Raw genomic sequence first — 449,105 nt, 5'->3', positions numbered from 1 at the left:
CATGACCCTCGACACCCTGCTCATCTACGTCGTCGCTTCGCTCGCGCTGGCCGTGATCCCCGGGCCGACGATGCTGCTGGCGCTCTCCAACGGCATCGACGGCGGCATGCGCCGCGCGAGCTGGGGCATTGCGGGCGCGTCGCTCGGCAGCGTCACGCTGATCGCGGTCGTCGCGCTCGGGCTGGGCTCGCTGCTCGCGGCGTCGGAAATGCTCTTCAACGCGATCCGCGTGGCCGGCGTCGTCTACCTCGTCTGGCTGGGCATCAAGCTCTGGCGCAGCGAGGCGACCGACCTCGGCGCCGCGCTGGCCAAGTCCAGCATCGAGATTCGCCCGCACGGCCGCGTCGCGCTCATGCGCAGCCTGATGGTGGCCCTGTCGAACCCGAAGACAGTGCTGTTCTTCGCGGCCTTCCTGCCTCAGTTCATCGACATCGCGAAGCCGCAAGGCCCGCAGTACCTGCTGCTCGGCGCGATCTTCGTGGTGCTCGACACCTGCGTGATGCTGGCCTACGCAGCCGCCGGAACGCAGGCCGTGCGCTGGCTCTCGCGCCGGGGTCTCAAGGCGCTGAACCGCGGCTGCGCCGTCGGCATGTGGCTGCTGGCGGCCACGCTGGCGTTCTGGCGCCGGCCGGGCACCTGAACCTGAACGCCGCGAGTGTTCAGGCGCCGCTCTTCTTCGTTCGCTTGAAGAGCAGCAACAGCACCCCCGCCAGCACGACGCCCACCGCGTACCACTCGAAGCGCGAGACCGCCTCGTGGGCGATCCACACGCCCAGCAGCATCGCGATCACCGGATTGACGAAGGTATAGCTCGCCGCCAGTGCCGCCGGCGCCTGCGCGAGCAGCACCATGTACGCGTTGAACGCAATCAGCGAGCCGAACACCACGAGGTAGATCCACGCCGCCACCGCCACGGGCTGCGGCGGCCAGGCCATCGTTTCGCCCGACACCGCGGCCAGCACCATCAGCACCACGCCGCCGCACAACATCTCGCTCGCGAAGCCCATGGCGCCGGGCGCCAACGGCAGGCTGCGCTGGCTCAGCACGCTGCCGAGCGACCAGCAGACGCATGCCACGCAGATCGCCATCAACCCTTCGGGCGACGACTTGAAGCCGCTGCCCTGCGTCAGCATCAGCACGCCGACCAGCCCCAACGCAATGCCGGCCGCCTCGAGCCGCGTCGGCCTGATGCCCCAGATCAGGTTCAGCAGCGCGATCAGCAACGGAATGACGGCGATGAAAGCCACCACCAGCCCCGAGCCGATCGACACCTCGGCGTGGGCCGTGCCGCCCATGCCGCCGCCGAGCATCAGCGCCCCGACGATCAGGGCATTGCGCCACTGCAGGCGCGTCGGCCACGGCGCGCCCCGCCAGCGCATCCACGCCGCAAGCAGCACGCCCGCCACGAGAAAGCGCGACCCCATCTGCAGGAACGGCGGAAAACTGATCAGCGCGTACTTGATCGCGAGATAGGTCGAGCCCCAGACCACCCAGGTGGCCGCCAGGCAAAGCCACAGCAGAGGCGGCAAACCGCCGCGCGCGGACGCGGGCCCGGCATGGGCAGGGGTAGCGAGTGTCGACATGTCGGGAGTGTTTTTGTCTTGTGTGGAATGCCGCTCATGGTATGAAAGCGACCTTTCGGCGGCCATGCAGATTTCATGGTTCTGCCTGCACCAAACCGTCGATTTAAAGGAGTTTCATGGACTTCGCCTTGAACCCCACGCTGGATGCCCACGACACCCGCATCCTGGCCGAACTGCAGAACGACGCGCGCCTGACGATGGCCGAACTCGGTCGCCGCGTGCACCTGAGCCAGCCGGCCGTGACCGAGCGCGTGAAGAAGCTCGAAGCCGCGGGTGTGATCAGCGGCTACCGCGCCACGGTCAACCTCACGCGGCTGGGCTACGGCATCCGCGCGATCATCCGCGTGGGCCGCGCCGACTACGACCGCGTGGTTGCGCTGGTGCAGGAAACGCCCGAGTGCATCAATGCCTACAACGTCACCGGCGAAGACAGCTGGATCCTCGAGATCGCGGTGATCGACGTGAGCCACCTCGATGCGGTGGTCACCAAGTTCTGCATCCTCACGGAGACGGCGACCTCGATCATCCTGAACCCGGCGCGCGAGCACCTGCCGATGCTGCCGCCTCAGCGCGCCGACGTGAAACCGCCCATCAAGAAGGTGCTCAACGCGTAGCAGCGAGCGCGTTGAAAGCCGTCACTACTTCGGGCGGCGCCTGCACCATCTCGATCAGCACGCCCTCGCCCGCGATCGGAAACTCGTCGTTCGCCTTCGGATGCAGAAAGCAGATGTCGAAGCCGGCCGCGCCCTTGCGGATGCCACCGGGCGCAAAGCGCACGCCCTGTGCGGTGAGCCATTCGACAGCCTTGGGCAGGTCGTCGATCCACAGGCCCACGTGGTTGAGCGGCGTGGTGTGCACGGCAGGCTTCTTCTCCGGGTCCAGCGGCTGCATCAGGTCGACCTCGACCTTGAACGGCCCGCTGCCCATCGCGCAGATGTCTTCGTCGACGTTCTCGCGCTCGCTCCTGAAGGTGCCCGTGACCTCGAGCCCCAGCATGTCGACCCACAGCTTCTGCAGCCGCAGCTTGTCGGGGCCGCCGATGGCGATCTGCTGGATGCCCAGCACCTTGAACGGACGGGCGGGAGCTGCGGCCGTCATGCGCAGACCTCCACTGTTTCAGTCGTTGTGGTGCGGCGCGACTGCAGGCCCAGCTTGCGCAGCAACTGCACGTCGGCTTCCACATCGGGGTTGCCGGTGACCAACAGCTTGTCGCCGTAGAAGATCGAATTCGCGCCCGCCATGAAGCACAGCGCCTGCACCGCATCGCCCATCTGCTGGCGGCCCGCCGACAGCCGCACGCGCGCCGTCGGCATCGTGATGCGCGCGACCGCGATCATGCGCACGAAGTCGAACGGGTCGACCGGTTCCGAGTCGGCCAGCGGCGTGCCGGGCACGCGCACCAGGCTGTTGATCGGCACCGACTCCGGATACGGGTTCAGGTTGGCCAGCTGCGCGATCAGCCCCGCGCGGTGCACGGGCGCCTCGCCCATGCCGACGATGCCGCCGCAGCACACGCTGATGCCCGCGCTGCGCACGTGGGCCAGCGTGTCGAGCCGGTCCTGGTAGGTGCGCGTGTCGACCACGTCGGTGTAGTACTCGGGCGCGGTGTCGAGGTTGTGGTTGTAGTAGTCCAGGCCCGCGGCCTTGAGCTGCTGCGCGTGGTGCGGCTCCAGCATGCCGAGCGTGGCGCAGGTCTGCATGCCGAGGCCCTTCACCGCCTCGACCAGCACGGCCACCTTCTCGACGTCGCGGTCCTTCGGCGCACGCCATGCGGCGCCCATGCAGAAGCGCGTGGCGCCGGCGTCCTTGGCGGCCTGCGCAGCGCGCACCACCTCATCGACCTCCATCAGCTTCTGCGCCTTCACGCCGGTGTCGAACTCGGCCGACTGCGGGCAGTAGCCGCAGTTCTCGGGACAGCCGCCGGTCTTGACCGAGAGCAGCGTGGCCAGCTCGATGTCGCCTTCGGGAAAGTGCTGGCGGTGCACCGTCTGCGCTTCGAACAGCAGGTCCATCAGCGGCTTGTCGAGCAGCGCCTGGATCGCCTCGATCGTCCACGGGCCTTGCGGCGTTGCGGCGGCTTTTGCGGGCCGGTGCAGCGTGATCGTCTGTTGCAGGTCGTTGGCACCCATCAGTTGAACTCCAGAATGATTTGATCGACCGCGAGAGACTCGCCCTTCGCGGCAGAAATCTTGCCGACCACGCCGTCTTGCGTGGCGAACAGCACGTTCTCCATCTTCATCGCCTCGATGACCGCCAGCTTCTCGCCGGCCTGCACATGCTGCCCCGGCTGCACCGACACCTCGACCAGCAGGCCCGGCATCGGCGACATCAGGAACTTGCTCAGGTCCGGCGGCGCCTTGTAGGGCATCAGCTCCAGCAGGCGCGCACCCAGCGGCGACAGCACCATCGTCTCGATCTGCGTGCCATCGTGCGACACGCGCAGCGCCAGCGGGTTCTTGCCCGCGCCGCGCTCGACCTGCGCGGTGAAGGGCTTGTCGTTGACGATGCCCTGCACGCGAATCGCGCCCAGCGCAAAGCTGCTGTCGATCTTGTAGTTCTTGTCGCCCACGGCCACCGCGCTCGCGCCGGTCTTACCCTGGAAATCGGACACCGACACCGGGTGGTGCACGTGCTTGCCTTCCGGCCCCATCTCCACCACCACGAACTGCTCGCCCACCTTCACGCCGTGGCCTTCGAGCTGCCCGCTGATGCCCGAGGCACGCGCGCGATAACGACGGTGCACATACGCGGCGAGTGCGATGAGGAACGATGGGTTTGAGTGCGGCACGTCTTCCGCATGGAAGCCCTTGCCGTAATGCTCGGCGATGAAGCCGGTGTTGAAGTCGCCCGACACGAACTTCGTATGCGCCAGCAGCGCCTCCTGGAACGGAATGTTGCTGCTGATGCCGCGAATCACGAAGCCGTTGAGCGCCTCGCGCATGCGGGCAATCGCATGCTGGCGGTCTTTGCCGTGCACGATGAGCTTGGCGATCATCGAGTCGTAGTACATCGGGATCTCGCCACCGTCGTACACGCCGGTGTCCACGCGCACGCCTTGCAGATGCTCGGTATCGCTCGCGAACATCGTCTCTGCCGGCGGCTGGAACTTCACCAGACGGCCGGTCGAGGGCAGGAAGTTGCGGAACGGGTCTTCGGCGTTGATGCGGCACTCGATGGCCCAGCCGTCGCGCTCCACTTCGGCTTGCGTCAGCGGCAGCTTTTCGCCGGCGGCCACGCGGATCATCAACTCGACCAGGTCAAGCCCGGTGATGCACTCGGTCACCGGATGCTCTACCTGCAGACGCGTGTTCATTTCCAGGAAGTAGAAGCTCTGGTCCTTGCCGACCACGAACTCCACCGTGCCCGCGCTCTGGTACTTCACGGCCTTGGCCAGCTGCACCGCCTGCTCGCCCATCGCCTTGCGCGTGGCGTCGCTGATGAAGGGCGACGGCGCCTCTTCGATCACCTTCTGGTGGCGCCGCTGGATCGAGCATTCGCGCTCGTTCAGGTAGATGACGTTGCCGTGCGAATCGCCCAGCACCTGGATCTCGATGTGGCGCGGCTCCTCGACGAACTTCTCGATGAACACGCGGTCGTCGCCGAAGCTGTTGCGCGCCTCGTTGCGGCACGAGGTGAAGCCTTCGAAGGCTTCCTTGTCGTTGAAGGCCACGCGCAGGCCCTTGCCGCCGCCACCCGCCGAGGCCTTGATCATCACGGGGTAGCCGATGTCCTTGGCGATCTCGACGGCGCGCTCGGCCGTCTCGATGGCGTCGTTCCAGCCCGGAATGGTGTTGACCTTGGCTTCGTTCGCGAGCTTCTTCGAGGCGATCTTGTCGCCCATCGCCGCGATCGAATAGTGCTTCGGGCCGATGAAGGCAATGCCCTCTTCCTCGACCTTGCGCGCGAAGGCTTCGTTCTCCGACAGGAAGCCGTAGCCCGGATGCACCGCCTCGGCGCCCGTCTGCTTGCAGGCCGCGATGATGCGGTCGGCCTGCAGATAGCTCTCGCGGCTGGGGGCTGCGCCGATGTGCACGGCCTCGTCGGCCAGCTCGACGTGGCGGGCTTCCTTGTCGGCGTCGGAGTAGACGGCGACGGTGAGGATGCCCATCTTCTTCGCCGTCTGGATGACGCGGCAGGCGATTTCGCCGCGGTTGGCGATCAGGATCTTCTTGAACATGTTCTTCTTCTCCGTACCGCTCACAGTGGGATGTTGCCGTGCTTGCGCCACGGGTTCTCGAGCTTCTTCTCACGCAGCATCACCAGCGAACGGCAGATGCGCTTGCGCGTCTCGTGCGGCAGGATCACGTCGTCGATATAGCCGCGTGCGCTGGCCACGTACGGGTTGGCAAAGCGCGCCTTGTACTCGGCCTCGCGGGCTGCCAGCTTCTCGGGGTCGTTCTTGTCTTCGCGGAAGATGATTTCCACCGCGCCCTTCGCGCCCATCACCGCGATCTCGGCGCGCGGCCATGCGAGGTTGACGTCACCGCGCAGGTGCTTGGACGCCATCACGTCGTACGCACCGCCGTAGGCCTTGCGTGTGATAACGGTGATCTTCGGCACCGTGCACTCCGCGTACGCATACAGCAGCTTGGCACCGTGCTTGATGATGCCGCCGTACTCCTGCCCCGTGCCGGGCATGAAGCCGGGCACGTCGACAAAGGTGATGACCGGGATGTTGAACGCATCGCAAAAGCGCACGAAGCGCGCCGCCTTGATGCTGCTCTTGATGTCCAGGCAGCCCGCCAGCACCAGCGGTTGGTTGGCCACGATGCCGACCGTCTGGCCTTCCATGCGCGCGAAGCCGATCACGATGTTCTTCGCGTAGTCGGGCTGCAGCTCGAAGAAGTCGCCGTCGTCCACCACCTTGAGGATCAGTTCCTTGATGTCGTAGGGCTTGTTCGGGTTGTCCGGCACCAGCGTGTCGAGCGAGTAGTCGGGCCGGTCGGCCGGGTCGCCCTGGCCGTTGTTGCCCAGTCGCACCGGCGGCTTTTCGCGGTTGTTGAGCGGCAGGTAGTTGTACAGGCGGCGCAGCATCATCAGCGCCTCGACGTCGTTCTCGAACGCCATGTCGGCCACGCCGCTGCGCGTGGTGTGGGTGATGGCGCCGCCCAGTTCTTCGGCCGTCACGCTTTCGTGCGTCACGGTCTTCACCACGTCGGGGCCGGTGACGAACATGTAGCTGGAGTCCTTCACCATGAAGATGAAGTCGGTCATGGCCGGCGAATACACCGCACCGCCCGCGCACGGGCCCATGACCATGCTGATCTGCGGCACCACGCCCGAGGCCATCACGTTGCGCTGGAACACGTCGGCATAGCCACCGAGCGACGCCACGCCTTCCTGGATGCGCGCGCCGCCCGAGTCGTTCAGGCCGATGACCGGTGCACCGACCTTCATGGCCTGGTCCATCACCTTGCAGATTTTTTCGGCATGCGCTTCGCTGAGCGCGCCGCCGAAGACGGTGAAGTCCTGGCTGAACACGAACACCAGGCGGCCGTTGATCATTCCGTAGCCGGTGACCACGCCATCGCCGGGAATCTTCTGCTCGGCCATGCCGAAGTCGACCGAGCGGTGCTCGACGAACATGTCCCACTCTTCGAAGGTGTTGTCGTCGAGCAGCAGTTCGATGCGCTCGCGCGCCGTGAGCTTGCCTTTGGCGTGCTGCGCGTCGATGCGCTTTTGCCCGCCGCCCAGGCGCGCCTGGGCGCGACGCTTTTCGAGTTGTTCAATCAGTTCTTGCATGGTGTGGTTCCGAAGCTGTGTTCCTGAATTGCGATGCTTGGTCTTGTGTTTCTTGTGGCCTCACGGCCTGGCGGTGATGGCCGCCGCGGCGAGCAGGCTGCGCGCCGCCGTAGAGGCCGGCAGCGTTCCTTGCGCCACTTGTTGCGTGAGCTGGGGCAGCAGCTCGCGCACCTGCGCGTGCTGCCTGAACGCCTGCTTGAGCCCTGCGTCGATGCGCTCCCACATCCACGCGGTCGCCTGCTTCTCGCGGCGCTGCGCGAGCTTGCCGTTGGCCGTCTGCAGTTGCCTGAACTGCAGCACGGCCTCCCAGAATGCGTCGACGCCGGTACCCGCCAGTGCGCTGAGCTGCAGCACCTTGGGCAGCCAGAAGCGCACCTCGACGCCGCTGTGCGCGTCGTGCACGGCATGCGCGTGGTCGGGGTTGCCCTGGTGGCCGAAAAGCCGCAGCGCCGAGGTGATCTGCGCCTGTGCGCGCGTGGCGGCGTCCTTGTCGATGTCGGCCTTGTTGATGACCACGAGGTCGGCCAGTTCCATCACGCCCTTCTTGATCGCCTGCAGGTCGTCGCCGGCGTTGGGCAGCTGCATCAGCACGAACATGTCGGTCATGCCGGCCACGGCGGTCTCGCTCTGGCCCACGCCGACCGTCTCGACGATCACGATGTCGTAGCCGGCGGCCTCGCACACCAGCATGGCTTCGCGCGTCTTCTCGGCCACGCCGCCGAGCGTGCCGCTCGACGGGCTGGGGCGGATGTAGGCGCGCTCGTGCACCGAGAGCCGCTCCATGCGCGTCTTGTCGCCCAGGATGGAGCCGCCCGAGACGGTGGACGACGGGTCGATGGTGAGCACCGCCACGCGATGCCCCTTGTCGATCAGCAGCAGGCCCAGCGTTTCGATGAAGGTCGACTTGCCGACGCCCGGCACGCCCGAGATGCCGAGCCGAAACGACTGGCCGGTGCGCGGCAGCAGCGCCGTCAGCAGTTCGTCGGCCTGTGCACGGTGGTCGGCGCGGGTCGATTCGAGCAGCGTGATCGCCTTGGCGATGGCGCGGCGCTGTGCCATGCCGGGCGCATCGGCGACCGCGCGTTCGAGCGCGTCGACGCTGTTCAGCACGCGGCCTCCGACGCCACGCGCCAGCGGTAGTGCAGGTCCACGCCCTCTTCGCCTTCGAGCACGAAGCCGTGGCGCAGATAGAAGCGGTTGGCGTCGCTGCGCACGAGCGCGGTGAGCTTGATGTCGAGCTGTTTCTCGCGCGCCTGCGCCTTGGCCCAGCGCATTGCCCATTCGCCGATGCCGCGCCCCTGGAAGCCGGTGCGCAGGTACAGATGGTCGAGGCGCAGCGCATCCGCGTCCTCGGGCTTGAGCGTGATGAAGCCGACGCGCTGCTCGTCGTCGAGCACGATGTGGTGCATGTACGGCACCACGAAACCAGCCGACAGGCGTTCACGCGAGCGCGTGAGGTCGAAGCGGCCGACGCGCTCCAGGCTCGGGCGCATCGCATCGATGCGCACGGCCAGCATGTCCTCGAAATCGCCGGAATCCACCGGCTGCAGCGACAGCCGCGACAAGAGATCGCTCACGTCGGTGCTTTTCTTCAGGCCGCGACCGCCGCGCGGATCTGCTCCAGCACGTCCTTGGCGCTGGCCGGAATGGGCGTGCCCGGCCCGTAGATGCCTTTGACGCCGGCCTCGTAGAGAAAGTCGTAGTCCTGCCGCGGAATTACGCCGCCGACGAACACGATGATGTCGTCCGCGCCCTGCTTCTTGAGCTCGTTGATGATCGCCGGCACCAGCGTCTTGTGGCCGGCTGCGAGGGTGCTCACGCCAACGGCGTGCACGTCGTTTTCAATCGCCTGCCGCGCGCATTCTTCGGGCGTCTGGAACAGCGGGCCCATGTCCACGTCGAAGCCCAGGTCGGCGAAGGCGGTGGCGACGACTTTCGCACCGCGGTCGTGCCCGTCTTGCCCCAGCTTGGAAATCATCACGCGCGGACGACGGCCCTGCTCTTCGGCGAAGGCGTTGATCTCGGTCTTGAGTGCTTCCCAGCCTTCGGCCGAGTCGTAGGCGGCAGCGTACACACCAGTCACCTTCTGCGTGTCGGCGCGATGGCGGCCGAACGATTTTTCAAGCGCGTCGGAAATCTCGCCGACCGTGGCGCGCAGGCGCACGGCGTCGATGCTCAATGCCAGCAGGTTGCCGGTGTTGTTCTCGGCGGCTTCGGTGAGCGCGTCGAGCGCGGCCTGCACCTTGGCGGTGTCGCGCGAGGCGCGGATCTTCTGCAGCCGCGCCACCTGCTGGTCGCGCACCATCACGTTGTCGATGGACAGGCTGTCGATCGCGTCTTCGTTCTTGAGCTTGTACTTGTTGACGCCGACGATCACGTCCTTGCCCGAATCGATGCGCGCCTGCTTCTCGGCGGCGGCCGCCTCGATCTTGAGCTTGGCCCAGCCGCTGTCGACGGCCTTGGTCATGCCGCCCATGGCCTCGACCTCTTCGATGATGGCCCAGGCCGCATCGGCCATGTCCTGCGTGAGCTTCTCCATCATGTAGCTGCCGGCCCAGGGGTCGACGACGTTGGTGATGTGCGTCTCTTCCTGGATGATGAGCTGCGTGTTGCGCGCAATGCGCGAGCTGAACTCGGTGGGCAGCGCAATGGCTTCGTCGAGCGCGTTGGTGTGCAGCGATTGCGTGCCGCCGAACACCGCGGCCATGGCCTCGATGGTGGTGCGCACGATGTTGTTGTACGGGTCCTGCTCGGTGAGGCTCCAGCCCGAGGTCTGGCAGTGCGTGCGCAGCATCAGGCTCTTGGGGTTCTTGGGGTTGAACTCCTTCATGATGCGGCACCACAGGAGGCGCGCCGCGCGCATCTTGGCCACTTCGAGATAGAAGTTCATGCCGATGGCCCAGAAGAAGCTCAGGCGCCCGGCAAAGCCGTCGACGTCGAGGCCCTTGGCCAGCGCGGTCTTCACGTATTCCTTGCCGTCGGCCAGCGTGAACGCGAGTTCGAGCGCCTGGTTGGCGCCGGCTTCCTGCATGTGATAGCCGCTGATCGAAATCGAGTTGAACTTGGGCATGTGCTGCGCCGTGTACTCGATGATGTCGCCGATGATCCGCATGCTCGGCGCGGGCGGAAAGATGTACGTGTTGCGGACCATGAACTCCTTGAGGATGTCGTTCTGGATGGTTCCGCTCAACTGGTCCTGCGCCACGCCCTGCTCTTCGGCCGCGACCACGTAGCCCGCAAGCACCGGCAGCACGGCGCCGTTCATCGTCATCGACACAGAGACCTTGTCGAGTGGGATCTGGTCGAACAGGATCTTCATGTCCTCGACCGAATCGATCGCCACGCCGGCCTTGCCGACGTCGCCGGTCACGCGCGGATGGTCGCTGTCGTAGCCGCGGTGGGTGGCCAGGTCGAAGGCCACGCTCACGCCCTGCCCGCCGGCGGCCAGCGCCTTGCGATAGAAGGCGTTCGACTCTTCGGCGGTCGAGAAGCCCGCGTACTGGCGGATGGTCCAGGGGCGCACCGCGTACATGGTGGCCTGCGGGCCGCGCAGGTAGGGCTCGAAGCCGGGCAGCGTGTCGGTGTACTTCAGGCCCTGCAGGTCGGCCGCGGTGTAGAGCGGCTTGACGCTGATGCCGTCGGGCGTGATCCAGTTCAGCGCGCTCACGTCGCCGCCGGGGGCGGACTTGGCAGCGGACTTGGCCCACGCATCGAGGTCGGCTGGCTTGAAGGTGGGTTCGGGTGTGCTGCTCATGAGGGGCCGCTTTGCAGTGTCTCTGGTGTTCGCCAATTCGCTTGCACGGATTTGCAAGCCGGCCGCGAGTCTAACCGATCCATAATTATTAATTCAAACGCCTTTTTTGAAGTACAGTCCGGCCCATGTCCGCAGTCACCCTCACCCCCCGCGCCCTCTATGAAGAGGTGGCCGAGCTGCTGCGCCAGCGGATCTTCCGCCGCGAGCTGGAGCCCGGCAGCTGGATCGACGAACTCAAGCTCGCCGAGGAATACGGCATCAGCCGAACCCCCCTGCGCGAAGCGCTGAAGGTGCTGGCGGCCGAAGGCCTGGTGACGATGAAGGTGCGCCGCGGCGCCTATGTGACCGAGGTGTCCGAGCAGGATCTGGCCGACGTCTACCACCTGCTCTCGCTGCTGGAGAGCGACGCGGCCGGCGTGGTGGCCGAGCGTGCCACCGAGGCCCAGCGCGCGGAACTGAAGGCGCTGCATGCCGAGCTCGAAGCGGCCGCAGCCCCCGGCAAGGAAGACCGCGAGCATTTCTTTGCGCTCAACGAGCGTTTTCACATGCGGCTGCTGGCCATCGCCGACAACAAGTGGCGCGACCAGATGGTGGCCGACCTGCGCAAGGTGATGAAGCTCAATCGCCACAACTCGCTGCTCAAGGCCGGCCGCATCGCCGAATCGCTGGCGGAACACCGTTCCGTGATGGCCGCCATCGAGACACGCGACGCCGCCACGGCCATGGCGCGCATGCGCGAGCACTTCAGGAACGGCCTGGAAGCCGCCACCTGAGCGCACTCACCCAGCCGCTCAGCCTGTACGGGCCGTCCCCGTCTCGGCCGCGATGCGTTGCGCCGTGACCAGCAGGCGGGGCGCCACGCGCGTCAGCATCATCTCCCGCGGCAGCAGGTAGGCCGGGCCGGCGCAGCTCACCGCATAGCGTTCGCCGCGCGGTCCCTCCAGGGCAAAGCCCAGGGCGTGGATGTGCGGGTGCCATTCGCCGAACGAGCTGCAGTAGCCCTCGCGGGCGTACTCCTCGAGCCCGGCCATCAGCCGTGGCTGCATCACCGGCCAGTTCTCGCCGCTTTCGAGGCGGATGTCTTCCAGCAGCGCCGCCTGCTCGGCGGCAGGCAATGCCGCGAGGTAGGCGCGGCCACCGGCCGAGGTGGCGATGGCCAGCCGCGTGCCGACCTCGATGCGCGAACTGATGACGGCCAGGCGCGGCCGCAGCGAATCGATCACGAGCACGTCCAGCTCGTCGCGCACGCCGATGTGCACGCTGGCCCCCGCGAATTCGGCCAGTTCCACCAGATACGGACGGGCCACCGTCCGCAAGTCGAAATGCCGCAGGTACCGGCTGCTCATGTCGAGCAATGCCGGCCCCAGGCTGAAACGCTCGCTGTCTTGCGACTGGCGCAGGTAGCCCGCGCCGACCAGTGTCGCCGTGAGGCGCGACACGGTGGCCTTGGGAATGCCCGTCGTGTCGGCCAGTTCCCGATTGCCCATGGAGGCCCCGGCCATGCCGATCACCTTGAGTAGTGCCAAGCCGCGTGCCAGCGCGCTCACTTCCTCTTTGCTGCCAACAGCTTCGCTCATATGCAGAACCTTTTTTTATGTTTCCCTGACGCTCTTTATTCTTCAGCAAAAAGTGGCCCAACAGTCACACTTGTTGTTGCAATGTTTCAAAACATCGTTCTATTAAAAGAGCGCGAGATACCCGCCGAAGAGGCTGCTGAAGCCCTTCGCGAAGGGTGCAAACGAGCGGGACACGCAGGCCTGCGTGCCCTTTGGACATATGACAAAAGAAGGAACCACCCGCGCGTGCGGGTACGCGCTCAGGCAGCCTGTGCGAACGGCTCGTGCGCGAGCGCCATCACCTCGTGCGGTGGGCGCGTCTTCAGGCGATGGTCGCTCCAGACCTGGCGCCAGCGGCGTGCGCCCGGGAGGCCATTGCGCAGGCCCAGCATGTGGCGCGCGATCGACCACCAGTTGGTGCCGTACTCGGCGGCATCGCGCACCATGTAGTCGCACATCAGCGACTCGACCTCTTCGCGCGTGAGCGACTGCGGCGCGGCGCCGAAGAACTCGGCGTCCCACTCCGCCAGCCACCAGGGGTTGTGATACGCCTCGCGCCCGACCATCACGCCATCGAGCAGCCGCAGGTGCTCGTGCACCTGTTCGTTGACGGTGATGCCGCCATTGATCGAAAACTTCAGCGCCGGAAAGTCGTGCTTCAGCCGATGAACCAGCGCATAGCGCAGCGGCGGAATCTCGCGGTTCTGCTTAGGGCTCAGGCCCTGCAGCCACGCATTGCGCGCGTGGACGATGAAGGTGTTGCAACCCGCCTCGCTGACCGTGCCGACGAAGTCGCGCACGAACTCGTAGCTTTCGATCTTGTCGATGCCGATGCGGTGCTTGACCGTGATGGGCACGTCCGTCACGTCGACCATGGCCTTCACGCAATCGGCCACGAGCTGCGGCTCGTTCATCAGGCAGGCGCCGAAGGCACCGCGCTGCACGCGCTCGCTGGGGCAGCCGCAGTTGAGGTTGATCTCGTCGTAGCCCCACTCCGCCCCGAGCTTGGCGCAATGTGCCAGGTCGGCCGGCTCGCTGCCGCCGAGCTGCAACGCCACGGGGTGCTCTTCGGCATGAAAGCGAAGATGGCGCGGCACGTCGCCATGGATCAGCGCACCGGTCGTCACCATCTCGGTATAGAGCAGCGCGTGCCGAGACAGCAGGCGATGCAGAAACCGGCAATGACGGTCGGTCCAATCCATCATGGGGGCAACGGAGATGACCTTCTCTTCCAAAACGCGTGATCCTGTCGTGGGCTTCGGCCCGGACATCGGGCGCGCAAGGCCCGGATTTTCTCACGCAGCCCTTGTCACCCGCTGCCGGTCGGCCATGTAGTTGCCCGGCGTCACGCCGAAGCAGCGGCGAAACCACCGCGAGAAATGCGCCTGGTCGCTGAAGCCGCACTGCGCCGCCACGTCGGCCTGCGCACAGCCATCGCGCAGCAATACCTTGGCCCGGCCGATGCGCGCGAGCCGCGCATAGTGGGCCGGCGTCATGCCGACCGCCACGCGAAACAAGCGATGAAAGTGCTCGCGCGACACGCCCAGCCGCTGCGCCAGCGCGCCGGGGTCGATGCGACAGGCGTCTTCCAGCTCGAGCGCGTTGCAGATCGCCTCGAAACGGGCATCGCCCACCTGCCGCTCGATGGCCGTCAGTTCGCTGCCGGTGCAGGCGCGAAGGATGTGCTCCAGCAGGCGGCCAACCTGCTCGCCGTCGTGCGACAGCGCCGCATCGCCCAGCGCATCGGCCGCGGCCTTGTCCTGCCAGACTCCGCGATGCACGACACCGCGCTGCCCCGATGGCCAGCCAAGGCGCGCGCCGACCCAGGCATGCGGCACATACAGCATCACCATGCGAAAGCCTTGCGGGCTGACGCCAGCCGTGTGCAACGCGAAGGGCGCCATCACGACCAGATCGCCCGCGTGCGCCACCAGCCGCTCGCCGCCGCAGGTGAACTCGCAGTGGCCTTCAAGGATGGCGCCCACGCTCCACTCCGCATGCCAGTGCAGCTCGAAGCGCGCCTTGGGGTCGGCCGAGAACATCGCCTCGATCTGCGCGCCGCCTTCCATCGGCAGGCCGATGACGTGCGAGGAAGCGATGGCGGATGGATTCATCCCGCCGAGCGTAGCGGCATCGGCATCGGCATCGGCGGTATCAAGCGGCAAGCGCGCCGCGAACGGTCAGGCCCATCCAGCCCGCGCTGGCCTGCGTGGCCTGCACTTCGCCAAGCAAGGCCAGTTCCTCGACGGGGTGATCGTGAAACTGCAGCGTCGCGCTACCGCCCGTCCAGCCCGACTCGACACGGTCCACGATGTCGGCGCGCAGATAGCGCGGCGCTGCCGGAACATGAGGCTGCGTCAGGTCGGGCCAGCCGATGGCGCCGATGGTCGGTGCGGCCAGGAAGCCCAGGCGCTCGGCCTTCTCGCCCGACAGCACGACCGTCGCATCGACCAGCCGCCGCTCCTTCACGCTGAGGCTCGCGCCGAGCCGGCTCCCCGCTGCCGCAGGCGCTGCCGCGGGATGCGCGAGCGGCAGGCTGCGCGTCACCCAGGTCTGGCCGATCTTCTTGGGCCAGCCCTGCAGCCAGCCGCGCAGCAGCGAGATGTCTTGATCGACGTAGATCAGCGGGCAGAAGAAGCGCGTGCCCGCGCCCTGCTCCGCCTCGACTTCGAGCACCACGATGGTCTCGCGGTACTGCGCGTAGACCGGGTCGAGCAGTTCGCGTCCGTCGTTGCCGCAGGACTGCCAGTCCGCGAAGTGAATACAGCCACGTCCGGTCGGCCGGCCCGCCTCTGCGGGAACCAGCAAACTGCCGCGCGCAGCATCGAATGCGAAGGCGACGTTGACGAGCCAGCCGGCGTAGTGCCAGGGCGGCGCCTGCACGAGTGCGCTGCGGCCGGACGAAGTGAAAGGCGGCGTGAAAGAAGAAGAGGAAGAAGAGAAGGACGGCATGGGGTGCTCGCAAGTACAAGACCGCCGCACGATAGGCCCGCCGTCCGGGCCCGTCTTGTACGCCAGTGATCCCGCTATGCCTGCGGCGCCATCGCGTGGTCGAGCACATCCATCAACTGATCGACCGTGTAGGGCTTGCGCAGCCATGTCGTTCCGCGCATCGCGGTGCCGGGCTTCGGCTGCCCTGTCACGAAGATCACCGGCACGTTGTGCTCGCTCAGCAGCTTCTCCGCGAAGTCGTGGCCCGACAGCGCGGGCAGGCCGATGTCGACCATCACCACATCGAACGCACCGTCGAAAAAGCGCGAGATCGCGGCCTCGGCGCTCGCTACGCCGGTGGCCCAATGGCCCAGGGCCTCGAGCAGTTTCAGCGTCGTGGCGAGCGTGTCGGCATCGTCCTCCACGAGCAGGACCCGGAGCTTTTGCGATTGCCGTTCTGGCGATGGAGGCGGTTCGGTTGTCATTGAAATGCATTTTTCCAGACAAAGCGCCGGCGTGCCGGGGCAAGGCGGAACGCCTCTGCCCGATCGCCGATCGGTGGGTCGATTGGCGAGTTCATCGCGGCACAATCGTCCGCGTGTCGCTCTTCAAACACAGCCTCCCGGCGATCCTTGCCCTGGCATTCGCCCTCGCCGCGCCCGTCGCACACGCGGCCGATCCGATCCTTCTTGTCACCTCGCCCGTTGCCTTGCAGGCGGCCGAAAAATCTGGTGCCGATTTCGCCCACTGGGTCGGTGGCGCCACTGCCTCCAAGGATGGCATCGCGACCAACCAGGCACTGATGGGTTCGCCGTCGTGGTCGTCCATCGTCGATCCGTTGCGCGAGAGCATTGCCGGCATCCAGCGGCGCGACAAGCAGGCGGGCGTCGGCGTCTCGCGCTATCCGCACCGGCTGTTCGACGCACGCTGGCTGACGAGCCCCGATGTTTTTTTCGAACTGGTCGGCGTGGCCAACCGCATGGACCGGCGGCCCTTTCAAAGCGGCGCATGCGGCGAGACGCGGCTGGTGTACCGACTGGCCTACCGCACGGCTGCCATGCAGTCGCGCCTGCCGATGACAGTCAACGTCGAGCTGCGTGGTGACGCGCCCGATGCCGACGGCAGTTGCGCCAGCAGCGCGCGACGCTGGCAACCGCCGCAGGCTATGGCTGCGAACGACGATGAAGCACTCGGCCGCTGGCTGGTGTCCGCCGACGGCCCGCTCGCGCCGCAGCGCCTGGCACACGCCCGCATCGCACAGATCACCACCAACCTGCAAAGCGTCCGTTGGCCTTCCGCCGTGCGGCCCGATCTCGGCGGCCATGCCGAATACATGCTGCGCGCCTTCCGCTGGAACGCGGGTACACGGCGCTTCGATGTAGGTCCGCTGGAGAACACGCCCGACGTTGCGCGCCTGAAGGCCAATGCCCCTTTGCGCAAGGAATTGCAGCAATGGTTGCAGCAGCCCGCCAACCTGCGCGCTCTGGACGAAGCCACGCTGCAGATCCCCGAGAAATTTCTCGCGACCGAAGCCGTGTCGGTGGCACCGCGCGGACAGGAGCGGCTGGCGAACCGGCCCTTTGCACAGCTCTTCGCGGCCAGCGAATGGCAGGCCATGCCCGACAGTCGCACATTGCAATCACCGCAGGCCGTGCTGCGCCGCCTCGACGACCTGAGCTGCGCAGGCTGCCACCAGAGCCGCGCGGTCGCGGGCTTTCATTTGCTGGGTGTGGACCGGCGCGGCGCCTCGCGCACTTTCACGGTGGGCAATGCGCTCGCCTTGCCGCATTCGCCGCACATGCAGGACGAACTGGCACGGCGCGCCACCTACGTGCGCGCCGCGCTGACGACGCCACGGCCCGATCCGTTTCGCCCGCTGGCCGAGCCGGATGACGTGACCGCCATGACGAGCAGTGCAACAGCCACGGTCGGTGCAAGCTGCGAGCCCAGCCGCATCACGCGCTCCGCCAACCCGTGGCTGGACCGTGCCGAGAAGCTGCCACGCATCGCCTGCGAAGGCACCGCCTCGGTGTGCGAAACCACCTCTGTCGGCTTTCCCGGTGGCATGTGCTCGGGCCCTTGCAATCCGCTCGACAAGAACGGCACCTGCGGCGGCATCGCGATCCTCAGCGATTTCAACCAGTGCCTGGCCGCGAACAAGCCTTTCGGTGAATGCCTCGCCAGACACACGCGCCCCGGCAACCTGCGCAGTTGCTCGGCACAGCAGCCCTGCCGCGACGACTACATCTGCGCGCAGGCCGAAGGCCAACCCGAAGGGCGTGGCGCCTGCATTCCGCCCTACTTCCTTTTCCAGATGCGGGTGGACGGCCACTCCTGACCATCGCTCACCCGTCCGCTCAAGAGATCAAGTGGCCGGATCGAGCACCAGTTGCGTCTGCGTGACGACGGCGCAGAGCTTGCCCTGCTCATTCGTGATCGAGGTCTGCCAGACCATCGTGGTGCGCCCTCGATGCAGCGCCACGCAGGTGCCCGTCACCGTGCTGCCCAACCGTGCGCCGGCAATGAACTTGGTGCTCGAATCGGTGGTCGTCGTGCGCTTGCCGCCCGACAGATTGACGACAGTGCCGACTGCGCCCAGCGTGTCCGCAAACGCCATCGAGGCGCCACCATGCAGGATGCCGCCGGCGGTGCAGAGGTCTTTGCGCACCTCCATCTGCGCCACCACGCGGTCGGGCTCCAGCACCGTGAAGCGGATGCCCATCAGGTCAGGAAAGAGTCCGGCAAACAGCTTCTGGATGTCTGCAATATCGGTCATCGATGTCTCCTTGGATCTCCTGGAAGTTCGACAGACTAGCGGAAAGGCCACAAGAACACCTGCATCACCTGCACCGCGCGCCACACGGCCTGATCGACCCTCGGCGATCGACCGGGCCTCTCTTAGTATTCCGTACACAACACGAAAAACTGAGAGGCCCCGGTGGAGATCTTCGAAAACATCCTTCTCATGCTGGCCGCGGCGTGCCTGCTGCTCCAGCTCTCGCGCCGCCTCGCATTGCCCTACCCGTCGCTGCTGGCGCTGGCGGGCGTCGGGCTCGGCGCGATGCCGTGGGTGCCGCACATCCATTTCGACCCGCAGCTGGCGCTCGCGCTCTTCATTGCACCCGCCCTTCTCGATTCGGCCTTCGACACCTCGCCTCGCGAGCTGCGCCACAACTGGATGCCGCTGATCTCGCTGGTGCTGGTGGCCGTGCTGCTGACCACCGCCGTGGTGGCATGGGCCGGCTGGGCCTTCGCGGGGCTGCCGATTGCCGCGGCCATCACGCTCGGCGCCATCGTTGCGCCGCCCGATGCGGTGGCCGCGGCGGCGGTGATGCAGCAGTTCCGCATTCCGCGGCGCACGCTGTCGCTCATCAACGGCGAGAGCCTGCTCAATGACGCCGTGGCGCTGCTGGTGTTCGGCGTGGCGGTGTCGGCGGCGGGCGCCGCGCACCAGCCCATTGCGAGCTCGCTGCCGATGCTGCTCGTGGCGGTGCCGGGCGGCGCGGTGGTCGGCGTGCTGCTCGGCAAGGTCTCGCTGCACTTCGTGAGCCCGCTCTTCAGGGGCACGCGCTCGGCCATCATCCTGCAGTTCGTGATGACCTTTGCCGCGTGGATCGTGGCTGAGCGGCTGCACCTGTCGCCGATCATCTCGGTGGTCGCCTTCGGCATGACGCTGGGCCGGTACGCACCGAGCCGCAACGCGCCGCGAGACCGCGTGCAGTCGTATGCGGTGTGGGGCGCGGTGGTGTTCACGCTCAACGTGCTGGCGTTCTTTCTGATGGGGCTGCAGGCGCGCGGCATTCTCGACCGGCTCTCCGGCCCCGCGCTCATGCACGCGCTGCAGTTCGCGGGCCTCGTGCTCGCACTGGTCATCGGCGTGCGGGTGGTGTGGGTGCTGTTCTACGGGGCGGTGATGCGCGCGGTGAAGCACCGGCTGGGCCTCAAGCCCAAGGGCGTGTCGATTCCGTCCAGGCGCATCGGCTTCCTTGTCGGCTGGTCGGGCATGCGCGGGCTGGTCACCATGGCCACGGCCTTTGCGCTGCCGGCGGATTTTCCGGGGCGCGACCTCATCGTGCTGAGCGCGTTCGCTGTCGTGCTCGGCACGCTGGTGATCCAGGGCTTCACCATCGGACCGCTCATCAAGGCGCTGAAGATCGATCCCGACGAATCGCAGGACAAGGAGGTCTCGCTCGCGCGCACCGCGATGATGGATGCGGCACTTCTTGCGTTGGAGACCGAGCGCGGCGCCGAAGCCGATGCGGTGCGCGACGAATACCGAGCCGCGCGGACCATCGCCGCCGACGAAAGCCAGCCGCAGGCCACAACCGCGCACGACCGCCTGCGCGCCACGGCGATCCGTGCGCAGCGACGGGCGCTCGATGCGCTGCGCGAGAGCGGGCAGATCGAGGACGACACCTACCACCGGCTCGAGGAGGAGATGGATTGGGCGGAGCTCAATGCCATTCCTGCCAACGATGTGCGGCTGCAGAGCGTGTAGCGTTTGCGCCTTCTCTTGCTCCTTCCCCTTCCGGGGGAAGGTTGGGATGGGGGCACGACGGCGTTCAATTCATCGCAACACCTGATCGAACGCCGCTTGCCCCCACCCCTGCCCTCCCCCGGGAGGGGGGGGAGAAAAACCGGCATCGCGCCTCGTCCTCATACCACCGGTCCTTCACCACCGGCTCGAGGAGGAAATGGACGGGGCGGAGCTCAATGCCATCGATGTTGTCAGGTCCCCTGCCAGGAACGCGGGACCGGTTCGCGTCTTCCGTTCCTATCGTCAGGATCGTGACGACCGAAGTCCAGCTGGCGGACCAGGGAGCCATTGCTGGACCCAGATGAGATGGCCGACCGCGAGAAATACCCAATTCAGGGGATACCTCAAGACACCTCAGTTAACAATAATTGACATTTGGAAGCCTCCTGCACGCCCGTCGGCAGGGGGCTTCTTTTTGTCGAGTCATACAACCATAAAGAGGAGTCAAGATGCTTTTCAGTCAAGCAAGTTCGGTCGCGCGAATCGGCGCTGTGGCCGGTGCGGTCGTGTTGGTGGCATCGTGTGGCGGGGGTGGAGGTGGGGGTTTTCTGCCGGTGGTCGCACCGAACCCTCCGGTGACGGTGCCGCCCGTCGTGAACCATTCCATTGGCGGCACGGTCACCGGCCTTGCCGGCCACCTGGTGCTGCAAAACAATGCCGGCGACGACCTCAAGCTGTCGGCCGATGGCAAGTTCACTTTTGCAACGACCCTGGTCGAGGGCTCGGACTACAAGGTCAGCATCCGCAAGCAACCCCTGTGGCAGTTCTGCACCGTCACCAAGGACACCGGCAAGGCCTCGGCCGACGTGAGCGACGTGACGGTGGCCTGCTCGGCCGCGGCGGCCAAGGTCGAGACGCTCGCCGGCACCGGCACCTCGGGCACCGCCGACGGCAAAGGTACGGCCGCATCGTTCGATCTCCCTTACGGCATCGCCCTCACCAAGAACGGTGGTCTGCTCATCGGCGACTGGTCAAACAACCTCTTGCGCAAGATTTCGCCCGAGGCCGACGTCACCACGTTTGCCGGCAACGGAGTCTTGGCGTCGGTGGACGGCAACGGCCTCAACGCTTCGTTCAAGGACCTCGCCAGCTTCACCGTGGATGCGACCGACACCGCCTTCGTCGCGGACGCCCAAGGCCATCGAATCCGCAAGGTCACATCGACGGCCGATGTGACCACGGTGGCGGGCAATGGCACGAAGACCACGACCGATGGCAACGGAACCGCCGCCACCTTCAACACGCCCATCTCGGTGGCCGTCGATGCTGCCGGCAATCTGTACGTTCTGGAGTATGGCGGCGGCGTCGTTCGCAAGATCGACCCGGCCCTCAATGTCACCACACTGGCCGGCAGCAGCCCGCCGGGCTTTGCCGACGGCACGGGAAGCGCCGCGAAATTCGGGCGTGGCTACAACATTGCCATCGATGGGTCAGGCAACCTCTACGTCGCCGACAGCAGCAACCATCGAATTCGCAAGATCACCCCCACCGGAGTGGTCACGACCCTTGCAGGGACGGGGACGCCCGGTGCCACCGATGGACCCGGCAACTCCGCGACTTTCTCCGATCCCCGCGGCGTCGCTGTCGATGCGGACGGCAATGTCTACGTGGCCGATTTCGGGAGCAGCCTGTTGCGCAGGATCACACCGGCAGGAGTGGTCTCCACGCTCGCCGGCCAAAAGGGCGTTACGGGTGGGCAAGACGGCATCGGCGCGGCTGCCACGTTCAATCAGCCTCAGGGGCTCACGATCAACGCGGCGGGGACGCTGTATGTCGCCGACACCTACGGCCAGTTGATCCGCAAGGTCACGCCGGTTCAGGCGCCCTGAGGCGCCCTGAGGCGCGCTGCGGCGACGTGCGCCGAGCGCGTCGCCGCGTGCAAGGCCAGCCACCGCCTGCGGCGGTGAGCGGCGATGGAGGCCGCGCGACGTTGTCAGGCCCCTGCCCTCACTCCCCCCTCGTACCACCGGTCCTTCGCCAGCATCACGCGGTGATGCCCATGCCCCGACGGCATCATCGGAAAGCAGTTCTCCTGCGCCGCGACCTGTACATCGAGGAAGAACGGGCCTTCGCTCTCCAGGCATTCGGCCAATGCAGCTTCCAGCTCGGCCGGGTCCGACACGCGCCGCGCACCCCAGCCGAAGGCCTTCGCCAGCGCGACGAAATCAGGCAGTGCCTCGTTCCAGCTGTGGCTCAGGCGGTTGCCGTGGTTCAGCTCCTGCCACTGGCGGACCATGCCCATGTAGCCGTTGTTGCACAGCACCAGCTTCACCGGCACGCGATGCTGCACGGCGGTCGACAGCTCCTGGATATTCATGAGCACCGACGCATCGCCGCTCACGCACACGCACAAGGCATCGGGATGCCCGATCTGCGCGCCGATGGCCGCTGGCAACCCATAGCCCATGGTGCCGGCACCGCCCGAGGTGAGCCAGTGGCGCGGGCTGTCGAAGCGCAGGTACTGCGCGGCCCACATCTGGTGCTGGCCCACGTCGGTCGACACGATCGCGTCGCGCCCGCCGATGGCCCGTTGCAGCGACGACATCAGTTGCTGCGGCAAGATCGAATCAGCGCGCGGGGCAAAGGCCAGGCAGTCTTCACTGCGCCAGCGCTCGATGCGCGCCCACCACGGCGCAAGCCGCTCGGGCGCGAAGCCCTCGGCCGGCAGCATGGCCAGCAAGGCGTCGACGATGGCGCCGCAATCGCCCACCATCGGCACATCGACGTGCACCACCTTGTTGATGCTGCCCGGGTCGATGTCGATGTGGATCTTGCGTGCATGCGGGCAGAACTCGTCGAGCTTGCCGGTCACGCGGTCGTCGAAGCGCGCGCCGACGCACACGACCAGGTCGGCCTCGTGCATGGCGAGGTTGGCCTCGAGCATGCCGTGCATGCCCAGCATGCCGATGAACTTCGGGTCGGACGCGGGGAAGGCGCCCAGCCCCATCAGCGTGAGCGTGCACGGCGCATGCAGGCGATGCACCAGCTGCGCGAAGGCCTCGCAGGCCGCGGGGCCCGAGTTGATCAAACCGCCACCGCCATAGAGCACCGGCCGGCGCGCCGTCGACAGCAGATCGGCCGCGCGCTGCAGCATCGCCTTCGGCGGCAGCGGCGCCCTGCCCGCGCGCAAGGGACGCAGCGGCGCGGGTTCGGCACCGTGGCCGAGGCGTAGCAACTGGATGTCCTTCGGCACGTCGAGCAGCACCGGCCCCGGACGGCCCGAGCTGGCGATTTCGAGTGCGCGGCGCACCAGCGCCGGCACGTCGTCGGCGGAGCGCACCTGCCGGTTCCACTTGGTCACCGAGCGCGACATGCCGAGCGCATCGCTCTCCTGAAAGGCCTGCGTGCCGATCACCGCCGTCGCCACCTGCCCGCTGATGCACAGCACCGGCACCGAATCGCTCATGGCATCGAGCAGCCCCGTGATGGTGTTGCCCACGCCCGGCCCTGAAGTGACCAGCACCACGCCCACGCGCCCGGTGCTGCGCGCATAACCTTCGGCCGCATGCACGGCCGCCTGCTCGTGGCGCACCAGCACATGGCGCAGCCGGGGTTCGCCGTGCAGCGCGTCGTACAGCGGCAGCGCGGCGCCGCCGGGGTAGCCGAAGATGGTGTCGACGCCGCATTCAACCAGCGTGTCGAGCAGGGCCTCGGCACCGTTGCGCACGCGGGGCGTGGCCTCGGGGTGGAGGGACAGGGAAGGCGTGAGGGGAAGGTCGAGCAGTCTCATGCCGTCAATTCTTCCGGTTTGAGCGCAAAATATGCTTCTTTCTTTTGGCTCTTTGGACCTGATTCATGAAGATCAATCGGCAAATCCCGGGTGACAACGAAGGATCTTTCGACAAGATCGATCTAGCCATCCTGCGGGTGCTGCTGCTCGACTCCCGCAAGACCCTGCAGGAGATCGGCAACGAGGTCGGCCTGTCGCCCACCAGTTGCTGGACGCGCATCAAGAAGCTCGAAGCCTCGGGCGTGATCAAGCGCTACACCATCGACGTCGATCCGGCCAAGCTCGGCTACCACGACTCGGTGATCGTGCAGGTCACGCTCGAAAGCCACACCGACGAAACCCTCTACGACTTCGGCCGCGTGCTCGCGACGATCCCCGAGATCCAGGAGGCCTACCTCGTCTCGGGCGACTACGACTACTACATCCGCATCGCCGTGCGCGACACGCGCGACTACGAGCGGCTGCTGCGCGAAAAACTCTACAAGATCCCCGGCATCCGCCACAGCAAGTCGCACTTCGTGCTGCGGGTGCTGAAGGAAACCAGCGTGCCCCTTATCTGAAAGGGGCGAACATCGCCATCGACTGAACTCCCGCAAAGGATTTTCGGATGTTCGACTTCTTCAAGAAAAAATCGCCGGCTCCGGCTCCAGCTCCGGCCACCGAGGCAGCGCCCGCCGTTCCCCTGCCCCTCGATGGGCGCGAAGGGCACGTCGGCGCCATCGAGTCGCTGACGCTCGACGGCACGATGTACTTCTTCGGCTTCGACTTCGGCAGCGACCTCGTGCTGTCGCCGCTGATCGCCGACATCGACCTCGCGGCGCGCTTCGCGAGCCGGCACATGGCGCAGCGCGACGGCTTGCACGACGAGGCCTACTGGCGCGAGCTCGCGGGCTACGCCGTCGAAGGCTCGGAGCTCTGCACGGAAGCCGCGAGCCGCACCTTCACCACCGCATCGCTGGCCCAGGCCGTTGCAAGCCTCGCCCGCGTGCACCGCGAAGGCTCGGTCGAGCCCGGCTTCGCCGTCGGATACCACCTGCGCTATCTGCTCGGCGCGGCGGGCGGATGGCAAGCGCTGGAAGAAACCGACGCCGACGATGTCGACGAATGGATCAACGTCATCGGCGGCAACGAGCCGCTGGCCGAAGGTGCAACGCTGCAAGAGATCGCCAGCCGCCTGCAGGCCCACCTGAACGCGCTGGTCGATGCCGCGCCCGCCAACTGGTCCACGAAGTTCGCGGCGTTGAAGGGCTGAGGCAGCGCGGCCTCAGAGCCGCACCAGCTCGACCCGCCGGTTCTTCGCGCGCCCTGCCTCGCTGTCGTTCGGCGCCACCGGCTCGGCCGCACCCGCGCCACGCGTGGTGAAGCGGCGCGGGTCCACGCCCGCCTTCACCAGCACGCCGATCACCGCGACCGCGCGGCGCCTGGAAAGGTCGTCGTTGTGCTTCGCATCGCCCTGCGCATCGGTGTGCCCCACCACCGAGAGCTTCAGTGGCGGGTTGTTGCGCATGAGCTTGGTCATCTCGTCGAGCGTGGGTTGCGACTCGGGGCGAATCACGTCCTTGTCCAGGTCGAACAAGATGCCGTAGAGGTTGATGCGCCCCGTCTCGGCCAGGCTCTTCTGCATGGCCGAGGCATCGACGAACACGATCTTGTCGCCCTCCATCGCCTTGGCTTCCACCACGCGCACGAAGGCGTGGTTGCCGACATCGGCGTTGTGCTCGGCCAGCGCGATGCTGGCGTAGACCGTGCCGGTGGGGCCGGCTTTCCTGGCGAGCAGATAACGCCCGCCGACTGAAAAGTAGTTGCGCACGTAGTCGCCGCTCTTGCCCAGCCGTGGCCACTCGGGGTCGTCGAGCGCCAATGCAAAGTCGTAGGGCGTGGTCGTGTCCACGCTGTTGGGGCGCTTCTGGTAGCAGGAAGCATCGGCGGTGCCGCAGGCAAAGAGCACATCGAAGCCCTTGGCCTTCAGGCTCGCCTCGTAGTTGCGCAGCACTTCGAGCAGCGAGCGGCCGGCGGGCAGCTTGTAGTGATAAAGCGAGACCTTGCCCTCGAGCTTCAACAGATCGGGTTTGCCGCCACCCCAGTTCTGGAACGGCTCCTTGATGAGGCCGACCTCGTCGTAGGCCGTCACCTTGGTGCCGTCGAGCACCGCACCTTCATAGCGGCCGACGAGCGGGTGGTCTTTCTCGGGCGGCGCAGCGGCGAAAGCGGCCGTAGGCGCCGAGATGGCCAGCGAGAGCCATGCCATGACAGCGAAGGAGGCAAGCGGCTTCATCTGGATATCGAAGGGAACGGCGACACCTTGAATGCTAGAGAGTGCACACGCTGCTGTGCATTCGACGGACGGCCTATGCCGCCCGATGGCTTTGCGCTGCATTCGCGGGCGGTCCACAATCCGCCCCCTCCAGCGACAGGCAACCCAACAGTCCACTCACCCATCCATCAGGGGAAGCGCACGCATGCACCAAGGCACCACGACGGTTCACGGATTCGCACACGACCGGTTCGCAGCCGCGAGAGAGGCCTTCGAAGCCAACTTCGCCAACGGCGAAGAACTCGGCGCCTCGTTCTGCGCCACGGTGAATGGCGAAACGGTGGTCGACCTCTGGGGCGGCTTCGCCGACGAAGCGAAGACCCGGCCCTGGGAGTGCGACACCCTCGTCAACGTCTACTCCGTCACCAAGACCATGACCGCGCTCACGGCGCTGCTGCTGGCCGACCGGGGCGAACTCGACTTCTCAGCGCCCGTCGCAAAGTACTGGCCCGAGTTCGCGGCCAACGGCAAGGCGCGGATCACCGTTGCGCAGTTGATGAGCCACACCTCGGGCCTCTCCGGCTGGCGCCCCGCGTGCAGCGGCGAAGACTTCTACGACTGGCACAAGGTGACGTCGATGCTCGCCGCGCAAGCCCCGCTGTGGGAGCCCGGCACTGCCTCCGGCTATCACGTCTACACCTTCGGGTTCCTGATCGGCGAGGTGGTGCGCCGCATCACCGGCCGGAGCCTCGGCACCGTGTTCCGAGAAGAAATCGCAGAGCCTCTGGATGCGGATTTCTGGATCGGCCTGCCGGCTTCGGAAGACCATCGCGTGGCCGACCTCGTGGGCTTCGAAGTGCCGCGCAACACCGCCGACCTGCAACTGAGCGACATCCAGAAGGTCACCTTCATCGACACCCAGACCGATGTGCCCTCGACATGCACCCGCGCCTGGCGCGGTGCAGAGATTCCATCGGTCAACGGGCACGGCAATGCGCGCGCCATCGCGCAGATCCACGCCCTGCTCGCCAATGGCGGCGTCGCCAAGGGCAAGCGGATCATGTCGGAGGCCGGATGCCGCAAGGCGTTGGCGCAGCAGATCGATGGGCCCGACCTTGCGATGCGGGGCATGCACGTGCGATTCGGCCTGGGCTTCGGCTTGCCGAGCCCGATCCTGTCGCTTCCCCTTCCCAATCCAGACTCGCTTTTCTGGTCTGGCGGCGGCGGATCGTTCGCGCTCATCGACATGGATGCGCGCACGAGCTTCGCCTATGCGATGAACAGGATGCAGCGCGGAATGGTGGGCGACGAGCGTTCGTTTCGCATCATTCGCGCGATGTGGCGAGCGCTGGGAATCGGGGCGAGGGCATCGCGCTGAACTCGCTTGCGATGTGCTCGCGCCGCCGTTGATGCGTGGGATTGCGCCATCTCGCTGTCAGGCCGCTTGCAATGGCGAGGCGGGAGCCTTCGATGGAGGAGCCGCGTCCACCAATGCCATCCGCATTCGATGGAGACGGAAGGCAGAATGCGGCCTTGACCAGCCCTTCATCACCGGCGGGCAATTCAAGGGATGTGCATGGACGTTCGACAAATCGCCCCTTCGGAACTCAAGAGCCTGCTGGCCCTGTACCAGCATCTTCACGACACTGATGATCCATTGCCCGACACCGCCACTGTCGAGTCTGTATGGCAGGAGCTGATGGGCAACCCGCGCTACAGGTACTTCGGGGCTTACGCGGCTGAACAACTCGTCTCGAGCTGCACCGTCACCGTCATTCCGAATCTCACGCGTGGCTGCAAGCCATATGCCGTGGTCGAGAACGTCGTGACCCACGCCGACCATCGCAAGCGGGGATACGGCAAGGCCGTGCTTGCCGAAGCTCTGTCTTTCGCTTGGTCGCAGGGCTGCTACAAGGTCATGCTGATGACCGGCAGGAAGGATGAGGCGACCTTCCAGTTCTATGAGTCGGTCGGTTTCAACCGGAGCGACAAGCAGGCCTTTGCGATGAAGGCGCCCGCCAACAAGTCCGGAGATAGATAGGACCGGACCCGGCCAGCATCCGTCCCTCCGAACAAGCACGCAGCTCATGACGCCCGAAGACATATTCCACGCAGTAGCGCAATGGAGCGGGTGCACCATCGCACCTCCCTTGCGCGCAATGTTGTCCAGAACGGATGGCGCCTTCATTGGCGACCTCGTGCGGTTCTACGCGCCTGACGAACTTCTTGAACGCAACGAGACCTACGAAACCAGAGCGTACTGTCCGGGCTGGCTGACGATTGGCGATGACAGCGGCGGCAGCGCTGTCGTCGTGGCTCCAGACAAGTGGCCGACGCCCGTGTACCTGGTGGGCCACGGCAGCATGTCCCGCGCCGACTTTGTCGAAGTGGCCGAGGACCTTGATGAATGGGTGCGTTCGGGTTGCAAGCTGTAGGCCGACAGCCATTCCGAATATCTGATCCCCGAGCTCCAGAGGACCGCTTCAGGTTCCGCGCCACAGACCAACCCCAGGCCTCTGCGGAGCGGACAGCTCGCCCCTATCTTGCGGCTGCCTTGGGCCAACCGATATGCGCGGCGCGACGAAGACTGGCCGTCACAACCAGGCGATGAAAAGGCGCGATGACCGACAGATAGGTGCGGCCCAGCAGGTTGTGGCAGTGGACAACGGTCGAAACAGTCAGCTGGCCGCCGCGCGCTGAAGACGAGTCGGGTGTGTGAAGTACCGACAGCCTGAAATCGAGGTGCTTGTCGTCCTCGCCCAAGACGATCTCGTTCTCGCTCTTGCCGTAGACCTTGAAGATGCCGATGCGGTCGACGCTGGCCTCGCTGGAGAGGGTCGCAAGGTGCTTAGCGGTCTTCAGGCCAAAGCCCGCAACGACCGCATCCCGGATGTTGGTGAGCCATCCGATCCAGGATGGCTGCTGCGCAATGAGGAATCGCCACAGAACATCCGGATCGCTCGAGGTGCCAGGGGGCAGCTGAACCGCAAACGCGTCTGCGAGATTCACCGATTTATAAATGGCGACGACGGCAGACTGCGTGGGAAGAGCAACCGGCGTTACTGACATGAGTTCGCTTGGCATGAATGGCACTCCGAGTGCTTGACGGATGACATGAGGGGTGGGCGAAGCCAGATGCTGCACCTTCCCCTCGCTGGAAGAAACAGAGGCATCAGCGCGCAGGCTCCGATGGCCCATCGAAGACCTTGGCCACTTCATACATCCCGGGCTCGAACCTGGCGATGGCCAGCACCTCTGCCACATAGGGCGATGTGGCTGGGTCTGCACGCATCGATTGGTAGCGCTGGTAGTGTTCCACGCTCTTCCACTGCCCGTACATCGTGACCTTGGTTCCGTCGACGCTTCGATGAAGCGACGCCGAGATGAACCCCGGCATGTCTCGAACGGATGCGTCGGTGGCGCGGGCGAGTATGTCGAGCAATGCCTGTTGATTCGATGGCTCAACCGTGAATACGTTGATGAGCGTGACGAACCCTGTGTTCTCGGCAATCGTGGTCATTGGAAGCCTCCAGCGCCTCAGAGAGAAATCGCAACCGACCGTCGCATTTTATGCGTGGCACTGGGGATCGGGCCGGACGCCGCATCGCGCGGAACCGGCTGCGCGGTGTGGTCTGCTCGCGCCGCCTTTGTTGATGCGCGGGATTGCGCCGTCTGCCAAGCCGCTTGCACTGGCGAAGTGGAAACCCGCGCGATCCGAGACTTACTAGCGCATTCAGTTTCCCCGCCCGCGCCGCCCTTCTCTAAAGTAAATGCCCCTGTCGCTCGACGACCCACTGTAGTAGGCAAGGAAGGCAATACACACAACACGCTTTGACGGATGAACCGCTTCGCCCCGCGGCGGCTATCGGTGCCATGTGCATTCGATGGAAAACGCGGGGCACAAAAGGCGACGGCCGGGATGTGTCAGCACCCCAGCCGTCTAACCACATGACGTGCATAACTTTGAAAGCGAGCACAACAAATGGCTAAACGAATTATGGCTGGGCGTCGCACGCCGGCATCCCGCGGCAACTCGACCGACAACACGGACGGGCCCAGCGCGGCAGACCTTCTTGAGAACAAGCTGGCGCAGTTGAAGTCGCTGACGTGGTGCTGCTATGGCGGCGGCATCGATTGGCAACACGGCGCGGGGCCGACGCATCTGGATAACGTGTTCTGGCTCGTGGCGGATCTGGTGGATGAGGCGGGGGAGTTGTTCCAGCAGTGCGAAATCGAGCGAGGCGTACAGGCTTGATCCGCGCACGCTCATACTGTTGAGCATCAGCGCAGGCGCCAAGGCGTGCACGACAACCCGTCATCACGCCGAGTGCCCTAGCCGCTGTAGCAGCGATGCGACTGGAGCGTACTTTGCGGCTACTAGCTCGAGAAGAGCCCGCGGATGCGAACTCATCAAAAGCACAAAAGTAGCTTGCGTCGCCCCTCGGGCTCTATCGAGAAGGTTAGCTTTGCGGCGATGGCGATCATTGCCCCGCTGTCCCCGACTCAGTCCGCCCAACCCGCGCGCGCAAAGCACCGATAGCCATCAACGTGGACCAAAAAATTTTGTTCCCATCTTGGTATCAACCATAGAAACCCGTGCTAAAGTGTTCCCAGAAATGGAACAGCAATGAGACTAATCGGACGCGACAAGCTGAAACACCCCTCGCCCGAGGCGTTGGCTTGGCTGACGAAGTGGACCGCAGAGGTTCTGGTTGCTCAATGGAAGGGGCCTGATGACGTTTTTCTTCAGTTCCCCAAGGCCAAAGTTTCGCAAACTGGAAACTTTTTATTTATGGTTGAAGATCAGCAGTTGGAATTGAGCTTAATAGTTGCATTTCCACAAGGAATTGTGCTCGTAAATGACCTAAGAGAGATTCTTAAAAATGGAAGCTAGGGTTATTCGCACAGAAGAGCAATACCATCGATACATGGATGAGGTACATGTATTAATGGCTTTAGCTCCAGCTCTTGGCACCCCTGAAAGTGACCGGCTTGAATTGCTTAGCGTTTTAATTGAATCCTACGAGAGAAATAAATACCCGATTGAACTGCCAGATGCCATCGATGCGATTTTGTTTCGCATGAAAGAAAAAGGACTCAGGCAGACAGATTTGATTCCATATTTAGGCACAAGAAGTCGAGTTTCAGAAATCTTAGGGCGAAAAAGAGCCTTAACAGTCCAAATGATTCGAGAATTATCGCTTGGACTTGGAATTTCCACAGAAACCTTAGTTGGCGTCCACTCCCAGGGAATTGAGAAATCAGAGAGTGAAATTCAATGGGACAAATTTCCGATAAAAGAAATTACGCAAAGAGGATGGGTTAGTGGCGTACTAAATAAAGGCGCAGAAAATATCGAGAAGGCAGTCAAGGATTTCATCGAAGAAGCAGGATTAAATTTTGGGGTTGCTTCATTCAGGCGCCGTGTTTCAGGAGATGCGACAACTCCTACAACGAAGTACGCACTTTATGCGTGGCTTGCACGGGCAGTTTTACTCGCCAGAAGGAAAAAATCGTCACTCGGACTTTTCAACAAAGAAGCATTGTCTTCTAGTTTTTTAAAAGAAGTTGCGCAATTAAGCTGGTTTGACCAAGGTCCAATGCTAGCTGTCGAATATTTGGAAAAATGCGGCATTGCCGTTGTTTTGGAAGAGCACTTAAAGGGAACACACCTTGATGGCGCTGCCCTAATGGACGTCGATGGAACCCCAATTATTGCATTAACTCTTCGGTACGATCGAATAGATAACTTTTGGTTCACCTTGCTGCATGAATTAGCGCATATCTGGAAACATGTGGGCAAGGATGAAGCTTTTATGGATGATTTGGACTCCAATTCGGAGGACAAGCGAGAGGCGGAGGCCAATAGGTTGGCGCGAGAGGCATTCATTCCTCGAACATTGTGGCGACGAAGCAATGCATTCATTTCCCCGAACCGCCAAAACATAAATGAGCTTGCTCGAGAGTTGAAAATTCACCCAGCCATCATTGCCGGAAGAATTCGACGAGAGTCAGGAAATTACGCCGCCTTTTCCGATCTACTCGGCCAAGACGAAGTAAAGATTATTTTGAAAAACGCTAACCATTGCGAGGCTTGAAATGGAACTCCAGTACATCCCTTTTCTTAAAGCTCTTGATGCAGAAAAAGAGGCGCTTGAAAATTTAAAACCGGAAGCCTGGAGCAAAATCATTCCGCTCTTTGATATTCCGCGCATGCCCGGCGAGTCATTTTGGCCGAAGTACCTTTCCACCTCACTTACGCCCAAAAAAACGATGATCGACATGGCGCTGAAACGCATCGCAAGCGTGTGTGCAGGTCGAATGGCAATGGTTGACTCTTATCATTGGAGAGGCGATTCATCTGTAGAAACCGGCGAGCACATTTATTCTTACTTGATCAACCAATTGAACGGCCGAGGGGTAATCCCTGTTCCAGTGATTGGGTACGACAGATGGAGCGAAGAGGGATATAAGGCAGCAGTGGGAGTCATTGACTATTCACGCCTCCCTCTTACCTGCCTTCGGCTCGACTATTCGGCAATTGAAGACTCCTTAGAGCCCGACTTGCTACGAGAAAATGTCAATGACATTTTGGATCACATTGGACTGGAACCTTCTTCATGCGCCGTATTAATAGATTACGGTGATGTTTATTCGAAGGGAGTTCCAGAAATCACAGAATCGATTGCCGCTGTGGTTGCGGCGCTGGAAGATTTTGGCTTCAAGTTTTTTTGCAGCAGTGCCTCAAGCTTGCCGCCGACAGTAGATAAGGCTATCCGCCAGCAGAATAGCCAAGGTCAATTTCGGCGAAAGGAAATGGCCGCATGGAAAATGTTATCCACTTCCACCCTTGGAAGAAGGAACACCATTATTTACGGCGACTACGCAATTCGAGGCCCTCACAGCAACGAGGGGATTCCGAACAAGAATTCGAATGGCAAGATTCGATATACCATTTCGGAGCATTTTTTCATCGCTCGCGGCCATTCGGTGTCCGAGGGAGACAAGTTTTCTCAGTTTTATGGGCTTGCCCAACATATTGTCGACTCCAATTACTACTTAGAGCCCAGTTACAGCTGGGGGGATGCTCAAATTGAAAAAGCCACGCAAGGCTTGACGCCTAAGCAACACGCTTTTTGGATTGCCGTCGACACTAATCACCACATGACTTTTGTACCTCAGGAAATTTCTGAGTTTGCAATGATTAATGCTCTCCGAGGATATAGAACTGCAATCTAATTATTGATTTTTTACGACAACAGGAACAATACTTTTACAGCGCTCCTGTCTGCACAGATTGCGACATTTCTTGTGTTGCGCTTCGTGCACCGACTCTTTACGTCAACGGTGCCCCCAAGGACGGTTTTAGCATCGGTCTTAGTCGGAAACTAGGCCGCCATCGGCTTTGCCCTTGGACTTCCGAAATAAGATCACAAGCCCCGAAATTAAAAAATACACCGCCCCCACCGCCGCATACCCAGCAAACGTCTGCACCACAGGCGCCGCACTCCCCTGCTGGGCCACAAAGAATCCCCCGGCCAGCGCTGACTGCGCCCCGCTCAGCATCATCACCCACTGCCCTTTGTCGCTCTTGCGCCGACGAATGGCAGTCGCCAGTTGAAGCAGCCCCGCAACGATCGCCCACAGCCCGAAGATCACCAGAATGATCTGCAGCTTGAGCCCCAGCGAAACGGCCACGGCAACGGTGACCAGCGCGCTCATCCAGACGTTCAGCACCTGCGTTGGGTTGGCCTTTGCGCCCCCCGTCATCCGGGCGTCCACCCAGTTGGCCAGCGCATCCCACGCGGGATAGACGATCAGCAGCGCGCTCGCGACCACGGGCGACCCCTTGGCGACGGCGAAGGCGAGCGCGACCCATGCGAAGGAAAAGGCGGCGCGAGTGAAGTAGAGCTTGCGCAGCCACGCGGCCCGCTGAAGAAGAAGTAGCAGTTGGGGCTGGTTGGTGTCTGGCATGGCAATGGCGGCGAAGGCCGCGAGATGGGAAAAGGGCAGAAGGAAGAAAAGTAGTCGCCCCTCAAGCGGGGCGCATGCAAACAATTCTGTTTCTGCAGCACCAGGCGCGGTATCGGTCGAATGACCGACAGAGGCCCCAAAAAGCGACTGTGCGATGCTGTGCCTTTGCCTCTTCGCCCTCTCATGTCCAACGACACAACCATCGCCGTTTTCGACGCCGTCCGTGCGCTCGCTTTCATCGGCGACCTGAGCATGGGCCAGCCGACCGACCATTCGCTGCGCACCGCGTGGCTCGCCGAAATGATCGCGACGCAAGCGCGCTGCGCGCCCTCGCAGGTCGAGGCGGCCCGGCATGTCGCGCTGCTGCGCTGGTCGGGTTGCACGGCCAATGCCCAGGAGTTCGCGGATTTTCTGGATGACGACGTACAGGGCCGGCAGGCCCTTCTTGCTTCGCAGAAGCCGCGAGCAAAGCAGCAGCAACAACAGCAGCCTCGCAGCGCACCCATCCCCAACGCGATGCTCGCCATGGCCAGCATCCATTGCGAAATCGCCGGCGACATCGCGAACACGCTGGGCTTGAGCCCCGACACCGAAGCAGCGCTGCGCGCGATCTTCGAGACCTACGACGGCGGTGGCGTGCCCGGCCTTCTGCAGGGCAACGACGTACCGCTCGCCACCTACGTCGTGGCGCTGGCGAGCGACCTCGAAATCTTCAGCCGCCTGTACGGACTCGACGAGGCGCTCACGCTGGCGCGCGGACGCGCCAACAGCGTGTACCCCGGCGCTCTTGTCGATGCCAGCGCACCGTGGGTGTCGACGTGGATGAAAGCGCTGGATTCCGCCACCCCACCGTGGACCGACGTGACCGACCAGCCCGCCTCGATGCTTCAGCGCGTCGGGCTGGAGCTGGTGGGCGACGTGATCGACCTCAAGCTGCCCTGGATGACGGGCTACTCGCGGCGCGTGGCCCAACTGGCGCGCGATTGCAGCGCGCACGCCGGCCTGGACGAGGCCGCGTGCCACCGCACGTACAAGGCCGGGTTGATCCACGGCATCGGGCGGGCGTCGGTGCCCAACGCGATCTGGAACGCGCCCGAGCCGCTGCCGGCCTCGTCGCTCGAACGCCTGCGGCTGGTGCCGTACTGGACCTCCCGCGCCGCCGGGCAAATCGACGGACTCGCGGCCGAAGCAGAAATCGCATCGTTCGCCTTCGAGCGGCGCGATGGCTCCGGTTATTTCCGCGGTCGGTCTGGCACGGCGATGCCGCTGGAGGGGCAGTTCGTCGCAGCGGCCGAACGATGGGTTTCTCTTCGCACCCGCCGTCCGTGGCGCGCGGAGTTCACCGAGGCAGAGGCGCTCGACGGCATAAAGGAAGACGCCGAGGCGGGCCGCTTCGACCAGAGCGTTATCGATGCGTTGCTCGCCAGCGCGATGTCGCATGCGCCCTTGAAGCTTGTGGCGCCGAAGGCGGGCGAGCAGGCCTTGTCAGAGCGCGAGTTGGAAGTTCTGCGCTGCATCAGCAAGGGCGAGAACACCAAGGAAGTGGCTCGTGCACTGGGCATCAGTCCGCGCACGGTGCGAACGCATGTCGAGCGCGTGTTCCTCAAGCTCGAGTGCTCGACCCGTGCGGCCGCAACGTTGAAGGCGGCGACCCGGGGGCTCATCTGACAAGGCGGTTCCGATCGCCGCGTCGATCATGCGGCGAACAGTCAGCTCTGCCACTGGCATCGCAGCAATTGCCGGCGTAAGCTCATTGCCCGGTCGGCCAGCCAAGGTGAGCCCGCTCCCAAGCGGCAACCGCTGCGCCGAATTGTGCGAAAGGACCTCCCATGCTGTTGTCCGACTCGTCTGTAACGACCATGCTTCCCGTCAGAGACATGGACCGTGCCCGTGCTTTCTACGAGGGCTGCCTGGGCTTGAAACCCGGTGGCTTGCGGCCTGACGGAAAGTTCGTCTACGTCGTGGGCGGCAGCACCTTGTCGCTGTTCCCCAAGCCCGAAGGAACCAAGGCCGACCACACGGCGATCAGCTTCCAGGTCGAGGACATTGCCGCCAGCGTCAAGATGCTCAAGCAGGCCGGCGTGGTGTTCGAGGACTACGACTTCCCCGAGCTCAAGACCGTCGACCACGTTTGCGTGCTCGGTTCGGAAAAGGCGGCCTGGTTCAAGGACACCGAAGGCAACTACCTCTGCATCCACGAAGACATTGCTTGAGGAAAGCGCTGGCGCCAGTGCCGGCTCAGCGCGATGCAAGGCTTTCGATGTAAGCGCAAAGCATGTCGGCCAGCGAATCCGCCCAGGCCTCGATCTCGGCGGCGGTTCGCGGGCTCTCCGAAAAGTCTTTGCCCACTGTGCTGAGCGTTCTCACGATCAGCTCGCCCGCCATTTCACGCGTGGCATCGGAAGCCGTTGGCAGGGCTTGCGTCATGAACACGCGCACAGATTCGTCACCGGCGGCGCGCACTTCCTGTGCCTCGGGTGCGTCGCGGTAGAACGGCGCGGCGTCCCCGAGCGCGGTTCGCACTTCGGCCTCCTCGCACTCGGAGCGGATGAAGGCGTGCGTGAGCATGCGCAGGCGCTCGAGTGCGGGCCGCTGCGCGTCCCCGAGGATGCCGCGCATCAGCTCCGTGGTCTGCCGCCATTCGTCGCTCTGCAGGCGAAACAGGATCGCCGCCTTGTTCGGAAAGTATTGATAGACCGACCCCACGCTCACGCCGGCTCTTTCGGCCACGCGCGTGGTCGTGAAGCGGTGCGCGCCTTCCTTCGCCAAAACCTGAATAGCGGCCTGAAGAATGGCCTGAAGAAGGTCGGCCGAACGCGCCTGCTTGGGCTTTCTGCGAGAGGAGATGGAGGCATTGGGGCGGTCGGGCATGGGAGAGTTCCGCAACGCGAATAGCAAACATGAAGGGTTCTTCATATTATTTTGCATCCGCTTTTCAAACGAAAGAACCCTGTGACGACGACCTTGACCACTGCCCCCTTGGCCCCCTTGCTGGACCGACTGTTCCTGCAGGCTGCCGCTGTAACCAGCCCCGCCCTGGCCAGCATCAGCCGCGAGGAACGCGAGCGGCTGATGCACAGCAAGACCGAATACCTCGACCTCTACAGCCGCATGAAAGACCTGTGGCTGCCGGTGTCGCGCGAGACCGGCGTGCTGCTGTACCAACTGGCGCGCAGCACCAACGCGCGCAACATCATCGAGTTCGGCACCTCCTTCGGCCTGTCGACCCTGTACATGGCCGCGGCGCTGCGCGACAACGGCGGCGGCCGCCTGATCGGCAGCGAGTTCGAGCCATCAAAAATCGCCAAGGCTCGCGAGCATCTGGCCGAAGGCGGCGTGAGTGACCTGGTCGAAATCCGCGAAGGCGACGCACTGAAGACGCTGGCAAGCGGCCTGCCAGAGTCCATCGACCTGCTGCTGCTCGACGGCGCGAAGGCGCTCTACCCCGACGTACTGGCACTGGTCGAGAGCCTCCTGCGGCCGGGCGCGTTGATCGTGGCGGACAACGCTGACCACAGCCCCGAGTACCTGGCGCGCGTGCGTGCGGTCGACAGCGGATACCTGTCGGTGCCGTTCGCTGCCGACGTCGAACTGTCGATGCGGTTGGGCTGAAGAAAGCGCTACGCCATGCATGTCTTTGCCACTGGCGCCACCGGCTGAGTCGGCGCCGTCGTGGCTCGGGCATTGATCTGGATCAGGTCGGGCACTGCGCCTGGCCACGATTTCATCGAATGACAGTCCTCCCGGAGCATCTACAAACTCCCCGCAATCCATTCCCTCAACCACCGATGCCCCGCATCCCGATGCCGCCGCTCGTGCCACAGCATCGCCATCTCATACCCCGGCACCTCCAGCGGTGCCTCCACCACGCGCAGCCCCGGCGCGCCGCGCGCAAGCCGCTCGGGCAGCATCGCGACCATGTCGGTCTCGGCCAGCACCGACATCATGAAAAGAAAGTGCGGCACCGACAGGGCCACACGCCGCGCGAGGCCCTTCTGCGCCAGCGCCTCGTCGGTGGGTCCGACGAAGCCACCGCCGCCCAGCGACACCACCACGTGCTCCAGTGCGCAGAACTGCGCGAGCGTGGGTCGGCGCTTCAACCGCGGATGCCCCGCCCGCCCGGCCAGCACGTAGCGCTCGTTGAACAGCACGCGCCGGTGTAACCCGGACGGCGCGCCCACGCTGGTGTGAAAGAACAGGTCGATCTCTCCCTGCTCCAGCTGCCGCGCCATGCGCGACGGCACGGCATCGACCACGGCCAGCCGGGTGTTCGGCGCGGCCGCACGCAGCCCCGCGAGCCCGGGCAGCAGGATGGCCGACTCGGCATAGTCGGCCGCGGCCACGCGCCAAGTGGTGGACGCCTCCGCGGGGTCGAAAGGCTTGGTGGGCGCCACTGCGCGGCCCAATGATTCGAGCGCTTCGCGCAGCGGCTCGCGCAGTTCGTCGGCGCGCGCGGTGGGCCGCATGCCGCGTTGCGCGGGCACCAGCAGCGGGTCGTTGAACATCTCGCGCAGCTTGGCGAGCTGCACGCTCACCGAAGGCTGCGACAGGTTCAGGCGCTCGGCTGCGCGCGTCACGTTGCGCTCGGCCAGCAGCACGTCGAGCGTGATGAGCAGGTTGAGGTCGATGCGGCTGAAATTGTTCATGGCAATGGCTGGAATTCAAACTATTCATTTCCAATATATCGCCATCTTTTCTAACCTGCGTGCATGTTCTTCATTCCACAGGTTCAGCCGTCATGAAAGTCCTCATCGTTTACGCCCACCCCGAAGCCCGATCGCTCAATGGATCGCTGAAAGACTTCATGGTGGAACGCCTCTCGCAATCCGGGCACGAGGTGCGCGTGTCCGACCTCTACGCCATGCAGTGGAAGGCACCACTGGCCGCCGACGACTTTGCGCACATCGAGCCCGGATCGCATTTCGATCCGGTCATCGATTCACAGCGCGCCTTCGAGGCGGGCACCCAGCCCGACGACATCGCCGCCGAGCAGGCCAAGCTGTTGTGGGCCGATGCCGTGCTCTTCCAGTTTCCGCTCTGGTGGTTCTCGATGCCCGCCATCCTCAAGGGCTGGGTCGAGCGCGTCTACGCGCACGGGTTCGCCTATGGCGTTGGTGAACACTCCGACACGCGCTGGGGCAAGCGCTACGGCGAAGGCGTGATGGCCGGAAAGCGCGCGATGCTGGTCGTGACCACCGGCGGCTGGGCTTCGCACTACGCGCCGCGCGGCATCAATGGGCCGATGGATGACCTTCTCTTTCCGATCCACCACGGCATCCTTCACTACCCGGGCTTCGACGTACTGCCGCCCTTCGTGGTGCACCGCACGGGCAAGGTCGACGCAGCCGCCTATGCGCGGATCACCGCCGACCTCGGCCAGCGGCTCGACGCGCTGTGGACGATTGCGCCGATTCCGTTCCGCCAACAGAACGCCGGCGACTACGAGATCCCCGCGCTCACGCTGCGGCCCGACATTGCGCCGGAGCGCACGGGGTTCGCGGCGCACGTTGCCGGTTAAGGCAACACCGGGTTGGAGATCGCATTTGCAATCGCCGCATCGGCATCCACGCGCAGCATGAAGCGCCGGGCCACGAGGTCGTTCGCCGCAGCCGTCACAGCGGCCACGTAGCCGGCCTGGTCCGTGTAGCGCTCCTGCAGCGACGGACGCGGATCGGTCGTGCCGGCGCGTTGCGCGGCTGTCTTCACGAACGGAAAGCTCGAACCGAACAGGCCTGCCTGATCGATCGTGCCCGGCTTGCTGGTGGTGTTCCAGCCGGTGTTGGTGCCGGTGGGCACGGCCACGTCGAGGCTGCGGATGCCGGCGATGTCGTTGCCATCCGCATCGACCTGCGGCACGAGGATGGCGTAGTCGCGGCCCAGCTTTGCCGGCGGCACCTGCGTGGCGATGCCGCTTTCATCCTGCGGGCGGTAGTCCGGGCCCCAGTCGAGCAGCGAATAGGTGTTGACCAGGCCGGTGTAGTTCACGCCCGGAATGGCCGGAAACTTCACCTGCGCTGGCCGCACCAGCGTGGCGTCGGCGAGCTTCGGCACCTGGTTATCGGGCGGCGTGGTGCCCTGGACAACCCAGTCCTCGAGGTTCTGGTACAGCGCGCGCACGACCGGAATCACGCTAGTGTTCGCGTTGGTCGTGTACAGCGCGCCTGCGTTGGTGCCCGGCATCGACGGCAGGCCCAGCAGGTGGTGCGTGCTCGCGTAGTAATAGATGCGTGCATTGCCGGGCTGCACCAGGTCGGCGGTGCCCCAGGCGTCGGTCAACAGGGGCGAGCCCTGCAAAGTCCAGAACTCGGTGCCGCTGAAGCCGATGAAGAGCTTGGGGCAGGTGCCGCTGGCCTCGCAGCGCGACAGGATGCCGCCACGGCGTTGCGCGACGTCGTCCACGTAGTCTTTCGACAGCCCGCGCGTGCCGGCCTGCCCGAAGGCCGTGTGGTCGGTGCGCACGCCACCACCGCCGCCGGGAATCGAAAAGCGCATGTTGATGTTGGTCTGGCGCGCCGCGATCTGCGCGAACACGCCGTCGAACACCTTGCCACCTGCACCGTCGTCGTTGAAGCCCAGATGCACGAAGGTCTTCATGAAGTTGCCGCACTGCGACACGCCCGATGCGATGGTGCTGCTAATGGCGGCGGCCACCGGGTTGGCGGTGCCCGATGCGTCGCTTGCTCCGCGATGAAAGAAGCCGACCATGTCGCGCAGCGCCGCCAACCCCAGGCCCATGACCTTCGGGTCTTTCGCGACATAGACCAGCTCGTACATGTACGCCGGGTCCCATGCGTTCTTCAGGCACACATTGGTTTCGTCCGGCGTGCCGGGGAACGGCGTGGCCGCACTGCACTTGGCGAACTTCCATTCGCTCGCGGGAATGAGCTGGCGCGCATCGCCCTCGTTGATGCGCCGCGTGAGCACATAGCCCGGCTGAGTGTTGTCGAGGCTCGCGGTCGCATAGGCCTGCATGGCGGCGTTGAAGGGGCCGCCGGGCAATGGCAGCGAATCGTTCGTGGCCACGGTGGGCAGCAGTTCGGCACGGTAGGTGCCGGTGATGGTGCTGCCGTCGGCGTTCTTCGCCACCGGCACCTTGAGCGTGAGCTTGCCCGGCCCGGCCGGCACATCGCCCTGCCACGCGGCCGTGAGAAACACGTAGCCACGCGAGGCGAAGTACGGATCGAGGTTGACGATGTTGCCGCGGTTCGGCGCGTCGTAGCGCAGCACGCCGCTGGCCTTGCGCATGTCCTTGGGCTTGAAGAGCACGAAGTCGGAGGTGTACTCGACCTTGCCATTGGCGTTGAGCGGCGCGAGCGACAGGTCCTGGATGATGGCGTTGCGCGGGTCTTTCGGATCGACCTCGCCGGTGAAGGTGCCGGTGATCTTCTCGTAGGCACCGGCGTTGCCGAAGGTGCCGGGCACGTCTTCGGTGGCGGCGATCGCGAGCTTGAATTTCGGCGCGGCGGCTGCCGCGGGCGGCGCGGATGGCGTGGTCACCGGTGGGGTGGTGGCCGTGGGCGGTGGCAGCAGCAAGCCGCCGCCTCCCCCGCCACTGCCTCCGCAGGCACTCAGAAAAAGGGCGGCCGAAGCCACCGTGGCAGCCGCAAGGCTCCAGCGTTTCATGGTTTGTCTCCTTCGTTATGGTGTTCTTGCGCGGCGCCGATCTCCGCTGCGGCGACAGCGCTATTCGGCTTCGATGCCGGCCGCTTTCACGATGCGGCCCCACTTCTGCGACTCGGCCGCCTGGAACTTCGCGAGTTCTTCGGGCGAGGTGGTGAACACCTCGGTGCCGGTCGGCTCGTAGAAAGCGGTCTTGGCGGCTTCGCTCTTCGCGGCCTTCACCAGCAGCTCGTTGAGCCGCTTGACCACGGCGGGCGGCGTCTTCGCGGGTGCGTAGGCCGCGAACCAGTAGCCCATCTCGTAGCCCTTCACGCCGGCTTCGGAGATGGTGGGCAGGTCGGGCGCCAGCGGCGAGCGCGCCGCGCTTGAAATGCCCAGCGCGCGCAGCTTGCCCGCCTTGACTTGCGGCAGGCCCGTGGCCGTGTCGGTGATCATCATGTTGATCTGGTTGCCCAGCAGGTCGGTCACCGCGAGCGTGTTGCTCTTGTAGGGCACGTGCAGCAGCTTGATGTCGGCCATCTGCTGCAGCAGCTCGCCGGCCATGCGGCTCGAACTGCTGCCGCTGCCGAAGCTGTACTTGCCCGGGTCCTTCTTCGCGAGCGCGATGAACTCGGCCACGCTCTTCGCGGGGAACGACGGGTTCACCACCATGATCTGCCCGCCCTTGCCCAGGGCCGCGACGGGTGCGTAGTCTTTCACCGGGTCGTAGGGCAGCTTCTTGAACAGGTGCTCATTGGCCGCGTGCGTGGTGTTGGTGGTGATCAGCACCGTGTAGCCATCGGCGGGCGCCTTCGCCACGCTTTGCGAGGCGATGAAGCCGCTGGCACCGGCCTTGTTGTCGATGATGACGGCCTGCTTGGTCTCGGTCGCGATCTGGTTGCCGAGCGCGCGTGCGATCTGGTCGGTGGCGGTGCCGGCCGCGAAGGGCACGACGAAGGTGATGGCCTTCTCGGGGAAGGCCTGCGCATGGCCCAGCAGCGGTGCCAGGGCCAGTGCGGCGGTCAGCGCTGCAAGGGGAAATCGTTTCATTGTTTTGTCTCCGGATGATTGTTGAGTAAGAGAAAGAAGAGGAAATCCGTGGCGTGGCTACGGCCCTGCCAGCAAAGGCACCAGCGCACGCGGCACGCGAATCGGCATGTCGAGCAGCAGGAACGACAACGCCTTGCCATGTGCATCGAGGTTCAGCGCATCGTTGACGCCGCCATCGAGCACCGCGTCGAGCACGAAGTTCATCGCATGCAGCTTCGGCAGCACGAAGCGCTGCACCCGCGACGGCGCGCGATGCCGGAACTCCGCCGCCACGCGCTCGGGCGTGAGCTGTTCGAGCAGCAAAGGAAAGAGATCCGCATGCCAGGCGATGACGCTGATGTTGGAGCGGTCGCCCTTGTCGCCCGTGCGGCCGTGGGCTGCGCGGTACAGCGGCACTTCGACCACGTCGAAAGCGTCGATGCTGCTCGTCATGCCAGCGCCTCCGCGTCGAGCAGCTCGAAGCGCACCGGCACAGCGTCGCGCGGCAGCAGGCAAGAGAGCGTGTTGAGCCGGGGCGTGAGCGCAGTACGCACGCCGCCGCCACCCGCCGGCCCGCAGGTGTAGAGCGCCATGACTTCGCGCGCCAGCCGCTCGGCCTGTGCGCGATCGCCATGCGTGGCGGCGACGCGCAGGCGCACGTCGCGCAGCCCCGCGTCGGGCAGGCTTGCCAGCGCACGGCCGGCGTCGTCGCCGAGGATGCTCAAGGCGCCGATCAGATCGACGCGCAGCGCCAGGCCATCGAGGCGCTTGCGCAGCACATCGGCCGCAAGGCGCGCACGCGATTCGGCGCGAGGGCCAGCATAAGAAATCTCTCCCTCGGCCAGCCAGCCGCCTTCGTGGCAGACATTGACCTTGTAGCGGTCCGGCCGCGCATGGCCGCGCACACCCGACAGCTCGACACGGTCGGCACCTTCGACATCGGGCAACGCGCGCACCTCGGCATCGGCGATGTCCGCGATCACGTCGGGCGTGAGGTAGGCGGCGGGGTCGTGCACTTCGTAGAGCAACTGCTCCTTCACCGTGGCTTCGCTCACGAGCCCGCCGGTCCCCTCGGACTTGCCGATGACGCAGCCGCCATCGGCATCGATCTCGGCGATGGGAAAGCCCACCGCCTCCAGGCCGGACACGTCCTTGTAGCCGGGGTCGGCGAAGTAGCCGCCGCACACCTGCGCGCCGCATTCGAGCAGGTGGCCCGCCATGGTGGCGCGGCCCAGTCGGTCCCAATCGTCGGTGCGCCAGCCGAAGTGCGACATGGCCGGCCCCACGGTCAGCGACGGGTCGGCCACGCGGCCGCACACGACGATCTGCGCGCCGGCATCGAGCGCGGCGGCAATCGGCTCGGCGCCGATGTACGCATTGGCGCTGACCACGCGCAGGCCGTCCATCTGCGCGCCGAGTGCTTCGTGCAGCATCGCGCGGTGTTCGGGGCCGGAAAGGTCATCGCCCTCCACCACGGCGATGCGTGGCGCGTCGCCCCCCAGCTCGCGCGCCATGCGGGCGATGTGCCGGGCCGCGGCGCGCGGGTTGGCGGCGCCGAAATTGCTCACGATGCGGATGCCATGCGCCAGGCAGCGCGCGAGCACGGGGCGCAGCATCGCGTCGAGCAATGGCTCGTAGCCGGCTTCGGGGTTGTCGCGGCGACGCAGTTGTGCCAGCGCCAGCGTGCGCTCGGCCAGCGTCTCGAAAATCAAGAAGGCGCTCTGGCCTTCGGGGCCGCTGCGCAGCCGCGCGATGAGCGTGTCGACCACCGGGCCGGCCGCGTCGGTGCGGTCGCCCGAGAAGCCGGCGGCGCATCCGATCAACAGCCTGGGCGATTCATTGGAATTCATTGCCGTGCACTGTAGGCAGGCACCCGTCATCCGTAAAATTGAAAATCTGGATCGATTGATCTGGTTTTCAAATAACAAAGGCAGCGCGATGCGAAAGACGCCCGACCTCTCTACCCGGCAACTGCGCGCCTTTCTGGCGCTGGCCGAGCACCGCAACTTCACGCGGGCCGCGCAGGCCAGCCATCTGTCGCAGCCCGCCTTCAGCGCGCTGATCCGCACGCTCGAAGACACGGTCGGCACGCGCCTGTTCGACCGCGACACGCGCAGCGTGCAGCTCACGCCCGAAGGCCGCTTGTTCGAAGGCTCGGCGCGCCGCCTGCTCGACGACATGGGCAGCGCGATGGGCGACCTGGCCGACCATGTGGAGCGGCGCAAGGGCCGCGTGCGCGTGGCCGCCCTGCCCTCGCTCGCGGCCGGTTGGCTGCCCGCCGTGTTCGCGGAATTCATGCAGGCGTGGCCGGGCATCCGCGTCGACCTCGACGATGCGTTGTCCGACGCCTGCATTGCGCTGGTGCGCAACGGGCAGGCCGACTTTGCGCTGGCGGCCTCGGGCGCGGGCGCATCGGCCGACAGCGACCTGCGCGCGCGCAAGCTGTGCACCGACCGCTTTCACCTCGTGTGCCGCGCCGACCATCCACTGGCGCACGAGCCACGCCTGACGGTGAAGAAGATCGCGCCCTGGCCCTTCATCCAGATGGCGCGCAACAGCAGCGTGCGGCAGGCGCTCGACGTGGCGCTGCATCCGCAGCGGCTCAACGCGGTGTTCGAGGTGGAGCACCTGGCCACCGTCATGGGGCTGGTCGAGGCGGGGCTGGGCATCAGCGTGGTGCCGGCGCTCACGCTGTTCCACTTTCGCCGCGAAACGCTGGCCACGCGCCCGTTGCCGCTGCCCGCGCTGACGCGCACCGTGTACCTGGTGCAGCGCCGCGAAGGCAGTCTTTCAGTGGCGGCGCAGACGCTGCACGACCTGATCGTCGAACGGCTGGGCACGCTGAAGCTCGACTGAAGCACACGGCTTGTGTAGGGCCCATGCGGGCCCGCCGCAATAATGTCCCGTGCCCCACGATGGCACGCAGGCAACCCACAAGAACGACGGAGACAGTGCATGCAGATTGAAGAACAGATCGCCTTGATCGAGCGCGCGCTCGCGCTCATCGAAGCCGGCGGCAGCGAACGCGGCGCGCCCAGCATCAGCCCGGTGTCGCGCTACCTCGACCCCGAACGCCACGCGCGCGAAGTCGAGCGCATCTTCCGCCGCTACCCGCTGGCGCTGCGCCCTTCGGCATCGCTCGCGAAGCCCGGCGACTCTTTCGCCATCGACGTGGCCGGCCTGCCGCTGGTGCTGGTGCGCGGGCAGGACGGCAAGCTCAACGGCTTCGTCAACGCCTGCCGGCATCGCGGCGCACGGCTGAAGGCGGCCGGCCTCTCCAGCCAGCGCGCCCTGATCTGCCCGTACCACAGCTGGACCTACGGGCTCGACGGCACGCTGCGCGGCCGCCCCTCGGGCGACGACTTTCCGCATGCGCCCACATCAAACTGCAGCCTGGCGCGCGTGCCGGTGGCCGAGGCATTGGGCTTTGCCTGGGCCATTCCGCGCGTGCTGGCCGAAGGCGAAAGCGCCACGCTCGACATCGACACCTGGCTCGGCCGCTTCGGCACCGACCTGCGCGCCTGGGGCTACGACAGCTGGGTGCCGTTTCATGAACACGCCTTCGACAACGCAGCCAACTGGAAGATTCCGTTCGAGGCCAACCTGGAGACTTATCACTTCCAGTACGCGCACCGCAACAGCATCGCGGCGCTGTTCTACGACAACCTGCTGATGGCCGACCACGACCGCCAGCACCAGCGCCTGTTCCTGCCCAAGCGCAGCATCGAAGGGCTGCGCGCGCAGCCACGGCACGAATGGCGCGTGGGGCCGCACTCGAACATCATTTATTACTTCTTCCCGGCCACCTTCATCCTGCACGAAGGCGACCATGCCAATGCCTTCACGGTGCTGCCCGAGTCGCCAGGCCGCTCGCGCGTGATCGCAAGCACGCTGATTCCCGAGTTGCCGAAGACGGAGAAGTCGATCAACTACTGGCGCAAGAACGTCGCGTCGTTCTGGGGTGCGCTCGACGAAGACTTCGCGCTCGGCGTGTCGGCGCAATCGACGCTGGCCAGCGGTACGCAGTCTTCGCTGTATTTCGGGGCCACCGAGTTCTGCTCAGCGAAGTTTCATGCCGATGTGAAGGCGGCGCTCGCGTAGGCCGCGTCCACATCCCGTGCGGGTCAGGCCTTGGCTTTTTCTTCCGCCTCGGCCGCCATTGCGGCGCGTGCGGTCGGGTTCGGCGTGGGCTCGCCGATCTTGCGCAGCGTGTTGCGGTCGGTGTGGCGGAAGGGCTCGGGCTTGCCCAGAACGCTCAGCAGGGTCTCTTGCTCGTACGACCAGCTGCCGTCGTCGTTGATCGTCACGGCGATGTTGTAGCGCAGCGTCTTGAACGCGTGTTCGAGAAAGGGGTTCGACAGGATGCCGTTGGTCTCGGCGCCGCGCACCGCTTCGAGCTTGAACGACTTGGCATCGGCCGTCGTGTGCCCCATGGCCATCGCGGTCTGCCCGCGCGGGATCGACAGCGTCTGGATCACCGTGCCCGTTGCGGCCTCCCACAGCCAGTAGCCGACCTGGTCGTGAAAGCTCTCGACCTCGTCCGGCTTGACGATGCGCACGTGATAGCGCAGCCCGTAGAAGATCTGCGGCCCATTGGTCTGCGCGTCGATGGGCTGGAACTCGGCGTGCTCGATGTACGTCGAGGTTTCGGGGCCCTCGGCCTTGGGCGCGACGTCCTTGCCGGCGGCGCTGGTCCAGATGCCGGCCAGGCCGGTCAGCGGGCCCAGGTTGTTCAGCGTGTACGGGTCGGGCTCGGCTTCGGTGTAGATGTCGGCGGGATATTCACTCATGGGGTCCTCCTGAAAATTCGGGCGCCCGAAGTATCACCGGTCGAGCCGTATGCCGACCTTGGCGATGATCGCGCCCCACTTGCGGCCCTCGCTGTCGATGAAGGTCCGGAACTCTTCCGGCGAACCGCCGCCCGGCACCAGCCCCTGGTTGGCCAGCAGTTCGCGCACGGCGGGCTCCTGCAGCACGGTGTTGACGTCGGCGTTGATGCGCCGCACCACCTCGGGCGGCGTGCCGCTGGCGGTGAAGAAGCCGTTCCACGCCAATGACTCGAAGCCCGGGTAGCCGGACTCGGCCACCGTCGGCAGGTCTTTCATCAGCTCGGAGCGTGTGGCGCTGGTGACCGCGATCAGCTTCACGCGATGGCCCTGGATCAGCGGCAGCAACGCGGGCGCGACGGTGAACAGCGCCTGCGTGTCGCCCGCCGCCACCGACAGCCCCGCGGGCGGCGAGCCCGAATACGGCACATGCACCGCCTCGATGCCCGCCACGTTGCGAAGCAGTTCCATCGTCAGGTGCGACGAACTGCCCGCGCCGACCGATGCATAGCTGAACCGGTTGCCTTCTTTCTTCGCCCAGGCCACGAACTCGGGCAGCGTGTTCGCCGGATTGCCGGCCGGCACCGCCAGCACGTTGGGCTGCGAGGTCGTGAGCACGATGGGCACGAGGTCACGCGCCGGCGCATAGGGCATGTGGGCGTACATGTAGGGGCCGAAGGCAATCGGCCCGTTGAAGCCGATGCCCAGCGTGTAGCCGTCGTGCGGCGCCTTGGCGACCGTGTCCATGCCGATCAGGCCACCGGCGCCGGCCTTTGTCTCGATCACCACCGGCTGCTTCCACATCACGCGCAGCCGGTCGGCCAGCGTGCGGGCGATCAGGTCGAGCGAACTGCCGGCCGGCGCGGGCACGATCACGCGCACGGGCTTCGAGGGCCACGCCTGCGCACCGGCGCCAACGGCGAACAGGCTGGCGAGCAGGAAGGTGGCGAGCTTGTACTTCTTCACTTCGGTCTTTCGATGGGCACGGGTGGGGCGCGCGAAGTTTTATCACCGTTCCCGCTCTGCCCTGCCGCGTGGCCCCGATCGGGCCGGGGTGTGCCTTGGTGCAGCGGCCTTTCGAGAATTTCGACACCTCTTACATACTGAAGCATTACATCGAATGCGGCCACGTGGCCCATCCCGAATTCAGATGCGTCTGCACAGGGAGAAATGAGGCTGAAAGGCTTCCAGAGCCCTTCCGATGAGGTCGGCCCGTTAACCACTTCGCGAGCATGCCGATTCCGGGGGGACTTCAAACCGCCACGACATCGCGGCAAGATGCGCATCCGCCGATTCTTGCGTCACATCGACCTGCTGAAGGAGCTTGCCCATGTTCGCCACGCCCGAACGCACCATCAAGACCCCTGGCCCCGATCACCCGATCACCATCGCGCGCAACCCGCTGCGTGTGGTGGTCTCGGTCGGCGGCCTCGTCATCGCCGACACCCGCGACGCGCTGACGCTGCGCGAAGCGCACTTCGGCACCGTGCACTACATCCCCCGCAAAGACGTGAAGATGTCGTGGCTGGAGCGCACGTCGCATGCAACCTACTGCCCGTACAAGGGCGAATGCAACTACTACAGCATTCCGGCCGGCGGCGAACGCTCGGTGAATGCGGTATGGACCTACGAGTCGCCCTACGACCCGGTCGCGCAGATCAAGGACCACGTGGCGTTCTATCCCGATCGCGTGGGGCCCATTGAGGAGCGGGTGGCCTAGCCGCCTCCCGTCCCCAACTGTTCATCCGGCGCCGAGCCGCAGCGCCGGATTTCACCGCAACTAACTACACCGGCGCCTTCGGCCCCGCGCCCGCCGGCACCGCGATCTCGTTCTTGCGGCACGGCTGCTGCTGCACGATGCCGCAGGTCGGCAGGTTCTTGGCATGCGGGTACGCCACATGCCCCAGCACGATGCTCGATGGCCGCCTGGTGTCGTGCCAGATCCTGTTGGTCGACTTGTCCTGGCGGTTGCCGAAGATCCAGTAGCCAGTCTGCGAAGGCGTGTCGATCGTCACGCGAAGGCTGGAGCCCGCGCGGAACACATGCGCGAACTTCTGCATCTCCACCCGCATCAGCGTCGGTTCGTCCGGCGTGAGCATCTTCACCGTGGCTGCGGTGAAGTCGCCCCAGGGCCGCAGCACGCTTGACTTGGCGTCGTTCAACTGCCGCTTCGAGGCACGCAGCCAGCCGCGCTGCACGAACATCTCCATGCCATCGGGCCGCACCTCCGACAGGCTCACCTGCACGTCGGTGTCGGTCGCCGTCGCGCTCAGCCACAGGTCGACCGAGCCTTCGCCGTAGTAGCTCAGGTCCTGCGGCAGCTTGCCGGTGGTGAAGGTCAGTTGGCCCGTGGCGTCGCTCACCGCCGGCCAGCCGCCCGCGCCCTGGTCGTTCACGGGCGGGCTCGCGACCGGGTAGGCATAGCTGCTCGACGGCACCTTGTCGTCTTGCGGTGCGGTGTCCGACAACACGCCACCGGGCTGAAGCCACAGCCGCATGGGCGTGGCCTTGACGGGCAGGCGGTCGAAGGTGGCGGCGGCGGTGTGCACCAGTGTCTTGCTGCCCCTGGGGCCTTGGGTCTCCTGCATTTCCTGCAGCAGGTGCACGTGCGGCTCGCGCTCGAAGCCGTTGTTCTCGCCCTTGAGGAAGTGGGCGTAGAAGCGCCGCTGCACATCGAGCATGTAGGCGGAAAAGTCGCTCGTGCCGTGCAGCCCGTTGGAGCTGATGAGCCACATCTTCTCGGGCGCGATGGTTTCCTCGTAGTAGCCCATGCGCGGGCCGACCTGCTCGTCTTGCCACGACTGCGTGCCCAGCGTCGGAATGATGATCCTGTCGGTAATGAGGATCGCGCTCTTGCTGGCGTAGCGCGCACCGTAATGCGGGTCGTTGTCGAGCCACGTCACCAGGTCGATGTCGGGGCGCTTGATCTTCTCGATGTTGTCGCGCACGTTCTGCGCGCACTCGGCGTCGCCGTCGATGTGCGCGGCGTCTTGTGCGGAAGATTTCCAGATGTCGGGGAACTGCCCCCACCACCCTGCCGGAAAGCCGACGTTCTGGATGCCGCCCGGGTAGCCGACGTCGCGGTACGGGTCGGTGACGTTTTTGCCCGGTGCGATGGCCACCAGCCCTGCCGGGCGCTGCGCGGCCACCCACAACTGGTTGTAGCCCGGGTACGAATAGCCCACCATGCCGACCTTGCCGGTGGACCACGGCCGCTTCGCGGCCCACTCCACCGCGAACGCACCTGCGGCGCCCACGGTCGCATCGAAGATGTGGTCTTCGCCGCTCGAGCATCCCGTGCCCGGCACATTGAGCCCGACCACCGCATAGCCTTCGGCCACCCAGACAGGCGCCTCATCAGGCACCACGCCCGAGCCGTAGCCGTCGTACTCGATCAGCACCGGAAAGGGCCCCTTGGCGCTGGGCAGCAGCACGGTGTAGCGCATCCGGTTGCCGTCGGGCAGCTTGAGGTAGCCCCATTTGCGGACGGTGCCTTCGTTGATCGGCGGCGCATCTGGCGGCGGCGGTGTCGCGCCGCCACCCACCGCTACCGGCACCGGAACGATCGCCGTGCCCGACGAACCACCACCCCCGCAGGCGCTCAGCCCCACTGCAAGAACGACCGACCATGCCATCGCCGGCCAGAGCCCGCGGCAAGCAGAAATCTTCATGAATTTGTCTCCGTTGGATGTTGTGTGTCGATGCCCCGCAGAGGCATCGGCGCGCAATCTATCGGCATCGAAAACGGCTGTCCAAATTCATGAAGAGTTGATTAAGGCCTCATGAAGCACTTCAGGAAAAGCGGTCGAAAGGCCCGGAACTTGCGACGCTTCAACCCCAGGTCAACGGGTCCAGGCGCAGGGAGAAATGGCGAATGCCGCGCGGTCGCTGCGCTGGTAGACCGTGTCTCCGGATTCGCCCGAGGGGGCCGCAATCCATCGTTGGCCGGGAGGCAGAGAAGGAAGAAGATGTTCAGGGCGCATGCGCCTTCTTTTCGCAGACGAATTCGGATGGAGTTCGCACGGGTTCTGGGTAGAGTGCAGCTCTGCGGAATCTATCCGCCATCGTCCACCGCACTCCTGCATCGAAGGTACTCATCATGAAATTCGGCTACACCATCGTCTACGTCCCCGACGTGGCCCAGTCCCTCCAGTTCTTCGAGCGGGCCTTCGGTTTCCAGACAAAATTTCTCCACGACTCGGGCACCTATGGCGAACTGATCACGGGCGACACCACGCTGTCGTTCGCCGCGCACGAACTGGCCGAGTCGAACTTTCCGCACGGGCACGTGGCCGCATCGGAATCCGCCAAGCCGCTGGGCATGGAGCTTGGCTTCGTGACCGACGACGTCAAGGGTGCGCACGAGCGCGCCGTGGCCGCCGGTGCATCGGAGCTGACGCCGCCGACCACCAAGCCGTGGGGCCAGGTGGTCTCGTACGTGCGTTGCCCCGATGGCACGCTGGTCGAGCTGTGCTCTCCCATCGGGGGTTGAGGCCGCACAAGCACACACGCACACAGGTATCAGCGCGCGCCGCGCTGATCGCTTCTTTCCAGATCTGCAAGGAACAGAGCCATGTCGCATCCCGTCTTCCTGAGCAGCTCGACCCTGCCCCGCATGCCGGAGGGAAGCCGCAACGAGTGGCGCGACTTCTTCGGCCATGGCGGCGAGCTGGAGGCCAATGCCTTCTTTCCGCTGTTCTGGCGCGCGCTCTTCAGCGAGGCCGACATCCGGCACGCGCGCTTCATCGACGAACACGACATCGACGATGAAGCCTCCGAGATTGAACGGGAGGAATGCCTCGAAGACTTCGGCCCCGATGCGACGTACCCGTACCTGGTGGTCGACAAGCCCACGGCCCTCGCGCGGCTGGCAAGCCGTCGGGAAGAGATCGTCGCGGCCGTCGGCGAACGCTACCGGCCGATCTACGAAAGCTTCGAAGCGCTGCTGGCGCAAGGCTTCGCCGGTCACATCCTGCTGCGCACCAGCGGCCTGCCCGATGCGGCCGATGCCGAGCAGTGGCTGCGCACCGACATTGCCGCGCTGGAGAAGCTGGACGAAGCCCGCACGCTTGCCGACCTCGCAACCGACCTCTCACGCCACGGCGCGAACCCGGTCTGGCTGCTGGCGGGGATCGGCGCGTCGGCGGCCGGGCCATGGCCCACGCCGGAATTGAGCACGCTCTTCTCGCTTCCGCAAAGGAAGCCGCCGCGACCCCACGCTGGGCAACAGATCGAGGCGCAAGACCGCGCGCCGACTCCGCAGCCTAAACGCAAGTCGGGCGGCGGCTGGCTGGAATCCGCATTCGAATGGCTGGCCGCCGTGGTGGCGGCGGGCGCTGCGCTGGGCACCTACGTTTTCACCCAATCGGTCTGGCTGGCGGTGCTGGCGTTTCTTTGCGCCGCCGTCGTGTTGGGCTTCGCTCTCGTCAAACTTTACCGACCCAATTCCTGAGGCCGCATCCGCGCGGCGGTGACTGCACGTGCCGCCGCTACAGCACCGACATCAGTCGGCGAGCCCTCGCCGGCCATCGGATTTTTCCGACAAGGGCTACGGGGAATCCTGCTTCTCGCAAACCCGCAGCACAGGGGCGCGACAGGGGCGCGAGGTGGTTGCCGCCCTATCATGGGCCGCCCACCGCTCCCCCGCCTTGTGACCGACCTCGAACGCGAAAGCCTGCCGGACATGCCCTTCCACACCATCGTGGAGCAGATGGTCGCGGGCATCTACGTGATCCAGGACGACTGCTTCGCTTATTGCAACGCCACCTGGGCGGGCATCATCGGCTACACGGTGCAGGAGGCCATCGGCATGTCGCTGGCGCAGGTCGTTCCAGCCGACTTTCTGGAAGTGGTGCGCTCGCGCATCCGCGCGCGCCTGTCGGGAGATCCGCCGAGCATGCACTTCATCACACGCGGGCTGCACCGCAACGGGCACGTGCGCCTGATCGAAGTGCATGGCTCGCGCATCCTCTACCGGGGCCACCCCGCGGTGATGGGCGTGGGCGTCGACGTGACCGAGCGGGTGCACAACGAAGAAGAACTCAAGCGCTCGCGCGAGCAGCTGCAGGCACTGGCGGCCTACACCGCCAACAAGCTCGAAGAGCAGCGCCTCGCGATGGCACGCGACATCCACGATGTGCTCGGCGGCATGCTCACGTCGATCAAGATGGACGCCACGCGCATCCAGCGTCGCGCCGAAAACCCGGAGCTGCAGTCGCTCACGCAAGGCCTGATCGCGCTGACGCAGCAGACCATCGACACGGTCAAGCAGATTTCCGAAGCACTGCGGCCGAGCGCACTCGACCACCTCGACCTGTCGGTCGCGCTGGCCAACGAGCTGCATGCGTTCACGCGCCGCTCGGGCGTGCAGCATGTGCTGGACACCGACGCGAAGACGCTGCGCCTCCTGCCCCGGCACACGACGGCGGTGTACCGCATCTTCCAGGAGGGGCTGACCAATGTTTCGCGCCACTCGAAGGCACGCAACGTCGGCGTGACGCTGCGCGTGGAAGACCTGCAACTGCGGCTGGAGCTGCACGACGACGGCTGCGGCTTCGACCCCGCCGCGCCCGACGGCAGCGCGCTCGGGCTGCTGAGCATGCGCGAGCGGGCACGCGAGATCGGCGGCGAGCTGCAGATCCGCTCGGCACCGGGCCAGGGCACACGCCTGAGCCTGCGCGCGCCGCTGCATTGAGGAGGAACGCCACGGTGATCGACATCCTCATGGTCGACGACCACACGATCTTCCGCTCGGGCCTGCAGCGCCTGCTGCTCGACGAAAGCGACATCCGCACCACCGGCGAGGCCGCCAACGGCCCCGAAGCGCTGGCGCAGGTGCGGCAGCGCCGCTTCGACGTGGTGCTGCTCGACATCAACATGGAAGGCCGCAACGGCCTCGAGGTGCTGGCCTCGATCCGCGCGGCGCAACCCACGCTGCCGGTGCTGATGCTGTCGATGTACGCCGAGGAACAGTACGCGCTGGTCGCCATCCAGGCCGGTGCGCGCGGCTACATCGCCAAGGACGCGGAGCCGGCCGAGCTGGTGCGCGCCATACGCCGCGTGGCGGCCGGCGGCCAGTACCTGAGCGCACGCGCCGCACCACTGGTGAGCGGCCAGCTCGAAGGCCGCGACGAGCGCCCCGCGCACCAGCGGCTGACGGTGCGCGAGCACCAGATCATGCTGATGATGCTCAAGGGCATCTCGCTCACGGTGATCGGCGAAGAGATGCTCATCAGCGTGAAGACCGTGAGCACGCACCGCACCAACATCCTCGAAAAGCTCGGCGTGGCGAGCACGGCCGAGCTGGTGCTCTACGCCGTGCGCCACGGGATCATCCAGTAGCGCAACGGCGCGGCAGCGCTTCAGCCTCAGCGCGGACCGCTGCGCAACGGGTCGACCGAATCCGGCAGGTTGCTGAAGTCGATCTGCTGCTGCAGAAAGTCGCGCTGCTGCGGCGACAGCAAGGTGTAGCGCGGCCAGAAGAACAGGTAGTCGTCGGGCGACATGTACGACTGGTTGTCGAAGATCATCCGCTTGTTGCACAGCAGGCAGATGAAGTTGGTCCAGCCGGTCCACGGTGTCTTGCCGTCGAACAGCCGCGTGGGTGCGCCGTAGCGCGCAAAGCTGGCGGTGTAGTCGATGAACTTGTCCGACAGCGCCTTGCGGCTGCTGGCGTTTTCGGGGCTCCAGGCAAAGTGCATGAAGTTCGGCTGGTCGGTCACGAAGTTGCCGAACAGCGCGGCCACGTCGATCGCGTGGAAGGCGCCGAAGGTGTCCTTCCAGGGCTGGGGTGTGTCGTCCCAGTTGTAGTTGTAGCGGTAGATGTCGCCGTTCTGCAGACGCAGCACGCGGATGACGTTGTCGATCACGTTGTCCAGCGCATAGGTCAGCGCCTCGTGCGTCTGCGTGTAGATCGGGCGGAACTCGGGCTTGATGAGCTGGTTGAAGGTCACGCTGCCGGGCGGCGCGTAGTTGGTCAGGTTCCAGAACTCCTGCTGCGTGGGCTGGCCCATGCCGAACAGGAAGGCGAAGTACGAGCCCTCGTCGTGCGTCGAGCCGATCATGATCGGCATCTTGTTGTAGTCGCCCAGCAGCAAACCCGGCAGGCCGCTGGCGCGGATCACCGTGCCGTCGGTGAAGTGGCCGGGCACCACGGGGCTGGGCGTGAACTTCATGATCTGCGCGGCACTGGCATTGCGCAGCAGCGCGGCGATGTCGGCCTGGCTCATGGTCGCGCGCTGCGCCGTGGCCTGTGCGATGGTCGATGCGCGGCCGGTGTCGACCAGCAGGTTGTCGATCAGCGACTCGGCCGCCAGCGTGCCCACCACCGGCGGGTACGCATTGGGAATGCCCGACATGCACACCGCGCGCTGGAACTTGCCCTCGGCCAATGGCGACTGCAGCAGGCCCCAGGTGTTGATGCAGCCGGCCGACTGGCCCGCCACCGTCACCTGCCCCGGATTGCCGCCGAAGGCACGGGCGTTGGCCTTGACCCAGTCGAGCGCGCGCACGAGGTCGAGCGTGGTGAAGTTGCCCGAGTCGTCGAGCGCGTTGCCGGTCTTCAGCGCGGGGTGGTTGAGCCAGCCCAGCATGCCCATGCGGTACTGCACCGTCACGACCACCATGTTGGCCTTCTGTGCGAGGTAGGCGCCGTCGTAGGTCGGGTCGCGGGCCGTGCCCTTGGTGTTGCTGCCGCCGTGGATCCAGAAGAACACCGGCAGGTTGTCGGCACTGGAATTGGGGCGCCACACGTTCAGGTAAAGGCAGTCTTCGCTGCCCACGGGCTGGCCGAAGGTGGCGGGGTCGGGCTCGCCGAAGGGGTTGCCGACCTGCGCGCACATGCCGGCGAAGGTTGTGGCGGCGCGCGAACCGCTCCATGGCACCGGTGGCTGCGGCGCGCGCCACCGCAGGTTGCCGACCGGTGGCTGCGCGAACGGAATGCCCAGGAAGGCCTGTGTGTTGTTGCTCGCGGCCTTGCCGTAGATCTGGCCCGCGTCGAGCGTGCGCGTAAGGCTCTGGTTGTAGGCAGCCAGCGCGGGAATCGAAAGGACCGCGAGCGCGCCGATGGCCCAACAGGCCACGAGGCGAATGAAGCGGATGAGGCGTAGCAGGTACCGATGGTTCATGTTGTTGTCTCCTCGGGGTGGATGCGGCCGGCTCTGACGGCCAGGGTCATCGCCCGATTCTGCGGAGCGCAAGGCGCCGGTGGTGTCGGTGTCATCGAAGGGGCCCGGGAAGAATTCTCCGATTGACTTCACGGCCACAAAGGAACATGAACTCTTGTGCGCCGCTACAGTCACACGCTGGTCAAGACGCCTCCAAGGAACCCATGCGAACCCTCGCCGCGAGCGCCCTCTTCCTGTTCGCCGCCGGCATGCACGCCGGCCATGCATCTGCCCAGTCGCTGAGCTGCGGCGGCGCGCTCTCCAGCGTTGGTGATTCCAAGTTCTCGGTCGTGCAGCGGTGCGGCGAGCCGCTGTCCAAGGAGTTCGTCTGCGTGCCGCGGCCGCAGGTGATCTGGCTGCCTTCGAACTACCCCGGCGCGCCGGCCCAGCAGGTGGTCACACAGCAATGCGTGCCGATGGAAGACTGGGTCTACCACCGCGGGCAGGGCAACTTCCTGGGCATCGTGCGCTTCTACAACGGAGCGGTCGAATCGGTGCGCGACGGCGAGAGAGTGCGCTAGCAGAAGCCCTTCGCGGCGGCCGAAGCGCTACCATGCCGAACGTCGAAAGGACGTTCCGTGGCCCGACCCGACCCTCGCAACAAATCGCGTTACTGGCACGCGCCCGGCGTGCCGGGCATGGAGATGCTCCACGCCGACTTCACGACGCACAGCTACGCGCCGCATGTGCACGACTCCTTCGTGGTCGCGGCCACCGAAGTCGGCGGTTCGGAGTTCACGAGCCGTGGCCGCACCGACACCGCCCACCGGCAGGCACTGCTGGTCTTCAACCCCGCCGAACCGCACTCGGGCCACATGGGCGGCAGCGAGCGCTGGCGCTATCGCGCCTTCTACCTCGGCGAGACGGGCATGCGCAATGTGCTGGCGTCGCTGGGCATCGACCTGCCCCGGTACTTCAGCACGAACGTCTTTCGCGACCCCGACCTGATCGCGCGCTTCCTGGAACTGCACCACGCCCTCGACGGCGAGCAAGACCCGCTGCTCCATCACGAACTGCTGGTGCGCAGCTTCGGCGACCTGTTCCAGCGGCACGGGCAGGCGGCGCAGCGCGTTCCCCGCGTGCCGTCGGATGCGGCCCTGCTGGCACCCGTGCTCGAACTGATGCGCGACTGCCATGCGGAACGCCTGACGCTGGAGCAGATGGGCGCGGTCGCCAACCTCACGCCCTTCCAGCTGATCGGCGCGTTCAAGCGATCGATCGGCCTGACGCCGCACACCTGCCTGACCCAGCTGCGGCTGCGGGCGGCCTTGCAGCGGCTGCGTGCGGGGCAATCGGTGGTCGATGCGGCGCTCGCATCGGGCTTCTATGACCAGAGCGCGCTCAACAAGCACTTCAAGCGAACCTTCGGCATGACGCCGCTGCAGTACGTGGCCGCGTGCGCCGCCTGAGCCGGGGTTGTTGCCGCCACCAAAGAGAAGCTGCTGCCGCTGCGCGTGGCACGCAGCCCACGCTTGCCAAGCGCGTTTTGCAAAGTAGCGTTATGGTTCGTCGGCGCCCACGATGAACCTCAAAAAAAGGCAGGATCCATGATCGATCTCAACATCAACGGCAAGTCCGTTGCCGTCAACGCGCCAGAGGACATGCCCCTGCTCTGGGCACTGCGCGACATCGTCGGTCTGACCGGCACCAAGTTCGGTTGCGGCATCGCGCAATGCGGCGCCTGCACCGTGCACCTCGACGGCCAGCCCGTGCGCTCGTGCGTGCTGCCGGTCGGCGCCATAGGTAAAAAGGCTGTCACCACCATCGAAGCCATCTCGCAGACGCCCGCAGGCAAGAGCATCCAGAAAGCCTGGCTCGACGTCGACGTGGTGCAGTGCGGCTACTGCCAGTCCGGGCAGATCATGTCCGCCGCCGCGCTGATCCAGCGCACACCCAACCCGAGCGACGCCGACATCGACCTGGCCATGTCGGGCAACGTCTGTCGATGCTGTACCTACTCGCGCATCCGCGCCGCCATCAAGCAGGCGGCAACCGGCAAGGCCGAAGTGCTGCAGTCGGTGGTCGCAATGCCGGCCAGGAGCGCATCGTGAAGCCGGCCGCAGGCATCAGCCGGCGCGCCGCACTGCAGGCCGGAGGCCTGGCACTGGCCTTTACCTGGGTCGGCGCCAGCAAGGCCTTCGCCGCCATCAGCCCCCGGCAGCAGCCGGGCGACGCGGCCGCCGCGCTCGCGGATGGCAACCCCGCCTTTGCACCGAATGCTTTCGTTCGCATCGACGCCGACGGCAGCGTGCGCCTCGTGATGCCGATGGTCGAGATGGGCCAGGCGATCTACACCGGTTCGGCGATGCTGCTGGCCGAGGAACTGGGCGTCGAACTCGACCAGGTGCGGGTGGAACACTCGCCGCCGAACGAAGCGCTCTACGGCATGCCGTTGCTGGGTGGCCAGATCACCGGTGGCTCGACCAGCACGCGCGGCACCTACGGCGTGCTGCGCGAGGCGGGTGCGGTGGCACGCACGCTGTTGGTCAGCGCTGCGGCCGCGCAATGGAAGGTCGAGCCCGAGAGCTGCACAGTGGCGCGCGGCGTGGTGAGCCATGCCGCATCCAACCGGCAGTTGGGCTTCGGCGCGCTCGCCAGCGCGGCAGCCAAGCTGCCGATGCCGGCCAAGGTGGCGTTGAAGGAGCCGAAAGATTTCAAGCTGATCGGCCAGCCGCTGCGGCGCGTCGATTCGGCCGGCAAGGTCGATGGCACCACGCAATTCGGCATCGACGTGCGCCTGCCGGGCATGAGGGTGGCGACGGTCAGGGCCTGCCCCACGCTCGGCGGCGTGCTGGCCTCGGTGGACGACAAGGCGGCACGGGCGATTCCCGGCGTGGTCGACGTGATCCGCATCAAGGACGCGGTCGCGGTGGTGGGCGAGCATTTCTGGGCCGCCAAGCGCGGCCTCGATGCATTGACGATCCAGTGGACGCCGGGGCAGAACGCCACGCTGACCACGCAGCAGTTGCGTTCGGCACTGACCAATGCGCTGGCAAAAGACAAGGCCATCATCGGCAAGGAAACCGGCAAGCGGCCCGAGGGCACGCTGGTGCAGGCCACCTACGACCTGCCGATGCTGGCCCACGCGACGATGGAGCCGCTCAACACCACGGTGCACGTGCGGCCCGACCAGTGCGAGATATGGGTCGGCACGCAGGTACCGGCGCGCTGCGTCGACGTGGCGGCCAAGATCACCGGCCTTGCCGCCGACAAGGTCGTGCTGCACAACCAGTACCTGGGCGGCGGCTTCGGCCGGCGGCTGGAGACCGATTCGGTCGAACAGGCCGTGGCCTTCGCCAAGCAGGTGCCCTACCCGCTCAAGGTGGTGTGGACGCGCGAGGAAGACATCCGCCACGACATCGTGCGCCCCATGTACCACGACGACATCTCGGCCGTGGTCGACGGCGACGGGCAGATCCTCTGGTTCGGCGACCGCATCTCGGGCGGCACCGTGCTGGGCCGCTGGGCCCCTGTCTTCATGGGCAAGGACGGCATGGATGGCGACCTGATCGAATGCGTGGCCGAGCCCTGCTACGACCTGCCGAACCTCAAGGTCGAATGGGTGCGCCACGACATGCCGCCGGGCCTGAACGTCGGCTGGTGGCGCGGCGTGGGTCCGACGCACAACCTGTTTGTCATGGAAAGCTTCATCGACGAACTGGCGCAGCGCGCGAAGAAAGACCCCGTGGACTACCGGCGGGCTCTGCTCAAGAAGAACCCGCGCACGCTGGCCGTGCTCGACCTGGCCGCCGAAAAGATGGGCTGGGGCAAAGGCACATTGCCGGCGCGCGTGGGGCGCGGCGTGGCCGTGGGCGACCCCTTCGGCAGCCGCGTGTGCGCCATGATCGAAGTCGAGGTCTCGCCGCAGGGCGAGGTGCGCATGCGGCGCGCGGTGGTCACGCTCGACTGCGGCATCGCCGTGAACGCAAGCTCCATCGAGGCGCAGCTCCAGGGCGGCCTGCTGTTCGGCCTGAGCGCTGCGCTCTTCAGCGAGATCACCCTGCGTGACGGCGCCATCGAGCAGAGCAACTTTCATGACTACCGGATGCTGCGCATCAACGAGGCGCCATCGGTCGAGGTCCACACCATCAAGAGCGGCGAGGCCCCTGGCGGCCTCGGTGAAGTCGGCACCGCCATCGCCGCGCCGGCGCTCGCGAACGCCATCTTCGCCGCCACCGGCGTGCGGCTGCGCGCCTTGCCGGTGAACCGCGCGCTGCTTGCGCAAGACAAGGAGGCGCTGAAGAAAAAGATCGCCGATGCCGCGCATGCAACGCCCGGCGAAAGGAGCGCAGCATGAAGCGACTCTTCAAGGTGCTGGTGGTGCTGTTCGTCGTGGGTGCGGCGCTGTATTTCTTTCTGAACCGCACCGACAAATCCGAAGGCGAAGCGCCCGCGCTGGCCGGTGCCGCGCCCGATGCGGCGCAGCTCGTGCGCGGCGAATACCTCACCAAGGCCGCCGACTGCATCGCCTGCCACACGGTGCCCGGCGGCAAGGGCCAACCCTTTGCAGGTGGCCTGCCCTTCGTGCTGCCGTTCGGCACGATCTACTCGTCGAACATCACGGCGGACCCCGAGACCGGCATCGGCAAATGGAGCGACGACCAGTTCGTGCGCGCGCTGCACGACGGCGTGCGCGCCGACGGCAAGCGCCTCTACCCGGCGTTTCCGTACACCTCGTACACGGCACTGAGCCGCAACGACGTGCTGGCCATCAAGGCCTACATCTTCAGCCTGCCCAAGGTGAACCAGCCGAACAAGGAGGCCGAGCTGGGCTTTCCGTTCAACCAGCGCTGGGCCATGGGCTTCTGGAACGCGGCCTTCTTCAAGAGCAGCCGCTTCGAGGCCGACCCGTCGAAGCCGCCGGCGTGGAACCAGGGCAAGTACCTCGCCACTGCGCTCGGCCACTGCGCCGAATGCCACACGCCGCGCAACATGGCCTTCGCGATGGAAACCGGCAACAACCTCGCGGGCGAATCGATCCAGGGCTGGCGCGCCTACAACATCACCTCGGATGCAAAGAACGGCATCGGCGCCTGGAGCGATGCCGAAATTGCCGCCTACCTCACGACCGGCCACGCCGATGGCCGCGGCACGGCCTCGGGCCCGATGGGCGAGGCGGTCGAGCACAGCCTGCAGTACCTGAAGCCGGAGGACGCATCAGCACTCGTGAGCTACCTGCGCACGGTGCCGGCGAAGCCCGGAAAGCAACCGATCGAGATCGACGCCAAGGCGCCCTGGGCCGTGGCCGCAAGCGCGGCGGCACCCGCGGTCAACACGGCCGAGGGCCATGAGCAGGGACTGAGGCTCTTTGCCGCGGCGTGCGCGAGCTGCCATCAGTGGAACGGGCAAGGCCAGCAGAGCAACTATGCATCGCTGCTCGGAACGCGCGGCGTGAACGACCCGGACGGCTCCAACGTCACGCAGATGATCCTGCAGGGTGTGCGGATGCGCGTGCACGACAACGAGGTCTACATGCCCGCCTTCGGCAAGGCCTACACAGACACCGAAGTGGCTGCGCTTGCCAACTACGTGATTGCGCAGTTCGGCAACAAGCAAGGGACGGTGACGCCGGAGTTCGTGGCCAAGCAGCGGACGCGGTAGGAGGCTTTGGAACGCGAACTGGCGGTGCGACTCCTGGGGAAACGGACGATCCGCAAATGCTGTGTGAGCGTTTCGGATTTGTTCGCGCGGGGCACTGAGTTCTATCCCAGGAGCAACCAGGATCTTGCGCGGGGTCCTGATCGCTGCGGGCTCAGGCCAATGGGCGTTGCATCTTGAGCAGCTTTCGACACACTGCGAACACTCAACTCAGACCCTCGACAGCTGCCATTTTTTGTCTTACTCGTCTTTGAGCACCCATGACTGTCCTCACCGCCCGCCAAGCCACCATCCTTGACTTGCAAGAGCTTGTGCCGCTCTTCGATGGCTACCGCCAGTTTTATGAGCGACCGAGTGATGTTTCCGGAGCCCACGCCTTCCTGCTCGAACGCTTCAGGCACTCCGAATCCGTCATCTTCCTGGCGCACGCGGGGTCTGAGCCGGTCGGCTTCACTCAGCTGTACCCGAGCTTTTCTTCTGCCTCGATGGCACGCATCTTCATTCTCAACGACCTGTTCGTGCGCGAAGACGCCCGCGGCAAGGGCGTGAGCAAGAAGCTGATAGATGCGGCGACCGAATTCGCCAGGGCAATCGGTGCCGCGCGTCTGACACTATCCACCGCCGTGACGAACAGCCATGCACAGGCTGTGTACGAATCTCTCGGCTGGCGTCGGGACGAGCAGTTCCGCGTTTACAACTTTGCGCTTTAGGGCCCTGACGGGCCGCAGCTGGATACGATCAGGACCAGCCGTTCGCCGCAGCGAAGAAATCCCGCCATCGACGCGACCGCCAGTATGGGTCTGCAGGGCCCTTAACCTTCCAGTCAAAGGCTTCTCTTGATGCAGAAGGCTTGCCGTCCATCACACGCAAGTCGAGAAGTCGAATGGTGGAGAAACTTCATTTGGACAAAAACGTATGAAAGACAAGAACCTCGATGCCGAGTGGCATGCAGAGATTGCAGAGGAAGAGGCCGATCGTCAGCGCAAGGCGGAACCCGCTCCAATCTTGAGCAAGGAGGAGTTCGTCGCATGGCGCTCGCCGCGAACTGTCGAGGGGAATCCAACGCGCGTGACCAATCCCTTGTGGTGCTGGCTTGTCCACACGCGCTGGTCGGCCTATCAAGCCAATGAAATCCTGCGAGGTCCTTCATCGCTCGACGCAGGACCGATGTGGTGCTTCGATCGAATTGGCAAGAGTGAGACGAAGCTGCCTGACGGTCGTGTGATTCACATCGGCGGTGAGCACGAGGACTCCTACGATCCGGACTTCTTCATTTACAACGACGTCACGGTGATCGGTGCCGACGGCGGGGTCGCGATTCACGGCTATTCACCGTCGGTCTTCCCGCCTACGGACTTCCACACGGCCACATTGGTCGGCGACTCGATCATTGTCATAGGCAACCTCGGCTACCCCGAGCATCGTGTTTTCGGTTCGACTCCCGTCTTCCGGCTGAAGATAGACACGCTGAGCATCGATCGCGTCGACACCATCGGCGAAGCTCCCGGGTGGATTCACGAGCACTCGGCCGTTCTGGCGGAGGATGCAAGCGCCATCGTCGTGCGCGGCGGAACGATCTGGCGCGGCGACAAGTTGAGCATGACCGAAAACATCGATTCCTGGTCGCTGGATCTCGGCACAGGCCGGTGGACCCGACTGACGGCCCTGGATTGGCAGCGGTGGACGATGCTGCGTGTCGACCGGCAAGCGAATCGCCTGTGGGACATCCGGCAGGAGCTCTGGCACCGCAACCATGGCTGGCTGGGCCATGAAAGCTACTGGAAATTCGACGACGCTCCCGACTTCGATGCCCTCGCGGCGTTATACCGGCTCGATCAAGACTCGCCCGCCCCGCAAGAAGGCCCTGAGTACAACAACCTGCACACCGTCGTCGACGGCCTGAAGGTTCGATTCACGGAAGATCGTTTCCGAGTTCAAGTCATTGTCGAAGGTCGCCTCTCCGAAGATCGCCTGAAGGCACTTCAGCGTACTCTGCTGACGACGCTCGAGCGTCTGGACGCGAGCCAATGGGAGATCGAGGGGTTGTAGCCGCGGACGATTGTTCTGCGCTTCCTCTTTCAGGCAACTGATGTGATCGCCCGATGTCTGCCGTTGTGAGTTCGTGAGGTCGATTTCAGTGTCTTGCAAGATGGCTTGTTCAAGCCTCCCGCGCAGCAGGCGAACCAGAAGAACCCCACCTCCCCATCAATTCTGACCAATAGCCCCTCGCGTCATCCTGCCAAGCTGCCCCCATCAGCAAGGCACCCCATGACACGACTCTTCTGCCACGACCATCCCGACACCCTGCAGCTCGACGCCACCGTTCTCAAGACACGGCCCGGCGCCGTTCTTCTTTCACAGCACCCGTTCTACCCCGGTGGCGGCGGGCAGCTTCCCGACCGGGGCCTCGTGCGGTGGCAAGGCGGCGAAGCGTCGGTCACCGGGTTCAGCGAGGAAGGCGGGGCCCTCTGGCTCCTGCTGCCCGATGGGGTCGAAGTCGCGGGCGAGGTGCGGGCCGAAGCCGACCCGCTGTTTCGCCAATGCATGCGGGAGCTTCACACCGACCTGCATGTGTTGAACGCCCTGGTCTTCAGGGACTTCGACGGCGCGCTGGTCACCGGCGTGCAGATGAACGCGGACGGCACGGCCCGCATCGACTTCGACCTGCCCGATGCGGACAACGACCGCCTGCGCGCGCTCGAGCCCGAACTGAACGACGTGATCGCGCAAGACCTGCCGGTGCTCACGCACCATGTCCCGCTCACCGCGGCGCATGCCGAAAAGGGCTTGCTTCGCTCGCGCTCCGTGACGCCGCCGCCGTCGCCCGAAGGCCTGGTTCGCGTCATCGAGATCGCGGGCCTCGACCGGCAGGCCTGCGGCGGAACGCACCTGGCCTCGACAGCTGCTTCGCGGCCTTTGAAGATTCTCAAGATCGAGAACAAGGGCCGCTTCAACCGGCGCGTGCGCATCGGGCTGCAAGGCGCATAGGCCGGCCATGCGCAAGCCGCTGCTCCACGCCCTCTGGGCGAACCCTGTCTGGCTGTTGTGGGTGCCGCCCGCGTTCTGGGCCGGCAACCTCGTGTTGGGCCGCGCCCTCGGGCCGGTGTTTCCGCCGGTGTCGCTCGCGGTGGGGCGCTGGGTGGTCGCGCTCGTTGCGCTCGCGCCCTTCGTGTGGCTGCAGGCTTGGCAAGAGCGGGCGTTGATCGCGCGGCACTGGCGGCTGATCGCGGCCTGTGGCGCCTTCGGCATCGCCGGCTACAACGCGCTGGGCTACCTGGCGCTGCAAACGGTCCCGGCCGCGAGCGTGGCGTTTCTCAACTCGACGCTGCCGCTGATGGTGCCGCTGGCCGCACTGGTGCTCGGGGTCGAGCGCATCACCTGGAAGGCGCTGGCCGGCATCGCGATCTCGTTCGCCGGCGTGAGCTGGATCGTGGCGCGCGGCGACCTGGCCAGCCTGCTGGCCCTGCGGCTGGGCGGCGGCGAGCTGCTCGTGCTGCTGGCGGTCTTCAACTACGCGGTGTATTCGGTGCTGCTGCGGCGCAAGCCGGCAGCGATGAGCCCGCTGGTGTTCCTGGCCGCGACCATGGCGGCGGGGTTGTTGGTGCTGATGCCGTTCTGGGTGTTCGAGCTGGCACGCGGCGCGCGCATTCCCACGGACCTGGCCTCGGTCGGGGCCGTGGTCTACATCGGCCTCTTCGCCTCGCTGTTCGCGTTCATCCTCTGGAACCGGTGCGTCGCGGCGCTGGGGGCCACGGTGACAGGGGTGTCGTTCCATCTCGTGGCGCTGTTCACCGCGCTGCTGGCGTTTCTCGTGCTGCATGAGCCGGTGCGGGGCTTTCACGTCGTGGGCATCGCGCTGATCCTGCTCGGCTTCCTGGTCACGACGCTGCGTGTCGGCGAGCGCCCCCTGCCCGCACCCGGGCCGTCTCGCCCCTGATCGCGACGGGCGCCCGGGCATGGACACGGTCGAACTCCTGCGAACGCTGGTCGCCTTCGACACCACCTCGCACCGGTCGAACCTCGACCTGATCCATTGGGTCACCGACTACTTGCAATCGCACGGCATCGCTGCCCGGCTGGTGCACAGCGACGATGGCGGCAAGGCCAACCTTCTCGCCACCATCGGCCCGCCGGTACCGGGCGGCATCGTGCTGTCGGGCCATACCGACGTGGTGCCGGTCGACGGCCAGGACTGGCACACCGATCCCTTCGCGCTGACCGCGCGCGACGGCCGCTTCCATGGCCGCGGAAGCGCCGACATGAAGGGTTTCATCGCCGCCTGCCTTTGCGCGGTGCCCGCCTGGTGCGGGCTGGTGCTGAAACGGCCCATTCACCTCGCGCTGTCTTACGACGAAGAGATCGGGTGCCTCGGCGTTCCGCGCCTCATCGCCGACATGCGCGCGCACATTCCGATGCCCGCGCTGGCCATCATCGGAGAGCCGACGCAGATGCGCATCGGGCTGGCCCATCGCGGCTTCTACGGCCACAGGACCACCTTTCGAGGCCGGCCCGCGCATTCCGGCGATCCGGCGCTGGGCATCAGCGCGATCGAGCCTGCAGCCTTGCTGATTGCACGGCTGGGCGACCTCGGGCGCACGCTCGCGACTCGCGGCCAGCACACCACGTTCAACGTGGGCCGCGTCGACGGGGGGACGGCCATCAACATCGTCCCCGGATGCTGCGAGGTGCTGTGGGAGTTCCGCCCCACCAACGAGGCCGGCACACGGCGCGTCAGGCGCGAGATCGAACGGATGCTGGCGGCGGTGCCGCCCGACGTGACGGTCGAAACAGCCCAGCTCGCCGGCGTGCCGGCACTCGCAGCGAGCGACGATGAGTTGGCCGCGAACATCGCCCGCACGCTGGGCGCGCTCTGGCCGCCGGGCGAGCTTCCGTTCGGCACCGAGGCGGGCTTCTTCCAGCAGGCCGGCATTCCCGCGCTGGTCTGCGGGCCGGGTTCGATTGCACAGGCGCATCAGCCCGACGAGTGGATCGCCGCCAGCGAACTCGACGCTGTAGACCGGTTCCTGCGCGGCGTCGGTACATGGGCGAGCGGGCCGGGCACTTCGGCTGCGGCGTGAGCGCCTCAGGGCGGCAGCACCAGCGGACCGCAGTTCTCGTCGGTCACAAACACCGACACCAGCTTCGCGGGCCGAACCGGGTCGGGATTCTCCGCAAACAGATGCAGCGTGCCCGGTGGCTCGAAAAACGTCTGGCCTGTCTTGTAGTCCCCCACGGGGCCGCCGGCCAGTTGCGAGCGGACCGTGCCTTCGAGCATGAGAACGGTCACCGAGCCCGGATGCCGATGGGCGGGTGAATAGGCCAGTGGCGGAAAGTCGACGATGGCCGTGGTCACCGACTTGCCCGGCACGTGCGGCAGCGATTCGCACGACAGCACCTTGACCGAGGTCGATGGCCGAGCGGCAGCCCCCGAGCCGGCGGGTGCTGGTGCCGACGCGAACATCGGCCGGCTCACCGCGCTGCACACGTCGTCGATCCATTGCGCCGCCGATTGCTTGCCGGCGTGCGGCGCCAGCGCCCAGCCGGCGGCGGCCACGGCCAGTGCAGCGAACACTGCGCCCGCATGGCGACGCGAAAGCGATGGCGCGTTCATTGCACGATTCCTTGCGGCACGCGCCAGGCGGCGTTCCATTCCAGCTCGCGCTTCGCCTTCTCGCTGCTGACCTCGGCGCTGTCTTCCGCGATATTGAAGATACCGGCCGCAGCGTGACGCAATGCCAGCACGGCGGCCCATGCCGCGGCCTCCGCATGCACCGGGCTCGCGCCCCGGGGTTCGGCCGATGACGTGCCCGGCCCGTAGAGCTGCCCATAGCGCAGCACCGCGCCCACCATGTCCCCTGCCCCCAGCACGCTGCGCTCTAGCGAGATCACCGCATCGGCGCTGATGCGGCGAGGGCTTTCCGGGTCCTGGTCGAGCGGCATGTCTTCGGTGAAGGGCTTGGCCCCCGGTGCGTAGACCCACGCGATGCTCTGCGCCACCAGCCGCCGCGCGCCCGCACCCTGCGCGGCAGCCACGAGGTTGCGCGTGCCCTCGACGCGGAGGCGCGCATTGCGCACCACGGCCTCGGCCATCAACTTCGGATCGAGGTTCTGCGGCAGGTCGGTGAGCTGGTGGACCACGCCCCAGGGTGCGATGCGCTTCAGCGCGGCATCGAGCGCGGCCGCGTCGAACACATCGACCACGACCGGGTGCGCGCCCTTCGCTTCCAGCGCGCCGGCGCGGTCGATGCGTCGCGTGCCGCCGTACACGGTGTAGCCCGCCTCGACCAGCAGCGGCACCAGCACGGCGCCGATGGCCCCGGTGGCGCCGGCCACGAATATCTTCTTGTTCATTGCATGTCCTTCTTCCAGGCTGTTCATGGGGGCAAGCGTAGGCCGGCGATGCCCCATCAGAAAGATCCAAGATTGGAGAAAATGACTGGTCCATGATGAGCAAGACGAAATCGACCGACAGCCTTCCGGCACTCGACCGTTCGAAGCGCACGCCGCTGTCGCGGCAGGTCTACGAGCGCTTCAGGGCGGCCATCGAACAAGGCACGCTGCGCCCCGGTGACCGCGTGGCGTCGGCGCGCAGCCTGGCCAGCGAGCTGGGCGTGGCGCGCGGGACCGTCGAGGCGGCCTACGGCCAACTCGCGGGCGAAGGCTATTTCTCGTCGCGTGGACAGGCGGGCACGGTGGTCTCGCCATCGCTGCCGCAGCATCGGCCCACGCGCCGCGAACCACGGCGAGCCGGCACCACAACAGCACCTGCCGGCGCGCTCGCGCCCGCAGCGGCACCGTTGCCCTTGCAGCTCGGCATTCCGGCGCTCGATGCGTTCCCGCGCAAGCTGTGGGCCCGCCTTGCCAACCGCCGCATCCGGGCGACCGGCGCGGCCGACATGTTCTACGGCGACCCCGCCGGCCACCCGCCGCTGCGCGAGGCCATCGCGGCCTACCTGCTGGTGTCGCGCGGCGTGGCCTGCCACCCTTCGCAGGTGTTCGTGACGGGCGGCTATCGCGCGTCGCTGTCGCTCGCGTCACGCACGCTGCTCAAGAAAGGCGACCGGGTCTGGACCGAAGAGCCGGGCTTTCCGCCGACGCAGGACGTGCTGCACGCCGCGGGCCATCGCGCGGTGCGCGTGCCGGTGGACGACGAAGGCATGGTCGTGGCGCGCGGCCAGCGCAAGGCCGCGAAGGCCCGCATGGCGATCGTCACGCCTTCGCACCAGGCGCCGCTGGGCGTGTCGATGACGCTGGCACGCCGGCTGCAACTGCTGGCATGGGCCTCGCAGGCGAATGCGTGGATCGTCGAGGACGACTACGACGGCGAGTACCGCTACGCCGGCCCACCGCTGCCGGCGCTCAAGAGCCTCGACGGACACGACCGCGTGCTCTACGCGGGCAGCTTCTCGAAGGTGCTGCACCCCGGCCTGTCGCTGGGCTACCTGGTGGTGCCGGAGTCGCTGCGCGCGCGCTTCCAGGAGGCCGCGCAGACGTGGTCGAACGGATGCCCGCAGATCACGCAGGCCATCACGGCCGACTTCATGCGCGAAGGCCATTTCTCGCGCCACCTGAAGAAGATGCGGCTGCTCTATGCGCGCCGCAGGGCGATGCTGGTAGCCGCGCTGCAGAAGGCCTTCGGCGACGCGGTGCGCATCGACCTGCAGAGCGGCGGCATGCACCTGATCGCGCGTTTCGACGGGCGCTCCGAGACCGATGTCGAACTGGCCCGCCGCGCGCAGGAAGTGGGGTTGCAATGCCAGCCGCTGTCGGAGCGTGGCGGCGCCGGTGTTCGCAGCCAGGGCCTGCTGATGGGCTTCACCAACGTGGCCTCCGCCGCACAGGCGCAGCAACTGGTGGCGACGCTGCGCGCGGCGCTGGGTTGATGGCTCAGGCCGGGTCGTCGTCCGGCTCGCCTGCCTCCCCAACCATCGCGCTCCGGTCCTTGATGCGCGTGACCTGCGACAGCACCGCATCCGCCAGCGTCATGTCGGGCCGCTGCCCCTTGTAGACCGGCTGCTCGAACTTGCCGCCCGCATAGCGGTAGAGATAGCGCACCTCGACCAGCGTACCCACCGGGGGCAGCGCCTCGTTGGGCGGCACGGTCACGTTGCCCAGGTCGACCATCTCGCCCGCATCGTCGCGCAGCCCGACCGCGACCGAGCGTTGCGCATTGACGCGGATCACTTCGCAGGTCGCACTCTGGTTGAACTTGAACTTCAGGCTGCTGGTGCTGCGCCCCGCGCTGAACGGCGCGTCGAGCGCCTTGAGCACATAGCCTTCGCCATGCGTGGCCTGCAGTTCGGCCGCGCGGCGGCGCTTGCCTTCGGCCGTGAGTTCGAGGTCGAGCACCACCATCCAGGGCACCAGCCCGGCGATCTGCTTCAGCTGGCCGAAGCGCTCGATGAAAGGCGCGGCACGAAGGTCCTGCCCGCCAAGTTCCAGCAGGTCGAAGGCCTTGAAGACATCGCCCACGTGCTCGCCCGGAATCACGGTGCGGCCCGCCGGTACATCGGCACCGCCGACCCAGGCCTGCGGAATGTCGACGAACAACCCGCGCCGGTTGGTACCGCGCACGGTCTCGCCTTCGATCAGCAGGATGCGGTTTTCGCCATCGGCCTTTTCCTGCAGGCCCCAGCCCGCATCATCGAAGTAGCGCGCGGCCTGTTCCTCGGGAATCAGCGTCGGCAGTTGCGGCAGTTCGCCGCTCATGCGGCCGGCCAGGTCGGTCGCGGTGTAGAGCGCGCCCGACTGGTCGGGTGTGTAGCCTTTCGTTGTCTTTTCCTTCACGACCTTCTGATAGATCTTCAGGGCTGCCTCGAAGGCGACCGGGCTGCTGGTCTTGGTGCCCGTGGCGAGCGTGCCGCCGCGCCGGCCGTTGCCGTAGTCGACCACCCAGCCCTCGTCCTTGGGGCGCAGATGGACCTGATAGACCTTGTCCGAGCCCTGGCCCGTGAAGTAGAGAAAGCTCGATTGGGGAAGATGTTCCGTGGTCGCCATGAGGGTGCCTGCCTGTGTGCGGTTTTGCCTGCAGGCCGCGATGCTACACATGCCCGCACGACGCACACGCCCGCTAAGATGCGCGGCAACAAACAGGCACAGGCAAGCATCCAACCGAAGGCAGGGAGGCCTCCGCGTGAAGCGCATTCGCTCCGAGAAATTGATCCGCACGAAGCCCGGCGCGCAGGGCCCGACAGGCTTCGTCACCGTCGAACTGTTCGCCCTGCCCGAAGCGCCGGGCCATGTGGTGCATGTCAGCACCAGCCGCGACGGCCTGCAGTGGAAGGAAACGGTCCACACCCCCTCGCCATTGCCGCTGGAAGCCGCCAACGCCGCATTCGAGCAGGCCGTGGCGGCGCAGATCGCGCAGGGCTACACGCTCGAAGGCGGCGTACCCGCCGCCGCGCCGGTACCGGGTGTTTCGGCAACCGCACATCCGGGCGATGCCGTGCTGCTGGCCAGCCTCCATCCCGACGCATGGCGCCTGTTGCCACCCGTTCGCCAGAGCCGCGTGGTGTGGCGCATCGGCGAAAGGCGGTTGGCGGCGGCCGTGCCCCGCCTTGTGGAGTACCTCGAGACCGGCGAGCCGATGCTCGACTACTGCATCGCCTGGGCCATCGGCCGTTGCGGCGATGGCGGCGCCTTCGAGGCGATGCGCGAACTCTCGCAACGCGCGCGCACGCCGATGGTGGCCCGCGCGGCGCGCTGGGCGGCGCTCAGCCTGTGGCCCGAAGCGCAGCGCGCAACCGAAGCCGACCGCATCGTGGACGACTGGCCAGCCTCGCTGCGCCGCGCCTGGACCAGCCTGCAGGCGGCACCCGACGGGCAGTTGCTGCCTGCCATCCAGCAACTGCTGGCAGACCCTGCGCACTGGAACGGATTGAAGTACGACAGCTGGATCGAGCAGCTCTTCGATCTCTCGCTGCTCGAAGGCCACGCGGCAAACGGCCCGGCATGCACCGCCGTGCTTGAAATCGCCCGCACCCTGCCGCTGGCCGCACGCGGCTTTCGCGCCTGGCGCCGGCTCTACAAGGGCGCGGAGTTCGCCGGCAACTATCCGCTGCTTGGCCTGCTGCACCAGCGCCTTGAAACGCAACGCGCCGCCTTCCGCTCCGGCGGCCGATGGGCGCTGGCCAATGGTCGCTACGTCGAGATCGCGAAGGAGATCGTGCGCCCCGACAGCCGGCTCGCCTACAGCCAGCGCACCCGCGATTACCTGCGTCGCCGCACCTGGCGCAACCTGCGCCGGCTGGCCCTGACCGGCGCGGCCGACGAGCCCAATTGGCTGCAGCTGGCCATGGGCGTGCTGCTCGCCGCCGATGATGCCGACGCCGGCACGGCCGGCGAGCAGTCCCTGTCGCATTGGACCGAGGAACCCGGCAAGTGGCACACCGGCCCCTACAGCCGCTGGCTGGTGCTGATGCAACTGCTGCATCGCCACGACGACGAATGGCAAGTCCAGCGCGATGGCCTGCGCTGGCGCCGCAGCACGCCGTTGCCCGAGCGGCGCACCCGCCGCACCGAAGCCTGGCCCGAGCGCTGGGACCGGCATCCGCAAGCCCTGCTGCAGCTGATGCAGCAGGGCCGTTGCGCCGCGGTGCACGGCTTTGCCGCGCTGGCGCTGCAAGACAACAAGCCCTTCTGCGATGCGCTCGAAGCCCCCGCGGTCTGGCAACTGCTGGCCAGCCCGTGGGCCGACACCGCCCGCTTCGCGCTCGCCATTGCACGCCAGCGCATCGCCGCCGGCGCGCCCGCGCAGCCATGGCTGCCCGCACTGCTGCAGTCGCCCCTGGCGGAAGCGCGCACCTATGCACTCGAGCGCATCGCGCAAGACCCGGGCCTGTACAGCCAGCAGGTCGAACTGCTGATGCTGCTGCTGACCTCCACCGATGCCGAAGTGCGCCGCGCCTCGCGCCTGCTGGTGCAGGCGGCCACGCCGAACCTTGCGACGCTCGATGCGTTGTGCGTCGAACTGCTCGCATGGCTGTCGGCCTGCGATGTCGAACAGCCCGAACTCGACGCCATCTGCGAGAACCTGCAATGGGCGCTGCAAGGTCCGCTGCGCAATGCGGCGGCCAAGGCGCCTCTGCCTGCGTTGCTCGCGCTGTTCGACCACGCGAGTGCCGACGTGGTGGCCACCGCCGCCGAATGGCTGCTGCTGCATCCCGCGTCGGTGCAGGGCTTGCCGGTGGAAGTGCTCACGCGGCTGCTCCAGTCGGACGATGGGCGCCTGCGCGGTGCCGGCGTGCGCCTTTTCACCGCCCTGCCCGATGCCACGCTGGTCAGCCAGCCCGAGCTGTTCGCGGCCTTCTGCAGCAGCCCGATGCCGAACGTGCGCGCGGCCGTGGCACCCAAGCTCGCGCAGCTGCTGCCGCAGCACCCGGCCTTTGGCGCAGCGCTGATGCCGCTGCTGCGCGACGAGCTGTTCCGCGCCGAATCCGCGGAAGGCGTCTTCGACTTTCTCCTGCAATGGCTGTGCGGCCCGCTGGCCGACCACACCCGCGCCGGCGAGCCCGCTGTCACGCTGCGGCTGCTCGAAGCGCGCAGCAAGGGCGCGCAGAGGTTGGGCAGCTGGCTGCTGCCCCTGCAGGCGCCCGACAGCTTCGACGTGCTGCAGACCGCAAGCCTCGGCCTCGTCGACACCGCCGCCGCGCGCCGCTGGGCCATGGACCAGCTGGCGGCCCATCCGCAGCGCACGCTGGCCCGGCTCGACGATGCACTGCGCATCTTCGACAGCCGCTGGGACGATGCGCGCGAATGGGCCCGCGCATGGTTCGGTGCGCAAGGCAGCGCGCCCGAATGGACGCCGCCGCTGCTGGTACGCCTGTGCGACCACAAGGACGCGGGTGCCCAGCGCCTGGGCCGCGAACTGCTCACCACCCATTTCGACGTGACCGACGTCACCACCTACATGCTGCAACTGAGCCAGCACCCCTCGCCCGGCATGCAGCTGTTCGTCACCAACTGGCTGGCCTCGGCCGCGGGCCAGAAGGCCGACGTGCTGGCGCGGCTGGAGCCGTACTTTCTGAGCGTGCTGTCGCAGGCCAACCGGGGCCGGCTGGCGAAGGCGCGGGTCATGCAGTTCCTGGCCGCGCAGGCGGCGCATTCGGAAGACATCGCGCGCATCGTCGCGCGCGTGTTCGCGCGGCAGGCCGTGACCGGCGCCATCACCGAGCGCGCGCAGTACGTGGCGGGCCTGCGCAGCATCCAGGCGCAGTTCCCCGCGCTCGACAACCCCTTGCAGACCGCCTCGGTGCGCAGCGTCGCACCGCGCCGCGCCCCGCCTGCCTTGCCGACGGGAGGGCCCGCCGCATGAGGTTCCAGTACCGCTACTTCGGGCACTCGGGTGTTCAGCACACGGCGAACAGCACGGCGCTGCAGTTCGCACCCGACACGCTGCGCGCGCCGGTGCATTTCGTGGCCGAGGTCAACCGCCACCTGCCGTTTCGCGAAGGCATGTCCGCGCTGCACGACGTGGTGGTGGGCGACCTGCGCTTCCAGCCGCGCGACAAGAGCGCGTACCTCGAATGGCTGGCCGGGCAGGAAGGCGACCTGCTCGCGCAGTACATGGCGCGCAGCGACGAACTGAAGGCGCAGATGGCGCCGATCCGCACCGAGCTGGACGAACTGCGCAAGCGCAAGCAGGAAGTGCTCAAGCCCTTCATGGGCGCGCAGAAGCGCTACTTCGACCACATCTACAAGGTCAACCGCGAAGCCTGGTTCGTGCTCGACCCGGTGATCACGGTGCACCCCGACCGCGTGTTCTTCGAGTGCTTCAGCCAGGATGAGTCGAGCTACGGCATGTTCTCGTGCAGCCACGAAGTCTTCGACCGCGTGAGCGATCACGCCTTCGGCACCACCAACGTCGACTACTCCGAATCGCTCTACGACGAGTTCCAGAAGATCCGCGACTACAAGTCCACGCGCCTGTCCATCGACCCCGGCGGCTTCCAGGTGCAAAGCGGCAACGACCCGGCCTTCCACGAGCCGAAGATCGACGTGCCCGACAGCTGGGTGCGCGGCTTCCTGCAGGTCAGCAGCGCGATGCTGTTGCCGGCGCAGCGGCTGCAGCTGCATCCGATGGACATCCACAACATCTGCCTGGTGCTGCGCCGCCGCAAGGAGCGCGTGGGACCGCGCTCGCTGCGCTTCATCCTGCGGCCGGGGCAGCCGGTGCGCATTCTGTTCGAGCCCTGGGGGCACGAGCTGGTGTGCCCGCGCTCGACGCACAGCGCCACGTCGGACATCGACATCCGTGTCTGGGGCCGGCGCCGCCTGCTGCAACTGGAGCGGCTCGTGCCGGTGGCACAGGGCTTCACGGTGCACCTGCTGGGCACCGGCATGCCGAGCTTCTGGGTCGCGCAACTGCCCGACATGGAGTTCACGCTCGGCCTGTCGGGCTGGACCGCCAACGACTGGGCACGCAACGGCCACTTCGAGCTGCTGCAGCCGCGCCACACGGTCGACCAGGACAGCCTGCTGCGCGTGTTCGCAGCGCTCGGCGAACGCTGGCGCGCCACCACCGCCGAGCTGGCCGCGGCCACCGGCCTGTCGAGCCTGACCGTCGACGCGGCGCTCGGCGGCTACGTGCAGGCCGGCCGCGTGGTGTACGACCTGGCGCACGGCGTCTGGCGCTTGCGCGAGCTGAGCCGCGAGCCGTTGCCCATGGACAAGCTGCGCTATTCGAGCCCGCAGGAAGAAGCCGCCGCCGAACTGGTGAAGGCGGGCCGCGTCAACAACGTGAAGACACAGGCCCGGCCCGATGGCGGCATGACGCTGAGCGGCAAGTGCAAGGGCACCTCGGGCCAGCGCGAATACCTCGTGAGCCTGCAGCTGAACGCCGAGCAGCGCGTCGACAACGGCGACTGCCAGTGCGACCACTTCTTTCGCCATCACATGCGGCAGGGGCCGTGCGAGCACATGCTCGCGCTGCGCCTGACGGCAGCACCGGCCGTTGCCGCGCTGCCATCGAACACGACCACACCAACAACGACCGATCCGGAAAGGACCGCACGCATCGACTGATACACTGCTTTTTGCGAACGGAGCGGGAAGGCTCTTGCAATCCGGGTGGCGCATCGCCACCCTCGCACACAGCACTTCCCAAGCGTCACTGGACGTCTCTTCACTGTGCCGTAGGTGCACGGTGGCGCGATAACGGTGCGGCTTCCTCGAAGCTCATCGGCGCCACCGTGCACCTACGGCGTCGAGTGGAGCCCTCCAGTCCCGAGGCTCTTCGACGAGATTCCCGCTCCGTTCGCAATTTTTCTTTTGCAGCAGTGCATCGGCCGATGGCGTCACGCCAGGACCATGCAGCCTCCCGCTTCTTCATCTTCCATTCCCGATTCGGCGCTCACACGCGAGCAGCTCTACGAGCGCCTGCGCACCAGCTCCAAGCAGGAAGTCATCCTCCAGGAAATGCAGCGCCTGGGCTTCTGGCCGCAAGATGCGGCGCAGCCCACGGTCGAATCGCAACTGATCCGCCGCGAGAGCGAACTGCAGGTGGCGCTGAGCAAGCTCGGCGAAGAGCTGCGCGGCATCTCCGACCGCGACAAGGCCCTGAAGATGATGCGCAAGGAGCGCATGGCCAAGGCCCGCGAGCGTCGCGAAGAAACCCGCCAGCGGCTGGCACAGGGCCGCCATGCCCGCGCCCTCGCCTGGCACGACCGGCGCCAGCGCGAACTGCTCTACGTGGGCGACGGTGTCTCGGGTGGCCTGGGCGAAGCACAGAGCGACAGCCAGGCGCTGGCCCGCAACGCCCTGCCCGCGCTCAACCACGCGGGCGACCTCGCCGGCGCGATGGGCATCGGCCTGGGCGAGCTGCGCTTCCTGGCCTGGCACCGCGAGGTGGCCAACGTGAGCCACTACCAGCGCTTCACCATCGCCAAGAAGAGCGGCGGCGAGCGCCACATCTCGGCGCCCATGCCGCGCCTGAAACGCGCGCAGTACTGGGTGCTCGACAACATCCTCTCGAAGATGCCGGTGCACGAGGCGGTGCACGGCTTTCTGCCGGGCCGCTCGATCCTGACCAATGCCGCGCCGCACGTGGGGCAGGACGTGGTGATCAACCTCGACCTGAAAGACTTCTTTCCATCGATCGGCATGCGCCGCGTGCGCGGCGTGTTCCGCCAGCTCGGCTACTCGTCGCAGGTCGCGAGCCTGCTGGCGCTGGTCTGCACCGAGGCGCCGACCGACGAAGTGCAGCTCGATGGCCAGCGCTACTTCGTCGCACGTGGCGAGCGCGTGCTGCCGCAAGGCGCGCCCACCAGCCCGATGCTGACCAACCTGCTGTGCCGCCGGCTCGATGCGCGACTGGCCGCGAGTGCGGCCAAGCTGGGTTTTCGCTACACGCGCTACGCGGACGACCTGAGCTTTTCGGCCGGCCCCGCGCACAGCCGCGACACCGGCAAGCTGCTGTGGCGCGTGAAGCAGATCGTGGCCAGCGAAGGCCTCACGGTGCACCCCGACAAGCAGCAGGTCATGCGCAAGCACCAGCAGCAGCACGTGACCGGCATCGTCGTCAATGACAAGCTCTCGCTCGACCGCGACACGCTGCGGCGCTTTCGCGCGGTGCTGCACCAGGCCGAACGGCATGGGCCGCAAGGGCTGCAATGGAACGGCAACACCGACGTGATCGGTGCGCTGCGCGGGTACGCCAACTTCATCGCGATGACCGATGCGGCGCGCGGCGAGCCTTATCTGCAGCGTGTTCGCGCGCTGGCCGCCAAGCACAGGGGCAGCGCGGTGACAACGCCTGTGTCGGCTGTGCCAGCCGTGGCGCACGAGGCGAACAGCGCGCCGCAACGGCGCCTGGCACCGGGACAGTTCCGAAAGCAGTCCGCCGCAGGCCAGGCGCCCTGGCCCGCGTGGTGGCAACCGGCACAGGCTTCCGCACCCGTGCTCGAGAAAACAGCCGAGCAACTCGCTGAGGAGAAAAAGGCCAAGCGCGAAGCCGAACGTGCGCAGGCCGCCGCAGCCGCAGCGGCTGCCGCCCCTGTACCGCGTGCGGTTGCGGCGCCCGCCATCGCACCGGCGCAGGCCGAGCCCGAACCCTCGGCACCCGCTCGCGCGCCCGAGTCTCCATTCATCGTCTGGGCCAGCATCGCGCTGCAAGGGCTGTATGTGCTGTCGTCGATCTTCAGCGGCCGCAGCCCCATGGTGTGGCTGGTGGTGGGGGCTGTCGTGATCGGCAACATCATCCAGCGCCGGTCGGGCTGGATGCGCTTCGTCATCGCGCTGATTGCAGCGTCGGCCCTGCTGGGCGTGGTGCGCGGCCTGAGCCGGTAGCCACGCCACCCCGCAAGAATTCGGATGAGCATTCCAACCGAGCCACCCGCGCCGGCGCGGCGTCGCTGGCGCGGGCGGAAGGCGGCGCTCATCGTCGCAACGGCACTCCTGCTGCTGGTCGTCGGTGGCTTCGCGTACACGGCGGCGATCGGCATGAAGAACCCGCTGTTCCTCGTGCGCTTTCTCTTCACGCCAAGATCCGAGGTCGAGGTGCTCTACGACACCCGGACGATCACGGCCTCGCCGCAGCCACGGCCCATTCCCGAACATATCCAGCCCCTCTCGGGAAGCGTGCCGTGGAAAGGCAAGAGCGAGGACATCGTGAGCGTGCTGCACGAGACCCGGACCCATGCGTTCCTGGTCATGTGCAACGGCACGCTGGTGAACGAGTGGTACAGCGAGCCCGGCAAGAAGACGGCGCGCGAGTCCTCGTGGTCCATCGCCAAGTCGGTCGTGGGCCTGCTTGTCGGGCAGCTCATCGACGAGGGCAAGCTGTCGGAGCGCACCCGGCTCGTGGCGGTGCTTCCGGAGTTCGCCATCGGCGGGAAGTTCGACGACATCACCGTCGCGGACCTGCTCGACATGAAGAGCGGCATCGACATGACCGAGGACTACGCCGAATACAAGCCCTTCGCCGGCGTCGCCGGCATGCAGGTGACGGCCGACCTGCCCGGCTACCTGATGAAGCACCGAACGCTCTTCTTCGCGCCCGGAACGCAATCGGCCTACCGGAGCGTCGACGCGCAATATCTGTCGATGATCGTGGCGCGCATCGAAGGAGAGCCGCTGGCCAAGGTGCTCGAACACCGCTTGTGGCACCCACTCGGCGCCGAAGACGTGGCGACGTGGAACCTCGATCATGCGGACGGCATCGAGCGCGGCTTCGGCAACCTGAACGCCACGCCGCGAGACTTCGCCAAGCTCGGCCTGCTGGCGCTCGCGGGCGGCAGGGCCGGCGACCGGACGCTGATCTCTCCGGCATGGATGGCCCGGATCAGCACGCCAGTGGCCGAGGCCGAGCCGGGCTGGATGTACGCCGCGCAATGGTGGCATCCGCCGGGCCACGAGAAGAACGGCGACTACGCCGCGATCGGCGTCTACGGCCAGTTCGTCTACGTCAACCCGAAGCACCACGCCGTCATCACGAAGCTCAGCGACTACGGCGCGCAGCAGGACGAGGCAGAGCTGATCGACGTGTTCCGGTCGGTGGCCGACGGGTGCCATTGACCCAAAACACCACACCGCACTTCACAACGCGCGGCATCCCCGCTACAGTCGGCGCCTCGACAAACAACTCAGACCGGAGGTGCGCGATGGAAGACACTGCAATTCATGCCCCCACTCCCGTACGGTTTGTCGAGCCTCATCGGCACTGACTGCTGACGCACTTCCTGCGTAGCGCGCGCCCCTGACGGGCACGCCCGGTCCGGGCCTCGCGGCCACTTCGCCGCCGAGACAAACCGCCATCGATTCAAACGTTGCCGCCTGCACGACCGACCTCGTGCCGGCCGCGATCCGTTCATTTCCGAATCAAGGCTCACCATGCTTGAACAACGTGCCGCGGCTTCGCGGCATACCGCTACCACTGTCACCGTTTTCGATCCTGCGCGCGCATCCGAAGCGCAATGGAACGACGTCCTTGCCTACTGGCGCCTGCGCAACGAGGAAGACATTCCCGAGGAGCCCCAGCCGAGCGACGTCGAGATCCGGCGCAACGTGCTGCAGGAGCGGGACCGGCCCCTGTACAACATCCAGCGCCTGCTGGCACAGGACGCGCAAGGCCGCCTTCTCGGCAGCCTGAACATGAGCTACCGCCGCGAAGGCACGCCCGACCACGCGACCTTCGCACCCTTCGTCGATGTCTGGGGCGGCGTGCTGCGCGCGCACCGGCGCCAGGGCGTCGCCAGCCGGCTGCTGCACGGCCTGCTGGCCACGATGGAAGCGCAGGGGCACACCATCGCGACCCTCAGGGCGCACCTGCCTGAAGGCCACGCCTTCCTTCAGGCCATCGGCGCGACCGAGAAGCATCGCAGCGTCGAGAACCGCATGGCCTTCGCCGACCTCGACTGGGCCGCGCTCGCACGCTGGCAAGCCGAGGCCTTCAGCCCCGCCCGCGGCCTGCGCGCCGAAATCCACATCGGCCGCGTGCCGCGCGACCGGCTCGCGACGCTGATCGAACCCATGTCGGTGCTGCTCGACGATGCGCCCACCAGCGGGCTCGAACGCGCGCCCTTGCGCTACGAGCTGGACGACTACCTCGCCTGGTACGCAGAGATCGATCGCCGCGGCGGCGAGCACTTCCTCGTGCTCCTGCGCGATGGCGAAGACATCGCGGCGATGTGCGATGCGAGCTGGAACCAGCTCTACCCCGACCGCATGTTCCAGCGGCTCACGGCCGTCGCGCGCAACTGGCGCGGCAAGGGCCTCGCCAAGGGCGTGAAGGCCGCCATGCTGCGGCTCGTGCACGAGCGCCACCCCGAACTCACCATGGCCGTCACCAGCAACGCCGAAATCAACGCACCCATGCTCGCCATCAACCACCAACTCGGCTACGTCCCGTACCGGAACGACGGGGTCTACCAGATCGGCACCGAAAGCCTGAAGGCCTTCCTCGCGACCCGCCCCCTGGCTTCGCAGCAACAGGAGGCACAACGATGAAAGCACCTCAAAGACTCCAGGCACTGGTCGACGAAGGCCTGATCGACAGCGTGGTGCGCCAGCTGATGAGCGGCAAGGAAGCGATGGTCTACGTCGTGCGCTGCGGCGAAGAAACGCGCTGCGCCAAGGTCTACAAGGAAGCCGACAAGCGCAGCTTTCGCCAGGCCGTCGACTACACCGAGAACCGCCGCGTCAAGAACACGCGCGAGGCGCGCGCCATGGCCAAGGGCACGCGCTTCGGCCGCAAGGTGACCGAGGCCATCTGGCAAAGCGCCGAGGTCGATGCGCTCTACCGCCTGGCCGCCGCCGGCGTGCGCGTGCCCACGCCGCACAACTTCCTCGAGGGCGTGCTGCTGATGGACCTGGTGACCGACGCCAACGGCGACGCCGCTCCGCGCCTGAACGACGTGGTCTTCACGCCCGAGGACGCCATGCGGCACCACGCCAGCCTGCTCAGGGAAGTGATGCGCATGCTGTGCGCCGGCATCGTGCACGGCGATCTTTCGGAATTCAACGTGCTGCTGGCCGAAGACGGCCCCGTCATCATCGACCTGCCGCAGGCGGTGGATGCCGCCGGCAACAACCACGCCCAGCGCATGCTGCTGCGCGACGTCGAGAACCTGCGCAACTTCTTCGGCCAGTTCGCACCGGCGCTGCTGCGCACGCACTACGGCGATGAGATCTGGCAGCTCTACGAGCGCGGCCTGCTGCGCCCCGAGACCGAACTGACCGGCACCTATGTGCGCGAGACCGGCCCGGTCGACCTGCGCAACGTGCTGCGCGAAGTGGACGACGCGCGCGCCGAAGAGGCGGCGCGGCTGCTGCGGATGCGGACGCCGCGACAATAGCGGGCCTTTCGAGCCCGCACGATGAACGCCTCTTCCCTGCCGCACCCTGCCCCGCAACCCTCGCACGGGCGCCAGCCACGCGCCACCGCCATCCGCCGGATCGCGAAGGCCGCGGCCTTCGTCGCGCTGGGCATCGGTTCGGCGCATGCGGCGGCGGCCACCATCCGCCTGGAGGACGACCGCGGCACCACGCTCGAGCTGCAGGCGCCGGCGCGGCGCATCGTGTCGCTGATGCCCTCGCTCACCGAGACCGTCTGCGCACTCGACGCCTGCGACCGGCTGGTGGGCATCGACCGCCATGCCAATTGGCCGGCGTCGGTGAAGGGCCTGCCGCAGGTGGGCGGCATCGACGACGCGAACATCGAGCGCATCGTCGCGCTCAAGCCCGACCTGGTGCTGCTGCGTCCGCGCAGCCGCGCCGCCGAGCCGCTGGAGCGCCTGGGCATCAAGGTGCTGGCGCTCGACGCCAAGACCCATGCCGACATGCGCCGCGTGATGGAAACCGTGGCCCGCGCCACCGGCCGCCCCGGCGCCGGCGAAGCCTTCTGGCGCAAGCTCGACGCCGGCCTCGATGCCGCACGCGCCCGCGTGCCCGCCGGCTGGCAGGGGCGGCGCGTGTACTTCGAGGTGCACGGCGGCGTGGCAGCGGCCAGCGAAAGCTCCTTCATCGGCGAGACCCTGGCCCGCCTCGGCCTTGCCAACGCCGTGCCCGGCACGCTCGGCCCCTTTCCGAAGATGAGCCCCGAATTCGTCGTGCGCGCCGACCCGGACGTGCTGATGGTGTCGGCGCTCGGCGAAATATCCGCCATGGCCGCGCGGCCCGGCTGGTCGGCCATGTCCGCCATCCAGCGCGGCCGCGTCTGCAGCTTTGCCTCGGCGCGCTTCGACCTGATGATGCGGCCCGGCCCCCGGCTGGACGAAGCGGCCGATGCCATCGTGAGCTGCCTGAATTCACTCCCTGCACAAAACCCGCGATGAGCAACAACACCGGCACGGCGGCCGTTCTCGCCACGAACTTCACGCGCGACGAACTCACTGCGCTCTGGAACCGCGCCTACGAGGGCTACTTCGTTCCCATTGCCTTCGACCGACCGCGCTTCGACCGGCACCTGCGGCGTGGCGACGTGGACCTGGCCCTGTCGCGCGTCATCGCGGTCGATGGGGTGGCTTGCGGCATCTCGCTTGCCGGCCTGCGGCAAGACCGGGCCTACCTCGCGGGCTTTGGCATCGCGAGCACGCACCGGCGGCAAGGGCTGGCCCGGCAGCTCATCGAAGCACAGACCGCTGCCTTCTCGACGGCGCGAATCGACCGGGCCTTTCTCGAAGTCATCGAACAGAACCCGGCGCGCGTGCTCTACCGGCAGGCCGGCTTCGGGGAGCTCCGCACGCTCGACGTTCTTGAGTGGGCCTTCGAGGCGCGTGCGACAGGCGTCGGCGACACGCTTGCCTCTGAAGAACTCACAGCCGTTCGCACAGCCTGCAGTGCGGTGTCGCGCCCCACGTGGCGACGCGAGCTGTCGACCGTGCGCGACGCCCTCACTCATGAAGGCGCCATCGCACTCGGCGTGCGACGCGGCGCAGCGGTCGTCGGCTATGCCGTCATGGCGCCAGCCGGCGATGCCCAAGGCACCCTGTTCGACGCAGCCGCCATCGACGAAGCGGCCGCCCACGATCTGCTCGACGCCTTGGCCGCCGCGCGCGCAGGCACCCGCTGGCGTCTGGTCGACGAACCCGCGCGCAGCCCCCTGTCCAATGCAGCGACCGCACGCGGCGCAAGCACCGTCATCCGTCAGATAGAAATGGCGTGGCCCTTCCCGTCGGGCAACAACGCCTCGTCCCTCACATGAAGCATCGCAAGCAGACCTCTTCCACCCCCTTCATCCGGGTCGGCCCCAGCGGCGTCCACGGCCTCGGCGCCTTCGCCACGCGCGACCTGCCGGCCGAAGCCTTTCTCGGCCTCTACGAAGGTCGCCGCTACTCGAAGCAGGAAATCGCCACCAAGGTCTGGGACGACCAGCTCACCTACCTGTTCACACTGACGAACCAGGAAACCATCGACGGCGCCAAGGGCGGCAACGCCACGCGCCACCTCAACCACTCGTGCGAGCCGAACTGCGAGGCCGTCGAGGAATACGACGACGCAGGCGAGCTGGTGCTCAAGTTCCAGACGCTGGAGCCGGTGGATGCGGGCGACGAACTGTTCATCGACTATTCGCTGACGGCCGACGACGGCTCGCCGCCCTCGAAGTACCCCTGCCATTGCGGCTCGCCGAACTGCCGCGGAACGATGCTGGCGCCTGCGGACACCACGGTGGAGAAAGACGTCGCATCGCCCGGCGATCCACAGCCCCACGCGGCATCGGGCAACGCCGTTCAGCCGGTGCACATGGGCAAGTAGCCCTCAGGGCGACTCGTTCTTCAGGCTGCGCAACTGCTCTTCGGCACGCTCGAGTTCCGAGCGCAGCGTCTTGATTTCCTGCTCCAGCTTTTCGATGCGAACGGCCTTGCTCGGTGCCGTTGCATTGCAACGCGCCTGCAATGCACTCAGTGCCTCGGCCAGTTGCCGCCGGCGCAGCATCTGGCCCCTGGAGCGGGCAAGGTCCATGTCGCTCTCGAGCGCCGCTTCCTGCGCCTTGCAATCGCCAGCGTCCGAAGGCTCCGCGGATTGCGCGAAGGCAGGCAATGCCAGGGTCAGTGCGAGGGCCAGGAAGCAGGGTTTCAAAAGCATACCGTAAGGTACCTGAAGTCCCCGAGGGAGCGGGCCTTCACCCCTTCAGACTGCAGCCGTTCTGGCAACGCACTTGATCTCCAGCAGCCAGTCGGCACTGCCCAGGCGCGACACCTCGACCAGGGTCTGCGAAATCTGCGGCTCGCCGCCGAACATCTCGGCGCGAAGGGCGAACAGGCCATCGGCATCGGCGAGAAAGCCTTCGATGTCGGTCACGAAAAGCGTTTCGTCCACGATGTCGGCCATCGACGCGCCGAAGGATTCGAGCACCTTGCGGACGTTGCCGTAGGCCTGTCGCAGCTGCGCCGCCGTGTCGCCCGCGCCGATGGTGCGCCCCTCGCCATCCACGCTCACCTGGCCCGACAGGTAGATCGTGTCGCCCACCTGCACGCCGTCGGCAATGATCTTTCTGAACGCGCCTTCGCGCACCACGCGCCTTGTTGCTGCCATGTCGTTTCCTTGGGGGTTGGGTTGAATCGGCGGCAGTATCGAAGGGAAGGCGCGCACCGTTTGGCCCTACGGCAGATGAGCTTTTGGCGCGAAGGCCGATTGCCGCGCCCGAAGACGCGCCATCGACGCTTGTGATTCAAGCCGCCTGATCGGCCGCCAAGTAGCGCGCCTGCCAGCGCTCGGCCAGTTGCCGCGCGCGATGCAGCGGGAGTCGTGCCGCTTCGAAATCGACCACGCAGGCGACATCGGCAGCTTCGGGCCGTGCGGGGCTTTCGCTGGTGCGGCCATCCGTCAGCAACCACAGCCAGCGCTGGCGGGCCTCGCTGCGAACCAGCAGCTGTTCGGCGCGCTCCACGCCCAGCGCGAGCGGCGTGCCACCACCGGCGCCGATGGGGGCGATCCAGTCGTCGTTCCAGGCGCTTGCGCGGCGCGGCGACAGGCGCAGCTCGGCCACGTTGCCGGCAAAGCAAAGCAGCGCGACGTGGTCGCGGCGCTGATACGCCTCCTGCATCAGCGCGAGCAACAGGCCCTTGGCACGCGCGAGGTTGCCGTCGTTGCGCATCGAGGCCGAGCAGTCGAGCAGGAAGCAGTGGAGCGCACCGCTGCGCGCCTGCTGCGGCCGATGCCGCAGGTGCTCCGCACGCAAGTCACTCGCACCACGGGCAATGAGCGTGCGCGGCCAATCGAAGGCCGTGCCCTGCAAGGCGGGGCCATGCCACGCATCCCTTTGCGTGCCCTGCCTCCGGTCACCCTGGCGTGCGCCAGCGGGTGCGGCGTCCCGGAGGCTCAGGCTTTTTTTGGGGCAGCTTGCGAAAGCGTTTGCGAGGGGATCAGCGGACGCAGCGGTTTCACGCGCTCGATGCCGACGGGCTCGGGCGGCATGGCACCCCAGTTCTGTTCGCCTGCGCTCTCGTTGCCTGCGGTCGACTGATTCGATCCGTTGCCGGCGGGTCGCGATGAAGGAGCCGGCGCAGGAGCAGCAGCCGCAGGCGCACTGACCGCTTCCGGCTTGCGACGGTGCAGCAGCACGGCCTCGGCCACGCGTTGCACGTGATCGGTCGAGATGGCTACCGCGCCGTCCCAAGCAGCCAGTGCCCGCGCCGAACGCAGCATCACGAGGTCGGCACGCAATCCATCGACACCCGCTTCGATGCACAGCGCGCCAACTGCTTCATGCACCGCATCGCCATAAGGCAAGGCCGAGGCATTGGCCACAGCGGCTCGCGCACGAACCAGCGCGGCCGCGAGTTCAGCTTCGGCCTGCGCATGCGTCGCACGAAAGCCCTGCGGATCGGCGTCGAACGCGAGCCGCGCCCGCACGATGGCCTGCCGCTCGGCCGCGTCTTCGATGTTGCGCAGATGCACGCACAAGCCAAAGCGGTCGAGCAGTTGCGGCCGCAGCGTGCCCTCTTCCGGGTTCATCGTGCCGACCAGCACGAAGCGCGCGGCATGCCGGTGCGAGATGCCGTCTCGCTCGACCACGTTCACGCCGCTGGCTGCCGCATCGAGCAGCGAGTCGATCAGCGCATCGGGCAGCAGGTTGATTTCGTCCACGTAGAGAACGCCGCCATGCGCGCGCGCCAGCAGGCCGGGTGCGAACTTCAGTTCATGGCCCGCCAGCGCGTGCCCCAGGTCGAGCGTGCCAACAAGGCTTTCGAGGCTCGCGCCCAGCGGCAGCGTGACGAAAGGCGCGCCGGGCAGCAGCTCGGCCAGTGCGCGCGCCGCCGTGGTCTTGGCGGTGCCGCGCGGCCCTTCGATCAGCACACCGCCCAGGCCGGGATCGACCGCCGCGAGCAGCAGCGCCTGGCGCAACTGCGGCTGGCCGGCAATCGCGGCGAAAGGGAAAGGCAGCGGCATGGGCGCGGCGGTGGTCATCGGGTCGATCCTTCCATCTGCTGCTCGTGGTCGAGCAACAGGTTTTCAAGCTGTTCTTTGTACGCGCCGGGCGACTGCCACAGGCCACGCTGCATGGCTTCGAGCAGGCGGCTGAGCATGTCGTGCAGCGCGCGCGGATTGTGCGCGTTCACGAAGTCGCGGGTGCCGGCATCGAGCACGTAGGCATCGGCCACCATCGCGTACTGGTGGTCGCCGACCACGCGGGCGGTGGCGTCGAAGCCGAAGAGGTAGTCGACGGTCGCTGCCATCTCGAAGGCGCCTTTGTAGCCGTGGCGCTTGACGCCGTCGATCCACTTCGGATTGACCACGCGCGAACGGATCACGCGGCTGATTTCTTCCTTCAGCGTGCGCACGCGCGGCGCCTGCGGGTTGCCGTGGTCGCCGTGGTACATCGCGGGCTGCTGGCCGCTCAGGTGGCGCACGGCGGCGGCCATGCCGCCCTGGAACTGGTAGTAGTCGTTGGAGTCGAGCAGGTCGTGCTCGCGGCTGTCCTGGTTCTGCATGACGACGTTCATGCTGCGCAGGCGTCGCACCAGTGCGTCGGCAGCCGGCACGCCGTCGCTGCCCTGCCCGTAGGCATGGGCGCTGCCGCCGACGTAGGCCTTGGAGAGGTCGTCGTCAGTCTGCCAGTCGCCATGGTCGAACAACGGCTGCAGGCCCGAGCCGTAGCTGCCCGGTGCCGAGCCGAACACGCGCCAGCCGGCCTGCAGGCGCGCGGCCTCGGGTGTCTGGCCTTGCGCTTCGAGCGCGGCGGCTTCGCGCAGGATGCGCGCGCGGATCGGGTTGCGCTCGGCGTCTTCGTCTTCCTGCGCCGCAACGGCCTGCACGGCCGCGTCGAACATCTGCACCGCGTTGGGAAAGGCATCGCGAAAGAAGCCCGAGATGCGCAGCGTGACATCGATGCGCGGGCGCCCGAGCCCGACAGTCGGCAGCACCTCGAAATCGACCACGCGCTGGCTGCCCGGTGCCCATTTGGGCCGTACGCCGATCAGCGCGAAGGCCTGCGCCAGATCGTCGCCACCGGTGCGCATGGTGGCCGTACCCCAGACGGACAGGCCCATTGCCACCGGGTAGTCGCCGTGCTCCTGCATGTGGCGTTCGACCAGTTGCGCGGCGGACTTGAGGCCGAGCGTCCAGGCGGTTGGCGTGGGAATGGCACGGGTATCGACCGCGTAGAAATTGCGACCAGTCGGCAGCACGTCGGGGCGGCCGCGCGAGGGCGAGCCGCTCGGGCCAGGTGGTACGAAGCGGCCTTGCAACGCGCGGGAGAGTTGCAGCAGCTCTTGCGCACCGCAGGCATCGAGCGCTGGTGCAAGGGTCTGTTCGATGCGAGCCATGACCGCTGTGGTCTGCGGCATGCCTGCAGGAATTCCTTCTTCGAGCAGGCGTTGCGCAAGCAGCTCCAAGCGCTCGCGCGTGTCGCCCTGATGCCGCCACGGATCGCTGCTGACCGATTGCAGCAGCGCGGGGCGTGCGCCCTGCCAAGGCTTGGCTGCGTCGACGTCGAGCGGGTCGAAGCTGTCACCCGGCAACAAGTCACGCGCCAGCGCGCCCAGCAACCCGGCATTCGCGCCCACGCCATCCGCAGCCGGATAACGCGCGAGCGCCAGCAACGTGTCGCGCCGCAACCGTTCCTGCGGCGAAGCGCCGAACACATGCAGCCCATCGCGAATCTGCGTTTCCTTCAGCTCGCACAGGTAGGCATCGACGCGCGCCAGCACGGCATCGTCTTCGGCACCGGGCATGTCGAGTTCGTCGACCAGATGCTGCGCCCGCACGGCTGCGAGGATCTGCGCGCGCAGCACCTTGGCGCGCCGCGCATCGACCAGCAGCGCGTCGTAGTACTCATCGACCTGGCGTTCCAGGTCCTGCATCGGGCCGTGGTTCTCGGCCCGCGTGAGCGGCGGCATCAGGTGATCGACGATCACCGCCTGCGTGCGGCGCTTGGCCTGCGCGCCCTCGCCCGGGTCGTTGACGATGAAGGGGTAGACGTTCGGCAGCGGCCCGAGGATCGCATCGGGCCAGCAGGTCTGCGAGAGCGCGATGCTCTTGCCCGGCAGCCATTCGAGGTTGCCGTGCTTGCCCACATGCACGACCGCATCGATGGCGAAGGCATCGCGCAGCCAGAAGTAGAAGGCCAGGTAGCTGTGCGGCGGCACCAGCTCGGCGTCGTGGTAGCTCGCATAGTCGGCGGCACCGAGCGTGCCCAGCGCGCGTGCCGGCTGGATGCCGACGAACACGCGGCCCAGCCGCAGCCCGGCGATCATGAAGCGGCCCTGCCTGACCATCGGGTCTTGCTCGGGCGCGCCCCAGCGCGAATCGATGGCAGCCGCCATGCCTTCGGGCAAGGCCGCGAGGCGCGCGCGGTAATCGGCCAGCGCGTAGCTTTGCCACGCGGGCCGCGCGGCCCATTGCGCCGGATCGTTGGCGATGCCCTCCTGAAGCCTCTGCATCAACGTATCGCCATCGTGCGGCAATGCATCGGGCTCGCCGAGCGCATAGCCTTCGGCCTGCATGGCCTGCAGGATCGCGATGACCGAGGCCGGCGTGTCGAGCCCCACGCCGCTGCCGATGCGCCCTTCGCTGCCGGGGTAGTTGGCCAGGATGAGCGCGATGCGCTTGTCGGCCGCGGCAAGGCTGCGAAGGCGACACCAGCGCCGCGCCAGCTCGGCCACGAAGGCGATGCGGTCGGGCTCGGGCTGGTAGTTCACCACTTCGGTCTGCGTGAGTTCGCAGCGATGCGACAGGCCTTTGAAGCTCACGGCACGCGTGACGATGCGGCCGTCCATCTCGGGCAAGGCGATCTGCATGGCGATGTCGCGCGGGCGCAGGCCCTGGCTGTCGGCCAGCCAGTCCTCGCGGTTGCCGCCGCTCACGATCACCTGCAGCACCGGCGCGTCGCCGGCCAGGGCGATGGCCTCGCCTTCGTCGTTCTGCGCGCCCTGCCCCAGTGCGGCGAAGGCGGTGGTGTTGAGCACGAGCTGAACGTCGTGCTCGCTGCACAGGCCGCGGAATGCAGACATGCACAGCGGATCTTTCAGCGAATCGAGCGCAACGGGCAACGGGTTCAGCCCTTCGGCGCTCAGCGCGGCCGCGAGCGCATCGAAGGCCACGGTGTTGCCCGACAGCAGATGCGAGCGATAGAACACCAGCGCCACCACCGGCGCCCCCGCATGCCAGCCGGCGCGCAGGTCGTCGATGCCGGCCACCGAATGGGCCGCATCGATGATGCCGCGTGGCACATGCAGCGCCACTTGCGGCAGGCTGCGCGGCGGCAACGGCGCTTCGCCATGGCCGAGGCCATGGAAGGCCACCGCGCGCAAAAACTGCATCGCATTGCCCGCGCCGCCGCTGCGCATGTACTGCCAGAGCTGGCGGCTCACTTCGCGGGGCGCGGTGCCGCGCGCGAGCAGGTCTTCGTCTTCCTGCAGGTCGCCCGAGAACATCGCAAGCTGCTGGCCCTTGCGCCTGGCCAGCTTCTCCAGCTGCTGCAGGCCATAGGCCCACGCCGATTCGGCACCCAGGTGATCGACGACCACCACGCGCGCATGCTGCAGCACCTCGTCGACATACAGGTCGAGCGAGGCCGGCTGGCGCAGGTGCATGAGGTTGGCCAGCCGCAGCGACGGATAGCCAGGGTCGGCGGACGCCAGCGCGGTGCGCGCGGCCGCGAGCAGCGCGAGCGTGGTGTCGGCCGAGCTGAGCACCACGATGTCGCCCGGTGTCTGGTCGAGCCGGGTGACGACGCTGTCGTCTTCGACGAAGCGTCCGGGCTGGGTGCTCAGCAGGTGCATGCGGTCAGGCCATCAGGCGGGAACGGCGGCCACGCTCTCCAGTGCCTTGCGCAGCGCGCCTTCATCGAGGTCTTCACCGATGAACACCAGGCGCGTGCGCTGCGCTTCGTCATCGCGCCAGCGGCGGTCGAAGTGGTGGTCGAAACGACGGCCCACGCCCTGCACCAGAAGGCGCATCGGCTTGCCGGGAATGGCGACGAAGCCCTTCACGCGGTAGATGGTGTGCTGCTCGACCAGCTTGCCGAGCACGGCCAGAAGGCTGTCGCGGTCCACGGCCGGCAGTTCAATCACGAGCGAGTCGAACTCGTCATGGTCGTGGTCTTCCTCGTGGTCGTGGTGGCTTTCGCGCAGGTGGATGGTGGCTTCGGCCGCGCGGCCCTGGCCCAGCAGCAGCGCCAGCGGCAGCTTGCCTTCGGTGGCGGCGACGATCTTCACTTCGGGCGGCAGCTCTTCGCGCACGAGAGCCTCGACACGGATGCGCGCGGCGTCGTCCATCAGGTCGGTCTTGTTGAGCACCACGAGGTCGGCGGCCGAGAGCTGGTCTTCGAACAGCTCATGCAGCGGCGATTCGTGGTCGAGATTGGGGTCGGCACGGCGGGCTTCATCGACCGCCGCGGGGTTCTCGGCGAACTGGCCCGCATCGGCGGCGGGCCCGTCGACCACGGTGACCACCGAATCGACGGTGAAGATGTTGGCGATGTCCGGCCACTGGAAGGCCTGCACCAGCGGCTTGGGCAGCGCCAGGCCCGAGGTCTCGATGATCACGGCGTCGATGTCGCCGCGCCGCTCGGCCAGTTGCAGCATCACGGGCAAGAATTCTTCCTGCACGGTGCAGCAGACGCAGCCGTTGGCCAGTTCGTACAGCGCGCCTTCGCGCTCGTTGCCTTCCTCGTCGCAGCCGATGCCGCAGCCACGAAGAATCTCGCCGTCGATGCCGAGTTCGCCGAACTCGTTGACGATCACCGCGATGCGGCGGCCCTCGGCGTTGCCGAGGATGTGACGCAGCAGCGTGGTCTTGCCGCTGCCGAGGAAGCCCGTGACGATGGTGACGGGGATCTTGGCGTTGCTTGGGGTCATGAAGTGGATTCTTTCAGGCGCCGATGGCCATGGAATGGGTAACGCGGAGACGGGCGCTCGACGGCGCCCGCGATCCGCACGAGCGGCATCGGCCCGGAGCCGACGAAGCGGAGATGGAGCGCCGGGCCTCCGGCGCCGGCAATGGATGCGGCACGCCCCGGGGTCGCCCCCGGGGAGTGCGTGCCGCTGAATCCGGATCAGATGCTGCTGTACAGGCGGCGCTCGACGAACGCCGTGCCCTGCAGGCGACGCCAGGCCTTGGCCGCAGCCAGCACGCCCAGGTCGACCAGTGGCTCGACCAGCACGACGGTCATGTAGGCAGCGCCGAAGCTGGCGATCTGGCCGATGTTCTCGAGGCCGGTGCCGCGACCGTAGAGCGCCCAGAAGCCGACCCAGACCACGATGCCACCCTGGTAGGCCACCGACAGCTTGAAAGCCTGCTGGTAGCTGAGGTCCACGTAGGCCACGTTCTTCGGAATGATGCGCCGTGCCAGCGCGGCCGTCGCGAACAGGGGCACCAGCAAGGTGGTGACGTTCATGCCGTACTGCGGCAAGTCCTGCGGCTCGAAGAACAGGCCCTGGATGAGCAACCCGCCCGCCAGGCCGATGGCCGCGGGCGCGAGCCCGAACACCAGCAGCAGCGTGGTGCCGAGGATCAGGTGCACCTCGGACACGCCCACGGGGTGATGCGGCAACACCTCGAAGAAGCAGAACACCAGCGCCACGGCAATGGCCGAGCGCAGCACCAGGGCGGCGGGGCCGTCCTTCATGAGCGTGTCGAACGCCACCTTGCCTGTGTAGGCCAGCGCGGCGGCTGCCGTCGCGTAGCTGAGGAAAATCTTGGATCCGTCGACGAGACCTGGTTCGATGTGCATCGAGCACCTCCTGAATTGCACCGAAGTGCGAAAGTTGATTGTTAGTTGATGGGCTTGCTCGCGCAAGCCCCGCCATGAACGCCGGGGCGCGCGCCGCGCTCCCGCAACGAGGGTTTGCGCCGCAACCGGCGCCAGCCGATCACCACGCCGCTGGCCGAAGCCACCGTGCCGATGATCGACAGCAGCCACACCACGATGTCCCAGGCCGGCCGGTACTGGATGAGCCAGGGAAAGTCGAGGCTGTGCGCCGCATTGAAGAGCCAGCGGCGCAGGCGCGCGTTGCGGTCGTTGCTGCCGGCGACCTGCCCGCTGGAAGGGTCGATGTAGATCCAGCTGCGCGCGGCGTCGTCGAATTCGAGCCGCCACACGGGCAGCACGCGCTCGCGGTGGTGTCCGTACCAGTGGAAGTCTTCGCGCATCTGCAGCGTCGCCTGCGTCACGGTGGCGCCGGGGCGCAGGCGGGCGGCGGCACGCACGATGTCGTCGCGGCTGATCGTGGCGGGCGCGCCCGTTGCGGCATCGACCACGCGCACACGCCCCTGCGCATCGCGCAGTTGCAGCAGCGGCCTGCCGTCGAACCACATCGGCAATGCCTCGCGTGGTGCGGCGGCGCCTTCGCCCGCCGGTAACGAAGCCGGCGGCCAGGGGAATGGCGACGACCCTGCGCCGGTGTAGCGCGCCATCGCCGCCACGTCGCCGGGCCCGCGCTGGAACCAGCCGTTGGGGTTCATCGACAGCCAGCCGCTGATGATCCACGTGAGCACGAAGAAACCGCCGATGAGGCCGGCGATGTGGTGCCAGGCCATCCACCCCTTGTACGGCGTGACCGCGCCGTTGCGGAAACGCCGGCGCAGCCGAACCCGCAGGATGCCGATGACGATGCCCGTCACCGCCGAGACGATGCACGCTGCCGACAGCCACACGACCACCTCGTGCCACAGCGGCGGGTCGGCACGCAGCGGGGTGAAGTAGATCCAGTGCGGCACCGAACCCAGCCAGTTCCAGAAGCGCTCCGAACGCGTGGTGTCGCGCACCACCTCGCCGTTGCGCGAGGACACGTACAGCTCGGTGCCGGCCGCGTCGCCGACTTCGATGCGATGCAGCGGGCGCAGCGGATTCAGGCCTTGCGGCACGGTCCACTGGTCGCGCTCCAGCGTCTCGGCCCAGCGCGCGCCGGGCTGGCCTGAAAAGCCGCGCGCAGTGGCCTCCGCCTGCGCCGCATCGACCGGGCCGAGCGCATGGCCGTCGCGTGCCGAGATGGTGTGGCGACCACCGCGTGCGTCGGTGATGCGCCAGACGGGTTCCGGCGCGCTGCCGCCCTGCACTTCGAGCACCATGCGGCGCGGCGGTTGTGCGCGCGCGGCCGGTGGCAGTGCTTCCAGCGCGGCGGATGGCGGCACCACCGCCTGCTCAAAGCGCAACGGCCCGAGGCCGGCCAGCCGCTCTTCGTCGGTGAGCGTGGGATAGCCCACGTACATCATCACCACACCCGAGACGAACCACATGACGAACAGCAGGCAGCCGCCGATGCCCAACCACCGGTGTGTCCAGTAGAGCCAGTGGCGAAGACGGGGCCAGGCGCGGCGCCATGCGGAGGTCATGGTCGTGCTCAGAAGTTGACCAGCGCCGACAGCTCGAACGAGCGCGGCCGGCCCAGCAGCCACTGGTTGCCGCCGTTCGAGAACGACACCGGGTACTTGCGATCGGTCAGGTTGTAGCCGCGCAGCGCCAGCTTTGTCGACGGGTTCACCTGCCAGCTCACGCCGGCATCGGCCACCGTGTAGGCGCCGATCTTGCGCGAATTGGCCGTATCGACCTGCCGCGAACCCACGTAGCGCACGCCGAAATCGGCCTCCCATTGCGGCAGGAAGCGCCAGTTGAGCCAGAGGTTCGCCGTCGCCTCAGGCACGCCGGACGGCGTGTTGCCCGCGCGCGAAACCAGCGACTTGCCGACCACCTCGTTGAAGTCGTCATAACGCGCGCGCAGCCGGGCGACGTTGGCTTCGAGCCGCAGCGTCGAGGTCAGTGCCAGGTCGAGCGTGGCCTCGATGCCTTCGGACGACTGCTTGCCGATCTGCTGGGTCTTGCTCGGGTCGCTGGCGTCGCGCGAGAGCAGCTTGGTCTTCTCGATGCGGTAGGCGGCCACGGTCCAGGCGCCACGGCCATCGGCCAGCTGGCGCTTGTAGCCCACCTCGACCTGCCGGCCGGTGCTCAGGTCGAAGGGCACCTGCGTGGCCGAGGTGCTGATCAGCGAGGTCAGCGGATCGGCCGCGCGCGCCACCTGGGCATAGAACGACTGCGAGGCATCGGGCGCGTACACCACGCCAAGGCGGCCGGTGGCGTACTCGAAGGTCTTGTCCAGCCGGCTCGACAGGTTCTGCTGGTCGACGCGCGAAACCTTGGCGTGGTCCCAGCGCAGGCTGCCGACCACCGACCACTGCTCGTTGAAGGCCAGCTTGTCTTCGGTGAAGAAGGCGTAGGTGTTGGTCTTCGTCTTGTAGCGCGGCAGGTAGGCCACGGGCGAGGCGTAGTAGCCGGGCTGGAACACGAAGGGGTTGACCACCGAGCGGCCACCATAGGGCGAGTCGCTCGAATTCAGGAAGTCGATGTGGTTCATGTCGAAGCCCACCAGCACCTGGTTGGCCATGCCGAACAGCGAATGCCGGAAGGTGGCGTCGGTGCGGTTGCCGATCTGCTCCTGGTCGTGGCCGATTTCCAGGTAGTCGCCACGCAAGACCTGGCGGGTGGTGGCGTTGAAGGTGTAGGTCTCGCTGTTGCGCCAGTGGCGCTTGCTCTCCAGCCGGTAGAGCTGGTTGCGCACGGTGACCGCATCGTTCGGCGTCCACTGGGCGTCGAGCCGGGTCCACTTGTCGCGGTACTTCAGCTCCGAATCATCGAGGTTGTAGTTCTGGCGCAGCGTCCGGTCGTTCAGGCGCCCGTCGATCAGCGGCACGCCGTAGTAGCGCTGCGGCGACTGCCGGCCTTCGTCGTGCGACAGCGTGAACTGCAGCTGCGGCGACACATCCAGCCGCACGGCCGCGCCCACGGCCAGGCTCTCGGCCTCGCCGCGCGCCATGAAGCCGTTGGTCTTGCGGTGGCTGATGTCGAAGCGGTACGACAGCTTGTCGTTGATCGCACCGCCGCTGCCGAAGGCGACCTGGCGCGTGGCGTCGGAGCCGTACGTCACGAGCGCTTCGTTCTGGATCGGGCCGCGCGTGGGCTTCTTGGGCACGACGTTGATCGCGCCGCCGATGGCGCCTTCGCCGAACATCACCGAGGCCGCGCCGCGCAGCACCTCGATGCGGTCGACCGACCAGGTGTCGAACGGAAAGGTGACGGTGCCCGCGCCCGCGTACAGGCGCGTGCCGTCGAACAGCTGCATCACCGAGCCGTGGCCCGAGAAGCCGCGCGCCGCCATCGACGTGCCGCCGTTGCCGGGCGCGGGCGAGCCGGTGATGCCGGTGGCGCGGGTGGCCGCGTCGATCACCGAGACGTCGCCGCGCGCGCGGATGGTGTCGCCGCTCAGCACCTCGATGCTGGCCGGCGTTTCGAGCGGCGTGAGCCCGAGGCGGCTGCCGGTGTGCGCGGGCTCGTCGATGGCCAGCGGCGTGTGCCGGCTGGCCTCAACCTGTACCGGCGCCAGGCTGTTGCTGCCCGTGCCCGTCGTTTCTCCTGCCGTCTCCGCGAAGGCGGCGACGGGCCCGAAAGCCAACCCCAGCCCCAGTGAAAGGCCCGAAAGACCTGAAAGCCCCGAAAGGCGCGCCCATTGCCGTGGCGCGCCCGTGCGATCGCGCGCTGGCGATGCCTGATCCATTTGAATTCCCCTCCTCCGACCTGCGTCCCCGCAGGTTCCTGACCGATCGAGGACGTGGGAAGAGGTGCGAACGGGCGGTGCCGGTGCACGCGAAGGCGGCGCAACGGCAGGCCCGGACACGCACTCCCGCAGCGTCCGAAGGCGGTTGCGAAGGCCGGTATCCGGGCTTGCGGAGCGCCCCGATGCGCAGAATGCGCACCGGAGCCGAAACCCTCGCCTTCCCACGCCGAAGCGCAGTGGCTGCCCATGCCGAAAAAGGCATGGGCCCGAGGGTTTCCAGATCCGCCGACCGTTGCGGGGGCAGCGCAGGAATGACCGCGTCAGCGACGACGTGGCGCACCTGCTTCCCGTTTAACCCCGAGGCCAATGGATGGCATGCGGGGCACCTTCGAACCGTGGTTTCTGGTGTGAGTAATAAAAATTAACACACCAAAACCGCGGGATTATAGGGAGCGGCCTGTTGCCGGCGCTCCCGACGCGCGGCTCAGGCGGGGTTCAGCCCCGGTTCAGCGGGGCCTGCCGTCGGGTCCGAACAGCCGCCGCAACGCCGCAACGCCCGCCACCAGCGCGTTCGAGTAGGTGGCATAGGGCTCGTGGGCGGCTTCCAGCGGCACGTAGACGTGGGTGGTCTCGCCCGGCGTGTCGTCCACCGCTTCCATCAGCACCCAATAGAACTCGCCGGCCTCCAGTTCGTGGACGGTGAGTGCGATGTTTCGGGCGGAAGACATGGGGCAATGCAAGTGGTGTCACCGTTGAATGGACGAAGAACACGCGCGGTTGACAGCTTTCGGGCTTCTCCTACAGCGCATCCGCGCCGCGCGACCTAATGTTGTAGCCAGGGACCCTCATGGACTCCAGGAGGCCGCATGAAGCAATTCATTCTTGAGACCCACATGCGATCGAGCGTCGGTGGCGCCTTCTATCCGACCGGCTATTCGATGGTGATGTTCCCCAGTGCGGAAGACGCGAACCGCATCGGCCACCGCCTGATCGAAAAAGGCATGAGCGGCGACGAGGTCTATCTGTTGCCCGCCGAGACGGTCCTGGCCGAGATCGCGCCGACCGTGAAGACCGTCGAAGACCCCCTGCCGTCCCCCGGCACAGACGCCGCGACGGTACGCGCCTTCGCCCGGCTGGCGCGCAGCGGCCACACGGGCCTGCTGGTCAAAACGCGGGACGGCGCCACGGCCGAGCGGCTGATGGAACTGGTGCGGACCGTGCCCTATTCGATCGCCCAGCGCTACCGCATGCTGGTCATCGAAGACCTCTGAACCCGGGCGCCGGACCGGCCCCGTCAGGCCACCGGCCCCGTCAGGCCACCGACACTGGCATGGCCATCGACACGGCCCGCTGCACCACGTCGCGGGCCATCGCCTGGGCCAGTTCATGCTCGCCGAGGAAGACGGTGACGGAGGTTTCCTGCGTGAGCAGCTGGGCCTCCTGCTCGTTGTGGCTGCGGATGACGGTCTGGATGGTCGGGTTGAGCGTGCGCGCCGTCTCGATCATCTGGCGCACGTTCATGGTGTCGGGCGTGGCGACCACGAGCACGCGGGCCCGCGCGACATGCGCCTGGATCAGCACCGCCGGATCGGCCGCATCGCCCCACACGGCCGGGATGCCGGCCTCGCGCAATTTTTCGACCAGCTCGCGGTTCTGCTCGGCCACCACGTAGGGAATGTCGTGCGCCTCGAGTTCGGCCGCGATGCGGCGCCCCACCCGGCCGTAGCCGACCAGCACCACCTGCCGCGAGAGGTACTTGGCCTCGGTGGTCATGGGCAGTTCGGCGAGCGGGTCGTCGCGCGATTCAAGACCGCGCGCAAACGCCGAATGGGCATGCAGCCATTTCTGCAGCGGCGCGATCAGGCTGAACCACAACGGGTTGGTGGCAATGGAAATCAGCGCCCCGGCCAGCACGAGGCTCTGGCCCTCGACCGGCAGCAGGCCCAGCGACACGCCCAGCCCCGCGAGGATGAAAGAAAACTCGCCGATCTGCGCCAGGCTGGCGCTCACCGTGAGCGCGGTGGCCAGCGGGTAGCGAAACACCAGCACCAGCGCGCAGGCCGCGAGCGACTTGCCCACAACGATCACCAGCACCACCGCCAGCACCTGCAGCGGCCGTTCGATCAGCACCGAGGGGTCGAACAGCATGCCGACCGACACGAAGAACAGCACGGCGAAAGCGTCGCGCAGCGGCAGCGACTCCTGTGCCGCGCGGTGGCTGAACTGCGACTCGCGCATCACCATGCCGGCAAAGAAGGCGCCGAGCGCGAACGACACGCCGAACAGCGCCGCCGAAGCGAAGGCGATGCTCACGGCCGCGGCCACCACGCACAGCGTGAACAGCTCGCGCGAGCCGGTGCGCGTGACCTGCCAAAGAATCCAGGGAAACACCCGCCGCCCCACCACCAGCATCAGCGCGACGAAGCCACCGACCTGCAGCAGCGTGAGCCCGAGCGTCTGCCACAGCGGCGTTGCCACCTCGCCGGGCTGGGCGCCATGGCCGCCCAGTGTGCTGGCCAGCGGCGGCATCAGCACGAGCACCAGCACCATGGCCAGGTCTTCGACTACGAGCCAGCCGATGGCGATGCGCCCGGTGAACGAATCGAGAATGCCCAGGCTTTCGAGCGCGCGCAGCAGCACGACCGTGCTGGCCACCGAGAGCGCCAGCCCGAACACCAGCGCCGCGCCGGGGCTCCAGCCCCACCACATCGCCAGGCCGCCGCCGAGCAAGGTGGCCACGGCAATCTGCGCCAACGCGCCGGGTAGCGCGATCTTGCGTACCGCCAGCAGATCGTCGAGAGAAAAATGAAGGCCGACACCGAACATCAGCAGCATCACGCCGATTTCGGCGAGCTGTGCGGCGATCTCCGCATCGGCCACGAAGCCCGGTGTGAAGGGCCCGATGATCACGCCCGCCAACAAGTAGCCCACCAGCGCCGGCAACCTCAGCTTGGCAGCGAGAAAGCCGAACACCAGCGCCAGCCCGAGGCCGGCGGCAATCGTGTTGATGAGGGAAACGCTGTGGGGCATCGCTCCATTTTGCAGGAACGACGTCTACCCCTTCGTGTCAACCGGCCATCTTGTTGGCGCGCGCGCCCTCGAGCACCTCGGGCTCTTGGGCCTCGACCCAGGTCTCGTTGTTGAGCCCGGCATGCAGCCGCTTCTCGTCCAGCTCGTTGGTCCACTTGGCGACCACGATGGTGGCCACGCCGTTGCCGATCAGGTTGGTCAGCGCACGGGCTTCGGACATGAAGCGGTCGATGCCCAGGATGAGCGCCAGCCCCGCCACCGGCACATGCCCCACCGCCGACAGCGTGGCCGCCAGCACGATGAAGCCACTGCCCGTGACGCCCGCCGCGCCCTTCGAGGTGAGCAGCAGCACAGCCAGCAGCGTGATCTCCTGCACCAGCGTCATGTGGGTGTTGGTCGCCTGCGCGATGAACACCGCCGCCATCGTCAGGTAGATGGACGTGCCGTCGAGGTTGAACGAGTAGCCCGTCGGAATCACCAGGCCCACGCAGGTCTTGTTGGCGCCCAGGTTCTCCATCTTTTCCATCATGCGCGGCAGCACCGACTCGCTCGACGACGTGCCCAGCACGATCAGCAGCTCTTCCTTGATGTACTTGATGAACTTCCAGATGCTGAAGCCGTGAAAGCGCGCGATAAGCCCCAGCACCACGAAGATGAACAGCAGGCAGGTCAGGTAGAAGGTGCCCATCAGCTTGCCGAGCGAGAACAGGCTGCCCAGGCCGTACTTGCCGATGGTGAACGCCATCGCGCCGAAGGCACCGATGGGCGCCAGCTTCATGATGTAGTTGACGATGCCAAAGAGCACGTGCGAGCCCTTCTCGATCACGTCGAACACCAGCGTGCCGCGCCCGCCGAAGCGATGCAGCGCAAAGCCGAACAGCACCGCGATCAGCAGCACCTGCAGGATCTCGCCCTTGGCGAAGGCGTCGACCAGCGTGTTCGGAATGATGTTCAGGAGAAAGTCGACCGTGCCGGTCATCTTGCCCGGGCCGGTGTACGAGGCGATCGACTTGGTGTCCAGCGTGGCCGGATCGACGTTCATGCCCGCGCCGGGCTGCAGCACGTTGACCAGCACCAGCCCGACCACCAGCGCGATGCTGCTGACCACCTCGAAGTACAGCAGCGCAAGACCACCGGTCTTGCCCACCTTCTTCATGTCTTCCATACCGGCGATGCCGACCACCACCGTGCAGAAGATGATCGGCGCAATGATCATCTTGATGAGCTTGATGAAGCCGTCGCCCAAAGGCTTCATGGCTTCCCCGACCGAGGGATAGAAGTGGCCGAGCAGCACGCCGATGATCACCGCGGTGATCACCTGCACGTAGAGCGACCGGTACAGAGGGAGCTTTCTGGCGGATGTACTTGTTGTGTTTTCCATGGTGCCTCCGGAGAGTTGAAACTGTAGGACCCGTGCTGGCGGCTTTCTATCCGTAGAACCCGCATCGATGAAATGAAAAAACCCGCCGAGGCGGGTTTTCTCATCAGGTGCAGGTCAGCATGCTCAGTGCATGTGGAGGCCGCCGTTGACCGAGAAGTCGGCCCCCGTGCTGTAGCCGCCTTCGTCCGTCGCGAGCCACGAGATGATGGAGGCGATCTCGCTCGGCTCGCCCAGGCGCTTGACCGGGATCGTGGCCACGATCTTGTCGAGCACTTCCTGGCGGATGGCCTTGACCATGTCGGTGCCGATGTAGCCCGGGCTCACGGTGTTGACCGTGACGCCCTTGCTGGCCAGCTCCTGCGCCAGCGCCATCGTGAAGCCGTGCATGCCGGCCTTGGCCGCCGAGTAGTTGGTCTGGCCCGCCTGGCCCTTGGCGCCGTTGACCGAGCTGATGTTGATGATGCGGCCCCAGCCCTTTTCAACCATGTCGCCCACCACCTGCTTGGTGACGTTGAACATGCTGTTCAGGTTGGTCTCGATCACCGCGCTCCAGTCTTCGGGCGTCATCTTGAGGAACATGCGGTCGCGCGTGATGCCCGCGTTGTTGACCAGCACGTCGATGGGGCCATGCGCCGCCTTGGCAGCGGAGAAGGCCTCGACGGTGGATTGCCAGTCGCCGACATTGCCGACGGAGGCGTGGAACTCGAAGCCTTCGGCTTTCTGTTCGGCGAGCCACTTGGCGTGGTCGCGCGTAGGACCGCAACCGGCGATCACGGTAAACCCGTCCTTGTGCAGACGTTGGCAGATGGCTGTTCCGATGCCACCCATGCCCCCGGTGACATATGCAACTTTCTTGCTCATGAAATTTCCTTGATGTGTACGTAGCAAAAGCCTGAACGGCCGCCTTCACTCTAGCCATTTTCACGCCATCGAACTCTGAGGAAAACACTGAGCCAAGCTTGCAACCAGCTGTCACCAAATCACGGCGCGGTGCAGGCCTCTATGCTGCGTCTGTACGCTCTTGCACGGCCTCAATCACCAAGGAGTTCGAAAGTATGAATTTCGGGATCATCGTCTTCCCTGATGTCGAGGAGCTCGACTTCGTCGGCCCCTGGGAAATGCTCACCATGTGGAGCAAGCTGGCGGCAGGGCCCGCCAACTGCCTGATCGTCGCCGAGAAGCGCGAGCCGGTGGCTTGCGCCAAGGGCTTGTCCATCAACCCGCACGTGTCTTTTGCCGACTGCCCGCCGCTCGATTGCCTGCTCGTGCCCGGCGGCATGGGCACGCGCCGCGAGGTCGACAACCCCGCGATGGTGCGCTTCCTGGCCGGTCAGGCACCCGGCTGCAAGGCGCTGCTGTCGGTGTGCACCGGCGCCTTCGTGCTGCATGCGGCCGGCCTGCTCTCGGGCAAGACGGCGACCACGCACTGGGGATCGCTCGACCGCCTGCGCGCGCTGGGCGACGTGAAGGTGGTCGAGCAGCGCTTCGCGCAGGATGGCAACGTCTGGACATCGGCCGGCGTATCGGCCGGCACCGACCTGATGCTGGCCTTCATCGCGCACACGGCCGGCGAGGAAGCCGCCGCGAAGGTGCAGCTGCAGGCCGAGTACTACCCGGCGGACACGGTGTACGGCAGCACGGCGAGCCATGAACGGGCACCGGCCTACGTGCAGCGGCCGGTCAGGCGCGCATCGGGAACACCGTGACCATCGCGCCCTCTTCCACGCCGCCCACCGGCGCGCCCGCACTCGAACCGCTGGCCGTGCTCGCAGCCCGCGTCGGCGCCACGCTGCGCGAGCGGCAGCAGACGGTGGCGGTCGCCGAATCGTCGGCCGGCGGACTCGTGTCGGCGGCACTGCTCGCCATTCCGGGCGCGTCGGCGTTCTTCCTGGGTGGCGCGGTCGTCTATTCGCGGCGCGCCGGCAAGGCCCTGCTGGGGCTCACGCGCGAAGACATGGCCGGCATGCGCGGCGAAACCGAGCCCTACGCCCGTTTCATCGCCGCCAGAATGCGCGACAGCCATCGCGCGACTTGGGGCATTTGCGAAAGCGGTGCGGCCGGGCCTTCGGGCAGCCCGTACGGCGACGCGCCGGGGCATGTGTGCGTGGCCGTTGCCGGCGCCAACGAGATCACCGTCAGCCGGACCATCGAGACCGGCAATACCGATCGCCCGGCGAACATGGAAGTGTTCGCGCGGCAGCTGCTCCAGTTGTTCGACGAGACGCTGCGGGCAACCGAGGCCCGCGCGGGCATCAGCCCGCCTTAGCACCATTGGCGCTGTTGGCGCTGCGCCCGGTCTTGCGGGCGCTCTCCGCGCGCGGTGCATTCGCACCCGCGGGTGCACTCGCGCTGCCGGTGTTCACCTGCTCGACCCATAGCAGGGTGTCGACATACGACATGAACCGGTTGAGGTACTCCGGCGACAGGTCGCGCATCAGCATGAGCGACCGGTGCACGAGATGGTGCGAGTTGAGCGGGCCGGCGTTGTCGGGCACCTTCGCCAGCGACTGGGTCAGCCGCCGCTCGGCACTGAGCCTCGACCATGTGCCCCTGAAATACCTGAAGGTCTTCAGCTCGCCGGTCGAAGCGAGGCTGGCCGCCGCCTCGCCCGGCACCGGGGCATCGTCATGGGCCGACACCTGGGCGATGTGTTCGACGAGTTCCGCGAGCGCACCGCTTGGCGATGCGCCCAGCTGTTCAGCACCGGCCGGTGCCGTTGCCGCGCCATCGACGCCCCGAACCCTTTCGACACCTTCGCCATAGGCCGCGAGCAGCACCGTCAGCTTGCCGTCCAGGATGCGCCGCGCATCGCCCTGCAGCGCGGCGGTGCGCCGTGCCAGTGCCTCGATGAAACGGAAGCGCACCGGGTCGATGCGGTGCTCGCCGCGCGCGCGCCACCCAGCGAGCATCGCGGCGGGGTCCACGTTGTCCCCCGGCGCGGATGCCGCATCGGCTGCGCGTGCGTCGCTGTCGTTACTCACGGGGCTTTGGGGTCTGGGCCGCGTTCGATGGCCGCGGCGTCGGCGCCATTTCCACGCGCCGGTTGCGGGAGCGCCCCTCGGCATCGGCATTCGAGGCCACCGCCTGCTCGGCGCCGAAGGCGGCGGCGAATATCGAGGACGACGGCAGGCCTTCCTCGATCAACGCGCGCGTCACCGTCAGCGCGCGCTGGGCCGACAGCTCCCAGTTGTCAGCGAACTGGCGGTTGCCGCCGCGCACCTGCCGGTCGTCGGTGAAGCCACTGACCATCAGGATCTCGTCGCGGGCCTGCAGATACGCCGTCAGCGGCGCGGCCAGGCTCTTGAGCAGTTGCCGCCCTTCGGGCTGCAGCTCGGCCGAGTTCAGGGCAAACAGCACGTTGCCGCTGATGCCGATGCGGCCGTTGTTCAGCGTCACCCGGCCCGCTGCGAGCGGCCCTGCCAGGGCCTGCTCCAATGTCTGCAGCCGTTTCGCCTCGATCTGCCGCTGCTTGACCTCGGCTTCGAGCTTGTTCGCCAGTTCCAGCTGCATGCCGATCACGCACACTAGGATCAGCACGAAAGCGCCCAGCAGCCCCGCCATCAGGTCGCCGAAGACGGCCCAGACGGGGACCGTCGGCTCGGCGCCGGCGTCGATGTCCTCGGTCATCACGCTTCGCTGCCCGCCGCGATCCGCTGGCTGGCCAGCTGCTGCAGGTCTTCCACGATCTGCTTTTGCGACATGATGCTCAGGTCGATCACTTCCCTGGCCTGCGCGACGTAGTAGGCCAGTTGCTCGTCACTGCGCGCGACGGACTTGCCGAGCGCGCCTTCGATGCGCTGCAGCTGCGCGCCCAGCTTGTCGTTCGATTCGGCGAACAGCTGCACGGCAAAGCCGAAGGCCTCGCCCAGGCTCGCCACCTCGACGGCACTGCCGGTGATCTGCGCGGCGACCTCGGCCATCTTTCCGGTTTCCGCATCGACCTTGTCGGTGAAGCGCGTGCCCACGCGGTCCAGCAGGTCCGCCGATGCGGCGACCAGCGCGTCGATGGCCGTGCGCTGCTCGGTGGAGGCATGGTTCACCGCATCGAGCAGGGTCTCGAGCGTGCCCAGGATGCGGCTGCGCTCTTCCAGCATCGCGTTGTCGCGCGCCATGCCGTCGGTCAGCTTCTGGCGCAACTCTCCGATCACTTCGGCCGCAGCGCGTGGCGCTTCCGAAGCGGCCTGCATGAGCTGGCCGATCTCGGCGATGGTGCTCTTGGCTTGCGCCTCGGTCTGCGCGGAAATCTCGCGGGCGGTCTCGGCGAGCGTCCGGCAGATTTCCTGCTGCTGGTTCTCGCCGCGTACGCCGGCCTGCTGCCATTCCTGCTGGAGCGACGTGGCCATGGCTTCGAGCGTCTGGGTCCACGCGGCGAGCCGTTGCTGGTCGCGCGATGCCATCTCGGTCTGCAGGTCGGTGTGGGCCTGGCTCACCGTCTGCAGCAGCGACACCGAGCGCTGCTCGAAGTCGGTTTGCTTGCCGCGCAGCTCGGCGATCATTTCCGCCGCGGCGCGTGGTGCCTCCGACGCGGTCTGCATGAGCTGGCCGATCTCGGCGATGGTGCTTTTCGCGTGCGCGTCTGCCTGGGCCGAGATCTGGCTGGCGGTCTCGGCGAGCGTCCTGCAGATTTCCTGTTGCTGGTTCTCGCCGCGCACGCCGGCCTGCTGCCATTCCTGCTGCAGCGACGTGGCCATGGCTTCGAGTGTTTGGGTCCATGCGGCAAGCCGTTGCTGGTCGCGCGATGCCATCTCGGTCTGCAGGTCGGTGTGGGCCTGCCCCACCGTCTGCAGCAGCGACACCGAGCGCTGCTCGAAGTCGGCCTGCTTGCCGCGCAACTCGGCGATCACTTCGGCTGCCGCGCGCGGCGCTTCCGATGCGGCCTGCACGAGCTGGCCGATCTCGGCGATGGTGTTCTTGGCGTGCGCGTCCGTCTGGGCCGCGATCTGGCCGGCGGTCTCGGCAAGCGTCTTGCAGATTTCCTGCTGCTGGCTCTCGCCGCGTGCGCCCGCCTGCTGCCACTCCTGCTGGAGCGACGCAGCCATGGCTTCGAGCGCCTGGGTCCAGGCGGTCAGCCGCTGCTGGTCGCGCGACGCCATCTCGGTCTGCAGATCGGTGTGGGCCTGGCCGACCGTGCGCAGCAGCGACGCCGAATGCTGCTCGAAGGTGGCAGAAGCAGCTGCCAAGGCGCGTTGCGTGTCGCCCGACAGGGTTTCGCTGGCGCGCTCGTGCTGCGCCAAGGCGTTGCGCCAGTTGTCCGACACATGGCCGACGGTGGTTTCGAGGCGGCCGGAGACGCTGTCCACCAGCGCGGCCGAGCGCTGCTCGAAGGTCTCGGCGAATTGGCCGAGCGCGCCGCGCAGGTCTTTCGACATGTCCTCGCTCGCGCGCTGATGGCCGTCGAGCGCGCTCTTCCAGATGTCGGCCACGGTGGCGGCGCTGGCCTCGAAACGGCTCGACAGGCCGTCCAGTTGCCGCTGCACGCTGTGCCCGACGGTGTCGTGCAGCGCCGCGGTTTCGCGGGCGATGCCGGCCATGGTGGCTTCGACGACCGGCTGGATGGTCGCGCCGGCAATGCGCGCGCCTTCGGTCAGGCTCTGCTTGAGCGAATGGTCGACGGAGGTGGCCAGGCTGGCGTAGGCCGCCTCGGCCTTGCCGTGGAAGCTGTCCTGGCTGGAGATCAGGCGCTCGTTCAGTGCGTGGTTCTGCTGCGCCATCGTTTCCATCATGAGCTGCAGCCGGTCGACCAGCGCCGGCATCGCCTGGCCCTGTGCCTGCAACAGCTTGAACGACTCTTCGCGCTGGTGCGCCAGCGAGAAGACGCGCAAGGTGGTCGCGATCCGCGTGTCGAGCAGTTGCGCGGTCTGCAGGCGGTCGCGCCGGCACAGAGCGGACACGAGGCCCAGCATCGCCGACGCGGCCACGCCCGCCAATGAGGTGCCGAATGCCACGCCCAGGCCCTTGACCGGGGCCGCCAGCGAGGCGCGCATGGCCTGCAGGTCGGTCGCGTGTTCCAGCGCCGAGCCGGTGCCGTTCAGCGTGACGACCATGCCGAGGAAGGTGCCCAGCATGCCCAGCAGCACCAGCAGCCCCGCGAGGTACGGCGTCAGGGCCGGGCCGGGCAGGCCGATGCGCTCGCCCTCGACGCGCAGGCGCACCGCATTGCGCAACGAAGGATGCAGCTGGTCGAGCCACTGGCCCAGGCTCGATGGCGGCTGGGGCATGTCGGTGACGGCATGCGACAGCGTGGCGGTGGCCTGCTGGAAGCGGTGCAGCTCCAGCGCGCCCATCAGGTAGAACGCGCCGATGAGCAGCGTGATCAACAACGCGAGCGGATTCGAGCCGATGTACCCGACGGCGACCCAGCACACGGCGGCCAAGCCTACGAAAAATGCGGCGTAGTGAAGAAATCTTTTCATGGGGGTCTGGTTAACTCGTGCGAAGGGCGTCGAGCAGCCCTTCGACCGGTTGCAATCGAATGTCGAGTTCGGCGAGCAGCACGGCCTGCATGTCTTTGCAGAACACGTTCAGCCACTCGGAGGATGAGGGGGCGTCGCCGGCGGTGGCCGGCGCGACTTGATCGGTCTGGTCGGTCTGGTCGGCTTGGTCAGCCTGCGCGGCTTGGGCGGCCTGAGCCGCCTGGCGCAGGCGCCCGAAATGCTTTTCGAGCAGCACGGGCACGGTCGCCAGCAGGCTGCGCTCCTGCGCGACCAGCACCTGCTCCATGACGACGTCGACGGCGGCCAGCCGGGCCATGGTGGGCGACCTGGCCGCCAGCGTGGCCCGCACACGCGCGCGCAAGGGGCCGATGCGCGTTTCCATGGCCTGTTGACGGGTGAGGCAGCGCCGGCGGAACGGGGCGAAGGCGGCGGCGGCGTCCACCGGGGCATCAGCGGCGGCAGGGGCAGCGGCCGCCGCGGCCGGCGGCCCTCGCCGCTTGGCGGCCGTGGGAACGCAGTCTTCGGCAATGGCCTGTGCCAGCGCGCTGCGCACGCGGGCGCACTCGGCCTCTTCGGCATTGCCGGACGCGCGCGCGCTGGATTGCGCGGCCGCCGGACTGCCATCCAGCGCCGCAGACAATGAAATGGCATCGGTCCAGCCGAACCATTGGCTCAAACGATCCGCAGTGCCTTGTCTGGATTCACGGACGTCGATGTCGGTCAGTCTGGAAAGCAAGCGAACGAGCGTCGAGCCGTGAAAAACTGTGCGCTGTGAAGCTTGCGCCATACCGCCCGAACGAAAAACTCGGCAGTCTACACTGGCAAAACGTGGCCGGGCCTCGGCTCCCCACGGTAGAGGTAACCTTGCGTGACATCCTTCCGCGCCCCGGCGCGCGCCTTGCGGGCGTGGACGCCGGCAAGGCCCTCACGGCGCCCGGCGGCGCCCCCGCGATCCCAGGCGCCGCCTCCTGCTCTCTCTTGCCGGATCAGTCCGCCTGCACCCCCGCCGCGCGGATCACCTTGCCCCATTTGTCGATCTCGGCCGCGAGATGCGTGCGCAGCGCTTCGGGCGTGACCTTGTCCATCGGTGCGGCCTCGGTGCTGAGTTCGGCAAAGCGTTTCTTGACCATGTCGTCCTGCAGCGCGGCGCGCAGGGCCACGTTCAGCTTCTCGATCACGGCCGGCGGCGTGCCCTTGGGCGCGTAGATGCCGTGCCACACCTTCACGTCGAAGCCCTTCAGCCCCTGCTCGTCGAGCGTCGGAATGTTCGGCATGCTCGACAGCCGCTTCGGCGTGGTCACCCCGAACACCTTCACGCGGTTGCCGTCCTTGATGACCGGCGCGGTCTGCGTGGTCTGGTCGCACAGCAGGTCGACCTGCCCGCCCATGAGGTCGTTGAGCGCCGGCCCCGCGCCCTTGTACGGAATGGTCGTGAGCTGCACGCCGATCTGATGCATGAACAGCAGGCCGCACAGCTGCGACACCGCACCCGTGCCGGCGTTAGCCAGCGTGACCTTGTCCTTGTTGGCCTTCACGTAGGCCAGCAGCTCCTGGAAGTTGTTGGCCGGAAAGTCCTTGCGCGAGAGCAGCGTCATCGGCACGTCCATCACCTGGCCGACGTACTCGAAGTCTTTCAGCGGGTCGTAGTTGAGCTTCTTGTAGAGCGCGGGCGCGGTGGCCATGCCCATGTGGTGGATCAGGATGGTGTAGCCATTGGGCGCCGCCCTGGCCACGCGCGTGGGCGCGATGGTGCCGCCCGCGCCGACCGTGTTCTCGACGATCACGGTCTGCCCCAGCGACTTGCCCATGGGAATGGCGAGCATGCGCGCCACCACGTCGGTCGGGCCGCCGGCCGAGTACGGCACGACCATGACGATCGGCTTGTCGGGCCAGGCTGCCTCGGCCATTGCGGGCGATTGGCCAGCCAGCAGGCAGGCGCCCAGCGATGCCGCGAGCAGGCCGCGGACCTTCCAGTTCTTCTTCGTTGCTGTCACTTCGTTGTCTCCTGTGGTTATTGGAAATCTGCGGGGGTCGCGGATCAGGGCGGCGCCTGCGCGTCGAGCGCCAGCAGGCGTTGCGCCAGCCGCACCACGGGCGCGTCGACCATGCGCCCGTCGAGGCTGACCACGCCGCCGCCCGCGGTGCGGATCGCGTCGATCACGCGGCGGGCCCACGCCAGCTCTTCGGCATTGGGGCCGAGCGCGGCATGCGCGGGCGCGACCTGATCGGGGTGAATGCAAAGCTTGGCGCCGAAGCCGCCGCGCCGGGCGCGCGCCGCATCGGCGGCAAGGCGCTGCGCGTTGCGCCAGTCGGGCGTCACGCCATCGATGGGCGCGGGAAGGCCCGCCCGGCGCGAGGCCAGCAGCAGCGCCAGGCGCACGGGCACCAGCTCGGCTTCGTCCGCATCGCAGGCGAGCCCCAGGTCGGCCTGAAAGTCGAGGTTGCCGAAGGCGAGCCGCAGCACTTGCGGCGCGGCGGCCAGTTCGTTGACTGCCTCAAGACCTGCGGCCGATTCGATCAGCGGCACCAGCACACCCCGAGGTCCGACGGCCTGCGCCAGTTGCCGCAGATCGGCAGGCTGCTCGGCCTTCGGCAGCATCACCCCGGCAATGAGCCCCTGCGCCACCATCTCGCCGACAGCCGCTCGGTCGTCGTCATGCCACGGCGTGCCGCCTGCATTGATGCGCACCAGCAGACGCCTGCGGTCCGCCTCGGGCAATGCGGTGAACGAAGCGGCCAGGCCCATGCGGGCCGCCGCTTTGCGCTCGGGCGCCACGGCGTCTTCAAGGTCGACGATGACGCCACCCGCCCCCGTCGCCAGCGCACGAGCATGGCGCTCGGGCCGGTCGGCCGGCACGAAAAGGAAGGTGCGCGCCAGCGCCAGCGGCGTATCGGCAGCCCCGCTCACACCGCCCTCGCCTCGCGCAACGCCGCGATGTCCGCCTCGCTGCGGCCGAGGCCGCGCAGGATCGCCTCGGTGTGCTCGCCGACCGCCGGCACCGGGTCCATGCGGTAGTCGAAGGCGCTCTGCCGCCCCGCCGGCAACAGCGCCGGAATGTCGCCGGCCGGCGAACCCACCTGCCGCCAGCGATCGCGCGCCTGCAGTTGTGGATGCGCCCAGAGGCCGGCCATGTCGTTCATGCGCGCATTGGCGATCTGCGCCGCGTCGAGGCGTTCGAGCACCTGCGCGGTGCTCAGCGCGCCGAAGGTCTCGACGATCACCGCGCGCAAGGCCTCGCGGTTCTCGTTGCGCCGTGCGTTGCTGTCGAAGCGCGCATCGGTCGCCAGCGCGGCCTGCAGCAGCACCTTCTCGCAGAACAGGCGCCACTCGCGTTCGTTCTGCAGGCCCAGCATCACCGTGCCGCCGTCACCCGCCGGGAACGGCCCGTACGGATAGATGGTCGCGTGCGACGCGGCGCTGCGCGGCGGCGGCGGTGCACCGTCGTAGGCGTAGTACATCGGGTAGCCCATCCACTCCGCGAGCGATTCGAGCATCGACACATCGATGTGCGAGCCCTCGCCGGTCTTGCCCCGTTGGAGCAGCGCCGCCAGGATGCCGGTGTACGCGTACATGCCGGCAGCAATGTCGGCGATGGAATTGCCCGACTTGCATGGCTCGTCGGGCGTGCCGGTCACCGACAGAAAGCCTGCCTCGCTCTGGATCAGCAGGTCGTAGGCCTTCTTGTCTCGGTACGGCCCGTCTTCGCCGTAGCCCGAGATGTCGCAGACGATCAGCTTCGGGTGCTTCGCCTGCAGCGCCGCGGCACCGAGCCCCATGCGCGCCGCCGCACCCGGTGCGAGGTTCTGCACCAGCACATCGGCATCAGCCACCAGTTCCTGCAGCACCGCCAGCGCGGCGGGCTGCTTCAGGTCGAGCGTGATGCTTTCCTTGGAGCGGTTCACCCACACGAAGTGCGAGGCCTCGCCGAGCACGCGCCCGTCGTAGGCACGCGCAAAGTCGCCGTCGCCGGGCCGCTCCACCTTGATGACGCGGGCGCCCAGGTCGGCCAGTTGCCGGGTGCAGAACGGTGCCGCGATCGCGTGTTCGAGCGACACGACGGTGATGCCATCCAGAGGTCTTGTCATGTGTCTTTCCTCCTTCTTGTTTTCAGGCCAGCACAGCCGTGGCCTGCATCGTGAGCCAGCCGTCGGCGTCTTCGCCCCAGAGGCTGAAGGTCTTGCCGTCGCTGTTGCCTTCGGCCAGCTTGCCGTGCACGCGGAATGGCGCGATGTCGAAGGTTGGCCGCACGGCACGGAACTCGAAGCGCGCCAGTTGCGCGCCCGGCACGTTGCGGCGCAGCAGGTCGACCAGCAAGGTCGCGATCAGCGGGCCGTGCACGATCAGGCCCGGATAGCCCTCGACCTCGGTCACGTAGCGTCGGTCGTAATGGATGCGGTGGCCGTTGAAGGTCAGCGCCGAATAGCGGAACAGCAGCACGTCGTCGGGGACGATGTCGCGGCTGAAGGCGGCGTCTTTCGGGGCCGGCGTCGGCGGCGGCGCTTTCTCGCCGGGCTCGGCGGCGGCGCGGTACACGATGTCGTGCTCTTCGGTCAGCGCCAGCCCGCGTTCGTTGCGCACTTCATGCCGCACGAGCACGAACACCAGTTCGCCGCTGCGGCCAGCCTTGTGGGTGACCGACACGATGGTCGAGGTGCGCTGCACCGCATCGCCCACCTGCAGCGGATTGCCCGGCTCCCAGTTCAGGCGCCCGCCGGCCCACATGCGGCGCGGCAGCGGCACGGGCGGCAGGAAACCGCCGCGCTTGGCATGGCCGTCTTCGCCGATCTCGGACTGGCGATGGTGCGGCAGGAAGTAGAGCCAATGCCACAGCGCCGGCAGGTGCGTGCCGGCCACGGGTGGCGGGTCGTCGCGGTCGAGCGTGGCCGAGAACGCGCGCACGGGCGTGGCGTTGATGTCGTCGGCCAGCGTTTCGCTGCGGCCCTGCCAGGCCTGCAGCTTTGCCAGTGCTTCGCCGTCGATCCGCGGGGAGGATTTTTCAGGGTGGGTGTTGTTGCTCATGGGTTCTTCAATCGACCGCAGCGCCGGAGGCCTTGACGATGCGTGCCCACTTGGCAAGGTCGTCCTGCAGCAGTTTCGAAAATTGTTCGGGCGAGGTCGGCGGCGCGATCTCGACGCCCTGCTGGTCGAGCTTGTCGCGCAGGTCCTTCGCGGCCAACGCCTTGCGCGTGGCTTCCTGCAGCGTGGCCAGCACATCGGCCGGCACGCCGGCGGGCGCGAACAGGCCGATCCACAGCGTGCCGTTGTAGCCCGGCACTGCTTCGGCGATGGTGGGCACATCGGGCAGCACCGGCGAGCGCCTGTCGCCGCTCACCGCCAGCGCGCGCAGCTTGCCCGCCTTGATGTGCGCGAGCGCCGAAGGCAGGCTCGCGAACACGATCGGCAACTGGCCGCCCAGCACGTCGTTGAGCGCAGGCGCCACGCCCTTGTAGGGCACATGCTGCAGCGAGATGCCGGCCATGCTGTTGAGCATTTCGCCCAGCAGGTGGTTGAGCGTGCCGTTGCCGGCCGAGGCGTACTGGTAGTTGGCGCCCTTCTGCCGAGCGAGCTTCAGGAATTCGTTGAAGTCTTTCGCCGGAAACGAGGGGTTGACCAGCAGCACGTTGGGCACCGCACCGATCAGGCCCACGGGCTTGAAGTCCTTCACCGGGTCGAAGCCCGGGTTTCTGTAGAGCGCCGGGTTGATCGCCTGGCTGCTGCTGATCGTCATGAGCAGCGTGTAGCCGTCCTTCGGCCCCTTGGCGACGAGCTGCGTGCCGATGTTGCCGCCGGCACCGGGCCGGTTGTCGACCACCACGCTCGCGTTGTTCATCACCTCGCCCAGCTTCTGGCCGACGAGGCGTCCGACGATGTCGTTGGTGCCGCCGGCTGCCTGCGGAACGATGAGCGTGACAGGGCGCGAGGGGTATGGCTCGGCGTTCGCCGGGCCTGCGTGAACAAGCGTGGCTGCTACGGCAAAAGCCATCAGTGCGAATGCGCGGAATCGCGTCTTGGGCGCCTTGGTGAAGCAACGGACTCTTAATCCGCTGCTCACCGGTTCGTGTTGTCGTGTCTCCATGGGCCCATGGTCGTGCGCCCTTCCCCTACGCGCAATCTGCGATTTCGGAACCCAGTCTTCTGAAATTCCGAAGGCTTGGCTACCATTGCGCGATGCTTTTCGATCTCACCGACCTGCGGCTCTTCGTGGCCACGGCCGAACTGGGCAACCTGACGCGGGCCGCCGAACGCCAGCATCTGTCGCTGGCAGCGGCCAGCGCGCGCATCAAGGCGCTCGAAACGCAGGCCGGCCTGCAATTGCTGCAGCGCGAGGCACGCGGCGTGCGCCTGCTGCCGCCGGGCGAAGCCTTTCTGCATCACGCGCGGCTGGTGCTGCACCAGACCGAGCAGCTGCGCGCCGACCTGCTCGAATACGGCGGGGGCCTGCGCGGCCACCTGCGCGTGTTCGCCAACACCACGGCCGTGACCGACTTCCTGCCCGAGATCCTGCCGGCTTTTCTGGCGCACAACCCGCGCATCAACGTCGACCTTCAGGAAAAACCGAATGCTCAGATCCCGCGCGGCGTGCTCGACGGCCGCGCCGACATCGGCATCGTGGCCGGCCGCGTCGACACGCTCGGCCTGGAGGCGATCCACTTCAGCACCGACCGGCTGGTGCTGGTGACGTCGCGCAAGCACCGCTTCGCGAAGCGCCGCAGGATTTCATTCGCGGAAACGCTCGACGAAGACGCCATCGGCATGCAGCAAGGCAGCACGTTGCAGGCCTTCCTGGCGCAGATCACCGACAACCTCGGCAAGCGGCAGAAGCTGCGCATCCAGCTCGGCAGCTTCGACGCCATGTGCCGGATGATCGGCAGCGGCGTGGGCATCGGCGTGGTGCCCGAATCGGCCGCGCGGCGCAACCAGGAAAGCATGCAGCTGGCGCTGATCGACCTCAGCGATGCGTGGTGCGTGCGGGAGCGCTACCTGCTGGTGCGGGACCGCGCAGCGCTGCCGATCTATGCGCAGGCGCTGGTCGAAACGCTGTGCCGGCACTACGCCGGGCAGTTGGCCGAGCCCGCCTGAACGCCACGGCGGCTTTGGCGTTTGCGCTGCTGCGCGGACGGAAAAACAGGCACTTGCGGCCGATTGTGAACAAAAATGATCTCGTCCCCATTTTCCGTGGACAACTTTGGGGGTAACTCATGAGGAGCCTTGTAAAAGCAATATAAGTTATTGTTTTATAAGGACTTTCCTTAACTTGCTTAAAATTTGAGCGGTGAACAAGATTGGCAGCCTTTGGGCCGTTGGTTAGCCTGAAATGGCTCCAAAGAAGCTGCTGAGCGCACTTTTTTGAGTACAAAAGTGTGGTTGGACCTCACGTTCTTCAGGCGGAACGCGGCAAAACCAACGTAGTCCCCATTTTCAGTGCACAACTTTGGGGATAACTCATGCGAAGCCTTGTAAAGCCTTCATAAGTTGTTGTTTTACAAAAGGAATAATCAGTTTGCTCAAATTTTGAGCGGTGAACAAGGTGCCTTCCCCGATAACGGCCTACTGCTCCTTCCAGGTCCAGCCATCCGTCGTCCGGTAGGTTCCGCCCACCGCGCAGCAGCCACCCGAGCCGAACGCCCGACGGCCCAGCGTGACGATCACGGCGCTGTCCTTGACCACAAGCGACTGCCGCTCGCAAAAGGCAAAGGGATAGGGATCGGTGCGCAGAACGCGCGTCCACGTCATCTGCCCTTGCGGGTCCCCGGCGATCTGGAAGACCTCGCAGTCGTGAACGAGCAGATGCACAGGCTTGCCTGCCAGCACGCCCTTGAACACCAGTTCGGGCGAGGCGTCGCGCAGCGCAATGGCCTCGGGGCTGAGTTGGGCCTTCGGTGGTTCGGTTGCGGCATCACAGGCCGTCAGGAGGCAAGCGGCAAGCAGCAGGCCCGCCGTGCGGTGCCGAACAGCCCAACTGAGCAAGCCAGCCGGGCGACGACCACCGAGGTCGTTTGATCGATCCCGGTCACCGACCACGACAGTACTTTTCATCCACGTTCAATAAGGCGGCGCCTTGCGCGCCCGCTGCGCCCGCGCAGCCTCGGTCCACCACGCCAGGTCATCCGCAAACCGGCCGAACGACCGGTCGAGCGATTCGCCCGCAGGGCCGGTCGGCTTTCCGCTGGCATCCAGCGTCTGCGAGATCGGCCCGACTGCGAGGGTGCTGGAAACGACGACCATGCCCATCTCCGACAGGATCGAATGCCACACGGTGCCCGAGCGGACGCCGGAAAAGCGCCCCGCCGAATAGCTGGCCACCGCGGCAGGCCGCCAGAACCACTCTTCGAGGAAGTGGTCGGTCAGGTTCTTCAGGCCCGGCTGCGGCCCCCAGTTGTATTCCCCGGTAACGAAGATGAAGGCGTCGGCCGTGCGGATCTTTTCGGCCAGCGCCTCCATGGCCGCGGGCGCGGTGCCCTTGGGGTATTCCTTGTACATGCGGTCGAGCATGGGCAGGTCGACCGCCTTCGCGTCGATCAGCTCTGCGTCGTCGCCACGCGCCCGGATGCCCGAGACGATGTAGTCCGCCAGCCGCACGCCCATGCGGTCGGAGCGGTACGAGCCGTAGAAGACGAGGATCTTGTCGCCCATGGTTGTGCGCCTCGTGTTCAGGTGGGTGTTTCGAGCTTGTCTTGCGTCCGGGTCTCGAAGTCGCCGGCGTCGTGGCGCTCGTGCAGTTGGCTGCTCGGCTGGCCCCAGGCGCGATTGACCATGCGGCCTCGCTGCACCGCCGGGCGCTTGGCGATCTCGTCGGTCCAGCGCAGCACGTTCGTGTATTCGCCCACCTGGAGGAACTCGCCCGCCTCGTACAACTGGCCCTTGGCGAGCGTGCCGTACCAAGGCCAGACGGCCATGTCGGCGATGGTGTAGTCGTCGCCTGCCAGGTAGCGGCTCTCGGCCAGCCGCCGGTCGAGCACGTCGAGCTGGCGCTTGACCTCCATGGCGAAGCGGTCGATCGCGTATTCGATCTTCGTGGGCGCGTAGGCATAGAAGTGCCCGAAGCCGCCACCCAGGTACGGCGCACTGCCCATCTGCCAGAACAGCCACGACAGGCATTCGGCGCGGGCCGCCCGTTCGGTCGGCAAAAAGGCGCCGCCGAACTTTTCGGCCAGGTACTGCAGGATCGCGCCGGACTCGAACACGCGGATGGGCGTGTCGCCGCTGCGGTCCATCAGCGCGGGAATCTTGGAGTTCGGGTTCACCGCCACGAAGCCGCTGCCGAACTGGTCGCCTTCGCTGATGCGGATCAGCCAGGCGTCGTATTCGGCGCCGGCGTGGCCCAGCGCCAGCAACTCTTCGAGCATCACCGTCACTTTCACCCCATTGGGCGTCGCCAGCGAATAAAGTTGCAGCGGATACCGGCCCACCGGCAGGTCTTTCTCGTGCGTGGCGCCGGCGATCGGGCGATTGATGTTCGCGAAGCGGCCGCCGCTTTCCTTGTTCCAGGACCAGACGGTGGGCGGCGTGTAGGCCGTAGTGCCATTCATGCGATGTGTTCCCAAGGAGTTGGACGGACGATGATCATTCTCTACGACTGCGCAACCGCACCCAGCCCGCGGCGCGCGCGCATCCTGCTGGCCGAAAAGGGCATTGCCCACGAAACGGTGCAGATCGACCTGGTGCATGGCGAGCAACTGGGCGCCGCCTACCGCGCGATCAACCCGCAATGCACGGTGCCGGCACTGCGCATCGACGGCAGCGATGGCGAAGAAGACGGATTGCTGCTGACCGACAACGCCGGCATCGCGGCCTGGCTGGAAGCCCACTGCCCGCAGCCGCCTCTGATGGGCAGCACGCCAAGGGAAAAGGCCGAGATCGCCAGCTGGAACTGGCGCATCGAATTCGAAGGCCTGCTGGCCATTGCCGAGACGCTGCGCAACGGCTCGCCCGCCATGGCCGACCGGGCGCTGCCCGGGCCGGTGAACTACGCCCAGATCCCCGAACTGGCGCAACGCGGGTTGGCACGGGTGCACCAGTTCTTCGAGACGCTGAACGAGCGGCTGATCGGCCGCGACTTCATCGCGACCGACCGGTTCAGCATTGCCGACATCACCGCGGTGGTGGCGGTGGACTTTGCCCGCGTGGTGCGGGTCAAGCCCGGGGAACAGCACCCCGAGCTGTTGCGCTGGCGCGCTGCGATGGCGCAGCGGCCGTCGATGTCGCGCTAGGCGGCAACATCAACGGGCGCCAGCGCCCTGCTGCGATCAGCGCTCGATGGTCAGCGCAACGCCCATGCCGCCGCCAATACACAGCGAGGCAATGCCCTTCTTCGCGTCCCGGCGCTGCATTTCGTGCAGCAGCGTCACCAGGATGCGGCAGCCCGACGCGCCGATGGGGTGGCCGATGGCGATGGCGCCGCCGTTCACGTTCACCTTGCTGATGTCCCAGCCCATTTCCTTGTTCACGGCGCAGGCCTGCGCGGCGAAGGCTTCGTTGATTTCGAGCAGGTCGAGATCGGCGGCCTTCCAGCCGGCGCGCTGCAGTGCCTTGGTCGACGCGGGCACCGGGCCCATGCCCATGATGGCGGGGTCGAGGCCGGCGGTGGCGTAGCTGGCGATGCGGCCCAGGGGCTTCAGGCCCAGCGCGGCGGCCTTCTTGGCCGTCATCACCATCACGGCTGCTGCCCCGTCGTTCAGGCCCGAGGCATTGCCCGCGGTCACGCCGCCGGCCTTGTCGAAGGCGGGGCGCAGGCCGGCCAGGCCTTCGGCGCTGGTCTTGCGGTTGATGAACTCGTCGGTGTTGAAGACGATGGGGTCGCCCTTCTTCTGCGGAATGCTCACGCCGACGATTTCGTCCTTGAACTTGCCGGCGTCCTGTGCGGCGGCGGCCTTGGTCTGGCTGGCGAGCGCCAGTTCGTCCTGCGCGGCGCGGTCGATGCCGTACTTCTTGGCCACGTTCTCGGCGGTGATGCCCATGTGGTACTGGTTGTAGACGTCCCACAGGCCGTCCACGATCATGGTGTCGACCAGCTTCCAGTCGCCCATGCGCTGGCCGTTGCGCGAGTTGGGCAGCACGTGCGGTGCGGCGCTCATGTTTTCCTGGCCGCCGGCAATGACGATGTCGCTGTCGCCCGTGGCCACGGCCTGCGCCGCGAGCATCACGGCCTTCAGGCCCGAGCCGCACACGGCATTGATGGTGAGCGCCGGCGTTTCCTTGGTGCCGCCGCCCTTGAGCCATGCCTGGCGCGCGGGGTTCTGGCCGGCACCGGCTGCCAGCACCTGGCCCATGATGGCCTCGCCGACCTGGTCGGCCGTGAGGTTGGCACGTGCAATCACTTCCTTGATGACGATGGCGCCCAGCTCCGTGGCCGCGATGCCGGCGAGCGAGCCGCCGAACTTGCCGACCGCCGTGCGTGCTGCCGAAACGATGACGATGTCTTCCATGAGGTTCTCCGTTGAAGTGATTTGAAATCTGATGAAGGTGAATGCGTGGGGGCGGTCAGGCCTTGGCCTTGACGTAGCGGCCGGGCGCCGGCTCGATGGCCTTGTAGGCCTTGCCGTTGCCGTAGGCCTTGGGGGCCGGAACCTGCTTGCCCGCGTGGCCCTTGAGCCATTGTGCCCAGTCGGTCCACCAGCTGCCGGGGTGCTCCTGCGCGCCCGAGAGCCATTCGGCCTGGGTGCGGGGAAACTTGCCGTCTTCGCGAATCCAGTGGCTGCGCTTTTTCTTCACGGGCGGGTTGATCACGCCGGCGATGTGGCCCGATGCGCCCATGACGAAGCGCTTCTTGCCCGGCAGCAGTTGCGTTGACGCGTAGGCACCGCCGATGGGCACGATGTGGTCTTCGCGCGAGCCGTAGATGTAGGCCGGGATGTCGATGCGGCCCAGGTCGATTTTTTCGCCGCACACCGTGAGCGCGTTCGGCTTGGCCAGCTTGTTCTCGTGGTACGTGTTGCGCAGGTACCAGGCGTAGAACGGGCCCGGCAGGTTGGTGGCGTCGCTGTTCCAGTACAGCAGGTCGAACGGCGGCGGGGTCTCGCCCTTGAGGTAGTTGCCGACCACGTAGTTCCACACGAGATCGTTCGGCCGCAGAAAGCTGAAGGTCGAAGCCAAGTCGCCGCCGGGCAGCAGCCCGCCCTTGCCGAGCTGCATTTCGCGATACGCCACCATGGCCTCGTCCACGAAGATGTCGAGGATGCCGGTGTCGCTGAAGTCGAGGAACGTGGTCAGCAGCGTGACCGACGCGGCCGGCTTCTCGCCGCGCGCCGCGAGCACGGCCAGCGCGGTGCTCAGGATGGTGCCGCCCACGCAAAAGCCCAGCGCGTTGATCTGCTTGCTGCCGCTGATTTCCTGCGCGATGTGGATCGCCTTGATGGCGGCGTTTTCGATGTAGTCGTCCCAGGTGGCCTTGTCGAGCGACTCGTCGGGGTTGCGCCAGCTCACCACGAACACGCGATGGCCCTGCTCGTTCGCATAGCGGATCAGCGAGTTCTCGGGCTGCAGGTCGAGGATGTAGAACTTGTTGATGCACGGCGGCACCAGCAGGAACGGCCGCTCGTACACCTTGGCGGTGAGCGGCTTGTATTCGAGCAGCTGGAACAGCTCGTTCTCGAACACCACGGCGCCTTCGGTGGTGGCCACGTTGCGCCCCACTTCGAAGGCGCTCTCGTCGGTCATGCTGAGGTGGCCCTGCTTGACGTCGTTCAGCAGGTTCTGGATGCCCTTGGCAATGCTCTCGCCCTGCGTCTCGATGGCCTTCTTCTGCGCTTCGGCGTTGAAGGCCAGCGAGTTGCTGGGCGACGCGGCGGCCATCCATTGCTCGACGGCGAAGCGCAGGCGCGCCTTGGTTTTCTCGTCGGCGTCGATCGACTCGGCCATGCTCAGCATGGTGCGGCCATTGAGCAGGTACACGGCGGCCGAGAAGGCTGCCAGGGGGTTGCTGCCCCAGGCTTCGCTGGCAAAGCGCTTGTCGCCCTCGGGCTTGGCATGAAGGCCATTGCGCCAGAGTTCGGTGGCTTCGGCCATGTATTGCTGCTGGATGGATTGCAGCTTCTCGGGGTCGATGGAGAACTTGGGCAGCTCGGGCAGCTTGGCCGGGTGCGGCAGTTGCCATAGCGGACTGCCACCGGCATTGAAGGCCGTGGCCCCCTGCGCGGCGGACTGCTGGAATGATTCCAGCGCCTGGGTCCATCCCTGTGAAAGTGCCTTCTGGAAGGGCGCGAATGCATCCGCCCCCGTCGCTTGTTGCTTCATCATGTCTCCTGGTCCTCGCCTGAATCGAATCCGGATGGGTGCGTGATTTAAGTATCCTGCATTCGCACGGCACCGACAACGCCGCTCTTTCCTCTTACCGACTGAAACTTCTTGTGTTCATCCATCTGATCGTGATCGGCTGGCTCTACGTGGCCGTGATGATGGCCGTGGCCGAAGCCACCGCCACCACGGGCACCGTGCTGGGTGCCATCTTCACATTTCTTTTGTACGGTTTGGCGCCGGTGGCACTGGTGGTTTACCTGATGGGCACGCCGGGCCGGCGCCGCGCGATCAAGCAGCGCGAGGCCGAGGCGCAAGAGGCGGCACGCCGCGCAGCCGCCGCCGAAGCAGCCGCGGCCAAGGCTGCGTCAGACCTTCCAGACCAGGGCGGCGAAGCGTCCGCTGATGCCGTCGCGCCGGTGCGAAAAGAACCGTGATGGCTGGCTGACGGTGCACCAGCCGTCGCTGCCATCATTGCCGTAGACCGCTTCGACACCCACCGCACGCAGCCGCTGGCGCGCCAGCGCGGGCAGGTCGGCCAGCCATTTGCCGGGCGCCTGCGCGGGCTGGAAGCAAGCCGCGGCTTCAGGCGCATGCGCCTCGAAAGCCGCCTTGACCTCGGCACCGACCTCGAAAGCCTTCGGGCCGATGCAGGGCCCGAGCCACGCTATGACTTTGCTAGCGCGGTGCGCAGGCACGGCATTCGATTCAGGCGCGAAGCATCGGGCCGCCTGTTCGAGCACGCCACCGGCCAGGCCGCGCCAGCCGGCGTGGGCGGCAGCCACCCGCTCGCCCGCCTCGTCGGTGAAAAGCACGGGCAGGCAATCGGCGACCATGATCGTGCAGGCCAGGCCGATGGTCGTGGCAGTGCAGGCATCGGCCGCCGTGCCGTCGCGCACGATGTCTTGATCGCCATCGAGCGCCACGACGCCGGTGCCATGCACCTGCTGCAGAAAGACCGGCTGCGCGCCGATGGCCTGCCGCAAGCGATCGCGGTTCGTGGCCACGTCCGCCGCCAGATCGCCCACGTGATCGCCGAGGTTCAGGCTCGCATAGCGCCCCTGCGAAACACCGCCGTCGCGCGTGGTGCATGCGGCCCGCACGTTCGGCGGCGCGGGCCAGTCCGGCACGAGCCAGTGCGCGTCCATGGTGGCGGCGCTCAATCAGGCTTCCGCGTCGGGGGCCTGCGACGGCTGCGCGCGCTGGAAGGCGTCGAGTTCCATGCAGGCCTCGAAGGCGGCCATGGTGCGCGGCAGGCCGCTGAAGTCGCAATCGAAGCGGCGGCCGTTGAAAACCTGCGGCACGAGGCAGCAATCGGCCATGGTGGGCGTGTTGCCATAGCAGTAGGTGCTGCCGGGGTACAGGGCCAGTTGGCGCTCGAAGGCCAGCATGCCGTCGCGCACCCAGTGGCGGTACCACTCGTTCTTGGCTGCGTCGTCGAGCTTGAGTTCCTTCACGAGGTACTTGAGCACGCGCAGGTTGTTGAGCGGATGGATCTCGCAGGCAATCGACTGCGCCAGCGCGCGCACGTGGGCGCGGCCGACCGGGTCGCTGGGCAGCAGCGCCGGCTCGGGGTGCGTGTCTTCCAGGTATTCGATGATCGCCATCGATTGCGAGAAGCGCTCGCCTTCGTCTTCGAGCAGCGGCACCAGCATGTCGGACGAGATGGCGGAGTAAGGGCCGGTGCGGTGGTCGCCGCGCGCGATGTGCACGGGAACGTAGTCGAAATCTAGGCCCTTCAGGTTGAGGGCGATGCGCACGCGGAACGAGGCGGAGGAGCGGAAATAGTTATGAAGCTTCATGGTTTTCCAAGCATAGCGCCCGTCACGAGCGCGCAACAGCCGGCAGCACGCAACGCAGGTCGTGCAAGCCGGCTTTCGGGGTGGTGGTGGCGCGCCATTCTTCGAGGGTGCGCCGGGCCTCGGCCTCCTCGCGGGCGGCAATACCGACGCGCCAGGGGCCTGTGGTGCCGGGGGTCTCGCCGGGCGGGTGGTCGTGTCCCTCGCCGTAGGGACGCCCTTCGGAGCAGGCCTTGCAGAGCACCTGCATGCTGGTGCTCCAGTTTTCGGCGCTGCCGCCCGCGGCCTCGAAGCGCTTGATGAGCGCGTCGATGTCTTCGCTCGTCGCGTCCTCGATCGACACCTCGTAGGTCGCGAAGGCCGAGGGCGCGATCAATTCCAGCGCATCGAACACCGGCACCTCGCGCTCGCCGCGCAGGCGGTAGCCGTTGGCCGCGCCGTCGTGCAGCACGAGGTCGCCGTAGCGGTGTCCGCAGGCGGGCGTCGGCACGTTGCGCAAGATCGCGCGCGCCGGGTCGATGCGGTCCGACCAGACGACCTCGCTGGCTTCGTCGCCGTGCACGCGGATCGGTGTCAGGCCGATGAAGAAGTCGACCGGCCCGTCGCCATCGGGCACGCCGACGCCGTACCGCTGCCACGCGCGCCGCGCCGTGGCCCAGTCGCCCAGCGCCGTGGCGGCAATGCCGAGGTTCCACAGCGCGCCCTCGTTGCCGGGGTCGCGGCGCACCGCCTCGGCGTTGGCGGCCAGCGAGGCCGCCCAGTCGCCGCGGTACTTGTGGATCAGGCCGGCGTTGAACCAGGGTACGGCCCAATACGGATGGGCCTTGCCGGCCTGCAGGTAGGCCTCGAGCGCGCCGTCCTGATCGCCGTCTTCGTCGCGCTGGCGACCGAGTTCGTTGAGGGCCGTGGCTTTGCCGGCTTTGCCGAGTCGAAGGGGCATGGTGAAAAAACCGAAAGGAACGAAGAAACGCGCGGGGCGTCTATTGTGGGCCGCCCGCCAATCCCGGGCGAGCCGCTGCGGCAACGCCGCTTCGCCTCTGGCACACTGCCGGTCTCCCCACAGGTTTCGCTGAAAAAGGACACGTCGCAATGGCTTCCGAGTTTGTTTTCGCCCCGCCCGCCACGGTTTCGATTCCGGTGGTCGGCCAGCCCGCCCGCTTTCCCGTGCACCGCATCTATTGCGTGGGCCGCAACTACGAAGATCACGCCAAGGAAATGGGGTTCACCGGCCGCGAACCGCCCTTCTTCTTCATGAAGCCGGCCGACGCGGTGGTGGTGGTCGATGCGGGCCAGACCGGCACCATGGCCTACCCCACGCTCACCAAGAACCTGCACCACGAGATCGAGCTCGTGGTGGCCATCGGCACTGGCGGTAAAAACATCAAGGCGGCCGATGCGCACAAGCACATCTACGGCTACGCCGTCGGCCTGGACATGACGCGCCGCGACCTGCAGAACGACATGAAGAAGCAGGGCCGCCCCTGGGACATCGGCAAGAGCTTCGAGCAGAGCGCGCCCATCGGCCCGATCGTGCCCGTGGCACAGGCCGGCGATGCCGAAAAGGCCGAGATCTCGGTGCAGGTCAACGGCACCGACCGCCAGCGCAGCAACGTGAGCAAGCTGATCTGGAACGTGGCCGAAACCATCGAGCACCTCTCGGCGGCCTGGGAGCTGCAACCCGGCGACCTGATCTTCACGGGCACGCCTGAGGGCGTGGCGGCCGTGGTGGCCGGCGACACCCTCGTGGGTGAAGTGGCCGGCCTGCCGAAGCTGACCGTCAAGGTCGTCTGAAGACCACCGAAGACACGAAGACGGCCACATGCTCCTGCGCGTACCCATCAAGCATTGCAAGAACTGCGGCACCGCGGTGGTCTACCGCATTCCGGACGACGGCGACACCAAGCCGCGCGCCGTCTGCCCGGCCTGCCACACGATCCACTACGAGAACCCGCTGAACGTAGTCGGCACCATCCCCGTGCTGGGCGACAAGGTGCTGCTGTGCAAGCGCAACATCGAACCGCGCTGGGGCAAGTGGACGCTGCCCGCCGGCTTCATGGAACTCGAGGAAACCACCGCCCAGGGCGCGGCCCGCGAGACCGACGAAGAGGCCGGCGCCAACTTCGAGCTCGAAGGGCTGTTCTCGGTGATCAGCGTGGTGCGCGTGGGCCAGGTGCACCTGTTCTACCGCGCCCGGCTGCTCGACGACAAGTTCGACCCCGGCCACGAGACCATCGAGGCCAGGCTCTTCACCGAGGAAGAGATTCCCTGGGACGAGATCGCCTTTCGCACCGTGCGCGAAACCCTCGAGCACTACTTCGCCGACCGGCGGCGCGGCGCCTTCGACCGCGTGCACGAACTCAGCATCGTTTGACCCCCGCCATGAACAAGACACTCCGCGCCACCCTTCTCTGCGGCGCCAGCCTCGGCTTTGCGCTGGCGGCATCCGCAGCCAGGGCGGACACGGTGGGCGAAGTCGACACCGCCTTCAAGCTCATCGGCCCCGACCACAAGATCGTGATCGAGGCCTACGACGACCCCAAGGTCAGCGGCGTGACCTGCTATGTCTCGCGCGCCAAGACCGGCGGGCTGGCCGGCGCCTTCGGCGTGGCCGAGGACAAGGCCGAGGCCTCCATCGCCTGCCGCCAGGTCGGCCCGGTCAGCATCACGCAGCCGCTGCCCAAGCGCGAAGAGGTCTACAGCGAGCGGCTGTCGGTGCTCTTCAAGCGGCTGCGCGTGGTGCGCATGGTCGATCCCAAGCGCAACACGCTGGTCTACCTGACCTACTCCGACCTGCTGATCGACGGTTCGCCCAAGAACAGCGTGACGGCGGTGCCGATCGACCGCGGCACGCCGATCCCGCTCAAGTAGCGCGGCGGCCACCGGCCCGATGCCAATGGCCCTTCGCTTCGCGCAAGGTTCTTCCCGCAGGTCTGCCGCGCGAGTTTGCTAGCATCGTCCGGCTGGCACGCCCGGCGCGCCAGTCCGAAGGAACCCTCCTCAACGAATCCGTTCCAACACAGCGCCATGCATCTTCAGACTTTTGTTTTCCGCTCCGCTGCCGCAGCGCTGGTGGCCGCAAGCCTCGCGGCCTGCACCACGGTCGACCTCACGCCGCAACGCACCGGCCCCGTCGCCACACCGCCGGTGCAGCGCCAGGCCCTGTTCATCCGGCCCGCCGCCGGCAATGTCATCTCGCGCTTCGACGGCGTGAGCAACAAGGGCATCGACATCGCCGGCCGGCTTGGCGACCCGATCGTCGCCTCGGCCGATGGCCGCGTGGTGTACGTGGGCGGCGAACTGCCTGCCTACGGCAACATGGTGATCGTCAAGCACAACGAGACCTACCTCACCGCCTACGCCCACCTGAGCGCCATCCTCGTGAAAGAAAACGCGGTGGTGCGCCAGGGCGAGAAGATCGCCGAGATGGGCAAGAGCAACACCGACCGCGTCAAGCTGCGCTTCGAGATCCGCAAGAACGGCAACGCCGTCAACCCCGAGCCCTATCTCAACGGGCTGATGCAGCAGTAGTACTTCTCCCAACAAAAAGCCCCCTTCCGGGGGCTTTTTTCAATGCCTCAGTTCTGGGCCCTCACCACGATGTCGCGCCAGTTCGCGTCATAGGTGCTGACGAACATGTTCCGGTAGACGACCGGGCCCGATGTGGCCGGCAGGTTGAAGGTCTTCGACGCAGTGCCCGTGGTCGATGGCGCGAGGTCGGTCCGGTCCAGCGAGCTGTCGGTCGGGCTCGCGAAGAGGTTCAGGAAGAACTCGGCCGCAAAGCCGGGGTTCAGGCCCGTCGCGCTGACCGTGAAATCGCTGCCACCGTTGTAGGAAGACAGGGCCGGCGCGGTCGTGAAGGCCGGGAAGGTGACAGCCGAAGTTTCCGCCAGCGTGAGCGGCCGGCCATGGAAGCGGTACTTGTAGATGATGTCGAAGCCGCCGCGCTGCGCGACCGTCGTGCCGTCGCTCATGTACGCCGTGAAGGTGTACTCGGGGGTTGCCGGAATGGCTGCGATGTCGCTGTCCGACATGGCCACGAAGCCCGGCGGAAGGTTGTTGCTGTTGCAGTTCGACGTCAGGTAGAAGAAGTTGTTGGTGCTGGAGCCCTGCAGCGGCCAGTAACCACCACCCGAAGGCCGCATGTGGCGCAGGCCCGCCGAAGGAAGCCCCGGCCCGGTGACAACTACCGACGCGACGTTGCTGCTGTTGTTGGTGTTCAGGTCTTCGATCAGGAACTGGAGCGCGGAGCTCACGCAGCCCGTCGCGTTGTCCTTGATGACCTGCACATGCGGGTTGAGGTCCAGCACGCGCCCGTCGCCGCGCAGGCGCCAGTTGCCGTCGGTGCCCTTCACGATCTGCATGCCCTGGTTGTTGCTGAAGGCCACGCCGTTCTTGTCCTTGTGTGTGAATTCGACAAACGCACGCGGGCTCTGGTTGTTGGCGTCGATGGTGTAGTTGATCTTCTGGATCACCACGTCCGTGAAGCTGGCGCCGACAAGGTTCACATCGGCCACCGATTCATTGACGAAGTCGGCGGCGCTCATGTCGGAAGAACGGAAGTCGTAGGCGCCGGTGACGGGGTCGCTGCTCGTGAGCAACGGCGTCAGGTCGCCCGGCGACGCCAGGCCGTTCGCGAACTTGCCCGCGAAGTCCGACAGCACCTTGCGGATCTTCGGGATGTCGTCCGCCGTGGTGGCCATGCCGTCGCCGCTCAGGGGCACGGTCGCGCTTTCGGCGGCGGCCTTCACGGCCAGGTCGTCCACCAGCTGCTGTTGCGTCACGATGTTGGTGATGGTCGCCACGTTGGTCGCCGGGTCCACGCTCACGCGCAGCACGTCCAGCGCCTTGTCCAGCGCGCTCGACAGTGGCGTGAAGGCGGTGCGCAGCAGGTCGACGCTGGCGTCCACGCCCATGGCCAGCAGCACCGGCAGCAGCTTGGCCTTCAGGCCCTCGGATTCGGCCTTCAGCGCGTCGGCCGTCAGCGAGCCGAAGTCGCCGCTGTCGAAGTACTTGTCGGCCAGCCGGCCCGCGATGTTGGCCACCACGAGGTCGGTCAGCGGCGTGATGTTGATGGTGCCGTTGGCGTCGGCGGCCGTGGCGGCCGAGTGGATCACCGTGCGCTGGCCGCCCACCGTGCCTTCGGCGCGGAAAACGAAGGGCGCGGTCATGCCGGTCACGTCGACCTTGTAGCTGCCGTCGGTCGACAGCGGCACGGTCTTGGTCGCGCCCTTCGCGTCCTTCACCGTCACGCTGCCCGACAGCGGCAGGCCGGCGGCGGCCGTGCCCGAGAAGGCCTGGGGCACCACGGCCGGCGGCGACGGATCGCTCGCCGGCGGCGGGTTGCCGACACCGCCCGCCACCGGAAAGCCGGCGAACCCGCCGCCGCCTCCCCCGCCTCCGCCGCAGGCGCCGAGCGAGACCAGGAGCGCCACCGCGCACGCGGAACGCGTCATCTTGATGAAGGGATTGAAAGCAGCAGACGGAGTCGCAGGATTTGTTTTCATGGTTGGTTCTGGATGAAGGGAGCAAACAAAAGAATCAACTCGTCACACGAGCGTTGCGATTCTTCGATGCCCCTTTCATCCCCACCATCCTCTGTTTTGAGGATGTCGCCCCGCGGGCCGTTGTGAATGGCCATCGCTCTGCGATTCATCATTCCTTCAGCCTTCGCCGCCTGTCCGGACCTAAGCTCGACCCCGCCGGGGCCGGGCACCTTTTGCAGCCCGCCCCCTTGAAACGGAGAAGAATCTTGCGTCTGCTTGCTTGGGGTGGAGTGTTGGTGGCCTTGTGCCTTGCCGGTTGCGAGACCACCCGCCACAGCCGGGATCGCGACTATGAGTACTACGGTGCCCCACCCGGGCGCCCCTACTACGCACCCGAGTGGGAAGCGCCACCTCAGCGCGAGAAGCCGAGGCTGAGCGACATGCAGCAGCGTGCGTACGACAACTGCATCGTGTTGCCCACGCACCTCGACCGCGCCCGGTGCCGCGCGACGGTCATGTCGACCGTTCGCTAAGGTGAATCTCTAGAGCAGGCTCTCGGGCACCAGCGGTGCCAGCAACTCCAGCTTCCAGCGTGCCCAGAAATGGGTTTCGGGCTCGGTGTGCAGGATGGTGTCGGCCGCATCCCCCGAGGCCGGGCTCACCCACTCGATGGCGCCCGTGGGCCCCAGCTGCAACTGGTAGGCGCCATCCAGCCGGATGAAGCCGATCAGGCTGGTGAGCTGCTGCGCAATCTGCGGGCTGAAGATGAAGATGCCGATCTCGGTGTTGTGCAGCATCGAGCGCGGGTCGAAGTTCATCGAGCCGATGAACACGATCTTGCGGTCGACCACGGCCGACTTGCCATGCAGCCGCCCGCTGGCCGAGCCGTACATGCCGAAGCGCTGGGTCTGCTCCACGCGCTTGGGGCTCAGTTCGTACAGCTCCACGCCCAGCCGCAGCATCTCGGCGCGGTAGCGGCGGTAGCCGATGTGCACCAGCGATTCGTCGGTGGCTGCCAGCGAGTTGGTGACGATGGTGTAGCTCACGCCGTTGCCGCGCACGAGGCGGATCGTCTCCATGCCGCCGCGCCCCGGAATCAGGTAGGGCGTGGTCTGCATGACCTCGTTCTCGGCGCCGCGCACGTAGCGCCGCACGTTGTAGAGCACGCTGTCTTTCGACTCGTCGGCAGGCGGGCCGCGCCCCTCTTCGGTCGGCGCGAGCGCCTTGTCGGGCGGATCGGCGTAGGCCTCGGCACGCGCCCAGGTGAGCTTGAGCACGCCCGCATCCAGGTCCTTGGCCAGCGGGTTGTTGCCCAGCAGGTCGGTGGAGCCGGGCGCCTCGGGGTGCAGTTCGGCCGGCCCGGTGGTCAGCCGGTCGAAGCGCTCGCGCAGTTGCTGCGGCGTGTCGCTGCCCCGCGCCACCAGCGACTCGATCGGGTAGACGTACGGGCTGTTCCAGTACATGTCGAACAGCGACGACAGCTTGGGCACCACGGCCCCGGCCACCAGCGTGTCGATGTCGATGAAGTTCGAGCCGCCGTCGCGCAGGAAATACTCGTTGGCCATGTTGCGCCCGCCCATCACCGCCATCGTGTTGTCCACCACGTACAGCTTGTTGTGCATGCGCCGGTGAATGCGGTCCAGATCGAGAAAGGACGCGGCCAGGCGCGTACCGAAGCGGTCGCGCCCGGCGGGGAACGGGTTGAACAGCCGCACCTCCACGTTCGGATGCGACGCGAAGCTGGTGAAAAGCGGATCGGCGCCAGCGGTGTAGAGGTCGTCCACCAGCAGCCGCACGCGCACGCCCCGGTCGGCCGCATCGCGCAGCGCACGCAGGAGGTAGCGCCCAGTCTCGTCGTTCTGCACGAGGTAGTACTGCACGTCGATGGAGCGCTGCGCGCGGCGCGCCAGCTCGATGCGCGCATGCAGCGAGAACTGCGGCATCGGCAACAGCCGGAAGCCGCTCAGCGGTTCGCCGGGCGGCGCGGCGGCCTGCACGAGCCGGCCGAGTGCGGTGTCGGCCCCATCCGTGATGGCCACGGAAGGCTTGCGCTGCACGTCGGTGGGCAGGCCCGCGCAGCCGGCCAGGAACAAGGCGGCGATGCCGAGCAGCAGCCACGCCAGCCACCGGACATGCGGCTTGTCGGCCCGATCAGGGAGGTTCGGCATGGAGGCGGTGGCGGTGCGGCGCAAGGGATGAAAACGGGGGGTGGCGGTTTCTACCATGCAGCCGCTGAAGTTGCTGCAAGCCGCGCGACGGGTGTTGCGGGCATGTCGAATGGGTCGCGTCGAGCGCGTTGCCGTGCATGGCGCGGGCGCGGTCATCGCGTGATTTCTTCATGTTCTCTTGCGGCCGTCTTGAAGCCGTTGCCGGGTGACGATTGTTCGCATTGCTGGGCACCCGCCTGCGCCAGACTGCCAACCGGCTGGCGCGCACCTGCGTCGCCAACGCGTGTCCCCTTCTTCACTTCACCGTCAACAACCCAGGCGCTCCGGTTCGAGCCAGCAAGCACGCCAGCCCAGGAAAGTACTTGCCGCCACTGAACCCGGTCGCCTCTCCCTTTCCCCTATGAGCTCTCTTCAAATCATCCAGGACCACGACAAATGGCGCAAAGGCCTCGGCGGCGCGCCTGCCGGGCTCGCCGGCGAAAGCGATGGCAACACCTACGCGGGCCTCGACCTCAACCTGATCACCTTCGCGTCCACCTCGTTCAGCGGCAGCAGCTTCTCCGCGACGACCTTCCAGGACGCGGCGTGGACAGCCTGCCGGTTCAGCGCTTGCACCTTCAGCTTGTGCCAGATGCAAAGAATCCGGATCAGCGAATGCACGTTCGTGGGTTGCACCTTCTCGCGCTCGCAGTTCCAGGGCAGCAACTTCAGCGCATGTGTCTTCACCGACTGCACCTGGACCGACCTGAATTTCGACGGCAGCCAATGGCTCGGCGTAAGCCTGCCGGGGTGCAAGGGCCAGCAGATCACGGGGCGCGACCTCGTGGGAGAACGCGTCGACTTCACGGGGAGCCAGTTCGAGGACATGCAGCTGACCAACGCCCGGATCAACTGAAGGACGGGAGAGGCGCGGGACGGCCCGGCGTTGCGTGTCAGTCTTCGATGGCTTCGATGCCCAGGCAGACGCGGACCGCCCTTTTCCCCCTGCCGCAGTTGGAGTCGTAGCCGGGTTCGATCTGGTCGCCGGGCTTCAGGTCGACCTTCGCACCACCCCACCGGAATCCGTAGAAATTTCGGATTCGCACCGATACCCGACCTGCCCGGCCACGCGCTGGAGGAAAATCTTTTGCATACCAAGGCAACACCCGAAGCGCCATGACACTCGAAGAACTCTTTGCCAACGACGAGACACTCCCCACCGTTCCCAAGGTGGTTGCCGACCTGATGGAAATGCTGCGCGACGACGACGTGCCCTTCGCCGCCATCGCGCACCGCATCGAGCTCGACCAGGTGCTCGCGGCGCGGGTGCTGCAGATGGTCAACTCCCCGTTCTTCGGGCTGCGGCGAAAGATCTCCTCGATCCAGGGCGCGATCCTGATGCTCGGCCTTTCCACCATCCGGTCGTTCGTCGTGAGCTCGGGCCTGTCGGGCGCTTTCAAGAAAGTGGAAGGCGTCAACCTGCCGGCCTTCTGGGCCCACAGCCTGCGCGTGGCCTCGGTGTCGAGGTACTTGGCGTCCAAGACCCGGCACGTCGATCCGAACCTGGCTTTTACCGTGGGCAGCATGCATGCCATCGGCCACCTGCTCATGGCACAGGCCATGCCCGATCGCATCGCCGCGCTGAATGCCGCGCATCCCTTCGAGGCACTGGGGCGCGCGCAGCTCGAAGGCGTCGAGTTCGGCTACCACTACGGCGACGTGAGCGCGTCGCTGGCGCAGCGCTGGGGTTTCGCCTCCGATCTGGTCGGCGCGCTTTCGAGCTTCGTGAGCCCGGCCAAGTCGGAGCGCTTCGATGCCCTCGGCGGCATTCTTCATCTGGCCGTGTGGCGCGTGGCACTGGAGCGCCAGGGCGTGGACCTGAGCAGCGTCGGCGGCTTCTGGCCCAGCCAGTCGGCGATGGCGGTCGGCATCACCGAAGACATCGTGCAGGACATGCCGGCGCCGCGCGAGCTGGCTGCGGAACTCGAATCGATGATCGCCTGAGCGCGCGGGCTGCGAAGTCGCAGGGTCGCAAGGCCGCGCACTGCGCGGGCGACGGCACGCGCCCGGTGTAGCCTGTCGCCATGGATTCATTGATCGCCGCCTCCGCGCGCGCGCTCGCCAGCGGCGACGCGCTCGGTGCCCTCAAACGGGTCGCCCTGCGCGACGACCCACCCGCGCTGGCCCTGCGCGGCATTGCCATGGCCCAGCTCGGCGAGCACCCACGCGCCCGCGAACTTCTGCGGCGCGCCGCGCGCGGCTTCGGTGCGCACGAGGCGCTGTCGCGCGCGCGCTGCATCGTTGCCGAAGCCGAAGTGGCGCTGGCCATGCGCGACCTCGGCGGCTCGCCGCGCACGCTGGCGGCCGCCTCGGCCACGCTCGAAGCGCATGCCGATCGCGCCAACGCGCTGCAGGCGCGGCTGATCGCGGCGCGCAGGCTGCTGCTGCTCGGCCGCCTCGACGAAGCCACGGCCGCATTGGCGGCGCTCGATGTGCGCGGCCTTTCCCCAGCACTCGCAGCAACGGCCGAGCTGGCTGCGGCAGAGCTGTCGCTGCGCTCATTGCACGTCGATGCGGCACGGGCAGCGCTGGCCCGCGCACACGAGGCGGCCGGCCATGCCCGCGTGCCGGCGCTGTTGGCCGAAGTGGCCGAGGCCCAGGCCGCGCTCGACCGCCCGGCCGCGCGCCGCCTTCTGGCCGGCGGCGAACAGGCGCTGCGCCTCGATGAAGTCGCGGCGCTGCTGGCCTCGAACGCGTTGGTCGTCGATGCCTGCCGCCGCGGCGTGGGCACCGGCGGCACCTGGCGGCCGCTGGCACGCCGGCCGGTGCTTTTTTCGCTGGCACGCGCACTCGCCGAGGCATGGCCCGGCGACGTCGACCGCGAGACCCTGATCGCCAGCGCCTTCCGCACCCGCCACCCCGACGAGACGCACCGGGCGCGCCTGCGCGTCGAGATCGGCCGGCTGCGCGCGCTCGTCAAGGCACTGGCGCAGATCGAGGCCACCCCGCAAGGCTTCGCGCTCAAGCCGCTCGGCGCGCGCGACGTGGTGGTGCTGGCACCGCCCATCGACGGCGACCAGGGCTCGCTGGTGGCGCTGCTCTCCGACGGCGCGGCCTGGTCGACCTCGGCCCTGGCGTTGGCGCTGGGGGCCAGCCAGCGCACCGTGCAGCGCGCGCTGGCCGAGCTGGAGGCCGCCGGGCGCGTGCGCGCCATCGGGCGGGCACGGGCGCAGCGCTGGCTGGCGCCGCCGCTCGCGGGATTCACGACGATCTTGTTACTCCCCGCCGCGCTGCCGATTGAATAGAGTTGCTCCCAAGGCGCCACCAGTCCGAGGCGCACCACGACAAGGAGCCGACGATGACGAGCAAGACAGCAAGCAGCAGCAGCAAGAACCGCGTGGAAGCCACCGTGCAGATGGCCGAGGTCGTGCGCGAATACGGCCCCTTCGCCGGGTCGAGCAACGTGGGCGGCGTGACGCACGACGGCCAGCGCGTCTGGGCCGCCGTCGGTGCCCACCTGGTCGCCTTCGATCCTGACAGCGGCGAGACCACGCGCACGCTCGACCGCGCCGCCGACGCCGGCACGGCCTTCGACGGCACGCACCTCTATCAGATCGCCGAGCAGCGCATCGACAAGATCGACCCCGTCACCGGCCACGTGCTCGCGTCGATCCCGGCGCCCGGCCACGGCGCCGACTCGGGCCTCACCTGGGCCGAAGGCAGTCTGTGGGTAGGCCAGTACCGCGACCGCAAGATCCACCAGATCGATCCGGCGACGGGCGCGGTCTTGCGCACCATCGAGTCGAACCGCTTCGTGACCGGCGTGACCTGGGTCGACGGCGAGCTGTGGCACGCCACCTGGGAAGGCGACGAGAGCGAGCTGCGCCGCATCGACCCCGACAGCGGCACCGTGCTCGAGCGGCTCGAAATGCCGCGCGGCATCAACGTGAGCGGCCTCGAATCCGACGGGGCCGGCCTCTTCTACTGCGGCGGCGGAGGCAGCGGAAAAGTCCGCGCCGTGCGGCGCCCCAAGACCGGCAGGGCCTGACCCTCGCCGCAGCGCGCAGGCAGGCACGCCTTCGCGCTGACAACCCCCTTTCGGTCTTCCGACCGGAGACGAGCGCGCCAGTCACCCGGCGGGTGGCGCCGCGCATGGACGAAGCGCGAACGGCCCACCGGGCCAAGGAGAAACTCATCATGAACACCGCCATGGCAGAAACAGCCACCCTGAAGAACCACCCCGTCGTGTCGAAAGACCGATGGCTCGCCCAGCGCAAGGCGCTGCTGGCCCGCGAGAAGGAACTGACGCACCTGCGCGACCAGATCGCCCGCGAACGCCGCGCCCTGCCGTGGACGCGCGTCGAGAAGAACTACGTCTTCGACGCCCCCGAGGGCCGGCGCGCGCTCGCCGACCTCTTCGACGGCCGCCGCCAGTTGCTGGTGCAGCACTTCATGCTCGGCCCCGACTGGGAACAGGGCTGCCCCAGCTGCTCGTTCATGGCCGACCATATCGAAGGCATGCGCCTGCACCTGGCGCACCGCGACACCGCGCTGCTGGTGGTCTCGCGCGCGCCGCTGGCCGAGATCGAGCGCTTTCGCCAGCGCATGGGCTGGCAGTTCAAGTGGGTGTCGGCGCACGACAGCGACTTCAACTACGACTATGCCGTCAGCTTCAAGCCGCAGGAGTGGGCCGAGGGCAAGGGCGAGGTCTTCTACAACTACAGCGTGCGGCCCTTCCCTGCGCAGGAGGCGCCCGGCATCAGCGTGTTCTACAAGGACGACGCGGGCGAGGTCTTCCACACCTACTCGACCTACGAGCGCGGCGTGGAAGTGATGATGGGCACCTACAACCTGGTCGACCTCACGCCCAAGGGCCGCGACGAGCACAACCCGCTCTACCCCATGGACTGGGTGCGGCACCACGACCGCTACGAGCCGGAACCCGTGGCGAAGCTTGAGGCTTCGGGCGGCGGGTGCTGCCACGCGCAGGGCTGAGAAGAAGAAGCCCAGAAGCCCGCAAGCACAAGGCACGTCATGACAAGCCTTTGGCCCTGGCTCGCGGTCGCGGGTGTCGGCGCCCTTCATGGGTTGAACCCCACCACCGGCTGGATGTGGGCTGCGGCCTGGGGCGTGCGCTCGCACGACCGGGCGCAGGCACTTCGCGCGCTGTGGCCGATCGCTCTCGGGCATGCCGCATCGGTCGGGCTGGTGGCCGGCGCCGTGGCCTTCGGCCTGTCGATGGACCGCGCAGTGCTGCAGGGCGTGGCGGGCGCGCTGCTGGTGGTTGCGGTGGCCGTGCACCTGTCGGGCCATGCGGCAAGGCGGGCCAGGGTGCCGGCGGGGCATGCCGGGCTGGCGCTGTGGTCTTTCATGATGGCCACCGCGCACGGCGCGGGGCTGATGCTGGTGCCCGCGCTGGTGCCGCTCTGCATGGGCGATGCGTCGGCACGGGAGATCACCGCGTCGGGCTCGCTGATGCTGGCGCTCGCGGCCGTCGGTGTTCATACCGCAGCGATGCTGGTGGTGACCGGGCTGGTCGCCAGCGGGGTCTGCCGGGGCTTCGATGCAGGCGGGCGCTGGCTCAACCGCGCCCGACGGCGGCAACGATCGGTTCCGGAAGAATCGCCGTCAACGCAAAGTCGATCAGATGGAGCCAGGTCGCTTCGAGCTCCATGATGTTGTAGTGGTCCGAGTCGGCGATCGTCTGCACGCTGACGGGCGTCGGCCACGCGGCAATGAGTTTTTCGGAGCGCTCATGCGGCACGACATCGTCTTGCGCGGCCAGCAGCACCTGGGTGATGGCCGCGACTTCCGCGCTGTGCGTGAGCGAGTCGAAGCGGTTGCGCAGCAGCAGCGACAACGGCACCAGCGGAAAGCGCCGCTTCGCCACTTCCAGCAAGGTGTCGTAGGGCGTGACCAGTTGCAAGCTCGCGAAGTTCTGCCGCGCCACCAGTTGAATGGCCACGCCGGTTCCCAGGCTGCGGCCGACGACGTGCAGGCGCGCATGCGGGAAGGCCCGGCGCAGGTGGTTGGCGAACTGCTCCGCGTCTTCGACGGACGCGATCTCCGACGGATGGCCTTGCGAGTCGGCCACGCCGCGGTAGTTGATGGCCGCGAAGCCGAAGCCCTGCGGAAGCCAGTGCAACATCTGCGCGGTGGCGCGCACGTCTTCGCTGCGGCCCGCGAAGTAGATGAACAGGTCTTGCAGCGCGGCTTCGCCTTCGGGGTGATACACGTACCCGCGCACCATGCCGCCGGGCACGATGTGGGAATAGGTCGAGAAGTCGTCGGACAGATGAACAACGGGCAGCTTTCGCGCGTTGAACAAGATATCGCCCTGGCGCGTGGCCAGGAGCGTCCAGTACGCCGCGAGGCTTCCGATGGCAGCCGCGGATGCCGACAGGGCAATGCGGAAGACTTTGTTGGATGACAAGGTGGGCTCCGGGGTCGGGGGAAATTGGGGCCATGGGAATGGCTTCGAACGAATGGCGCGTAGTTTCGCCTCGTTCTTCCCTGCGAATGCCCGCGACGGTGCTTGCGCCTGCAAGACGGCCGCTTTTCCCACACGCGGTGCCGCCCTCTTCCTACCTCGGCTTCAGCAGCGCGACATTTCCGCCCGCGCGCAGATCGGCACGAAGATGCGCGTGCTCCCGCGTTGCACCAGCAAGGCCGCCGAGCCGTCGGCCACGTCCAGTTCCTGCACCAGCGCTTCGGCACTGGCGATGGCCTGGCCGTTGAGCGCAAGGATGAGGTCGCCGGGCTGCACACCCGCGCGCGAGGCCGCGGCGTTGACGCGCTGCACCAGCAGCCCGCCTTCCACGCGCAGGAACTGCCGCTCGGCGGGCGCCAGCGGCCGCACCGCGAAGCCGAGCCGCGACGGTGTCGAAGGCGCATCGGCGGCATCGGCCTGCAGGCGCGGCGTGTCGAAGCCTTCGACCTTCACTTCGAGCACCTGCTCGGCGCGCTCGCGCCACACCATCAGGCGGATGGTCTCGCCTGGCGCCTGGTCGGCGATGAAGCCCAGCGCATCGGCCGCCTGCACCACCTCGCGGCCCTGCACCGACAGGATCACATCGCCCGACTTCAGGCCGCCCCGGTCGGCCGCGCCGCGCGGCTCCACATAGTTGACCAGCGCGCCGGCCGGCCGCGGCAGGCGGAAGGTGTCGGCCAGTGCCTGCCCCACCTCCTGCACCGACACGCCGATGCGCCCGCGCGTGACGGTGCCGCTCGACAGCAGTTGGTCCTTGATGCGCATGGCCGCGTCGATGGGAATGGCGAACGACAGGCCTTGGTAGCCGCCGCTGCGGCTGTAGATGCGCGAGTTGATGCCGATGACCTCGCCGCGCAGGTTGAACAGCGGGCCGCCCGAGTTGCCGGGGTTGATGGGCACGTCGGTCTGCAAAAACTGCATGTACTCGGCGCCCGGCAGCAGCCGCCCCTTGGCGCTGACGATGCCGGCCGTGACCGAGTTGCCGAAACCGTAGGGCGAGCCGATGGCGACCACGCCGTCGCCGGGCTCGACGCTGGCCGGCTCGCCGATGCGCACGGTCGGCAGGCCACTCGCATCGATCTTGAGCAGCGCCACGTCGGCCACCGCATCGAGCCCGATCAGCCGCGCCTTGAACTCGCGCCGGTCGGGCAGCTTGACGTTGATCTGCGTGCCGCGCGCCACCACGTGCGCGTTGGTGAGGATGAGCCCGTCGGCGCTCACGATGAAGCCGGTGCCCAGGCTGCTTTCGTCCATGCCGCCCTGTTGCGGCAGCGTGCCGGGCGCGGGCACCAGCCAGCGGTCGCTGTAGCGGCGCACGGGCACCGAGGGCCGCTCGACGCCGATGTGGACCACGGCCGGGCCGTAGGTCTTGACCAGTTGCGCAAGCCCCGAAGCCGGCCACGGCATCGCGGCCTGCAGCGGCAGGCACGGCATCAGGCAGGCAAAGGCCAACGCCGCCACCACGCCAGTGCGGCGCCAGCCAGCGGCGCGCGACATCCTCATGCGCGGCACCCCTTCAGGTGTTGGTGACGAAGCTCAGTGTGAGCTGCAACACCATCGGCTGGCGCATGTCGCGCGGCGGCGCTTCGGCCAGCGGCTGCGCGGTGAGCAGCGCGCGCAGGTCGGCGTCGGCCTGCGCATTGCCCAGCGAGTCGAAGGCCACGCGCTCGACCTTGCCGTTGGCCGCCACCCACACGCGCACCACCACCGGCGTGGGCGGTGCGGACTGGCCTTCCTTCAGCATGCGCTCCTGCATCCAGGCATGCAGCCGCACCACGGTTTCGTTGGCCGGATCGCTCAGCGACGACTGCAACTGGTTGCCCGCGAGGTTGGCGTAGCTGATCCAGTGCTGCGGCACGGGCTGCTGCGTCTGTGCCTGCGCCGGAGCCATCACCGGCACGGTGGCGCTCGCAAGGCCCAGGCCGAGCCAGCCCAGTGCCAGGCGCAGGCGACCCCAGCGGGGCCGCATTGTGGGAGAAGCGTTCATGGGTCTTTCGGAAAAATGAAATGTGAGGTCAGCCGCAGAGCACGCCGACCGACAGCGTCGATGCCCTGGCGGCCGGCGATTGCATCGGGCTCAACTGGGGACTGTCGCTTTCGGTGAAGGCGATGCCGTGACTGCCCAGGAACTGCCGCACCTGCGACGCGGGCACCGCCCGCACCTGGGTCGCGCCGCCCTTCACACCGGCCGCCGATGCCGCGCGGCTCAGGGTGGTCATGCCCGAGGCATGCGGCGCGGCGGCCACGCGCTCCACCACCACGCCGAGCAGCAGGCCGTCGGCGCCCAGCACCGCGCTGCCGCTGGCGCCGGGCTGCACGCCCGACAGCAGTTGCAGGCCTTCGGCGCCAGGCACCGTCATCGCGTTGCTGAGCAGGCCGGCACGGTCGGGCAAGCGTTGCAGCACGGCATAGGCCTCGGCGAACACGCCGACGCTGCGGCCAGGCGCGGCGTCGGCACGCGAGAGCGTGGCGCTCAGGTAGGGCTTGAGCGTGGTGCGCAGCACCGCGAGGTCCAGCGCGGGGCTGGCCGCGATCACCGTGGCCTGCGACACCTGCGCGCCCTTCACGGCAAAGAGCGTGCGGCAGTCCGACACGGCATGCCGCGCGGTCAACACGTCGCCGGCTTCGTTGAGGAAGACGCCGCTGGCGTTGGTGTCGGGCGGCACGACGGCATCCGCCGCGGCCATCGCCATGACGCATGAAAGGCCCGCCGACACCAGCAGGCGGCGGCGGACGGAAGAACGGGCAGAAGGCATGAGGGCGGTCAGGTGGCGCTGGATTCAAAGCGCTGCATCTAAGACGTAGCGCCGCGCGCAAGACTGCCGTTTGTCATGAAAACTTCATGTAAAGACAGCCCCCGCCCTCCGGCCCTGCGGCCTCGCTTATTGCCCCAGCAGCTGCCGCTCCTGTGCCGTGAGTTTCGCCTTCTGCGCCTCGGCCAGCTGCCCGCGGCCCAGCACCTGCACCGGGCTGTTCGCGTCGTAGCCCACCCTGGCGGCGGCCGCGCCGCGCTGCGCGGGCACCGCCGCGCCCTCGCCCGCAGCCTCGTCGCCGAAGCCGAGCACACGCACGGTGAACACCGAGGGCAGCGCCTGCCGCTGCGCCGCGCGCTCGCGCTGCATCGCGTCCTGCGCCGCCGCCGTGGCCTGCGAGGCGGCGGCGCTGGCGTTGGTCAGCGCGCCGACGTTCACCGATGCCACCACCGGCAGCCCGGCCGATTCGCCCTTCACCTGGATGTTGGCCGCGTTCACCACCTGCAGCGCCGCGAGGTTGACGCTGCCCGACACGCGGATGCCCGCCTCGCCAGCGTCGATGGTGCCGAGCGGCGCGATCAGGTCCATGTCGCCCGCCGGCACTTCCGGGATGGGCGCGAGCGTTGCCAGGCCGGCCCCCGAACTGGGCACCTGCGACGACAGCTTCACGTTGCCCACGTTGTCGTACACGCGCTTGGGCGGCGTGTAGACCAGCGTGGTCTTGGAGCCGCGGCCGGCGTTGATGTCGCCCTTTTCGGACCAGGCCAGCACGTCGCCGCCGAAGGTGGTCATCACCCGCGACAGGCCCAGCAGCAGGCTGCCTTCGCTGAACAGCTGGATGTTGCCCATGCCCTGTGTGATGACGCCCGCGCTGCCCGGCGGCACCGCGCCCTGCACGCCCACCACGATCTGCCCGCCCGGCGCGAGCATCTGGATGTCGCCGCCGAAATCGGTGTGCACGCCCGAGGGGCCGTACATGATGATGTCGCCCTTGCGCACGATCTCCTGGCCGGCGGCATCGAGGTCGGGGAACAGCGTGGCGATCATGCCGCGCCCGCGCAGGTAGCTGCCGTAGCGCGGGCCGTTCACGTCGTTGTATTCGCGGCCACCGGCGCGCAGCTCGGCAAAGTACACGTTGCGCAGGAACACGCGCTGCTGCTCCGGCGCCAGCGTCCTGAAGTACGCCTGCGCACTGCCCGGGTCCTTCGCGTCCTTGCTGGTGGCGACGAAGCCGTAGCGTTCGGCCAGCCACGCGGCCAGCTCGACTTCGTAGGTCTTCACCACGCGGTCCGGCTGGCTGGCCAGCGACTCGCCGGGGCCCGATGCGGCGCGCTTCGCGGGATCGAGGTAACGCTCGGCGATGGCCGAGAAGTCCAGCTCGCCAGCGCCCATGCCGGCCATCATCGAAATGCTGGCACCGGGGCGGGTGTCGCCCTCGGCCAGCGCGCCCTGGCTCACCACGCTGGCGCGGTCGTCCTGCGTGATGTGTCGGCCGGCCGAAATCTCCAGCGCGCCCGGGCCGGCGACCCGCACGTTCGCATAGAGGATGTCGCGTCCGGCCTGGATCAGCGAGACGTCGCGCGGGTCGTTGTTGACGATCAGCGCATCAGTGCCGACGATGTCGCGCCCGGCGCGGATGCGCGCCGGCGCGGCCGAGCGGTTCCAGGCCTCGGCCGCGGGAAGGCCGGTCGCCTGCACCTTGCGCGCCGTGCCGCTGGCCAGGCCCAGGATGTCGCCCTTGACCGCATAGAACAGCGATGGCGGCGCATCGGCCGCGTGCAGCGCACGGCTGCCCAGCGTGTCCGGCCCGAAGGCGAACAGCGGGAAGTTGTCGATCACCCCGTAGTTCGGCACCCCGGGCGACCCGATCATCGAGCCTTCCGAACTGGTGTTGTAGACCACCGGCCGCTGGAACTTGTCGTAGCCGACGAACGCAGGCGCCATCGGCGTCGGCAGCGGCGTGACCGCGCCCGACATGCCGACCGGGTAGCCGCCGCCGAACAGCGAGTTGCCCGCCAGGAACTCGAGCACGCCCGAAGGCGACGGCGCGAGCACCAGCGCGCGGCCGGGTGCCTGCACGGCCGGCGTGGCCGAGAAGCCGAAGTACAGGCTGCCCGAGGCGGCCGTCGCGCGCAGGATCGACGGGTAGACCGTGACGTTGTCGCTCATGTTGATGCTGCCCGCGTACCTGCCGGCCGGCTGCGCGTTGGCAAGGTCGGTGCCGGGCGTGAGGTTGCCGCCCGCACTGAACAGGTTGATCCCGGTGCGGTCGGTCCACAGCGTGAACCAGCTCTGGCCGATGCCGTAGTCCTGGCCGCCGAACCTGAACGCCGAGCTGTTCGGCACCTTGGCGCGGCCCGCGTCGGCCACGCTCGTGAGCACCAGGTCGCCCGGCGTGTCCAGGTACATCGCCGAATCGCCCGGCACGAGCACGATGCCGGCATTGCCGATGCCGATGGTCGAGGTGAAGGGGTCGATGGGGCGCGTGTCCATCACATCGCCCTCCTGGCCCGGAAGCGAGTTGGAGGCCTTGCGGTACCTGCGCTCGATGCCGCCGATGGCAGAGGCGGACACGTTGGCCGCGCCGCGCAGGTTGACCAGTGCGCCATTGAGGTCCTGGTACTGCATGTTGCCGCCAGAGCTTGCGTACTGCGCCGCGGCAAGGTTCGGATTGACGACGCCGCCGATGCGCAACTGCAGATCGCCGCCGCCGGTGAGCGTCATCTGGCCGTTGGCATCGACGCGGCCGGTGCTGCCGACCGCCGCCACGATGGCTTCGCTGCGCTGCCAGTTCTGGCCGTCGCCCAGCCGGGTGGTCAGGCCCGCGTCGCCGCCCGCGCGCAGCGTCAGGTTGCCGCCGCCCAGGGTGCCCATGCCGGTGAAGCCCACCAGGTAGGGCGCCGGGTCGATGTCGACGTCAAAGAACTGCTGGCTGGCCGGCAGCGCGTAGGTGCCGAAGTTGATCCACCACGACGTGGCGATGCGGTCGCTGCCGGCCAGTGCCGTGCCCGAACCCTGGCGCCACAGCCAGCTGCTTGCCGCGGCACTCGGCACCTGTCCGCGCTCGCCCGAGAAGGTGCCCCAGACATTGCCCACGACATTGCCGCCCACCGCGATGTCGAGGTTGCCGCCGTGCTCGGGGTACCAGGCCTGGTAGGCCGCGAGCGCGGCGCTGTAGTCCGCCGCCTGCGGGCCGATCACCGAGCCGTTGATGGTCTTGCCGCGCGGCAGGTTGAAGGGGTCCAGGCCGTTGGCGTCGAGCAGCGGCGCCGAGCGCGTGCCGGCCGTGTAGACGCCGAAGGGCGACGCCATGACGAAGTTGCCCGCCGCCGCCAGGCCCAGGTCGCCGGTGCCGGTGCGCAGCACGCTGAACATCGGCGACAGCGGCGTGTACTTGGTGATGTCCTTGACGGGGTTGATGACCGTCGTGCAGATGCCCGGCCCCCACTCGCAGACGGTGAGGTATTCCGGAGGGACCGGCTTTCCCTCGATGAAGCCCGGGTCCCAGTCGGCGCCGTTGGGCCCCCACAGGAAGGACAGGCGCACCGGGTCCACGGCACACATGTCCGGGCCGCCCCAGTCGCAGTAGCCCGCATCGAAATCGAGTGGGTCGACCGGCTTTCCTTCCTCGAATCCGTAGGTGGCCCCACCCGGCCCCCACACGAAACCGGTGCCGCCCGGCGTGAGCTTGACGTTGTACATCGAGTGGCTGTCGGCCAGGATGATCGCGCCGCGCTTGGCGGGATCGACCGCGCGGCGGTCGGCCGAGTCCAGGTCGGCGCCGGCCGTGAGCTGCATGCTCCAGCTGCTGGCGCCCTGCCCCAGCATCGGCGCCACGGCCCAGTTGCGGCCCTGCACGCCATCGACCACAGGCCGCAGGTTGATGGCCTCGTCGTTCGGCAACTGGACATCGGTCATCGACGGAATCAGCGCGCCGCGCGACAGCGCGATGGTGCCGTCGGCCTTCATCGCGACCGGCATGCGCACGCCCTTGGGCCACACCAGCGCCTGCACGCTGGCGTCGCCGCGCAGGGCCGTGCCGGCGCCCAGCTTCATGCCGCTGTCGAGCGACACGGCGTCGGCCAGCACCGTGCCGGCCTTCAGGCGAACGGTGCCGTCGGCGTTGTAGACATTGGCGCGCAGCACCGTGCCGGCGGGCAGCGTGTAGGCCTCGCCCAGCGTCACGGTCACCGGCAGCACCGTGCCGCCCGGCAGCACCATGGCTTCGGCGGGCACGTCGTAGTTGAGCAGCGCGTTCTTCGGAAACACGGTGCCCTTGTCGAGCACCACGCCGTCGATCGGCACGACGATGTCGCCGCCGTCGGGCGTGAACGGAACGCCGAACTTCGTGCGCTGCTCGGTCAGGTACCAGCCCTTGTCGTCGGGCGTGGCCGGCGGCGGCGCAAAGCCGTCGTTGATGCTGCCGTAGATGTTGAGGTTGCCGCCCGCGCGGACCACCAGCACGCCGGGCTCGCCGAAGCCGCGCCGCGCCGGGTCGTTGCGGTCGGCACCGGGGCCGTAGCGGTAGCCCGAGAGGTCGATGTCGCCGACCACGCTGAGGTCGCCGTCGGCCGTCTTGCTGACGATTTCCACGCCGGGGCGCAGGTGGTAGTTGCCCAGGCCCGCCAGGCGCGCCGACAGCGATGCATTGCCCAGCGCCTTGTTCATGAAGGCGCTGTTGTCCGGGTCGACGACATCGTCGAAGAACTTCTGCGTGATGAGCTGCGGCGTGCGGCCGGTCACGTCGGGCGCGGCGGCGTACGGCAGCTCGCTGTAGGTGCGGAAGGCGTTGACCGCGACGCTCTTCGCGCCCTGGATCGCGGGTGCGCCGTTGACGTTCACCGCCACGTCGTCGTCGCCGCGCCGCGGTGCGTTCAGCGACAGCGTGCCGCGTGCCGCGCCGTCGTTGCCCTGCTGCGCGCTCACGCCGGTGCCCGCGCGCAGGTCGATGTTCGCGCCGCTGCCCAGCGTCAACGTGCCGTGGATGCTGCTGAGGTCGACCATGGCCCGGTTCGGGCTGTCGATGATCTTGCCGTAGCTGTCCACGCGCAGGCCGGTGGCGTGCGCGTCGAGCGAGCCATTCACGGTGAGGTCGTGCATGGCGGCCAGGCGGATCGAGCCGACCTGGAAGCCGCTGGCGTCGATGCGGCCGTTGACGGTGAGGCTGCCGCCGTCCAGCGTCACCTCGACCTGGCGCGCCTTCACTTCGTCGCCGATGGCAAGGTCGCCCTGCTTGATCTGGAAGCGCCGCGCGCCGGTCACGCCGCCTTCGTTCAGGCGCGTGTTGAGGCCCGCGAAGTCGGCCACGTTCTGGGCGCGCACGTTGATCTCGGCCGCGTCGTAGGGCACCACCGTGCCGCCCGCGTCGTAGCTGCCGCTGGCCGTGCCGACGATGCGCCCGCCCAGGTCGACGCGGCCCGCGCCGGCGCCCAGCGCCGTGGCCTGCATCGTGCCGCCGCGGTTGTGCGTGGCCGACAGGTCGATCACCGAGCCTGCCGCCTGCACGATGTTGCCCGCCGTGCTCGACACCTCCAGGTCGCCGCCGCGGCTGTAGCGCGTCTGCTCGAAGAACTTCACCGCCTGCCCCGACAGGTCGATGCGCGAATTGGCGGACAGGGTCACGTCGCCGGTAGCAGCCAGCTGCAGCTTGCCCGAGGGCAGCCCGACCGTACCGTCGATGGTGACGTTGCGGCCCGTGAGCGCCAGTTGCGCGCCCAGCGCCATGTCGCCGGCCGGCTTTGCACCGCCCGCCGGCGCGCTGACGACGATGTCGCCGCCGGCCGTGATGCGATTGTTCGAGCCGGCCTCGCCGGTGAGCAGCGGCGTGCGCAGGTTGAGCTGCCCGCCGCTGTAGTCGTAGCCCTTGTCGCCCGCGTATTCGCCCTGGCGCTGGTACACGCCCAGCGTGCCCTTGGCGTTGGCGGTGATGCGCTCGCTCGCGTTCAGGTTGACGGTGCCGAAACCGACCGCCAGCCGGTCCGCCGAGAAGCCGGCATTGGGCTGCGTGTTGGGCGCGTAGCCCAGCACGATGCGCGCGGCCGACACGTCGAGCGTGCCGTTGCCCAGCAGGCTGCCGATGGCGCCGCCCGGCGCGTTCGGGCCGGGAAAAATATCGCCGCTGCCGGGCGGGCGCGGCGTCAGGCCGGTCCAGATGAATTCGCCGGTGGTGATCTTCGCGGTGTCGCCCGCGCCGCCGTAGCCATAGATGGCCGGCGTGCCCAGCACCAGCCGTTCGATGGACGACACGCCGGTCACGGGGTCGAGCGTGTCCAGCGACACGCCGCCATAGATGTTGACCGACTCGCGCGCGTTCAGCACCAGCGTCTCGACCGCCGGCACGCCCTCGCCCTTGTTGCCGGCCAGCAGGCTCGCCAGGATGCCCTGGTTCATCGACAGGCCCGACGGCAGTTGCTGGTTTGCCGCCGCCTGCTGCAGCGCCGCTTCGCTGCCCAGGTTGACCGAGGACACGGCCAGCACCAGGTTCTTGGCGCCGTAGCGCACGTTGTCGGCCAGCGTGAACGAGCGGTTGGTGGCCACCGCCAGCGTGCCTTCGCCGTACAGCGTGGTGCGGCCGGCGCAGGCGCCGCTCGGGCACTCGCCGATCTGGACCGTGGCGGGCACGCCATCGCTGCCGGGAGGCATCAGGTTGATCCAGCCGTTCGACAGCCCCAGCACCGCAGTGCGGCCTGCCGAGAACACCACGCCATCGGTGGAGTCGTAGGCCGGCGCGCCGGCGCCGAGCGTGTTCAGCGAAGCGCCCTGCTCCACCTGGATGCCATCGCCGTAGCCGCCGGCCACGAGAAAGATTTCGGCGCCGCGCAGCGTCGCTCCGCTGCGCACGACGACTTGGCCGGTGTTCGAATTGAAGGTCGCGAAGTTGTCCGCGTAGCGCAGCTCGACCCTGCCGCCCAGGATCATCCGGGGCGCGCCGAAGGCATTCAGCTGGTCGGCCTGCAGCGACGTGCCTGCGAACCCGGCCGTACGCCCGGCGCCCGGCGCCGTCACCTCGAGGGCCGTGGCGTTCACCAGAAGCGTGCCGCCGAAGCCTGTGCTGCCGGCCGCCGGGTTGAGCAGCGCCTTGCCGTCGAACTGCAGCATCGACACGCCGTCCTTCGGCTTGGAATAGAAGTAGTCGAGCAGCAGGTTGCGCGCGTCGGCCGCGATCTCGCCGCGCACGCCGCCGCGGCGTGCCGCATCGGCCGCCACGAAGGCGTCGTAGCCCATCGGGTTGTAGGTGGCGCTCTGCTTCACGGCCGCTGCCGGCGTGATGACCAGCTGGCTGGCCAGCGAAGACTTCACCGCCGTGTTGGCGATGCCCAGGTGGCCGCTCGCCACATGCGAGCCGTTGCCGACCGGCAGCGGCGTGGTCGGCAGCGCGCTTTCGGCGCCCAGCTCCACGCGGAAGGCACCGGGCAACAGCGCATAGGTGGAAGGCATCAGCGTGTAGGTGCCGGCCTTGAGCCCGGCCACGTCGGCGTCGAGCGTGATCTGCCGGCCGATGGCCGGCTCCGATGCGCCCGCGTCCGGCGACACCGGCGCGTAGCCGCCCGTGTAGCCCGGCACGATGGCGTAGACGCCGTTGCCCGCCTTGCTGAAGGTGTTGGCCGGGTTGGCATTGGCCAGCGGCGTGCGCAGCACGTCGACCGAGCCACCGCGCCCGGTGATGAAGCCGGCGCCCGTGAGTTCGCCACCGCCCGACAGGTCGAGCAGCGCGCCTTCGCGGCCGACACGCTGTCGCCCGTGAGCAGAATGCCGCTGGTGCCGATGGCGCGCTTGTCGATGGGCTTGCCCGCGTAGCTGTAGCCGATGCCGTCGGTCGTGCCACCGTAGGGCATGAGCAGGCCCGCGCCGCTGACCGAGGTGATGCTGCCCGGCAGCAGCTCCAGCAGGCTGGCGCGCGCATCGAAGGTGCTGCGGCCGTCCTGCCCCAGGATCAGGTTGCCCAGCGGGGCGCGCACGATGCCGCCCTGGCGCACCGTGCCGCCGCCGAGCGCCAGGGTGCCGAAGGCCGACTGCGGCATGGCCACGTCGCCTTCGACCTGGCGGCGGATGTCGAGCACGCGGCCCTTGTCGTAGCCCGCGACGATCTGCGCGTTGGCGCCGGTGGCCGGGTAGATCTGCGCGGCGGTGATCGTCAGGTCGCCCATGGTGGTCAGCTCGGTCGTGGTCGCGCCGATAAGGCCGAGCGTCGGCGTGCCGCCCAGCATGCGCACGTCGCCGCGGCTGGTCATGTTCACCTTGTCGAAGCCGCGGCGGTCGACCACCAGCGCGGGCCCGGTCTTCATGGCGATCTCGCCGTGCGCGCCAAAGCCCACGCGGTCGCGAATGTCGATCTGGTCGGCCTCGGCCGTGAACACCGCATCGCTCGTGCGCTTCGATGCGCCCTGGCGCCAGGTCGTGGTGTAGAGCACTTCGCCGTCCTGCTTGGGCGCGTTGGTCGTGCCGGCCAGCCGCAGGTAGGAGGACGCGAGCCGCACTTGCGAATCGGCCGCCGCGCCATCGGCCAGCGCGAAGCTGCCGGCGTAGATGCGCATGCTCTGCGCGGTCGACAGGTCGGTGTTGCCGTCGAAGCTCAGCAGGCCGTTGACCAGCAGCGACAGGTTGCCGAAGCCGCCAGCCTGCACCTGGTCGATGCCCAGCCGGCCCTTGCCATAGGCCAGCGCCGCATCGGCGTAGCCCGGCTTGAGCGTCGCGGGCAGACCGCTGGGCTGCTGCGTCTGCGACAGCACCAGTTCACGCGGCTGCCGGACCTCGTTGTCGACGGTGTAGAACTTCGAGAACACCGGCGTTTCGAGCGCCACCGCCAGCGTGCCGCCTGCGGCGTTGGCGCCGCCCGCGTGGGCGCGCAGCGTGCCGTCGAGGTAGAGGCTGTGCGCCGACTTGAGCACGATGCTGCCGCCGTCGCTGGCGACATCGAGCGCCTGCCAGTGGCCATCGGCGGGCACATCGATCGTCGTGCTGCTGCCCGAGGCATCGAGCACCGCGCCGGGCCGGATCACCAGCGCCAGGTCGGGCGCCTTGGCCGCGCCCTTGGTTTCCCAGTCGAGCGCGCCGCCGATGGAGATGGTGCCGCCCTTGCGCACCGTGCCGTAGCGCCGGCCGCTGGCATCGACGCCGGTCTGCGCGCGCGCCGCCACGTCGAGTACCGCGCCTTCGCCGATCCACACCGAGCGGTTGTGCGCCTGCAGCGACGTGCTGTTCGGCGTCGTGAATTCGGGCGCCTCGATGTCGATGGCGATGCTGCCGCCCCAGGCATTGAGCCGGCCGTCCACCACGAAGCTGCTCTTGCCGCCGCCGAGCAGGCGGATCGAGCGGCCCGGATCGACCGTCACCACCGAGCCCGCACCGATGACGACGTCGCCGCCTTCGATGACGCGGCGCTGCGCGCGCAGCACAAGATCGGCGCCCTGGCGCTGCACGACCTGGCGATTGGGCACGTCCTGCTGCAGCAGCGGCGGCGTCCAGAGTTGCAGGCCGACGCCGCCTTCGTTGCCCGCCGCCGTGTCGGGTTCGATGCGGTAGACCGGCATCGCCACGTCGAGCTGCGCGCCCGGCGCCACCGTCAGCCCCTTGTGGCCATTGAGGTCGTAGCTTGAAAAGCCCGACTGCAGGCGCGATGCGTCGAGCACCAGCATCGAGGCATCGGACATCGCAGGGTCCAGCCCGACCACCAGTGCATTGCCCGTTTCGATCTTCAGCGTGCCGCCGCCGTTCACGCCGTGGCCGCGGATCTCGCCGCCCAGCGACAGCAGGCCCTTGGCGTCGGTTGCGGTGGCGGCCGAGTCCGCCACCAGCGTCACGCTGCCGCCCTTGCCGCCCTTCTGCTTGCCCTTGGCCAGCAGCGCCGCGCCGGAAGACACGTCGATCAGGCTGCCCGTCTCGATCATCACGTCGTGCGCCGATTCGATGCGCACCGTGCCGCCGTCGATGGCCGCGAGCACGGCCGTGTCTTCGGGCGACGTGCCCACGTCGACGCGGCGCCCGCGCAGGTCGAGCGTGGCGCCGTCACGCAGCGTGACCGACGACGCGTTCTTCTTTGCCAGCGCGCGCGGCGGGGCACCGTCCACGGGCGACACGAAGATGTTGCCGGCCTCCAGCTTGCCGCCGCGCGCCGTGATGTTGGCGCCGATGTCGATGAACGCGCCGAGCAGGTTCACCTGGCCGCCGTCGGCGAGCGTCAGGGCCTTCTCGACCTTGAGCGTGCCGAGCGTGCCGATGTCCAGCACCGACAGGTGCTGCGCATTCAGGTGCGCGCTGTCGAGCCACAGCGTGCCGATGCGGTCGGCGGCAAGCGCATCGCCCGCGGCCATCTGCTGCGTGATGCGCGCCACGTCGCCCAGGCGCACGTCGGTGTCGAACAGGTCGACGCGGCCCTGCGCCGCGTAGCGCCCCACCGCCAATGCGCCGCCGCGCGCCACCGCCGTCTGCACCTGGCGGTAGCCGTCGTCGATGGCATCGCGGGCGCGCGTTTGCCGCGCGCCGTTGAACACCTCGGCCACGATGTCGCCTTCGAGCACGGCCGTGGGCGCGCTCACCACCAGCCGGCCTGCGTCGCGACCGACCGTGTAGCCGTTTTCCAGCAGGCGCTGCGGCCCGATCAGCGGGTTGTAGAAATACTCGGTGTTCTTCTTGCCCCAGCGCGCGTGCTCGGCCTCGAAGCCCTTGTAGACGCCATCGAACAGCATGTCCGACGGCGCCTTGCCCAGGCTGTACAGCCGCCCGTCGCTGCCCTTGAGCCAGGTCTGGTTGATGAAGCCCGTCTGCACGTTCAGCGAGCCGCCCGACAGGTTGACGCTGGAGCCCGCCTGCGTGACCACCTCCGCGCCGCCCAGCACCACGGTGCCGCCCTGCGCAGCCCATTCGCCGATGCCGTGGCCCTGGTTGCCCAGGTAGCCGCCAACTTCGAGCAGGCCGCCCGCCGCATACCAGCGCTCGCCTTCGTAGCCGCCCACGCCGGGCGCCACGCGCACGAGGTTGCGCCGGTCGATCCACACGTCGTTGTTGAAGAGCTTGCCGCTCTCGCGGTTCTGCGGCGAATCGCGCAGCTCGTTGCCCTGCACGTTGACCTTGACGTTGTTCGACTCCATCGCCACGTTCACGCCCACCGCACCGGACACGTCGAGCTGCGCCTTGTCGGCCACGAAGCTGCGGCGCGCGGCACTGGCCGCGATCTGCCCGCCGGTGGCGAGCGTGAGCGATTCGCCCTCGAAGTGGATGTCGCCGCCCGAAACGATCTCGATGCGCGACTGGTCGCGGCGGTCCGACAGCTTCGAGAGGTTGTCGAACAAGCCCGGCGGCGCGAGCGCGCGCAGTGCGTCTTGCGCGGCCGAGTCTTTCAAAAGCGCATCGCGCTGGCTGTCGAGTGCGCTGGCCTTGCCGTCGTCCTCGATCAGCACGGCCGTGACCGCGCCCTTGCCCACCGCCACGCTGCCGAGCTTGTCGGCGGCCGAGTTCAACAGGTGCACCGTGCCGCGCGCGCTGACCGTGGTGCTGGCCACAGCCACGCCGTCTTGCCGCACCTCGCGGCCCGCCAGCGTGATGTCGCCCTCGCGCGCCATGACCAGGCCGGTGTTGCTCACCTTGCCCGCCGTGCTGCCGGGCTCGAACTGCGGCGCCACCTCGTTGCCGCGCGTGGTCGAGAAGGTGTTGCTCTCGGTGCCCACGCCCTTGCGGATCACGAAGCTGTCGCCCGCCACCATCTGCGTCTGGCCCTTGCGGGTGGAGATTTCGCCCGCGTTCGACACCTCCTTGCCGAGCAGCAGCACATAGCCGCCGCCCTGCGTGACGGAGCCGGGCTCTTTGGTCGCGATGCGCGCGCCGGCCTGCACCTCGACCTTGCCCAGGTCTTCCTTCAGCGTGGTGAAGCTTGGCGCGACACCGTTGGAATAGATACCGCCGGTGGTGAACTGCGAGTCCTTGATGTTTGCCGCGGCCGCCACCAGGTTGCGCGTGTCGACCTGGCTGCTGCCGCTGAACACCACGCCGTTGCGGTTGGCGATGAGCACCGTGCCGTCGCCCTTGATCTGCCCCTGGATCTGTGATGGGCGCGCGGCCGGATCGTTGACGCGGTTGAGCACCGCCCAGTCGGCCTGCTGCTTGAAATCGACCGTGGTGTTGCGCCCGACGTTGAAGGTCTCCCAGTTCAGGATGGCCTTGTCGCCGGTCTGCTGGACCGTCACCGTGGTGCGGCCCGCGGCCGTGTTGGAAGTCGGTGCGTTCGCGTTGTGCCAGCCGGCCGTAAGGCTGTTCGTGTCGACCTTCAGGCCGCCTTCGGCCAGGCCGTCGGGCACGCCGGTGCCGCCGTTCTGCGCGGCCAGCCGCGCCGCGGCCTGTGCCGCCTGCTGCGCGGCAATCGCCTGCGCCGCAAGGTTCAGGTTGCCGATGGAGCGCTGCAGTTGCTCGTTGGCCTTCTGCTGCTGCGCCAGCGGGTTCGTCAGCACCGACGCCGGCGTGCCGTTCGGCAGGTAGCCCGTGGCCGCAGCCGTGCCCTGCGCCACATTCTTCTGCGCCATCCATGCCGCGCTGAATGCGCGCTGCGCTTGTGCGTTGCCCGCCAGCCCCGCCATGGCCAGTGCGATGGCGGCCGCGTGCGCGACCGGTGCACGGCGGAATGTCTGTTTGCTCATTTCATACCCCAGAGGAAAACCCGTTCGCGTGATTGCGTGGCACGGCGGTGTGGCACCGCGCTCTGGTTAAGAGACCGGGCTCGCCGGATGCGACCGACACGGCGGGGGCAAAAGACAGGAAAAATTTGCGGGGGTCTGCGGGCGGCCGGTTTTTTCACACCGGTGTCATGGTGTGCGGGCAAAGAAGCCGCGCGACTAACCCAGCAGCACGATGCCGGCCGGCAGCGTCGTCACCTTCGCGCCATAGCTGGCGCCGATCAGGCTCTCGATGCGGGCCAGCTGTTCGAGCCGCAGGCGCGCCTGCACCTTGCGCCGCCCCAGCTCGGCATTGGTCACGATCAGCTTGCCGGGCCGGTAGCGGTTGATCTCGTCGACCACGTCCGCGAGCGGCGTGTCGTTGAACACCAGCACGCGCTCGCGCCATGCGTTGACGGTCGACAGGTCGGGTGCACGCGCCACTTCGGCACCGTGCCTGCCGTAGCTGATCTGCTCGGCCTCGCGCGCGACCAGCACGCGCGTGCCGTAGTTCAGCTCGACCGAACCGGCCATGCAGGTCACGCACACCTCGGGGCCGGTGGCGCGCACGTTGAAGCGGCTCGCGGCGGCAGCCACGAGCCGGCCGCCGCCGACCGTCATCGTGAACGGCGCGGCGCGCGACGCATCGAGCAGCACCTGCGCCTCGCCGCTCAACAGGTCGAGCGTGGCCGCGTCCCCGTCGGCGCCGTGCGACAGGTTGAAGCTGGTCTGCGTGTTCATCTCGACGACCACCGCATCGTTCAGCACGACCTGGCGCTGCTCGCCGGTGCCGGTGCTGTAGTCGGCCGTCATGTCGGACAGCGCGGGCCACAACCGGCCCGGCGGACGCACCACGACGAAAGCGGCCGCGCCCGCCGCCAGCGCGGCGCCGAGGATGTAGCGGCGATTCGGATGGCGCGCACGCGCGATGACGCTCGCGCGCGGCGGCTGGGCCACGCGCATGCGCTGCGCCACGGCTTCGGCGGCGGGCCGCGCCACGTCCCACACGCGCGTCATCTCGGCCATCACCTGCGCGTGCAGCGGGCTCTGGGCGCACCAGCGCTTGAAGTCCTGCGCGTCCACGGTCGTGGCCCGGCCCGAGGTGAGGCGCACGAGCCAGTCTTGCGCCTGCGCCTGCAGCGCGGCGCGGTCGTCGTGGGGGGTGTTCACGGCCAGCATCTCTTTTATGACTGTTTTCCGGCCCCGGGACCGAACCGCTGGATCACATCGCGCCCCAATCGCCCGGCGCAATGCACCAGCGCGGCCTTCACTTCGCGCTCGACGATCCGCACCGACACGCCGTGGCGCACTGCGATGTCCTTGTGCGGCGTCTCGTCCACGCGCGAGGCCAGAAAGATCTCGCGGCGGCGGCGCGGCAGCTCTTCGAGCGCGCGTTCCAGGGCCTGCACTTCGCTGCGCGCTTCCGACAGCCGTGCCGGGTCCTGGTTCTCGTCGGCGAAATGCAGCAGCTCTTCGACTTCCACGAAATCGAGCAGTCGCCCATTCGAGATGCGCCGGTCTTCCGCCACGTTCGACGCGATGCGCAGCAGGTAGGCCATCGGGCTCTGCACCGGGCCGGGGTCGCTCATGCGGTTCACGCGCAGCCAGGTCTCGTGCAGCACGTCGTCGGCCACGTCGTCGGAGCCGAAGCGGCGGCGCAGCCTGTTCCTGAAATCGAGGTAGCGGCTCGTGAGCAGGCTGCGCAGAAAGCCGGGGGTGTCCTGTTCCACGGTGGACTCAGGACGCTTCGGCGTTCGCGGGGGCCATGCCCGCGCACACGTCGGTGCTGCTGCCGGTGCGGGGCAGCAGCAGGATCGTCAGGGGTTCGTCCGGCGTGCCGTCTTTCAACGGGCTGAGCACCAGCGTGTTCATCGCCGCCTCAAGGGCCGCATCGCGCTGCGCAACGCCGGTGGAGCCCAGCACCCGCGAGCGCCGCACGTGGCCGGCCGGGCCGACCCACAACTGCACCAGCGCGCGATAGCTGCCGGGCTGCACGCGCGGCCAGCGGCACAGCGTGCGCTCCAGCGCCTGTTGCACGACGCGCGCGTTGCCGTCGTCGCCGGCGGATTCGTCGGACGGCGACGGGGTCGCATGCATCGGCACGGGCGTCTCGGTCTCGACCAGCGTGAAGGTGGTGTCGTCGGCATAGCGCGCGGCCAGCCGCGTGCCGGCCAGCATCTGCTGCAGGGCCTCGCGCGGCGAGAGTTCTCCGCGCACGGGCATCGATTCGATTCCGGCCGCGAGCTGCCCGTCGAAGAACACCGATTGCCCCGTCGCCTGCGCGAACGCCTGCAGCGCCGAAGCCAGCGGCTGCGCGGGAATGTCGAGGCTCACGCGCCTGGCCGGCGCTTGCGGCCGGGCGGGTGAATCGGCAACGGCGGCGGGGGATGCACCCAAGGACAGGATTCCGAAAAACAAGGTCAAGACACTCACCCACCGCCGCGACCGAGCAATGCACCACATGCCTGGTCCTGTCACGAAATGGAATTTGCTGCGGGCCAGCGGGAACCGTGGCCGTACTACTTTTGGTCGAGCGGATGCTAGTGAGGATTTGTGACAAGTTGAATGCAATGCATACGGCCAGGTCCGCGAAATGCGCGTGATCGATCAGGTCGTGAGCACGACCTTGCCGATGTGTCCTGCACGTTCGAGGTACCGGTGGGCGTGCACCACGTCGTCGAGCGCGAAGCTGCGATCGATCTGTACCTGCAGCGTGCCGTCGGCCAGCCCCGCATCGATGAAAGCCAGCGCGCGGGCGAGTGCGTCTTCGTCGCGCGGCAAGCCCATCGATGCGGCCCCGGTGAACTCGAGCACCTTGTAGACATGGAAGTGCCAGCTCTTGCGAAACTGCGCAATCGCGGGGTACGCGAAGTCCGCTCCACCCGAGAGGCCGTACAGCACGTACCAGCCGCGATGGGCGACGACATCGCCCAGGCGCATCACGTCCGCGCCACCCACGCCGTCGTACACCAGCTCGACACCACGGCCACCGGTGAGCGCCAGCACGCGCTCGACCACGTCTTCGTCCTGCGTCACGACCACGTGCGACGCGCCGGCGTCGAGCAGCGCCTGCCGCTTGGCATCGGTGCGGGTGGTGGCGATGGCGACGATGCCCGCCGCACGCGCCATCTGCAGCGCCGCGATGCCGGTGCCCGACGAAGCACCCGTCACGAGCATCGTCTGTCCACGCTGCAGGCCGGCCATTTCGAACATGGGGAAGTAGCCCGTCAGGTAGGCCATGTAGGCGCCGGCGGCCTGCGCGGCCAAAAGCGTTGCGGGGTGGCGCACCACGTGCGTGGCCGGCAGGAGAATGCGGTCGCCGTAGGTCGGGTACTGCCCCTGCCCCGCGCCGGGCAGCACCGCGACGCGGTCGCCCACCGACAGGTGCCCGACACCCGCGCCGACCGCGTCGATGACGCCGGCCGCCTCGTTGCCCAGGCCGGCCGGCAAGGTGGCGTCTTCGATGTACATGTTCTCGCGCCAGAGCGCATCGGCCCGGTTCAGGCCGATCGCCTGCACCGCCACGCGCACTTCGCCCGCGCCGGGCGCGCTCGTCTCGACCTGCTCGACCCTCAGCACATCGGCGCCACCGAATCCGTGAAAGCGAACCATCCTGCTCATTTCGAAATCTCCTTTGAAAGACCGGCGGCGTGCGAGATTGCGTGCCCCAGTGCAGCCAATCTAGAGGCCGCAGCGGCATCAAGGAAATCGATTGATGGGATATTCGGCATGCACGACATCGATACCTTGCAAGAGCCCCGCATGAAACCGATCGAACTCGGCCGCATCGACCTGAACCTGCTCACGGTGCTGGCAGCGCTCATGCGCGAGCGGCACGTCAGCCGCGCCGCGCAGCGGCTGCACCTGGGCCAGCCGGCCGTGAGCCATGCGCTGGCGAGGTTGCGCGAGCTCACGGGCGATCCGCTACTGGTGCGCCAGGGCCGCACGATGGAGCCGACCGAACGCGCGCTGGCGCTGATGCAAGGGCTCGGCCCCGCGCTCGAACAGATCGAAGCCACCTTCCGCGCGCAGGCCGACTTCGAACCGGACCGCGCCGCCCCCGTGTTCCGCATCGGCCTGACCGACGACCTGCAGATCGCGATGCTGCCGAGGCTGCTGCGCGCCCTCAGTGCCGAAGTGCCACGCGCCAGGCTGGTCACGCTGACGGTCTGCTACCGCAATGCGCCGCGCTACCTCGACGAAGGACGCGTCAGCGCTGTCATGGCCTTCCTGAAAGACCTGCCGGCCGGCGCCAAGGTCCGCAAGGCGCGCACCGCGCGTTTCGCGGTGCTCCGCGCCGACACCGCGCCGGGCAAGCTGTCGCTCGACGATTACTGCCGTCGCCGCCACGTGCTCGTGACCTACGCCGGCGACCTGTGCGGCACCGTCGACGAAACGCTGGAGCAATTGGGGCGGCAGCGCGACGTGGCCTTCTCGGTGCCGCAGTTCGGCAGCCTGCCTGCGGTGCTGGCGGGCTCCGAGCTGCTGGCCACGGTGCCCGAGCACGTGGCGCAGGTGCTGTCGGCACAAGACGGCGGGCTTCGCCACGAGGCCTTGCCGTTCGAGAGCCCGAGCTACCAGATCCGGCTGGCCTGGCGCGCCGTGACCGACAAGGACGCGGCCGAGGTCTGGTTGCGCAAGGCAATGCTGCGGGCCTTCGACTGAGACGTGCGGCATTGCCTCGCCCCGACATCCGGTGCTTGACCCGGCCCCTGGGGCAGCCCCTACAAAGCGGGAGATCCATCGAAAGGAACATGCCATGCAGCACTCTCCCACCCGGTATCTGAATCCATCCGAAGCCGCGCGACGGCTCGGCGTGTCGGCCAAGGCCTTGCGCCTCTACGAGCAGCGCGGACTGGTGGAGCCCGACCGCAACGCGGCCGGCTGGCGGGCGTACGGCCCCACAGAAATGGCGCGGGCCGCCGAGATCGTCGCGCTGCGTGCGCTCGGCTTCAGCCTTGCGCAAGTGGAGCGGGTGCTGGGCGGCAACGCGCAAGGGCTCGAACAAGCGCTGGCGGCCCATCAGGCGGCGCTGGAGTCGCAACTGCATCAGCTCGCGCGCACGATCGACAAGGTCCGTGGCCTGCGCGGCGGCGTTGCGCAGGGCCAGGTTCCGACCGTGAGTGAACTGGCCGGCCTGCTCGCGCCCGCCGCGGAGATTCGCGTCGCCTTCGACCTGCCGTGGCCCTGGGGTGGCGAGCGCTTCGAGCTTCGCGACATCCGCCCGCTGAACTACATCATCGGCCCGCTCGGAAGCGGCAAGACGCGGCTGGCGCAGAGCCTTGCCGCCGAATTGCCCAACGCCGTGTTGCTGGGACTGGACAGGCTTGCGGACGACGGCGCGGCGGCAAGGTCGCGGATCGATGATGACCCCGTGCTGAAGTCGCGCGTCGAGCAAAGCATGGCGTGGCTCGTGGAAGACGGCGCGGCGCCGTCGGATGCGCTGCTCACGCTGCTCGCTGGGCTCGAAGCACAGGGGCCGGACGCGCTCGTCGTGGACATGATCGAACAGGGACTCGACCAGCCCACGCAGGAAGCGCTGATCGCGCGGCTGCGGCAGCGCGGTGCCGATGCGCGGCCGATCTTCATGCTCACCCGCTCCAGCGCCATCCTCGACCTGGCAGCGGTCGGCCCGAACGAAGCCATCATCCTCTGCCCCGCCAACCACAGCCCGCCGACGCTCGTTGCCCCGTACCTCGGTGCGCCGGGCTACGAAGCCGTTGCCACCTGCCTGGCATCGCCGGACGTGCGGGCCCGCACGGCAGGGGTCGTGGCGTGGCGGCCAGAACCGGTCGCCGCGCCTTGACGCGATCGATGCGCCCTTCCCGTTAACGGCTCGCCGTTTCATCTCGGCCGCTCCCGCTTCAGAAAATCTGGAAAGCCCTGATGCCCGCCGCAACCGTCGCACCCTAGGATGGGCGCACCTTTTTTCATCGAGACACCGGAACACCGCATGCCAAGCACCGAGACACACTTCGAGTTGACCGCCAACGACGGCCACACGGTGGAAGCCCACCGCTGGCAAGGCCCGACGCAGCGGGCCATCGTGCAGTTGGCGCACGGCATGGGCGAACATTCGCTGCGCTACCGGCCCTTGGCGGACGCGCTGACGCAGGCCGGCTACGTGGTCTATGCGAACGAACATCGCGGCCATGGCAAGGGCGCCGCGGCACGCAACGAGCTGGGCGAGTTCGGCCCGCGCGGATTCGCCGGACTCGTCGACGACATGGCGCTGCTGAGCCGCCACGTTCGCGGCGTGCACCCCGGGCTGCCGCTGATCCTCGTGGGGCACAGCATGGGCTCGTTCGCCACGCAGTACTACCTGGTCAAGCACAGCGCGCTGTTGTCGGGCGCGGTGCTGTCCGGCACCTCGGCGCTCGACCTGCTGGGTGCCGCGTTGCAGAGCGGCTTCCGGCTCGAAGACATGAACGCCGCGCTGCCCGACGTGCGCACGCCCTTCGACTGGCTCAGCCGTGACCCGGCCCAGGTCGATGCCTACGTTGCCGACCCGCTGTGCGGCTTCACCGTCTCGGCCGAAGGGCTCGGCTCGATGTTCGCGAACCTCGCCGACCTCACGCCCGCCGCGATGCAGGCGCACATCCGGCCCGAGCTGCCGCTGTACCTGTTCGTGGGCGACCAAGACCCGGTCAGCAACAAGGCCGAATGGTTCTACCCGCTGGTACAGCGCTACCGCGAGGCAGGGCTGCGCGATGTGTCATGCCACGTCTTCGGCGGCGCGCGCCACGAAACACTGAACGAGACCAACCGCGAGGAAGTCACGGCCGTGCTGCTGGCGTGGATCGCACGGGTGGTGGGCCACAAGGGCTGACCGCTGCGAAGGGGGCTTTCAGGCCTTGGCGTGCAGCAGGCCCCCGATCGATACGCCGTTGGCATTGACGCGAACCCTCTCCGACTTTCCCGCGTCCGAGGGGCTGTCGGCTTCACCAAGCTGGGCCATCGCGCCTTGCTGGGCACCGGACATGCGCAAGGCATTCAGCTGCGCCTGCAGCATCGCGATCTGATTCGCCATGGCTTCCAGCTGCTGCTGGAGCGAGCGGCGCAGCTCGCCCTCGGGCGTCGAGATCAGAAGGCTCTGCTTTTCCCGCATCTGCTCCTGGATGCCCGTGATCTGACGCTGGATCTTCGCGATCTCCGCATTGACATTGCTACCGCTCCCCGCGCCGCTCGCGGCACTGATTCCTGTCAGCATCCTGTGTCCTTTGTCTTGCTGTAAAGAAAGGGTTATCGGCATCGGCGGGAAAAAATGAAGGGGGCGTGCATCGCGCTCTTTCACGCGGGCGGCAAGGCGGCGCTGTCCGCGATACTCGTTCAAACAGTCGACCACCGGTCGACGCGCATCGCCGACACCTTCACTCCCCCAATGAACCGTCTTCTCCTGCTCCCGCTGGCCTCTCTCCTGCCCGGCCTCGCCCTCGCCGCCTCGCTGTCCGGAACGCTCACCGCAGGCGGCGGCATCGATGACCTGAGCGTCACCGTCCGTTCCGCCAGCGGCCAGAAGATCGACGTGTATTGCGACCAGCAATGCGGCGACTGGTTCGACGAAGACAAGGCCTCGGAAGGCTATCGCCTCAAGAAGAAGCTCGTGGGCAAGCAGGTGCTTCTCGACTATCGCAAGGAACCGAACCGCGACAGGATCGCCGGTCCGGGCGCGAATGACCTGCTGAACTTCGTCAAGAAGATCGAGCTGCTGAAGTAAGTCGATGGCGCCCGCGTGCAGCCTTGGCAGACGGCCGAAGGCGCACGGATTCGACAGCTTGCCGCGGCCCTGTCCATGTAGAACATTTGTGCGATACGCGTGCTCGCAACGGCTTCCTAGAATCGCGCCGCCGGCTTCCAGCCCCGGTCAAAAAAGCGTTTCAAATGCCGTCGATTCCACACACTCGCGCCCTCCTTTCTTCCCTTGCCGCGCGAGCCGCGGCCCACCGCGCCGCCACTGGCGCACTGCTCTTCATTCTGGCTTCCTGCGGTGGCGGTGGAGGCTCCGGCGGTGGTGGCTTCTTTCCTCTGGTTCCGCCCGCGCCGGTTGCTCCGGTTGAGCCTGTCGCGCCGCCTCCACCGCCACCGCCGCCCCAGACCATCGGCGGCACGGTCAGCGGCCTGATGGGCACCGGCCTCATGCTGCAGAACAACGCGGGCGATGACCTGGCCATCGCGGCCAACGGCAACTTCAGCTTTGCCACGCAGATCGCCGAAGGCGCGGGCTACACCGTCACGGTCAAGACGCAGCCCAGGCTTGCGACCATCGTGTGCACCGTCACCGGCAACGGCAGCGGCAAGGTGGCCGGAGCGGCCGTGAGCAACGTCGCCGTGCGCTGTGCACCGCCTGCGGCCCGCTTTGCCTACGTGGCGAATTTCGACTCGAAGGACGTGTCGGGCTACACCCTCGATGCCGGCACGGGCGCCCTTCGCCCAATGGCCGTGCCAAGGTTTCCCGTGGGAGTGGAACCTATCAGCATCGCCGTGGACCCCTCGGGCCGCTTTGCCTACGTGGCCAATCCCAACGACAGCTCCGTCTCGGGCTACCTCATCGACGCCGGCACCGGCGCACTCACGCCGATGGCCGTGCCGAAGGTCGTGGCTGTCGCCGGCAGTGCGCCCTACAGCATCGCCGTACACCCCACGGGCCGGTTCGCCTACGTGTCGGACATCAATGCCAAGACGGTGTCGGCCTACACCATCGATGCCAGCACCGGTGCCTTCAGCCCTGCCGGCGTGCCGCTGGCCGCCGCGGGCAACGGCACGCCCTTCGTCACGGTCGATCCCACGGGCCGGTTTGCCTATGCGACGAACATCGGCTCGGACACCGTGTCGGCCTACAACATCAATGCCGACACGGGCGTGCTTACCCGGATGGCCGTGCCCACGATTGCCACGGGGCCCAGCCCCTATGGCATCACCGTGGACCCCACGGGCCGGTTCGCCTACGTGGCGAACGCCGGAGCCGACTACCTGTCGGCCTACGCCATCGACGCCAGCTCCGGCGCCCTGAGCCCGCTGGCCACGCCGACGATCACATCCGGGTTGACGCCCTTCTCCATCGGCATAGACCCCACGGGCCGCTTTGCCTATGCTGCGAACATCGACTCCGACAGTGTGTCGGCCTACAACATCAACCCCAGCACCGGCGTGCTGAGTGCGATGAGCGTGCCGTCGATCACCGTGGTGGGGTCCCAACCGACCTCCGTCAAGGTCGACCCCACGGGCCGCTTTGCGTACGTGGTGAACTCCGCTGCCGGCAACCTGTCGGCTTACAACGTCGATGCCGGCACGGGCGCGTTCAGCCCGATGAGCGTGCCGACAGTCGGCACGGGAACGAACCCGCAGATCATCGTGTTCTCGAGGTAGTCAGAAGGCAGCGCGTTGCACAGGGCGCGCGGCCGCTTACCCCAGAGTCCATCTCATCGGTATGAAGGCGATGCCTCGCGTTTCGACGCGAGGCCCTGTCGCGCGAAAACCGACGTGCTCGTAGAAAGGCAGCGCGAACGGCGTGGAGTTGACCGTCATCGCATCTGAAATCTGCGCCTGTTCGTGCAGCGACTTCGCGTGAAGCCAGAGCGCTCTGGCGAGTCCTCTGCGCTGGAATGGTTCGGCGACGAATAGGTGAAAGAGATGCGTCCTGTCGCGAACGGCCACCACGCCGGCCAGCTGCGCGCCGACCATGCCGACGCAGTACTCCATTTGGTCCGAATCGATGTGACGCTCGATGCCCGAGGGCTGCAGGGAGAGCAGAAACTCTTCAGCACCCGCACCATCCGGCCGCAAGGTGAAATGGTGTGCGAGCGAAAGAATCAGCGCGCTGATGGCGGGTACGTCGTCCTTTGTTGCCTTGCGGATGTGCATCGGCGGCATGTCATGGGGTCGGGCAGTCATCGCATCGACTGTATCCAACCGACGCGACAATGCCCTCATGACGCTCGACCTGTTCGACGACCCGCCCCGTGAAGCGCGCGAACCCCTCGGCCCCGGCGCCTTCGTGCTGCCCGGCTTCGCCCTGCCCTTCGTCAATGACTTGCTCCCCGCCATCGGCGCCTTGCAGGAAAGCGCGCCCTTCCGCCATCTTGTGACGCCCGGCGGCTTCACCATGTCCGTGGCGCTGACCAACTGCGGCGCGCTCGGCTGGACCAGCGACCGGCGCGGCTACCGCTACAGCCCCACGGACCCCGACACGGGCCGGCCCTGGCCATCGATGCCCGATGCGTTCGCGCGACTGGCCCGCGAGGCGGCGGCAGCGGCCGGTTTCGAGGGCTTCGCGCCCGACGCCTGCCTGGTCAACCGCTATGCACCGGGCGCGCGCCTCTCGCTGCACCAGGACAAGGACGAGCGCGATTACGGCGCGCCCATCGTCTCGGTGTCGCTCGGCATGCCAGCGGTCTTTCTTTTCGGCGGCCTTGCGCGCAGCGACAAGGCCGTGCGCGTGCCGCTGCGGCATGGCGACGTCGTGGTGTGGGGTGGCGAAGACCGGCTGCGCTACCACGGCGTGCTGCCGCTGAAAGACGAACCGCATCCGGTGCTGGGGCCCATCCGCATCAATCTCACGTTTCGCAAGGCAGGCTGACGCGCATGCAAGAGCAGCAGAAGAAAAAAGAAGACGACCCGCGCAACGCGATGTTCGAGCTCTATGCCGCGCTGTGGCACTTCGCGGCCGGTGCGCGCGGGCAGTTGCTGGGGGCGACGGCGCTGCTCGCCTCGTCGCAGCTCATTCGCCTGACCTTGCCTTATCTCGCGGGGCAGGCCATCAATGCGCTGCAACGCAGCGAACTGGGCACGGCCGGGCGTTGGATCGGCACGCTGGCCGCGGTGTATGTGGGCGCGTGGGTGCTGCACGGGCCGGGCCGCATCCTCGAGCGCAATGTCGGGATGAAGGTGCGCGAGACATTGGCCGACGAGCTTTATGCGCGCATCGCCGCCGCACCGCTGGCCTGGCACGACAGTCACCATTCGGGCGAGCTGCAACATCGCGTGCACCAGGCCAGCCGCGCGCTCGCGGACTTTGCGCAGAACCAGTTCATCTGGCTCACCAACGCGGTCAATTTCGTCGGGCCGCTGGTGGCGCTGGCGTTGCTGTCGCGCACCAGCGGCGCGACGGCGCTGGCGGGCTATGTGCTGATCGGCCTCGTCATCGTGCGCATCGACCGCGCGCTGATGAAGCTGGCGCGCGCCGAGAACGACGCCGACCGGCGCTATGTGGCCGCGCTGCTCGACTTCCTGGGCAATGCCTCGACGGTGATCGGCCTGCGCCTGCAGGGTGCCTCGCGCCTGCTGCTGCGCCGGCGCATGGCGGCGATTTCTCTGCCGCTCAAGCGCACGGTGGTGCTGAACGAGGGCAAGTGGTTCGCGGTCGACCTGATGGGCCTGGCGCTGACCTGGGGGCTGGTTGTCATCTATGTGTGGCAGGCGCGCACGCCGGGGCAGGCGGTGATGCTGGGTGCCGTCTTCATGATCTACCAGTACGCGCAGCAGGCGGCCGGCGTGGTGACCTCGGTGGCGGCCAACTTCCAGTTCTTCGCGCGCATGCACACCGACTACAGCAGCGCGGCGCCGATCTGGCAGGCACCGTCGGGCGAGGCCATTTCCGCCACGCCCGAGCAGGTGCCGATGCGCGAGCGGATCGATGCCGATGCGGCGTGGACGAGTCTTGGCGTTCAGTCGCTGCAATGGAACTACGCGCCGCGTGGCGCGCAGCCCGATGGCTCGGCCGCGCCCGCGCGCAGCGGCCTGCACGACGTGTCGCTCAGCCTGCGCCGTGGCGAGCGCGTCGCGCTGGTGGGTGCCAGCGGCGGCGGCAAGAGCACGCTGCTGCGCGTGCTGGCCGGCCTCTATGCGCCGCAGGGCGGCACGCTGTCGCTCGATGGTCAGCCGGTCGATTGGCCACAGCTGCGCCGGCTCGCCACGCTGATCCCGCAAGAGACCGAGCTCTTCGAGGCCAGCGTGCGCGAGAACCTCGCCTTCGGCCAGCCCGCCAGCGACGAGGCGCTGCTCACGGCCCTGCACACCAGCACCTTCGACGAAGTGCTGAAGGCCACGCATGGCGATCTCGACACGGCGGTGTCGGAGCGCGGCTTCAACCTGTCGGGCGGGCAGCGCCAGCGCCTGTGCCTCGCGCGCGGCGTGCTGGCCGCGCAAGGCAGCTCGCTGCTGCTGCTCGACGAACCGACCAGCGCGCTCGACGCCGCCACCGAAGCCCGCGTGCTGGCGCGCATCGCCCATGCGTTTCCGGGCGCCTGCGTGATCGCGTCGATCCATCGCCTGAGCCTGCTCGAACGTTTCGACACGGTGATCGTGATGGAGGCCGGCCACGTGCTCGATGCGGGCCCGCGCGATGCGGTGCTGGCGCGCCAGCCACTGCTGCAGCGCATGGTGGCGCCAGCCGCGACAAGCGGAACCTGAGCCGCCACGCCATGCTCCAACGCCGCCTGAACCCGCCGAACCCGGCCTACAGACACGCGGCGCGCCCGCCCTACCATTCCGGACAGCTACACACCGACCCATGACACACAAGGCAACGCGCACAAAGATGGCCACCGTCCGCAAACCGGCAATGCATTGGGCCCTGCTGGGCATTGGCGCAGCGATGGCGCTGGCCGGCTGCACCGCCACCAGCGAGGCCCAACGGCAGGCCACCAATAGCAAGCCACCGCCCACCGATTGCACCGCCTGGGTCGGCACCGACCGCAACGCGATGATGGGCGGCTACCTGCTGCCGCAAGGCCCCAAGGGCAGCGGCGCCAAGGTGTGCGTGCCTGTGATGATGACGGCCAACCCCACGCCCTCGGACTACGCCGGTGGCGACTATCACATCAGCGAGTTCACCGACGACAAGCTCAAGGCCCGCTGGCGCGCCTGCAAGGAAGACCCGGCCTGCTTCAAGCGCATCGACGCGCAGATGCAGCGCTGGCTGCCGCCGAACAAGGAGCGCGCCACGCGCTCGACCGGCGTGGTCGATCCGTCCGGCAAGATCGACCCCGAAGGCCAGGTCGACCTGCGGCAGATCCGGCGCCCGGCGTTCTTCGCGAAGGCGCCCTACCGCGAAAGCATCGCCGAGGCCGATGGCCGGACCTACATCGTCGAGTTCGGCGCGCCGCGCGACGCCTTCGAGCGCATCGACCTGAAGATGACCGACCCGATCAAGCTGCGCGGCTGGTACATCGAAGGCGCGGGCGTGGACGACGGCAAGGGCAAGAAGGTGCGCGCGCTGGCGATCATGGCGCCGGGCGGCGGTGGGCAGCTCACGGCGATCCAGCATCCGGACGAGGCCTCCTACCGCATCGACGAAAAGACGGGCAAGACCATTCCCATCAGCTTTCCCAACGCCACCACCGAGACCATGGGCCAGCGCTGGTGGCGCGAGAACCTGTATGCGCTGAACCAAGCGGGCTACGACGTGCTGGCCTACGACCGGCGCGGCGAGGGCCTGTCGGGCGGCTTCAGCGACACCAACACGCTGGAGCAAGGCGAAGACGTGTTCCGCGCGCTGACGGCGCTGGAAGACGGGCGCGGCCTGCGCATCCTCACGCCCTCGGGCGAACTGCTCGAAGGGGCGGCCACCAAGGGGCGCCTGCTGGCGGGCATGAAGTCGACCGAGATCCCGCTGGTGCTCGGCGGCTACTCGCGCGGCTCGATGTCGACCGCATGGGCCATGACCAGGAACTACGTGGCCGAGTGCAGCTTCGACATGCCCGAGCCCAACTGCACGCCGCCCAAGGGCCTGAAGAACATCCGGGGCGCCATCCTGCTGTCGTCTTTTGCGAGCGGCGCGGGCTACGTGGGCGACTCGCCCGACCTGGCCGACCGCAACCTCTTCCTGGGCGGCATGGCGGCGGACCATCACATCGTCTTCTATCCCAACTCGGCCACGCTCGCGGGCATGGACCGCTGGCCCACCGCCTTCTTCGGCAAGGGCCTGTGGGACCGCGCCGAATCGCTCGAAGGCACGGTGGCGGCCTACAACCGCATCCGCGGCGTGAAAGAGATCGTGCTGGCGCGCGGGCCGCATTCGATCGAGACCTGGCCCGAGTCCGACCGCACCTACCTGCGCGAACGCATGGTGGCGTATGCCAAGGCGGTGATCGTCGGCAAGGGCACGCTGCCGGGCGCGCGGCCGTGGAAAGACTTCAAGTCGCTGGTGGCGACCACGCCCGATTCGTGGGAGCCCTCGTCGCGGCCGAAGGCCGAATCGCCCGGCCGCTGAGGCCGGGCGGCAATCCGGTCAGAATCGCGGAACCGGCCTCCCCTGCGGCCCACCAAGGACACGCCCCATGTTTCCCCACGACATTCTCTTCGCCTACATCGCCGCCTGCCTGGTGGTCGTGATCGCACCCGGCCCCGACAACATCCTGGCGATCAGCCGGGGGCTGAGCCAGGGCAAGGCGGCGGCCACGCTGTCGTCCATCGGCGCGGGGCTGGGGATCATGTGCCACACGGTGGCTGCGGCGCTGGGCCTGTCGCTGGTGATCCAGGCATCGCCCGTGGCGTTCTGGGCCGTCAAGGCGGTGGGTGGGCTCTACTTGCTGTGGCTGGGCTACAAGGCGCTGGCCTCGCGCAACCTGATCTCGTTCGAGCCCAGCGCGCACCAGTCGCTGCGCAAGGTGTTCCTGACGGGATGGCTGTCGAACGTGCTGAACCCGAAGCCGGGCCTGTTCGTGCTGGCGTTCCTGCCCCAGTTCGTCAGCGCGAGCCGCGGTCCGGTGGCGGTGCAGATGCTGGTCTACGGCGCGATCTTCGCCGTGCTCACGGCGCTGATCTTCACGGTGCTCGGAAGCTTCGCCTTCAAGCTGTCGGCATGGATGCGGCGGCATCCGCGCGTGGGCACCGGGCTGAACCTGGGCGCGGGCCTGACCTTCATCGCGGCAGGGCTGTCGGTGCTGGCGCTCAAGCAGCGCACCTGAGTCGCACTGGGTCGCGCGCCGCGCCTGCGGCGGGTTGAAAACACCCGGCGAGCCGCCATTTCAGCAGGAGATCTGGCGACTGAAAGAGGTGCTTCATGGGCGCACGCGACGAATTCCTTCTCGACTCCTACTCGGCCACCGTCACGCAGGTGGCGCACACCGCCAGCGCGGCGGTGGCACACATCAAGGTCCGCAAACAGGCGCAGCGCGGCAACGCGGGCGGCCAGGGCAGCGGCTCGGGCTTTCTCTTCACGCCCGATGGCTTTTCGCTCACCAACGCGCACGTGGTCGAAGGCGCGAGCGAACTGCGCGCCGCGTTTGCCGACGGCACCGAAAGCGCCGCGCGCCTCGTGGGCATGGACGCATCGACCGACATCGCGGTGCTGCGCATCGAGTCGAACCCCGGCGCCTTCCTGCCGCTCGGAAGCTCGGCGGCCCTGCAACCCGGCCAGATCGCGGTGGCGGTCGGCAATCCGCTGGGCTTCGATTTCACCGTGACCGCCGGCATCGTGAGCGCGCTGGGTCGCAGCCTGCCATCGCGCGGCGGCCGGATGATCGAAGACGTGATCCAGACCGACGTGGCGCTGAACCCCGGCAACTCGGGCGGCCCGCTGCTGGACAGCGCGGCGCAGGTCATCGGCGTGAACACGGCCGTGATTCCTTCGGCGCAGGGTTTGAGCTTTGCAGTGGCCATCGACACCGCGCGCTGGGTGGCGGGCGAGCTGATGCGCCATGGCACCGTGCGCCGCGGCAAGCTGGGCGTGCAATGCGCGGCCGTCGCGCTGCCCAGGCGCTGGGTGCGCGAGAACGAGTGGCCCGTGGCGACCGGCCTGCGCGTGGTCGAGGTGGTGGCCGGCTCGGCTGCAGCGCGCGACGGGTTGCGCAGCGGCGACATCCTGATCGGTTGCGATGGCACGCCGCTCGCTCAACTGTCCGACCTGCTCAAGCGGCTGGCGGGCGAAGGCTATGGGCGGCCGCTGCTGCTCAAGCTGCTGCGGCCCGTGGCCGGGACGCTGACGCCCTTCTACCTGACGGTGACACCGGGCGGTTGAGCCTTGACTTAGCCCGGCTTGGGCCACATCGAGGCTGGCCTGGCAGCGCTCAACCGTCGCTGCGCCAACTGCCGGAATCGGGGCACAGCGTGGCCTGCGCACCATCGAGCCGGACTTGCTCTTCATCCAGCTGCGATGACGTCGAAGGATCGACATCGAAGACGACCTGAAGCGCGCGCGCGACGTGGACATCCTCGATAGGCAGCTCCCAGGTCAGAAACAGCAAGCTGCAATCCTCATCGGACGCAAAGTCAGCCGCATCGAAGCCGCTGCTGCCACGTCGGATGACGGCATGCGGCTGGCCGGTATCGAACATCACGGCCGTGCCCCGCGTCAGCGGCATGCGCAGGCCGGCCGACGGGAAATGCAGATCCAGCTCCTTGTCTTCGCTCAGGAAGAGATTGCAGAACGCCGCACCGCCGTACTGCGCGCCATCGTGGTGGTACTTGGCGCCACGGCAGGCCATGAGCGCCACGTCGCAAGAGCCGAGCAGTTCGGGCAACCCTTGCGAACCCATCCAATCCGACATCGCCTGCACACACTGCCTGTAGTCTGGCCAGCGCACGCGTGCTCGGGCCAACGACAGCGCCTCGACATCCCCAGGCGCCAGGGCGAGATGCGTGGCGATCTCTCTTTCGCAATCCGCCACGAGGCGCATGGGGAGCGCCGGCACATCGAGCGTGCCCGACAGCACGACATCGCTCACGCTTCGGCTGCGGATCGACTCGCCGCTCCAGAAGTAGGAGGTCAGGCGGTCTCGCGCACGATGCGATGGCGGGGGGCGGTTCATCCGCCGCAGTGTAGTCAGGCCGTGGCGGGAGCCGCCTGCAGGTAGGGCGTGATGTTGCGCATGGCACGCGCGACGTACTCGTCCTTCTCGCCCACGGGCGCCACGTAGTGCATGGCGCTTCTGGCCTCGTCGACACCCACCAGGCGCGCGATGACCCAGGCCGCCAGGTATTGCGATGCCAGGCAGCCGCCCGCAGTCGCCACGTTGCCCCTGGCCATGAAAGGCTGGTTCAGCACCGCGACGCCGGCGGCTTCGACCCAGGGCTTGGTCGTCAGGTCCGTGCAGGCCGGAACATCGGCGAGCAGCCCCAGCTTGGCCAGGACCAGCGTGCCCGAGCACTGCGCACCCAGCAGTTGCCGCGAAGGGTCGAGCTGCAGTTGCGCCATCAAGGCCGGGTCGGCGACGACCTCGCGCGTCAGCATGCCGCTGCCGACGATCACCGCATCGGCCGCGTTCGCGTCGCGCAGCGATGCCTGTGCTTCGAGCACCACGCCATTCATGGAACGCACGCGCGCCGTCGGGCTCGCGATCGACACCCGCCAGCCCGGCTGCTTGATGCGATTGAGGATGCCGAGCGCGATGAGCGAATCAAGCTCGTTGAAGCCTTCGAAGGTGAGGATGGCGATGTGCATGGTGTCGGTTTCTCCGTGCCGGAGGGAATGAAATGGATCGGCGATGAAATGGGCGATGGGAGATCGTAGACACTGCAATCAATACAATCAAAATATTGTCATGGATACATTGATGGCGCGATGGCCCTAGCCCGATACAAGCAGTTGGTCGATGCACTCGCGGCGCAGATTCGCGATGGCAGGCTGTCACCCGGAACGCGCCTGCCCACGCTGCGCAAGCTCGCCGCCCGCGAGGGCCTGGCCCTCGTCACCGCCAGCCGCGTCTATGCGGAGCTTCAGGCCATGGGCCTCGTCAGCGGCGAGATCGGCCGCGGCACCTTCGTCAGGGAGACCCTTCTTCCCCGTGACCAGGGCATCGACCAGCATGCCGCGGCGGCGGGCGTGGTCGACCTGAACTTCAATTACCCCGCGCTGCCCGGTCAGGCCGAACTGCTGCGCGCGGGCTTGCGCCGGCTTGCCGCCGCTGGCGACCTCGAAGCCCTGCTGCGCTACCAGCCCCACGGAGGACGTCCGCACGAACGGGCCACCATGGCCCGCCACCTCGCGCAGCGGGGAGTTCATGTGGGCGCCGGGCAAGTCATGATCGTGAGCGGTGCCCAACACGGGTTGGCAACGACCGTCATGGCGCTGCTGCAGCCCGGCGACGTGGTCGCGACCGACGTGCTGACCTACCCGGGCTTCAAGGTGCTGGCGCAGGCGCATCGCCTCGAACTGGCACCGATACCCACGGCCGGGCACGGCCCTGACCTCGACGCACTCGAGCGCCTGTGCAAGAGCCGCCGCGTGCGGGCCATCTACGCCATGCCAACGCTGCACAACCCGCTCGGTTGGGTCATGAGCGCCAGCCGGCGACGCCAGCTCGTGGCCATCGCACGACGGCACGGGCTGCTCATCATCGAAGACGCGGCCTACGCTTTTCTTGCGGAAGACCCGCCTGCGCCCTTGGCAGCGCTGGCACCCGAGTCGACGGTCTACGTCTCGGGGCTTTCCAAGAGCATCGCGACCGGCCTGCGCGTCGGCTTTGTCGCCGCCCCGCCCGCATGGGTGCCCCAACTGGAGCGGGCCATACGCGCCACCACCTGGAACACGCCCGGCGTGATGACCGCGCTTGCATGCGGCTGGCTCGACGACGGCACCGTCACGCGCCTCGAATCGGAGAAACGCCAGGATGCAACGGCCCGGCAGGCGATTGCCGCCGAAGTCCTCGCCGGACTGCGGTGTGTTCGCCATCCGGCGTCTTACTTCGTCTGGCTACCCCTGGTGGAAGAAGTTCGCGCCGACCAGGTGGCGGCGGCGCTCATGCGCGACGGCATCTCGGTGTCGACGGCCGAGCCCTTTGCGACGTCTGTGCATGTGCCGCACGCGATTCGCCTGGCGTTGGGATCGGTGCCGCTGGACATGCTTGGGGATGCGTTGGGGAAGGTCAGGCTTACGATTGATGGGTATGCGGGGTGATGCGGCGTTGAGGCCGGTTAGCGTTCTGGCGGTGGAGAGCGCTGTGGCGAGGCTGGCATGCCGATGGAGGGGTTGTGGCATCCTTCGGCGCGGCCGACTCTGGCCAAGGGTGGGCATTGAAACAAGTCGGACATGAGCAATCGTCTACATCGTGCTGCGGATGAACTGAAGGATCTTTCGCCTTCGCCTCAGAAGGACGAGGCGCTTGGTGCACTCAACGACGTCCGCGATTCCAGGGAGCACGTGAACACGCCCGTCGAGCAGTTGAAAACGACATCGGTAGCCCCGTCTCCTTCGCCGCGCAAGCAACGTCGCTTTGGCGTACTTCCCTGGCTCACTGGCTTGCTGGCAGTCGCTGCCCTGGCGACAGGGATCGATGCGATATGGACCTCTGAATATTGCTCACGAGGCCGCAGCTCGGTCAGCTGTACGCATGGACTGAAAGCGCAGCTGGAAGGCTTCGCCACGGTTGCAGTCGGCTTGCTCTTCGCGATGATTCCAGTGCGCCCTTCCATCTGGAAATGGCTCGCGGTTTCTTCTCTTGCTGTTCTTGCCTACGGCCTCTTGATCGCGTCGATTCTCAGCTAGGCGTGTTGTCTGAGGTTTTTTTTGGTTCGAGTGAATGTCGCGGAGAGGCACGAAGTGGAGGTTGTCGCTCGAACAAAGCAGTCCCTCAATGACTGCAATGGACAGGGGCGCTACATCTCACCCCAAAACCCCCGTTTAAAGGGTTCGAAGTTCAAGGCGTCCAGCCGCGATACGTCCAGTTGTTGCATCAGCGCGCAGTACGCATCGATGACTCTCTCCTGCGTGTCCTCCTCCACAGGGCCAAACGGGATGCGGTTCTTTGAGCCCAACCCGTAGACGAAATCGATCTGCCCTCCCCAACAATCGTAGGTCAGGTAGAGCCATGCATCGCTCCTGCTCAGGCCGAGTCCTTTAGCCGTGGCAGACACCTCTTCTGCGCTTGGTGATCTGCCCAGGAATTCAGGTAGACGGACACCCGTTCCCGTGAAGGGCTTTGAAATCTCTCGCCAGGCAGCCCCTTCTGGAAGAGACCCCGGACACTCGATGCGTTGTGCGACAAAGAATCCAGCAAATCGGTAAGTCATAAATTGTTCCCGGCTCCCATCTCGCCGTAATCTAGATGAGGGGGCCCTATCGAGCGGATGTAAGAGCTCGCCTGCGACAGATCTCGATGACGGCGAGTGACGGAATCCACCAGGTCAGTAGATAGCAACCAAGCGCCCAAAGCGTCGACCTGTTCTGCGTGGATGTAAACCACCCAACGGTCATACGCCAGAGTCGCCATCCTGGCCATAGCAGAGCCTCTCCAGCAAAGCCGATACCAGCGGTGACCAGGCCGAAAGCCAAAGCAACAACGGCAATGGCTGCAACAAACGCCAGTGTGAGTGATTTCAGCATTGGGTCAATGTCCGGTTTCTCGATGCCTCGGTGCGTCAGCGACTGCGCGAAGCCATTGCTATGAGCGTGAAGTCCCTAGGAACGTAAGCAGTCGAACAGCGCATGCTCGACGCGCTCGACAACCAATTCGGCCGGCGGCCTAGCCGCGATTGTTTCCAGCCTTGTACGCTGCCTGCTCTGCTTTGTGCTTCTTGTGCATCTCTCGAAAGCCACTGAACTTGATAAAAATCGGCGTGCAAAGCACCATCGCGGCACCAACTATTTCGTTGTAAGAGAAAGCGCACGCAACCCCGCCTATGAACAGCGCATAGGCCACAGCAAGACGGAGCCAATAGCCCATTGGCAGCGGCTTCAATTGTTCAACGTCTTCGGGAAATTTATTCTTCATACGGGACTCCCAGTTTTATTGCTTGACAGCGGTCGATCTCGATACCGGACGAGCGCGAAGCGTGCCAGAAACGGGGAGATCTTGATCTACTTTTCGTTGTACCAGCGGATGTGCGCATCGCTCAATGTCTGGTGTTCGTCGGTTACGGCTCCACCCTTTTGTCCGCTCCGAAATCTTCAATTGATGATCTCGCCCGTGCCAACGCGTACGCGCTCCCTGAGCTGCCGGATGTACTCCGGATCGAAGGGTTCCCAGGTCTCCAACTCGCCAACGATTCGCAGCGGCTGCCGGCTTCGGTACGAGCGCGTGGGGTTGCCCGGGAACTTCTTGTCGGTCACGTTGGGATCGTCCTCGTAGTCGCCCGTCGGTTCGACGATGTAGACGCGGCCACGGCCATCGCCCTTCGCCATTTCGGCAGCCAGCCCGGCGCCCTTGGGCCAGGCGGTGAAGTAGATGTGGTTCATGACGACGCGGTCGTCGTAGTTCGACCGAAAGCCGGCCGTGAGCAGATCGCCCACCTGAAGGTCCGCCCGCGTACCGTGGAAGTAAGGGCCGGTGTCCAAGACAGTCATCGCGGGTCGCTCCTCTGCGGAAAGGAAAGGCCGCGGAGTCTACTCGTGTCGATCCTCACGAAAGCCATCTCGCGTGAGGTCCGATCCTGGCCGAGGTCTGCCGCACCGGCAGGAGACCATTCTTGGCTGAACTCCTTAGCAGCCACCTATGAGCATGCAGATTAATTCTTTCGAGGACTGTACTGGGCACAACGCGCGCCTCCGGAAGAAAGCAAACACTGCATCCTTTCATCCTCGACACCGACCACATCCCCAGATGAACTTGTACCTGTCGCGCCATCGGGGTAGGTCACCAGATAGCGATGGCTGTCCTGGGGAGCTGCGCGAACAGTCATGGCCATATCGTCGAACACCTTCAGCTCAAGGGTCATCGTCCCGGACGCCGAGGGATCAAAACTCGGCGGATAAAACAACGACTTCGCCCGCAGTCGAACTTCATTCTTCGACGGATCTTCCTTTATAGAGATCACAGGGAAATACGCATACATCATCCTCACGTTCGGAGTACGAATGGAGTTTTTCTCGCTCCTGAACTCGAATTTATTTCTATTCGAGATCACTTCCTTGCCCTTGACCAGGGGGTTGCGGCTCTTGTACTTGAACGACGTCTCCAGGGACACCAGCTTCCACTGGCAACTTCCTCCGGCATCGATGGCAAAGCGCGCGGTGTAGGCATCGCCCGCAGGCTCTCTCACAAGATTGACTTTCTCAAAGTTCAAGGCTCGCATCAAGGCAGTGCCGCTCTGCGACTGCCCGCCCACGCCATAGCTTCTTGCCTCTTGGCATTTCTCCGACTCGTACGCCAGCGTGACAGGCAGGGGCTCGACACCAGCTTCTGCATTCACGATCAGCGTCAACCATCTGGCATTCGCAGAAGGGCTCTGCGTGCGATCGGCCTTCTGATCCAGATCCAATGCCGAGGTGCAACTCGCCATTGAAAAGCAAAGCACCAGCAGAGGAATGCTCAATTTCTTCTTCATGTGCAACGGCCGCTTTCAGGCAAGCTTGCTTCGACCCAACCGGTCTGAACCACCGGCTGCGATCTCTTCAAACACGGAATCGAGCGCTTCGAATACGCCCCAGCGATCAATGCCCAGGCGCAGGGCGGCCTGATCGATCACCAGGAGTTCGAGGTCTTCCTCTCGCTTTCCCTTCCAGAGCTTGTCCGCAAGCGCGACGGAGAGTTCTTCGAGAGAAAGGCCCTTCGTTCTCCACGCGGCGTGGGAAACGCAGCACTCCGCAATTTTTTGCTGGACATCGTTCTGCAGCAACAGGGCCTTGCCCGCAGGCTCATGAAGAGATCCTGGCCCCGTGAGCTCCTCGGGGTGCGCGATCTTTCCGGCGTCGTGCACCGCCACGCCCAACTCGATCCATTGCGCGTCGAAATCGAGGCCAAGGTCTGCATAGCCTCGCATCAACAGATCGGCTGCCTCACCAACCAGTTGGACATGAAGCAACAGGCGAGCAGATCCACCGAGCCTTCTCAGCAACTGATAGGCATCTGCGCGGTTATCCAGCATTGAAGATCAAGTGGTTTCAGGAGTGCTTCTGACGATGTCTCGACAAGGCACGCGGACCTGCGCCGCAGCGGCCAATACCGAGATGGAACAGAAGGATTCTGCCTGCTGACCACCAGCCCCCAACCGCTTATCCCCCCCCCCCTCCTCCGGATGCCTCCAAGCAGGCGCATGCGCCCGCCGCGCCGCATTGAGTTCAGCCATCGAGATGTGCAGCTCCGCCATGGTCTGCACCAGCAGTTCGAGCAGTGCGGCGCGTTGCCGCAGCCGCACGGTCTCGGCGCGGCGCGCGCGCTGGGCCTGGCGCGCGACGGCCTGGATAGCCCGGCCGGTCGGCGAATCGTGATGGAGGTCCACCGATGGACTGGATGCGGCGCTGGCTGGCATCGACCGGGTCACGCAGCGGCGGACACACCGGCAACGTTGCCGGCCTCTGCGTTGGCGGCGTCGCCACGGGTCTCCGACGCGGGGCCGTAGTTGCGCAGGTGCAGGAAGAACTCGCCCATCATCTGCATCCACAGGCGCACGGCGAATGCCAGGTAGGCGTGGCTCACGCCGCCGGCGACCACCACGTCCATCTCGAGCACGACGAAGTCACCATGCTGGGCCACGCGCGCAAAGCGCTTGGTTCGGTGCCACGAGGCGAGCACGGCCTCGGGCAGCGTGCCGCCCTGCACGTGCAGCGGGCAGCTCAGGGTGAAGTCGGTGTACTGGGTGGTGGTGACGGGGTTGCCCCACAGCACCTGGAAGCCGATGCCGTGGCTCGCGCTGTGCAGGCGCACCACGCCGTCCTGCTCGATGGTGGTAACGGCGGCGCCGGCGGCCTTGATGGCGTCCGACACCTGCTCGGGCGTGACAGCGTCCAGCAGGTCGAGGGAAGGAGCCGCCGCGATGTCGGTGGCTTCGGTGGTGTTCGTCGTCGTGTTGTTCATGTGTTGTGACCCTGTTGGATGAATCGGCTGATTGGTTGGTTAGTTGGTTTTCTTGATGGCGGCGTCGAGCGCGGCAGCATCGATGCTCAGGTTGGTCGCCGGTGCAACCTGCGCGAGGTAGGCCTGCACGAGCTGTTGCTGGCGCTGCTGGCGCAAGGCGGCCTGCAGTTGCGGCTTCACCTCGTCGAGCGTGGCGGTGCGCGCGGGCTGAACGTCGAGCAGCTTCACGACGTGAAAACCCGCCTCGGCTTGCACCGGCTCGCTGACCTGACCGGGCTTGAGCTTGGCAACGGTGTCGCGCAGTTCGGGCAGCACGCGCGCCAACGGCAGCGTGTCGACCTCGCCGCCGCGCTCGGCGCTGCGCCTGTCTTGCGAACTGGCGCGCGCCACGGCCGCGAAGTCGCCGGCACGGGCCTGGCGTGCGAGCTTGCCTGCCTCTTCGCGCACCTTGGCAACGGCGGCCGCATCGCGGTCGGGCGTGGCCAGGAAGATCTGCGCCACACGGTAGGCGGCCGGGAGGTTGAAGCCGGTCTTGCCCTGCTCGTAGGCGGTCTTGATTTCCGCGTCCGACGGAAAGCCCGCCGGCACCTGGCTCACCGATTCGAGATAGCTCGTGCTCACGATGCGCGCGCTGATCTCGCGCGTGGCGGCGTCGATCTTCGCTTTGACATCGGGTCGATCGGCCCAGCCCTTGGCGCGCGCATCGCGCAGCACGGCTTCGCTCAAGAGGCGCTGGCGCAGCCAGCCGTCGAGCGTGGCGCGGTCGGCCTTGACGGCGGCGCGCTCGGCTTCGGGCAAGGCCTGCAGCAGCTTCTCGACTTCGTCCTGCCCCACGGTGACTTCGCCCAGGCGGGCCACCACGGTGTTGCCGGGCGCGGGTGCCTGCGCGCTGGCCATGCCGACCGACGACACCAGCAGCACGCCGGCGGCAGCGCGCAGCCGTTGTGCCAGCGCGCCAGAAGAAGACCTGATTCTTCGCGTCATTGCTTTTCTCCCGAAGCGGGCGTGGGTGCGGCCGCGGGCGCTGCGGCTGGTGTCGCAGCAGCAGGTGCAGCGGGCGCAGGCGCATTCACCGCACGCACATCGAACTTGCCTTCGTACAGCTTGTCGCCGTACTGCTGCGCGATCTGCTCGAACTTGACGCGGCTCTGCGCGGCGAAGGGCTGGCGCGATGCCAGCACGCTGCCCAGGTCCACTGTCTCGTAAGCGCGCAGGATCTCCTGCCCCACGGCATAGAGCTGCGCGTTCTTGGCTTCGCACTGCGTGATGGCGGTGCGATGCGTCGCGGCCTCGGCGGCCAGCCGCTGCCGCTCGGACTCGGAGGCCCGCGCCATCTTCAGAAGGTCGTCGTACGCGCCGCGGTATTGCGCGATCTGCGCGGTGGCCTTTTCGCTCGTGGCCTGCGCCTGCTGGCGCAGTTGCTGGCTGCCCGCGCTGGCCTGCGAGCGCGCCTGGCGTTCGGCCGCCAGTTGCGCCTGGCTTTGCGCAAGCTCCTTCTTCAGCGCCTCGACATCGGACTTGGCAGGCGCCGCACCCGCAGCACCGGCCGGCGCGCCCGCAGGCTGCCCGGCCTTGAGCGCGGCCAGCTCGTTCTGCACCTGCTGGAGCTGCGTGGTCGTCACGCGCAGTTGCGCGCGAAGCCGCTCCTCCATGCTCTGGCCCTGCGGCTGTTGTTGTGCATGGGTCACGCCGGCCGTGGCGGCAAGCGTTGCCAGCACCAGCGCCGGGAAGATTTTTCTGGACACGGCAAGCTCCTTAGAAACGCGCATTGAATTCGAGCTGCAGGGTGTCGATCGACAGCGGCGCGCCGTAGACGGCCTTGGTCGAGATCCAGCGGCCGGTGAACCACATGTTCTTGTCGATCGCGTACGAGCCGCCCAGGAAGTAGCCGCGCGCATTGGTGCCGCCGCCGTGGAAGGTCGGGTCGTTGTAGCCGTCGGGCATCGCGTCGGGTTCGATGCGCTTGTAGCCCGCGAGCACGTTCCAGTCGCCGCGCGCCGCCGGTGCCGGCTTGCCATAGGTGGCCTGCAGCATGTAGGCGTTGCCGCCGCTCTTGAAGTCGGCCCGCGAGGTGCCGCCGGTCGCGCCGAAGTTGTTGACGATGGCGCCGCGAATGCCCGCGCGGTTCCAGATGTCGTTGGCGTTGTACGCGGTGTTGCGCACGAAGTTGGCGTCCAGGCGCAGGTTGTTGCCGGCAACGGCCGTGTCCCAGCGCAGGTTCAGGTCGATCAGACGGAACTTCGAGGCCAGGCCCACGTATTGCGGCTGCGGCGTGCCGGCCGGGTTGAGCGGGTCGAGCGAGATGTCGCGCAGCAGCATGAGCGTGTTGCCCTTCTGCATGAAGGCCGGGCGCGACCAGTCGGTGCTGCAGCCGTCGGCGCCGGCATACAGCGCGCAGGGCTGCGAGACCTTGCCGCTGATGTTGTTGAAGTTGTAGTACGCGAGCGCGCCGCGCAGGCGGTTGTCCGCGTCGATCTTCCACTCGGCGCCGGCCTGCGCACCGAAGAGCCACTTGTTCTCGCTCTTCATCTTGGTCTGGCTGCGGCTGGGCGAATTGTCCGACGAGTATTCGAGCGGGATCAGGCCGAGCGTGCCGAACAGGGTGAGGTCCTTGTTCGACGCGAGCTTCTTCTCGAACTGCGCGGCAATGCCGTCGAAGTTCAGGTCGTTGGAGTACAGCAGGTCGGTCGACATGAAGGGGTTGCCGAAGCGGCCCGCCGTCACGGTGAGCCAGTCGACCGGCTTGTGCGAGATCCACATCTGGTCGAGCCACACGCTCTTCTTGCTCAGGCCGCCGCCCAGCGTCTGCGTGGTCGAGACGGGGCTTTCGTCGCTGCCCGAGGCCACGCGGATGCCGGCCTTGGTGTTCTCGGTGAGGTCGGCGTACACGCCCAGCCGCGCGCGGGCACGGAACAGGTTCTTGCGGTCTTGCCGCGTGTTGAGGATGGACGGCAGCGCCAGGTTGGTGTTCGGGTTGACGTCGTAGCCGGTGCCCTTGTTCAGCTCCGCCCAGTTGATCTCGATGTTGCTGTTGTTGCCGGCGTAGTTGCGCGACTCGTTGCGCACGCGCACGTCGCCTTCGATGCGGATGCGCTTGCTCCACTCGGGCGTTTCGTTCGGTGCGGCCCAGCCTTCGTCCTTGGCCTGCGCCATGACCTGCGCCTTGACCTCGTCGCGGATCTGGTCGCGCACGGTCTGCGAGATGTAGGGCACGCGCACGTCGCCGGCTTCGAGGCGCACGCCGCCGGCCACGCTGGCCGATGCGGCGGTGGTGGCGGCCGACATGCGTTGCGCCTGCTGCGCGGCCAGAGCTTCGGTCTGGGCCTGGGCCAGCAGGGCTTCGCCCACGTCCTTGGCGAGCGTGCCGCTCTGGATCAGGCCGCGAATCAGCTTGACCATGGTGGATTCGGCGGGTGCCGCAGCGGTCTGCGCGGTAGCGCCGGTGGCCGCGAAGACGAACACGGAGGCCACGGCCGCCGCGAGCGCGCATTTGCGCAGGGTCGGCATGGCGCCCCGGCTCTGGATGTTTTTGAGATGGTTCATCGCTTCGTTCACAGGATTGAATGGGACAGGCGGGGCGCGGCGCACGCCGCGCGGGTGGTGGTTGCCGGAGTCGCTCGAATCACGGCCGGCGCCCCTTCATGGACACGCGCATCGGAAAGCGCAGCGAGGCCGGCGGCTTCTCGTCGATGCGGTCGAGGGCGCGCACCATGGCGAGCACCGCTTCGTCGGATTCCGGCGTGCCGGTGCTGCGCACCAGCTGCGCCCGCGCGGTCTTGCCGTCGGCGCCGAGCCACAGGTCGATCTGGATGTCGTCGAACACCAGCTGGCGGGTGCGCGGATCGCGCGCCAGCGCCTGCTGCAGCATGCTCGACACATAGCGCGCATACGAGCCGCTGCCCAGGCCGCCGCCGGCACCGGTGCCGCTCATGCCGCCGCCGCTGCCGGCCTGGATGCCGAAGGCGTCGTTGCCAGCCTGGCCGGCGCTGTCCATGGTCACGGGGTCGCCCAGGTCCTTCGAGGGGCTGGGCGGTGCGTCGTCCTTGGGCGGCTCCAGCGGCTCGACCGGCTTGGGCTCCTTCTCGACCACTTCGGGCTTGACCTTTTCAGGCTCGGGCTCGGGCAGCTTCTCGGGCTCGGGCGGTGGTGGCGGCGGAGGCGGCAGCATCAGCATCGGCGCGTCGGCCACCACGCGCTTCGTGCTCGCGGTGTCCGACAGCAGATGCCACACCAGGGCCACCAGCGCGGCGACGATCGCCAGGCCGATGACCGCCCCGCCCCATCGGCGCCACAGTCCGTTCGTCCCGCCCTTCCCGTCCGCGCGTCGCGCGGCAGGAAGCGGAGAAATCGGATCGCGAGGTTTCACTCTGCGTTCCTCACTTCTGCTTGCCGGTCACGAGGCCGATCTGGTTCAGCTCGATGCGGCGCAGCAGGTCGAGCACGTCGACCACCTTCGCGTACTGCACGCTGGCATCGCCGCGCACGATCACGGGGAAGTCGGGCGACAGCGCCTTCTCGGTGCGCAGGCGCTCTTCCAGCTCCGGCAGGGTCACCGGGTAGGCGTCGAGGAACACGTTGCCCGCGTTGTCGATCGTGATGGCCTTGGTCTTGGGCTTCTCCAGCGCCACCGAGGCGCTGGCCTTCGGCAGGTCGACCTTGATGCCCGGAATGCTGGCATTGCTGGTCAGGATGAAGATCACCAGCACCACCAGCAGCACGTCCACGAAGGGCGTGATGTTGATGCCGCCCGTTCGCCTGCGGGGCGAAAACTTGGCTGGGGTTGCCATGCTCGTGCGCCCCTCAGGCCCGCGCCCGGGCCTGCGCCAGCGGAACCGCGCGGCCTTCGCCCTGCTCTTCGGCCAGGCGCGTGACGAACTCGTCGACGAACACGGCCATGTCGGCGGTGATGGCGTCCGAGCGCGAGGCGAGCCAGTTGTAGCCGAACAGCGCGGGAATCGCGACGCCAAGGCCAGCGGCGGTACACAGCAGCGCGGCCGCCATGCCCGGTGCCACCGAGTTGATGTCCACCGCGCCGGCCATGGCCGCCACGACGAACACCAGCATGATGCCGATCACGGTACCGAACAGGCCCACGTAGGGCGCGCCTTCGATGGTGGTCGAGAGCCAGTTCATGCGCTTGGACATGCGCTCGATCTCGCGCACCATCACGCCGTCCATCGCGGCGCGGATGGCACCGATGGTGGAGCTGGAGACGGCGCTCAGGTCGTAGCCGCGGTCATGGCGGCGGCGCATCTCGTCGATGGCCACTTCGTACAGGCGCCAGAGCGACGAATCGGCGCGCACGTCCTGCGGCACGGTGTTGTTCACGGCCAGGCGGTCGAGCGGCGCGCCGGCGGCTTCGCGGAAGTGCTCGATGAAGGTGGTGTTGGCGCGCGAGGTGGCGCCATAGTGGCGGCCCTTGGCGATCATGATCGCCCACGAGATCGCCATCATCAGGCCCAGCACGCCGACCACGATCCACGCGTCCAGCGGCATTGCGGCCAGGATGAAGCCGAAGTGGCTCTTGCCGGCCTGCTGCTCGTCGGCACCAAAGGCCGTCAGGCGCGACTCGGCACCTTGCGACACGGCATCGGCCAGCAGCAGCGCATCGGCGCGTGCCACCTTCGACAGGCGCACTTCGTCGATGGCACCGGTGAACGGTGCGAAGGCGGCGGCAGCCTGTGCGCCCTGCGCGGCAGGCAGGCCGCCCGGTGCATCGGCACCGATGGCGGCAGCGGTGTTCAGCGCGGGCAGCTTGGCCGCCAGCGACACGGTGGGACGGCCGGCCACATACAGCGCCACGTTGTCGCCTTCGGCCTTCACGGCGAGGTGCGACCACTGGCCGGCCTGGATCGGCTGGCCGGGCGTGCTGCGCTGGCCGTTGACCTGCACAAAGGGCACGCCCTGGTCGATGCCGATCACGAGTTCGCCGGCGCCGTCGCGGCGGGCATAGATCGCCTGGCGGGCACCGAGCTGGTCGGGCTTGACCCATGCGGAGAACGTCAGCGCGCCGCCGGCCTGCACGGCGAGCGATGGCGTGGCGGGCAGCATCAGTGCACCGGTGCCGAGCTGCGCGCCCTTGCCGATGACGGTGCCTTCGACCGGCACGACCGCGGTCTGGCCGTTGTTGCCGTAGGCCGTGGTGTCGCGCGGCGGCACGGCGCCTTCGGAGAAGTGGTAGACGAGCGTGTAGTCGGGGTCGAAGCTGCGCTGGCCGTTGCCCGAGGCCGGGGCCTTCGGGTTGCCGTAGTACATCCACAGCTTCTGCGGCGTGCCGGCCGAAACGTTGGGCACGTCGACCCAGATCAGCGCAATGCCCAGCAGCGGATCGAACTGTTCGATCTGGTGGTTCAGCACGGTCTTGTCATCGGCCGCGATGAAGCGCAGGTCGGCGCCGGTCTCGCTCACGCCTTCGAACTTGAAGTTGCCCGTGTGCAGGCGCACCAGCACTGGCACGCGGCCGGCATCGCTGCCGATGGCACCCGCCTGCGGGCCGCCGTCGATGGTGATGGGCTTGCGGTAAGACCACTCGGCTTGCCACCAGGCGTGGGCCAGGCCCGGCAAGAGCGTGCTCATCAGCGTGAGCACGATAAAAAGAATTCGTCGCATGACAGGGTTCTCCGGAAAGCTCGTAGAGACAGAAAAAAGATGAAAGAAAAAAGGTGGCGTCCGCGTCGCGTCGGTCAGTAGTTCGCGGTGAAGCTGAAATTCACGCGCGGGTCGTGCTTCTTGGTGCGCGGACCGTCCGTGAGCGGGTAGCCGACATCGACACGGCCCGAGAAGTACTGGCCGATCTTGAAAGTGGTGCCCAGGCCGACCGAGTACAGCGAGAAGCGGTCGGCCTGCTCGGGCAGCGGGCTCTTCAGGCGCAGCCGCGCCGCATCTGCAAAGGCATACACGCGCCAGTTCTCGACCAGCGGGCCGAGCAAGGTCAGCGGCTGGCTGCGCACTTCGAGCGAGCCGACCACGCCGTAGTCGCCGGTGGCTTCGGCCGAGAGATAGCCGCGCACCGAGTTCATGCCGCCGCCGGCGATCTGCTCGCTGGACACCAGCGGCGAGTCGGTCAGCTGGCCGTTGAAGCGGAAGGCCAGCTGCTGCCCGCCGTCGAAGGTGTGCGTGCCGTTCAGGTCGGTCTTCAGCACCATGAAGCTGGGCGAAGACTTGTAGCGCTTGTAGTCGAAGGCAGCCCAGTCGCTGCTGTAGCCGAAGGAGCTGCTGGTGCCCACCACCAGCGAGACACCCACGCCGTACTGGCTCTTGTCGGTCTGGCGGAAGCCCGAGTACGACAGCGTGATCGGCGCGTACTTGAGCGGCACCGTGTCGCCGGTGCCCTTCAGGCGCAGCGCTTCCTGGTTGTTCTTCAGGTCGACGCCCGCGCTGAACGCGTGCCACCAGTTGCCGGTGTTCGGCACGGTGTAGGTGGCCTTCAGGCCGATGGAGTGGCCCTTGCCGAGCACGCTGGTGCCGCCCACGGTGGCCACGTTGCTGTCGGACTTGTACGCATTGGCTTCCAGGCTCCAGTTGGTGCCCGGCAGCGGTGCCGTATAGGAAGCCGAGAACACCTTGGTCTGGCTCAGGTCCTGCGGCGCGCCGAAGAAGCTGATGGAGGCGCTGTGGCCCATCTGCCAGAGGTTGTCGTGGCCGATCGATGCGGTGGCGCGCAGCTTGCGCGTGTCGGCGCTGTAGTCGTTGTTCAGGCCGGCGCTGGCGCGCCACGGGCTGCTGTCGTCGACCTTCAGGTCCACGTCCATCGTGCCGGGCATCGCGCCCTGGCGCACCAGCGGCATCACCTGGCGCTTGGGGCTGCGGTTGAGCGCCGTCAGCTCGGCCTGTGCCTTGTTGAAGTCGGGCACGCTGCCCTCCTTCAGCGCGGGCACCTGGTCGCGCACGTCGACCGGCGAGTTGTACTCGGCGCCCACCACGCGCACGCGGCCCACGCGCGTCTCGTTGACCTGCAGGAACACGACGCCCTGCGTGACCTGCTGCTCGGGCAGGTCGACATACACCGACTGGTAGCCCGCTGCCTGGTAGGCCGCGAGCAACGCATCGCGCGCACCCTCCACATCCTTCAGCGTGCGCTCGGGTCCGAGGAAGGGCGTGACGGCTTTCTCGATGGTGCGCGCATCGAGCACGGTGTTGCCGCGCACGATGTACTCAGCGATGTCGACCTTGCGGGTCGACTCGGGCGTGGCGGCCGGTGCAGCGGCCGGTGGGGTGGCCGTTGCGGCGGCCGGAGTTGCGGGCGGGTTGGTGGGTGCGGACGCCTGGGCGAAGGCTGCCCCCTGGGCACCCATCGCCATCACTGCCAGCCACACCGCTCTCCAGCAATTCGGTGGGGCGTTCTTCTTCATGTCATGCATTTACAGCTCGTTCTCAAAGATGAAGCTCGCTTGGCAACGACTCATGTTGGAGAGCCTTCATGTCGCTGCCGCGTACCGTTATCTAGACGCGCGGCGTGCGCGGCGACTGTCGTTTGTCACGAAAACTTCATCAAGAAATTGGCACTCGGTCTGGCGCGACGGTTTTTTCTGCGCGTAAGAAGAAGGGCCTCGACGTAGGAGGCCCGTCTTTGTGACACCACGATGAATTCGGCAGCTCATTGCGATCGATGTGAACGCATCGCGCGCGCCGCTTTGCGCACGCCGTTTGCCCGGCGTCAGTGGCTGCAACCGTGGGTGTCGTGAAACGCTGCGTGTCGATGCCCCATGGCAGATACAGAGGCATACGCCTTTCGAGGCGACAGGGGCGCAGGCGTCGAAGAATCGGTTCCGTTCACCGGCTCGCCGGTCACTCTTTCACGAAGGAACCCGCATGCGTTTTCACTCGCCCGTCATCTTCATCGCCGTGGCCGTTGCAGCTTCGGCGGCGGCTCTGACCCTCACCTTCGCTGCGCCACCCTTGGGTGGCGACGTTCCCACCGCGCAGGCGCAGCCTGCACCCGAGTTCCGGAACATCGACACATGGCTCAACTCGCAGCCGCTGAAGCTGGCCGATCTGCGCGGCAAGGTGGTGCTGGTCGATTTCTGGACCTACACCTGCATCAACTGCCTGAACCACCTGCCCTACGTGAAGGACTGGAACGACAAATACAAAGACAAGGGCCTCGTCGTCGTGGGCGTGCACACGCCGGAATTCGCGTTCGAGAAATCGACGAAGAACGTGCAAGACGCGATCCAGCGGCTGCAGATCAAGCACGCCGTGGCGCAGGACAACAGCTACGGCACATGGAAGGCGTTCAAGAACCAGTATTGGCCTGCCGTGTACCTGATCGACAAGCAGGGAAAGATCGTCTACTCGCACTTCGGTGAAGGGAGCTATGGAGCGACCGAAAAGAAGATCCAGGCGCTGCTGGCGGAGCCTTCGGCTGCGGGGTCTTGAGCGTGTGTTGTTGTTCGGGGCGCGATCACGCCAAAGGGGTACCTTGCTCCGCGAATGTCCCCCGGGGCTACGCCCCTCCTCCTTTATTTCGCTGCGCAAGGCACCCCATCGACGTGATCGACCAGCGCAGCAGTGAATCGGTCGGCACAACGGCAGCGCCCACTGTGCACAGGGCGTCGGGTGCTCCCCGCAGCGAAATAAAGGAGGAGGCCGCAGGCCGGGGGACATTCGCGGAGGGGAGTACCCGGCGTCCTGAGCACGCGCCCTGAACGGCCCCCCTCAAAGAAACACCAACACCACAAAGAAAGCGCAGAAATGAAAAAACTCTGGCTAGCCCTGCTCTTCCTGTCCGGCGGCATCGCCCACGAAATTCGCAACCCCGTCAGCTGCCAATGCATCTCGACACGGCAAGCCGACACCCTGCGCGGACGCACGCGCAAGCCGTCGTAGCGCAGTCGCGCCTACTTCACCGGATGATCGCGACGAAAGAGTTCCCACTCGTCGATCTGCGTGCCATCCGGAAGATGGCAAATACCGAACTGCCCCCTGTCGTCCGACTTCAGAACGATCTTGCCCCCGAGGCTCTGGCAATAGACCGAGGCCGGGTTCGCCATGCCGACAGCCCGTGGCGGCTCGGGCTGGGTGCAGGCCGTGACGAGGAGAACACCCAATGGGAGCAAGAGAGCTTTGATCATTTCGCGAGTGTAGGTCTGCGACCGCATCGCACCAAGGTCCGATGCGAACCTCAGTCCAGCGCCTCGACCGACGACGCCAGCACATACCCCTCGCTGCGCACCGTCTTGATGTAGCGCGGCTCCCGCGCATCGTCGCGCAGGCGCTGGCGCAGCCGGCTCACCAGCAGGTCGATGGAACGCTCGAACAGCTCGGCCTCGCGGCCCTGCGTGAGGCTCAGCAACTGGTCGCGGCTCAGCACCTTCTGCGGATGGTCGAGAAACACGCGCAGCAGCCGGTACTCGGCGCCGCTCAGCGCCACCATCACGCCGCTGTCGTCGAGCAGATGCCGCGCGGTGGTGTCCACCTGCCACTCGCCGAACGCCAGCTTCGAGGCGGCCTCGGTCGAACGCATGTTCGGCGGCAGCATGCGCGTGCGGCGCAGCACCGCGCGCATGCGTGCCAGCAGTTCACGCGCCGAGAACGGCTTGGCCAGGTAATCGTCGGCGCCCATCTCCAGCCCGAGGATGCGGTCGGCCTCCTCGCTTCGGGCCGTGAGCATCAGGATCGGCGTGGCCTTGAACTTGCCGGTGCGCAGGTCGCGGCACAGCGTGAGCCCGTCTTCGCCCGGCAGCATCAGGTCAAGGATGATCAGGTCGAACGGGCCCGAGGTTTCCAGCGCCGCGCGCATGTGCCGGCCCGTGGGCACCGCCACCACGCGCAGGCCGTTCTTGACCAGGTAGGTGGTGAGCAGCTCGCGGATTTCCCGGTCGTCGTCGACGATGAGGATGTTGTCGGAAGTCTTGGGCGTCATGGCGTTGCAAGGGGGCGCCGGGTGGCGCGGTAGCCGCAATGTATGCCGATTGGCACGCGGGGCCGGCGGGTTTGTATGCCTGTGTATCTGGCGGGCTGGACAGCCACATTACGTTGCGCGGAACCGCCGCACGTTGTGACGGCGGACACCAGACGCAATCGACCGGCCCTTATCAACCCGCGGCGCTTCCCCGCTCGCTGGTGATCTCCGCGCCTTCGCGCATCGTCTTCGTCACCGGCGTATTGGCCACCACCTCGAGCAGGCGCTCCCATTGCGCATCGCTCAACGGCGCATCGGAGTGCAGCACCCGGCGGATGTGCGCCTTGCCTTCCGCGTCTTTCGTGAGCGTCAGCTCCGCACGGAACTCGCCCAGCTCCCAGCCCTTGCGCTTCGCATACATGCGCAGCGTGATCGCGGTGCAGGCCGACAGCGCCGCCAGGTAGTAGTCGTAAGGTGCGGGGCCGGCCCCCTGGCCGCCCAGGGACGCCGGCTCGTCCGCGACGAGTTCGAATTTGCCCACCGCGATGCGGTGGCTGTAGTCGGTTCCGGTGGAAACGATGGTGGCTGTGGTGCCGTGGCTCATGTGTTGACTCCTGAAATGGCTGGGGGTTATTCGGCCGCCTGGATCATCGATCAGGCGGGCCCGTTGTGCTGTCGCGATGCCTGCGCCTTGATCATGTCGTAGAGCGCCTGCGCCGCCGGCGAAAGGTGCGCGGTCTTGCGCGCCATCAGCACCAGCGTGCGCGAGACCACTGGCTCGACCAGTTCCACGATGCGGATGTCGGGATAGGCGCCCGCCTGTACCGCCAACCGGGGCACCACCGCGGCCGCCACCTGCTGCGCGACCAGCCCGACCGCCGTCGAACTGCGCTGGACTTCGTAGAAGGTCCGCAGGCCGAGCGCGCTCTTGTCGAGGGCCACGTCCAGCAGGTCTCGGTTGCCGTTGACCTGGCCCGCGAAGATGAGCGGAAAGTCCTTCAGCTGCCGCCACGCGATCTTGCGGCGCTTCGCCAGCGGATGGCCCTGGTGGCAGATCAGCACGTACTTGTCTTCGAGCAGGGGCACGCTCGACAGCTCCGGTGGATGCGAGCCGGCCATGCCGATGCCGAACTCCACCTCGCGATGCAGCACCGCGTGCGTCACGGCCGACGTCGAGTGATCGAGGATCTTGATGCGGTTCTGCGGATAGCGCGCCGAATATGCCTGCATGATCTTCGGCAGAAACTGCACGCCCACCGTCGGCACGCAGGCAATCGACACGTCGCCGCGCTCGGCCTTGCCGGTTTCGCGGATCTCCAGCAAGGCGTCGGTCAGCTCGATCAACTGGCGGCGCGCCTGCGGCAGGAAGTTCTGGCCGATGGTCGACAGGCCGACGGAACGCGTGGTGCGCTCGACCAGCGCCACGCCCAGGAATTCTTCAAGCTTGCGCAGGCGCTGGGTGATCGCGGTCTGCGTCACGCTGAGGTGATCGGCCGCCGCCTGGAAGCTGCCCTGCTCCGCAATCGCAACGAAGGCCTGAATGCCCAGGATGTCGATTTTCATCAGAGGATTGAATGAATGGCCGAAATAAATTCATTTTACGTAGCGAGCCGCGCTGCGCAAACTCCCAGCATCACTTCAAGAAAAGCCCCCGATGACTGCCTCTCCCCCCGACGCCACCAGCGGCGACTGGTCCGCCAAGCAATACACCGCCTTCGAGAATGAGCGCACCCGGCCGGTCCGCGATCTCGTGGCGGCCATTCCCTCCAAAAATGTCCGGCGGGCCGTCGACCTGGGCTGCGGGCCGGGCAATTCCACCGACGTGCTCGCGCAGCGCTTTCCCGATGCGGCAGTCACCGGCATGGACAGTTCCGAAGACATGGTGATGGCCGCACGAAAGCGCCTGCCCCGCATCGGCTTCGAGGTGTCGGACATCGAAAGCTGGAATCCGCCGCAGACTTTCGACGTGATCCTGGCCAACGCCTCGCTGCAATGGCTGCCGGACCATGCCTCGCTGTACCCGCGCCTGGCGAGCAAGCTCACGGCGGGCGGCAGTCTGGCGATCCAGACGCCCGACAACCTGGAAGAACCCGCGCACAAGTTGGCCCGCGAAGTCGCGGCATCGAGCCGCTGGGCCGCGAAGATCGGCGACGTGAAGCACCCCGCGCGGCACAGCGCGGCGTACTACTACGCGCTGCTGCGGCCGCATGTCGCCCAGGTGGACGTGTGGCGCACCACCTACTTCCACCCGCTCGCCGGTGCGGCGGCGGTGGTGGAGTGGTTCAAGGGCTCGGCGTTGCTGCCCTACCTGGCGCGATTGGATGCGAATGACAAGGCCGCGTTCATCGAGCAATACAAGGGCGAGATCGCCAAGGCCTATCCCGCGCTCGACGACGGCACCGTGCTGCTGCCCTTCCCAAGGCTGTTCATCGTCGCCGTTCGCTGAGGTCAGCCGCGCGCGGCGGCCAGCTTCCAGACCGCATCGGCAAACACCTGCGGCGCTTCCTGCGGCACGTTGTGGCCCGCGTTCACGACCACGTGCGTGCGCGGCCCGGTGAACTTTGCGGCGTAGGCCTTGCCGTCGGTGGCGGGCACCACGCCATCGGAATCGCCGTCCATGGTGAGGGTGGGCACGGCAATCGACGGGAAGGTGGCGAGGCGCTTCTCCAGGCCTTCGTACTGCGGAAAGCCATCCGCAAGCCCCAGGCGCCAGCGGTAGTTGTGGATCACGATGTTCACGTAGTCGGGGTTGTCGAAAGACGCGGCACTGCGCTCGAAGACGGCGTCGCTGTAGTTCCACTTCGGCGAGTTGGTGCTCCACAGGATGCGCGCGATATCGCGCCGGTTCGCCTCCAGCCCCAGCCGGCCGCGCTCGGTCGCAAAGTAGTACTGGTACCACCAGCCCAGCTCGACCTTGGCCGGCAGCGGCAGCTTGTTGCCGGGGCGGTTGGTCATGATGTAGCCGTTGACCGACAGCAACCCGAGGCAGCGTTCCGGCCAGAGCGCCGCAATGATGCAGGCGGTGCGCGCACCCCAGTCGTAGCCGACCATCACCGCGCGGTCGATGCCGAGCGCGTCGAGCAGCGCGATCTGATCCAGCGCCACGGCCGCCTGCTGCGCCGAACGCGGGTTGGCGCTGTCGAGAAAGCGGGTGCTGCCATGGCCGCGCAGGTGCGGCACGATGACGCGGCAACCCCTTGCCGCCAGCAGCGGCGCAACCTCGGCGTAGCTGTGGATGTCGTAGGGATAGCCATGCATCAGCAGCACGGGAATGCCATCGACGGGGCCGGCCTCGTAGTAGCCGACGTCGAGTTCGCCCGCCTTGATCTGGCGGATCGGTTCGAGCTTCGGCGGCACGCCCGATGAGCTGGCGGGCCGGGTTTCCGCAGCCTGGGCTGCGCCCATGAATGCCAGCTCGACGGCCGCAAGGCTCGCGGCGGCGCCTCCCAGCAAGAAGCGGCGTTGGCGGTTGATGGGTTCGGACATGCGCGTTCCTTCTTTCATATGCGTTGAGTGATTCCGTCGCCAACGCACCGCTTGGGGTGCGGCTGGCGATGGCTTCATTGGATTCGCGGCATGTATTCGCGATGTGTCCTGGAAGGGGCCTTCTTGTATGGCCGTGTATGCCCGCGCCGCGAGATACACGGGCATACAACAAGGAGTCGGCAGGGGGACGCAAGGGGCATACGGGTAATGTTCTATGTCGGTATCCGGGGTTCAACACACTGCAATACAAACAAGCGGCGCCGATGGCGGGAGCGGGTCTATAAACCAGCCCATGCCCTTGTCCACCCACACCGCTGCCCTCCCCGCCCGCACAGGTCCGCAGGCGCCCGAGCACAAGAGCTGGCGCCGGCTGGTGCCGCGCTCGCTCTTTGCCCGCGTGACGCTGATCATCGTGATCGGCCTGGCGATCGCGCAGCTCCTGACCTTCGCGGCCATCCGCTACGAGCGCGACATGGCGCTGCGCGAACTGATGATGATCGGCATCGAGCGCGACATCGCCAGCTCGGTCGCCATCCTCGACCGCCTGCCCGCTGCCGAGCGCCCGAGCTGGCTCGACCGGCTGGAGCGGCGCAACTACCGCTTCGTGCTGGGCGGCAGCGCCGAGGGCACGGCGCCGCAATCGCCGCTGCTGCAGCAGTTCGCCACGGCCATCGCCGACGCGATGCGCCCCTTCGAGATCGTGAAGATCGCCCAGGTGGCACAGCCGCCCGAAGGCCTGCAGATTCAGGTGCGGCTCGGCGACGGTTCCTCGGTGGTGGTGCACGCGAAGCGGGTGGGCATGCCGGTGTCGCGCTGGGTGATGTGGGTGCTGGCGATCCAGCTGGTGGTGCTGGCCCTGTGTGCCTGGTTCGCCGTGCGGCTGGTCACGCGGCCTTTGGCCGACCTTGCCGCGGCCGCCGACGAACTGGGCCCCGACCTGCAGGCGCAGAAACTGCAGGAAGACGGCCCGACCGAAGTGGCGCATGCGGCCCGCGCCTTCAACGCGATGCAGCGGCGCATTTCAGGCTACATGGCCGAGCGCGTGGAAATTCTTGCGGCCATCTCGCACGACCTGCAGACGCCGATCACCCGCATGCGCCTGCGCACCGAGCTGATGGACAGCGACCACGACCGCCACAAGTTCCGGCAGGACCTCGACGCGATGCACACGCTGGTTCGCGAAGGCGTGACCTACGCGCGCACGCTCCACGGCGCCACCGAGCCGGCCTGCCGCATCGATGCCGACGCGCTCGTCGAGAGCATGGTGGCCGACTACGAAGACTCGGGGCAGGCGGTGCGGCTCGAAGGCCGCGCCGGCGAGCCCATCGTGACGCGGCCGAACGCGCTGCGCAGGATCCTGTCGAACCTGATCGACAACGCACTGAAGTTCGGCAGCGACGTGCAGCTGCAGGTGCAGCAACAGGCCGACGCCGACCGATTGGTTCTTTCGGTGGTCGACAACGGCCCAGGCATCCCGCCGGACGAACTGGAGAACGTGCTCAAGCCCTTCTATCGCGTGGAAGGCTCGCGCAACCGCGGCACCGGCGGCACGGGCCTGGGCCTGGCCATCGCGCACCAGCTTGCGATGGCGATGGGCGCGGAGCTGAGCTTGCGCAACCGCAGCGAGGGCGGGCTGGAAGCCCGGCTGACCTTGATAAACGCCCGCGCCGCGCCGCCGGGCTGAGTCGCTCCGCACTCACGTCTTTCCTTTCAATGCAAAGCGGCTCGTCCTTCGAGGCCGTGAAGACCTCGCTCGCCCTGCTCTTTTGAACGCCCCACTGCCGAGAACCACACCATGCTGATCCTCATCGTTGCCTACCTGGGTGGCGTACTCACCATCCTGAGCCCGTGCATCCTGCCTGTTCTTCCTTTCGTGTTCGCCCGCGCGGACCGTCCGTTCCGCTCGCACGGCCTGCCCTTGCTGCTGGGCATGGCACTGGCCTTTGCCGCCGTCGCGACGCTGGCGGCCGTGGGTGGTGCCTGGGTGGTGGCGCTGAACCAGTACGGGCGCCATGCGGCCATCGCGCTGCTGGCGGTGTTCGGCGTCACGCTGCTGTTTCCTTCGGTGGCCGAACGGCTGAGCCGGCCGCTGGTCGCGCTGGGCAACCGGTTGTCGCAGCAGCAGCAGGCGGACGGCGCCGTGGCAAGGCCATCCGCCTTCGCGCCGCTGATGCTCGGCGTCGGCACCGGCCTGCTGTGGGCGCCCTGTGCGGGGCCGATCCTCGGGCTGATCCTGACCGGTGCGGCGCTGAATGGCGCGAGCGTCGGCACCTCGTTGTTGCTGCTGGCTTATGCGGCCGGTGCGTGCACGTCGCTGGCAGCCGCATTGCTCGTCGGCGGGCGCGTGTTCTCGATGATGAAGGGCTCGCTGCGCATGGGAGAGTGGGTGCGGCGCGCGGCGGGCGTGGCGGTGCTGGCCGGTGTCGGCGCCATCGCGCTGGGGCTGGACACGGGGCTGCTCAGCCAGCTCTCGGCGGGCACGACGTCTGCACTGGAACAGGCGCTGGTCGAGAAGATCGATGCACCAAAGCGGCCGCTGCCACCGCCTGTCTCTTCAGCGCCGAGCGCTCTGGCTCCCGGCTTGATGCTGGCCTCGGCACAACTGCCACCAAAGGCGCCCGCGCTGTCGCTCGGCGTGGAAGGCTCGTTCCCGTCGCTTGCCGGCGCCACCGAGTGGATCAACTCGGCGCCGCTCACGCCCGAAAGCCTGCGCGGCAAGGTCGTGCTCGTCGATTTCTGGACCTATTCGTGCATCAACTGCCTGCGCACCCTGCCCTACGTTCGCGCGTGGGCCGAGAAGTACAAGGACGCGGGCCTGGTCGTCATCGGCGTGCACACGCCGGAGTTCGCGTTCGAGAAGCTGCCGGCCAACGTGCGCAGGGCCACGAAGGACCTGGGTGTGGGCTTCCCGGTAGCGGTCGACAGCAACTACGCGATCTGGCGCGCGTTCGGCAACCAGTCATGGCCGGCCTTCTATTTCATCGATGCGCAGGGACGCATTCGCCACCAGCAGGTCGGAGAAAACCAGTACGCGAAGTCGGAGCAGGTCATCCAGCAACTGCTGGCCGAGGCGGGGCGAACAGATGTGCCGGCCCGGCTGGTCTCGCCGCAGGGCCAGGGCACGCAGGCCGCAACCGACGCATCGCCTGCGTTCTCCGATGAGACCTACATCGGCTACGAGCGCGCGCACAACTTCGCGTCGCCCGGCGGCATCGCGAGCGACCGCACCCATGTCTATCAAGGCCCGACTTCGCTGCGCACGAACCAGTGGGCGCTTGCCGGCGAGTGGACGGTGGGGAGCGAGCGCGCCGTGCTGGCCCGTGCCGGAGGCCGCATCGCCTATCGCTTTCATGCGCGCGACCTGCATCTGGTGCTGGGTCCGTCGGCCGACGGGAAGCCGGTTCGCTTCAGGGTGTCGGTGGACGGCAAGCCGCCGCTGGCGGACCGCGGGGCCGACACCGACGCGCAGGGCAACGGCGTCATCGATGCGCAGCGGCTCTACCAGCTCGTTCGCCAGACGACGAACGACAAGGACCGGTTGTTCGAGATCGAGTTTCTCGATGCCGGCGCGCAAGCCTATGTGTTTACCTTCGGCTGAGTCCTTTGTCGCCGACCGTCTTGTGGCTGACTTGCGCGCTGCCTAGACTGACGGGTTCGCCGCCATTCCGGCCGGCCAACTGAACGATGGAGTGCGAGGATGCGCGCAGGTTTGTTGCATGGCACCGTGGTGCTGCTGGCCTTCGGCCTTTGCGGTGCGGCGATGGCGCAGGAAGCACAGGCGGTGCCGGCAGCGCCGGCCGCCAAGGTGGAAGACGCCAACGCGAATGCCGACAGCTGCGTGGAAGTGGTGGTCAATGGCGAGCGCACGCCCTCCTACGCCTGCCTCACGCAGAAGCTGCGACCCACCGCACCGCCGCGCACGGCCGACGGGGCACCGCCCGGCCTGGCGTCGGAAGCGATCACCCAGCGGCCGTCCAATCAGCTCGGCCTGTTCAACCGGGCCGCGACCGAACATCGCATGGGCAACACCTTCGGCACCTCGGTGTACCCGCAACGGCCGCCGCCGGTGGCGCCGGCATCGCCGCTCATCCCGCGCCCCTGAATCAATCAGGTTCGGGTGGTTTCCTGCAGGTGTCGCCAACGCAGCGCACCGCCCTCTTGCCTGTCGAGCAGCACGGTGGCCAGCCGGACTTCGACGTCGCCGTTCAGCGTCTGGGTCTCCGCGTAGGTCAGCACGGCGCCGCGTTCGCTTTCGTGTAGCAGCGCAAGGTCTGCCACATCGATCTTCAGTCCCTGCTTGCGGCCCGTCATGGTTGCGAAGAAATGCGCCAACGCCGCGCGGTCGAGCCGTTGCCCCCCGGTCGTCAGCATCGAGAACTCGGGCGCGAAGTGCGCGAGCAGTTCGGCGTGGGTCGCATCGTCTGGCGCGGAGGCATTGAACAGGCGCTCGATCAGCACACAGGTGTCGGCGATTTCCTGAACGTAGGTATGGATGGGTGTCATGGTCATGGTTGCGTCTTCAGGTGAGATTGCATCCGCAGGCGACGCAGGATGTCCGCGTTGCCGATGCGCATGCAAAGGAGGATCGGGAGCACCGCACTGGCGGCGGCGATGGCAAAGCAGAGATGGAACACATGGGTCGTGCGCGCGCTCATGGCCGGATCGCCAGGGTCGGCGATGCCGTTCAGGCCCAGCAGCAGATTGAGCAGCACGCTCAGCAGCGCCACGCCGAAGCAGAAGCTGATCTGGCGCCCGATGTTCCAGAGCGCGCTGGCCTCGCCCAATTGCGCATCGGCGGTCTGCAGGAAAGCCGTGCTTTGCGCGGCACTGCTGGTCAGGCTGCCGCCCAAGCCCATCAGGGTGTAGGCCGCCATCAGCAAGGGCCACTGCAGTGGCTGCGACACGCCGGCCAGCAGCGCGATGCCGGCGCCATGCAGCAGCGCGCCAGACAGGAACAGCGGCCTGGGTCCGACCCGGTTGAAGTTCTTGCCGGTGAGCGAGATGCCGAGAAAGGCGCCCAGCGACCACGGCAGCATCAGCAGGCCGGTGTGCGATGGCGACATGCCCATCACGGTCTGCAGGCAGAACATCGCGATCAGGCTCACGCCCATGAACACACCCGGCACGAGCAGGTAGACCAGCATCGACACGCGCAACAGCGGATCGCGCACCAGCCGCAAGTCGAGAATCGGATGCGCATTGCGCAGCGCGCCACGCACGTGCCATGCGAACACGAGCAGTCCGGCGGCGAGGAGCACCGCGCCCATCGCGTGATGCGCCTGCTCGCCGAGCATGGTCAGGCCGAGCAATGCGAGCGCGATGGCCAAGGCGCCGCTGGCCAGCCCCGCGAGATCGAGCGGCGTGCGAACAGCACTCGCAGGTTCGGGCCTCAGCCAATGCCAGGCCAGCAACAGCGTCAACGCGGCCAGGGGAACGGTCAGGAAGAAGATCCAACGCCACGAGAGCGCATCGACCACGAGGCCGCCCAAGGCGGGCGACAGCGCCGGCGCCAGCAGGCCCACGAGCATGATGAGGCTCGACAGGCCTGCGCGCTCGTCGGGGCGGTACAGGCGATAGGCCATCGTCTGGCCCAACGGAATCAGCAGGCCGCCGCCCAGCCCCTGAACGAAGCGCCATGCGATCAGCGCCGAGATTGTGTCGGCGGTGCCCGCACCGAGCGTGGCGAGCATGAACACCGCGAGCGACAGCATGAAGATGTTCTTGCTGCCGTGGCGCCGCGCCAGCCACCCACTGAGCGGAATCACCAGGGTCAGCCCGAGGATGTAGGCATTGCCGACCCAGGCCAGCGTGGCAATGGACGCATCGAACGCGCGTGCAATGTCGGGGTACGCCACGTTGGCGATGAACATGTTGACGAGGTCGACGAAGAACCCGAGCAGATAAAGGGCTGCCACCTTTTTTCGATACGACACGACGTGCTCCGTCTTCAGAAAGGCGAGAGCTTAAGCAGCTGAAGGCTTTCGATAAACGGGCTAATCGTGACTACACTGTCTTATCAAATTTGACAGTGGATGCGATGAACAACGTCAGCCTGAACCGCCTGAACGCCTTCGTTGCCGTGGTCGAGGCCGGCTCGTTCACGGCTGCGGCCGAGCAGCTGACGCAGAGCAAGGCGGTCGTGAGCTTCAACATCAAGCAGCTCGAAGCCGAGCTGGGCGTGTCATTGCTCACGCGCAGCACGCGCCGCCTGGTGCTGACGGACGTGGGCCAGCGCTTCTATCGCGATTGCCAGAACGTGCTGCGAGAAGCGCAGGAGGCGATCGACACCGCACGCAAGGCGCACGTGGGGTTGGGCGGCACGCTGCGCATCACGACGACCACGGAATACGGCGTGCATGCGGTGGTGCCCGCGCTCGCAGCCTTTGCGCGCGAAAACCCATTGCTGGAGATACGGCACGCGTCGTCTTCGCAGCGGGAAGACCTGATCTCGGAGCGCTTCGACCTGGCGATCCGCCTCGGCCGGCTGGAAGATTCAAGCTACCGGGCCTCGCTGATCGAGACCTTCGACATCGTCGCCGTGGCGGCGCCCGACTATCTCAAGCGTGTACCCGGCAAGAAGATCGCGACGCCGGACGAACTGGGCCGCGCGCAATGGCTCGGGCACAGCCGCTTGCCCGCTCCGCGGCGCTGGCCGCTGCAAACCCCGCAAGGCGGCCGGACCACGCTGGAGATCGACGCCCCCGCCGCGATGATCGTGACCGATTCGGCTTCGACCCTGCGGGCGTTTGCACTGCAGGGCGCAGGCGTTGCACTGCTGCCCGAATGGCTGGTGCGGGATGACATCCGCGCGGGACGCCTGCGCCGGTTGCTGCCCGACCATCGCTTTCCGGTGCAGTCGGTGTATGCGCTCTACCCGGACACCCGGCATGTTCCCGAGAAGGTCCGCGCGTTCATCGATTTCCTTCGCGCCGCCGTGCGCGCGTCGTGACGACGACGACAGTGGGCGCAGCGAAAAGATCGCGCCTCGGCGTCAAAGATGCTGGGCCACGAGCACCACGGCCCCGGCGATCGAGATGGCACCGCCCACGAATTTTCTGAATGTGTTCATGAATGCTCTCCGTCAGTAGGCTTCGATGGTGCCGTGATGACGGGTCGCCGGGGTTTGGCAATCTTCATGCGGGCCATAGCAAAAACCAGCTAGGAAGCCCCAAAATAGATAGACCCAAGCTATCTGATACAATCCCGCCTCGCTCGGACACGCTCCGGGTGTTGCCTGGCCAGGCAAGCCGAATCTCACGCCGGCGCGTCGAAGTCACAGCGACGAAAAAAACAACAAGTGACTTCCGCAATTGAATATTTGCCGTAACCGTGGACCGCGTGAGAGTTCACGACCACATACCAAAGCCCGCCTCGCGCGGGCTTTTTCATTGGTGCGTTCCATCGGCATGCCACGCAAGTAGCCCCTTGGCATTAACATTTGCCGTCGATTGTTCGCAATCTCAGGACGGGCGGCCGGATCGGCTTCCGGCCACAGCGTCGAGTCGATATCCTCCAGCCTTCTCAAGACCAAGACACAGTCGACCGAGATCTTGCCCCGCCCGGGAGGCCGGCACCCGCCTCCTTCGCGACGCACACATCGACCCACCATGGGCTACCTGCCTTACCTCTTCGATCCCCGCTCCACCATCCTGTTGGCAGGTCTCATGGGCATCATGATGTCGCTGGTGCTGTTCTTCATGCGTCGCAGCTACCCGTCCAGCATCCGCGGGCTGAGCGAATGGTCCCGGGCGCCGCTGGTTGCGTTCGTGAGCACCCTGCTGTTCGCCGCGCGCGGCTTCCTGCCCGACTTCGCCACGATCGTCGTGGCCAACATGGTGCTGTTTCAGGCCTGCATCCTCTACTACGCGGGAAGCCAGCAGTTTCTGCGGGGCCGCAGCGACACCCGGGCCTGGACGGCGCTGAACCTGCTGCTGGGTGTGCTCATGTTCTGGTTCAGCAGCGTCCGGCCCGACTTCGAGACGCGCCTGGCCATCGTCACCTTTGCGGTGACGCTGCTGTTCGTCTCCCACGCGATGCTCTACATGCGCCACAAGGTCCCGGTGTACGGCATGCGGCTGATGATCGGCCTGCTGTTGGCCCAGGCGCTGGTGGCCGGCGTGCGCTTCGTGTCGGTGATCCTGGGAATGGCCGGCAGCGGCATCATGGAAGCGACGTGGATCCAGTCGGTCTACCTCACCATGTATTCCTTCAGCGTGCTGTTTCTTTCCATCGCCGTCGTGCTGATGGCCACCGACCGCGTGCACACCGAGTTCGAATACCTCGCCACCCGCGACCCGCTGACCGGCGTGCTGAACCGGCGTGCGCTGCTCGACGCCTGCCTGGCCGAATTCGCCGCGAGCCATGGCGCACCCGGGCGGCCCGCCGCGCTGCTGATGGTCGACCTGGACCACTTCAAGAGCATCAACGACCGCTTCGGCCACCAGATGGGCGACGCGGTGCTGCGCGAGGCGGTCAGCCGCATGCAGCAGGTGATCGGCACGAAGGGACTGCTCGGGCGCTACGGCGGCGAAGAGTTCGTCGTGCTGCTGCCCCACACGGCGATGGCGGACGCCATGTCCATCGCGGCACGGCTGAAGGAAGGCATCGACAAGCCGCTGCCCTCCGATTCGCCGCTGTCCGCGGTCGGCACCTTTGCCGTCAGCATCGGCGTGGCCACCAGCGATGGCGTGAAGAACGTCGACGAAGTGCTCGCGCAGGCCGACGAAGCACTGTACCGCGCCAAGGCGCTCGGACGCGGCCGGGTGATCGCGACCACCGCCGCGGCCTGACGCCGCCGCAAGCAGCAGGATCAGTCGTCGCGGTCTTCGTGGTAGCGGCGATAGTGCTCACGCGCCCACTCGCGGCGGCGCCATTCCTGGCGTTCCGCGCGGCGCTCGTCCCATCGGGATTCGCGCTCGTAGTAACCGGCGGGCGGCGCGTAGTAAGCCGGCGGCTGATAGCGCACCGGCGGTGCCGGCTGGTAGTAGATCGGCGCCGGCCGCGAATACACGGGCGCCGGCTCGTAATACACAGGGGCGGGTTCGCTCACCACGACACCGGGCACGTTCACACCGATGGACCAGCTGGTGCCGGCGCTCGCCGAGGCCGCGGCGCACAGGGCTCCTGCTGCGATCACGCTCGCGGCAGCCAGCTTGAGAAAGGTTCGATGAGCCATCACGTCGTCTCCTGAAAGGCGGGAACAGTCCCGATGCAGAGACAACGGCCGGCCCCTTTCAAGCGCGGACGTCGCGCTTGTGAAGAGCGTGCCCAAATGTCACACCGGGGCCGGTTCGGATACATCTCCCCGATGGCGGGTGACGCTTATCCCAGCCCGGAACGCTTGCAGTCGAACACGGCGCTTTGCTCGACCGCGCGCAACGCGGGCACCTTGCTCACGAAAGTCACGCCGGCACCGATCAGGTGCCACTCGCCTGCCTTGAAGAGCTTGAAGAGATTCATGGCCTCCACGCCCGGTGCGGGAATGGAGTTGAAGACATAGATCGGCTCGCCGGACTGCGTGTCTTCCATGCTCACCAGTTCGGCCCGCATCTTGCCCATGGTCTCGGCGTCCTTCGTCCTGGAGCGCACGACGTCCATGAGCACGGTTCGCGAGTGCTCGTCGATCGATATCCTGCGAACCCAGTTAAAGGAAGAGCCGGCACCGCCGCCCGGCCCCGGAACGCACGTGATGGTTCCTGCAGTGACCGGGCCTGCGGCCGCAAGAAGCAAAAGCAGAAGGCAGGAAAGCTGCCCGGCACGGATGTTCACGTCGCGTCCTCCTCAGGTGTGAGCAGGACGGACTTTAGCGTCAGGCCGCCAGGGCGGCCGTGGCCTTGGCTCAGTGCTTCTTGGCGTGATGGTGGCCGGCCCGGTGCTTGTGCATCTTGGGCGCCGCATGCTCGTGCATGGCCATCGGCTTTTCCGCGGGGCGTGCCTGCAGTTGCTGGGCACGGGCTTCCACCGCGGCGGCGCGGGCCGGATCGGTGCTCACGGTGATTCCGTTGTCGGCTTGCGCGAAGGCGCTCGCGGCACCAAGCAGAACGGCCAGGGTAACAAGAAGCTTTTTCATGTGATTCCATCCAGGGTGAGGGAGACGGCCTCCCTCGCCGTTAACGGATGACATGTGCCGGCTGTTGACGTGGCCATTGCCGTCGTCGGGGCCTACCCGGCGCCGGCCCAACATTCCCGCTGCATGCCGATGGCCCGGCCGCGGAAATGGCTCGCACCCGGAATCAATTCTGGATACCTGGCGAGACCATCAGGCAGCCCCGGCCCGCGCCCATTCCCGCTGCGCCTGCAGCACCTCATCAGCCGTGCGCCCCACAAGCTCCGCATAGACGCCGGGCGCGGTCGCGCCCTCGGTGTTGATCAGCAGCACCTTCGAATCGGCACCGAGCCCCGCCTGCTGCCGCCACGCAGGCGAAAGCGCCAGCAAGTGCAACGCCGCCGCGCCGGCCGCGCCCGACTCGCCGCTGACGATGGGCCGATCAAGGCGGCTGCCCTGCGCGAGCCAGCGCATGGCCTCGACCGCATGGCCGTCCTCGATGGCGGCGAAACAGTCCACCGATGGCTCCAGGAAGCGCCAGGCCAGGGTGGATGTCTCGCCGCACGCAAGGCCCGCCATCACCGAATCGACACTGCCCGTTGCCACGGCCGGCCGGCCTTGCAGCGCGCTTTGCATCAGGCAGTCGGCCTGGCGCGGCTCCACGACGATGAAGGTGGGCCGGTGCACGCCGAACCGTTCCCAGAAGTAGCTCGCGACCCCGGCGGCCAGGCCACCGACGCCGCCCTGAAGAACCACGTGGGTGAAGGGACACGCCTGCGATGCCGGCCCCGCCTGCTGCAGCACTTCGTCGATCATCGTGCCGTACCCCTGCATCACGTCGCGCGGCACTTCCTCGTAGCCCGGATATGCGGTGTCCGAGATGACCTGCCAGCCTTGGCGTTCGGCCAGATGCGCCGCGTGGGCGACCGAAGCGTCGTAGTTCCCCTCGATGCGGACGATCTCGGCGCCGAACGCCGCAATCGCACGCTCGCGCTCGAGGCTGACGTGGCGATGCAGGACGATCACGCAGCGCACGCCCGCACTGCGGGCGGCGGCGGCCAGCGCGCGGCCGTGGTTGCCATCCGTGGCGCTGATGACGACCAGGTCGCCCAGTTCATCGCGATGCACTCCAGCCAGAACATCTTCGGGAACCCACGAAGGATGGCGGCGAACGACCAGCCGCACCAGCGCCGCCGGTGCGCCGAGCGCCTTGAAGCTGCCCAGCGAAGAACGCACGGATTCGTCCTTGACGTGGACCTCGGCAACGTCCAGCCTGCGGGCCAGGTCCGGCAATTGCCACAGCGGCGTCGGCTGCGGCGAGAGCAAGTTCCAGCGCGAAAGCCAGGACCGGGTGTGCCGTGCTTCGGCAATGCACATGATGCTTTTCAGCGCGTCCGGATACGCGTCTCGAAGGGCTCTTGGGTTGGTGACCAGCATGGCGAAATTCCTTGTGTGATGCGCATAATCGTAAGAGTGCACCCCGCGAATTTCTTCGCGTTGGCGCATGCGCATATGCAATCCCTCCTCGCTTTTTCCGCCCGTTTCGACGCATGACCACACGCCTGGATGCCTACGACCTGAAGCTGCTCGAACTGGTCCAGCAGGACGCGCGCATTCCGCAAGGCGAGCTGGGCCAGCAGGTCAATCTTTCGACGGCGGCCGTGAACCGACGGCTGAAGCGGATGGCGGACGAAGGCGTCATCGAGCGCCATGCCGCCATCATCAACCCCGATGCGGTCGGCTGCGAACTGACGGTGATCGTCGAGGTGAATGTCGAGAGCGAGCGCGTCGACTTGCTGGACGCGATGAAGCGCACGTTCCAGGCCTGCCCGCAGATCCAGCAGTGCTACTACGTGGCGGGCGACTGCGACTTCGTGCTGATCTTCGCGGTCCGGAGCATGAGCCAATACACCCGACTGACGCGCGAACTCTTCTTCGAGAACAACAACGTCAAGCGCTTCAACACGCTGGTGGCGATGAGCCGGGTCAAGGTCGGGCTGAACGTGCCCCTGTCTGAAGAGGCCACGCAGGACTGAAGCCCGGGCCTTCAGACCTTCAGGCCTTTTTCAGGCAATCCGCATTGCGCGGATCTTTCAGCGAGCGGCGCGCGTAGTAGCCGAACGCGACCGCGTTGCGGCGCGGCCGCAAGATCCAGTCGTGCGCTTCCCTGGCCAGCTCGGGGTCGATGGGCTGGATCTTGCCCGCGGCCGATGCCAACAGCTGCATGCGCGCGGCGCGCTCGAAGGCGATCGAAAGAACGCAGGCCTCTTCCACGCTGCCACCGGCCACGAGCATCCCGTGGTGCGAGAGCAGCAGCGCCCGCTTGCTGCCAAGCGCGGCCGAGATGAACTCGCCCTCTTCGTTGCCCACCGGAATGCCCGGCCACTTGCCCACGAACGCAACGTCGTCATAGAGCACGCAGTTGTCCATGTGGGAGATGACCAGCGGCTCTTCGAGCATGCCCAGCGCGGAGGCGTGGGCGGCGTGCGTATGGATGATGCAGTTGACGTCGGGGCGCGCGCGGTACACCCACGAGTGAAAGCGATTGGCCGGGTTCGGCATGCCGTCGCCTTCGAGCACGTTCAGGTCTTCGTCGACACGCAGCAGGTTGCCTTCGCTGATCTCGTCGAAGCCCAGCCCGAGCCGCTGCGTCAGGAACTCGCCGGGCGCGCCGGTGCGTGCGGTGATCTGCCCCGCAAGGCCGGAGTCGTGTCCGTTGTCGAACAGGATGCGGCAGGTCAAGGCCAGCTTCTGGCGCAGCGTGTAGCTGCTGTCCGCCAGGTGCGTGTCCATCTGCGCGTACGACTGCTGGATCAGTTCGTCCTTCTTGAGTTCGAAAGTGTCTTGCGATGCCATGGTGTTGTCCTTGTTCATACGGATTCGCTGGTGGAAAAGTTCTTTTCCGGCGCACCGGGAAATAGCGGCTGGTAGCCCGGCAGTTGCTCGATTCTGCCGAGCCACGCCGTGATGGCCGGGTAGGCCGAAAGCGCGATGCCGCCCATCGGCGCCAATCGTGTGTAGGGGTACAGCGCCACGTCGGCAATGCTCGGCGCATCGGCCGTGGCGACCCAGCCCTTCGGGCCCTGGCGCGACAACTGGACGTCCAGGATCTGCAGCGACTGCCTGGCTTCGTGTGCGAAGCGAACGAATTCTTCGCTGGCCGGATCGCGGTCGCGATGCAGCGCAAGGTGCAGGCGAAGTTGGGCCAAGGGCTTCATGTGCCGCTCTTGCTCGAACGACAGCCACGCCAGCACTTGCGCCTGCCGGGCCGCATCGCTCGGCCACCACGGGCTGCCCTGCGCCAGGAAATAGAGGATCGCCATCGACTCGCCCAGGTGCGTGCCGTCGTCCAGCGCGAGCACCGGCACCTGCCCCATCGGCGCGATCGCCAGGAAGCCGGGGCTTCGCAGATCGCCGCGATCGATGGACAGCGTCTCGCGTTCCAGCGGCATGCCGAGCAGGCCGGCCAGCAGCCGCACCTTCCACGCGTTGCCGGAGCGTTGGGTGTCATAGAGCTTCATGTCGAGCGCCCTGTGTCAGTCCAGCTTCGTGCCAGCGGCCTGGACGACCTTGCTCCACTTGGCGGTCTCGCTCTTCACGTGGGCCAGGTAGGCCGGCACGCCGGTGACCATCGGCTCGATGCCCAGCTCGGCCAGGCGGGCAACCACGGCGGGGCGCTTCAGCGCGCGAGCCAACGCCTGGTTGAGAACATCGACCTGCGCCTGCGGCGTTCCCGCCGGGGCGACGATCGCGTTCCACGAGCCGATCTGGAAGTCGGGCAACCCTTGCTCGGCGCTGGTCGGCACATCGGGCACCGCCGCGTTGCGATGGTTCGCGGCGATGGCCAGCATCTTGAGCCGCCCCGTCCTGGCCTGCGGCTGGATGACGGGAATGGCGTCGATGACGATCTGCACCTGGCCGCCCATGGCCGCGTTCACCGCCTCGGCGCCGCTCTTGAAGGGGACGTGCACGATGTCCGTCCGGGTCGCCAGCTTGAACAGCTCGATCGCCAGGTGCGGCGAGCTGCCGTTGCCCGCGGAGCCGAAGTTCAGCTTGCCCGGATGCGCCTTGGCGTAACCGATCAGGCCCTTGAGGTCGCTCACGCCGTCGATGCCGTTGATGGCGAGCACGTAGGGCGAGTTGCTCACCAGCGAGACGGGCGTGAAGGACGCCGGGTCGTAGTTGAGCTTGTTGTAGAGCATCTTGTTGACCACCTGCGTGCCCACCGTGCCCAGCAGCAGCGTGTAGCCGTCCGGCGCGGCCTGGGCGACGGCCTGCGCGGCGATGGCACCGCCCGCCCCTGCCTTGTTGTCGATGATGACCGACTGCTTCAGTTCCTCGCCGAGATGCTGGCCGATGAGCCGCCCGGCCACGTCGGTGATGCCGCCCGCTCCGAACGGAATCACGAGCCGGATGGGCTTGGCCGGATAGGCCTGCTGGGCGTGGGCCGGCGAAGCGGACACCAGCAGCGCCAGCGCGCCGGCGAACGAGATGACAAACAGGGCCCGAAGGCGCGTGCGTACCGTCATACCATACTCCTCAGATAGCGGGCCGACCCCGCGAAGGTTGTTCAAGGCAGGAAACAAAGAAGATTTTAGGACACAAGTGTCTTAAAAGAAAAGCATATGTCCATCAAACTGAAGTTGCTTCGCGTCCAGGCTGGATTGACGCTCGAAGAGCTGGCGCAGGCCGCCGACCTGACCCGCAGCTATGTATCGAAGCTCGAAAGAGGCATCTCGACCCCTTCCGTCGGCGCGGCGCTGAAGCTGGCCAAGGCGCTGCACGTGCAGGTCGAGGAAGTGTTCGCGGAGCCGTCCGACAACGACCCGGTGCTCATCAGCCGTGCGCAGGCCACTGCCTCGTCGGACGCGCGCGCGAAGACGCCGCGCGTGGTGTCAGGCGCCTCGCCCGACCGCCGCATGGTCGCGTTCGTGCTGACGCCCACCGAGGAGCCGGTGCGCAACCATCCGATGAGCCATCACAAGGGCGAAGAGCTGCTGTACGTGCTCAAGGGCCGCGTCAGCCTGCAGCTCGCGGGGCGCGTCGAGCTGCTCAATGCGGGCGACAGCGCGCATTTCAATTCGAGCATTCCCCACAAGATCACGTCGGTGGGCAAGCAGCAGGCGTCCGTGCTGCTTGTGGTGGCGCAAGAGGAATAGACAGAAAAGAGGACGGGCTAGGCGGCAGAACTGTAGAGGTCCGGCACATAACGCTCCATGAGCGTTTGCGGCTTGGCCGGCGATGCAAAGCCGAACTTCTCGTACAGCCCGTGCGCGGTACTCGTGGCCAGCATGAACCGCCGCAACCCCTGGAGCCGCGGGTGCGACATCACCGCGGCCATGAGCGCGGCGCTGTAGCCCTTGCCCCGGTGCTGCGGCAGCACGAAGACGTCGACCAGATAGGCAAAGGTGGCGTAGTCGGAGATCACGCGCGCATAGGCGACCTGGGCCGTGCCGACGAAGCCGCCGAAGTTCAGGGAGTTCTCGACAGACGCGCGCACCGTCTCGAAGGGTATCTGCCGGGCCCAGGCCGTCTCTTGCGACAGGAAGCGGTGAATGAGCGCCACGTCCTGGTCGTGGATGTCGGTGGAAATGCGAAGGGGTTCCATCAGAAGCACACGGTTCGTTGAACGAGCCGACATCGTAGGGCCGCGTCGAAAGTGCCTCGCCACCGCCACAGTCATCACTTAGCATGCGGCCATGAGCTACACCGTGAAACTGATCGACTTTCCCGATGCGCCGCATGACGTCATCGCCACCGCCGAATCGCGCTTCCGGCGTGAACTCGACAAGCTGCTGGGCGACGGCGTCGAACAGGCGCTGAAGGCCTTCGAGAACGCCAGCGAATCGAGCGCCGACGAACTCACCAAGGAAGAAATCGCGCTGGCCGCCAGCTGGGCCAAGGCCTACGAAGCCGCCAAGACGGCGGGTTTCCGCGCGCTCGGTGAGGCCGACGAGGCCTACTTCGAGGTCAGGGCCGACTGACCGACCGATTCCACGACCGCCTCATTCTTCGCCTCCGGAGTCCGATCATGAAGATGCTGTTCGCCCTCCTGCTCGCCGGACTGCTTTCCGCCTGCGCGACCGCACCCGGCAGCGGGCCGGCCACCACCGCCCAATCTGCCCACCCCACTGAAGCGGCAACGGCGCCCCAGCCCACGGGCGTGCAGTGGCAGTACATCAACTCGCGGTCCTACGACGCGTTGAATGCCGGTCTGGGCAACAGCCACCGCTACGAAAGCGGCATCGGCTGGATCGACGTCTACGTGTACGACATGAAGCGCACCAACTGGCTGCCGGGCGTCGCCGATCCGCAGTTCGACGAACACTTCAAGAGCACCATTGCCGAGGTGCAGCGCGCCACCACCCAGGGCATGTACGCCAGCGCCAAGATCGGGCCGACGCGCGACGTGCAGATCGAAGGGCTGACCTTTCGCACGATCTCCTTCCGGCTCGTGCATGCCCGCGACAACAAGGCCTACGACTCCTACACCTACCTCACGGCACGCAACGGCCGCCTGCTGAAGTACCGCATGTCGTTCAATGCCCCGGCGCCGGCCAACGTGGAGGCGATCGCGCGAGAGTTCATCGAGCGCAACGTGCGCACCGGCCCCGACACGCCGGTCGGCACCCGCAACCTTCGCAGCACCTGAACCTGGGCGCCGGCGAGCCAGCGAGCGAGCAGGCTCAGGCCGGGCGGCAGCTCGCCCGGTAGCCGCGCAGGCCACCCGGGTCGAGCACCGTCAGCCCCCGCGTTTCGAGGCGGATCAACCCCAGCGCCTGAAAGCGCTGCAGCGCCACGTTCACGCGCTGCCGCGACACGTTCGCGAGCAGGCCGATTTCGGTCTGCCCGACCTGCAGCGTGCGCGGCGCATCGGGATACAACTCGGGGTTGAACAGGCTGGCCAGGCAGTTCGCAACGCGGGCGTCGGTGTCCAGCAGGCGCTCGTGTTCCAGCGCGCCGATGAAAAGGCTCAGGCGTGCATTCAGCAGGTCTTGCAGGTAGTGGTTGAAGGGCACGCTGGTGCCGCGCAGCCATTCGAAGGTGCGGCGCGGCATGAGCGCCACGCGTGAAGGCCGCAGCGCGAACACGTCGTAGCGGCGCGCCTCGTGCTTGAACAGCGAGCCTTCGCCGAACCACACACCGGCCGAGACGCCGGTCAGCGTCGAGACCCGGCCGTCTTCCGACGCGACCGACATCTTGGCGAAGCCATCGATCAGCGCCATCCAGTGCTCCACCGGCTGGCCGGCGCGCGCAATGCAGCCGCCGCGCGCGAACTGCCGCTCCTGCATGCTGCCGAGCACGTGCTCCAGGTCGGCGTGCGGCAGGGCCTGCGCCCACGTCGAGCGCCGCACCATCTCTTCCATGGCGGGCCCGGAAGAGCCGCCGGAGGGATCAGGGATTACCTGTAGCAATTCGCGTGTCATCTGTCGTCGCAACGACCGCGGTCCGAAACGTCCATCCGTATTCTTTCCCTACACCTACACAACACAGGAGAGACATCCATGTTCGCTACACCCCGCCCCCCGCGCAAGCGGGTTTTTCCTTGGGCCCCGCCCCGCATCGTTGCCGGAAGCCTCGCGATGGCGGGCGCGCTGCTGATCGCAGGCTGTGGCGGAGGTTCCAGCAGCTCGGTGCTTCCCCTCTTCCCCAGCGCCCCACCCGCGCCGCCTGCCACGCCAGCACCGCCGCCGCCGGCCGCATTCCAGGTGAAGACGCTGTCGTCGCCGCCGGACATGATCAGCGGCGGCGACACGCTGCTGGAGATCACCGCGCCCGCCGACGTGGCACTCGACAAGGTCCGCGTGAGCCTCAACGGCAAGGACGTGACCTCGCAGGTGCCGGTGGCCGACAGCCAGGCCCGCGTGCTGCGGGGGCTCGTCACCGGGCTCACGACCGATGCGACGAGCACCACCGGCAGCGCCAACTCGCTGGTGGTGAGCAATGCCGACAACGCCGCGCAGCGCACCGAGACCCAGTTGGTCAACTACCCCATCACCGGGCCGATTCTCTCGGGCCCGCACATCTCGCCCTACGAATGCCGCACCGTGCAGAACGGCCTGGGCAACCCGCTCGATGCCGATTGTTCGGCCACCACGCAGGTGGTCTGGTACTACCGCACGAAGGCCAACACCTTCATGCCGCTGAACGACCCGACCGGCCCGCGCCCGGCCGACCTGGTGACCACAACCACCAATGACGGCAACACCGTGCCCTACATCGTGCGCGTGGAGTCCGGCACCATCAACCGCGGCGTGTACCGGCTCGCAGTGCTCGACAACCCGGCCAAGGGCGCACCCGCCACCTGGAAGCCCGGCACCGGCTGGAACAAGAAGCTGGTCGTGTACTTCGACTGCTGCGGCTCGGCCCAGTACAACCAGGGCGTGCATCCCATCGAATCGATCCTCGGCGACGCCGGCCACATCCAGCTGTCGCGCGGCTTCGCCTTCATGAACTCGACCGAGCTGTGGAACAACCAGCACGCCAACCCGCACCTGCAGGGCGAGACGCTGATGATGCTGAAGGAGCACGTCATCGAGGAGTTCGGCACCGTGCCCAAGTGGACCGTCGGCTTCGGCGGCTCGGGCGGCGCCATCCAGCAATACCTGATCGCGCAGCTCTACCCGGGCCTGCTCGACGGCATCCAGCCCATCGTGTCGTTCCCCGAGACGCTGATGCCCGAGGTGATGGAGTGCCGGCTGCTGAACAACGTCTACAAGCTCGACGCAGCCACCTGGACCACCGCCAAGCAGACCGCGGTGAACGGCTTCAACACCGACCCAAAGAGCGGTATCACCACCTGCATGAGCTGGGACGCGGCCTTCGCGAGCATCATCAAGTCCGACAACGCGGCGGGCTGCGGCTTTCTCGAGCCGGCCAACGCATCGAACGTGTTCAACCGCACCACCAACCCCAACGGCATCCGCTGCGACCTGTTCCAGACCAACGTGAACCTGCTCGGCAAGCGCGCCGGCACGCAGGAGGCCCGGCGCCCGCTCGACAACATCGGCGTGCAGTACGGCCTGGCCGCGTTGAACAGCGGCGCGATCTCGGTGACGGAGTTTCTCGACCTGAACCAGAAGGTCGGCGGCTTCGACGGCGATGGCAACACGCAGGCTGCACGCTCCGAGGCCGACCCCGACGCGCTGAAGCTCACCTACGCGGGCGGCTTCAAGAACAGCTTCAAGGGCCCGGGCCTGGCGAACATCCCGATCATCACGCAACGCGGCAACGCCGATGCGGTGGGCGACATCCACGACACCATGCAAGACCTGATCATCCGTGCCCGCCTGCAGCGCGCCAACGGCCGCAGCGACAACCAGATCATCTGGACGCTGGGATCGAAGTCGCCCGTCGACTACATGTCGGCCTCGCTCGATCTGGTCAACAAGTGGCTGGACAACATGGCCGCCGACCCGGCCCCCGCCTCCACCGACAAGGTGGTGCGCAACAAGCCGACAGGTGCCAACGACGCCTGCTGGGACCCCAGCGGCACGCGCATTGACGAAGTGGCATCGACCGACCCCGCCGCACAGTGCAACGTGGTCTATCCGCGCTTCAGCACGCCGCGCCTGACGGCCGGGTCACCACTGGTCAATGACGTGCTCAAGTGCCAGCTCAAGCCGGTCGACGCCGCCGACTACAAGGTGACCATTGCCGGTGCCGACCTCGCGCGGCTGCAAACGATCTTCCCGAGTGGCGTGTGCGACTGGAGCAAGCCCGGCGTGGGCCAGGACCCACTGCGCGGCACCTACCTGCGGTTGCCGCTCAATTGACCAACTGACACTAACCGACCGGTGCAGCAGGCTTGCGGGCGGCGCCGGGCAACCCGGCCACCCGCTGCGCGAGAAAGTCCACCAGCACGCGCACCCGCAGCGGCTGGTGGCGGCGCGGGGCATACAGCAGATGCACGTCTTGCGCGGGGCCGGTGTGGCGCCCGAGCACCCGCACCAACCGCCCTTCGGCCAGCAGGTCGGCCACCATCCACGTGGGCTGCAGCGAGATGCCCGCGCCCGCGAGCACGCTGTCGAGCAGCGCCACCGCGTTGTTCACGCGGTAGCGGCTGCGCACCGGCACGGCCACCGGGCCGTCGGGGCCGCTGAGCAGCACACCGTCGTCGCCAGCCGCATAGCGCAGGTAGTCGTGGGCCACGAGGTCTTGCGGATTGCGCGGCTTGCCGCGCAAGGCCACGTAGTCGGGCGATGCGACGAGCACGCGCGGCCACGTGCCCAGATGGCGCGCAACCAGATCGGGCGGCAATGCGCCGCCCACGCGCAAAGAGACATCGATGCGCTCTTCGCGCGGATCGACGAAGCGGTCGTCGAGCACCAACTCGAGCTGGATCTCGGGATGCAGGCGCAGGAATTCGACCGCCATCGCATTGAGATACCGCTGCCCCATGGTGACCGGCGCGCTGACACGCAGCAGGCCCTGCGGCTGCTGCACCTGCTCGCGCGCATCGGCCACGGCGTCGCCGTAGTCTTCGAGCACGCGGCGGGCGCGCTCGTGAAAACGCTGCCCTTCGTGCGTGAGGCTCAGGCCGGTGGCGGCGCGGCGCAGCAGGCGCACGCCCAATGAACGCTCCAGGCCCGCGACCAGCTTGCTGACGGTGGGCTGCGTGGTGTCCAGCGCGCGGGCCGCGCCCGAGAGGCTGCCGAGATCGACGCTGAGCACGAAGGCAGAGAGTGCGCGCAGGGTGTCCATGGTGCATTCGATATAAGAATGGAGTTGATGCCATTTTGCCTTCTACCCATCCGTATCCGAATACTCGAAAGTCGGCCCATCCCAACCATTTAGAGGACGTCCAATGACCGCATCGACACTCGGATCGATCCTGCGCCAAGGCGCATTGGCACTCACGCTGGCAGGCGTTGCCGCCGCATCCACCGCGCAGACGCACACGCCGCCGCCCACCTACTGGAGCCCCAGTTGGATGGCCGCCACCCAGCCCCTGTGGGACGGCAACTTCGTGCTGCCTGCCGGCGTCCCCTTCCAGTTCAATCGACAGACGATCCGCCAGGTGGCGCGCCTGAGCATCGGCGGCACCCGGCTGCGCGTGGTGATCAGCAACGAAGGCGGCGCCTCGCCGCTGCGCGTCGGTGCGGTGCGCATGGCCCGGCACGCCGAAGGCTCGGCCATCGTCGAAGGCAGCGACCGCACGGTGCGCTTCGGCGGCCAGGCCGAGGTTGTCGTGCCGCCCGGTGCACGGCTGGTCAGCGACCCGGTCGACCTGCCGCTGCCCGCGCTCGGCGAAGTCGCCGTGTCGCTCTACCTGCCCGCGCCGAGCCAGCCCGCGGGCTTTCACTTCGATGCCCGCCAGATCGCCTATGTGGCCGACGGCGACATGACCGGTGCCCCGCACCTGCCTGCCGACGCCGCGCAATGGAGCACCCGCGTCTACGTGAGCGGCCTGATCGTCGAGACACCGAAGGCGCCCACCACCGTCGTCGCCCTCGGCGATTCGCTGACCGACGGCAACGGCTCGACGCCCGGCGCCAACACCCGCTGGCCCGATGCGCTGGCCGAGCGCCTTGCAGGGCGTGGCGTGGGCGTGCTCAACGCTGGCAACTCCGGCGGCCGCCTGCTGAGAGACGGCATGGGCCGCGCCGCGCTGGAGCGCGTCGGCCGCGACGTGTTCTCACAGCCCGGCGTGCGCGCCATGGTCGTGATGCTGGGCACCAACGACATCGGCTGGCCGGGCGGCCCGTTCGCGCCCCAGGAGCCCGCCGTGCGTGCCGAAGAAGTCATCCGGGGGTTTCGCCAGTTGATCGAGATGGCCCATGCCCACAACGTGCGCATCATGGGCGCCACCATCGCCCCCAACGAACGTGCGTTGGAAGGCACGCCGCTGGCCGGCCACCACTCGCCCGAAAAAGACAAGGTGCGGCAGGCCGTGAACCGCTGGATTCGCGAGAGCGGCGCCTTCGACGCCGTGGTCGACTTCGACGCCCTGCTGCGCGACCCGGCCCGCCCGATCCGCATGAAGGCCGCGATGGACTCCGGCGATCACCTGCACCCCGGCGACGCCGGTTACAGGGCGATGGCCGCCGCGATCGACCTCGACGCCCTGCTGGGCGGCCCCGTGCAGCCGTAAGAGAACGGCCGCGGGAAGGCCCGGAACGGGGCTTTCCACGCGTCCTTGGAGACCACAAATATACTGTACATAAATACAGTATTTCTCTAAAATTCGTCGTCTCCAAGAACAACAGCGGGGCGCCCTCCATGACCACCGCCACTCCGCCTGCGCCCTCTGCGCAGGTTCTCTTTTTCTCCCGGCTGCAGCCGCTGCAGCCCCGCGCACGCACAGGCCGCATCTCGACCTGGCCCTTCAAGGTGGCCCGCGAGATGGGGTCTGCCGACGACGACGACGATGGCAATGAAATGGACGACGTCCGCGTTCAGGCGGCGCGCGTCATCCGCACGACGGCCGAGCATTGGTGGCCGTCTGCTTCCTGAGCCGCCTCATTGCAAGGAAGGCCGTATGAAGTCCGAACATCTTTCCCGGAATGGACAAGTGCGCAACCGGCTTCTCATCGGATTGTTTCCCGACGAGGCCGTTCGCACTGAAATCAAGGCGCATCGCGACGATTGGCTGTGGCCCAGGAGCAGCCGTTTTCCTCCAGAAGATCGATGGCATCTGACGCTGGAGTACCTTCACGATCAGGACGAATTCGCGGAGCGACGTCTGCGTGCCGCGCTGGCGCAGGTGTCGCTGCCAACGCTGGAACTCACGCTGGACCACTCATGCACATGGAACAACGACGTTTCGGTGGTCCAGCCTGCGGACCATCAAGGCCTGCGCGCGCTTCAAGCCCATATCGAACACGCAGTGCATCGGGCCGGCTTCCGTTCTCTCATCCGCGGATGGAACCCGCACGTCACGATTGCCAGAGACGCGGAGCATGCTGCCTGCCCGACCTTGAGCCCCATCCGTTGGAACGTGCGGGAGTTCAGGCTCGTTCGCTCGCACTTCACGCGTCCCTTTCGTCATGAGTTGCTGGCGTCCTACCCTGCGCATTAGAAATCCGGCGCTACATTTCCTGCATGCTGACGCCACCCGACCTTTCGCAAGACGCCATCGCCCAATGCCTCGCCGACGAATACGGGTTGCACGCCATACACGCTGAATTCCTGCCCCTTGGGGCCGATGTGAATTCATCCGCTTTCCGCGTCCATGCCAACAACGGATCGACCTACTTCCTGAAATTGCGCCAGGGTGATTTCACGCCGACCGCCGTGTTCATCCCCCTCTTCCTGCATCACGAGCAAAGCATCGATGCCGTGATGACGGCGTTGCCCACGACGGGCGGTCAACCCAGTGCGCAAAGCCTTGGCTTCGACTGGATGCTCTATCCCTTCTTCAAAGGCGACAACGGATTCAAGCGCCCCTTGTCCAACGCGCAATGGATCGCGCTCGGCGCCGCATTGAGCGCCGTTCACCGCGCCGATCTGCCGGACGCTCTGCGCGCAGGCGTGCCACAAGAAAGCTATTCGCACCACTGGCGCGAAGGCGTGCGACGCTACCAGCGCCGCTTCATCAACGGCCTGGCCGGCGACGACATCGTTCGCCGCTTTCTCGCCTTCTGGGAAGCGCATGACGAAGAGATCGACACCATCGTCTACCGGAGCGAGCAACTGGCCTCGATCCTTCTCGAAAAGCAATTGCCGCTCGTGCTGTGCCATTCGGACATCCACGCGGGCAACGTGCTGGTCGGCGACGACGACCGCCTGTGCATCGTCGACTGGGACACGCTCGTCCTCGCGCCGAAAGAGCGCGACCTGATGTTCATCGGTGGCGGTGTCGGCAACGTGTGGAACCAGCCGCAGGAAGAAGCGCTGTTCTACCAAGGGTACGGGCCCGTCGACATCGACCCGGTCGCGCTCGCCTACTACCGCTACGAACGGATCACCAGAGACCTGCTTGAGATCTGCGACCAGATCTTCGATACGTCCGCAAGCCTCGAAGACCGCGAAGAAGGCCTGCGCCAGATGGAAAACCAGTTCCTGCCCGACGACGTCGTCGCCATCGCGCACCGGAGCTACGAAACGATCACCTGATCCTGATTCGGGCCCGCAGACTCAGATCAGCAGGTCCTGCGCATCGTCCTCGAAGCCCGCGACGGGCTGCGCCTTGGCCAGCGCCAGCCAGACGGCGAAGGGAATGCGCTCGAAAGCGCGGTGCACCGCCGCGCGAGCCACCACGAGGCGCTCGCCTTCGAGCACCATCACGCCGCATTCGGCGGGCACCTCTTCGGGCTTGGCGATGCAGCGCCCCTTGGCGTCGTTGCCCAGCACGTACCAGCACTCGCCACCCAGGTCGAGGTAGGCCGCGCGCTTGTCGGGCTTGCGCAGGTCGCCCAGCAGATCGGCGCGGCTCACCTTCACCTCGTGCACGATGGGGTGCGCATAGGCCTCGACGCTGGTGTTGCGGATCGAAAACACATCGGGCCGCGCCATGCACCAGCGCGGCTTGCCGCCCTCTTCGAGCGGCGGCAGGCGGGCACGCAAGCCAAGGCCGCGCCATGCGATACGGCCGCCGCGCGTCATCTCGCGCGCCACGCGCTCGACCAGCGCCTCGTGCGGCGACAGCGCCGCGCGGTTGAGGGTGAGCGTGGTCGCGATGCGCGCAATGCCGGCATCGGTCACGCGCAGGGTCTCGTGGCCCTGCGCGGAGCGCACGCGTTCGAGGTAACCACCGGCGAGCAGCTCGACCTCGATGCCGTCGCAGCAGGGCCAGCCGGCCGAACGGTAGATCTCGCGAAGGCGCCGCGCATGCAGCTTGCCGAAAGGTACGGCCGATTGCATCGGTGGCGGCTCCACCACCGGCGGCGGAAAACCGGGGTCGGTGACAGGCGGCGCCACCGAGGGCGGGTCGCCCTCGGGCGGCGGCATGGGCTGCGGTGGCGGCGGCGTGATGGGCAACGGCACATCGGGCGCAGGCGGCGGCGGGCCGATGGGCGCCGCGACCACCACAGGCGCAGGAAGAACGGTTTCAGGCATGGAAGAAACAGGTTAGCGAAAAGTCGGCGGCGGTGCGAGGCATGGAACCATCGGTTGCATTCGAGGGATGGCGGTTTCGGCAGGCGGCACGCCGGCGCTCAATGAAAGTCCCGGCTCGTGTTGCTCTGCGCGAGCCGGCCCATGAGCGGCGTCAGGTCCTTGAAGCCGGTGGCGATCAGGTGCTGCACCTTGCCGCCGCTGTCGTCGTCGCGCTGCCAGGTGCCTTGCACCGCGAGCAGGTGCGACTTCAGCAGCGGCTCGCGCCAGGCATCGATGACGTGGTTCCAGACGATCACGTTGACGTTGCCGGTCTCGTCTTCGAGCGTGACGAAGATCGTGCCGTTGGCCGTTCCAGGCCGCTGGCGGCCCTTGACGATGCCGCAGGCGCGCACGGTCTGCCCGGTGGGCTGCGCGCGCAGTTCCTCCGCGCTCATGAGCTTCATGCGCGCCAGGCGCGGGCGAAGCAGCGCGAGCGGGTGGCGGCGCAACGTGAGGCGCAGCGATGCGTAGTCGCCGACGATCTCCTCGCCCTCGGACGCAGCGGGCAACAGCAGCACCTGCTCGTGGATCGGCACACCCTTGAGCAGGGCCGGCGAGCGATGTTGCGCGGTGGCGTCCCACACCTGCTGGCGTCGATGGCCCGAGAGCGACATCAGCGCATCGGCCGCGGCGAGCGCCGCCATGTCCTTGCCGTCGAGTTCGGCGCGCAATGCCAGATCTTCAGTGCTGGTGAAAGGCGCTTGCGCGCGCGCTTTCAGCAGGCGTTCGGCGCCGTCCTTGCTGAGGCTGGCAATGCGGTTCAGGCCGAGCCGCACGGCGGGCTGGTTCTCGTTGCCCAGGCGGTCGGCGTAGCGCGCGTCGGTGCCCGACGGCATGCGTGGTGCATCAGGGGCGCGGGCTTCGAGCGTGGTCTCGATGTCGCTGCACGTGACATCGACCGGCCGCACCTCGACGCCATGGCGGCGCGCATCCTGCACGAGCTGCGATGGGCTGTAGAAGCCCATGGGTTGCGAATCGAGCAATGCGGCGAGGAAGCAAGCGGGCTCGTAGTTTTTGAGCCAGCTGCTCACGGTGACCAGCAGCGCGAAGCTGGCGGCGTGGCTTTCGGGGAAGCCGTAGTCGCCGAAGCCCATGACCTGCTTGAAGATGGCTTCGGCAAAGCTGGCCTTGTAGCCGTTATCGACCATGCCGTTCACGAGCTTGTCGTGGAACTTGCCGAGGCCGCCCTTGCGTTTCCATGCCGCCATCGCGCGGCGCAACTGGTCCGCCTCGTCGGCCGTGAATTTGGCCGCGATCATGGCGATCTGCATCACCTGCTCCTGGAAGATCGGTATGCCCAGCGTGCGTTCGAGTGCGGGGCGAAGTTCGTCATCCTCATAAACAATCGGCAGCTTCTTGGCGACCCGCTCGCGCTGCTTGAGATATGGATGCACCATGCCGCCCTGAATCGGACCCGGCCGCACGATCGCGACCTCGATCACCAGGTCTTCGTAGGTACGCGGCTTCAGGCGAGGCAGCATCGACATCTGCGCCCTGCTCTCGATCTGGAACACGCCGATGGTGTCGGCATCGCAGATCATGTCGAACACCTTCTGGTCGTCGTTCGGGATGTGATGCATCTGCACCATCGAGCCCCGCCAGCGGTTCATGTGGTCGAGCCCGCGCCGGATCGCACTGAGCATGCCGAGCGCGAGCACATCGACCTTGAGCATGCCCATGGCTTCGAGGTCGTCTTTCTCCCACTGGATGACGGAGCGGTCTTTCATCGAGGCCTTCTCGACCGGCACCAGCCGCGTGAGCTTGGTGTGCGTGAGCACGAAGCCGCCGACGTGCTGGCTCAGGTGACGCGGAAAGCCCTTGAGCTTTTGCGTGAGCTCGATCCACTGCATCAGCTTGAGTTCGTCTTCTTCCACGCCGACGCGCGCGGCTGCCTGGCGCAGTTGTTCGCCCAGCACGGTGTCGTCGAACCAGTAGTGGTCTTTGGCGAATTCATCGATCAGCCGCTCATCGATACCGATGGCCTTGCCCACGTCGCGCAAGGCGCTGCGTGCGCGGTAGCAGATGACGACGGCGGCGATGGCTGCACGCTCGCGGCCGTATTTCTCGTAGATGTACTGGATGACTTTTTCGCGCTGCTGGTGCTCGAAGTCGACGTCGATGTCCGGCGGCTCGCGGCGATGGCGGCTCAGGAAACGCTCGAACAGCAGGTGGCCCTTTTCCGGATTGATCGCAGTGATGCCGAGGCAATAGCAGACCGCCGAATTGGCTGATGAACCACGGCCTTGACAGAGGATGTCTTGCGACTTGGCAAAGCGCACGATGTCTTCCACCGTGAGGAAGAACATCTCGTATTCGAGCTCGCGGATCAGGTCCAGCTCCTTGTGCAACTGCGCACGCACCGCATCGGGAATGCCGCCTGGATAGCGCACCAGCGCTCCTTCCCAGGTCTTGCGCGCCAACGTCTGCGTCGCTGTCTCGTTGCTTCCCAGCATTTCCAGCGGGTACTTGTAGTTCTCCCGAATCACCTCCGGATCGAACCTGCACCGCCCGGCCACCACCAGCGTATTCGCCAGCATCTGCGGCAGATAAAGCTCAGCCAGCCGCATCCGCTGCCGCAGATGCCGCTCGGCATTCGACTCCAGCGCAAAGCCGCACTCGGCCACGGTCTTGCCTTCGCGCACGGCCGTCAGCACGTCATGCAGAGGCTTGCAGGCACGCACATGCATGTGCACATCGCCAGCTGCCACCAGCGGCACGCCCGCCTCTTCGCCCGCCTGCATCAGCGTGACGAACCAGAGGTCGTCGTCGAGTTCGTTGAACAGCTCCATCGCCAGCCAGAGGTTGGTGCCGTAAAGCGCCTTGGCGGCCATCAGGTCTTCATGCAGCGTGGCGACGTCCACCGCGCGGCCGGGGGCGCGATGCGGCACGAAGAGAACCTGGCAGCGCTGCAGCGAGGCCACGTCGCTGCCTTCCCAGCTCACGCGGTACTCGCCCTTGGGCAATTCGGTGTTGCGCGCGACGGTGATGAACTCGCAGAGGTTGCCCCAGCCCTCGGTGTCGTTCGCGATCACCACGAGCTTGAAGCGCTCGAAGCGGAACTCGCTGCCGAACAGCAACCGGAAATCGGGGTGACGCGGAATCGGCGGCTCGTCGGGGTTCTCGCGTTCGTACTCGTCCAGCTTCGCAGGCAGGTCGCGCAACGCGACATGCGCGCGCACGATGCCTGCCACCGAGCATTCATCGGTGATCGCCAGTGCCGAATAGCCCAGGTGGTAGGCGCGCTCCACCATGTCCTCGGGCATCGATGCGCCGCGCTGAAAGCTGAAGTTCGTGAGGCAGTGCAGCTCGGCATAGTCAGGCAACCCCGGCACCGGCCTGAACCGCTGCGGCAGCACATGCACCTTGGCAGGCATGAGCGCCCGCATCTGCTTGCCACTGGGATCAGGCATAGAAGCCTTGCAGGTACCAGCGCACTTCGCCGGAAGAAAAGCGCGCGGCAGGCCGCTCGCGAAAGATCCACACCAGCCCGGCTTCGGGGCTTTCCGCCACGTAGTAGTCGCGCATCGCGGGCTGGCCGCCGTCGTTCTTGTCGCCCCACCAGCCGGCTTCGACGCGCTGCGGCCCGATCAGCTTGCTCAGCGGCCCGAGGTAGCACGGCCGCTCGCCGTCCATTTCCAGCAGCAGGGGTTCGGGCAGCAGCCATGGCGGATAGAGCGCATCGGGCTGCGAGGCCACGGCCTTCGCGTCTTTTCGGACCTTCTCGGGCGCCTTGTCTTTCTGCAGCGCGGGCCGCCATGCCTGCTTGCGCTCGGGCCGGTGGTCGGCCTGCGCCGACGGCACCACGACCTGCGCGGCGCCGAGCCGCACGCTGAGCCGCTCGACCATCTCGTGCAGCTTGTCGCCCTTGCGGTTGTCTTCCGGCAGAAAGCTGGTGCTGGCGCCGGCCCACGGATCGGTTTCGAGGGTGCGCAGCCGGAGCCAGCTCGTGGGCGCTGCGAGCGTGGTGAGCGCCAGTTTCTCGGACAGCAGGCGGCGCAGGTGCGCCATGTCCTGCGTGGGCTCGGCCGTGCGCACGGTGACCTGCTGGTGCGGCGGCAGGTTCACGCCGTTGAAGCGCTTGAGGTCGAGCGTCCATTGCAGCTCGAGCGCACGCGCGCCGCGCTGGCGTGCGCGCAACCAGAACTGCAGCGCCATCAGCAGGCGGTTGGCCGACCACATCAGCTCGGGCGCGGTCACGGCGAGCGCGGGCAGCTCCAGCTTCTGCTCGAACACGTCGGGCAGCGTGAGCCAGGTGTGGCTTTCGGGGCGCAGGCCCCAGGCCTTGTCGAGCGCCTCGCGCAAGTCCGCGCCGAAGCGCCGCGTGAGGCCGCCGCGCGGCAAGGCGGCCACGTCGCCCCAGGTGCGGCAGCCGAGCCGCGCGAGCAGGTCGAGGTGCGCATGCGCGGCACTCAGGGTGTCGAGCGGCAGGCCCTCCGGAATGTTCTTCGGCCGTTCTTCGTCGCGCGAGAACAGGCGCAGCCGCGCCAGCGCGATCAGGCTGGTGGCGCCCTGCGCGCCCAGCATGCGCGCATCAGGGACAGGGTTGGCGGCGAGCAGCCCCCGCATCATTTGCAGCCGCCCGCCCCACAGCCGCTCGCAGGCGGAGACTTCGAGCATCAGGGCTTCGTCTTGCCATGCGACATGGGGCGTGTACTGCAGCGCCCACCAGCCCAGGGCCTCGGGCGTGGGCAGCGGCTGCTGTGCGTCGGGCGTGTCGGCTTCAAGCGACCACCGCAATGCGATCCAGTGCATTGGGGCCTCCTTTCCACGCGTTGATGCGGACCACGGTGGCCTGCGATGCCGCCTCGCCCGCAGGCGGCACCGTACCCAGTTGCTGCAAGCGCAGCCTGCGCCGCAACCGGGCGGCGGCCAGCAGCGCGGCCATGCGTTCGTTGCGCGCGGGCAGCATCACCGGCGAAGCCAGCGGCGGGCCGCGACGCTTGAGGATGTGCAGCTCGATCTGCGCGCTGTCGCTCTCGCAACGCTCGACCTGGATGCGAAGCCGCGCAGGCGACGCCGACTGCGCCACCGATCGGGGCCGGCACACGAAGAGCAGCACCTCGTGCTGGGCGGCGGCCAGCTGCAGCCGCCTCAGCTCGGCCACGCGCGCCTGCGGCAGCCAGGCCACGACGGCGGCCACGTCGGCGCAGCGCAGCGCCTGCTCGCAGGCCCACAGGCGCGCGGGGGCGGCATCGCTGCGGACCCACATCAGGGCCTCTACCGGCAGGCCCTGCGCCGCGAGCGAAGGGCCGCAAGGCTCGTAAGGCGCGCCGATCAGCACGACCGGGCCGCCGCGCACTTCCACCGCCTGCGCCAACGCGGGCAGCAGCAGCCGCCAGACGTGGGCTTCGGGCGAGGCCTGCAGCAGTTCCGTCATGGCGCCGACCGGCCAGCCGCCGCCCGGCAATTGCGCGTCGAGCGCGGCATGGCCGGTGGCAGTGACCTGCGCATCGGCCAGGCCAAGCTCGTCGGCGTGCCAGACGCCACGGCCTGCGGCAGCGGAAAAGGAGTCGAGGAAAGGGAGGCCCATGATTGAACTGTTAACTGTATTTTTATACAGTATTTCATGGGTCGCAAGAAGGAGGAGGCTTTTCTTCCGGGTTGGCTTTTTCATATTCCCATGGCTCATGCCAAGGCGAGCAGAAGTCGTTTGAGCCGGGGCCGTGCTTTCGCTCCAATGCCAGGCAAAGGAGCCCCGCATGAACCACCCCACCGCCACCGTCACCGCCGGCCTGAACTACCTGCAGCCTTCCGCGCTGCGCCCGTTCAGCTACACCTTCCCGCCGCCACCCGACACGCCCTGGGAAAGCGGCAGCTACGAGCTGCGCCCCATGCCGATCTCGGACGCACGCGTCGCCGCAACTCCCACCGACATCGAGCGCGAAGGCTTCGTGCTTCGCGATGCACCCACGGCCGTGGCCGACTTCCTCGACGACGCCGAGGTCACGGCCATCTACCACCGCGAGGTCGCCGAACTGGCGCTGCAAGTGACGGGCGGCACCCGGGCCTACGTGTTCGACCATCTGGTGCGCCGCCGCGAAGCCGACCGCGCAGCCTTGAGCTTCGGCCGCCGCGCGAGCGACGGCAAGGCCGCGGCCAACGGCCGCATCCACAACGACTACACCGAGGAGTCCGGCCGCCGCCGGTTGGCCATGGTGCTGGCCGACCCCGATGAGGCCGCAGCCGTGCGGCGCTACTGCATCGTCAACGTCTGGCGCTCGATCAGGGGCCCGGTGCTTGACACCCCATTGGCCGTGTGCGATGCGCGCTCGGTGATGGCGAAGGACCTGGTCAGCGCCGAAGTGCGCTACCCGCGCCGCACCGGCGAGATCTACCTGGCGACCCATTCGCCCTCGCACCGCTGGTCGTACTTTTCGGCGATGGACCGGCACGAGGCGCTGGTCTTCAAGCAGTACGACTCGCAGTTGAGCGGCGTGTCGCGCTACACGCCGCATGCGGCCTTCGACCACCCCGATGCGCCCGCCGACGCGCCGCTGCGCGAAAGCATCGAAGCCCGCTGCCTGGTGGTGTTCGAATGACTTCGCCCACACGCCCCATGCTCGATTTCTGGTTCGACTTCGGCAGCAACTACAGCTACCTGAGCGTCATGCGCATCGAGGAAGAAGCGGCGCGCCATGGTGTCGGCATCCGCTGGCAGCCCTTTCTGCTCGGGCCGATCTTTCGCTCGTTCGGCTGGGGGTCGTCGCCCTTCGTGCTGCAGAAAGAGAAAGGCGACTACACGTGGAAAGACATGGCCCGCCAGTGCCGCAAGTACGGCCTGCCGTGGCGGCAGCCAACCAGCTTTCCGCGCCCGGCCGTGCTGCCGCTGCGCATCGCATTGGTGGGCGCCACGCAACCGTGGATGGGCGAGTTCTGCCGCCGCACGATGGCGCTGAACTTCGCCGAAGACCGCGACATCGATTCGCCCCAGGCCATGCACGACCTGCTGGCCGGCCTCGGCCTGCCGGCGCACCGGATCATCGAGGAGGCCATCTCCGACGCCAACAAGCTGCGGCTGCGGCGCCAGACCGAAACCGCCGCCGAAAAAGGCATCTTCGGCGCGCCGACCTTCCTTGCCGGCGACGAGATGTTCTGGGGCAACGACCGCCTCGACGAAGCCCTGGCGTTCTGCCAGGCGGCAGCAGGCTCAGGCACCGCCTGATTGCTGCTGCCGCGCCTCGGCCGCCAGCCATGCGGCCACGTGGCGCACTTCTTCGCGCGGCGCGTCCTCGGCCTGGATCAGCCAATAGGCATGCCCCGATGACTGGACCGGCTCCGGCGCGGCCACGCGCACGAGGCGCTTTTCATCGAGCAGCGGCTGGATCAGCTCGAGACGCCCCAGCGCCACGCCCTGCCCGGCCAGCGCCGCCTGGATCAGCTGGTCGTACTGGTTGAAGTGCAGCACGGCCTGCGGCTTCGCGTCGGCCCAGCCCAACGACGCCAGCCAGTCGCTCCATTGCAGCCACGGGTGCTGCGGATCTTCGAACGCCAGCAGGCACAGGCCCGACACGGCCCCGGCCGAACGCAGCGACTTCAGGCCCAGCGAAGGGTGCGCCACGGGCGCCACCGTTTCGCCGAAGAGCCGCAACGCGCCGGCCGGTGCCAGCGCGGGCGTGGTGTAGCGGATGGCCAGGTCGATGCCCTCGTTGCGCAGGTCAGCCAGCCGGTTGTTGGACGAGACGCGCACGTCCACGCCCGGATGCAGCTTCTGCACATGGGCCAGCCGCGGCAGCAGCCAGAGCCCGGTCATGCCGATGCTGGCGCTGAGCGTCACCGGGCGCTGCTCGCCGGCCTGGCGGATGCCGCCCATCACGTCCTGCAGCTGCTGCACGGCACCATCGGCGCTGCGAAAGAGCCGCTCGCCCTCGGCGGTGAAAGAGATCGAGCGATGGCCGCGCACCAGCAGCTTCACGCCCAGCTGTTCTTCCAATGCATGGATCTGCTTGCTGACCGCCGACTGCGTGAGGCACAGGTCTTGCGCCGCCAGCGAAATGCTCATGCGCCGGCCCACCGCGACAAAGCCCCGCACGAGGTCCAGCGAGGCCATGCGAAGGAGCGAGAGTGGCATTCCCATGATGAATATGAAGCGAGACGAAGCGGGAGAAAGGCGGATTGGAGCACAGGGGCGGCCTGGCGTCATGGCCCCTCGCTGCGCTTTCCCGCCGGATACTGGCGTCCCGATGCCGCCGTCACCGAACGATGCCTCCCTCACCCGCGCCGAGTTGCTGCGCCTGGGCGCCGCCCTGTGCGCCGGCGCCGCGCTCCCCGCGTTCGCGGCGGCGCCATCCCAGAACGACAGGCCCCGCATGAACACCCGCCCCATTCCCTCCACGCAGCAAGCCTTGCCGGTCGTCGGCTGCGGCACCTGGATCGGCTTCGACCAGCGCCCCGGCAGCGACGAGTACCAGCGCCTGCCCGGCGTGCTCGATGCGCTCTTCGCGGCCAGCGGCACGGTGATCGACAGCTCGCCGATGTACGGCCGCTCCGAGGAAACCACCGGCGAGCTGCTGGCCGCGAGCGGACAGCGCGACAAGGCCTTTCTCGCCACCAAGGTCTGGACCTCGGGCCGCGAAGCCGGCATCGCGCAGATGGAGCAGTCGTTCACCCGGCTGCGCACGAAGCAGATGGACCTGATGCAGGTGCACAACCTCGTCGACTGGCGCACGCACCTTGCCACCTTGCACGGCTGGAAGGACAAGGGCCGCGTGCGCTACATCGGCGTCACGCACTACACGGCCTCGGCCTACGACGAGGTCGAGGCCGTGCTGCGCGCCGAGAAGCTCGACTTCTTGCAGATCAACTATTCGCTCGATGCGCGCGAGGCCGAACAGCGCCTGCTGCCGCTCGCGGCCGAGCGCGGCGTGGCGGTGATCGTCAATCTGCCCTTCGGCGGCGGTGGCCTGTTGCGGCGGCTGCGCGACAAGCCGTTGCCCGCCTGGGCCGGCGACATCGGCTGCACGAGCTGGGCGCAGGTGCTGCTGAAGTTCGTGCTGAGCCACCCGGCCGTGACCTGCACGATCCCGGGCACGAGCCGCGCGGAGCACATGGCGGACAACGCAGCAGCCGGTGCGGGCACGTTCCCGGACGCGGCGTTCTGGCGCCGCGAAGCCGCCGACATCGGCCGCTGAAGGAGCCTCAGCCGAGAAACGCCATCAGCCGCGCGTTGACCTGCGCGGCGCGCTCGTACTGCACCCAGTGCCCGGCGCCGTCGATCACCGTGCCTTCGCGGTGCGGCCCTTCGGCCACCAGTTGCGCCACCAGCGGGCGCGGGTCGGCGGTGACGTCGTATTCGCCCCAGAGCAGCAGCGTCGGCACGCCGAGCGTGTCGAGCGCCGCCTGCAGCCCGCCCGCAAGCGACACCTCCTTGCTGCGAAAGCGCGTGCCGTGGCAGGAGATGTCGTGGATCTCGAAGGCCAGCGGGTCGATGGCGGCCTTGTCGTGCAGCATCAGCGCGCCCAGGTTGTGCAGCAGCGCGGCGCGTTCTGCCTCACGGTCGGGCGCGGCGCGCCAGTTGATCATCTGCACCGTCATGCGCCGCAGCGTGCCGTGACCGCCGCTGCCCAGGAGCGCCAGCCGGCGGATCGCGCCGCGCTGCACCGCGAAGCGGGCGGCAGTGAGCCCGCCGAAGGAAAAGCCGCCGAGGTCGATGGGCGTGCCGGCGCCGATCAGCCCATCGAGCGTGCCGCCAAGCGCCTTCAACAGCGGCAAGAGCGAATCTTCGCCGGGCGCCACGCGGGGCAGCGCATCGGAATCGAGAAAGCCCGGCATGTCGGGCAGCCAGAGCGTGCGGTGGGCCGACAGCGCCTCGGCGTTGCGCAGCCAGTGCATCCAGCTGCCGTGGCCGCCGTGCAGCAGCACCAGCGGCGGCTTCGAGGTGTCGGTGCCGAAGCGGCGCCAGCGCACGCGCACGCCTTCGTGCACCGGGTCGTGGTGCGTGGAAAGCGCATCGATGCGGGCGATCTCGGCGCGGGCCTGTTCGATGGTGATGGTGCCGGTGCTCATGGCAGCATCCGCTGGAGTTCGGCTTCGCCGTCGATGAACTGGTGCTTGAGCGCGCCCAGCACGTGCAGCCCGAACATCACGTAAAGCACGTAGCCGGCCCAGGTGTGCACGCCGCCGAGCACGGTGTGCCAGGTCTCCTTGGCGACAGGCTCGATGGCCATGATCCAGCCGATGCGCGGCCATTCGAACAGCCCGAAGAGCTGCATCGGGTGCGTGGCCGCGTCCTTCCAGGCCGAGTCGTGCATCCAGCCCGACAGCGGCAGCAACACCATCAGCAGGTAAAGCACCCCGTGGGCCGCATGCGCGGCGAAGCGTTCGAGCGGCCCGTACGAGCCGGGCATGGCCGGTGGCCGGTGCGTGGCACGCCACAGAAGCCGCAGGATCACGAGCCCCAGCACGGTGATGCCGATCGACTTGTGGGTGTCGACGGCGGGGCGCACCCAGTCGTCGGGGTAGTGGTCGACCAGCAGGATCAATGCGATGTTGACGGCCATGAGCACCGCGACCAGCCAGTGCAATGCCATGGCGGTCCGGGTGTAGCGGGTTTGTGGGAGCATGCGGGGAATTTTCGGGCGTGGGCCGACTCAGTCAGGAGCGTTTTCGATTGTCCCGGCTTTGTCCTCGGCCTTTTGAAACCGCTGGCCGATTTTTTGCGTATCACCGTTCGTCGCCCGGGCACATCCTCTTGAACGATTCCCTCCAACGCGCCTTCGTGGCCGCATCGCCGCGCCTGTCCTCTCCCAGCACGCCGTTGCGAAGCTGGCTGATTCATGGCGGCGTGCTTGTGCTGTGGGCTTTGCTCTTTGCCATGGCCTTTCGCGTCGGCAACGTCCGGGCCTGGTCGGTCGGCGTGGCCTATGTGCTGTACGACACCGTGCTGCTGCTGTTCGTCGGCTGGATGACCTTGCCGATCCTGCGGCCCCGGGCCGCAACGACTGAAGCGACCGGCACGGGCGGCACGCGCCGCAACACGCTGGGCGTGATCGTCGCCTCACACAACGAGGCCGCAGTGCTGCCCGTGACGCTGGCCGCGCTGCTCGGCCAGAGCGACGTGCCCGACCGCATCGTGATCGCGGACGATGGTTCCAGCGACGGCACGGCCGAGCTGCTCACCACGCGCTACGGCCTTGTCGCGCCGCCGCTCGGCGAACTGAGCGCGGCCAGCGCGACGCACCCCAACCTGTATTGGCTGCGGCTGCCGCACGGGGGCAAGGCGGTAGCACTCAATGCGGCCATTCTCTGCATCGACACCGACACGGTGCTCACGGTGGACGGCGACACGCTGCTCGATCGCAAGGCCATCGCCGCCGTGCGGCAGGCTTTTTCGTCCGAGCCAAACCTCGTCGCGGCCACTGGCGTCATCACGCCGGTGTGCAGCCGCACGCTGACGGGCCGCTGCTTCCAGTGGTTCCAGACCTACGAGTACATCCGCAACTTCCTCTCGCGCTATGCATGGATGCGCGTCAACGGCCTGCTGCTGATCTCGGGCGCCTTCGCTGGTTTCCGGCTCGATGCGGTACGCGCGGTCGGTGGCTTCGACACCGATTGCCTGGTGGAAGACTACGAACTCATCCATCGCCTGCATCGCCATGCCCAGGCGCACAGCCTGCCGTGGACCGTGCGCGTGCTCGGCGATGCGCAGGCGCACACCGATGCACCAAGCAGCACCGGCGCCTTCCTGCGCCAACGCCGGCGCTGGTTCGGCGGCTTCCTGCAGACGCAATACTGGTACCGCGCGATGGTGGGCGACCGGCGCTATGGCTGGCTCGGCATCGCGATGCTGCCGGTGAAGGCCATCGACACGCTGCAGCCGCTGTATGGCCTGGCCGCCTTCGGGCTCTTGCTGATGTACCTGGTGCGCGGCAGCTTCGGCGTGCTGGCGCCGGTGGCGGGCGTGATCGGCGCGAAGATCGTGCTCGACCTCGCCTTTCACCTGTGGTCGGTGTTCCTGTACCGGCGCTGGATCGGTCAGGGCAGCGAGGCGAACATGGCGCAGGCCTTCATGGCCGCGCTGATCGAGCCCTTCACCTTCCAGATCCTGCGGCACACCGGCGCGGCATGGGGTTGGTGGACCTTCCTGACGGGGCGCGGCACCTGGGGCCGGCAGACGCGCGTCGGGCTGGTGGATGCCGACGGCGCGCGGCGGAACTAGCGCCGCAGGTTCACGCGCCGAAGCGGAAGCTGGACACGACGAGGCCGCCCATGAAGGCGTCTTCGTGATAGACGCGCTCGCCGGCATCGGCCTCTGCCGCGCCGACCGCGACCATCAACGGAATCAGGTGCTCTTCACGCGGATGCGCCATGCGCGCGGCCGGGGCCGAGGCCCAGTCGAGCAGTTGCGCACTGCGCTCGGCCGCTGAACCCTTGACCACCGCCTCGTCGAGCCAATCGTCGAAGGCCTTCGACACGCCATGCGCCTGCGGCCCGAAATTGCGCAGGTTGTGATAGCTCAGGCCGCTGCCGACGATCAGCACGTTCTCGTCGCGCAGCGGCGCGAGCGCGCGGCCCAGCGCCAGGTGCTCGGCCGGGTCGAGCCCGCGCCGCAGCGACAGTTGCACCACCGGCACGTCGGCCTTGGGGTACATCGCGGCCATCGGCGAGAACATGCCGTGGTCGTAGCCGCGCTCGGGGTCGATCTGCACCGGCAGGCCTGCTGTGGCAATCAGCGCCTGCACACGCTGCGCGAGTTCGGGCGAGCCCGGCGCGTCGTAGTGCACCTCGTAGGTGTGGGCCGGGAAGCCGCCGTAGTCGTAGATCATGGGCGGCTTCGGGTTGCCCTGCACCGTGAAGGCGGGCGCCTCCCAATGCGCCGACACCATGAGGATCGCGCTCGGCGTGCGGCCGATCTGGCGTGGCATGTCGGCCAGCGAGGCCGCGAGCTGGTCGTAGGTCGGGCCCATTTCCTTCTTCATCCAGGGCCAGGGGCCACCGCCGTGCGAGATGAAATAGGTCGGCAGGCGCGAGTTGTTCGTGTTGTCGTGGGTCAAGTCGATGCTCCTTGAAAGCGTTGCATCGACTGTAGATATTTCCTCCCAGGAAATCGACAGGCTAGGATGCATCGAATCAGTTCCTCACAGGAAATCTTCAAAGGAGCTCAGATGGACCAGATGACCAGCCTGCGCGTGTTCCGCGAAGTCGTCGAGGCCGGCAGTTTCGTGGCGGCGGCCGGGCGCCTGGGCATGTCGCCGCCGATGGCCAGCAAGCACGTGGCCCAGCTCGAAAAATCGCTCGGCGCGCGACTGCTGCACCGTTCGAGCCGGCACCTGAGCCTGACCGAGGCCGGCACCGCCTGGTACGAACAGAGCCGCCGCGCGCTCGACCTGCTCGACGCGGCCGAAGCCGCCATCGGCCAGACCAGCGAGACACCGCGCGGCCAGCTCAAGGTGAGCGCGCCGGTCTGGTGTGCCACGCCGCGTTTTGCGCGCGTGCTGGCCGACTACCGCGAGCGCTACCCGGAGGTGCTGGTCGACATGCACCTGGAAAACCGCAAGGTCGATCTCGCGGCCGATGGCTACGACCTTGCGCTGCGCGCCACGCAGGAACTCTCGTCCGCATTGATCGCGCGGCCGCTGTGCCGCGTGCCCTTCTACCTCGCCGGCACACCGGCGTACCTGAAGCGCGCGGGTGGCGCTCCCGCCCTGCCCGCCGATCTGGCGCGCCTTGGCGCGATCGTGCCGAGCTACGTGAACCTGGAGAACCTCGCGCTCAAGGGGCCGGGCGGGCGGATGTTTCCGCTGCGCCTTGCACCGGCCATGCGCTCCGACGACACCACGCTCACACTGCATGCGGTGCACGCCGGCATGGGCATCGCCTTCATGCCGCTCTGGCTGATCGACGACGACCTGGCAAAGGGCCGGCTGGTGCGGCTGCTGCCCGACTTCGATTCGCCGCCCGTCACGCTCTTTGCCGTGTACACGAGCCGGCAATACATGGCGCCCAAGCTGCGTACTTTCATCGACTTCCTGAGCGAACGGCTGGGCGGCATGCAACCAAAGTCCGCGGCCCGATCGGCACCCGCCGAAGAGAAGCCTCGCAAGCTGTAGAAGAACGCACCTTTTCGGGGCAAGGTCATGCAGGCACGGCTAAAGTTGCCGGCTACCTGGGAGATCGCCCGCCTTGTTCCGCTTCTTCGAAAAACTTCTTCACCCCTACCCCGCCGCCGAACCCGCGCTGCCGCCCCAAGGCTTCTTCGCCTTCCTGTGGGCCTGCACGCACGGCGTGCGCGGAAAGATCGCCGCGATGGCGGTGCTGACCGCCGTCATGTCGATCTTCGAGGCCGCGTTGTTCGCGATCCTCGGGCGCATCGTCGACTGGCTCGGCGGGCAGGTGCCCTCGCGCCTGTGGGCCGAGCGTGGCGACACGCTGCTGTGGCTGGCCGCCTTTCTGGTGATCAGCATCGGCGTGGTGGCGCTGCAGACCATCGTCAAGCACCAGACGCTGGCGGTGAACCTGCCGATGCGCCTGCGCTGGAATTTCCACCGCCTGATGCTGGGCCAGAGCATGGCCTTCTACCAGGACGAGTTCGCCGGCCGCATCACCGCCAAGGTGATGCAGACTGCGCTGGCCGTGCGCGAAACCGTGTTCGTGCTGGCCGACGTGCTGGTGGCCATGGGCGTGTACGTCGCGACCATGATCATCCTGGTGGGCGTGCTCGATGCACAGCTGGTGTGGCCCTTCCTGATCTGGCTGGTGCTGTACATCGTCTCGCTGATCTATTTCGTGCCGCGGCTGGGCAAGGTCGGCAAGGCACAGGCCGATGCGCGCGCGCTCATGACCGGCCGCGTGACCGATGCCTACACCAACATCGCGACCGTCAAGCTGTTCTCGCACACGCAGCGCGAGGCCGGTTTTGCGCGCGACGCCATGCGCGAGTTCATGCACACCGGCTACGGCCAGATGCGGCTGGTGAGCGCGTTCGAGATCGTCAACCACACGCTCAGCATGGGCCTGACCGCCGGCATGGCCGGCATGGCGCTGTGGCTGTGGTCGAACGGCGCGGTCGGCGTGGGCGCGGTGGCCGCAGCCACCGCGATGGCACTGCGGCTGCAGGGCATGTCGCACTGGATCATGTGGGAAATGACGAGCCTGTTCGAGAACATCGGCACGGTGCAGGACGGCATGAAGACGCTGTCGCGCCCGCGCACCGTGCTCGACGCGCCCGATGCCACCGTGCTCGACGTGCCGCACGGCGAAGTGCGCTTCGAGCATGCGAGCTTCCGCTACGGCGATGCGGGGCGCCGCGTGATCGAAGACCTGAACCTGACCGTCAAGCCCGGCGAGAAGATCGGCCTGGTCGGCCGCTCGGGCGCCGGCAAGTCGACGCTGGTGAACCTGCTCTTGCGCTTCCATGACCTGGAGAGCGGCCGCATCCTGATTGACGGGCAGGACATTGCGCACGTCACGCAGGACTCGCTGCGCAGCCACATCGGCATGGTCACGCAGGACACCTCGCTGATGCACCGCTCGGTGGCCGACAACGTGGCCTACGGCCGGCCCGACGCCACGCTCGAACAGATCGAGGCGGCGGCCCGGCGCGCCGAGGCGCACGACTTCATCCAGACGCTGGGCGATGCCAGCGGACGGCGCGGCTACGAGGCGCACGTGGGCGAGCGCGGCGTGAAGCTCTCGGGCGGCCAGCGCCAGCGCGTGGCCATCGCGCGCGTGATGCTGAAGGACGCGCCGATCCTGCTGCTCGACGAAGCCACGAGCGCGCTCGACTCCGAGGTCGAGGCCGCGATCCAGCAGAGCCTGTACACGCTGATGGAAGGCAAGACCGTGATCGCCATCGCGCACCGGCTGTCGACCATCGCGGCGATGGACCGGCTGATCGTGCTCGACGAAGGCCGCGTGGTGGAAGAAGGCGACCATCGCACGCTGATGGCGCAGGGTGGTCTGTACGCGCGGCTGTGGGCGCATCAGAGTGGCGGGTTTCTGGGGGATGGGTTGGAGGAAGGCGAGGCGCTGCGCGCCTGATCGCCCCTCAGGTCGGCAGCGCGCCGACCTCGTACTGCGCCGCGAACTCCCCGCTCGGCGGAATCGGCTTGATGATGTCGATCAACACGCCGTTCGGGTCGCTCGTGATGAAGTGCCTCTGGCCGAAGGCCTCGTCACGCAGCGACAGCAGGATCGGCAGGCCGGCCGCCTTCAGCCGGTCGTGCACCGCATCGGGGTCGTCCACCTCGAAGTTCAGCAGCAACCCACCGGCCACCTGTCCACGCGCGGGCACCGGAATGGTTTCATGCCCCGCGTCGAGCACGGCCAGGTTGACTGCGGCGTTGTCCGCCAGTTGCAGATGCACGTACCAATTGCTCGTGAACAGCGCCACGAAACCGAAATGCTGGCCATAGAAGCGGGCCGTCGCGGCGACGTCGTGGGTCATGACCACGGGGTAGTAGCTCGTTACTTTCACGGTTTTCTTCCTTTCATATAAAACATACAGACTGAATGTAAGTTGAATATTAATTCACAAACAGACTGCATGTAAATTAGGGGCATGGCCAAAGCACCGGCACGTACCAATCGCGAACGCACCGAAACCACCCGCCTCGCGCTGATCGAGGCGGCCCGCGCGCTGTTCGTCAGCAAGGGCTATGGCGACACCTCCACGCCAGAAATCGCCGAGGCCGCGGGCATCACGCGCGGGGCGCTCTACCACCACTTCACCGACAAGCGCGATCTGTTCAGGCAGGTGCTGGTGCGCGAGTCGGAGGCCGTGGCCGCCGACATCGAAGCGGCGACGCCCGAACAGCTCGCGCCGCGTGAAGCGCTGCTCGAAGGGAGCGAGGCCTACCTGAATGCGATGACGGTGCCGGGGCGCACCCGCCTGCTGCTGATCGACGGCCCTTCGGTGCTGGGCATGACGGAGATCATGGCGATGGACGACGCGAACGCGGCGCACTCGCTGCGCCAGGGTTTGGGCAAGGCCGGCATGGGGCGCGGCGAGGTGTCCGTCGATGCGCTGTCCCAGTTGCTGTCGGCCGCCTTCGACCGGGCCGCGCTCGAAATCGAGGCCGGCGCCGACCGGAAGGAAGTACGCGCCGCGATGCGATGGCTGATCGAGCAGGCGCTGGGGCCCGCCCCTCACGCGTCTCGCGCGCCTCGTGCATCGGGCGCACCGCGCTGACACAGCGGCCAGCCAGCCCGCAGTTCAGACGATCCCGCGCCCACCCATGCGCACCGGCCATTTGGCGACGGTGCCGCGCTGCATCGATTCGAGCACCGTCTGCGTGAAGACGTTGATGCTCACGTGCCGCGCGAGGTAGTGCTCCAGCACCAGCCCCAGCAGGTACGGGCTCGTGCCCGAGAAGCCCTCTTCATCGACGCTCAGCGTGCACTGCACGCCACGCCCGTAGATCAGCGGCCCCGCACCCGGCAGGCGCCGCGTGACCGGCTGGATGCGCGAGCCGACGAGGCTGTCGATCTGGCGGGCCAGCACGTCGTTGTCGGCCGTCACGAACAGCCGCAGCATGTCGCGCAGCGCCTGCGCGCCCTCTCGGTGCGGCATGTCGGCCAGCGGCAGGTGGTTGAAGCCCAGTTGGCGAATCAGCCGCCATGCGATCTCGCGCTGCGCGAACGGCGACTTGGGCGTGCTGGGCGGGCGGATCAGGCCGACCGCCGACACCGGAATCGAATCGGCCACCGCCAGGTCGGCATACCCGTTGCGCGGCACCAGGCACGGCAGGTCGCGATTGGTGAGCATCGCCTTCACCGACAGGTAGCGCAGGCTGTCGGAGTACGGCGCCTCGTGCTGGTCGACCAGCGACAGGAACACCTCGGTGCCGATGTAGGGCGTGCGCGTACCGTACTTGCGCGCCGTGTCCGACACCAGCCGCGGCTCGCGGCGCACCGAGAAGTAGCGGCCGTAGTTGCCCTCGTCTTCGTTGAGCGTCTGGTAGAGCGGGCGGAACTCCAGCTCGGCCGTGGTCTGCGCCTGCTGCCCCGCGATGCGCTGGACCGAATAGACCTCGAAGTCCAACGGCCGCGAGCGATCGGGCACCAGGTGGAATTCAGGCTGCGCCGCGTTCAGCTCGATGCGGTCGGTGCGCCGCTCGAACAGGTTGACCACCGGCGTGCTGAACAGCGCGAACTGCCCGGCATCGACCAGCGAACCGAGCGCCCCCGGCGGCTTGCTCAGCAGCACGACGATCTCAACCTCCTTGCCCGGCACGCGCGCCAGGCCGGGCGCGAGTTGCGTGAGCGTGAAGAAGTAGAAGCGCTCGGGGCACGCGAAGTATTCGTGCAGCAGGTTGTGGCCGTGAAAGGTGTTCCACGCCAGCGGCAGCAGCCCCTCGCCCGGTGCCAGCCCTTCGTGCACCAGCGCGCCGTCGGTCACCACGTGCGGCCGCTCCATCAGCTTGCCGGGCTCGCCGACGAAGGTGGCCACCGCCGAGGTGTGCAGCAGCTCGAACAGATGCGAGGCGACCTGCTCGTTGCCGCGCAGATAAATCGGCAGGCGGTCGAGCCCGACCAGCGCGCCGAACCCCATCTCGCCCACGATGCGCAGCCGCAGGCGCAGTGCCCCCGTCACCTGCACGTGCGGCGGCACATAGCGCTCGAGCGCCGGAATGTCGGGCGGCGCGCCGGTGAGCTTGGCGTCGACGATCTCGAAGGGCCACAGCGTCACGTCCTGGCTGGAGCGGAACTCGCACGGCGTTTCTTCGCCCGGCGGCACCCGCGCATGAAAGGCCGTGCCGCGCGGCACCACGAAGCCGCGCGTGAAGTCGCCTTCTTTCACGCTGGGGTGCAATTGCGCCACCGCCATCGACGGCGTGGGGCTCAGGTAGTTCGGGTACAGCACCTCCAGCAGCCTTTGCGTGAAGCGCGGAAATTCCGCGTCCAGCTTGATCTGCATGCGCGCCGACATGAAGCTGAACGACTCGATCAGCCGCTCCACGTACGGGTCGGCCACCTCGATGCCGTGCATGCCGAGACGGCGCGCGATCTTCGGATGCGAGCTGGCGAACTCGCTCGCCGCCTCGCGCATGTAGACCAGTTCCTTGTTGTAGTAGTCCAGAAGTCGGGGGTCCATGAATGCGTCGATTCCCTGAAGAAGAGTGATGTGTGAAGCGGGCGATGGGCGCGTGGCGTGGCGGGCGCTTCAGCGCGCCGTGCCGACCACGCGCATGCGGTTGGTTTCGAGATCGACCGCGCTCTGCACCGTGAACGCCAGCGGATAGGGACGCAGATTGATCATGGCGCGGATTTCGAACAGCAGGACGTTGTATTCCTCGGGTGCGCCGCCCTCCTTCATGAGCGGCACCACCGTCACCGTCTCGGGAATCAGGCGCGGTTCGTAGTCCTGGATGGCGCGGCGGATGATGCGTTCGATGTCCACCCACTTGCGCTCCGACAGGTAGCTGCCCGCCAGCGGCGGCACGCCGAAGTTGATGGTGGAAGACGCCGCGTCGGCATGGCGCGTGCGGTCGATCAGGTCTTCGGCGTTGGTGGTGTTCAGCAGGAAGGCCAGGTCGCGCTGCACGATGTCGCGCATCCGCGCGGGCGTGACGGTGTAGTCCGAAGGCGACTCCGAGGTACGGCTGGACGCCTCGTCGCGCAGGCGATCGAACAGCGTGGGCAAGAGTTGCGCGTTGACGCGTGCCGCGGCGGCGTCGGCCGGGCGCGCGGAACGGGCGCCGGGGTGGGCCGGATGGGAGCCGGTGAAGGGGGGCTTCTCGCTGAGTCGCATCGGAGGAACGATCGGTCGGGCTGGGGAGGCCAGAGTCTTGCGTGGATGCTGGTTGCGTATTGCAAACAATCGTCACGCCTGCGCGGCCACGAACGAGAAAGGCGCGCAAACCGGGGATATGTCATGCAAACGGCGCTTCGCAAGCGCCTACAACACGCGCAGCCCCTTGCCGACAGTCGCGGCACGGGCGAAGGCAGACGCTGAAGCTGTCGTCAACAACGGAGCTTTCGCGTGAATTCCATCATCTACATCGTTGGTCTGGTCGTGGTCGTCGTGGCTGTGTTGTCCTTCTTTGGCCTTCGCTGAACGCGCTCTCCCAACACACCATGGAACACGGGCCGCTCGCGGCCCTGCTTCCCAGGGTCTCTCCGGCACGCCGGGCATAATTCGCGCGCCCCGCCGCTGTGCCGGGCTTCACTTGCGAAGGGACCCTGTTGACCAACACCGCGCTGCGCGAAACTGCTTTTCCGGATGCGGTAGTCACCGAGGCGATCCGATGGGTTGAACAGAGCGGCCCGCTCGACGATGCGCAAGCGATGCGCACGGCTGCCAGCCGCGCAGCCGACGGCCCCACGCAGATCACCGACCGCGCACTTCAACTGGGCGAACGCATCGGCCTGCAACCCGAGCTGGCACGCGCGCGCCAATGGTCGCCCTGGGTGCTGCTCGGGCTGGTGGCGCTGATCGTGGTCGCGGGCCTCGGGCTTGCGGGCAATGTGATCGGCGGCGGCGAACGCCACATCAACGTGATCGTGGCGCTGGTCAGCCTGCTGGGCCTGCATGCGCTGACGCTGCTGCTGTGGCTGGTCAGCCTGTGGCTTCCCCTCGGTTCGTTCAATACCGCTTCGCTCGGCTGGATCTGGCTGTCGCTCACCGCCCGCGTGGCCGGCGGCAAGCGCGGCCAGGCACCGGTGCTGGTGCGCGCCACCACCGGCCTGCTGGCCCGCGCGCGACTGCTGCCCTGGGCCTTCGGGCTCGTGAGCCATGGCATCTGGTCGCTGTCGTTCGCTGTGGTGCTGGCCGCGATGCTGTTCGCCCTGGCCTTTCGCAGCTACACGCTGAGCTGGGAGACCACCATCCTCGACCCCGCGTTCTTCGTGCGCGCGGTCCAGGTGCTGGGCTGGGCACCATCGCAGCTCGGCTTTCCGGTGCCCGATGCGGCGACCGTGCTGGCCGTGGCGCCCGGCACCGCCAGCGCGGGAGGCCAGCGCACGTGGGCGCTGTGGCTCACCGGCTGCATCGTGGTCTACGGGCTCCTGCCGCGTCTGGCGCTCGTGCTGCTGAGCGCCGCCATCTGGAAGCGCCGCAGCAAGGCGCTGCAACCCGACTGGCGCGAACCGTACTACCGCAAGCTGCTGGCCCGTTTCGCCGCCCTGGCGCCGGCCGCCATCGTCGATGCCGACCCCGGCCGCGTGCGCGGCACCGTACCCACCGGGTTGTCTGCCGCCGAGTTGCAGGATGCGCTGTTCGTCGTCGGCTTCGAGCTGCCGCCCGACATGCCATGGCCGCCCGCCGCCCTGCCCGCCAATACCACGCAGGTGCTGCGCATCGACGGCAGCGCGCCCGCCCGCCGCGCCCTTCTCGACCAGTTGGCACAGGCCCGGCCGCGCACCGTGCTGCTGGTGTGCCATGCCGCATCGAGCCCTGATCGCGGCACCGAACGCTTCGTGCGCGAAGTACTGGCGCATTGCGGCGAATGCCGCCTGTGGCTGGCCGACACGCCCGGCGCCGCGGCAACGCAACGCTGGCTCGACTGGCTGCGCGACACCGAACTCGAACGCATCACCGCCAGCGACAGGCTCGATGCCGCGCTGCAGGGGCTGGGGGCCACCACACCATGACGTCACCCATCCGCATCGCCGTCGTCGGCCACACCAACGCGGGCAAGACATCGCTGCTGCGCACGCTCACGCGGCGCGTCAATTTCGGCGAGGTGTCGCAACGCCCTGGCACCACGCGCCATGTCGAATCGGTCGACCTCGACATCCTCGGCGAGGCCGCCGTGCGCTTCTTCGACACGCCGGGTCTGGAAGACGCCGTCGCCCTGCGCGAACACCTCGCGGGCTTCGATGCGCAAGCCACGCCGCCCGAGCGCATCCGGCAGTTCCTGCAAGGCCCCGAAGCCCACGGCGTGTTCGAGCAAGAGGCCAAGGTGCTGCGCACCATGCTCGATATCGACGCGGCCTTCCTCGTGATCGACGTGCGCGAGCCGGTGCTGCCGAAATTCCGCGACGAGATCGAACTGCTCAACGGCTGCGCCCGCCCCGTATTGCCGGTGCTGAACTTCGTGCGCGACGTCGCCAGCCGCGAGCCGGCCTGGCGGGAGCTGCTCTCGGCCTACGGCCTGCACGTGCAGGTGCGCTTCGATGCGGCCGCGCCTTTCGTCGGCGCCGAGCAAGACCTGTACACCGATCTCGCCACCCTGCTGCGCGATCGCCGCGACCAGCTGCGCGGCGTGGTCGATGCACTGCAGGCTGAAGCCAGCCATCGCCGGCAATCGGCCTGCGCGCGCATCGCCGCCTTGCTGGTCGATGCCGCCGCGGTGCGGCGCACGGTGTCGACCACCGAGTTCGCCGACACAGCACGCCGGCAGGCCTTGGTCACGGCCCTGCAGAAAGCCGTGTTCGACAAGGCCCAGCACTGCACCGACGACCTGCTCGCGCTCTACGGCTTCCGCCAGGGCGACGCCGACGAAGCCCCGCTGCCGATGATCGAAGGCCGCTGGACGCTCGACTTCTTCAGCCCCGAAGCCATGAAAGACGCAGGCCTTCGCCTCGGCAAGGGCGCCGTCATCGGCGCGGCGGTGGGCGTGGTGGCCGACCTCGCGGTGGCCGGCATCTCGCTCGGTGCCGGCGCTGCGCTGGGCGGCGCCATCGGCGGCGCGGTCTCGCAAGGCTGGGGACCGCTGGGCCGCAAGATCGCCAACAAGCTGCGCGACGTGCACGAACTCACCGTCGAAGACGGCGTGCTGTTCGCGCTGGTCGCGTGGCAGCTCAAGCTCACCGAGGCGCTGGAGCAGCGCGGCCATGCGGCCACGCAGCGCATCAGCACCGGGTCGCCCGAAGACGGCGATGCCCCCACGCGCGCCGCCGCTGCCGCGGTGCGCGCCGCGCAGCCGGCACGCAACCACCCCGAATGGGAATCGACCGGTGGCGTGGTGCGCAGCTTCTGGCGGCCGTCACCCCAGCGCGAAGCCCTCGTGACAGACCTCGGGCACGAACTGCAACGGACCTTCGACGTCGATCGCGCGGGCTGAAGCCCTGGCCTTAGGCCGGCGCGTGCTGCGGCGTGACCTTGGCCAGCGACTTGTCGACGAACGCACCCAGCCGCGTCTGCACGTCACCGCCGGTCTGCACCACGGCCGCCATCAATGATTCAGCGAACATGCCGTCGGTGGCCGACATGTCGGCGATGCGGCTGATCGACGTCACCATCGCGTAGTTGGAAAGCACCGCGTTCTTCGCCACCCGCTTGGCGAGCGCGAGCGCGGCGCGCAGGCTTTCGCCGGGCACGGAAATCTCATGCGCCAGGCCGAGCGCCACGCCGGCCTTCGCGTTCAGCACGCGGCCGGTGAGCATCATCTCGACCATGCGGCCCGGCGTGATGATGCGCGCCACGCGCACCGTGGCGCCGCCGCCGGTGAAGATGCCCTTCTGCCCTTCGGGCAGCGCGAAGTAGGTGGTCGGATCGGCCACGCGCACGTGCGTCGCCGCCGCCAGTTCGAGCCCGCCACCGACCACCGCGCCGTGCAGCGCCGCGACCACCGGAATGCCGCCGTACTGGATCTTGTCGAAGGTGCTGTGCCAGCGCTGGCACACGCGCATGAAATCGACCGCCGTGCGCTCCTTGTCGTGGTGCTCCTTCAGGTCGAGCCCCGCGCAGAAATGCGGGCCGGCACCGGTCAGCACCACGGCCCGGGCCTCGCGCGGCAGCGAAGAAAACACGTGGTCCAGGTCGGCCAGCGTCTGCTCGTCGATGGCATTGCGCTTGGCGGGACGGTTCAGGGTGACGACGGCCACTTCTTCATCCATGTGGACGGTGACGTTTCTTTCGCTCACGGCAAGGCTCCTTCAGATATTGCGAATTCCGCCTGAATCACAGAAGGCGCGATCGGCGTTTCACCTCTACGATAGCGGCCATCCTTTGGCGGCTGCTTGCAGGTTTCGCCCATTTATTTGCAGAATCCGCCAACCTGAAAGCATGCAAGAACGCGCCACCGTCCCCATCAGCTTCCTGCGCAACATGCTCACCGGCGCACGCCGGCAACTGGGCGCGCACGACATCGACGCACTCGCCACGCAGGCCGGCATCTCGCCATTGCTCCTGCGCCAAGGCGGCGCGCGCGTCACGCGCGAGCAGTTCGTGCGCATGTACGAAGGCGTGGCGCTGTTCATGGGCGACGAAATGCTCGGGCTGTGGTCGCGCCCCATCCGCGCGGGGGCACTCAAGTACCTGGGCCTGAGCCTGCTCGATGCGCCATCGCTGATGGTCGCGATGTACCGCTTCACCCGCTTCTGGAACCTGCTGCTCGACGACTACCGGCTGCGCATGGCGCGTGCCAATGGCGTGGCCACCATCACCATCGCGCCGCGCCTGGACACCACCACGCCCACGCCCTTCGGCCACGAACTGATGGTCAAGCTGATCCACGGCATGGCCTCGTGGCTGCAGGGGCGGCAACTGCCGGTGCAGGGCGTGGGCTTCGCGTTCCGGCGGCCGGCGAAGTTCGACGAATACGCCAACCTGTTTCCCGGCCCGGTGCGTTTCGGGCAGGCGGCCACCTCGGTCAGCTTTTCGGAGGCGGTGCTGCGCCAGACCTTTCGCCGCACGCGCGGCGAGCTGCTCGACTTCGTGCGCCGCGCGCCCGACGACTGGATCTTCACGACCTTCGACCACGACACCACGCGCTCGTCGGTGCGCGATTTCGTGGCCGCCCGACTGGCCACGGGCGTGACGCTGGGCGACGCCGCCGCATCGCTACACATGTCGGAGCGCGCGCTGTCGCGCAAGCTCGCGGCGGAAGGCACGAGCTTTCGCGCGGTGAAGGAAGAGGTGCGGCGCGACGTCGCGATCCAGCGGCTGGTGAAGACGCGCGAACCCATCGACCTGATCGCCGCGTCGGTCGGCTTCGACAACACGCCAGCCTTTCACCGGGCGTTCCGCACCTGGACGGGCAGCACGCCGCGCGGCTACCGGCGGCGGGCGTCTACGGGCTGAAGCGCTTCAGTTCGGGCCCGCCAGCGCCTGCAACTTTGCGTAGTCGCCCGGCCGCGCGCCCTGCTGCTCCGGTGTCGCACGCTTCACGATGCGCTCCAGAAAGAGCTGGCGATTGACCGGCGTCACCGTCATGCCCTTGCCGCGCAAAAACTGCTCGTCTTCGAGTTCGCCGGCGATCACGCCGACGTTGGTCCACTTCGCGGTTTCCACCAGCACCTTCTCGACCATCGCCTGCTGCGGCGGCGTAAGCCTGGCCCACGCGGCCTTGCCGATCACGATGCCCAGCGTGTCGTAGACATGCGCGGTGAGCTGCACGTACTTCTGCACTTCATAGAGCTTCTTCGACTTGACGATGCCCAGCGGATTCTCCTGGGCTTCGACCTCGTTCTTCTTGAGCGCGCCATAGAGGCTCATGAAGGGCAGCGTCACCGGCTTGGCATCGAGCGCGGTGGCAAAGAGCTGGTAGGCCGCGGCGGCGGGCACGTACAGCCGCAGGTCGCGAAAGTCTTCGGGCTTGGACAACGGCCGGGTCGACGTGACCTGCCGCGCGCCGTAGTACACCGTGGCCACCATGCGGTTGCCGCTCTTCTCGTTGTAGCCCTTCATCAAGTCCGCCAGCAGCGGGCTCGCGAGGTACTTGCGCATGTGGTCCAGGTCCTTGAACGCGAAGGGATAGCTCCCCAGGCTCAGCGGCGGATAGCCCTCGGCCAGCGTGGCCTCGCCGACGTAGGCGATCTGCATCGAGTCGTTCGCCAGCATCAGCGGAAAGTCGGCCTCCTGCCCCATCTTGGAGGCGGGCACCACTTCGATCTTGATCTTGCCGTCGGACTGCTCGGCGAGCTTGCGGGCTGCCAGTTCGGCCTGCTGGTGGAAGATGCTGGTCGGCTCGTAGACATGGCCCCACTTGAACTGCAGCACCTGCGCCTGGGCCACCACGGCGCCGCCCCATACCAGCGACACCAGCAACAGGATCGCGGCCCGGCACCACGGCAAGATGTTCTTCATGGACTCTCCCTCGGGTTGAGAACAGCCCCGCCCCTTGCAAGTTCAGCGCCAACGCCCCGGGCGGAGACCGGGCGACGACCCCGGCGAGCGGATCGTAAGGATTTGCAACAGAGACCGAAAGCGGGTTTGCCCGATCCGGGTTTGCGCTGCCTGAGGCACTTGCGACAGGGTTGTTCGCCGGGAGCGCGATGGCCCTCCTCATTGGCACGGCCACTCGCTACGATGGCAACCCGACCATGACCACCGCACTCCGAGCCCTTCGCGCCGACATCACGACCTTGCAGGTCGATGCCATCGTCAACGCCGCCAACTCCTCGCTGCTTGGTGGCGGTGGCGTGGACGGTGCGATCCATCGCGCGGCGGGCCCCGATCTCGTGCACGAATGCCGCCTGCTCGGCGGCTGCAAGACCGGCGATGCCAAGCTGACCCAAGGCTACCGGCTGCCGGCGCGCTACATCATTCACACGGTGGGCCCGGTGTGGCGCGGCGGCGCGGCGGAAGAACCCGAATTGCTTGCCTCGTGCTATCGCCGCTCGATGGCGATCGCGAGCGAACGCGGGGTGCACAGCATCGCGTTTCCGGGCATCAGCACCGGCATCTATGGCTATCCGGTCGCGCTGGCGGCCGAGGTCGCAGTGCGCACGGTGCTGGCGGAGCGCCAGAAGGCGACGTCGATCCAGGAGGTTGTGTTCTGCTGCTTCTCGCAGGGCGACCTTGCCGTCTACGAAGCGGCACTGCGTGATGCATCCGGGCCGTGAGCGCATGAGCGGTTTCCAAGGCCAATCCGCCTGCACCGACTTCGCGACATGCAGGCCATGAATCCCGCCTTCGGGCACTGGCTGAAGCAATGGAGCCTCAGCATCGACGGCGAAGCCTTCGCCACACCGAGTAGCCACCTGCTGCCCGTTCGACAGCACGGCGTGCCGACGATGCTCAAGGTTTCGCACGAAGCCGAAGAAAAGCGCGGCCATCTGCTGATGCAATGGTGGAACGGCGACGGCGCAGCCAGGGTGCTGGCCCACGAAGGCGATGCCCTGCTGCTGGAGCGTGCGCAAGGCCCTGCCTCGCTGAAACAGATGGTTCATGCCGGGCGGGACGACGAGGCCACGCGCATCCTCTGCGCGACCGCAGCCTGCCTGCATGCGCCGCGCCGTCCACCACCGCCAGGCCTGATCGAATTGCCGCAGTGGTTCGCATCGCTCTGGCCAGCGGGCGATTCGCTCGGCGGCGTGTTTGCGCACAGTGCACGCACGGCGCGCGAGCTGCTGGCCGCACCGCGCGATGTGACGGCGCTGCATGGCGACATCCACCATGGCAACGTGCTCGACTTCGGCCCGCGCGGCTGGCTGGCGATCGACCCCAAGTGCCTCTACGGCGAGCGCGGCTTCGACCACGCCAACATCTTCTGCAACCCCGATGGCGAGAGCGCGCTCGCACCGGGCCGCTTCGCGCGGCGCGTCGAGGTCGTGGCGCAGGCAACGGGCATCGAGCGGCAGCGGCTGCTGCAATGGGTGCTTGCATGGGCCGGCCTCTCGGCGGCCTGGATGCTCGAAGACGGCGAGGCGCCCGGCGAAACACTGGAAGTCGCGAAGCTCGCGGCATCGGCGCTCGGCCTGGCTGTTTGAAGAGACGAGTGCGCGGCGCGGCTGCCACAAAGACTTAGACCATAGGCGACCGGCTGGTCACCGTGGCGTCACGCGCCCCACCTAGCATCCGCCGGCCCTTGGTCTCTTCACACCACCGAAAACGCCCATGACAAAGAACGCCCGCGTCTCCGCGCCACGCTCGTTGCGCGCAGCCATGCGGGCTCGTGGCGACGGTCTTGCCGGCGTGCTACCGGACTTCCCCTGCGCCGCTTTCGCAGCGCGCAAGATCCGCCTGGCAGAAGTGACCTGCCTCCACTGATCGGCGCAGCAGGCACCCGGCACCCACCATGTACCCGGGCGAACGGCTCAACGGATACAGCCATTTTTTCGGCCTGCTGCTCGCACTGGCCGCGACCGCGCTGTTGCTGGTCAAGACGGTGCCCACCGGCGACCCGGCGCGCATCGCAGGGGCACTGGTTTTTTCGCTCTCCGCCGTGGTGCTGTATGCGGCATCCACCCTCTTTCACAGCACGCGCGGCCGTCTCAAGCGCGTGTGGGAGCAGGCCGACCATTGCGCCATCTACCTGCTGATCGCCGGCACCTACACGCCCTTTGCGCTGGTCACGTTGCAAGGTATTTGGGGCGGGCTGCTGCTCGCAACGATCTGGGGCGCGGCGCTCTTCGGCATCTGGCGCGAGCTGGCACCGGCCAAGGGCAACGCGCCGAAGAAGCCTTCGCTGCCGCTGTACATCGGCATGGGATGGCTCGGCGTGCTGGCCGCCGTGCCGCTGGCCGCGCGGCTCGAAGGCGCGGGGCTGGCGTGGCTGCTGATCGGCGGCGTGCTCTACACCGCCGGCACCGTCTTCTACCGGAATCGCCAGGGGTTCCGGCATGCGCATGGCGCGTGGCACCTGTTCGTGTTGGCGGGCACGGCGAGCCACTACGTGGCCGTGGGCTGGTTCGTGCTGTAAGGCAGCGACCGCCGCGCGGGCCTGGATTGCGTCCCCGCGCGTGATCCGGACAGACGAAACGCGGGGCCTCTCACCAACCCATGCCATCGATCAGGCTGAGCAGTGCGACCTCGTTCTCGATGAAGAAATCGGCATGCGTCGCAGGCTGGAATGTGGCCTGCTGACTGCCGGGCGGCAAAGCGGCGAACAGGCGAGCCGTGTCTTGGGGGCGCACACGATTGAACAGCAGGATGGCTTCGTTGGCCGCCTGCTCGGTCTCGGCATCGAGGGTCGCGGGCAGCCAAGGGAACATGTCGCGCCGGTCGCCAGGCAGGGCCGTCAGCACCAGGCCGGGCACGTGCACCAGGGTGTAGTCGGGTGAGAAGGCGTAGCCGGCCTCGGACATGGCCGTGCGGATGGTGACGGGCGTGCCCCATCGGACGCCGCCGTCGGGCAGGACCTCAAGCTTGTCGATCAGGTCGGCCTCCATCGCTGCAGACCAGTTCCGATTGACGCGCTTGAAGAACGCGATCATCGATGAGAGCGAGGCGGTGTCGGCGGGCGTGGGCTCGGGCTCGGCCAGCAGAGGACTTTCCTCGTCGGACCTGGGCACCTTGGAGTAGTCAAAGGCGTTGTCCAGGTAGATCAGGCCGCGCACGCGCTGCGGATAGCGCCCCGCGAACAGCGTGACCTGGTTGCCGGCCAGCGAGTGGCCGCCGAGCACGATGCAGGGAATGCCGAGCGCCTCGAGCACGGCATGCACATCGTCGACCAGCGTCTGCGTGTCGTAGCGGTGGGTGGCGTCGGGCAGCGGCTTGTCTGACCGGCCGAAGCCGCGACAACTGATGGCCACCGCGCGCCCGCGCTTGGCCAGTGCGGGCGCCAGGCTGTTGAAGTGCTGTGCGTTCGCGCCGAAGCCGGGCAGCAGCACAAAGGTGATGCCGTCGACGCGGTTGGACTGCCAGTCACGCACGTGCAGCGAGACGCCGGGCGCGACCAGGATGCGCCGGTCGGTGACGGTCACCGTGGGTGGCGGCAGAAAGGGGCCCACGCCGCCGCTGCCACCGCCGCCGCAGGCGGACAGCAGCAGCGCCATGGGCATGGCGGCGGTGGCGCGCAGCAGGGGTCGGCGCGGGGGGACGCAGGGATGGAGAGAGGGATGTGAAGGCATGCACCGACGGTAGTCAGGCTGCCTGAGAGTGCCATGAAGACCAGCTGAAGACTCGCTGAAACGGCGCGCTGCCGGTCAGCCGGATCGAAGAACGGCTACAGCCAAGGTACGCAAGCAAGCCGAGATCGCACGAAGGCCGGCGCGGGCAGCGTACGAGCCTGGAACTGCGATCAGTCAGGCCCCGGATTCCTCTGGGCTAGATATGAAGCGCGGCCAGGGCGCCCACCGCCAGCCCTGCGATCGCCACGCCGAACATGGCGCGTTCCAGCCACTTCTTCTTCGTCAGCAAGGCAATGGCCGCCAGCGCGATCGACACCTGGAGCACGGTGGTGGCCTGGGCCCAGCGATGGTGCTGGTGCATCTGCTCGTCCGACTGCGCATCCCACCGGCTGGCCTCGGCTTCGAGCTTTCTTGCCGCGCCCTGGATCTCGGTTTTCTCCCGCTCGTAGCGCGCCACCTTGTCCTGCCAGCCTTGCCGGCGCTCGTCGCTCGCGGTGTCGCGCGCGAACTCGGCCAGGGCCTGCTTGGTGCTCTTCGACTGGAAGTAATTCCACTGGTTCGACGCCTCGGTCTTCTTGATCGCGGCGTTGTTCTTGTAGATGCCGGCGTTCGCCTGCGTGGCGCCGCCCATGTACGCGAAGATCGCGCCGAAGGTGGCGATCACCGCGGTGCACACCGCGATCTTGCTGGTCATGCTCATGCCGCCGGCATGCGCTGCCTGCGCGTCGCCATGGCCATCGCCGTGGCTGCCATGGCCGCCCGATGCGGCGTGCTCCAGTTCGTGGTCGTGCGGGCCGTGCACGTGAAAGCCGTGTCCTGACATGGAATCCTTGTTGAAATCGCGGGAAAACTCGGAAAGCGCTGAAGGGAAAGCGCGCGCGAGTATGCCCGCTCCAAGGGTCGGCTGAATGACGGCGACGAGCCGTGCACGAAAAGAATCGAGAGGCCCAGCGGCCAAACGCGGTGGCGCTTGTGCCACCCCCGTGCGACGCGACCCGAGACGGGGTCAGCCCGCCAGCGCGGTCGCCACGATGCGCGTGGCCGACGCCACCACGTCGTTGCGCCCCTTCGCATCCTTCTGCGGGAACGTCAGGTAGACCGTGACCACCAGCGGCGCCGCACCGGCCGGCGGCCACAGCACGCCGATGTCGTTCGTGGTTCCGTAGTCACCGGACCCGGTCTTGTCGCCCACCTTCCAGTCCGCGGGCACGCCGGCCAGAAAACGTTCCTTGCTGGTGGTGTTGCCCAGCAGCCAGGTCCGGAGCTGCTCGCGCTGCGCTGAGCCCAGTGCATCGCCCAGCACCAGCCGCTGCACGCTGTCGGCCATGGCGGCGGGCGTGGTGGTGTCGCGCAGGTCGCCGGGAATCGCGGTGTTGAGTTCGGTCTCCCAGCGATCGAGCCTGAAGGTCTGGTCGCCGATGCTGCGCGCGAACGCCGTCAATGCGGGCGGTCCACCCAGGATCTTCAGCAGCAGATTGGCGGCGCCGTTGTCGCTGTACTGCGCGGTGGCAGCACACAGCTCGGCCACCGTCATGCCGGTGGCGAGGTTCTTCTCGGTGACCGGCGAGTAGCTGACGAGGTCGCCCTTGCTGTAGTTCACGCGGCGCGTGAACAGGCTGGCGTCTTTCGCGCTGCGCTCGAGGATCGCGGCAGACAGCATCAGCTTGAAAGTGCTGCAGAACGGAAAGCGCTCATGCGCCCGGTGCTGCACGCGCGCACCGCTGGCGGTGTTGAAGGCAACCACGCCAAGACGTCCGCCCGAAGCGCTTTCGAGCGCGGCGAGTTGCGCCTCGGCCGATGACTGCGGCCCCTTCTGCGACCACGCGGTGCAGGCACCGGCAAGAGGCAACACGGAAGCGGCAAGCAACAAGGTGCGACGCTGGACAACAAGAGAGTTCATTCGTTCTTCTTTCTTTCGGCGAGTGGATGGAAGCAGACAAGCAAGGGCATCGTAGGAGCACGCGCTTCGCCGCTCCAGCAAACCGCGGGCGTCGGGCGTCTCGGGTGTATCCGCTGTAACGGCATGGGCTTTAATCAACCATTCAGTTGAATGATTTGAAAAACACGTCTATATTCAACTATATGGTTGAACTAGATGACGAACGGCTCGACGCCGTATTCCACGCCCTGTCCGACAGCACGCGCCGCACCATGCTGCAACTGCTGTCCCATGGGGAGTGCAGCGTGGGCGAGCTCGGCGCGCCGTTTCGCATGTCCTTCGCGGGTGCGTCCAAGCACGTGAAGGCACTGGAGCGCGCGGGCTTGGTCTCGCGCACCGTGCACGGCCGCGCGCACGTCTGCCGGCTCGAACCGGCGGCGCTGGCGTCGGCCAACGCATGGCTGCGCTACTACGAAGGCTTCTGGAACAGCCACCTCGACGCACTTGCGCAGGAACTGCGGCGCGACGCCAAGCCCTCCAAGTGATCTTCTTCTGTCTTCCCCCCACACCCAAGGAGCACACGCACATGACGACCCGACACAGCCTCGGCCAACTGATCGAACCCGGCACCCTGCGGATGGAACGCACACTGCCCGCGCCCATCGAGCGCGTATGGGCCTATCTCACCGACCCCGAGAAGCGCGCCACCTGGCTGGCCGGCGGCACCATGGCGCAAGAAGCCGGTGGCGTCTTCGAACTGCGCTTCGAACACACCAGGCTCACCGACGAGGAAGCGCCCGAGCGCTTTGCGGGCTATCGCAAGCCGCACCTGCAGAAGTCGCGCCTGATTCGCAGCGAAGCGCCGACGCTGCTGACGATCAGTTGGGACGAGGGCCCGGCGCCGTCGGAAGTCACCTTCGAGCTCACGCCCGAAGGCAACAGCACGCGGCTCGTGCTCACGCATCGCCGCCTGGCCAATCGCAAGGAAGTGATCAGCGTCGCAGGCGGATGGCATGCGCATGTCGATGTGCTGATCGACGTGCTGCGGGGAGACAAGCCGCAGGGGTTCTGGACCAATCTGGAAGTGGTCGAGAAGGCGTACGAGGCGCAGATCCGCTGACAACACCAGCGCGCAATCCACTCATCGACGGGGCCTTCGGGCCCCGTTTCATTTGGAAACCAAGGTTTTCTCGGCGTTGTCAAAGCACTGTCACTTGATCCACGCACCATCCGGGGCATTGGTTGCGTTTGTGGCATTTTTTGCAAATCACTGACATCTGCACAACAGCAGATGAATGCAATTTGTGAGGTATCGCGAACGGCCACGTGGTCATTCGTGGCCGGGCTGGGTCTCGCCGACCTGCCCGGCATCTTCCTCTTGCCGGAGTTCCCTGATGAAAACATTGAGAGGCCGCCTCGCGCGTGTCGCCCTGGGCATGAGCCCATTGCTTCTGCTGGCCGCTTGTGGTGGCGGTGGAGGTTCAACGCCCGCCTTCCCTTTCCTGCCCGCACCAGCGCCCTCACCTGCACCTGCACCTGCACCAGCACCAGCGCCGGCGCCAGCACCTGCCCCCGGCCCTGCACCGCAAAGCAAGGCGCTCGTCATCGGCATCGATGGCGTGCAGTACGACGCCTTGCAGCAGGCACTCGGTAGCGCGCGCATGCCGTCCCTGCAGGGGCTCGGCACAGTGCTCCCCGCCTACACCGGCGGCATCAAGGGCCAGACCACGCAACAGCAGGCGACCGATGGCCCCGCATGGGCCACGCTGCTGACGGGCGCATGGGCCGATCGGCATGAAATCCGCTCCAACTACGAGGGGCAGAGCTTCAAGGCCGACACCGTCTTCAAGCTGCTCAAGCAAAGCCGCGCCACGGCGCGCACCGCAGCCATCGCCAGCTGGAGCGGCCTGCCCCAGTTGCTGCGCGCCGACAAGGCCGCCGGCTACCTGGACATGGCAAAGGACTGCGGAGGCAGCGACAGCTGCGTCTCGTCCGAAGCATCGGCGGCCATCGAAAGCGGTGGCTACGACCTGATCGTGGCCGACTACCAGGGCCCCGCGCAGGTGGCCGACGTGGCCGGCTACGGCACCGACTACCAGAACGCACTGGCGCAGGTCGATGCACAGATCACCAAGCTCAAGGCGTCGCTCGCCAAGCGCCGCGCGGCCCAACCGAATGAAGACTGGATGGTGATCGTCACCACCACGCACGGCCTGGGTGCCACCGGCGTGGCCGACGGAATTCCTGTGCCTTCGAATCTGGCCACCGTCATCGCGCTCGACAAACCCGCCAATCTGGCAGCCGCCGCGCCCTCCGCGCTGCCGGTGGCCATCGAGCCCTGGTACGCCTATGCGGCCGCGACCGACATCGCGCCCACGGTCTTGACGCATCTCTCGGCACGTCCCACGGCCGACAAGTACGTCATCGACGGCAGCCCACTGACCGGTGCAGCCGGCGTGCGCCAGCTCTCCGCCGTAACCAACAAGAAATCCAACGGCATCCAGCTGGCGTGGACCCTGCCCGGAACGCCGGCTGCCATCACGGTGATGCGCGACGGCACAACCGTGGCAACGCTGCCAGGCAACGCACTCGGGTTCGAAGACACCACCATGGCACCCGCGGCCAGCGGCTTCTTCACCTACAACTACACGGTGGTCGCCGACCAGGTGCCGGTGTCGCTGCGCGCCACGCTCAAGTACGTGAAACCCGTGGTCCTGATGCCCAGCCTGAGCACCGGCCTCACGCACCTGTTCGCCTTGAAGAAGACGCTGGCCGATCGCATCGACGGCACGCAGCTCTTCACGCCCTGGGTGAGTGGCGCCACGCCGGTCTATGCCGCCGCAGGCGACGGCCCGTTCGGCGGCACCGATACCGCGCTGCTGTCGACCAACTATGCCGGGCCGACGGTCTGCACGGCCTGCGATGGCGGCTACCGCATTCCCACGGCCAGCGTCACCAGCACGACCGCACCCTTCACCTTCGGCTTCTGGTTCCGTTCGGATGCCACCCGCTCGGGCATGCCGGTCGTGTCGAACAAGAACTGGAAAAGCGGCGACAACGCAGGCCTGGCCATCGGCCAGTACGGCAACGCAATGCGCTTCAACATCGGCCGCGGCGGTGCACGACTGGGCGACAAGGATCTGAGCTTCAGCGCCAACACCTGGGCATACGTTGCCATGACCTTCGACGTGCCCGGCCTGAAGGTGACGTATTACGTGTACGACCCGGTCTACGGCATGCAGAACAGCTCGGCAACGCTGACCGCCGCCTTCGTCACGGCGCTCAACGGCCTCGGCGGCAGCTTCACGCTGAACGAAGACGGCGACGGCGGCTACGGCCCCAACTACCGCAACGGCTCTGCCGCCAACACCATCGGTGGCCGCTTCGACTTCGGCGAGTTCAGCACCTGGAACCGCGCACTGACCGCCGCGGAGGTCGAGTCGATCGCCCGCTCCGGCACCTCGCTGACCACGCTGGTTCCCTGATCGGAGATGCACATGCACAACGAACCCGCGCACATCGCACGCCCGGCCACGGGCCAAGGCATCCGCCTTGCGTTCGCAACGCTTGTCGCCGCCGCACTGACCGCCTGCGGCGGCGGTAGCGGCGGGGGCGGCTTCAACTTCCCGCTCACGCCGGGCGCCACCACCCCGCCGCCCGGCGTGGTGGTCACCCCCAACGACCCGGCCACCGCCGGACCACCTCCGGAGGCCGTGACCCCGCCCGGCACCACGCCCGACAACCAACCACCCGCCCGTCGCCCCGAGACCGTGCGTTGCGCCCCCTGAGACCGTCCATGACAGACAAGCAAAACCCCAGCTCCCGGCGCGGCTTCCTGCGCGGCGCAGCCACCACCGCCGGCGCCGCGGCAGCATTCAGCCTGTTGCCGCCGGGCATTCGCCGAGCCTTGGCCACTCCGGCCGCGCAAGACACCGGCACCATCACCGACGTCAAGCACGTGGTGATCTTCATGCAGGAAAACCGCTCGTTCGACCACTACTTCGGCACGCTGCGCGGCGTGCGCGGTTTCGGCGATCGTTTTCCGGTGCCGCTGTCCAATGGCAAGTCGGTCTGGAACCAGCCGGCAGCCACGGGCACCGGAACCTTCCTGCCCCTTCACTTCGACACCACGCTCAACAATGCGCAGATCGGCCTTGGCCAGAACCACAGCTGGTCCGACGGGCAACAGGCCTGGAACAGCGGACGCATGAACCAGTGGGTGGCGGCCAAGAGCGCGCGTGCACTGGGCTACTACCAGCAGCCCGACATCCCCTACCAGTTCGCGCTGGCCGAGGCCTTCACCATCTGCGACGCCTACCACTGCAGCGAGCTCACCGGCACCAACTCCAACCGTCTCTTTCTCTGGACCGGCACCAACGACCCGCTGGGCCTGGGCGGTGGCCCCGCCATCGACAACACCAACGAAGACCTGGCCAACGCGCCGGGCTACAGCTGGACCACCTATCCCGAGCGGCTGGAGGCGGCCGGCGTGTCCTGGCAGATCTACCAGGACATGAATGACAACTACACCGACAGCCCGGTCGAAGGCTTCACCAACTACCGCAACGCCTACTACGCCACGAAACCGACCGACGCGCAGCGCTCGCTGAAGTCGCGCGCACTGACCACGCGCTCGCTGGCCGACCTGACTACCGACGTGATGAACGACCAACTGCCGGAAGTCAGCTGGATCGTGGCGCCGGCCAAGTATTCGGAGCACCCCGGCCCGTCGTCCCCGGTGTGGGGCGCCGCGTACACCGAGGAGGTCCTGATGGCCCTGACCTCCAGGCTCGACGTGTGGAGCAAGACCGTTCTGTTCGTCATGTTCGACGAGAACGACGGCTACTTCGACCACATGCCGCCGCCGGCCATTCCGTCACGCAACGCCGACGGCAGCGACGCCGGCATGAGCACCGTGTCGACGCTGGGCGAACGCAACGAGCTGAAGGCGCCCTACATGGGCTCGCCTTTCGGCATGGGCTGGCGTGTACCGATGTATGTGGTGTCGCCGTGGAGCAAGGGCGGCTGGGTCAACTCGCAGGTGTTCGACCACACCTCCGTCGTCCGCTTCCTGGAGCAGCGCTTTGGCGTGATGGAACCCAACATCAGCGCATGGCGGCGCGCGGTCAGTGGCGACCTCACGTCCTGCTTCAACTTCGCGACCCCCAACGCCGACCTGCCCGCGCGACCGCCCATCGACAGAACAACGGCCGACGCGGTCATCGCGAAACAGGCGAAGCTCCCGGCGGTGCCTGTTCCAGCCGCCAGCACCGGCACGATGGCGCTGCAGGCCACCGGCGTGCGCTATTCACGCGCGCTGCCCTACGAGCTGCACACCAGCGGCCGGCCCGACGTCGATGGGCGGAAGTACTGGCTGGTATTCGGCAACACGGGCAAGGCCGGTGCCGTCTTCCATGTCTACAACCACCTCTCGCTTGGCGACGTGCCGCGCCGCTACACCGTGGAGCCCGGCAAGCAGCTCAACGACAGCTGGGCGCCGACTTCGGACGGCAGCTACGACCTGTCGGTGTTCGGGCCCAACGGCTACTTCCGCCGCTTTCGCGGAAAGCTCCCGAGTTCGCTCGCGGGCGGCGTGGGCCTGCCCGAGATCCGTGTCTGCTACGACACGGCCAACGGCGACGTGCACCTGGAAATGCACAACATCGGCAACATCAGCTGCACGGTCACGGTGACGCCCACCGCCTACCGCACCGACGGCCCCTGGACTTTCGCGCTCGCGCCGGGCCAGATTCAGGTTCAGCAATGGGACCTGGCCTACAGCAAGCACTGGTACGACTTCAGCGTGTCGGCCAACGTGGATGACGGCACGACCTACCTGCGGCGCTTCGCCGGCCGCGTGGAAACCGGCACCGACGGCGTCAGCGACCCCGCGATGGGCATCCTGCCCTGACACTCGGCATCGCCCCGGCGGGCGCGGTGATCGGCACAATGGTGCCGGTCCCGCGCCCGTTCGCTTGCGCGTTGGCCAGGCCAATCCGCCATCCCTTCTTTCACACGCCAGCATCCTCATGCTCCAAGAAGAACGATTCCTGCGCATCCGCAGCCTGCTCGCCACTTTCTCCCGCCTGAGCGTCGACCGCATCGTGCAAGACCTTGCAGTCTCGCGTGAGACGGTGCGCCGCGACCTGCTCGAACTCGAAGGCCTGGGCGAGTTGCGCCGGGTGCACGGCGGCGCCATCGCCACCAGCGTGGAGCCCGAACCCCCGTTGGCCGTGCGCCTCGTGGCGCGCCAGCGGGAAAAGCGCGCCATCGCCAAGGCCGCGATCGCGCTGCTGCAGCCGGGGCAGACGGTGTTTCTGGACGCGGGCAGCACCACGTCGATCCTGGCGGAAGAGATCGCCACGCTCAGCGGCATGACGGTCATCACCAACTCGCTGAGCATCGCGCTCAAGCTCGCGGGTGCCAGCGAGGGACGTCTGACGGGCAACAAGACCATCCTGCTGGGCGGAGAGATCGACGTGAAGACGCAGGCCACGCTCGGCGACATCACGACCGAGAAGATCCGCAACTACCGCGCCGACGTGGCCCTGCTGTCGCCCGTGGGCCTGCACGCCAAGTACGGCGCGATGAGCTTCGAGCACTCCGAGGCCGCGGTGGCGCGCGCCATGGCCGAGCAGGCGCAGCAGGTGGTCATCGTGGCCGATCACGCCAAGATCGGCCAGGCCAGCCGAGTGACCTACATGCGCACCGCCGACATCGACGTGGTGGTCACCGATGCCAAGTCGCGCGACCTGCCCGGCCTGCCGGCGCTGCGCAAGGCATGCAGCAAGTTGATCCTCGCCTGAGGGCAATCAGCCCGAACCCGAACGGCGCCGTCACTCGGGCTCGATGCCCGCGGCCCGGATCACCTGCCCCCACTTGCGCGACTCGGCCGCCTGGAACGCCGCGAGGCCTTCGGGCGTGCTGGTGACGGCCTCGCCGCTGGTGGTCGCCTGGTAGGCCACGACGGCGGGGGCGGACGACACCTTGATCATCATTTCGTTGAGCTTGTTGGTGATGGCCGCCGGGGCGCCGGGCGGCAGGTACACCGCCGTCCAGTACGACATGTCGTAGCCCTTGACGCCGGCCTCTTCCACCGTGGGCAGGGCCGGCACCGCGGCCAGCCGCTTGTTGCCGCTCACGGCCAGTGCGCGCAGCTTGCCGCTCTTGACCTGCGGCAGCGCGGTCGGCGCGTCGGCGAACATGAAGTCGACCTGCCCGCCCATCAGGTCGGTGATGGCCATGGGGTTGCTCTTGTAGGGCACGTTCACCACGTCGATGCCCGCCATCTGCTTGAGCGATTCGCTGGCCACGCGGCTTGACGAGCTGCCGCTGCCGAAGTTGAGCTTGCCGGGCGACTTCTTCGCGGCCGCGATCAAGTCGGCCACCGACTTGATCGGCGAATCCGAATTCACCAGCAGCAGCATGTGGCCCTTGGACAGCAACGTGACCGGGGTGAAGTCTTTCACCGGGTCGTAAGGCAGCTTCTTGAACAGGTGCTCATTGGCCGCGTGCGTGGTGTTGGTCGTCATCAGCAGGGTGTAGCCGTCGGGCACCGCCTTTGCCACGTACTGTGCGGCGAGGAAGCCGCTGGCGCCGGCCCGGTTGTCGACGATGACGGGCACCTTGTATTCCGCGCCCAGCGCCTGCGCCATGCTGCGCGCCTGCTGGTCCGTGCCGCTGCCGGCCGCGAAGGGCACGACGATGGTGATGGGCTTGGCCGGGTACGGCTGGGCCTGCGCGACAGTGGCGGCAAGCATGGCCGCGGCGAGCGCCGTCGGCATGCGGAATCGGGGGAAGCAGGTCAGCACGGTCTTGTCTCCTGTGGAATGTTTTTTGAATGGGATCAGTGCCGGAACCTGCCCAGCGTGCCGGCACGCATGAGCTTTCCCGGGAGCGGATGGCCGACGATCTCTTCGGCGAGCCGCGCGCATTCGATCAGCGCCTCGAGATCGACGCCGGTGTCGATGCCCATCTCTTCGCACATGAACGCCAAGTCTTCGGTGCAGATGTTGCCGGCTGCGCCGGTGTGCCCTGCAAACGGGCAGCCGCCGAGGCCGGCGCAGGCGCTGTCGAAGGTGTCGATGCCCATCTGCAGGCCCATCAGTGCATTGGCCATCGCGGTGCCGCGCGTGTCGTGCAGGTGCAGCCCGAGCCGCAGCGCGGGCCATCGCTCGCGCACCGCGCCGACCACCGATGCGATGGCATTCGGCTGGGCCCAGCCCACGGTATCGGCCAGCCGCAGGATCGGCAGTTGCAGGCCGAATTCGTCCATCAGGCCCAGCAGTTGCGACACGCGCTCGACCACCGTGGCAGGGGAAATCACGCCTTCGAGGTTGCAGCCGAAAGCGGTCGTGACGATGCCGCGGGTCACCGGAATTGCATGCTCGACGCAGAACGCGAGCGTGGCGCGCTGCGCATCGAGCAGTGCGGCTGTCCCCTTGCCGTTGTTGCGCACCGAGAAGGCTTCGGATGCGCCGAGGCTCACCGTGCCTTCGATATCGAGCGGCGTTTCCATCGCGCGCTGCATGCCGCGCTGGTTGAGCCACAAGCCGGTGTAGCGCACGCCCTCGCGCTTGCGGATCGACCTCGCAACGATCTCCGCATCGGCCATGCCGGGCACGCGCGCGGGGTTGACGAAAGACACGCACTGGATTTCTTCGAGCCCCGTGAGGGCCAGCGCCTCGATCAGGCGCACCTTGTCGGCCGACGCGATCGGCCCGGCCTCCATCTGGAAGCCCTCACGCGGGCCCTCTTCGTGCAGATGCACGCGACGTGGCAGATCAGGCATCCGCGCCTCCTTGCGGCACCGGTGCGCCGAACTCCAGGTTGTGCTGCCCGAGGCGTGGCGCGACCGCGCGGTGTGCGGGCCGCACGCCATCGATCGACAACGGCAATGCCGTCAGCCTGAAGTCTTCGCCCGGCACCGCTTGCAGCATGCCGAGCGCCTCGACCTGCGGGTGCGCGATGGCCTCGGGCACGGTGTGCACGGGCGCACAGGGCACGCCGGCGGCGCTGAAGCGGGCCGACCATTGCGCGCGGGTCTGCGTGCGCAACAGCGGCACGATCTGCTCGAACAGGGCCGCCTTGTGCTGCAGCCTGAGCCTGTTGGTTGCAAAGCGCTCGTCGGTGGTCCAGTCGTCGCGCCCGAGTTCGTGTGCGAACTTGGCGAAGAGGCGGTCGTTGCCGCAGCAGATCAGCAAGGGCGCATCGGCCGTGTCGAACGCCTCGTAGGGCACAAAGCCGGGGTGGCCCGAGCGGTGGCGTTCAGGCAGGCGCCCTTCGTTGGCATAGGCGTCGGCCTTCTGGCCGGTCCAGACCAATGCGGTTTCGAGCAGCGAGGTGCTGACCACACCGCCCTTGCCCGTGAGGTGCCGACGCTGCAACAACGCCAGTGCACCGATCACGGCCCACATGCCGGTGCCCTGGTCGCAGACCGACGCGCCGGTGCGCATCGGCGGATCGTCGGGGCCGCCGTTGATGCTCGACAACCCGCTGAAGGCCTGTATCAGTGGCTCGTAGCCCGGCTGCATGCCAAGCGGGCCGGTGTGGCCGAAGGCGGAAATCTCGCAGTAGATCAGCCGCGGGTAGCGCGCGCACATCGTCGGTCCGTCGATCTGCATGGAGCGGGTAACGCCGGGCCGCAGGTTGTGGATCAGGATGTCGGTATCGGCCGCCAACCGGCCGAAGACGCTCATGCCCTCGGCACTCTTGAGGTCGATGGCGACGGACTTCTTGCCACGGTTGAACACGTGAAAGTTGAGCGCGTCGCCGTGGCGAAAGGCCGGCCCCATGTGGCGCGCATCGTCCCCGCCCTCGGTGCGTTCGAGCTTGACCACGTCGGCCCCGAGGTCCGCGAGGATCGCGCCCGCGAAGGGCCCGGCCAGCACCTGCCCGAGTTCGAGCACCCGGACGCCTTCCAGTATTTTTTCCATGCTTGCTTTCACGGGCCCGCTCGGTACGCCGGGGCCCTTGTCTCCGTCGATGGCTGCCAAGTCTGGCCCTCGCTCATTGATATGGGAAGGACAATATTTCTATATCTGTGATAACTTGATCGGATCAATCCGAAGCACGGAAAGCGAAGGAGACGGCCGGTGCGAATCGACATCACATTGCAGCAGCTGGAGGCCTTCGTCGAAGTCGCCCGGACGTCGAACTTCCGCGCGGCCGCCCAGGCGCTGCATGTGTCGCAGCCGGCGCTGAGCCGCACGGTGCGCATCATCGAAACGCTGGCCGGCGCCCGCCTGTTCGACCGCGACACCCGGCATGTCGAGCTCACCCCCGCCGGGCGCGAGCTGCTGCCGATCGCGCTGCGCATTCTTGAAAACTTCAACAGCTCGTTCAGCGAGCTGTCGCAGTTCCTCGAGGGCCGCAGCGGCCACCTGACGATTGCCGCACTGCCTTCGACCGGCGTGGCGCTGCTGCCGAAAGCCATTGCCGAGTTCCGCACGCTGCATCCGCAGGTGGCGTTCTCGCTGATCGAAGGGCCTGCCGAGCAGGTGCGCTCGGCGGTCGACGAAGGGCGCGCCGATTTCGGCATCAGCGTGCGCCCCGGCCCGCAGGAGCCAATGCTCTACCGGCACCTGATCGACGACCCCTTCGTGCTGCTGTGCCGGCATGACGATCCGCTGGCCAGCCGGGCTTCGGTGGCGTGGTCGGTCTTCACGGGCCGGCCTTTCATCGCAAGCGGCTTCAGGAGCAGCATCCGCCCGATCACCGACGCGGCCTTCCTGCAGCGCGGACTGCAGGTGGTGCCGGCGCTCGAATACCCGAGCGTGGCTGCAGCGGGGGCGCTCGTCGCGGCCGGGCTGGGGCTGACGGCATTGCCCCGGCTGGCGCTGCAGTTGACGAAGAACGACGAACTGGCCACCGTGCCGTTGCAGCGCCCCGCGATGTCGCGGCCCATCGGGCTGGTCACGCGGGCGGGCCGCTCGCCGTCGCCGGTCGGGCGCGCCTTCATGGACTTGCTGCACCGCCGCGAAGCCCGGCGCGAAACCACGCGTTGAGGTCGCCGCCCCACCTGCGGCATGATTCCGGCCATGGACAACAAGCCCCCGCACCCGCTCGTCATCATCAAGCTTGGCGACACCTTCGACGCCCTTCGCGCACAACGAGGCGACTTCGAGAACTGGATCGCCGATGGCCTCGACACGCAGACACTGCCGATCGTCGTGATCGACCCGCGCCGTGGCGATGCCCTGCCCGCACCCGAAGCCCTGTCGGGCGTGGTCATCACCGGCTCGCACGCGATGGTGTCGCATCGCGAACCCTGGAGCGAAACAACGGCCGCCTGGCTCGCACGACTGGTGGCGCACGGCACGCCGGTGCTCGGCATCTGCTACGGGCACCAGTTGCTCGCGCATGCGCTCGGTGGCGAGGCGGGCAACCACCCGGGCGGTGCCGAAGTCGGCACCGTCACGGTCACGCTGAACGAGGCGGCCGCCACCGACGCATTGCTGCGCGACCTGCCCACGCAGTTTCCGGCCAACGCGGTGCACTGGCAAAGCGCGCTGCGCCTGCCCGAAGGCGCGGTGCGACTGGCCGGCAGCGAACATGAGCCGGTGCACGCCTTTCGCGTCGGCGAGCACGCCTGGGGCGTGCAGTTCCATCCCGAATTCGATGCCGAGGCGATGCGCGGCTACATCGACATGCTGGCCAACGACCTGAAGGCCGAGGGCGCCGACCCTGCCGCGCTGCGCGCGCGCGTCGGTGCCACCGATGCCGCCGCCGGGCTGCTCGGCCGTTTCGCCCGCATCGCCGAAGCGCACCAGGCCGCCTGACACACACCCCATGGCGGCATCGCGGCGTGGAACCGCGCCCCCAAGAACCACCTGGCGCCTGGGTTAAGGTGCCGGGAATTTTCCAAGCCACCGAGCCCAGACGCCTTCTTCTTCATGAACTCTCCCGATTCCGCACCGGTCCGCAAGCACTTCTCGATGATCCGGGGCTTCCACCTCGCCGACGCGTTCACGCTCGGCAACGCGGCCTGCGGCGTGGGTGCGGTGTTTCTCGCCATGGCCTTCATGGCGAGCCAGTCGCTCGCGCAGTTCCTTTGGGCCGCCGCCCTGGCGCCGGCCGCCTTCATCTTCGACGTGTTCGACGGCCGCATCGCGCGCTGGCGCCAGACGCATTCGGCACTCGGCCGCGAGCTCGACTCGCTGGCCGACGTCATCTCCTTCGGCGTGGCGCCCGCCGCACTGGCCTTCGCGGCCGGACTGAACGGCGGCTGGGACTGCGTGCTGCTCATCTATTTCGTGGGCTGCGGCGTGAGCCGGCTCGCGCGCTACAACGTCACGGCCGAGGCGCTGTCCGAAGGGGCCGACAAGGTGAAGTATTTCGAGGGCACGCCCATTCCGACCAGCGTGGTGCTGGTGGGCGTGCTTGCGTATGCGGCCTGGCAGGGCCACATCGGCGCCACCGTGTGGGGCGGTGCCTGGGTCATCGGCCCGTGGCAACTGCACCCGCTCGTGCTGCTGTTCGCGCTCTCGGGCACGCTGATGATCAGCAAGACCCTGCGCATTCCCAAGTTCTGACCCACCACCCACGCTGAACAAGAAAAGGAGACAACGCCATGAAGCTGTATTTCGATCCGCAAAGCCGCTCGCAGGTCGCCAAGTGGATGCTCGACGAAGCAGGGGCCGACTACGAGATCGTGCCCACGCTCCTCAGGGACAAGGCGCACAAGCGGCCCGAGTTCCTCAAGATCAATCCGGCCGGCAAGGTTCCGGCGCTGGTCGACGGCCACACGCGCGTCTTCGAGAACGCGGCCATCTGCATGTACGTCGCCGAGAAGTTTCCGCAGAAGCAGCTGGCGCCCCCGCCGGGCTCGCCCGACCGCGGCCGCTACCTGTCGCTGATGGTCTATTCGACCGCGCAGCTGGAGCCCGCCATGGGCGACAGCCTGCTCAAGATCCAGAGCAAGAACAGCGCGCGCGGCTGGACCAACTTCGAGCAGGCCAAGGACGCGGTCGAACGCGAACTGGGCGCTGGCCCCTACCTGTTCGGCACGCGGTTCACCGCGGCCGACGTGATGATCGGCTCGATGTTCATCTGGCACCGCGCCTTCGGCGGCCGCTCGAACCGCCCGAAGATCGATGCCTACATCGACCGCCTGCAGGCCCGCCCCAAGGGCATGAAGTTCGGCTGAAAACCGCGCGGCGTGCCGCGCTGGCGACACTGCGCGGTGGCGGGCACGCCTTTTAATCGACTCCCTGTCTTTTCAACCCATGCCCGCACCATGACATCGAAGAACAACACCTCGCGCACCTGGTTTTCGTTGACGGCCCTGTCCCTGGGCCTGGTCGCCCTGCTCGCCGGCTGTGCCAGCACGCCGCCGCCCGGCTCGCGCAGCGTGACCATCGAGCGCACCACCTTCGGTATCGCGCACATCACGGCGCCCGACTACGAGGGCCTGGCCTACGGCACCGCCTACGCGCAGGCGCAAGACAACATCTGCCAGACCGCCGAGCACCTGCTGACGCTGCGCGGCGAGCGTTCGCAGTTCCTCGGCGCGCAAAACACCGGCGAGCTGGGCCTGGGCCGCATGCCCAACGCGCAGATCGACCTGTTCATCCGCTATCACATGGACGATGCCGCGCTGGCGCGCGCCGGCGCCACCACCAGCCCCGACGTGAAGGCTGCGCTGCGCGGCTACGTGGAAGGCTACAACCGCTACCTGCAGGATGTGGGCGCCAACGGCCTGCCCGCCGAATGCCGCGGCAAGCCGTGGGTGCGCCCGATGACTGCAGCCGACCTGTCGCGTGCCACCGAGAACTCGATGATCCAGGGCGGCCTGGGTGCGCTGGCCGGCGCCGTGCTGGCGGCCGTGCCGCCCGCACCGGGCACCAAGACCGGCGCCGCGCCGGTCGACCTGAAGGAAGCCGTGGCCGAGATCGGCCGCCACAGCTTCAACGCCAACCCCGAAGGCGGCGAGCTGGGCTCCAACGGCTGGGCCTTCGGGCGCAACGCCACGCCCGACGGCAAGGGCCTGCTGCTGGGCAACCCGCACTTTCCGTGGACCGGCACCAACCGCTTCTGGGAGCTGCACCTCACCATTCCCGGCAAGCTCGACGTGATGGGTGCCACCGGCGGCCTGAGCCCGGTGGTGGCGATCGGCTTCAACAAGGACGTGGCCTGGACGCACACCGTGTCGACCGGCAAGCGCTTCACGCTGTACGAGCTGAAGCTCGATCCCAACGACCCGACCGTGTACTGGGTCGACGGCCAGCCGAAGAAGATGGTGGCGCGCACCGTGGTGCTGCCGGCCGCGGCCACGGGCGGCGGGGCACCGGTGCAGCACACCTTCTATTCGACCGACTGGGGCCCCGTCATCTCGCTGCCGCGCGCCGGCCTCGGCTGGACCGCGCAGAAGGCCTACGCCATCCGCGATGCCAACACGCTCAACATGCGCTCGGCCGACAGCTGGATGAAGATGGCGCTGGCCCGTAACGTGGGCGAGCTGCGCACCGCCATGGGCAACCAGGGCATGCCGTGGATCAACACCATCGCCGCCGACCGCGACGGCAACGCGATGTACGCCGACCTGTCGGTGGTGCCCGATGTGTCGGCCGACATGCTCAAGGCCTGCGCGCCCTCGCCCGCCGCGGCGGCGCTGCTCAACGCAGCCGGCCTGCCGGTGCTCGACGGCTCGCGCAGCGCCTGCGCATGGAACCGCGACACCACGGCGGCCGCGCCCGGCATCATCGCGCCGGCCCGCATGCCGGTCGTCATCACGCCCGACTACGTGCAGAACAGCAACGACAGCTTCTGGCTCAGCAACCCCGAGACGGCGCCGATGGCCGGCGTCTCGCCGCTGGTCGGCCCGGTCGGCGTGCCGCAGCGGCTGCGCACACGCAGCGCGATCATGGAAATCCGCGGGCGCCTGGCGGGCAACGACGGCCTGCCCGGCAACCGCATGGGCGCGGCCGAGCTGCGCAGCGTGATCTTCCGCGACAAGAACCTCGCCGGCATGCTGGTGATGGACGACCTGCAGGCCGCCTGCAAGGCCAGCGCCGGCACGCTGAATGCCGACCAGGCCCTGGGCTGCCGCGTGCTGTCGGCCTGGAACCGCACCAGCAATGCCGACGCGAAGGGTGCGGCGCTGTTCCGCGAGTTCTGGCGCAAGACCAAGGACGTGCCGAAGGTCTGGCGCGTGCCGTTCGATCCGGCCCAGCCGGTGGCAACGCCCGCCGGCCTCGACATGGCCACGCCCGCCACGCGCGCCGCGGTGTTCAAGGCGCTGGGCGACGCAGTCGGCGTGGTCCGCACGGCCGGCTTTGCGGCCGACGTGCCGCTGGGCGTGCCGCAGTCGCGCACGGTGCGCGGCCAGAAGATCGCGCTGCATGGCGGCGACGAGTTCGAGGGCGTGCTCAACAAGCTCGAATCGCAGGGCCAGCCGTCCATCGACGCCAAGGGCTACAACGTCAACTACGGCAGCAGCTACATGCAGGTCGTGACCTTCGACGCGAACGGCCCGGTGGCGCAAGGCCTGCTGACCTACGGCCAGAGCAGCGATCTCGCATCGCCGCGCGCCTACGACCAGTTGCCGCTGTTCGCGGCCAAGCAGTGGCATCCGCTGCCGTTCCATCGCGCGGACGTGCAGGCACAGCGTGAAGGCGCGCCGCTGCAGCTTGCCTACTGAAGCCATGTCATCACAGACCACGCCTTCCCACACCGCCGCCGGCGGTCTCGACCAGCTGGTGCGGATCGCGGCGGCGCAGCCGCTGTCGCCGGCCTGCGACCACTTCTACTTCCTGCGCCACGGCCAGACCGGCCGCAATGCGCAGCGCATCTTCCAGGACGTCGACGAGCCGCTCAGCGAACTCGGCCTGCAGCAGGCGGCCCGCGCCGCGCAGCTGCTGGCCGGCGAGCCGATCCGCACCATCGTCTGCAGCGATGCGCGGCGCGCCCGCGACACGGCAAACGCGGTGGGCGCGACGCTGAAGCTGCAGCCGATACCCCAGGCTGCGCTGCGCGAGCGCAACTTCGGCGCGCTGATCGGCACGTCGTCGGCCAACATCGACTGGGCCTGCGAACCCGAAGGCGGCGAGACGCTGACGCAGTTCGTCACCCGCAAGCGGGCCGCGCTCGACGCGGCACTGCAGCAAGAGCCCGGGCCGGTGCTGGTGGTGGCACACGGCGGCACGCTCTACGCGCTGGCCGCGCTGCTGGGCGTGCCCATCGATTTCGAGCTGCTCGGCAACGCGCAGCCGTTGCGCTTTGAGCGCAGCGGCTCCGCGTGGCGCGTCACGCCGTTGCTGCGGCATGCCGACGACGGAGGCTCGGCGCTGGCCTAGTCTCGCCGGGGGCGGCGCAGCGTGAATCGCTCGAACGGCGAAATCTGCCCGTCCAGCCCCACCACGTCGTAGTAGGTCACGCGGATGGTGGTGAAGTCGCCGGGGTGCTTGCCCGGATCGAGGTCGAAGGCGGCGAAACCATAGGAGCGGGCGGCGTTGCGCACGGCCGACCAGGGCGCGTCCTCCGTCACGTAGATCGGTGGCCGCTTGCCGGTGGTGGCACTGCGCTCGCCCACGCCAGTGATCACCCGGCAGCACGGCGGATTGAAGAACAGCTGGTTGGAAGGCGCCGACGTGCCGCCGCCGCCGATCACCATGTGCACCGTGCCCTGCGTGGTGTCGATGACCTCGGTGCCGGTGGCCGTGGGGATGGGCGTCAATGTGGTGTTGGCCTGCCGCCCGCGGATGGGGTGCGAGCGCTCGTAGTGATGCTCGTGGCCGCACACCACCAGGTCGACGCCGTAGGTGTCGAAAAGCGGCAGCCATTCCTCGCGGATGCCGAGGTCGGCGCCGTTGAATTTGTCGGCGGTTGAAATGGCAACCTGGTGCATGCACACCACCAGCCAGTCGATCGACTTGTCGGCGCGGGCCGCCGCCAGTTCCTTCTGCAGCCATGCCTTCTGGGCGCCGCCGGAATAGCCGCGCACGTAGGAGTCGCCGGCATCCTGGTAGGTGACGTCGTCATTGGCGATGGCCACCACCCGCATCGAACCGACGGTAAAGGAGTACCACAGGCCGCGCGTCGTGTCGGTCTGGCCTTCGGCCGAAGGCAGCGAGAAGTAGGTCTGGTAGGCCTGGTAGCCGATCGGCCCGTTGCCCAGCTCGTTCTCGTGATTGCCGGGCGAGGGCATCCACGGACGGTTGCGGGCGCTGCGTGAGTTGTTGTTCCAGAAGTCCCACCAGGTGCGCACCCGGTCCTGGGCGAGGTTGGCGTAGCACAGGTCACCGTTGAAAAGATGGAACAGCGGGCGCAGCCGCTCCACGCCCAGCGTGGTGTCGCCGGACGCGGGCGCGCCGAGGTTGTCGTTGACGTACGTGGTGCCCGGCAACGTCACGCCGGCAGGCGGCGTGAAAACCTTGCCGAGGGTGGGCGTGCCCTGGTCGCCGAAGCTGGTGAAGCTGAACGCCCGGCGCCCGCGCGGCGCGGTACGGAAGGTGCCGAATTGCGGCTCCGCGCCTTCGTGCAGCGCGGCGTAGAGGTACGCCGTATTGGCCTTCAGGCCATCGACCTTGGCGTGATGGGCATACACGGTCTGCCCCGATTTACCGTCGACATAGCTCGCGGGGCTGGCCGCCACCGTCTTCTCGAGCTTGCCGTCGGGCAGGCCGATCAGCACGCGCGGCTGCCGCACCGGTTGCAGCGTGTGCCACGACACCACCATCTGCGCCGAGGCATCGGCGCCGAACTGCAGATGCAGGCCCGCCACCGGCGGCGTGGCGACCGGGTCGGCCGCTGGGGTGTGGGTCGTGGCGGGCGCCCTGGCCTCTTCGGCGCCGGCGCGCAGGGTCATCAGCAGCGCCCCGGTGCCGATGCCCGCGGCAGCCAGGAGCCTGCGGCGGTTGAGGTCGAGGCCGTGTTCGTTGTCTGGTTCTGTCATGTGGGAATGTTGTTGTGCACAGAAGCGGGCCACGCTAGCAGCGGTGCATGACAGTCGTGTTGCGCCGCGGGAAGTTCGCGGAGGGTTCGCGGGAGGCTTCACGGATCGCCAAGGCCCGGTACAAGCCCCTTGGCCCAAAGCAGGACGCGGCGGGCAACGTGCTTGTATGCTGCCGCTGAGTCCCAATCTGGTCCCGAAACCCCTAGAAACACGGTAACCAACGCTGCACCATGGAATTCAAGGACTACTACAGCGCCCTGGGCATCGAGCGCACCGCGTCGGACGACGAAGTGCGCAAGGCCTACAGGAAACTCGCCCGCAAATACCACCCCGACGTCAGCAAGGAGCCCGACGCCGAGACGCGCATGCGCGACATCAACGAGGCCAAGGACGTGCTGGGCGACAAGGAGAAGCGCGCGGCCTACGACGCGCTGGCCGACCGCGTCGCGCGCGGTGGCCATCCGCAGGGCGACTTCCAGCCGCCGCCCGGCTGGGACGCGGGTTACGAGTTCCATCGCGGCCCGCGCCAGGGGCCGGCCGACCATGCCGACTTCAGCGAGTTCTTTTCCTCGATGTTCGGCGAGGCCGAGCGGCGCGGCGCCACGCGGCAGAACTACCGCGCGCGCGGCGAAGACCACCACGCGGCCATCGAGATCACGCTCGAAGACGCACTCAACGGTGCCGAGCGCGAGATCACGCTGCGCGCGCAAACGATCGATGCGCAAGGCCATCCGCAGTGGGAGAACCGCACGCTGAGCGTGAAGATCCCGCCAGGCGTGCATCCGGGCCAGTTCATCCGCCTTGCAGGCCAGGGCATGCCCGGCCATGGCGGCGAAGCGGCCGGCGACCTGTACCTCGAAGTGCGCATCGCGCCGCACAAGCTGTACCGCGTGGAAGAGCGCGACCTGTACATGACGCTGCCCGTCACGCCCGCCGAAGCCGCGCTGGGCGCGCAGGTGCAGGTGCCGACACCGACCGGCGGCGTGGTCGAGGTCACGGTGCCGCGCAATGCGCGCAACGGCCTCAAGCTGCGGCTCAAGGGCCGGGGGCTTGCGGGCAAGACACCCGGCGACCTGTACCTGCTGATCGACATCGCGCTGCCGCCCGCCGACAGCGACGAAGCCCGCAAGGCCTACGAACAGCTGGCGCAAGCCACGGCATCGTTCCACCCACGCCAGCATCTGGGAGTCTGAGCATGGTGAATTTCACACTCACAACCGCCACCGCCATCAGCGCCGCGCACCCGCTGGCGGCCAACGAACTGGCGCATGCCGTCGGTGCCGACACCGCCTGGGTGGTGCAGCTGGTCGAGGTCGGCATCCTGCAGGTCGAGACCGCCGGAACGCCACCCGAGCGCTGGCAATTCTCCAGCGCCGACCTGCAGCACGCGCTCGAAGCGCGCCGGCTGGAGCGCGACTTCGGCGTGGGGCTCGACGCCGCTGCGCTGATCCTCGACCTGCAGCACGAGGTGCGGCGGCTGAAGGCCGCGCTCCAGGCGCACGGCCTGCGCTGATCGCCGACTGCTGACCGTTGCCGGCAGTGGCCCCTGGCTTCGCGCCAGCCAGGGTCACTGCGATCACTGCATCTGCCGCAGATTGCCGATGCGCACCAGCATCTCGGTGAACATCTGCATGTCGGCATCGAGGTCGGGCACTTCCTTGTATTCCTTCGCGTTGTGCGCCGTGTACTTCTTGCCGGGCATGGCGGGGCCGAAGTTGATCGCGTTGGGCATCAGCTTGGCCGTGGTGCTGCCGGCCGTGGGCACGGGCTTGGCTTCGAGGCCGGTGGTGTCGCCGTAGATGTCGAGCAGCGTCGAAAGCCACGCACCCTTGGGGTCGCGCGCCATCCAGTTGCCCTGGTCGTGGTTGACTTCGAGCTTCACCTGGTTGGCGATGGCCCAGCCGTTGATCTTTTCGGCCACCTGGGCCTTCAGTTCATCGGGCGTACGACCACGCGGCATGCGCACGTTGACCGTGACTTCGAGCCTGCCGTCATTGCCCATGCGGATCAGGTTGGGCGAGAAGGTCAGCGGGCCCATGAAGTCGTCCTTGTAGCCCAGGCCCAGCTTCTCGCCGAGGTAGCCGGTGCCGTAGAGCGCGTCGATGTACTTCACCGCCTTCAGGTAGGGGTTGGCCGCCAGCGGCACACCGGACTCTTGCAGGAACAGCGCCAGGCGCGGCAACGGGTTCACGCCCTCTTCGGGCCGCGAGCCGTGGGCCGAGACACCTGTGACCTTGAGGTCGATGCTGTCGGTGCCGCGTGCGATGTCGATGGAGAACTTGCCGCCCTGCCCTTCGTACTTCTGCAGGAAAGCAGGCTTGGCGGCTTCGAGCTTTGCGGCAACGGCCGCGAGGTCGCCGCCCTTGAGCGTGGCCGTGGCGGTTTGCGGAACGGCATTGGCCGATGCGGCACCGGCCATGGCCGTGATCGCCGTCGCCGCGCTGTCGGTCGCTTCGGCCGGGAACAGCACCTTCAGTGCGCCCGATCCCTTTTCGGCCACCACCGCCGGGTACTTGCTGTCGAGCACGATGTTGTAGGCCGGCAGTTGCGTCTTCGTGCGGTAGTACTGCATCGCGTCGCCGCCGGCTTCCTCGGTGGTCTCGATCATGAGGCGGATGCTGCGGTCGATGGGCAGGCCGCTGTCTTTCACGGCCTTCATGGCATAGAGCACGGCGGCGATCGAGCCCTTGTCGTCGATGGTGCCGCGGCCGTAGAGGAAGTCGCCCACGCGGGTCATCTTGAAGGGGTCCAGGCGCGTGCCGTCGTCGAGCACCCATTCGGAGAGCACCGCGGGCACCACGTCGGCGTGCGTGAGGATGCCGAACTCCTCGGTGCCCTTGCCCTTCAGGCTGACTTCGAAGATGCGGTTGTCGACGTTGCGAAAAGCCAGCCCGAAATCTTTCGCCATCTTCTCGACCAGCTGGCCGAACTCGATGATCGGCGGGCTTTCGTGCGGTGGCACCTGCACGTTGCGCACCGTGGGAATCGCCACCATGGTGCCGATGCTCGCGATCACGGCTTGCTGGTTCTGCAGCCGGTTGTACAGGCCGAGCAGGCGCGCGATGTTGACGAGATCATCGCCAGCCAGTGGCGACTTGCGACGGTAGGCGGCCACCGCGGGCCGCAGCGCGGGGTGCGCCTCTGCGGCTTGAGCCAGGAACGCATTGAAATCGGCAGGCGCCTTGCCGCCCTGCCATGCGGCGGCAAGCTGGTCGAGCGCGGGCTTTTTAAGGGTTTCGGCGAAGGCCGGCGCACCAAGGCCGAGCACGAGGCCCAGCGAAAGGGCCGACAATGAAAAACGAAATGGCTGCATCAGGGTGACTCCCTCATTCTGAAAACACGCCGACGATAGCCGAGCCAAGAACCCGACCATGAGCACCCCAAGTTCCACCAAGATCCGCTGCGCCTGGGCCCAGACCGACCCGCTGCTGACCGAGTACCACAACGCCGAATGGGGCGTGCCCGAGCACGACAGCCGCGCGCTGTGGGAAAAGCTGATGCTCGACGGCTTCCAGGCGGGCCTGTCGTGGCTCACCATCCTGCGCAAGCGCGATGCGTTCCGCAAGGCTTTCAAGGGCTTCGTGCCCGAGAAGATCGTCAAGTTCACCGAGGCCGATGTCGAACGGCTGATGCAGGACGCAGGCATCGTGCGTTCGCGCTCGAAGATCGAGGCGACCATCGGCAACGCCCGCGCCTACCTCGCGATGCAGGCGGCGGGCGAAGATTTCTCGAAATTCATCTGGGGCATGGCGGGCGGCAAGCCCATCGTCAACCGCACCGGCAGCGTGCCGACGAAGACGCCGCTGTCGGAAGAAATCTCTGCGGCGCTCAAGAAGCGCGGCTTCAAGTTCGTGGGGCCGGTCATCGTCTACGCATGGATGCAGGCCACCGGCATCGTGGACGACCATGCGGCCGATTGCCATCGGCACGGCGCCAAGCGCAAGTAATACAGACAACGCCCCAAACGAAAAACCGGACCAGGCTTTCGCCGGGTCCGGTTTTTCTTTGGCTTGTGACCTGAAGCGGCTTGCGCCGCGACAAATTACAGACCGGCTTGACGCGTGAAGGTCAGGCTCTTGGCTTGCGCAGGGATCACGCTGCCAGCGAAGGTTTCGGGGCGCAGGTTCTGGCCCGGTGCGTGTGCAGCGGCAACGGCTTGGCTGCGGATGGTGGCGCGGTCGGCCGAAGCGGCCAGCACCGGCGTTGCGGTCGATGCAGCGCCGCCGTTGTCGCCGTACACGTTGCCAGCGCGGGCAGCTGCCACGGCTTGCGGTGCCACGTCAGCGCGGCTGTAGCCGGAAGTCACGGAGTGCACGCCTTCGTAGGTTTCTGCATGGGCGCCAGCGGCGGCGAGCAGGGACAGAGCGGCGGCGGCGAGGATGTTCGAGGTCTTCATTTCATTTCCTTCTTGATTGGGCTTTGAGGTGCCCTGAAGTTTGCACCACGATTCCTAGGGAAAACCCTATTTAATCGAATCGCAGTGTTCATGAAATTGAAACAATGACGAGGAACTTTCTGACGACGCTAACTCAAGTGCCCTTCGCGTCGCAGAAAACCCGGCTAGTTTGCATACTTTTTCTCTAAATCGTCAAGCAGAGGCTTGCCGACCAGGCGCTGCCTTTCAGCAAAAGGTGCTACCAGCGCCGGGTCTTCGTCCAGCCGGCGGGTGTCGCGCAGCACAGTCAACGCACGTTGCATGCCAGCCACCGCGCCCTGCAAGGCGGCGTTGGCGTAGAGCACGAAGCCATAGCCCAGCGCCCCCAGTTCTTCGGCGCCGAAGGTCGGCGTCTTGCCACCGATGACCATGTTCATGAGTTGCGGCCTGTCCAGCCGCTTCGGCATGGCGCGCACTTCGTCGGCCAGCGTCACGGCCTCGACGAACAGGATGTCGGCCCCCGCCTCGCTGAATTTCTGCGCCCGCTCGATGGCCGCCTCGAAGCCGTGTACGGCCGCCGCGTCGGTGCGGGCCATGATGAGCAGGTCGCTGTCTTGCCGCGCATCGACCGCCGCTTTGATCTTGCCGAGCATCTCGTCGGTGTCGATCACCGCCTTGCCCGAGAAATGCCCGCAGCGCTTGGGGCTGACCTGGTCTTCGAGCTGGATGCAGTCGGCCCCTGCCCGCTCCAGCACGCGCACCGTGTGGCGCACGTTGAGCGCATTGCCGAAGCCGGTGTCGGCATCGACCAGCAGCGGCAGGCTCACCGCGTCGCGGATGCGCGCCGTGTGCTCGGCGATCTCGTGCAGGCCCATGAAGGCCTGGTCGGGCAAGCCGAGATACATGTTGGTCACACCGGCGCCGGTGATGTAGATCGCCTCGAAGCCGAGGTCTTCGACCACGCGGGCCGACATCGCGTTGAACGCGCCCGGCACCAGCACGCCGCGGCGCGCCTCGGCCAGTCGGCGCAGGGTTTTCTTCGGAGATTCGTTGGTTGTGCTCATGGGGTTCTCAGTCTTCCTTCATGCCGGTCGCCTTGACCACGCCGCCGAGCCGCGTGCGTTCTTCGTCGACGAACTTGGTGAAGCTCGCGCGCGTGCCACCGATGGGCTCGATGCCCATGCCCTTCAGGCGCTCGACGGTGGCGGGCGTCTTCATGGCGGCGTCGATCGCGGCGGCCATCTTGTCCATGATCGCGTCGGGCGTGCCGCGCGGCGCATGCACGCCGGCCCAGTGCGCGATGCGGATTTCAGGAAAGCCCTCTTCCGCTGCCGTCGGCAGATCGGGGTAGGCCGAGATGCGCTGCGACCACGTGCCCGCGAGCGCCTTCAGCTTGCCGCTCTTCACATACGGCAGCACCACGATGCTGGCCTCCGACGTGGCTTCGACCTGGCTGCCCAGCACCGCCGTGATCGACTCCGAGCCGCTCTTGTAGGGCACCACGTCGAGCTTGCTGCCGTACTTCGTTTCCAGGATGCCTTCGACGAAGTGCGGCGTGCTGCCCGTGCCGGCCGTTGCCCAATGGAAGCCGCCACCGGCCTTCTTCGATGCGGCGACGAATTCCTTCAGGTCCTTGTAGGGTGCGTTGGCCGGCACCACGATCACCGAAGGTGCGAGCCCGATCATGGCCACGGGCACGAGCGCATCGTCCTTGTACGGCATGCTCTTCTTGATCATGCTGTTCGACACCACGCCCGCCGCGCTCACCAGGAAGGTGTAGCCATCGGGCGCGCTCTTGGCGACCACGTCGGCCCCGAGGATCGCACCGGCACCGGGCTTGTTGTCGACGATGACCGGCTGGCCGAGCTGCTTCGATGCACCTTCGGCCGCCGCGCGCGCCATCAGGTCGTTGGCACCGCCCGCGGAAAAGGGCACGACGAGCCGGATCGGCTTGGCGGGCCATGCCTGGGCGGCGGCGCCCTGGGCGAGCATCGAGACGGCAAGCCCGATGGCGAGCGAGGCAAAGCGAATGGGAAACATCTTGTTCTCCTGTGTTGTAGTGGCTGTGAAGAAGCACGGCGAACCGTACTTTTTCATGATGCCACGGCCCCCTTTGACAGGGCCACCCACAGGGCTCATGCCTCAGGCCGTGTACAGGTCGACGTACTCGTTCACCGGCATCGCCTCGAGCTTCTTCGCGTCGAGCGACACATCCAGAATCGCCTGCTGCTGCTTCTGCGCGAAACGGCGCGCCAGGTTGGTCCGGAACTTGGCTTCGAGCAGCGGGATGCCGTCCGCGCGGCGGCGCTTGTGGCCGATCGGGTACTCCACCACGATCTCCGAGAAGCTCGTGCCGTCCTTGAACTCGACCGTCAGCGCATTGGCGATGCTGCGCTTCTCGGGGTCGTGGTAGTCGGCGGTGAACTTCGGGTCTTCCACGCACACGATCTTGTCGCGCAGCGCGTCGATGCGCGGATCGTTCGCCACGCTGTCCTCGTAGTCGCCAGCCGTCAGGCGGCCGAAGATCATCGGGACCGCCACCATGTACTGGATGCAGTGGTCGCGGTCGGCCGGATTGTTGAGCGGCCCCTTCTTGTCGATGATGCGAATGCAGGCCTCGTGCGTGCGAATCGTCACCCGCTTGATGTCGTCCACCGTCTTGCCGGCCTGCGCCAGTTGCTTGTGCAGCGCCATGCCCGCCTCCACCGCCGTCTGGCTATGGAACTCGGCCGGAAAGCTGATCTTGAACAGCACGTTCTCCATCACGTAGCTGCCATAGGGCCGCTGGAACTTGAAGGGCTGTCCCTTGAACAGCACGTCGTAGAAGCCCCAGGTCTTGGCGGTCAGCACGCTCGTGTAGCCCATCTCGCCCGTCTTCGCGATCAGCGCCAGCCGCACCGCGCGGCTGGTGGCGTCGCCCGCGGCCCAGCTCTTGCGGCTGCCCGTGTTGGGCGCATGGCGGTAGGTGCGCAGGCTCTGTCCATCGACCCAGGCAAGCGACACGGCGTTGATGATCTCGTCGCGCGTGAGCCCCAGCAGGCGCGCCACCACCGCGGTCGATGCCACCTTGACCAGCACCACGTGGTCGAGCCCCACCTTGTTGAACGAGTTCTCCAGCGCCAGGCAGCCCTGGATCTCGTGCGCCTGGATCAGGCCTGTGAGCACGTCGCGCATCGTCAGCGGCTTGCGCCCTGCCGCCACCGCATTGCGGCTGAGCCAGTCCGCCGTGGCCAGGATGCCGCCGAGGTTGTCGCTCGGATGGCCCCACTCGGCCGCGAGCCAGGTGTCGTTGAAGTCGAGCCAGCGGATCATCGTGCCGATGTTGAAGGCAGCCTGCACCGGGTCGAGCTGGTACGGCGTGCCGGGCACCTTGGCGCCGTTCGGCACCACCGTGCCGGGCACGATCGGCCCGAGCAGCTTGGTGCACGCCGGGTATTCGAGCGCTTCCAGGCCGCAGCCGAGCGTGTCGATCAGACAGTGGCGCGCGGTTTCATAGGCCAGTGCGCTGGTGATCTGCTGGTGGTTGAGCACGTAGTCGACGATGTCGACCAGCACCTGGTCGGGTTCGGGGCGGATGTTGCTGATGTGTGCGGACATGAGGTCTGGGTCTCTCTCTAAACAAAAAACAAAAGGGGTCATTCGGCCTTGATGCCGGCCTCGCGGATCACCTTGCCGTAGCGCGTGATCTCGGCGCGGATCAGCGTGCCGAATTCTTCCGGCGTGCCACCGGCCGCGCCCACCCCCGTGGGCTCCAGGCGGTCTTCGACGTCCTTGGCGCGGAGCATCGCATTCAGTTCGCTGCTCAGCCGCGCCAGCACCGCGGGCGGCACGCCCTTGGGCGCCACCAGGCCGTGCCAGGCCACGACGTCGTAGTCGGGCAAGCCGCTTTCGGCCACCGAAGGAATGTCCGGATAGGCCGGCAGCCGCTTCGCCGTGCTCACGGCCAGCGCGCGCAGCTTGCCGGACTTCACGTGCTGCATCAGCGCCTCAGTGCCGGCGAACAGCATGTCGACATTGCCGGCCAGCAGGTCGTTGACGGCCGGCCCGGTGCCCTTGTAGGGCACGTGCGTGGCCTTGACCTTCGCCATCTCGAACATGTATTCGGTCACCACATGCAGGTGCCCGCCGGCACCGCTCGATGCAAAGGTGAGCTTGCCCGGGTCCTTGCGCGCAAGCGCCAGCAGCTCCTGCAGCGTGCGTGCCGGCACCTGCGCGTTCACGCACAGCACGTACGCGCCGCGCGACAGCTGTATCACCGGCGTGATGTCGGTCACGGGGTCGAAGCTGAGCTTGTAGAGCGCCGGGTTGACCGTGTAGCTGCCCGCCACCAGCAGCAGCGTGTAGCCGTCGGGCGCGGCCTTCACGCCGATCTCGGTGCCCAGCACGCCGCCTGCGCCGGGCCGGTTGTCCACCAGCACCGTCTGGCCGACGCGCTCACCGAGCTTGGCCGCGGCCAGCCGCGCGATGAAGTCCGAACCGCCACCCGGCGCGAACGGACAGACGATGCGGATGGCCTTGGACGGAAACGCCGCAGCCTGCGCCCGCGCAAGTCGCGGCGCGAGTCCGCCCAGCGCAAGCGCCGGAACGAGGGCTGAGAAGCTTCGACGGTCGATGTTCATGGCGGGGTTCCCGAAAGTGGATGGCACACGGATGGCACGCGGATGGCAGGCCCGCACGGATGCGAGGCACCGCGCATTGCACGCCCTCCGGCGCATTCGCGCCCTCGGGATTTGTCCTATCGACGCTGTGCGATCGGCACGAAGACCTGGTCTTCGGGGCCGGTGTAGTTCGCGCTCGGGCGAATGATCTTGTTGTCCTGTCGCTGCTCGATGATGTGCGCGGCCCAGCCGCTGGTGCGCGCGATGACGAAGAGCGGCGTGAACATCGCGGTCGGCACGCCCAGCATGTGATAGCTCACGGCACTGAACCAGTCGAGGTTCGGGAACATCTTCTTCGCGTCCCACATCACGGTTTCGAGCCGCTCCGCGATGTCGTACATGCGGGTCGATCCGGCCTCGTCCGACAGCTGCTTCGCCACGCGCTTGATGACCACGTTGCGCGGGTCCGACACGGTGTAGACCGGGTGGCCGAAGCCGATGACGACCTCCTTGGCTTCCACGCGGCGGCGAATGTCGGCCTCGGCCTCGTCGGGCGTGTCGTAGCGCTTCTGGATCTCGAAGGCCACCTCGTTCGCGCCGCCATGCTTGGGGCCGCGGAGCGCGCCGATGGCGCCCGTGATGGCCGAGTACACATCCGACCCCGTGCCCGCCACCACGCGCGCGGTGAAGGTCGAGGCATTGAACTCATGCTCTGCGTAGAGGTTGAGCGAGGTGTGCATCGCACGCGCCCAGCTCGCGGAAGGCGCGCGGCCGTGCAGCAGATGCAGGAAGTGCGCGCCGATGGAGTCGTCGTCCGTCTCGACCTCGATGCGCCGCCCCTGCGTCGACCAGTGGTACCAGTACAGCAGCATCGAGCCCAGCGACGCCATCAGCCGGTCGGCGATGTCGCGTGCGCCGGGCAGCGAATGGTCGTCCTTCTCGGGCAGCACGCAGCCGAGCGCCGAGACGCCCGTGCGCATCACGTCCATCGGATGCGCGCTGGCGGGCAGCCGCTCCAGCGCTTCCTTCACGCTCGCCGGCAGGCCGCGCATCGCCTTCAGGCGCCCCTTGTACGCACGCAGCTCGGCGCCGCTCGGCAGCTTGCCGTGCACCAGCAGGTGCGCGATCTCCTCGAACTCGCAGACGTCGGCAATGTCGAGGATGTCGTAGCCCCGGTAGTGCAGGTCGTTGCCCGTGCGGCCCACGGTGCACAGCGCCGTGTTGCCCGCGGTCACACCCGAGAGTGCGACGGATTTCTTCGGCTTGAAGCCAGGGGTGGCTTGCACGGTATCGATCACTGCGGTCATACGGTCTCCTCGAATGTTTCTTCGTCATGAAGGCGCGACGGCGTCATCAGCCGCACCGGGCGTCCGGTGGCGTCGACCGCCACCATCTCGAATTCGCCCTCGAGCACGCAGGAGAGCGCCTCGGTGGCCACGTCCTGCACGCTGCCGCGCACGCGCACCGTGAGCGAGCTGCGGCCGACGCGCGACACCTCGGTGTCGAACACCAGCGTGCTGCCCAGCCGCACCGGCGCATGGAACAGCACCTCGCCGCAGCGCGCCATCACCACGTCGCCGCGCACGAAGCTCCGGCCGCAGAGAAAGGCAGCCTTCGACATCAGCTGCAGCGCCTGCCCGCCGAACAGCGTGCCGTAGTGGTTGGTGTGTTCGGGGAACACCACTTCGATGAGGCGGACCCGGCCGCGAGTGCTTTGCATGATTCGCAATTTACGCAAGATCGTGCCCATAATGAAGGCCTGAATTGGCGAATGATTGCGAAGGCATTGCCGCCAGATTTGCGAATTCTGCGAATCACAAAAAAGAGAACTGGACCGAACGATGAAGAAGACCTTCATGGGCGTGCGCCTGCGCAGCCTGCGCGAAGAGCGCGGCCTGAGCCAGCTCGCGCTCGCGCAGCAGCTCGGCCTGTCGCCCAGCTACCTGAACCAGATCGAGCAGAACCAGCGGCCGCTCACCGTGCCGGTGCTGCTGCGGTTGCACGCCACGCTGGGCGTCGACATCCAGGCTTTTTCAGAAGACGAAGAAGCGCGCCTCATCGCCAGCCTGCGCGAGGCGCTGGCCGACAACCCCGGCGGCGATGCCGTCGCACTCGCCGAGCTGCGCGAAGTGGCCACGCAGATGCCCGCCGTGGGCCGTGCGCTGGTGGCGCTGCACCAGCGCCATCGCGATGCCATGGAGCGGCTCGAAGCCCTGGCCGGCGAACTCGGCGACAGCCGCGGCGACCTCGCCCGCCTGCCGCAGGCACGGCCCATGCCCTTCGAGGAAGTGCGCGACTTTTTCTTTGCGCACCAGAACCACATCGCGCCGCTCGACGATGCAGCCGAAGCCTTCGCCGCGCAGTGGAAGCTGCGCGAGGGCAACCCCGGCGACCGCCTCGCGCACCGGCTGCTGGAGCGGCACGGCGTGCAGGTGGTGCCCGCCGAAGATGGCGATGCGGGCGCGCAGCGGCGCTTCGACCCCGCCTCGCGCGTGCTGCGGCTCTCGCCCCACCTGGAGCCCGGCCAGCACGCTTTCCAGCTTGCCACGCAGCTGGCTTTCTTCGAACTCGGCGACATGCTCGATGAACTGGTGGCCGCGGCACCGCTCTCGAGCGACACGGCCCGTTCGCTGGCGCGCATCGGCCTTGCCAACTACTTCGCCGCCGCGCTGCTGCTGCCCTATGGCGAGTTTCTTGAAACCGCCGAGCACCTGCGCTACGACATCGACCAGCTGGCGCGCCGCTTCGGCGTGGGCTTCGAGACCATCTGCCACCGCCTGAGCTCGCTGCAGCGGCCCGATGCGCGCGGCGTGCCCTTCTTCCTGATTCGCGTCGACCGCGCAGGCAATATCTCGAAGCGGCAGTCGGCCACGCACTTTCACTTCTCGAAGACCGGCGGCACCTGCCCGCTGTGGAACGTGTACGAGGCCTTCGCGCAGCCGGGCCGCGTGCTCACGCAGCTCGCGCGCATGCCCGATGGCCGCGCCTACCTGTGGATCGCGCGCACCGTCTCGCACGGCTATCGCGGCTACGGCTCACCCAACAAGACTTTCTCGATCGGCCTGGGCTGCGACATCAGCCACGCCACGCGGCTCGTCTATTCCAAGGGCATGGACCTGCGCGACCCCGAAGTGCCCACGCCCATCGGCGCAGGCTGCAAGGTCTGCGAACGCGAGGCCTGCCCGCAGCGCGCCTTTCCCTTCGTGGGCCGGCCACTCGACGTGGACGAAAACCAGAGCCGCTTCATGCCCTATGCCGCAGCGCCCGACAAGCACGGCACCGCGCGGGCCACCGGCCTCAAGAGCGCGGCCAGGCGCGCAGCATCGTCCGGATCGCCACCGCGCCGCTCGCCTTGACTTCGGCGCGGTAGGTGCCCAGCAGCGCCTCGCGTTCAGCCGCGGCCTGCGGGTCGTTGCGCCATGCGAGCAATGCAGCCACGTCTTCGTCGGGCAGAGCACAGAGCAGCACCAGCGTCACCTGCCGTTCGACCTCGCGCGCCACGATCAGCAGGTTGCGCGCGTGCGTCGAAGTCACGCCGCGCGACCACAGCGTGTCGAGGGCCGAATCGAGCGTGCTGTTCGGCAGCGAGGTGAACTGCCCGCCATTGCCGCGCGCCAGTTGCTTGACGACCGCAGCCAGCAGCAGCTGGCTCGAGAAGTCGACTTCGCGCATCTCGGCCACGGCCATGCGCCCCAGCAGTTCGACGCGCACGGGATCGGTCAGCCGGGCCTGTTGCTGGTTGATGAACTCGGATTTGGCGGCATCGTTCTTCGCAGCGTAGTCGATGCGCAGTTGCGCAAGGCGGGCCACCGCGGCCAGCACCTGCGGGCTCGGTGCGGCGCCGCCCTTGCCGGCCGTTGCCACTTCCTGCCGGATCGCGCTCACGGAGGCTTTGACATCGAAGGCGCGTGTCGCGGCCACGTCCAACGCCTTGAGCGCCTTGTCCGCAATGGCCTGGTCGTCGGGGTCCAGCTGCTCGCGCGCGCCGCGCACCACGGCACCCGGCCCATAGAAGGCCTGGTAACGCGTCTGCACGCCCTCGAATTGCAGCAGGGCTTGCGCGCGGTCTTGCGCCCAGCCCATCAAGGGGGCCAGGAGCAACAGAAGCAACAGGGAGAAACGGAACGAAGACAGGCGGGTCGGGGAATGCATGGCGCCATTATTGGCTTGCCCGCATTCCCCCCGATGTCCCGTCAGGCCGAGCCCAGTTCCTTGCGCAGCAGCTTCGCGGCCGTGACCATGTTCGACAGCGCCGCCTCGGTCTCGGGCCAGCCACGGGTCTTGAGGCCGCAGTCGGGGTTGATCCAGAGGTTCTCGTGCGGCACCACGCCGGCGGCCTTGCGCATCAGGCGAACGATTTCGTCGACCGACGGCACGCGCGGCGAGTGAATGTCGTACACGCCGGGGCCGATCTCGTTCGGGTAGCGGAAGCCCCCCGCGTTGTTCTCGCCACCGAAGCCGCGCAGCAGCTCCATGTCGGAGCGGCTGGTCTCGATGGTGATGACGTCGGCGTCCATCGCGGCGATCTCCGGCAGGATGTCGTTGAACTCCGAATAGCACATGTGCGTGTGGATCTGCGTCTCGTCGCGCACGCCCGAGGCACTGATGCGGAAGGCGCGCGTGGCCGACGCCAGGTACGCGGGCCAGCCGGCACGGCGCAACGGCAGGCCTTCGCGGATGGCGGGTTCGTCGATCTGGATGATGCCGATGCCCGCGCCTTCGAGGTCCACCACTTCGTCGCGGATCGCCCAGGCGATCTGCTCGCAGGTGGTGGCGCGCGGCTGGTCGTCACGCACGAAGGACCACTGCAGGATGGTGACCGGGCCGGTCAGCATGCCCTTCATCGGCAGCTTGGTGAGGCTCTGCGCATAGGCCGTCCATTCGACCGTCATGGCCGTGGGGCGCGCCACGTCGCCGAAGATCACCGGCGGCTTGACGCAGCGCGAACCGTACGACTGCACCCAGCCGTTGGCGGTGAAGGCAAAGCCGTCGAGCTGTTCGCCGAAGTACTCGACCATGTCGTTGCGCTCGGCCTCACCGTGCACCAGCACGTCGATGCCCAGTTCTTCCTGCTTGCGCACGGCCAGTGCGATCTCGGCGCGCATCTTCTCTCGGTAGCCGGCGGCATCGAGCTCGCCGCGCTTGAAGGCGGCACGCGCGGCGCGGATGTCCGAGGTCTGCGGGAACGAGCCGATGGTGGTGGTGGGCAGCGAAGGCAGCGCGAAGCGCGTGCGCTGCACCTGCTGGCGCGCCGGGAAGGCCGACCCGCGCGCATCGTCGCCGGCCACGCTGCGCGCCAGGCGCAGCGCCACTTCGGCGCGGTGCACGCGCGGGCTGGCGCGGCGGGCGGCCACCGACGCGCGGCTCACGGCCAGCTCATTGGCGACCGAGGCCTCGTTGCCATCGACCTCCGCGCGCAGCACGCGCAGCTCATCGAGCTTTTCGATCGCGAAGGCGAGCCACGACTTCAGCTCGGTGTCGAGCTTCGTTTCTGCCGCCAGGCTGAAAGGCACATGCAGCAGCGAGCACGACGGCGCGATCCAGAGTTCGCCCTTGTGCTTTTCGACGACGGGCTTGAGCTTGGCCAGCGCCGCATCGACGTCGGTGCGCCAGATGTTGCGGCCATCGACCACGCCCACCGACAGCACCTTGTGCGCGGGCAGCCAGTCGGCCACGCCGGTCAGCTCCTGCGGCGCGCGCACCGCGTCCACATGCAGGCCCGCCACCGGCAACTGGCAGGCCAGGCGCAGGTTCTCGGACAGCGGCGAGAAGTACGTGGCCAGCAGCAGCTTGGGTGCGCTGCGGGCGAGCTGCCAATAAGCGCGCTCGAAGGCATTGCGCCACGCTTCGGGCAGGTCGAGGCCGAGGATGGGCTCGTCGATCTGCACCCATTCCACGCCCTGCTGCTTCAGCCGCGTGAGCACCTGCTCGTAAACGGGCAACAGCGCATCGAGCAGCGAGAAGCGGTCGAAGCCCGCCTGCTTTTCCTTGCCCAGGTACAGGAAGCTCAATGGCCCGAGCAGCACGGCCTTGACGGCGTGGCCGGCCTGCTGCGCCTGCGCCACTTCATCGAACAGGCGCGACGACGCGAGCTTGAACTGCGTGTCGGCCTTGAACTCGGGCACGAGGTAGTGGTAGTTGGTGTCGAACCACTTGGTCATCTCCAGCGCGAAAGTGCCTTCGGCGCCGTGGTTGCAGTTGGCATCGTGCACGTGGCCCACTTCGTCTTCCACGCCGCGCGCCATCTTGAAGTAACGCGAAAGCTCAGGCTCGTCGCCCTTGAAGTCGAAACGCGCCGGCTCGCAGCCGAGCAGCTGGATGTGATTGGCCACGTGGTCGTAGTAGGCGAAGTCGCCCACGGTGACGAAGTCGAGCCCCGCATCGCGCTGGGCCTGCCAGTGGCGCGCGCGCAGCGTCTCGCCGACAGCTTCGAGCGCGGCGCGGTCGATCTCGCCGCGCCAGTGCTTTTCGAGGGCGAACTTCAGTTCCCGGTTGGCGCCCATGCGCGGAAAGCCGAGGGTGTGGGTACGGGTGGTCATTTGCAGGTAATCCGGTCGCTGATCTTGGGAATCCACGATGGTCGGCGTTTGAGGCATATGATTCAAACGAAACCTTTTGCCCATTCGCTTGAATCATTTTCACGTTGCCTTCATGTCGCAATCGATCCTTGAAATACGCCACCTGCGCACACTCGTCGCGCTGCGCGACACCGGCAGCCTGGTGCGTGCCGCGCAACTGCTCAACCTCACGCAGTCGGCGCTGTCGCACCAGATCAAGCTGCTCGAAGACCGCTATGGCGCGCAGCTCTTCGAGCGCAAGTCGGTGCCGCCGCAGTTCAGCACCACCGGGCTGCGGCTGCTGCAACTGGCCGACACCGCCCTGCCGTTGATCGAAGAAGCCGAGCGCGACGTGGCGCGGCTCGCGCTGGGGCGCAGCGGCCAACTGCGCATCGTGGTCGAGTGCCACACCTGCTTCGACTGGCTGATGCCAGCCATGGATGCCTTTCGCCAGCGCTGGCCCGAGATCGAACTCGACATCGTCTCGGGCTTCCATCCCGATCCGATCGCGCTGGTGATGCAGAACCGCGCCGAAGTGGCGATCGTGTCGGAGCAGGACCCCGACGAAACGGTCGACTACCACGCACTGTTCCGCTTCGAGATCATGGCGCTGCTGGCCAACGACCATCCGCTGACGGCCAAGGCGCACCTCACGGCAAGGCACTTTGCCGACCAGACGCTCATCACCTACCCCGTGCCCGACGAGATGCTCGACATCGTGCGGCAGGTGCTGCTGCCCGCCGGCGTGACGCCCGCGCACCGACGCACCACCGAACTCACGGTGGCGATGCTGCAACTGGTGGCCAGCGGGCGTGGCGTGGCCACGCTGCCGCTCTGGGCGGTGCAGAACTACCTGGACCGCGGCTACGTCACGGCGCGCCGCGTCGGCGCCAGGGGGCTGACGGGCCGGCTCTACATGGCCTGCACGCAGGCCACGTCGGGCCAGCCCTGGCTTGCGGACTTCGTGCGCATCACGCGCGAGAGCTGCTTCAAGAGCCTGCCCGGCATCGAGCTGCTGTAGGCCTTCGATTCCGGTTTTTCTCCTTCCCCTTCCGGGGGAAGGCCGGGATGGGGGCAGGCCTTGGATGAAGCGCCGCGCTCATTGGGAGCGCCGTCAAGCCCCCACCCTGCCCTCCCCCAGAGGGGGAGGGGAAAAACGCTAAAACCGCGTCCCAACGGACAGCCGCACCATGTTCTGCGGCGTGAAGTTCACCTTCGGGTCATAGGCCGCGCGAACGAACCAGCGCGGCCAGTCGTAGGTGACGGTCAGGCCGGTGCGGCGAATGAACTGGCCGTCCACCGTGCCCTGCTTGGCCAGCAGGTCGACGGTCAGGCGCTGGCGATCAGGCAAGGGCACGCGGTAGACGAGGTGCACGTCCTGCTGGTCGGGATTCATGCGGTTGTCGCGGATCAGCGAGAGCGACAGCGCCGTGCCGTTTTGCCACTTGTAGCCGCCATAGACCGTGTACGAGTCGTTGGGGTCGAAATTGAGATTCGCGTAGTTGCGAAGGTTCGTGCGCCCCAACCCCGTGCCGATGAACCAGCTGTCGCCCGTCTCGACCGCGAGGCTGCCGCCCACGAAGCCGCCCGAAGCGGCCTGCAGCGACGGCAGCAGCCGCAACGGCCCCAGCGTGAAGGTGTGGTCCCATCCCACGCGGGGCTGGGCGAAGTCGAGCACCGGCGAGCGGAACCAGCCCACCCAGACATTGCCGTCGCCGTAGGTGTAGCGCAGGTTCATGTCGAGCCCCGGCCCCGGAGGCAGGCCACCGCCGGACACGCGGTAGGCGCCGATGGTGAGCTTGAACGGTGGCTCGGCCGGCTCATCGTCGGCCCAGGCAGGTGGCGCAAGACATGGCACGACGGCGGCTGCGAAGAGGCAGGCGATTCGACGACAGGGCATGGCGCTCAAAACATGCTCGCGCCGATGTTGATGAGCAGGGCCAGCACCGTCGTGTTGAACAGATACGCCAGGATGCAATGGACTGAGCCGATGCGCCGCATCGGCCGCGAGACGATGGACACGTCCGCCGTCTGCCCCGACGTGCCGATCACCGCCGAAAAATAAAAGAAGTCGCCATACAGCGGCGGCTCGTCGTCCGGGAACTGGATGCCGGGCTTCTGCCCGTGGCACTTCGCGGCGTAGTAGTCGTGCGCGTAGTGCAGCGTGAACATGACCTGCGTGAAGGCCCACGACGACATCACCGTGAGGCCCGCGAGCGTGATGTGCGCGACCTTCTCCAGGCCATGCATGTCCTTCACCACCGCAAGCTCGGCCGCGATGGCCACAAGGCTTGCAATGGCGGACAGCACCACCAGCACGAGGATCACGAGCTGCCCCTCGTCCTGCAGCTGGGCGCGGTGGCGCATGTGCTGCGGCGAAGACCGGATCATCATGACCGCCGCGAGCAGCACGTACAGGCACGCACCCGTGTTCCACGCAATAAGCAGGCGCGTGACGAGGTGCGTGTCAAGCGCCGACGGCAGGAGGACGCCCACCGCGATGGCGATGGCCGTGGCAATGAAGAGCCGCGGCCGCGCGGCCATCTGGCGAAAAAGTCGGTGTCGTGGGAGTTTCATTGAATGTTCGGCAAGGCTGCGCCGTCAGGACGACGGCGCCGAGGCTTTGCCCTTGAATGTCGGTGAACTTCTCTTGCGGCCACCTGACGAAGCGCGCTTCGCCGCCACGGCGGCGGGCGCATTGCGCGCGACTTCGAGCAGCCATTCACGAAAGGCCACGACTTTCGGCCGCGCCTCGCTGCTTTCCGGATAGACGAGGTAGTAGGCGAAGTCTTCCAGCCACGTCACGTCCGAAAGCTGCACGAGGCGGCCTTCGGCGATCTCCGATGCCACTACCGCCAACGGCAGCAGCGCGGCGCCCTGCCCCGCAAGCACCGACTTCAGCAGCAGGCCTGCATCGTCGAACGACGGGCCGCGCGCCGGCCCCGTGTCGTTGATGCCCTGTGCCTGGAACCACAGCGCCCAGCCCTTGCGTTCGGCGTCGTTCACGCGCGGCCAGCGCGTGAGATCGGCAGGCGTCGCCGGCATGCCGAGGCGCTTGACCAGCGCGGGCGTAGCGACGGGCACGATCTCCACCGTCAGCACGCGCCGGCTGCTCAGGCCCGGATAGCGGCCAAGGCCGTGCCGGATCGCGACGTCGACGCCATCGCGCGAAAAATCGGCGAGCGCGCTGCCGGTCAGCACCTGCAGGTCGATGTCGGGGTGTGCATCTTGAAAGGACTTCAGGCGCGGCACCAGCCACGCGGACGCAAAGAACGGCGTGGCGCTCACGGTGAGGATGCCCGTCTCGGGCGGCACGGCCACACGGCGCGTGGCGTCGCTGATCTGCCGGAACGCGTTGCGCACCGGCGGCAGGTAGGCCTGCCCTGCATCGGTGAGAAAGATGCCGCGATTCACACGGCGAAAGAGATCGACGCCAAGGTGCAGCTCCAGCGTCTTGATCAACTGGCTCACGGCGCCGGGCGTCACGCTCAGCTCATCCGCGGCGTTCTTGACCGAGAGATGGCGCGCGGCGGCCTCGAAGGCGCGCAGCCCGTTGAGCGGTGGAAGCTGGTGCTCTGTCATTTAGTTAATCTGATCCGATAGAGAAAGAAATTCTGGTTTGCGAAGGGATTGTGGAAGTCGGAATATTGGCACAACCGATAACCGAATGGGAACCACCTTGCTGCGAACACCCGATCTTCAAAGCCTCAGATATTCTGATTCTTCAGGCACTACCAAAAGCGACGATCTTCACTACCTCGAAATCGCCGAATTGGCCGAGCGCATCCGCACGCGCCGAACCTCGCCCGTTGCTGCCACGCGTGCGCAACTCGACCGCATCGCCGCCCTCGACGGCACGCTCCACAGCTACGCGTTGGTGATGGCTGACGCGGCGATGGCGCAGGCCGAAGCAGCACAGGCCGAGCTCGCCGCGGGCCGGTACCGCGGCCCGCTGCACGGTGTGCCCATCGCGGTGAAGGACCTGTGCCACACGGCAGGCTTCGCCACGGCGGCCGGCATGGCGATCCACAGGGACCACGTTCCGACCGAAGACGCGACCGTCGTGCGGCGCCTGAAGGACGCCGGCGCGGTGCTGCTGGGCAAGCTGCAGCTCACCGAAGGCGCGTACTCGGATCATCACCCGTCCATCGTGCCGCCAGTCAATCCATGGAATGCGGCGCATTGGCCCGGCATGTCGTCCAGCGGCTCGGGCGTGGCGACGGCCGCGGGCTTGTGCCATGGCGCGCTGGGCTCCGACACCGGCGGGTCGATCCGCTTTCCCTGCGCGGCCAACGGCCTCACCGGCATCAAGCCGACTTGGGGCCGGGTGAGCCGGCATGGCGTGTTCGAGCTGGCCGCGTCGCTGGACCACGTGGGCCCGATGGCCCGCAGCGCGGTCGATGCGGGTTTGCTGCTCGGCGCGATCGCAGGCAGCGATGCGAACGACCCCACGGCAGCGCTCGACCCGGTGCCGGACTTCGCGGCCGCCGCGTGCCGGGAAGTGCGCGGGTTGCGCATTGGCATCAATCCCGCGTGGAACAGCGAAGGCGTGGACGCGGAGACGCAAGCGGTGCTGCAGCAGGCGGCCGAAGCCTTCCGCGCGCTCGGCGTGGATGTCGTCGAACTGCGCTTGCCAGACGTGACGCAGGCCGTGGCCGACTGGTTTCCCCTCTGCGCCGTGGAGGCGGCCGTGGCACACGAAGCCACCTACCCGCTGCACAAGAACGCCTACGGCCCGGTGCTCGCATCCGTCATCGAGGTCGGCCTTTCGGTGCACGGCACTGACCTTCAGAAAATCACGCGGCGCCGCATGAACCTGCGCGGCCGCGTCAGCGCGCTTTTCACCAACGTCGACTTGCTGCTGGTGCCGGAGCAACCCTTCGCATCGCCCACCGTTGCCATGATGCAGACATTGGGCGAAACGCCGACACTGGTGTCGGCCCTGCTGCGCTACACCTGCCCCTTCGACATGACCGGCCATCCGACGATCACGCTGCCCGGTGGTGCGACCGGTGCGGGCATGCCGCTCGCCTTCCAGCTCGTTGCGGCGCACATGGACGAAGCGACGCTGGTTCGCGCGGGCGCCGCGTTCCAGCGCATCACCGCGTGGCACCGTCGCCATCCACTGGACTGAATGAAGAACAACATGAAGACCACACCGTTGAACTCCTCTTCCACTGCGACCAGCACCGGCCTCTTTCGCGGCTGGCTGGTGGTCGCGGGCGCCTTCGCCGTCACCTTCGTCGGCTTCGGCTGCGCCTACACCTTCAGTGCCTTTCTCGAATCGCTGCAGAAAGACTTCGGCGCCTCACGCGGCTCGGTCTCGCTCGTGTTCTCGCTTGCGGGCTTTCTCTACTTCGGGCTGGGCGTGCTGAGCGGACCGCTGGCCGACCGCTGGGGCTCGCGGCGGCTGGCCGTGGCGGGCATGGTGCTGGTCGGGCTGGGTCTTGCAGTTGCCAGCCAGGCGCACAGCCTGACGCAGATCTACCTGGCCTACGGGCTGGGGATCGGGCTCGGGGTCGGCGCTTCCTACGTACCGGTGCTGGGCGCGGTGCAGCGCTGGTTCGTCAGGCGGCGCGGCTTCGCCTCGGGGCTGGCCGTGAGCGGCATCGGCGTGGGCACGCTGGTGATGCCGCCGCTGGCGTCCTTCCTTATCGAGCAACTGGGGTGGCGGCATGCCTACCTGGCGCTCGGCATCCTCGCGGCGGTGGTGGGCGTGGGCATGGCAATGTTGATCGAGAACGACCCGCGCGACCGCGGACTCGGCCCCGACGGCGACCCGCCGCAGCCGCAGGCCGCATCGGCCAGGCCGGAAGGCTTCACGGTGCGCGACGCCGTGCGGTCAAGGCGCTTTGCCGGCCTCTACGCTGCGTGCCTCATCAGTTCGTTCGGACTGTTCGTGCCCTTCGTGCACCTGGTGCCCTACGCGCTCGACCATGGCGTGGCATCGACTTCCGCCGTGCTGCTGCTGGGTGCGATCGGCGTCGGCAGCACGGCCGGGCGCTTCTTTCTCGGCGGGCTGGCCGATCGCATGGGGCGGCCGCACACCATGCTGCTGATGTCCACGGGCATGGCGCTGTCGCTGCTCGTGTGGGCGGTGTCGGGCGGGTTCTGGGGGCTGGCCGTTTTCGCGTTTGCCTACGGCGTGTTCTACGGCGGCTTCGTCGCGCTGCTGCCGGCGCTGGTGATGGACTATTTCGGCGGGCGCAACATCAGCGCGATCATCGGCGTGCTCTACACCAGCGTGGCGGTGGGCACGCTGGTCGGACCGAGCGCCGCCGGCTTTGCCTTCGACATCAGCCACAGCTACATGCTGCCGATTCTCTTCAGCGTGGGTGCGAACCTGGTGGCGGCGGCCATCATGGGGGCGATGTCGCGGATGGACTCCAGAGCGGACTCGCGGATGGGTGCAGCTTCTGCAAAGCTTGCCTCACCCACCCCGGCCGGGGGTACAGTCGGGAATGACTCCACAACCGCCCGTCGCCTCTAACCCGCCTCCCGCGGCCGCCTCTGAAGAAATCATCACGGAGACCCAGGCGTTCACGCGCGCCTGGGTTCTTTTCTTCGTGCTGTTCGTCGTCGTGATCGGCATTCTGTGGGCCGTCCAGGCCCACTACGGCTGAGCACCGACCACACCGCTGGCGCTGCCGGCGCTGCGCCGAAGGCCCTCAGGACGCCTTCTGCAGCAGCTTCAGCACGCTCGAGAAATCGAGCGCGCCATGGCCCGCGAGGCTGTGCGCCGCATACAGGCTGCGCGCCAGGCCACCCAATGGCGTGGCCGCGCGCACCGAGGTCGCGTTCTCCTGGGCCAGCCCCAGGTCCTTGAGCATCAGGTCCGTACCGAAACCGCCCGCATAGTTCTTCGATGCGGGCGACGTTTCCATCACGCCCGGCATCGGGTTGTACTTTTCGAGCGCCCAGTTGCCGCCCGAGCTGCGGCGCATGATTTCCGACAGCACCTTCGGGTCGAGTCCGTTGGCCACGCCCAGCGCCAGCGCCTCCGACGTGCCGATCATCAAGATGCCGAGCAGCATGTTGTTGCAGATCTTCGCCGTCTGCCCCGCGCCCGCCGCACCGGCGTGGAAGATGTTGGCGCCCATCTTTTCGAGCACGGGGCGCGCGCGCTCCAGGTCTTTCGTTTCGCCGCCGACCATGAAGGTCAGCGTGCCGGCAATCGCACCACCGGTGCCACCCGACACCGGCGCATCGATCATCGCCACGCCCTTGGCGGCAGCCGCCTCAGCCACCTTGCGCGACGTGGCGGCAGCGATGGTGCTGCTGTCGATCACCAGCGTACCGGCCTTGATGCTGTCGAGCAGGCCGGGCTTGCCCGCACCGCCGAGGAACAGGCCTTCGACGTGCGCGCTGGCCGGCAGCATGCTGATGACGACTTCGGCATCGGCCACCGTCTCGACTGCCGACTTCGCAATGGGCAGGCCCTCGGCGCCGAACTTCTTGCAGGCTTCGGCCGAAAGGTCGAAGGCGCTGAGCGTGTGGCCGGCCTTGTGCAGGTTCATGGCCATCGGACCGCCCATGTTGCCCAGGCCGATGAAAGCGATCTTCATGTGTCTTGTCTCCGTTGTTCTGTGTGCAGGGGAATGAGGGTCGTCTCAGACCAGCGACGCCAGCTCGGCCGGCATCTCGCCGCGCGGGCGCAGGTGGTCTTCGATGAATGCGGGCGTGATCTCTTCGAGCGTGGCCGGGTTCCAGCGCGGGTTGCGGTCCTTGTCGACCAGCACCGCGCGGATGCCCTCGGCAAAGTCCTTGTGCGCGCAGAAGCCCAGCGACGCCCAGTATTCGAGGCGGAACACTTCGGCCAGCGACATGCGGTGCACGCGCTGCCACAGCTCGAAGCTCAGGGCCGCCGAGCTGGGCGCGCCCTTGGTGAAGGTCTTGGCGGCGGTCTGCAGCCAGGCGTCGTCGCTCTGCAGCGCGCGCAGGCGCCTGGCGATGTCGAGCAGGTCGTCGCCGGCCATCAGCGCGTTGATGGTGTCGTAGTGCTCGCGCACCTTCGACGCCGGCATCTCGGCGCCCTCGCCCGCCTTGGCGAGGATGCGCGACAGCGTGGCGCGGTCGGCCTTGCCTTCGCCGGCCCATGTCGTGGAAGCGATGGCCTCGATCACGTCGCCCTTGCGTTCCTGCGGCACCAGCACGTCGGCCAGCCCGCAGAAGATGGTGTCGGCCGCGTTGATGTTGGCGGCCGTGAGCGCCAGGAACAGGCCCGTGCGGCCCGGCGTGCGGCGCAGAAACCAGCTGCCGCCCACGTCGGGGTACAGGCCGATGTTGATCTCGGGCATGGCGATGCGGCTTTGCAGCGTCATCACGCGGTGCGACGCGCCGGCCAGCAGGCCCACGCCGCCGCCCATCACGATGCCGTGGCCCCAGCACAGGAAGGGCTTGGGGAAGGTGTGGATCAGGTGGTCCAGTTCGTACTCTTCGCGGAAGAAGTCTTCGGCGTAGGTGTTGCGCGCGGGGCCGCAGTCGAGCAGCGTCTGGTAGAGCTGGCGCAGGTCGCCGCCGGCGCAGAAGGCCTTCTCGCCCGCCGCTTGCAGCAGCACGCCGACGATGCCGGCGTCTTGCGCCCATTCGCGCAGCTTGGGCGTGAGCAGGCGCACCATGTCCACCGACAGTGCATTGAGCGAGGCCGGCGCGTTGAGCGTGGCCACGGCAAAGCGCCGGCCGCCGGCGGTCTTGATTTCGTCGAAGAGAACTACGTTGTCGGTCATTGTTTTTCAGGTCCTGGATGCGGCGGGTTCAGCGGATATCGCTGTCGCCTTCCAGCAATTTTCGCGCAACGATCACGCGCATGATTTCGTTCGTGCCTTCGAGGATCTGGTGCACGCGCGCATCGCGTACCAGCCGCTCCAAGGGGAACTCGCTCAGGTAGCCGTAGCCGCCGTGCAGCTGCAGCGCGTCGTTGCAGACGTTGAAGCCCGCATCGGTCGCGAAGCGCTTGGCCATCGCGCAATAGGTGCTGGCGTCGGCATGGCCCGCATCGAGCTTCGATGCGGCGAGCCGCACCATCTGCCGCGCCGCGACCAACTCGGTCGCCATGTCGGCCAGCTTGAACTGCAGCGCCTGGAAGCTCGCGAGCGGTTTGCCGAACTGCTGGCGCTCATGCAGGTAGCGGCGCGCCGCGTCGAGCGCGCCCTGCGCCGCGCCCACCGAGCAGGTCGCGATGTTGATGCGCCCGCCGTCGAGCCCCTTCATGGCAATGCGAAAGCCCTCGCCTTCCTTGCCCAGCAGGTTCTGCGCGGGCACACGCACGTTGTCGAAACTGATGGTGCGCGTGGGCTGGCTGTTCCAGCCCATCTTGTGCTCCTTCTTGCCGTAGCTGATGCCGGGCGCATCGGCCGGCACCGCGAAGGCCGAGATGCCGCTCGCGCCCGCGCCGCCCGTGCGCGCCATCAGCACCAGCACGTCGGTCGAGCCGGCGCCCGAGATGAAGGCCTTGCCGCCGTTGATGACGTACCCGGCGCCCTGCAGCTCGGCACGCGTCTTGAGCGAGCCCGCATCCGAGCCGGCGCCCGGCTCGGTCAGGCAGTACGAAGCCAGCTTGCGCCCGCTCGTGAGGTCTTCGCCCCACTGCGCCGCCACCGCATCGGTCGCCCAGGTGCCGAGCATCCACGTCGCCATGTTGTGAATCGTGATGAAGGCCGTGGTCGAAGGGTCGACCGCAGCCATCTCCTCGAACACCAGCGCCGCATCGAGCCGCGGCAGGCCGAGGCCGCCGATGCGCTCGGGCGCATACAGCCCGCAGAAGCCCAGCTCGCCAGCCTTGGCGATGGCTTCCTTCGGAAAGATGGCTTCCGCGTCCCACTGCGCCGCATGCGGCGCGAACTCGGCCTGGGCAAAGTCGCGCGCACTCTGCGCGAAGGCGCGCTGCTCTTCGGAAAGTTCGAAGTCCATCCGCCGGACTTCTTACTTGAGGCTGATGGTCGTGTTGACGCCGTGCGAGACGGTGCTGTCGTCGAACCAGCGTGCCGTCACGGTCTTGGTCTGCGTGTAGAACATGATGACCTGCTTGCCGTACGGGCCCAGGTCGCCGAGCTTGGAAGCGCGCGAACCGGTGAACGAGAACATCGGCACCGGCACCGGAATCGGCACGTTGATGCCGACTTGGCCCACGTCGATGTCTTCCTGGAAGCGGCGCGCCGCGGCGCCCGACTGCGTGAATATCGCCGTGCCGTTGCCGTTCGGGTTGCTGTTGATCAGCTCGATGGCCTCGTCGATGGTCTCGGCATCGGCCACGCACAGCACCGGTCCGAAGATTTCCTGGTCATAGATCGTCATGCCGGGCTTCACGCCGGTGAAGATCGTCGGGCCGACGAAGTTGCCCTTCTCATAGCCGGGCACGGAAGGCTTGCGGCCATCGAGCACGAGCTTGGCGCCGTCGGCTTCGCCGCGCTCGATGAGGCCGTTCACGCGGTCGTAAGCGGCGCACGAGACCAGCGGGCCCACGTCGACGCCCTTTTCAGTGCCCGCGCCGATCTTCAGCGTCTTGGCCTTCTCGATGAGTTCAGGCACCCAGTTGCGCGCCTCGCCCACCAGCACCGCCACCGACACGGCCATGCAGCGCTGGCCCGCGGCTCCGAAGCTTGCGCCGGCGAGCGCGTTGAGCGTCTGCTCCTTGTTCGCGTCGGGCATCACGATGGCGTGGTTCTTCGCGCCCATCATGCATTGCGCGCGCTTGCCGTTCAGCGTGGCGCGGTTGTAGACGTGCGTGCCGACCTTGGTCGAGCCGACGAAGCTGATCGCCTTGATGTCCTTGTGGTCGCAGATGCCGTTGACGATGGCTTCGCCGCCATGCACCACGTTCAGCACGCCGGGCGGAATGCCGGCTTCGAGCGCCAGCTCGCACAGGCGCATGGTGACCATCGGGTCTTGCTCGGAGGGCTTGAGCACGAAGGTGTTGCCGGTGACGATGGCCATCGGGAACATCCACAGCGTGATCATCGCGGGGAAGTTGAACGGCGTGATGCCGGCGCACACGCCCAGCGGCTGCAGCAGCGTGTAGGTGTCGACGCCGTTGGCCACGTTGTTGGCCAGTTCGCCGAGTTGCAGGTTGCCGATGTTCGATGCGTGCTCGACCACTTCGAGGCCGCGGAACACGTCGCCTTCGGCGTCCGGCAGCGTCTTGCCTTGTTCAGCGGTGAGGATGGCGGCCAGCTCGCCCATGTTCTCGCGAATGAGCTGCTGCAGCTTCAGGAAGATGCGGGCGCGCGTGCCGATGGGCGTCTTGCGCCACGTCTTGAAGGCTTCCTTGGCCGAGGCCACGGCGGCATCGAGCTCGGCTTGCGTCGCAAAAGGCACGCGGGCCAGCACCTGCTGCGTGGCCGGGTTGACGACGTCGCGCCATTCGGTGGTCTTGGATTCGACGAGCTTGCCGCCGATCAGGAGCTTGACGGTGGCGACCTGAGTCGAAGGGGTGGTGGTGGCGTCCATGGGGGTTTGTCTCCTGTGAATCTCGGAAAAGCGATGCCGGTTCGAACCGGTGCAGCCCGCATCCTAGCTTTGCAGATTTGCCATGACAATAGACAAATATGCGCCACGGCTTTGCAAATTTGCAGAGCCCAACGCACAGCCTCGCCGAGTGGCATTTGAAGGAACGCACGCACATGGACTGGGACAACCTGCGCTACTTTCTGGAGCTGGCCCGCTCGGGCACGCTGATGAGCGCGGCGCGCCGGCTGGCGGTGGACCACACCACGGTGGCGCGGCGCATCCAGGCCCTGGAAAAGGAAGTCGGCGCGCCGCTTTTCTCGCGCGAGTCGGGCGGCCACCGGCTCACCGAGGCGGGCCGCCGGCTGCAGCCGCAGGTCGAGGCGATGGAAAGCGCCTTCCAGGCCGTGGAAAGCACCGCGCCGGCCTCGCAGGAAGGCCTGTCGGGGCTGGTGCGCATCGGTGCCACCGAAGGCTTCGGCACCATGGTGCTGGCGCCGCAGCTCGCGCTGTTCGCGGTGCAGCACCCGAAGCTCACCATCGACCTGCTGGCGATGCCGCGCCTCGTGCACCTGTCGCGGCGCGAGGCCGACATCGTCATCTCGCTCGAACGGCCGGCACGCGGGCCCGTGGTCGTCACCAAGCTCACCGACTACACGCTGCGCCTGTACGCCTCGAAGCAGTACCTGGCCGCGCACAAGCCGATCAAGACGCGCGAAGACCTGCGCGGCCACACCTTCATCAGCTACGTGGACGACCTGCTCTTCAGCAAGGAACTGCAGTACCTCGACGAACTGCACCGCCCCGATGCCTTTGCGCTGCGCAGCACCAGCGTGCTCGCGCAGCACCGCGCGGTGGTGGCCGGCGCGGGCATCGCGGTGCTGCCGGCCTTCATTGCGGAGCACGACAGCGCGCTGCGGCCGGTGCTCGCGGGGCAGGCGAACTTCACGCGGACCTTCTGGATGTCGATGCCCGCGGAGACCAAGCACCTCGTGCGGATGCAGACGGTGTGGGACTTTCTGCGCCAGACGGCGCAGGCGCACCAGGCGCTGCTGCTCCTGCCGCAGAATGCCGGAAAACCGGAAGAGAAAGACCGCAAGGACGGCGCGGCGCCACGGCCGCCCCGGCCATCCATTTCACGCAAGCAGGCCCTGTAGCAAGCAAGGAGATCGCATGCCACGTCATCGTCCCGCACGGCTGGAACACATCGCAGGCATCGGCGTCGACCGCATGGGCGCCATCGCCGACGACGCGGACGGCCCGCCCTTTCTCCGGCTCGAGAACCTCGACGTCGACATTCCGCCCGACCCCGAAGCCATCGCGCGCACGGTGCGCGCCGCCTCGGAAGATGCCGACAACAGCTACCTGCCCTTCGTCGGCCAGTCGCGCCTGCGCGACGTGGCGGCGCGGCATGTGTCGGCGCTCTCGGGCGTGGCCTACAGCGGCGCGCGCAACTGCGTGATCTCTGCCGGCGGGCTCTCGGGCATCCTCAACGCACTGCTCGCCACGGTCGAGGTGGGCGACGAAGTGCTGGTGACCGACCCGACCTACGCCGGCCTGCTCAACCGCATCCGGCTGGCGGGCGGCACGCCGAAGTACGTGCCCTTCGGCTTCAACCCCGGTGGCGAATGGAAGCTCGACCGCGCGGCGCTGCAGGCGGCCATCGGGCCGCGCGTGCGCGTGATGCTGCTGATGTCGCCGTCGATGCCTACGGGCGGCTACTTTGACGAAGACGACTGGCGCGCCATCGCCGCGCTGTGCGTGCGGCACGACCTGACGCTCATCCTCGACACGGCCATGGAGCGGCTGCTGTACGACGGCCGCAAAGTGATTCACCCCGCCGGCCTGCCCGGCATGGCGGAGCGCACGATCACGGTCGGCTCGTCGGCCAAGGAACTGCGCATGATCGGCTGGCGCGTGGGCTGGACCGTCGCGCCCGAGTCGTACATGCCCGACCTGGTGGCCGTGTCGCTCGCGAACGTGGTGGTACCGGTGGGCATCGCGCAGGACGCGGTGGCGACGGCGCTCGAACAATCGGCGCACACGCTCGCGCCCTATGTGAGCGAACTGGAGCGGCGGCGCGACACGGTGCTCGATGAACTGAAGGGCCTGCCGGTGGGTGTTCCCGCAGGTGGCTGGTCGCTGCTGCTGCGCGTCAGCGATTTCGGTATCGACGGGCAGACGCTGTCCGAGCGGCTGCTGAAGGCACGCGTGTGCGCCACCGCGATGCAGGGCTGGGGGCAGACGCATGGCGCGCAGTACCTGCGCTTCGTGTTTTCCAACGAGCCGGTGGAGCGGCTGCGCGGATTGGGCGAGAAGGTGCGCGCGGCGCTGGGCGCCTGATGGCTCAGGAGAACAGGCGCTTCCAGAGGCTCTTGCCTGCGGCAGGCGCGGGTGCGGCGGCAGGCGCGGGTGCGGCGGCAGCCGCTTCTTCCGATGCCTGAAGCAGTTCGATCAGCCCCGGCACGCGCGGCTTCTTGAGCCGGCGCGCGTAGACAAGATAGCTCTCTTCTTCGTCGTCGCCGGTATAGAACAGCGGCGGCTTCGGCAGCGACGGCATCGAGCCCAGCAGCATGCGCAGCGCTTCGAGCTGGTTCATGCGGATGGCGCTGGTGATCGCCGTCTCGCCCAGCGACGGAATGATCTCGTTGGCACCTGCCAGGCCCCCGTCGAGCAGCGACCGGATGGTGCCCAGGTCGCCGGCAATGGCGGCCGCGCCCAGCGCATCGAGGGCGGCCAGCTTCTCCGGCGACAGGCTGGCCTTGTAGGCATCGCTGCGCTTGTCGTCCTCGTCACGCGCATCGCCGCCGGTCATCGTCATGAAGTCGGTCACCAGCGCCACGGGCTCGCCGGCCGCATCGAGCGCCCAGAAGCTCGGATAGCTGCCGTCGCCCCAGCCCGAGCTGAAGATGAGGATGTTGTTCGGAGTGCCGGCGCCTTGCGGGTAGTGGTCGGCCATGTTGGCCGTGCCCAGTTCCTCGGCGAGCACGTCGTCGTAGTAGTTGAAATGAACGGATTTTTCGGATTCGCGCGCCTCGCGCTCGGCCATCGCCTTCGCGGCATCGGCGTCCATGAAACAGCCTACGCCGGCATCGACGGGGTAGCCGAAGAACTCATCGTCTCCAAGCGCATCCTGCGATTGCCCCTCGAGGAGTGCCGGCTCCCAACGCAGACCGGCAACCTGCAGGCCGCCTCGCTCACGCAGCCAGAGCACCGCCAGCGCGTGGCGGCCCTTGTCGTGCAGCACCTCGACGGGGAACGCGCCGCGCTCGCCCAGGGTGCGCGCGAACGCCTCGCGCTCGGGCTGCACCAGCGGATCGCACGCCACGATCCGGCCGCTGGTGATGTGCAGTACGCCGCAGGGCTGCCGCTCCAGATGACGCGCGCGCAGTGCCTCGTCATCAAGGAAAACGGCTTGGAGGTTGTCGATGTCGAGATAGGCCATGCGCCCAGTTTCGCACTCATTCCGTGACAGCTGGCCACGCCGCCGCATGGCTGCCAGGAGGCATGGACGGACGCGGCCACCCGGCCGGCGTGCGCGACAGCAATGCGCTGTGCCGCAATCCGGCGAGCTCGCCGAAGCCCGAAGCGGTCGTCTCGATGTAAGGCGCAAGGCTGGGCTTGCCGATCGAAAGACCACCCGGCACACGCCCCAGGCCACGCAGCCACTGCCCTGTCTGCGCCAGCGACACCCGCACGTGCCAGCTGCCACCCTCTTGCTGCTGCCGCCAGAGCGCAGCAGCGGCACCGAAGGCGATGAGCGCGCCGGTGGCTTCGTCGAGGATCTGCATGGGCAGCGGCTTCGGCTTGCCGTCGCCGGCCGCTTCGCCTTCGGCATGGTTGAAGCCCATGGCGGTCTGCACCAGCGAATCGAATCCACGTCGACCGGCCCAGGGCCCTTGCGTGCCGTAGGCCGTGAGCGACACGCACACGATGCCCGGCCGTTGCGCCGCCAATGCCGCCGGCCCGAAGCCCAGCGCCTCGATGCCGCCGGGCCGGTAGCCCTGCACGAAGACATGCGCATCGCCCACGAGTCGCTGCAATGCGGCACGGCCTTCGTCGGTTTGAAGGTCGACGTGCGCCGACAGCTTGCCCCGGCTCGTGTCGGCGATGGCTTCGATGTTCGGCAGGTTCGGTGAATTGACCAGCAGCACGTCGGCGCCATAGGCTGCCAGCGCACGGCCACCGACCGGCCCCGCGAGGATGCGCGTGAGGTCGAGCACACGCAGTCCACTCAGCGGCCGTTGGTCTTCGCGCAGGGGCGGCAGCGCCAGCGGCGGCGCATCGCCGATGCGCTCGATGGTGAAGAGCGGTTGCGCCGCGATGGCCTGGCCCTGCGGCGTCGCGTCCCACTCGTCGAAGCGCCGCAGCGCGGTTGCCACCAGCCCGCGGGCGGAAGCGGCGTCCTCGAAATCGATCGCGCGCCATCCGGCCATGGCCGCTTCGGCTTCGGCACGCGTGGCGGTGACCGGGTCCAGCCCCAGCAGGCGCAGCGCACCTGCGCGGTGGTGCGCAAAATTCGCGTGCACGCGCACCCACCCATCCGCGCAGCGGTACAGCCCCGAGAACGTGTCCCATATATCGGGCACGCGCCCGTCGATGCTGAACCAGCCCATGCATTCCAGCGCCGCGTGCTGCATGTCGACGCCGACCTGCTGGCGCGCGGTGCCGCGCAGATGGCCCAGCTCGCAAGCGGCCAGCGCGGCGGCGGCGATGGTGCTCTGCGCCGCCAAGCCGACCGCGAAGGAAGACGGCAGCACCGGGTCGGCACCCGTGAGCCGCGCGAACTGCAAGGCCTCGGCGGGCAGGCCGGCGTGCTGCCAGATGCCTGCAAGCGCATCACTCGAATTCATTGCCTGTGTCCCAAAACGTCATCAGTGATTCAAAGAATGAAAAAAGCAGGGCGCGCTTTCGCGGCCCTGCCCTTCGTCGTCGTGGTGCCGATCGCCTTACTGGATCAGCTTGGCGCCGGTCTTGGCCTGCAGCGCATCGAAGCTCACGCCGGGCGCGAGTTCGATCACCTTGAGGCCTTCGGGCACCACGTCCATCACGGCCAGGTCGGTGATGATGCGGTCGACCACGCCCACGCCGGTCAGCGGCAGGGTGCACTTCTCGAGGATCTTCAGGTCCTCGGTGCCGTCCTTCTTCTTGGCCACGTGTTCCATCAGCACGATCACGCGCTTCACGCCGGCCACGAGGTCCATGGCGCCGCCCATGCCCTTGACCATCTTGCCGGGGATCATCCAGTTGGCGAGGTCGCCCTTGGTGCTGACCTGCATCGCGCCGAGGATCGACAGGTTGATCTTGCCGCCGCGGATCATCGCGAAGCTGTCATGGCTGCCGAAGATGGCGCTGCCGGGCAGCGTGGTCACGGTCTGCTTGCCGGCGTTGATGAGGTCGGCGTCGACCTGGTCTTCGGTCGGGAACGGGCCGATGCCGAGCATGCCGTTTTCGCTTTGCAGCCAGACTTCTTTCGTGCCGGTGTGGTTGGCCACCAGCGTCGGGATGCCGATGCCGAGGTTGACGTAGAAGCCGTCTTCGAGTTCTTGCGCGGCACGGGCCGCCATCTGGTCTTGGGTCCAGGGCATCTCAGGCTCCTTCTTTCTTGTTGACGACCTTGACGGGCGCTTCGCTGCCGGCAGCGGCGGCCTGGGCGATGGCGGTCTGGGCCTCGACCTTGGCGGCGGCGGCATCGACCGATGCGCTCACGGTGCGCTTTTCGATGCGCTTCTCGGGGTTGGCGTTGAGCACGATGCGGTGCACGTAGATGCCCGGCAGGTGGATGTCGTCGGGGGCCAGTTCGCCCACTTCGACGATCTTCTCGACCTCGACGATGCAGATCTTGCCGGCCATGGCAGCGGCCGGGTTGAAGTTGCGTGCCGTCAGGCGAAAGCGCAGGTTGCCCGACTTGTCGGCCACGTCGGCCTTGACCAGCGCCACGTCGGGCACCAGCGAATGTTCCATGACGTAGGTCTCGCCGCCGAACTCGCGCAGCTCCTTGCCCTCGGCCACTTGCGTGCCGACACCGGTCTTGGTGAAGAAGGCGGGAATGCCGGCACCGCCGGCGCGCAGCTTCTCGGCCAGCGTGCCCTGGGGCGTGAATTCGAGGGCCAGTTCGCCTGCCAGGTACTGGCGCTCGAACTCCTTGTTCTCGCCGACGTACGACGCGATCATCTTCTTGATCTGGCGCGTCTCGAGCAGCTTGCCGAGACCGAAGCCGTCGACGCCCGCGTTGTTCGAGATGACAGTGAGGTTCTGCACGTTGGTGTCCTTCAGCGCGTCGATCAGCGCTTCGGGAATGCCGCACAGGCCGAAGCCGCCGACCGCGAGCATCTGCCCGTCGGCCACGACCCCCTTGAGTGCCGCGTCTGCGGAGGGATAAATCTTGTTCACTCGGGCTCCTTGATGGATGAATGGAGAGTGGTGGGAAAGCCTTGAACGATACTACCTACCCGTATACGTAGTATTTCGTAATGGTGACACCCGATGCCCGAGATCGATTACCGGCTGGCTTTTGAACATGCACCCGTCGGCATGGTGGTTTCGAGCAACCGCACCATCGTGGCGTGCAACGTGCGGGTGTGCGAAATTTTCGGCGCAACGCCCTCCGCGCTGGTGGGGCATTCGTTCAGCATCCTCTACCCGAGCGTGGCCGAGTTCGAGCGCATCGGCAAGCGCATGGAACCCTTCTTGAACGCCAGCGGCCACTACGCCGACAACCGCATGATGAAGCGATTGGGCGGCCTGCACGGCGCACTGGCGGGCGAAACCTTCTGGTGCCACGTCACCGGCCATGCCATGAACCGCGCGGCCCCGCACGAGGCCGGCATCTGGACTTTCGAAGACCTGGGCTCGCGCCGCGCGGTCACGGCGCAGTTGACGCCACGCGAGCGCGAAGTGGCGGCGCAGGTGATGCGCGGCCTGACCTCGAAGGAGATCGGCAAGGCGCTGGACATCAGCCATCGGACCGTCGAGCTGCATCGGGCGCGGTTGATGCGCAAGTACGCGGCGGCAACGACGGCGGAGCTGGTGCAGAAGTTGATTGCGGGGTAGTTCGGGGGCTGCTGCCGTTCAGGGCGTTGCTGTTCGGGGCGTGTGCGGATGACACCGGGTACTCCCCTCCGCGAATGTCCCCCGGGGCTGCGCCCCTCCTCCTTTATTTCGCTGCGGGGAGCACCCGGTGCCATTCGCACAAGGGCGCGCCGCTGGTGTGTCGCCGATCAACGACCGCTGCTTACAACGCTCACGCTGGCGGTGTGCTCCCCGCAGCGAAATAAAGGAGGAGGCCGAAGGCCGGGGGACATTCGCGGAGGGGAGCACACCGTCGGCGTGGGCGCCGCCCTAAAAAGCAGCGCCCCTCAACCAAGCCCTACGAGGCCGCCTTGAGCACCATCTCCATCCGGATCATGTCCCGCAGCGGAATGCCGCCCTGCTTCGTCGCCTTGCCCCATCGGCGCACGAAGAAATCGAAGTCCACGCCGACGATGCGAAAGCCGAAGCGCTGGTAGAAGGCCAACTCTCGCAGGCTGCTGTTGCCTGTGCCGACTTCGAGCCGCTGCGCGCCCCGTTGCGTGGCAAGCGCCTTCGCCTTCTTCAGCATCGCGGTGCCGATGCCCTGCCCCTTGCAGGCATCGGCCACGGCGACGTTCATAATTTCCCAGATGTCGGCGCGGGTTTCCATCAGCACCATCTGCCCGACCACCTCGCCGGCCTGCTCGGCCAGCCATTGCTCTCCACGCGCCAGGTACTTCTCGACCTCCGCGCGCGGGCCGTCGGCATCGAACAGAAGCGTCCACGGCACGGCGTCGGCGGGGGTGGCTCTGCGAATTTTCAAACCGATTGTGCCGGTCATACGTGCGTTCTTTTTCATCCCGTCATTCTGAGGTGGGCGCGAAAGTTCCGGGCCAACGCCGCGGGATCGTTGCGAAAACGGAAACGCCGTGTCGTCGAAAGCCCTGCGCCGAGCCGCTGCCACAGGCCTATCTTTGCAGTCATGCGAACAGACGGTTCGCAACCACTCAGGAGTTCGATATGTCCACACCTCTTCATTCCGAAAAGAACCTGCTGCAGCCAGCCATCCTGTCGATGACGCAGGCCCGTGCACTGGCCACGCACCAGTTGCCCATGACGCTCACGCTCGCGGCGATCATCCTGTCGGTGCTCGGCGTCAAGCCCTGACCCGGGCTTGATACGGTCGGGTGCGCAGGCGCACCGGCCTGCCAGTTGTGGCAGGCTCGGCATTCGTCTTCAGGGCACCCGACATGAACATCCCTTCCAGCATCCGCCCCTTCTGGGCACGGTTCCAGGCCGCAGTTGGCGCCGACCTTTCGGCCCGCTTCTGCGAAGCCTTCCACTTCGACGACAACGAGGCCGGCGCTACGGAACTTGCCAAGCTCGTGCTGGACGGAAAGAAGCGTGGCACCGCCAGCCTCGAATGGTCTTTTGCAGTGACCGGCAGGCCACGGCCCGAACCCGGCGACCTGAGCGTGGTGACCGACTGGCAAGGCCAGCCCCTGTGCGTGATCGAGACCCGCGATGTCGTGGTCATGCCCTTCGATGAGGTCGGCGAAGACTTCGCGACCATCGAGGCCGAAGGCGACGGTTCGCTGCGCTATTGGCGCGAAGGCCACTGGGAATACTTCAGCGGCGAATGCGAGCGCATCGGCAAGAAGCCCGACCTGCGGATGCCGGTGCTGTGCGAGCGCTTCGAGGTCATCTACAAGGAAGGCTGAGGCAGACGCCCTTCTTCACCGAGGGCGTCTTGGTTGCGGACCAACGCCCCTGGCAAGAACGCCAGCGGCTTCGCCCGGCGCTACTTCTTCTTCGCTGAAACCGTGAGCCTGGTCGCCGCCGTGGCAACAGGCGCGTCAGGCGCCTTGACCCAGCCTCGCAGCAGCACGCCCATGAAGAGGCCCGCCGCGAAGATCGCCCAGTACACCCAGGTCGGCAGGTTCTCCGCACCGCTGTGCAGGTTCATGCCGAAGGCGGCGCCAATCGCCATCAACGGAAAGGTCAGCGCCGCGATGGTGTTCAGCTTGTGCTGCGCGCGGTTCACCTCCATGGCCGCGCGCGCCTGCGACTCGGCCGCGTGCGCGAGCCGGTAGTCGAGCGACATGCGGGTGTCGGCCAGCAGCAGTTCGAGGCCGCGACCGATCTCGACCGCGCGGTCGCGCAGATCGGTCACCAATGCATCTCCAGGCACGGCCTCGCGCGCAGCCTGCAGCGTGGCCTGCAGGTTCAGTGCCGCGCGCGACAGCGGGATCAGCGGGCCGAGGATCTGGAACAGCGCCTCCGAAGTCTCGGCCTCTTCGTGCCGGATCTCGAAGGTGCTCAGTGCTGCGCGATAGCTCTCGAGCAGCTTGCCCAGCGCCTTCTCGCCGGGGTTGTTGCCCTTGTGCAGCCACGTGCCGTCGGGCTTGCGCAGGAACACGGCCGCCTTGCGCTCCACGCCGGTGCCGGCGGGCGGCTCGTGCAGGATCACCATCAGGTGGCCCTGCTCGTGAACGATGCGTTGCGCGCCGTAGCTGGAGGTGCCCAGCCGCTGCTGCAGCTCGGGCGGCAGCTCCCAGTCGTAGTCGATTCGTCGGGTCATCGCGAGGCCTGCAGTTCTTTCCACAAGGTGTCGAATTCATCGGCGAAGCGGCGCACGAGCGACGGGTCGTTGCTCAGCACCAGGTTCTCTTCGTTGTAGTCGCTGGCGCTGCGCGTCCAGTTGTAGCTGCCGTTGAGCAGCCGGGCGCCATCGAAGATCGCGAACTTGTGGTGCATGTGCGCATCGGTGCGGTCCACCGCCACCGGAATGCCGGCGGCGCGCAGCTGGCCGATGTCGCTGCCCAGGTCGAACTCCTTGTCGTTGTCCGAGATCACGCGCAGCGACACGCCGCGCCGGTGCGCGGCCAGGATCTCGGCGGTGATGCGGTCGTCCGACAGCGTGAACACGCACAGGTCGATCGCGCGGCGCGCCGCTCTCAGCTGCTGGTTGATCGCCTGCAGGCAGGCGGTGCCGGGGCTGAAGAAGGCCTGCGAGCGCACCGCCACGTTGTCGGGCGAGCGGCCGGTGTCGATCGCACGCACCACGCCTTCGAGCCACTTGAGCAGCGACAGCTGCTCGGGGTCGGCCGTGCGCGCGCGCACCAGGTCGAAGGCACGGTTGCGCAACTGGCGCAGGCCGTCTTCGGGCGGCGAAGCCTCGCGCAGGGTATGCACCAGCACGCGGCGCTCGCCGTCGCTCAGGCGGGCGTCGGCCATGGTGGCGTCGAGCTGGGCCAGCAGTTCGGGCAGCGCGGCCTGCGGTTCGGCGGATGAAGGCACGGCAGACATGTCAGTGGTCCTTGTCCGGTTTGGGTGCGCGCTTGGGCGTGGCGCGGGCGGCCTGCACCTCGGCGGAGAGCCGCGCCATGTCTTGCGTGATCGAGCGGTCGAGGTCGAGCCGGCGCTCGGTGGCGGTCACCAGCGGCAGGATCAGCTCGCGATAAGTCACGGCGATCTGCAGCATGGCGTCTGCCAGGCGCTGGCTTTCGCTCGGGCCTTCGGGCTCGGGCGGAGGCGCCGGCTGAGGCGCGGGCTTGAGCGCATCGACCGCGCGCGCCACGTCGAGCATGCTGCTTGCGATGCGCTGGCTGCCGTCCACGTCGGCACCGCCGAGCTTGCGCTGGCGCACGAACTCGTCGCAGATGGACTTCCATCGCGCAGCCTCCTCGGCCGTCGGGCTGCCGAGCAGTTGCGCAAGCCGCAACAGGTTCTCTTCGGCGCCGGTGGTCAGGGTCTGGGCTTCGCCGCGGTAGTGGTCGCGCAAAAGCGCATCGAGCTCGTCGTCGCGCATCAGCGCGGTGATCTTGCCCGCGAGCTTGGTCATGTTGCGGTAGCTGCCCTGCAACTTGAACGGCGGCGCCACGCGGTAGGCCTCCTGCTGCGCGGCCGACTCGATGTACGCGAGATTGACCTTGAGCAGCAGGTCGCGTGCACGAAAGAGCCGCTGCAGGAGTGCCTTGATCTCTTCGAGCTCGACCGCGCTGTAGGCATGCGACAGCGCGCTGCTCGGCACCTCGTGGCCCTGCGCCATCTTCACCAGCAGTTGCACGTCCTTCGGGTCGCGCGAGGCCAGCGGCATCAGCGTGGGGTTGGAGGTGAGGCTGTTCTCGATGTACGACAGCGCGAATGCCGCCTCGCGGCCCGAGAGCACGTCGCCCAGGTTGTAGATGTCGGCCCGGTTGGCCAGCATGTCCGGGATCTTGAACACGTCGCCCGATTCGGTGTACGGGTTGCCCGCCATCACGACCGCGAAGCGCTTGCCGCGCATGTCGTAGCTGCGCGGCTCGCCGTTCCACACGCCTTCGATGCGGCGCGTGCCGTCGGCCAGCGCGATGAACTTCTGCAGAAACTCCGGGCTGGTGTGCTGGATGTCGTCCAGGTACAGCATCACGTTGCTGCCCATCGCAAGGCCGAGGTTGAGCTTTTCCAGCTCCTGCCGCGCCGCGCTGTTCGGCGCGTTGGCCGGGTCGATGGCGGTCACGCCATGGCCCAGCGCCGGACAGTTGATGCGCACGAAGATCAGGCCCAGCCGGTCGGCCACGTACTCCATCAGCGTGGTCTTGCCGTAGCCGGGCGGCGAGATCAGCAGCAGCAGGCCCATGCGGTCGGTTCGGCTGCCCTCGCCGGCCGAACCGATCTGCTTGGCGAGGTTGTCGCCAATGATCGGCAGGTACAGCTCGTCGATGAGCTGGTTGCGTACGAAGGTCGACAGCGGCTTGGCCTGGAACTGGCTGAGCTTGAGCCGCACCTTCTCGCGTTCGAGCAGCTCGTGCCGCAGGCTGTGCAGCGCCTCGTAGCCCGGCACCGCGTGCGTGGTGTGGAACAGGAAGCGGCGCCAGAAATCATTGAGGTTCAAGGTCATGCGCCCATCGACCACGCGCGGATGCTCGCCACGCAGCCCTTCGACGGTGCGATCGAGCGCCACGTTGACGCGGGTGCGTTGCAGCGGCATGGCCAGCACGCTGGCCGCGTCGTCCACCCAGTCGACCGATTGCGGCGCCTGATGGATGGCATAGGCCCGCACCCAGTCGCGCGCCAGGCGCCAGCGCTCCGGCGGCGGCGCCGCGTCGAGGTCGTTCTGCCACGCCTCGCGGCGGCCACCGCGTTCGAGCTCGCGCAGCAGCGCGGCCGCCAGGTCTTCGCCAGCACCGGACACGGCCCAGGCCTCGCCACCGCGAGCCCCCGCAAGTTCACGCGCCAGATAGGCCGCTGCCTGATCGCACAGCGTCGCCACGCGGCCCTGGTGCGCGTCGCGCTCTTCGTCGCTGGCCGTCTCGGCGAGCGGCAGCAGGTCGGGCAGCACGTCGCGCGCGAAGTGGTTGAGCGACCGCGCAGTGTCGGCTTCGAGCTGCACCAGCGCATCGCGCCGGCCGAACAACGCGTTCATCTGCATCGCGGCACGCGCGCGCCGCAGCAGCGATTCGCGGTGCGCGACCAGGTGGCCGTGCTGCCAGTACAGCAGGGCCAGCGCTCGCTCGGTCGGACCCCAGGCCAGCAGGCCGGCCTGGTCTTGCATGGTCACGAGCGCGGCCAGCAGGCGCAGCGCGTCGTCGTCATGAATGCCCTTCTGGTAGCCCTCCTGATAACGCGCGGCTGCAAAGCGGCGAACCATCTCCAGCAACTGCGGATGCAACGGGTCTTCGGCCAGCAGCGTCAGCACTTCGGGCCAGCTGCGCTCGGTCTTGCCGTCGAGCAATGCCTCCAGCAGGCGGCCTGCCAGGTACTCGGCGCGCGACAGCTCGGCGGTTTCGGACACCAGCGACTGGTTCCAGTAGCGCTGCAGCGGCAGCAGGCGGGGTTCATCGACCGGGCTCAGGTAGTCGGTGCCGGTCACCTGGTAGGCCATGCCCTCGTCGCGGGCCACCAGCGTCAGGTCGATGGGCTGGCGGTGCACGGTGAAGGCATGCCGGCCCAGGCGCAGCGTGTCGCCGCCGTCGCTCACCAGCTCGCGCTTGTCGCGCACCGAACGCAGGGCCTGGTCGCGCGCGGTCTTCAGGCGCGTGTCGAGTTCGTCGGCCTGCACGGCGGCACCCAGCGTACGCAGGTCGGCGATCAGCGTGTGCAGCTTGCCGATCATCGGATCGGCCGCGAAATAGCTGTGAACCTGGCTCAGCTCGCCGAACTGCGCCACGCGGCGCGGAATGCCGTCGAGGATGCGGCCGGCCGCATTGACCACGCCTTGCGCACGGCGCTGCTGGCCTTCGACCAGGCTCTGGCGTCGTGCAGACAGCGCCTCGTACACGGTCTCGCGCTTCTGGGCGATGTCGGCCAGGAAGTCTTCCTGCTCGGCGAAGCGGCCTTCGATTTCTTCCAGCTGCGCCAGCAGGCGCGTGAGCGCGTCGTCGCACTTCTCGGGCGTGTCGGCGAACTCCAGCGCGTTCTCGACGGCCTGGCTGAAAAGCTTGAACTGCGCGCCGAACTCGGCCCGCGCTTCCGTCGCGCCCAGCGACTTGCGCCGCGCGCGCGCATCGGCACGCATGCGGTTGATGTCGGCGTAGATCAGCGAGATGCGGTCGAGGATGGACGTGCGGATCACCGCATCGCCGCCCGGCAGGCTGCCGAGTTGCTCGGTCAGCAGGTCGAGGCCGGCGGCCTGCTCGTCGAGCGTCGCGAGCATCTGGCCCAAGGCCGGCGAGGTCGCCAGGTTGGGCAGCTCAAGGGCCAGCTTGTCGAGCGCCTGCCGCTGGCCGTTGAAGGCCGTGTCGGCGGCCAGGAACTGCATCGCGCGTTCACCGATGCGCTGCTGCTCGGTCTGCAGCGCCGCGTCCATGGCGGCGATGCGCGGCAGGTCGGCGTAGCGCAGCTCCTTGAGCATCTGCAGCGCGCCACGTCGTTCGCGCAGCCGCGCCAATGCCTTCACGAAGTCGTCGGGTGCGCGCCAGATCGTGCTGGCGATGTCGACCAGCAGCGCGTGCTGTTCGTCTTCGGCACGCTGCAGCGCACGCGCGGTTTCGCGGCGGATGGTGTCGACTTTTTCGAACTCGGCCAGCGTGCTGCGCGCCACGTCGGCAATGCTGCGCAGCTCCGCCATGAGGCCGGCGGCTTCGGGCGCGTCGAGCCAGAAATACGCATCGCTGACGCGTGTGCACTGGCGGATCAGGTCTTCGTAAGCGGCGCGCGTGGGCGCCTGCTCCCGCACCGCACGGGCAATGCCCATCAGGTCGGACACACCGCGCACCAGCTCGGCATTGCCGATCTTGCCGAAGAAGCCGGTGGCGGGCGGCTGTGCGCTCACGTACTCTTCGCTGGCAAAAGGCGTCTGCCAGAGCTGCATCGGGTGCACGCGCGACGGCTCGCCGTCGTTGTCGTGGAACACCAGGATGCGGCCGTCGGCAAAGCGCGCATAGCCGTTGGCGATGATCGGCGTCGCGAGCTTCTTGTCGATCAGGTTGTAGTTGAAGATCGCATAGCGCCCCGGCTTCGGGTCGTAGAAGATGTACGCCACGTCTTCGCCGTTGGGCGAGCGCAGCATGCGCTTGAAGCGCAGGTTCTCGACCGTCTCGGCCGGCAGGTCGAAGCGCTTGTGCTCGCCCGACTGCAGGTAGTAGCCGCCCGGAAAAATGATGCCGTGGTCTTCGGGCAGCTGCACGCAAGAGCCGCCGATGGCGTCGATGCGCTCGACCTGCTGCGTGCGGATGTTGAACACCAGGTAGCGCGTGACCTGCTCGCGGTAGGGCTTCACGCGCAGCAGGATCAGCATGCCCAGCTTGGCCCATGCGATCTCGGCGTCGGTCAGCGACTGGCTCTTGTCTTCCACCGGTTCGCTGTAGATGCCCAGCCCGGTTTCGGTGTTGTTCTCGATCTTGACGGTGAGGTCGCCGCCCAGCGTTTCGACGAACACCGTGTCGAGCACGTTCACATGCGGGTGCTTGCCGCCCACATGGTCTTCGCGCGTGGCGACGGTCCACTCGAAGTCATGGCTCGCGGGCAAGGCGATGTCGCGCTCGCCGCGGTTGTCGATGTAGTTGATGCCGCCGTCGCGCTCGATGGCCCAGCGGAACACGCGCACGTCGTGCAGCTGCTGGCCGATCTGGAAGGCGGCGAGCAGCTTGTCTTGCGTCACGCGCAGCTGCAGCAGCGTGGCCTGCTTGTAGTAGGCGTACAGCTCGCGGAAGTCGGAGGCAAAGCGCGCGTCTTCGAGGAAGCTGCCCGCCAGCGGCACGGGCTGCAGCTCGTCGCTGTCCGCGCCCTGGCCGGCCTCGCCGGGCGACACCAGGCGGTACAGGCCGAACACGTCGCCGACCGTCGTTTCCTTGCGCAGGCCGATGAAGACGTTGTAGCCGAACAGCAGCAGGTCGCCGATGCGCACGAGGTCGCGCGCCACGGCGTTGTTCTCGGTGCGTGCTCGGGTGCGCAGGATCAGCGACTGGTCGGACCGACCGAACTCGGCCAGCCGCTGCTCGTTGAGCCCCTGCGTCTTCTTCAGCAGGCCCTCGCCCTGGGTTTCGAGCCGCTTCTTCAGCAGGTCGTAGCTGCCGCTGCCGGACACCAAGGCCTCGGTCTGGGCTTCTGCGCCAGCTGGCGCGCCCGTTTCTTCCGTTGGTTGCATAGATCGGCGCGGTCAGTCCGCGCGCAGCAGTGCGAGCAATTCGTCGCGGTGAGGCTGGGTGTCGAGCCAGGCGCGGATGCGGTCCAGCTCGTCGATGCATTCGTTGCCATAGCGGCGGCGCAGCGCGGCCAGGCGCACCGCGCGCACTTCCTCGGTCTGCAGGCGACGCTGCCACCCGTCGGACAGCAGCTCGTCGAGCCGGCCGGCCAGGCCGCGGCTCACGATGGCGCGCCATTCGCCCGGATCGAACCACAGGTTCTGGCAGGCCACGCAGCGGTCGATGCGAAAGTCGGGGCCGGCGCTGACGCGCAGGCGCTGCATGAGGCGGTCGCACGCGGGGCAATGCCGCACGGCTGTGGCGTCGAACACCTCGATCACTTCGTCTTCGACGGCATGCGGCACGCGGGTCGCGTCGGCCGCCTTCCAGGCGCGCCAGTCGTCCATGGCCATCACCATGCCGCCGCAGTCGGCGCAGTGCACGGCGAGCAATGCCTCGGCCAGCGCCACGGGCTGCATCGCCGTGTGCGCGGAGCAGCTGCACTTCAGGTTCGGGTTCATCGCGCGCCCCGCGTCAGTTGCGGAAGGAGGAGATCAGGTTCTGCAGGGCCGACTTCTGGCTTTCGCTGCCGTCGCTGGCGATCTTGCTCATCAGCGAAGCCACGCTGAGGTTCTGGATCTCGCCGGACGAATTGCCGAGCGCACCGACGATGTCGCGCAGGTCCTTCACCACGTCGCGGTCGCCCGAGAGCTGGTCCTTGAAGGCCACCTGCAGCGCGTTGCTCTTGGAGATGACGCCGTCGATGCCCTTGCCCACGGAGAGCGAGCGCACGAAGCTGTCGAAGTAGTCGCCCTGCCCGCCCACGATGTCGATCTTGGCGTTGGAAAGCGCGGTGCCCAGCACTTCGGCCTGCTCCTTGGCGATGGAGGTTTGCGCATCGATGCCCTTCATGGTTTCGATGTGCGACTTCTCCAGGCGCATGCGGAACTCTTCGTGGTCGCGCGTCTCGGGGCTCATCGCCTTCATGGCCTCGAACTTTTCGTGCAGGCCCTTGGCCTCGGCGTTGAAGCGGGCTTCGATCACCTGCGCGTCGGCCTGGCCCGACTTCAGCGTGGCTTCGGCGTCGGCCGTGCGCACGCTCACCTCGGCAAGGCCCAGCTTCTCCTTGCCCGAGGCCTCGGCATCGAACTTGGCGCGCATGCCGGCGGCTTCGGCCTGCGAACGTGCCTCGATCACCTGTGCATCGGCCTGGCCAGCCTTGAGGATGGCGTCGGCATCGGCGGAACGGATATGCACTTCGGCCAGGCCGAGCTTTTCCTTGCCCGAGGCTTCGGCCTCGAAGCTGGCAAGCCGGGCCTGCGCCGTGGCGACTTCCACCTTGGCGGCGGCAAGGCCCGGTGCGGCGGAGATCGCTTCCACGCCTTCGGCTTCGCGCTTCTTCGATTCGGCGTCGCGCTCGGCCACCTTGAGCTTGGCGTCGGCCAGCGTGAGTTCTTCGGCGGCCTTGTGGCGCGCGCGCTTTTCCTGGGTTTCGGCCGCCTTGACGTCGATCACCATTTTTTCTTCGGCCTGGCCCTCGGCCATGATCACGACCGACTTCTTGGTGCGTTCAGCCTCGGCCACCACGCGCAGTTCCTTGATGGCTTCTTCCTGCTCGGCCACCGTGCGCTCGACCACGATGCGCTCGCGGATCACGTCGGCAATCGCCTTCTTCTGCACTTCGACGGCCTTGTCCTTCTCGATGCGCTGCAGCGTCACTTCTTTCTCGCGGTCGACGATCTCCAGGTCGCGGGCACGCGTGACCTTTTCTTCCTCGATGGCCACCGCGCGCTTGCGGTTGTTCTCGGCCACTTCCTTTTCGCGCTGCACGTTTTCCTGCTGCACCGACACGGTCTGCTCGGACAGCAGGCGCGCGGTTTCGGACTTGGTGCGCTCTTCGGATTGGATCCGCAGGGTCTCGGCTTCTTCGCGGGCACGCACGCTGGCAATTTCGCGGTGCTGGCGCGAGGTGGCGTCGGCCTGCTGGCGCTCGAGTTCGAGCAGCGCCTCCTGCGTCTCGACGTTCTTCTTCTTGATCTGCATTTCCTCGTTTCGGCGCAGCTCGTTGGTGCGCACGTGCTCGACCGCCGTCAGCTCGGTGATCTTCTTGATGCCTTGCGCATCGAGGATGTTGTTGGCGTCGAGTTCCGACAGCGGCGTCTGCTCCAGGAAGTCGATGGCCGCGTCTTCGAGCACGTAGCCCGAGAGGTCGTTGCCGATCTGGCTGATGATCTGGTCGCGGAAACCGTCGCGCGCCTGGTAGAGGTCGACGAACTCCATCGACTTGCCGACCGTCTTGAGCGCCTCGGAGAACTTGGCCGAGAACAGCTCTTCGAGCGTTTCGTGGTTCGAAGCCCGTGCGCAGCCAATGCCCTGCGCCACCTTCAGCACGTCGTCGGCCGTCTTGTTGACGCGCACGAAGAACTTCACCTTGATGTCCGCGCGGATGTTGTCGCGGCAGATCAGGCCCTCGTTGCCCGAGCGGTCGATCTCGATGGTCTTGACCGAGATGTCCATCAGCTCGGCCTTGTGGATGATGGGGTAGACCATCCGCCCGGTGAAGGTCACCTCGGGCTCGGCGCGCAACGTGTTCACGATGAGTGCGTGGCCCTGCTCGATCTTGCGATAGAACTTGGCGAACATCGCGAACAGGCCGAGCAGGACGACGGCCAGTATGACGACGGCAAAGAGGATGGGCTCCATTTTTTCTCCAGAATTGCTTTGAGAGCGAAAGAACAGTTGATGGGGTGCAGCGCGGTCAGACGGTGTTGTCGTCGTGCGGCGCGATCAGGTAGCGTCCGGCCACCTCGTCGTATTCGACGATCAGCGCCTGCGAGCCGCGCTTGAGCGTGTTGGGCGCGGGGGCCCACACGCGGATGTTCAGGCTGGCGCCGCGGCGGGCCACCTCGGCGCGGCCGTCCTTCTCGTTCACCACGCCGGTGACGACGCGGCACATCTGGCCCACCAGCGCCGCGTTGGTCACGGCCGTGTGGCTCACGAACAGGCCGCGCAGCGGACGGATGGCCACGGCGGTGACGGGAATGGCAATGACGGCGCTAGCCACCAGCAGCACGGTGCCGGCCAGCAGCTTGAGCGGCATCGTCGGCACCAGCGGCAACAGCCATTCGCCACCAAGGCAACAGACCGTCCACGAGACCAGCACCAGCAGGCTCACGGCCACCGAGAACGGCACGCCGTTCAGGCCGAACGCCACCACGTAGCTGGCGATGTGGCCGATGTCGCTGCTGTCGCCGTCGGCGTGCGTGTGGACGTGCACGTCGAAGTCGATGCCGCTGTGCTCGATGTCGACCATGCCGAGCACCGCAAGCACCCAGTAGATCACCACGACGCCCAGCAATACCGTGTAGATCGCGGTGGGGTAACCCGTCACCGCTCCCATGAAATCGCCCATTGATCCTCCCGCGTACGGGTTGTTGTTCGTTGTTCTATCTGCGGCCCGGCTTCCCTGTGCCGGTACCCTTCTTTCCACTGCTGGCGAATGCGATCAGGTCGCGCGTGGCCCTCTCCTTGATGGCCAGGCGATCTTCAGGTGCAAGACCGTAGCGCGCCGCCAGAAACTCATAGTCTGCCGCATTGAGCGACACGGTCAGCCGGGGCCGCTTGGGCTTGGACGTGGTTGCGAGGCCGAGCACCTGCCGGATCTGGTCGGACGTGGACACATGCTGCTCGAAAGCCGCTGTGCGCACGGCTTCCAGCACGGCCTCCTCCACGTCGAACGCGACCTGCACGGCGCGTATCGCCTCGTCCGAGCCTTGCCAGCGAACCGGCTTGACCCGCACGGTCATTGCGAGGCCGGGCCCGAGGTGTTGTTGGCCTGACGGGCGCGAATGCGCTCCATCACCTTGCCGGCGCGATCGGCTTCGGTGCCGATGCCCGCGGCCGCGAGCTTCTTTTCAAGCGCGCTGTGGCCGAGTTCGTTCTCGAGCGCCTGGCTCGCCGTCATGCGGTCGGCCAGGTCTTCGTGGCGCTGGCGGATGCGCTCCAGCGACTCGCGCGCATTGGCCAGCCGCGAACCGCCGCTGCCGATGTTCTCGGAGATCGACTGCGTCGCGCGGTAGACGCTCTCGGTGGTCTTGGCGATGCCGATCTCGCGCTCGTGCTCGCGGATGCGCGCTTCGGCCGACTTGATCAGCTCCTTCAGGCGCGACACCTGCAGCGCATACGACGCGTGGGCCTTGGCCTGCTCTTCGAGTTCCTGCTCGAGCGCGCCGACCTTCGCGGCCACGTCGAGCGCCAGGCCTTCCTGCGTCTTGTTGAGCGCTTCGAGTGCCAGGCCTTCGTAGCGCGCGGCTTCGTTCTTCAGGCGCTCGATCTCGCGGGCCGACTGCATCTCCTTGGCCATCACGCCCGTGAGGTCGCCCTTGGCCTTCTCGATGCTGTGCTTGGCGTCGATGATTTCCTGTTCGTAGATGCGCGTGGCGTTGCTGTCGACCACGCTCTCGCCGATTTCGCGCGCGCTGCCGCGCAGCAAGGTGACCAGCTTCTTGATGACTGTCATGATGATCTCCGCTTAGTTCAGGAATTCGGACAAGGCATCGAGTGCATCGAGTGCGTTGTCGCTGAGCACGGCCACTTCGCGTGCGATGTCTTCGACGCTCGCATCGCGCCCCAGTGCGCCGGTGAGCACGTAGCGGCCGTCGACGCGGCCAAAGGACGAGAGCGGTACCGAAGGATTCAGGTCGAGCAGCGATTCGAGCAGCTCGGTGCGGCGCGCAGGCTTCACTTCTTCCTCGGTCCAGAGATAGCAGATGCAGATGATCTGCATGTCCGAACTGGTGACGAAGATCGGCAGCTCATCGCGCCCCTCGATGCTCACCTGGACCACGGGCGTGCTGCCCGGAATGGGCTGCAGCTGCACCGGCAGCCCTCCCATCGCGGCGCCGGCCAGCGTGTCCAATCCCTTGAGTTGATCGAGCAGTGATTGCATACCTCTCCTTATGGTTGAGTGCCGATGGAAGCGAGCAGGCTTCGATAAGGCCACTGTAGGCGGTATGACATAACATGTCAAAAATTTCTTTTGCCCGGACCATGACTTTCGGCACTGGCGTGCTCTCTAGAATCCGCCGATGGCAAGCCCGATCCAATTGGTCCGCGTTGACTTCATCACGCTGTGCGAGCCCCGCGCAAGGCGCTCGCCGGACTGTTTTCCGAGGAGCCATCAATGACGGAGCTGTTGCTTCTCGCGGTATGCGCCCTGCTGCTGCTGATCAACACGCTGATGACAGGACGCGTCATGTCGAGCGTCGAGGTTCCCATGCGAAAGAACCTGCTGATCGGAATGATCTGGATTGCCCCTTTCGTGGGCGCCCTGATTGCAAAATTCCATCTGCCAGCACAGCCCGCTGCCCCCGCTCGAAAAACCAAAGCGCCGGCCGCAGGCTTCGCCACCGACATGGCCCCCAGAGAAATCGCGCTGGGCGATGGGCCACCGTTTCCACTGATCGAAAACATGGGTCTCTACAACGGATTTCCCATGGTCAATTGGCCCGCTCTGGCCGAGTGGGCATCTTCTCTCGGCGGCATCGATCTTCAGCGCAAGGCAATGACCTTGGGGCAACGCGCATGGCTGCTCCACTTCAGGGATGCACTGGGGCCGCACTTTCATCTTTACGCAACGGACGATGCCTATGTGGTGTCTTCACTGGAAGACGTTGTGGCTGTGGCAACGGCCGCATATATCGCATCCACGCGCAAGCGAATCCAGCGACTTCTGGCCGGCATCGCGCATTTCGACGCGGACGACAAGAACACCTTGCTGGTTGTGGACGATCAAAGAACGTACTACAACTATGTCTCGGCGTACTACCCCGAAGGCGGCGAGATCGCCCCAAGTGGAGGCATGTTCATTAACGCGGGCTGTGCACACTTTCTCGCGATGCGGGCCGACCTCGCTGCCATCGAACCGGTCATCGCGCATGAGATGACGCACAGCGCCCTCTCGCACCTCGGACTGCCTAGATGGTTGGATGAAGGACTCGCCGTCAACACGGAGAGAAGACTGACCAGGCAAGGCCATGTGACCATGCGCCCGCAGGAACTGCACCGCAAGCATCTCGCGTTCTGGGGCCCATCCGAGATTCAGGAGTTCTGGTCCGGTCATTCGTTCTTCAGGACCGATGACGGCAACCTGCTGTCCTATGAGCTTGCGCGCGTCATGGTCGAACAGATGAGCCAGGACCGGGAACTGTTCACGCGCTTTGCCCTGAATGCCCAGCGCGAAGACGGCGGTGCCGAAGCCGCCCTCAAAGTGCTGGGTGTGGATCTCGGTGCTTACGCCTGTGCGTTGTTTGACCGGGAACCCGATCCTGCGTGGAGTCCCGATCCGAAAGGCTGGGGCACTCCCGAGCCCAAACCGCCGATCGTCGGCGATCAGGACGCCGATCAACTGCCCCCGCGCACCCGCCCCAGCCCCAGCTTCTCCATCGCCTCGTGCGCCTCGACAACCATCAACGCCACTTCCGCCACCGTGACCCGCAGCGTGGTCGCGCGCGTGCGCATGTGCTCGTAGGCCTGGGCCTCGGTCAGCGCCTGTGTGTCGGCCAGCATGCGAATGGCCTTCTCGATCTGCCGGCGTGACTTGATCGTTTCTTCGAGCTTGCTGACCTTGCTTTGCAGCCGCTCCTGGTAGCCGCGCGACGAGCGCGCCAGCACCAGCGTGCTCAGCACGCCCGACGAGCGGAACGGCCGGGTCAGCACGCCGTGCGCGCTGGTGTCCAGCAGCAGCTTCAGCGTGGTCGGGTTCTCGTAGTCGGACAGCGCGATCAGCGTCGCCTCGACGGCGCTGGCGCACCAGCTGGTGCTGTCCTGCAGCTCCTGCGACACCTGGAAGAAGATCACGTCGCAGCCCGTGGGCGGCGCGGCGGGAAAGGGCCAGATGATCTTCAGCCGGCAGCCGATGCGCTTGAGCTGGTCGAGAAGAATGTCGCGGTCTTCGCCCGGCGGGTACACCACCGCGACGCAGATGCTGCGCAGGTCATCGTAGAGGCGACGCAAGCTGCTCATTAGGTAACCTCCGCCTTCGGCTGCGGTATTTGACTTGGGGCGGCCCGGCGTCTCATGGCGTCAGCTCAGCCAGAACTCGGAAAAACCGAAGGTCGACAGGTACGGGTCGGGCTTGACGGGGCCCGCGCCCTCCCACAGCAGGTCGAACTGCCCGTCGCCGCGGCACACGGCGATGCGCGGCGTCAGGAAGGTGTGGTTGTTTTCCGCATCGATCGTCAACGGCCCTTCGGGCGACTCGAAGCGCACCGTGCGCACGGCATTGACGAGCTTGCGCGTGTCCAGGCTGCCGCTGCGCTCCAGCGCCCGCGCGAACAGGTGGACCTGGCTGTAGGCCGCTTCGGACCACATGCTGGTGGGCCGGTCGCCGAAGCGCTTGCGCCACAGCGCGATGAAGCGGTCGTTGCTCTCGTTCTTCAGCGAGCTGAAATACGTGGCCGACGTGATGTGCCCCACGCAGGCCTCGACGCCGATCATGCGCACCTCTTCTTCCACCATCGACAGGCTGGCGATCGGCATGCGCTGCGGATCGAGCCCGTGCTCGCGGTAGATCTGGTACAGGCGCCGCGCCGACTGGCCGACGATGGTGCAGAAGATGACGTCGGGCTGCGCGTCGGCAATGTCGCGCATGACGTCCTGCAGTTGCGCTTCCGACGCTTCCAACGGCACGTAAACCTCGTCGAGAATCTCGCCGCCGTGCTGCTCGACCATCTCGCGCATCACACGGTTCGACTCGCGCGGAAAAATATAGTCGGCACCGATCAGGAAGAAGCGCCGCCCCCTGTTCTTCAGCAGGTAGGCCGCGAGCTGCACGCTGTTCTGATTCGGTACCGCGCCCGTGTAGATGACATTGGCCGAATACTCGAAGCCCTCGTAGAAGGAGCAGTACCACAGCAGCGCGTTGTTGCGCTCGACCACCGGCAGCACCGCCTTGCGGCTCGACGAGCGCGAGCAGCCGAAGATCACGTTCACCTCGTCTTCCAGCAGCAGCCGCGTCGCGAGCTGCCGGTACTCGTCGGCATCGCCCTTGGGGTCGTAGGCCACGGGCAGCAGCGGCCGGTCGAGCACGCCGCCCAGTCCGTTGATTTCCTCGATGGCGAGCACGGTGCCGAAGAAGTGCTCCGACTCGGTCACGCCCGTCGCGCCCGAGCGCGAATGCAGCACGCCGATGCGCCAGCCGTCTTCGGCGGGGGCGGGTTTCTCAGTGGTCATCGGCTTTCTCCAACATCGTTCGAACAGGCACAGCACGATCCGTGCCTTCGTACCCCTGCGGCCATCTTCGACGCCCCGCGCCCAAAGTCAAACCCTCAGGTGGTCGAAGACCGATGCTGCGGCACCACCGGCCTTGGCATGGCCTTCATCGACCAGCTCGCCCTGCTTCAGCACCACATAACGGTCAGCGACCTGCAGCGCGAACGGCACGTTCTGCTCCACGATCAGCATCGCCGTGCCGCGCCGGGCGCGTTCGTCCAGCAGCGCGCGGGCGAGCCGGTCGATGACCGAGGGCTGCAGCCCTTCGGTGATCTCGTCGAGCAGGATCATCGAAGGCCGCATCATCAGCGCCCGCGCGAGCAGCAGCATCTTCTGCTCGCCGCCCGAGAGCGTGCCGGCGTCCTGCTTCAGGCGGGTCTTGAAGACGGGGAACAGCGGCTCGATGTCCGCGAAGCGCTCGTCGAAGACGGATTCTTTTTCCAGCCCGAGCCGCAGGTTGTCGCGGATGCTCAGGTCGGCGAACAGCGCCTGCTCCTGCGCCGCATAGGCGATGCCCTGGCGCGCGATGCGGTGCGGCGGCTGGCGGGTGATGTCGTGACCGTTCAGGCGAACCTGGCCGCCCTTCTTCGGCAGGTAGCCCATCACCGTCTTGAGCAAGGTGCTCTTGCCCATGCCGTTCTTGCCCAGCAGCGCCACGGCCTCGCCGGCCGCGACGTCGAGCGACAAGCCGCGCAGCACCACGGAAGCGCCGTAGCCGCTGGAGAGGCGTTCGAGGCTCAGTGCCTGTTGCTTCGTCTCGCTCATGCGGCCTCCTGCGGCGCATGCGCGCTGCCGGCGTAGATGGTCTTCACCAGCGGCGAGTTCACCACCTCCTCGAAACTGCCCTGCATCACGATGGTTCCCTGGTGCAGCACCACGATGCGCGTGGCGATCTGTTCGACGAAATCGAGGTCGTGTTCCACCAGCAGGCAGCACAGGCCATGCCGGTGTGCGAGCGACGACAGCACCTCACCGATCTGCGCGCGCTCGGTCTGGGTCAGGCCGGCGGTCGGCTCGTCGAGCAGCACGATGCGCGGCTCCAGCGCCAGCACCATCGCAAGCTCCAATGCCTGCTGTTCGCCGTGCGAGAGATCGCGCGCCACGGTGGCCAGCTTGGCGTCGAGCCCGGTGGCGCGCACCACGTCGAGTGCATAGGCCGGCAAGCGCAGCGCGTCGTCTTGCCGCAGCAGCGAAGGCCGCTCCAGCAGCGTGCCCGCGATGCGCAGGCACTGCGCCACCGTCAATGACTCGAAGATGTTGGCGTTCTGGAACTTGCGCCCCAGCCCGAAGCGCACGCAGGCCTCGGGCGGCAGGTCGCGGATGTCGTGGCCGCACAGCTTCACGGTGCCGGCACTGCGCTCGGCCCCGTCGCTCATGCAGCGCATCAGCGTGGTCTTGCCTGCCCCGTTCGGCCCGATCAGCCCGACCAGCTCGCCGGCGCGTGCTTCGAGGTCGATGCCCTGCAGCACCTTGAGTGCACCGTAGTGTTTTGCGACCTGCGCCATGTGCAGGGCCGGCGTGGCCGCCTGCGCAGCGGCCACGACACCGACCGGCCGCGCTGCCAGCGTCGGCACGCGCGCAGCGATACGGCCCAGCCCGAAAGGCTTGAGCAGCAACGGCACCAGCCCTTGGGGCAGTAGCACGATGACCCCCACGAAGGCCACGCCGACGATCAATTGCCACGCGAACGGCATGCTGCCGCTGAGGTACGCGGTGGCCACGTTGATCAGCACCGCGCCGATCAGCGGCCCCCAGAGCGTGCCGCGCCCGCCCAACGCGACCCAGATGATCAGCTCTGTGCCCAGCGCAAAGCCGGTCAGCTCGGGCGCCACCACGCCGCTGAAGGCGCCGTAGCCGAAGCCGGCGATGCCCGCGACCACCGCCATGACGGTCAGCAGCACGATCTTGACCGCCGCCGTGGGAATGCCGAGGTAGGTGCAGCGCGATTCGTTGTCGCGAATGGCGGCCAGCACCCGCCCGGCGTCGCTGCGCACCAGCAGCCAGCCCAGCAGGCCGAACAGCACGAGCATGCCGCCGGCCACCCAGTACCAGGCCTCGACCGAAAGGTCGAAGCTCTCGTAGCCGGTCAGGCCCGAGCTGGAGCCCGTCCACTGGCCGCCCGACAGCAGCAACTGCGTCAGCACGATCGGCAGCACCAGCGAGATGACCGTCGCAAAGAACGGCGAGGCGCCCCGGTAGAACGACAACCACCCCACCAGCGCCCCGACCGCCGCGCTGACCACGATGGCCGCGCCCAGCGCCAGCAGCGCCGTCGAAATGCTGAAGCCGCTGTGCGTGAACACCAGCCCCGCCGCATAGGCGCCAATACCGAAGAAAGCCGATTGGCCGAAGCTCAGGTAACCGGTGTAGCCCCACAGCACATCGACCGTGATCGCGGCGATGGCGAAGAAGAAGGCCTTCACGAGGATGTTGAGCAGGTAGGTGTCGAACACCCACGGCCCGGCCACGATCAGCAGCAGGCCGATGCCGCCCAGCACCGAGAGCCCACGGCCCGAGCGCAACGTGGCGCGCAGCGAAGAAAGCGACGAAGGCACCGTGGAGGCCATTGCGATGCTCTCAGCCACGGGCAAACCCCTTCGGACGGATGCGCAGCGTGACCGCCGCGAGCACCGCGATGGTCAACCCGCCGAGCACCGGGTTGGCATACGTACTCACCAGCACCTGGCAGGCACCGAACACCACGCAGGTCAGCAGCAGGCTCGGCATCGAATGGCCCGACACCATGACCAGCATGAAGGCGCTCACCAGCCAGGGCAGCCCCATGTTCGGATCGACGCTGGACAGCGGCGTGATCATCGTGCCCGCCAGCGTGCCCAGCCCCGCCCCCAGGCTGAAAGTGATGAAGCGCACGCGCCCCGCATGGATGCCCAGGCCGCTGGCCAGTTCCTCGTTCATGATCACCGCGCGCGTGCGGATGCCGAAGCGCGTGCCGTTGAGCAGCCCGGTCAGCAACAGGCACAGCCCGATGGCGATGGGAACCAGCAGCAGTCGGTAGGCCGAGTAGTCCACACCGCCGACCGACCACGTGCCCGCGAGCGGCGCATCGACGAACTGCACCTCGCGGCCGAAGGCCATCACGATCGACTGCCCGATGACGATGCCCAGGCCCCAGGTCGCGAGGATGGCGTCGAGCGGCCGCTTGTAGAGCGGCTTCACGATCAGCCACTCCACCAGCATGCCGGCCACCACGCCGACCGCCAGCGCCAATGGCCAGCTCAGCCACGGATCGAGCCTCAGCTGGGTCACCACATAGCTCGCGTAGCCGCCAAGCGTGAGCAGCGCACCGTGCGCGAAATTGACGATCTTCATCACCCCGAAAATCATCATCAGCCCGGCGGTGACGATGAAGAGCATCGCCGCGGTCGTGAGCAAATCCAGCAACAGCACCATGTAGCGGCCCTTGTCTCTTTGTCTTTTCGTGTCCGTCTGCGACGTTACTTCAGGTTCGGGCACTGCGCGCCGGGGTCGACGCTCGCGAAGGTCTCGAGGATCTTGATCGATCCGTCGGCTTGCACCTGGCCCAGCCGCATCGACAGCGGCGTGTGGCGGCTCTTGTTCATCGACACCGCACCGCGCGGGCCGGTGAACGACACCTCGCCGAGCGCCTTGACCACCTGGGCCGCATCGACCGAACCGGCCTTTTCAACCGCCGCCTTGTAGAGAAAGAAGGCTTCGTACTGCGGCTCCGACAGCTCGTTGGGCGTCTTCAGGTCGGCGCCGAACTTCTTCTTCATCGCCTCGAGAAACTTCTTGTTCTCGGGAATGTCGATGCCCGTCAGGTACGAAGCCGACATGTACATGCCGCTGGCCACGTCGCCCATGGTCTTTGCGGTGCCCTCGTCGATCGCGAGGTTGCCGTAGGGCAGCGTGAGGCCCGCACCCTTCAGTTGCTTGGCCAGCGACACATTGGGCGCGCCGCCCGCGGTGGCGCTGATGAGGGCATCGGGCTTGGCAGCACGCAGCTTCGAGATCACCGAGGTCCAGTCGCTGCCGTCGATCGGCAGGTATTCCTCACCCACCACCTTGCCGCCCTTCTGCTCGATGTACTTGCGGGTGAAGTCGAGCATGCCGCGGCCGAAGGCGTAGTCGTTGCCGACCAGGAAGAAGGTCTTGGCGCTCTTGCTCTTGAGGAAGTAGTCGACCACCGGCGCCACCTGCTGCTCGGGCACCCAGCCGTTCACGTACATCCAGTTGTTGCACGAGCGCCCTTCGTAGAACGAGGTGTAGATGTACGGCACCTTGCCCTTGCTCACCACCGGCAGCGCGGCGTTGCGCGCGGCGCTGTTCTCCATCGCGATGATGGCGGCCACCTTCTTCTGGAACACCAGCGTGTCGAAGGCCTTCTGTGCGCCGACGGCGCCGGAGGCATCGTCCACGATCTCCAGCTCGACCTTGCGCCCGAGGATGCCGCCGGCCGCATTGATCTCGTCGACCGCAAGCTGCGACGACTGCACCGCGGCCGGCGCCACCACGCTGTTGGCGCCCGACAGGCCGACCGCCACGCCGATGCGAAGCGGGTCGGCGGCCTGGGCATTGGCGCCCAGCAAGGATGCAGCCGTCAGGGCGCCGAGGCGCAGGAGGGAAGTGATCTTCATGTTCAAGGTCCTCTCGAAGTTCGGTGGAAAGTTTTTTGAGTGAGTGACAGCAGAAAAATCGAAAGGGTCAGTGCCGCGGCAGCGGCCAGCCTGTCCCCAGCATCGGGTCGTAGATGTCGTCGCGGCGGTCGCGCAGCACATCGTTGAATGCGTTCAGATGGCGCGCCTGGCGCGACGCCTTGAGGTTGATGCGGGCGTAAAGAATCTCCTCGCCATCGTGCGAGGCGGGCCCCGCCAGCGGCCACCCTTGCGCCCCCACGATGAGGCTCTGCCCGACGAAGGGCTGGCCCCGCTCGGTGCCCGTGCGGTTGGCGCAGACGATGTTCATCCCGTTGCTGTGGGCGCTGGCCATGGCGAGCGTGGTGGCCATCGCGGGGCGGTCCGCGGGCTGCTGCGGCATGGGCACCCAGTTGGTCGGCATGCAGACGAGGTCCACGCCCTGCATCGCGAGCAGGCGATAGGTTTCGGGGAACCAGCCGTCGTAGCAGATCAGCACGCCCAGCCGCCCCAGCTCGGTGTGGAACACCGGCAGCCCCTTGTTGCCGGGCTCGAAGAACAGGTGCTCGTCGCCCCACAGGTGCAGCTTGCGGTAGGTGCCCAGCCAGCCGCGCGGGCCGAGCACGGCGGCCGCGTTGTAGAGGCGGTCGCCCTCGCGCTCGGCAATGCCCGCGACCACATGCACGTTGCAGCGCCGCGCCACTTCGGCCCAGGCGCGCGTGCTCGGTCCGTCGGGCACCGGCTCGGCCAGCGCGAAGGCCTCGGCGCGGCTGGCGAACACGTAGCCGCTGTTGGCCAGCTCGGGCAGCACCACGATCGAGGCGCCCTTTGCAGCGGCCTGCTCTATCAATTCCACGGACCTCGCGACGTTGGCCGCCGTGTGCCCCACGTGCGGCTCCATCTGCACACTCGCCACGACGAGATCCGGAAAACCCTGGCCTTCTTCCACAGTCATTCAAGCTCCAAAAAGCAAAAAGCCCTCGACCCCGCTTGCGCGTTGTTCGAGGGCTTTCATAGCCGGTATGTGAAGCAGCAATGTTGCTGCCCGACGCATCCGTCAAGGACGGGTGCTGTCGTGGGGCTGGAGATTAGAAGAAGGTATTCGCGGTGTCAATTGGAATTTTGGGCGCTGCGAATTTCAGTCGGTTCCGACCATCACGCTCGACGCCTTGATCACCGCATAGGCCTTGCCGCCTTCGACCAGCGAGAGCGCCTGGGCCGAGCTGCTGGTGATGGTCGAGACGATCTGAACGCCGGCTGCGATCTCCAGCGTGACCTCGGTCGTGACCGGACCGCGAACGATGGAAATGACCTTGCCGGACAGGACGTTGCGTGCGCTGATTTTCATGAAGTGCTCCTGGGTTGGATTGAGCACCCTAGTCTATCGGCGGCACCTTCCCTCTCAACCGTGCCTTGGGCAGATCGATCTGTCCGATGATGGACTGGCCCCACCGACATCGGCGGGCGGCGCCGAGAACGCCGCCGCAAAGCACCCGATGCCCGCACTGCGCAAGGGCATGTAGCGCACCTGCTGGCGCACGCAGATGCGCTTGATGTTGTCGACCGATTCATGGTCGATGCAGTCGACCGGAAACACCACCACCTGCGCCCACGACACCGCCGAGGCCAGCAGCCCGGCCCGGTCTTCCAGGCCGCCGCCGTGGCGGCGGAATTCACCACCATGGCGCTGCACGAGATCGCGGATGGCGGGCATGGCGCTGGGCCGTCCTCCGACGTAGAGAACGCGGCGCCCCTGCAGTTGCCGGTCGAGGTCGGCACCGGCACCCGATGCGGCCTCGCCGGCGTTGAGCTTCAACTGCGCCTCGGCCGCGGCGAGTTCGCGCCCCAGCGCGATCGCATGCTGGCGCAGGTGCTCCAGCTCTTCCGCGAGCCGGTTGGCCTCGGCCACGGCCGCTACCGCAGCCTGCTCCGCGCGTTCGCGCCGACCGGTCTGCACCGCGATGAGCGCGGCGGCGCGCTCGCCCTCTTCCGCGCGCGCCCGCGCCGCAAGGGCGAGGTCGGCGGCTTCCGGCGACGCGATGCTGCGCGCATTGCCGGCTTCGATCAGCTCGTGCTTCAGCCCGGCGATGGTTTTGTCTCTCTCCTCCAGCAGCTCCAGCGAGCGGACCTGGTGTCGGTCCAGCCGCTCGCGCAATTCGATGTTGTCGCGCTCCAGCGCCTCCAGCCGGCGGATGTCCGCCCGGTTGGCCGCGCCCACCAGATGCGACAGCATGTGCACGTCGCCGAAGGCCCGCTGCCGCAGTTCGGCGGTGGCCTTGCGGTGCATCAGCACGGCCCAGTAGGCACCGGGGATCTCGCCCTGCCGCAGCGCTTCTTCCCAGCAGGCGGTGAGCGCCGGTGCGTCGTGGATCTTCGACAGACGCTGGATGACCGGCGCGTGTCGATGGTCCAACGCCTTCTGCAGCGCCTTGGTGACGGCCGTGTTCTGCGTCGCGAGCCGGACGGCGTCGTGGTGGATCTCCAGGTCGCTGGCGCCTTCCACGTCCGAGAAGCGCGCGATGAGCTTGCGAAGCTCGCCGGTCGTCAGGCAGGTGCCGATGACCGAGCAATAGAAATTCGTGTCGAGTTCAGACAGCCGAACGCGCCCGCCGGGCGCTGTGTCTTCGGCGTTTTCCGTCGGCTCGCAACAGGCTGCCGCATTGCGAAACACGACCCGGCCGCTCGCCGCGTCCACGGGTGAGGCCGAAGAAAGAAGTTTGAAGGGCGGATGGAGCATGCGCCACGCAATATACGGCGCAACATAGCGAATGCCAAGCGGCCGGGCCGACTTTTACCCGCCGTGGGGCAGGCGCCTACCGGGCTTCCTCGGCTTCGAGCACGGCCCATTCCGCGTCGGTGAACAGCCGCGAACGCGTCAGGAAGCGCACGCCCTCTGGCCCTTCCAGCGAGAACATGCCGCCGCGCCCCGGCACCACGTCGATGATCAGTTGCGTGTGCTGCCAGTACTCGAACTGCGGCCCGCTAATGTAGAACGGCGTGCCGCCGATGTGGCCGAGCAAGCGGTCGTAGTCGCCCACGATGAACTCGCCGCGGGCGTAGCACATGGGCGCGCTGCCATCGCAGCAGCCGCCCGACTGATGGAACATCAGCGGGCCGTGCTTGGCGATCAGCTTCTCGATGAGCGCCAGCGCCGCATCGGTCGCGGTCACGCGCAGGACTTCTTGCGTCATGGTGGCTTTCTTGCGGATGTCGAAAAGCCCCGCACGGGCTTCATGCAAAGCACGTGCGGGGCGGCCATGCCTGCGGCGCTCAGAAGAAGCCCAGCTTGTTCTCGCTGTAGCTCACCAGCAGGTTCTTGGTCTGCTGGTAGTGGTCGAGCATCATCTTGTGGTTCTCGCGCCCGATGCCCGATTGCTTGTAGCCACCGAAGGCCGCATGCGCCGGGTAGTGGTGGTAGCAGTTGGTCCACACGCGGCCGGCCTGGATGCCACGGCCCATGCGGAACGCGCGGTTCATGTCGCGGCTCCACACGCCGGCGCCCAGGCCGTAGAGCGTGTCGTTGGCAATGGAGAGCGCCTCTTCTTCATCCTTGAAAGTGGTGACCGACACCACGGGGCCGAAGATCTCTTCCTGGAAGATGCGCATCTTGTTGTGGCCCTTGAACACGGTCGGCTGCACGTAGTAGCCATCGGCCAGGTCGCCTTCGAGCCTGGCGCGTTCGCCGCCGATCAGCACCTGCGCGCCCTCCTGCCGGCCGATGTCGAGGTACGACAGGATCTTTTCCAGTTGCTCGCTCGAGGCCTGCGCACCGATCATCGTGTCCATCGCCAGCGGGCTGCCCTGCTTGATGGCAGCCACGCGCTTCAATGCACGTTCCATGAAGCGGTCGTAGATCGACTCCTGGATCAGCGCGCGGCTCGGGCAGGTGCAGACCTCGCCTTGGTTCAGCGCGAACATCGCGAAGCCTTCGAGCGCCTTGTCGAAGAAGCTGTCGTCCTTGTCCATCACGTCGGCGAAGAAGATGTTGGGCGACTTGCCGCCCAGCTCCAGCGTGACCGGAATCAGGTTCTGGCTCGCGTACTGCGAGATCAGCCGGCCGGTGGTGGTCTCGCCGGTGAAGGCGATCTTGCCGATGCGGTTGCTCGACGCCAGCGGCTTGCCCGCCTCCACGCCGAATCCGTTGACCACGTTCAGCACGCCCGGCGGCAACAGGTCAGCGATGAGCTCCAGCAGCACCAGGATCGACACCGGCGTCTGCTCGGCCGGCTTCAGCACCACGCAGTTGCCGGCCGCGAGCGCGGGCGCCAGCTTCCACACCGCCATCAGGATCGGGAAGTTCCACGGAATGATCTGGCCGACCACGCCGATGGGCTCGTGGAAGTGGTACGCGAAGGTCTCGTGGTCGATCTCGCTGATGCCGCCTTCCTGCGCGCGGATGCACGAGGCGAAGTAGCGGAAGTGGTCGACGGCCAGCGGCAGGTCGGCCGCCATGGTTTCGCGCAGCGGCTTGCCGTTGTCCCAGGTTTCGGCGGCCGCCAGCATGGGCAGGTTTTCCTGGATGCGGTCGGCGATCTTGTTGAGGATGTTGGCGCGCTCGGTGGTCGAACTGCGACCCCATGCGCCCTTGGCCTTGTGACCCGCATCGAGCGCGCGGTCGATGTCTGCCGCCGTGGAACGCGGCACCTCGCAGAAGACCTTGCCGGTGACGGGCGTGATGTTCTCGAAGTACTGGTTGTCCACCGGTGCGACCCATTCGCCGCCGATGAAATTGCCGTAGCGCTTTTTGAACGGCACCGCAGTGCCGAATTTGCCCGGTTCAAGCATGTCCATGACTTGTCTCCATGTGCTGGTGGTGGTGGCGCCACGACATGCGGCGACCCGCGCTGACAACCGCAAGCCACGTACCCGCGCGGATCAGGACATTCCCTGAGTACTTCCTCGTGGCAACAAGGTGCCGCAGAGGGTTTCCATTCGCAATCTGCGACATGCATGCGCGAACATAGCGACTAGGATGTCGCATAAGGCGAATACGACGCAGCGAAGACGCGAAACAACGGGAACCCACCGGAGACACGCATGAGTGAAGCGCAGTTGCCATCGGTCAGAGTGGAGCAGGCTCGCGAGCTGTTCTTCAGGCAGGGCCGCGACCCCGCGCCATGGATCGCGCCGCACATCTCGCGCTCGTGGCAGCGCAGCCGGCCGGTCGACCGCCTGTGCATCGACCCCGAGCCGATGGCGCTGGCACTGTTGAGCGAACGGCGCGAACAGGCGATGCGGCTGCTCAATTGCGCGCAACCCGAACTCGACGGGCTGGCCGAGCATGCGGTCGGCAACGGCTGCGTGGTGATCCTGTCGGACGCGAGCGGCTTGATCCTCGAAGAAATCGGCAGCCCCGACTTCTTGCCGAAGGCCGAGCGCATTGCGCTGCAGCCCGGCGTGGAATGGTCGGAAGACCATCGCGGCACCAATGCCATCGGCACTGCGCTGATGGAACGCGAGGCGCTGATGGTGCTGGGCGGCGAACACTACCTGGCGCAGAACGGCGCACTGGGCTGCGCGGCGGCCCCCATCTTCACCGGGCGCGGCGAGCTGGCGGGCGCGCTCGACATCTCGGGCGAAACCGCGCGCGTCAACCCGCATGCGCTGGGCCTGGTCCGCATGGCCGCGCAGCAGGTCGAGCACCGGATGATGCTGGCCGAAGCCGGCGGCCATGTGCTGCGCTTTCATGCGCGGCCGGCGCTGATCGGCACTGCGCGCGAAGGGCTCATGGTGATCGAGGGCGGGCGGATCGTCGCAGCCAACCGCGTTGCGCTCGAACTGTTCGACCGGTCATGGGAAGGCCTGCTCGACCTCGACGTCCGCGACTTTCTCGGCCCGCACTGGCCGCGCATGGAACACCGGCGCAGCCTGCTCACCCTGCCGGGCGGACGCCAGATCGCCACGGTGATGGAACGCTCGAGCACACCGGGCAGCGCACGCACGGCAAGCCGGCGCGCGCATGCGCCCGATAGCCCGCGGGCACCCGAAGCCGACGCCGTGCTGCCGCTGCTGGAGCGTGCCGTGCGGGTGCTGAACGAAGGCGTCTCGGTGCTGGTGAACGGAGAAACCGGCAGCGGCAAAGAGGTGTTCTCCCGCCGGCTGCATGCCACGAGCCGGCGCGGCGCGGGCCCGTTCGTGGCGGTCGATTGCGCCTCGCTGCCCGAGACGCTGATCGAGTCGGAGCTGTTCGGCTACGAGGAAGGCGCCTTCACTGGCGCCAGGCGCAAGGGCATGGCGGGCCGCATCCGCGAGGCCCACGGCGGCGTGCTGTTCCTCGACGAGATCGCAGAGATACCGCTTGCGCTGCAGACGCGCCTGCTGCGCGTGCTGGAAGAACGCGTGGTCACGCCGCTCGGCGGTGGCCAGGGCGTGGCGGTGGATTTCGACCTTGTCTGCGCCACGCACGGCAACCTGCCGGCGCTGGTCGAGGCCGGGCGCTTTCGCGCCGACCTGATGTACCGCGTGGCAGGCTTCAGCGTCGCCCTGCCCTCGCTCAGCCAACGCAGTGACCGGCATGCGCTGATTGCGCGGCTCTTTCTCGAATCGGGCGGCGCGGCCAAGCACCTGCGGCTGGAAGACGACGCGCTCGAGGCGCTTGCGGCCTACCGCTGGCCCGGCAATGTGCGCGAGCTGCGCAGCACGCTGCGCGCCATCGTCGCGCTGGCCGACCCCGGAGATTCGGTGGACGCGCCCGCATTGCCTGCGCACCTGCGGCACGGCACGCCGCCGGTGCAACCGCACGGCGCAACGGCCGCCGATGCCCGGCCTGCATTGCAAGCTGCCGAGCCGCTGGTCGCCATCACGCGCCATGCCATCGACGAGGCGCTCAAGGCCTGTGACCATGACGTCGCCAGGGCCGCGCGCCGCCTGGGCGTTCACCGCAGCACCATCTATCGCCATCTCGCACGCCAGCGCGGCAAGCCCGCCGCGCGCCCATGAACCTGGACTCTTTCGCCCATGACATCACCTGAAGCCGGACGCACCGAAGCGGCCGACACCGCCACCACCGAACGCCTCTTCTCCTACGGCACGCTGCAGCTGCAGTCGGTGCAGCTGGCCACCTTCGGCCGCAAGCTGGCCGGCCAGCTCGACCGGCTGCCGGGCTATCGCCTGGCGCAGCTCGAGATCAAGGACGCGGCAGTGGTCGCCACCAGCGGCAAGACGCACCACCCCATCGTCGCGCCCAGCGGCGTGCCGCAAGACGGCGTGGACGGTGCCGTCTTCGCCGTCACGCCGGCCGAACTGGCGCATGCCGACGCCTACGAGGTGGCCGACTACCGGCGCGAGCGCGTCACCCTGGCATCGGGCCTGCAAGCCTGGGCCTACGTGGACGCACGCTCCGCGCCGGCCGGCTGAACGAAAGTCTGACTTGCCGGCTGCCACGGGAGCGGCCAGACTTTGCGCATGGCCCTCCTCCCGCATTCATGACCGCCCGCAAACCCGCACGGAGCTTGTCGGCCGTTCCTTCCACCTTGCGGATTCCGCTCGCCGCGCGCGCCTCGGGCGACGCGATGTTTCCGCAGGTCGCCGTGCGCGACGCCTACGCGGCCGGCATCCTGGAGCAGATCCGCGACGACGGGCAGCCGCTGCCGGAAGACCGGGCCACCATCTACGGCATCCTGGCGCGCACGCGGCGCTTTCGCGCCCTGGCGCAAGACTTCCTGAAGCAGCATCCGGGTGCCCGCGTGGTCAACATGGGCTGCGGCCTGAGCCATTACTTCCAGTGGCTGGACGACGGCAAGTCGCGCATGACCGACGCCGACCTCCCCGAGGTGCTTGAACTGCGCCGCGAGCTGCTGCCCGACACCCACCCGCGCCATGACGTCTGCGAGCTGGACCTGACCGCGCCCGACTGGTGGGAGCAACTGTCGTTGCCGCGCAAGCGCAATGCGCAGCCGGTTTTTCTTTTCACCGAAGGCGTGCTGATGTACCTGGAGCCCGAGCAGGTGCAAGCCGTCTTGACCACCTTCGGCGAGCGTGCGCCCGCGGGCTCGGTGCTGGCCTTCGATGCGATGTGCTGGCTGGCCGTCGGGCGCGCCAGGCAGCACCCCTCGGTGCGCACCACCGGCGCGGAATTCCGCTGGGGGCTGCGCCGGCCCGCCGAGCTGACGCAGCCCCACCCCCGCTTGCACCTCGACGCCACCTTCCGGGTGCTGGAAGGCATGGGCCTGCCCTACACGCTGTTCGCGCCGATGGTCCTGCTGCTGCTCGGCGTGCCGATCTATGCGGTGTATTCACTGCGTGCCACCGACCCGGCCGATACATAAACGCACAATTTTCCGAATGCCGGGCTTTGTCCGGCTTTGTCCGGCCCCGATTGCGCGGAATGGCTGACGCCGCGCGGCCTGCGGCCCGGTCAAGCTGGGCGCTGTTCCCCGTCGCGGAAAATCCCATGCAGGCTTGGCTGGCCCTCGCTGCATTAGGATGATTTTTCCGGGCGCAGGTGCCTCCATGGGGTGCCTGCCCGCGTCGTTCGTTCTCCTGTTCCCCGTGTTCCCCCAAAGACTCGCAACCCTCAAGAACCACATGCTTGATCGCCGATCCTTCCTTGCCGCTGGCAGTGCCGCCGCCGCACTCGCCGCCCTCGGACTTCCCACGGAGGCGCTGGCCGCCAACGGCCTGCAACTGAGCCAGCCTTCGCCCTTCTCCTTCGACAGCCTCGTCGCCGAGGCTCAGCGCCTGGCCGCGCAACCCTATGCGGCCGCGCAACCGCTCGCGCCCGAGGTGTTGGACCGCATCGACTACGACGCCCACGGCAAGATCAAGTTCGACCCCGCCAATGCGCTCTTTCGCGATGGCCCGGGTGCCTTTCCCGTCACCTTCTTCCACCTCGGCCGCTTCTTCCAGACGCCCGTGCGCATGCACGTGCTCGAAAACTCCGACGGCGATGCCTTCGCGCGCGAGGTGCTCTACAGCCCCGATTACTTCTCGATGCCGCCCGACAGCCCGGCGCGCGCGCTGCCGGCCGGCGCGGGCTTCGCGGGCTTTCGCCTGCAGGAAAGCCGCCTGGGCGACCAGAGCAAGCTCGACTGGCAGAAGAACGACTGGGTCGCCTTTCTCGGCGCCTCGTACTTCCGCGCCATCGGCGAGCTGTACCAGTACGGCCTGTCGGCGCGCGGCATCGCGCTCGACGTGGCAGTGCCCGACAAGCCCGAGGAATTCCCCAACTTCACGCGCTTCTACTTCGAGACCCCGGCCGCCGGCAACACCACCTCGATGACGGTCTACGCGCTGCTCGAAGGCCCGAGCGTCACGGGCGTCTTCAAGTTCGTGATGCAGCGCGGCAAGGCCGTCCTCATGGACATCGACTCGCGCCTCTTCCTGCGCCGCGACGTGGGCCGCCTGGGCCTCGTGCCGCTCACGTCGATGTACTGGTACTCGGAGACCACCAAGCCCACCGCCATCGACTGGCGCCCCGAGGTGCACGACTCCGACGGCCTGGCCATCTGGAACGGTGCGGGCGAACGCATCTGGCGCCCGCTCAACAACCCCACGCAGACACGCGCCTCGGCCTTCGCCGACACCAAGCCGCGCGGCTTCGGCCTGCTGCAGCGCGACCGCAACTTCGACCACTACCAGGACGGCGTCAACTACGACAAGCGCCCCAGCCTGTGGATTGAACCGCTGGGCGACTGGGGAGAAGGCTCGGTGCAGCTGATCGAGATTCCGACCGACGACGAGATCCACGACAACATCGTCGCCTTCTGGGTGCCCAAGGCCGATGCCAAGGCGGGTGCCAGCTACAGCCTGCAATACCGCCTGTACTGGACCGACCAGGAGCCCTTTCCGTCACCGCTGGCGCACTGCGTGGCCACGCGCATCGGACGCGGTGGGCAGCCGGGCCAGCCGCGCCCACAGGGCGTGCGCAAGTTCATGGTCGAGTTCATCGGCCAGCCCCTCACCACCGTGCCCTTCGGTGTGAAGCCCGAGGTGGTGCTGGCGGCTTCGCGCGGCAAGTTCTCGTACGTCTTTGCCGAAGCCGTGCCGAATGGCGTGCCCGGCCACTGGCGCGCGCAGTTCGACTTCACGCCCGAGGGCACGGAGCCGATCGACATGCGGCTGTATTTGAAGAATGGGGATCAGACGTTGACGGAGACCTGGCTGTACCAGTACCAGCCAGGTTGATCGAAGCTGCGCGAAGCGATCAGCGCTTCGTGACCGACACCAGTTCCACTTCGAAATTCAACGTCGCGTTCGGCGGAATCACGCCGCCCGCGCCGCGCGCGCCGTAGGCAATCGACGGCGGGCAGGTCAGCTTGGCCTTGCCGCCGGGCTTCATCTTCTGCACGCCTTCGGTCCAGCACGGGATCACGCCGTTGAGCGGGAACTCGGTGGGTTCGCCGCGCTTGTACGAGCTGTCGAATTCCTTGCCGGTGTCGGGGAAGGTACCGCGGTAGTGCACCTTGACCGTGTCGGTGGCGGCGGGCGATGCGCCGGTGCCTTCCTTGAGCGACTGGTAGATCAGGCCGCTGGGCGTGGTCACCGGGGCAGATTGCGCAAAGGCTGCGGGGATGGCGAAGACGGACACGAGAGCGGCACAGAAAAAGGACTTCACGAAACACCTCGGGGATTGAAAGACCCCGATTATGGCCAGCGCCTGCGTCGCCTCCATGTAGCCCGATGTAGCTCGTGGAACAGCCCTTGCTTTGCCGAATGTGCACTGTCAACATTCACGAAGAGAGGACGTCGCATGAACGCCACCGAAGCCACGCCGGGCATGCACGCCGGCACCGGTCATCTCAAGAAGGTTCTGGGTCCCATCCAGCTCTGGGGCATCGCGGTGGGCCTTGTCATCTCGGGTGAATACTTTGGTTGGAGCTACGGCTGGAACACCGCCGGCACGCTCGGTTTTCTGGTGGCCACGGTACTGGTGGCGACCATGTACACCACCTTCATCTTCAGCTTCACCGAACTGTCGACGGCCATCCCGCATGCGGGCGGGCCCTTCGCCTATGCGCGGCGCGCGTTCGGGCCGCATGGCGGCTTCGTCGCGGGCTTTGCGACGCTGGTCGAATTCGTCTTTGCACCACCGGCCATCGCGCTGGCCATCGGTGCCTACCTCAACGTGCAGTTCCCGGGCATCAACCCGAAGTGGTTCGCGCTCGGTGCGTATGTGATCTTCATCGGGCTCAACTGGATCGGCGTGGGCATCGCCGCGGCCTTCGAGCTGTTCGTCACGGTGCTGGCCATCGTCGAGCTGCTGGTGTTCATGGGCGTGGTCACGCCGGGCTGGACCATGGCGAACTTCGTGGCCAACGGCTGGGCCGGCGGCAGCGTGCTGAACGGTGCGGCCATCTCGGGCATCTTCGCGTCGATCCCGTTCGCGATCTGGTTCTTTCTTGCCATCGAGGGCGCGGCCATGGCGGCCGAAGAGGCGCGCGACCCGCACCGCACCATTCCCATCGCCTACACCACGGGCATCGTCACACTGGTGGTGCTGGCCTTCGGCGTGATGATCTTCGCGGGCGGCGTGGGCGACTGGCGCAAGCTCGCGAACATCAACGATCCGCTGCCACAGGCCATGAAAGCGGTGGTGGGCGACAACAGCGGCTGGCTGCACATGCTGGTGTGGATCGGGCTGTTCGGGCTGGTCGCGTCGTTCCACGGAATCATCATGGGCTACTCGCGGCAGATCTTCGCGCTGGCGCGCGCGGGCTACCTGCCGCGCTACTTCGCCGGCCTCAGCCCGCGCTTCGACACGCCGCACCGCGCGCTGCTGGCCGGCGGGGTCATCGGTGTCATTGCCATCTTCAGCGACGAATGGGTGCAGTTCGGCGGCCAGACGCTTACCGCCAACATCGTGACCATGGCGGTGCTCGGGGCCATCGTGATGTACCTGATCTCGATGGCCGCGCTGTTCAAGCTGCGCCGCACCGAGCCTGACCTGTTGCGCACCTACCGCGCGCCCTTCTACCCCGTGTTCCCGGCCATCGCACTCGGCCTGGGCGTGGTGTGCCTGGGCGCGATGGTGTGGTTCAACTTCATGCTGACCGTGCTGTTCCTCGTGCTGATGGGCGCGGCCTATGGCTACTTCCTGCTGACCTCGGCGCAGCGCAAGGCGGCCGCGCCGGACGAGATGCTGTCCTCGACCAACGCCGCCTGACAGAAAGATGCGCTACCGCACCACCATCGACCAACAGGTCTTCGCCTTCGACGACCTGCGGCAGGTCATGGCCTTCGCCAGCCCGGCACGCTCGGGCGACTACCTCGCGGGCATCGGCGCAGCCACCGCGCAGCAGCGCATGGCGGCGCGCCATGTGCTGGCCGACACGCCGCTCAAGCAATTCCTGACCGAAGCGCTGATTCCGTACGAGAGCGACAACATCACGCGGCTCATCATCGACAGCCACGACGCGCAGGCCTTCGCGCCGGTGTCGCACCGCACGGTCGGCGACTTCCGCAACTGGCTGCTGTCGGAAGCAGCCACCACTGCCACGCTCACCGCACTGGCGCCAGGCCTCACGCCCGAGATGGTGGCGGCCGTGTCCAAGCTCATGCGCAACCAGGACCTGGTCTCGGTCGCGAAGAAGTGCTGCGTGGTCACGCGCTTTCGCGACACCATCGGCCTGCCCGGCCACCTGGCCGTGCGCCTGCAGCCCAACCACCCGACCGACGACCTGCGCGGCGTGGCCGCCTCCACGCTCGATGGGCTGCTCTACGGCGCGGGCGATGCGGTGATCGGCCTCAACCCGGCTTCGGACAGCATGCCCGTGCTGGGCCAGTTGCTGCGCATGCTCGACGAGGTCATCCAGCGCTTCGAGATCCCCACGCAAAGCTGCGTGCTCACGCACGTGACCAACACGCTCAGGCTCGCGGAAGCGGGCGCGCCGGTCGACCTCGTGTTCCAGTCCATCGCCGGCACCGAGAAGGCGAACCTCTCGTTCGGCGTCACGCCCGAGCTGCTCGACGAGGCCTATGCGGCGGCGCTGTCGCTCCAGCGCGGCACCATCGGCAACAACGTCATGTACTTCGAGACAGGCCAGGGCAGCGCGCTGTCGGCCAATGCCAACTTCGGCGTCGACCAGCAGACCTGCGAGGTGCGCGCCTATGCGCTGGCGCGGCGCTACAAGCCCTTTCTCATCAACACCGTGGTCGGCTTCATCGGGCCGGAGTATCTGTACGACGGCAAGCAGATCATTCGCGCCGGGCTCGAAGACCACTTCAGCGGCAAGCTGCTGGGCCTGCCCATCGGCTGCGACATCTGCTACACCAACCACGCCGAAGCCGACCAGGACGACATGGACAACCTGCTCGTGCTGCTGGGCACGGCGGGCATCAACTTCATCATGGGCATTCCGGGTGCCGACGACGTGATGCTCAACTACCAGAGCACCTCGTTCCACGACGCGCTGTTCCTGCGCGAAACGCTGGGCTTGAAGCGCGCGCCCGAGTTCGAGGCCTGGCTGCAGCGCATGCAGATCACCAATGCCGCGGGGCAACTCGCACCGCCCTCCGCCAACCGGCTGCTGGCCGGCATGGATGGGCTCAAGGCACTTGCGCAATGAGCGAATCCGTCACACCCAACCCGTGGGCGCAATGGCGTTCGGCCACGCCTGCGCGCCTGGCGCTCGGCCGTGCCGGCGCCGGCATGCCGACCGACGAAACCCTGCGCTTCGGCTGGGCGCATGCGATGGCGCGCGACGCGATTCACGCGGCGCTCGACGTCGATGCGCTCGACGCCACCTTGCGCGCGCAGCACTGGGAGGTGGCGCGCGCCCGCAGCCGCGCCGCCGACCGCACCACCTACCTGCGCCGCCCCGACCTGGGCCGCCAGCTCGATGAAGACGACGGCGGCCGCCTGCGCGCCATCGGGCGCTATGGCTGCGATGTCTGCATCGTCATCGGCGACGGTCTTTCCTCGCTCGCGGTGGCGCGCCATGCCGCGCCGCTGCTCGCGGCCCTGCGCGCGCACCTGCCGCCCGAAACGCGCTTCTCGCCCGTGGTCATCGCCACGCAGGCCCGCGTGGCGCTGGCCGACGAGGTGGGTGAGCTGTTCGGCGCCATGCTCTCGGTCATGCTGATCGGCGAGCGGCCGGGCCTGAGTTCGCCCGACAGCCTCGGCGTTTACCTGACCCATTCACCCCAGCGCGGGCGGCACGACGCCGAGCGCAACTGCATCTCGAACGTGCGGCCCGAGGGCCTGCCCTGCGAGGCCGCCGCGTTCAAGCTGGCATGGCTGATGCGAGAGTCGCTGCGCCGGGGGCTGACCGGCGTCGAACTCAAGGACGAGAGCGATCTCGCGGTGCTCGAGCAACGCCCCGCACCACCGCTGCCCCGCTGAGCGGCGGACTGACCCGGAACTGTCACGAGCGTTTCGTACGCTCGTCATTTTTCGCCCGCTCCTTCAAAACTACAGGAAAAAACACAAATGCAACGCCGAACCGTCCTTCTCACGCCAATGGCCGCCGCGCTCGTCACCGCCGGCTGCGCCAGCCTCTCGCCCGCCAAGGGCCTGGCACCCGGCCAATGGGACGCCTTCAACCGCGCGCAGATCAATGGCCTGATCGCCAGCCTCGGCAAGGACAGCGCGGGCTACAACGCCGCCAAGCCGCCCTACGTGGTGTTCGACTGGGACAACACCAGCGTCTTCCTCGACATCGAGGAAGCCTCGTTGATCTACCAGCTCGAAAACCTCGTCTTCGGCGCCACGCCCGCGCAGCTCGAAGTGGCGCTGCGCAAGAACATCCCCAAGAAAGACTTCCTGCCCGCGTACAACAACGCGGCCGGCAAGCCCGTCAACATCGACCGCGTGGTGCCCGACATCGTGGCCAGCTACACCTGGCTCTACCAGAACTACAAGGGCCTGAAGGGCGACCAGTCGCTGGCGGTGGTGGCGCTGAGCCCGCATTACTCGGCCTTCACGACCAAGGTGCGCTATCTCTACGAGGCCATCGGCGACACCTTCGACCACGACACCGCCTACCCTTGGGTCACCTACCTCTTCGCCGGCATGACCGAGGCACAGGTGCGCAAACTCACGGCCGACACCGTGGCATGGCAGCTGAAGGAGCCCATCACCAAGGTCAAGTGGACATCGCCCGCTGCGCTGCCCGGCCGTGCCGGCGTGGTCTCGGTGAGCTGGAAGAATGGCCTGCGGCTGCAACCCGAGATGCAAGCGTTGTACGCGGCCTTCCGCAACGCGGGCTTCGACGTGTGGGTGTGCTCGGCATCGTTCGTCGACGTCATCAAGGAGATTTCGTCGAACCCCGCCTTCGGCTACAACAACCCGCCCGAGCGCGTGCTGGCGATGGAACTGGAGCGCGATGCCAACGGCGTGATCCAGCCCGAGTTCCGCCGCGGCTACGACCAGACGCAAGGGCCGGGCAAGACCAAGAACATCCGGCGCTTCCTGGTCACGAAGTACGGCTACGGCCCGAGCTTCGTGGCCGGCGACAGCGAAGGCGACCAGAACATGATGGCCGACTTCACCGACACGAAGAAGGTGCTGATCGTGAACCGCCTGCGCGACCCGAAGACCGACATCGGCAAGTTCTCGGCGCTGGCGGTGCAGAACTACGGCAAGGCCGACACGCGCTACCTGCTGCAGGGGCGCGACGACAACACGGGCGCGTGGGTGCCCTCGCAATTGCACACGCCGCTGGGCGCGACGCAGGGCAAGGCGCTGAAGTAACGCCGGCCCTCGTCCCGGTCAAGGCCGGGGTGGGTGTTGCCAGCTCTTGTAGACGAACTCCAGGCTGTATCCGTCGGGGTCCAGCACATTGGCCGCGTAGTAGCGCGGGTCGTAGTGCAGCCGTGCGCCCGGCGCGCCCTTGTCGGTTGCGCCGGCCGCCATGGCCGCGGCATAGGCGGCATCGACCTGCGACGTGTCGGCGCCGACAAAGCCGACGTGCGCGGCGCGCCGGTCCGCGCTGCCCTCTTGCAGCCAGAAGAACACGCGCCCGCCCGCGCCGAAGCCCTTCAGGTCCGGGTGGCCCGGCGGGCCATCCTTGCCGTCGTAGTCGAGCTGGTGGCCGATGCCGAGCGGTGCGAGTGCCGCGGTATAGAACGCGACCGAGCGCGCGATGTCGCTGACCGTCAGGAAGATGTGATCGAGCATGTGTTGTTTGTTCCCTGGTTTCAGATGCTGTAGCCACCCGCGACTTCGATGTTCTGCGCGTTGACCCAGGCATTGTCTTCAGACAGCAGGCTCGCGACAACGCGGCCGACATCGTCGGGCACGCCGATGCGCCCGAGCGCCGTCTGTCCGGCGAGCAGTTCGACGAACTCCGGGCTCTGGTCCAGCGCCTCGCTGGTCATGTCGGTGCGGATCGCGCCCGGTGAAACCGAGTTCGCACGAATGCGGCGAGGGCCGAACTCCTTGGCTATGCAACGCGTGAGCACTTCGAGCCCGCCCTTGAACGACGCATAGGGCGCGGTGCCCGCCGTTGCCACGCGGGTCGTCGCGCTGGTCATGTTGATGATCTGGCCGCCATCGGCCATCAACGGCAGCAGCACCTGGGTCAGGAAGAACGGGCCCTTCAGGTGCACGTTCAGCAGGCCGTCGAACTCGGCCTCGGTGACGGTCTCGATCGGGTTGAAGGCGCCGTAGCCTGCGTTGTTGACCAGTGCATCGAAGCGATCTCGCCCCCACGTCGCCTTCAACGCGGCAGCGACCTTGTCGCGAAAGGCCGAGAAAGACGCCACCTTGCCGACGTCCAGCGCGAGAGCCACCGCCTTGCCGCCGGCCGCCTCGACCTGCCGAACGACTTCTTCGGCACCGGCCGGGTGGCTGTTGTAGGTCAGGATGACGCCCATGCCGCGCCTGGCGGCGTGGATGGCGGCGCTGGCGCCGAGGCCCCGGCTCGCGCCCGTGATGATGACTACGCCCATGTGTTTTCTCCATCTGCAAAGTGATGGATCAACGATAGGTGCCGAGCGCTTCACAAGCCTGCCCTTTCCTGCCTCGATCCTGCCTATTCCTGCTTTCGCACTTGCGACGCCGTTGGCTTTGCGGTGTGATGCCGGCCATGGAAGAACAACTGAAAGAGCTTCGGCGGCTGGCATCGGCGAAGGCCAGGAACCGGATGACGGAAACCGGCATTCCCCGCGTGGCGATGGTGCAGGGCAAGATTCCGGAGCACGAGCTGAACGCCGTGTACGACCCGATGGTCAACCTGATCCTGCAGGGCAGCAAGTCGATGACGGTAGGAAGCAAGACCCTTCACTACTCGCCGGCCAGCTACTTCGTGATGTCGGTCGAACTGCCTGCGGTCGGCACGGTGCGGCCCGCGAAAACCGGCGAGCCCTACCTAGCCGTCGCCCTGACGCTGACACCGGCGACGGTCGGCGCCCTGATCGCCGACTTGCCTGAATTTGCCAGCGCCGGGAAGACCGGCGCCGGCTTCTCCGTGGCGTCCGTCACCCCGGAACTGATGGATGCGTGGGTTCGCATGCTGCGGCTGATGGAACGCCCCGCGGACATTCCAGCATTGGCGCCGGTGTACGAGCGCGAGATCCTCTACCGCGTTCTGCAGGGGCCGCACGGCGCCATGCTGCGCGACATTGCCTCCCCAGACAGCGCCATCGCGCGTGTGACGCTGGCGATCCAGCGGATTCGTCGCGACTTCGCCGAACCCTTGCGGGTCGAGACGTTGGCACAAGTGGCGGCCATGAGCGAATCTGCATTCCATCGGCATTTCAAGGCCGTCACGGCCTTGAGTCCGTTGCAGTTCCAGAAACGCGTGCGCCTGTTGCAGGCCCGCACGCTGCTGCGCGTCGGCGGGAAGAGCGTCACCTCGGCCGCCTTCGAGGTCGGCTACGAAAGCCCCACGCAGTTCAGCCGCGAATACGCTCGCGCGTTCGGCCTGCCGCCGGGGCGCGACGCGCAGAAGCTGCTGGCCACGCACGCGCCCTGAACGCGAATGCCCTGCCCGCCAGGAACGCTCAGTTCGCCTTGGCCGCCGCCACCGGCTTCAGCGACTCGCGCACTTTGGCCACCTGCGCAGCCGTGACCGCCTCGCCCTGGTTGCCCCAACTCGAACGCGCAAAGCTCAGCACGCTGGCCACGTCGGCGTCGGTCAGGCGCCAGCCGAAGTCGGGCATGGCGATGGGCGACGGCGCCTGCGTGGTGCTCGGCATCGTCGAGCCCGCGAGCACGAGGCGGATCAGCGAGGTCGGGTCTTTCGCATTCACGACGCTGTTGCCTGCGAGCGCGGGAAAGGTCTTGTTGGCGCCCGTGCCGTCCGAGCGATGGCACGCGTTGCAGTTGTTCAGGTAGACCATCGCACCGCTATTGCCCTCGACGGTGCCGTTGCGCAGCGCCAGGGCCGTCGGGTGCTGCGGCGCGGCCGCGACCAGCGATGCCTGCGACGGCGTGGGTGGCGCGGACGCTGCATCGGGCCTGGCGCCCAGCGACTGGAGATAACTGGCCACGGCCTGCAGGTCTTGCGTCGACATGTGTTGCGTGCTGTTCTGCACCACGTCGACCATCGCGCCGAACGCGGCCGTGTGGCCGGTACGCCCGGTCTGCAGGTACTGCACGATGTCTTCCGATGACCACTGCGCCATGGTCGGCCGGTCGGTGTGGCGCAGCGGCTGCGCGTACCAGCCATCGATGATCGCACCCGACAGGAACAGCTCGCCCTTCTTGTCGGTGGCCGCCTTCACGCCACCGAGCATGCTGCGCGGCGTGTGGCAGTCGCCGCAATGGCCCAGGCCCTGCACCAGATAGGCGCCACGGTTCCACTCGGCGCTGCGCGCGGCATCGGGCTGGTAGACGCCCTTGTCCAGATAGAGCCAGTTCCAGCCCATCATCAGCCCGCGCATGCTGAAGGGCCACGGGAGTTTCGTCGGCAGCGGCTTCTGCGCCACCGGCTGCACGCCGTTGCGGAAGAAGACGAACAGCGCATGCATGTCCTCGTCGTTCACGCGGGCGAAGGAGGTGTACGGCATGGCCGGGTACAGGCGATGGCCGTCCTTGGCGACGCCTTCGCGCAATGCGCGTGCGAACTCGGCCTCGGTGTAGGCGCCGATGCCGGCTTCGGGGTCGGGCGAGATGTTGGTCGAGACGATGGTGCCGAACGGCGTCTTCATCGGCAGGCCGCCGCCGAACGCCGGCTTGCCGGGCGCGGTGTGGCAACTGACGCAATCGCCGGCGCGGGCGAGGTAGCGGCCGTGTTCGAGCACGGGGTCGGTGGCAGCTGCAGGCACAGCTGCGGTCGTTGTGACGGCGGCGGGCGCCGGCTCCTCCGCCTTCTGCGCCACAGCCCATGCGGCCACGCACAGCAACGCCGCGGCTGCAGCCACGCCCGCGGAAACACGCCGCGCGTTCATGCCAGCGCTCCCGGGTTCTTCAGGTACTTCTCGCGGATCGCCTTGGCCGACCAGTAGGCCAGCGCACCCACCATGCCGGTCGGGTTGTAGCCGAAGTTCTGCGGAAAGGCGCTCGCACCCATCACGAACACATTGGGCACGTCCCACACCTGCAGGAAGCGGTTGACGGCGCTGGTGGTGGGGTCGGTGCCCATCGGCGCGCCGCCGGTGTTATGGGTCGACTGGTAGTAGCGCACGTCGTAGTGCGCGCCGGCCTTCTGGAAATTCATCTTCATCTGCTTTGGCCCCATGGCCTTGGCGATCTGCTCGACCTTGGTGCCGATGAACTGGGTCATCGCGAGGTCGTTGGCCTTCCAGTCGAAGGTCATGCGCAGCAGCGGCTGGCCGTGCACGTCCTTGTAGGTCGGGTCTAGGTCGAGGTAGTTGTCGCGGTAGGCCATCACCGAGCCCTGGCTGCCGACGCCGGCCTGGTAGATGTAGTTTTCTTTCGCGGCCTTCTTCCAGCCCGCACCCCAGTTCGGCGCGCCCGGCGGCAGGCTCAGTTGCTGGATCGGCCGGCCGCCGGTGTTAATGCAATTGATGCTGGCACCGCCGACAAAGCCCAATGGGCCGTGGTCGAAATTGTCGCCGTCGAAGTCGTCGATGACGGTGCCGCTGGCGCCCGCGCCGACGAAGGGGTTCATCGGCTGGTCCTTGTCGAAGAACAGGCTGGCGCCGCCATTGAGCTGGTAGGCGTAGTTGCGCCCGACCACGCCCTGCCCCGTCGCCGGGTCGTACTTCTTGCCGATGTTCGACAGCAGCAGCAGGCGCACGTTGTGGAACTGGTAGGCGCACAGCACGACCAGATCGGCCGGCTGCTCGACCTCGTTGCCCTCGGCGTCGATGTACGAAACGCCGGTGGCGCGCTTGCCGTCGGGCGACATGTTCACGCGCAGCACGTGCGACTTGGTGCGCAGCTCGAAGTTGGGCCGCTTCATCAGCACCGGCAGCAGCGTGGTCTGCGGCGATGCCTTCGAATACATGTAGCAGCCGTAGCGCTCGCAGAAGCCGCAGAAGTTGCAGGGCCCGAGCTGCGCGCCATGCGGGTTGGTGTAGGCGCGCGAAGCATTGGCGGCCGCCTGCGGAAACGGGTGGTAGCCCAGCTCGCGCGCGGCCTTCTCGAACAGCTTGGCGCTGTTGACCGAGGCCAGTGGCGGCAACGGAAATTCGTTGGCGCGCGCGCCCTCGAAGGGGTTGCCGCCGGCCTGGATCTGGCCGCGGATATTGCCGGCCTTGCCCGAGGTGCCGCAGATTTTCTCGAACTGGTCGAAGTGCGGTTCCAGCTCTTCATAGCTCACGCCGAAGTCCTGGATGGTCATGCCTTCGGGAATGAACTTCTTGCCGTAGCGCTCTTCGTAGTTGCTGCGAATGCGCAGGTCGCTGGGCAGCGGGCGCCAGTGGTGGCCGTTCCAGTGCACGCCCGCGCCGCCCACGCCGTCGCCGGGCAGGAAGGACGCGAGCTGCCGGTACGGCACCGCCACTTCGGCCGGCGTGTGGCGGATGGTGACGGTCTCGCGCGAGAGGTTCTGGAACAGCTTGCCGCGAATGCCGTAGCTCAGCTCGTCGGTGATGCGCGGGTACGCAAAGTCGGGCTGCGTGTCGCGGTTTTCGCCGCGTTCCAGCGCCAGCACCTTCAGGCCGGCGGCGGTGAGTTCCATGCCCATGATCGCGCCGGTCCAGCCGAAGCCGACCAACACCGCATCGACGCTCGGCTTCTTGATGTTTGCCATGGTGATGCGCCCCTCAGCCTTGCGGGCCGGCGATGCTCACCGGCGGCAGGTTGTACTTGACGCCGGGCCGGTCGACCCAATCGGCGTAGTCGGCGCGCGCCCCCGGAAAACCGATCATCTTCCAGGCGGCGGCGTTCTTGTTGCCGCCGTGGATCGGGTCGCTGAAATAGCCTTCCTTGGTGTTCTGCAGCAGGAAGCCGAAGAAGTCGGTGGCGCCCACGCCTTCGAGCACGATGCCACCGCCCTCGAGTCCCCGGAGCACCTCGTCCTGCTGCGCCGCGGTGAGCTGCGCGAAAGCCTTGTCGCTGTATTGCTTGCGGCAGTACGCGTCGGTGGCCGAGATGCCGGCGCGGTACACCTCGCGCGGCGGCATCTTCTTCTGGTAGCCGAAGAGCGGCGACACCTCCACGAACGGCCCCTGCATGTACCAGGTGGCGGCATGGCCGAAGGCGCCTTCCATCTGCCGGTCGATGAACTCGGGCACGCCGGCCTCGATGGCGCCGGGGCCGGTGTCGTCGGGAGGAATCAGCCGTGCCACCGCCGCCTGGATGAACGCCCACTCGGCGGCGTTGAAGTAGACCGGTGTGTAGGGTGCGCCGGGCGGGGCTGCCGCAGCGGGGTTGGGTGCCGGGGCGGGCGTGGTGGCGGGCGTGGTGGTTTGCGCCAGCGTCACGCCGGTGATGCCGCCTGCACCGAAGGCCGTGGCGGCGGGCACGATCGCGATGGATCGGCGCAGGAAGCCACGCCGGTCCGCAAAGGACTCGTCTTTCATCGCGTTATGGGCGGGACGGGCCGCCTTGTTGTGGTGCGAGCCTTCATCATGGCGGTGATCCCCGCCATGCCGTGTAGGAAAGCGGCTTGCCTATGATGGATTCGCCGCAGCCCCTTTCAGGGGCCTTTCAACACCGCCAGACCGCCAAAACCAGGAGACAAGATGACCGCAGCCCGCTACCCCCTCGCCGAACTCAAGGACCTGCCCGAAGACATTCGCACCGCCATCCTGGCCGTGCAAGAGAAGGCCGGCTTCGTGCCCAACGTGTTCCTTGGCCTTGCGCGCCGGCCCGCCGAATGGCGCGCCTTCTTCGCGTACCACGATGCGCTGATGCTGAAGGAAGAAGGCTCGCTCACCAAGGGCGACCGCGAGATGATCGTCACCACCACCAGCGCGGCCAACCAGTGCCTGTACTGCGTGGTGGCGCACGGTGCGCTGCTGCGCATCTACGAGAAGAAGCCGCTGGTGGCCGACCAGGTGGCGGTGAACTACCGCAAGGCCGACATCACGCCGCGCCAGCGCGCGATGCTCGACTTTGCAATGAAGGTCTGCGACCGCTCGCACGAGATCGACGACAGCGACTTCCCGCCGCTGCACGCCCACGGCTTCGACGACGAAGACATCTGGGACATCGCGGCCATCACCGCCTTCTTCGGCCTGAGCAACCGACTCGCGAGCTTCAGCGGCATGCAGCCGAACAACGAGTTCTTCCTCATGGGGCGGCTGCCCCGCGAGAAGAAGTAGGCAACAAGCCCCGTTTCAGCCCTTGCCGCGACAGGAGGCCAGCGCGTCGAGGGCGGGCTTGTAGGTGGGCGTGCTCACGTCCATCACACCGAGCACCGTGTGATAGAGGTTGTCGTGCGTGAGCGGTGCATCGAGCCCCGCTTCCATGCACGACTTCGAGAGCTTGCGGCGCTCGGCCATGCCTTCGCTGAACCACGTGACCATGGGCACATGCTTTTGCGCATCGGGCGCAAAGCTGTACGGCACGCCATGCAGGAACAGGCCGTACTCGCCGAGCGACTCGCCGTGGTCGCTCACGTAGAGCATCGCCGGGTCGTACTGCTTCGACTGCGACTTGAGCCAGTCGATGGTCTGGCCCAGGAAGTGGTCGGTCTGCGCGATCGAGTTGTCGTAGACGTTCATCAGCTCCGCATGGCCGCACTCGGCCAGCGCGTTGGTCTTGCACTCGGGCGTGAAGCGCTTCAGCTCCGGCGCGGAGCGCTTGTAGTAGGCCGGGCCATGGCTGCCCATCTGGTGCATCACCAGCACGATGCCCTTGGCGCGGCGCTCGGCCGGCAGCGCGGCGATGCGCTCGTCGAGCCCCTTGAGCATCACGTCGTCGAGGCATTCGTCGCCATCGCACAGCGCCTTCTTGGTGTCGGCATCGAGGTTGGCGAAGGCCGAGGCATTGGGGATGCGCTCGCACACGCCCTTGCAGCCGGCCTGGTTATCGAGCCAGAACACGGCAAGGCCCGCGGCCTGCAGCACGTCGACGAGGTTCTCGTAGTCGTCCTTGCGCGATTCGTAGCCTTCCTTGCCCAGCGGCGAGAACATGCACGGCACCGAGGCCAGCGTGTTGGTGCCGCAGGAGCGCACTTCGCGGTAGCTCAGCACGCCGCGCTTGGCCAGCTCGGGCGTGGTGTCGCGGGCGTAGCCGTTGAGGGCGAAGTGGTCGGCGCGCGCCGTTTCGCCCACCACCACCACGAACAGCGGCGGCCGCGTCTGCGATGCATAGCTGGTGCCCAGCGCGGTGCCGGCGGTGATGGGGATGAGCTTGCCGCTGTGCTTGAACATCGGCTTGATGAACACGGAGGCCGTCGAATACAGGCTCGCGATCGGGTTCATCATGTAGCGCAGGTGCACGTTGTTGCGCATCAGCGGCGCCAGCTGCCGGTTCATCGACACGATGGTGACCAAGGCCACGACCACGGCCAGCAACAGCAGCGCCATGTTGCGCCAGAGCTTCGAGAAGATCCGCTGCGGCGCGATACGCACCCGCCACAACGCCCACCCCGCGGGCAGCGTCACCACGAGCACGTTGAAGGCCATGCGCCAGCTCATCAGGTCGCGTGCCTCGTTCGGGTCGGTCTGCAGCGCGTTGGCGATCATGCTCGGGTCCATCACCACGCGGTACGCGAGCATGTAGTGCTGCACCACGGCCGCCAGCACGACCACGAGGAACCAGAGCGGCTTCAGCCAGCGCGACCACGCCGTGAACGAAAGAATGGCCACCGAGCCGCACAGCGTGAGCAGGCTCATCGCGATGATGGTGGGCAGGTAGGTGCTGGGCGCGCCGCCGATGCGGGCCAGCTCGTTCCACAACGGCCAGTTGGCCGTCAGGACGAGATAGAGGCTGAGCCACAGGATGACGGACTGCAAGGACCGTGGCCGATCGAGCCACTGGTTCAGGCGCGTCCAGGGCGCACGGGGCGTGGGGGAATTCAGCGGGTCGGGCTCGGAGAAGTTTCCTTGCGGGACGGGTACCGGATCAATGCGCAAAACAGACATCCAACTAATGTAGGAACGGTGGCTGAAAACAGCCTGAATCACCCGTTCGTTGCAGGTTCATTCGAAGCGTTCAGGCACGCCTGACGCGGGAGGACCACCGGCGAACCAGTGGGCTTTTGCTGATGGTGAACGCCAGCGGGCGGCTGATGCCGCGATCGACCGCGAACGACACCAGCGCACCGAGCGCCGCTGCCGCGAGCACATCGGACGGAAAGTGCAGCCCCAGGAACACGCGGCTCCATGCCACCACCGCGGCCAACACCAGGGCCACCGCCACCGGCGTGCGCCAGGGCAGGTACCAGAGCGAGAAGGCCGCGGCAAAGGTGCCGGCCGCATGCATGCTCGGAAAGCCCGGACGCAGGCCCTGCGGCACCCATTGGATGCCCAGGCCGTAGAAACCGGGCCGCTGGACCGGGAACAGCGCACGGACGCCGTTCACGATCAGCCAGACCAGCACCACGCTGACCAGCGCCGTGAAGAAGACGCGGCGCCAGCGGCGGTCGAGCAGCGCCCCGATGCCTGTGGCCACCGCCAGCAGCGCAGGCAGGACGTCGGAGGCGAAGCGGGCGAAGCTCAAGCTCCACGCGGGCACCGACCGGCCCGCGTTGATCAGCCCGAACAGTGCGACGTCAAGATCCTGCATGGGCGGGCACGACCGGCTTCAGAGTTTGTGGGTTGAATCGCGTCACCGCCACGTCGATGGCGAAGCCCACGACCCAGCAGACCCAGGCCGTCCAGAGGGTGTGGCTCATGTAGTGGGCGCCGCGCATCTGCTGCGTCACGCCCAGCGCCAGGCCCAGCACCAGGACCACGCCGAGCCAGATCGCTGCCGCGCGGGGCGACACTCGGCGCAATACGAAGAAGCCCGCCAGATAGGCAAAGGCCGACGATGCATGGCCGGCCGGGAAGCACCCGCCCGGGCCGCCGTCGCCGACGCCCCACGCCCAGTGCGACACATAGCGCGCCACGCCGCCGAACTCCTTCAGGTCCCAGGGGCAACTGGTCTGGCTGGCCTGCTTGAGCAGGCTGACGGCAAGCGCCGAGGCCAGCACCGCCAGCGCCAGTTGCGCCCGACGGCCCCGCGTCAGGCGGCGCAGGACGCCGAAGGGCCAGCGGATCGCGACGAACAGCACGACCATGGCGATCCAGCTCAGGTTGCGGGCGCCTTCGTGCATGACGTGGACCAGGAACGGGTTCTCCCGCCAGGGGAAACCATAGGGCGTGCCGGCCAGGCGCGCCAACGGCAGATCCCAACCCAGAGCGTCCCAACCCATCAGCGCAGCCAATGCGAGCAGGGTCAGAACCCCCAGGCGAAAATTCGGGAAACGTGTCATTGAACCAAGGCGAGACGGGAAAACAGCCGCAAGCCTAAGTTCACCGAATGAACCCAGCCTGAAGAATCTGAACGCAGTCTGACAATATAGCTGGCGGCAATTCGACAGCGCTAGACTTCTTTTTTTGCAAAAGGGACATTGCGTGCGGATATTGCTGGTCGAAGACGACACCTCCCTCGCGGACGCGGTGTGCAGCTACCTGCTCGCCAAGGCGTTCGTGGTCGACGTGGCACCCAGCCTGGCCGACGCGCGCGGCGCCCTGCTTTCGGTCCAGTATGCGGCCGTGCTTCTCGACCTTCACCTGGGCGACGGCGACGGCCTTTCGCTGCTGCCGCAGGTGCGCGCCCTGCCCGAGCGCCCCATCGTCATCGTGCTGACCGCGCGCGACCAGGTCACCGACCGCATCCGCGGGCTCGACGCCGGCGCCGACGACTACCTCATCAAGCCCTACGACCCGGCCGAACTGCTGGCGCGCCTGCGCGCGGTCGAACGCCGACGCAGCGCCAACAGTTCGCCGGTGCTCCAGCTCGGCACGCTCGAGATCGACCTGGCCCACGACATGGTGCGCAAGAACGGCGCGCCCATCACCCTGACCCAGAAGGAATGGGCGCTGCTGCGCGTCATGGCCACCCGGCCCGAGCGCATCCACACCCGCGAGAACCTGGCCGACGCGCTCTACGGCTTCGGCGACGAAGCCGACAGCAACACGCTCGAAGTCTTCATCAGCCGCCTGCGGCGCAAGCTCGGGCGCAGCCACATCCAGACGCTGCGCGGCCTGGGCTACCGCCTGTCGTTCTCCACGGACGAGGACGAATGAGGGCCACGCCCGGGCGCGACTCGCTGGCCGGGCGCCTGACCCGCACGCTGATCATGTGGGTCGGCGGCGTCTGGCTGCTGTGCGTGTTCGCCGTGGTCTGGTACGTGGACCGCGAGATCAACCACAACTTCGACAACGAGCTGGTCGAGGTGTCGCACCGCATGTTCGACACGGCCGTGCAGGAACTCGACCGGCTGCAGCACACCCACGACAACCCGCCGGCCGCGCCGCTGATCGCGCCCAAGCAGCTGTTCTCGGAAGACGCGGTCATGTACCAGATCGAGGACCTTCACGAGCATGTGCTGCTGCGCTCGGCCGAAGCCCCCGTCGATGCCTTCGACGTGCCGCTGGCGACCGGCTTCGCCAACAACCAGACCTGGCGCATCTACACCGTGCGGCACCCCACGCTGGGCCTGTACTTCCAGGTGGCCGACCCGCTCGACGAACGCCGCCGGGCGCTGAACCGCACACTGTTCGGGCTGATCATTCCGCTGGGCGCCGTGCTGCCGCTGCTGGCGCTGGTGCTGCGCAACGTCGCGCGCACCGAGCTGCGCGTGCTGCAGCAGCTCGCGGGCGAAATCGCAAAGCGCAACGGCGCCGACCTGCGCCCCATCACCCTGCCGGGCCTGCCGCTGGAGCTGCGCTCGGTGGGCGACCACGTCAACCGGCTGCTGGAGCGCCTGTCGCAATCGCTCGACGTCGAGCGTGCGCTCGCGGCCAATGCAGCGCACGAGTTGCGCACGCCCCTTGCCGCGGCGCGCCTGCGGCTGCAGACCGCGCTGGAGCACGACCTGCAGCGCAACGACGTGCAGGCCGCGCTCGACGCGCTGCAGATGCTGAGCCACCGCGCCGAAAAGCTGCTGCAGCTTTCGCGCGCCGAATCGGGTGCGTCGCTGGCCCGCGCGCGGGTCGACCTGGTCCAGCTCGCGGGCACCGTGGTGCAGGAGTTCTGGCAAGACCCGCGAACCAACGAACGCCTGTCGCTCAAGGTGCCCGACAGCGCGGCGCCGGTGGCGCTGGGCGATGTCGACGCGCTGGCGATTGCGCTGCGCAACCTGGTGGAAAACGCGCTGCGCTACGGCGGCGACCGCGTGCAGATCGAGGTGATGGCGCCCTGCACGCTCGCCGTGCGCGACACCGGCGCGGGCGTCGATGCCGAGCAGCTACAGAAACTGCGGCAGCGCCACGTGCGGCACGGCTCCGACCGCACGGGCTATGGGCTCGGCCTGTCGATCGTGGGCACCATCGCCGAGAAGCACGAGGCCAAGCTCGAACTGGCCTCGCCGCCGGCGGGGGCGGCACACGGGTTCGAGGCGCGCATCGTGCTGCAGCCGGCCTGACACCGGCTGCGCTTCAGCGACCGGCGGCTTCCTTCCTCGGCACGAAGTCGTAGGAATTGTCGAAGCCGAATTGCCCGGCCTTGTACATGGCCGCCATCTTCTTGACCAGGTGCTGCTGCACCACCTTCGGCAACGCAAAGTAGTTGCTGTTGGCGGTGGTCTTGCGGTCGCCATCCAGATCGCCGGTGATCGCGTGAATGGTCGCCTTCCTGCCCCGATGGAAGATGACGATCTTGATGCCGCCCGAGAAGTCATCGGTGCTGATGCTGTCGGTATCGACGAGCGGGAAGAAGCGGTACACGAGGATGGGGTCGACCAGCCCATCGCCGTCGATGTCGTTCAGCTCGACGAGCTTGGAGCGGAAGTTGATGCCTCCGTCGTCCTTGCCCGCAAAGTCGCGGATCGCCCATTGACGCGTCAGCACCTTGCCGCCGTCCACCTTGTAGAGCGCGGCCTGGACGGTGGAGGACAGTTGCTCCGAGTGAAACGGCCGGTCTTGTTTTTCGCCGAGCAGCAGCGCGTAGCTGCCGGACTTGTCGGTGTAGCAATAGCGCTTGAACACGGGGAGTTCGAAGCCCGCAGCCTTCAGTGCTTCGGCGCCGAGGTACGGCGCGTTGGCGGGGCACTCGTTCCTGCCGGCCTCCGCGGTCTGCGCGCTGCTCCCCGCGGCCAGCAGCGAGAGGGATGCGAACGCGAGGATCTTCTTCAGCCTCATCGCGCGCTACTCGCTCACCACCGCGCGCAGCCAGTCGGGCAGCGGCAGCGCCTTCTGCTTCGGAAAATCGACCCAGATGGTGGTGGCGCCGCCCGCCGCGCAGATCACGTCGGGCGCTTCGGCGCGCGCCATCGTGGCCCAGCTCTCGAAGGTGGTGCGGCCCGGGTCGCTCACGTACATCTTGAGCAGCACGTCGCCCGGGTATTCGAGCTGGCGATAGAAGTTGCAGAAGGCGTTGACGATCACCATGCCCTCGCCGCCCGGCTTGGGCTCGATGCCGAGCGAGCGGACCCAGTCGATGCGCGCGGTTTCGAGGTAGCGGAAGTAGGTGCCGTTGTTCAGGTGGCCCATGGCGTCCATGTCGCCCCAGCGGATGGGGATCGACATTTCAAACACGAACTTCTTCTTTTCGGGGATTTCGATTCTCATCGGTGCGCCTTGATGGATGCGAGGATGCCCAGGACGAACAACAGCGCCGCGACCCACTCGGTGGCCTGCGGCCAGCGGCCGTCCCAGATGAAGGAATAGAGCAAGGCGAACAGCGTTTCGCTCACGATCAGTTGCCCGCACAGGCTGGCGGACAAGCGCTGGCTTGCCACGTTCCAGAGGATGGTGGCCAGCCACGACGAGCCGAAGCCGCTGGCCAGCGCGATCCAGATGAAGAGCATGCCGTCGGGCTGTGTCCGCAGCGTGGCCGCGTCGCTGCCCGCGACCGCCCACAGCAGCAAGGCGCCCAGGCCGGTCGCGATGCCGAGCCAGTTGGCCCAGTCGGCGGCATTGAGTTCGGTGTGCCGCTGCAGCCAGGCGGCGTTGAGCAGGCCATACACGGTCCAGCTCGCCATGGCGGCCAGCGCCAGCGCGATGCCCCAGCCGAAGCGCGCACCGCTGCCTGTGCCGTCCGCGCCATGCTGCGCCGACCAGGCGCCCCAGACCATCAGCGCGATGCCGGCGCCGGTCAGCACCAGCCCCGGCAGCAGCGCCCGCATGCGCAGGCCCGCGGGCCGGCCGAGCAGCATCATCCAGACGGGGATCGTGCCGATGATGAGGCTGGGCACCTCGGTGCCTGCCGCCTCGATGCCGAAGGCCAGCAGCAGGTAGTAGCCGCTGAAGCCCAGCACGCTGAGCCCGAGCGCCGCAAGCGCCTGCCGCCCGTTCGGCCAACGCACGGCGGCCGGCCGCCCGAACACCGCCAGCGCGGAGACGGCGCCGAACACCGCAAAGCGTGCGGCCGTGATGTCCACCATGCCGAAGTGGCCCACCATGCGCGGCGCCACGAAGGTCAGGCCCCAGAGCGCGCCCGCAGCCAAGCCGGCGGCAATGCCGATCCAGGCTCGCGGGCTCACAAGGTATGAATGAATCTGGCGTGGCCGAGCAGCCCGCCCAGGCGCGCCCGATCAAGGCGCAAAGCGCAGCCATAGCTCGGGCTACGGCGAGCATTTGCAACGCCGAGTGGGCGTGTCTGGGCGGGATGAGCGGGCATGGCGGGTTCGTTCATACCTTGTCAGAGCGCGAACCCGTCGTCGGCCGCGATGACGGCGCCATTCACGAAGTGGCTCTGGCCGCTGGCCAGCAGCACGATCAGCCCGTCGAGGTCTTCGGGCTTGCCCACACGCTTGCGCGGCAGCATGTTCACCAGCTTGGCGCCGCCTTCGGTGGCCCAGTGCTCCTCGTTCAGCTCGGTCGTGATGTAGCCCGGGCACAGCGCGTTCACGTTGATGCCGAAGCGGCCCCATTCGAGCGCCATGGCCTTGGTCATCTGCACCACGGCGATCTTGCTCATGCAGTAGGTGCCGATCTGCGGCATGACCTTGAGCGCCGCCGCCGAGGCGATGTTGATGATGCGCCCGCCGATGTAGGTGCCCGGCGCCGTGCCTTTCGCGCGGGCCAGCATGCGCTTGCCCACTTCCTGCGCGACGAAGAACGAGCCCTTCACGTTGGTGTCGAAGATGTAGTCGTAGTCGTCGGGCGTCACGTCCTGCAGGCGCTGCGTGGTGCTCACGCCCGAGTTGTTGACCAGGATGTCGATGGGGCCGACTTCGGTTTCGGCGCGCGCCACGGCCGCCTTGATGCTGCCGATGTCGGTCACGTCGAGCTCGACCACGTGGGCATCGCCGCCCTCGCCTTCGATGCGCGCGCGCAGCTCCTTGAGCTTCTCGACGCGGCGGCTTGCCAGCACCACCGCGGCGCCGGCGCGGGCCAGCGTTTTTGCGAACTGGGCACCCAGGCCACTGGAGGCGCCGGTGACGAAGGCCACGCGGCCGGAGAGATCGATGCTGTAAGCCATGAACTGAATCCTGTGGAGTCGCGCAGGTGACGCGGAGAAGCCCCGTCCACGAGTGACACGGATCGCCCGTGGACGCCGCATAAAATGCCCCGCAACCCGGGATGCCCCGCGCCTCGAAAAATCATTATCGACCCAACCCACATGACCCACGACGAAATCCTCGCCCAGTTCGGCCCTCGCGAAGCCATGGAATACGACGTGGTCGTGGTCGGTGGCGGCCCGGCCGGCCTCTCGACCGCGATCCGGCTCAAGCAACTGGCCGCGCAGCACGAAAAAGAGATCTCGGTCGTGGTGCTCGAGAAGGGCTCCGAGCCCGGCGCGCACATCCTGTCGGGCGCCATCATGGACCCGCGCGCGCTCAACGAATTGCTGCCCGACTGGAAGGAACTGGGCGCGCCGCTGAACCAGCCGGTGACCGACGACGCCATGATGTTCTTCGGCGAGAAGTCGGCCGTGCGCACGCCCAACATGTTCCTGCCGGCCTGCTTCCAGAACCACGGCAACTACATCATCAGCCTGGGCGCCTTCACCAAGTGGCTGGCACAGCAGGCCGAGAACCTGGGCGTCGAGATCTTCCCCGGCTTCCCGGCCGCCGAGGTGCTCTACAACGAAGACGGCTCGGTGCGCGGCGTCGCCACCGGCAACATGGGCGTCGGCAAAGACGGCGAGCCCACCGAGAACTTCCAGCTCGGCATGGAGCTGCTGGGCAAGTACACGGTGTTCGCCGAAGGCGCGCGCGGCCACCTGGGCCGCCAGCTCATCGCGAAGTACAAGCTCGACGCCGGGAAAGACCCGCAGTCCTACGCCCTCGGCGTGAAGGAAGTCTGGGAGATCGACCCCCAGCGCCACCAGCCGGGCTTCGTGATGCACTCGGCCGGCTGGCCCATGAAGAGCGACACCTACGGCGGTGCCTTCCTCTATCACATGGAAGACAACAAGGTCACGCTCGGCTTCATCACCGGCCTGAACTACAGCAACCCCTACCTGAGCCCGTTCGAGGAAATGCAGCGCTGGAAGCTGCACCCCAACATCCGCTGGTACCTCGAAGGCGACGAGGCCAAGGGCATCAAGCCGGCCAAGCGCATCGGCTACGGCGCGCGCGCCATCACGGCCGGCGGCCTGATGTCGCTGCCCAAGACGGTGTTCCCGGGCGGCGCACTGGTCGGCTGCGAGGCCGGCTACCTCAACGTGAGCCGCATCAAGGGCAGCCACGCCGCCATCAAGACCGGCATGCTCGCGGCCGAAGCCGCCTTCGACGCCGTCACGGCCGGCCGCCAGCACGACGAACTGACGGCCTACCCCGCCGCCTTCGAGAAGAGCTGGCTGCACACCGAACTGAAGAAGGCGCGCAACTTCAAGGCCTGGTTCCAGAAGGGCCTGGGCATTGCCACGGTCATGAACGGCGTCGAGCAATGGCTGCTCAAGGGCCACATTCCATGGACGCTGCGCCGCACCAAGGCCGACCACCTGTACCTGAAGCCCGCGTCGGAGTGCAAGCCCATCGTCTATCCGAAGCCCGATGGCAAGCTCACCTTCGACCGCCTCTCCAGCGTGTTCATCAGCAACACCAACCACGAAGAGCAGCAGCCGGCCCACCTGACACTCAAGGACGCGACGGTGCCCGTCAACGTCAACCTGGCCAAGTTCGCCGGCCCCGAAAGCCGCTACTGCCCAGCCGGCGTGTACGAATTCGTGGGCACCGAAGACGGCAAGCAGCGCCTGCAGATCAACGCGCAGAACTGCGTGCACTGCAAGACCTGCGACATCAAGGACCCGACGCAGAACATCGTGTGGGTCACGCCTGAAGGCGGTGGCGGTCCGAACTACGTGGGGATGTGATCCTCTTGGCCCAGTGAGATGAAGCCCCGCGAGACGGGGCTTTTTTACGGGCCGGCGGGACTGTCGAGCTCACGGTCCCAGCAGGATTGGGCAGCGCACCGGCGCCACGCGGCCGCCTGCGTCTGAGCGAGCCGCACGACCTTATCACCCGGCCGCAACCCCCTGAGCATTTCGCGCAGGTGCTGCCCCGCCTCCGCGCTACCGTGAGCCTGCGCGAGACTGAGCCAAGCGTAGGCTCGAACCGTCATGCGCGTGACGCGCGCGGGGTCGCGCACCGCCAAGGCCGACAGAGCCTCGCGATAGGACCAGAGCCCCAACGCGTCCTGCGCCTCGACGGCGCCGATGTTCGCTGCGCGCAGCAGCCATGCCTCGGCCTGAGCATCGTTGCGCAGCGCCCCCGTTGCACCGCGAATGTGCGCAATGGCAACGAACAACGCTGCGTTGGGGTCGAGTTCATCCGCCCAACGCCGCAGCTTGGGATAGCCGAAGCGCTCGATGGCTTGCTGAAAGCTCATCTGCCCGAGTTCACGACGCGGATTAGGGGCAAGAGCAGGCTCGGCGCCAATCAGTTCTGATCCAGTGGCCGAATGGGCTGCATCGGCCGCATCGAAAGGCCGCGACGCAGCGAACACCTCATCGGCTGTGGCCTCGGCCTGCTTTCCGCAGGCGCTCAACAACACCATGACCGCCAATGCCGCTGCGCTCAAGAGCAATCCGGGATGTCTGTTCAAGCCTTCCTCCTTGTCGTGATCTTTGTCGATACCATCGTGGCATGCCCATCCGCCGTGCTGCTGCCCTGCTTCTCGTTGTTCCCACACTTGGCGGCGCGATCGCGTGTCACGCACAGAGCGCAGCCAACGCCATCGCGACCATGAACGAAGTGCAGCTGGCAATAACCCTGAATGGGGCCGCCGAGGCGACTGCACGCAAGACACCGCTGGCGATCGATCGATTCACGGTGCTCAAGGGCTCCAGCTACGAAATCAACGACAAAGCGATAGTGTTCCGCTACGACGTCAGCGCCGAGGTCGACAAAGAGGCGCTCAAGGCCCAAGCCATCCGCGCCAACTGTGCGTCGCCGCGCCTCAGTGCGATGTTTGACCGGGGCATTCGCGCACGTCATGTGTTCACCACGCCGGGCGGTTTGCTCGAGGTTCCAGTGGCACAGGCCGATTGCAAAGCGGCCAAATCGCCCCCAATCGCACCGCCGCCTGACCGGACCCGGCCGGCCACCAATGAGCCACCCGGCACGAGTCGGATCTGAGCATCACGAGGCAGCGCCGCCTTCCACGTTGCCGCTGTCCACGGCGGACACATCGTCGAGCCGGGGTTCACGCCGCTCGAGCGTGGTACCCGGCGCGACAGCGTCCTCCTTGGGAAGTGGCCGCATGTACGTGTTGTATACGCGAGCGGAATCGCGAAAGTACCAGGCCCAGATCAGCCCCACGACGACGCTTCGAACCGTCTCCCCCATTTCCTCGCCGGCACCATTCACCCCCAGCGTGAACCAGGCTGCACCCACGTCAAGTCCGTAGACGACGAACGGGCTCAAAGCCATGTAGTACTTGGCGATGTGGGCACTCGAGGGCTCGAAGCGCGTGCGCAGCCGATTGGAGACCCAGAACTGCGAGAGCACGATCATCGCCACCAGCACCCAGCTGAAGACCTGGTATGGCATGAACCCAGGAACACTTGACAGCATCGGATTGGCCATCTGAGCCTGCGTGAATACATTCGCCGTCTTGCCGATGTGAAACAACGGGACCACGACGAACGAGCCATAGACGAACAATGCAAGCCAGCCGCCGACCCCGTACACCTCACCACGCCAAGGCGAGATCGGCTGCCGTTCTCGAGAGCGGCGATACCAGATCAGGCCTGCGATCAATAGAAGCAACAGCACGATGGAAGGCAACATGCGGCCGAACTCGTAGGCGGTCATCCCTTGTTCTCCCTGATCTCAGTTTGCAGCCTGGCCCAGCATGTAGTCCAGGAACGTGGTTCGCGCCGCTCCCGTCAAGTCGAGGCCGGCCAGCGAAACCTCGATATACACAGGGCAGAGATCTCGCGGGTCCGAGGCACTCGGATTCGCGAGCACACGGTCGGCAACGCCGGCCGGAAACTTCACCAAGTGTTTCGCCAGGGATTTCTGGAAGAGGGACCGCGTGACGGAATCAAGTTCCTTGATGCCGCGACGCGCCGGAAAGTCGGCAAGCTCAGCGTTCAGCGAAAACTCGTAGACCTCGATCATCTTGCGCAGATCGGCAAGGGGTGCCACTGCTTGGTATTGGCGCTCCGCGACGAGCATGGTGGGCGTGTCGAGTTGTGAAAGCATCATCTTCTTGCAGTCGGCAGGCGAAATTGCTTGCGCCATGCGCATGCTGAGCCTGAAGAATTCCTCCGCCATGTCGTCCCGCATCCGCGTCAGGCCTCGGACCTGCAACGCGAACATCTGCTCCTGCACGTGACGCACGATCTGCGGCCGCGTGGCCTTGGCCTGCATCAATGGCGTCACCGACTTGGTCAAGAACGAGATCAGGCGATCGTCCTGCATCCGCTTCGTCAGGAACGCGAGCAGCAGCGCCCTGCGTTCGCGATCCAGGGTTGCCGGGTACTGCTCGAGCAGCACTCGATCAAGAACGGCCGGATTGCGAAGCGTGGCTTTGAGCGCCTGCTCTACCGATTGCGGCGCTTCTGTGAACACGCCACGCTGCGCATGAACGGGAAGCGCCGCAATCAGCAGCAGCCCCAGCGTCCACAAGGCACGACCCGGCCAACACGACACGCGTGCCCGCACAGTACGGATGTTCATGAAGTTCCCTCCTCTCGTTGCATGCCCATGCGACCGGTGTTCGGTTCGGGGTCGGACCACACTATATCGATCCCTCCAACACCCGCGGCATGGAGAACCCGACGCAGAACCGCATGCGGATCACGCCCGAAGGCGACGGCAGCCCGAACTACGTGGGGATGTAACCCACTGAGGACCGCGAGCTGACGAACTGCTTGGCCCGCAGCCTGGCGCGCGCGACCGCCGCGTCCGGCGAAGGCTGCTGCATGATGACGAGCGACCCTCTGCGCAGGCCATCGAACGCGATCTCGGCCACGCCGGCATAGCTGCCGCCGGCGGTTTGCCGGAAGTGGAACGCGCACGACCAGCCACCGCGCAGATCGACGGAGATTGCCGTCGCATGCGGACGCGGCGCGTCATCGCTCCAAGGGGAACCGGGCACAGAGATTTCCTTGTCGTTGAATCGCGAGGAGGTCGATCGCGGATCGCGGGCCGACGGCCCGGCGCGTCCTGCAACACCAGCACCCGAAGCCCATCTGTCGAAAGATGAGCGGGCACAGCGACGCTGCCTGCGTTTTGCGCGCGCCAGTTTCGCTCAGCGGCGAACGGGGCGCATCCCCTGAACAGGGTATCCGGGCCGCCTGAACCGGCGCCGGCTCAGGCGCTCGCGACGAGCTTGCGCGCGATCAGGCCGGCCACGACGGCGCCGGCAACGGCACCGGGCAGCGAGAAGCCCGCGCCCGCCAGCCCGGCAAGCGCCCCGGCGCATCCGCCCAGGAAGATCCAGGAGAGCAACGCCCGCCTGCGCCGATAGCGCGGCGAAGGCTTCTGGGCAAACATGCCGTTCGCCACCAGCCACGCCACGGCAATGAGCCACAAGACCACGACCGTGAACATGCCGGGTTTCTTTCCTGTCGATGAAAGTCAGTCGAACGGGCCTGGCGCGAGGCAGGCGATGTGAGCCGTCTTGTCAGTCGAGGTTGGGAAAGCCGCTGCGCGGCAGTTCGACCCGCTCGCCCGGCGCGGGCATGCCGTTTTCGGCCACGGTGATCGCCACCGCTTTCGCGATGAGGTTGGCATGGGAGGTGAAAGACTCGATCATCTCGTCGTCGAAGTCCATGCTCGAACACGCCAGGTCCGAGAGGATGTCGATCGGCACCAGGAAGAGCCCCTGCGCACCGTCGGTGCTGGCCGTGAACTGCACGCCGTCGGGGGACGCCTGCATGCCGGTCATTTCAACTTTGCTCATCAACGGGTCCTTTGGAAAGGAAAAACGAAGGCCACGGGCGTGGCCCGCGTCGAGCATGCCACACAGCGTCTCTTCGATCCTTCAGCCCGTCATGCCTGCGCCGGACCGATGCGCTCGTACTTCGTCACGCAGTGCAGGCCATGCCCCTGCTCGGCGACGAAGAGGCTGCCGTCGGCCGCGCCCCACAGGCCGTGGCCGTACACGCCGAAACTGCGGAAGCGGCCGCGCACCGCACCCGACATGTCGAGGCGGGTCACGCGCGGCGCCTGCTCGGTGACGAACACATCGCAGCCATCGGACCAGATGTCCATCGGGCGCAGCAGGCCGGTCCATTGCGCGAGGAAGCGACCCTCGCGGTCGAAGAGCTGGACCCTGTCGTTGTCGCGATCGCACACGGCCACGCGGTTGTCGGCGAGCACCCAGACGCCATGTGGCGTGGAGAACTCGCCCAGCCCCTGCCCCACGCCGCCCCATGTGCCGAGGTGCTCGCCGCCCGCCGAAAAGCGATGCACGCAGGCGTTGCCGTAGCCGTCGCTCACGTAGATCTCGCCATCGGGCGCCACCGCCACATCGGTCGGATGATTGAAGGGCGCCCCCCAGCGCGGCGTGTTGAAGCCGCCCAGTTCGAAGCGCAGCTTCAGCGACGCATCGAGCGCCAGCACCTGGTGCGCGTCGTACGACACCAGGTAGACGTTGTCCGCCGCATCGATGAACAGGCCATGGCCGCTGGTCAGCCGCGGGTTCTCGTACACCTCGTCGAGCTCGCCATCGGCGCGATAGATGAGCAACTGCGGTGCCGTGCGCTGCAGCACGAACACGCGGCCCCGACTGTCGAGCGCCAACTGGCTGATGACGCCGACGGCACCGCGCGGCGACGGCTTCTGCCAGGGCCGCACCATGCGGTAGTTCGACTTTCCGTCGGTCATGAAAAAGACGGGCTCTTCAACAGCATGGTTCATGGCGGGCTGCGCGGTGCGCGGGCAGGCGGGTTGCGATGGTCCGAGACTAATGAGACCCCGGCCCGCCGTCCAAACAGTTTTTCTTGTGGCACGAGGGCAGTTTTCCTCAGGGCTGCACGCGTCCGGCGAGCGCACTTATCCTCGCCTTTCACAGGAGACAAACCGCATGCACATCGTCATCACCGGCGGCGCCGGCTTCCTCGGCGCACGCCTGGCCCGCACCCTGCTCGCACAGGGCCGGCTTTCCCTTGCGGGCGCACCCGCCCGGCCCATCGACCGCATCACGCTCGTGGACCGCGCCCCGCCGCCGCCCGACCTTGCCGCCGACGCGCGCATCACCGCGATCACCGGCGACCTGAACGCACAGCTCGCGGCCGATGCCGACCCGACGGTCTGGCGCGAAGCCGATGCCGTCTTTCATCTGGCGGCCGCAGTCAGCGGCGAATGCGAGGCCGACTTCGACCTCGGCATGCGCAGCAACTTCGCCGCCACGCACGCGCTGCTCGAAAAGCTGCGCGCGCTCGGCACGAAGCCGATGCTGGTGTTCGCCAGCTCGCTCGCCGTGTTCGGCGACTCGCCCGAGCAACCGCTGCCGAAGGTGATCGAAGACCACACGCTGCCGACGCCGCAAACCAGCTACGGCATCCAGAAATTCATCGGCGAACAGCTCGTGGCCGATTTCACGCGCAAGGGCTTCGTGCGCGGGCGCAGCGTGCGCCTGATGACGGTGAGCGTGCGGCCGGGCAAGCCCAATGGCGCGGCCTCGGGTTTCTTCAGCGGCATGATCCGCGAGCCGCTGGCCGGCCTGCGCGCGGCCTGCCCGGTGCCCGACGAAACGCCCGTGGCGATTGCCTCGCCGGCCCGCACCATCGAAGGCATCGTGCGTGCGGCCGAGGCGAGCGACGTGCAATGGGGCCCGCGCACCGCGCTCAACCTGCCATCGCTCGCCACCACGGTCGGCGCCATGGCCGCAGCGCTGGAGCGCGTGGCCGGCAAGGCGGCCACTGCCCTGCTCGACCGCACGCCCGACCCGGCCATCCAGCGCATCGTGAAGACCTGGCCCGGCCACTTCCAGACCGCGCGCGCCCATGCGCTGGGCCTTGCGGCCGACGAAAGCTTCGAGGCCGTCATTCGCGAATACGTCCGTGAAAGTCCCGACGCGGTGAAGCTCCCGGCTGTTGCATAGTCCAGTGCGCCTGACGCGCACCTGACTAAAAATCCCGGAGACACCATGAAAATCGGCCACATCGCCGCCGCCTGCCTTTCGCTCGCCCTGGGCACTTCTGCCTTTGCCCAGCAACCGACCGTCCTGAAGATCGGCTACGCGACCTCCAAGGAGTCGCACTACGGCGTCGGCTCCACGGTGTTCTGCGAAGAGATCGAAAAGGGCACCCAGGGCCGCTTCAAGTGCCAGCACTTCGCCAACTCGGCGCTGGGCGGCGAGCGCGAGCAGATCGAGGCGATCCAGTTCGGCACGCAAGACCTGCTGAACACCTCGACGGGCCCGGTCGGCAACTTCGTGCCCGAGGTCAAGATCGTCGACATCCCCTTCCTGTTCCGCGACTACGACCACGCGCGCAAGGTGATGGACGGCCCCATCGGCCAGGACATCCTGACCAAGTTCCCGAGCAAGGGCATCGTCGCGCTGGCCTGGACCGAGAACGGCTTTCGCCACATGACGAACAGCAAGCGCGACATCGTCAAGCCCACCGACGCGGCCGGCCTGAAGATGCGCACGATGGAAAACAAGGTGCACATGGACGGCTACCGCACCTTCGGCATCCTGCCCACGCCCATGGCCTTCCCCGAGCTGTTCGGCGCGCTGCAGCAGGGCACGGTCGATGGCCAGGAAAACCCGATCCCGGTGATCCTGTCCTCGAAGTTCTCGCAGGTGCAAAAGCACCTGTCGCTCACGGGCCATGTCTATTCGCCGGCGCTGCTGCTGCTGTCGCCGAAGGTCTGGAACAAGCTCTCGGATGCCGACAAGAAGGTGTTCACCGAAGCTGCGAAGAAGGCCGCCATCGCCCAGCGCAAGAAGGTCAACGACGACGAGAACAACGGCATCGCCCAGCTCGAGAAAGACGGCATGAAGGTCACGCGCACCGTCGACGGCGCCGCCTTCCGCGAAGCACTCAAGCCCGCCTACGTGGGCTACGCCAAGGAGTTCGGCGCGGACAACATCAAGAAGATCTCGGACGTCAGGTAAGCCCGCGCGCCGCCGACTTTCCGCCCTCGCGCCCGGCCCGCTTCAGTGCGCCGGGCGCTTCGTTTTTCCGACCGAACCGAGAACACCCCCGTGCAAGCTTTCGAGCGCTACTTTCTTGCCGCCAACCGCTGGGCGCTGATCCTTCTGCTGGCCGCCATGTCGGTCATCATCTTCACCAACGTCGCCTTGCGCTACCTCACGAACCAGTCGCTCGAATGGGCCGAGGAGGTGTCGCGCCACATGATGATCTGGCTCACCTTCCTGGGCGCCGGGCCGGTGCTGCGCTACGGCGGCCACATCGCGGTCGAGAATCTGCAGGACGCGCTGCCGCAAAAGGCGGCCATCGCATTGCGCGCCTTCGTGGCCGCACTGCTGTTCGCGTTCTTCGGCTTCATGGTCTGGTATGGCTGGCTGTACATGCAACGCACCATGTTCCAGCTCACGGCCGTGACGCAGATTCCCTTTGCCTACATCTACAGCGCGATGCTGATCGGCGGCGTGCTGCTGATCGTGCACTGGCTGCTGGTGGTGCGCGGCTACGTGCTGCGGCGCGAGTTCGCGTCGGACGCGCATTTCGACGCCAACGCCTCGGCGTCGCTGTAAGGAGACGACCATGGATGCCAGCATTGTCCTGATCGTTTCCGCCTGCGTGTTCCTGGCCATCGGCGTGCCGGTGGCCTTCGCGCTCGGCCTGTCCACGGCCGCCACGCTGATCCTGGCGGAGAACTACCCGCTGCTCGTGCTGCTGAAGGAGACCTTCACCGGCATCGACAGCTTTCCGCTGATGGCGGTGCCCTTCTTCATTCTTGCGGCCGAGCTGATGAGCGGCGGCTCGCTCACCGAAGTGCTGCTGCGCTTTGCCGGCCAGTTCGTCGGGCACCGGCGCGGCGGCATGGGCTACACCAACGTGGTGTCGCTCACCTTCTTCTCGGGCATCTCGGGCTCGGCGCTGGCCGATGCAGCGGGGCCGGGCTCGATGCTCATCAAGATGATGGACAAGGCCGGCTACGACCGCTCGTACGCGGCGGCGCTGACGGCCTCGACCGCGATCGTGGGGCCGATCATTCCGCCCTCGATCATCATGATCATCTATGCGCTGCAGGACGAGACGGTTTCGGTCGGCACGCTGTTCGCGGCCGGCATCCTGCCGGGCATCCTGATCGCGGTGGCGATGTGCGCGGTGAACTTCCACATCTCGAAGAAGCGTAACTACAAGGGCGACGGGCAAACGCCGCCGCTGCGCGAGATCCTGCGCACGACGTGGAAGGCGATTCCCGCCATCTTGCTGCCGGTGGTCATCCTGGGCGGCATGCGCGCCGGCTGGTTCACGCCGACCGAAGCCTCGGTGGTGGCGGTGTTCTATGCACTGGTGTGCGGCAAGTTCGTCTACCGCACGCTCGAATGGAAGGCGCTGCCCGACATTCTTTCGCGCTCGGCTTTGCTGTCGGCCTCGGTGCTGATCATCATCGGCCTGTCGGCCTCGTTCGCGTGGATTCTCACCATCGAAGGTATTCCGCAGCAGATGGCCGAATGGCTGGTGGGCATGAACCTCTCGCCGTGGATGTTCCTGATCATCGTCAACGTGTTCCTGCTGCTGTTCGGCATCTTCATCGAGCCGCTGCCGGGCGTGATGGTGCTGGCGCCGATCCTTGCGCCGGTGGCCATGAAACTGGGCGTCGACCCGGTGCACTTCGCGATGATCGTGATCTTCAACCTCACGCTCGGCATGATCACGCCGCCGGTGGGTGGGCTGCTGTTCGTGACCTGCAACGTGTCGAAGGTGCCGATGTCGGCGCTGGTGAAGGAGCTGGTGCCCTTCCTGTGGGCGCACGGCGCGGTGCTGCTGATCCTGACCTTCGTGCCGGCGCTGAGCACCTGGCTGCCGCACGCGCTCGGGTTCAAGTAGCGGGGCGGCCGCTCATTCGTCCTGGTGCAGGTAGAGACTCGGCGGCACACCGAGCGTGCGCCGGAACATCGCGGTGAAGGCGCTGGGGCTCTCGTAGCCGTGCGCCAGCGCCACTTCGAGAATCGACGCGCCCGCCGCCAGCCGGGGCAGGCTCAGCAGCAGCCGCGCCTGCCGGCACCACGCGCCGAAGTTCATGCCGGTCTCGCGCTGGAACAGGCGCGCGAGCGTGCGCGTGTTCATGTGCAGGCGCAGCGCCCAGTCGTCGAGCGTCGCGGGCAGCGACGGGTCGCGCACCAGTTCTTCGCACAGCACGGCCAGCCGGGCGTGGCGCGGCATCGGCACGTGCAGCGACAGCGCGGGCGCGGCTTCGATCTCGTCGAGGATCAGCTCCATCACGCGTTCGTCGCGGCTGCCGGGCGCGTAGTCCAGCGGCACCGACACGGCCGTGACGATGAGTTGCCGAAGCAACGCGCCGACGTGGATCACGCGGCACTCGCTGCCCAGGTCCGCGCGCGTGCCGGGCTCGACGAAGACGGTGCGCATCTTCACCTCGCCGGCCATGCGGATCTGGTGCTCCATGCCCGGCGGCACCCAGACGCCGCGGCCGGGCGGCACCACCCAGCTGCCGGCCACGGCACTGACGATCATCACGCCCGAGATCGCGTGGATGAGCTGGCCGCGCCGGTGCGTGTGCGGCGGAATGAAGGCATCGCCCTCGGGGTCGGTCGCCAGCACGGCGACGGCGCGCGGCGTCGATTCGCCTTGCTCGGGGCGCAGATTGAGTTTGTCCATTTCTCGACGATGCTTGTGGATTCGTAGCGAGAACATCTTCGCACGCCTTCCTACGATGCCTTTCCACTCGGAAAACCAATCAAGGAAGCGATCGAATGAACAAGCGCCGACTCGGGCTGCTCACCGGCACCCATGCCGTCAATGACCTCTACCAGGGCCTCGTGCCCGCCCTGTTGCCCTTCATGGTCCTGGAGCGCGGCTACAGCTACACGGCCGTGAGCGGCCTGATGCTGGCGGCCACCGGCCTGTCGAGCGTGGTGCAGCCGCTGTTCGGCCTGTACGCCGACCGCCACCCGCGCAGCTGGCTGGTGCCGACGGGCTTTCTGGTGGCGGCGCTGGGCGTGGTGCTGGCGGGCCTGAGCCAGAGCTACCTGCTGACCTGGATCGCGGTCGCGCTGTGCGGGCTGGGCATTGCGGCCTACCACCCGCCCGCGACGGTGGCGGCCCGCGCGGCTGGCGGCGCCTCGCAGAAGGCGATGAGCGTGTTCTCGGTGGGCGGCACCATCGGCGCCTCGTTCGCGCCCTTGCTGGCGGCCACGGTGGTCGGCGGTGGCGGCCTGTCGCACAGCTACCTGCTGGGCGTGCCGGCGCTGGCGATGGGCGTGGTGTGGGTGGCGGCCAATGCGCGGGGCGGTGCCGGCGCCGCGGCGGCGGCCCTGGCCCGCAAGCAGGCCGGCAGCGAAGTGCTGAAGCCGCACAACGACTGGCGCGCCTTCAGCCTGCTGGTCGCGACCATCGTGGGCTGGTCGATTCCTTACGTGACGGTGCTGTCGATGCTCTCGCTGCGCATCACCCGCGACCTGCACGGCACGACCTTCCAGGGCGCCGCGGCACTCACCGGCTTCACGGCCGCGGGCGCGGTGGGCGTGCTGCTGGGCGGCTGGCTCGGCGACCGCATCGGCCGCATGGGCACGATCCGCAGCGGCTATCTGCTCGCGCTGCCGGCGCTTGCGGGCCTCGTGCTCGCACCGACGGCCGGCTGGGCGCTGGCCTGCACCGCGCTGCTCGGCCTGAGCATGTTCCTGCCGTTCGCGGCACAGGTCACGCTGGCGCAGGACTACCTGCCGCGCAACCCGGCCACGGCCAGCGGCATCACGCTCGGGCTGGCGCTGTCGGTGGGCGGGCTGGTGTCGCCGCTGTTCGGCATGCTGTCGGATGCGCGCGGGCTGGGCGTCACGCTGACGGTGGTGCTCTGCGTGCTGTGCGTCGCGACGGTGCTGGCCTTGCGGTTGCGCAACCGGGCACAGGTGATCGCGCCGGTCGAGCTCGACGGGGCCGCCGCGGCCTGAACGGCATCGATTCGATTCGGCCCGGGGCGGGTTCGCTGCCAGAATCGGCGTCGCACTCGACGCTGATAACTGACAAAGAGGGAAACCGCGCCATGAATCGATTCGTCACCTGTCTTCTTGCCGGGGGCCTGCTGTCCACGGCAGCCCTTGCCGCCGCACCGGCGGCACCTGTTGCAGCGGCAGCGCCTGCCGCGCCTGCAGCCGCACCGGCTCCGGCAGCACCACCCGCTGCTGCCCCAGCGGCAGCCCCCGCGACGCCGCCCACCGCAGGCATCGCCGAAGTGGAAACCGCCGTGCGCGCCTGGGCCGCAGCCTGGTCGGCCCGCGACGTGGACCGCTACCTTGCCGCCTATGCACCCGACTTCACGCCGGCCCGGGGCAAGGACCGCAAGCGCTGGGAAGCCGATCGCCGCGCCCGCATCGCGAGCAAGTCGAAGATCAGCGTGACCATCGACGACCTCGTCATCAGCGTCAGCGGCCAGACCGCCAGCGCGCGCTTCAAGCAGATCTACCGCGCCGACAGGCTGAACCACACCGACCGCAAGACGCTGGAGCTGCAGCGCGTGGGCAACCAGTGGCTGATCCGCAAGGAAAGCGTCGGCGCCTGACATGCGCCGGGGAAGCAGGCGGCAATTCCCCTTGTGAATTCCCTTTCTGTAAGGGGAAAAGGTTCATGAAGATGTCACCACTTGCAACGATGCTCCAGCCTTCGATCTCCGAAAGCTGTGGCTGCCATGTTTCCCACCAAGACCGACAAGGCGCGCGACGAACTCCAGGGCGGCCAGCGCACGCTCAGCCAGCGTGAACGCGCGCTGCTTTTGATGGCCGACGGTCGGCGCTCGCTGACCGACTTCAGCCCGCTCTTCACGAACCGCGGCGAAGCCGAGCAGGCGATTCAGGCCCTGGTGCAGCGGGGCTACCTGGAAGACCCGGCCGCCGCAGCCGCCGCGCAGGCGGCAGCCCAGGCCGCCGCTGCCGCGCAGCCCGCGCCCCTGCCCGCCGCCGAACCGATCCGCGTCGCCACCTCCACCGACACCTTCGACGGCAAGCGTTCGCTGGCGACCACGCGCATGTTCCTGTTCGACATCTGCGAGCGCATGTTCGTGCGGCGCGACCCCAAGTTCGCGCTGCAGATGCGCGACGCCCTGCGCGAGGCCCGCGACCGCGAGGCCATGCTGACCATCGCCGCGCTGATGCTCACCGAAATCGAGAAAAGCGCCGGCGCGGAGCGGGCCGAATCGCTGCGCGAGCGCATCGACAAACTGTTGCCGCCGGCCGAGGTCGTGCACTGAAACCCGAAGCCCCGGCCCGCGCGATCCACTACACTCGCCCGGGTCAGGAGAGAGCCCCGCGCGACGGGGCCGCCGAAGGCGCAGGGGTTTCCCGAACGCTCAGGCAAAAGGACTGACAAGGCGCCGGTGAAAGCCGGCGTTTCCTTGCTGGAGAGAGGCCATTGCATGCATTGCAGCGGCCCACCGAAGGAGCAAACCCCGATCGTGGGGCGAATCTCTCAGGTAAAGCGGACAGCAGGGGTGGCCCGTGGCGTTGCAGCCATGGATTTCGACTGCCCCTTTGGAGTGCCTCCTGGTGACTTCCTCCGCTTCCGCCGCCCCGCTTCTCAAGACGCCGCTCTACGACCTGCACGTGGAGCTTGGCGCCCGCATGGTCCCCTTCGCCGGTTACTCGATGCCGGTGCAATACCCCGCCGGCCTGATGGCCGAGCACAAGCACACGCGCGATGCGGCCGGCCTGTTCGACATCTCGCACATGGGCCAGTTGCGCCTCGTCGGCCCCGACGCCGCAGCCGCCTTCGAAACCCTGATGCCCGTCGACGTGATCGACCTGCCCGCCGGCAAGCAGCGCTACGGCCTGCTGCTGAACGACGAAGGCGGCATCCTCGATGACCTGATGTTCTTCAACGAAGGCAATGGCTCGATCTTCGTGATCGTCAACGGTGCCTGCAAGGTCGACGACATCGCCCACATCCAGCGCAAGATCGGCGCGCGCTGCGAGGTGCAACCGCTGCCCGACCACGCGCTGCTCGCGCTGCAGGGCCCGCAGGCCGCCGCCACGCTGGCGCGCCTGTCGCCCGGCATCGAACGCTTCGTGTTCATGACCGGCGGTGCGGTGCAGATCGGCGGCATTGCCGCCTTCGTCACCCGCAGCGGCTACACTGGTGAAGACGGCTTCGAGATCTCGGTGGCCGCGAAAGACGCCGACGCCCTCGCCCGCCTGCTGCTGACCCAGCCCGAGGTCAAGCCCATCGGCCTGGGCGCGCGCAATTCGCTGCGGCTCGAAGCCGGCCTGTGCCTGTACGGCAACGACATCGACACCACCACCACGCCGGTCGAAGCCTCGCTCAACTGGGCGATGCAGAAGGTGCGCCGCGCGGGCGGCGCGCGCGAAGGCGGCTTTCCGGGTGCGGCCAAGATCCTGGCGCAGCTCGCCGCAGCCACCGCTGGCGCCGCCGGCCACGCCGACCACGACACACTTAAGCGCAAGCGCGTCGGCCTCGTCGCCCTCGAACGCATTCCGGTGCGCGACGGCACGCTGCTGCAGTCCTTCGAGGGGCATGACATCGGCATCGTCACCAGCGGCCTGCTCGGCCCCACGGCCGACCGCTGCATCGCCATGGGCTATGTGGCCACCGCCTTCGCCGAACCCGGCACGCGCGTGCAGGCCATCGTACGGGGCAAGCCCGTGCCGATGGAAGTCTCGACCATGCCTTTCGTGCCCACCCGCTACTACCGCGGCTGAGCAACGGCAGACCCGGCTAGGCTCTGCACCCCGATCATCATTTTTTCCACGAGGAGTTTTCTCATGAGCATCAAGTACACCAAGGACCACGAATGGGTCTCGGCCGAAGGCGGCTCCGCCACGGTCGGCATCACCCTGCACGCACAGGACGCGCTGGGCGACGTGGTGTTCGTCGACCTGCCTGAAGTCGGCAAGACCTTCGCGCAGGGCGAAGTCGCCGGCGTCGTCGAATCGGTCAAGGCCGCCGCCGATGTGTTCATGCCCGTGTCGGGCGAGATCACCGAAGTCAACGAAGCCCTGCGCGCCGACCCGTCGCTGGCCAACAGCGACCCGCTGGCCAGCGGCTGGTTCTTCAAGGTCAAGCTGAGCGAGCCCGCGCAACTCGACGCGCTGCTCGACGCCGCCACCTACGACAAGTTCGCCGCCGAATCCTGAAAATGCGCGCCCCCCGGCTTGCCACTTCGTGTGCTGTGCTCTTCCCCACGGGGAAGGCAAGGCCCGCGTCGGGCCAGCCCGGCGGCGACCGCTGAGTCTTTTCTTCCTTAACGCCGATCCATCACGCCATGCCGATCCCCGCCCTTCCCTCTTTGCAAGAACTAGAGAACGCCGAAGAATTCCTTGCCCGCCACATCGGCATCGATGCGGCGGACGAGGCGCGCATGCTGCCGGTGATCGGCTCGGAAACGCGCGCGGAACTCATCGACGGCATCGTGCCCGCGGCCATCCGCCGCGCACGGCCGATGCGCCTGCCCGCACCGGTGACCGAAGCCGATGCGCTGGCCGAGCTGAAGGCGTTGGCGTCGAAGAACAAGGTGTTCAAGAGCTTCATCGGCCAGGGCTACTACGGCACGCACACGCCCGGCGTGATCCTGCGCAACGTGCTGGAAAACCCCGCCTGGTACACCGCCTACACGCCCTACCAGGCCGAGATTTCGCAGGGCCGCATGGAAGCCCTGCTCAACTTCCAGACGATGGTGTGCGACCTCACGGGCATGGCCATCGCCAACGCCTCGATGCTCGACGAAGCCACGGCCGCCGCCGAGGCCATGACGCTGGCCAAGCGCAGCGTGAAGAGCAAGAGCAACGTGTTCCTGGTGTCGGGCGACTGCCATCCGCAGACCATCGAAGTCATCAAGACGCGCGCCGCGCCGCTGGGCATCGAGGTCAAGGTCAGCACCGTGTCGGAAACGCTGCCGCACCTGATGGTGAGCGGCGCCTTCTTCGGCGTGCTCGCGCAGTACCCCGCCACCACCGGCCACGTGCACGACCTGCGCCCGCTCGCGGGCCATGCGCACCAGTGCGACGCCGCCTTCATCGTCGCGGCCGACCTGCTGGCACTGACCTTGCTCGCGCCTCCCGGCGAATGGGACGCCGACATCGTCTGCGGCACCACGCAACGCTTCGGCATGCCGCTGTGCAACGGCGGCCCGCACGCCGCCTACCTGGCCTGCCGCGACGAGTTCAAGCGCTCGCTGCCGGGCCGCCTCGTCGGTGTGAGCGTCGACACGCACGGCCAGCCCGCCTACCGCCTGGCACTGCAAACGCGCGAGCAGCACATCCGCCGCGAAAAAGCCACGTCCAACATCTGTACCGCACAAGTGCTGCCGGCCGTCGTGGCCAGCATGTACGCCGTGTACCACGGGCCCGATGGCCTGACGCGCATTGCGCAGCGCGTGGCCGCGCTCACTGCCATCCTGGCGCAAGGCCTCGTGCAAATGGGCCGCGAGCCGGTCAACAGCACCGCCTTCGATTCGCTGACGATCCGCACCGGCGACGACACGCCGAAGATCATCGAGCGCGCCCACGCCGCCGGCGTCAACCTGCGCCAGCGCCTGCAGCAGCACCTGGGCATTTCGCTCGACGAGACCAGCACGCGTGCCGACGTCGAAACGCTGTGGGCGCTGTTCGTGCCCACCGGCACGCCGATGCCGCGCTTCGACGACCTTGCCGGCAACGCCACGCCGCTGATCCCCGAAGACCTGCGCCGCACCAGCGCGTTTCTCACGCATCCGGTGTTCAACACGCACAAGAGCGAAACCGCGATGCTGCGCTACATCCGCAGCCTGTCCGACAAGGACCTCGCGCTCGATCGCAGCATGATCCCGCTGGGCAGCTGCACGATGAAGCTCAACGCGACCAGCGAGATGATCCCGATCACCTGGCCCGAGTTCGCGAACATCCACCCCTTCGCACCGGCCGACCAGTTGCAGGGCTATGCGCAACTCGACGCGCAACTGCGCGCCTGGCTGTGCGAAGCGACCGGCTACGCGGGCATCAGCCTGCAGCCCAACGCCGGTTCGCAGGGCGAGTACGCGGGCCTGCTGGCCATCCGTTCCTTCCATGAAGCCAAGGGCCAGGGCCATCGCAACATCTGCCTGATTCCCTCGTCCGCCCACGGCACCAACCCCGCGAGCGCCCAGATGGTGGGCCTGCAGGTGGTGGTGACGGCCTGCGACGCGCAAGGCAACGTCGACATGGACGACCTGAAGCGCGCCTGCGAGAAGCACAGCGCCAACCTGGCGGCCGTGATGATCACCTACCCGAGCACGCACGGCGTGTTCGAGACCCGCGTGAAGGAACTGTGCGAGCTGGTGCATGAGCACGGCGGTCGCGTGTACGTCGATGGCGCCAACATGAACGCGCTGGTCGGCGTGGCCGCGCCGGGCGAGTTCGGCGGCGACGTGAGCCACCTGAACCTGCACAAGACCTTCTGCATTCCGCACGGCGGTGGCGGCCCCGGCGTCGGCCCGGTGTGCGTGGTCGAAGACCTCGTGCCCTACCTGCCGGGGCATGCAACGGCCGGCGTCGCATCGAACGGCGTGGGCGCCGTGTCGGCCGCGCCGCTGGGCAATGCCGCCGTGCTGCCGATCAGCTGGATGTACTGCCGCATGATGGGCGCCAAGGGCCTGCAGGCCGCGACCGAAACGGCCATCCTGAGCGCCAACTACATCAGCGCGCGCCTGAAGGACCACTACCCCACGCTGTACGCGAGCCCCAACGGGCACGTGGCGCACGAGTGCATCCTGGACCTGCGCCCGCTGAAGGACACCAGCGGCGTCACCGCCGAAGACGTGGCCAAGCGCCTGATCGACTACGGCTTCCACGCGCCTACGCTGAGCTTCCCCGTGCCCGGCACGCTGATGGTCGAGCCGACCGAGAGCGAGCCGCTGGCCGAGCTCGACCGCTTCATCGACGCGATGATCGCCATTCGCGGCGAGATCCGCCGCATCGAAGAAGGCGTGTGGCCGAAGGAAGACAACCCGCTCAAGCACGCACCGCACACCGCGGCCAGCCTGCTCGGCACCGAGTGGTCGCATCCGTACTCGCGCGAACTCGGCGCGTTCCCGCTGGCCGAACTCAAGCTCGCCAAGTACTGGCCGCCGATCGGCCGCGTCGACAACGTCTATGGCGACCGCAACCTGTTCTGCAGCTGCGTGCCGGTGGGCGACTACAAGGAAACCGAAGAGGCCTGAGGCCGGCAAGCCTGCGGACCTGCTGACCCGCCGCGCACACGCGGCGCGGTCACTCCGCCGGGTGCAGCCATCGCCATCGCCGTGGAGGCGATGGCCGAAGCAGCATCACTGCTTCTTCTTTTTGGCGATGTCCGCCGTGGCGATCTGCTGGCGCAGCCCGCGCAGGCTGGCCTTGACCTTGCGCTCGTTCTCCGGGCCCAGGCGCACCATGATCTTCTGGCCGGAAGACAGCGACTCCAGCTTGGGGTCGACGTACTCGTAGCGTACCCACGGCCGCGTCGAAGGCACGTCGCCCTTCACCTCGATCAACCTAACCTGCACCGGGCCCGAGGGTTCGGGCGCCTGCAGCAGGTGGTCGATGACCGCGATGAGCCGGTCGTTGAAGTAGCGGCCCGGGTAGCCCAGCTCTTCGTACGCCTGCTGGAACAGCGGATAGAGCTTGGCGTACACCGCCGCCGCCTTCGCCGGATCGACCGACTCGGCCAGCAGCACGATGCCGTTGTAGCGCGCGCCATTGCTGGCCGCGATGGTCTGCGTGCCGCCCTGCGGCCCCTCGGTGATGAAGCGCTGGCCCGTCGGCTGCACCGGCCACGCGCTGGCGGGCGCATGCTCGCGCGTGAGGTTGTCGATGGTGGCCACAAAGCGCCGCACGATGTCGTCGGAACGCAGGAAGGTGCTCGCGTTCTTGCCGCCGAGCAGCTCCGACAGCGCCTTCATCACGCGCGAATCGGATTCGGCGAGCTTGGGCAAGGCCGCATCGGGCGGCGCGAGCGCATCGACCGGGTTCTGCGGGCCGGTGGGTTCCGCGGCCGGCGGCGGCGCGGGCACATCGTTCGGCGCGGCCGCGACCGGCGCCGGTTCGGGCGGCTTGACCTGTTGCTGCTGGTACCAGCGCCAGCCGAAGAAGGCCGCCGCCAGCACCAGCAGGGCGATGACGACGATGGTCCCCATGGGGGCCTCGCGGCGGGGTCTGAATTCGGGGGCGTCGCGCGTGTCGCTGTCGGACATGGAGTCGGTTCCTTTTGCGAAGGCTGCAGTGGCAGACGGGCTATGGTGCACCAATAAAGGCCGCACCACGGCCGTGTCCTCGTAACGCACTGTGACGCGCCGACCGCGCGGAAGTTCAGCCGATCGCGATGACGTGCGCCTCGCGCGGATCGACCTTGCCTGCATGCAGGTTCGCGATCACCGCCTGCGCATGCGCGAAGCCTTCGCCGCGCACCAGCGTCATCCAGCGGTTGCCGGGCCGGCTCAACTCGGCGATGAAGTTTCCCTGCGCTGCGTTGAAGCGGCGGTTGACCTCCTCGGGGCCCCAGTCGGCATTCCGCTTGCGGATCTGCACGGGCGCAAAGTAGAGCTGGGGCGTCGGGCCGGGCAGCGCATCGGTGTTGCCGAGAAACTCGGTCTTCTGCGCCGAACCCGCATAGCAGTCGTACACCAGCGCGTCGCCGAAGTGATGGTGAATGGTGGCGCGCAAATCGTCGTTGCCCGAGAAGTCGACATAGAGCGTGGGCACGCCGGCCGGCAGTGATGTGATCTCTTCGTAGCTCAGGGTGCGGTCGTAGCAGCCCAGCCCTTCCACGAACGCGCGGTTGCCTGCCGAAGTGGCCGCGATCAGTTGCAGGCCTTCGCGCTTGTCGAGGCAGAACGCGGTGCCGAAGGCCGTCTTGCTCGATGCGCTCGACACCACCACCTGCCTGGCGCCGAAGAAGCCGTTGTCTTCCAGAAAGTCCGCCAGCATGAACGAGGTGATGAAGAGCGGGCGCACCAGCATCTGGTAGTTCTCCAGCTCGGCGACGTAGCCCGCGTCGTTGCTGCAGCGCATGTACTGGTTGTAGGCCGACACCAGCTCGCTGCGGTGCGCCGCGCCATCGTAGAAACCACGCGCCGTCACGCGCACCGGCTGCATGCGCAGGTGGCTCGCGATCGGAAAGTAGCCGTAGAAGCGCTCGCCCACGGCCACGCCTTCCACGTTCGACGCCGCCACGTCGGCAAAGCCCCAGGCCGGCATGTGGCCCCAATCGGCATCGCCGGTGGGAAAGAACTGCCAGTACTTCATCACCGCGTCACCGAAGGCCGCGTAGGTGATGTTGTTGGTGGTCAGCGAGAAGCGGCCGATCTTCATCAGCACCTCGCCGGGCTGCAGCGTGCCGTCGTCGGGCGTGGTCAGCACACGGGTCGTGCCGAGTGCGTTCTTGCGCGTTTCGAGGCGGGTTAAAGTGAATGCGTTGTTCATTCGCAAACTGTATGGCGCCCCGTCCCGCGACGGGTTCGGAAAACCAGTCGATGCCCGCCGCACCCCGCTCCAAGCCCCTGAAACGCCCCACGCAGGCGCGCGGCAAGTTCACCGTGCAGGCGATCTACGACGCCTTTGTTCGGATTTGGACCGCGCACGGATGGGAGGGCGTGACCACCCGCGCCGTGGCGCTCGAAACCGGCATTGCCGTCGGCACGCTCTACGACTACTTTCCCGACAAGGAAGCCCTGCTCTCGGGCTATGTGCGCCATTGCATCGAAGCGCTGCTCGCGCGCATCGATGCCGAAGTGACTGCGCCCACCGACCTCGCGTGGCGCGAGCGGGTGCAACGGCTGGTGCGCCTGACCTGCGACTCGCAACTCGAAGGCCTGCCCGCGTTCGATCACGAGATGCTGATGCTCGAACACCGCGTGGCCGAGCCCAAGCACCACCGCCGGGTGTACGACGAACTCGCGGCGCGCTGGCTGCAGGCTTTCGCGGCCTGCAAGGACCTGCAACCGCCGCCCTCGCCCGCCACCATCCACGCACTGCTGACTGCCGCCTGGGGCGGCCGGCGCTACCGGCTGCTGGTGCAGCCCGAGGGTGACGATTGCGACTGTTGGGTCGGCGAGATGCAGACGATGGTCATGGCGCGCCTGCTGGCGCGCTGAGCGACTGCAGCCACGCCAGCGTGCCCTGCAGCTCGGCCGGGCGGATCTCGTGCGCGCCCGGAAAATCCGAGCCCGACAACGCCAGCGGCAGCGTGCGCGCCAACTCGCGCGTGGCCTGCGCGGCGCTGGGCGGGATCACGTTATCGGCGCTGCCGTGGCTCACCCACAGCGCCTTGCCCTCGAAGGCCTCGCGCGGCGCGATGTGCGGCACCACCTGCGACAGCAGTCGGCTGTGCCACACCATCGCGGCACGCACGCTCGCAGGCTGGGTCAGCAGCAGCGACAGCGCCATGATCCCGCCCTGGCTGAAACCGCCGACCACGATGCGCTCGGCCGGCACGCCGAGTTGCTTGCCGGCCGAAGCGATCATCTCGCCGACCAGGAAGCGGCTTTCGCGCTCCTGCTCTTCGTTGATCTGGCGCTCGCCATTGGCCAGTATCTGGAACTCGAACCACGCATAGGCGTCGGGCGACAGCACATAGGGCGCGCGCAGGCTCAACACATGGAACTGCGGCGGCATCAGCCGCGCCAGCCCGAACAGGTCCTGCTCGTTGCTGCCCACGCCGTGCATCAGCACCAGCAGCCAGGGTTCGCGCACCTGGGGCTGCGCGGCGTGTTCCAGGAACTTGAGGGGCAAATGAAGTTGGGTCATGGGGCGCTTTATTCAGAGCGATGTGGAAAAGCCTTGCGCCAGCGCACGCGTCACTTCGGCCGACGGCACCTCGCGGCAGCCCGTGGCGTTCTGGCCCGACCACAGCGGAGAAAAATCGCCGCTGCCCTTGGCCTCTGCCTTGGCGCGCAGCGGCGCGATGGCCGAGGTGGCCAACGGAAATTCCGGTGCCGCCGCGCCGATGGGCCCCAGCTCGCGCATCACGCGATTGACGATGCCGCGCGCCGGCCGGCCCGTGAACAGGTTGGTCAGCGCCGTGTGGCGCGCGGCCTCGCTCTTGAGCGCCGCGCGGTGCGGCGCGCTGGTCGTGGCTTCAGGCGTCAGCATGTAGGCGGTGCCGACCTGCACGCCCGCCGCGCCCAGCGCCATGGCCGCAGCCACGCCATTCGCATCGGCGATGCCACCGGCCGCGATCACCGGCAGCCTGATGGCGCGCACCACCTGCGGCAGCAGCCCGAAAGTGCCGAGCTGTTTCGTCAGGTCGTGCGAGAGAAAGTGACCGCGATGCCCGCCCGCTTCGAGCCCTTGGGCAATGACCGCGTCGGCGCCGTGCGCTTCGAGCCACAGCGCCTCGTCGACCGTGGTGGCCGATGCCAGCACCTTCGCGCCCCAGCCGCGCACCTGTGCCAGCAGCGCCTCGGACGGTAGCCCGAAATGAAAGCTCACCACACGCGGCTTGAACTCGGCCAGCAGGTTCGCCACCTCGGCGCTGAAGGGGTTGCGGCCCGGCCCGGCCGGGATGCTGGCCGCGTCGATGTCGAACTCGGCGTAGTACGGCGCCAATGCGGCACGCCACGTGGCCTCGCGTTCGGCGCTGGGCTCGGGCGGGGTGTGGCAGAAGAAGTTGACGTTGTAGGGCTTGTCGGTGCCGGCGCGGATCGCGGCGAGTTCGCTGCGCATGGTGTCGGCGCTCAGCATGGCGCCGGGCAACGAGCCGAGCCCTCCTGCATTGCTGACCGCAATCGCCATCGCGCTGCCTTGCACGCCGGCCATCGGCGCCTGGATCAAGGGGAGTTCGGTACCGAGAATTTGCTTCAGCGTCGTCATGCGAAAGGTTCCTTGTGTGTCGATGCCGGTCATTCTCCCGCCAAGCCGGTGGTCGCCTTGGCGGCGGGGTCATGCCGTTCGGCTTGGGCACAATTGCGGCCATGCACAGTCCGCCTGCCTCCCGCCCCGCCCTCTCGCGTGCCCTGCGCGCAGGCGCCATTGCCGCGCTCGTCGGCATGGCCGGCTGCTCCCAGGAAGACAGTGCCTCTTCCACCGCCACGGCACCCGACGCGCCGGCCGCCCCCACCACGCAAGCCGCGCCCGCCCCCTCGGGCCCTGCCCTTGCGGCCACGCTCAAGCGGGGCGAACTCATGGCGCTGGTCTTCCCCGGCTGGGAAGACAAGGACGACAGCCGCAGCGGCACCGTGCAGCTGCCGGACATCGGCAACGATGGCAAGCCCGTGAAAGGCAGCGAAGGCGAGCAAGAGGCCGACATCACCCCGCGCGAAGTCGTGCGCCTGGACGACACGCACGCCGTGATGCTGACCGAGACCGTGCCGCTCGACGACCAGGGCCAGCCCATCAACGGCCACGTATCGGGCGCTTGGATCGGCGCCTACTTCTTCGAGCAGGGCACCGACGGATGGACGCTCGCCAAGCGCAGCGACGGCGTCGACTACCTCGGCTTCATGGGCAACATCGGCCAGACGAAGGTCGAGCGCATCGCGCCGCAGCGCTTCGTGCTGACCACCACCAGCGGCAGTTGCTGGCAGGGCAGCTGCGGCACCTGGTTCTCGGTCTACGAGCTGGGCACGGGCACCGTGCACGAGTTGGTCACGGGCATTCCGCTGTCGGCAACGAACAGCGGCGCCGACGAGGCCTGCGAACAGGTGCTGAAGAACGAACGCCCCGACACCCCGCCGCGCGGCAGCTGCTTCGACGTCGATGGCACGCCGGAGTTTGTGCTCGGCACCGACGACGAGCCGGGCGACATGCGCATCGTGTTCAGCGGCGCGCAGACGACCAATGCCAGCAACCGGGTGCAGACCGTCGACCGCACGGTGGTCTACAGCTACCGCAAGGGCCGCTACGTGCCCGGCGATGGGCGCAACCCCGTGCCGGGGCTCTGACTGACAGCGCCTTCCGCGTCGCGATGTTCAGGGCAGGTGCGAACGATCGCTGAACCGCGCCCTGTACTTGCTTACTCCTCGCTGGTCCACTCCACCTGCACACCCAGGCTGCGCAGGTTTTCGACGAAGCGCGGATGCGCGCGGCGGATCGGCGTGGCGTTGCGGATCTCCGAGCGGCCCTCGATGCTCGCCGCCACCATGAAGAGCGCGATCGCCACGCGAATGATGTAGGGGCTCTCCACCACCGCCGGCGTCAGCGGATTGCCGCCGAAAGTGATGAGCCGGTGCGGGTCGGACGAGAACACGTGCGCGCCAAACTTCGACAGCTCGCCCGTCCAGCCCAGCGCACCGTCGTACACCTTGTTCCAGAACATCGCATTGCCCTGCGCGCGCACGCCCAGCGCAATGAAGATCGGCAGCAGGTCCACCGGAAAGTAAGGCCACGGCGCCGCCTCGACCTTGGTCAGCACGTTGCTCGTGAACGGCGTCTGCACCTTCAGCGGACCGGTGCGGATCGCGCGCGACCAGCCGTCTTCGTGCGTGATCTGCACGCCGAACTTCGCGAAGGTGCGGTCGAGCAGCGGAAAGTTGTCGGGTGCGCTGTTGCGCACCACCACGTCGCCGCCCGTGATGGCGCCCAGCGCCAGGAAGGTCGTGATCTCGTGGAAGTCTTCGTCGAAGCGGAACTCGCCGCCCTTCAGCGCGCCGCCGCCATGCACCGTCACCCGCGACGTGCCCATGCCCTCGATGCGCACGCCGATCATGCTCATGAAGCGGCAGAACTCCTGCACGTGCGGCTCCGACGCGGCATTGGTCAGCGTCGAAGTGCCATCCGCGGCGGCCGCGCACAGCACGAAGTTTTCGGTGGTGGTCACCGAGGCGTAGTCGAGCCAGTGGTCGGTCGGCGTCAGCCGCCCGTCGCTGTGCACGAGCAAAGAGCCTTCGGTGCGCTCGACCTTGCCGCCGAAGCGCTGGAACACCTCCACGTGCGGATCGATCTCGCGCACGCCCAGCGTGCAACCCTTGACGTTGTCTTCGAGCCGCGCGACGCCGAAGCGCGCCAGCAACGGCGGCACCAGCATGATCGACGAGCGCATTTCTTCAGGCAGCCGGTGCAGCGACGCGTCGAACACCGTTTCGCGGTGGTGCAACTCGAGCGTGCCCGTCTCGTGGTCCATGTGCACGTCGCTGCCGAGGGTGCGGAAGATGTCGAGGATCTTGCGCACATCGGTGATGTCGGGCACGCCATGCAGGCGCAAGGGCTCGTAGGTGAGCAGGGTGGCACAGAGCACCGGGAGCACGGCGTTCTTGTTGGCGGAGGGTGTGACGCGGCCACGCAGCGGCGTACCGCCGTGCACGATGAGGTTGGACATGGAGGAGCGAGCGGGGAAAGCGGGGAGGCGGTGGGGAGAAAAGGCCGCGGACAATCCGAAACCGGAAGCGGGCAACTTTACCGTCTGAAAGCGGCATGAACGGCGCTGAAGTTGTAAGAACTTCAAAGTGGAAGCCGCTGAATTAACAATTCTTTCTCGCTACATCCAACCATTTTTTCTAAACCAAGGTCTTATGCGCACGCTGCAGGAACTGATCGACACCGAAGACGCCGCCCTCCCCCTCATCCAGGAATGGGCCGCGGGCGCCAGCCACCCGTTCGAAATTCTTGCCCCGTCGCTCGAAGACCGGGCGCGCGTGCTGCTGGCGCTCCAGGTCACCACGCGCTCGACCATGGGCGCGGTGGCGCACGACACCGGCGGCCTGCTCATCGACCACGGATGGCTGCGCGTGCTGGGCTCGGGGCATCCCAGGCTGGCCCGCAACATCGTCGACTGGAACAAGGAGCGCTCGTCCGGCTTCCTGCTCGTGGCCGACGACGTGGTCGGCGGCTTCTTTGCCCTCAACGGCGGCGGCCTCGGCGAAGACGCCGGCGCCATGTACTACCGGGCACCCGACACCCTCGCATGGGAGTCGCTGGAAATCGGCTACAGCGACTTCCTCGAATGGGCCTCGACCGACCGCCTGCAGGTCTTCTATGCCGACACCCGCTGGAGCGGCTGGGAAGCCGACATGAAGAACATCGGGGCAGACCAGTGCTTCAACTTCTTTCCGTTTCTCTGGACGAAAGAAGGGTCGGTTCACACCAGCTCGCGCAAGGCTGTGAGCGTTGCGGAGCAGTACGCCTTCAACGTCGAGTCGGCAGGCACGAGTAGATAGACAGGCAGATGCGATTTCGCCGCAGCGCCGGTGTCCATGCCGGCCGGCGTGATTCGCGACGAACTTGTTACTCACCGCCGAGCGCTTGCCCGACTAGATTGCTTACACCCAGCCAGCCAGACAGCCCGCTGGAAACAAAGCAATGTCGAAAGGACCAGAGCCATGAACCAGAAAGCCTATACCGGCGGTTGCGCATGCGGCGCAGTGCGCTACGAAATTTCAGGCGAGCCGATCTTCCAGAACGAATGCCAGTGCCGCGACTGCCAGAAAAAGAGCGGCACCGGCCACGGCTCGTACCTCGCGTTTGCACGCAGCGGCGTGAAGCACCGCGGCCACGTCACGCTGTGGGACATGGTCGCCGACAACGGCAAGGTCAAGACCCGGGCGTTCTGCCCCACCTGCGGCTCGCCGGTGTTCCTGACCTTCCCCGCCAACTCCGGCGTCTTCGTCGTGCACGCCGGAAGCCTCGACGATCCGGGGCGGTACAGGCCGCAAGTGGTCACGTATGCGGTGCGCGGGCATGCGTGGGATTTTCTCGATCCGGCATTGCCGAAGGTCGACAGGATGCCGGCGATGTGAAGGTGCTACCGCGTCACGACAGTGCCTCGCACTGGTCTTCGATGCGGGCGTGAAGAAGGCCCAGCGTTGCCGAGAGAAGGCGCTGCAGCGAGCCGCGCTGGCTGGCATCGAAAAGCGGCGCGGGGTCTGCATCGGACGCAGCGGCATCGCGCCGGTCTTCATCCCAGGCGAGCAACTGGATGAGTGTTTGCGCGCCTTGCACCACGTCGCGTGCGTCGTTCAGGAATGCGGCTTGGGTTTGCTGGGAAGGGTCGAGCAAGTCGCCTTGAACCCACTCGAAGGGTTTGAACTGGGCGGCGGGTCGATAGGACGCGAAAGAGCAGCCGGCGTCGGTGCCTGCATTTGAAGCATTGGCCATGGGGCCTCCAAGTTTCGTCGCAGGATGTCATCGGGCCGCCAAACCCGGCCTCGCTCATTGCGAGGCGGAGGCAATGTACGCGGGGACTATAGCGGCCGTCAAGTTTGAGGGGCCAATACCAGTGCGTTGAAGACTCTGAGCTTGGCTGACTGTCTTCCACCTCATCAGCGTGAGCCGGGTCCAACCCACCCCATCAGGCCCCGCGTATCTACGAGTCGCATGGATTTAATAGCGGCATACTTCGCGCGCACCGCAGCTCGCCGCTTGGCATCCACCTCGTCAACGACCGACTTCCTTGCTCCTGCCGACTTGAGCACATCCTGAACCCTGCCGTATGTTTGATGGAGCTTCGGAGATTTATCACGCAGAAGCTCTAGAACTGTTGGCACTTCATCGGGGCCCAGCTCTCCCCCGTGATCGTCCCCAAGCCGCCTCAGACCAGTGAGAAGCGACATGTCATCGGGGAAAGCAGATAGCAAGACCTGCTGTGTAGGTCGATGAGAAGTCCAGTCCGCAATATCGCTCAGATGATCTAGAACTACGGGCGCCTTTGCGACCATATGCGCCTGCATATCGGCCAGAGTCGTCGGGTCAGCGGCTTGCAGGAATGTATCGATTGCTTGCCGGTGCCACTCACCTGTAACGCCAACCTTCCTATCGACCATGATCTTGAAGGCATTCAACGCGTAAGAGGTAGCCAGTTCAGCCGCCACGGCGTTGAGCCTAACCTCCTCACTACCGTGAACCACCTCGACAAAGCAAGCTTCAAACAATGCATGGTCCGGTCGACGCGCGATGTGCGAGACGACCTCTGCCCAAACTTCTGATCTGTGGTGCTTGCCAAGATACCAAAGTGGCTGAGGGCTGCCGCAGTGAAGGAAAGTGCACGCGACCAAGAGCCTATCGGGAATGTGCTTGATGAGTCGATCGGGTGCCCACGAGAGCGCATCTTCAGCACCAAGCACGACCTGCTGAACTTCTGCCGGAACCTCTCTACGGGTAACAGCCGCCGCCCGGAGCCAAGCCACGTCAGCCCGATCTGAGGAAAGCACAGCCAACACACTACGGCGCTCCTCGAAAGAGAGAGACGGCCATTCATCAACCACATCGGCCATGAAAACAAGTGCATAGCCGGTAGCTGGGAAAGAAAGGATCCGATCCAACAGTTCAAGTCTTTTTTCAGCAGCAAAATTGGCGGCAGCAGCAACACCGTCCCATACTCCCAACGCATAGTCGTCTGGAAGCTCACCGCTGTTCAATTGCCTCTCAAGCCACTCGACCCACGCACCAGCTAAAGACTGCGCCTGCTCGCAGGGCATCCTCTTCAAGGCTTGGCGTGCCGAGCTGTACAAGCGCTCGGCCGACAGACGAAAGCCGACGGGAAATGCGCGCAGTGCGCTCGGGACCAACTCCTGATAAGCGTGCCAAGGCTTCGGCTTAGCTTGCTCATCGTCATTGAAAAATCTGAGTGCTTCGTCCAGCACTACAGCTGCAGTCTCTGGCTGCAAAACGTAGCCATTGAGCAGTCCCAACACTTGGGCTTTGCGTTCATCTGAGTACCGATGCCAAGCCTCCAATGAGCTTCGACAAGCGCGTGCCGCTACAAGAGGATGAGCGTCTCGAGCCAGTCGTCCAAGCAAGACCTCATCGTGCGCCCGATCCAGTCGAAGCCACAGATCTGCGGCTTCTGCCCGAACAACCCCCGCGTCATAACTCAACAGCCGAGAAAGTATCTTTGAGTTCAACCTCTCGGGATGTCCTCTATAGAACCGCAGCAACTCGGTGGCAGAGCGCATGTCTGGAAGCTCATCACCAACTTCCATTGACGAAACGGTTTGTGCAACGTCTTTTTCAAGAGGCACGCGATGGCCCTCCAGAAACAGCTCTAAACCGGACAGCATCATCCCAACGGGCACAAACGCGAACTTTCCTTGCCAAGCCAATCCAACGATGTCGATGTACCTCGCCGACTCCACCCAGCTAGGTAACTGCTCGCCATACATCTTCGGAAACTCGTGTGCCAGGTGCACCAGGAACCGATAGCACAGATCACGCGTCGTTAGGAAATATGAGTCGAGACCGTCCTTCGCTTCCTGAACCAGATCTTCTCGGATATCTATTGCCGAGCCCAACTCCCTGTAGAGCCACGGGAGGTTTCGCGCGACTGCGGCTGAAGCGGGTGCCGACAATGAGAAGAGGCCGCGTCGCACCGCATTCAGCAGCTCTTCCCTCTGGCTCGCGGTGCTCCTCTCAACAACGCTACGCGCAGCAGCTCGATAAAAAGGATGAGAGAACAGAACGCCGCGATCACCGGATCGCGAGATAACCCGATGTCTATCGAGTTTGACTAACTCCCCCTTCGCACCGCTCGGAAGACTTGGACAGCTCTCGTAGTCGGGCAGAACTGGCTTCTCCGTCTCGCCTCCATACCCGACAAATGACATGAGCTTGTCTGGCTTTCTAAGTTTTCCTCCCTCACCAAGGATGTACGCCAACTCTCGTTCCGAAATTGCATCAATCTCAGATGTTCCGATCGCAAGTGCGGCGATCAACCCCTCAGAGGCCTGGTTGGCTGCTAACGTAACGCCAAATTGCACAGCAGACTGCTGAGCCAAACGCTCGATATCGGCTGCGCTGGCAGGGTCTTCCAGTTCATCACAGTTGGCTGCGATATGACTCAATACCCCAGGGGCGAATGTGAACTTCCCCGCCCGCAGCCCATCACTGACCAATGTGGCCAATTTCGCAGAAACTCGATACATCGCCGCGCAGGATTTCCACACATCGAGCAGAAACTCGATCTTGAAGATGCCTAGATCGCGGCATGTGTGGCCGGCAATTTTCACGTCGGTCAATCGCTGCATGCGCGTAGCTGCCAGAAGTGGCTCTTGCGATTGGGCGACGACCAATCGACGATTTGCTGGCACATTCCGCACAAGTTCTTCGAGGTGACGAAGAGTTCTCAGAACCGTCACATCATCTTTGTGCATCGCCCCAAGGGGGTCATCCAGAACTATGACAGCAGCCCCGCTTCCCTCATCCAGCAGAATGCGCTCGGCATGCTCAATGCTACTGGTACGTTTCGATGAGAAACCCAAATTCTCAAGTTGCGCAGCAGTCCAACAGGCGGCCTCAGATTTACCGCATCTTGGTGGTCCGGAGAGTAGCAATACCCTTTCTTCAGCAAGCGTATCCCGCCAAACTTGCTCTTGCCCTCGATGAACGTAATCGCGCGGAGCAATGGACGGGGACTTTGCATCAGAGAGGATTCGGCGAATCTCGGGGACTACATCAACGTCCAGCGCCTTTCTTGAAACGAGACACCTGAGCAATCGACTCAGCACATCCCCCACCATATCGCCCGCAATGCCTCCTTGCGCGCGTATGAGATGCTCCAAGGAACTGCGTACTTCTCGTTCTGCCCATTGATCTAGAAGGATCAAACGCTCCAATGACCGACGCACGCTGGTCGTCGAAGCAGAAGAGGCAAACTCCCTTACAGCCTTCTCCCGTAAAACTCGCTGTCTACTTCCTTTGACACCATCGCATTTCGCAACCGAAATCGCCTCAAGCAGCTTGGTCGTAGTTTCTGACGAGATCGAGTTGGGTTTGTGAAATTCACCATTCCAATCTTTGAGCATGGTGAAGTCAGCGCAATCATCCTTGGCGCGTTGCGCGCACACTAGAACAACGACACGATGAGCGTCAGCGCTCAAACGCTCCAACAAAAATTCGCTGCTTCGGTGTGCCGGAAAATGTGCGAGATATTCCGCAAGTATCGGAAGATCAACGGCCGCAGCCTTGCTCCTGGCCCCCTTCACCTGAAGTTCGATGTTGAATCGAATCCCTTCAAAAGTGATCTGGAATGTCGCATCCTCTCCGCCAGTCGGTTCGATAAAACATATGACTCCTGTACTCAGGAATCTCAAAATGAACTCGAGGCAAACCAAGTCCTGATACTCATACTTGGCTTGGCCTACAGTGGCAATTGACATCAAATCTCCGCTCTGACTTTCCCCGGGAGGATACGGCAAGCGGAGGAATCAAAAGATGCAATGCTGCGATCGCGCTACCGAGATCAAGCTGCCAGTTGGACAACTCCAATTTGGAACGATGGTCGCCCTTGAACGCCAACGCCGGAGCAGAGCTACCAACCTCACAGAAGGAGTCTGTTGCCGCCTCGTTCCTGCGTGTCTTCGCGGATTCGCCCCTGAATCGCCGAGTGGATGCTCTTATCTCGAGATGCAAGGGGGCCGAGCGTTCGCAATCAACGTCGGCAGCGAGTTCTAGACCAACCGCAAATCCTTCGGCGCCACCCCATCAAACACCTTCCCCAACTGCGCAGGCGACAACCCATACATCCGCTTGAACAGCCCGCCAAACACCGCCCGGTATTCATTCAGCACCGGATAGTCCCGGTTCTGGAACAGCGTGGCCTGCGTCAGCGCCTGTTGCTCGCCGACGATGTGTCCGCCCGCCTGCGCTGACAGTCCACCGCCAAGTACCCAGTAGACAGTGCCATGCCCATGGTCTGTTCCGCGATTGCCGTTCTCACGGAAGGTGCGGCCGAACTCGCTGATGACGACCACGACGGTCTGGCGCCACGCGTCGTCGCCCATCTCCTGCGCGAAGCCGGCGACGCCGCGGCCCAGTTCTTCAAAGCGGTTGGCCAGGTAGCCGGTGCCCGCGCCCTGCCCCACGTGGGTGTCCCAGCCGCCGACGTCGACAAAGCCCAAGTCGAAGCGGTCGCGCATCAGCAATGCCATGCGGCGCGCGACCAGCTCGAAGCCCTTGGCGGTCATGGCGTTGCGGCTGGCCGCGTCCATCTCGGCCTGCACGGCGCGCATGACTTCGTCGCGCACCTGGAAGCCTTCGGCCACGGGTTGTGCCAGCGAGGTGTTGCGGTACATGGCCGCGATGACCTGGCTTTGCCTTGCGTCGAGTGCCGAGCGCGCGTTGCCCGCGAGCGCCATGTTGGCGGCCTTGGCGTTGCCGCGCAGCGAGATCGGCAACTGGTCGGTAAAGGCGATGGGCGACACGTCGGTGATCGGCCCCGCGCCGAGCACGCCGGCCAGCCGGTTGAGAAAGCCCGAGCGGTAATCGCGGCGCTTGTCGAGGGCCTGGCCCAGTTCGATGGAGTCCTGCGTTTCGAAGTGGCTGCGCGTGAGGTCGTCGGTGCCGGCAAAGGCGATGAACGACGCTTGCTTCTGCTGGAACATCGGCATGACGCTCTGCGCCAGCGCGGGGTGCAGGCCCCAGTTGCTGTCGAGCGGCAGCGCACCGTTGGGCTGGCCGGGGCGCGCGATGGCGATGTTGGGGCGCGAGGCGTAATAGAAGTCACTGGAGGTCGGCACGAGCAGGTTGCTGCAGTCGTAGGCGCCTCGCAAGAACACGACCAGCAGCTTGGCGCCTTCGGCCGCGGGCGCGGCCATCAACTGGCCGGCGGCACCCGCGAAGGGGGCGGCGGCCATGAGCTTCAAGAGTTCTCGACGTTGCATGACGGTGTCCTTTCTTCTTGCCTTGCTCCTTCCCCCTTTGGGGGAAGGTTGGGATGGGGGCACGGCGGCGCTTGTTATTGCCTTGGCGCTTTATCGAGCGCCGCTTGCCCCCACCCCTGCCCTCCCCCAGCGGGGGAGGGAGAAAAACCCAAATACCTCGATCAGCGGCGCATCAGCTCGGGCGAGGCCAGCAGGAAGGTGTTCCATTCCTGCGGGTTCTTCGCCTGCGCCAACGCCTCGCGCGTGTCCGCACCCAGGCCGCCCTGCATCGCACGCACGGCGCGCGAGTCGGCCAGTTGCGGAAAGGCCGGCTTCTCCAGCGGTGCCTTGTCGTCGGTGCGGAACAGCACCGCACCGTTGGCGCCGATGGCGCGCGCTATTTCGAAGCGCGTGTTCATCTGGCCCGCGCTGGCCCAGGCCGCTTCATTGAGCGGGTAGCCGTCGGGCGTTTCGTGCCCATACAGCGGCTCGCCCATGCGGGTGATCCAGTTCAGCATCGGGCCGACGTTCTGCACCACGCGGTCGTCGTACGCGAGCCGCACGCCGGCCATCACGTAGTGCACCGGGTCGCGGAACTTGTGGCCCAGCGACGCGGCGAACTCGGGCGACTCGAACAGGGCCTTGAGCGTGATGGCGATGTCGCCATCGCTGCGCGTGAAGGCAGCAGCCATGCGATCGACCAGCGCCTGCGGCGGCTCGTCGGCCACGAAGTACACGGCCAGCTTGCGCGAGATGAAGCGCGCGGTGGCCGGCGCGCGCGCCAGGCGGTCGAGCGCTTCATCAGCCTCGGCCAGGCCATGCCGCTGGATCGGCTGGCCCAGCAGCGTCTTGGGGCCGTAGTCGTGCCGGTTCGGGTTGAACTCGAACAGGCCCCTGCGCACGTAGTCCGCGCGCACGGCCGGCCGCACGTTGGGTGGCGGCGCATCGAGCGGCTGAAAGCTCACGCCCACGCCGGTGAGCACGCGCGCCAGCTCTTGCACGTCGGCCTGCGAGTAGCCGCTGCCCACGCCCAGCGTGTGCAGCTCCATCAGCTCGCGTGCGTAGTTCTCGTTGATGCGGTTGGCGCCGTTCTGCGCGTTGTCGAGATAACGCAGCATCGCCGGGTGGTGCAGCGTGGCGCCGAGCAGGTCGCGGAACTTGCCGAGCGCATGCGGGCGGATGGCGTTCTCTTCATAGTCGCCCACCATCGCGCGGATGTTGTCCTTGCGCAGGTTGACGTTGAAGTGGTTCATCCAGAACCAGGTCATCTGCTCCTGCAGCTGGTTCGGCGAATAGAGCGCGCGCAGCACGAAGCGTTGCTGCGCCTCGCGTGCAAGCCTGTTGAGCTCTTGCTGGTAGGCCTGCCGCGCGGTCTTCTTCTGCTCTTCGTCGGGCAACGCATCGGCGGCCTTGCGCTGGGCTTCGAGCCCGAGCACGAGCTGGTCGAGCGGCGTGTGCGAGATGGTCATCGCATCGATCTGCGCCTGCGCGGCGGGCGGCAGCGGTACGGGGCGCGGGTTGAGCTGGTCGCGCATCCACAGGGCGAGGCCGCGTTGCGTGAGCTGCGCGTCGCTGCTGGCGTTGGCGCCCCAGCTCACGCGATCGAGCCAGCGCAAACGCGTGGCTTCGTTGGCGAGCGCGGATGGCAGCGAGACCGAGACCAGCGGGCGCTGGTTACCCGGCGCAGTGGCGCAGGCTGCAAGCAGCGCCAGCGCGCAGGCACCGAGCGCGAGCGATGCGCGCCGATGCAAAGACAGGCCAGAGGCTGTCGAGGCGGTCACGGGCATCACTCCCGGCGCATGTCGTGGCGGCGAACGTCGCCGATGGCGTGCTGCGCGGCGTTGATGGCCACGTCGACGTGCGCCAGGCCGCGTTGCTGGAACGGGCGCGAACGCGGGTCGTCTTCTTCGCGCGCCACGTCCGAGCGCACCTTGCGCAGCAGGTCGATGGCGGCATGCAGGCGGCCTTCGCGCGGCAGCCAGACGTCGGTGGGTTCGCGCCATTCGACGGGCTTGCCGTCGAGCCATGCGGCGCGCTGCAGGTCGCCGATGGCGGCGTTGATCTCGTCGTGCACCACCATCTCGTCTTGCGAGACCTGTCCGTCTTCAGGGCGGCGGTGATCGACTTGCCATGCCGCCGTGCGCAGGTCGGACAAGGCGTGAAGGTAGAAAGGATGCTTGCCGTATTCGTCCGCCAGCGCGGGCAGAGAAGCCGCGGCCATGAGGACCAGTGCGGCGGTGGCGGACAGTAGGCTTTTCTTCTTCATTGGAGCTCCTGACGGTAACGGTGGCTGGGAATGCTCTCCTCAACCACCGTGCAGTGCTCCACGTTGACGCTCTTTACGTTCGTAACGGCGAGCAAAGTTGCTGCCGTTTTCAGCGCCTGGTCAGGCCGTGGACAGGGTCGATGGTGCAGCGCCGGCGATCTGCCGCAGTGCACGCTCGAACACCTCGACCGGCTGGCCACCGGAGATGAGGTGCTGGTCGTTGATGATGATCGCGGGCACCGAGTGGATGCCGGCGTCGGTGTACATGCGTTCGCGCTCGCGGGTCTCGGCCGCGAACTCGTCGCTTGCCAGAATCTCGCGGGCGCGTGCCGCGTCGAGCCCGGCCTCGGTGGCGGCGCGCACCAGCACTTCGGTGTCCGAAGGGTTCTGGCTGTCGGTGAAGTAGGCCTTCAGCAGCAGCTTCTTCAGCGCCGCCTGCTTGGCGGGGCTTTCAAGCTCGGCCCAATGCAGCAGGCGATGCGCGTTGAAGGTGTTGTACACACGGGGTCGGCCTTCGGCGCTGAACTCGAAGCCCACGGCCGCGCCGCGCTGGCGGATCATCTCGCGCGACTGCGCCTGCTGTTCGCGCGAGGAGCCGTACTTCTGGTTCAGGTGCTCGAAGGTGTCCTGGCCTTCGGGCGGCATCTGCGGGTTCAGCTCGAAAGGCTGGAAGTGCAGCTCTACCGACACATCCGGCGCAACCCGCTGGATGGCCGTTTCGAGCGAACTCAGGCCAACGGCGCACCAGGGGCAAGACACATCGGAGACGAAATCGATCTTCAGGTGGGAGGTCATGGCGCCATTCTTCACGGCGCCACAAGCCTTTGCGCCGGCAAGGTTTTCAGGCAGAGGCCTTGGCCATGCGGGCATTGACCAGCGTCTGCTCGCGCAGGCGGTCGTACTCCTGCTTGTCGACCGGCACGGCATCGGGCTTGCCCAGGTCGTTCATGCGGATGCGGTAGGTCTCACGTGCGCTCATGGCTGCCAGGGCCGCGAGCACGGTCACCGCGAAGGTGATCGCACCGACGGTGAACCACACGTTGGTCGAGCCCGGAGGCGCCACGGCGGCGAACAGCGCAGGCAGCAGCGCGGTGATGGTGGTGCCGACGTTCTGCGAGATGGCCATGGCCGACACGCGGTTGCGGGTGCGGAACAGCTCGGGGTAGAAGCTCGGGAAGGTCGCGTTGTAGCCCTGGTAGACGATGCCCCACATCAGCAGCGACATGGCAATGGCCAGCGGCACGTTGCGGATGCTGATGGCATACAGGTACACGAAGGACAGCAGGCCCGAAGCCAGCGCGCCCACGATGATCGGCGGACGGCGGCCGATGCGGTCCGACAGGTTGCCCACGTACGGGATCACCAGCACGGCGAGGATGTTGCCGAGCACCGGAATCCACAGGTACACGTCTTTCTGGAAACCGATGCCGTAGGCGGCCTGCACGGCATAGGCCGCGCCGAACACGGTGGCCACCACCGGAATGACGTTCATCAGCGCCATGCAGACCACGCGCAGCATGTCGGCCCAGCTGTCGGTAAAGGCCTGCACGATCGGCGCCTTGGCCACTTCGCCCTTCTTGTCGACTTCGGCAAAAGCCGGCGTTTCATCGACCTCGCGGCGGATGATGTAGCCGGCCACGATGACCAGGAAGCTCAGCAGGAACGGAATGCGCCAGCCCCACGAGTTGAAGGCCTCTTCGGGCATGTAGTGCGCCAGCGGCAGGAAGACGGCGGCCGCCAGGATCTGGCCGGCCTGCACGCCCTGCAGCGTGAAGCTCGCGAAGAAGCCGCGACGCCCGAAGGGTGCGTGCTCAAGAATCATCGAGCTGGCGCCCGAGATTTCGCCGGCCACTGCAAAGCCTTGCACGAGGCGCAGCAGCACCAGCAGCACGGGGGCCAGCAGGCCGACCTGATCGTAGGTCGGCAGCAGGCCGACGGCCACGGTCGAGAAACCCATCAGGAACATGCACAGCACCAGCACCTGCTTGCGCCCGTGCGTGTCGCCCCAGTGGCCGAGCACGAAGGCGCCGATGGGGCGTGCCACATAGCCCACGCCATAGGTCGCGAGCGACGCGATGATGGCGGTCTTGGGGTCGCCCTTGGGAAAGAAGATCTGCGGAAAGATCAGCGCCGCGGCGGTGGCGTAGATGAAGAAGTCGTAGTACTCCAGCGCCGAGCCGATCCAGCCGCTTGCCGCGGCCTTCTTCGACTGGTGCCTGCCTTGCGGCTCATGGGCTGTGGTGTTGGCCATGTGTTGTGTCTCCAGTGTTGACGAAAAAAATCAATCAGTCCTGCGCTTGCGAAGCCATGCGCGCCGGTGCGTTGAGGGCACCGTAGGCGTCGTAGGCACCGACGCGCTGCGCGACCTCGAAGAACAGTCCCCCCTCGAAGCTCTCGGTATAGGTATGCAGGTAGTCGCCGGCCGGCGAGCGGTCGAACAGCACGCCCGCCGCGCGCATGCGCGCCAGCAGCTCGGGCGCGATGTCGATGCGCGTCGCAAGGTCGTCGTAGTAGTTGTCGGAGATGGGCACGAAGCGCGTGCCGTTGGCGCGCAGCTTCGCGACCGAATCGAAGATGTCTTCGCAGCTCAGCGCAATGTGGTGCACCGCGCCGCCGCCCGTCACGCTCAGCGTGCGCGCGGTGCGGGTACGCTGGCTCAGCGACACGTTGAGCACGAGGCGCAGGCGCCGGTCTGCGTTGGCCACGCCACGGCTGCGGATGAGGCCGAAGGGGTCGGCCAGCTCCAGGCTTTCGCCGGGCTCCAGGCCGAGCACGGCGCGCGTGAACAGCACCCAGGTGTCGAGCTGGTCGAGCGCCAGGCCGAGTGCCACGTGGTCGATGCGCAGCGGGCCGGCGTCGTTGGCCGCATCGCCCGCCCCGTCTTCTTCGAGGATGAAGTCGGCCTCGTACAGGCCGTTCGGGCCCAGCGCCTCGGGCACGAAGTGAATGAGGTTGCCGCCCGGCGCCACGACGGCCGGCACGCGCATCTCGTTCGGGCCGACCGGGCTGTCGTGCCTCTGCGAGCGCATGGCGGTGGCACGGCCCACGGCTGCGAGCGGGTCGGCGCAGCGCACGCCCAGCGCGCAGACCGAGGTGCCATGCGCGTCGAAGCGGTTGCGTGCAAAAGAGTCGGGCTGCGCGTTGACGATGAGGTTTGTCTCGCCCTGCCGGTACAGCGTCACGGCCTTGGAGCGGTGCTGCCCGACGCGGCGAAAGCCCAGTTGCCGCAGCAGCGTGCCCAGCGTTTGGGCCGAAGCCTCGTCGGCCGCGAACTCGATGAACGACAGGCCCGAGAGCGCAGGCACCGCCGGCGGATGGAACAGTTCGACGCGCAGCGGCTGCGCCGGTGCCTTCGTCGAAGCTGAAGCTGAAGCCAGCCGCTGCCGCGTTTCGCTTTCGAGATAAAGCAGCGAGCGCATCGCATCGACGGCGGTGCGGCGGTTGGGCGTCTCGCGAAAGATGTCGTTGAAGATTTCCAGCGACAGCGGCCCGGTGTAGCCCGCCAGCAGCACCTTCTCGAAGAAGCCGACCACGTCGAAATCGCCCTGCCCCGGGAACGAGCGGTGGTGGCGCGCCCACTGCAGCACGTCCATGGACAGCAGCGGCGCATCGGCCATCTGCAAGAAGAAGATCTTGTCGCCCGGAATGTCGACGATGCCCGCCGGATCGTCTTTCAGCGAGAGCGTGTGAAAGCTGTCGAGGATCAGCCCCAGGTGCGCGTGGTTCGCCCTCTTCACGATGTTCCAGGCCTGGCCATAGCGCGAGGTGTGGCGGCCCCAGGCCAGCGCCTCGAAGCCCACGCGCAGGTTGCGGCGCGCGGCGCGCTCGGCCAGCTCATGCAGTTGCGCGGCGGCCAGCGCCGGGTCGTTGATGGCCAGCGGCGAGGTGTTGGAGCAGCACAGCACCATCGGCGCGCCCATGGCTTCCATCAGGTCGAACTTGCGCTCGGCGCGCTCCAGGCTGCGGCGGAACTGCGGCTCGGGCATGCCTTCGAAATCGCGGAAGGGCTGGTAGAGGTCGATGGCCAGGCCCAGGTCGGCAGCGATGCGGCGCAGCTCGGTGGCGGTGCCCTTGAAGTTGATGAAGTCGGCCTCGAACAGCTCGATGCCATCGAAGCCCGCGGCCGCGACGGCTTCGAGTTTCTGGCGAAGGGTGCCGCTGAGCGACACGGTGGCGATGGAGCGATGCATGGGGGTGGACTTTAGGAACACCCGGGCCGCGCCACAATCAATTCAAGGCGCTTATGATCGATTATCGAACGCAATCGTCCATTATTCGAACGAAATACGGGATACACCTAGGGTCGGTACCCCGCTCGCCAGCCTCAAAGGCTGCGCCAGAAATCGATCAGCAGCTGTGTGAACTCTGCCGGCCGCTCGACCGCGCTCAGGTGCGCCGCGTCGATGGTGGCCAGGCGCGCGCCCGGAATGGCCGTGGCCATGGCCTGCGACATGGCCATCGGCGTGGCCTCGTCTTGCAAGCCGCCGATCACCAGCGTGGGCACGGCGATGCGGTGGTTGCTGTCGCGAAAGTCGATGGCCGCCACGGCGTTGCAGCTCTCGATGTAGCCCTGCGCGTCGGTGTGCACCAGCACGTCGTGCAGCTTCTTCGCCGCGATGGCGCCTTCGGGCCTGGCGGCATAGGCCGGTGTGAGCCAGCGCGCCACGGCGCCGGGTGCGATGGCGGCCACGCCCTTGGCGTTGACCGTCTCGGCGCGCGCACGCCAGGGGCTCTGGTCGGGGTAGTGGGCGGCCGAGTTGGCGATCACCATGGTCTTGAGCAGCTCGGGGTGCCGCACCGCGAGCGCCTGCGCGGTCATGCCGCCCATCGACAGGCCGACGAAGTGCACGGGCTCGCCGTCCGCCTCGCGCGCGATGAGGTCGGCCGCGTCCTGCGCCAGCGTCTCGATGCGCAGCGCACCAGGCACCACCTCGGACGCGCCATGGTTGCGGTGGTCGTAGCGGATCACCGTGTGGGCGCGCGCCAGCTGGGCGGCCACGCCGTCCCACATGTGGAGATCGCAACCGAGTGCATGGCTGAGCACGACGATCGGGCCATCGCCCTCGCGAACGACATTCAAACGGGTCATGGTGAGCTTTCCTTTATCGGATGTTGATGAAGACGCGGCAGCCACAAAAACGCAATGGCCATCAGCACGCTGCCTGCCAGCAGCATCGGCACGACCATCGGCCAGGCGCCACGGGAGAAATCTGCATCGACGAAACGCGCGGCCAGTTGCCCCACGCAGAAGGCGACCATCATCATGCCGAAGCCCGACCACGACACGGCCCGCCCCGCCAGATGCGGCAGGTCGCCCACCGCACCCGCCTGCCCGCAGGGCTGGTGGATGCCGTGGCCCAGGCAGTACACGGCATGGCCGAAGAGCAGGGGCACGGCGCTCAGCGGCATCAGCCAGCAGCCCAACGCCTGGATGACGGCGCCTGTCAGGCTCAGCGAGGCGCCGAGCCGCACCGTGCGCACCGGCCCGAAGCGGCGCAGCAGGCTGCGGCACATGGTGGTGCTGAAGATGTAGACCAGCGAGCCGCCGGCCGGAATCCAGCCATACATGGCGGGCGACCAGCCGAGGTAGCCGATGTAGACCATGGGCGACAGCAGCAGGAAGCAGAACAGCCCGCCATAGGTGGCGGCCGCCACCGAGGCCCAGGCGCGGAACGAACGGCTGGCGAACACGGCGCGCGTGCTGCCGCGCGGCGCGGACGATTCGCCATTGGCCAGCGGCTTGCGCGTTTCGCCGAACGAACGCCAGCACAGCGCGAACAGCAGCAGCGAGTAGACCGCCATCGCGACCATCACCCAGCGCCACCCCGCGCCCTGCACCAGCCACGCACCCAGCAGCGGCGCCACCAGCCCGACCATGCCCAGGCCCGTGAGGCCGCGCGCCATGACGTGCGGGCCTTCGTGCGCCGGATAGAGATCGCGCACCGCCGCGCGCGAGCACACGAGGATGGCCGCCATCGAAAAGCCCTGCAGCGTGCGCCAGCCGGCGAGCACCGCCACGCTGCCCGCGAAGGCACCGCCGAAGGCCGCGATCACATAGCAGGCGAGCCCGGCCAGCAACACGGGCCTGCGGCCGAAACGGTCGGCGAGCGGGCCGCACAGCAACTGCGCAAAGCCGAAGGCCAGCACGAACAGCGTGAGGCTGGTGCTGGCCGAACCCAGCTCCTTCGCGATGGCGGGGAGCGCGGGCAGGTAGCTGTCGGTGGCCACCGGTTGTGCTGCCAGCAGCAGCGGCAGCAGCAAGGTAAAGCTGACGTCGAAGCGGCCCTTCTTCGGGGCGACCGGCGCGTTCACCGCGCCGGGGACGGGGCTGGTGCCGCGGGCAGCAGGCCCTTCTCGCGCAGGATGTTGGTGGCAATGCCGAAGGCATGGTTGGCCACCGGCACGCCGCAGTAGATGGCGGCCATCATGATGACTTCCTTGATGTCTTCGGGCGTGAGGCGCGACTCGGGCGGGCCGTCGAGCGCGGCGCGCACGTGCATCGCGAACTCTTCGTACGCGTGGATGCCCAGCATCATCGACAGCACCATGTAGCGGCGCGTCTTGTCGCCCAGCGCAGGGCGGCCCCAGATGTCGTTCCACGCGTGGCGCGTGATCAGTTCCTGGAACTCGGCGTTGAATTCGTTGCGGTTGGCCAGCGACTTGTCGACCCAGGCATCGCCGAGCACGCGGCGGCGGTTGAGCAGGCCGTCTTCGTAGTCGTTGCGCGGGGTTTCGGGGGCGGTCATTGAGAGAGTTCCTTGTTGTTTTCCGAGAGCTTGGCTTGCAGCGCTTTCACTTCTGCGAGCGCGATGTGGCCGGCGTTGGCGGCGAGCGCGGGGTCGAACCATTCGTCGGCCGCGTCGCGCGGCAGCTCGGCGCGCAGGCGGTCGATGTTGGCGCGCATGCGCACCGCATCGACCTGCAGGCCGGGCAATGCGCCGGCCATGGCGCGCACGCTGCCGTGCGCCGACATCAACAGTTGCGGCCATTCGGCCAGCTCGGCCTGCCATGCGCCGAGCGCGCGTTCGTGCTGCTGCGGCATGGCGCCGAGCAAGGCGGCCACGCGCTGCGGTGCGCGGTGCGCGGCGGCAATGGCGACCATCGAGGCCACCGGGTTGCGCTTGTGCGGCATCGCCGACGAGCCGCCACGGCCGGGCTCGCTGGGCTCGGCGACTTCGGCGACTTCGTACTGGCCGAGCAGCGCGATGTCGACCGCGATCTTGCCGAGACTGCCGGTGACGAGGCCCAGCTCGCAGCCGAGCGCGACCCATTCGTCGCGCTGCGTGTGCCACGTGGCGCCGGGGTCGCCCAGGCCCAGTTCCTTGGCCATGCGCTGGCGCACGGCCGCGCCCTGCCCCTTCATCTGCGCCAGCGTGCCGACGGCACCGCCAAGCTGCAGTTGCAGCGCGTGCTTCGCCGCGTCGCGCAGGCGGATGCGGCTGCGCACCAGCGGCGCAGCCCAGCCCGCGCACTTGAAGCCGAAGCTGGTGACCGAGGCCGGCTGCATCAGCGTGCGCGCGAGCATCGGCGTTTCGGCGTGCGTGGTGGCCAGGCGCAGCAAGGCGTCGGCGGCCTTGGCCAGATCGGTCTCGATGAGCGCCACCGCCTCGCGCGTGACCAGCGCCATCGCGCTGTCGATCACGTCCTGGCTGGTGCTGCCGAAGTGCACGAAGGGCACGGCGTCGGCATTGAAGAGGCCCACGGCTTCGCGCAGCGCCTTGACCAGCGGGATCGCAACGCTGCCCGCGCGGCCGCTTTCGCGAACGATCTTGGCCACGTCGAACAGCTCGACCTTGCAGCTGCCGACGATCGAATGCGCGGCGCTTTCGGGGATCAGCCCCTCGGCGGATTGCGCACGCGCGAGCGCGGCCTCGAAGCGCAGCATCGCGTCGACGAAGGCGCGGTCGCTGAAGGCGCCGAGCGTTTCGGATGTGGAAAGAAAACCTTCAAAAATACTCATGCGGTGACCTGAACTTTCAATACTTCAATTGGGCCACGGCGCGCAATTCCTCCGGGGACGCTGTGCCAAAACCGAAGAACTCGAGGTACGCCGGAATCATCTCGAAGAGCATGTCGGTGCCGACCTGCACCTGGCAGCCCTTGGCCTTGGCGGCCTGCAGCAGCGGCGTGTATTCGGTCTTCATCACGACCTCGCCGACGAAGGTGTCGGGGCTGATGCGGTCCACGTCGAAGGGCAGCGGGTCGCCCTCCTTCATGCCGAGCGGCGTGGCGTTGACGACCACGTCGAAGCCGGCTGGGTCTTTCGAGCCCGTGGCCACTTTCATCTGCGGATAGTTTTCGCGCAGGCGTGCGGCCAGCGCGTTCGCCGATGCATCGCTCATGTCGAACAGCATCAGCTCGGCCGCGCCGGCCGCCGCGATCGATGCCGCGATGGCCGAGCCCACGCCGCCAGTGCCCGACACCAGCACGCGCGTGCCCTTGAACAGCCGCCCCTTGCGCTCCACGCCACGCACGAAGCCCGCGCCGTCGAACTGGTCGCCCAGCAGCGTGCCGTCGGGCCGCTTGAGGATGGCGTTGCAGGCGCCCGCGACACGCGCGGTCGGCGTCACTTCGTCCACCAGCGCCATCGTCGTGACCTTGTGCGGCATGGTGACCAGCGCGCCGCGGAGGTTCGAGAACCTGAAGATCTGCGGCAGCGAGGCCGCGTAGTCCTCGGGCTTCACGCCCATCGGCACCACCACCGCGTCGATGCCCTGCTTGTCGAACCAGGGGTTGTAGATCATCGGCGCCTTGAAGGCCTCGGTCGGATAGCCGAGGTGGGCGATGAGCGTTGTCTTGCCGGAAATCATGGGAGTCGTTTCAACAATGAAGGAATAGGTTCAGGCGACGTTGGCCGAGTGATATCGGATCGGCTGTGCGATCTCGCCGTGCATGGCGGGCGGATAGACGATCTCGCGCAGGAAGTTCGCATCGGCCCGCAAGGCCGTGGCCGCATCGGCATGGCCGAAGTAGCGCAGGTAGTGCGGCATCTGCTGGATCAGCATCTCGAAGCCGGCCTGCGCATGCAGCCCGCGTGCCCAGGCCGCGCGCACCAGCGGCGTGGGCTGGTTGCGCAGAAGAATGTCGAACAGCGCCGCATGGCTGTCCATGCGCGCCACGTCGAGCGGCAGCGCATCGCCTTCGACCAGCCCGAGCGGCGTGGCGTTGATCACGAGGTCGTAGCCCTCGGGCGCGTTGCTGTCGACCGCGACCACGGTCGCATCGAAGAAGGCATCGAGCTTGGCGGCCACGCCGGCGGCCTTGCCGGCCGCGCTGTCGTGGAAGGCGATGTATTCCGCGCCATTCACCGTGCCGCCCTCGGCCAGCGCCACGCCGATGGCCGCGGCGCTCACGCCCGCGCCAAGGATCAGCACGCGCTTGCCGCGAAAGGGAATGTTGCAGTGGTCGAGCGCGCCGATGAGGCCTTCGCCGTCGAACAGGTCGCCTTCGAGCTGGTCGCCCTCGGTGCGGCGCACCACGTTGACCGAGCCCGCCACCCGCCCGAACAAGCCGCAGCCATCGAGCAGATCGACCACCAGCGGCTTGTGCGGTGGCGCGATCACCATGCCGCGCACGTTGCGCGCCAGAAAGGCCGACTTGAAGAACACCGCGAAGTCGCGCACCGGCACCTGCATGGGCAGCAGCACGGCGTCGATGCCGAAACGCTCGAAGGTGGCGTTGAACATGCGCGGCAGCCGCACGTTGCGGACCGGATCGCCCGGGATCAGATACGCCTGGGTGCTGCCGCTGATGGAATGGCTCATGTGCATGCTTTCCGTTCGTCAATCGCTCTTTGAGAGGCCGGATGCCGAGCTTTATAGTCTCATCCCCTCTTCCATGCAGCCTTGGATTTGTCAAAACGTTCGATCATCGATCTGAAAAAATCGACAATCGTTCAAACCAAGGGTTTTCACCGTCACCCGATGCACTTTCAAAACCGGCCGCCGCAGGCACACTTCGCCCCATGAGCAAGGACGATTCGACACCGCCCGCCGGGCTGGACAAGCGCGACTGGATCGCCGGGCTGGAGCGCGGCGTGAGCATCATCGAGGCCTTCGACGACGCCAACCCGCGCCTCACCGCCAGCCAGGCCGGCCAGCGCACGAACATGACGCGCACCGCCGCGCGGCGCTACCTGCTGACCTTGCAGCACATGGGCTACGTGGCGAGCGACGGCAAACTCTTCTGGCTCACGCCCCGCGTGCTGCGCCTGGGCCGCTCGTACCTGGAGTCGGCCCGCCTGCCGCGCGTGGTGCAGCCCTTTCTGCAGCGCGTGGCGGCCGGCACCAACGAGATCGCCTACCTCAGCGTGATGGACGGCGACGAGGTGATCTACATCGCCCGCAACGGCCCCAACCGCAGCATGAGCACCGGCTACGTGCTGGGTGCGCGCGTGCCGGCGCAGGTGACGGCCTCGGGCATGCTGATGCTGGCCCTGCGCAGCGACGCGGAGCTGAACGAATGGCTGGCGACGCGACAGCTCACCGTGTTCACCTCGCACACCATCGCCAGCATGGAGCGAATGAAGCTCGAGCTGGCACGCATCCGCGCGCAGGGCTGGGCGTTGTCGGAGCAGCAGCTCGACCTGAACTCGCGCGGGATCGCGGTGCCGCTGCGCGACCGGCACGGCACGCTGGTCGGCGCACTGAACATCACGATGCCGATGGGGCATGAAAGTTCGGAAGACGCCGTGGCGCGCGTGCTGCCGGTGCTGCGCGAGACGGCGCAGGCGATGCGCAACCTGATCTGAAAGCCGGCAGGCTCGACTGACAGCATTCCGACAGCATCCGCCGGGCAGGATGCGCGCTTTCAATCCAAAAGCGCTGGAGACAAAGCCCCATGTCCGACCTCTTTTCGAACGACGCCCGCCTGAACCGCCGCCACTGGCTGCAAGCCGGCGGCGCCCTCTCCCTGGGCGGCCTGCTGCCTTCCATCGCTTCGGCGCAAGACACCTGGCCGAGCAAGTCGATCCGCTTCGTCGTGCCTTTCGCGCCCGGCGGCAGCTCCGAAATCGTTGCGCGCTCGACGGCCGCCGAACTCTCGCGCACCTTGGGCCAGAGCGTGTTCGTCGACAACAAGCCGGGTGCGGCCGGCAACATCGCGATGAGCGAGGTGGCGCGCAGCACCGACCAGCACACGATCGTCCTCGGCCACATCGGCACGCTGGCGGTCAACCCGTACATCTTTGCCAAGCTGCCCTACGACGCCAACAAGGATTTCAAGCCCGTGAGCCTGCTGGCCAAGGTGCCCAGCCTGTACGTGGTGCACCCGGACGTGCCGGCGAAGAACCTCAAGGAGTTCATCGCCTACGCCAAGTCGAAGCCGGGCAAGCTGAGCTACGGCTCCGCCGGCAACGGCAGCGCCGGCCACCTGGCCTTCGAGTACCTGAAGATGACGGCCGACGTGTTCATGCTGCACGTGCCCTACCGCGGCACCGGCCCGATGGTGACCGACCTGCTCTCGGGCCGGCTCGACGCCTCGGCCATCGGCGCGGCGGCGATCATTCCCTTCATCAAGGCCGGCAAGGTGCGCTGCATTGCCACCGGCTCGACCAAGCGGCTGCCGCAGTTGCCCGACGTGCCGACGGTGGCCGAGCAAGGCTTCCCCGGCTTCGAGATGACGCAGTGGTACGGCATGCTGGCGCCGGCCAATTTCGCGCCGGCCAACCTGGCCAAGCTCTCGGCCGAGACGATGAAGGCGGTGAAGTCGCCCGACTCGATGCAGCGGCTGACGGGCGACGCGGCCGAAGCTGTCGGCAGCACGCCCGAGCAGTTCGCGCAGTTCATTGCTGCCGAGCAGGCGCGCTGGCAGAAAGTCATCGCAAGGGCAAACATCAAGCCTGATTGAGCGTTTCACGTTCTAGCATCGCGCCATGCGCATCCTGCTGGCCGAAGACGAACACACCCTGGGCACCTGGCTCTGCAAGGCGCTGGAGCATGCGGGCATCCAGGTCGAGTGGGTGGACGACGGCCGGCTGGCCGACCGGGCATTGCAGCAGCGCGACCACGATGCGCTGGTGCTCGACCTGGGCCTGCCCGGGCTCGATGGCCACACGGTGCTGCAGCGCCTGCGCGAGCGCGACCAGCGGCTGCCGGCGCTGATCCTCACGGCGCGCGATTCGGTGAACGAGCGCGTCGCCTCGCTCAACGCGGGTGCCGACGACTTCCTGGCCAAGCCCTTTGCGCTGGCCGAGTTGGAGGCGCGCCTGCATGCGCTGGTGCGTCGCGCGCGGGGCATCGAGCATCCGCGCCTGGCGTGCGGCCCGCTGGTGTACGACGGCGCGCGCCGGCACTTCACGCTGAACGGCGAAGCACTCGCCCTGTCGCCGCGCGAGCTGGCGGTGCTGCGCGTGCTGGTGCAGCGCAGTGGCGAGCCGCTGTCGAAGCAGCAGATCCTGGAGCGGGTGTTTTCCGACGACGAAGAAGTGCACCCCGAGGCGGTCGAGGTGTTTGTCTACCGGCTGCGCAAGCGGCTGGACGGCAGCGGCGTGCGCATCGTCACGCTGCGCGGGCTCGGCTACGTGCTGGAAGCCGACTGAGTGAGCGTCTTGCCACGCCTGCGTGAACGGTTGCGGCGCGCAAGCCTGTGGCAGCGGCTCGCGCTGCTGCTGTTCCCCGCCCTGCTGGTGGTGACGGGCCTGGAGCTGTGGATGACGCGGCACAACGCGCTGGCGGCCGCCAACGCGGCCTACGACCGCTCGCTGCTGGGCGCACTCAAGTCCATCGACGCCAACATTTCGACCGCCTCGGGCGGCCTCTCGGTCGAGCTGCCGTACACGATGTTCGAGTTCTTCGAGCTGACGGCCAGCGGGCAGGTGTTCTTTCGGGTCGCGACCTCCGACGGGCTGGTCGAGCTGGGCAGCGCCGACCTGCCCGCGCCGCCCACCGCGCTGGCGATGGGCGTGCCGACCTTCTACGACGCCACCTACTTCGGCGAGGCCGTGCGGCTGGCCGCCTACCGGCGCGACCTCGACCGCGCACCGGCCGGCAGCACCGGGCGCAGCGTGCTGATCCAGGTGGGCGAGAGCACGCGCTCGCGGCAGGAGTTCAGCGCGCGCTTCGTGCGCAGCGCGGCCCTGCGCGACGGGCTGGTGCTGGCGATGCTGCTGTGCGGCACGGCGATTGCGCTGGCGGCGGCGCTGCGGCCGTTGTCGCGGCTGGCGCGCGAGGTGCAGGCGCGCACGCCCGACGACCTGACGCGCATCGCCGAGGCCGACCTGCCGGCCGAGGTGCGGCCACTGGTGGCGGCGGTCAACCAGCAGATGTCGCGCACGCAAGACCTGGTGACGCAGCAGCGCCAGTTTCTGGACGATGCCTCGCACCAGCTGCGCACGCACCTGACCACGCTGCAGATGCAGGCCGACTACGCCCGGCGCGAGCAAGACCCGGCGCAGGTGCAGCTCGCGCTCGACGCGCTGGGCACCGAGATCGGCCGCGCCACGCGCAGCGCGCAACAGCTGCTGGCGCTCGGCCGCAGCGACACGGTGTCGGTCGAGCCTGCCGAGACCGATCTCGCGGCGCTGCTGCGCGAAGTGGCGGTCGACCTGCTGCCGCTGGCGCGCGCCAAACGCATCGACCTGGGCATCCACTCGCCCGCGCCGGAGTTCCTGGCAGTGGCCGACCGCAGTCTGATGCGCGAGGCCCTGAGCAACCTCGTGACGAACGCCATCGCGTACACGCCGGCCGAAGGCACGATCACGCTCTTTGCCGCGGGCGATGCGGCCGGCTGGAGCCTCAACGTCGAAGACGACGGGCCCGGCCTTAGCGAAGAAGAACGTGCCGCGCTCGGCCAGCGCTTTCGGCGCGGCGCGCGTGCGGGCAAGGGCGGCTTCGGGCTCGGGCTGGCCATTGCGCGGTCCATCGCGCAGCGGCACCGAGGCGAGGTGCGGCTCGAACCGCGCGAGACGGGCACGGGCCTGCATGCGATCATCTGGTGGCCTCGCCCTGCCGCTGCCTGAGCGGCACGCCGCACCGACGACCATGCCGCCCTTCATTGCCCGCCGCCATGCCCTTCGCGCGCTGTCCGCGCTGCTGATGCCGTGGCCCGGCCTGCGCGCGATGGCCGCGGACGATCCCTCGCAAGGCGCAGCCGAATGCGTGATTCCAGCCAAGGCCGGCGGCGGCTTCGCCCTGACCTGCGCACTCGCGCGCGATGCGCTGCAGGCCGTGCGCCCCGGGCGCCCGCCGCTGACGTTGCGCTATCTGCCGGGCGGCATCGGCGCCGTGGCCTTCGACCGCATCGCCACCGGGCGCCTCGGCGGGCCGGGCACGCTGGTGGCGTTTTCGAGCGGCTCGCTGCTCAACATGGCGCAAGGCCGCTTCGGGCCGCATCCGCCATCGGCCGTGCGCTGGATCGCCACGCTGGGCACCGACTACGGCGTGATCGCGGTGCACCGCGACTCGCCTTACAAGCGCCTGCAGGATCTGGTCGCCGCGCTGCGGCAGGAGCCGTCGCGCATCGCTTTCGGCGCAGGCGGCACCGTCGGCAGCCAGGACTGGGTCAAGGCCGCACTGCTGGTGCGCGCCGCGGGGCAAGACCACAAGGCCATGCGCTTCGTGTCCTTCGAGGGCGGCGGCGATGCGCTGAGCGCGATGCAGGGCAAGCACGTCGACGCGTTCCCCGGCGATGCGGCCGAAGCGCTGCAGGCCATCGAAGGCGGTGCGGCCGTGCGCCTGCTGGCCGTGCTGTCGGACACGCGGCTGGGCGGCGCGCTCACCGGCGTGCCGACCGCGCGCGAGCAAGGCGTGGAGCTGGTGTGGCCGACCGTGCGCGGCCTCTACCTGAGCGCCGACGTGCCCGAGGCCGCCGTGCGCGCATGGACCAACGCCCTGCGCGAGGCAAGCACCGCGCCCGGCTACGCCGCGCTGCGCGAGCGGCACGGGCTCTACCCCTTCGACCTGACCGGCCCCGCGCTCGACGACTACGTGCAGGCGCAGATCAAGCGCTACCGCCAGCTGGCGGACGAACTGGGCCTTCGGCGCTGGCACCCCTGAACGGAACGCAGGCAAGATCGCGGGCATGACCGAAGACGCCATCACCGACCACTTCATCGACCTTCTGCCCGGCGGCCACTTCGAGGTGGCCGACGACAACACCTTCTTCTTTCACAACGCGGACAACAAGTTTCCCTTTGCCACCCTCGTGACGAAGGACAGCGAATTCGACAGCGCCTCGAAGCTGGACCGCCCCGGCGTGTTTCGCCTGAACATCGGCGTGGGCAAGGAGACCTTTCGCGCGCTGTTCGGCGAGCAGGAACAGACCGACATCGACTTCACCGCGCTCGACCGGCTGATGCCGCATCCGGTGTACGGAAAGATGTACTGGGTCTGCGTGATCAACCCGAGCGACAAGACCTTCGAGACGATCGAGCCGTTGATCGCGCAAGCCCGCAGCCTCGCGGTTGCGAGAGACAGGAACAAATAGCCCGGCGGCTGTTCCCCGGTTCGCTAGCTCGACGCGCGGGACAGCGTCGCCAGCTTCTTCTTCGCGCTTTGCAGAAGGCCGATCTTTTCGACGGGCAACTGGGCCTTCGTATCCCCGAGCTTGAGGATCTCGAGCGCCGAAGGCTTCGGCATGAGCGGGTCGCGCTGCGTGAGGCCATTGAAGCGGGCGTTCGAGATGACGTGCACCTTCAGGTGCCGGTGGATGCTCTTCGACAGCTTCTGGCAGGCGGTCGCCATGGCGGCTTCATCGGGCATCAACTGCCCGTGCACGACGAGCAGTTCCAGCGTGCCGTCCTTGTCCTCCGCCAGGATGAAGGCGCGCAACACCGAATCCTTGAACTTGGCGCGCAGCATCGCGCGAACCGGCTCGGCGGCGGCGAACGACTTCAGGGCGATGCTGCGCAGCTCGTCGTGAAAGAGGAAGGCGCGGTCGATCGAGACGGTATCGGCCTCGTCCCCCTTCGGCTTCTGCCGCTTCAGGATGCCGCTGCCGACCAGATGCTCCAGGGTGCGCACCACATCGTCGGGGGCGAGCTTGGTTCGCTGGGCCAGCTCGCTGGAAGAAAACTGTTGATCGGGCGCCGCGTAGGCAACCATCAGGAGCTTTTGCACCTCGGGGGCGAAGAGGAAATCTGCGGTGCTCATTGATTCGGTTCTTTGCAAGGGGCCCGCATTATCGGGACACATCGCCCCGCCTGCGTCGAAGCCACGAGAGAGGCCAGCGAACCTCGGCCCCTCAACCCGCCTTCAGGAACACATCGTGATCCGGCGCGAAGTTCGCATGCAGCGGCAGCATCGCCCCGCCTAGCGCACAAGCCTGTGCCCCCACCCTGCCCCCGTGCAGCTGCGGGCGCCACAGCCCCTCCCAATTGCACTGCGCGAGTGCCGCGCGGGTCTGCTCAAGCAGGGCCTGCAGCAAGGCGCGCGACATCGAGCCGTCCATCACCACGTCGGCCAGATCGAGCACCGCGGTGCTGCTGACGATGGCATGCGCCAGTGCCAACGACGCGGAGCCGAGCCAGGCCTGCGTCGCGGCGGCAAACGGTGGTTGCAACGCACGATCGTCATAGGCGGCCGTCGGGTCGAGTCCTTCGTGCTGCAAGCGCTGCTCCAGCTCCCACAGCGAGGCTTCGGCCATCACCTGCGGCGGCAGTGCGCCATCGGCCCGCGCCGATTGCATCGGCAACGAAGCCAACGCCCCAGCATTGCTGTGTGCCCCCGTGTGCAGATGCGAGTTGATGACCAACCCGCCGCCCACGAAGGTGTCGACGAAGATGTACAGGAAGCTCTTGAGGTCGTGCCCGCGCCCGCCGACCAGTTCGGCCGCGCAGGCCGCCACCGTGTCGCGCGCAAAGCTCACCGGCACTTCGGTGCGCGCCCGCACCTCGGCCAGCAGGTCCATCTGGTTCCATTCGTCCGACTGCGCCTTGGAAAGGCCCAGCGTGCGGTGCCAGCCACCGAGCAGGAACGGCGCGGCCAGGCCCACGCCAACGTTGCGCGCGGCCAGCGGGCCGAGCCCGTCGCGCAGCCGGTGGATGTGCTGGGCAATGGCCGGCAGCAACGCGGCCGCATCGGGAAAGTCGTAGTTCACTGCATGGCGTTCGCGCACCTGCGCGGTGAAGTCGATCAGCAGCCACTCGGCACCGCGCCGGCCCACCTTGATGCCGATGGCGAAGGCGCCGTCGGGGTTGAGCGCGAGCGGCACCGAGGGCTGCCCGATGCGGCCACGCACGCGGCTCTGCTTGACGATGAGCTGGTCTTCTTCGAGCCGCGCGGTGATGAGCCCGATGGTCTGCGCGCTCAGCCCGGTGAGCCGTGCCAGGTCGGCCTTGGGCAGGCTCGTGTGAACGCGCAGTGCCTGCAGCACCACGCGCTCGTTGAACTGGCGCATGCCGACCTGGTTGGAGCCGCGCGGACGCAGCAGGTCGGGCGGGGGCGCCGTGGCTTCTGCATCAGGCATGCGCCTCCGCGGGCAACTGGTCGGCGGTCATGGCGCCGGTCATCACGGCCACGGTGTCGCTCATGCTGATCTTCTTCGGGTTGAGCACGGCCGCGCGCTTGCCCAGGCGCGCCACGTGGATGCGGTCGGCCACCTCGAACACGTGCGGCATGTTGTGGCTGATGAGCACCACGGGCAGGCCGCGATCGCGCACGCGGCGGATCAGCTCCAGCACCATGTTGCCTTCTTTCACGCCGAGCGCGGCGGTGGGCTCGTCCATGATGACGACGTGCCGCGCAAAGGCCGCGCTGCGCGCCACCGCCACGCACTGGCGCTGGCCGCCAGAGAGCGTTTCGACCGCCTGCGTCATCGACTGGATGCCGACCTTCAGGTCGGACATGCGTGCCATGCTTTCCTGCAGCATCTTCTTCTTGTCGAGCATGCGCAGCACGTTGCCCAGGAAGCCGGGGCGGCGCAGCTCACGACCGAGAAAGAGGTTTTCGTAGATGGTCATCGCGGGCGCGACGGCGAGGTCTTGATAGACCGTCTCGATGCCTGCACGCCGTGCGTCGAGCGGGTTGCGAAAGTGCACCGGCGCGCCGTCGAGCAGGATCTCGCCCTGGTCGGGCACGACCGCACCCGACAGCGCCTTGATGAGCGACGACTTGCCCGCGCCGTTGTCGCCGATCACCGCGAGGATTTCTCCTTCGCGCAATTCGAAATCGACGCCGTCGAGCGCGGTGACCTGTCCGTAGCGCTTCACCAGGCCCCTGGCCTGCATCACGATCTTGGGGTTGGCTTGCGTGTTCATCAGCGAGCCCCCTTGCGCGAGAGTTGATCGGCGGCCACCGCAAGAATCACGAGCACGCCCGTCACCAGCACCTGGTAGATCGACGACACGCCCATCAGCGTGAGCCCGTTGCGGAACACGCCGACGATGAGCACGCCGATCAGCGAGCCCAGCACAATGCCGCGCCCACCAAAGAGGCTGGTGCCGCCTAGCACCACTGCCGTGATGGCGTCGAGGTTCTCGGTCTGGCCCGCATTCGGATCGCCCACGCCAGTGCGCGCCACCGACAGCAGCGAAGCGATGCCATAGAGCACGCCCGCCGCCACGTACACGCCGAGCAGCACGCGCTGCGTCGGGATGCCGACCAGCCGCGTGGCTTCGGCGTTGTTGCCCACGGCATAGATGTGGCGCCCCGCGCCCGTCTCGCGCAGCACGAACCACGCGAGGCCGTAGAGCACCACCATGAGCACCGAGCCCCATGCCACTTCGGCACCACCGATGGCGAAGGTGGTACCGAGCCCCGTGAGGCCGGTGGGCAGGTCGGTGATGGTCTGCGACGACGAGTACAGCTGCGTGATCGCGAAGGCGATGTTGAGCGTGCCCAGCGTCACGATGAAAGGCGGCAGCTTGATGCGCGTGACCAGCAGGCCGTTGACCAGCCCGAACAGCGTGGTCACGCCGATGCCGCAGAGGATGGCGACCGGCACCGGCATGCCGAGTTCAGTGGCGAACTTGGTCATGATGATCCCGCCCAGCGCCATCACCATGCCGCACGACAGGTCGATGCCGGCCGTGAGGATGATGAGCGTCTGGCCGATGGCGATCACGCCGACCACCATCACCTGCTGCAGGATCAGCGAGAGGTTCTCGCCCGTGAGAAAACGGTCGGACTGCGTCGCAAAGAAAATGCACGCGCCGAGCAGGGCCAGCCACGGCCCCAGAGCGCCCCACGGAATGTGGTGCGTTGCGGATTTCGCCATCGATGTGCCTCCCTGGGGCTACTTGTTTACTTCTTGCCCCAGCACAGTTCGGCGCCGGTCTTGGTGTCCTTGCTGTCGACACCCGCCACGCTCTTGCCGGCGATCAGCGTCACGCCGGTGTCGACATAGCCCGAGGCCTTCTTGCCGGTCTTGGCGAACTCGACGCCAGCGGCCACGCCCATGGCGGCCATCTTCAGCGGGTACTGCTGCGAGGTCGCGGCGATGATGCCGGCGTTGGTGTCCTTGATGCCCTGGCAGCCGCCGTCGACCGAGACGATCATCACGCCCTTCTCTTTGCCGGCGCGCTTGAGCGCGTTGTAGGCACCGGCCGCGGCGGGCTCGTTGATGGTGTAGACGAGGTTCACGTCGGGCGCCTTCTGCAGGCAGTTTTCCATCACGGTCTGTGCCTTGGCCTGGTCGCCGAAGCTGTCGGCCATGCAGACGATCTCTGGCGCCTTCGACAGTTCGTTCGACTTGGCGTCATTGGCCGCGAGGCCGAAGCCCTTCATGAAGCCGTTGTGGCGTTGCGCGCCCACCGGGTGGCCCGGCAGCAGGTCGAGCGCGACGATCTTGGGCGTCTTGCCGGCCATTGCGGCCTTGGCGTATTCGCCGATCAGCACGCCGGCCGTGTAGTTGTTGGTGGCGAAGAGCGCGTCGGTCGCGTCCGGCGGATCGGCCGGGCTGTCGAGCGCGATCACCATGATGCCCTTGTCGCGCGCCTTCTTGATGGCGGGCACGATGGCCTTGGCATCGCTCGGCGTGATGAGGATGGTCTTGGCGCCGGCCGCGATCATGTTCTCCATCGCGGTGATCTGGCCCGCGTTGTCGCCGTCGGCCTTGCCCGCGCCCGACAGCAGCTTGGCGCCGAGCTTCTTCGCTTCTTCCTGCGCGCCCTCTTTCATCTTCACGAAGAAGGGGTTGGTCTCGGTCTTGGTGACCAGGCCGATGACGGGCTGGTCGGCCGCGAAGGCGGCGGATGCGGCCAGGGACATGGCCGCCATGGCCAGGATGGAGCGGGAGCTGAACATGGTTTGTCTCCGTTGGCAGGCGGCCATGCGCCTGCAGTCTGTTGAACCGGACGCGCGCCTTGCAATGGAAAAAGAAGGCGGTGGCATCCGAACGCAGGAGGACTATCGTTCAGCGAGGCGACTAAATCAAGCGGCTTTAGTTATCGAAAACCCGGAGGTCGCGCGGCCCGCATTGCCGGTGCAAATTGTCTTTCGGCTCAACGCGAGAAGTGTCGATCGACGACGGTGCCGGATGCCTTGTGCAGCAAGAGCCCGTATGAAAAACAGACGGCGCATCACACCGGTTGCATGGGCCATATCGATGGCATCAGAACAAAGTTCGCCCTTCGCCTCCCGATGCAAGACAACCGATGTACATGGGCCTCACACCGGCGCTTAACCTTTTCGAAACAGTCTTGCGCATTGTCCGAATCCCGACAAAATGGTCTGACCAATTCGGTAACTGCAATTTGCAACGAGAGGAACGGCGGGTGATCGGTGAGCTGACCGGAATACTGAAAAGCCAGCCCGAAATAGCACTCTTCCTCGTGCTCGCCATTGGCTATGCCATCGGCCAGATCCGCTTCGGCCCGATCCAGCTCGGCGGCATCTGCGGCACGCTGATCGCCGCGCTCGTCGTCGGCCAGTTGGGCATCACGCTCGACGACAGCGTGAAGAACGTGTTCTTCATGCTCTTCATCTTCGCGCTCGGCTATGCGGGCGGCCCGCAGTTCTTTGCCAACCTCGATGCCAAGGGCCTGCGGCTCGGGTTGCTTTGCCTCGTTGAAGTCGTCGTGGTGCTCGCACTGGTGCTGGGTGCCACGCTCTTGCTGTCTCTCGACCAGGGCACGGCCGCAGGTTTGATGGCGGGCGCCGCGACCGAATCGGCGGTGGTAGGCACGGCGACCGATGCCATCTCCAAGCTGGCCCTGCCGCTGGCGGACATCCAGCAGCTGCAGGCCAACGTGGTCACGGCTTATTCGATCACCTACGTGTTCGGCCTGATCGCGATCGTGGTCGCCACGAGCCAGATTTTTCCGCTGCTGCTGCGCGTCGACCTGCGCGCCGAGGCCGACAAGCTCTGGAAGACGATGGGCGGTGGCGGCGACGACCCCGACGCGGCCAGTGCCACGCCCGAGATGGTCGGCCGCGTCTTCAAGGTCACGGTGGGCCGGGGCCGCACGGTCGGTGAGCTGACGGCCATCTTCGGCGGGCAGGCGCACATCGAGCGCGTGGTGCGGCGCGGCCAGAGCCTTGCGGTCGAGCCCACGCTGCGGCTGCAGGCCTTCGACCAGGTGCTGGCCATCGGGCGCCGCGCCGCGCTGGTCAACGTGGCCGAGCTGCTGGGCCGCGAGTTCGCGGACACCACGGCCTTCGATGCGGTCGTGGAGACCACCGAGGTCGTGGTCAACCAGCGCGAATGGTTCGGCCGCGAGTTGCGCGCGCTCGATGCGGCCCTGCCCGCAACGGTGCAGATCGTCGGCCTGGCGCGCGACGGACACGTCATGCCGCTGCTGCACGACGTGAAGCTGCAGCGCGGCGACGTGCTCAAGCTCTACGCGCCCGTGGCCGACATGCACAAGGCGCTGCCGCTGGTGGGTGACCGCGTGATCGTCTCCACGCGCAGCAACATCAGCTTTGCAGCCATGGGCATCCTGCTCGGCGTGTTCATCGGCGGCTTCAGCGTCAAGCTCGGCGGCATTCCGTTCTCGCTCGGCACCGGTGGCGGTGCGCTGCTCACAGGCCTCGCCTTCGGCTGGTACCAGTCGAAGAATCCGCACCGTCTGAGCGTGCCGCCCGATGCGCTCGCGCTCATGAAAGACCTGGGCCTTGCCACCTTCATCGCCTGCGTGGGCCTGGCCTCGGGGCCGCAGGCGCTGACGCTCATCAAGAAGTTCGGCGTTGCGCTGCCGCTGGTCGGCGTGGCCATCGCGGTGGTGCCGGCGACGATTTCGCTCTTCGTCGGCCACCGGCTGCTCAAGCTCGAAGCGCCCGTGCTGCTCGGCGCCATCGCCGGCCAGCAATGCAGCACGCCCGCGCTCAGTGCCGTGCAGAACGCATCGGGCAATGCCACGCCGCTGCTGGGCTACACGATCACCTATGCGATCTCGAACGTGGTGCTGCCGCTGATGGGCCCGTTGATCGTGGCCCTGGCGGGGGTGGTGCATGCGGCGAAGTGAAGGATTGATTGGCTCCTTCCCCTCCCCGGGGGAAGGCTGGGATGGGGGCAAGCGGCGCTTGTGCAACACGGCTGCGCCCGCTCGATGGCCGTCGTGCCCCCACCCCGACCCTCCCCCGAAAGGGGAGGGAGAAATTCGGGAACCTGAAAGGACTTGACCCATGGAATGGCTGCACGAACTCTTCAAGAAGTCGCCGGAGATGGCGCTCTTTCTCTCGCTGGCGGTCGGCTACTGGATCGGCAAGATCAAGTTCGGCAAGTTCCAGCTCGGCGGCGTGGCGGGCTCGCTGCTGGTGGCAGTGATCGTCAGCCAGGTGGGCGTGCAGATCGACGGTGGCGTGAAGGCGGTGCTGTTCGCGCTGTTCATCTACGCGGTGGGTTTCGAGAGCGGGCCGCAGTTCTTCAGCTCGCTCGGCAGGCAGTCGGTCAAAGAGATCATCCTGGCCGCGGTGATGGCGGTCACCGGCCTGGCGACGGTGGTGGTCATGGCCAAGCTGTGCGGGCTCGACAAGGGCCTGGCCGCAGGCGTGGCGGCCGGCGGACTCACGCAGTCGGCCATCATCGGCACGGCCAGCGATGCCATCGGCAAGCTCGGGCTCGCGGCGGCCGAGACGGCGCGGTTGCAAAGCAACGTGGCCATCGGCTATGCGGTGACCTACGTGTTCGGCTCCTTCGGCGCCATCATCGTGTGCGTCAACATCTTGCCCAAGCTGATGGGCCGCACCATCCGCGACGACGCCATCGCCGCCGAAACGGCCATGCAGGCCGGCGTGAGGGTGCTGGGCCCCGACCAGGAAGAAGCGGCGCCCTCGCTGGTCGGCCGCATCTACGAACTGACGACCGACCCGAAGCGCACGGTGGCCGACATCGAGAACGCGAACCCGGCGACCACCATCACCATCGAGCGCGTGAAGCGCGCCGGCAAGTTCATCGAGGTCAGCCCCGAGCTGATGCTGCACCAAGGCGACATCGTGCTCGCAGTCGGGCGGCGCGACGCGGTGGTGGGCAGCGCCCCACTGCTGGGCAAGGAGGTCTACGCGGTCGACGGCATGGAGCTCACCTTGCAAAAGCGCGAGATCGTGCTGACCAACAAGGAGTTCGACCACAAGACGGTGGACGAGATCCGCAAGGCCACCGCCGGCGGCGTGCGCCACGGCATCTTCGTGACGGCGCTGAGCCGCATGGGCAAGGTGCTGCCGATGCGGCCCGACACGGTGGTGCAGACCGGCGACCTGGTGTCGATCTTCGGTGCCGAGCAGGACGTGAAGCGCGTGGCCGCCATCGTCGGCGATGTGATCGTGCCGAGCGCCAAGACCGACTTCGTCTACCTCGGCGCGGGCCTGGTGGTGGGGCTGCTGGTCGGCCTGCTGAGCGTGAAGGTCGGCAACATCCCACTGACCTTGGGTGCCGGTGGCGGTGCGCTGCTGTCGGGCCTGCTGTTCGGCTGGTACCGCGCCAAGCGCCAGACCTTCGGCGCGCTGCCGCCGAGCGCGGTGCAACTGCTGAAGGACCTGGGCCTTGCGGGCTTCGTGGTGGTGGTGGGCCTGTCTTCGGGCCTGCAGGCGGTCGAGACGATCAAGCAACTGGGCCTGACCATCTTCGGCGTGGGCGTGGTGGTGACCATCGTGCCGATGCTGCTGACCATGCTGTTCGGCCGCTACGTGCTTCGCTACAGCAACACGGCCATCTTCGCGGGTGCGCTGAGCGGCTCGCGCAGCGCCAACCCGGCCTTCGGCGAAGTGCTCGACAAGGCAGAGAACACCACGCCCACCGTGCCCTTCGCCATCACCTATGCGCTGGCGAACGTGTTCCTTACCCTGCTCGGCCCGCTGATCGTCGCGCTCGTCTGAGCGCGGCACGCGGCCCCTTCCCCTTCTCTTTTTTCTTCATTCGTTTTCTCTCAACCAGGAGCTTTGCAATGGACTTCAGCGACGTGAAAAAACTCGGTGGCCTGAGCCCCTTCGAACTGAAGGATGCCCTGATCCAGGTCGCCAAGCAGAGCGACCGCCTCATGCTGAATGCGGGGCGCGGCAACCCGAACTTTCTGGCGACCACGCCGCGCCACGGCTTCTTCCAGTTCGGCCTGTTCGCAATGACCGAGAGCGAGCGCTCGTACATCTACATGGAGGGCGTGGGCGGCTTTCCGCAGCGCGAAGGCATCGAGTCGCGCTTCGAGATCTTTGCCAAGGCCCATGCGGGCGAGCCGGGCACGCGCTTCATCGAGGCGGCGGTTTCGTATGTGCGCGACCAGCTCGGCCTGTCGGCCGGCGACTTCATCTACGAGATGTGCGAGGCCATCCTCGGCTGCAACTACCCGGTGCCCGACCGCATGCTGCGCCTGTCCGAGATCATCGTGGGCCAGTACATCCACAAGGAGATGATCGGCACGCACCCCTTCGTGGGCAAGTTCGACATGTACGCGGTCGAGGGCGGCACCGCCGCCATGACCTACCTGTTCAACAGCCTGCGCGAAAACCACCTGCTGCAGCCCGGCGACACCATCGCGCTGGGCATGCCGATCTTCACGCCGTACATCGAGATTCCGCACCTCAACGACTACCAGCTGATCGAGGCGCTGATCGACGCACCGCCCGAGAACAACTGGCAGTTCACCAAGAAGGAGCTGCAGAAGCTGCTCGACCCGAAGGTCAAGGCCTTCTTCCTGTGCAACCCGAGCAATCCGCCCTCGGTGAAGATCAGCGACGAGGTGCTGGGCTACATCGCCGACATCGTGAAGCAGCGGCCCGACCTCATCATCCTCACCGATGACGTGTACGGCACCTTTGCCGACAACTTCCGCTCGCTGTTCGCGATCTGCCCGCACAACACCATCCTGGTGTATTCGTTCTCCAAGTACTTCGGCGCCACCGGCTGGCGCATGGGCGTGGTGGCCACGCACCAGGACAACATCCTCGACCGCCAGATCGCGGCGCTGTCCGAGGCCAAGCGCAAGGAACTCGATGCGCGCTACAGCTCCATCACCACCGAGCCGCGCAAGCTGAAGTTCATCGACCGGCTGGTGGCCGACAGCCGCACCGTGGCGCTCAACCACACGGCCGGGCTCTCGACGCCGGTGCAGGCGCAGATGGTGATGTTCTCGCTGTTCTGCCTGATGGACGAACCGGACGCGTACAAGAAGTCGATGAAGCACATCGTGCTGCGCCGCAAGGAGGCGCTGTACCGCGAACTGGGCCTGCCGCTGGAGGTCGACCCGAACTCGGTGAGCTACTACCACCTGCTCGACCTGCAGGACATTGCCACGCAGATGCACGGCGAGCGTTTCGGCAAATGGATCGTGACCAAGCTGCAGCCGAACGAGGCGCTGTTCCGCATCGCCGAAGAAACCAGCATCGTGCTGCTGCCCGGCCGCGGCTTCGGCGGCAAGCACGCGTCGGGGCGCGTGTCGCTGGCCAACCTCAACGAATACGACTACGCGAACATCGGGCGGTCGCTGCGCAAGCTGGCGTCGGAGTACTTCGAGTTGTTCGAGAAAGAGAACGGAGGGAGCAAGAGCGCCAAGGCAGCAAAGGCTGGCAAGGGCAGCACGGCAAGAAGCAAGAAAAAGTAGTGCCACGATGCGCCCGCGCCACACGGGCGTTTTCTAAAGGATTACCCGACGTTTTCAAAAGCTTACGTTTCTAATTTCCCGCTTACGATTTGTAGGCCAACAGCCCTTGTTCATCAAGGGCTGCGGCATCTACCAACAAGAGGGAATTTAGTAATGAAATGGTTTTCAATGGCGGCCGGTACGGCTGTCCTGGTCGGTGGTCTGGCCGCGTGCGGCGGCGGTGGTGGCGGAGGCGGTGGAGGCGGCTTCCCTCTTCTGGCGCCCGCCCCCGCGACCCCGGTCGCACTGGCCGTCAATGTGCTCGTGAACGGGAACACGGCCACCGCGGACAGCAACGGCCGCTACGCGGTCAAGCCCGGTGACACGATCACCGTCACCCCCGCCTCGGGCACGGTGGACTGGACCAGCAGCTCGGCACCGTCCGGCGCGATCAGCCTGCGCAATCCGGCGATCTCCAACACCAAGTGGTCGGCGCAGATTTCGAGCAGCACCACCGCCACCAGCGTCTTCACCGTCAGCGCCAAGCCCACGGACCCCAATACGCTCAGCAAGGACACCGTGTTCAACGTGTCTGGCGGCGATGCACGCAACGGCAGCTACAAGGTCTTCGCAGCCAACGGCACGAAGCAGACGCTGGCGCTCAACTTCGACACCATGTCGTACGTCATGACCGACGAGACCGGCGCCACGTCGTCGGACGGGATCGAAGTCGACAAGTCCGAGACCGGCACCTACCTGTTCAGGAGCCAGCGCAACGAAGCCGGCAAGGCCATCAACACCCGGTTCCGCATCAACGGCGACACCGTGGTCGGCGCGTTCCAGTTCCGCGTTGCCAAGGTACCGGGCAGCTATGCGACCCAGCCGTTCGTGGCGCCTCGCGCGCTGGTGACCGACCAGAACGAGATCGACGGCATCTACAACCGGCTGGGCGTGAACCTGCAGGCGACTTCGCGCGCCTCCAACATCCGCCAGGCCCTGATCGGGCTGCACGGCACGGTGTTCCAGCTGTGCAACGACGCGACCAAGGCGATCGCGGACTGCCTCCCACCGGCCGCGCCGATCAATTACACCGTGTCGCCTGGCGCCACGCCCGGTGTGTGGAACATCGTCAACACGGCGGACCCGACAGACACGGGCGCCTTCTCGATCGCGCGCATCGGCGGCCAGAACGTCTACCTCTCGGCGGGCACCAACCCCCAGGCGCCGAACGACGACGTGTTCCGCATCGGCCTCCCCGAGACCGCGACATGGCCCGTGACGACGTCCAGCGGCGGCGACACCGATGGCACCTGGGGCTCGGCGAACTACGATGCGACGACCTATCAGGCCATCCTCGCTCGGCCGGACACCACGTTCCGCGCGTTCGGTGCGATCCTCGGCTCGGCACGCACGAACATCAACGGCATGAAAAAGTTCACCGACACCACGCCGGCCAACTTCGTTGCCATTCAGAACGGCGTGCTAACCGTCGTGGTCGGCGAGACCGGCGGCGCTTCCACCGGCTACATGCAGATCGGTCTGCACTGACCTGACAGTGCCCCCCGGCAGTGACGGAACAGACGGACGTTCCGTCACTGCCTCCGGCGCGTCAGCCTGGCTTGTGGGCCGCGCGCTCCACCCGATCCAGCGCCACCACGCGCCACGCGCACAAGCTGCCCAACACCGCGAGCATCGCAGCCGCCGCGAACATCGTCCGATAGCCGAAGGCCTGCGCCACCGCGCCGCCCAGCAACACACCGAGCACACCGCCGAAGCCATAGCCGATCACGGTAAAGAGCGCCTGCCCCCGGCCGCGCAACTGCCCCGGGAAGCGGCGCGACACCACGGCGATGCAAGTCGTGTGATGCGCAGCAAAGCTCAGCGCGTGAAGCCACTGCGCCACGATCAGCGCCACGACAAAACCGCCCAGCCCCGCCGTCAGGCCGAGCCGCGCGACGGCGGCGACACCGCACAACAGCATCCAGCGCGGCATCGGCAGCAGGCCGATGAGGCGGCCCTGCAGGAAGAACCAGACGATCTCCGCCACCACCGACAGCGCCCACAGCAGGCCGATGGTGCTCTTGCTGTAGCCGATCGAATCGAGGTAGAGCGAGAAGAAGGCATACACCGAGAAGTGCGACATCACCTGGAAGAACAGCGCCGCGAAGAACCACCGCACCGCGGGGTTGCGCAGCACCGGCCCGATGGGCACCTTGACGGCGTCGTGGGCGGCAGGCGGCTCGCGCAGGTCGGGCAGCTTCATCGTCGCGATCAGCACGATGGCCAGCGTGCCCGCGGCCCAGGCCGGAAAGTGCTTCATGCCGAAGCGCTCGAACCACTCGCCCGCGACGAACACCGTGAGCAGGAAGCCGGCCGAGCCGCACAACCGGATACGGCCGTAGCGGCCCCAGTCGCCGGCCACCAGCTGCGCCATGGCCGCCTCGGTGAGCGACATCATCGAGCTGGTGTGGGTGAACATCACGAGCAGCACCAGCGCGAGCCACCACGCGCCGCCGTGCCACCAGAGACCGAAAGAGCTGGCCAACGCCACCGCCGCGCTGAAGCGCAGCAGCTTCACGCGCTGCCCGGTGTGGTCGCTCAGCGCGCCCCAGGCATAGGGCGCGAACACCCGCGTGATCGACTGGACCGAGGCCAGCAGGCTGATGGTGAAGATCGGCAGCCCCAGGTCCTTGAGCCAGAGCGGCAGGTAGGGGTTGAAGAAACCGATGTGCGCGAAATAGCTGGCCGACAGGCCAGCGAATGCCAGCAGATGGCCGCGCCCGGCGGCCACGGACGCCGGCGCGGACACTAGAGGAAGGACGCTTGCGGCGACGTGGCGTCGGTCTTCTCGCCCGGGGTCTGCGACACGTCGCCGCACTGCGCGCGATTGCGCAGCACGTGCTCGATGACGACCAGCGCCAGCATGGCTTCGGCGATGGGCGTGGCGCGGATGCCGACGCAGGGGTCGTGGCGGCCCTTGGTGACGACCTCGACCGGGTTGTTGTGGATGTCGATGGACTGGCGCGGGCTGATGATCGAGCTGGTGGGCTTGATCGCGATGCTCGCCTCGAGGTCTTGCCCCGAGCTGATGCCGCCAAGAATGCCGCCGGCATTGTTGGAGAGGAAGCCGGTCGGCGTGATCGAGTCGCCGTGCGTGGTGCCGCGCTGCGTGACGCTGTCCCAGCCGGCGCCGATCTCGACCGCCTTCACCGCATTGATGCCCATCAGCGCGTAGGCGATTTCGGCATCGAGCTTGTCGTACAGCGGCTCGCCCAGGCCGATGGGCACGTTGGTGGCCGTGACCCGGATGCGCGCGCCGCACGAATCGCCGGCCTTGCGCAGGCGGTCCATGTAGGCCTCGAGCTCGCTCACGTCGGCGACGGGGGCGAAGAAGGGGTTGTTGGGCACGTGGTCCCAGCTCTCGAAGGGAATGGTGATCTCGCCGATCTGCGTCATGCAGCCGCGAAACACCATGCCGTACTTCTCGGCCAGCCATTTCTTGGCGACCGCGCCGGCGGCCACGGTGGGTGCCGTCAGGCGGGCCGACGAGCGCCCGCCACCGCGCGGATCGCGAATGCCGAATTTCTTCCAATAGGTGAAGTCGGCGTGGCCGGGACGGAACTGCTGGGCGATCTGCCCGTAGTCCTTGCTGCGCTGGTCGGTGTTCTGGATCAGCAGCGCGATCGGGGTGCCGGTGGTCTTGCCCTCGTACACGCCGGACAGGATCTGCACCGCGTCGGCTTCGTTGCGCTGGGTGACGTGGCGGCTGGTGCCGGGGCGCCGCCGGTCCAGGTCGCCCTGGATGTCGGCCTCGCTCAAAGCCATGCCGGGGGGGCAGCCGTCGATGACGCAGCCGATGGCCGGGCCATGCGACTCGCCGAAATTGGTGACCGCGAAGAGTGTTCCGAAGGTGTTGCCGCTCATGGCGGGGATTATCCCTACAAAGCGGCGGCCACTCAGTCCGTCGTGTTTTCCATGCGCCGGGTGAGCGTGCCCAGCTGCAGCTCGATGGCGAACAGCCGCTCGTTCAGCACGGCCGTCTGCAGCCGGATCGCCTCGACGATGGCCTTGGTCTGCGGGTCGGTGGTGTTCTCGGACAGTTCCGCCAGGTCGTGCAGCTTCTTGCGCAGTTCGTTGCTCATGAGGGGCTCCGGTGATCCATCGCGTCGTGGAGCCCCAGTATGGGGTTTCGTCAACGCTCGGGCAATGCGGTGGCACCCGGTGCCGGGTGCGCGCCCTCCCCGCTGGCCCCGACACCGCGCAAGCGCACCGCCACCAGCCCGCCCACGAACAGCAGCACCGCCGCGCAGATGCCGGCCGTCAGGCGCAGGCCGTGCATCAGGGCATCGCGGGCCGTGTCGAGCAGCTCGGCGCCCGCGCCGCCGGCAAGCTGCCCCGCCAGGGCAACAGCACCGCCGAGCGTGCTGCGCGCCGCCTCCACCTCGGCCGGGCCGGCCAGCCCTGCCGGCACCGCGTCGGCCATGGTGCTGCGGTAGATGGCGGCGCCGATGCTGCCGAGGATCGCGATGCCCAGCGCCCCACCGAACTCGGAGCTGGTCTCGGAGATCGCCGAGGCCACGCCCGCGCGCTCCGGCGGGGCGCTGCCGACCACGAGGTCGGTGGCCAGCGTGAACACCGGTGCCAGGCCGAGCGACGAAATCACCGCGCTGGTCACCATCCAGGCCAACCCGTCGTGCGCGGGAAGCACGACCAGCATGCCGAAGCCCAGCGCCGCCACCGCCAGCCCGCCCCCCATTACGAAGGCCGGACGCATGCGCCGCGCCAATGCTGGCACGACCATCGAGCCGACGATGAAGCCCCCCGCGCTGGGCATGCTCCACAGGCCGGCATGCAGCGGCGACAGGCCGAGCACCAGTTGCAGGTACTGAGCGTTGTAGAGAAAGATGCCGAACATCACGAAGCAGGCCAGCATGTAGGCCCCGAGCGAGACGCTGAATGCCGGCAAACTGAACAGGCGCAGGTCGATCATCGGGTTGGCCAGCCGCCGCTGCCGGCGCGCGAACACCCCACCGAGCGCCGCGCCCACGGCAATGGACAGCAGCGAGAACGCATCGGGCCCATGCTCCGCCGTCTGCTTGATGCCGTAGATCACGGCGAGCACCGCGCCCAGCGACAGCACCACGCTGAGCAGGTCGAGCCGCGCCGCGTCGGGGTCGCGGTACTCGGGCAGCAACATCGGGCCGAGCACCAGCAGCAGCACCATCACCGGCACGCCGATCAGGAACACCGAGCCCCAAGGAAAGAACTGCAGCAGCACGCCGCCGATCACCGGGCCGATGACGGCGCCCGCCGAAAAGCTGGAGATCCACACGCCGATGGCCACGGTGCGCTGCGCCGGGTCGAGAAACATGTTGCGGATCAGCGAAAGCGTGGATGGCGCCAGCGTCGCCCCCGCCACGCCGAGCAGCGCGCGGGTGGCGATGAGCATGTTGGCGCTGGTCGAAAACGTCGCCAGCACCGAGGCCACGCCGAAGGCCGCCGCGCCGATCAGCAGCAGGCGCCGCCGGCCGATGCGGTCGCCCAGCGTGCCCATGGTGACCAGCAGGCCGGCCACGAAGAAGCCGTAGATGTCGACGATCCACAGCAGTTGCGAGGCCGTGGGCTTGAGTTCTTCGCTGATCGACGGAATCGCCAGGTTCAGCACCGTGAGGTCCATCGAATAGAGCATGCACGGCAGCGCGATGACGGCCAGGCCGGTCCACTCGCGTGCCGTGGCACGGACGGGAGGCGATGCGGTGGTGTCGGCGACGCTCATCGACCTCCCTCGTTGCCCTGGCCGCCCGGACTGCAGACGATCGACTTGACCGGCCGCAACTCGATGCTGCAGAAGCGCGCGGAGGGAATGCCGGCCGCGAGCTGCAGCGCTTCTTCTTCGCTGTCGGCCTCGACCAGGTAGAAGCCGCCGAGCTGCTCGCTGGTTTCGGCGAAGGGGCCGTCGGTGACCGACAGCGTGTTGCGGCGCATGCGCACGGTGGCCGCGGTGCCGGCGGGCTGCAGGGCCTCTGAAACGACCAGCTTGCCGCGGGCGTGCAGCTGCGCGTCGTAGTCGATGTGTTCGTTGATGTACATGTCCATTTCTTGCGGCGAGAGATGCCTCGTCTGGTCTTCGGTTCCGTAGATCAAGCAAAGGTATCGCATGCGGTATTCCCTTCTGTATTTCCAATGATTTCAATGGGCCGGACCTCGATGGCGCCGTAGCGCGCCATCGGAATGCGGCCCGCGATCTGGATCGCGGCGTTCAGGTCGCGCGCCTCGATCAGGATGAAGCCGCCGAGCTGCTCGCGCGCTTCCGCGTACGGGCCGTCGACATGCGATCGCTTGCCGTCGCGCACCTGCACGACCTTGGCGAACGCCACCGATTCCAGCGCCTCGGCGGCGATGAAGTGGCCGCTCGTTTCAAGCTCGCGGTCGTAGGCCATGGACTCTTCGTTCAGCGCCCGGAGCTCGTCGGGCGGCATCGTGCGGATCACCGCTTCGTCGCAGTGAACGAGGCAGAGGTATTTCATGCGGAATCTCCTTGCGGATGGAATGTGGACACCACTGGTCGATTGGCAACGGCCGAAATCGACAACCCGATGCGACGGGTTCAGCTATTTTTTTCGGCCGGCAAAGAGGCCAGTTGCCGCTCGAGGAATTGCCGCTCGGGCAACTGGCGAGCCAGCGACAGGGCTCGCCCGTAGGCGGCGCGCGCATCGTCGGTGCGGCCGAGCCGCCGGCACAGTTCGGCGCGCGCACCGTGCGCCAGGTGGTAGCTGGCGAGTTCGCCGCGCGCGAGCAGCGCGTCGATCAGCGCCAGCCCGGCAGCCGGGCCGTCGCGCATGGCAACGGCGGCGGCACGGTTGAGTTCGGCCACGGGCGAGGGATCGAGCCGCAGCAGCACGTCGTAGAGCCCGACGATCTGCGGCCAGTCGGTGGCGTCGGGGCTGCCGGCTTCGGCATGCACGGCGGCAATGGCGGCCTGCAGCGTGTAGGGGCCGAAGCGGCGGGACAGCAGCGCGCGCTCGACCAGCGCCGCGCCCTCCTCGATCTGGCCGCGGTGCCAGAGGCTGCGGTCTTGCGCGTCGAGCAGCACGATGTCGCCCTGCGGCGAAGTGCGCGCGGCACGGCGCGCGTCGTGCAGCAGCATCAACGCCAGCAGGCCCAGCGCCTCGGGGTCGGGCAGCAGATCGACCAGCAGGCGGCCCAGCCGGATCGCCTCGGCCGACAGGTCGGCGCGCGTGAGGCTGTCGCCCGACGAGGCCGCATAGCCCTCGTTGAACACGAGGTAGACCACGCGCAACACCGCATCGAGCCGCTCGGGCAACTCGGCCAGCGCGGGCACCTGGTAGGGAATGCGGGCGTCGCGAATGCGCGCCTTGGCGCGCACGATGCGCTGCGCGACGGTGGGCGCCGGCACGAGGAAGGCGCGCGCGATCTCCTCGGTGGCCAGGCCGCAGACCTCGCGCAGCGTGAGCGCGACTTGCGCATCGGGCGCGAGTACCGGGTGGCAGCAGGTGAACACCAGGCGCAAGCGGTCGTCTTCCAGGTCTTCGGTGTCGTCGTCCCAGGCGGGCGCGGGGTCGGCCAGCGCGGCGATGTGCTCGGCCGCGTCGTCCCAGGCGGTGAAACGCGCCTGCCGGCGGATGCCGTCGATGGACTTGAAGCGCCCGGTCGACACCAGCCAGGCGCGCGGGTTCACGGGCACGCCATCGCGCGGCCATTGCTCCAGCGCACTGCGGAAGGCGTCGTGCAGCGCTTCTTCGGCCAGGTCGAAATCGCCGAGCAGCCGCACCAGCGTGGCGAAGATGCGGCGCGACTCGGCGCGGTAGATCGCATCGACGGTGTCGGCGATCGAAGGTGTCATGCGCGCCCGTTGCCTTGGCTCTGGTCTTGGCCCAGCCAGCCTTCGAGCTTGACGAGGGCGCCGGTCCAGCCGTGCCTGTGCGCGTCGCGTGCGGCCGCATCGAAGAACTGTTCGTGCATCAGCACCAGCTCGCAGCCTTCGGCGTCGGGCTCGATCCGCACCGTCACGCGAGACTGGCGCTCCGGCGTGCTGCGCCAGGCCCAGCTGAAGACCAGCTTGCGGTGGGGCACAAGCTCCAGGTAGGTGCCGCTGACATCGTGCGTTTCGCCATCGGCCGCGTGCATGGTCACGCGAAAGCGGCCGCCGACGCGCAGATCGACCTCGGCCAGCGGCACGGCGATGATTTCATCGGGGCCGAACCAGCGCTTCAGCGCTTGCGGGTCGGTCCACGCGCGCCAGACCTTGTCGGGCGAGACGCGGTAGTGCCGGCGGAGGGTGAGCGAGGGGCGCTCCTTCTCGGTTCCTGGGTGGGCAGGGTTTGCCATTCGGTCTCCTCCTGGTGATAGAGAAAGCGCGCCAGTGCATCGAGCCGGTCGGTCCAGAACCTCTCGTAGCGCGACAGCCATGCGGCGGCTTCCTGCATGGGCTGCGGCGAGAGCGCGCAACGCACGACGCGGCCCTCTTTCGTGCGGGCGATGAGGCCCGCGCCTTCGAGCACGCGCAGATGCTTCATGAAGCCGGTGAGCGACATGCCGTGCGGCTCGGCCAGTTCGGTCACGCTGAGGCTGCGCTCGCCCAGCGTTTCGAGCACCGCGCGGCGCGTCGGGTCGGAGAGCGCTGCGAAGACGGCGTCGAGCGTGGCTGTGTCGGATGGGGCTTCCGCCGCTGGGTGAACCATGCGGTTGAGTATCTGGACGGGGGATGGGGGCGTCAAGTTGTCATCCCCCTCCGGTTCTGGAGCACTCGATGCGCGGTCAACCCCATCGTGCTGGTGCAGGAACGCTTTATGCGTGCTGCAACGCAGCACACAACCACGAGCAGAAAAGGAGTTGCCCCATGCTGGACCGTACCGCCACACAGTTCTCCCATGTGAAGCCCGGTGACACTGAATTCGTCTCAGGCGGCCTGCGCGATTTCTTCCTTTACCGCGACCTCGGGATTGCGGAAGCCACCAACGGCAAGGTCATCGCCCACCTCGTCAAGGCCAACATGGCACCGGAAACGGGCACCGGCTGGCACCGTCACGAGGCAGACTTCCAGATCGTGATCATGGTCAAGGGCTGGGCGCGCTTCATGTACGAGGACAAGGAAACGCTGGTCGAGGCCGGCGACGTGGTGCACCAGCGGCCGGGCATCCGGCACTTCCTGTTCGACTACTCGCCCGACATGGAATACCTGGAAATCGTCTCGCCGGCGGACTTCAAGAGCATCGACGTCGAGCCGGTGTGCGAGATTCCACCGCCGACGCCGTGGAAGTAGTTCAGCGAATGGCGAAGCCCGCCGCCGTGCTGCGCGCAACGTCGAGGTGCAGCACGCGGCCCTGATCGTCGAACAGCAGCCAGCCGTTCGGCACGGCACGCGCGCGCACTGCCGCCTCGGGAGGCCAGGAGACCGATGCCCCGACCGTGCCGCCCCGTAGCTGGCGAAAGAACACGTCGCACGTCGCATCGAACAGACGCAGCACCATCCAGTCGCTGTCAATCCACGACTGCAGTTCGCTCGGGTCCGTGGTCAAAAAGCGGATCTGGCCGTTCATTCCGTTCAAGCCCTGCCAGCTCAACTCGAACAGCCCGTCTCCCTGAGGCTCGCCACGCAGGCTCAAGACACCCGACTGCGGATGCAACAACCGCCGGGACACTTCCCTGCGCGAAACCGTGAGGGGTTCGCGGCTCAGCAAACGGCGCTGCGGGCACTGATAGCGCCACAGGCTGGGCCCCAGGACATCGTCCTCGACGATGAACTGCTCCATGTTCTGCGTGGCCGACAGATCCACCACCCTGCCCGGCAGGTCGTTCACTTGCCAGAGCACGTCCTGCAGGGACCGACCCGTGTCGATCACCTGGACACGCCGTCCGCGCGCCACCGTCCAGCCGATGCCGTCGAACTCACCAGCAAAATGGTCGATCTCACTCAATCCGAGGTCGCTGACCTGCCGCTGTACGAGGTCGATCCGGCTCACGCGCCACAGGCCGTCGCGCTGCGCCAACGCCAGTGCGAGTTGCCCACTGTGTGCCACGACCAATCGGTACGCCGGCACGGCAAAACGCGCCAGTACGCGGCCCATGCCGTCGGTCATCACCGCGCCGGCCTCGCCCGTCGCGACGAGGTAGCGGCCTTCGTCCAGCAGCACGGCATCGAGTACCACATGCGCGCCTGCAGCGGGCGCCTCGAACGTCAACATCGGGACCTGCCTGGCCAGTGGTTTGACCTCGATACCCGGCAGATCGCCACCCGGCAGATCGGCTTGCAGCAGCACATCCGCATTCAGCCGCATCAGCGACTGCAGCGCCTTCTTGTCCAGCCGGCCCAGCCCTTGGGACTGGTCGGCCAGCAGCGCGGGCATGAGCACGGCCAGCAGCCCGCGCGAGGCATCGGTGTGACCCGATGCCGCATTCAATGCCACGGCCAGCGCCGCGCGCTCGCCATGCAGCAACGGATCGTCGCGCAGTAGCTGCAGCCGCGCCGCGCAGGCTTGCAGGGTGTCGGGCAGCAGCAGCGCGCGCTGCACCAGTGCACGGGCCGCCAGTTGTCCGCCCGCAGCCTCCGCGGCCAGAAGCCAAGCGGCGGCCTGCTCGCGCAGCGCTGCCACCGGCCACACCGCATCGACCGCCTTCAGCCACTCGCCCTGTTGAGCCAGTGCCTGGCCCCACTCCTCGCGCAGACGGTTCGCCGGGTCGGGCCATCGTTCCTGCATCTGCAGCACGGCGCTGGCAAATGCGTTGTCGCGCCGCGCCACTGCCAACGCACGGCGCCAGTCGCCGGCCAGGCACAGCAGGCGCACGATGACGGCGGGTGGCCAGTCCCAGGCCAGTGCGAGTTCGGCGGCCTGTGCATGGCGCTGGTGCTTCTCCAGATAGTCGAGCGCCTCCTGGCGCGCCTGCAGCAACTCGGCGAGTACGAACACCGCCTCGTCGATGCGGCCTTCTCGGTCCAGCTTCTCGTAGGTCTTGCGATAAAGCTGGCGCAAATGAACCTCGAAGTCGTTGCCGAGGTTGATGCTGGTGCTTTGCCCGAGCGAACCGCTCAGCGACAGGTCGCTGCGTGGCCCCGGCGCGCCGAAGGCCTGCCCGAGCGATTGCGCATCTCCTCCCAGCGGAATCGCGTGGCGCAGCGCCTGTTCAAGGTCGCCATCGTCGAACATCTTGAGCATGCGACTGAGGTACGCGGCCTGCTGGCGGCCCAGCAGACGCGACAGTCGCGACGTGATCGCAAGGCGGGTCATCCACTCGCGCCACCGTGAACGGCCCGGCTGCGCAGTGCCGCGCTGCTTGAGCGGCGGTGCCACCGGGCGCGGCGTCGGCGCGGACTTTCGCGCCGTGCTTCCAGGTGAGCGCGCCACGTCGCGGGCATGGATACGCCGCATCCACCAGACCAGCAGCAACACCAGCCCCAATGTGATCAGCAGCACCCACAGCGAAGACGCATCAACCTGGGAGCTCGCCACATGGGTCGTGAGCGTGGGCGTGGGCTGCGCTTGCGACGGCGACGGAGCCGGCGAACCGTCCAGCCCATGAAACAACGCACGCGCAAAAAACAACACCACCGCGATGATGGCAAGCCACACCACCGTGCGCATCGACTTGCCCGCTCCGTCGCTGTGATGGCTGCTGTCGGTGACGGCACTCTGCCCGGCGTTGACCTGCTTCAAGGCCTTTTCCCTCTGTGCACGCTCGGCCATCGCTTTGAGGAACTCGGCCTGCGCCGCGCTGGCCGGCGGCACGGCATCGCCCAGCACCTCGCGCAGCGTGCGTCCATCGGCATCGAGCACGACGGGCTCCGGCAAGGTCTCGCGGCAATCGAAGGTGTCGAACAGGACCGGACCTGGCGCCAGCCACAGCGACGGATCGAGCGGCTCGGCCTGCGCAAGTCGCAGGGCCAGCACCTCGCCACCATTCACAAGCCAGACGTCGGCCGACGGCAGTCCGATGCGCTCGGCGGGATCGAGTTCGGCGGAGCAAAGCGCCTGACCTTCCCGGCGCAGCGGCCAGCCTGTGGCGCTGTCGCAGTCAAGCGAAACCGGGGCCGCAAAGCGCAGCAGATCACCTTCGGCAAAGCGGAACGCCTGCGCGCCGGAGCGCCATACATCGACGATGCGGCGGGCACGCGCAGCCACATCGAACCAGTCCGCCGGGAACCAGAGGCCGGCCACCGGCTGCCGCCCCTTGAGCAGCGGGTGGCGGACCTGTGCTGCGGGCATCGCAAGGAACTCAGGCGGCGGCGTCATCGCTCGCTCCTTTGCCGTGCAGCACCGCGCGCAGAGCCCGCTGGGGCACCGCATACATGATGATCTTCTTGTGCACGGTCAGCATGACAGCCAGGCCCGTGCAGGGGCACACGCTGATCTTCTCGATGCGCTCGGGCGCCTTGTAGATGTTTTCGGTGCCGCCCTGCGTGTGCAGATCCAGCCCGTCGAGCGAAGGCGAAAGGCTCAGCAAGGCGTAGCGGCCGTGTGTGCTGTCGTGGATCAGCGCCAGCGCGCGCGGGGCACGCATCTCGAAGGTTGTCCACTTTTGCGGGAACAGGCCATACCGCCCGCCACCGGACGTCGGATCGGGTTGGTGGATGCGCCAGACATCGTGGGGCTCGGTCGCGATGCGCAGCGCCATGCCACCCAGGCCGCTGCGCCACTGCCAGCTGTCGGCAAAGAGCACCCGCGTTTCGTCGATGCGGGTGCAGATCACCTGGGCCGACACGGGCCCGCCCGTCGCGCCCAGGCGCCGCAGCACGATCTGGTTGTCATGGACGGCAACATAGACCACGCCAAGCTCGGACCATTGCAGCATGCCGAGGACCTTGCCATCGACCAACTTCGGCGCACCAGCCGCGGGGTTCGGCATGACACCTGGTGTCGCGTTCCAGATCACGAGCCTGCCGTCGCGGTCGATCATGCAGACGCGCTGCTGCATCTGGTCGTGCAACCATGCGGCAGACAACCAGACCGCGAGCCCCGGTGGCGCGCGAAACGCCTCGGGCTGGGGCGCAGCGAAGCTGCCAAGCCCTGGCACTTGCCAGAAATGCAACGACTGCCCATGGCTCTCATGCCTCGAGTGCGTGTCGCTCAGCAGCGCGCCCATGCGCTTGCCCAGGAGTACGGCCGCCAGCGGCACAAGCGACTGGCCCCAATACTGGTACTTGGGCTTGGCCGCCTTGCGCTGTCCATCGACCGGCACGGCGAACACCAGCATGCCAGGCTCGTCGAGCAGTTGCACCGCCACATGCTTGCCGGTGGGCGAAATGACCGGCGGCCGCTGCAACGAAATGCGGCCACCATGGCGCCGGTGCAAATTGGCCGGTGCCCTCTGCGTGAACTCGCCACGCAGCAGGGGCACACCAGCCTTCACCGACGGCAGCGGCAGCTGCGCGCGCCGCAGCCCGCTCCGGTCGCTCAGCGACACGTCGAGCACATCTCCGAGCACCGCGCGCTGCAGGCATACACGATGGCTGGTCCAGCGCTCGGGTGCGGCCTGCTCCGTCGGTGCCGAGCCGACCAGCCAGCTCTCGCCCGGCGCATGCGCCATTCCGGCGAGCACCTCGCGCCAGGCACTCACATGCGTGGGACTGCCGACATCGAAGTCGCGCGCCTTAAGCAGCGAGCGCAGTTGCCGCGCGTCGTCCGCGCCCTCCAAGCCGCCTGGCAGCTGCAGCACGCCCCACTGGAACGCGCCGCCGATCTGCGCAGCGCGCCTTGCCAACAGGATCCAGAGCGCGAGCTGCCCAAGCCGCGGTGCGCCGAACTGCCGCGGCCCGGCGTCGAAGATCGCGACGATGCTCTTCTCGGCCTCGCGCGCCCGTGGGCGCGGCGCCAGGAACAGATGCTCACTGGCGGCGGCGCGACGCAGAAATTCGTCGGGCAATTCGTCTGCCAACAGCCACTCGGTTGCAAGCAGGCGCTCATAGGGGCCGCGGCGGCGCAGGTCGTCGAGCCCGTCGGGCTCGGGCACACCGCCACGCGTCTGGCCACGGAAGCGGCCCAGCAGCGGCTGCATGCGCTGTACCAATGCGCCAAGTTCGGTGGCCATTTCGGGGGCGAACCATTCCAGCCATGGGCTCCATGGCCTCAGGGCCTCGGGAAGTGCTGTCGTGCTCATGCGCGGGTGCAGTCCCAATGCGTGCCGATGCGCGCAAGCAATGCAGCCGACAGCGGCAGCAGCCGGTCGAGCGGCAGCACGAAAGCTGGCCGGGGCCACAGCAACAAGGGCTGACGCTTCGGGTGCTCGCGCTGCAGGCTTCGCGCGATCAGGTCCAACGGCAGGTCGGGTTCCTCGACCGTGGGCAACCACAAGCCGGGAGCCTCGTGAACCGGGCCCGCGTAGGCCACGCCGTTCACCCAGGGCAAGGCGTCGGCGTCACCTACCACCACCAGCAGGTCGGGGCCGGCCATGGCAGACAAGCCGGACTGCTGCTCAGGGGCAAGCTGCAACAGCCGCGCATGCAGTGCACGCGCCGCCGCACCCCGTGCCACGGCGGCCTGCGCGGGCAAGGGCTCGGCGCTGGGGCGCCAATGCCATTCGAGCGGCATCACCACGACACCACCGCTCATGCGGCGGCAGCCAGGCGATCGACGAGTTGAGTGCGCAACGCGGTCAGAGATTCCGGCAACAGCTCGCTACTGAAGTTGGCGTCGATCTCGCGCAGCACACTCTCGGCTTGGGTGCGCGCCGATGCGGGCTCCGCCGCAAGGCAGGCACGCGCGGTCTCGGCCAGCCGCACGGCACGCGACAGGGGCTGCAGCGTGGCCTCTTCCACCGCACTCAGCAGATGGGGGTGCGTGGCGTTCGCGAACGCATCGCGCAGCACATCGCGCGCGCTCTGCTGCGCTTCCTGCGTCGGCAGCACATAGAGCAAGGGCCACAGATCGGCCTCGGTGGTTTTGAGCCGGCCAGCCAGCACGGCGGCGGCGGCCAGCAGGCGTTGCGACTTGACGATGCGCCGGTCCGACAGTTGCACGCCCGCCTGGCGCAGCTTACGGATGGCATTGGCCAGCGCCGGTTGCACACCGCCCAAATCGACCTGCTTGAGCTGCTGGCAAAGCACGTCGAGGTCGGCCAATGCACCGCCTGCGGCCACGGGCGCGTGGTCCGACTGCCAGCCGCCGCTCAGCATGGCTTCGAGCTGATGGTCGGGCAAGGGCTCGATGAAGACGTGCAGCAGAAAGCGATCACCGAAGGCGGCGAGCCCTTCGTCGTCGGGTAGCGCATTGGCCGCACCGACGCACACGCGCAGCGGGCAATGCAGCTGCGTGTGGCCGCGCCGGAAGCGCCGCTCGTTGAGCACGCCCAGCAAGGTGTTGAGAATGGCGGTGGAGCCAAGGAACACTTCGTCGAGAAATGCCACGTCGGCTTCAGGCAGCATGCCGCTGACATCGGTTTCGACGGTGCCGGCGCGCAGCTTGTTCAGGTCGACCGGGCCGAACAACTCGGACGGCTCGGTAAAGCGCCCCAGCAAGTATTCGAAGTAACGGCCGCCCAGGCTCTGCGCCACGCGCCGCACCACGGCGCTCTTGGCGGTGCCAGGCGGGCCGACCACGAGCAGGTGCTCCTGCGCCACCGCCGACAGGACGATCAGCTCGGCCAGTTGCTCGCGGCCAATGAGACCCGTGGTGGCAGAGCGGATGGCCTGGCGCACATGGTCGGCGGAGGACTGAAGGGAAGTGGTGGTCATCGGAAAGCGCGGTTTGCGGGGTATCAACGGGCGGTCAGTGTGCCGCAGCGCCGTTACAAAAACAGACGAATGGCGCGATGTGCGGCGATTTTGCGCGAGCCATGCGGATTTCTTGGCGGCTTCGCTATCCACGCGATCAATTCGAAATGCTGTCTTCCACCTGACTTCAAAAGTAAAGATGGCGCGCTGTCTCGCCAGCCAAACACCGGGCATTCGAGAACTTTAAATAAGAGCGATTCGCAGTCAGAATTTCCGTCGGTGGTGCTTTTGTTTGCACCACATTGCCGGGCGCCGTCGCCCGCGCCCCTTCCGGAAAGCCTCTCGAATGACCCGCCTCTCTCGCCCGATGCGCCGCCGCACGCCCGTTGCCCTGGCCCTCGTCGGACTCTTCTCCTCCCTCCCCGTCGCATCATTTGCACAACAGGCCGCCCAGCCCGCAGCGCCCAGCGCCGCATCGGCCCCCTCGCCCGCCGCGGGCACCTCGGTGCCGGGCACCCTGCGCGAGGTGCAGGTCCAGGGCGCGCAAGACAAGACCGGCTTCGGGGCCAACCCCTCATCGCTCAACCGTCTGCCGGCCGACCTGCGCGACGCACCGCAATCCGTCACCGTCATCAACCAAGCGGTGATGCAGTCGCAAGGCGCGACCTCGCTGGCGAGTGCGCTGCGCAACGTGCCCGGCCTCACGATCGGCGGCGCCGAGGGCGGCCAGATCGGCACCAACATCAACCTCAACGGTTTTTCGGCGCGCACCGACATCTTTCTCGATGGCGCACGCGATCGCGCCCAGTACTACCGCGACACCTTCGCGCTCGAATCGGTCGAGGTGCTCATGGGCCCGTCGTCGATGCTGTTCGGCCGGGGCTCCACCGGCGGCGTGATCAACCAGGTCACCAAGAAACCGTCGCTCACGCCCGCGGGCGAAATCTCGGTGTCGGCCAGCACGACCGGCCTGGTGCGCTCGACCGTCGACATCAACCGGCCGCTGTCCGACACCTCGGCCTTCCGCATCTCGGCGATGGGCCAGCAAGGCGACGCGAGCACGCGCGACCAGACCAAGCTGCAGGACTTCGGCCTCGACGCCTCGGTCAAGTTCGGCATCAACACGCCGACGCAGGTCACGCTCTCAGCGCTCGTGCAGCACAACCGCGACATGCCCGATTACGGCGTGGCGCCGCTCAACGGCCATCCGGTGAAGGTCGGTCGCGACACGGCCTACGGCTTCAACGACGACCGCACGATCTCCGACATCCAGGCCTACAGCGCCGTGGTGCTGCACAAGCTCACGCCCAACACCTCGATCCGCAACCAGACCCAGTACAACGACGTCACCACCGATGCGCGCGAGACCGCGCCGCAAAGCATCGGCACGCTGTCGGCCAAGGGCGTGTTCACGCCCTTCTCCACCGGCACCACCGCCGTGCCGGCCGCCGCCTTCACCACGCTGCCGCTCCAGGGCCTGTGGGTGCGCCAGCAAAGCCATGACCGCACGATCCACGACAAGTCGCTCTACAACCTGACCGAACTCAACACCAAGTTCGAGACGGGTTCGATCAAGCACACGCTGCTGGTGGGCTTCGAGCTGGGCCACGACACCTACAGCAACCAGGCCTACTACCGCAACGGCACCTGCGGCGGCGTGGCGCTGAACCCGGTGGGCGGCACCAGCGGCTACGCAGCCTGCACGCCGCTGCTCTCGCCATTCCAGAGCAACACGCCGATCACCGCGCCGTCGCTGCCCGGCAACCTGGCCACCGCCAGCGCCAACACGGTGGCCGGCTACTTCAACGACACGCTGGAGCTGACCCCGCAGTGGAAGCTGGTCGGCGGCCTGCGGCAAGACCACTACAGCGCGAGCGTCCAGAACACCATCACGAGCGCGACCACGCTCGCGAGCGAAAGCCAGACGGTCAACTTCACCAGCGTGCGCGCCGGCGCCATCTGGCAGCCGACGCCCGAGCAGTCGTACTACGTGTCGTACAGCACGTCGTTCAACCCGTCGCTCGAACAGCTGGTGGCCACCACCGGCAGCACGCTGCCGCTGCCCCCGCAGAAGAACAAGGCCTACGAGTTCGGCGGCAAGTGGGACCTGAACGACGGCAACCTCTCGCTGACGGCCGCCGCGTTCCAGATCACGCAGACCAACGCGCGCTCGCAGAACAGCGACGGCACCTACAGCGCCACCGGCACGGTGCGCGTGAACGGCGCACGCGCCGGCGTGGCGGGCCGCGTGACCGACAAGCTGCAGCTGTTCGGCGCCTACACGCACCTGGACGCCACCATCATCGAAGGCATCGCGCCCGGCACGCTCGGCAAGGTGCCCGCCAACACGCCGAGGGACGCGGCCAGCCTGTGGGCTACCTACGCCATCACGCCCGAATGGGAAATCGGCGGCGGCACCACCTACAGCGCGAAGCGTTTCGCCAACAACACCGACCTGGTCCAGGTTGGCGGCTATGCGCGGCTGGACGCGATGGTGGCTTACCATCAGCCCAAGTACGACATCCGCCTGAACGTGTTCAACCTGGCCAACCGCCGCTACTACGACGCGCTGATTCCATCGGATGGCGGCCGCGCGGTGCCGGGTTCGGGCCGCGCCGCCACGGTGTCGTTCACCTACCACCTTTGAGCCTGCGGGCGGGAAGATCGATTCGCCATGCTGGTGTGCATTCCCGGTGTCCTGGATCGCGAGGCGCTCGCGGCCGTGCGTGCGCGGCTCGATGCGGCCGGCGACGCGTGGGTCGATGGCCGCGTCACCGCGGGCCACCAGGGCGCGCCGGTCAAGTTCAACCAGCAGATCGACGAAGGCTCGACGGTGGCGCATGAATGCCAGGCCATCGTGGCCAGCGCGCTCGAACGCCACCCGACCTTCATCAGCGCAGCGCTGCCGAACCTGCTGTACCCGCCGATGTTCAACCGCTACAGCGAAGGCATGCGCTTCGGCCTGCACGTGGACGGCGGCGTGCGCATCGACCCGCGCACCGGCCGCAAGCTGCGCACCGACCTGTCGGCCACGCTCTTCCTCTCGGACGCCGACAGCTACGACGGCGGCGAACTGCAGATGGAAGACACGCACGGCATGCAGACCGTGAAGCTCGCAGCCGGCGACATGGTGCTCTACCCGGCCACCAGCGTGCATCAGGTCACGCCCATCACGCGCGGCGTGCGCGTGGCCTGCTTCTTCTGGGTGCAAAGCCTGGTGCGCGATGCCGGCGACCGCGCGCTGCTGTTCGACATGGACAACGCGATCCAGCGGCTCAACCAGAGCGGCGCCGACGAATCGGCACGTCGCACGCTGGTGGGCACGTACCACAACCTGCTCCGCAAGTGGAGCGACACCTGAGCTAGATAAACTCTCTCCGCTCGAAAAATCGATAACAACCGAGGAGAGAGAACTTGCGTATTCACACTACCCGCCTGACGGCCGGTTTTCTGCTTGCTTGCGCCGCTTTCGTGGCCCAAACCAGCCACGCGGCATCGCCGTCCGACAGCACTTCAACCCCTACTGCAGCCACTTCCGCCGCCAACGCGCTGGAAGCTGAACAAGAGGCTGCCACCAAGGCTGCGAAAGCCGTCCAGAAGATCGGCCCCGCCGAAATCGCCCTGCGCGACCAGGCCCACCTGCACCTGCCGGCCGGCTACGTCTGGGTGCCCACGCCCGCCGCCGCACAGCTCATGCGCAGCATGGGCAACCGCACCGACGACACCTTCATGGGCGTGATCTTCCCCGCCGACGACGCCGACTGGATGGCCGTGGTGAAGTTCGTCAAAGAGGGCTACATCAAGGACGACGACGCGAAAGACTGGAACGCCGACGACCTGCTCAAGAGCCTGAAGGAAGGCACCGAGGCCGCCAACGAAGAACGCGCCAAGCGCGGCATTCCGGGCATCGAGGTCACGGGCTGGGCGCAGAAGCCGCAGTACGAGTCCGGGACGCACCGCCTCGTGTGGTCGGCCTTGTCCAAGCGCAAGGGCGGCACCGACGACAACCAGGGCGTCAACTACAACACCTACGCGCTGGGCCGTGACGGCTATCTGAGCCTGAACCTCATCACCAACGCGAAGGACCTCGACAAGTTCAAGCCCGACGCCGCCAAGCTGCTCGCCGCGCTGCAGTACGACGACGGCAAGCGCTACGCGGACTTCAACTCGTCCACCGACAAGGTTGCGGCCTACGGCCTGGCCGCGCTGGTGGCGGGCGTGGCCGTGAAGAAGCTGGGCCTGTTCGCACTGGTGCTGGCCTTCTTCGCCAAGTTCGCGAAGCTCGCTGTCGTGGCGGTGGGCGCTGCGCTCTGGGGCATCGCCAAGGTGTTCAAGAAGAAAGAGCCTGCGGTTGCCTCAACGGCGCCCGCGAACAACGACACCTTCAACGGCACCACCGTCAACAACGCAGGGACCGGCGGCATCAACGAGCCGCCGAAGCCGCCAACGACCTGAGCCGCGTCAGCGGCCGGTGAAGCGTGGCGCGCGTTTGGCAACGAACGCCGCCACGCCTTCACGGGCATCCGCGCTGCCCGCACGTTCGGCGAGCAGCTTCTGCTCCATCGCGAAGTGCGCTTCGATCGGCCGACCTGGCGCACCGGCACACAGCGCCTTGATGCCCGCGAACGATGCGCTTGCACCGCTGGCCAGCCGCACCACCAACGCTTCAGCCGCCGCCGCAAGCTCGGCATCGGGATGAACGGCATCGACGATGCCCCATTCAAGGCAGCGCCGGCTGTCGACGGCGTCGCTGAGCATCAGCAGTTGTTGCGCCCGCACCGGCCCGGCACGCCGCGCGAGAAAGTACGAGGCCCCTGCATCGGGCGACAGTCCGATGGCCGCGTAGCCGGTGCGCAGCTTCATCGACTCGGCAGCCAACACGAAATCACCGCACAGCGCGAGGCCCACACCGGCGCCACCTGCCGGTCCATTCACGGCCACGACCAATGGCGCTGGGTTCGACGCGAGCCGCAGCAACGCGGGGTGCAGTCCGTCCAGTATCTCGTTCACAAGCTCGGGCAGCTTCTCGCCGGCGGCCACGAACTCTTCGATGTCGCCGCCGGCACAGAACACGCGGCCCTCACCGGTCAACAGGATGGCGCGGGGCTTCTGTGCCAGCACCTCGTCAACCGCCCGCACCAGCGCGCGAGCGCTCCGCGATGACAGTGCGTTCGCGCGCTCGGGGCGCTTCAGCACGATGCGGCCGATGTCGCTCTGCACACTCCAGGCGATGCCTTCGCTGAAATTCATCTTGATTGCTCCGTTGTGGGTTTCGTTTTTCTGGCTTGCCTGTTCGAGGATCTTGTTCGGGGGGCGTGCGGATGACACCGGGTACTCCCCTCCGCGAATGTCCCCCGCTTCGCTCCTCCTTTATTTCGCTGCGGGGAGCACCCGGTGCCATTCGCACAAGGGCACGCTGCTGGTGTGCTGCCGATCAATGACTGCGCTGAACACGCTCACGCTGGCGCCGCTCTGAACAACCCCGCAGAACCACACCCTAGATACCAGTCAACCCACCCGTGCACATCAACGTCTGCCCACTCACATAGTCCGACTCGGGCGTGCACAACAGGTACACCGCCCCAGCCGCTTCTTCGGGTGTGCCGCCGCGCCCCAAGGGAATCGACTGCTCCATCATCGCCAGCAAGCCGGGGTTGATACCGACCTTGATTTCGCGTCCCTCGATGTTCGCTGTCGATGCTTCGGCCGTGCTCGCAGTCAGCCGCGTCTGGATGAAGCCGAAGGCCACGCAGTTGACCGTGACGTTCAGGCGCCCCCACTCCTTGGCCAGCGTCTGCGTCATGCCGACGATGCCGGCCTTTGCCGCCGAATAGTTGGTCTGGCCCGCGTTGCCGAACAACCCCGCCACCGACGAGATGTTGACCACCTTGCGCACCACGCGCTGGCCCGCTTCGGTCTCTGCCTTCGACAGCGCACGGATCACCGGCTGCGCCGCTCGCAGGATGCGAAACGGTGCCGTCAGGTGCACGTCGATCATGGCGTACCACTGCTCATCGGTCATCTTCTGCACCACGCTGTCCCAGGTGTAGCCGGCGTTGTTGACGATGATGTCGAGGCCCTTGAATTCGTTCACCGCCGTGCCGACGAATCGCTCCGCGAAGTCCGGCGCCGCCACGCTGCCGACGCAGGCCACGGCCTGGCCGCCGGCGGCGCGGATGGCCTGCACGGTTTCTTCGGCCGGTGCGGCATCGAGGTCGTTGACGACGACACGCGCGCCTTCCGATGCGAGCTTGAGTGCGATCGAGCGGCCGATGCCACGGCCCGATCCGGTGATGAGTGCGACCTTGCCGCCGAGTTTGGCTGTCATGTGTTCTTGCCTCTTTCTTTCTCTTGTCTTTTCTTCTCTTGAATGGATCAGCGCAGCGCCACCAGCGCTTCGCCGGCGATGCGGACCTGGCCGTACTGGTTGGCGCTTTGCACTTCGACGCGCACGCAGCGCTCGCCGTCGTGCTGCAGCTTCTCGACCACGCGGCCGGTGCATTGCACCGCATGGCCCAGGTGGGTGATGCCCTGGAAGCGCACGTCGAAGCGGCGCAGTTGCGACTGCGGCGCCCATTGCGTGAGCAGCCGGCCGAGCCAGGCCATGCCCAGCATGCCCTGCGCGAACACGTCGGGCATGCCGGCCTTGCGCGCGAAGTCGGTGTCGATGTGGATGGGGTTGTGGTCGCCCGAGGCGCCCGCGAACAACGCGAGCGTGGTGCGGTTGACCGGCGGCAGTTGCAGCACGGGCAGTTCGTCGCCGATCTTGACGGCGTCGTAGGTGATGGCGTTCATGGCGTGAGCGTTCCCTGGGTCAGTGCCGGCAGACGATGACCGTGCGCAATTCGGCCACGAGTTCGTCGCGCTGGTTGGTGGCGCGCGAGGTCTTCACGACGAATTCAAGCGCGCCGTTCTTCTTGTCGTAGATGTCGCTGATGGTCGAGCGCACCGTCACCGTGTCACCCACGCAGGCGGGGCGGTGGTAGCTGAAGCTCTGCTCGCCATGCAGCAGCTTCGACAGCGGGATCTGCAGGTCGGTAAGCAACTGGTCCGAGGCACCCGAGTCCAGCTCGGCCGCAAACAGGAAGGTGGGCGGCGCGGGCAGATCGGGGTAGCCGGCATCGCGCGCGGCGGCGGCATCGGTGTAGACCGGATCGGTCTCGCCGATGGCCTTGGCGAAGAACTGCAGCCGGCTGCGCTCGATGGGAAGCACGGAAGCCGGCAGCTCGTGGCCGATCCATTTCTTGTCGATCATGGGCTTCGGCCTCAGACGCGTTCGTACAGCGTGACCACGCAGGCGCCGCCCAACCCGAGGTTGTGTTGCAACGCCATGCGTGCGCCCTCGACCTGCCGCTTGTCTGCGGTGCCGCGCAGTTGCTGGACCAGCTCCGTGCACTGGGCGAGCCCCGTGGCGCCGAGCGGATGCCCCTTCGACAACAAACCGCCCGAAGGATTGGTGACCACCTTGCCGCCGTAGGTGTTGTCGCCATCGACCACGAACTTCTCCGCGCCGCCCACCGGGCACAGGCCCAGCGCCTCGTAGCTGATGAGTTCGTTGTGCGCAAAGCAGTCGTGCAACTCGACCACATCGATGTCCTGCGGGCCGACGCCTGCCGCGTCGTACACCTTCTGCGCGGCTTCCTGCGCCATGCTGAAGCCGACCACCTCGCGCATGTCGCGGCTCTCGAAGGTGATGGCGCGGTCGGTGGTCATGGCCTGGGCCTTGATGCGCACGCTGCGGTCCAGGCCGTGGCGCTCGGCAAAGCGGGCCGAGCAGATGATGGCGGCGGCCGCGCCGCAAGTGGGCGGGCAGGCCATCAGCCGCGTCATCACGCCGGGCCACATCACAGGCGCAGCCATCACTTCGTCTTCGGTCACGACGGTGCGGAACAGCGCCACCGGGTTGCTCGACGCATGGCGGCTGGCCTTGGCGCGGATCTTCGCGAAGGTGGAGATCTGCGTGCCGTACTGCTGCATGTGAGCCAAGCCTGCGCCACCGAAGTAGCGCAGCGCGAGCGGCACCTGCTCGTTGCCGACCAGCTCGTCGGTGATCGACTCGAAATGGTCGAACGGACTCGGCCGGTCGTTGAACACCGCGCCCAGCGCGCCGGGGCTCATGTGCTCGAAGCCGAGCGCCAGCACGCAGTCGGCCGCGCCGCTGGCCACGGCCTGACGCGCGAGGAACAGCGCGGTCGAGCCGGTCGAGCAGTTGTTGTTGACGTTGACGACCGGAATGCCGGTCATGCCCACCTCGTACAGCGCGCGCTGGCCGGCGGTGGAGTCGCCGTACACGTAGCCCACGTAGGCCTGCTGTATCAATTCATAGCCGATGCCGGCGTCCTTCAGCGCGGCGTTGGTGGCGTGCGCGGCCATCTGCGGGTACGGCTGGTTGGCACCGGGCTTGGTGAAGGGGATCATGCCGACCCCGACAACGTGGACGTCTTGGCTCATGGAGGACTCCTGGAAGTTGAATGGATGAAAAAAAGAAGAAAAGGCTCAGGCCACGCCGCGCTGGCGCCCTTGCCAGAAGGGTTCGCGCAGCTTGGTCTTCAGCACCTTGCCGGCACCCGACAGCGGCAGCGCATCGAGCACCGCCACGCTGCGCGGGCATTTGTAGTTGGCGATCAATGTCCTGCAATGGGCAATGAGTTCTTCGGGCCGGATGCCCTGCCCCGGCTTGAGCACCAGCGCGGCGTGCACGGCCTCGCCCCACTCCTCGCTCGGAATGCCGATCACCGCGCAGGCGGCCACGGCCGGGTGCTGGGTGATGGCGTTCTCGACCTCGGCCGAATAGATGTTCTCGCCGCCACTGATGATCATGTCCTTCAGCCGGTCGACCACGAAGATGTAGCCGTCGTCGTCCATGTAGGCGCCGTCGCCGGTGTGCATCCAGCCGTTGCGCACGGCGGCGGCCGTCTGCTCGGGCTTGTTCCAGTAGCCCTGCATCACGTTGGGGCCGCGCACGGCCACTTCGCCCACGGTGCCGCGCGGTACCTCGGCGCCGTCGGCATCGACGATGTGCACCTCCATGCAATAGCTCGCACGGCCGGCCGAGCGCAGCTTGCCGAGCTTGCGGCCCTCGGCCGTGTGATTGCGCGCCGGGTTGATGGTGGCCAGCGGCGACAGCTCGGTCATGCCGTAGGCCTGCACGAAGTCCACGCCCGGAAAGGCGTTCATCGCGCGGTTCAGCACCGCCTCCGAGATGGGCGATGCGCCGTAGGTGATGCACTTCAGGCTGCTCAGGTCGCGCGGCTCCCGCATCGCGGGGTGGTCGACCAGCATCTGGATCATGGTGGGCACCAGCAGCACGTGGGTCACGCGGTCGTTCTCGATGGCGTTCAGCACGGCTTCGGGGCTGAATGCCGGCACGATCGAATGGGTGTTGCCCTCGAACCAGTGCGGCGCTGCCAGCCCCATGTCGGCCAGGTGGAACATGGGCGCGGCATGCAGGTAGCCACCGTCGGGTGGCGCCAGGTGCTCGGCATGCAGCGCCAGCCCCGAGCTGCACATGTTGGTGTGGCTCAGCATCACCCCCTTGGGAAAGCCGGTGGTGCCGCCCGTGTAGAAGATGCCGGCCAGGTCTTCGTCGCGGCGCACGGCGTCGGGCACCGGCGAAGCCGTGTCGATCAGGCGCTCGTAGCCGTGCATGCCGGCCGGCAGCGCGCCGTCGCCGCAATAGATCACTTCGCGCAGGCTCGTCGCCTGCGCGCGCATCTGCTCGACCATGCCCCGGAAGGTCTCGTCGACCAGCAGGATGGTCGAGCCCGAGTCTTCCAGCGAATAGAGAATTTCGGCGGCCGACCAGCGGATGTTGCAGGGGTTCAGCACGCCGCCGCCCCAGGGCACGGCCATCTGGTACTCCAGGTAGCGGTCGGAGTTGAGCGACAGCATCGCCACGCGGTCGCCCGCCTGCATGCCGAGCTGCTGGAGCGCGCCCGCCAGGCGTGCCACCCGGTCGGCGTATTCGCGAAAGCTGCGGGTGCGGCCGGCAAAGCGCACGGCCACCTTGTCGGGGTGTTGCTGCACGCTGCGGTGCAGCGCCTGGGTCATGTACATGGTGTGTCTCCGTCTCTCTTTTTTCTGTAGCCGAATGGTAGGAATCAGCTTCCGGCCCGGCGATTGCGCTTCGCTTCGTTCGCATTGCAGAAAACGTCAATCGACACGGTGGCATCCTTGAGGTCTGATCGCTGCGCCATGCTGCAACCGCCCACAACTATTCCGATCGCTTTCGTGCAGGGCATGCTCTCGGGCATCCGCGCCCGGGGCGACGCCGCGCCCATCGACGTCGATGCCGCGCTGGAAGACGCCGGCATCGCACCGGCGCTGCTCGAAGAAATGGGATCGCGTGTCACTGCCGAGCAGTACGTCGCCCTGTTCGCGCTGCTGATGGACCGGCTGGACGACGAAGCCCTGTGCTTTCTCACGCGCCGGCTGCGCCGCGGCAGCTTCGCGCTGATGACGCGCGCCACGCTGGGCGCGCCCACCTTCGAGGTCGCGCTGCGCCGCGTGGCCCACACCTTCAGCCTGCTGCAGGACGACCTGACGCTGGTGCTGCTGCAGGAAGGCCCGCTGGCGGGTTTCGGCCTCCGGCTCAACGACCCGGCCGTCACCCACCAGAACTTTCTGCACGAGCTCATGCTGCGCGTGTACTGGCGGTTGTCCGCCTGGCTGCACGGTGGCCGGCTGGCGGCACGGCGTTTCGATTTCGGCTTCGCGCTGCCGCACTACGCCGACGGATACGCCAAGGTGTTCCCCGGGCCGCTGCAGTTCGGCCAGCCCTGTTCGGCCGTGTGGTTCGACGCCAGCGCGCTCGCCATGCCGATGCAGCGCGACACGCAGGCGATCAACACCTTCCTGGCCGCGGCGCCGGCCAATGTGATCCTGCCCCGGCTGGCGGAGCAGGCGGTCAGCGCGCGCGTGCGCGCGGTGCTGCAGCAGAACCGGCCCGCCTGGGCCGACCTGGCAACGACCGCGAAGGGCCTGAACATGTCGGTCAGCACCCTGCAGCGCCACCTGGCGACGGAGGGCACCTCGTTCCAGTCGCTGAAAGACCAGCTGCGGCGCGACCTGGCCATCGTGCGGCTCAACACCAGCACCGTGCCGCTCGCGACGCTGGCCGACGAGCTGGGTTTTGCCGACAGCGCGGCCTTCCAGCGCGCCTTCAAGACATGGACGGGCGGCGCGCCGGGTTCGTACCGGCGGGGTTCGTCGCGGGGCCCGTCCACGGAGTGAGTTTTCGGAAACTTCCGAAAACTCTGGCCATCCAGCGCGACAATCCGGCGCATGGCCACCTCCTCCGACCTCCCTTCCCTCAACCGCCAGTTCGTCGCGCACTTCGGCGAGATGGGCAGCAAATGGGGCATCAACCGCACCGTCGGGCAGATCTACGCGCTGATCTTCCTGTCGGAGCGCGCGCTCAATGCCGATGAAATCGCCGAGCTGCTGGAGTTCTCGCGCTCGAACGTGAGCATGGGCTTGAAAGAGCTGCAGGCGTGGCGCCTGGTGCACCTGCGGCACCACCCTGGCGATCGCCGCGAATACTTCGAAGCGCCTTCGGACGTGTGGGAAATCTTCCGCGTGCTGGCCGAGGAGCGCCGCCGCCGCGAGATCGAGCCCACGCTGTCGATGCTGCGCAACGCGCTGCTCGAGTCGCCCACGAGCGATGCCGAGCGCCATGCGCAGGAGCGCATGCGCGAAATGCACGACCTGATCGACCGGCTGATGAAATGGTTCGACGACGTGCAGCGGCTCGCGCCCGAAACCGTCATGAAGCTGATGGGAATGGGCGCAACGGTGACGCGGGTGCTGACGCTCAAGGACCGCCTGAGCGGTGGTGCCTCGAAGAAGAAAGCGCCCGCGGCCGACTGACGAAGCCGGGCCGCGGGCTGCTATGGCCCTGAGGCTCTCTGAGCCCCACAGGCCTCATGGGCCTTGCGGGCCTGCCTTAAAGCCGCTCCTGCCCTTCGGACGGCTCAGGCATGCCGAGCTTTTCCTTGCGGATGGCGTCGTCGTCCATGAGTTCGTACCACATGGCATTGAGTACGGCGAAGGCAGCTGCCAGCGGCAGGCCGAGTATCCAGGCGAAGTACCACATGTTTTTTTCCTCCGTTCAGTAGGCGTGGCCGCTGTCGTCGCGGATGGCCTTTTCATCGACCTTGCCCCACAGCACGTGATAGACCCAGGTCGTGTAGGCCACGATCAAGGGAATGAAGAAGGCCGTGACCACCAGCATGATGAACAGCGTGAGGTGGCTCGACGACGAATCCCACACCGTGAGACTTGCGCGCGGATCGATCGACGACGGCAGGATGAACGGGAACATCGACGCGCCCACGCTCAGGATGATGCCGGCGATGCCCAGCGCCGCCGTCAGCAGCGCCAGCACGGGCCGGCGCAGCACCAGCCCGAGCAGCGCACCCAGCGCACCGACGAAGCCGGCAATGGGCGCCGCGAGCGTCCAGGGGTGCGAGGCGTAGTTGGCCGTCCATGCGCCCGCATGCAGTTCGACGGTCTTCAGCAGCGGGTTCGATGGCCCGACCGTGTCGACCACGCTGCTGATGCGGTAGCCGCCGATGCTGGTGGCGAGCAGCACGCCCGCCAGCGCATACAGCGCAATCGTGAGTAGTGACGCGACGATGCCGTAGCTGCGCGCACGCTCGGCCACCGGCCCGGCCGTCTTGAGCAGGAGCCACGCCGCGCCGTGCATCACAAGCATGACCACCGACACCAGCCCGCACAGAATCGCGAACGGATTCAGCAGGCCGAAGAAGCCGCCGTCATAGAAGATGTGCATGTCGGTGCCGAAGCGAAACGGCACGCCCTGCAGCACGTTGCCCACGGCCACGCCGCAGATCAGCGCGGGCACGAAGCCGCTGAAGAACAGCACCCAGTCCCAGCGCGCGCGCCATTGCGGCGACTCGCGCTTGCTGCGGAACTTGAAGGCCACGGGCCGCAGGATCAGCGCCGTGAGAATCACGAACATCGCCAGGTAGAAGCCCGAGAACGACACGGCATACAGCTGCGGCCAGGCCGCGAAGATCGCGCCGCCGCCCAGGATCAGCCACACCTGGTTGCCCTCCCACACGGGGCCCACGCTGTTGATGACGACGCGCCGCTCGACGTCGTTGCGCGCCGCGAACGGCAGCAGCATGCCGCTGCCCAGGTCGAAGCCGTCGGTCACTGCGAAGCCCACCAGCAGCACGCCGATCAGCAGCCACCAGATGAAGCGCAGGGTGTCGTAGTCGAGGAGTGTGTGGAGGATCATGCGGCGCTCCCGGAAGAAGACGAGGAAGGAATGGCCGCGTGGGCCGGCGGAACGTGCGAGCGCGCGTCGCCTTCGTCGGGCGCGTGCTCGGCTTCAGGGCCCTTGCGGATGGCCTTGAGCATCAGCTTCATCTCGATGATGAGCAGCGTGGTGTAGATCGCGACAAAGCCCGCGATGGTCAGCAGCAGCGTCTTCACGCCGAGGTTCGACACCGCCACCGCCGTCGGCAGCACGCCTTCGATCACCCAAGGCTGGCGGCCGAACTCCGCCACCAGCCAGCCGGACTCGATGGCAATCCACGGCAGCGGGATCGCGAACACCGCGACCTTGAGCAGCCACCGGTAGCGGTCGAGCATGCGGCGCGCCGAGAGCACGAAGAAGGTGCCGGTCAGCAGGATCAGCAGCATGCCGATGCCGACCATCACGCGGAACAGCCAGAACAGCGGCGCCACCTGCGGCACGGTGTCCCAAGCGGCCTTGCTGATCTGTTCGTCGGTGGCGGTGCGCGGGTCGTCGACATAGCGCTTGAGCAGCAGCGCGTAGCCCATGTTGATGCCGTTGTCCTCGAAGTCGCCGCGCACGCCCTGCGTCACCTTGCTGGGGCCACCGGCCTCGCGGATCTTCTGCAGCGCGTCGTAGGCCTTCAGGCCTTCGCGGATGCGGGCCTCGGCGCGCTTCACGAGTTCGTCGATGCCGGGCATCACAGTGTTGAGCGAGCGCGTGCCGATCAGGCCCATCACGGCGGGGATGTGGATCGCATAGTGCGTCTCGCGCGCCTCCTGGTCGGGGAAGCCGACCACGGTGAAGGCTGCGGGCGCGGGCTGCGTCTCCCACATGGCTTCGATGGCGGCCAGCTTCATCTTCTGGTGTTCGCCCGAGAGATAACCGCTTTCGTCGCCGAGCACGGCGACCGACAGCGCGGCGGCCAGGCCGAACGAGGCGGCCACGGTCATCGAGCGCTTGGCCAGCGCGATGTGGCGGCCCTTGAGGAGATACCACGCCGACACGCCGAGCACGAACACGGCCGCGCACACATAGCCCGCCGACACGGTGTGCACGAACTTGGCTTGCGCCACCGGGTTGGTCAGCACCGCGGCGAAGTCGGTCACTTCCATGCGCATGGTCTGCGGATTGAAGGCCGCGCCCACGGGGTTCTGCATCCAGCCGTTGGCGATCAGGATCCACAGCGCCGAGAAGTTGGAGCCGATGGCCACGGCCCACGTGGCCGTGAGGTGGCCCACCTTCGAGAGCTTGTCCCAGCCGAAGAAGAACAGGCCCACGAAGGTCGCTTCCATGAAGAAGGCCATGAGCCCCTCGATGGCCAGCGGCGCGCCGAAGATGTCGCCGACGTAGTGGCTGTAGTAGCTCCAGTTCATGCCGAACTGGAACTCCATCACGATGCCGGTGGCCACGCCCATCGCGAAGTTGATGCCGAAGAGCACGCCCCAGAATTTCGTCATGTCGCGCCAGATCACGCGGCCGGTCATGACGTAGACCGTCTCCATGATGGCAAGGATGATCGAGAGCCCGAGCGTGAGCGGCACGAACAGGAAATGATACAGCGCCGTGACGGCAAACTGCAGGCGCGATAGCGCGACGATGTCGAGGTCCATGGGGGTTCTTCCTTTATGTTCCCTGTTCTGTTTTCTGATCCGGATTCAATCGGGGCGCAGGCTGCGCAGCGCGGCGTCGAATGCTTCGCTGCCCCGGTGCAGCTCGCAGGCGATGCGGCCCTGCGCCATGCACACGAGGCGGTCGGCAAGCGCGGCTTCGCGGCGCAGGTGCGTGGCGATCAGCAAGGTGCGCGGGCCGGCATGCTCGGCCAGGCGGTGCAGCACGTCGTGGGCGGTTGTGGCGTCGAGCGCCTCGGTCGGTTCGTCGAGCAGCCACAGCGGCACCGGGCGCAAGAGCAAGCGGGCCAGTGCGAGCCGGCGTGACTGGCCGCCGGACAGGCCGAGGCCACCCTCGCCCAGGCGCGTGTCGAGGCCGGTCGAGAGTGCGCGAACGTCGCGCTCGAGCCCTGCCGCCTGCAGCACGGCCCACAGCTTTTCGTCGGAGGCATGCGGGTCGGCGAGCCGCAGGTTGTCACGCAGGCTGTCCTGAAAGAGTTCGGTGCGCTGTGTCAGCAGGCACGACGACTGCGCCTGCACGGCGCCGGCGCTGGGAGTGATTTCTCCGGCGATGGTTGCAAGCAGCGTGGACTTGCCGGTGCCGCTGGCACCGATCAACGCGACGCGCTCGCCGGCATGGAGGGTCAGCGAGATGCTGCTCAGGGTCTGGGTGTGGCTGCCGGGGTGCGAAACGCCGACATCGTGCAAACGCAGTGCGATTTTCGAATCGCTGCTTGCGACATCCGCTGCTTCAGCGTCTTCCGAAGCCATGCGCGGCGCCAGGCGGCGGACCGCCAGCCAGGTGCGGCCCGCGTCGAGCGCACCACGGCGCAGTGCGGCGAAGGGCTCGGTGGCGGTGAGCGCGATCAGCAAGGCCAATGCCGCGGCCGGCGCGCCGATCAGGCCTTCGCTCACCAACGCACCGACAGCCAGCAGCACGCCCACCAGGGTCAAGGTGCCCGCGCTGCCGTAGGCAAAACCGGCGGCGGCTTCGAGCCGGTTCAAGGCCAGGTCGGCCTTGGCGAGATGCATGTCGGCGTTCATCAACGCATCGCGCTGTGCATCGATGCGGCCTGCCATCACGAGGTCGGTTTGCCCGGCCACGAGATCGACGGCGCGTGCGCGCAGTGCCTCGATGGCGTGTGCGCGCTGCACGGCGGGCCGCCGCGCACGCCTTGCAATGACGGCCGCCATGCCCCAGCCGACGACCACCAGCCAGAGCGTGAGCGACAGCCCCATGCCTACATGCATGAAGCCGAGCACGACGCCCGCGAGCAATGCTGCGCCCAATGCAGCCGCTGCGGGCACGAGCAGGCGCAGGTAGAGCGACTCGAGCGCGTCGATGTCGGATGTCAGGCGGAACAGCAGTTGCGCCGGGCGCATCAGCAACTCGCGCGCGGCCTCGGCCTTGGCCCAGCCGCGGAAGAGGCGCACGCGCAGCGCGGCGAGCACCGAGAAGGTCGCGTCGTGCGTCACCAGCCGCTCGCCATAGCGCGATGCCGTGCGGCCGAGCGCCAGCAGGCGAATGCCTGCCGAGGGCATGAACACGTCGAAGGTGAAGGCCGTGGCCGCGTGCAGGCCGGCCAGGGCGGTCGCGGTGATGAACCATCCCGAGAGGCCGAGCAGCGCCATGCCCGCGAGCACGGTGATGGCGGCAAGCAAGCCGCCAAGCAGCAGCGCGCGTGGCTGCGCAGCGAAGAACGGACGCAGCACCAGGCGAAGATCGCGCCAGCGTGTGGAAGGCTGATTGCTCATGCGGCCTTCTCCAGCGTTTCTGCGCCGAGGTTCACCACGCGGTCCATGCGCGCGGCGAGCACCGGGTCGTGCGTCGCGACGACGAGGGTCTTGCCTTGCGCAAGGGTCATCAATGCATCGGCGACGCGGCTGGCTGTTTCGGTGTCCAGGTGTGCTGTGGGCTCATCGACCAGCAGCAGGTCGGCGTGCGGATGCACCGCGATGCGCGCCAACGCAAGCCGCACCGCTTCACCGCCCGAGAGGCCTTGGCCGCCCTCGCCCAACGCCACGCCGGGGTGCGCCTGCGCCACCTCGTCGAGCGAAGCGAAACGCATGGCAGCGGCGACTTGCGGCGTGTCGATGCCCGTGCGCCCCAAGACGACGTTGGTTTCGACCGAGCCGGCGAAGACGTGGGGAGCTTGCCCCATCCAGGCCATCCGCTGGCGCAACGCGGCCACAGTATGGTCGGTGAGCGGCACGCCGCCGATCGAGATGTCGCCACGGCTCGCGGGCACGAGGCCGGCCAGCAGCGACAGCAGCACCGTCTTGCCCGCGCCGCTGGGGCCGGTCAGCGCGACATGCTCGCCGGGGGCGATGCGCAGTTCGTAGCCATCGAAGACTTCCGAGGGCTCGCCCGGCCATGAAAAATGCAGGCCCTGGACAGCGATGGCGGGCGCGGAACCGGCACTGGCCGAACCCGTTGCGGCGCGCGTCAACGAGGCATTGGCGCCGGGCAAGCGCAACGTCTCGCGCTGCAGCCGGTCGAGTGCCTGCAACGCGGCTTCTCCCGCCGCGCGGTCGTGCCAGACGGCCGAGAGTTCGCGCAGCGGCTCGAAGAATGCCGGCGCGAGCAACAAGACGAACAGCCCTTCGCCCAGGCTCAGTTGCCGGCCCCATGCGCCGAAGCCGAGCGAGCCCAGCAGATGGAAGCCAACATACACCGCCACCATCGCGACGCCGAGTGCCGAGAAAAGCTCCAGCACGGCCGACGAGAGGAATGCAATGCGCAGCACGGCCATCGTCCGCCTGCGCAGCGACTGCGCGGCGTCGCCCAGGCGCTGCGCCGTGGCGTCCACCGCGTGGAGCGATCGCAAGGTGGCCAGGCCGCGCAGGCGGTCGAGCAGGAAGGCGTTCATGCCGCCCATCTCGACCATCTGCGCCTCGCTTGCCGCCTTGGCGCGCCAGCCCACGATGGCCATGAAGATCGGAATGAGCGGTGCCGCGAACAGCAATACCAGCGCGGCCACCCACGAAAAGGCGGCGACCGCGCAGAGGATGAAGATGGGCACGACCATCACGCGCCAGCGCGCGGGCTGGTAGCGCACGAGGTACGGCACCAGCGCCTCGGCCTGCTCGGCGAGCACGCTGGCCGCCTGGCCCGAAGGGGCGCGGGCGCGGTCCATCGGCGATCCGCCGGCCAGCGCTGCGATGGTTTGTGCGCGCAGGGCCGTGAGCTGCGCCCTGGCATGGGCGAAGGTGCGGCGGGCGCCCCAGGCCTCGCAGCCTGCCCGCAGCAGGCCGAGCAGCAATATCCCGCAGGCCGGCCACGCGACAGCCGCCATGCCCTGCCCCGCGGCAAGCCCCTGGACCGCCATCGCCAGCAACGCCGCCTGCGGCAGCCACAGCAGCGCGGCCGCACCCTGCACCACGCTGCCGATGTCTGTCGACGCGATGGCCCGCATTGGCGATCGGGGTGCTGGGTGCTTGGTCATTCCTTGGTTTCGTGTATTTTCAGTATTTACTGAAATTTCCACAATCATACCGAAGACGGAGGCAGCTGACGAGCCCGGAGACTGCACGCTCCGGGCCGTCAGCGCAACCCGTTCAGGAAGATTCGGCCAAGGCGCCTGCGCGGGCGCCGGGCTCTTTTAATGAGAAACGACTATTCCGCTGACCAGCAGCGCAGCGAACAGCGTGAAGACCGCGCGCCACGATGCCGGACGCACTTCGACCCACCGGTGCAGCAATGTGGCGGCTGCCACCGAGAGCCCGAAGGTCGCCACCAGCCCGATCGCATCGAACCATGCACCGTGCGGCCCGGCATTCGCGACCAGCGCATTCATCGCGAGCAGCACCGGAAAGTGGATCAGGAACAGCGAATACGACATGCGCCCCAGCCGCTGCAAAGGCACCGCCACCGCCGGCCAGTGCGCCGGCGAAAGCCAGCGCCGGCGCTGTGCGACGGCGATGAGCAACGCCGTCACCAGCGCAATGGCGATGCGGCTGCGCCAGTCGATGGCCAGCGCACCCGCCCCCACCAGCGCTAGTAACGCGACAGCGCTCTGCCACGTGCTGAAGCGCGTCGCGCGCCCGATCCAGAACACCAGCATGCCCAGGCCGTAGGTGCCGAAGAAATAGAAGGCCGTGTCGTCCAGCCCCGCATTGCGATTGAACAGCGCGAGCGAAGCCACGGCCAGCCCGAACACCAGCGCCACGGGCAACCAGCGTGCCCGCGCATTCATCGGTGCCGAACCCGAGGAACGCTGCAGCATCGCGGGCAGGCCCACCAGCGTCAGCGCCAGTGCAAAGAGCTGGAAGTCGATGGCCACATACCAGACACCTGTCGACAACGATTCGTAGCCCAGCAGATCCTGCAGCAGCAGCCCGTGCGCGATCAGTTGCCCCATGGTGGGCGACGCGGGCACCACCTCCTCGTCGAGCCACGGCCGCACCAGCGCCGCGACCAGCACGCACACCGTGAGCGCCGCCAGGTACGGCATCACCAGCCGGCCGTAGCGCTGCAGGATGCGCGCGACGGGGCGGTCGCAGCGCAGCCGGCCATCCGGCGCAAGGCTCGCAGCCGCAAGAAAACCAGCGATCACCAGAAACACCTGCACCGCCAGGCGCCCCTCGTTCGCCAGCCATGCAAAGAAATCAGGCGCGAGCGCGTACGCGCCGGCCGGCATCGGGCCGTAGCGCGACAGGTGATGGCCGACGATGACCGCGCAGGCGATGCCCTTGGCCGCGTCGAGCAGCGGCATGCGCCCCAGCGATGTGGAAGACAACGACCTGCTGGCAGGCTGCAGGTCGCCCGCAAGCGTGGTCAAAGCGCCAGCCGTTGCCTTGCTTCCTGGTATTCGCGCTTGAGCTTCTCGATGAAGGCCGCGGCGCTGGCCACTTCGGTCACGGCACCGATGCCCTGGCCCGAGCCCCAGATGTCTTTCCAGGCCTTGGCCTTGCTGCCTTCGCCGCCGCCGAAGTTCATGGTCTTGACGTCGCCTTCGGGCAGGTTGGCCGGGTCCATGCCGGCCTTGACGATGCTGGGCGCGAGGTAGTTGCCGTGCACGCCGGTGAACAGGCTCGAATAGACGATGTCGTCCGAGGTGCCGTCGACGATGGCCTGCTTGTAGTCGTCGCTCGCGCGTGCTTCTTCGGTCGCGATGAAGGCGGTGCCGATGTAGGCAAAGTCGGCGCCCATGGCCTGCGCCGCGAGCACCGCGCCACCGGTGGCGATGGAGCCCGACAGCGCGATCGGGCCGTCGAACCACTGGCGGATCTCCTGCACCAGCGCGAACGGGCTCTTCACGCCCGCATGGCCGCCGGCACCGGCCGCCACGGCGATGATGCCGTCGGCGCCCTTCTCGATCGCCTTCTGCGCGAACTTGTTGTTGATGATGTCGTGCAGCGTCACGCCGCCGTAGCTGTGCACCGCGTCGTTGACGTCGGTGCGCGCACCCAGCGAGGTGATGACGATCGGCACCTTGTACTTGACGACCATTTCCATGTCGTGCTCGAGGCGGTCATTGCTCTTGTGCACGATCTGGTTGATGGCGAAGGGCGCGGCGGGCTTGTCCGGGTTGGCCTTGTTGTAGGCAGCCAGCTCTTCGGTGATCTCGATCAGCCACTCTTCGAGCTGCGCCGCGGGGCGCGCGTTGAGTGCCGGCATCGAACCGACCACACCCGCCTTGCATTGCGCAATCACGAGCTTGGGGTTGCTGATGATGAACAGCGGCGAGCCGATGATCGGCAGCGGCAGGTTCGCGAGGACGGGGGGCAGCTTGGACATGTTGTCTCCGGAAATGGGTTTCGGTTTTATAAGAGAGCAAGGCCCCTGCCGCCCGTCAGATGGGCGACAGGGAGGCGGCTCAGAACGCGTCGAGCGCCAGGGCCGTGACGCTCTCGGCGCCTTCGACGATGCTGTCGCGGATGCCCGGCACCTTGTTCAGGATGTGCTCGGCATAGAAGCGCGCGGTGGCGATCTTGGCGAGCATGAAGTCGGTGTCGAAGCTGCGCGAAGCCAGGTCCTGCGCAA

At 67.1% G+C, this 449,105-nt stretch carries 418 protein-coding genes and 3 riboswitches (2 of these 421 cut by a window edge); of the genes, 175 read left to right on the top strand and 243 right to left on the bottom strand.

What is annotated here, in order from left to right; genetic code table 11:
• Together BLQ28_RS05540 and BLQ28_RS05535 are read left to right on the top strand one after the other, a co-directional pair.
• Nucleotides 1-5 carry the 3' portion of an RnfABCDGE type electron transport complex subunit B gene (locus tag BLQ28_RS05540; protein WP_093237513.1) on the top strand. Its footprint begins 625 nt before the window's first position, so only the last 5 of its 630 coding nucleotides appear in the window; its start codon lies off the left edge, out of view; its stop codon occupies nucleotides 3-5.
• Nucleotides 2-640, top strand: a complete 639-nt coding sequence (locus BLQ28_RS05535) for a LysE family translocator (protein ID WP_093237512.1) — start codon at nucleotides 2-4, stop codon at nucleotides 638-640. Before BLQ28_RS05540 ends, BLQ28_RS05535 begins: the two co-directional genes overlap by 4 nt.
• 19 nt (nucleotides 641-659) lie before the next feature.
• Here BLQ28_RS05535 and yedA read toward each other — a convergent pair whose 3' ends face one another.
• Complete coding sequence (gene yedA / locus BLQ28_RS05530) at nucleotides 660-1,583, bottom strand: drug/metabolite exporter YedA (protein WP_093237511.1); 924 nt, start codon at nucleotides 1,581-1,583, stop codon at nucleotides 660-662.
• Between the two features lie 116 nt (nucleotides 1,584-1,699).
• Between yedA and BLQ28_RS05525 the strand changes: the two genes are divergently transcribed.
• Nucleotides 1,700-2,197: an Lrp/AsnC family transcriptional regulator gene (locus BLQ28_RS05525; RefSeq protein WP_093237510.1), complete on the top strand. Its 498-nt coding sequence runs from the start codon at nucleotides 1,700-1,702 to the stop codon at nucleotides 2,195-2,197.
• Here BLQ28_RS05525 and BLQ28_RS05520 read toward each other — a convergent pair.
• From BLQ28_RS05520 to scpA, 7 genes are read right to left on the bottom strand one after another with little or no spacing between them, the layout of a single operon-like run.
• Nucleotides 2,187-2,681 (bottom strand): VOC family protein, encoded by a 495-nt coding sequence (locus BLQ28_RS05520; RefSeq protein WP_093237509.1) that lies wholly within the window; start codon nucleotides 2,679-2,681, stop codon nucleotides 2,187-2,189. The genes BLQ28_RS05525 and BLQ28_RS05520 overlap by 11 nt on opposite strands.
• Nucleotides 2,678-3,712, bottom strand: coding sequence for a biotin synthase BioB (bioB, locus tag BLQ28_RS05515; protein ID WP_093237508.1), 1,035 nt, complete (start codon nucleotides 3,710-3,712; stop codon nucleotides 2,678-2,680). The genes BLQ28_RS05520 and bioB overlap by 4 nt, the downstream gene beginning before the upstream one ends.
• On the bottom strand, nucleotides 3,712-5,760 hold the full coding sequence (accC, locus tag BLQ28_RS05510) for an acetyl-CoA carboxylase biotin carboxylase subunit (protein ID WP_093237746.1): 2,049 nt from the start codon (nucleotides 5,758-5,760) through the stop codon (nucleotides 3,712-3,714). The genes bioB and accC overlap by 1 nt, the downstream gene beginning before the upstream one ends.
• Nucleotides 5,761-5,780: 20 nt before the next feature.
• A complete protein-coding gene (locus tag BLQ28_RS05505; RefSeq protein WP_093237507.1) occupies nucleotides 5,781-7,325 on the bottom strand; it encodes an acyl-CoA carboxylase subunit beta in 1,545 nt (514 codons plus the stop codon).
• Nucleotides 7,326-7,385: 60 nt separating this feature from the next.
• On the bottom strand, nucleotides 7,386-8,435 hold the full coding sequence (meaB, locus tag BLQ28_RS05500; RefSeq protein ID WP_093237506.1) for a methylmalonyl Co-A mutase-associated GTPase MeaB: 1,050 nt from the start codon (nucleotides 8,433-8,435) through the stop codon (nucleotides 7,386-7,388).
• Nucleotides 8,429-8,902 (bottom strand): GNAT family N-acetyltransferase, encoded by a 474-nt coding sequence (locus BLQ28_RS05495; protein ID WP_093237505.1) that lies wholly within the window; start codon nucleotides 8,900-8,902, stop codon nucleotides 8,429-8,431. The genes meaB and BLQ28_RS05495 overlap by 7 nt, the downstream gene beginning before the upstream one ends.
• 14 nt (nucleotides 8,903-8,916) lie before the next feature.
• Complete coding sequence (scpA, locus tag BLQ28_RS05490) at nucleotides 8,917-11,079, bottom strand: methylmalonyl-CoA mutase (RefSeq protein WP_093237504.1); 2,163 nt, start codon at nucleotides 11,077-11,079, stop codon at nucleotides 8,917-8,919.
• Between the two features lie 125 nt (nucleotides 11,080-11,204).
• Here scpA and BLQ28_RS05485 point away from each other — a divergent pair, with 125 nt between their 5' ends.
• Nucleotides 11,205-11,852 carry a GntR family transcriptional regulator gene (locus tag BLQ28_RS05485; protein WP_093237503.1) on the top strand — a complete coding sequence of 216 codons (648 nt, stop codon included), beginning with the start codon at nucleotides 11,205-11,207 and terminating at the stop codon, nucleotides 11,850-11,852.
• 18 nt (nucleotides 11,853-11,870) lie between these two features.
• Here the strand turns inward: BLQ28_RS05485 and BLQ28_RS05480 are convergent, their stop codons facing one another.
• From BLQ28_RS05480 to BLQ28_RS05460, 5 genes are all read right to left on the bottom strand, one after another.
• Nucleotides 11,871-12,656, bottom strand: a complete 786-nt coding sequence (locus BLQ28_RS05480; protein WP_093237502.1) for an IclR family transcriptional regulator — start codon at nucleotides 12,654-12,656, stop codon at nucleotides 11,871-11,873.
• A 239-nt stretch (nucleotides 12,657-12,895) separates the two neighbouring features.
• On the bottom strand, nucleotides 12,896-13,906 hold the full coding sequence (dusA, locus tag BLQ28_RS05475) for a tRNA dihydrouridine(20/20a) synthase DusA (protein ID WP_093237501.1): 1,011 nt from the start codon (nucleotides 13,904-13,906) through the stop codon (nucleotides 12,896-12,898).
• A 24-nt stretch (nucleotides 13,907-13,930) separates the two neighbouring features.
• Nucleotides 13,931-14,800 carry a helix-turn-helix transcriptional regulator gene (locus tag BLQ28_RS05470; protein ID WP_093237500.1) on the bottom strand — a complete coding sequence of 290 codons (870 nt, stop codon included), beginning with the start codon at nucleotides 14,798-14,800 and terminating at the stop codon, nucleotides 13,931-13,933.
• A complete protein-coding gene (locus BLQ28_RS05465; RefSeq protein ID WP_093237499.1) occupies nucleotides 14,790-15,587 on the bottom strand; it encodes an acetoacetate decarboxylase family protein in 798 nt (265 codons plus the stop codon). The genes BLQ28_RS05470 and BLQ28_RS05465 overlap by 11 nt, the downstream gene beginning before the upstream one ends.
• Before the next feature lie 74 nt (nucleotides 15,588-15,661).
• Nucleotides 15,662-16,051 (bottom strand): response regulator, encoded by a 390-nt coding sequence (locus tag BLQ28_RS05460; RefSeq protein WP_093237498.1) that lies wholly within the window; start codon nucleotides 16,049-16,051, stop codon nucleotides 15,662-15,664.
• A gap of 113 nt (nucleotides 16,052-16,164) precedes the next feature.
• On the opposite strand from BLQ28_RS05460, the gene BLQ28_RS05455 reads away from it, so the two are divergent.
• Complete coding sequence (locus tag BLQ28_RS05455) at nucleotides 16,165-17,904, top strand: hypothetical protein (RefSeq protein ID WP_256327175.1); 1,740 nt, start codon at nucleotides 16,165-16,167, stop codon at nucleotides 17,902-17,904.
• A 27-nt stretch (nucleotides 17,905-17,931) separates the two neighbouring features.
• Here BLQ28_RS05455 and BLQ28_RS05450 read toward each other — a convergent pair whose 3' ends face one another.
• Nucleotides 17,932-18,342, bottom strand: a complete 411-nt coding sequence (locus BLQ28_RS05450) for a PaaI family thioesterase (protein ID WP_093237497.1) — start codon at nucleotides 18,340-18,342, stop codon at nucleotides 17,932-17,934.
• Nucleotides 18,343-18,504: 162 nt separating this feature from the next.
• On the opposite strand from BLQ28_RS05450, the gene BLQ28_RS05445 reads away from it, so the two are divergent.
• Both BLQ28_RS05445 and BLQ28_RS05435 read left to right on the top strand, forming a co-directional pair.
• Nucleotides 18,505-20,064, top strand: a complete 1,560-nt coding sequence (locus BLQ28_RS05445) for a cation:proton antiporter (protein WP_093237496.1) — start codon at nucleotides 18,505-18,507, stop codon at nucleotides 20,062-20,064.
• Nucleotides 20,065-20,552: 488 nt separating this feature from the next.
• Nucleotides 20,553-21,932: an NHL repeat-containing protein gene (locus tag BLQ28_RS05435; RefSeq protein ID WP_093237494.1), complete on the top strand. Its 1,380-nt coding sequence runs from the start codon at nucleotides 20,553-20,555 to the stop codon at nucleotides 21,930-21,932.
• A gap of 104 nt (nucleotides 21,933-22,036) precedes the next feature.
• On the opposite strand, the gene ilvB is transcribed toward BLQ28_RS05435, so the two are convergent.
• Complete coding sequence (gene ilvB, locus BLQ28_RS05430; RefSeq protein WP_093237493.1) at nucleotides 22,037-23,833, bottom strand: biosynthetic-type acetolactate synthase large subunit; 1,797 nt, start codon at nucleotides 23,831-23,833, stop codon at nucleotides 22,037-22,039.
• 65 nt (nucleotides 23,834-23,898) lie between these two features.
• On the opposite strand from ilvB, the gene BLQ28_RS05425 reads away from it, so the two are divergent.
• Together BLQ28_RS05425 and BLQ28_RS05420 are read left to right on the top strand one after the other, a co-directional pair.
• Entirely contained in the window at nucleotides 23,899-24,393 is a 495-nt protein-coding gene (locus BLQ28_RS05425; RefSeq protein WP_093237492.1) for an Lrp/AsnC family transcriptional regulator, read from the top strand.
• Nucleotides 24,394-24,440: 47 nt separating this feature from the next.
• Nucleotides 24,441-25,085: a hypothetical protein gene (locus tag BLQ28_RS05420; protein WP_093237491.1), complete on the top strand. Its 645-nt coding sequence runs from the start codon at nucleotides 24,441-24,443 to the stop codon at nucleotides 25,083-25,085.
• A gap of 12 nt (nucleotides 25,086-25,097) precedes the next feature.
• On the opposite strand, the gene BLQ28_RS05415 is transcribed toward BLQ28_RS05420, so the two are convergent.
• Nucleotides 25,098-26,108: an OmpA family protein gene (locus BLQ28_RS05415; RefSeq protein WP_093237490.1), complete on the bottom strand. Its 1,011-nt coding sequence runs from the start codon at nucleotides 26,106-26,108 to the stop codon at nucleotides 25,098-25,100.
• Between the two features lie 184 nt (nucleotides 26,109-26,292).
• On the opposite strand from BLQ28_RS05415, the gene BLQ28_RS05410 reads away from it, so the two are divergent.
• The 3 genes from BLQ28_RS05410 (at nucleotide 26,293) to BLQ28_RS05400 (ending at nucleotide 28,522) form a co-directional block, all read left to right on the top strand.
• Complete coding sequence (locus BLQ28_RS05410) at nucleotides 26,293-27,465, top strand: serine hydrolase domain-containing protein (protein WP_176801018.1); 1,173 nt, start codon at nucleotides 26,293-26,295, stop codon at nucleotides 27,463-27,465.
• Nucleotides 27,466-27,663: 198 nt separating this feature from the next.
• Complete coding sequence (locus tag BLQ28_RS05405; protein ID WP_093237488.1) at nucleotides 27,664-28,128, top strand: GNAT family N-acetyltransferase; 465 nt, start codon at nucleotides 27,664-27,666, stop codon at nucleotides 28,126-28,128.
• 46 nt (nucleotides 28,129-28,174) lie between these two features.
• On the top strand, nucleotides 28,175-28,522 hold the full coding sequence (locus BLQ28_RS05400) for an SMI1/KNR4 family protein (protein WP_143012424.1): 348 nt from the start codon (nucleotides 28,175-28,177) through the stop codon (nucleotides 28,520-28,522).
• A gap of 103 nt (nucleotides 28,523-28,625) precedes the next feature.
• On the opposite strand, the gene BLQ28_RS05395 is transcribed toward BLQ28_RS05400, so the two are convergent.
• Entirely contained in the window at nucleotides 28,626-29,171 is a 546-nt protein-coding gene (locus tag BLQ28_RS05395; protein WP_093237486.1) for a DUF2867 domain-containing protein, read from the bottom strand.
• Nucleotides 29,172-29,259: 88 nt separating this feature from the next.
• Nucleotides 29,260-29,607: an antibiotic biosynthesis monooxygenase family protein gene (locus BLQ28_RS05390; protein ID WP_093237485.1), complete on the bottom strand. Its 348-nt coding sequence runs from the start codon at nucleotides 29,605-29,607 to the stop codon at nucleotides 29,260-29,262.
• Between the two features lie 462 nt (nucleotides 29,608-30,069).
• Here BLQ28_RS05390 and BLQ28_RS05385 point away from each other — a divergent pair, with 462 nt between their 5' ends.
• The 4 genes from BLQ28_RS05385 to BLQ28_RS05370 all read left to right on the top strand — a co-directional run bounded on the left by BLQ28_RS05385 (nucleotide 30,070) and on the right by BLQ28_RS05370 (nucleotide 33,326).
• Nucleotides 30,070-30,342: a hypothetical protein gene (locus BLQ28_RS05385; protein ID WP_093237484.1), complete on the top strand. Its 273-nt coding sequence runs from the start codon at nucleotides 30,070-30,072 to the stop codon at nucleotides 30,340-30,342.
• Between the two features lie 372 nt (nucleotides 30,343-30,714).
• The gene (locus BLQ28_RS05380; protein WP_093237483.1) at nucleotides 30,715-30,981 is read left to right on the top strand and encodes a type II toxin-antitoxin system HigB family toxin; all 267 of its coding nucleotides are present in this window, start codon (nucleotides 30,715-30,717) and stop codon (nucleotides 30,979-30,981) included.
• A 34-nt stretch (nucleotides 30,982-31,015) separates the two neighbouring features.
• The gene (locus BLQ28_RS05375) at nucleotides 31,016-32,185 is read left to right on the top strand and encodes an ImmA/IrrE family metallo-endopeptidase (RefSeq protein ID WP_256327174.1); all 1,170 of its coding nucleotides are present in this window, start codon (nucleotides 31,016-31,018) and stop codon (nucleotides 32,183-32,185) included.
• Between the two features lies 1 nt (nucleotide 32,186).
• On the top strand, nucleotides 32,187-33,326 hold the full coding sequence (locus BLQ28_RS05370; RefSeq protein ID WP_093237481.1) for a beta family protein: 1,140 nt from the start codon (nucleotides 32,187-32,189) through the stop codon (nucleotides 33,324-33,326).
• 138 nt (nucleotides 33,327-33,464) lie between these two features.
• Here the strand turns inward: BLQ28_RS05370 and BLQ28_RS05365 are convergent, their stop codons facing one another.
• The gene (locus BLQ28_RS05365) at nucleotides 33,465-34,061 is read right to left on the bottom strand and encodes a DUF308 domain-containing protein (RefSeq protein ID WP_093237743.1); all 597 of its coding nucleotides are present in this window, start codon (nucleotides 34,059-34,061) and stop codon (nucleotides 33,465-33,467) included.
• Between the two features lie 183 nt (nucleotides 34,062-34,244).
• Here BLQ28_RS05365 and BLQ28_RS05360 point away from each other — a divergent pair, with 183 nt between their 5' ends.
• Together BLQ28_RS05360 and BLQ28_RS05355 are read left to right on the top strand one after the other, a co-directional pair.
• A complete protein-coding gene (locus BLQ28_RS05360) occupies nucleotides 34,245-35,729 on the top strand; it encodes an HD domain-containing phosphohydrolase (RefSeq protein ID WP_093237480.1) in 1,485 nt (494 codons plus the stop codon).
• Between the two features lie 164 nt (nucleotides 35,730-35,893).
• The gene (locus tag BLQ28_RS05355; RefSeq protein ID WP_093237742.1) at nucleotides 35,894-36,274 is read left to right on the top strand and encodes a VOC family protein; all 381 of its coding nucleotides are present in this window, start codon (nucleotides 35,894-35,896) and stop codon (nucleotides 36,272-36,274) included.
• A 25-nt stretch (nucleotides 36,275-36,299) separates the two neighbouring features.
• Here the strand turns inward: BLQ28_RS05355 and BLQ28_RS05350 are convergent, their stop codons facing one another.
• Nucleotides 36,300-36,932, bottom strand: coding sequence for a TetR/AcrR family transcriptional regulator (locus tag BLQ28_RS05350; protein ID WP_093237479.1), 633 nt, complete (start codon nucleotides 36,930-36,932; stop codon nucleotides 36,300-36,302).
• Between the two features lie 81 nt (nucleotides 36,933-37,013).
• On the opposite strand from BLQ28_RS05350, the gene BLQ28_RS05345 reads away from it, so the two are divergent.
• Nucleotides 37,014-37,673, top strand: coding sequence for an O-methyltransferase (locus BLQ28_RS05345; protein ID WP_093237478.1), 660 nt, complete (start codon nucleotides 37,014-37,016; stop codon nucleotides 37,671-37,673).
• A 140-nt stretch (nucleotides 37,674-37,813) separates the two neighbouring features.
• Here the strand turns inward: BLQ28_RS05345 and BLQ28_RS05340 are convergent, their stop codons facing one another.
• Entirely contained in the window at nucleotides 37,814-38,707 is an 894-nt protein-coding gene (locus BLQ28_RS05340) for a LysR family transcriptional regulator (RefSeq protein WP_093237477.1), read from the bottom strand.
• 92 nt (nucleotides 38,708-38,799) lie between these two features.
• On the opposite strand from BLQ28_RS05340, the gene BLQ28_RS05335 reads away from it, so the two are divergent.
• Nucleotides 38,800-39,579, top strand: coding sequence for an NAD(P)H-dependent oxidoreductase (locus BLQ28_RS05335; RefSeq protein ID WP_093237476.1), 780 nt, complete (start codon nucleotides 38,800-38,802; stop codon nucleotides 39,577-39,579).
• Here BLQ28_RS05335 and BLQ28_RS05330 read toward each other — a convergent pair.
• Genes BLQ28_RS05330 through BLQ28_RS05315 form a run of 4 tightly spaced genes read right to left on the bottom strand, consistent with a single transcriptional unit; the run spans nucleotide 39,576 to nucleotide 44,539 of the window.
• On the bottom strand, nucleotides 39,576-41,684 hold the full coding sequence (locus BLQ28_RS05330; protein WP_093237475.1) for an alpha/beta hydrolase domain-containing protein: 2,109 nt from the start codon (nucleotides 41,682-41,684) through the stop codon (nucleotides 39,576-39,578). The genes BLQ28_RS05335 and BLQ28_RS05330 overlap by 4 nt on opposite strands.
• 60 nt (nucleotides 41,685-41,744) lie before the next feature.
• A complete protein-coding gene (locus BLQ28_RS05325) occupies nucleotides 41,745-42,710 on the bottom strand; it encodes a Bug family tripartite tricarboxylate transporter substrate binding protein (protein WP_093237474.1) in 966 nt (321 codons plus the stop codon).
• Between the two features lie 57 nt (nucleotides 42,711-42,767).
• Complete coding sequence (locus BLQ28_RS05320; protein ID WP_093237473.1) at nucleotides 42,768-43,142, bottom strand: AtuA-related protein; 375 nt, start codon at nucleotides 43,140-43,142, stop codon at nucleotides 42,768-42,770.
• The gene (locus BLQ28_RS05315; protein ID WP_093237472.1) at nucleotides 43,139-44,539 is read right to left on the bottom strand and encodes an acyclic terpene utilization AtuA family protein; all 1,401 of its coding nucleotides are present in this window, start codon (nucleotides 44,537-44,539) and stop codon (nucleotides 43,139-43,141) included. The genes BLQ28_RS05320 and BLQ28_RS05315 overlap by 4 nt, the downstream gene beginning before the upstream one ends.
• Before the next feature lie 88 nt (nucleotides 44,540-44,627).
• On the opposite strand from BLQ28_RS05315, the gene BLQ28_RS05310 reads away from it, so the two are divergent.
• Both BLQ28_RS05310 and BLQ28_RS05305 read left to right on the top strand, forming a co-directional pair.
• Nucleotides 44,628-45,545 carry a LysR family transcriptional regulator gene (locus tag BLQ28_RS05310; protein WP_093237471.1) on the top strand — a complete coding sequence of 306 codons (918 nt, stop codon included), beginning with the start codon at nucleotides 44,628-44,630 and terminating at the stop codon, nucleotides 45,543-45,545.
• A 99-nt stretch (nucleotides 45,546-45,644) separates the two neighbouring features.
• The gene (locus tag BLQ28_RS05305; RefSeq protein WP_176801017.1) at nucleotides 45,645-46,790 is read left to right on the top strand and encodes an aromatic ring-hydroxylating oxygenase subunit alpha; all 1,146 of its coding nucleotides are present in this window, start codon (nucleotides 45,645-45,647) and stop codon (nucleotides 46,788-46,790) included.
• A 23-nt stretch (nucleotides 46,791-46,813) separates the two neighbouring features.
• Here BLQ28_RS05305 and BLQ28_RS05300 read toward each other — a convergent pair whose 3' ends face one another.
• On the bottom strand, nucleotides 46,814-47,479 hold the full coding sequence (locus tag BLQ28_RS05300) for an FABP family protein (protein WP_093237469.1): 666 nt from the start codon (nucleotides 47,477-47,479) through the stop codon (nucleotides 46,814-46,816).
• A 33-nt stretch (nucleotides 47,480-47,512) separates the two neighbouring features.
• Nucleotides 47,513-48,481 (bottom strand): Bug family tripartite tricarboxylate transporter substrate binding protein, encoded by a 969-nt coding sequence (locus BLQ28_RS05295; protein WP_093237468.1) that lies wholly within the window; start codon nucleotides 48,479-48,481, stop codon nucleotides 47,513-47,515.
• A gap of 364 nt (nucleotides 48,482-48,845) precedes the next feature.
• On the opposite strand from BLQ28_RS05295, the gene BLQ28_RS05290 reads away from it, so the two are divergent.
• Nucleotides 48,846-49,235 carry a DUF427 domain-containing protein gene (locus BLQ28_RS05290; RefSeq protein WP_093237467.1) on the top strand — a complete coding sequence of 130 codons (390 nt, stop codon included), beginning with the start codon at nucleotides 48,846-48,848 and terminating at the stop codon, nucleotides 49,233-49,235.
• Nucleotides 49,236-49,299: 64 nt separating this feature from the next.
• On the opposite strand, the gene BLQ28_RS05285 is transcribed toward BLQ28_RS05290, so the two are convergent.
• Nucleotides 49,300-51,186 carry a CocE/NonD family hydrolase gene (locus BLQ28_RS05285; RefSeq protein ID WP_256327173.1) on the bottom strand — a complete coding sequence of 629 codons (1,887 nt, stop codon included), beginning with the start codon at nucleotides 51,184-51,186 and terminating at the stop codon, nucleotides 49,300-49,302.
• A 428-nt stretch (nucleotides 51,187-51,614) separates the two neighbouring features.
• Here BLQ28_RS05285 and BLQ28_RS05280 point away from each other — a divergent pair, with 428 nt between their 5' ends.
• From BLQ28_RS05280 to BLQ28_RS05265, 4 genes are all read left to right on the top strand, one after another.
• Nucleotides 51,615-52,007 (top strand): VOC family protein, encoded by a 393-nt coding sequence (locus BLQ28_RS05280; protein ID WP_093237465.1) that lies wholly within the window; start codon nucleotides 51,615-51,617, stop codon nucleotides 52,005-52,007.
• Nucleotides 52,008-52,088: 81 nt separating this feature from the next.
• Complete coding sequence (locus BLQ28_RS05275) at nucleotides 52,089-52,967, top strand: hypothetical protein (protein WP_093237464.1); 879 nt, start codon at nucleotides 52,089-52,091, stop codon at nucleotides 52,965-52,967.
• Between the two features lie 198 nt (nucleotides 52,968-53,165).
• Entirely contained in the window at nucleotides 53,166-54,209 is a 1,044-nt protein-coding gene (locus BLQ28_RS05270; protein ID WP_176801016.1) for a PAS domain-containing sensor histidine kinase, read from the top strand.
• Nucleotides 54,210-54,223: 14 nt separating this feature from the next.
• Nucleotides 54,224-54,856: a response regulator gene (locus tag BLQ28_RS05265; protein WP_093237462.1), complete on the top strand. Its 633-nt coding sequence runs from the start codon at nucleotides 54,224-54,226 to the stop codon at nucleotides 54,854-54,856.
• 26 nt (nucleotides 54,857-54,882) lie between these two features.
• Here BLQ28_RS05265 and BLQ28_RS05260 read toward each other — a convergent pair whose 3' ends face one another.
• Nucleotides 54,883-56,640 (bottom strand): carboxylesterase/lipase family protein, encoded by a 1,758-nt coding sequence (locus BLQ28_RS05260; RefSeq protein ID WP_176801015.1) that lies wholly within the window; start codon nucleotides 56,638-56,640, stop codon nucleotides 54,883-54,885.
• A gap of 203 nt (nucleotides 56,641-56,843) precedes the next feature.
• Here BLQ28_RS05260 and BLQ28_RS05255 point away from each other — a divergent pair, with 203 nt between their 5' ends.
• From BLQ28_RS05255 to argE, 10 genes are all read left to right on the top strand, one after another.
• Complete coding sequence (locus tag BLQ28_RS05255; protein WP_093237740.1) at nucleotides 56,844-57,200, top strand: DUF2845 domain-containing protein; 357 nt, start codon at nucleotides 56,844-56,846, stop codon at nucleotides 57,198-57,200.
• 57 nt (nucleotides 57,201-57,257) lie between these two features.
• A complete protein-coding gene (locus tag BLQ28_RS05250) occupies nucleotides 57,258-58,088 on the top strand; it encodes an AraC family transcriptional regulator (protein ID WP_256327172.1) in 831 nt (276 codons plus the stop codon).
• Between the two features lie 138 nt (nucleotides 58,089-58,226).
• Nucleotides 58,227-58,730, top strand: a complete 504-nt coding sequence (locus BLQ28_RS05245; RefSeq protein WP_093237459.1) for a (2Fe-2S)-binding protein — start codon at nucleotides 58,227-58,229, stop codon at nucleotides 58,728-58,730.
• Nucleotides 58,727-60,976 (top strand): xanthine dehydrogenase family protein molybdopterin-binding subunit, encoded by a 2,250-nt coding sequence (locus BLQ28_RS05240; protein ID WP_093237458.1) that lies wholly within the window; start codon nucleotides 58,727-58,729, stop codon nucleotides 60,974-60,976. Before BLQ28_RS05245 ends, BLQ28_RS05240 begins: the two co-directional genes overlap by 4 nt.
• A complete protein-coding gene (locus tag BLQ28_RS05235) occupies nucleotides 60,973-62,280 on the top strand; it encodes a c-type cytochrome (protein ID WP_093237457.1) in 1,308 nt (435 codons plus the stop codon). The genes BLQ28_RS05240 and BLQ28_RS05235 overlap by 4 nt, the downstream gene beginning before the upstream one ends.
• 257 nt (nucleotides 62,281-62,537) lie before the next feature.
• Nucleotides 62,538-62,987: a GNAT family N-acetyltransferase gene (locus tag BLQ28_RS05230; protein WP_093237456.1), complete on the top strand. Its 450-nt coding sequence runs from the start codon at nucleotides 62,538-62,540 to the stop codon at nucleotides 62,985-62,987.
• A gap of 205 nt (nucleotides 62,988-63,192) precedes the next feature.
• Nucleotides 63,193-64,326, top strand: coding sequence for a hypothetical protein (locus BLQ28_RS05225; protein ID WP_093237455.1), 1,134 nt, complete (start codon nucleotides 63,193-63,195; stop codon nucleotides 64,324-64,326).
• A 219-nt stretch (nucleotides 64,327-64,545) separates the two neighbouring features.
• A complete protein-coding gene (locus tag BLQ28_RS05220) occupies nucleotides 64,546-65,265 on the top strand; it encodes an alanyl-tRNA editing protein (RefSeq protein ID WP_093237454.1) in 720 nt (239 codons plus the stop codon).
• 7 nt (nucleotides 65,266-65,272) lie between these two features.
• Nucleotides 65,273-66,214 carry a DMT family transporter gene (locus BLQ28_RS05215; protein WP_093237453.1) on the top strand — a complete coding sequence of 314 codons (942 nt, stop codon included), beginning with the start codon at nucleotides 65,273-65,275 and terminating at the stop codon, nucleotides 66,212-66,214.
• Between the two features lie 19 nt (nucleotides 66,215-66,233).
• Nucleotides 66,234-67,355, top strand: a complete 1,122-nt coding sequence (argE, locus tag BLQ28_RS05210; RefSeq protein ID WP_093237452.1) for an acetylornithine deacetylase — start codon at nucleotides 66,234-66,236, stop codon at nucleotides 67,353-67,355.
• Nucleotides 67,356-67,360: 5 nt separating this feature from the next.
• On the opposite strand, the gene BLQ28_RS05205 is transcribed toward argE, so the two are convergent.
• Together BLQ28_RS05205 and BLQ28_RS05200 are read right to left on the bottom strand one after the other, a co-directional pair.
• Nucleotides 67,361-67,888, bottom strand: coding sequence for a cupin domain-containing protein (locus BLQ28_RS05205; RefSeq protein WP_093237451.1), 528 nt, complete (start codon nucleotides 67,886-67,888; stop codon nucleotides 67,361-67,363).
• The gene (locus BLQ28_RS05200; protein ID WP_093237450.1) at nucleotides 67,885-68,628 is read right to left on the bottom strand and encodes an NAD-dependent epimerase/dehydratase family protein; all 744 of its coding nucleotides are present in this window, start codon (nucleotides 68,626-68,628) and stop codon (nucleotides 67,885-67,887) included. The genes BLQ28_RS05205 and BLQ28_RS05200 overlap by 4 nt, the downstream gene beginning before the upstream one ends.
• Nucleotides 68,629-68,723: 95 nt before the next feature.
• Between BLQ28_RS05200 and BLQ28_RS05195 the strand changes: the two genes are divergently transcribed.
• Nucleotides 68,724-70,160: a MocR-like pyridoxine biosynthesis transcription factor PdxR gene (locus BLQ28_RS05195; RefSeq protein WP_371126568.1), complete on the top strand. Its 1,437-nt coding sequence runs from the start codon at nucleotides 68,724-68,726 to the stop codon at nucleotides 70,158-70,160.
• A 4-nt stretch (nucleotides 70,161-70,164) separates the two neighbouring features.
• On the opposite strand, the gene BLQ28_RS05190 is transcribed toward BLQ28_RS05195, so the two are convergent.
• Complete coding sequence (locus tag BLQ28_RS05190; protein WP_093237448.1) at nucleotides 70,165-71,274, bottom strand: hypothetical protein; 1,110 nt, start codon at nucleotides 71,272-71,274, stop codon at nucleotides 70,165-70,167.
• A gap of 136 nt (nucleotides 71,275-71,410) precedes the next feature.
• Between BLQ28_RS05190 and BLQ28_RS05185 the strand changes: the two genes are divergently transcribed.
• The 9 genes from BLQ28_RS05185 to BLQ28_RS05145 all read left to right on the top strand — a co-directional run bounded on the left by BLQ28_RS05185 (nucleotide 71,411) and on the right by BLQ28_RS05145 (nucleotide 84,465).
• A complete protein-coding gene (locus BLQ28_RS05185; RefSeq protein WP_093237447.1) occupies nucleotides 71,411-74,590 on the top strand; it encodes a HEAT repeat domain-containing protein in 3,180 nt (1,059 codons plus the stop codon).
• Nucleotides 74,587-76,299, top strand: coding sequence for a hypothetical protein (locus BLQ28_RS05180; RefSeq protein ID WP_093237446.1), 1,713 nt, complete (start codon nucleotides 74,587-74,589; stop codon nucleotides 76,297-76,299). Before BLQ28_RS05185 ends, BLQ28_RS05180 begins: the two co-directional genes overlap by 4 nt.
• A gap of 285 nt (nucleotides 76,300-76,584) precedes the next feature.
• Entirely contained in the window at nucleotides 76,585-78,561 is a 1,977-nt protein-coding gene (locus BLQ28_RS05175) for a reverse transcriptase family protein (RefSeq protein ID WP_093237445.1), read from the top strand.
• Between the two features lie 24 nt (nucleotides 78,562-78,585).
• Nucleotides 78,586-79,788 (top strand): serine hydrolase domain-containing protein, encoded by a 1,203-nt coding sequence (locus BLQ28_RS05170; RefSeq protein WP_093237444.1) that lies wholly within the window; start codon nucleotides 78,586-78,588, stop codon nucleotides 79,786-79,788.
• A 315-nt stretch (nucleotides 79,789-80,103) separates the two neighbouring features.
• Nucleotides 80,104-81,219 (top strand): GNAT family protein, encoded by a 1,116-nt coding sequence (locus BLQ28_RS05165; protein WP_093237443.1) that lies wholly within the window; start codon nucleotides 80,104-80,106, stop codon nucleotides 81,217-81,219.
• Nucleotides 81,216-82,067 (top strand): PA4780 family RIO1-like protein kinase, encoded by an 852-nt coding sequence (locus tag BLQ28_RS05160; protein WP_093237442.1) that lies wholly within the window; start codon nucleotides 81,216-81,218, stop codon nucleotides 82,065-82,067. The genes BLQ28_RS05165 and BLQ28_RS05160 overlap by 4 nt, the downstream gene beginning before the upstream one ends.
• Nucleotides 82,068-82,088: 21 nt before the next feature.
• Entirely contained in the window at nucleotides 82,089-83,045 is a 957-nt protein-coding gene (locus BLQ28_RS05155) for an ABC transporter substrate-binding protein (RefSeq protein WP_093237441.1), read from the top strand.
• Nucleotides 83,042-83,914, top strand: a complete 873-nt coding sequence (locus tag BLQ28_RS05150; RefSeq protein ID WP_093237440.1) for a GNAT family N-acetyltransferase — start codon at nucleotides 83,042-83,044, stop codon at nucleotides 83,912-83,914. The genes BLQ28_RS05155 and BLQ28_RS05150 overlap by 4 nt, the downstream gene beginning before the upstream one ends.
• Nucleotides 83,911-84,465, top strand: a complete 555-nt coding sequence (locus BLQ28_RS05145) for an SET domain-containing protein (protein ID WP_256327171.1) — start codon at nucleotides 83,911-83,913, stop codon at nucleotides 84,463-84,465. Before BLQ28_RS05150 ends, BLQ28_RS05145 begins: the two co-directional genes overlap by 4 nt.
• 3 nt (nucleotides 84,466-84,468) lie before the next feature.
• Here BLQ28_RS05145 and BLQ28_RS05140 read toward each other — a convergent pair whose 3' ends face one another.
• The 10 genes from BLQ28_RS05140 to BLQ28_RS05095 all read right to left on the bottom strand — a co-directional run bounded on the left by BLQ28_RS05140 (nucleotide 84,469) and on the right by BLQ28_RS05095 (nucleotide 97,429).
• Nucleotides 84,469-84,795 carry a DUF1090 family protein gene (locus BLQ28_RS05140; RefSeq protein ID WP_093237439.1) on the bottom strand — a complete coding sequence of 109 codons (327 nt, stop codon included), beginning with the start codon at nucleotides 84,793-84,795 and terminating at the stop codon, nucleotides 84,469-84,471.
• Nucleotides 84,796-84,840: 45 nt separating this feature from the next.
• The gene (locus BLQ28_RS05135) at nucleotides 84,841-85,245 is read right to left on the bottom strand and encodes a RidA family protein (protein WP_093237438.1); all 405 of its coding nucleotides are present in this window, start codon (nucleotides 85,243-85,245) and stop codon (nucleotides 84,841-84,843) included.
• Nucleotides 85,246-85,381: 136 nt separating this feature from the next.
• Nucleotides 85,382-85,948, bottom strand: a complete 567-nt coding sequence (locus BLQ28_RS05130) for a vWA domain-containing protein (RefSeq protein ID WP_093237437.1) — start codon at nucleotides 85,946-85,948, stop codon at nucleotides 85,382-85,384.
• An 83-nt stretch (nucleotides 85,949-86,031) separates the two neighbouring features.
• Nucleotides 86,032-87,120: a magnesium chelatase ATPase subunit I gene (locus BLQ28_RS05125; protein WP_093237436.1), complete on the bottom strand. Its 1,089-nt coding sequence runs from the start codon at nucleotides 87,118-87,120 to the stop codon at nucleotides 86,032-86,034.
• Complete coding sequence (gene cobN, locus BLQ28_RS05120) at nucleotides 87,117-90,935, bottom strand: cobaltochelatase subunit CobN (RefSeq protein ID WP_093237435.1); 3,819 nt, start codon at nucleotides 90,933-90,935, stop codon at nucleotides 87,117-87,119. Before cobN ends, BLQ28_RS05125 begins: the two co-directional genes overlap by 4 nt.
• Before the next feature lie 12 nt (nucleotides 90,936-90,947).
• A complete protein-coding gene (gene cobW, locus BLQ28_RS05115) occupies nucleotides 90,948-92,012 on the bottom strand; it encodes a cobalamin biosynthesis protein CobW (RefSeq protein ID WP_093237434.1) in 1,065 nt (354 codons plus the stop codon).
• A gap of 197 nt (nucleotides 92,013-92,209) precedes the next feature.
• Nucleotides 92,210-92,887 (bottom strand): energy-coupling factor ABC transporter permease, encoded by a 678-nt coding sequence (locus BLQ28_RS05110; protein ID WP_093237433.1) that lies wholly within the window; start codon nucleotides 92,885-92,887, stop codon nucleotides 92,210-92,212.
• 41 nt (nucleotides 92,888-92,928) lie between these two features.
• Nucleotides 92,929-94,488, bottom strand: coding sequence for a PepSY domain-containing protein (locus tag BLQ28_RS05105; RefSeq protein ID WP_093237432.1), 1,560 nt, complete (start codon nucleotides 94,486-94,488; stop codon nucleotides 92,929-92,931).
• Between the two features lie 8 nt (nucleotides 94,489-94,496).
• Complete coding sequence (locus BLQ28_RS05100) at nucleotides 94,497-96,701, bottom strand: TonB-dependent receptor (protein WP_093237431.1); 2,205 nt, start codon at nucleotides 96,699-96,701, stop codon at nucleotides 94,497-94,499.
• 134 nt (nucleotides 96,702-96,835) lie between these two features.
• A riboswitch (cobalamin riboswitch) is annotated at nucleotides 96,836-97,106 on the bottom strand.
• A gap of 101 nt (nucleotides 97,107-97,207) precedes the next feature.
• Nucleotides 97,208-97,429, bottom strand: a complete 222-nt coding sequence (locus BLQ28_RS05095) for a hypothetical protein (RefSeq protein ID WP_093237430.1) — start codon at nucleotides 97,427-97,429, stop codon at nucleotides 97,208-97,210.
• Between the two features lie 138 nt (nucleotides 97,430-97,567).
• Here BLQ28_RS05095 and BLQ28_RS05090 point away from each other — a divergent pair, with 138 nt between their 5' ends.
• Nucleotides 97,568-97,972, top strand: coding sequence for a hypothetical protein (locus BLQ28_RS05090; protein ID WP_093237429.1), 405 nt, complete (start codon nucleotides 97,568-97,570; stop codon nucleotides 97,970-97,972).
• Between the two features lie 40 nt (nucleotides 97,973-98,012).
• On the opposite strand, the gene ybaL is transcribed toward BLQ28_RS05090, so the two are convergent.
• The 3 genes from ybaL to phbB all read right to left on the bottom strand — a co-directional run bounded on the left by ybaL (nucleotide 98,013) and on the right by phbB (nucleotide 101,973).
• On the bottom strand, nucleotides 98,013-99,731 hold the full coding sequence (gene ybaL / locus BLQ28_RS05085) for a cation:proton antiporter domain-containing protein (protein WP_093237428.1): 1,719 nt from the start codon (nucleotides 99,729-99,731) through the stop codon (nucleotides 98,013-98,015).
• Nucleotides 99,732-99,768: 37 nt separating this feature from the next.
• Nucleotides 99,769-101,112 carry a dicarboxylate/amino acid:cation symporter gene (locus tag BLQ28_RS05080; protein ID WP_093237427.1) on the bottom strand — a complete coding sequence of 448 codons (1,344 nt, stop codon included), beginning with the start codon at nucleotides 101,110-101,112 and terminating at the stop codon, nucleotides 99,769-99,771.
• 123 nt (nucleotides 101,113-101,235) lie between these two features.
• Complete coding sequence (phbB, locus tag BLQ28_RS05075; RefSeq protein ID WP_093237426.1) at nucleotides 101,236-101,973, bottom strand: acetoacetyl-CoA reductase; 738 nt, start codon at nucleotides 101,971-101,973, stop codon at nucleotides 101,236-101,238.
• Nucleotides 101,974-102,167: 194 nt separating this feature from the next.
• Here phbB and BLQ28_RS05070 point away from each other — a divergent pair, with 194 nt between their 5' ends.
• Nucleotides 102,168-102,818: a DJ-1/PfpI family protein gene (locus tag BLQ28_RS05070; RefSeq protein ID WP_093237425.1), complete on the top strand. Its 651-nt coding sequence runs from the start codon at nucleotides 102,168-102,170 to the stop codon at nucleotides 102,816-102,818.
• The gene (locus BLQ28_RS05065) at nucleotides 102,815-103,378 is read left to right on the top strand and encodes a CinA family protein (RefSeq protein WP_256327170.1); all 564 of its coding nucleotides are present in this window, start codon (nucleotides 102,815-102,817) and stop codon (nucleotides 103,376-103,378) included. The genes BLQ28_RS05070 and BLQ28_RS05065 overlap by 4 nt, the downstream gene beginning before the upstream one ends.
• Here the strand turns inward: BLQ28_RS05065 and BLQ28_RS05060 are convergent.
• The 9 genes from BLQ28_RS05060 to BLQ28_RS05020 all read right to left on the bottom strand — a co-directional run bounded on the left by BLQ28_RS05060 (nucleotide 103,365) and on the right by BLQ28_RS05020 (nucleotide 113,530).
• The gene (locus tag BLQ28_RS05060) at nucleotides 103,365-104,093 is read right to left on the bottom strand and encodes a DUF2894 domain-containing protein (protein ID WP_256327169.1); all 729 of its coding nucleotides are present in this window, start codon (nucleotides 104,091-104,093) and stop codon (nucleotides 103,365-103,367) included. The genes BLQ28_RS05065 and BLQ28_RS05060 overlap by 14 nt on opposite strands.
• On the bottom strand, nucleotides 104,086-104,739 hold the full coding sequence (locus BLQ28_RS05055; protein WP_093237424.1) for an OmpA family protein: 654 nt from the start codon (nucleotides 104,737-104,739) through the stop codon (nucleotides 104,086-104,088). Before BLQ28_RS05055 ends, BLQ28_RS05060 begins: the two co-directional genes overlap by 8 nt.
• Nucleotides 104,739-107,525, bottom strand: coding sequence for a DUF802 domain-containing protein (locus BLQ28_RS05050; RefSeq protein WP_093237423.1), 2,787 nt, complete (start codon nucleotides 107,523-107,525; stop codon nucleotides 104,739-104,741). Before BLQ28_RS05050 ends, BLQ28_RS05055 begins: the two co-directional genes overlap by 1 nt.
• A 10-nt stretch (nucleotides 107,526-107,535) precedes the next feature.
• A complete protein-coding gene (locus tag BLQ28_RS05045; RefSeq protein WP_093237422.1) occupies nucleotides 107,536-108,333 on the bottom strand; it encodes a DUF3348 domain-containing protein in 798 nt (265 codons plus the stop codon).
• Nucleotides 108,334-108,532: 199 nt separating this feature from the next.
• A complete protein-coding gene (locus tag BLQ28_RS05040) occupies nucleotides 108,533-109,540 on the bottom strand; it encodes a tripartite tricarboxylate transporter substrate-binding protein (RefSeq protein WP_093237421.1) in 1,008 nt (335 codons plus the stop codon).
• A gap of 44 nt (nucleotides 109,541-109,584) precedes the next feature.
• Nucleotides 109,585-110,454, bottom strand: a complete 870-nt coding sequence (locus BLQ28_RS05035; protein WP_176801014.1) for an HpcH/HpaI aldolase/citrate lyase family protein — start codon at nucleotides 110,452-110,454, stop codon at nucleotides 109,585-109,587.
• Nucleotides 110,451-111,632 carry a CaiB/BaiF CoA transferase family protein gene (locus BLQ28_RS05030; RefSeq protein WP_093237420.1) on the bottom strand — a complete coding sequence of 394 codons (1,182 nt, stop codon included), beginning with the start codon at nucleotides 111,630-111,632 and terminating at the stop codon, nucleotides 110,451-110,453. Before BLQ28_RS05030 ends, BLQ28_RS05035 begins: the two co-directional genes overlap by 4 nt.
• Nucleotides 111,633-111,654: 22 nt before the next feature.
• Nucleotides 111,655-112,566, bottom strand: a complete 912-nt coding sequence (locus BLQ28_RS05025) for an HTD2 family dehydratase (protein ID WP_093237419.1) — start codon at nucleotides 112,564-112,566, stop codon at nucleotides 111,655-111,657.
• A 7-nt stretch (nucleotides 112,567-112,573) separates the two neighbouring features.
• The gene (locus tag BLQ28_RS05020; protein WP_093237418.1) at nucleotides 112,574-113,530 is read right to left on the bottom strand and encodes a tripartite tricarboxylate transporter substrate binding protein; all 957 of its coding nucleotides are present in this window, start codon (nucleotides 113,528-113,530) and stop codon (nucleotides 112,574-112,576) included.
• A gap of 185 nt (nucleotides 113,531-113,715) precedes the next feature.
• Here BLQ28_RS05020 and BLQ28_RS05015 point away from each other — a divergent pair, with 185 nt between their 5' ends.
• Nucleotides 113,716-114,627: a LysR family transcriptional regulator gene (locus tag BLQ28_RS05015; RefSeq protein WP_093237417.1), complete on the top strand. Its 912-nt coding sequence runs from the start codon at nucleotides 113,716-113,718 to the stop codon at nucleotides 114,625-114,627.
• A 468-nt stretch (nucleotides 114,628-115,095) separates the two neighbouring features.
• Here BLQ28_RS05015 and BLQ28_RS05010 read toward each other — a convergent pair whose 3' ends face one another.
• From BLQ28_RS05010 to yghU, 3 genes are read right to left on the bottom strand one after another with little or no spacing between them, the layout of a single operon-like run.
• Nucleotides 115,096-115,584 (bottom strand): hypothetical protein, encoded by a 489-nt coding sequence (locus BLQ28_RS05010; RefSeq protein ID WP_256327168.1) that lies wholly within the window; start codon nucleotides 115,582-115,584, stop codon nucleotides 115,096-115,098.
• A gap of 6 nt (nucleotides 115,585-115,590) precedes the next feature.
• On the bottom strand, nucleotides 115,591-116,181 hold the full coding sequence (locus BLQ28_RS05005) for an NADPH-dependent FMN reductase (RefSeq protein ID WP_093237416.1): 591 nt from the start codon (nucleotides 116,179-116,181) through the stop codon (nucleotides 115,591-115,593).
• Between the two features lie 17 nt (nucleotides 116,182-116,198).
• The gene (gene yghU, locus BLQ28_RS05000; protein WP_093237415.1) at nucleotides 116,199-117,077 is read right to left on the bottom strand and encodes a glutathione-dependent disulfide-bond oxidoreductase; all 879 of its coding nucleotides are present in this window, start codon (nucleotides 117,075-117,077) and stop codon (nucleotides 116,199-116,201) included.
• Nucleotides 117,078-117,107: 30 nt separating this feature from the next.
• On the opposite strand from yghU, the gene BLQ28_RS04995 reads away from it, so the two are divergent.
• The gene (locus BLQ28_RS04995; protein ID WP_093237414.1) at nucleotides 117,108-117,758 is read left to right on the top strand and encodes a glutathione S-transferase family protein; all 651 of its coding nucleotides are present in this window, start codon (nucleotides 117,108-117,110) and stop codon (nucleotides 117,756-117,758) included.
• Nucleotides 117,759-117,794: 36 nt separating this feature from the next.
• On the opposite strand, the gene BLQ28_RS04990 is transcribed toward BLQ28_RS04995, so the two are convergent.
• Both BLQ28_RS04990 and phaC read right to left on the bottom strand, forming a co-directional pair.
• Nucleotides 117,795-118,973, bottom strand: a complete 1,179-nt coding sequence (locus tag BLQ28_RS04990; protein ID WP_093237413.1) for an acetyl-CoA C-acetyltransferase — start codon at nucleotides 118,971-118,973, stop codon at nucleotides 117,795-117,797.
• A 55-nt stretch (nucleotides 118,974-119,028) separates the two neighbouring features.
• A complete protein-coding gene (gene phaC / locus BLQ28_RS04985) occupies nucleotides 119,029-120,780 on the bottom strand; it encodes a class I poly(R)-hydroxyalkanoic acid synthase (protein ID WP_093237733.1) in 1,752 nt (583 codons plus the stop codon).
• 113 nt (nucleotides 120,781-120,893) lie between these two features.
• On the opposite strand from phaC, the gene BLQ28_RS04980 reads away from it, so the two are divergent.
• Nucleotides 120,894-121,217 (top strand): hypothetical protein, encoded by a 324-nt coding sequence (locus tag BLQ28_RS04980; RefSeq protein ID WP_093237412.1) that lies wholly within the window; start codon nucleotides 120,894-120,896, stop codon nucleotides 121,215-121,217.
• Here BLQ28_RS04980 and pgeF read toward each other — a convergent pair.
• From pgeF to BLQ28_RS04965, 3 genes are read right to left on the bottom strand one after another with little or no spacing between them, the layout of a single operon-like run.
• Nucleotides 121,149-121,928, bottom strand: coding sequence for a peptidoglycan editing factor PgeF (pgeF, locus tag BLQ28_RS04975; protein WP_093237731.1), 780 nt, complete (start codon nucleotides 121,926-121,928; stop codon nucleotides 121,149-121,151). The genes BLQ28_RS04980 and pgeF overlap by 69 nt on opposite strands.
• A gap of 15 nt (nucleotides 121,929-121,943) precedes the next feature.
• On the bottom strand, nucleotides 121,944-122,582 hold the full coding sequence (maiA, locus tag BLQ28_RS04970; protein ID WP_093237411.1) for a maleylacetoacetate isomerase: 639 nt from the start codon (nucleotides 122,580-122,582) through the stop codon (nucleotides 121,944-121,946).
• Between the two features lie 22 nt (nucleotides 122,583-122,604).
• Nucleotides 122,605-123,519, bottom strand: coding sequence for a tetratricopeptide repeat protein (locus tag BLQ28_RS04965; protein WP_093237410.1), 915 nt, complete (start codon nucleotides 123,517-123,519; stop codon nucleotides 122,605-122,607).
• Nucleotides 123,520-123,668: 149 nt separating this feature from the next.
• Between BLQ28_RS04965 and BLQ28_RS04960 the strand changes: the two genes are divergently transcribed.
• From BLQ28_RS04960 to BLQ28_RS04945, 4 genes are all read left to right on the top strand, one after another.
• Nucleotides 123,669-124,370 (top strand): fumarylacetoacetate hydrolase family protein, encoded by a 702-nt coding sequence (locus tag BLQ28_RS04960; protein ID WP_093237409.1) that lies wholly within the window; start codon nucleotides 123,669-123,671, stop codon nucleotides 124,368-124,370.
• 28 nt (nucleotides 124,371-124,398) lie between these two features.
• A complete protein-coding gene (locus tag BLQ28_RS04955) occupies nucleotides 124,399-124,950 on the top strand; it encodes an NUDIX hydrolase (RefSeq protein WP_093237408.1) in 552 nt (183 codons plus the stop codon).
• 8 nt (nucleotides 124,951-124,958) lie between these two features.
• Nucleotides 124,959-125,447: a CreA family protein gene (locus tag BLQ28_RS04950; protein WP_093237407.1), complete on the top strand. Its 489-nt coding sequence runs from the start codon at nucleotides 124,959-124,961 to the stop codon at nucleotides 125,445-125,447.
• 156 nt (nucleotides 125,448-125,603) lie between these two features.
• The gene (locus tag BLQ28_RS04945; protein WP_093237406.1) at nucleotides 125,604-126,107 is read left to right on the top strand and encodes a murein hydrolase activator EnvC family protein; all 504 of its coding nucleotides are present in this window, start codon (nucleotides 125,604-125,606) and stop codon (nucleotides 126,105-126,107) included.
• A 47-nt stretch (nucleotides 126,108-126,154) separates the two neighbouring features.
• On the opposite strand, the gene BLQ28_RS04940 is transcribed toward BLQ28_RS04945, so the two are convergent.
• Nucleotides 126,155-128,083: a hypothetical protein gene (locus BLQ28_RS04940; protein ID WP_218121899.1), complete on the bottom strand. Its 1,929-nt coding sequence runs from the start codon at nucleotides 128,081-128,083 to the stop codon at nucleotides 126,155-126,157.
• Between the two features lie 245 nt (nucleotides 128,084-128,328).
• Here BLQ28_RS04940 and BLQ28_RS04935 point away from each other — a divergent pair, with 245 nt between their 5' ends.
• Nucleotides 128,329-128,595, top strand: coding sequence for a hypothetical protein (locus BLQ28_RS04935; RefSeq protein WP_143012423.1), 267 nt, complete (start codon nucleotides 128,329-128,331; stop codon nucleotides 128,593-128,595).
• Between the two features lie 9 nt (nucleotides 128,596-128,604).
• On the opposite strand, the gene BLQ28_RS04930 is transcribed toward BLQ28_RS04935, so the two are convergent.
• The gene (locus BLQ28_RS04930) at nucleotides 128,605-130,230 is read right to left on the bottom strand and encodes a phospholipase D family protein (RefSeq protein WP_093237730.1); all 1,626 of its coding nucleotides are present in this window, start codon (nucleotides 130,228-130,230) and stop codon (nucleotides 128,605-128,607) included.
• A gap of 400 nt (nucleotides 130,231-130,630) precedes the next feature.
• Here BLQ28_RS04930 and BLQ28_RS04925 point away from each other — a divergent pair, with 400 nt between their 5' ends.
• A complete protein-coding gene (locus BLQ28_RS04925; protein WP_093237403.1) occupies nucleotides 130,631-131,125 on the top strand; it encodes a pentapeptide repeat-containing protein in 495 nt (164 codons plus the stop codon).
• A 37-nt stretch (nucleotides 131,126-131,162) separates the two neighbouring features.
• Here the strand turns inward: BLQ28_RS04925 and BLQ28_RS32905 are convergent, their stop codons facing one another.
• Entirely contained in the window at nucleotides 131,163-131,315 is a 153-nt protein-coding gene (locus BLQ28_RS32905) for a hypothetical protein (protein ID WP_176801012.1), read from the bottom strand.
• A gap of 70 nt (nucleotides 131,316-131,385) precedes the next feature.
• Between BLQ28_RS32905 and BLQ28_RS04920 the strand changes: the two genes are divergently transcribed.
• From BLQ28_RS04920 to BLQ28_RS04900, 5 genes are all read left to right on the top strand, one after another.
• A complete protein-coding gene (locus BLQ28_RS04920) occupies nucleotides 131,386-132,213 on the top strand; it encodes an HDOD domain-containing protein (protein WP_093237402.1) in 828 nt (275 codons plus the stop codon).
• An 80-nt stretch (nucleotides 132,214-132,293) separates the two neighbouring features.
• Complete coding sequence (locus tag BLQ28_RS04915) at nucleotides 132,294-133,514, top strand: helix-turn-helix domain-containing protein (protein ID WP_093237401.1); 1,221 nt, start codon at nucleotides 132,294-132,296, stop codon at nucleotides 133,512-133,514.
• A 53-nt stretch (nucleotides 133,515-133,567) separates the two neighbouring features.
• Nucleotides 133,568-134,257 carry a Vgb family protein gene (locus BLQ28_RS04910; protein ID WP_093237400.1) on the top strand — a complete coding sequence of 230 codons (690 nt, stop codon included), beginning with the start codon at nucleotides 133,568-133,570 and terminating at the stop codon, nucleotides 134,255-134,257.
• A 149-nt stretch (nucleotides 134,258-134,406) separates the two neighbouring features.
• The gene (locus tag BLQ28_RS04905; RefSeq protein ID WP_093237399.1) at nucleotides 134,407-135,204 is read left to right on the top strand and encodes a DUF899 domain-containing protein; all 798 of its coding nucleotides are present in this window, start codon (nucleotides 134,407-134,409) and stop codon (nucleotides 135,202-135,204) included.
• A gap of 39 nt (nucleotides 135,205-135,243) precedes the next feature.
• The gene (locus tag BLQ28_RS04900; RefSeq protein ID WP_093237398.1) at nucleotides 135,244-135,885 is read left to right on the top strand and encodes a hypothetical protein; all 642 of its coding nucleotides are present in this window, start codon (nucleotides 135,244-135,246) and stop codon (nucleotides 135,883-135,885) included.
• Here the strand turns inward: BLQ28_RS04900 and BLQ28_RS04895 are convergent.
• From BLQ28_RS04895 to BLQ28_RS04855, 9 genes are all read right to left on the bottom strand, one after another.
• Nucleotides 135,791-136,642, bottom strand: a complete 852-nt coding sequence (locus BLQ28_RS04895; RefSeq protein ID WP_093237397.1) for an alpha/beta hydrolase — start codon at nucleotides 136,640-136,642, stop codon at nucleotides 135,791-135,793. The two genes, BLQ28_RS04900 and BLQ28_RS04895, sit on opposite strands and share 95 nt — an antisense overlap.
• 162 nt (nucleotides 136,643-136,804) lie before the next feature.
• Nucleotides 136,805-138,202, bottom strand: a complete 1,398-nt coding sequence (locus BLQ28_RS04890; protein WP_176801011.1) for a trypsin-like peptidase domain-containing protein — start codon at nucleotides 138,200-138,202, stop codon at nucleotides 136,805-136,807.
• Between the two features lie 13 nt (nucleotides 138,203-138,215).
• Nucleotides 138,216-138,686, bottom strand: a complete 471-nt coding sequence (locus BLQ28_RS04885) for an energy transducer TonB (protein ID WP_143012422.1) — start codon at nucleotides 138,684-138,686, stop codon at nucleotides 138,216-138,218.
• A gap of 28 nt (nucleotides 138,687-138,714) precedes the next feature.
• Nucleotides 138,715-139,455, bottom strand: a complete 741-nt coding sequence (locus tag BLQ28_RS04880; RefSeq protein WP_143012421.1) for a S1 family peptidase — start codon at nucleotides 139,453-139,455, stop codon at nucleotides 138,715-138,717.
• Nucleotides 139,456-139,581: 126 nt separating this feature from the next.
• Nucleotides 139,582-147,090 (bottom strand): filamentous haemagglutinin family protein, encoded by a 7,509-nt coding sequence (locus BLQ28_RS33205; RefSeq protein ID WP_256327167.1) that lies wholly within the window; start codon nucleotides 147,088-147,090, stop codon nucleotides 139,582-139,584.
• Nucleotides 147,091-152,273: 5,183 nt separating this feature from the next.
• Nucleotides 152,274-153,263: a FecR family protein gene (locus BLQ28_RS04870; RefSeq protein ID WP_218121898.1), complete on the bottom strand. Its 990-nt coding sequence runs from the start codon at nucleotides 153,261-153,263 to the stop codon at nucleotides 152,274-152,276.
• 14 nt (nucleotides 153,264-153,277) lie between these two features.
• Nucleotides 153,278-153,823: an RNA polymerase sigma factor gene (locus BLQ28_RS04865; protein WP_093237394.1), complete on the bottom strand. Its 546-nt coding sequence runs from the start codon at nucleotides 153,821-153,823 to the stop codon at nucleotides 153,278-153,280.
• Between the two features lie 7 nt (nucleotides 153,824-153,830).
• On the bottom strand, nucleotides 153,831-154,490 hold the full coding sequence (locus tag BLQ28_RS04860; protein WP_143012420.1) for a secretin and TonB N-terminal domain-containing protein: 660 nt from the start codon (nucleotides 154,488-154,490) through the stop codon (nucleotides 153,831-153,833).
• Between the two features lie 210 nt (nucleotides 154,491-154,700).
• Nucleotides 154,701-155,714 (bottom strand): zinc-dependent alcohol dehydrogenase family protein, encoded by a 1,014-nt coding sequence (locus tag BLQ28_RS04855; RefSeq protein WP_093237392.1) that lies wholly within the window; start codon nucleotides 155,712-155,714, stop codon nucleotides 154,701-154,703.
• 141 nt (nucleotides 155,715-155,855) lie between these two features.
• Between BLQ28_RS04855 and BLQ28_RS04850 the strand changes: the two genes are divergently transcribed.
• The 3 genes from BLQ28_RS04850 (at nucleotide 155,856) to BLQ28_RS04840 (ending at nucleotide 158,922) form a co-directional block, all read left to right on the top strand.
• A complete protein-coding gene (locus BLQ28_RS04850) occupies nucleotides 155,856-156,758 on the top strand; it encodes a LysR family transcriptional regulator (protein ID WP_093237725.1) in 903 nt (300 codons plus the stop codon).
• A gap of 94 nt (nucleotides 156,759-156,852) precedes the next feature.
• The gene (locus tag BLQ28_RS04845) at nucleotides 156,853-157,899 is read left to right on the top strand and encodes a MerR family transcriptional regulator (RefSeq protein ID WP_093237391.1); all 1,047 of its coding nucleotides are present in this window, start codon (nucleotides 156,853-156,855) and stop codon (nucleotides 157,897-157,899) included.
• A 147-nt stretch (nucleotides 157,900-158,046) separates the two neighbouring features.
• The gene (locus BLQ28_RS04840) at nucleotides 158,047-158,922 is read left to right on the top strand and encodes an alpha/beta fold hydrolase (protein ID WP_093237724.1); all 876 of its coding nucleotides are present in this window, start codon (nucleotides 158,047-158,049) and stop codon (nucleotides 158,920-158,922) included.
• Between the two features lie 18 nt (nucleotides 158,923-158,940).
• On the opposite strand, the gene BLQ28_RS04835 is transcribed toward BLQ28_RS04840, so the two are convergent.
• A complete protein-coding gene (locus tag BLQ28_RS04835) occupies nucleotides 158,941-159,303 on the bottom strand; it encodes a FlxA-like family protein (RefSeq protein WP_176801010.1) in 363 nt (120 codons plus the stop codon).
• A 54-nt stretch (nucleotides 159,304-159,357) separates the two neighbouring features.
• Here BLQ28_RS04835 and BLQ28_RS04830 point away from each other — a divergent pair, with 54 nt between their 5' ends.
• Entirely contained in the window at nucleotides 159,358-159,810 is a 453-nt protein-coding gene (locus tag BLQ28_RS04830; RefSeq protein ID WP_093237389.1) for a hypothetical protein, read from the top strand.
• 164 nt (nucleotides 159,811-159,974) lie between these two features.
• Entirely contained in the window at nucleotides 159,975-161,459 is a 1,485-nt protein-coding gene (locus BLQ28_RS04825) for a lactonase family protein (protein WP_093237388.1), read from the top strand.
• Nucleotides 161,460-161,495: 36 nt separating this feature from the next.
• On the opposite strand, the gene BLQ28_RS04820 is transcribed toward BLQ28_RS04825, so the two are convergent.
• A complete protein-coding gene (locus tag BLQ28_RS04820; RefSeq protein WP_093237722.1) occupies nucleotides 161,496-161,954 on the bottom strand; it encodes a GNAT family N-acetyltransferase in 459 nt (152 codons plus the stop codon).
• Nucleotides 161,955-162,021: 67 nt separating this feature from the next.
• On the opposite strand from BLQ28_RS04820, the gene alkB reads away from it, so the two are divergent.
• The 5 genes from alkB to BLQ28_RS04795 all read left to right on the top strand — a co-directional run bounded on the left by alkB (nucleotide 162,022) and on the right by BLQ28_RS04795 (nucleotide 168,051).
• Nucleotides 162,022-162,669, top strand: coding sequence for a DNA oxidative demethylase AlkB (gene alkB / locus BLQ28_RS04815; protein ID WP_093237387.1), 648 nt, complete (start codon nucleotides 162,022-162,024; stop codon nucleotides 162,667-162,669).
• A 5-nt stretch (nucleotides 162,670-162,674) separates the two neighbouring features.
• Nucleotides 162,675-164,501: an ABC transporter ATP-binding protein gene (locus tag BLQ28_RS04810; RefSeq protein WP_093237386.1), complete on the top strand. Its 1,827-nt coding sequence runs from the start codon at nucleotides 162,675-162,677 to the stop codon at nucleotides 164,499-164,501.
• 127 nt (nucleotides 164,502-164,628) lie between these two features.
• Entirely contained in the window at nucleotides 164,629-166,302 is a 1,674-nt protein-coding gene (locus BLQ28_RS04805) for an alpha/beta fold hydrolase (protein ID WP_093237385.1), read from the top strand.
• Nucleotides 166,303-166,369: 67 nt separating this feature from the next.
• Nucleotides 166,370-166,999: a LysE family translocator gene (locus BLQ28_RS04800; RefSeq protein WP_093237384.1), complete on the top strand. Its 630-nt coding sequence runs from the start codon at nucleotides 166,370-166,372 to the stop codon at nucleotides 166,997-166,999.
• Nucleotides 167,000-167,094: 95 nt separating this feature from the next.
• Nucleotides 167,095-168,051, top strand: coding sequence for a S1C family serine protease (locus BLQ28_RS04795; RefSeq protein WP_093237383.1), 957 nt, complete (start codon nucleotides 167,095-167,097; stop codon nucleotides 168,049-168,051).
• A gap of 49 nt (nucleotides 168,052-168,100) precedes the next feature.
• Here the strand turns inward: BLQ28_RS04795 and BLQ28_RS04790 are convergent, their stop codons facing one another.
• Nucleotides 168,101-168,841 (bottom strand): hypothetical protein, encoded by a 741-nt coding sequence (locus tag BLQ28_RS04790; protein WP_093237382.1) that lies wholly within the window; start codon nucleotides 168,839-168,841, stop codon nucleotides 168,101-168,103.
• A 14-nt stretch (nucleotides 168,842-168,855) separates the two neighbouring features.
• Nucleotides 168,856-169,473 carry a DJ-1/PfpI family protein gene (locus BLQ28_RS04785; RefSeq protein ID WP_093237381.1) on the bottom strand — a complete coding sequence of 206 codons (618 nt, stop codon included), beginning with the start codon at nucleotides 169,471-169,473 and terminating at the stop codon, nucleotides 168,856-168,858.
• Nucleotides 169,474-169,593: 120 nt separating this feature from the next.
• On the opposite strand from BLQ28_RS04785, the gene BLQ28_RS04780 reads away from it, so the two are divergent.
• Together BLQ28_RS04780 and BLQ28_RS32480 are read left to right on the top strand one after the other, a co-directional pair.
• A complete protein-coding gene (locus BLQ28_RS04780) occupies nucleotides 169,594-170,928 on the top strand; it encodes an aminotransferase-like domain-containing protein (RefSeq protein WP_093237380.1) in 1,335 nt (444 codons plus the stop codon).
• Between the two features lie 132 nt (nucleotides 170,929-171,060).
• The gene (locus BLQ28_RS32480) at nucleotides 171,061-171,516 is read left to right on the top strand and encodes a hypothetical protein (protein ID WP_143012417.1); all 456 of its coding nucleotides are present in this window, start codon (nucleotides 171,061-171,063) and stop codon (nucleotides 171,514-171,516) included.
• 110 nt (nucleotides 171,517-171,626) lie between these two features.
• Here BLQ28_RS32480 and BLQ28_RS32475 read toward each other — a convergent pair whose 3' ends face one another.
• The 14 genes from BLQ28_RS32475 to BLQ28_RS04710 all read right to left on the bottom strand — a co-directional run bounded on the left by BLQ28_RS32475 (nucleotide 171,627) and on the right by BLQ28_RS04710 (nucleotide 184,113).
• The gene (locus BLQ28_RS32475; protein ID WP_143012416.1) at nucleotides 171,627-172,040 is read right to left on the bottom strand and encodes a hypothetical protein; all 414 of its coding nucleotides are present in this window, start codon (nucleotides 172,038-172,040) and stop codon (nucleotides 171,627-171,629) included.
• 452 nt (nucleotides 172,041-172,492) lie between these two features.
• On the bottom strand, nucleotides 172,493-172,741 hold the full coding sequence (locus tag BLQ28_RS04770) for a hypothetical protein (RefSeq protein ID WP_143012415.1): 249 nt from the start codon (nucleotides 172,739-172,741) through the stop codon (nucleotides 172,493-172,495).
• A gap of 176 nt (nucleotides 172,742-172,917) precedes the next feature.
• Nucleotides 172,918-173,313: an NAD(+)--rifampin ADP-ribosyltransferase gene (gene arr / locus BLQ28_RS04765; protein WP_093237377.1), complete on the bottom strand. Its 396-nt coding sequence runs from the start codon at nucleotides 173,311-173,313 to the stop codon at nucleotides 172,918-172,920.
• Between the two features lie 161 nt (nucleotides 173,314-173,474).
• Nucleotides 173,475-174,293: a hypothetical protein gene (locus BLQ28_RS04760; protein ID WP_093237376.1), complete on the bottom strand. Its 819-nt coding sequence runs from the start codon at nucleotides 174,291-174,293 to the stop codon at nucleotides 173,475-173,477.
• A gap of 15 nt (nucleotides 174,294-174,308) precedes the next feature.
• Nucleotides 174,309-174,833: an HD domain-containing protein gene (locus tag BLQ28_RS04755; protein ID WP_093237375.1), complete on the bottom strand. Its 525-nt coding sequence runs from the start codon at nucleotides 174,831-174,833 to the stop codon at nucleotides 174,309-174,311.
• A gap of 6 nt (nucleotides 174,834-174,839) precedes the next feature.
• Nucleotides 174,840-175,187, bottom strand: a complete 348-nt coding sequence (locus BLQ28_RS04750) for a hypothetical protein (RefSeq protein ID WP_093237374.1) — start codon at nucleotides 175,185-175,187, stop codon at nucleotides 174,840-174,842.
• A gap of 38 nt (nucleotides 175,188-175,225) precedes the next feature.
• Nucleotides 175,226-175,762, bottom strand: a complete 537-nt coding sequence (locus tag BLQ28_RS04745; protein WP_093237373.1) for a YbjN domain-containing protein — start codon at nucleotides 175,760-175,762, stop codon at nucleotides 175,226-175,228.
• A gap of 39 nt (nucleotides 175,763-175,801) precedes the next feature.
• Nucleotides 175,802-176,746, bottom strand: a complete 945-nt coding sequence (locus BLQ28_RS04740) for a peptidylprolyl isomerase (protein ID WP_093237372.1) — start codon at nucleotides 176,744-176,746, stop codon at nucleotides 175,802-175,804.
• Nucleotides 176,743-177,507 (bottom strand): hypothetical protein, encoded by a 765-nt coding sequence (locus BLQ28_RS04735; protein ID WP_176801009.1) that lies wholly within the window; start codon nucleotides 177,505-177,507, stop codon nucleotides 176,743-176,745. Before BLQ28_RS04735 ends, BLQ28_RS04740 begins: the two co-directional genes overlap by 4 nt.
• 10 nt (nucleotides 177,508-177,517) lie before the next feature.
• Nucleotides 177,518-179,305, bottom strand: a complete 1,788-nt coding sequence (locus tag BLQ28_RS04730) for a putative porin (protein WP_093237371.1) — start codon at nucleotides 179,303-179,305, stop codon at nucleotides 177,518-177,520.
• A 79-nt stretch (nucleotides 179,306-179,384) separates the two neighbouring features.
• On the bottom strand, nucleotides 179,385-180,128 hold the full coding sequence (locus BLQ28_RS04725; protein ID WP_256327166.1) for an energy transducer TonB: 744 nt from the start codon (nucleotides 180,126-180,128) through the stop codon (nucleotides 179,385-179,387).
• Between the two features lie 10 nt (nucleotides 180,129-180,138).
• Nucleotides 180,139-180,549: an ExbD/TolR family protein gene (locus BLQ28_RS04720; RefSeq protein ID WP_093237370.1), complete on the bottom strand. Its 411-nt coding sequence runs from the start codon at nucleotides 180,547-180,549 to the stop codon at nucleotides 180,139-180,141.
• Nucleotides 180,550-180,562: 13 nt separating this feature from the next.
• Entirely contained in the window at nucleotides 180,563-182,371 is a 1,809-nt protein-coding gene (locus BLQ28_RS04715; RefSeq protein WP_093237369.1) for a DUF2341 domain-containing protein, read from the bottom strand.
• Nucleotides 182,372-182,445: 74 nt separating this feature from the next.
• Nucleotides 182,446-184,113: a ShlB/FhaC/HecB family hemolysin secretion/activation protein gene (locus BLQ28_RS04710; protein WP_256327165.1), complete on the bottom strand. Its 1,668-nt coding sequence runs from the start codon at nucleotides 184,111-184,113 to the stop codon at nucleotides 182,446-182,448.
• Nucleotides 184,114-184,573: 460 nt separating this feature from the next.
• On the opposite strand from BLQ28_RS04710, the gene BLQ28_RS04705 reads away from it, so the two are divergent.
• A complete protein-coding gene (locus BLQ28_RS04705) occupies nucleotides 184,574-185,140 on the top strand; it encodes a thioredoxin family protein (RefSeq protein WP_093237367.1) in 567 nt (188 codons plus the stop codon).
• Nucleotides 185,141-185,455: 315 nt separating this feature from the next.
• Entirely contained in the window at nucleotides 185,456-185,590 is a 135-nt protein-coding gene (locus tag BLQ28_RS33200) for a hypothetical protein (protein ID WP_256327164.1), read from the top strand.
• An 11-nt stretch (nucleotides 185,591-185,601) separates the two neighbouring features.
• Here the strand turns inward: BLQ28_RS33200 and BLQ28_RS04700 are convergent, their stop codons facing one another.
• From BLQ28_RS04700 to BLQ28_RS04685, 4 genes are all read right to left on the bottom strand, one after another.
• The gene (locus BLQ28_RS04700) at nucleotides 185,602-185,835 is read right to left on the bottom strand and encodes a putative hemolysin (protein ID WP_093237719.1); all 234 of its coding nucleotides are present in this window, start codon (nucleotides 185,833-185,835) and stop codon (nucleotides 185,602-185,604) included.
• A 50-nt stretch (nucleotides 185,836-185,885) separates the two neighbouring features.
• Nucleotides 185,886-186,626 (bottom strand): response regulator, encoded by a 741-nt coding sequence (locus BLQ28_RS04695; RefSeq protein ID WP_093237366.1) that lies wholly within the window; start codon nucleotides 186,624-186,626, stop codon nucleotides 185,886-185,888.
• A 172-nt stretch (nucleotides 186,627-186,798) separates the two neighbouring features.
• Entirely contained in the window at nucleotides 186,799-187,209 is a 411-nt protein-coding gene (locus BLQ28_RS04690; RefSeq protein ID WP_093237365.1) for an OsmC family protein, read from the bottom strand.
• 50 nt (nucleotides 187,210-187,259) lie between these two features.
• The gene (locus tag BLQ28_RS04685) at nucleotides 187,260-188,168 is read right to left on the bottom strand and encodes a LysR family transcriptional regulator (protein WP_093237364.1); all 909 of its coding nucleotides are present in this window, start codon (nucleotides 188,166-188,168) and stop codon (nucleotides 187,260-187,262) included.
• Between the two features lie 91 nt (nucleotides 188,169-188,259).
• Here BLQ28_RS04685 and tam point away from each other — a divergent pair, with 91 nt between their 5' ends.
• Nucleotides 188,260-189,051, top strand: a complete 792-nt coding sequence (gene tam / locus BLQ28_RS04680) for a trans-aconitate 2-methyltransferase (protein WP_093237363.1) — start codon at nucleotides 188,260-188,262, stop codon at nucleotides 189,049-189,051.
• 2 nt (nucleotides 189,052-189,053) lie between these two features.
• Here the strand turns inward: tam and BLQ28_RS04675 are convergent, their stop codons facing one another.
• Nucleotides 189,054-190,091 carry an alpha/beta fold hydrolase gene (locus tag BLQ28_RS04675; RefSeq protein WP_093237362.1) on the bottom strand — a complete coding sequence of 346 codons (1,038 nt, stop codon included), beginning with the start codon at nucleotides 190,089-190,091 and terminating at the stop codon, nucleotides 189,054-189,056.
• A 292-nt stretch (nucleotides 190,092-190,383) separates the two neighbouring features.
• On the opposite strand from BLQ28_RS04675, the gene BLQ28_RS04670 reads away from it, so the two are divergent.
• From BLQ28_RS04670 to BLQ28_RS04660, 3 genes are all read left to right on the top strand, one after another.
• Nucleotides 190,384-191,775, top strand: a complete 1,392-nt coding sequence (locus tag BLQ28_RS04670; RefSeq protein ID WP_093237361.1) for an ATP-binding protein — start codon at nucleotides 190,384-190,386, stop codon at nucleotides 191,773-191,775.
• 111 nt (nucleotides 191,776-191,886) lie between these two features.
• Nucleotides 191,887-193,689, top strand: a complete 1,803-nt coding sequence (locus tag BLQ28_RS04665; RefSeq protein WP_093237360.1) for a cytochrome c biogenesis protein DipZ — start codon at nucleotides 191,887-191,889, stop codon at nucleotides 193,687-193,689.
• Between the two features lie 99 nt (nucleotides 193,690-193,788).
• Nucleotides 193,789-194,193: a hypothetical protein gene (locus BLQ28_RS04660; RefSeq protein WP_093237359.1), complete on the top strand. Its 405-nt coding sequence runs from the start codon at nucleotides 193,789-193,791 to the stop codon at nucleotides 194,191-194,193.
• Nucleotides 194,194-194,198: 5 nt separating this feature from the next.
• On the opposite strand, the gene BLQ28_RS04655 is transcribed toward BLQ28_RS04660, so the two are convergent.
• Nucleotides 194,199-194,600, bottom strand: a complete 402-nt coding sequence (locus tag BLQ28_RS04655) for a DUF4440 domain-containing protein (protein WP_093237358.1) — start codon at nucleotides 194,598-194,600, stop codon at nucleotides 194,199-194,201.
• Nucleotides 194,597-196,024: an MFS transporter gene (locus BLQ28_RS04650; RefSeq protein ID WP_093237357.1), complete on the bottom strand. Its 1,428-nt coding sequence runs from the start codon at nucleotides 196,022-196,024 to the stop codon at nucleotides 194,597-194,599. Before BLQ28_RS04650 ends, BLQ28_RS04655 begins: the two co-directional genes overlap by 4 nt.
• A gap of 104 nt (nucleotides 196,025-196,128) precedes the next feature.
• Between BLQ28_RS04650 and BLQ28_RS04645 the strand changes: the two genes are divergently transcribed.
• Nucleotides 196,129-197,040 (top strand): LysR family transcriptional regulator, encoded by a 912-nt coding sequence (locus BLQ28_RS04645; protein ID WP_093237718.1) that lies wholly within the window; start codon nucleotides 196,129-196,131, stop codon nucleotides 197,038-197,040.
• Nucleotides 197,041-197,698: 658 nt separating this feature from the next.
• Nucleotides 197,699-198,880, top strand: a complete 1,182-nt coding sequence (locus BLQ28_RS04640; protein WP_093237356.1) for a GGDEF domain-containing protein — start codon at nucleotides 197,699-197,701, stop codon at nucleotides 198,878-198,880.
• 20 nt (nucleotides 198,881-198,900) lie between these two features.
• On the opposite strand, the gene BLQ28_RS04635 is transcribed toward BLQ28_RS04640, so the two are convergent.
• From BLQ28_RS04635 to BLQ28_RS04620, 4 genes are all read right to left on the bottom strand, one after another.
• Nucleotides 198,901-199,266 (bottom strand): hypothetical protein, encoded by a 366-nt coding sequence (locus BLQ28_RS04635; RefSeq protein WP_371126563.1) that lies wholly within the window; start codon nucleotides 199,264-199,266, stop codon nucleotides 198,901-198,903.
• A 146-nt stretch (nucleotides 199,267-199,412) separates the two neighbouring features.
• On the bottom strand, nucleotides 199,413-199,859 hold the full coding sequence (locus tag BLQ28_RS04630) for a hypothetical protein (RefSeq protein WP_093237354.1): 447 nt from the start codon (nucleotides 199,857-199,859) through the stop codon (nucleotides 199,413-199,415).
• A gap of 70 nt (nucleotides 199,860-199,929) precedes the next feature.
• A complete protein-coding gene (locus BLQ28_RS04625; protein WP_093237353.1) occupies nucleotides 199,930-200,160 on the bottom strand; it encodes a hypothetical protein in 231 nt (76 codons plus the stop codon).
• A 189-nt stretch (nucleotides 200,161-200,349) separates the two neighbouring features.
• Nucleotides 200,350-201,573 carry a diaminopropionate ammonia-lyase gene (locus tag BLQ28_RS04620; RefSeq protein ID WP_093237352.1) on the bottom strand — a complete coding sequence of 408 codons (1,224 nt, stop codon included), beginning with the start codon at nucleotides 201,571-201,573 and terminating at the stop codon, nucleotides 200,350-200,352.
• A gap of 113 nt (nucleotides 201,574-201,686) precedes the next feature.
• Here BLQ28_RS04620 and BLQ28_RS04615 point away from each other — a divergent pair, with 113 nt between their 5' ends.
• Nucleotides 201,687-202,172, top strand: a complete 486-nt coding sequence (locus tag BLQ28_RS04615; RefSeq protein ID WP_093237351.1) for an Lrp/AsnC family transcriptional regulator — start codon at nucleotides 201,687-201,689, stop codon at nucleotides 202,170-202,172.
• Nucleotides 202,173-202,191: 19 nt separating this feature from the next.
• Here BLQ28_RS04615 and BLQ28_RS04610 read toward each other — a convergent pair whose 3' ends face one another.
• Genes BLQ28_RS04610 through BLQ28_RS04600 form a run of 3 tightly spaced genes read right to left on the bottom strand, consistent with a single transcriptional unit; the run spans nucleotide 202,192 to nucleotide 204,665 of the window.
• Nucleotides 202,192-202,992 carry an aldolase gene (locus BLQ28_RS04610; RefSeq protein ID WP_093237716.1) on the bottom strand — a complete coding sequence of 267 codons (801 nt, stop codon included), beginning with the start codon at nucleotides 202,990-202,992 and terminating at the stop codon, nucleotides 202,192-202,194.
• 14 nt (nucleotides 202,993-203,006) lie between these two features.
• Complete coding sequence (locus tag BLQ28_RS04605) at nucleotides 203,007-203,657, bottom strand: glutathione S-transferase family protein (RefSeq protein WP_093237350.1); 651 nt, start codon at nucleotides 203,655-203,657, stop codon at nucleotides 203,007-203,009.
• 15 nt (nucleotides 203,658-203,672) lie between these two features.
• Nucleotides 203,673-204,665 carry a Bug family tripartite tricarboxylate transporter substrate binding protein gene (locus BLQ28_RS04600; RefSeq protein ID WP_093237349.1) on the bottom strand — a complete coding sequence of 331 codons (993 nt, stop codon included), beginning with the start codon at nucleotides 204,663-204,665 and terminating at the stop codon, nucleotides 203,673-203,675.
• Between the two features lie 96 nt (nucleotides 204,666-204,761).
• Between BLQ28_RS04600 and BLQ28_RS04595 the strand changes: the two genes are divergently transcribed.
• Entirely contained in the window at nucleotides 204,762-205,295 is a 534-nt protein-coding gene (locus tag BLQ28_RS04595; RefSeq protein ID WP_093237348.1) for a helix-turn-helix domain-containing protein, read from the top strand.
• A 17-nt stretch (nucleotides 205,296-205,312) separates the two neighbouring features.
• Here BLQ28_RS04595 and BLQ28_RS04590 read toward each other — a convergent pair whose 3' ends face one another.
• Complete coding sequence (locus BLQ28_RS04590; RefSeq protein WP_093237347.1) at nucleotides 205,313-205,744, bottom strand: GNAT family N-acetyltransferase; 432 nt, start codon at nucleotides 205,742-205,744, stop codon at nucleotides 205,313-205,315.
• A gap of 91 nt (nucleotides 205,745-205,835) precedes the next feature.
• Here BLQ28_RS04590 and BLQ28_RS04585 point away from each other — a divergent pair, with 91 nt between their 5' ends.
• Together BLQ28_RS04585 and BLQ28_RS04580 are read left to right on the top strand one after the other, a co-directional pair.
• On the top strand, nucleotides 205,836-206,120 hold the full coding sequence (locus tag BLQ28_RS04585) for a hypothetical protein (RefSeq protein WP_093237346.1): 285 nt from the start codon (nucleotides 205,836-205,838) through the stop codon (nucleotides 206,118-206,120).
• Between the two features lie 47 nt (nucleotides 206,121-206,167).
• On the top strand, nucleotides 206,168-206,788 hold the full coding sequence (locus BLQ28_RS04580) for a hypothetical protein (protein ID WP_093237345.1): 621 nt from the start codon (nucleotides 206,168-206,170) through the stop codon (nucleotides 206,786-206,788).
• Between the two features lie 34 nt (nucleotides 206,789-206,822).
• Here the strand turns inward: BLQ28_RS04580 and BLQ28_RS04575 are convergent, their stop codons facing one another.
• The gene (locus BLQ28_RS04575; protein WP_256327163.1) at nucleotides 206,823-207,503 is read right to left on the bottom strand and encodes a Crp/Fnr family transcriptional regulator; all 681 of its coding nucleotides are present in this window, start codon (nucleotides 207,501-207,503) and stop codon (nucleotides 206,823-206,825) included.
• Nucleotides 207,504-207,641: 138 nt separating this feature from the next.
• Between BLQ28_RS04575 and BLQ28_RS04570 the strand changes: the two genes are divergently transcribed.
• Nucleotides 207,642-209,912 carry a DUF6351 family protein gene (locus BLQ28_RS04570; protein ID WP_143012414.1) on the top strand — a complete coding sequence of 757 codons (2,271 nt, stop codon included), beginning with the start codon at nucleotides 207,642-207,644 and terminating at the stop codon, nucleotides 209,910-209,912.
• 10 nt (nucleotides 209,913-209,922) lie between these two features.
• Here the strand turns inward: BLQ28_RS04570 and BLQ28_RS04565 are convergent, their stop codons facing one another.
• Nucleotides 209,923-210,840: a LysR family transcriptional regulator gene (locus BLQ28_RS04565; RefSeq protein ID WP_093237342.1), complete on the bottom strand. Its 918-nt coding sequence runs from the start codon at nucleotides 210,838-210,840 to the stop codon at nucleotides 209,923-209,925.
• A gap of 103 nt (nucleotides 210,841-210,943) precedes the next feature.
• On the opposite strand from BLQ28_RS04565, the gene BLQ28_RS04560 reads away from it, so the two are divergent.
• The 4 genes from BLQ28_RS04560 to BLQ28_RS04545 all read left to right on the top strand — a co-directional run bounded on the left by BLQ28_RS04560 (nucleotide 210,944) and on the right by BLQ28_RS04545 (nucleotide 214,194).
• A complete protein-coding gene (locus BLQ28_RS04560; RefSeq protein ID WP_093237341.1) occupies nucleotides 210,944-212,230 on the top strand; it encodes an SGNH/GDSL hydrolase family protein in 1,287 nt (428 codons plus the stop codon).
• Nucleotides 212,231-212,358: 128 nt separating this feature from the next.
• A complete protein-coding gene (locus BLQ28_RS04555; RefSeq protein WP_093237340.1) occupies nucleotides 212,359-212,592 on the top strand; it encodes a hypothetical protein in 234 nt (77 codons plus the stop codon).
• A gap of 25 nt (nucleotides 212,593-212,617) precedes the next feature.
• Entirely contained in the window at nucleotides 212,618-213,157 is a 540-nt protein-coding gene (thpR, locus tag BLQ28_RS04550) for an RNA 2',3'-cyclic phosphodiesterase (protein ID WP_093237339.1), read from the top strand.
• Nucleotides 213,158-213,180: 23 nt separating this feature from the next.
• Nucleotides 213,181-214,194 carry an aminoglycoside phosphotransferase family protein gene (locus tag BLQ28_RS04545; RefSeq protein ID WP_093237338.1) on the top strand — a complete coding sequence of 338 codons (1,014 nt, stop codon included), beginning with the start codon at nucleotides 213,181-213,183 and terminating at the stop codon, nucleotides 214,192-214,194.
• A 21-nt stretch (nucleotides 214,195-214,215) separates the two neighbouring features.
• Here BLQ28_RS04545 and BLQ28_RS04540 read toward each other — a convergent pair whose 3' ends face one another.
• The 4 genes from BLQ28_RS04540 to imuA form a co-directional block, all read right to left on the bottom strand.
• Nucleotides 214,216-215,136: a hypothetical protein gene (locus BLQ28_RS04540; RefSeq protein WP_093237337.1), complete on the bottom strand. Its 921-nt coding sequence runs from the start codon at nucleotides 215,134-215,136 to the stop codon at nucleotides 214,216-214,218.
• Between the two features lie 98 nt (nucleotides 215,137-215,234).
• Nucleotides 215,235-218,585: an error-prone DNA polymerase gene (locus tag BLQ28_RS04535; protein ID WP_093237336.1), complete on the bottom strand. Its 3,351-nt coding sequence runs from the start codon at nucleotides 218,583-218,585 to the stop codon at nucleotides 215,235-215,237.
• Entirely contained in the window at nucleotides 218,578-219,927 is a 1,350-nt protein-coding gene (locus BLQ28_RS04530; RefSeq protein ID WP_093237335.1) for a Y-family DNA polymerase, read from the bottom strand. The genes BLQ28_RS04535 and BLQ28_RS04530 overlap by 8 nt, the downstream gene beginning before the upstream one ends.
• Nucleotides 219,896-220,705 (bottom strand): translesion DNA synthesis-associated protein ImuA, encoded by an 810-nt coding sequence (gene imuA, locus BLQ28_RS04525; protein ID WP_093237334.1) that lies wholly within the window; start codon nucleotides 220,703-220,705, stop codon nucleotides 219,896-219,898. The genes BLQ28_RS04530 and imuA overlap by 32 nt, the downstream gene beginning before the upstream one ends.
• Before the next feature lie 169 nt (nucleotides 220,706-220,874).
• Here imuA and BLQ28_RS04520 point away from each other — a divergent pair, with 169 nt between their 5' ends.
• Both BLQ28_RS04520 and BLQ28_RS04515 read left to right on the top strand, forming a co-directional pair.
• Nucleotides 220,875-221,714, top strand: a complete 840-nt coding sequence (locus tag BLQ28_RS04520) for a CmcJ/NvfI family oxidoreductase (protein WP_093237333.1) — start codon at nucleotides 220,875-220,877, stop codon at nucleotides 221,712-221,714.
• Complete coding sequence (locus tag BLQ28_RS04515) at nucleotides 221,711-222,337, top strand: 2-hydroxychromene-2-carboxylate isomerase (protein ID WP_093237332.1); 627 nt, start codon at nucleotides 221,711-221,713, stop codon at nucleotides 222,335-222,337. Before BLQ28_RS04520 ends, BLQ28_RS04515 begins: the two co-directional genes overlap by 4 nt.
• Here the strand turns inward: BLQ28_RS04515 and BLQ28_RS04510 are convergent.
• Nucleotides 222,323-223,243: a LysR substrate-binding domain-containing protein gene (locus tag BLQ28_RS04510; RefSeq protein WP_093237331.1), complete on the bottom strand. Its 921-nt coding sequence runs from the start codon at nucleotides 223,241-223,243 to the stop codon at nucleotides 222,323-222,325. The two genes, BLQ28_RS04515 and BLQ28_RS04510, sit on opposite strands and share 15 nt — an antisense overlap.
• Before the next feature lie 112 nt (nucleotides 223,244-223,355).
• Here BLQ28_RS04510 and BLQ28_RS04505 point away from each other — a divergent pair, with 112 nt between their 5' ends.
• The gene (locus BLQ28_RS04505) at nucleotides 223,356-224,303 is read left to right on the top strand and encodes an aldo/keto reductase (RefSeq protein ID WP_093237330.1); all 948 of its coding nucleotides are present in this window, start codon (nucleotides 223,356-223,358) and stop codon (nucleotides 224,301-224,303) included.
• 7 nt (nucleotides 224,304-224,310) lie between these two features.
• On the opposite strand, the gene BLQ28_RS04500 is transcribed toward BLQ28_RS04505, so the two are convergent.
• Nucleotides 224,311-225,177 carry an alpha/beta fold hydrolase gene (locus BLQ28_RS04500; RefSeq protein ID WP_093237329.1) on the bottom strand — a complete coding sequence of 289 codons (867 nt, stop codon included), beginning with the start codon at nucleotides 225,175-225,177 and terminating at the stop codon, nucleotides 224,311-224,313.
• A complete protein-coding gene (locus BLQ28_RS04495; RefSeq protein WP_093237328.1) occupies nucleotides 225,174-225,734 on the bottom strand; it encodes a cytochrome b in 561 nt (186 codons plus the stop codon). The genes BLQ28_RS04500 and BLQ28_RS04495 overlap by 4 nt, the downstream gene beginning before the upstream one ends.
• Nucleotides 225,735-225,862: 128 nt before the next feature.
• Here BLQ28_RS04495 and BLQ28_RS04490 point away from each other — a divergent pair, with 128 nt between their 5' ends.
• Nucleotides 225,863-227,329, top strand: coding sequence for a glycosyltransferase family 2 protein (locus BLQ28_RS04490; protein WP_093237327.1), 1,467 nt, complete (start codon nucleotides 225,863-225,865; stop codon nucleotides 227,327-227,329).
• A gap of 10 nt (nucleotides 227,330-227,339) precedes the next feature.
• Here the strand turns inward: BLQ28_RS04490 and BLQ28_RS04485 are convergent, their stop codons facing one another.
• On the bottom strand, nucleotides 227,340-228,164 hold the full coding sequence (locus BLQ28_RS04485; protein WP_093237326.1) for a DODA-type extradiol aromatic ring-opening family dioxygenase: 825 nt from the start codon (nucleotides 228,162-228,164) through the stop codon (nucleotides 227,340-227,342).
• 111 nt (nucleotides 228,165-228,275) lie between these two features.
• Between BLQ28_RS04485 and BLQ28_RS04480 the strand changes: the two genes are divergently transcribed.
• Together BLQ28_RS04480 and BLQ28_RS04475 are read left to right on the top strand one after the other, a co-directional pair.
• A complete protein-coding gene (locus BLQ28_RS04480; RefSeq protein ID WP_093237325.1) occupies nucleotides 228,276-229,220 on the top strand; it encodes a LysR family transcriptional regulator in 945 nt (314 codons plus the stop codon).
• A 73-nt stretch (nucleotides 229,221-229,293) separates the two neighbouring features.
• A complete protein-coding gene (locus tag BLQ28_RS04475) occupies nucleotides 229,294-231,150 on the top strand; it encodes an ABC transporter ATP-binding protein (RefSeq protein WP_093237324.1) in 1,857 nt (618 codons plus the stop codon).
• Between the two features lie 7 nt (nucleotides 231,151-231,157).
• Here BLQ28_RS04475 and BLQ28_RS04470 read toward each other — a convergent pair whose 3' ends face one another.
• Complete coding sequence (locus tag BLQ28_RS04470; protein WP_093237323.1) at nucleotides 231,158-231,586, bottom strand: VOC family protein; 429 nt, start codon at nucleotides 231,584-231,586, stop codon at nucleotides 231,158-231,160.
• 84 nt (nucleotides 231,587-231,670) lie between these two features.
• Between BLQ28_RS04470 and BLQ28_RS04465 the strand changes: the two genes are divergently transcribed.
• Complete coding sequence (locus BLQ28_RS04465) at nucleotides 231,671-232,300, top strand: TetR/AcrR family transcriptional regulator (RefSeq protein WP_093237322.1); 630 nt, start codon at nucleotides 231,671-231,673, stop codon at nucleotides 232,298-232,300.
• 24 nt (nucleotides 232,301-232,324) lie between these two features.
• Here the strand turns inward: BLQ28_RS04465 and tssF are convergent, their stop codons facing one another.
• A complete protein-coding gene (gene tssF / locus BLQ28_RS04460; protein ID WP_093237321.1) occupies nucleotides 232,325-234,205 on the bottom strand; it encodes a type VI secretion system baseplate subunit TssF in 1,881 nt (626 codons plus the stop codon).
• A 69-nt stretch (nucleotides 234,206-234,274) separates the two neighbouring features.
• The gene (gene tssE / locus BLQ28_RS04455) at nucleotides 234,275-234,862 is read right to left on the bottom strand and encodes a type VI secretion system baseplate subunit TssE (protein WP_093237320.1); all 588 of its coding nucleotides are present in this window, start codon (nucleotides 234,860-234,862) and stop codon (nucleotides 234,275-234,277) included.
• 434 nt (nucleotides 234,863-235,296) lie between these two features.
• Between tssE and BLQ28_RS04450 the strand changes: the two genes are divergently transcribed.
• Nucleotides 235,297-236,703, top strand: coding sequence for a DUF2868 domain-containing protein (locus tag BLQ28_RS04450; RefSeq protein ID WP_093237319.1), 1,407 nt, complete (start codon nucleotides 235,297-235,299; stop codon nucleotides 236,701-236,703).
• Complete coding sequence (locus tag BLQ28_RS04445; RefSeq protein WP_093237318.1) at nucleotides 236,700-238,118, top strand: GTPase/DUF3482 domain-containing protein; 1,419 nt, start codon at nucleotides 236,700-236,702, stop codon at nucleotides 238,116-238,118. The genes BLQ28_RS04450 and BLQ28_RS04445 overlap by 4 nt, the downstream gene beginning before the upstream one ends.
• Before the next feature lie 10 nt (nucleotides 238,119-238,128).
• Here BLQ28_RS04445 and BLQ28_RS04440 read toward each other — a convergent pair whose 3' ends face one another.
• Nucleotides 238,129-238,920: a crotonase/enoyl-CoA hydratase family protein gene (locus tag BLQ28_RS04440; RefSeq protein ID WP_256327162.1), complete on the bottom strand. Its 792-nt coding sequence runs from the start codon at nucleotides 238,918-238,920 to the stop codon at nucleotides 238,129-238,131.
• 142 nt (nucleotides 238,921-239,062) lie between these two features.
• Here BLQ28_RS04440 and BLQ28_RS04435 point away from each other — a divergent pair, with 142 nt between their 5' ends.
• Nucleotides 239,063-240,079, top strand: coding sequence for an AraC family transcriptional regulator (locus BLQ28_RS04435; RefSeq protein WP_176801008.1), 1,017 nt, complete (start codon nucleotides 239,063-239,065; stop codon nucleotides 240,077-240,079).
• Between the two features lie 6 nt (nucleotides 240,080-240,085).
• On the opposite strand, the gene BLQ28_RS04430 is transcribed toward BLQ28_RS04435, so the two are convergent.
• A complete protein-coding gene (locus BLQ28_RS04430; protein ID WP_093237315.1) occupies nucleotides 240,086-241,084 on the bottom strand; it encodes a sialic acid TRAP transporter substrate-binding protein SiaP in 999 nt (332 codons plus the stop codon).
• A gap of 236 nt (nucleotides 241,085-241,320) precedes the next feature.
• Between BLQ28_RS04430 and BLQ28_RS04425 the strand changes: the two genes are divergently transcribed.
• The 3 genes from BLQ28_RS04425 (at nucleotide 241,321) to BLQ28_RS04415 (ending at nucleotide 243,641) form a co-directional block, all read left to right on the top strand.
• Nucleotides 241,321-241,842, top strand: a complete 522-nt coding sequence (locus BLQ28_RS04425) for an O-acetyl-ADP-ribose deacetylase (RefSeq protein ID WP_093237714.1) — start codon at nucleotides 241,321-241,323, stop codon at nucleotides 241,840-241,842.
• 57 nt (nucleotides 241,843-241,899) lie between these two features.
• Nucleotides 241,900-242,709, top strand: a complete 810-nt coding sequence (locus tag BLQ28_RS04420) for an aminoglycoside phosphotransferase family protein (RefSeq protein WP_093237314.1) — start codon at nucleotides 241,900-241,902, stop codon at nucleotides 242,707-242,709.
• Between the two features lie 308 nt (nucleotides 242,710-243,017).
• Nucleotides 243,018-243,641 carry a PAQR family membrane homeostasis protein TrhA gene (locus BLQ28_RS04415; protein ID WP_093237313.1) on the top strand — a complete coding sequence of 208 codons (624 nt, stop codon included), beginning with the start codon at nucleotides 243,018-243,020 and terminating at the stop codon, nucleotides 243,639-243,641.
• Between the two features lie 70 nt (nucleotides 243,642-243,711).
• Here the strand turns inward: BLQ28_RS04415 and BLQ28_RS04410 are convergent, their stop codons facing one another.
• From BLQ28_RS04410 to bla, 3 genes are all read right to left on the bottom strand, one after another.
• Nucleotides 243,712-244,722, bottom strand: a complete 1,011-nt coding sequence (locus BLQ28_RS04410; protein WP_176801007.1) for an alpha/beta hydrolase — start codon at nucleotides 244,720-244,722, stop codon at nucleotides 243,712-243,714.
• A 265-nt stretch (nucleotides 244,723-244,987) separates the two neighbouring features.
• Entirely contained in the window at nucleotides 244,988-245,614 is a 627-nt protein-coding gene (locus BLQ28_RS04405) for a DUF4337 domain-containing protein (RefSeq protein WP_093237311.1), read from the bottom strand.
• Between the two features lie 183 nt (nucleotides 245,615-245,797).
• The gene (gene bla, locus BLQ28_RS04400; protein ID WP_093237310.1) at nucleotides 245,798-246,691 is read right to left on the bottom strand and encodes a class A beta-lactamase; all 894 of its coding nucleotides are present in this window, start codon (nucleotides 246,689-246,691) and stop codon (nucleotides 245,798-245,800) included.
• A 182-nt stretch (nucleotides 246,692-246,873) separates the two neighbouring features.
• Between bla and BLQ28_RS04395 the strand changes: the two genes are divergently transcribed.
• The 6 genes from BLQ28_RS04395 to BLQ28_RS04365 all read left to right on the top strand — a co-directional run bounded on the left by BLQ28_RS04395 (nucleotide 246,874) and on the right by BLQ28_RS04365 (nucleotide 253,476).
• Nucleotides 246,874-247,215 (top strand): ArsR/SmtB family transcription factor, encoded by a 342-nt coding sequence (locus BLQ28_RS04395; RefSeq protein WP_093237309.1) that lies wholly within the window; start codon nucleotides 246,874-246,876, stop codon nucleotides 247,213-247,215.
• 41 nt (nucleotides 247,216-247,256) lie between these two features.
• Nucleotides 247,257-247,790, top strand: coding sequence for an SRPBCC family protein (locus BLQ28_RS04390; RefSeq protein WP_093237308.1), 534 nt, complete (start codon nucleotides 247,257-247,259; stop codon nucleotides 247,788-247,790).
• Nucleotides 247,791-248,064: 274 nt separating this feature from the next.
• Nucleotides 248,065-250,155 carry a LamG-like jellyroll fold domain-containing protein gene (locus BLQ28_RS04380; RefSeq protein ID WP_176801006.1) on the top strand — a complete coding sequence of 697 codons (2,091 nt, stop codon included), beginning with the start codon at nucleotides 248,065-248,067 and terminating at the stop codon, nucleotides 250,153-250,155.
• 12 nt (nucleotides 250,156-250,167) lie between these two features.
• Nucleotides 250,168-250,458 (top strand): hypothetical protein, encoded by a 291-nt coding sequence (locus BLQ28_RS04375; RefSeq protein ID WP_143012413.1) that lies wholly within the window; start codon nucleotides 250,168-250,170, stop codon nucleotides 250,456-250,458.
• Between the two features lie 8 nt (nucleotides 250,459-250,466).
• Nucleotides 250,467-252,581, top strand: a complete 2,115-nt coding sequence (locus BLQ28_RS04370) for a phosphocholine-specific phospholipase C (RefSeq protein WP_093237304.1) — start codon at nucleotides 250,467-250,469, stop codon at nucleotides 252,579-252,581.
• 118 nt (nucleotides 252,582-252,699) lie between these two features.
• Nucleotides 252,700-253,476, top strand: a complete 777-nt coding sequence (locus BLQ28_RS04365; RefSeq protein WP_093237303.1) for a DeoR/GlpR family DNA-binding transcription regulator — start codon at nucleotides 252,700-252,702, stop codon at nucleotides 253,474-253,476.
• Between the two features lie 30 nt (nucleotides 253,477-253,506).
• Here the strand turns inward: BLQ28_RS04365 and BLQ28_RS04360 are convergent, their stop codons facing one another.
• From BLQ28_RS04360 to BLQ28_RS04350, 3 genes are all read right to left on the bottom strand, one after another.
• A complete protein-coding gene (locus BLQ28_RS04360) occupies nucleotides 253,507-254,430 on the bottom strand; it encodes a Bug family tripartite tricarboxylate transporter substrate binding protein (protein WP_176801028.1) in 924 nt (307 codons plus the stop codon).
• Between the two features lie 86 nt (nucleotides 254,431-254,516).
• Nucleotides 254,517-255,461 (bottom strand): hydroxymethylglutaryl-CoA lyase, encoded by a 945-nt coding sequence (locus BLQ28_RS04355; RefSeq protein ID WP_093237302.1) that lies wholly within the window; start codon nucleotides 255,459-255,461, stop codon nucleotides 254,517-254,519.
• Complete coding sequence (locus BLQ28_RS04350; protein ID WP_093237301.1) at nucleotides 255,454-256,605, bottom strand: CaiB/BaiF CoA transferase family protein; 1,152 nt, start codon at nucleotides 256,603-256,605, stop codon at nucleotides 255,454-255,456. The genes BLQ28_RS04355 and BLQ28_RS04350 overlap by 8 nt, the downstream gene beginning before the upstream one ends.
• A 159-nt stretch (nucleotides 256,606-256,764) precedes the next feature.
• On the opposite strand from BLQ28_RS04350, the gene BLQ28_RS04345 reads away from it, so the two are divergent.
• From BLQ28_RS04345 to BLQ28_RS04320, 6 genes are all read left to right on the top strand, one after another.
• Complete coding sequence (locus tag BLQ28_RS04345) at nucleotides 256,765-257,676, top strand: LysR family transcriptional regulator (RefSeq protein WP_093237300.1); 912 nt, start codon at nucleotides 256,765-256,767, stop codon at nucleotides 257,674-257,676.
• 33 nt (nucleotides 257,677-257,709) lie between these two features.
• Nucleotides 257,710-258,450 carry a glutamine amidotransferase gene (locus BLQ28_RS04340; RefSeq protein WP_093237711.1) on the top strand — a complete coding sequence of 247 codons (741 nt, stop codon included), beginning with the start codon at nucleotides 257,710-257,712 and terminating at the stop codon, nucleotides 258,448-258,450.
• Between the two features lie 114 nt (nucleotides 258,451-258,564).
• Nucleotides 258,565-259,203 (top strand): CDP-alcohol phosphatidyltransferase family protein, encoded by a 639-nt coding sequence (locus BLQ28_RS04335; RefSeq protein WP_093237299.1) that lies wholly within the window; start codon nucleotides 258,565-258,567, stop codon nucleotides 259,201-259,203.
• A 38-nt stretch (nucleotides 259,204-259,241) separates the two neighbouring features.
• Nucleotides 259,242-259,817, top strand: a complete 576-nt coding sequence (locus BLQ28_RS04330; RefSeq protein WP_093237298.1) for a glutathione S-transferase family protein — start codon at nucleotides 259,242-259,244, stop codon at nucleotides 259,815-259,817.
• A 90-nt stretch (nucleotides 259,818-259,907) separates the two neighbouring features.
• Entirely contained in the window at nucleotides 259,908-262,310 is a 2,403-nt protein-coding gene (locus BLQ28_RS04325; protein ID WP_093237297.1) for a penicillin acylase family protein, read from the top strand.
• Between the two features lie 4 nt (nucleotides 262,311-262,314).
• Nucleotides 262,315-262,965, top strand: coding sequence for a histidine phosphatase family protein (locus BLQ28_RS04320; RefSeq protein ID WP_093237296.1), 651 nt, complete (start codon nucleotides 262,315-262,317; stop codon nucleotides 262,963-262,965).
• Here BLQ28_RS04320 and BLQ28_RS04315 read toward each other — a convergent pair.
• Complete coding sequence (locus BLQ28_RS04315) at nucleotides 262,962-264,563, bottom strand: purple acid phosphatase family protein (protein WP_176801005.1); 1,602 nt, start codon at nucleotides 264,561-264,563, stop codon at nucleotides 262,962-262,964. The two genes, BLQ28_RS04320 and BLQ28_RS04315, sit on opposite strands and share 4 nt — an antisense overlap.
• A gap of 230 nt (nucleotides 264,564-264,793) precedes the next feature.
• Here BLQ28_RS04315 and BLQ28_RS04310 point away from each other — a divergent pair, with 230 nt between their 5' ends.
• A complete protein-coding gene (locus BLQ28_RS04310) occupies nucleotides 264,794-265,756 on the top strand; it encodes a DnaJ C-terminal domain-containing protein (protein ID WP_093237295.1) in 963 nt (320 codons plus the stop codon).
• A gap of 2 nt (nucleotides 265,757-265,758) precedes the next feature.
• Nucleotides 265,759-266,076, top strand: coding sequence for a chaperone modulator CbpM (locus BLQ28_RS04305; RefSeq protein ID WP_093237294.1), 318 nt, complete (start codon nucleotides 265,759-265,761; stop codon nucleotides 266,074-266,076).
• A gap of 63 nt (nucleotides 266,077-266,139) precedes the next feature.
• On the opposite strand, the gene BLQ28_RS04300 is transcribed toward BLQ28_RS04305, so the two are convergent.
• Nucleotides 266,140-267,876, bottom strand: coding sequence for a dipeptidase (locus BLQ28_RS04300; protein WP_093237293.1), 1,737 nt, complete (start codon nucleotides 267,874-267,876; stop codon nucleotides 266,140-266,142).
• A 58-nt stretch (nucleotides 267,877-267,934) separates the two neighbouring features.
• On the opposite strand from BLQ28_RS04300, the gene BLQ28_RS04295 reads away from it, so the two are divergent.
• Entirely contained in the window at nucleotides 267,935-268,510 is a 576-nt protein-coding gene (locus BLQ28_RS04295; protein ID WP_093237292.1) for a DNA-3-methyladenine glycosylase I, read from the top strand.
• 95 nt (nucleotides 268,511-268,605) lie between these two features.
• Here BLQ28_RS04295 and BLQ28_RS04290 read toward each other — a convergent pair whose 3' ends face one another.
• The 7 genes from BLQ28_RS04290 to BLQ28_RS04260 form a co-directional block, all read right to left on the bottom strand.
• Nucleotides 268,606-268,959: an alpha/beta hydrolase gene (locus BLQ28_RS04290; RefSeq protein WP_093237291.1), complete on the bottom strand. Its 354-nt coding sequence runs from the start codon at nucleotides 268,957-268,959 to the stop codon at nucleotides 268,606-268,608.
• A gap of 164 nt (nucleotides 268,960-269,123) precedes the next feature.
• Entirely contained in the window at nucleotides 269,124-270,002 is an 879-nt protein-coding gene (locus tag BLQ28_RS04285) for an isocitrate lyase/PEP mutase family protein (protein WP_093237290.1), read from the bottom strand.
• 7 nt (nucleotides 270,003-270,009) lie between these two features.
• Nucleotides 270,010-270,930 (bottom strand): Bug family tripartite tricarboxylate transporter substrate binding protein, encoded by a 921-nt coding sequence (locus BLQ28_RS04280; protein WP_256327186.1) that lies wholly within the window; start codon nucleotides 270,928-270,930, stop codon nucleotides 270,010-270,012.
• Nucleotides 270,931-271,080: 150 nt separating this feature from the next.
• Nucleotides 271,081-272,535, bottom strand: coding sequence for a bifunctional 2-methylcitrate dehydratase/aconitate hydratase (locus BLQ28_RS04275; RefSeq protein WP_093237288.1), 1,455 nt, complete (start codon nucleotides 272,533-272,535; stop codon nucleotides 271,081-271,083).
• A gap of 38 nt (nucleotides 272,536-272,573) precedes the next feature.
• Nucleotides 272,574-273,557: a Bug family tripartite tricarboxylate transporter substrate binding protein gene (locus BLQ28_RS04270; protein ID WP_093237287.1), complete on the bottom strand. Its 984-nt coding sequence runs from the start codon at nucleotides 273,555-273,557 to the stop codon at nucleotides 272,574-272,576.
• Between the two features lie 116 nt (nucleotides 273,558-273,673).
• A complete protein-coding gene (prpC, locus tag BLQ28_RS04265) occupies nucleotides 273,674-274,843 on the bottom strand; it encodes a bifunctional 2-methylcitrate synthase/citrate synthase (protein ID WP_093237286.1) in 1,170 nt (389 codons plus the stop codon).
• Nucleotides 274,840-275,256, bottom strand: a complete 417-nt coding sequence (locus BLQ28_RS04260) for an acyl-CoA thioesterase (RefSeq protein ID WP_256327161.1) — start codon at nucleotides 275,254-275,256, stop codon at nucleotides 274,840-274,842. The genes prpC and BLQ28_RS04260 overlap by 4 nt, the downstream gene beginning before the upstream one ends.
• 121 nt (nucleotides 275,257-275,377) lie before the next feature.
• On the opposite strand from BLQ28_RS04260, the gene BLQ28_RS04255 reads away from it, so the two are divergent.
• A complete protein-coding gene (locus BLQ28_RS04255; protein ID WP_093237284.1) occupies nucleotides 275,378-276,892 on the top strand; it encodes a short-chain fatty acyl-CoA regulator family protein in 1,515 nt (504 codons plus the stop codon).
• On the opposite strand, the gene BLQ28_RS04250 is transcribed toward BLQ28_RS04255, so the two are convergent.
• Both BLQ28_RS04250 and metE read right to left on the bottom strand, forming a co-directional pair.
• Nucleotides 276,834-277,688: a hypothetical protein gene (locus BLQ28_RS04250; RefSeq protein WP_093237283.1), complete on the bottom strand. Its 855-nt coding sequence runs from the start codon at nucleotides 277,686-277,688 to the stop codon at nucleotides 276,834-276,836. The two genes, BLQ28_RS04255 and BLQ28_RS04250, sit on opposite strands and share 59 nt — an antisense overlap.
• A 41-nt stretch (nucleotides 277,689-277,729) precedes the next feature.
• A complete protein-coding gene (metE, locus tag BLQ28_RS04245) occupies nucleotides 277,730-280,075 on the bottom strand; it encodes a 5-methyltetrahydropteroyltriglutamate--homocysteine S-methyltransferase (RefSeq protein WP_093237282.1) in 2,346 nt (781 codons plus the stop codon).
• A 112-nt stretch (nucleotides 280,076-280,187) separates the two neighbouring features.
• On the opposite strand from metE, the gene BLQ28_RS04240 reads away from it, so the two are divergent.
• Nucleotides 280,188-281,114 carry a LysR family transcriptional regulator gene (locus BLQ28_RS04240; RefSeq protein WP_093237281.1) on the top strand — a complete coding sequence of 309 codons (927 nt, stop codon included), beginning with the start codon at nucleotides 280,188-280,190 and terminating at the stop codon, nucleotides 281,112-281,114.
• Between the two features lie 138 nt (nucleotides 281,115-281,252).
• On the opposite strand, the gene BLQ28_RS04235 is transcribed toward BLQ28_RS04240, so the two are convergent.
• The 3 genes from BLQ28_RS04235 to gcvA are packed head-to-tail and all read right to left on the bottom strand — an operon-like array spanning nucleotide 281,253 to nucleotide 283,675.
• Complete coding sequence (locus BLQ28_RS04235) at nucleotides 281,253-281,993, bottom strand: hypothetical protein (protein ID WP_256327160.1); 741 nt, start codon at nucleotides 281,991-281,993, stop codon at nucleotides 281,253-281,255.
• A gap of 5 nt (nucleotides 281,994-281,998) precedes the next feature.
• Entirely contained in the window at nucleotides 281,999-282,670 is a 672-nt protein-coding gene (locus BLQ28_RS04230) for a DUF1345 domain-containing protein (RefSeq protein WP_256327159.1), read from the bottom strand.
• A gap of 24 nt (nucleotides 282,671-282,694) precedes the next feature.
• Complete coding sequence (gcvA, locus tag BLQ28_RS04225; RefSeq protein WP_093237279.1) at nucleotides 282,695-283,675, bottom strand: transcriptional regulator GcvA; 981 nt, start codon at nucleotides 283,673-283,675, stop codon at nucleotides 282,695-282,697.
• 190 nt (nucleotides 283,676-283,865) lie between these two features.
• Here gcvA and BLQ28_RS04220 point away from each other — a divergent pair, with 190 nt between their 5' ends.
• Genes BLQ28_RS04220 through BLQ28_RS32900 form a run of 3 tightly spaced genes read left to right on the top strand, consistent with a single transcriptional unit; the run spans nucleotide 283,866 to nucleotide 286,716 of the window.
• A complete protein-coding gene (locus BLQ28_RS04220; protein ID WP_256327158.1) occupies nucleotides 283,866-285,227 on the top strand; it encodes an amidase in 1,362 nt (453 codons plus the stop codon).
• Between the two features lie 12 nt (nucleotides 285,228-285,239).
• The gene (locus BLQ28_RS04215; protein WP_093237707.1) at nucleotides 285,240-286,583 is read left to right on the top strand and encodes an MCT family MFS transporter; all 1,344 of its coding nucleotides are present in this window, start codon (nucleotides 285,240-285,242) and stop codon (nucleotides 286,581-286,583) included.
• Nucleotides 286,555-286,716: a hypothetical protein gene (locus BLQ28_RS32900; protein ID WP_176801004.1), complete on the top strand. Its 162-nt coding sequence runs from the start codon at nucleotides 286,555-286,557 to the stop codon at nucleotides 286,714-286,716. The genes BLQ28_RS04215 and BLQ28_RS32900 overlap by 29 nt, the downstream gene beginning before the upstream one ends.
• Nucleotides 286,717-286,761: 45 nt before the next feature.
• Here the strand turns inward: BLQ28_RS32900 and mmsB are convergent, their stop codons facing one another.
• The 4 genes from mmsB to BLQ28_RS04195 are packed head-to-tail and all read right to left on the bottom strand — an operon-like array spanning nucleotide 286,762 to nucleotide 291,538.
• Complete coding sequence (gene mmsB, locus BLQ28_RS04210; RefSeq protein WP_093237277.1) at nucleotides 286,762-287,658, bottom strand: 3-hydroxyisobutyrate dehydrogenase; 897 nt, start codon at nucleotides 287,656-287,658, stop codon at nucleotides 286,762-286,764.
• A 45-nt stretch (nucleotides 287,659-287,703) separates the two neighbouring features.
• Nucleotides 287,704-288,819 carry an enoyl-CoA hydratase/isomerase family protein gene (locus BLQ28_RS04205; RefSeq protein WP_093237276.1) on the bottom strand — a complete coding sequence of 372 codons (1,116 nt, stop codon included), beginning with the start codon at nucleotides 288,817-288,819 and terminating at the stop codon, nucleotides 287,704-287,706.
• Nucleotides 288,820-288,847: 28 nt separating this feature from the next.
• Entirely contained in the window at nucleotides 288,848-290,002 is a 1,155-nt protein-coding gene (locus tag BLQ28_RS04200) for an acyl-CoA dehydrogenase family protein (RefSeq protein WP_093237275.1), read from the bottom strand.
• A 12-nt stretch (nucleotides 290,003-290,014) separates the two neighbouring features.
• Nucleotides 290,015-291,538, bottom strand: coding sequence for a CoA-acylating methylmalonate-semialdehyde dehydrogenase (locus tag BLQ28_RS04195; RefSeq protein ID WP_093237274.1), 1,524 nt, complete (start codon nucleotides 291,536-291,538; stop codon nucleotides 290,015-290,017).
• Nucleotides 291,539-291,711: 173 nt separating this feature from the next.
• Here BLQ28_RS04195 and BLQ28_RS04190 point away from each other — a divergent pair, with 173 nt between their 5' ends.
• On the top strand, nucleotides 291,712-292,692 hold the full coding sequence (locus BLQ28_RS04190) for a LysR family transcriptional regulator (RefSeq protein ID WP_256327157.1): 981 nt from the start codon (nucleotides 291,712-291,714) through the stop codon (nucleotides 292,690-292,692).
• A gap of 16 nt (nucleotides 292,693-292,708) precedes the next feature.
• Nucleotides 292,709-293,878 carry a pyridoxal phosphate-dependent aminotransferase gene (locus tag BLQ28_RS04185; protein WP_093237273.1) on the top strand — a complete coding sequence of 390 codons (1,170 nt, stop codon included), beginning with the start codon at nucleotides 292,709-292,711 and terminating at the stop codon, nucleotides 293,876-293,878.
• Nucleotides 293,879-293,882: 4 nt separating this feature from the next.
• On the opposite strand, the gene BLQ28_RS04180 is transcribed toward BLQ28_RS04185, so the two are convergent.
• The 4 genes from BLQ28_RS04180 to BLQ28_RS04165 all read right to left on the bottom strand — a co-directional run bounded on the left by BLQ28_RS04180 (nucleotide 293,883) and on the right by BLQ28_RS04165 (nucleotide 297,928).
• A complete protein-coding gene (locus tag BLQ28_RS04180) occupies nucleotides 293,883-294,980 on the bottom strand; it encodes a DUF4241 domain-containing protein (protein WP_176801003.1) in 1,098 nt (365 codons plus the stop codon).
• A gap of 16 nt (nucleotides 294,981-294,996) precedes the next feature.
• Nucleotides 294,997-296,388, bottom strand: coding sequence for a CoA transferase (locus tag BLQ28_RS04175; protein WP_093237271.1), 1,392 nt, complete (start codon nucleotides 296,386-296,388; stop codon nucleotides 294,997-294,999).
• Between the two features lie 96 nt (nucleotides 296,389-296,484).
• Nucleotides 296,485-297,123: a 3-oxoacid CoA-transferase subunit B gene (locus tag BLQ28_RS04170; RefSeq protein WP_093237270.1), complete on the bottom strand. Its 639-nt coding sequence runs from the start codon at nucleotides 297,121-297,123 to the stop codon at nucleotides 296,485-296,487.
• A 1-nt stretch (nucleotide 297,124) separates the two neighbouring features.
• Nucleotides 297,125-297,928: a CoA transferase subunit A gene (locus BLQ28_RS04165; protein WP_093237269.1), complete on the bottom strand. Its 804-nt coding sequence runs from the start codon at nucleotides 297,926-297,928 to the stop codon at nucleotides 297,125-297,127.
• Nucleotides 297,929-298,021: 93 nt separating this feature from the next.
• On the opposite strand from BLQ28_RS04165, the gene BLQ28_RS04160 reads away from it, so the two are divergent.
• Entirely contained in the window at nucleotides 298,022-298,588 is a 567-nt protein-coding gene (locus tag BLQ28_RS04160) for a LuxR C-terminal-related transcriptional regulator (protein WP_093237268.1), read from the top strand.
• Between the two features lie 316 nt (nucleotides 298,589-298,904).
• Here BLQ28_RS04160 and BLQ28_RS04155 read toward each other — a convergent pair whose 3' ends face one another.
• Nucleotides 298,905-299,369: a GNAT family N-acetyltransferase gene (locus tag BLQ28_RS04155; protein ID WP_176801002.1), complete on the bottom strand. Its 465-nt coding sequence runs from the start codon at nucleotides 299,367-299,369 to the stop codon at nucleotides 298,905-298,907.
• Between the two features lie 197 nt (nucleotides 299,370-299,566).
• On the opposite strand from BLQ28_RS04155, the gene BLQ28_RS32895 reads away from it, so the two are divergent.
• Both BLQ28_RS32895 and BLQ28_RS04150 read left to right on the top strand, forming a co-directional pair.
• Entirely contained in the window at nucleotides 299,567-299,713 is a 147-nt protein-coding gene (locus BLQ28_RS32895; protein ID WP_176801001.1) for a hypothetical protein, read from the top strand.
• 83 nt (nucleotides 299,714-299,796) lie between these two features.
• On the top strand, nucleotides 299,797-300,267 hold the full coding sequence (locus BLQ28_RS04150; RefSeq protein ID WP_093237266.1) for an ASCH domain-containing protein: 471 nt from the start codon (nucleotides 299,797-299,799) through the stop codon (nucleotides 300,265-300,267).
• An 80-nt stretch (nucleotides 300,268-300,347) separates the two neighbouring features.
• On the opposite strand, the gene BLQ28_RS04145 is transcribed toward BLQ28_RS04150, so the two are convergent.
• The 20 genes from BLQ28_RS04145 to adh all read right to left on the bottom strand — a co-directional run bounded on the left by BLQ28_RS04145 (nucleotide 300,348) and on the right by adh (nucleotide 324,827).
• Nucleotides 300,348-301,127 (bottom strand): magnesium transporter CorA family protein, encoded by a 780-nt coding sequence (locus BLQ28_RS04145; RefSeq protein ID WP_093237265.1) that lies wholly within the window; start codon nucleotides 301,125-301,127, stop codon nucleotides 300,348-300,350.
• Complete coding sequence (locus tag BLQ28_RS04140; RefSeq protein WP_093237264.1) at nucleotides 301,124-301,855, bottom strand: phospholipase D-like domain-containing protein; 732 nt, start codon at nucleotides 301,853-301,855, stop codon at nucleotides 301,124-301,126. The genes BLQ28_RS04145 and BLQ28_RS04140 overlap by 4 nt, the downstream gene beginning before the upstream one ends.
• Nucleotide 301,856: 1 nt before the next feature.
• Nucleotides 301,857-307,115, bottom strand: coding sequence for a DNA repair ATPase (locus BLQ28_RS04135; RefSeq protein ID WP_093237263.1), 5,259 nt, complete (start codon nucleotides 307,113-307,115; stop codon nucleotides 301,857-301,859).
• A 12-nt stretch (nucleotides 307,116-307,127) separates the two neighbouring features.
• Nucleotides 307,128-307,673 (bottom strand): TFIIB-type zinc ribbon-containing protein, encoded by a 546-nt coding sequence (locus BLQ28_RS04130; RefSeq protein WP_093237262.1) that lies wholly within the window; start codon nucleotides 307,671-307,673, stop codon nucleotides 307,128-307,130.
• A 13-nt stretch (nucleotides 307,674-307,686) separates the two neighbouring features.
• The gene (locus BLQ28_RS04125; RefSeq protein WP_093237261.1) at nucleotides 307,687-309,855 is read right to left on the bottom strand and encodes a hypothetical protein; all 2,169 of its coding nucleotides are present in this window, start codon (nucleotides 309,853-309,855) and stop codon (nucleotides 307,687-307,689) included.
• Nucleotides 309,856-309,910: 55 nt separating this feature from the next.
• Nucleotides 309,911-310,564: an OB-fold-containig protein gene (locus tag BLQ28_RS04120; protein WP_093237260.1), complete on the bottom strand. Its 654-nt coding sequence runs from the start codon at nucleotides 310,562-310,564 to the stop codon at nucleotides 309,911-309,913.
• A gap of 34 nt (nucleotides 310,565-310,598) precedes the next feature.
• A complete protein-coding gene (locus tag BLQ28_RS04115) occupies nucleotides 310,599-310,958 on the bottom strand; it encodes a hypothetical protein (protein WP_093237259.1) in 360 nt (119 codons plus the stop codon).
• On the bottom strand, nucleotides 310,955-311,671 hold the full coding sequence (locus BLQ28_RS04110) for a PspA/IM30 family protein (RefSeq protein WP_093237258.1): 717 nt from the start codon (nucleotides 311,669-311,671) through the stop codon (nucleotides 310,955-310,957). Before BLQ28_RS04110 ends, BLQ28_RS04115 begins: the two co-directional genes overlap by 4 nt.
• A gap of 12 nt (nucleotides 311,672-311,683) precedes the next feature.
• Nucleotides 311,684-312,100, bottom strand: a complete 417-nt coding sequence (locus BLQ28_RS04105; protein ID WP_093237257.1) for a YjfI family protein — start codon at nucleotides 312,098-312,100, stop codon at nucleotides 311,684-311,686.
• A 1,454-nt stretch (nucleotides 312,101-313,554) separates the two neighbouring features.
• Nucleotides 313,555-314,175, bottom strand: a complete 621-nt coding sequence (locus BLQ28_RS04095; protein ID WP_093237255.1) for an ANTAR domain-containing response regulator — start codon at nucleotides 314,173-314,175, stop codon at nucleotides 313,555-313,557.
• Between the two features lie 60 nt (nucleotides 314,176-314,235).
• Nucleotides 314,236-315,384, bottom strand: coding sequence for a transporter substrate-binding domain-containing protein (locus BLQ28_RS04090; protein WP_093237254.1), 1,149 nt, complete (start codon nucleotides 315,382-315,384; stop codon nucleotides 314,236-314,238).
• 87 nt (nucleotides 315,385-315,471) lie between these two features.
• On the bottom strand, nucleotides 315,472-316,188 hold the full coding sequence (locus BLQ28_RS04085) for a branched-chain amino acid ABC transporter ATP-binding protein (RefSeq protein WP_093237253.1): 717 nt from the start codon (nucleotides 316,186-316,188) through the stop codon (nucleotides 315,472-315,474).
• Nucleotides 316,185-317,990, bottom strand: coding sequence for an ABC transporter permease subunit (locus BLQ28_RS04080; protein ID WP_093237252.1), 1,806 nt, complete (start codon nucleotides 317,988-317,990; stop codon nucleotides 316,185-316,187). Before BLQ28_RS04080 ends, BLQ28_RS04085 begins: the two co-directional genes overlap by 4 nt.
• 10 nt (nucleotides 317,991-318,000) lie before the next feature.
• Nucleotides 318,001-318,834, bottom strand: coding sequence for a branched-chain amino acid ABC transporter permease (locus BLQ28_RS04075; protein WP_093237251.1), 834 nt, complete (start codon nucleotides 318,832-318,834; stop codon nucleotides 318,001-318,003).
• Nucleotides 318,835-318,878: 44 nt separating this feature from the next.
• Entirely contained in the window at nucleotides 318,879-320,039 is a 1,161-nt protein-coding gene (locus tag BLQ28_RS04070) for a substrate-binding protein (RefSeq protein WP_093237250.1), read from the bottom strand.
• Between the two features lie 67 nt (nucleotides 320,040-320,106).
• Nucleotides 320,107-320,991, bottom strand: coding sequence for a nitrilase family protein (locus BLQ28_RS04065; protein WP_256327156.1), 885 nt, complete (start codon nucleotides 320,989-320,991; stop codon nucleotides 320,107-320,109).
• Between the two features lie 183 nt (nucleotides 320,992-321,174).
• On the bottom strand, nucleotides 321,175-321,384 hold the full coding sequence (locus BLQ28_RS04060; RefSeq protein WP_093237249.1) for a TOBE domain-containing protein: 210 nt from the start codon (nucleotides 321,382-321,384) through the stop codon (nucleotides 321,175-321,177).
• Between the two features lie 54 nt (nucleotides 321,385-321,438).
• Complete coding sequence (locus BLQ28_RS04055) at nucleotides 321,439-322,773, bottom strand: DUF2325 domain-containing protein (protein ID WP_093237248.1); 1,335 nt, start codon at nucleotides 322,771-322,773, stop codon at nucleotides 321,439-321,441.
• A 76-nt stretch (nucleotides 322,774-322,849) separates the two neighbouring features.
• A complete protein-coding gene (locus BLQ28_RS04050; protein WP_093237704.1) occupies nucleotides 322,850-323,227 on the bottom strand; it encodes a DUF779 domain-containing protein in 378 nt (125 codons plus the stop codon).
• A gap of 79 nt (nucleotides 323,228-323,306) precedes the next feature.
• A complete protein-coding gene (gene adh, locus BLQ28_RS04045; protein ID WP_093237247.1) occupies nucleotides 323,307-324,827 on the bottom strand; it encodes an aldehyde dehydrogenase in 1,521 nt (506 codons plus the stop codon).
• A gap of 246 nt (nucleotides 324,828-325,073) precedes the next feature.
• On the opposite strand from adh, the gene BLQ28_RS04040 reads away from it, so the two are divergent.
• The 4 genes from BLQ28_RS04040 to BLQ28_RS04025 all read left to right on the top strand — a co-directional run bounded on the left by BLQ28_RS04040 (nucleotide 325,074) and on the right by BLQ28_RS04025 (nucleotide 330,161).
• On the top strand, nucleotides 325,074-326,975 hold the full coding sequence (locus BLQ28_RS04040) for a sigma-54-dependent Fis family transcriptional regulator (RefSeq protein ID WP_093237246.1): 1,902 nt from the start codon (nucleotides 325,074-325,076) through the stop codon (nucleotides 326,973-326,975).
• A gap of 18 nt (nucleotides 326,976-326,993) precedes the next feature.
• Entirely contained in the window at nucleotides 326,994-327,392 is a 399-nt protein-coding gene (locus tag BLQ28_RS04035) for a gamma-glutamylcyclotransferase family protein (protein ID WP_093237245.1), read from the top strand.
• A gap of 68 nt (nucleotides 327,393-327,460) precedes the next feature.
• A complete protein-coding gene (locus tag BLQ28_RS04030) occupies nucleotides 327,461-328,303 on the top strand; it encodes a class I SAM-dependent methyltransferase (RefSeq protein WP_093237244.1) in 843 nt (280 codons plus the stop codon).
• Nucleotides 328,304-328,562: 259 nt separating this feature from the next.
• Nucleotides 328,563-330,161, top strand: coding sequence for an OpgD/OpgG family glucan biosynthesis protein (locus BLQ28_RS04025; RefSeq protein ID WP_093237243.1), 1,599 nt, complete (start codon nucleotides 328,563-328,565; stop codon nucleotides 330,159-330,161).
• A 19-nt stretch (nucleotides 330,162-330,180) separates the two neighbouring features.
• Here BLQ28_RS04025 and BLQ28_RS04020 read toward each other — a convergent pair whose 3' ends face one another.
• A complete protein-coding gene (locus BLQ28_RS04020; protein WP_093237242.1) occupies nucleotides 330,181-330,591 on the bottom strand; it encodes an FKBP-type peptidyl-prolyl cis-trans isomerase in 411 nt (136 codons plus the stop codon).
• A gap of 135 nt (nucleotides 330,592-330,726) precedes the next feature.
• Here BLQ28_RS04020 and eat point away from each other — a divergent pair, with 135 nt between their 5' ends.
• The 4 genes from eat (at nucleotide 330,727) to BLQ28_RS04000 (ending at nucleotide 335,667) form a co-directional block, all read left to right on the top strand.
• The gene (gene eat, locus BLQ28_RS04015) at nucleotides 330,727-332,139 is read left to right on the top strand and encodes an ethanolamine permease (protein WP_093237241.1); all 1,413 of its coding nucleotides are present in this window, start codon (nucleotides 330,727-330,729) and stop codon (nucleotides 332,137-332,139) included.
• A 7-nt stretch (nucleotides 332,140-332,146) separates the two neighbouring features.
• Entirely contained in the window at nucleotides 332,147-333,541 is a 1,395-nt protein-coding gene (locus BLQ28_RS04010; protein ID WP_093237240.1) for an ethanolamine ammonia-lyase subunit EutB, read from the top strand.
• Nucleotides 333,538-334,317 (top strand): ethanolamine ammonia-lyase subunit EutC, encoded by a 780-nt coding sequence (gene eutC / locus BLQ28_RS04005; RefSeq protein ID WP_093237239.1) that lies wholly within the window; start codon nucleotides 333,538-333,540, stop codon nucleotides 334,315-334,317. The genes BLQ28_RS04010 and eutC overlap by 4 nt, the downstream gene beginning before the upstream one ends.
• An 87-nt stretch (nucleotides 334,318-334,404) precedes the next feature.
• Nucleotides 334,405-335,667, top strand: a complete 1,263-nt coding sequence (locus BLQ28_RS04000; RefSeq protein WP_093237238.1) for an HAD family hydrolase — start codon at nucleotides 334,405-334,407, stop codon at nucleotides 335,665-335,667.
• An 18-nt stretch (nucleotides 335,668-335,685) separates the two neighbouring features.
• Here the strand turns inward: BLQ28_RS04000 and BLQ28_RS03995 are convergent, their stop codons facing one another.
• Together BLQ28_RS03995 and BLQ28_RS03990 are read right to left on the bottom strand one after the other, a co-directional pair.
• Nucleotides 335,686-336,093, bottom strand: a complete 408-nt coding sequence (locus BLQ28_RS03995) for a VOC family protein (protein WP_093237237.1) — start codon at nucleotides 336,091-336,093, stop codon at nucleotides 335,686-335,688.
• Between the two features lie 20 nt (nucleotides 336,094-336,113).
• Nucleotides 336,114-336,866, bottom strand: a complete 753-nt coding sequence (locus tag BLQ28_RS03990; protein ID WP_093237236.1) for an SDR family NAD(P)-dependent oxidoreductase — start codon at nucleotides 336,864-336,866, stop codon at nucleotides 336,114-336,116.
• Between the two features lie 137 nt (nucleotides 336,867-337,003).
• On the opposite strand from BLQ28_RS03990, the gene BLQ28_RS03985 reads away from it, so the two are divergent.
• The gene (locus BLQ28_RS03985; RefSeq protein ID WP_093237702.1) at nucleotides 337,004-337,891 is read left to right on the top strand and encodes an AraC family transcriptional regulator; all 888 of its coding nucleotides are present in this window, start codon (nucleotides 337,004-337,006) and stop codon (nucleotides 337,889-337,891) included.
• A gap of 28 nt (nucleotides 337,892-337,919) precedes the next feature.
• On the opposite strand, the gene BLQ28_RS03980 is transcribed toward BLQ28_RS03985, so the two are convergent.
• Genes BLQ28_RS03980 through BLQ28_RS03970 form a run of 3 tightly spaced genes read right to left on the bottom strand, consistent with a single transcriptional unit; the run spans nucleotide 337,920 to nucleotide 341,849 of the window.
• Entirely contained in the window at nucleotides 337,920-339,308 is a 1,389-nt protein-coding gene (locus tag BLQ28_RS03980; protein WP_093237235.1) for a c-type cytochrome, read from the bottom strand.
• Nucleotides 339,305-341,077, bottom strand: coding sequence for a GMC family oxidoreductase (locus BLQ28_RS03975; RefSeq protein WP_093237234.1), 1,773 nt, complete (start codon nucleotides 341,075-341,077; stop codon nucleotides 339,305-339,307). Before BLQ28_RS03975 ends, BLQ28_RS03980 begins: the two co-directional genes overlap by 4 nt.
• Nucleotides 341,078-341,090: 13 nt before the next feature.
• Entirely contained in the window at nucleotides 341,091-341,849 is a 759-nt protein-coding gene (locus BLQ28_RS03970; protein ID WP_093237233.1) for a gluconate 2-dehydrogenase subunit 3 family protein, read from the bottom strand.
• Between the two features lie 162 nt (nucleotides 341,850-342,011).
• On the opposite strand from BLQ28_RS03970, the gene BLQ28_RS03965 reads away from it, so the two are divergent.
• Nucleotides 342,012-342,593 (top strand): peroxidase-related enzyme, encoded by a 582-nt coding sequence (locus tag BLQ28_RS03965; RefSeq protein ID WP_093237232.1) that lies wholly within the window; start codon nucleotides 342,012-342,014, stop codon nucleotides 342,591-342,593.
• A 15-nt stretch (nucleotides 342,594-342,608) separates the two neighbouring features.
• Here the strand turns inward: BLQ28_RS03965 and BLQ28_RS03960 are convergent, their stop codons facing one another.
• From BLQ28_RS03960 to BLQ28_RS03950, 3 genes are all read right to left on the bottom strand, one after another.
• Nucleotides 342,609-344,360, bottom strand: a complete 1,752-nt coding sequence (locus BLQ28_RS03960; RefSeq protein ID WP_093237231.1) for a phosphoethanolamine transferase — start codon at nucleotides 344,358-344,360, stop codon at nucleotides 342,609-342,611.
• 70 nt (nucleotides 344,361-344,430) lie between these two features.
• Nucleotides 344,431-345,003 carry a phosphatase PAP2 family protein gene (locus BLQ28_RS03955; RefSeq protein WP_093237230.1) on the bottom strand — a complete coding sequence of 191 codons (573 nt, stop codon included), beginning with the start codon at nucleotides 345,001-345,003 and terminating at the stop codon, nucleotides 344,431-344,433.
• The gene (locus BLQ28_RS03950; RefSeq protein WP_093237229.1) at nucleotides 344,990-345,694 is read right to left on the bottom strand and encodes a phosphatase PAP2 family protein; all 705 of its coding nucleotides are present in this window, start codon (nucleotides 345,692-345,694) and stop codon (nucleotides 344,990-344,992) included. The genes BLQ28_RS03955 and BLQ28_RS03950 overlap by 14 nt, the downstream gene beginning before the upstream one ends.
• A 142-nt stretch (nucleotides 345,695-345,836) precedes the next feature.
• Between BLQ28_RS03950 and BLQ28_RS03945 the strand changes: the two genes are divergently transcribed.
• Nucleotides 345,837-346,511, top strand: coding sequence for a winged helix-turn-helix domain-containing protein (locus BLQ28_RS03945; protein ID WP_093237228.1), 675 nt, complete (start codon nucleotides 345,837-345,839; stop codon nucleotides 346,509-346,511).
• A complete protein-coding gene (locus BLQ28_RS03940; protein WP_093237227.1) occupies nucleotides 346,508-347,851 on the top strand; it encodes a sensor histidine kinase in 1,344 nt (447 codons plus the stop codon). Before BLQ28_RS03945 ends, BLQ28_RS03940 begins: the two co-directional genes overlap by 4 nt.
• 13 nt (nucleotides 347,852-347,864) lie before the next feature.
• Here the strand turns inward: BLQ28_RS03940 and BLQ28_RS03935 are convergent, their stop codons facing one another.
• The 4 genes from BLQ28_RS03935 to BLQ28_RS03920 all read right to left on the bottom strand — a co-directional run bounded on the left by BLQ28_RS03935 (nucleotide 347,865) and on the right by BLQ28_RS03920 (nucleotide 350,850).
• Nucleotides 347,865-348,566, bottom strand: coding sequence for a M949_RS01915 family surface polysaccharide biosynthesis protein (locus BLQ28_RS03935; RefSeq protein WP_093237226.1), 702 nt, complete (start codon nucleotides 348,564-348,566; stop codon nucleotides 347,865-347,867).
• A 6-nt stretch (nucleotides 348,567-348,572) separates the two neighbouring features.
• Complete coding sequence (locus BLQ28_RS03930) at nucleotides 348,573-348,995, bottom strand: acyl-CoA thioesterase (protein WP_093237225.1); 423 nt, start codon at nucleotides 348,993-348,995, stop codon at nucleotides 348,573-348,575.
• On the bottom strand, nucleotides 348,992-349,885 hold the full coding sequence (locus tag BLQ28_RS03925) for a DMT family transporter (RefSeq protein ID WP_256327185.1): 894 nt from the start codon (nucleotides 349,883-349,885) through the stop codon (nucleotides 348,992-348,994). The genes BLQ28_RS03930 and BLQ28_RS03925 overlap by 4 nt, the downstream gene beginning before the upstream one ends.
• A gap of 182 nt (nucleotides 349,886-350,067) precedes the next feature.
• Complete coding sequence (locus tag BLQ28_RS03920) at nucleotides 350,068-350,850, bottom strand: SDR family oxidoreductase (protein WP_093237224.1); 783 nt, start codon at nucleotides 350,848-350,850, stop codon at nucleotides 350,068-350,070.
• A 141-nt stretch (nucleotides 350,851-350,991) separates the two neighbouring features.
• Between BLQ28_RS03920 and BLQ28_RS03915 the strand changes: the two genes are divergently transcribed.
• Nucleotides 350,992-352,689 (top strand): electron transfer flavoprotein-ubiquinone oxidoreductase, encoded by a 1,698-nt coding sequence (locus tag BLQ28_RS03915; protein WP_093237223.1) that lies wholly within the window; start codon nucleotides 350,992-350,994, stop codon nucleotides 352,687-352,689.
• A 44-nt stretch (nucleotides 352,690-352,733) separates the two neighbouring features.
• On the opposite strand, the gene BLQ28_RS03910 is transcribed toward BLQ28_RS03915, so the two are convergent.
• Nucleotides 352,734-353,420 (bottom strand): sel1 repeat family protein, encoded by a 687-nt coding sequence (locus BLQ28_RS03910; RefSeq protein WP_143012411.1) that lies wholly within the window; start codon nucleotides 353,418-353,420, stop codon nucleotides 352,734-352,736.
• Between the two features lie 41 nt (nucleotides 353,421-353,461).
• Here BLQ28_RS03910 and BLQ28_RS03905 point away from each other — a divergent pair, with 41 nt between their 5' ends.
• The gene (locus BLQ28_RS03905) at nucleotides 353,462-353,953 is read left to right on the top strand and encodes a hypothetical protein (RefSeq protein ID WP_143012410.1); all 492 of its coding nucleotides are present in this window, start codon (nucleotides 353,462-353,464) and stop codon (nucleotides 353,951-353,953) included.
• Between the two features lie 3 nt (nucleotides 353,954-353,956).
• On the opposite strand, the gene BLQ28_RS03900 is transcribed toward BLQ28_RS03905, so the two are convergent.
• The 6 genes from BLQ28_RS03900 to BLQ28_RS03875 all read right to left on the bottom strand — a co-directional run bounded on the left by BLQ28_RS03900 (nucleotide 353,957) and on the right by BLQ28_RS03875 (nucleotide 357,688).
• Nucleotides 353,957-354,631, bottom strand: coding sequence for a DUF2569 family protein (locus BLQ28_RS03900; RefSeq protein ID WP_093237220.1), 675 nt, complete (start codon nucleotides 354,629-354,631; stop codon nucleotides 353,957-353,959).
• Between the two features lie 18 nt (nucleotides 354,632-354,649).
• On the bottom strand, nucleotides 354,650-355,501 hold the full coding sequence (locus tag BLQ28_RS03895; RefSeq protein WP_143012409.1) for a hypothetical protein: 852 nt from the start codon (nucleotides 355,499-355,501) through the stop codon (nucleotides 354,650-354,652).
• Nucleotides 355,502-355,649: 148 nt separating this feature from the next.
• On the bottom strand, nucleotides 355,650-355,922 hold the full coding sequence (locus BLQ28_RS03890; RefSeq protein WP_093237218.1) for a hypothetical protein: 273 nt from the start codon (nucleotides 355,920-355,922) through the stop codon (nucleotides 355,650-355,652).
• Between the two features lie 215 nt (nucleotides 355,923-356,137).
• Nucleotides 356,138-356,377 (bottom strand): hypothetical protein, encoded by a 240-nt coding sequence (locus BLQ28_RS03885; protein ID WP_093237217.1) that lies wholly within the window; start codon nucleotides 356,375-356,377, stop codon nucleotides 356,138-356,140.
• A 73-nt stretch (nucleotides 356,378-356,450) separates the two neighbouring features.
• Entirely contained in the window at nucleotides 356,451-356,729 is a 279-nt protein-coding gene (locus tag BLQ28_RS03880) for a hypothetical protein (protein ID WP_143012408.1), read from the bottom strand.
• Nucleotides 356,730-356,818: 89 nt separating this feature from the next.
• Nucleotides 356,819-357,688, bottom strand: coding sequence for an NHL repeat-containing protein (locus BLQ28_RS03875; protein WP_093237215.1), 870 nt, complete (start codon nucleotides 357,686-357,688; stop codon nucleotides 356,819-356,821).
• Nucleotides 357,689-357,854: 166 nt separating this feature from the next.
• Here BLQ28_RS03875 and denD point away from each other — a divergent pair, with 166 nt between their 5' ends.
• The 4 genes from denD to BLQ28_RS03855 all read left to right on the top strand — a co-directional run bounded on the left by denD (nucleotide 357,855) and on the right by BLQ28_RS03855 (nucleotide 361,800).
• Nucleotides 357,855-358,874: a D-erythronate dehydrogenase gene (gene denD, locus BLQ28_RS03870; protein WP_093237214.1), complete on the top strand. Its 1,020-nt coding sequence runs from the start codon at nucleotides 357,855-357,857 to the stop codon at nucleotides 358,872-358,874.
• 45 nt (nucleotides 358,875-358,919) lie between these two features.
• Nucleotides 358,920-359,894, top strand: coding sequence for a TRAP transporter substrate-binding protein (locus tag BLQ28_RS03865; RefSeq protein WP_093237213.1), 975 nt, complete (start codon nucleotides 358,920-358,922; stop codon nucleotides 359,892-359,894).
• A gap of 90 nt (nucleotides 359,895-359,984) precedes the next feature.
• The gene (locus BLQ28_RS03860; protein ID WP_093237212.1) at nucleotides 359,985-360,497 is read left to right on the top strand and encodes a TRAP transporter small permease; all 513 of its coding nucleotides are present in this window, start codon (nucleotides 359,985-359,987) and stop codon (nucleotides 360,495-360,497) included.
• A 10-nt stretch (nucleotides 360,498-360,507) separates the two neighbouring features.
• On the top strand, nucleotides 360,508-361,800 hold the full coding sequence (locus tag BLQ28_RS03855) for a TRAP transporter large permease (protein WP_093237211.1): 1,293 nt from the start codon (nucleotides 360,508-360,510) through the stop codon (nucleotides 361,798-361,800).
• Nucleotides 361,801-361,812: 12 nt separating this feature from the next.
• On the opposite strand, the gene BLQ28_RS03850 is transcribed toward BLQ28_RS03855, so the two are convergent.
• Nucleotides 361,813-362,592, bottom strand: a complete 780-nt coding sequence (locus BLQ28_RS03850) for an AraC family transcriptional regulator (protein WP_093237210.1) — start codon at nucleotides 362,590-362,592, stop codon at nucleotides 361,813-361,815.
• A 95-nt stretch (nucleotides 362,593-362,687) separates the two neighbouring features.
• Between BLQ28_RS03850 and BLQ28_RS03845 the strand changes: the two genes are divergently transcribed.
• From BLQ28_RS03845 to gcvP, 6 genes are all read left to right on the top strand, one after another.
• The gene (locus BLQ28_RS03845; RefSeq protein WP_093237209.1) at nucleotides 362,688-363,881 is read left to right on the top strand and encodes an MFS transporter; all 1,194 of its coding nucleotides are present in this window, start codon (nucleotides 362,688-362,690) and stop codon (nucleotides 363,879-363,881) included.
• A gap of 92 nt (nucleotides 363,882-363,973) precedes the next feature.
• Nucleotides 363,974-364,489 carry a L,D-transpeptidase Cds6 family protein gene (locus tag BLQ28_RS32890; RefSeq protein WP_176801000.1) on the top strand — a complete coding sequence of 172 codons (516 nt, stop codon included), beginning with the start codon at nucleotides 363,974-363,976 and terminating at the stop codon, nucleotides 364,487-364,489.
• Nucleotides 364,490-364,615: 126 nt separating this feature from the next.
• The gene (locus tag BLQ28_RS03835; RefSeq protein ID WP_093237208.1) at nucleotides 364,616-365,173 is read left to right on the top strand and encodes a hypothetical protein; all 558 of its coding nucleotides are present in this window, start codon (nucleotides 364,616-364,618) and stop codon (nucleotides 365,171-365,173) included.
• A 34-nt stretch (nucleotides 365,174-365,207) separates the two neighbouring features.
• Nucleotides 365,208-365,298: riboswitch (glycine riboswitch) on the top strand.
• Nucleotides 365,299-365,310: 12 nt separating this feature from the next.
• Nucleotides 365,311-365,418: riboswitch (glycine riboswitch) on the top strand.
• A gap of 47 nt (nucleotides 365,419-365,465) precedes the next feature.
• Entirely contained in the window at nucleotides 365,466-366,638 is a 1,173-nt protein-coding gene (gene gcvT / locus BLQ28_RS03830) for a glycine cleavage system aminomethyltransferase GcvT (protein ID WP_093237699.1), read from the top strand.
• Nucleotides 366,639-366,701: 63 nt separating this feature from the next.
• Nucleotides 366,702-367,073: a glycine cleavage system protein GcvH gene (gene gcvH, locus BLQ28_RS03825; protein WP_093237207.1), complete on the top strand. Its 372-nt coding sequence runs from the start codon at nucleotides 366,702-366,704 to the stop codon at nucleotides 367,071-367,073.
• Between the two features lie 128 nt (nucleotides 367,074-367,201).
• Nucleotides 367,202-370,111, top strand: coding sequence for an aminomethyl-transferring glycine dehydrogenase (gene gcvP, locus BLQ28_RS03820; RefSeq protein WP_093237206.1), 2,910 nt, complete (start codon nucleotides 367,202-367,204; stop codon nucleotides 370,109-370,111).
• Nucleotides 370,112-370,216: 105 nt separating this feature from the next.
• Here the strand turns inward: gcvP and BLQ28_RS03815 are convergent, their stop codons facing one another.
• Nucleotides 370,217-371,119, bottom strand: coding sequence for a DUF3014 domain-containing protein (locus BLQ28_RS03815; RefSeq protein WP_093237205.1), 903 nt, complete (start codon nucleotides 371,117-371,119; stop codon nucleotides 370,217-370,219).
• Nucleotides 371,120-371,234: 115 nt separating this feature from the next.
• Entirely contained in the window at nucleotides 371,235-372,347 is a 1,113-nt protein-coding gene (locus BLQ28_RS03810) for a DUF2855 family protein (protein ID WP_093237204.1), read from the bottom strand.
• A 50-nt stretch (nucleotides 372,348-372,397) separates the two neighbouring features.
• Here BLQ28_RS03810 and BLQ28_RS03805 point away from each other — a divergent pair, with 50 nt between their 5' ends.
• Nucleotides 372,398-373,018, top strand: coding sequence for a TetR/AcrR family transcriptional regulator (locus BLQ28_RS03805; RefSeq protein ID WP_093237698.1), 621 nt, complete (start codon nucleotides 372,398-372,400; stop codon nucleotides 373,016-373,018).
• Here the strand turns inward: BLQ28_RS03805 and BLQ28_RS03800 are convergent.
• Together BLQ28_RS03800 and BLQ28_RS03795 are read right to left on the bottom strand one after the other, a co-directional pair.
• Entirely contained in the window at nucleotides 372,993-373,670 is a 678-nt protein-coding gene (locus BLQ28_RS03800; RefSeq protein ID WP_093237203.1) for an alpha/beta hydrolase, read from the bottom strand. The two genes, BLQ28_RS03805 and BLQ28_RS03800, sit on opposite strands and share 26 nt — an antisense overlap.
• Before the next feature lie 12 nt (nucleotides 373,671-373,682).
• A complete protein-coding gene (locus tag BLQ28_RS03795; protein WP_093237202.1) occupies nucleotides 373,683-374,735 on the bottom strand; it encodes an NAD(P)H-dependent flavin oxidoreductase in 1,053 nt (350 codons plus the stop codon).
• 101 nt (nucleotides 374,736-374,836) lie between these two features.
• On the opposite strand from BLQ28_RS03795, the gene BLQ28_RS03790 reads away from it, so the two are divergent.
• Nucleotides 374,837-375,805 (top strand): hypothetical protein, encoded by a 969-nt coding sequence (locus tag BLQ28_RS03790; RefSeq protein ID WP_143012405.1) that lies wholly within the window; start codon nucleotides 374,837-374,839, stop codon nucleotides 375,803-375,805.
• Nucleotides 375,806-375,876: 71 nt separating this feature from the next.
• Here the strand turns inward: BLQ28_RS03790 and BLQ28_RS03785 are convergent, their stop codons facing one another.
• A complete protein-coding gene (locus BLQ28_RS03785; protein WP_093237200.1) occupies nucleotides 375,877-377,178 on the bottom strand; it encodes a UDP-N-acetylglucosamine 1-carboxyvinyltransferase in 1,302 nt (433 codons plus the stop codon).
• Between the two features lie 193 nt (nucleotides 377,179-377,371).
• Between BLQ28_RS03785 and BLQ28_RS03780 the strand changes: the two genes are divergently transcribed.
• Nucleotides 377,372-378,016, top strand: coding sequence for a DUF2625 domain-containing protein (locus BLQ28_RS03780; protein ID WP_093237199.1), 645 nt, complete (start codon nucleotides 377,372-377,374; stop codon nucleotides 378,014-378,016).
• Between the two features lie 162 nt (nucleotides 378,017-378,178).
• Nucleotides 378,179-378,595: a GFA family protein gene (locus tag BLQ28_RS03775; protein WP_093237198.1), complete on the top strand. Its 417-nt coding sequence runs from the start codon at nucleotides 378,179-378,181 to the stop codon at nucleotides 378,593-378,595.
• Between the two features lie 13 nt (nucleotides 378,596-378,608).
• Here BLQ28_RS03775 and BLQ28_RS03770 read toward each other — a convergent pair whose 3' ends face one another.
• From BLQ28_RS03770 to BLQ28_RS03700, 14 genes are all read right to left on the bottom strand, one after another.
• The gene (locus tag BLQ28_RS03770; protein WP_093237197.1) at nucleotides 378,609-378,953 is read right to left on the bottom strand and encodes a hypothetical protein; all 345 of its coding nucleotides are present in this window, start codon (nucleotides 378,951-378,953) and stop codon (nucleotides 378,609-378,611) included.
• Nucleotides 378,954-379,117: 164 nt separating this feature from the next.
• Entirely contained in the window at nucleotides 379,118-382,948 is a 3,831-nt protein-coding gene (locus BLQ28_RS32465; protein WP_143012404.1) for an nSTAND3 domain-containing NTPase, read from the bottom strand.
• A gap of 291 nt (nucleotides 382,949-383,239) precedes the next feature.
• Nucleotides 383,240-384,451 (bottom strand): DUF1501 domain-containing protein, encoded by a 1,212-nt coding sequence (locus BLQ28_RS03755; RefSeq protein ID WP_093237194.1) that lies wholly within the window; start codon nucleotides 384,449-384,451, stop codon nucleotides 383,240-383,242.
• Nucleotides 384,452-384,612: 161 nt separating this feature from the next.
• On the bottom strand, nucleotides 384,613-386,217 hold the full coding sequence (locus tag BLQ28_RS03750) for a DUF1800 domain-containing protein (RefSeq protein ID WP_093237193.1): 1,605 nt from the start codon (nucleotides 386,215-386,217) through the stop codon (nucleotides 384,613-384,615).
• On the bottom strand, nucleotides 386,217-386,696 hold the full coding sequence (locus tag BLQ28_RS03745) for a hypothetical protein (RefSeq protein ID WP_093237192.1): 480 nt from the start codon (nucleotides 386,694-386,696) through the stop codon (nucleotides 386,217-386,219). The genes BLQ28_RS03750 and BLQ28_RS03745 overlap by 1 nt, the downstream gene beginning before the upstream one ends.
• 120 nt (nucleotides 386,697-386,816) lie before the next feature.
• On the bottom strand, nucleotides 386,817-387,491 hold the full coding sequence (locus BLQ28_RS03740) for a DsbA family oxidoreductase (protein ID WP_093237191.1): 675 nt from the start codon (nucleotides 387,489-387,491) through the stop codon (nucleotides 386,817-386,819).
• A 46-nt stretch (nucleotides 387,492-387,537) separates the two neighbouring features.
• Nucleotides 387,538-388,947 carry an MFS transporter gene (locus BLQ28_RS03735; RefSeq protein ID WP_093237190.1) on the bottom strand — a complete coding sequence of 470 codons (1,410 nt, stop codon included), beginning with the start codon at nucleotides 388,945-388,947 and terminating at the stop codon, nucleotides 387,538-387,540.
• Nucleotides 388,948-388,981: 34 nt separating this feature from the next.
• Nucleotides 388,982-390,886, bottom strand: a complete 1,905-nt coding sequence (locus BLQ28_RS03730) for a bifunctional sugar phosphate isomerase/epimerase/4-hydroxyphenylpyruvate dioxygenase family protein (protein ID WP_093237189.1) — start codon at nucleotides 390,884-390,886, stop codon at nucleotides 388,982-388,984.
• A 134-nt stretch (nucleotides 390,887-391,020) separates the two neighbouring features.
• Nucleotides 391,021-391,785 carry an alpha/beta fold hydrolase gene (locus BLQ28_RS03725; RefSeq protein WP_093237188.1) on the bottom strand — a complete coding sequence of 255 codons (765 nt, stop codon included), beginning with the start codon at nucleotides 391,783-391,785 and terminating at the stop codon, nucleotides 391,021-391,023.
• Entirely contained in the window at nucleotides 391,782-393,008 is a 1,227-nt protein-coding gene (locus BLQ28_RS03720) for a multidrug effflux MFS transporter (protein ID WP_093237187.1), read from the bottom strand. The genes BLQ28_RS03725 and BLQ28_RS03720 overlap by 4 nt, the downstream gene beginning before the upstream one ends.
• A complete protein-coding gene (locus tag BLQ28_RS03715; RefSeq protein ID WP_093237186.1) occupies nucleotides 393,005-393,442 on the bottom strand; it encodes a carboxymuconolactone decarboxylase family protein in 438 nt (145 codons plus the stop codon). Before BLQ28_RS03715 ends, BLQ28_RS03720 begins: the two co-directional genes overlap by 4 nt.
• Nucleotides 393,439-394,656, bottom strand: a complete 1,218-nt coding sequence (pcaB, locus tag BLQ28_RS03710) for a 3-carboxy-cis,cis-muconate cycloisomerase (RefSeq protein ID WP_093237185.1) — start codon at nucleotides 394,654-394,656, stop codon at nucleotides 393,439-393,441. Before pcaB ends, BLQ28_RS03715 begins: the two co-directional genes overlap by 4 nt.
• Nucleotides 394,657-394,672: 16 nt before the next feature.
• Nucleotides 394,673-395,506 carry a shikimate dehydrogenase family protein gene (locus BLQ28_RS03705; RefSeq protein ID WP_093237184.1) on the bottom strand — a complete coding sequence of 278 codons (834 nt, stop codon included), beginning with the start codon at nucleotides 395,504-395,506 and terminating at the stop codon, nucleotides 394,673-394,675.
• A 30-nt stretch (nucleotides 395,507-395,536) separates the two neighbouring features.
• Nucleotides 395,537-396,460 carry a shikimate dehydrogenase family protein gene (locus BLQ28_RS03700; protein WP_093237183.1) on the bottom strand — a complete coding sequence of 308 codons (924 nt, stop codon included), beginning with the start codon at nucleotides 396,458-396,460 and terminating at the stop codon, nucleotides 395,537-395,539.
• A gap of 200 nt (nucleotides 396,461-396,660) precedes the next feature.
• Between BLQ28_RS03700 and BLQ28_RS03695 the strand changes: the two genes are divergently transcribed.
• The 6 genes from BLQ28_RS03695 (at nucleotide 396,661) to BLQ28_RS03670 (ending at nucleotide 402,119) form a co-directional block, all read left to right on the top strand.
• Entirely contained in the window at nucleotides 396,661-397,446 is a 786-nt protein-coding gene (locus tag BLQ28_RS03695) for an IclR family transcriptional regulator domain-containing protein (protein WP_093237182.1), read from the top strand.
• An 89-nt stretch (nucleotides 397,447-397,535) separates the two neighbouring features.
• Nucleotides 397,536-398,543, top strand: a complete 1,008-nt coding sequence (locus tag BLQ28_RS03690) for a Bug family tripartite tricarboxylate transporter substrate binding protein (protein ID WP_093237181.1) — start codon at nucleotides 397,536-397,538, stop codon at nucleotides 398,541-398,543.
• A gap of 25 nt (nucleotides 398,544-398,568) precedes the next feature.
• On the top strand, nucleotides 398,569-399,234 hold the full coding sequence (locus BLQ28_RS03685) for a response regulator (protein ID WP_093237180.1): 666 nt from the start codon (nucleotides 398,569-398,571) through the stop codon (nucleotides 399,232-399,234).
• Nucleotides 399,235-400,653: a sensor histidine kinase gene (locus BLQ28_RS03680; protein WP_256327155.1), complete on the top strand. Its 1,419-nt coding sequence runs from the start codon at nucleotides 399,235-399,237 to the stop codon at nucleotides 400,651-400,653. It begins immediately after the preceding gene.
• 22 nt (nucleotides 400,654-400,675) lie between these two features.
• Nucleotides 400,676-401,689, top strand: coding sequence for a Bug family tripartite tricarboxylate transporter substrate binding protein (locus BLQ28_RS03675; RefSeq protein ID WP_256327154.1), 1,014 nt, complete (start codon nucleotides 400,676-400,678; stop codon nucleotides 401,687-401,689).
• Nucleotides 401,690-401,714: 25 nt separating this feature from the next.
• Nucleotides 401,715-402,119 carry a DUF6194 family protein gene (locus BLQ28_RS03670; protein WP_093237178.1) on the top strand — a complete coding sequence of 135 codons (405 nt, stop codon included), beginning with the start codon at nucleotides 401,715-401,717 and terminating at the stop codon, nucleotides 402,117-402,119.
• Between the two features lie 23 nt (nucleotides 402,120-402,142).
• On the opposite strand, the gene BLQ28_RS03665 is transcribed toward BLQ28_RS03670, so the two are convergent.
• From BLQ28_RS03665 to BLQ28_RS03645, 5 genes are all read right to left on the bottom strand, one after another.
• On the bottom strand, nucleotides 402,143-402,784 hold the full coding sequence (locus tag BLQ28_RS03665) for a hypothetical protein (protein WP_093237177.1): 642 nt from the start codon (nucleotides 402,782-402,784) through the stop codon (nucleotides 402,143-402,145).
• 91 nt (nucleotides 402,785-402,875) lie between these two features.
• Nucleotides 402,876-404,099: an ROK family transcriptional regulator gene (locus BLQ28_RS03660; protein ID WP_093237176.1), complete on the bottom strand. Its 1,224-nt coding sequence runs from the start codon at nucleotides 404,097-404,099 to the stop codon at nucleotides 402,876-402,878.
• Complete coding sequence (locus BLQ28_RS03655; protein WP_093237175.1) at nucleotides 404,092-404,889, bottom strand: ATP-binding cassette domain-containing protein; 798 nt, start codon at nucleotides 404,887-404,889, stop codon at nucleotides 404,092-404,094. The genes BLQ28_RS03660 and BLQ28_RS03655 overlap by 8 nt, the downstream gene beginning before the upstream one ends.
• A complete protein-coding gene (locus BLQ28_RS03650; RefSeq protein WP_093237174.1) occupies nucleotides 404,889-405,848 on the bottom strand; it encodes an ABC transporter permease in 960 nt (319 codons plus the stop codon). The genes BLQ28_RS03655 and BLQ28_RS03650 overlap by 1 nt, the downstream gene beginning before the upstream one ends.
• A 26-nt stretch (nucleotides 405,849-405,874) precedes the next feature.
• On the bottom strand, nucleotides 405,875-406,876 hold the full coding sequence (locus tag BLQ28_RS03645) for a sugar ABC transporter substrate-binding protein (protein ID WP_093237173.1): 1,002 nt from the start codon (nucleotides 406,874-406,876) through the stop codon (nucleotides 405,875-405,877).
• Between the two features lie 470 nt (nucleotides 406,877-407,346).
• Here BLQ28_RS03645 and aspT (BLQ28_RS03640) point away from each other — a divergent pair, with 470 nt between their 5' ends.
• The 4 genes from aspT (BLQ28_RS03640) (at nucleotide 407,347) to BLQ28_RS03625 (ending at nucleotide 414,129) form a co-directional block, all read left to right on the top strand.
• Nucleotides 407,347-409,035 (top strand): aspartate-alanine antiporter, encoded by a 1,689-nt coding sequence (aspT, locus tag BLQ28_RS03640; protein ID WP_256327153.1) that lies wholly within the window; start codon nucleotides 407,347-407,349, stop codon nucleotides 409,033-409,035.
• A 160-nt stretch (nucleotides 409,036-409,195) separates the two neighbouring features.
• Nucleotides 409,196-410,884 (top strand): aspartate-alanine antiporter, encoded by a 1,689-nt coding sequence (gene aspT, locus BLQ28_RS03635; RefSeq protein WP_093237172.1) that lies wholly within the window; start codon nucleotides 409,196-409,198, stop codon nucleotides 410,882-410,884.
• 68 nt (nucleotides 410,885-410,952) lie between these two features.
• Nucleotides 410,953-412,602 carry a bifunctional aspartate transaminase/aspartate 4-decarboxylase gene (locus BLQ28_RS03630; RefSeq protein ID WP_093237171.1) on the top strand — a complete coding sequence of 550 codons (1,650 nt, stop codon included), beginning with the start codon at nucleotides 410,953-410,955 and terminating at the stop codon, nucleotides 412,600-412,602.
• A 153-nt stretch (nucleotides 412,603-412,755) separates the two neighbouring features.
• Nucleotides 412,756-414,129: a hypothetical protein gene (locus BLQ28_RS03625; protein WP_143012402.1), complete on the top strand. Its 1,374-nt coding sequence runs from the start codon at nucleotides 412,756-412,758 to the stop codon at nucleotides 414,127-414,129.
• A 61-nt stretch (nucleotides 414,130-414,190) separates the two neighbouring features.
• Here BLQ28_RS03625 and BLQ28_RS03620 read toward each other — a convergent pair whose 3' ends face one another.
• The 9 genes from BLQ28_RS03620 to BLQ28_RS03580 form a co-directional block, all read right to left on the bottom strand.
• A complete protein-coding gene (locus tag BLQ28_RS03620) occupies nucleotides 414,191-415,390 on the bottom strand; it encodes an MFS transporter (RefSeq protein WP_256327151.1) in 1,200 nt (399 codons plus the stop codon).
• Nucleotides 415,390-416,505, bottom strand: a complete 1,116-nt coding sequence (aroC, locus tag BLQ28_RS03615) for a chorismate synthase (protein WP_093237169.1) — start codon at nucleotides 416,503-416,505, stop codon at nucleotides 415,390-415,392. The genes BLQ28_RS03620 and aroC overlap by 1 nt, the downstream gene beginning before the upstream one ends.
• 32 nt (nucleotides 416,506-416,537) lie before the next feature.
• Nucleotides 416,538-416,723 carry a hypothetical protein gene (locus BLQ28_RS03610; protein ID WP_093237168.1) on the bottom strand — a complete coding sequence of 62 codons (186 nt, stop codon included), beginning with the start codon at nucleotides 416,721-416,723 and terminating at the stop codon, nucleotides 416,538-416,540.
• Between the two features lie 50 nt (nucleotides 416,724-416,773).
• A complete protein-coding gene (locus tag BLQ28_RS03605; RefSeq protein WP_093237167.1) occupies nucleotides 416,774-418,357 on the bottom strand; it encodes an MFS transporter in 1,584 nt (527 codons plus the stop codon).
• Complete coding sequence (locus BLQ28_RS03600; RefSeq protein ID WP_093237166.1) at nucleotides 418,354-418,740, bottom strand: YciI family protein; 387 nt, start codon at nucleotides 418,738-418,740, stop codon at nucleotides 418,354-418,356. Before BLQ28_RS03600 ends, BLQ28_RS03605 begins: the two co-directional genes overlap by 4 nt.
• Nucleotides 418,722-419,108 carry a YciI family protein gene (locus BLQ28_RS03595; protein ID WP_093237165.1) on the bottom strand — a complete coding sequence of 129 codons (387 nt, stop codon included), beginning with the start codon at nucleotides 419,106-419,108 and terminating at the stop codon, nucleotides 418,722-418,724. Before BLQ28_RS03595 ends, BLQ28_RS03600 begins: the two co-directional genes overlap by 19 nt.
• Before the next feature lie 80 nt (nucleotides 419,109-419,188).
• Nucleotides 419,189-420,445 (bottom strand): RNA polymerase sigma factor, encoded by a 1,257-nt coding sequence (locus tag BLQ28_RS03590; RefSeq protein ID WP_093237164.1) that lies wholly within the window; start codon nucleotides 420,443-420,445, stop codon nucleotides 419,189-419,191.
• Nucleotides 420,442-420,930: an SRPBCC family protein gene (locus BLQ28_RS03585; protein ID WP_093237163.1), complete on the bottom strand. Its 489-nt coding sequence runs from the start codon at nucleotides 420,928-420,930 to the stop codon at nucleotides 420,442-420,444. Before BLQ28_RS03585 ends, BLQ28_RS03590 begins: the two co-directional genes overlap by 4 nt.
• Entirely contained in the window at nucleotides 420,813-421,283 is a 471-nt protein-coding gene (locus tag BLQ28_RS03580) for an ArsR/SmtB family transcription factor (protein ID WP_143012401.1), read from the bottom strand. The genes BLQ28_RS03585 and BLQ28_RS03580 overlap by 118 nt, the downstream gene beginning before the upstream one ends.
• A gap of 158 nt (nucleotides 421,284-421,441) precedes the next feature.
• On the opposite strand from BLQ28_RS03580, the gene BLQ28_RS03575 reads away from it, so the two are divergent.
• Nucleotides 421,442-421,864 (top strand): cupin domain-containing protein, encoded by a 423-nt coding sequence (locus BLQ28_RS03575; RefSeq protein WP_081267020.1) that lies wholly within the window; start codon nucleotides 421,442-421,444, stop codon nucleotides 421,862-421,864.
• A 1-nt stretch (nucleotide 421,865) separates the two neighbouring features.
• Here BLQ28_RS03575 and BLQ28_RS03570 read toward each other — a convergent pair whose 3' ends face one another.
• The 4 genes from BLQ28_RS03570 to BLQ28_RS03555 form a co-directional block, all read right to left on the bottom strand.
• Nucleotides 421,866-424,829 (bottom strand): bpX6 domain-containing protein, encoded by a 2,964-nt coding sequence (locus BLQ28_RS03570; protein WP_093237162.1) that lies wholly within the window; start codon nucleotides 424,827-424,829, stop codon nucleotides 421,866-421,868.
• On the bottom strand, nucleotides 424,813-426,624 hold the full coding sequence (locus BLQ28_RS03565; RefSeq protein ID WP_093237161.1) for a hypothetical protein: 1,812 nt from the start codon (nucleotides 426,622-426,624) through the stop codon (nucleotides 424,813-424,815). Before BLQ28_RS03565 ends, BLQ28_RS03570 begins: the two co-directional genes overlap by 17 nt.
• A gap of 65 nt (nucleotides 426,625-426,689) precedes the next feature.
• A complete protein-coding gene (locus tag BLQ28_RS03560; RefSeq protein WP_218121896.1) occupies nucleotides 426,690-427,145 on the bottom strand; it encodes a bpX5 domain-containing protein in 456 nt (151 codons plus the stop codon).
• Nucleotides 427,142-428,266: an AAA family ATPase gene (locus BLQ28_RS03555; RefSeq protein ID WP_093237160.1), complete on the bottom strand. Its 1,125-nt coding sequence runs from the start codon at nucleotides 428,264-428,266 to the stop codon at nucleotides 427,142-427,144. The genes BLQ28_RS03560 and BLQ28_RS03555 overlap by 4 nt, the downstream gene beginning before the upstream one ends.
• Before the next feature lie 325 nt (nucleotides 428,267-428,591).
• Between BLQ28_RS03555 and BLQ28_RS03550 the strand changes: the two genes are divergently transcribed.
• The 3 genes from BLQ28_RS03550 to BLQ28_RS03540 are packed head-to-tail and all read left to right on the top strand — an operon-like array spanning nucleotide 428,592 to nucleotide 432,700.
• Nucleotides 428,592-430,892, top strand: coding sequence for a TonB-dependent receptor (locus tag BLQ28_RS03550; protein WP_093237159.1), 2,301 nt, complete (start codon nucleotides 428,592-428,594; stop codon nucleotides 430,890-430,892).
• A 27-nt stretch (nucleotides 430,893-430,919) separates the two neighbouring features.
• The gene (locus BLQ28_RS03545) at nucleotides 430,920-431,606 is read left to right on the top strand and encodes a Fe2+-dependent dioxygenase (protein WP_093237158.1); all 687 of its coding nucleotides are present in this window, start codon (nucleotides 430,920-430,922) and stop codon (nucleotides 431,604-431,606) included.
• A gap of 53 nt (nucleotides 431,607-431,659) precedes the next feature.
• A complete protein-coding gene (locus BLQ28_RS03540; protein WP_093237157.1) occupies nucleotides 431,660-432,700 on the top strand; it encodes a DUF2167 domain-containing protein in 1,041 nt (346 codons plus the stop codon).
• A 6-nt stretch (nucleotides 432,701-432,706) separates the two neighbouring features.
• Here the strand turns inward: BLQ28_RS03540 and BLQ28_RS03535 are convergent, their stop codons facing one another.
• From BLQ28_RS03535 to BLQ28_RS03510, 6 genes are all read right to left on the bottom strand, one after another.
• Nucleotides 432,707-433,495, bottom strand: coding sequence for an enoyl-CoA hydratase/isomerase family protein (locus BLQ28_RS03535; RefSeq protein WP_093237156.1), 789 nt, complete (start codon nucleotides 433,493-433,495; stop codon nucleotides 432,707-432,709).
• A gap of 247 nt (nucleotides 433,496-433,742) precedes the next feature.
• Nucleotides 433,743-434,573: an SDR family NAD(P)-dependent oxidoreductase gene (locus BLQ28_RS03530; protein ID WP_093237155.1), complete on the bottom strand. Its 831-nt coding sequence runs from the start codon at nucleotides 434,571-434,573 to the stop codon at nucleotides 433,743-433,745.
• A gap of 47 nt (nucleotides 434,574-434,620) precedes the next feature.
• Nucleotides 434,621-435,040: a MaoC family dehydratase gene (locus BLQ28_RS03525; protein ID WP_093237154.1), complete on the bottom strand. Its 420-nt coding sequence runs from the start codon at nucleotides 435,038-435,040 to the stop codon at nucleotides 434,621-434,623.
• Between the two features lie 19 nt (nucleotides 435,041-435,059).
• A complete protein-coding gene (locus BLQ28_RS03520) occupies nucleotides 435,060-435,500 on the bottom strand; it encodes a MaoC family dehydratase N-terminal domain-containing protein (RefSeq protein ID WP_070059441.1) in 441 nt (146 codons plus the stop codon).
• A gap of 11 nt (nucleotides 435,501-435,511) precedes the next feature.
• Entirely contained in the window at nucleotides 435,512-436,696 is a 1,185-nt protein-coding gene (locus tag BLQ28_RS03515) for a lipid-transfer protein (RefSeq protein ID WP_093237153.1), read from the bottom strand.
• A 45-nt stretch (nucleotides 436,697-436,741) separates the two neighbouring features.
• Nucleotides 436,742-438,301: a long-chain-fatty-acid--CoA ligase gene (locus tag BLQ28_RS03510; protein ID WP_093237152.1), complete on the bottom strand. Its 1,560-nt coding sequence runs from the start codon at nucleotides 438,299-438,301 to the stop codon at nucleotides 436,742-436,744.
• A gap of 138 nt (nucleotides 438,302-438,439) precedes the next feature.
• Here BLQ28_RS03510 and BLQ28_RS03505 point away from each other — a divergent pair, with 138 nt between their 5' ends.
• Both BLQ28_RS03505 and BLQ28_RS03500 read left to right on the top strand, forming a co-directional pair.
• The gene (locus BLQ28_RS03505; RefSeq protein ID WP_093237151.1) at nucleotides 438,440-439,477 is read left to right on the top strand and encodes an AraC family transcriptional regulator; all 1,038 of its coding nucleotides are present in this window, start codon (nucleotides 438,440-438,442) and stop codon (nucleotides 439,475-439,477) included.
• Between the two features lie 51 nt (nucleotides 439,478-439,528).
• A complete protein-coding gene (locus BLQ28_RS03500; RefSeq protein WP_093237150.1) occupies nucleotides 439,529-440,113 on the top strand; it encodes a GbsR/MarR family transcriptional regulator in 585 nt (194 codons plus the stop codon).
• A 76-nt stretch (nucleotides 440,114-440,189) separates the two neighbouring features.
• Here BLQ28_RS03500 and cydX read toward each other — a convergent pair whose 3' ends face one another.
• The 8 genes from cydX to BLQ28_RS03460 form a co-directional block, all read right to left on the bottom strand.
• Complete coding sequence (gene cydX, locus BLQ28_RS03495; RefSeq protein WP_093237149.1) at nucleotides 440,190-440,339, bottom strand: cytochrome bd-I oxidase subunit CydX; 150 nt, start codon at nucleotides 440,337-440,339, stop codon at nucleotides 440,190-440,192.
• A 15-nt stretch (nucleotides 440,340-440,354) separates the two neighbouring features.
• Complete coding sequence (gene cydB, locus BLQ28_RS03490; RefSeq protein WP_093237148.1) at nucleotides 440,355-441,509, bottom strand: cytochrome d ubiquinol oxidase subunit II; 1,155 nt, start codon at nucleotides 441,507-441,509, stop codon at nucleotides 440,355-440,357.
• Nucleotides 441,506-443,122, bottom strand: a complete 1,617-nt coding sequence (locus BLQ28_RS03485; protein ID WP_093237147.1) for a cytochrome ubiquinol oxidase subunit I — start codon at nucleotides 443,120-443,122, stop codon at nucleotides 441,506-441,508. Before BLQ28_RS03485 ends, cydB begins: the two co-directional genes overlap by 4 nt.
• Before the next feature lie 45 nt (nucleotides 443,123-443,167).
• Nucleotides 443,168-444,874 carry a thiol reductant ABC exporter subunit CydC gene (cydC, locus tag BLQ28_RS03480; protein WP_093237146.1) on the bottom strand — a complete coding sequence of 569 codons (1,707 nt, stop codon included), beginning with the start codon at nucleotides 444,872-444,874 and terminating at the stop codon, nucleotides 443,168-443,170.
• The gene (gene cydD, locus BLQ28_RS03475) at nucleotides 444,871-446,565 is read right to left on the bottom strand and encodes a thiol reductant ABC exporter subunit CydD (protein WP_093237145.1); all 1,695 of its coding nucleotides are present in this window, start codon (nucleotides 446,563-446,565) and stop codon (nucleotides 444,871-444,873) included. The genes cydC and cydD overlap by 4 nt, the downstream gene beginning before the upstream one ends.
• A gap of 156 nt (nucleotides 446,566-446,721) precedes the next feature.
• Nucleotides 446,722-447,834, bottom strand: a complete 1,113-nt coding sequence (locus BLQ28_RS03470; protein WP_093237690.1) for an acyltransferase family protein — start codon at nucleotides 447,832-447,834, stop codon at nucleotides 446,722-446,724.
• A gap of 62 nt (nucleotides 447,835-447,896) precedes the next feature.
• The gene (locus BLQ28_RS03465; protein ID WP_093237144.1) at nucleotides 447,897-448,859 is read right to left on the bottom strand and encodes an NAD(P)H-dependent flavin oxidoreductase; all 963 of its coding nucleotides are present in this window, start codon (nucleotides 448,857-448,859) and stop codon (nucleotides 447,897-447,899) included.
• 79 nt (nucleotides 448,860-448,938) lie between these two features.
• Nucleotides 448,939-449,105: the final stretch of an acyl-CoA dehydrogenase gene (locus BLQ28_RS03460; RefSeq protein WP_093237143.1), read on the bottom strand. It continues 1,624 nt past the right edge of the window; only the last 167 of its 1,791 coding nucleotides appear in the window; the start codon falls outside the window, past its right edge — the gene reads right to left on this strand; the stop codon is at nucleotides 448,939-448,941.

The sequence above is a fragment of the Variovorax sp. EL159 genome, assembly GCF_900100965.1.
Taxonomy (GTDB): domain Bacteria; phylum Pseudomonadota; class Gammaproteobacteria; order Burkholderiales; family Burkholderiaceae_C; genus Variovorax.
This window is presented reverse-complemented; position numbering and strand designations above follow the sequence as displayed.

Coding starts and splice junctions, on each gene's coding strand:
- BLQ28_RS05360 (WP_093237480.1), top strand. CDS start 34,245: ATGTCCAACGACACAACCATCGCCGTTTTCGACGCCGTCCGTGCGCTC.
- BLQ28_RS03800 (WP_093237203.1), bottom strand. CDS start 373,670: ATGACCCAACTTCATTTGCCCCTCAAGTTCCTGGAACACGCCGCGCAG.
- BLQ28_RS03930 (WP_093237225.1), bottom strand. CDS start 348,995: ATGAGAATCGAAATCCCCGAAAAGAAGAAGTTCGTGTTTGAAATGTCG.
- BLQ28_RS03695 (WP_093237182.1), top strand. CDS start 396,661: ATGAGCAAGGACGATTCGACACCGCCCGCCGGGCTGGACAAGCGCGAC.
- metE (WP_093237282.1), bottom strand. CDS start 280,075: ATGACCACCCGTACCCACACCCTCGGCTTTCCGCGCATGGGCGCCAAC.
- yghU (WP_093237415.1), bottom strand. CDS start 117,077: ATGAATGGCACTACGGCCTACACGCCGCCCACCGTCTGGTCCTGGAAC.
- BLQ28_RS05200 (WP_093237450.1), bottom strand. CDS start 68,628: ATGAACAAGAAGATATTCGTGGCCGGCGCCACCGGGGCCATCGGCGCC.
- BLQ28_RS04540 (WP_093237337.1), bottom strand. CDS start 215,136: ATGCCTGAAACCGTTCTTCCTGCGCCTGTGGTGGTCGCGGCGCCCATC.
- BLQ28_RS04480 (WP_093237325.1), top strand. CDS start 228,276: ATGGACCAGATGACCAGCCTGCGCGTGTTCCGCGAAGTCGTCGAGGCC.
- BLQ28_RS05070 (WP_093237425.1), top strand. CDS start 102,168: ATGAATTTCGGGATCATCGTCTTCCCTGATGTCGAGGAGCTCGACTTC.
- BLQ28_RS04845 (WP_093237391.1), top strand. CDS start 156,853: ATGCAGCACTCTCCCACCCGGTATCTGAATCCATCCGAAGCCGCGCGA.
- BLQ28_RS03735 (WP_093237190.1), bottom strand. CDS start 388,947: ATGGCCAACACCACAGCCCATGAGCCGCAAGGCAGGCACCAGTCGAAG.
- BLQ28_RS03500 (WP_093237150.1), top strand. CDS start 439,529: ATGGCCACCTCCTCCGACCTCCCTTCCCTCAACCGCCAGTTCGTCGCG.
- BLQ28_RS04190 (WP_256327157.1), top strand. CDS start 291,712: ATGGACTGGGACAACCTGCGCTACTTTCTGGAGCTGGCCCGCTCGGGC.
- BLQ28_RS03920 (WP_093237224.1), bottom strand. CDS start 350,850: ATGGCTTACAGCATCGATCTCTCCGGCCGCGTGGCCTTCGTCACCGGC.
- BLQ28_RS03660 (WP_093237176.1), bottom strand. CDS start 404,099: ATGCCTGATGCAGAAGCCACGGCGCCCCCGCCCGACCTGCTGCGTCCG.
- BLQ28_RS05010 (WP_256327168.1), bottom strand. CDS start 115,584: ATGAAAAGTACTGTCGTGGTCGGTGACCGGGATCGATCAAACGACCTC.
- BLQ28_RS05325 (WP_093237474.1), bottom strand. CDS start 42,710: ATGAAACGATTTCCCCTTGCAGCGCTGACCGCCGCACTGGCCCTGGCA.
- BLQ28_RS04555 (WP_093237340.1), top strand. CDS start 212,359: ATGACCACCGCCACTCCGCCTGCGCCCTCTGCGCAGGTTCTCTTTTTC.
- BLQ28_RS04965 (WP_093237410.1), bottom strand. CDS start 123,519: ATGCCCCTTCGACTCGGCAAAGCCGGCAAAGCCACGGCCCTCAACGAA.
- BLQ28_RS03950 (WP_093237229.1), bottom strand. CDS start 345,694: ATGACACGTTTCCCGAATTTTCGCCTGGGGGTTCTGACCCTGCTCGCA.
- BLQ28_RS05215 (WP_093237453.1), top strand. CDS start 65,273: ATGCGCAAGCCGCTGCTCCACGCCCTCTGGGCGAACCCTGTCTGGCTG.
- BLQ28_RS04315 (WP_176801005.1), bottom strand. CDS start 264,563: ATGACAGAACCAGACAACGAACACGGCCTCGACCTCAACCGCCGCAGG.
- BLQ28_RS04715 (WP_093237369.1), bottom strand. CDS start 182,371: ATGCGACGAATTCTTTTTATCGTGCTCACGCTGATGAGCACGCTCTTG.
- BLQ28_RS04370 (WP_093237304.1), top strand. CDS start 250,467: ATGACAGACAAGCAAAACCCCAGCTCCCGGCGCGGCTTCCTGCGCGGC.
- BLQ28_RS03550 (WP_093237159.1), top strand. CDS start 428,592: ATGACCCGCCTCTCTCGCCCGATGCGCCGCCGCACGCCCGTTGCCCTG.
- BLQ28_RS05480 (WP_093237502.1), bottom strand. CDS start 12,656: ATGAGCGAAGCTGTTGGCAGCAAAGAGGAAGTGAGCGCGCTGGCACGC.
- yedA (WP_093237511.1), bottom strand. CDS start 1,583: ATGTCGACACTCGCTACCCCTGCCCATGCCGGGCCCGCGTCCGCGCGC.
- BLQ28_RS04625 (WP_093237353.1), bottom strand. CDS start 200,160: ATGAAAAAGCTTCTTGTTACCCTGGCCGTTCTGCTTGGTGCCGCGAGC.
- BLQ28_RS03940 (WP_093237227.1), top strand. CDS start 346,508: ATGAGGGCCACGCCCGGGCGCGACTCGCTGGCCGGGCGCCTGACCCGC.
- BLQ28_RS04835 (WP_176801010.1), bottom strand. CDS start 159,303: ATGCTGACAGGAATCAGTGCCGCGAGCGGCGCGGGGAGCGGTAGCAAT.
- BLQ28_RS04310 (WP_093237295.1), top strand. CDS start 264,794: ATGGAATTCAAGGACTACTACAGCGCCCTGGGCATCGAGCGCACCGCG.
- BLQ28_RS04130 (WP_093237262.1), bottom strand. CDS start 307,673: ATGAACCCGAACCTGAAGTGCAGCTGCTCCGCGCACACGGCGATGCAG.
- BLQ28_RS03770 (WP_093237197.1), bottom strand. CDS start 378,953: ATGGCCAATGCTTCAAATGCAGGCACCGACGCCGGCTGCTCTTTCGCG.
- BLQ28_RS05105 (WP_093237432.1), bottom strand. CDS start 94,488: ATGACCTCCGCATGGCGCCGCGCCTGGCCCCGTCTTCGCCACTGGCTC.
- BLQ28_RS04170 (WP_093237270.1), bottom strand. CDS start 297,123: ATGCCCTGGACCCAAGACCAGATGGCGGCCCGTGCCGCGCAAGAACTC.
- BLQ28_RS04465 (WP_093237322.1), top strand. CDS start 231,671: ATGGCCAAAGCACCGGCACGTACCAATCGCGAACGCACCGAAACCACC.
- BLQ28_RS03755 (WP_093237194.1), bottom strand. CDS start 384,451: ATGCAACGTCGAGAACTCTTGAAGCTCATGGCCGCCGCCCCCTTCGCG.
- BLQ28_RS04645 (WP_093237718.1), top strand. CDS start 196,129: ATGAACAACGTCAGCCTGAACCGCCTGAACGCCTTCGTTGCCGTGGTC.
- BLQ28_RS03505 (WP_093237151.1), top strand. CDS start 438,440: ATGCTGCAACCGCCCACAACTATTCCGATCGCTTTCGTGCAGGGCATG.
- BLQ28_RS04955 (WP_093237408.1), top strand. CDS start 124,399: ATGCTCCTGCGCGTACCCATCAAGCATTGCAAGAACTGCGGCACCGCG.
- aspT (WP_093237172.1), top strand. CDS start 409,196: ATGGAATGGCTGCACGAACTCTTCAAGAAGTCGCCGGAGATGGCGCTC.
- BLQ28_RS03575 (WP_081267020.1), top strand. CDS start 421,442: ATGCTGGACCGTACCGCCACACAGTTCTCCCATGTGAAGCCCGGTGAC.
- BLQ28_RS04030 (WP_093237244.1), top strand. CDS start 327,461: ATGACCGCCCGCAAACCCGCACGGAGCTTGTCGGCCGTTCCTTCCACC.
- BLQ28_RS05350 (WP_093237479.1), bottom strand. CDS start 36,932: ATGCCCGACCGCCCCAATGCCTCCATCTCCTCTCGCAGAAAGCCCAAG.
- BLQ28_RS03855 (WP_093237211.1), top strand. CDS start 360,508: ATGGATGCCAGCATTGTCCTGATCGTTTCCGCCTGCGTGTTCCTGGCC.
- BLQ28_RS04335 (WP_093237299.1), top strand. CDS start 258,565: ATGAACTCTCCCGATTCCGCACCGGTCCGCAAGCACTTCTCGATGATC.
- BLQ28_RS03975 (WP_093237234.1), bottom strand. CDS start 341,077: ATGGCAAACATCAAGAAGCCGAGCGTCGATGCGGTGTTGGTCGGCTTC.
- BLQ28_RS05520 (WP_093237509.1), bottom strand. CDS start 2,681: ATGACGGCCGCAGCTCCCGCCCGTCCGTTCAAGGTGCTGGGCATCCAG.
- BLQ28_RS04785 (WP_093237381.1), bottom strand. CDS start 169,473: ATGCACATCGCCATCCTCACCTTCGAAGGCTTCAACGAGCTTGATTCG.
- BLQ28_RS05415 (WP_093237490.1), bottom strand. CDS start 26,108: ATGAAGCCGCTTGCCTCCTTCGCTGTCATGGCATGGCTCTCGCTGGCC.
- BLQ28_RS03725 (WP_093237188.1), bottom strand. CDS start 391,785: ATGACCCGTTTGAATGTCGTTCGCGAGGGCGATGGCCCGATCGTCGTG.
- BLQ28_RS32465 (WP_143012404.1), bottom strand. CDS start 382,948: ATGTCAATTGCCACTGTAGGCCAAGCCAAGTATGAGTATCAGGACTTG.
- BLQ28_RS03670 (WP_093237178.1), top strand. CDS start 401,715: ATGACCGAAGACGCCATCACCGACCACTTCATCGACCTTCTGCCCGGC.
- BLQ28_RS05400 (WP_143012424.1), top strand. CDS start 28,175: ATGACGCCCGAAGACATATTCCACGCAGTAGCGCAATGGAGCGGGTGC.
- denD (WP_093237214.1), top strand. CDS start 357,855: ATGCACATCGTCATCACCGGCGGCGCCGGCTTCCTCGGCGCACGCCTG.
- BLQ28_RS05045 (WP_093237422.1), bottom strand. CDS start 108,333: ATGGCGCAAGCTTCACAGCGCACAGTTTTTCACGGCTCGACGCTCGTT.
- BLQ28_RS04920 (WP_093237402.1), top strand. CDS start 131,386: ATGACACTCGAAGAACTCTTTGCCAACGACGAGACACTCCCCACCGTT.
- BLQ28_RS03555 (WP_093237160.1), bottom strand. CDS start 428,266: ATGACCACCACTTCCCTTCAGTCCTCCGCCGACCATGTGCGCCAGGCC.
- eutC (WP_093237239.1), top strand. CDS start 333,538: ATGAGCGAATCCGTCACACCCAACCCGTGGGCGCAATGGCGTTCGGCC.
- BLQ28_RS04610 (WP_093237716.1), bottom strand. CDS start 202,992: ATGGCATCGCAAGACACTTTCGAACTCAAGAAGGACGAACTGATCCAG.
- BLQ28_RS03785 (WP_093237200.1), bottom strand. CDS start 377,178: ATGTCCAACCTCATCGTGCACGGCGGTACGCCGCTGCGTGGCCGCGTC.
- BLQ28_RS05465 (WP_093237499.1), bottom strand. CDS start 15,587: ATGCCGTCCTTCTCTTCTTCCTCTTCTTCTTTCACGCCGCCTTTCACT.
- BLQ28_RS05055 (WP_093237424.1), bottom strand. CDS start 104,739: ATGACCGAGGACATCGACGCCGGCGCCGAGCCGACGGTCCCCGTCTGG.
- BLQ28_RS03485 (WP_093237147.1), bottom strand. CDS start 443,122: ATGGACCTCGACATCGTCGCGCTATCGCGCCTGCAGTTTGCCGTCACG.
- BLQ28_RS04200 (WP_093237275.1), bottom strand. CDS start 290,002: ATGGACTTCGAACTTTCCGAAGAGCAGCGCGCCTTCGCGCAGAGTGCG.
- BLQ28_RS05260 (WP_176801015.1), bottom strand. CDS start 56,640: ATGAACCATCGGTACCTGCTACGCCTCATCCGCTTCATTCGCCTCGTG.
- BLQ28_RS04575 (WP_256327163.1), bottom strand. CDS start 207,503: ATGGAAGAGATGGTGCGGCGCTCGACGTGGGCGCAGGCCCTGCCGCAC.
- BLQ28_RS05145 (WP_256327171.1), top strand. CDS start 83,911: ATGAAGCATCGCAAGCAGACCTCTTCCACCCCCTTCATCCGGGTCGGC.
- alkB (WP_093237387.1), top strand. CDS start 162,022: ATGACGCTCGACCTGTTCGACGACCCGCCCCGTGAAGCGCGCGAACCC.
- BLQ28_RS04050 (WP_093237704.1), bottom strand. CDS start 323,227: ATGACGCAAGAAGTCCTGCGCGTGACCGCGACCGATGCGGCGCTGGCG.
- BLQ28_RS04175 (WP_093237271.1), bottom strand. CDS start 296,388: ATGAATTCGAGTGATGCGCTTGCAGGCATCTGGCAGCACGCCGGCCTG.
- BLQ28_RS04760 (WP_093237376.1), bottom strand. CDS start 174,293: ATGAAGAAGAAATTGAGCATTCCTCTGCTGGTGCTTTGCTTTTCAATG.
- BLQ28_RS04910 (WP_093237400.1), top strand. CDS start 133,568: ATGACGAGCAAGACAGCAAGCAGCAGCAGCAAGAACCGCGTGGAAGCC.
- BLQ28_RS05340 (WP_093237477.1), bottom strand. CDS start 38,707: ATGAACAATTTCAGCCGCATCGACCTCAACCTGCTCATCACGCTCGAC.
- BLQ28_RS03915 (WP_093237223.1), top strand. CDS start 350,992: ATGACCCACGACGAAATCCTCGCCCAGTTCGGCCCTCGCGAAGCCATG.
- BLQ28_RS04250 (WP_093237283.1), bottom strand. CDS start 277,688: ATGCATTCCCCGACCCGCCTGTCTTCGTTCCGTTTCTCCCTGTTGCTT.
- BLQ28_RS03850 (WP_093237210.1), bottom strand. CDS start 362,592: ATGGACAAACTCAATCTGCGCCCCGAGCAAGGCGAATCGACGCCGCGC.
- BLQ28_RS05140 (WP_093237439.1), bottom strand. CDS start 84,795: ATGCTTTTGAAACCCTGCTTCCTGGCCCTCGCACTGACCCTGGCATTG.
- tam (WP_093237363.1), top strand. CDS start 188,260: ATGACTGCCTCTCCCCCCGACGCCACCAGCGGCGACTGGTCCGCCAAG.
- BLQ28_RS04960 (WP_093237409.1), top strand. CDS start 123,669: ATGGCTTCCGAGTTTGTTTTCGCCCCGCCCGCCACGGTTTCGATTCCG.
- BLQ28_RS05285 (WP_256327173.1), bottom strand. CDS start 51,186: ATGAAGATTTCTGCTTGCCGCGGGCTCTGGCCGGCGATGGCATGGTCG.
- BLQ28_RS05050 (WP_093237423.1), bottom strand. CDS start 107,525: ATGAAAAGATTTCTTCACTACGCCGCATTTTTCGTAGGCTTGGCCGCC.
- BLQ28_RS05195 (WP_371126568.1), top strand. CDS start 68,724: ATGAGCAAGACGAAATCGACCGACAGCCTTCCGGCACTCGACCGTTCG.
- BLQ28_RS03570 (WP_093237162.1), bottom strand. CDS start 424,829: ATGACGCCGCCGCCTGAGTTCCTTGCGATGCCCGCAGCACAGGTCCGC.
- BLQ28_RS03580 (WP_143012401.1), bottom strand. CDS start 421,283: ATGGTTCACCCAGCGGCGGAAGCCCCATCCGACACAGCCACGCTCGAC.
- BLQ28_RS04700 (WP_093237719.1), bottom strand. CDS start 185,835: ATGATCAAAGCTCTCTTGCTCCCATTGGGTGTTCTCCTCGTCACGGCC.
- BLQ28_RS04685 (WP_093237364.1), bottom strand. CDS start 188,168: ATGAAAATCGACATCCTGGGCATTCAGGCCTTCGTTGCGATTGCGGAG.
- BLQ28_RS04180 (WP_176801003.1), bottom strand. CDS start 294,980: ATGGCCTATCTCGACATCGACAACCTCCAAGCCGTTTTCCTTGATGAC.
- ybaL (WP_093237428.1), bottom strand. CDS start 99,731: ATGCCCCACAGCGTTTCCCTCATCAACACGATTGCCGCCGGCCTCGGG.
- BLQ28_RS04655 (WP_093237358.1), bottom strand. CDS start 194,600: ATGACCATGACACCCATCCATACCTACGTTCAGGAAATCGCCGACACC.
- BLQ28_RS04590 (WP_093237347.1), bottom strand. CDS start 205,744: ATGGAACCCCTTCGCATTTCCACCGACATCCACGACCAGGACGTGGCG.
- BLQ28_RS04395 (WP_093237309.1), top strand. CDS start 246,874: ATGGTTGAACTAGATGACGAACGGCTCGACGCCGTATTCCACGCCCTG.
- BLQ28_RS05535 (WP_093237512.1), top strand. CDS start 2: ATGACCCTCGACACCCTGCTCATCTACGTCGTCGCTTCGCTCGCGCTG.
- BLQ28_RS03600 (WP_093237166.1), bottom strand. CDS start 418,740: ATGCGATACCTTTGCTTGATCTACGGAACCGAAGACCAGACGAGGCAT.
- BLQ28_RS03845 (WP_093237209.1), top strand. CDS start 362,688: ATGAACAAGCGCCGACTCGGGCTGCTCACCGGCACCCATGCCGTCAAT.
- BLQ28_RS04990 (WP_093237413.1), bottom strand. CDS start 118,973: ATGGAAGACATCGTCATCGTTTCGGCAGCACGCACGGCGGTCGGCAAG.
- BLQ28_RS03560 (WP_218121896.1), bottom strand. CDS start 427,145: ATGAGCGGTGGTGTCGTGGTGATGCCGCTCGAATGGCATTGGCGCCCC.
- phbB (WP_093237426.1), bottom strand. CDS start 101,973: ATGAGCAAGAAAGTTGCATATGTCACCGGGGGCATGGGTGGCATCGGA.
- BLQ28_RS03700 (WP_093237183.1), bottom strand. CDS start 396,460: ATGAGCCATTCCATCAGCGGCAGCACCCAGGCGTATCTGATCCCGGGC.
- BLQ28_RS03905 (WP_143012410.1), top strand. CDS start 353,462: ATGCCCATCCGCCGTGCTGCTGCCCTGCTTCTCGTTGTTCCCACACTT.
- BLQ28_RS05290 (WP_093237467.1), top strand. CDS start 48,846: ATGTTCGCCACGCCCGAACGCACCATCAAGACCCCTGGCCCCGATCAC.
- BLQ28_RS32900 (WP_176801004.1), top strand. CDS start 286,555: ATGACTCCACAACCGCCCGTCGCCTCTAACCCGCCTCCCGCGGCCGCC.
- BLQ28_RS05435 (WP_093237494.1), top strand. CDS start 20,553: ATGCTTTTCAGTCAAGCAAGTTCGGTCGCGCGAATCGGCGCTGTGGCC.
- BLQ28_RS04040 (WP_093237246.1), top strand. CDS start 325,074: ATGAGTGAAGCGCAGTTGCCATCGGTCAGAGTGGAGCAGGCTCGCGAG.
- BLQ28_RS03790 (WP_143012405.1), top strand. CDS start 374,837: ATGCACAGTCCGCCTGCCTCCCGCCCCGCCCTCTCGCGTGCCCTGCGC.
- pcaB (WP_093237185.1), bottom strand. CDS start 394,656: ATGAGTATTTTTGAAGGTTTTCTTTCCACATCCGAAACGCTCGGCGCC.
- BLQ28_RS04915 (WP_093237401.1), top strand. CDS start 132,294: ATGGATTCATTGATCGCCGCCTCCGCGCGCGCGCTCGCCAGCGGCGAC.
- cobN (WP_093237435.1), bottom strand. CDS start 90,935: ATGCACCTGCTGAGCACCCAGCCCGGACGCTTCGTCGAAGACGACAGC.
- BLQ28_RS04240 (WP_093237281.1), top strand. CDS start 280,188: ATGTCGCAATCGATCCTTGAAATACGCCACCTGCGCACACTCGTCGCG.
- BLQ28_RS05385 (WP_093237484.1), top strand. CDS start 30,070: ATGGCTAAACGAATTATGGCTGGGCGTCGCACGCCGGCATCCCGCGGC.
- BLQ28_RS04115 (WP_093237259.1), bottom strand. CDS start 310,958: ATGACCGTGCGGGTCAAGCCGGTTCGCTGGCAAGGCTCGGACGAGGCG.
- BLQ28_RS03585 (WP_093237163.1), bottom strand. CDS start 420,930: ATGGCAAACCCTGCCCACCCAGGAACCGAGAAGGAGCGCCCCTCGCTC.
- pgeF (WP_093237731.1), bottom strand. CDS start 121,928: ATGGACGCGCACTGGCTCGTGCCGGACTGGCCCGCGCCGCCGAACGTG.
- BLQ28_RS05280 (WP_093237465.1), top strand. CDS start 51,615: ATGAAATTCGGCTACACCATCGTCTACGTCCCCGACGTGGCCCAGTCC.
- BLQ28_RS04285 (WP_093237290.1), bottom strand. CDS start 270,002: ATGAGCACAACCAACGAATCTCCGAAGAAAACCCTGCGCCGACTGGCC.
- gcvP (WP_093237206.1), top strand. CDS start 367,202: ATGCCGATCCCCGCCCTTCCCTCTTTGCAAGAACTAGAGAACGCCGAA.
- BLQ28_RS03645 (WP_093237173.1), bottom strand. CDS start 406,876: ATGTTCAGCTCCCGCTCCATCCTGGCCATGGCGGCCATGTCCCTGGCC.
- BLQ28_RS04695 (WP_093237366.1), bottom strand. CDS start 186,626: ATGACGCCCAAGACTTCCGACAACATCCTCATCGTCGACGACGACCGG.
- BLQ28_RS04690 (WP_093237365.1), bottom strand. CDS start 187,209: ATGAGCCACGGCACCACAGCCACCATCGTTTCCACCGGAACCGACTAC.
- BLQ28_RS04790 (WP_093237382.1), bottom strand. CDS start 168,841: ATGAACCGCCCCCCGCCATCGCATCGTGCGCGAGACCGCCTGACCTCC.
- BLQ28_RS04855 (WP_093237392.1), bottom strand. CDS start 155,714: ATGAGCAGGATGGTTCGCTTTCACGGATTCGGTGGCGCCGATGTGCTG.
- BLQ28_RS04545 (WP_093237338.1), top strand. CDS start 213,181: ATGCTGACGCCACCCGACCTTTCGCAAGACGCCATCGCCCAATGCCTC.
- BLQ28_RS05420 (WP_093237491.1), top strand. CDS start 24,441: ATGTTCGACTTCTTCAAGAAAAAATCGCCGGCTCCGGCTCCAGCTCCG.
- BLQ28_RS05205 (WP_093237451.1), bottom strand. CDS start 67,888: ATGAACGCGCCATCGCTTTCGCGTCGCCATGCGGGCGCAGTGTTCGCT.
- BLQ28_RS04355 (WP_093237302.1), bottom strand. CDS start 255,461: ATGCCTGATCTGCCACGTCGCGTGCATCTGCACGAAGAGGGCCCGCGT.
- BLQ28_RS32475 (WP_143012416.1), bottom strand. CDS start 172,040: ATGACTTACCGATTTGCTGGATTCTTTGTCGCACAACGCATCGAGTGT.
- BLQ28_RS05230 (WP_093237456.1), top strand. CDS start 62,538: ATGACTGTCCTCACCGCCCGCCAAGCCACCATCCTTGACTTGCAAGAG.
- BLQ28_RS05190 (WP_093237448.1), bottom strand. CDS start 71,274: ATGGCGACCACGGAACATCTTCCCCAATCGAGCTTTCTCTACTTCACG.
- BLQ28_RS04415 (WP_093237313.1), top strand. CDS start 243,018: ATGTACCCGGGCGAACGGCTCAACGGATACAGCCATTTTTTCGGCCTG.
- BLQ28_RS04585 (WP_093237346.1), top strand. CDS start 205,836: ATGAGCTACACCGTGAAACTGATCGACTTTCCCGATGCGCCGCATGAC.
- BLQ28_RS05090 (WP_093237429.1), top strand. CDS start 97,568: ATGAAGCAATTCATTCTTGAGACCCACATGCGATCGAGCGTCGGTGGC.
- BLQ28_RS04260 (WP_256327161.1), bottom strand. CDS start 275,256: ATGCAAAGCACTCGCGGCCGGGTCCGCCTCATCGAAGTGGTGTTCCCC.
- BLQ28_RS04080 (WP_093237252.1), bottom strand. CDS start 317,990: ATGGCCTCCACGGTGCCTTCGTCGCTTTCTTCGCTGCGCGCCACGTTG.
- BLQ28_RS03960 (WP_093237231.1), bottom strand. CDS start 344,360: ATGTCTGTTTTGCGCATTGATCCGGTACCCGTCCCGCAAGGAAACTTC.
- BLQ28_RS04660 (WP_093237359.1), top strand. CDS start 193,789: ATGCGCGCAGGTTTGTTGCATGGCACCGTGGTGCTGCTGGCCTTCGGC.
- cydB (WP_093237148.1), bottom strand. CDS start 441,509: ATGATCCTCCACACACTCCTCGACTACGACACCCTGCGCTTCATCTGG.
- phaC (WP_093237733.1), bottom strand. CDS start 120,780: ATGAAGCAACAAGCGACGGGGGCGGATGCATTCGCGCCCTTCCAGAAG.
- BLQ28_RS05110 (WP_093237433.1), bottom strand. CDS start 92,887: ATGCACATCGAACCAGGTCTCGTCGACGGATCCAAGATTTTCCTCAGC.
- BLQ28_RS04255 (WP_093237284.1), top strand. CDS start 275,378: ATGAAGAAGACCTTCATGGGCGTGCGCCTGCGCAGCCTGCGCGAAGAG.
- BLQ28_RS05095 (WP_093237430.1), bottom strand. CDS start 97,429: ATGTCTTCCGCCCGAAACATCGCACTCACCGTCCACGAACTGGAGGCC.
- BLQ28_RS05300 (WP_093237469.1), bottom strand. CDS start 47,479: ATGAGTGAATATCCCGCCGACATCTACACCGAAGCCGAGCCCGACCCG.
- BLQ28_RS03780 (WP_093237199.1), top strand. CDS start 377,372: ATGCGCACGCTGCAGGAACTGATCGACACCGAAGACGCCGCCCTCCCC.
- BLQ28_RS04730 (WP_093237371.1), bottom strand. CDS start 179,305: ATGAACCATCTCAAAAACATCCAGAGCCGGGGCGCCATGCCGACCCTG.
- BLQ28_RS05180 (WP_093237446.1), top strand. CDS start 74,587: ATGAGGTTCCAGTACCGCTACTTCGGGCACTCGGGTGTTCAGCACACG.
- cydD (WP_093237145.1), bottom strand. CDS start 446,565: ATGACCAAGCACCCAGCACCCCGATCGCCAATGCGGGCCATCGCGTCG.
- BLQ28_RS05405 (WP_093237488.1), top strand. CDS start 27,664: ATGGACGTTCGACAAATCGCCCCTTCGGAACTCAAGAGCCTGCTGGCC.
- BLQ28_RS04945 (WP_093237406.1), top strand. CDS start 125,604: ATGCATCTTCAGACTTTTGTTTTCCGCTCCGCTGCCGCAGCGCTGGTG.
- BLQ28_RS03685 (WP_093237180.1), top strand. CDS start 398,569: ATGCGCATCCTGCTGGCCGAAGACGAACACACCCTGGGCACCTGGCTC.
- BLQ28_RS03530 (WP_093237155.1), bottom strand. CDS start 434,573: ATGACAGCCAAACTCGGCGGCAAGGTCGCACTCATCACCGGATCGGGC.
- BLQ28_RS03835 (WP_093237208.1), top strand. CDS start 364,616: ATGTTTCCCACCAAGACCGACAAGGCGCGCGACGAACTCCAGGGCGGC.
- BLQ28_RS05150 (WP_093237440.1), top strand. CDS start 83,042: ATGAGCAACAACACCGGCACGGCGGCCGTTCTCGCCACGAACTTCACG.
- BLQ28_RS04270 (WP_093237287.1), bottom strand. CDS start 273,557: ATGAACATCGACCGTCGAAGCTTCTCAGCCCTCGTTCCGGCGCTTGCG.
- BLQ28_RS04780 (WP_093237380.1), top strand. CDS start 169,594: ATGGCCCTAGCCCGATACAAGCAGTTGGTCGATGCACTCGCGGCGCAG.
- BLQ28_RS05380 (WP_093237483.1), top strand. CDS start 30,715: ATGAGACTAATCGGACGCGACAAGCTGAAACACCCCTCGCCCGAGGCG.
- BLQ28_RS04830 (WP_093237389.1), top strand. CDS start 159,358: ATGAAGGGGGCGTGCATCGCGCTCTTTCACGCGGGCGGCAAGGCGGCG.
- scpA (WP_093237504.1), bottom strand. CDS start 11,079: ATGAGCAGCACACCCGAACCCACCTTCAAGCCAGCCGACCTCGATGCG.
- cobW (WP_093237434.1), bottom strand. CDS start 92,012: ATGACCCCAAGCAACGCCAAGATCCCCGTCACCATCGTCACGGGCTTC.
- BLQ28_RS04205 (WP_093237276.1), bottom strand. CDS start 288,819: ATGACCGACAACGTAGTTCTCTTCGACGAAATCAAGACCGCCGGCGGC.
- BLQ28_RS04110 (WP_093237258.1), bottom strand. CDS start 311,671: ATGACAGTCATCAAGAAGCTGGTCACCTTGCTGCGCGGCAGCGCGCGC.
- BLQ28_RS04820 (WP_093237722.1), bottom strand. CDS start 161,954: ATGCACATCCGCAAGGCAACAAAGGACGACGTACCCGCCATCAGCGCG.
- BLQ28_RS03935 (WP_093237226.1), bottom strand. CDS start 348,566: ATGAGGCTGAAGAAGATCCTCGCGTTCGCATCCCTCTCGCTGCTGGCC.
- BLQ28_RS03990 (WP_093237236.1), bottom strand. CDS start 336,866: ATGGGCGTAGTCATCATCACGGGCGCGAGCCGGGGCCTCGGCGCCAGC.
- BLQ28_RS05410 (WP_176801018.1), top strand. CDS start 26,293: ATGCACCAAGGCACCACGACGGTTCACGGATTCGCACACGACCGGTTC.
- BLQ28_RS04745 (WP_093237373.1), bottom strand. CDS start 175,762: ATGAACAACACGACGACGAACACCACCGAAGCCACCGACATCGCGGCG.
- BLQ28_RS03750 (WP_093237193.1), bottom strand. CDS start 386,217: ATGCCCGTGACCGCCTCGACAGCCTCTGGCCTGTCTTTGCATCGGCGC.
- BLQ28_RS04570 (WP_143012414.1), top strand. CDS start 207,642: ATGTTCGCTACACCCCGCCCCCCGCGCAAGCGGGTTTTTCCTTGGGCC.
- BLQ28_RS03525 (WP_093237154.1), bottom strand. CDS start 435,040: ATGAACGCCATCACCTACGACGCCGTCAAGATCGGCGACGAACTGCCC.
- BLQ28_RS04515 (WP_093237332.1), top strand. CDS start 221,711: ATGACTTCGCCCACACGCCCCATGCTCGATTTCTGGTTCGACTTCGGC.
- BLQ28_RS04365 (WP_093237303.1), top strand. CDS start 252,700: ATGCTCCAAGAAGAACGATTCCTGCGCATCCGCAGCCTGCTCGCCACT.
- cydX (WP_093237149.1), bottom strand. CDS start 440,339: ATGTGGTACTTCGCCTGGATACTCGGCCTGCCGCTGGCAGCTGCCTTC.
- BLQ28_RS03510 (WP_093237152.1), bottom strand. CDS start 438,301: ATGTACATGACCCAGGCGCTGCACCGCAGCGTGCAGCAACACCCCGAC.
- gcvA (WP_093237279.1), bottom strand. CDS start 283,675: ATGACAGAGCACCAGCTTCCACCGCTCAACGGGCTGCGCGCCTTCGAG.
- BLQ28_RS05375 (WP_256327174.1), top strand. CDS start 31,016: ATGGATGAGGTACATGTATTAATGGCTTTAGCTCCAGCTCTTGGCACC.
- BLQ28_RS04670 (WP_093237361.1), top strand. CDS start 190,384: ATGCCCTTGTCCACCCACACCGCTGCCCTCCCCGCCCGCACAGGTCCG.
- BLQ28_RS04290 (WP_093237291.1), bottom strand. CDS start 268,959: ATGAAGACCTCGAACATCCTCGCCGCCGCCGCTCTGTCCCTGCTCGCC.
- BLQ28_RS05330 (WP_093237475.1), bottom strand. CDS start 41,684: ATGAAACGCTGGAGCCTTGCGGCTGCCACGGTGGCTTCGGCCGCCCTT.
- BLQ28_RS03815 (WP_093237205.1), bottom strand. CDS start 371,119: ATGTCCGACAGCGACACGCGCGACGCCCCCGAATTCAGACCCCGCCGC.
- BLQ28_RS04195 (WP_093237274.1), bottom strand. CDS start 291,538: ATGGACGCCACCACCACCCCTTCGACTCAGGTCGCCACCGTCAAGCTC.
- BLQ28_RS05025 (WP_093237419.1), bottom strand. CDS start 112,566: ATGAGCAACAACACCCACCCTGAAAAATCCTCCCCGCGGATCGACGGC.
- BLQ28_RS04405 (WP_093237311.1), bottom strand. CDS start 245,614: ATGTCAGGACACGGCTTTCACGTGCACGGCCCGCACGACCACGAACTG.
- maiA (WP_093237411.1), bottom strand. CDS start 122,582: ATGAAGCTTCATAACTATTTCCGCTCCTCCGCCTCGTTCCGCGTGCGC.
- BLQ28_RS04095 (WP_093237255.1), bottom strand. CDS start 314,175: ATGAGCAGCTTGCGTCGCCTCTACGATGACCTGCGCAGCATCTGCGTC.
- BLQ28_RS03655 (WP_093237175.1), bottom strand. CDS start 404,889: ATGAACACGCAAGCCAACCCCAAGATCGTGATGCAGGCCAGGGGCCTG.
- BLQ28_RS04160 (WP_093237268.1), top strand. CDS start 298,022: ATGCCCGAGATCGATTACCGGCTGGCTTTTGAACATGCACCCGTCGGC.
- BLQ28_RS04090 (WP_093237254.1), bottom strand. CDS start 315,384: ATGACCACTGAGAAACCCGCCCCCGCCGAAGACGGCTGGCGCATCGGC.
- BLQ28_RS03520 (WP_070059441.1), bottom strand. CDS start 435,500: ATGATCGACAAGAAATGGATCGGCCACGAGCTGCCGGCTTCCGTGCTT.
- BLQ28_RS04635 (WP_371126563.1), bottom strand. CDS start 199,266: ATGGCTCATCGAACCTTTCTCAAGCTGGCTGCCGCGAGCGTGATCGCA.
- BLQ28_RS05030 (WP_093237420.1), bottom strand. CDS start 111,632: ATGACAAGACCTCTGGATGGCATCACCGTCGTGTCGCTCGAACACGCG.
- BLQ28_RS04950 (WP_093237407.1), top strand. CDS start 124,959: ATGAACAAGACACTCCGCGCCACCCTTCTCTGCGGCGCCAGCCTCGGC.
- BLQ28_RS03885 (WP_093237217.1), bottom strand. CDS start 356,377: ATGTTCACGGTCGTGGTCTTGTGGCTCATTGCCGTGGCGTGGCTGGTG.
- BLQ28_RS03625 (WP_143012402.1), top strand. CDS start 412,756: ATGAAATGGTTTTCAATGGCGGCCGGTACGGCTGTCCTGGTCGGTGGT.
- BLQ28_RS04140 (WP_093237264.1), bottom strand. CDS start 301,855: ATGTCTGCCGTGCCTTCATCCGCCGAACCGCAGGCCGCGCTGCCCGAA.
- BLQ28_RS04805 (WP_093237385.1), top strand. CDS start 164,629: ATGGCCACCGTCCGCAAACCGGCAATGCATTGGGCCCTGCTGGGCATT.
- BLQ28_RS04295 (WP_093237292.1), top strand. CDS start 267,935: ATGAGCACCCCAAGTTCCACCAAGATCCGCTGCGCCTGGGCCCAGACC.
- BLQ28_RS04435 (WP_176801008.1), top strand. CDS start 239,063: ATGCAAGAACGCGCCACCGTCCCCATCAGCTTCCTGCGCAACATGCTC.
- BLQ28_RS05170 (WP_093237444.1), top strand. CDS start 78,586: ATGAGCATTCCAACCGAGCCACCCGCGCCGGCGCGGCGTCGCTGGCGC.
- BLQ28_RS03610 (WP_093237168.1), bottom strand. CDS start 416,723: ATGAGCAACGAACTGCGCAAGAAGCTGCACGACCTGGCGGAACTGTCC.
- BLQ28_RS05125 (WP_093237436.1), bottom strand. CDS start 87,120: ATGACCACCGCCGCGCCCATGCCGCTGCCTTTCCCTTTCGCCGCGATT.
- BLQ28_RS04530 (WP_093237335.1), bottom strand. CDS start 219,927: ATGCACTGGATCGCATTGCGGTGGTCGCTTGAAGCCGACACGCCCGAC.
- BLQ28_RS03630 (WP_093237171.1), top strand. CDS start 410,953: ATGGACTTCAGCGACGTGAAAAAACTCGGTGGCCTGAGCCCCTTCGAA.
- BLQ28_RS03690 (WP_093237181.1), top strand. CDS start 397,536: ATGTCCGACCTCTTTTCGAACGACGCCCGCCTGAACCGCCGCCACTGG.
- BLQ28_RS04705 (WP_093237367.1), top strand. CDS start 184,574: ATGCGTTTTCACTCGCCCGTCATCTTCATCGCCGTGGCCGTTGCAGCT.
- BLQ28_RS04535 (WP_093237336.1), bottom strand. CDS start 218,585: ATGCCTGATCCCAGTGGCAAGCAGATGCGGGCGCTCATGCCTGCCAAG.
- BLQ28_RS04330 (WP_093237298.1), top strand. CDS start 259,242: ATGAAGCTGTATTTCGATCCGCAAAGCCGCTCGCAGGTCGCCAAGTGG.
- BLQ28_RS03745 (WP_093237192.1), bottom strand. CDS start 386,696: ATGAAGAAGAAAAGCCTACTGTCCGCCACCGCCGCACTGGTCCTCATG.
- argE (WP_093237452.1), top strand. CDS start 66,234: ATGGACACGGTCGAACTCCTGCGAACGCTGGTCGCCTTCGACACCACC.
- BLQ28_RS03715 (WP_093237186.1), bottom strand. CDS start 393,442: ATGACCGCCCCCGAAACCCCGCGCAACGACTACGAAGACGGCCTGCTC.
- BLQ28_RS04500 (WP_093237329.1), bottom strand. CDS start 225,177: ATGAGCACCGGCACCATCACCATCGAACAGGCCCGCGCCGAGATCGCC.
- BLQ28_RS04340 (WP_093237711.1), top strand. CDS start 257,710: ATGGACAACAAGCCCCCGCACCCGCTCGTCATCATCAAGCTTGGCGAC.
- BLQ28_RS04410 (WP_176801007.1), bottom strand. CDS start 244,722: ATGCCCATGGCGCTGCTGCTGTCCGCCTGCGGCGGCGGTGGCAGCGGC.
- BLQ28_RS03900 (WP_093237220.1), bottom strand. CDS start 354,631: ATGACCGCCTACGAGTTCGGCCGCATGTTGCCTTCCATCGTGCTGTTG.
- BLQ28_RS03705 (WP_093237184.1), bottom strand. CDS start 395,506: ATGATTTCCGGCAAGACAACGCTCATCGCCCACCTCGGCTATCCGACC.
- BLQ28_RS04300 (WP_093237293.1), bottom strand. CDS start 267,876: ATGCAGCCATTTCGTTTTTCATTGTCGGCCCTTTCGCTGGGCCTCGTG.
- BLQ28_RS04840 (WP_093237724.1), top strand. CDS start 158,047: ATGCCAAGCACCGAGACACACTTCGAGTTGACCGCCAACGACGGCCAC.
- BLQ28_RS03980 (WP_093237235.1), bottom strand. CDS start 339,308: ATGAACGCGCGGCGTGTTTCCGCGGGCGTGGCTGCAGCCGCGGCGTTG.
- BLQ28_RS04770 (WP_143012415.1), bottom strand. CDS start 172,741: ATGAAGAATAAATTTCCCGAAGACGTTGAACAATTGAAGCCGCTGCCA.
- BLQ28_RS04025 (WP_093237243.1), top strand. CDS start 328,563: ATGCTTGATCGCCGATCCTTCCTTGCCGCTGGCAGTGCCGCCGCCGCA.
- BLQ28_RS32480 (WP_143012417.1), top strand. CDS start 171,061: ATGAGCAATCGTCTACATCGTGCTGCGGATGAACTGAAGGATCTTTCG.
- gcvH (WP_093237207.1), top strand. CDS start 366,702: ATGAGCATCAAGTACACCAAGGACCACGAATGGGTCTCGGCCGAAGGC.
- adh (WP_093237247.1), bottom strand. CDS start 324,827: ATGGACATGCTTGAACCGGGCAAATTCGGCACTGCGGTGCCGTTCAAA.
- bla (WP_093237310.1), bottom strand. CDS start 246,691: ATGAACTCTCTTGTTGTCCAGCGTCGCACCTTGTTGCTTGCCGCTTCC.
- aroC (WP_093237169.1), bottom strand. CDS start 416,505: ATGAGCGGCAACACCTTCGGAACACTCTTCGCGGTCACCAATTTCGGC.
- BLQ28_RS04105 (WP_093237257.1), bottom strand. CDS start 312,100: ATGCAATCACTGCTCGATCAACTCAAGGGATTGGACACGCTGGCCGGC.
- BLQ28_RS04065 (WP_256327156.1), bottom strand. CDS start 320,991: ATGACTGTGGAAGAAGGCCAGGGTTTTCCGGATCTCGTCGTGGCGAGT.
- BLQ28_RS03535 (WP_093237156.1), bottom strand. CDS start 433,495: ATGAATTTCAGCGAAGGCATCGCCTGGAGTGTGCAGAGCGACATCGGC.
- tssE (WP_093237320.1), bottom strand. CDS start 234,862: ATGCGACTCAGCGAGAAGCCCCCCTTCACCGGCTCCCATCCGGCCCAC.
- BLQ28_RS04825 (WP_093237388.1), top strand. CDS start 159,975: ATGCCGTCGATTCCACACACTCGCGCCCTCCTTTCTTCCCTTGCCGCG.
- prpC (WP_093237286.1), bottom strand. CDS start 274,843: ATGACCGCAGTGATCGATACCGTGCAAGCCACCCCTGGCTTCAAGCCG.
- BLQ28_RS03740 (WP_093237191.1), bottom strand. CDS start 387,491: ATGACCTCCCACCTGAAGATCGATTTCGTCTCCGATGTGTCTTGCCCC.
- BLQ28_RS03775 (WP_093237198.1), top strand. CDS start 378,179: ATGAACCAGAAAGCCTATACCGGCGGTTGCGCATGCGGCGCAGTGCGC.
- BLQ28_RS04305 (WP_093237294.1), top strand. CDS start 265,759: ATGGTGAATTTCACACTCACAACCGCCACCGCCATCAGCGCCGCGCAC.
- BLQ28_RS05165 (WP_093237443.1), top strand. CDS start 80,104: ATGCTTGAACAACGTGCCGCGGCTTCGCGGCATACCGCTACCACTGTC.
- BLQ28_RS32895 (WP_176801001.1), top strand. CDS start 299,567: ATGTCCACACCTCTTCATTCCGAAAAGAACCTGCTGCAGCCAGCCATC.
- BLQ28_RS04925 (WP_093237403.1), top strand. CDS start 130,631: ATGAGCTCTCTTCAAATCATCCAGGACCACGACAAATGGCGCAAAGGC.
- BLQ28_RS04070 (WP_093237250.1), bottom strand. CDS start 320,039: ATGAAGATCACTTCCCTCCTGCGCCTCGGCGCCCTGACGGCTGCATCC.
- tssF (WP_093237321.1), bottom strand. CDS start 234,205: ATGGACCCCCGACTTCTGGACTACTACAACAAGGAACTGGTCTACATG.
- BLQ28_RS04235 (WP_256327160.1), bottom strand. CDS start 281,993: ATGCCCTGTCGTCGAATCGCCTGCCTCTTCGCAGCCGCCGTCGTGCCA.
- BLQ28_RS04280 (WP_256327186.1), bottom strand. CDS start 270,930: ATGCTCGCCCAGGGCGCCGCCGCCCAGGCATGGCCCGCCAAGCCGATC.
- BLQ28_RS03515 (WP_093237153.1), bottom strand. CDS start 436,696: ATGAGCCAAGACGTCCACGTTGTCGGGGTCGGCATGATCCCCTTCACC.
- BLQ28_RS03565 (WP_093237161.1), bottom strand. CDS start 426,624: ATGGCCACCGAACTTGGCGCATTGGTACAGCGCATGCAGCCGCTGCTG.
- BLQ28_RS04445 (WP_093237318.1), top strand. CDS start 236,700: ATGACGTCACCCATCCGCATCGCCGTCGTCGGCCACACCAACGCGGGC.
- BLQ28_RS04035 (WP_093237245.1), top strand. CDS start 326,994: ATGACATCACCTGAAGCCGGACGCACCGAAGCGGCCGACACCGCCACC.
- BLQ28_RS05160 (WP_093237442.1), top strand. CDS start 81,216: ATGAAAGCACCTCAAAGACTCCAGGCACTGGTCGACGAAGGCCTGATC.
- bioB (WP_093237508.1), bottom strand. CDS start 3,712: ATGGGTGCCAACGACCTGCAACAGACGATCACGCTGCACCGGCCCGCA.
- BLQ28_RS04615 (WP_093237351.1), top strand. CDS start 201,687: ATGACCACACGCCTGGATGCCTACGACCTGAAGCTGCTCGAACTGGTC.
- BLQ28_RS04185 (WP_093237273.1), top strand. CDS start 292,709: ATGCCACGTCATCGTCCCGCACGGCTGGAACACATCGCAGGCATCGGC.
- BLQ28_RS04520 (WP_093237333.1), top strand. CDS start 220,875: ATGAACCACCCCACCGCCACCGTCACCGCCGGCCTGAACTACCTGCAG.
- BLQ28_RS04565 (WP_093237342.1), bottom strand. CDS start 210,840: ATGGACACCCTGCGCGCACTCTCTGCCTTCGTGCTCAGCGTCGATCTC.
- BLQ28_RS03465 (WP_093237144.1), bottom strand. CDS start 448,859: ATGTCCAAGCTGCCCCCCGTCCTCGCGAACCTGCCGCTGCCGATCATC.
- BLQ28_RS05310 (WP_093237471.1), top strand. CDS start 44,628: ATGCGAAAGACGCCCGACCTCTCTACCCGGCAACTGCGCGCCTTTCTG.
- BLQ28_RS03650 (WP_093237174.1), bottom strand. CDS start 405,848: ATGGCGAAATCCGCAACGCACCACATTCCGTGGGGCGCTCTGGGGCCG.
- BLQ28_RS03595 (WP_093237165.1), bottom strand. CDS start 419,108: ATGAAATACCTCTGCCTCGTTCACTGCGACGAAGCGGTGATCCGCACG.
- imuA (WP_093237334.1), bottom strand. CDS start 220,705: ATGGGCCTCCCTTTCCTCGACTCCTTTTCCGCTGCCGCAGGCCGTGGC.
- BLQ28_RS05320 (WP_093237473.1), bottom strand. CDS start 43,142: ATGACGAGCAGCATCGACGCTTTCGACGTGGTCGAAGTGCCGCTGTAC.
- BLQ28_RS04720 (WP_093237370.1), bottom strand. CDS start 180,549: ATGGCAACCCCAGCCAAGTTTTCGCCCCGCAGGCGAACGGGCGGCATC.
- BLQ28_RS03875 (WP_093237215.1), bottom strand. CDS start 357,688: ATGAACCATGCTGTTGAAGAGCCCGTCTTTTTCATGACCGACGGAAAG.
- BLQ28_RS03970 (WP_093237233.1), bottom strand. CDS start 341,849: ATGAAAGACGAGTCCTTTGCGGACCGGCGTGGCTTCCTGCGCCGATCC.
- BLQ28_RS04505 (WP_093237330.1), top strand. CDS start 223,356: ATGCCGCCGTCACCGAACGATGCCTCCCTCACCCGCGCCGAGTTGCTG.
- BLQ28_RS04010 (WP_093237240.1), top strand. CDS start 332,147: ATGCGCTACCGCACCACCATCGACCAACAGGTCTTCGCCTTCGACGAC.
- BLQ28_RS03590 (WP_093237164.1), bottom strand. CDS start 420,445: ATGACACCTTCGATCGCCGACACCGTCGATGCGATCTACCGCGCCGAG.
- BLQ28_RS05365 (WP_093237743.1), bottom strand. CDS start 34,061: ATGCCAGACACCAACCAGCCCCAACTGCTACTTCTTCTTCAGCGGGCC.
- BLQ28_RS04580 (WP_093237345.1), top strand. CDS start 206,168: ATGAAGATGCTGTTCGCCCTCCTGCTCGCCGGACTGCTTTCCGCCTGC.
- BLQ28_RS04510 (WP_093237331.1), bottom strand. CDS start 223,243: ATGCCACTCTCGCTCCTTCGCATGGCCTCGCTGGACCTCGTGCGGGGC.
- BLQ28_RS03805 (WP_093237698.1), top strand. CDS start 372,398: ATGCCCGCCGCACCCCGCTCCAAGCCCCTGAAACGCCCCACGCAGGCG.
- BLQ28_RS05275 (WP_093237464.1), top strand. CDS start 52,089: ATGTCGCATCCCGTCTTCCTGAGCAGCTCGACCCTGCCCCGCATGCCG.
- BLQ28_RS03470 (WP_093237690.1), bottom strand. CDS start 447,834: ATGCCGCTGCTCGACGCGGCCAAGGGCATCGCCTGCGCGGTCATCGTC.
- BLQ28_RS04665 (WP_093237360.1), top strand. CDS start 191,887: ATGCTGATCCTCATCGTTGCCTACCTGGGTGGCGTACTCACCATCCTG.
- BLQ28_RS04060 (WP_093237249.1), bottom strand. CDS start 321,384: ATGAAAATCAGCGCACGCAACGTCCTGTCCGGCAAGGTCATTTCCATC.
- BLQ28_RS05370 (WP_093237481.1), top strand. CDS start 32,187: ATGGAACTCCAGTACATCCCTTTTCTTAAAGCTCTTGATGCAGAAAAA.
- BLQ28_RS05135 (WP_093237438.1), bottom strand. CDS start 85,245: ATGGCAGCAACAAGGCGCGTGGTGCGCGAAGGCGCGTTCAGAAAGATC.
- BLQ28_RS04740 (WP_093237372.1), bottom strand. CDS start 176,746: ATGACGCGAAGAATCAGGTCTTCTTCTGGCGCGCTGGCACAACGGCTG.
- BLQ28_RS05235 (WP_093237457.1), top strand. CDS start 60,973: ATGAAGCGACTCTTCAAGGTGCTGGTGGTGCTGTTCGTCGTGGGTGCG.
- BLQ28_RS04495 (WP_093237328.1), bottom strand. CDS start 225,734: ATGCTCCCACAAACCCGCTACACCCGGACCGCCATGGCATTGCACTGG.
- BLQ28_RS05005 (WP_093237416.1), bottom strand. CDS start 116,181: ATGGGCGACAAGATCCTCGTCTTCTACGGCTCGTACCGCTCCGACCGC.
- BLQ28_RS04675 (WP_093237362.1), bottom strand. CDS start 190,091: ATGTCCGAACCCATCAACCGCCAACGCCGCTTCTTGCTGGGAGGCGCC.
- BLQ28_RS04360 (WP_176801028.1), bottom strand. CDS start 254,430: ATGCTTGCCGCCACTGTCGCGCAGGCCCAGCCGTACCCGGCCAAGCCC.
- BLQ28_RS04880 (WP_143012421.1), bottom strand. CDS start 139,455: ATGCCTTCTGCCCGTTCTTCCGTCCGCCGCCGCCTGCTGGTGTCGGCG.
- BLQ28_RS04710 (WP_256327165.1), bottom strand. CDS start 184,113: ATGAAGAAGAACGCCCCACCGAATTGCTGGAGAGCGGTGTGGCTGGCA.
- BLQ28_RS04275 (WP_093237288.1), bottom strand. CDS start 272,535: ATGTCCGCACACATCAGCAACATCCGCCCCGAACCCGACCAGGTGCTG.
- BLQ28_RS04000 (WP_093237238.1), top strand. CDS start 334,405: ATGCAACGCCGAACCGTCCTTCTCACGCCAATGGCCGCCGCGCTCGTC.
- BLQ28_RS03995 (WP_093237237.1), bottom strand. CDS start 336,093: ATGCTCGATCACATCTTCCTGACGGTCAGCGACATCGCGCGCTCGGTC.
- accC (WP_093237746.1), bottom strand. CDS start 5,760: ATGTTCAAGAAGATCCTGATCGCCAACCGCGGCGAAATCGCCTGCCGC.
- BLQ28_RS05255 (WP_093237740.1), top strand. CDS start 56,844: ATGCGAACCCTCGCCGCGAGCGCCCTCTTCCTGTTCGCCGCCGGCATG.
- BLQ28_RS04135 (WP_093237263.1), bottom strand. CDS start 307,115: ATGCAACCAACGGAAGAAACGGGCGCGCCAGCTGGCGCAGAAGCCCAG.
- BLQ28_RS04145 (WP_093237265.1), bottom strand. CDS start 301,127: ATGACCCGACGAATCGACTACGACTGGGAGCTGCCGCCCGAGCTGCAG.
- BLQ28_RS04940 (WP_218121899.1), bottom strand. CDS start 128,083: ATGAAAACAAATCCTGCGACTCCGTCTGCTGCTTTCAATCCCTTCATC.
- BLQ28_RS03965 (WP_093237232.1), top strand. CDS start 342,012: ATGACCGCAGCCCGCTACCCCCTCGCCGAACTCAAGGACCTGCCCGAA.
- BLQ28_RS04600 (WP_093237349.1), bottom strand. CDS start 204,665: ATGACGGTACGCACGCGCCTTCGGGCCCTGTTTGTCATCTCGTTCGCC.
- BLQ28_RS04755 (WP_093237375.1), bottom strand. CDS start 174,833: ATGCTGGATAACCGCGCAGATGCCTATCAGTTGCTGAGAAGGCTCGGT.
- BLQ28_RS04430 (WP_093237315.1), bottom strand. CDS start 241,084: ATGAAGAACATCTTGCCGTGGTGCCGGGCCGCGATCCTGTTGCTGGTG.
- BLQ28_RS04075 (WP_093237251.1), bottom strand. CDS start 318,834: ATGGTGCTGTTGCTGGATTTGCTCACGACCGCGGCGATGCTCTTCATC.
- BLQ28_RS04900 (WP_093237398.1), top strand. CDS start 135,244: ATGACAAGCCTTTGGCCCTGGCTCGCGGTCGCGGGTGTCGGCGCCCTT.
- arr (WP_093237377.1), bottom strand. CDS start 173,313: ATGACTGTCTTGGACACCGGCCCTTACTTCCACGGTACGCGGGCGGAC.
- mmsB (WP_093237277.1), bottom strand. CDS start 287,658: ATGAAGATCGCTTTCATCGGCCTGGGCAACATGGGCGGTCCGATGGCC.
- BLQ28_RS05155 (WP_093237441.1), top strand. CDS start 82,089: ATGAACGCCTCTTCCCTGCCGCACCCTGCCCCGCAACCCTCGCACGGG.
- BLQ28_RS04605 (WP_093237350.1), bottom strand. CDS start 203,657: ATGAAGCTCTATGACACCCAACGCTCCGGCAACGCGTGGAAGGTGCGG.
- BLQ28_RS05315 (WP_093237472.1), bottom strand. CDS start 44,539: ATGAATTCCAATGAATCGCCCAGGCTGTTGATCGGATGCGCCGCCGGC.
- BLQ28_RS04995 (WP_093237414.1), top strand. CDS start 117,108: ATGATCATTCTCTACGACTGCGCAACCGCACCCAGCCCGCGGCGCGCG.
- BLQ28_RS04885 (WP_143012422.1), bottom strand. CDS start 138,686: ATGAACGCTTCTCCCACAATGCGGCCCCGCTGGGGTCGCCTGCGCCTG.
- BLQ28_RS05305 (WP_176801017.1), top strand. CDS start 45,645: ATGCAGATTGAAGAACAGATCGCCTTGATCGAGCGCGCGCTCGCGCTC.
- BLQ28_RS05485 (WP_093237503.1), top strand. CDS start 11,205: ATGTCCGCAGTCACCCTCACCCCCCGCGCCCTCTATGAAGAGGTGGCC.
- BLQ28_RS04425 (WP_093237714.1), top strand. CDS start 241,321: ATGACCACCGCACTCCGAGCCCTTCGCGCCGACATCACGACCTTGCAG.
- BLQ28_RS05220 (WP_093237454.1), top strand. CDS start 64,546: ATGACACGACTCTTCTGCCACGACCATCCCGACACCCTGCAGCTCGAC.
- BLQ28_RS03810 (WP_093237204.1), bottom strand. CDS start 372,347: ATGAACAACGCATTCACTTTAACCCGCCTCGAAACGCGCAAGAACGCA.
- BLQ28_RS04390 (WP_093237308.1), top strand. CDS start 247,257: ATGACGACCCGACACAGCCTCGGCCAACTGATCGAACCCGGCACCCTG.
- BLQ28_RS03545 (WP_093237158.1), top strand. CDS start 430,920: ATGCTGGTGTGCATTCCCGGTGTCCTGGATCGCGAGGCGCTCGCGGCC.
- BLQ28_RS05425 (WP_093237492.1), top strand. CDS start 23,899: ATGAAGATCAATCGGCAAATCCCGGGTGACAACGAAGGATCTTTCGAC.
- BLQ28_RS04905 (WP_093237399.1), top strand. CDS start 134,407: ATGAACACCGCCATGGCAGAAACAGCCACCCTGAAGAACCACCCCGTC.
- BLQ28_RS04595 (WP_093237348.1), top strand. CDS start 204,762: ATGTCCATCAAACTGAAGTTGCTTCGCGTCCAGGCTGGATTGACGCTC.
- BLQ28_RS04230 (WP_256327159.1), bottom strand. CDS start 282,670: ATGAAACTCCCACGACACCGACTTTTTCGCCAGATGGCCGCGCGGCCG.
- BLQ28_RS04320 (WP_093237296.1), top strand. CDS start 262,315: ATGTCATCACAGACCACGCCTTCCCACACCGCCGCCGGCGGTCTCGAC.
- BLQ28_RS05015 (WP_093237417.1), top strand. CDS start 113,716: ATGCTTTTCGATCTCACCGACCTGCGGCTCTTCGTGGCCACGGCCGAA.
- BLQ28_RS04800 (WP_093237384.1), top strand. CDS start 166,370: ATGTTTCCCCACGACATTCTCTTCGCCTACATCGCCGCCTGCCTGGTG.
- dusA (WP_093237501.1), bottom strand. CDS start 13,906: ATGTCCGGGCCGAAGCCCACGACAGGATCACGCGTTTTGGAAGAGAAG.
- BLQ28_RS04420 (WP_093237314.1), top strand. CDS start 241,900: ATGAATCCCGCCTTCGGGCACTGGCTGAAGCAATGGAGCCTCAGCATC.
- BLQ28_RS04125 (WP_093237261.1), bottom strand. CDS start 309,855: ATGGAGCCCATCCTCTTTGCCGTCGTCATACTGGCCGTCGTCCTGCTC.
- BLQ28_RS05505 (WP_093237507.1), bottom strand. CDS start 7,325: ATGCAAGAACTGATTGAACAACTCGAAAAGCGTCGCGCCCAGGCGCGC.
- BLQ28_RS03675 (WP_256327154.1), top strand. CDS start 400,676: ATGCCGCCCTTCATTGCCCGCCGCCATGCCCTTCGCGCGCTGTCCGCG.
- BLQ28_RS03865 (WP_093237213.1), top strand. CDS start 358,920: ATGAAAATCGGCCACATCGCCGCCGCCTGCCTTTCGCTCGCCCTGGGC.
- BLQ28_RS03665 (WP_093237177.1), bottom strand. CDS start 402,784: ATGAGCACCGCAGATTTCCTCTTCGCCCCCGAGGTGCAAAAGCTCCTG.
- BLQ28_RS04810 (WP_093237386.1), top strand. CDS start 162,675: ATGCAAGAGCAGCAGAAGAAAAAAGAAGACGACCCGCGCAACGCGATG.
- BLQ28_RS04640 (WP_093237356.1), top strand. CDS start 197,699: ATGGGCTACCTGCCTTACCTCTTCGATCCCCGCTCCACCATCCTGTTG.
- BLQ28_RS03880 (WP_143012408.1), bottom strand. CDS start 356,729: ATGAGCAAAGTTGAAATGACCGGCATGCAGGCGTCCCCCGACGGCGTG.
- BLQ28_RS05525 (WP_093237510.1), top strand. CDS start 1,700: ATGGACTTCGCCTTGAACCCCACGCTGGATGCCCACGACACCCGCATC.
- BLQ28_RS04560 (WP_093237341.1), top strand. CDS start 210,944: ATGACCGCATCGACACTCGGATCGATCCTGCGCCAAGGCGCATTGGCA.
- BLQ28_RS03795 (WP_093237202.1), bottom strand. CDS start 374,735: ATGACGACGCTGAAGCAAATTCTCGGTACCGAACTCCCCTTGATCCAG.
- BLQ28_RS05395 (WP_093237486.1), bottom strand. CDS start 29,171: ATGCCAAGCGAACTCATGTCAGTAACGCCGGTTGCTCTTCCCACGCAG.
- BLQ28_RS05450 (WP_093237497.1), bottom strand. CDS start 18,342: ATGACCGATATTGCAGACATCCAGAAGCTGTTTGCCGGACTCTTTCCT.
- BLQ28_RS04055 (WP_093237248.1), bottom strand. CDS start 322,773: ATGCTCCATCCGCCCTTCAAACTTCTTTCTTCGGCCTCACCCGTGGAC.
- BLQ28_RS04375 (WP_143012413.1), top strand. CDS start 250,168: ATGCACAACGAACCCGCGCACATCGCACGCCCGGCCACGGGCCAAGGC.
- BLQ28_RS05390 (WP_093237485.1), bottom strand. CDS start 29,607: ATGACCACGATTGCCGAGAACACAGGGTTCGTCACGCTCATCAACGTA.
- cydC (WP_093237146.1), bottom strand. CDS start 444,874: ATGAGCAATCAGCCTTCCACACGCTGGCGCGATCTTCGCCTGGTGCTG.
- BLQ28_RS04085 (WP_093237253.1), bottom strand. CDS start 316,188: ATGAGCGAGACGAAGCAACAGGCACTGAGCCTCGAACGCCTCTCCAGC.
- BLQ28_RS05080 (WP_093237427.1), bottom strand. CDS start 101,112: ATGGAAAACACAACAAGTACATCCGCCAGAAAGCTCCCTCTGTACCGG.
- BLQ28_RS05225 (WP_093237455.1), top strand. CDS start 63,193: ATGAAAGACAAGAACCTCGATGCCGAGTGGCATGCAGAGATTGCAGAG.
- BLQ28_RS04350 (WP_093237301.1), bottom strand. CDS start 256,605: ATGGAAAAAATACTGGAAGGCGTCCGGGTGCTCGAACTCGGGCAGGTG.
- BLQ28_RS04325 (WP_093237297.1), top strand. CDS start 259,908: ATGACATCGAAGAACAACACCTCGCGCACCTGGTTTTCGTTGACGGCC.
- BLQ28_RS04890 (WP_176801011.1), bottom strand. CDS start 138,202: ATGAGGATGTCGCGCGCCGCTGGCTGGCGCCGCACTGGCGTGGTGGCG.
- BLQ28_RS04850 (WP_093237725.1), top strand. CDS start 155,856: ATGAAACCGATCGAACTCGGCCGCATCGACCTGAACCTGCTCACGGTG.
- BLQ28_RS05335 (WP_093237476.1), top strand. CDS start 38,800: ATGAAAGTCCTCATCGTTTACGCCCACCCCGAAGCCCGATCGCTCAAT.
- BLQ28_RS04215 (WP_093237707.1), top strand. CDS start 285,240: ATGAAGACCACACCGTTGAACTCCTCTTCCACTGCGACCAGCACCGGC.
- thpR (WP_093237339.1), top strand. CDS start 212,618: ATGAAGTCCGAACATCTTTCCCGGAATGGACAAGTGCGCAACCGGCTT.
- BLQ28_RS04380 (WP_176801006.1), top strand. CDS start 248,065: ATGAAAACATTGAGAGGCCGCCTCGCGCGTGTCGCCCTGGGCATGAGC.
- BLQ28_RS03605 (WP_093237167.1), bottom strand. CDS start 418,357: ATGAGCGTCGCCGACACCACCGCATCGCCTCCCGTCCGTGCCACGGCA.
- BLQ28_RS05100 (WP_093237431.1), bottom strand. CDS start 96,701: ATGGATCAGGCATCGCCAGCGCGCGATCGCACGGGCGCGCCACGGCAA.
- BLQ28_RS04120 (WP_093237260.1), bottom strand. CDS start 310,564: ATGGGCGATTTCATGGGAGCGGTGACGGGTTACCCCACCGCGATCTAC.
- BLQ28_RS03895 (WP_143012409.1), bottom strand. CDS start 355,501: ATGAACATCCGTACTGTGCGGGCACGCGTGTCGTGTTGGCCGGGTCGT.
- BLQ28_RS04150 (WP_093237266.1), top strand. CDS start 299,797: ATGAACATCCCTTCCAGCATCCGCCCCTTCTGGGCACGGTTCCAGGCC.
- BLQ28_RS04795 (WP_093237383.1), top strand. CDS start 167,095: ATGGGCGCACGCGACGAATTCCTTCTCGACTCCTACTCGGCCACCGTC.
- BLQ28_RS03730 (WP_093237189.1), bottom strand. CDS start 390,886: ATGCATCGCTCCATCGCCACCGTGTCGCTCAGCGGCACCCTTCGCCAG.
- BLQ28_RS03985 (WP_093237702.1), top strand. CDS start 337,004: ATGGAAGAACAACTGAAAGAGCTTCGGCGGCTGGCATCGGCGAAGGCC.
- BLQ28_RS04930 (WP_093237730.1), bottom strand. CDS start 130,230: ATGCCGAACCTCCCTGATCGGGCCGACAAGCCGCATGTCCGGTGGCTG.
- BLQ28_RS33200 (WP_256327164.1), top strand. CDS start 185,456: ATGAAAAAACTCTGGCTAGCCCTGCTCTTCCTGTCCGGCGGCATCGCC.
- BLQ28_RS03955 (WP_093237230.1), bottom strand. CDS start 345,003: ATGCAGGATCTTGACGTCGCACTGTTCGGGCTGATCAACGCGGGCCGG.
- BLQ28_RS05020 (WP_093237418.1), bottom strand. CDS start 113,530: ATGGCTTTTGCCGTAGCAGCCACGCTTGTTCACGCAGGCCCGGCGAAC.
- BLQ28_RS05460 (WP_093237498.1), bottom strand. CDS start 16,051: ATGACAACCGAACCGCCTCCATCGCCAGAACGGCAATCGCAAAAGCTC.
- BLQ28_RS32890 (WP_176801000.1), top strand. CDS start 363,974: ATGAATCGATTCGTCACCTGTCTTCTTGCCGGGGGCCTGCTGTCCACG.
- BLQ28_RS05175 (WP_093237445.1), top strand. CDS start 76,585: ATGCAGCCTCCCGCTTCTTCATCTTCCATTCCCGATTCGGCGCTCACA.
- ilvB (WP_093237493.1), bottom strand. CDS start 23,833: ATGAGACTGCTCGACCTTCCCCTCACGCCTTCCCTGTCCCTCCACCCC.
- BLQ28_RS04620 (WP_093237352.1), bottom strand. CDS start 201,573: ATGCTGGTCACCAACCCAAGAGCCCTTCGAGACGCGTATCCGGACGCG.
- BLQ28_RS05245 (WP_093237459.1), top strand. CDS start 58,227: ATGATCGATCTCAACATCAACGGCAAGTCCGTTGCCGTCAACGCGCCA.
- eat (WP_093237241.1), top strand. CDS start 330,727: ATGAACGCCACCGAAGCCACGCCGGGCATGCACGCCGGCACCGGTCAT.